The organism is Pseudomonas sp. zfem004 (assembly GCF_032621715.1).
Classification (GTDB): Bacteria; Pseudomonadota; Gammaproteobacteria; order Pseudomonadales; family Pseudomonadaceae; genus Aquipseudomonas; species Aquipseudomonas sichuanensis.
This window is the reverse complement of sequence record NZ_JAVYJF010000001.1, coordinates 111,986-488,063: the sequence shown is the minus strand read 5'-3', so window position 1 is coordinate 488,063 and position 376,078 is coordinate 111,986. Positions and strand designations below refer to the sequence as shown.

At 63.3% G+C, this 376,078-nt stretch carries 338 protein-coding genes, 8 pseudogenes and 1 riboswitch (1 of these 347 only partly in view); of the genes and pseudogenes, 169 read left to right on the top strand and 177 right to left on the bottom strand.

Annotated features, from left to right (window positions below):
• From RTH46_RS02265 to RTH46_RS02250, 4 genes are all read right to left on the bottom strand, one after another.
• A partial coding sequence (locus RTH46_RS02265; protein WP_316904958.1) for a filamentous hemagglutinin N-terminal domain-containing protein occupies positions 1–5,856 on the bottom strand: 5,856 nt, incomplete at its 3' end.
• A gap of 41 nt (positions 5,857–5,897) precedes the next feature.
• Positions 5,898–7,604: a ShlB/FhaC/HecB family hemolysin secretion/activation protein gene (locus tag RTH46_RS02260; protein WP_153788087.1), complete on the bottom strand. Its 1,707-nt coding sequence runs from the start codon at positions 7,602–7,604 to the stop codon at positions 5,898–5,900.
• Positions 7,605–7,901: 297 nt separating this feature from the next.
• Complete coding sequence (locus RTH46_RS02255) at positions 7,902–8,654, bottom strand: class II aldolase/adducin family protein (RefSeq protein ID WP_153788086.1); 753 nt, start codon at positions 8,652–8,654, stop codon at positions 7,902–7,904.
• A 63-nt stretch (positions 8,655–8,717) separates the two neighbouring features.
• Positions 8,718–9,764 (bottom strand): ABC transporter substrate-binding protein, encoded by a 1,047-nt coding sequence (locus tag RTH46_RS02250; RefSeq protein ID WP_153788085.1) that lies wholly within the window; start codon positions 9,762–9,764, stop codon positions 8,718–8,720.
• A 154-nt stretch (positions 9,765–9,918) separates the two neighbouring features.
• Here RTH46_RS02250 and RTH46_RS02245 point away from each other — a divergent pair, with 154 nt between their 5' ends.
• From RTH46_RS02245 to RTH46_RS02230, 4 genes are read left to right on the top strand one after another with little or no spacing between them, the layout of a single operon-like run.
• On the top strand, positions 9,919–11,871 hold the full coding sequence (locus RTH46_RS02245; RefSeq protein WP_316904957.1) for an FAD-dependent oxidoreductase: 1,953 nt from the start codon (positions 9,919–9,921) through the stop codon (positions 11,869–11,871).
• 45 nt (positions 11,872–11,916) lie between these two features.
• The gene (locus RTH46_RS02240) at positions 11,917–12,522 is read left to right on the top strand and encodes a cupin domain-containing protein (RefSeq protein WP_153788083.1); all 606 of its coding nucleotides are present in this window, start codon (positions 11,917–11,919) and stop codon (positions 12,520–12,522) included.
• A 33-nt stretch (positions 12,523–12,555) separates the two neighbouring features.
• The gene (locus tag RTH46_RS02235; protein WP_279845683.1) at positions 12,556–13,302 is read left to right on the top strand and encodes an enoyl-CoA hydratase-related protein; all 747 of its coding nucleotides are present in this window, start codon (positions 12,556–12,558) and stop codon (positions 13,300–13,302) included.
• 29 nt (positions 13,303–13,331) lie between these two features.
• Entirely contained in the window at positions 13,332–15,185 is a 1,854-nt protein-coding gene (locus RTH46_RS02230) for an ABC transporter ATP-binding protein (RefSeq protein ID WP_316904956.1), read from the top strand.
• Between the two features lie 43 nt (positions 15,186–15,228).
• On the opposite strand, the pseudogene RTH46_RS26200 reads toward RTH46_RS02230, so the two are convergent.
• The 4 genes and pseudogenes from RTH46_RS26200 to RTH46_RS02215 form a co-directional block, all read right to left on the bottom strand.
• Positions 15,229–15,825: pseudogene (locus RTH46_RS26200) on the bottom strand (methyl-accepting chemotaxis protein); the annotation flags it as partial.
• 261 nt (positions 15,826–16,086) lie between these two features.
• Positions 16,087–17,016, bottom strand: a pseudogene (locus RTH46_RS26195) (sensor histidine kinase); the annotation flags it as partial.
• 203 nt (positions 17,017–17,219) lie between these two features.
• A complete protein-coding gene (locus RTH46_RS02220; RefSeq protein WP_316904954.1) occupies positions 17,220–18,632 on the bottom strand; it encodes an amino acid permease in 1,413 nt (470 codons plus the stop codon).
• Between the two features lie 326 nt (positions 18,633–18,958).
• Complete coding sequence (locus tag RTH46_RS02215; RefSeq protein WP_110992856.1) at positions 18,959–19,381, bottom strand: Lrp/AsnC family transcriptional regulator; 423 nt, start codon at positions 19,379–19,381, stop codon at positions 18,959–18,961.
• 307 nt (positions 19,382–19,688) lie between these two features.
• On the opposite strand from RTH46_RS02215, the gene ctlX reads away from it, so the two are divergent.
• A complete protein-coding gene (ctlX, locus tag RTH46_RS02210) occupies positions 19,689–20,627 on the top strand; it encodes a citrulline utilization hydrolase CtlX (protein WP_316904953.1) in 939 nt (312 codons plus the stop codon).
• Between the two features lie 166 nt (positions 20,628–20,793).
• Positions 20,794–22,032, top strand: coding sequence for an alanine racemase (alr, locus tag RTH46_RS02205; protein ID WP_316904952.1), 1,239 nt, complete (start codon positions 20,794–20,796; stop codon positions 22,030–22,032).
• Positions 22,033–22,258: 226 nt separating this feature from the next.
• Here alr (RTH46_RS02205) and RTH46_RS02200 read toward each other — a convergent pair whose 3' ends face one another.
• Positions 22,259–22,873 (bottom strand): LysE family translocator, encoded by a 615-nt coding sequence (locus RTH46_RS02200; RefSeq protein ID WP_316904951.1) that lies wholly within the window; start codon positions 22,871–22,873, stop codon positions 22,259–22,261.
• A gap of 113 nt (positions 22,874–22,986) precedes the next feature.
• Here RTH46_RS02200 and RTH46_RS02195 point away from each other — a divergent pair, with 113 nt between their 5' ends.
• A complete protein-coding gene (locus tag RTH46_RS02195; RefSeq protein WP_110992853.1) occupies positions 22,987–23,439 on the top strand; it encodes an Lrp/AsnC family transcriptional regulator in 453 nt (150 codons plus the stop codon).
• A gap of 343 nt (positions 23,440–23,782) precedes the next feature.
• The gene (locus tag RTH46_RS02190; RefSeq protein WP_316904950.1) at positions 23,783–25,195 is read left to right on the top strand and encodes a cytosine permease; all 1,413 of its coding nucleotides are present in this window, start codon (positions 23,783–23,785) and stop codon (positions 25,193–25,195) included.
• A gap of 66 nt (positions 25,196–25,261) precedes the next feature.
• Here RTH46_RS02190 and RTH46_RS02185 read toward each other — a convergent pair whose 3' ends face one another.
• The 3 genes from RTH46_RS02185 to RTH46_RS02175 form a co-directional block, all read right to left on the bottom strand.
• Positions 25,262–25,660 (bottom strand): hypothetical protein, encoded by a 399-nt coding sequence (locus tag RTH46_RS02185; RefSeq protein WP_153788075.1) that lies wholly within the window; start codon positions 25,658–25,660, stop codon positions 25,262–25,264.
• Positions 25,653–27,047, bottom strand: coding sequence for a PAAR domain-containing protein (locus tag RTH46_RS02180; protein WP_316904949.1), 1,395 nt, complete (start codon positions 27,045–27,047; stop codon positions 25,653–25,655). The genes RTH46_RS02185 and RTH46_RS02180 overlap by 8 nt, the downstream gene beginning before the upstream one ends.
• A gap of 211 nt (positions 27,048–27,258) precedes the next feature.
• The gene (locus RTH46_RS02175) at positions 27,259–28,488 is read right to left on the bottom strand and encodes an acyl-CoA dehydrogenase (protein ID WP_279845693.1); all 1,230 of its coding nucleotides are present in this window, start codon (positions 28,486–28,488) and stop codon (positions 27,259–27,261) included.
• Between the two features lie 138 nt (positions 28,489–28,626).
• On the opposite strand from RTH46_RS02175, the gene RTH46_RS02170 reads away from it, so the two are divergent.
• From RTH46_RS02170 to RTH46_RS02155, 4 genes are all read left to right on the top strand, one after another.
• Positions 28,627–29,553, top strand: a complete 927-nt coding sequence (locus RTH46_RS02170; protein WP_125464364.1) for a LysR family transcriptional regulator — start codon at positions 28,627–28,629, stop codon at positions 29,551–29,553.
• Between the two features lie 105 nt (positions 29,554–29,658).
• On the top strand, positions 29,659–30,786 hold the full coding sequence (locus RTH46_RS02165) for a saccharopine dehydrogenase family protein (RefSeq protein ID WP_316904948.1): 1,128 nt from the start codon (positions 29,659–29,661) through the stop codon (positions 30,784–30,786).
• 1 nt (position 30,787) lies between these two features.
• A complete protein-coding gene (locus tag RTH46_RS02160; RefSeq protein ID WP_316904947.1) occupies positions 30,788–31,267 on the top strand; it encodes a DUF2269 domain-containing protein in 480 nt (159 codons plus the stop codon).
• Between the two features lie 172 nt (positions 31,268–31,439).
• The gene (locus RTH46_RS02155) at positions 31,440–32,594 is read left to right on the top strand and encodes a cysteine desulfurase family protein (protein WP_316904946.1); all 1,155 of its coding nucleotides are present in this window, start codon (positions 31,440–31,442) and stop codon (positions 32,592–32,594) included.
• Here RTH46_RS02155 and RTH46_RS02150 read toward each other — a convergent pair whose 3' ends face one another.
• The 3 genes from RTH46_RS02150 to nfsB form a co-directional block, all read right to left on the bottom strand.
• Positions 32,595–32,792 carry a hypothetical protein gene (locus RTH46_RS02150; protein ID WP_153788068.1) on the bottom strand — a complete coding sequence of 66 codons (198 nt, stop codon included), beginning with the start codon at positions 32,790–32,792 and terminating at the stop codon, positions 32,595–32,597. It lies immediately after the preceding gene.
• Between the two features lie 46 nt (positions 32,793–32,838).
• Positions 32,839–33,183 carry a DUF1801 domain-containing protein gene (locus tag RTH46_RS02145; RefSeq protein WP_153788090.1) on the bottom strand — a complete coding sequence of 115 codons (345 nt, stop codon included), beginning with the start codon at positions 33,181–33,183 and terminating at the stop codon, positions 32,839–32,841.
• 373 nt (positions 33,184–33,556) lie between these two features.
• Positions 33,557–34,210 (bottom strand): oxygen-insensitive NAD(P)H nitroreductase, encoded by a 654-nt coding sequence (nfsB, locus tag RTH46_RS02140; protein WP_153788067.1) that lies wholly within the window; start codon positions 34,208–34,210, stop codon positions 33,557–33,559.
• A gap of 103 nt (positions 34,211–34,313) precedes the next feature.
• Between nfsB and RTH46_RS02135 the strand changes: the two genes are divergently transcribed.
• The 6 genes from RTH46_RS02135 to RTH46_RS02110 all read left to right on the top strand — a co-directional run bounded on the left by RTH46_RS02135 (position 34,314) and on the right by RTH46_RS02110 (position 38,878).
• Positions 34,314–35,234, top strand: a complete 921-nt coding sequence (locus tag RTH46_RS02135) for a LysR family transcriptional regulator (RefSeq protein WP_153788066.1) — start codon at positions 34,314–34,316, stop codon at positions 35,232–35,234.
• A 34-nt stretch (positions 35,235–35,268) separates the two neighbouring features.
• Positions 35,269–35,883 (top strand): LysE family translocator, encoded by a 615-nt coding sequence (locus RTH46_RS02130; RefSeq protein ID WP_110992839.1) that lies wholly within the window; start codon positions 35,269–35,271, stop codon positions 35,881–35,883.
• 75 nt (positions 35,884–35,958) lie between these two features.
• Positions 35,959–36,789, top strand: a complete 831-nt coding sequence (locus RTH46_RS02125; protein ID WP_153788065.1) for an AraC family transcriptional regulator — start codon at positions 35,959–35,961, stop codon at positions 36,787–36,789.
• A gap of 49 nt (positions 36,790–36,838) precedes the next feature.
• Positions 36,839–37,423, top strand: a complete 585-nt coding sequence (locus RTH46_RS02120) for a LysE family translocator (protein ID WP_316904945.1) — start codon at positions 36,839–36,841, stop codon at positions 37,421–37,423.
• Between the two features lie 84 nt (positions 37,424–37,507).
• A complete protein-coding gene (locus tag RTH46_RS02115) occupies positions 37,508–37,987 on the top strand; it encodes a hypothetical protein (RefSeq protein ID WP_316904944.1) in 480 nt (159 codons plus the stop codon).
• A 114-nt stretch (positions 37,988–38,101) separates the two neighbouring features.
• Positions 38,102–38,878: a ParA family protein gene (locus RTH46_RS02110; RefSeq protein WP_279845704.1), complete on the top strand. Its 777-nt coding sequence runs from the start codon at positions 38,102–38,104 to the stop codon at positions 38,876–38,878.
• Between the two features lie 378 nt (positions 38,879–39,256).
• Here RTH46_RS02110 and RTH46_RS02105 read toward each other — a convergent pair whose 3' ends face one another.
• Positions 39,257–39,709 carry a hypothetical protein gene (locus tag RTH46_RS02105; RefSeq protein WP_279845705.1) on the bottom strand — a complete coding sequence of 151 codons (453 nt, stop codon included), beginning with the start codon at positions 39,707–39,709 and terminating at the stop codon, positions 39,257–39,259.
• 200 nt (positions 39,710–39,909) lie between these two features.
• Here RTH46_RS02105 and RTH46_RS02100 point away from each other — a divergent pair, with 200 nt between their 5' ends.
• From RTH46_RS02100 to RTH46_RS02065, 8 genes are all read left to right on the top strand, one after another.
• Positions 39,910–41,076, top strand: a complete 1,167-nt coding sequence (locus RTH46_RS02100; protein ID WP_316904943.1) for a DUF1624 domain-containing protein — start codon at positions 39,910–39,912, stop codon at positions 41,074–41,076.
• A gap of 26 nt (positions 41,077–41,102) precedes the next feature.
• Positions 41,103–41,302: riboswitch (cobalamin riboswitch) on the top strand.
• A 112-nt stretch (positions 41,303–41,414) separates the two neighbouring features.
• Positions 41,415–42,428, top strand: a complete 1,014-nt coding sequence (locus tag RTH46_RS02095; protein ID WP_316904942.1) for an ABC transporter substrate-binding protein — start codon at positions 41,415–41,417, stop codon at positions 42,426–42,428.
• On the top strand, positions 42,425–43,441 hold the full coding sequence (locus tag RTH46_RS02090) for a FecCD family ABC transporter permease (protein ID WP_153788059.1): 1,017 nt from the start codon (positions 42,425–42,427) through the stop codon (positions 43,439–43,441). The genes RTH46_RS02095 and RTH46_RS02090 overlap by 4 nt, the downstream gene beginning before the upstream one ends.
• Positions 43,438–44,226: an ABC transporter ATP-binding protein gene (locus RTH46_RS02085; RefSeq protein WP_153788058.1), complete on the top strand. Its 789-nt coding sequence runs from the start codon at positions 43,438–43,440 to the stop codon at positions 44,224–44,226. The genes RTH46_RS02090 and RTH46_RS02085 overlap by 4 nt, the downstream gene beginning before the upstream one ends.
• 17 nt (positions 44,227–44,243) lie before the next feature.
• A complete protein-coding gene (locus RTH46_RS02080) occupies positions 44,244–44,678 on the top strand; it encodes a pseudoazurin (RefSeq protein WP_316904941.1) in 435 nt (144 codons plus the stop codon).
• Complete coding sequence (locus RTH46_RS02075; protein WP_316904940.1) at positions 44,675–46,012, top strand: OprD family porin; 1,338 nt, start codon at positions 44,675–44,677, stop codon at positions 46,010–46,012. The genes RTH46_RS02080 and RTH46_RS02075 overlap by 4 nt, the downstream gene beginning before the upstream one ends.
• Positions 46,013–46,114: 102 nt before the next feature.
• Positions 46,115–47,422 (top strand): PIN-like domain-containing protein, encoded by a 1,308-nt coding sequence (locus RTH46_RS02070; RefSeq protein ID WP_316904939.1) that lies wholly within the window; start codon positions 46,115–46,117, stop codon positions 47,420–47,422.
• Between the two features lie 300 nt (positions 47,423–47,722).
• Entirely contained in the window at positions 47,723–48,079 is a 357-nt protein-coding gene (locus tag RTH46_RS02065; RefSeq protein WP_316904938.1) for a hypothetical protein, read from the top strand.
• Positions 48,080–48,557: 478 nt separating this feature from the next.
• On the opposite strand, the gene RTH46_RS02060 is transcribed toward RTH46_RS02065, so the two are convergent.
• Entirely contained in the window at positions 48,558–49,190 is a 633-nt protein-coding gene (locus RTH46_RS02060) for a TetR/AcrR family transcriptional regulator (RefSeq protein WP_316904937.1), read from the bottom strand.
• Positions 49,191–49,299: 109 nt separating this feature from the next.
• Here RTH46_RS02060 and RTH46_RS02055 point away from each other — a divergent pair, with 109 nt between their 5' ends.
• The 7 genes from RTH46_RS02055 to RTH46_RS02025 all read left to right on the top strand — a co-directional run bounded on the left by RTH46_RS02055 (position 49,300) and on the right by RTH46_RS02025 (position 58,840).
• A complete protein-coding gene (locus tag RTH46_RS02055) occupies positions 49,300–51,093 on the top strand; it encodes an ABC transporter ATP-binding protein (protein WP_316904936.1) in 1,794 nt (597 codons plus the stop codon).
• Positions 51,087–52,847, top strand: coding sequence for an ABC transporter ATP-binding protein (locus RTH46_RS02050; RefSeq protein ID WP_316904935.1), 1,761 nt, complete (start codon positions 51,087–51,089; stop codon positions 52,845–52,847). Before RTH46_RS02055 ends, RTH46_RS02050 begins: the two co-directional genes overlap by 7 nt.
• A complete protein-coding gene (locus tag RTH46_RS02045) occupies positions 52,847–53,785 on the top strand; it encodes an ABC transporter permease (RefSeq protein WP_316904934.1) in 939 nt (312 codons plus the stop codon). Before RTH46_RS02050 ends, RTH46_RS02045 begins: the two co-directional genes overlap by 1 nt.
• On the top strand, positions 53,782–54,723 hold the full coding sequence (locus RTH46_RS02040) for an iron chelate uptake ABC transporter family permease subunit (RefSeq protein WP_316904933.1): 942 nt from the start codon (positions 53,782–53,784) through the stop codon (positions 54,721–54,723). The genes RTH46_RS02045 and RTH46_RS02040 overlap by 4 nt, the downstream gene beginning before the upstream one ends.
• Positions 54,720–55,496: an ABC transporter ATP-binding protein gene (locus RTH46_RS02035; RefSeq protein ID WP_316904932.1), complete on the top strand. Its 777-nt coding sequence runs from the start codon at positions 54,720–54,722 to the stop codon at positions 55,494–55,496. The genes RTH46_RS02040 and RTH46_RS02035 overlap by 4 nt, the downstream gene beginning before the upstream one ends.
• Positions 55,493–56,482: a siderophore ABC transporter substrate-binding protein gene (locus RTH46_RS02030; RefSeq protein WP_153786451.1), complete on the top strand. Its 990-nt coding sequence runs from the start codon at positions 55,493–55,495 to the stop codon at positions 56,480–56,482. Before RTH46_RS02035 ends, RTH46_RS02030 begins: the two co-directional genes overlap by 4 nt.
• A gap of 120 nt (positions 56,483–56,602) precedes the next feature.
• A complete protein-coding gene (locus RTH46_RS02025) occupies positions 56,603–58,840 on the top strand; it encodes a TonB-dependent siderophore receptor (protein ID WP_316904931.1) in 2,238 nt (745 codons plus the stop codon).
• Between the two features lie 39 nt (positions 58,841–58,879).
• Here the strand turns inward: RTH46_RS02025 and RTH46_RS02020 are convergent, their stop codons facing one another.
• The 4 genes from RTH46_RS02020 to RTH46_RS02005 all read right to left on the bottom strand — a co-directional run bounded on the left by RTH46_RS02020 (position 58,880) and on the right by RTH46_RS02005 (position 63,602).
• Complete coding sequence (locus RTH46_RS02020; protein ID WP_110992827.1) at positions 58,880–59,731, bottom strand: helix-turn-helix transcriptional regulator; 852 nt, start codon at positions 59,729–59,731, stop codon at positions 58,880–58,882.
• A 102-nt stretch (positions 59,732–59,833) separates the two neighbouring features.
• Positions 59,834–60,874 carry an ABC transporter substrate-binding protein gene (locus RTH46_RS02015; RefSeq protein WP_153786449.1) on the bottom strand — a complete coding sequence of 347 codons (1,041 nt, stop codon included), beginning with the start codon at positions 60,872–60,874 and terminating at the stop codon, positions 59,834–59,836.
• A gap of 190 nt (positions 60,875–61,064) precedes the next feature.
• Positions 61,065–62,555, bottom strand: coding sequence for an aldehyde dehydrogenase (locus RTH46_RS02010; protein ID WP_316904930.1), 1,491 nt, complete (start codon positions 62,553–62,555; stop codon positions 61,065–61,067).
• 135 nt (positions 62,556–62,690) lie between these two features.
• Positions 62,691–63,602 carry a LysR substrate-binding domain-containing protein gene (locus RTH46_RS02005; protein ID WP_153786447.1) on the bottom strand — a complete coding sequence of 304 codons (912 nt, stop codon included), beginning with the start codon at positions 63,600–63,602 and terminating at the stop codon, positions 62,691–62,693.
• A gap of 95 nt (positions 63,603–63,697) precedes the next feature.
• Here RTH46_RS02005 and RTH46_RS02000 point away from each other — a divergent pair, with 95 nt between their 5' ends.
• The 6 genes from RTH46_RS02000 (at position 63,698) to RTH46_RS01975 (ending at position 70,414) form a co-directional block, all read left to right on the top strand.
• A complete protein-coding gene (locus RTH46_RS02000; RefSeq protein ID WP_125464387.1) occupies positions 63,698–64,789 on the top strand; it encodes a tartrate dehydrogenase in 1,092 nt (363 codons plus the stop codon).
• 260 nt (positions 64,790–65,049) lie between these two features.
• The gene (locus RTH46_RS01995) at positions 65,050–66,648 is read left to right on the top strand and encodes a BCCT family transporter (RefSeq protein ID WP_153786446.1); all 1,599 of its coding nucleotides are present in this window, start codon (positions 65,050–65,052) and stop codon (positions 66,646–66,648) included.
• A 185-nt stretch (positions 66,649–66,833) separates the two neighbouring features.
• A complete protein-coding gene (locus RTH46_RS01990; protein WP_125858943.1) occupies positions 66,834–67,955 on the top strand; it encodes an aromatic ring-hydroxylating oxygenase subunit alpha in 1,122 nt (373 codons plus the stop codon).
• Positions 67,956–68,022: 67 nt separating this feature from the next.
• Entirely contained in the window at positions 68,023–68,997 is a 975-nt protein-coding gene (locus RTH46_RS01985) for a PDR/VanB family oxidoreductase (protein WP_316904929.1), read from the top strand.
• A gap of 111 nt (positions 68,998–69,108) precedes the next feature.
• Complete coding sequence (locus tag RTH46_RS26190) at positions 69,109–69,924, top strand: RHS repeat-associated core domain-containing protein (RefSeq protein ID WP_410478546.1); 816 nt, start codon at positions 69,109–69,111, stop codon at positions 69,922–69,924.
• A gap of 172 nt (positions 69,925–70,096) precedes the next feature.
• A complete protein-coding gene (locus RTH46_RS01975) occupies positions 70,097–70,414 on the top strand; it encodes a DUF2388 domain-containing protein (RefSeq protein ID WP_153786443.1) in 318 nt (105 codons plus the stop codon).
• Positions 70,415–70,518: 104 nt separating this feature from the next.
• Here RTH46_RS01975 and RTH46_RS01970 read toward each other — a convergent pair whose 3' ends face one another.
• Entirely contained in the window at positions 70,519–71,322 is an 804-nt protein-coding gene (locus RTH46_RS01970) for a helix-turn-helix domain-containing protein (RefSeq protein WP_256671344.1), read from the bottom strand.
• A 111-nt stretch (positions 71,323–71,433) separates the two neighbouring features.
• On the opposite strand from RTH46_RS01970, the gene RTH46_RS01965 reads away from it, so the two are divergent.
• Positions 71,434–71,745, top strand: coding sequence for a DUF2834 domain-containing protein (locus RTH46_RS01965; protein ID WP_153786441.1), 312 nt, complete (start codon positions 71,434–71,436; stop codon positions 71,743–71,745).
• Positions 71,742–72,155 carry an MAPEG family protein gene (locus tag RTH46_RS01960; RefSeq protein WP_316904928.1) on the top strand — a complete coding sequence of 138 codons (414 nt, stop codon included), beginning with the start codon at positions 71,742–71,744 and terminating at the stop codon, positions 72,153–72,155. The genes RTH46_RS01965 and RTH46_RS01960 overlap by 4 nt, the downstream gene beginning before the upstream one ends.
• Here the strand turns inward: RTH46_RS01960 and RTH46_RS01955 are convergent.
• The gene (locus RTH46_RS01955; protein ID WP_316904927.1) at positions 72,152–73,348 is read right to left on the bottom strand and encodes an MFS transporter; all 1,197 of its coding nucleotides are present in this window, start codon (positions 73,346–73,348) and stop codon (positions 72,152–72,154) included. The two genes, RTH46_RS01960 and RTH46_RS01955, sit on opposite strands and share 4 nt — an antisense overlap.
• Positions 73,349–73,455: 107 nt before the next feature.
• The gene (locus RTH46_RS01950; protein WP_279845728.1) at positions 73,456–74,355 is read right to left on the bottom strand and encodes a LysR family transcriptional regulator; all 900 of its coding nucleotides are present in this window, start codon (positions 74,353–74,355) and stop codon (positions 73,456–73,458) included.
• Between the two features lie 74 nt (positions 74,356–74,429).
• On the opposite strand from RTH46_RS01950, the gene RTH46_RS01945 reads away from it, so the two are divergent.
• A complete protein-coding gene (locus tag RTH46_RS01945; RefSeq protein ID WP_153786437.1) occupies positions 74,430–74,759 on the top strand; it encodes a cupin domain-containing protein in 330 nt (109 codons plus the stop codon).
• Here RTH46_RS01945 and RTH46_RS01940 read toward each other — a convergent pair.
• Positions 74,747–76,117, bottom strand: a complete 1,371-nt coding sequence (locus RTH46_RS01940) for an MATE family efflux transporter (protein ID WP_316904926.1) — start codon at positions 76,115–76,117, stop codon at positions 74,747–74,749. The genes RTH46_RS01945 and RTH46_RS01940 overlap by 13 nt on opposite strands.
• Positions 76,118–76,220: 103 nt before the next feature.
• Here RTH46_RS01940 and RTH46_RS01935 point away from each other — a divergent pair, with 103 nt between their 5' ends.
• From RTH46_RS01935 to RTH46_RS01925, 3 genes are all read left to right on the top strand, one after another.
• A complete protein-coding gene (locus RTH46_RS01935; protein WP_316904925.1) occupies positions 76,221–76,814 on the top strand; it encodes a TetR/AcrR family transcriptional regulator in 594 nt (197 codons plus the stop codon).
• 273 nt (positions 76,815–77,087) lie between these two features.
• Entirely contained in the window at positions 77,088–79,505 is a 2,418-nt protein-coding gene (locus RTH46_RS01930) for a glucose/quinate/shikimate family membrane-bound PQQ-dependent dehydrogenase (RefSeq protein ID WP_316904924.1), read from the top strand.
• A 125-nt stretch (positions 79,506–79,630) separates the two neighbouring features.
• On the top strand, positions 79,631–80,890 hold the full coding sequence (locus tag RTH46_RS01925) for a carbohydrate porin (protein ID WP_153786433.1): 1,260 nt from the start codon (positions 79,631–79,633) through the stop codon (positions 80,888–80,890).
• Between the two features lie 126 nt (positions 80,891–81,016).
• Here RTH46_RS01925 and argE read toward each other — a convergent pair whose 3' ends face one another.
• Both argE and RTH46_RS01915 read right to left on the bottom strand, forming a co-directional pair.
• The gene (gene argE, locus RTH46_RS01920; protein WP_316904923.1) at positions 81,017–82,177 is read right to left on the bottom strand and encodes an acetylornithine deacetylase; all 1,161 of its coding nucleotides are present in this window, start codon (positions 82,175–82,177) and stop codon (positions 81,017–81,019) included.
• The gene (locus RTH46_RS01915; protein WP_153786431.1) at positions 82,170–82,847 is read right to left on the bottom strand and encodes a DUF1028 domain-containing protein; all 678 of its coding nucleotides are present in this window, start codon (positions 82,845–82,847) and stop codon (positions 82,170–82,172) included. The genes argE and RTH46_RS01915 overlap by 8 nt, the downstream gene beginning before the upstream one ends.
• A gap of 306 nt (positions 82,848–83,153) precedes the next feature.
• On the opposite strand from RTH46_RS01915, the gene htpX reads away from it, so the two are divergent.
• Positions 83,154–84,041 carry a protease HtpX gene (gene htpX / locus RTH46_RS01910; protein ID WP_125463197.1) on the top strand — a complete coding sequence of 296 codons (888 nt, stop codon included), beginning with the start codon at positions 83,154–83,156 and terminating at the stop codon, positions 84,039–84,041.
• Positions 84,042–84,180: 139 nt separating this feature from the next.
• On the opposite strand, the gene RTH46_RS01905 is transcribed toward htpX, so the two are convergent.
• Positions 84,181–84,828 carry a thiopurine S-methyltransferase gene (locus RTH46_RS01905; protein WP_316904922.1) on the bottom strand — a complete coding sequence of 216 codons (648 nt, stop codon included), beginning with the start codon at positions 84,826–84,828 and terminating at the stop codon, positions 84,181–84,183.
• A gap of 101 nt (positions 84,829–84,929) precedes the next feature.
• Here RTH46_RS01905 and RTH46_RS01900 point away from each other — a divergent pair, with 101 nt between their 5' ends.
• Positions 84,930–85,682, top strand: coding sequence for a DODA-type extradiol aromatic ring-opening family dioxygenase (locus RTH46_RS01900; protein WP_153786878.1), 753 nt, complete (start codon positions 84,930–84,932; stop codon positions 85,680–85,682).
• Positions 85,683–85,837: 155 nt separating this feature from the next.
• Here RTH46_RS01900 and RTH46_RS01895 read toward each other — a convergent pair.
• Together RTH46_RS01895 and RTH46_RS01890 are read right to left on the bottom strand one after the other, a co-directional pair.
• A pseudogene (locus RTH46_RS01895) lies at positions 85,838–87,557 on the bottom strand (DEAD/DEAH box helicase).
• A 388-nt stretch (positions 87,558–87,945) separates the two neighbouring features.
• Positions 87,946–88,701 (bottom strand): spermidine synthase, encoded by a 756-nt coding sequence (locus RTH46_RS01890; protein WP_279846091.1) that lies wholly within the window; start codon positions 88,699–88,701, stop codon positions 87,946–87,948.
• Between the two features lie 117 nt (positions 88,702–88,818).
• Here RTH46_RS01890 and RTH46_RS01885 point away from each other — a divergent pair, with 117 nt between their 5' ends.
• Entirely contained in the window at positions 88,819–90,165 is a 1,347-nt protein-coding gene (locus RTH46_RS01885; protein WP_316904921.1) for a class II 3-deoxy-7-phosphoheptulonate synthase, read from the top strand.
• Here the strand turns inward: RTH46_RS01885 and RTH46_RS01880 are convergent.
• From RTH46_RS01880 to RTH46_RS01860, 5 genes are all read right to left on the bottom strand, one after another.
• The gene (locus RTH46_RS01880) at positions 90,146–91,366 is read right to left on the bottom strand and encodes a winged helix-turn-helix domain-containing protein (RefSeq protein WP_153786882.1); all 1,221 of its coding nucleotides are present in this window, start codon (positions 91,364–91,366) and stop codon (positions 90,146–90,148) included. The two genes, RTH46_RS01885 and RTH46_RS01880, sit on opposite strands and share 20 nt — an antisense overlap.
• A gap of 100 nt (positions 91,367–91,466) precedes the next feature.
• Positions 91,467–92,372, bottom strand: a complete 906-nt coding sequence (locus RTH46_RS01875) for an SdiA-regulated domain-containing protein (RefSeq protein WP_316904920.1) — start codon at positions 92,370–92,372, stop codon at positions 91,467–91,469.
• 89 nt (positions 92,373–92,461) lie between these two features.
• A complete protein-coding gene (locus RTH46_RS01870) occupies positions 92,462–93,388 on the bottom strand; it encodes an SdiA-regulated domain-containing protein (protein ID WP_371923651.1) in 927 nt (308 codons plus the stop codon).
• Positions 93,389–93,542: 154 nt separating this feature from the next.
• Positions 93,543–94,208, bottom strand: coding sequence for a fumarylacetoacetate hydrolase family protein (locus RTH46_RS01865; protein WP_125860970.1), 666 nt, complete (start codon positions 94,206–94,208; stop codon positions 93,543–93,545).
• Positions 94,209–94,233: 25 nt separating this feature from the next.
• A complete protein-coding gene (locus RTH46_RS01860; RefSeq protein WP_316904919.1) occupies positions 94,234–95,631 on the bottom strand; it encodes an FAD-binding oxidoreductase in 1,398 nt (465 codons plus the stop codon).
• A gap of 171 nt (positions 95,632–95,802) precedes the next feature.
• Between RTH46_RS01860 and serA the strand changes: the two genes are divergently transcribed.
• On the top strand, positions 95,803–97,032 hold the full coding sequence (serA, locus tag RTH46_RS01855) for a phosphoglycerate dehydrogenase (RefSeq protein ID WP_110992105.1): 1,230 nt from the start codon (positions 95,803–95,805) through the stop codon (positions 97,030–97,032).
• Positions 97,033–97,121: 89 nt separating this feature from the next.
• Here the strand turns inward: serA and RTH46_RS01850 are convergent, their stop codons facing one another.
• Positions 97,122–97,598, bottom strand: a complete 477-nt coding sequence (locus RTH46_RS01850; RefSeq protein ID WP_110992104.1) for a DUF4399 domain-containing protein — start codon at positions 97,596–97,598, stop codon at positions 97,122–97,124.
• 227 nt (positions 97,599–97,825) lie between these two features.
• Between RTH46_RS01850 and RTH46_RS01845 the strand changes: the two genes are divergently transcribed.
• Positions 97,826–98,296: a transporter substrate-binding domain-containing protein gene (locus RTH46_RS01845; RefSeq protein ID WP_153785483.1), complete on the top strand. Its 471-nt coding sequence runs from the start codon at positions 97,826–97,828 to the stop codon at positions 98,294–98,296.
• A 20-nt stretch (positions 98,297–98,316) separates the two neighbouring features.
• Here RTH46_RS01845 and RTH46_RS01840 read toward each other — a convergent pair whose 3' ends face one another.
• Both RTH46_RS01840 and RTH46_RS01835 read right to left on the bottom strand, forming a co-directional pair.
• Positions 98,317–98,817, bottom strand: coding sequence for a DUF523 domain-containing protein (locus tag RTH46_RS01840; protein WP_316904918.1), 501 nt, complete (start codon positions 98,815–98,817; stop codon positions 98,317–98,319).
• Positions 98,804–99,427 (bottom strand): 2OG-Fe(II) oxygenase, encoded by a 624-nt coding sequence (locus RTH46_RS01835; protein WP_153785481.1) that lies wholly within the window; start codon positions 99,425–99,427, stop codon positions 98,804–98,806. The genes RTH46_RS01840 and RTH46_RS01835 overlap by 14 nt, the downstream gene beginning before the upstream one ends.
• Positions 99,428–99,548: 121 nt before the next feature.
• Between RTH46_RS01835 and RTH46_RS01830 the strand changes: the two genes are divergently transcribed.
• Positions 99,549–100,301, top strand: coding sequence for a DUF2059 domain-containing protein (locus tag RTH46_RS01830; RefSeq protein ID WP_110992100.1), 753 nt, complete (start codon positions 99,549–99,551; stop codon positions 100,299–100,301).
• Here RTH46_RS01830 and RTH46_RS01825 read toward each other — a convergent pair whose 3' ends face one another.
• Positions 100,302–101,228: an alpha/beta hydrolase gene (locus RTH46_RS01825; RefSeq protein ID WP_153785480.1), complete on the bottom strand. Its 927-nt coding sequence runs from the start codon at positions 101,226–101,228 to the stop codon at positions 100,302–100,304.
• 167 nt (positions 101,229–101,395) lie between these two features.
• Here RTH46_RS01825 and RTH46_RS01820 point away from each other — a divergent pair, with 167 nt between their 5' ends.
• Positions 101,396–101,959 (top strand): DUF6436 domain-containing protein, encoded by a 564-nt coding sequence (locus RTH46_RS01820; protein WP_153785479.1) that lies wholly within the window; start codon positions 101,396–101,398, stop codon positions 101,957–101,959.
• Here the strand turns inward: RTH46_RS01820 and RTH46_RS01815 are convergent.
• The gene (locus tag RTH46_RS01815) at positions 101,938–102,504 is read right to left on the bottom strand and encodes a sugar O-acetyltransferase (RefSeq protein WP_153785478.1); all 567 of its coding nucleotides are present in this window, start codon (positions 102,502–102,504) and stop codon (positions 101,938–101,940) included. The two genes, RTH46_RS01820 and RTH46_RS01815, sit on opposite strands and share 22 nt — an antisense overlap.
• An 87-nt stretch (positions 102,505–102,591) precedes the next feature.
• Between RTH46_RS01815 and RTH46_RS01810 the strand changes: the two genes are divergently transcribed.
• Both RTH46_RS01810 and RTH46_RS01805 read left to right on the top strand, forming a co-directional pair.
• Positions 102,592–104,958 (top strand): penicillin acylase family protein, encoded by a 2,367-nt coding sequence (locus tag RTH46_RS01810; RefSeq protein ID WP_316904917.1) that lies wholly within the window; start codon positions 102,592–102,594, stop codon positions 104,956–104,958.
• Positions 104,959–105,115: 157 nt separating this feature from the next.
• Positions 105,116–105,934 (top strand): alpha/beta fold hydrolase, encoded by an 819-nt coding sequence (locus RTH46_RS01805; RefSeq protein ID WP_153785476.1) that lies wholly within the window; start codon positions 105,116–105,118, stop codon positions 105,932–105,934.
• A gap of 118 nt (positions 105,935–106,052) precedes the next feature.
• On the opposite strand, the gene RTH46_RS01800 is transcribed toward RTH46_RS01805, so the two are convergent.
• From RTH46_RS01800 to RTH46_RS01760, 9 genes are all read right to left on the bottom strand, one after another.
• Positions 106,053–106,925 (bottom strand): transporter substrate-binding domain-containing protein, encoded by an 873-nt coding sequence (locus RTH46_RS01800; RefSeq protein ID WP_316904916.1) that lies wholly within the window; start codon positions 106,923–106,925, stop codon positions 106,053–106,055.
• On the bottom strand, positions 106,922–107,695 hold the full coding sequence (locus RTH46_RS01795) for an amino acid ABC transporter ATP-binding protein (protein ID WP_279846900.1): 774 nt from the start codon (positions 107,693–107,695) through the stop codon (positions 106,922–106,924). The genes RTH46_RS01800 and RTH46_RS01795 overlap by 4 nt, the downstream gene beginning before the upstream one ends.
• Positions 107,692–108,351, bottom strand: a complete 660-nt coding sequence (locus RTH46_RS01790; protein ID WP_153785473.1) for an amino acid ABC transporter permease — start codon at positions 108,349–108,351, stop codon at positions 107,692–107,694. The genes RTH46_RS01795 and RTH46_RS01790 overlap by 4 nt, the downstream gene beginning before the upstream one ends.
• Positions 108,332–108,997, bottom strand: coding sequence for an amino acid ABC transporter permease (locus tag RTH46_RS01785; RefSeq protein ID WP_153785472.1), 666 nt, complete (start codon positions 108,995–108,997; stop codon positions 108,332–108,334). The genes RTH46_RS01790 and RTH46_RS01785 overlap by 20 nt, the downstream gene beginning before the upstream one ends.
• A gap of 535 nt (positions 108,998–109,532) precedes the next feature.
• The gene (locus tag RTH46_RS01780) at positions 109,533–110,318 is read right to left on the bottom strand and encodes a MetQ/NlpA family ABC transporter substrate-binding protein (protein ID WP_110992090.1); all 786 of its coding nucleotides are present in this window, start codon (positions 110,316–110,318) and stop codon (positions 109,533–109,535) included.
• Between the two features lie 160 nt (positions 110,319–110,478).
• On the bottom strand, positions 110,479–111,447 hold the full coding sequence (locus tag RTH46_RS01775; RefSeq protein WP_316904915.1) for a sigma 54-interacting transcriptional regulator: 969 nt from the start codon (positions 111,445–111,447) through the stop codon (positions 110,479–110,481).
• A 63-nt stretch (positions 111,448–111,510) separates the two neighbouring features.
• Positions 111,511–112,092 carry an alpha/beta hydrolase gene (locus RTH46_RS01770; protein WP_153785470.1) on the bottom strand — a complete coding sequence of 194 codons (582 nt, stop codon included), beginning with the start codon at positions 112,090–112,092 and terminating at the stop codon, positions 111,511–111,513.
• A gap of 186 nt (positions 112,093–112,278) precedes the next feature.
• A complete protein-coding gene (locus tag RTH46_RS01765; protein WP_110992087.1) occupies positions 112,279–112,917 on the bottom strand; it encodes a peroxiredoxin in 639 nt (212 codons plus the stop codon).
• 166 nt (positions 112,918–113,083) lie between these two features.
• Positions 113,084–114,448: an OprD family porin gene (locus RTH46_RS01760; RefSeq protein ID WP_316904914.1), complete on the bottom strand. Its 1,365-nt coding sequence runs from the start codon at positions 114,446–114,448 to the stop codon at positions 113,084–113,086.
• A 494-nt stretch (positions 114,449–114,942) separates the two neighbouring features.
• Between RTH46_RS01760 and tauA the strand changes: the two genes are divergently transcribed.
• From tauA to tauD, 4 genes are all read left to right on the top strand, one after another.
• The gene (tauA, locus tag RTH46_RS01755; RefSeq protein WP_125465987.1) at positions 114,943–115,914 is read left to right on the top strand and encodes a taurine ABC transporter substrate-binding protein; all 972 of its coding nucleotides are present in this window, start codon (positions 114,943–114,945) and stop codon (positions 115,912–115,914) included.
• A gap of 14 nt (positions 115,915–115,928) precedes the next feature.
• Positions 115,929–116,723: a taurine ABC transporter ATP-binding subunit gene (tauB, locus tag RTH46_RS01750; RefSeq protein ID WP_153785468.1), complete on the top strand. Its 795-nt coding sequence runs from the start codon at positions 115,929–115,931 to the stop codon at positions 116,721–116,723.
• Positions 116,720–117,556 carry a taurine ABC transporter permease TauC gene (tauC, locus tag RTH46_RS01745; protein ID WP_316904913.1) on the top strand — a complete coding sequence of 279 codons (837 nt, stop codon included), beginning with the start codon at positions 116,720–116,722 and terminating at the stop codon, positions 117,554–117,556. The genes tauB and tauC overlap by 4 nt, the downstream gene beginning before the upstream one ends.
• Positions 117,557–117,618: 62 nt before the next feature.
• A complete protein-coding gene (gene tauD, locus RTH46_RS01740; RefSeq protein ID WP_316904912.1) occupies positions 117,619–118,452 on the top strand; it encodes a taurine dioxygenase in 834 nt (277 codons plus the stop codon).
• A gap of 115 nt (positions 118,453–118,567) precedes the next feature.
• Here the strand turns inward: tauD and betT are convergent, their stop codons facing one another.
• Positions 118,568–120,529, bottom strand: a complete 1,962-nt coding sequence (gene betT, locus RTH46_RS01735; RefSeq protein ID WP_178125761.1) for a choline transporter BetT — start codon at positions 120,527–120,529, stop codon at positions 118,568–118,570.
• A gap of 323 nt (positions 120,530–120,852) precedes the next feature.
• Entirely contained in the window at positions 120,853–121,791 is a 939-nt protein-coding gene (gene epsC, locus RTH46_RS01730) for a serine O-acetyltransferase EpsC (RefSeq protein WP_316904911.1), read from the bottom strand.
• A 341-nt stretch (positions 121,792–122,132) separates the two neighbouring features.
• Between epsC and tcyJ the strand changes: the two genes are divergently transcribed.
• The 9 genes from tcyJ to RTH46_RS01685 all read left to right on the top strand — a co-directional run bounded on the left by tcyJ (position 122,133) and on the right by RTH46_RS01685 (position 131,101).
• Positions 122,133–122,939 (top strand): cystine ABC transporter substrate-binding protein, encoded by an 807-nt coding sequence (tcyJ, locus tag RTH46_RS01725; protein ID WP_316904910.1) that lies wholly within the window; start codon positions 122,133–122,135, stop codon positions 122,937–122,939.
• The gene (gene tcyL, locus RTH46_RS01720; RefSeq protein WP_153785462.1) at positions 122,936–123,604 is read left to right on the top strand and encodes a cystine ABC transporter permease; all 669 of its coding nucleotides are present in this window, start codon (positions 122,936–122,938) and stop codon (positions 123,602–123,604) included. The genes tcyJ and tcyL overlap by 4 nt, the downstream gene beginning before the upstream one ends.
• Before the next feature lie 2 nt (positions 123,605–123,606).
• Complete coding sequence (tcyN, locus tag RTH46_RS01715; RefSeq protein WP_153785461.1) at positions 123,607–124,368, top strand: L-cystine ABC transporter ATP-binding protein TcyN; 762 nt, start codon at positions 123,607–123,609, stop codon at positions 124,366–124,368.
• Between the two features lie 294 nt (positions 124,369–124,662).
• Complete coding sequence (locus RTH46_RS01710; RefSeq protein WP_316904909.1) at positions 124,663–125,904, top strand: SfnB family sulfur acquisition oxidoreductase; 1,242 nt, start codon at positions 124,663–124,665, stop codon at positions 125,902–125,904.
• 86 nt (positions 125,905–125,990) lie between these two features.
• Positions 125,991–127,172 carry an SfnB family sulfur acquisition oxidoreductase gene (locus RTH46_RS01705; RefSeq protein ID WP_316904908.1) on the top strand — a complete coding sequence of 394 codons (1,182 nt, stop codon included), beginning with the start codon at positions 125,991–125,993 and terminating at the stop codon, positions 127,170–127,172.
• Positions 127,172–128,563 carry an LLM class flavin-dependent oxidoreductase gene (locus tag RTH46_RS01700; protein ID WP_316904907.1) on the top strand — a complete coding sequence of 464 codons (1,392 nt, stop codon included), beginning with the start codon at positions 127,172–127,174 and terminating at the stop codon, positions 128,561–128,563. Before RTH46_RS01705 ends, RTH46_RS01700 begins: the two co-directional genes overlap by 1 nt.
• Positions 128,556–129,356 (top strand): MetQ/NlpA family ABC transporter substrate-binding protein, encoded by an 801-nt coding sequence (locus RTH46_RS01695; protein WP_125465998.1) that lies wholly within the window; start codon positions 128,556–128,558, stop codon positions 129,354–129,356. The genes RTH46_RS01700 and RTH46_RS01695 overlap by 8 nt, the downstream gene beginning before the upstream one ends.
• Before the next feature lies 1 nt (position 129,357).
• Positions 129,358–130,467 (top strand): methionine ABC transporter ATP-binding protein, encoded by a 1,110-nt coding sequence (locus RTH46_RS01690; protein ID WP_153785457.1) that lies wholly within the window; start codon positions 129,358–129,360, stop codon positions 130,465–130,467.
• Complete coding sequence (locus tag RTH46_RS01685; protein ID WP_125466000.1) at positions 130,457–131,101, top strand: methionine ABC transporter permease; 645 nt, start codon at positions 130,457–130,459, stop codon at positions 131,099–131,101. The genes RTH46_RS01690 and RTH46_RS01685 overlap by 11 nt, the downstream gene beginning before the upstream one ends.
• Before the next feature lie 66 nt (positions 131,102–131,167).
• Here RTH46_RS01685 and dibA read toward each other — a convergent pair whose 3' ends face one another.
• The gene (gene dibA / locus RTH46_RS01680; protein WP_316904906.1) at positions 131,168–133,063 is read right to left on the bottom strand and encodes a phosphodiesterase DibA; all 1,896 of its coding nucleotides are present in this window, start codon (positions 133,061–133,063) and stop codon (positions 131,168–131,170) included.
• A 150-nt stretch (positions 133,064–133,213) separates the two neighbouring features.
• On the opposite strand from dibA, the gene desA reads away from it, so the two are divergent.
• Positions 133,214–134,398 carry a delta-9 fatty acid desaturase DesA gene (desA, locus tag RTH46_RS01675; protein WP_153785455.1) on the top strand — a complete coding sequence of 395 codons (1,185 nt, stop codon included), beginning with the start codon at positions 133,214–133,216 and terminating at the stop codon, positions 134,396–134,398.
• Positions 134,399–134,537: 139 nt separating this feature from the next.
• Complete coding sequence (locus RTH46_RS01670) at positions 134,538–135,527, top strand: GGDEF domain-containing protein (protein WP_153785454.1); 990 nt, start codon at positions 134,538–134,540, stop codon at positions 135,525–135,527.
• 55 nt (positions 135,528–135,582) lie between these two features.
• Here the strand turns inward: RTH46_RS01670 and RTH46_RS01665 are convergent, their stop codons facing one another.
• The 6 genes and pseudogenes from RTH46_RS01665 to RTH46_RS01640 form a co-directional block, all read right to left on the bottom strand.
• Positions 135,583–136,341, bottom strand: a complete 759-nt coding sequence (locus tag RTH46_RS01665) for a hypothetical protein (protein WP_316904905.1) — start codon at positions 136,339–136,341, stop codon at positions 135,583–135,585.
• Positions 136,342–136,478: 137 nt separating this feature from the next.
• The gene (locus tag RTH46_RS01660; protein ID WP_316904904.1) at positions 136,479–137,816 is read right to left on the bottom strand and encodes a response regulator; all 1,338 of its coding nucleotides are present in this window, start codon (positions 137,814–137,816) and stop codon (positions 136,479–136,481) included.
• 130 nt (positions 137,817–137,946) lie between these two features.
• Positions 137,947–139,224, bottom strand: a complete 1,278-nt coding sequence (gene gabT / locus RTH46_RS01655) for a 4-aminobutyrate--2-oxoglutarate transaminase (RefSeq protein ID WP_153785452.1) — start codon at positions 139,222–139,224, stop codon at positions 137,947–137,949.
• A gap of 189 nt (positions 139,225–139,413) precedes the next feature.
• Complete coding sequence (gene gabD, locus RTH46_RS01650) at positions 139,414–140,856, bottom strand: NADP-dependent succinate-semialdehyde dehydrogenase (protein ID WP_153785451.1); 1,443 nt, start codon at positions 140,854–140,856, stop codon at positions 139,414–139,416.
• A gap of 391 nt (positions 140,857–141,247) precedes the next feature.
• Positions 141,248–142,921, bottom strand: a pseudogene (locus RTH46_RS01645) (aryl-sulfate sulfotransferase).
• A 17-nt stretch (positions 142,922–142,938) separates the two neighbouring features.
• Positions 142,939–145,275, bottom strand: a complete 2,337-nt coding sequence (locus RTH46_RS01640; RefSeq protein WP_153785449.1) for a TonB-dependent receptor — start codon at positions 145,273–145,275, stop codon at positions 142,939–142,941.
• Between the two features lie 191 nt (positions 145,276–145,466).
• Between RTH46_RS01640 and RTH46_RS01635 the strand changes: the two genes are divergently transcribed.
• Positions 145,467–146,381, top strand: coding sequence for a LysR family transcriptional regulator (locus RTH46_RS01635; protein WP_110992061.1), 915 nt, complete (start codon positions 145,467–145,469; stop codon positions 146,379–146,381).
• Here the strand turns inward: RTH46_RS01635 and RTH46_RS01630 are convergent, their stop codons facing one another.
• Together RTH46_RS01630 and RTH46_RS01625 are read right to left on the bottom strand one after the other, a co-directional pair.
• Positions 146,382–146,834 (bottom strand): YaiI/YqxD family protein, encoded by a 453-nt coding sequence (locus RTH46_RS01630; protein WP_153785448.1) that lies wholly within the window; start codon positions 146,832–146,834, stop codon positions 146,382–146,384.
• A gap of 147 nt (positions 146,835–146,981) precedes the next feature.
• Positions 146,982–148,913, bottom strand: coding sequence for a cytochrome c/FTR1 family iron permease (locus RTH46_RS01625; RefSeq protein ID WP_153785447.1), 1,932 nt, complete (start codon positions 148,911–148,913; stop codon positions 146,982–146,984).
• A 295-nt stretch (positions 148,914–149,208) separates the two neighbouring features.
• Between RTH46_RS01625 and RTH46_RS01620 the strand changes: the two genes are divergently transcribed.
• The 5 genes from RTH46_RS01620 (at position 149,209) to RTH46_RS01600 (ending at position 153,087) form a co-directional block, all read left to right on the top strand.
• A complete protein-coding gene (locus RTH46_RS01620; RefSeq protein ID WP_279846881.1) occupies positions 149,209–150,600 on the top strand; it encodes a COG3014 family protein in 1,392 nt (463 codons plus the stop codon).
• Between the two features lie 15 nt (positions 150,601–150,615).
• Positions 150,616–150,972, top strand: a complete 357-nt coding sequence (locus RTH46_RS01615) for a YcfL family protein (RefSeq protein ID WP_125861040.1) — start codon at positions 150,616–150,618, stop codon at positions 150,970–150,972.
• Between the two features lie 21 nt (positions 150,973–150,993).
• Positions 150,994–151,581 carry a penicillin-binding protein activator LpoB gene (gene lpoB, locus RTH46_RS01610; RefSeq protein WP_153785445.1) on the top strand — a complete coding sequence of 196 codons (588 nt, stop codon included), beginning with the start codon at positions 150,994–150,996 and terminating at the stop codon, positions 151,579–151,581.
• Positions 151,582–151,584: 3 nt separating this feature from the next.
• Positions 151,585–152,328 (top strand): penicillin-binding protein activator LpoB, encoded by a 744-nt coding sequence (locus RTH46_RS01605; RefSeq protein WP_153785444.1) that lies wholly within the window; start codon positions 151,585–151,587, stop codon positions 152,326–152,328.
• Between the two features lie 162 nt (positions 152,329–152,490).
• Positions 152,491–153,087, top strand: a complete 597-nt coding sequence (locus tag RTH46_RS01600) for a DUF6088 family protein (RefSeq protein WP_316904903.1) — start codon at positions 152,491–152,493, stop codon at positions 153,085–153,087.
• Between the two features lie 207 nt (positions 153,088–153,294).
• Here the strand turns inward: RTH46_RS01600 and RTH46_RS01595 are convergent, their stop codons facing one another.
• Entirely contained in the window at positions 153,295–153,546 is a 252-nt protein-coding gene (locus tag RTH46_RS01595; RefSeq protein ID WP_316904902.1) for a DUF3077 domain-containing protein, read from the bottom strand.
• Entirely contained in the window at positions 153,543–153,803 is a 261-nt protein-coding gene (locus RTH46_RS01590) for a hypothetical protein (RefSeq protein ID WP_316904901.1), read from the bottom strand. Before RTH46_RS01590 ends, RTH46_RS01595 begins: the two co-directional genes overlap by 4 nt.
• Before the next feature lie 768 nt (positions 153,804–154,571).
• Here RTH46_RS01590 and RTH46_RS01585 point away from each other — a divergent pair.
• Entirely contained in the window at positions 154,572–155,549 is a 978-nt protein-coding gene (locus RTH46_RS01585; protein ID WP_316904900.1) for an RHS repeat-associated core domain-containing protein, read from the top strand.
• Between the two features lie 40 nt (positions 155,550–155,589).
• Here RTH46_RS01585 and RTH46_RS01580 read toward each other — a convergent pair whose 3' ends face one another.
• The 6 genes from RTH46_RS01580 to RTH46_RS01555 form a co-directional block, all read right to left on the bottom strand.
• A complete protein-coding gene (locus RTH46_RS01580) occupies positions 155,590–157,011 on the bottom strand; it encodes a TolC family protein (RefSeq protein WP_316904899.1) in 1,422 nt (473 codons plus the stop codon).
• Positions 157,008–157,883 carry an HlyD family secretion protein gene (locus tag RTH46_RS01575; protein WP_110992052.1) on the bottom strand — a complete coding sequence of 292 codons (876 nt, stop codon included), beginning with the start codon at positions 157,881–157,883 and terminating at the stop codon, positions 157,008–157,010. The genes RTH46_RS01580 and RTH46_RS01575 overlap by 4 nt, the downstream gene beginning before the upstream one ends.
• Positions 157,880–158,092, bottom strand: coding sequence for a DUF1656 domain-containing protein (locus RTH46_RS01570; RefSeq protein ID WP_028635562.1), 213 nt, complete (start codon positions 158,090–158,092; stop codon positions 157,880–157,882). The genes RTH46_RS01575 and RTH46_RS01570 overlap by 4 nt, the downstream gene beginning before the upstream one ends.
• Complete coding sequence (locus RTH46_RS01565; protein WP_316904898.1) at positions 158,089–160,176, bottom strand: FUSC family protein; 2,088 nt, start codon at positions 160,174–160,176, stop codon at positions 158,089–158,091. Before RTH46_RS01565 ends, RTH46_RS01570 begins: the two co-directional genes overlap by 4 nt.
• Positions 160,173–160,610, bottom strand: a complete 438-nt coding sequence (locus RTH46_RS01560; protein ID WP_153786699.1) for a MarR family winged helix-turn-helix transcriptional regulator — start codon at positions 160,608–160,610, stop codon at positions 160,173–160,175. The genes RTH46_RS01565 and RTH46_RS01560 overlap by 4 nt, the downstream gene beginning before the upstream one ends.
• A 127-nt stretch (positions 160,611–160,737) precedes the next feature.
• Positions 160,738–161,649 carry a LysR substrate-binding domain-containing protein gene (locus RTH46_RS01555; RefSeq protein ID WP_153786700.1) on the bottom strand — a complete coding sequence of 304 codons (912 nt, stop codon included), beginning with the start codon at positions 161,647–161,649 and terminating at the stop codon, positions 160,738–160,740.
• Positions 161,650–161,779: 130 nt separating this feature from the next.
• Between RTH46_RS01555 and ycaC the strand changes: the two genes are divergently transcribed.
• The 4 genes from ycaC (at position 161,780) to RTH46_RS01535 (ending at position 166,043) form a co-directional block, all read left to right on the top strand.
• Positions 161,780–162,409 (top strand): isochorismate family cysteine hydrolase YcaC, encoded by a 630-nt coding sequence (gene ycaC, locus RTH46_RS01550; protein WP_110992047.1) that lies wholly within the window; start codon positions 161,780–161,782, stop codon positions 162,407–162,409.
• A 79-nt stretch (positions 162,410–162,488) separates the two neighbouring features.
• Positions 162,489–163,049 carry an antibiotic biosynthesis monooxygenase gene (locus RTH46_RS01545; RefSeq protein WP_153786701.1) on the top strand — a complete coding sequence of 187 codons (561 nt, stop codon included), beginning with the start codon at positions 162,489–162,491 and terminating at the stop codon, positions 163,047–163,049.
• 42 nt (positions 163,050–163,091) lie between these two features.
• The gene (locus RTH46_RS01540; protein WP_316904897.1) at positions 163,092–163,910 is read left to right on the top strand and encodes an alpha/beta hydrolase; all 819 of its coding nucleotides are present in this window, start codon (positions 163,092–163,094) and stop codon (positions 163,908–163,910) included.
• 291 nt (positions 163,911–164,201) lie between these two features.
• Positions 164,202–166,043 carry an amidohydrolase gene (locus tag RTH46_RS01535; protein ID WP_316904961.1) on the top strand — a complete coding sequence of 614 codons (1,842 nt, stop codon included), beginning with the start codon at positions 164,202–164,204 and terminating at the stop codon, positions 166,041–166,043.
• Between the two features lie 143 nt (positions 166,044–166,186).
• Here RTH46_RS01535 and RTH46_RS01530 read toward each other — a convergent pair whose 3' ends face one another.
• A complete protein-coding gene (locus RTH46_RS01530; RefSeq protein ID WP_153786704.1) occupies positions 166,187–166,999 on the bottom strand; it encodes a tetratricopeptide repeat protein in 813 nt (270 codons plus the stop codon).
• 205 nt (positions 167,000–167,204) lie between these two features.
• Between RTH46_RS01530 and RTH46_RS01525 the strand changes: the two genes are divergently transcribed.
• Positions 167,205–167,762, top strand: a complete 558-nt coding sequence (locus RTH46_RS01525; protein WP_153786705.1) for a WYL domain-containing protein — start codon at positions 167,205–167,207, stop codon at positions 167,760–167,762.
• 100 nt (positions 167,763–167,862) lie between these two features.
• Here RTH46_RS01525 and RTH46_RS01520 read toward each other — a convergent pair whose 3' ends face one another.
• From RTH46_RS01520 to RTH46_RS01505, 4 genes are read right to left on the bottom strand one after another with little or no spacing between them, the layout of a single operon-like run.
• Complete coding sequence (locus RTH46_RS01520) at positions 167,863–168,726, bottom strand: ABC transporter permease (protein WP_316904896.1); 864 nt, start codon at positions 168,724–168,726, stop codon at positions 167,863–167,865.
• A gap of 13 nt (positions 168,727–168,739) precedes the next feature.
• Complete coding sequence (locus tag RTH46_RS01515) at positions 168,740–169,603, bottom strand: ABC transporter ATP-binding protein (RefSeq protein WP_153786707.1); 864 nt, start codon at positions 169,601–169,603, stop codon at positions 168,740–168,742.
• A gap of 6 nt (positions 169,604–169,609) precedes the next feature.
• Positions 169,610–170,629 carry an ABC transporter substrate-binding protein gene (locus tag RTH46_RS01510; protein WP_316904895.1) on the bottom strand — a complete coding sequence of 340 codons (1,020 nt, stop codon included), beginning with the start codon at positions 170,627–170,629 and terminating at the stop codon, positions 169,610–169,612.
• Between the two features lie 18 nt (positions 170,630–170,647).
• On the bottom strand, positions 170,648–171,547 hold the full coding sequence (locus RTH46_RS01505) for a TauD/TfdA dioxygenase family protein (RefSeq protein ID WP_153786709.1): 900 nt from the start codon (positions 171,545–171,547) through the stop codon (positions 170,648–170,650).
• A 268-nt stretch (positions 171,548–171,815) separates the two neighbouring features.
• Here RTH46_RS01505 and RTH46_RS01500 point away from each other — a divergent pair, with 268 nt between their 5' ends.
• Positions 171,816–172,157, top strand: coding sequence for a tryptophan synthase subunit beta (locus RTH46_RS01500; protein WP_110992037.1), 342 nt, complete (start codon positions 171,816–171,818; stop codon positions 172,155–172,157).
• Between the two features lie 30 nt (positions 172,158–172,187).
• Here the strand turns inward: RTH46_RS01500 and lapD are convergent, their stop codons facing one another.
• Both lapD and lapG read right to left on the bottom strand, forming a co-directional pair.
• Positions 172,188–174,134, bottom strand: coding sequence for a cyclic di-GMP receptor LapD (gene lapD, locus RTH46_RS01495; RefSeq protein ID WP_316904894.1), 1,947 nt, complete (start codon positions 174,132–174,134; stop codon positions 172,188–172,190).
• 10 nt (positions 174,135–174,144) lie between these two features.
• Entirely contained in the window at positions 174,145–174,837 is a 693-nt protein-coding gene (gene lapG, locus RTH46_RS01490) for a cysteine protease LapG (protein ID WP_316904893.1), read from the bottom strand.
• A 276-nt stretch (positions 174,838–175,113) separates the two neighbouring features.
• Here lapG and RTH46_RS01485 point away from each other — a divergent pair, with 276 nt between their 5' ends.
• The 6 genes from RTH46_RS01485 (at position 175,114) to RTH46_RS01460 (ending at position 182,641) form a co-directional block, all read left to right on the top strand.
• Positions 175,114–175,806, top strand: a complete 693-nt coding sequence (locus RTH46_RS01485) for a GntR family transcriptional regulator (protein ID WP_153786712.1) — start codon at positions 175,114–175,116, stop codon at positions 175,804–175,806.
• A gap of 33 nt (positions 175,807–175,839) precedes the next feature.
• A complete protein-coding gene (locus tag RTH46_RS01480) occupies positions 175,840–176,412 on the top strand; it encodes a hypothetical protein (RefSeq protein WP_316904892.1) in 573 nt (190 codons plus the stop codon).
• A 588-nt stretch (positions 176,413–177,000) separates the two neighbouring features.
• Positions 177,001–177,777, top strand: coding sequence for a DUF3050 domain-containing protein (locus RTH46_RS01475; RefSeq protein ID WP_316904891.1), 777 nt, complete (start codon positions 177,001–177,003; stop codon positions 177,775–177,777).
• Positions 177,774–178,703 (top strand): diiron oxygenase, encoded by a 930-nt coding sequence (locus RTH46_RS01470; RefSeq protein ID WP_316904890.1) that lies wholly within the window; start codon positions 177,774–177,776, stop codon positions 178,701–178,703. Before RTH46_RS01475 ends, RTH46_RS01470 begins: the two co-directional genes overlap by 4 nt.
• Before the next feature lie 10 nt (positions 178,704–178,713).
• Positions 178,714–182,145 (top strand): amino acid adenylation domain-containing protein, encoded by a 3,432-nt coding sequence (locus RTH46_RS01465; RefSeq protein WP_316904889.1) that lies wholly within the window; start codon positions 178,714–178,716, stop codon positions 182,143–182,145.
• Between the two features lie 28 nt (positions 182,146–182,173).
• The gene (locus tag RTH46_RS01460) at positions 182,174–182,641 is read left to right on the top strand and encodes an SRPBCC family protein (protein WP_316904888.1); all 468 of its coding nucleotides are present in this window, start codon (positions 182,174–182,176) and stop codon (positions 182,639–182,641) included.
• A 72-nt stretch (positions 182,642–182,713) separates the two neighbouring features.
• Here RTH46_RS01460 and RTH46_RS01455 read toward each other — a convergent pair whose 3' ends face one another.
• Entirely contained in the window at positions 182,714–184,000 is a 1,287-nt protein-coding gene (locus RTH46_RS01455; protein ID WP_153786717.1) for an NAD(P)/FAD-dependent oxidoreductase, read from the bottom strand.
• Positions 184,001–184,133: 133 nt separating this feature from the next.
• On the bottom strand, positions 184,134–185,624 hold the full coding sequence (locus RTH46_RS01450) for an aldehyde dehydrogenase family protein (protein WP_316904887.1): 1,491 nt from the start codon (positions 185,622–185,624) through the stop codon (positions 184,134–184,136).
• Between the two features lie 135 nt (positions 185,625–185,759).
• Here RTH46_RS01450 and RTH46_RS01445 point away from each other — a divergent pair, with 135 nt between their 5' ends.
• Both RTH46_RS01445 and RTH46_RS01440 read left to right on the top strand, forming a co-directional pair.
• Positions 185,760–186,644, top strand: a complete 885-nt coding sequence (locus tag RTH46_RS01445) for a LysR family transcriptional regulator (RefSeq protein ID WP_153786718.1) — start codon at positions 185,760–185,762, stop codon at positions 186,642–186,644.
• Positions 186,645–186,817: 173 nt separating this feature from the next.
• Positions 186,818–188,203: a VOC family protein gene (locus RTH46_RS01440; protein ID WP_153786719.1), complete on the top strand. Its 1,386-nt coding sequence runs from the start codon at positions 186,818–186,820 to the stop codon at positions 188,201–188,203.
• Between the two features lie 75 nt (positions 188,204–188,278).
• On the opposite strand, the gene RTH46_RS26185 is transcribed toward RTH46_RS01440, so the two are convergent.
• The 3 genes and pseudogenes from RTH46_RS26185 to RTH46_RS01430 form a co-directional block, all read right to left on the bottom strand.
• Complete coding sequence (locus RTH46_RS26185) at positions 188,279–189,010, bottom strand: methyl-accepting chemotaxis protein (protein WP_410478547.1); 732 nt, start codon at positions 189,008–189,010, stop codon at positions 188,279–188,281.
• 135 nt (positions 189,011–189,145) lie between these two features.
• Positions 189,146–190,258 (bottom strand): annotated as a pseudogene (locus RTH46_RS26180) (Cache 3/Cache 2 fusion domain-containing protein); the annotation flags it as partial.
• Between the two features lie 257 nt (positions 190,259–190,515).
• A complete protein-coding gene (locus RTH46_RS01430; protein ID WP_316904886.1) occupies positions 190,516–191,442 on the bottom strand; it encodes a LysR substrate-binding domain-containing protein in 927 nt (308 codons plus the stop codon).
• Between the two features lie 156 nt (positions 191,443–191,598).
• Here RTH46_RS01430 and RTH46_RS01425 point away from each other — a divergent pair, with 156 nt between their 5' ends.
• Positions 191,599–192,984, top strand: a complete 1,386-nt coding sequence (locus tag RTH46_RS01425) for a NorM family multidrug efflux MATE transporter (RefSeq protein ID WP_153786722.1) — start codon at positions 191,599–191,601, stop codon at positions 192,982–192,984.
• Between the two features lie 61 nt (positions 192,985–193,045).
• Here the strand turns inward: RTH46_RS01425 and RTH46_RS01420 are convergent, their stop codons facing one another.
• Positions 193,046–194,713 (bottom strand): putative bifunctional diguanylate cyclase/phosphodiesterase, encoded by a 1,668-nt coding sequence (locus RTH46_RS01420; protein ID WP_410478544.1) that lies wholly within the window; start codon positions 194,711–194,713, stop codon positions 193,046–193,048.
• 323 nt (positions 194,714–195,036) lie between these two features.
• Here RTH46_RS01420 and rep point away from each other — a divergent pair, with 323 nt between their 5' ends.
• Both rep and xpt read left to right on the top strand, forming a co-directional pair.
• On the top strand, positions 195,037–197,046 hold the full coding sequence (rep, locus tag RTH46_RS01415) for a DNA helicase Rep (protein WP_110992021.1): 2,010 nt from the start codon (positions 195,037–195,039) through the stop codon (positions 197,044–197,046).
• Between the two features lie 63 nt (positions 197,047–197,109).
• The gene (xpt, locus tag RTH46_RS01410; protein WP_316904885.1) at positions 197,110–197,682 is read left to right on the top strand and encodes a xanthine phosphoribosyltransferase; all 573 of its coding nucleotides are present in this window, start codon (positions 197,110–197,112) and stop codon (positions 197,680–197,682) included.
• A gap of 110 nt (positions 197,683–197,792) precedes the next feature.
• On the opposite strand, the gene RTH46_RS01405 is transcribed toward xpt, so the two are convergent.
• The 5 genes from RTH46_RS01405 to dadA form a co-directional block, all read right to left on the bottom strand.
• Positions 197,793–199,655, bottom strand: a complete 1,863-nt coding sequence (locus RTH46_RS01405; RefSeq protein ID WP_316904884.1) for an acetyl-CoA hydrolase/transferase C-terminal domain-containing protein — start codon at positions 199,653–199,655, stop codon at positions 197,793–197,795.
• 211 nt (positions 199,656–199,866) lie between these two features.
• Positions 199,867–200,271 (bottom strand): c-type cytochrome, encoded by a 405-nt coding sequence (locus RTH46_RS01400; protein ID WP_110992137.1) that lies wholly within the window; start codon positions 200,269–200,271, stop codon positions 199,867–199,869.
• 154 nt (positions 200,272–200,425) lie between these two features.
• Positions 200,426–200,974: a cupin domain-containing protein gene (locus RTH46_RS01395; protein ID WP_110992018.1), complete on the bottom strand. Its 549-nt coding sequence runs from the start codon at positions 200,972–200,974 to the stop codon at positions 200,426–200,428.
• A 108-nt stretch (positions 200,975–201,082) separates the two neighbouring features.
• Positions 201,083–202,156 (bottom strand): alanine racemase, encoded by a 1,074-nt coding sequence (alr, locus tag RTH46_RS01390; RefSeq protein WP_316904960.1) that lies wholly within the window; start codon positions 202,154–202,156, stop codon positions 201,083–201,085.
• 194 nt (positions 202,157–202,350) lie between these two features.
• Positions 202,351–203,652 carry a D-amino acid dehydrogenase gene (gene dadA, locus RTH46_RS01385; RefSeq protein ID WP_125466048.1) on the bottom strand — a complete coding sequence of 434 codons (1,302 nt, stop codon included), beginning with the start codon at positions 203,650–203,652 and terminating at the stop codon, positions 202,351–202,353.
• A 155-nt stretch (positions 203,653–203,807) separates the two neighbouring features.
• Here dadA and dadR point away from each other — a divergent pair, with 155 nt between their 5' ends.
• The gene (gene dadR / locus RTH46_RS01380) at positions 203,808–204,296 is read left to right on the top strand and encodes a transcriptional regulator DadR (RefSeq protein ID WP_003258963.1); all 489 of its coding nucleotides are present in this window, start codon (positions 203,808–203,810) and stop codon (positions 204,294–204,296) included.
• Between the two features lie 4 nt (positions 204,297–204,300).
• Here dadR and RTH46_RS01375 read toward each other — a convergent pair whose 3' ends face one another.
• Complete coding sequence (locus RTH46_RS01375; protein WP_316904883.1) at positions 204,301–204,654, bottom strand: YkgJ family cysteine cluster protein; 354 nt, start codon at positions 204,652–204,654, stop codon at positions 204,301–204,303.
• 167 nt (positions 204,655–204,821) lie between these two features.
• Here RTH46_RS01375 and RTH46_RS01370 point away from each other — a divergent pair, with 167 nt between their 5' ends.
• The gene (locus tag RTH46_RS01370; protein WP_316904882.1) at positions 204,822–206,114 is read left to right on the top strand and encodes an FAD-binding oxidoreductase; all 1,293 of its coding nucleotides are present in this window, start codon (positions 204,822–204,824) and stop codon (positions 206,112–206,114) included.
• Between the two features lie 70 nt (positions 206,115–206,184).
• Here RTH46_RS01370 and RTH46_RS01365 read toward each other — a convergent pair whose 3' ends face one another.
• On the bottom strand, positions 206,185–206,415 hold the full coding sequence (locus tag RTH46_RS01365) for a DUF1127 domain-containing protein (protein ID WP_153786728.1): 231 nt from the start codon (positions 206,413–206,415) through the stop codon (positions 206,185–206,187).
• Positions 206,416–206,593: 178 nt separating this feature from the next.
• Between RTH46_RS01365 and RTH46_RS01360 the strand changes: the two genes are divergently transcribed.
• Positions 206,594–208,024, top strand: coding sequence for a PLP-dependent aminotransferase family protein (locus RTH46_RS01360; protein ID WP_316904881.1), 1,431 nt, complete (start codon positions 206,594–206,596; stop codon positions 208,022–208,024).
• Positions 208,025–208,084: 60 nt separating this feature from the next.
• Entirely contained in the window at positions 208,085–209,641 is a 1,557-nt protein-coding gene (locus RTH46_RS01355) for a phospholipase D family protein (protein WP_316904880.1), read from the top strand.
• Positions 209,642–209,720: 79 nt separating this feature from the next.
• Here RTH46_RS01355 and RTH46_RS01350 read toward each other — a convergent pair whose 3' ends face one another.
• On the bottom strand, positions 209,721–210,860 hold the full coding sequence (locus RTH46_RS01350) for an MFS transporter (protein WP_153786731.1): 1,140 nt from the start codon (positions 210,858–210,860) through the stop codon (positions 209,721–209,723).
• A gap of 118 nt (positions 210,861–210,978) precedes the next feature.
• Entirely contained in the window at positions 210,979–212,472 is a 1,494-nt protein-coding gene (locus tag RTH46_RS01345) for an aldehyde dehydrogenase (protein WP_316904879.1), read from the bottom strand.
• Positions 212,473–212,667: 195 nt separating this feature from the next.
• Here RTH46_RS01345 and RTH46_RS01340 point away from each other — a divergent pair, with 195 nt between their 5' ends.
• Positions 212,668–213,027, top strand: a complete 360-nt coding sequence (locus tag RTH46_RS01340) for a cupin domain-containing protein (protein WP_153786733.1) — start codon at positions 212,668–212,670, stop codon at positions 213,025–213,027.
• A 100-nt stretch (positions 213,028–213,127) separates the two neighbouring features.
• On the top strand, positions 213,128–213,328 hold the full coding sequence (locus RTH46_RS01335; protein WP_279846286.1) for a hypothetical protein: 201 nt from the start codon (positions 213,128–213,130) through the stop codon (positions 213,326–213,328).
• A 137-nt stretch (positions 213,329–213,465) separates the two neighbouring features.
• Here RTH46_RS01335 and rpmG read toward each other — a convergent pair whose 3' ends face one another.
• Both rpmG and rpmB read right to left on the bottom strand, forming a co-directional pair.
• Positions 213,466–213,621 (bottom strand): 50S ribosomal protein L33, encoded by a 156-nt coding sequence (rpmG, locus tag RTH46_RS01330; protein WP_003253507.1) that lies wholly within the window; start codon positions 213,619–213,621, stop codon positions 213,466–213,468.
• 11 nt (positions 213,622–213,632) lie between these two features.
• On the bottom strand, positions 213,633–213,869 hold the full coding sequence (rpmB, locus tag RTH46_RS01325; RefSeq protein WP_003253504.1) for a 50S ribosomal protein L28: 237 nt from the start codon (positions 213,867–213,869) through the stop codon (positions 213,633–213,635).
• Positions 213,870–214,231: 362 nt separating this feature from the next.
• Here rpmB and RTH46_RS01320 point away from each other — a divergent pair, with 362 nt between their 5' ends.
• Positions 214,232–215,821 carry an ABC transporter substrate-binding protein gene (locus RTH46_RS01320; protein WP_316904878.1) on the top strand — a complete coding sequence of 530 codons (1,590 nt, stop codon included), beginning with the start codon at positions 214,232–214,234 and terminating at the stop codon, positions 215,819–215,821.
• 115 nt (positions 215,822–215,936) lie between these two features.
• Here the strand turns inward: RTH46_RS01320 and radC are convergent, their stop codons facing one another.
• The gene (radC, locus tag RTH46_RS01315; RefSeq protein ID WP_279846288.1) at positions 215,937–216,617 is read right to left on the bottom strand and encodes a RadC family protein; all 681 of its coding nucleotides are present in this window, start codon (positions 216,615–216,617) and stop codon (positions 215,937–215,939) included.
• 127 nt (positions 216,618–216,744) lie between these two features.
• Between radC and coaBC the strand changes: the two genes are divergently transcribed.
• The 8 genes and pseudogenes from coaBC to RTH46_RS01275 all read left to right on the top strand — a co-directional run bounded on the left by coaBC (position 216,745) and on the right by RTH46_RS01275 (position 223,290).
• On the top strand, positions 216,745–217,956 hold the full coding sequence (coaBC, locus tag RTH46_RS01310; RefSeq protein WP_110992005.1) for a bifunctional phosphopantothenoylcysteine decarboxylase/phosphopantothenate--cysteine ligase CoaBC: 1,212 nt from the start codon (positions 216,745–216,747) through the stop codon (positions 217,954–217,956).
• Between the two features lie 5 nt (positions 217,957–217,961).
• Positions 217,962–218,417 (top strand): dUTP diphosphatase, encoded by a 456-nt coding sequence (gene dut / locus RTH46_RS01305; protein ID WP_102684802.1) that lies wholly within the window; start codon positions 217,962–217,964, stop codon positions 218,415–218,417.
• A 134-nt stretch (positions 218,418–218,551) separates the two neighbouring features.
• Positions 218,552–219,925: pseudogene (locus RTH46_RS01300) on the top strand (phosphomannomutase/phosphoglucomutase); the annotation flags it as partial.
• A 30-nt stretch (positions 219,926–219,955) separates the two neighbouring features.
• Complete coding sequence (argB, locus tag RTH46_RS01295; RefSeq protein ID WP_110992003.1) at positions 219,956–220,861, top strand: acetylglutamate kinase; 906 nt, start codon at positions 219,956–219,958, stop codon at positions 220,859–220,861.
• Positions 220,862–221,194: 333 nt separating this feature from the next.
• The gene (locus RTH46_RS01290; RefSeq protein ID WP_110992002.1) at positions 221,195–221,875 is read left to right on the top strand and encodes a CsgG/HfaB family protein; all 681 of its coding nucleotides are present in this window, start codon (positions 221,195–221,197) and stop codon (positions 221,873–221,875) included.
• A 29-nt stretch (positions 221,876–221,904) separates the two neighbouring features.
• Positions 221,905–222,273, top strand: a complete 369-nt coding sequence (locus RTH46_RS01285) for a DUF4810 domain-containing protein (protein ID WP_316904877.1) — start codon at positions 221,905–221,907, stop codon at positions 222,271–222,273.
• An 8-nt stretch (positions 222,274–222,281) separates the two neighbouring features.
• Positions 222,282–222,929, top strand: a complete 648-nt coding sequence (locus tag RTH46_RS01280) for a DUF799 domain-containing protein (protein ID WP_316904959.1) — start codon at positions 222,282–222,284, stop codon at positions 222,927–222,929.
• 151 nt (positions 222,930–223,080) lie between these two features.
• Entirely contained in the window at positions 223,081–223,290 is a 210-nt protein-coding gene (locus RTH46_RS01275; RefSeq protein ID WP_316904876.1) for a hypothetical protein, read from the top strand.
• 55 nt (positions 223,291–223,345) lie between these two features.
• Here the strand turns inward: RTH46_RS01275 and pyrE are convergent, their stop codons facing one another.
• Positions 223,346–223,987, bottom strand: coding sequence for an orotate phosphoribosyltransferase (gene pyrE / locus RTH46_RS01270; RefSeq protein WP_110991999.1), 642 nt, complete (start codon positions 223,985–223,987; stop codon positions 223,346–223,348).
• An 80-nt stretch (positions 223,988–224,067) separates the two neighbouring features.
• Between pyrE and RTH46_RS01265 the strand changes: the two genes are divergently transcribed.
• Positions 224,068–224,847, top strand: a complete 780-nt coding sequence (locus RTH46_RS01265) for an exodeoxyribonuclease III (RefSeq protein WP_110991998.1) — start codon at positions 224,068–224,070, stop codon at positions 224,845–224,847.
• Positions 224,848–224,907: 60 nt separating this feature from the next.
• Here RTH46_RS01265 and rph read toward each other — a convergent pair whose 3' ends face one another.
• Positions 224,908–225,630 (bottom strand): ribonuclease PH, encoded by a 723-nt coding sequence (gene rph, locus RTH46_RS01260; RefSeq protein WP_110991997.1) that lies wholly within the window; start codon positions 225,628–225,630, stop codon positions 224,908–224,910.
• 227 nt (positions 225,631–225,857) lie between these two features.
• On the opposite strand from rph, the gene RTH46_RS01255 reads away from it, so the two are divergent.
• Together RTH46_RS01255 and gmk are read left to right on the top strand one after the other, a co-directional pair.
• Positions 225,858–226,721 carry a YicC/YloC family endoribonuclease gene (locus tag RTH46_RS01255; protein WP_316904875.1) on the top strand — a complete coding sequence of 288 codons (864 nt, stop codon included), beginning with the start codon at positions 225,858–225,860 and terminating at the stop codon, positions 226,719–226,721.
• Positions 226,722–226,735: 14 nt separating this feature from the next.
• Entirely contained in the window at positions 226,736–227,356 is a 621-nt protein-coding gene (gmk, locus tag RTH46_RS01250) for a guanylate kinase (protein WP_316904874.1), read from the top strand.
• Between the two features lie 75 nt (positions 227,357–227,431).
• Here gmk and RTH46_RS01245 read toward each other — a convergent pair whose 3' ends face one another.
• The 3 genes from RTH46_RS01245 to RTH46_RS01235 all read right to left on the bottom strand — a co-directional run bounded on the left by RTH46_RS01245 (position 227,432) and on the right by RTH46_RS01235 (position 231,253).
• The gene (locus RTH46_RS01245) at positions 227,432–228,979 is read right to left on the bottom strand and encodes an APC family permease (RefSeq protein WP_153786742.1); all 1,548 of its coding nucleotides are present in this window, start codon (positions 228,977–228,979) and stop codon (positions 227,432–227,434) included.
• Positions 228,980–229,086: 107 nt separating this feature from the next.
• The gene (locus RTH46_RS01240; RefSeq protein WP_153786743.1) at positions 229,087–229,866 is read right to left on the bottom strand and encodes a gamma-glutamyl-gamma-aminobutyrate hydrolase family protein; all 780 of its coding nucleotides are present in this window, start codon (positions 229,864–229,866) and stop codon (positions 229,087–229,089) included.
• A 4-nt stretch (positions 229,867–229,870) separates the two neighbouring features.
• Positions 229,871–231,253 (bottom strand): glutamine synthetase family protein, encoded by a 1,383-nt coding sequence (locus RTH46_RS01235; protein WP_153786744.1) that lies wholly within the window; start codon positions 231,251–231,253, stop codon positions 229,871–229,873.
• A gap of 207 nt (positions 231,254–231,460) precedes the next feature.
• Here RTH46_RS01235 and RTH46_RS01230 point away from each other — a divergent pair, with 207 nt between their 5' ends.
• From RTH46_RS01230 to RTH46_RS01210, 5 genes are all read left to right on the top strand, one after another.
• Positions 231,461–232,333, top strand: coding sequence for a LysR family transcriptional regulator (locus tag RTH46_RS01230; protein ID WP_110991991.1), 873 nt, complete (start codon positions 231,461–231,463; stop codon positions 232,331–232,333).
• A 218-nt stretch (positions 232,334–232,551) separates the two neighbouring features.
• A complete protein-coding gene (rpoZ, locus tag RTH46_RS01225; protein ID WP_003253383.1) occupies positions 232,552–232,815 on the top strand; it encodes a DNA-directed RNA polymerase subunit omega in 264 nt (87 codons plus the stop codon).
• A 59-nt stretch (positions 232,816–232,874) separates the two neighbouring features.
• Complete coding sequence (gene spoT / locus RTH46_RS01220; RefSeq protein WP_153786745.1) at positions 232,875–234,983, top strand: bifunctional GTP diphosphokinase/guanosine-3',5'-bis pyrophosphate 3'-pyrophosphohydrolase; 2,109 nt, start codon at positions 232,875–232,877, stop codon at positions 234,981–234,983.
• A 23-nt stretch (positions 234,984–235,006) separates the two neighbouring features.
• Positions 235,007–235,387, top strand: a complete 381-nt coding sequence (locus RTH46_RS01215; RefSeq protein WP_110991989.1) for a RidA family protein — start codon at positions 235,007–235,009, stop codon at positions 235,385–235,387.
• Between the two features lie 58 nt (positions 235,388–235,445).
• On the top strand, positions 235,446–236,171 hold the full coding sequence (locus RTH46_RS01210; RefSeq protein WP_153786746.1) for a hypothetical protein: 726 nt from the start codon (positions 235,446–235,448) through the stop codon (positions 236,169–236,171).
• Between the two features lie 96 nt (positions 236,172–236,267).
• Here the strand turns inward: RTH46_RS01210 and RTH46_RS01205 are convergent, their stop codons facing one another.
• Positions 236,268–237,125: an SDR family oxidoreductase gene (locus RTH46_RS01205; RefSeq protein WP_316904873.1), complete on the bottom strand. Its 858-nt coding sequence runs from the start codon at positions 237,123–237,125 to the stop codon at positions 236,268–236,270.
• A gap of 192 nt (positions 237,126–237,317) precedes the next feature.
• On the opposite strand from RTH46_RS01205, the gene exbB reads away from it, so the two are divergent.
• The 6 genes from exbB to RTH46_RS01175 all read left to right on the top strand — a co-directional run bounded on the left by exbB (position 237,318) and on the right by RTH46_RS01175 (position 244,032).
• Entirely contained in the window at positions 237,318–238,283 is a 966-nt protein-coding gene (gene exbB / locus RTH46_RS01200) for a tonB-system energizer ExbB (protein ID WP_316904872.1), read from the top strand.
• 3 nt (positions 238,284–238,286) lie between these two features.
• Entirely contained in the window at positions 238,287–238,715 is a 429-nt protein-coding gene (gene exbD, locus RTH46_RS01195) for a TonB system transport protein ExbD (RefSeq protein WP_110991985.1), read from the top strand.
• Positions 238,712–239,446, top strand: a complete 735-nt coding sequence (locus RTH46_RS01190) for an energy transducer TonB (protein ID WP_316904871.1) — start codon at positions 238,712–238,714, stop codon at positions 239,444–239,446. The genes exbD and RTH46_RS01190 overlap by 4 nt, the downstream gene beginning before the upstream one ends.
• 94 nt (positions 239,447–239,540) lie before the next feature.
• Positions 239,541–240,467: a hydrogen peroxide-inducible genes activator gene (locus RTH46_RS01185; RefSeq protein WP_153786750.1), complete on the top strand. Its 927-nt coding sequence runs from the start codon at positions 239,541–239,543 to the stop codon at positions 240,465–240,467.
• 4 nt (positions 240,468–240,471) lie between these two features.
• Positions 240,472–242,550: an ATP-dependent DNA helicase RecG gene (gene recG, locus RTH46_RS01180; protein WP_316904870.1), complete on the top strand. Its 2,079-nt coding sequence runs from the start codon at positions 240,472–240,474 to the stop codon at positions 242,548–242,550.
• A gap of 78 nt (positions 242,551–242,628) precedes the next feature.
• Positions 242,629–244,032, top strand: a complete 1,404-nt coding sequence (locus RTH46_RS01175; RefSeq protein WP_153786752.1) for an aminoacyl-tRNA deacylase and HDOD domain-containing protein — start codon at positions 242,629–242,631, stop codon at positions 244,030–244,032.
• 121 nt (positions 244,033–244,153) lie between these two features.
• Here RTH46_RS01175 and RTH46_RS01170 read toward each other — a convergent pair whose 3' ends face one another.
• The 4 genes from RTH46_RS01170 to RTH46_RS01155 all read right to left on the bottom strand — a co-directional run bounded on the left by RTH46_RS01170 (position 244,154) and on the right by RTH46_RS01155 (position 246,503).
• On the bottom strand, positions 244,154–244,528 hold the full coding sequence (locus RTH46_RS01170; protein ID WP_125466073.1) for a helicase: 375 nt from the start codon (positions 244,526–244,528) through the stop codon (positions 244,154–244,156).
• Positions 244,529–244,670: 142 nt separating this feature from the next.
• A complete protein-coding gene (locus tag RTH46_RS01165; protein ID WP_110991978.1) occupies positions 244,671–244,967 on the bottom strand; it encodes an HU family DNA-binding protein in 297 nt (98 codons plus the stop codon).
• A 187-nt stretch (positions 244,968–245,154) separates the two neighbouring features.
• On the bottom strand, positions 245,155–246,303 hold the full coding sequence (locus RTH46_RS01160; RefSeq protein WP_153786753.1) for an NAD(P)/FAD-dependent oxidoreductase: 1,149 nt from the start codon (positions 246,301–246,303) through the stop codon (positions 245,155–245,157).
• A 32-nt stretch (positions 246,304–246,335) separates the two neighbouring features.
• Entirely contained in the window at positions 246,336–246,503 is a 168-nt protein-coding gene (locus RTH46_RS01155; RefSeq protein WP_008091623.1) for a rubredoxin, read from the bottom strand.
• A gap of 153 nt (positions 246,504–246,656) precedes the next feature.
• On the opposite strand from RTH46_RS01155, the gene RTH46_RS01150 reads away from it, so the two are divergent.
• Together RTH46_RS01150 and ubiA are read left to right on the top strand one after the other, a co-directional pair.
• Entirely contained in the window at positions 246,657–247,214 is a 558-nt protein-coding gene (locus RTH46_RS01150; protein WP_153786754.1) for a chorismate--pyruvate lyase family protein, read from the top strand.
• Entirely contained in the window at positions 247,214–248,104 is an 891-nt protein-coding gene (gene ubiA / locus RTH46_RS01145; RefSeq protein ID WP_153786755.1) for a 4-hydroxybenzoate octaprenyltransferase, read from the top strand. The genes RTH46_RS01150 and ubiA overlap by 1 nt, the downstream gene beginning before the upstream one ends.
• Positions 248,105–248,204: 100 nt before the next feature.
• Here the strand turns inward: ubiA and RTH46_RS01140 are convergent, their stop codons facing one another.
• A complete protein-coding gene (locus RTH46_RS01140; RefSeq protein ID WP_110991974.1) occupies positions 248,205–248,573 on the bottom strand; it encodes a hypothetical protein in 369 nt (122 codons plus the stop codon).
• A 175-nt stretch (positions 248,574–248,748) separates the two neighbouring features.
• Here RTH46_RS01140 and phoB point away from each other — a divergent pair, with 175 nt between their 5' ends.
• From phoB to RTH46_RS01125, 3 genes are all read left to right on the top strand, one after another.
• Complete coding sequence (gene phoB / locus RTH46_RS01135) at positions 248,749–249,438, top strand: phosphate regulon transcriptional regulator PhoB (protein ID WP_011536427.1); 690 nt, start codon at positions 248,749–248,751, stop codon at positions 249,436–249,438.
• Positions 249,439–249,510: 72 nt separating this feature from the next.
• Positions 249,511–250,782 carry a phosphate regulon sensor histidine kinase PhoR gene (gene phoR / locus RTH46_RS01130; RefSeq protein ID WP_256671353.1) on the top strand — a complete coding sequence of 424 codons (1,272 nt, stop codon included), beginning with the start codon at positions 249,511–249,513 and terminating at the stop codon, positions 250,780–250,782.
• A 195-nt stretch (positions 250,783–250,977) separates the two neighbouring features.
• Positions 250,978–252,318, top strand: coding sequence for a hemolysin family protein (locus tag RTH46_RS01125; protein ID WP_125466079.1), 1,341 nt, complete (start codon positions 250,978–250,980; stop codon positions 252,316–252,318).
• A gap of 75 nt (positions 252,319–252,393) precedes the next feature.
• Here RTH46_RS01125 and RTH46_RS01120 read toward each other — a convergent pair whose 3' ends face one another.
• The 8 genes from RTH46_RS01120 to RTH46_RS01085 form a co-directional block, all read right to left on the bottom strand.
• Positions 252,394–253,293: a peptidoglycan DD-metalloendopeptidase family protein gene (locus tag RTH46_RS01120; RefSeq protein WP_153786757.1), complete on the bottom strand. Its 900-nt coding sequence runs from the start codon at positions 253,291–253,293 to the stop codon at positions 252,394–252,396.
• A gap of 232 nt (positions 253,294–253,525) precedes the next feature.
• Positions 253,526–254,434, bottom strand: a complete 909-nt coding sequence (locus RTH46_RS01115) for a response regulator (RefSeq protein WP_153786758.1) — start codon at positions 254,432–254,434, stop codon at positions 253,526–253,528.
• A gap of 164 nt (positions 254,435–254,598) precedes the next feature.
• The gene (gene phoU / locus RTH46_RS01110; RefSeq protein WP_110991969.1) at positions 254,599–255,369 is read right to left on the bottom strand and encodes a phosphate signaling complex protein PhoU; all 771 of its coding nucleotides are present in this window, start codon (positions 255,367–255,369) and stop codon (positions 254,599–254,601) included.
• A gap of 162 nt (positions 255,370–255,531) precedes the next feature.
• Positions 255,532–256,365, bottom strand: a complete 834-nt coding sequence (pstB, locus tag RTH46_RS01105; protein ID WP_316904869.1) for a phosphate ABC transporter ATP-binding protein PstB — start codon at positions 256,363–256,365, stop codon at positions 255,532–255,534.
• Positions 256,366–256,437: 72 nt separating this feature from the next.
• Positions 256,438–258,108 (bottom strand): phosphate ABC transporter permease PstA, encoded by a 1,671-nt coding sequence (gene pstA, locus RTH46_RS01100; RefSeq protein ID WP_153786760.1) that lies wholly within the window; start codon positions 258,106–258,108, stop codon positions 256,438–256,440.
• A gap of 17 nt (positions 258,109–258,125) precedes the next feature.
• Positions 258,126–260,414 (bottom strand): ABC transporter permease subunit, encoded by a 2,289-nt coding sequence (locus RTH46_RS01095; protein WP_316904868.1) that lies wholly within the window; start codon positions 260,412–260,414, stop codon positions 258,126–258,128.
• Between the two features lie 140 nt (positions 260,415–260,554).
• Positions 260,555–261,553, bottom strand: a complete 999-nt coding sequence (locus tag RTH46_RS01090; RefSeq protein ID WP_110991966.1) for a phosphate ABC transporter substrate-binding protein PstS — start codon at positions 261,551–261,553, stop codon at positions 260,555–260,557.
• Positions 261,554–261,765: 212 nt separating this feature from the next.
• Complete coding sequence (locus RTH46_RS01085; RefSeq protein WP_316904867.1) at positions 261,766–263,055, bottom strand: MFS transporter; 1,290 nt, start codon at positions 263,053–263,055, stop codon at positions 261,766–261,768.
• 362 nt (positions 263,056–263,417) lie between these two features.
• Between RTH46_RS01085 and RTH46_RS01080 the strand changes: the two genes are divergently transcribed.
• Positions 263,418–263,816: an acyl-CoA thioesterase gene (locus RTH46_RS01080; RefSeq protein ID WP_003253317.1), complete on the top strand. Its 399-nt coding sequence runs from the start codon at positions 263,418–263,420 to the stop codon at positions 263,814–263,816.
• Between the two features lie 73 nt (positions 263,817–263,889).
• Positions 263,890–264,786 (top strand): D-hexose-6-phosphate mutarotase, encoded by an 897-nt coding sequence (locus RTH46_RS01075; protein ID WP_153786763.1) that lies wholly within the window; start codon positions 263,890–263,892, stop codon positions 264,784–264,786.
• Positions 264,787–264,875: 89 nt separating this feature from the next.
• On the opposite strand, the gene RTH46_RS01070 is transcribed toward RTH46_RS01075, so the two are convergent.
• The 5 genes from RTH46_RS01070 to RTH46_RS01050 form a co-directional block, all read right to left on the bottom strand.
• Positions 264,876–265,409: a DUF3299 domain-containing protein gene (locus tag RTH46_RS01070; RefSeq protein WP_178125806.1), complete on the bottom strand. Its 534-nt coding sequence runs from the start codon at positions 265,407–265,409 to the stop codon at positions 264,876–264,878.
• Positions 265,410–265,459: 50 nt separating this feature from the next.
• Positions 265,460–265,705, bottom strand: a complete 246-nt coding sequence (locus tag RTH46_RS01065) for a GlsB/YeaQ/YmgE family stress response membrane protein (protein WP_050707557.1) — start codon at positions 265,703–265,705, stop codon at positions 265,460–265,462.
• Between the two features lie 95 nt (positions 265,706–265,800).
• On the bottom strand, positions 265,801–266,883 hold the full coding sequence (locus RTH46_RS01060) for a 5-(carboxyamino)imidazole ribonucleotide synthase (RefSeq protein ID WP_153786765.1): 1,083 nt from the start codon (positions 266,881–266,883) through the stop codon (positions 265,801–265,803).
• 10 nt (positions 266,884–266,893) lie between these two features.
• Positions 266,894–267,385 (bottom strand): 5-(carboxyamino)imidazole ribonucleotide mutase, encoded by a 492-nt coding sequence (gene purE, locus RTH46_RS01055; RefSeq protein ID WP_110995095.1) that lies wholly within the window; start codon positions 267,383–267,385, stop codon positions 266,894–266,896.
• A gap of 171 nt (positions 267,386–267,556) precedes the next feature.
• On the bottom strand, positions 267,557–268,486 hold the full coding sequence (locus tag RTH46_RS01050; RefSeq protein WP_110995094.1) for a LysR substrate-binding domain-containing protein: 930 nt from the start codon (positions 268,484–268,486) through the stop codon (positions 267,557–267,559).
• 181 nt (positions 268,487–268,667) lie between these two features.
• Here RTH46_RS01050 and aspA point away from each other — a divergent pair, with 181 nt between their 5' ends.
• From aspA to RTH46_RS01030, 4 genes are all read left to right on the top strand, one after another.
• Positions 268,668–270,092 carry an aspartate ammonia-lyase gene (aspA, locus tag RTH46_RS01045; RefSeq protein WP_110995093.1) on the top strand — a complete coding sequence of 475 codons (1,425 nt, stop codon included), beginning with the start codon at positions 268,668–268,670 and terminating at the stop codon, positions 270,090–270,092.
• Between the two features lie 259 nt (positions 270,093–270,351).
• Positions 270,352–271,344 carry an AraC family transcriptional regulator gene (locus RTH46_RS01040; RefSeq protein WP_316904866.1) on the top strand — a complete coding sequence of 331 codons (993 nt, stop codon included), beginning with the start codon at positions 270,352–270,354 and terminating at the stop codon, positions 271,342–271,344.
• A 189-nt stretch (positions 271,345–271,533) separates the two neighbouring features.
• Positions 271,534–272,574 (top strand): histone deacetylase family protein, encoded by a 1,041-nt coding sequence (locus tag RTH46_RS01035; protein ID WP_316904865.1) that lies wholly within the window; start codon positions 271,534–271,536, stop codon positions 272,572–272,574.
• 2 nt (positions 272,575–272,576) lie between these two features.
• Positions 272,577–273,680 carry a polyamine ABC transporter substrate-binding protein gene (locus tag RTH46_RS01030; RefSeq protein WP_279846308.1) on the top strand — a complete coding sequence of 368 codons (1,104 nt, stop codon included), beginning with the start codon at positions 272,577–272,579 and terminating at the stop codon, positions 273,678–273,680.
• Between the two features lie 71 nt (positions 273,681–273,751).
• On the opposite strand, the gene RTH46_RS01025 is transcribed toward RTH46_RS01030, so the two are convergent.
• Positions 273,752–275,281, bottom strand: coding sequence for a PLP-dependent aminotransferase family protein (locus RTH46_RS01025; RefSeq protein ID WP_153786770.1), 1,530 nt, complete (start codon positions 275,279–275,281; stop codon positions 273,752–273,754).
• Positions 275,282–275,371: 90 nt separating this feature from the next.
• Between RTH46_RS01025 and RTH46_RS01020 the strand changes: the two genes are divergently transcribed.
• The 3 genes from RTH46_RS01020 to RTH46_RS01010 are packed head-to-tail and all read left to right on the top strand — an operon-like array spanning position 275,372 to position 277,139.
• Positions 275,372–276,001, top strand: coding sequence for an FMN-binding negative transcriptional regulator (locus tag RTH46_RS01020; protein WP_153786771.1), 630 nt, complete (start codon positions 275,372–275,374; stop codon positions 275,999–276,001).
• Between the two features lie 12 nt (positions 276,002–276,013).
• Positions 276,014–276,460 (top strand): GNAT family N-acetyltransferase, encoded by a 447-nt coding sequence (locus tag RTH46_RS01015; protein ID WP_153786772.1) that lies wholly within the window; start codon positions 276,014–276,016, stop codon positions 276,458–276,460.
• Between the two features lie 7 nt (positions 276,461–276,467).
• Positions 276,468–277,139, top strand: coding sequence for a GNAT family N-acetyltransferase (locus tag RTH46_RS01010; RefSeq protein ID WP_153786773.1), 672 nt, complete (start codon positions 276,468–276,470; stop codon positions 277,137–277,139).
• Positions 277,140–277,322: 183 nt separating this feature from the next.
• On the opposite strand, the gene oadA is transcribed toward RTH46_RS01010, so the two are convergent.
• Both oadA and RTH46_RS01000 read right to left on the bottom strand, forming a co-directional pair.
• Positions 277,323–279,131 (bottom strand): sodium-extruding oxaloacetate decarboxylase subunit alpha, encoded by a 1,809-nt coding sequence (oadA, locus tag RTH46_RS01005; RefSeq protein ID WP_153786774.1) that lies wholly within the window; start codon positions 279,129–279,131, stop codon positions 277,323–277,325.
• An 11-nt stretch (positions 279,132–279,142) separates the two neighbouring features.
• Positions 279,143–280,558, bottom strand: a complete 1,416-nt coding sequence (locus tag RTH46_RS01000) for an acetyl-CoA carboxylase biotin carboxylase subunit (protein ID WP_153786775.1) — start codon at positions 280,556–280,558, stop codon at positions 279,143–279,145.
• Positions 280,559–280,762: 204 nt separating this feature from the next.
• On the opposite strand from RTH46_RS01000, the gene RTH46_RS00995 reads away from it, so the two are divergent.
• Entirely contained in the window at positions 280,763–281,710 is a 948-nt protein-coding gene (locus RTH46_RS00995; protein WP_167409846.1) for a LysR family transcriptional regulator, read from the top strand.
• On the opposite strand, the gene RTH46_RS00990 is transcribed toward RTH46_RS00995, so the two are convergent.
• Entirely contained in the window at positions 281,652–281,870 is a 219-nt protein-coding gene (locus RTH46_RS00990) for a PA3496 family putative envelope integrity protein (protein ID WP_125861177.1), read from the bottom strand. The two genes, RTH46_RS00995 and RTH46_RS00990, sit on opposite strands and share 59 nt — an antisense overlap.
• A gap of 277 nt (positions 281,871–282,147) precedes the next feature.
• Positions 282,148–283,014, bottom strand: a complete 867-nt coding sequence (gene hexR, locus RTH46_RS00985) for a transcriptional regulator HexR (protein WP_110995081.1) — start codon at positions 283,012–283,014, stop codon at positions 282,148–282,150.
• Between the two features lie 103 nt (positions 283,015–283,117).
• Between hexR and zwf the strand changes: the two genes are divergently transcribed.
• Entirely contained in the window at positions 283,118–284,560 is a 1,443-nt protein-coding gene (gene zwf, locus RTH46_RS00980; RefSeq protein WP_316904864.1) for a glucose-6-phosphate dehydrogenase, read from the top strand.
• A gap of 117 nt (positions 284,561–284,677) precedes the next feature.
• A complete protein-coding gene (locus RTH46_RS00975) occupies positions 284,678–284,995 on the top strand; it encodes a hypothetical protein (RefSeq protein ID WP_316904863.1) in 318 nt (105 codons plus the stop codon).
• 21 nt (positions 284,996–285,016) lie between these two features.
• Here RTH46_RS00975 and RTH46_RS00970 read toward each other — a convergent pair whose 3' ends face one another.
• Positions 285,017–287,893 carry a putative bifunctional diguanylate cyclase/phosphodiesterase gene (locus RTH46_RS00970; protein WP_316904862.1) on the bottom strand — a complete coding sequence of 959 codons (2,877 nt, stop codon included), beginning with the start codon at positions 287,891–287,893 and terminating at the stop codon, positions 285,017–285,019.
• A gap of 240 nt (positions 287,894–288,133) precedes the next feature.
• Between RTH46_RS00970 and uvrD the strand changes: the two genes are divergently transcribed.
• From uvrD to RTH46_RS00955, 3 genes are all read left to right on the top strand, one after another.
• Positions 288,134–290,317 (top strand): DNA helicase II, encoded by a 2,184-nt coding sequence (gene uvrD / locus RTH46_RS00965; protein WP_153786779.1) that lies wholly within the window; start codon positions 288,134–288,136, stop codon positions 290,315–290,317.
• Between the two features lie 183 nt (positions 290,318–290,500).
• Positions 290,501–291,352, top strand: a complete 852-nt coding sequence (locus RTH46_RS00960) for a Tim44 domain-containing protein (protein ID WP_153786780.1) — start codon at positions 290,501–290,503, stop codon at positions 291,350–291,352.
• A gap of 113 nt (positions 291,353–291,465) precedes the next feature.
• Positions 291,466–291,873 carry an SMI1/KNR4 family protein gene (locus tag RTH46_RS00955; protein ID WP_153786781.1) on the top strand — a complete coding sequence of 136 codons (408 nt, stop codon included), beginning with the start codon at positions 291,466–291,468 and terminating at the stop codon, positions 291,871–291,873.
• 140 nt (positions 291,874–292,013) lie between these two features.
• On the opposite strand, the gene RTH46_RS00950 is transcribed toward RTH46_RS00955, so the two are convergent.
• Positions 292,014–293,774: a cation:proton antiporter gene (locus RTH46_RS00950; RefSeq protein WP_153786782.1), complete on the bottom strand. Its 1,761-nt coding sequence runs from the start codon at positions 293,772–293,774 to the stop codon at positions 292,014–292,016.
• Positions 293,775–294,099: 325 nt separating this feature from the next.
• Here RTH46_RS00950 and RTH46_RS00945 point away from each other — a divergent pair, with 325 nt between their 5' ends.
• Complete coding sequence (locus tag RTH46_RS00945; RefSeq protein WP_125861185.1) at positions 294,100–294,585, top strand: acyl-CoA thioesterase; 486 nt, start codon at positions 294,100–294,102, stop codon at positions 294,583–294,585.
• On the opposite strand, the gene pdxY is transcribed toward RTH46_RS00945, so the two are convergent.
• On the bottom strand, positions 294,582–295,454 hold the full coding sequence (gene pdxY / locus RTH46_RS00940) for a pyridoxal kinase PdxY (RefSeq protein WP_153786783.1): 873 nt from the start codon (positions 295,452–295,454) through the stop codon (positions 294,582–294,584). The two genes, RTH46_RS00945 and pdxY, sit on opposite strands and share 4 nt — an antisense overlap.
• Before the next feature lie 119 nt (positions 295,455–295,573).
• On the opposite strand from pdxY, the gene RTH46_RS00935 reads away from it, so the two are divergent.
• Positions 295,574–295,966, top strand: a complete 393-nt coding sequence (locus tag RTH46_RS00935) for a DUF3301 domain-containing protein (protein ID WP_153786784.1) — start codon at positions 295,574–295,576, stop codon at positions 295,964–295,966.
• Here the strand turns inward: RTH46_RS00935 and RTH46_RS00930 are convergent, their stop codons facing one another.
• Genes RTH46_RS00930 through zigA form a run of 3 tightly spaced genes read right to left on the bottom strand, consistent with a single transcriptional unit; the run spans position 295,967 to position 298,818 of the window.
• A complete protein-coding gene (locus tag RTH46_RS00930; RefSeq protein WP_316904861.1) occupies positions 295,967–296,941 on the bottom strand; it encodes a CobW family GTP-binding protein in 975 nt (324 codons plus the stop codon).
• A gap of 39 nt (positions 296,942–296,980) precedes the next feature.
• Positions 296,981–297,613 carry a DUF1826 domain-containing protein gene (locus RTH46_RS00925; RefSeq protein WP_316904860.1) on the bottom strand — a complete coding sequence of 211 codons (633 nt, stop codon included), beginning with the start codon at positions 297,611–297,613 and terminating at the stop codon, positions 296,981–296,983.
• Positions 297,610–298,818 carry a zinc metallochaperone GTPase ZigA gene (zigA, locus tag RTH46_RS00920; protein WP_316904859.1) on the bottom strand — a complete coding sequence of 403 codons (1,209 nt, stop codon included), beginning with the start codon at positions 298,816–298,818 and terminating at the stop codon, positions 297,610–297,612. The genes RTH46_RS00925 and zigA overlap by 4 nt, the downstream gene beginning before the upstream one ends.
• A 114-nt stretch (positions 298,819–298,932) precedes the next feature.
• Here zigA and RTH46_RS00915 point away from each other — a divergent pair, with 114 nt between their 5' ends.
• Complete coding sequence (locus tag RTH46_RS00915) at positions 298,933–299,310, top strand: glutamine synthetase (protein WP_316904858.1); 378 nt, start codon at positions 298,933–298,935, stop codon at positions 299,308–299,310.
• 25 nt (positions 299,311–299,335) lie between these two features.
• Complete coding sequence (gene folE2, locus RTH46_RS00910) at positions 299,336–300,223, top strand: GTP cyclohydrolase FolE2 (protein ID WP_316904857.1); 888 nt, start codon at positions 299,336–299,338, stop codon at positions 300,221–300,223.
• On the opposite strand, the gene RTH46_RS00905 is transcribed toward folE2, so the two are convergent.
• Positions 300,224–300,751: a DUF3617 domain-containing protein gene (locus tag RTH46_RS00905; protein WP_153786790.1), complete on the bottom strand. Its 528-nt coding sequence runs from the start codon at positions 300,749–300,751 to the stop codon at positions 300,224–300,226.
• A gap of 129 nt (positions 300,752–300,880) precedes the next feature.
• On the opposite strand from RTH46_RS00905, the gene cls reads away from it, so the two are divergent.
• Positions 300,881–302,320: a cardiolipin synthase gene (gene cls / locus RTH46_RS00900; RefSeq protein ID WP_153786791.1), complete on the top strand. Its 1,440-nt coding sequence runs from the start codon at positions 300,881–300,883 to the stop codon at positions 302,318–302,320.
• Between the two features lie 39 nt (positions 302,321–302,359).
• Here cls and cfaB read toward each other — a convergent pair whose 3' ends face one another.
• Entirely contained in the window at positions 302,360–303,544 is a 1,185-nt protein-coding gene (gene cfaB / locus RTH46_RS00895; RefSeq protein ID WP_153786792.1) for a C17 cyclopropane fatty acid synthase CfaB, read from the bottom strand.
• 213 nt (positions 303,545–303,757) lie between these two features.
• On the opposite strand from cfaB, the gene lpdA reads away from it, so the two are divergent.
• Positions 303,758–305,158: a dihydrolipoyl dehydrogenase gene (gene lpdA, locus RTH46_RS00890; RefSeq protein WP_316904856.1), complete on the top strand. Its 1,401-nt coding sequence runs from the start codon at positions 303,758–303,760 to the stop codon at positions 305,156–305,158.
• Positions 305,159–305,278: 120 nt separating this feature from the next.
• Here the strand turns inward: lpdA and hcnC are convergent, their stop codons facing one another.
• The 9 genes from hcnC to RTH46_RS00845 form a co-directional block, all read right to left on the bottom strand.
• Positions 305,279–306,529: a cyanide-forming glycine dehydrogenase subunit HcnC gene (gene hcnC, locus RTH46_RS00885; RefSeq protein ID WP_316904855.1), complete on the bottom strand. Its 1,251-nt coding sequence runs from the start codon at positions 306,527–306,529 to the stop codon at positions 305,279–305,281.
• 2 nt (positions 306,530–306,531) lie between these two features.
• A complete protein-coding gene (gene hcnB, locus RTH46_RS00880) occupies positions 306,532–307,926 on the bottom strand; it encodes a cyanide-forming glycine dehydrogenase subunit HcnB (protein ID WP_153786795.1) in 1,395 nt (464 codons plus the stop codon).
• Positions 307,923–308,237 carry a cyanide-forming glycine dehydrogenase subunit HcnA gene (gene hcnA, locus RTH46_RS00875; protein WP_153786796.1) on the bottom strand — a complete coding sequence of 105 codons (315 nt, stop codon included), beginning with the start codon at positions 308,235–308,237 and terminating at the stop codon, positions 307,923–307,925. Before hcnA ends, hcnB begins: the two co-directional genes overlap by 4 nt.
• A 904-nt stretch (positions 308,238–309,141) precedes the next feature.
• A complete protein-coding gene (locus tag RTH46_RS00870) occupies positions 309,142–309,477 on the bottom strand; it encodes a copper-binding protein (protein ID WP_316904854.1) in 336 nt (111 codons plus the stop codon).
• Positions 309,474–312,632: an efflux RND transporter permease subunit gene (locus tag RTH46_RS00865; RefSeq protein ID WP_316904853.1), complete on the bottom strand. Its 3,159-nt coding sequence runs from the start codon at positions 312,630–312,632 to the stop codon at positions 309,474–309,476. The genes RTH46_RS00870 and RTH46_RS00865 overlap by 4 nt, the downstream gene beginning before the upstream one ends.
• On the bottom strand, positions 312,629–314,092 hold the full coding sequence (locus RTH46_RS00860) for an efflux RND transporter periplasmic adaptor subunit (protein WP_316904852.1): 1,464 nt from the start codon (positions 314,090–314,092) through the stop codon (positions 312,629–312,631). The genes RTH46_RS00865 and RTH46_RS00860 overlap by 4 nt, the downstream gene beginning before the upstream one ends.
• Entirely contained in the window at positions 314,089–315,342 is a 1,254-nt protein-coding gene (locus RTH46_RS00855) for a TolC family protein (protein ID WP_088851454.1), read from the bottom strand. Before RTH46_RS00855 ends, RTH46_RS00860 begins: the two co-directional genes overlap by 4 nt.
• A gap of 476 nt (positions 315,343–315,818) precedes the next feature.
• Positions 315,819–317,225 carry a heavy metal sensor histidine kinase gene (locus RTH46_RS00850; RefSeq protein WP_316904851.1) on the bottom strand — a complete coding sequence of 469 codons (1,407 nt, stop codon included), beginning with the start codon at positions 317,223–317,225 and terminating at the stop codon, positions 315,819–315,821.
• Positions 317,225–317,902 carry a heavy metal response regulator transcription factor gene (locus RTH46_RS00845; RefSeq protein ID WP_023628542.1) on the bottom strand — a complete coding sequence of 226 codons (678 nt, stop codon included), beginning with the start codon at positions 317,900–317,902 and terminating at the stop codon, positions 317,225–317,227. The genes RTH46_RS00850 and RTH46_RS00845 overlap by 1 nt, the downstream gene beginning before the upstream one ends.
• A 197-nt stretch (positions 317,903–318,099) precedes the next feature.
• Here RTH46_RS00845 and RTH46_RS00840 point away from each other — a divergent pair, with 197 nt between their 5' ends.
• The 7 genes from RTH46_RS00840 to RTH46_RS00810 all read left to right on the top strand — a co-directional run bounded on the left by RTH46_RS00840 (position 318,100) and on the right by RTH46_RS00810 (position 323,711).
• Positions 318,100–318,459: a co-regulatory protein PtrA N-terminal domain-containing protein gene (locus RTH46_RS00840; protein WP_049274248.1), complete on the top strand. Its 360-nt coding sequence runs from the start codon at positions 318,100–318,102 to the stop codon at positions 318,457–318,459.
• 251 nt (positions 318,460–318,710) lie between these two features.
• Entirely contained in the window at positions 318,711–318,914 is a 204-nt protein-coding gene (locus tag RTH46_RS00835; protein ID WP_316904850.1) for a co-regulatory protein PtrA N-terminal domain-containing protein, read from the top strand.
• Between the two features lie 182 nt (positions 318,915–319,096).
• Positions 319,097–321,010 (top strand): copper resistance system multicopper oxidase, encoded by a 1,914-nt coding sequence (locus RTH46_RS00830; RefSeq protein ID WP_316904849.1) that lies wholly within the window; start codon positions 319,097–319,099, stop codon positions 321,008–321,010.
• A gap of 14 nt (positions 321,011–321,024) precedes the next feature.
• Positions 321,025–321,354: a hypothetical protein gene (locus RTH46_RS00825; RefSeq protein ID WP_081941348.1), complete on the top strand. Its 330-nt coding sequence runs from the start codon at positions 321,025–321,027 to the stop codon at positions 321,352–321,354.
• Positions 321,344–322,474, top strand: a complete 1,131-nt coding sequence (locus RTH46_RS00820) for a copper resistance protein B (RefSeq protein WP_316904848.1) — start codon at positions 321,344–321,346, stop codon at positions 322,472–322,474. The genes RTH46_RS00825 and RTH46_RS00820 overlap by 11 nt, the downstream gene beginning before the upstream one ends.
• A 9-nt stretch (positions 322,475–322,483) precedes the next feature.
• Entirely contained in the window at positions 322,484–323,266 is a 783-nt protein-coding gene (locus tag RTH46_RS00815; RefSeq protein ID WP_316904847.1) for a cytochrome c, read from the top strand.
• Positions 323,256–323,711, top strand: coding sequence for a DUF411 domain-containing protein (locus RTH46_RS00810; RefSeq protein ID WP_081941308.1), 456 nt, complete (start codon positions 323,256–323,258; stop codon positions 323,709–323,711). The genes RTH46_RS00815 and RTH46_RS00810 overlap by 11 nt, the downstream gene beginning before the upstream one ends.
• A gap of 69 nt (positions 323,712–323,780) precedes the next feature.
• Here RTH46_RS00810 and RTH46_RS00805 read toward each other — a convergent pair whose 3' ends face one another.
• The 11 genes from RTH46_RS00805 to RTH46_RS00750 all read right to left on the bottom strand — a co-directional run bounded on the left by RTH46_RS00805 (position 323,781) and on the right by RTH46_RS00750 (position 331,828).
• Entirely contained in the window at positions 323,781–324,113 is a 333-nt protein-coding gene (locus tag RTH46_RS00805) for a DUF2790 domain-containing protein (protein ID WP_031314395.1), read from the bottom strand.
• 247 nt (positions 324,114–324,360) lie between these two features.
• The gene (dmeF, locus tag RTH46_RS00800) at positions 324,361–325,257 is read right to left on the bottom strand and encodes a CDF family Co(II)/Ni(II) efflux transporter DmeF (protein ID WP_316904846.1); all 897 of its coding nucleotides are present in this window, start codon (positions 325,255–325,257) and stop codon (positions 324,361–324,363) included.
• A gap of 20 nt (positions 325,258–325,277) precedes the next feature.
• Complete coding sequence (locus RTH46_RS00795) at positions 325,278–325,553, bottom strand: metal/formaldehyde-sensitive transcriptional repressor (RefSeq protein ID WP_023628532.1); 276 nt, start codon at positions 325,551–325,553, stop codon at positions 325,278–325,280.
• Positions 325,554–325,962: 409 nt separating this feature from the next.
• Positions 325,963–327,195 (bottom strand): organoarsenical effux MFS transporter ArsJ, encoded by a 1,233-nt coding sequence (gene arsJ, locus RTH46_RS00785; RefSeq protein ID WP_316904845.1) that lies wholly within the window; start codon positions 327,193–327,195, stop codon positions 325,963–325,965.
• A gap of 9 nt (positions 327,196–327,204) precedes the next feature.
• The gene (locus RTH46_RS00780; RefSeq protein WP_175653586.1) at positions 327,205–328,209 is read right to left on the bottom strand and encodes an ArsJ-associated glyceraldehyde-3-phosphate dehydrogenase; all 1,005 of its coding nucleotides are present in this window, start codon (positions 328,207–328,209) and stop codon (positions 327,205–327,207) included.
• A gap of 32 nt (positions 328,210–328,241) precedes the next feature.
• Positions 328,242–328,745, bottom strand: a complete 504-nt coding sequence (locus tag RTH46_RS00775; RefSeq protein WP_316904844.1) for a cyclin-dependent kinase inhibitor 3 family protein — start codon at positions 328,743–328,745, stop codon at positions 328,242–328,244.
• 12 nt (positions 328,746–328,757) lie between these two features.
• On the bottom strand, positions 328,758–329,474 hold the full coding sequence (gene arsH, locus RTH46_RS00770; RefSeq protein ID WP_316904843.1) for an arsenical resistance protein ArsH: 717 nt from the start codon (positions 329,472–329,474) through the stop codon (positions 328,758–328,760).
• Between the two features lie 4 nt (positions 329,475–329,478).
• Positions 329,479–330,540, bottom strand: coding sequence for an ACR3 family arsenite efflux transporter (gene arsB / locus RTH46_RS00765; protein ID WP_316904842.1), 1,062 nt, complete (start codon positions 330,538–330,540; stop codon positions 329,479–329,481).
• 18 nt (positions 330,541–330,558) lie between these two features.
• The gene (locus tag RTH46_RS00760; RefSeq protein ID WP_316904841.1) at positions 330,559–331,029 is read right to left on the bottom strand and encodes an arsenate reductase ArsC; all 471 of its coding nucleotides are present in this window, start codon (positions 331,027–331,029) and stop codon (positions 330,559–330,561) included.
• 20 nt (positions 331,030–331,049) lie between these two features.
• Complete coding sequence (locus tag RTH46_RS00755; protein WP_225231600.1) at positions 331,050–331,406, bottom strand: metalloregulator ArsR/SmtB family transcription factor; 357 nt, start codon at positions 331,404–331,406, stop codon at positions 331,050–331,052.
• 8 nt (positions 331,407–331,414) lie between these two features.
• A complete protein-coding gene (locus RTH46_RS00750) occupies positions 331,415–331,828 on the bottom strand; it encodes an arsenate reductase ArsC (protein WP_316904840.1) in 414 nt (137 codons plus the stop codon).
• Positions 331,829–331,944: 116 nt separating this feature from the next.
• On the opposite strand from RTH46_RS00750, the gene RTH46_RS00745 reads away from it, so the two are divergent.
• Both RTH46_RS00745 and RTH46_RS00740 read left to right on the top strand, forming a co-directional pair.
• Positions 331,945–332,283, top strand: coding sequence for an ArsR/SmtB family transcription factor (locus RTH46_RS00745; protein ID WP_023628526.1), 339 nt, complete (start codon positions 331,945–331,947; stop codon positions 332,281–332,283).
• A gap of 43 nt (positions 332,284–332,326) precedes the next feature.
• A pseudogene (locus RTH46_RS00740) lies at positions 332,327–333,370 on the top strand (flavin-containing monooxygenase); the annotation flags it as partial.
• Here the strand turns inward: RTH46_RS00740 and RTH46_RS00735 are convergent.
• A complete protein-coding gene (locus tag RTH46_RS00735) occupies positions 333,345–333,869 on the bottom strand; it encodes an arsinothricin resistance N-acetyltransferase ArsN1 family A (protein ID WP_123902525.1) in 525 nt (174 codons plus the stop codon). The pseudogene RTH46_RS00740 and the gene RTH46_RS00735 sit on opposite strands and share 26 nt — an antisense overlap.
• A 270-nt stretch (positions 333,870–334,139) precedes the next feature.
• Between RTH46_RS00735 and RTH46_RS00730 the strand changes: the two genes are divergently transcribed.
• The 6 genes from RTH46_RS00730 to RTH46_RS00705 all read left to right on the top strand — a co-directional run bounded on the left by RTH46_RS00730 (position 334,140) and on the right by RTH46_RS00705 (position 340,799).
• On the top strand, positions 334,140–335,030 hold the full coding sequence (locus RTH46_RS00730) for a GIY-YIG nuclease family protein (protein ID WP_237750120.1): 891 nt from the start codon (positions 334,140–334,142) through the stop codon (positions 335,028–335,030).
• A 93-nt stretch (positions 335,031–335,123) separates the two neighbouring features.
• Positions 335,124–335,942 (top strand): hypothetical protein, encoded by an 819-nt coding sequence (locus tag RTH46_RS00725; RefSeq protein WP_197865889.1) that lies wholly within the window; start codon positions 335,124–335,126, stop codon positions 335,940–335,942.
• Positions 335,943–335,994: 52 nt separating this feature from the next.
• Positions 335,995–336,384, top strand: coding sequence for an antitoxin Xre-like helix-turn-helix domain-containing protein (locus RTH46_RS00720; protein WP_038707634.1), 390 nt, complete (start codon positions 335,995–335,997; stop codon positions 336,382–336,384).
• Positions 336,385–336,507: 123 nt separating this feature from the next.
• Positions 336,508–337,185: a DNA adenine methylase gene (locus RTH46_RS00715; RefSeq protein WP_023628520.1), complete on the top strand. Its 678-nt coding sequence runs from the start codon at positions 336,508–336,510 to the stop codon at positions 337,183–337,185.
• A 111-nt stretch (positions 337,186–337,296) separates the two neighbouring features.
• Entirely contained in the window at positions 337,297–338,286 is a 990-nt protein-coding gene (locus RTH46_RS00710; protein WP_316904839.1) for an ATP-binding protein, read from the top strand.
• Between the two features lie 188 nt (positions 338,287–338,474).
• Positions 338,475–340,799, top strand: a complete 2,325-nt coding sequence (locus RTH46_RS00705; RefSeq protein ID WP_031314391.1) for a S8 family peptidase — start codon at positions 338,475–338,477, stop codon at positions 340,797–340,799.
• 53 nt (positions 340,800–340,852) lie between these two features.
• Here the strand turns inward: RTH46_RS00705 and RTH46_RS00700 are convergent, their stop codons facing one another.
• The 26 genes and pseudogenes from RTH46_RS00700 to rpmH form a co-directional block, all read right to left on the bottom strand.
• Positions 340,853–341,548, bottom strand: a complete 696-nt coding sequence (locus RTH46_RS00700) for a TnsD family Tn7-like transposition protein (RefSeq protein WP_232108713.1) — start codon at positions 341,546–341,548, stop codon at positions 340,853–340,855.
• Between the two features lie 333 nt (positions 341,549–341,881).
• A pseudogene (locus RTH46_RS26175) lies at positions 341,882–342,349 on the bottom strand (TniQ family protein); the annotation flags it as partial.
• Positions 342,350–342,374: 25 nt separating this feature from the next.
• The gene (locus RTH46_RS00695) at positions 342,375–343,799 is read right to left on the bottom strand and encodes an ATP-binding protein (protein WP_023628516.1); all 1,425 of its coding nucleotides are present in this window, start codon (positions 343,797–343,799) and stop codon (positions 342,375–342,377) included.
• Positions 343,796–345,961 carry a Mu transposase C-terminal domain-containing protein gene (locus RTH46_RS00690; RefSeq protein WP_316904838.1) on the bottom strand — a complete coding sequence of 722 codons (2,166 nt, stop codon included), beginning with the start codon at positions 345,959–345,961 and terminating at the stop codon, positions 343,796–343,798. Before RTH46_RS00690 ends, RTH46_RS00695 begins: the two co-directional genes overlap by 4 nt.
• Positions 345,954–346,844 carry a TnsA endonuclease N-terminal domain-containing protein gene (locus RTH46_RS00685; RefSeq protein WP_052062234.1) on the bottom strand — a complete coding sequence of 297 codons (891 nt, stop codon included), beginning with the start codon at positions 346,842–346,844 and terminating at the stop codon, positions 345,954–345,956. The genes RTH46_RS00690 and RTH46_RS00685 overlap by 8 nt, the downstream gene beginning before the upstream one ends.
• 256 nt (positions 346,845–347,100) lie before the next feature.
• Positions 347,101–348,936, bottom strand: coding sequence for a glutamine--fructose-6-phosphate transaminase (isomerizing) (gene glmS / locus RTH46_RS00680; protein WP_316904837.1), 1,836 nt, complete (start codon positions 348,934–348,936; stop codon positions 347,101–347,103).
• Positions 348,937–348,948: 12 nt separating this feature from the next.
• Positions 348,949–349,716, bottom strand: coding sequence for a DeoR/GlpR family DNA-binding transcription regulator (locus RTH46_RS00675; protein WP_279846642.1), 768 nt, complete (start codon positions 349,714–349,716; stop codon positions 348,949–348,951).
• Positions 349,717–349,846: 130 nt separating this feature from the next.
• Positions 349,847–351,214 carry a bifunctional UDP-N-acetylglucosamine diphosphorylase/glucosamine-1-phosphate N-acetyltransferase GlmU gene (gene glmU, locus RTH46_RS00670; RefSeq protein ID WP_316904836.1) on the bottom strand — a complete coding sequence of 456 codons (1,368 nt, stop codon included), beginning with the start codon at positions 351,212–351,214 and terminating at the stop codon, positions 349,847–349,849.
• Between the two features lie 123 nt (positions 351,215–351,337).
• Complete coding sequence (locus tag RTH46_RS00665; RefSeq protein WP_110994045.1) at positions 351,338–351,757, bottom strand: F0F1 ATP synthase subunit epsilon; 420 nt, start codon at positions 351,755–351,757, stop codon at positions 351,338–351,340.
• Positions 351,758–351,801: 44 nt separating this feature from the next.
• Positions 351,802–353,178: a F0F1 ATP synthase subunit beta gene (gene atpD / locus RTH46_RS00660; protein WP_003253197.1), complete on the bottom strand. Its 1,377-nt coding sequence runs from the start codon at positions 353,176–353,178 to the stop codon at positions 351,802–351,804.
• A gap of 27 nt (positions 353,179–353,205) precedes the next feature.
• Positions 353,206–354,066 carry a F0F1 ATP synthase subunit gamma gene (gene atpG / locus RTH46_RS00655; RefSeq protein ID WP_153786800.1) on the bottom strand — a complete coding sequence of 287 codons (861 nt, stop codon included), beginning with the start codon at positions 354,064–354,066 and terminating at the stop codon, positions 353,206–353,208.
• Between the two features lie 48 nt (positions 354,067–354,114).
• A complete protein-coding gene (atpA, locus tag RTH46_RS00650) occupies positions 354,115–355,659 on the bottom strand; it encodes a F0F1 ATP synthase subunit alpha (RefSeq protein ID WP_110994047.1) in 1,545 nt (514 codons plus the stop codon).
• 21 nt (positions 355,660–355,680) lie between these two features.
• Positions 355,681–356,217, bottom strand: a complete 537-nt coding sequence (locus RTH46_RS00645) for a F0F1 ATP synthase subunit delta (protein ID WP_110994048.1) — start codon at positions 356,215–356,217, stop codon at positions 355,681–355,683.
• 12 nt (positions 356,218–356,229) lie between these two features.
• Positions 356,230–356,700, bottom strand: coding sequence for a F0F1 ATP synthase subunit B (locus tag RTH46_RS00640; RefSeq protein ID WP_153786801.1), 471 nt, complete (start codon positions 356,698–356,700; stop codon positions 356,230–356,232).
• Positions 356,701–356,757: 57 nt separating this feature from the next.
• Positions 356,758–357,015: a F0F1 ATP synthase subunit C gene (gene atpE / locus RTH46_RS00635; RefSeq protein ID WP_003097235.1), complete on the bottom strand. Its 258-nt coding sequence runs from the start codon at positions 357,013–357,015 to the stop codon at positions 356,758–356,760.
• Positions 357,016–357,159: 144 nt separating this feature from the next.
• A complete protein-coding gene (atpB, locus tag RTH46_RS00630) occupies positions 357,160–358,029 on the bottom strand; it encodes a F0F1 ATP synthase subunit A (RefSeq protein ID WP_153786802.1) in 870 nt (289 codons plus the stop codon).
• 16 nt (positions 358,030–358,045) lie between these two features.
• On the bottom strand, positions 358,046–358,453 hold the full coding sequence (locus RTH46_RS00625) for a F0F1 ATP synthase subunit I (RefSeq protein WP_110994051.1): 408 nt from the start codon (positions 358,451–358,453) through the stop codon (positions 358,046–358,048).
• A 149-nt stretch (positions 358,454–358,602) separates the two neighbouring features.
• Positions 358,603–359,475: a ParB/RepB/Spo0J family partition protein gene (locus RTH46_RS00620; protein ID WP_153786803.1), complete on the bottom strand. Its 873-nt coding sequence runs from the start codon at positions 359,473–359,475 to the stop codon at positions 358,603–358,605.
• A 9-nt stretch (positions 359,476–359,484) separates the two neighbouring features.
• A complete protein-coding gene (locus RTH46_RS00615) occupies positions 359,485–360,276 on the bottom strand; it encodes a ParA family protein (protein WP_110994053.1) in 792 nt (263 codons plus the stop codon).
• An 18-nt stretch (positions 360,277–360,294) separates the two neighbouring features.
• On the bottom strand, positions 360,295–360,945 hold the full coding sequence (gene rsmG, locus RTH46_RS00610) for a 16S rRNA (guanine(527)-N(7))-methyltransferase RsmG (protein WP_316904835.1): 651 nt from the start codon (positions 360,943–360,945) through the stop codon (positions 360,295–360,297).
• Complete coding sequence (mnmG, locus tag RTH46_RS00605; protein ID WP_153786805.1) at positions 360,942–362,834, bottom strand: tRNA uridine-5-carboxymethylaminomethyl(34) synthesis enzyme MnmG; 1,893 nt, start codon at positions 362,832–362,834, stop codon at positions 360,942–360,944. Before mnmG ends, rsmG begins: the two co-directional genes overlap by 4 nt.
• 519 nt (positions 362,835–363,353) lie before the next feature.
• Positions 363,354–364,724, bottom strand: coding sequence for a tRNA uridine-5-carboxymethylaminomethyl(34) synthesis GTPase MnmE (gene mnmE, locus RTH46_RS00600; protein ID WP_153786806.1), 1,371 nt, complete (start codon positions 364,722–364,724; stop codon positions 363,354–363,356).
• 90 nt (positions 364,725–364,814) lie between these two features.
• A complete protein-coding gene (gene yidC, locus RTH46_RS00595) occupies positions 364,815–366,497 on the bottom strand; it encodes a membrane protein insertase YidC (RefSeq protein WP_279846639.1) in 1,683 nt (560 codons plus the stop codon).
• Between the two features lie 2 nt (positions 366,498–366,499).
• Positions 366,500–366,745, bottom strand: coding sequence for a membrane protein insertion efficiency factor YidD (gene yidD, locus RTH46_RS00590; RefSeq protein ID WP_101322785.1), 246 nt, complete (start codon positions 366,743–366,745; stop codon positions 366,500–366,502).
• The gene (gene rnpA / locus RTH46_RS00585; protein WP_110994058.1) at positions 366,738–367,142 is read right to left on the bottom strand and encodes a ribonuclease P protein component; all 405 of its coding nucleotides are present in this window, start codon (positions 367,140–367,142) and stop codon (positions 366,738–366,740) included. The genes yidD and rnpA overlap by 8 nt, the downstream gene beginning before the upstream one ends.
• Before the next feature lie 13 nt (positions 367,143–367,155).
• The gene (gene rpmH / locus RTH46_RS00580; protein ID WP_003253163.1) at positions 367,156–367,290 is read right to left on the bottom strand and encodes a 50S ribosomal protein L34; all 135 of its coding nucleotides are present in this window, start codon (positions 367,288–367,290) and stop codon (positions 367,156–367,158) included.
• A gap of 584 nt (positions 367,291–367,874) precedes the next feature.
• On the opposite strand from rpmH, the gene dnaA reads away from it, so the two are divergent.
• The 6 genes from dnaA to RTH46_RS00550 form a co-directional block, all read left to right on the top strand.
• Entirely contained in the window at positions 367,875–369,407 is a 1,533-nt protein-coding gene (gene dnaA / locus RTH46_RS00575) for a chromosomal replication initiator protein DnaA (protein WP_316904834.1), read from the top strand.
• Between the two features lie 40 nt (positions 369,408–369,447).
• Complete coding sequence (dnaN, locus tag RTH46_RS00570) at positions 369,448–370,551, top strand: DNA polymerase III subunit beta (RefSeq protein WP_153786809.1); 1,104 nt, start codon at positions 369,448–369,450, stop codon at positions 370,549–370,551.
• Positions 370,552–370,566: 15 nt separating this feature from the next.
• Positions 370,567–371,670 carry a DNA replication/repair protein RecF gene (gene recF, locus RTH46_RS00565; RefSeq protein ID WP_316904833.1) on the top strand — a complete coding sequence of 368 codons (1,104 nt, stop codon included), beginning with the start codon at positions 370,567–370,569 and terminating at the stop codon, positions 371,668–371,670.
• Positions 371,671–371,674: 4 nt separating this feature from the next.
• The gene (gene gyrB, locus RTH46_RS00560) at positions 371,675–374,095 is read left to right on the top strand and encodes a DNA topoisomerase (ATP-hydrolyzing) subunit B (RefSeq protein WP_153786810.1); all 2,421 of its coding nucleotides are present in this window, start codon (positions 371,675–371,677) and stop codon (positions 374,093–374,095) included.
• A 209-nt stretch (positions 374,096–374,304) separates the two neighbouring features.
• Positions 374,305–375,315: a TauD/TfdA family dioxygenase gene (locus RTH46_RS00555; protein WP_153786811.1), complete on the top strand. Its 1,011-nt coding sequence runs from the start codon at positions 374,305–374,307 to the stop codon at positions 375,313–375,315.
• Positions 375,312–376,078: the 5' portion of an AEC family transporter gene (locus RTH46_RS00550; RefSeq protein ID WP_153786812.1), read on the top strand. It continues 151 nt past the right edge of the window; only the first 767 of its 918 coding nucleotides appear in the window; the start codon lies at positions 375,312–375,314; the stop codon falls past the right edge of the window. The genes RTH46_RS00555 and RTH46_RS00550 overlap by 4 nt, the downstream gene beginning before the upstream one ends.

The following is a 376,078-nucleotide window of genomic DNA, read 5'->3' as shown; positions in this document are numbered from 1 at the left end:
GAATACCGCCCCAAGGTTGCCTTGGTTGTTGATGGTGCTGATCGCTGCGCTGCTGGCCGCCGAACTGACCACAGCGGTAGTCGCGGCGCTGGCTGCCGTACCAATGGTGGTGGCTGTCGTGGTGCTGACGCCGGCGGCACTGGTGGCGGAAGACCCGACACTGGTGGCCAAACCACTCACCGCACCTGCGGTGAAGTACGCCACCACGATGGCGATGATCATCGCCGACGCAGCACCCAGCCCCGAATTGCTGTACTTGAAGGAGTCGTGAACTTCCTTCACCTGCCGCCAATCCACATCCCCACGCTGTTCTGCAGCCTTGATCCAGGCCAACTGCGGATCGGCCGCGACCATTGCATCGATGGTCTGGCTGACCGTCTGCTGGTCAACCTGCCTGAGGTCGATACGCAGCCCTTCAACCGCCTTGATGGTGATGCTGCCGGCCGCCTGCATCTGCGTCTGGCGCAAGGTTTCGTCCGTACGGCCTTTGCCGCTGGCTGAACTCCAGAACGCGTTGTTGTTGGTCTTGGTGTGGCTTTCGTCATGCAGGTCTTTCACACCTTCAAAGACAATTTCGCCACCGCTGTCCAAGGTCAGGTCGCCACCGCTCTTGAGCTGCGCCACCTGATAACGCTGGTCACCGCCACTGGTCAGCGAGACATCGCCACCCGCCTTGACCTGGCTGCCGACATGGGTCACCTGGGTGACTTCGTCGCGCTTGAGCTTCAAGGCACCGAAGCCCCCCTTCTCCTGCATGTCGTAAAGGGTGTGGTCGGTGTTCTGCTGCGCCAGAAACTGCAGGTTCTTGCCCGCCTTCAGCGCCAGGTCGTCGCCAGCGGTGAGGTTGCTGGAGACCACTGTCACATCGCGCTTGGCGTCGACGGTAAGTTTGCCGCCGGCACTGAACTCGCTGGCTGCCTGACGGGTATGGCTGTCTTCCTCGTTGATGCGTTTCTTGCCCTGCTTGGTGCGGGTCTCGACGCTGTCTTCATCGGTGGCCGAGCCCAGATACAGGTCACGGCCGGCGCTGACGGTCAGGTCCTCGCCTGCCCTTGCCGTGCTGGCGACAACGTTGATGTCACGCCCCGACTCGATCGTCAGGCCGGCCCCACTGGTCACGCTGGAGCCAAGGTTGTTGACCTGGGTGGTGACGCTGTACTTGTGACCACCGTTGCGGCTGACATGGATCTCGCTGCTGTCGGCCACCGACAGCAGGTTGATGTCACGCCCTGCCTTGAGCGTGGCATCGCCAACACTGCTGATCTGGCTCTTGTTGGTCAGGTCCCGGCCAGCGTTCAGGCTCAACGTGCCGGTCGCGCTGATGCCGGCGCCATCGTCGAGCACGGTTCGATGGCCGGAGCCTTCACCGACCAGAATCGCCGTACGATCGTTGACGATATCGCCGCTCAGCGCGGTCAGGCTGACGTTCTGGCCACGAATATCACCGGCCATTGCGTTGCGAATGCTGTCCTGGGCCAGCATCGAGAGGTTTCTGCCGGCCTCGACCAGGCCGCCTTGATAGATGCTGCTACCCGCCAACACGCTCAGGTCATTGCTGGCCCGCAGCACGCCGACACTGACCAGGTTGTTGCCGCTCAGCACACTCACATCGCGGCCTTGCACCAGGCTGCCACCACGAATGTCACGCGAGTCGACCTTGGCCAGGTAGAGCACCGGCGCCAGGACCTTCTCGCCCTCGACCTCGCGTTCCTCCATCCAGACGATGTCATGGGTCAGCGCCGCCACCTGCGTAGCACTCAGCTTCACCCCCATGGTCAGCCCAAGCTGCTCCTTCGAGGCTATGGCGTTGTCCATCAGGTAGCGGAACTGTTCGTACTCGCTGGTCAGGCCATTGGCCAGAAAGCGCTGCCCGGTCTGCGCCAGAACGGCATCGCTCACCAAGCGCGTCTCGTAACCACCATCGCCCAGGCGCCGCCAGGCCTGCTGCGTATCAAAGCCGCCCAATTGATCCAGCAGGTAGTCCGAACTGAAGAAGTTCTTCAGGTTGGTCAACTGCGGGTTGGTCTCGACCAGGTAACGGCCCTGCGGGTTACGCGCCTGGGTGAACATGCCGTAGTCGCCCTGCGGCAGGCGGAACGTCGGCAGTGCCGTCGGGTCCACCGCAACGAACGGCGAGCCGCTGAAATCAGCCGGCACGAAGCTGATCTCCACACTGCCATCGGCGCCGATCTGCTCGACCCTCGTCACATCCTTTGGGGGCTGTGGGGCTGGGCTACTCGGGTTGATCGCGATCTCGATACCGCCGACTCTGGAGGCGGTGGTCTGGTCATCGCCCAGGCTCCCGGTCAATTGCGCCAGGGTGTTATCGACCAGGCTGCCGTTCTGAATGTTCTTGCCAACAGTCAGGTTGACCTGGCCACCGGCCTGGATGGTCGCGGCGTAAACGGTATTGCCGTTCGGGCTCCAGGTGGTGACGTCGCTCATGCTGCTGAAGCGGTCATCGGCAGAGCGACTGATCAGCTCGTTGAAGCCCGCCTCGTCGAAATGACCGCCCGCTACTGCGGCGTTGAACGCGGGGACGTCGACGAACTCCATCTGGTCCCAGTACCCGGTAGCGATCCTTCCCGGTGTGCCGCGCTGGATGATCTGGATGCCTGAACGGGAAACGGCCCCCTGGTTGAGCAGGCTGTCGGCGACCAGGGTCATGTCGCCGTTGGCCGCCATCAGGCTGTAGCGGTTTTCGATGTGCTGGGCGTCTACCGTCAGGCCTTTACCTGCCACCAGCCGCGCCGACGGCGAGTTTTTGGTCGGTGTCTCGTCGAGCACCTTGGTGATGGTGATGGTGCCGCGCTTGAACGAATCCCCGCCTCCGCAGTGCTGCCCACACACCCAGGACAGGCTCCCGGAGACCAGCCCCTTGCCCAGCTTGAACTCGGCTTTGGCGTTGGTCAGCTCGATGGCCTTGATATCGATATTGCCTGCGCTTTCGACACTGCCGGAAAGGTTGCTGAACAGGCTGCCCTTGTCGCCATCCAGGCCGGCGAAGCTGAGGTCGCCGCCACTGTAGATATCGCCGTAGTAGTTGCTCAGGCTGTCGCCGCGCACACTGAGCCCGGTGCCACTGAACAACACGCTGTCCTGGTCGTTGTAGACGCCATCGGCGGCGGTCAGGTGGGCCGCCTTCAATGCGCCGAGGCTGCCGCGGTTGTTGATGCGTGCAGCTTCGATGGTCAAAGCCTGGTCGGCGACCAGGCGGCCAAGGTTATCCAACGTGCCCTGCAGGGTCAGCCGGATATCGCCGCCACTGGCCAGGCGCCCGTTGTCCTGGGTGAGATTGATGGCGCCAATGTCGATGAGCTTCAGCGACGAGAGGGTACCGCTGTTGGTCAGGTCGCCAGCAAGCTTGAGGGTCAAGCCACCGTCGGCTACCAGCTCGCCAGCGTTCTCCAGGCTGGCCATGTCGAAGGTCAAGCTGCCCGCACTGGCGATACGCTCGCCCACGGCCAGCGTCAGGCCCTGATGGCTGGTGTAGGCCAGGCCACCGTTGAGCTGCCAACTGCCCACACCTTCTACCTGGCCAACACGCCAGTCGCCCATGCCATGCCCCAGCAACTCCCCGCGACTACCCTGCAATGCCGCCAGATCGAGGGAGAACACGCCTTGGCCGGCATGCTCGATATGGCCATCGTTGTTGAGCAGGCTCGCGGTATCGAGTGTGAAGCCGTGGCTGCCGATCGCCACCTTGCCGCTGCGGTTGTCCAGCTCATCGCTCAGGACAATACGGCTGGAGTCACCGCCTAGCGCTCGTAGTTGTCCCCCGGCACTGTTGTCCAAGCGCTCGCCTTCGACCACCAGGCCAGTGGCGGACTCCACCAGGCCTGCGCGGTTGTCGATCCGCTTCACGATCAGTTGAAGGTTGCCCTTGAGGCTGGCAATCAGCCCGAGCGTGCCCTCCAGGGCACTGTTGTCCAACGATGCAGCGGTTACCTCTACACTGGCGCCTTTGATGCTGCCGCCCTGGTTGTGCAGCTCGCCCTCATCCCCCATGCGCAGTACCAGCGCACCGTCTTCGGCAAGCAAGGCGCCCTGCTGGTTCTGCACGGCTGCTGCAACCAGTTCGAGCCCCCCGCTACCGGCCAGCACCTTGCCCTGCTCGCGGTTGTCGACAGCGGCTGCCTGCAGTTTCACCTGGGTACCCAGTACCTGGCCGCCACGATTGTCGATTTGCCCCTGTTCGGCGGCCAGCTGCACCTGCTTGCCCACAACCACGCCGCCGCGGTTGTCGATGTTGGCTGCCTCGATCGCGATGGCGCCAGTGGTGGACTGCAGACGTCCCCCCTGGTTGTTCAGGTCATCGCTGGCGATTATTTCGAGCTTGCCATTTTCGGCACTGACTCGACCCTGCAGGCTGTTGTCCAGGCTGGTCAGGTGCGCGGTCAGGTTGTCGGCAATGAGTGCACCGCCCTGGTTGAGTACTTCACCGCCAGTCAGCCACAGTGAGCTACCGGCAAGTATCTTGCCTTCACGGTTATCCAGCTGCTCCTGCGCATGCACGGTCGCAGTACCGCCGCTGGCAGTGATCGCCCCCTTGCGGTTGTCGATGCGCACGGCCGAAACGTCGATTTCGCCGGCCACCAGGCTGGCACCCTGGTTATCCAGGGTTTGTGTGGCACCAACGCCAATCTTGCGGCTGGCGATCACGCTGCCGCGGTTGGTCACCTGATCAGCGGTTAGCGTTACATCCCCGGCGGCATTGCGGCTGCCATCGAGGTTGACGCCAGCATCGATGCTACCGCCGTTGCTCAAGCGGCCAGCGCTTTCGAGGCGAATGCTGTCATGGGCCGCCAGGCTCTGTCGGCTGTCGAGATCCCCCTGGGCCTTGATCGTCAGGTCGCGGCCCGCATAGACCGGGCCATCGAGCTGAACGCTGTCGGCGTTGACCTTGACCGCGCCGCTGGAAACCGCCTGAGCCATGGTGAGCTTGCCGTTGGCATCGATCTGGATGTCCCCGGCGCTGGTGGCCATGTTGCCGGCCAGGCGCACGCCGACACCCTTTTCCGTCCCCACCAGGCGAATGGTGCCGGCATACATCCCGCCCAATGCGGAGCTATCGATGGCCAGCTCCGGCGCCTGGCTGCCGTCAGCGGCTCGGGCGACGGCAGTGAGGTCATCGGCCTTGACGTCATTGCGCCCGGTGATGACGTTCAGCTTCTTGGCGTAGATCTCGGCGTTGATCCGAGCGCTGCGGGTAATCACGTCGAACTGCTCGACCTTGCCCGCTCGGAACCCATTGCCCTCGAAATTGACGCTGCCACCGTCGACCTGGAACCGCTCGACACGGCCATTGTCGATCACAGGCTTGCCCGTCGTGAGCGTCACCCGCGGAGTGTTGATGAAACCGCAGCCGTTGCACGTGATGCCATAGGGGTTGGCGACGATCACATGCGCCGACTGCCCCGCCACTTCGGTATAGCCACGCAGTTGGCTGGGGCTGTTACCGGTGACTTCGTTGAGAATGACCGATGCAGCCCCGCCCTTCAGGTTGGGGTTGCCCAGGATGATCCCGCCCAACTCGGTGGGCTGGGTTCGGTTAGGGGCATTGTTGAGGATCAACCCCTGGCTGCCGACGTTGTAGTCCTGGAACTGGTTGTGTGACAGCCCGCTGCCATTGGGCGCTGCAATGTTGACAACGGGTACGCCATTACCCGCCTGTCCAAGCGTCGTGCCTGGAGCGCTGACTACCAGTCCCTCGGCCTGTACCAGCAACGGCTGCCAGAACATGGCATTCGCCAGAATGAACGCCAGCCCGCGCTTGGGCAGGCCGAGGAAGTACTCACGGCGTGTCAGGGAAGCTGAAGGCTGGCGTGCAAGGAAGGCGAGCTGGCGAACGTCCATGGTCGAGAATCTCGTATCGGTCTAAACAGAAAGCGCAACGGCTAGAGGAAGAAGTCGAGGCGGAAGTAGGTGGGGGTTTCCCGCGCTTCGATCGGCCCGGGCCGCTCCAGTGAATGCGCGAACGTCACGCTAGCGGCCATGTTCTGCCCTCGGGCGAACAACTCCAGCGAGTGACTCGACATACGCCCGTGCATTTCGGCGTTGTAGCGGTCATGGCGGATGACACCCTGGTCGTAGCCAAGGCCGACGCCGTACTCGGCCAGCACCGGCCGCAGCCAGTCGATGCTGACCGGGCGACTCCAGCGCAAGTCGCTGCGCCAGTAGCTGCCACTGTCACCTGACAGGCTCTGGTCCTTGTAACCACGAATCGAAGACTGACCACCCAAGCTCATACGCTGCGGGCTGAACAGCACATCTTCGCTACGCTGGCCGGTCACCAGGCTGCTCAGGCTGAAGGCCTCTCCCCACAACTGGAAGGGCTGCAGGTAGCTCAAGGTCGCGGTGTACTTGCGATAGCGGGCATCTTGCTGCCCAGGGCGCGGGGCGTGATTGCCCTGGGCGTCGAGGGCGCCGATACCGTTCTGCATGCCCAGGTCAAGGTTGACATAGGCATTGCCGACCCGTCGGCCATGGTTGACGCCGAACTGTGCCTCACTGATGCGATTGCTGCTGTTCCTGAGCTTGCTGTCTTCGATGAAATTGCTGGTGCGCAGATGCGCAAGCCCTGTGCTCACCGAGGTCTTGCTGACAGCATCGCGAAAAATCACCCGCTCCAGGTACAGCTGATGATTCTGGCTTTCACCGCTCTGCTTGAAGTCGAAACCCAGGGCCTGAATCTGCGAGCGGTATTCGCTTTGGCTGTAGGTGTAACTGAGGTTCCACCAACCAAACGGCACACTGTAGCGAAGCATCGCGTTGTTCGAGGTTTTCTGGCGGTCGCTGACCGCGTCATGCCCGCCGCGCAACAGCAGCTGATCGGACAAACCCAGAGGGCTGTCCCAATCGAATGAGGCCCCCCACTGCTGCTCACCGGTACTTGCCTGCCCATCGTTATGCCGCGACAAACCCACCCGCCATGGCTTCTGTCGGGTGTTCCTGACCAGCACCTCACTGCCGCCAATACGCTCGCCGGGCGCCAGTTCCATCTTCGCGTTGTTCGACGGCAGGCGATTGAGCTGGTCGACCATCTGCTCGATCTCACGCAGGTTCAGCAGGTCACCGGGTTTACCGGGAAAGCTCATGGCCAGTTCGCGTTCGGACAAGCCGCTGTCTTCGGCGCTGCGAAGACGCTCAAGGCGCCCCTCGACGACAAGCACCTTCAAAGCACCGCTGGACAGGTCCTGTTGCGGCAGATAGGCACGGCTGGTGACCAGCCCCTTGCCAAGGTAGTGATCGGTGATCGTCTTGAGCAACTGATTGAGCTGCGCGACGCCCAGGCACTGGCCAGCGAAGGGCGCGATCAGGTGTTGGCGCTCGGCACTCGACAGACTGTCAGCCCCTTCCAGGTCGATGGACCTGATCGGAAAGCAACGCTCATCGTTGGGCGCTGAAGGGGTTTGCGGGTTGTGGGATTGCCCCGGCAGGTTCTTGAGATCCTCGAGGCGGCGGCCCTGCTCCTCGAGCAAGCGGTCCTGGCGCTCGCGGATAAGATCCGTATCGCCAGGGGTCGCCGCCGATACGGTGCTTGAGCACAATAAAGCGCAAAGGATCCCTGTGACTCGTAAGAAGTGGTTCGTCCTGGAAAACATTGAATGGTCACGTGCGCATGATGTCACTACGACATCATTGGGCGCGCGATTCTACCAGTCGATTTGTTGACGTCAAATTTTTGCATTCGCCAGAATTGCCCTGACAACGACGTCCGCCCGCCATCCCTTCAATCGCGATCCCCTGGCACCACCTTGTCCGTGTAGGAGCGGCCTTGTGTCGCGAAAGGGCTGCGCAGCAACCCCGGCAATCTTGTGGGAACCATAGATCCTGGGGCCGCTTCGCGACCCTTTCGCGGCACAAGGCCGCTCCTACAGGGGTCGCGCAAGCTCAGCAAATCAATCGCGATACCCTGGCGCCACCTTGTCCAGCAACCGCAACAACGCCGCCCAGGCCAACTGCATCGCATCCGGATCAGCCAACTGCCCCTCCTCCAACGGCCGTCCAGGGTCATTGAACTGCCGTTCGGTATGCGCGCACACCGCATGGGGCGGCAACACCAGCTTGCCGCTGGCCTGGGCGGCCAGCTGGATCTCGCAGGCTTTCTCCAGGTAGTACATGCGCATGAACGCCTCGCTCACGCTGCGCCCTACGGTCAGCAGGCCATGGTTGCGCAGGATCATCACCGGCTGCTGCCCCAGGTCGGCCACCAGCCGCTGCTGTTCGCTCAGGTCCAGCGCCACGCCTTCATAGTCGTGGTAGGCGACCTTGCCGTAGAACTCCATCGAGATCTGGTTCACCGGCAGCAACCCGCATTCCAGCGCCGCCACCGCGCAACCGGCGCGGGTGTGGGTATGCAGCACGCACTGCGCATCTTCGCGGGCGCCATGGATGGCGCTGTGGATCACGAAACCCGCCGGGTTGACCGGGTAAGGCGAAGGCTCGACGGCATGGCCGTGCAGGTCGATCTTCACCAGGTTGGAGGCGGTGATTTCATCGAACATCAAGCCGTAGGGGTTGATCAGGAAATGATGCTCGGGCCCCGGCAGGCGCACCGAGATATGGGTGAAGATCAGGTCGGTCATGCGAAAGTGCGCGATCAGCCGGTAGCAGGCCGCCAGTTCTTCGCGCAGGTGTTGTTCGGTAGGCATGGTCACGGGTTCCAGGTTGGTGAGGGGCGGCTGGAGCGTAGAAGACTGTCCAGCCGCGACGGGTTACTTGCTGGCTGCCCAGGCGTTGAAGCGTTCCTCCAGTTCCTCGCCATGGTCGACCCAGAACTCGACGTTCATGGCCAGGGCGCCTTCGAGGTTCTCCTTGGAAGTCGGCACCCACTTGGCAAGCTCCGGCGCCAGCGCGGCAGCCGCCTGGGTGTTGGTCGGGCCGTAGGGAATCTGTTCGACGTAACGCACCTGCGCCTCGGGCTGGTTGGTGTAGGCGATCAGCCGCTCGGCCTGCTGCACATGTTTCGAGCCCTTGATGATCGCCCAATAGTCCATGCCGTACAGGCTACCGGGCCACACCAGCGCCAGCGGGCTGCCGTTCTGCGCGGCGGCGGCGATGCGGCCGCTGTAGGTCGAGGTCATCACCACGTCACCGGCGGTCAGCCATTGCGGCGGCTGGGCGCCGGCCTCCCACCACTGGATGCTGGGCTTGAGCTGGCTCAGCTTGGCGAAGGCGCGGTCAACGCCTGCCGAGGTGGCCAGCACCTTGTACACGTCCTCGACCTTGACCCCGTCGGCCAGCAGAGCGAACTCCAGGTTGTACACCGCGCGCTTGCGCAGGCCACGCTTGCCCGGGTACTTGTTCACGTCCCAGAAGTCGGCCCAGGAGGTCGGCGCCTGGGCCAGCTTGTCGCGGTCGTAGGCAATCGCCACGCTCCACACCAGCGCCGCCGAACCGCAATCCTGCGCGGCGTCGGCAATCAGCTGGTCCTTGTGGCCCAGCTTGTTCCAGTCCAGCCGCTCGTACATGCCTTCATCGCAACCGCGCAGCAGGTCGGGGCCTTCGATCTGCACCACGTCCCAGTCCACGCTGCCGGTGTCGACCATGACCTTGATCCGCGCCATCTCGCCGTTGTACTCGGTCTGGATCAGCTTGCTCTTGTCCTGGGCGCTGAACGGCTGGAACAACGCCACGTCCTGGGCCTTCTGCCCGGCACCGCCATAGCCCACCACGACCATGTCCGACGCCGCCTGGGCGCTGCCCAGGCCCAGCCACAACAGCACCGCGTACAACCCGGGTTTTCGTGCAAAAGCGCTCATCGATGGACCCTCTTTGTTGTTTTTGTGAGGTTCGCCCCTGAGGCGGGGGTGCTGTCGAAACTAGTCAACGACCAGTAAAAAAACAAGTTGATTTTTTACTATAGGTACACTTTTATAAGAAAAAAACAACAACACCCCGCTGGAGCCTGCCCGTATGTCGACCGCCTTCACGCACCTGTTCGAACCGCTGCAGCTCCGTGGCAAGCGCCTGAAAAACCGCATCATGTCCAGCGGCCACGACACCTCCATGCCCACCGACAACCTGGTCAACGAGCGGCTGATCGCCTATCACAAGGCCCGTGCCGAGGGCGGTGTCGGGCTGATCGTGCTGCAGGTGGCCGGGGTGCACGACAGCGCCCGCTACACCTCCCATGTGCTGATGGCCACCGACGATGCCTGCATCGACGGCTACCGGCGCCTGGCCGAGGTGTGCCACGCCCAGGGCACCGTGGTGCTGTCGCAGATCTTCCACCCGGGCCGCGAAATCATGGAGTCCGCCGATGGCCTGCTGGCGGTGGCCTACAGCGCCTCCGCCGTGCCCAACGAGCGCTTCCGGGTGATGCCGCGCGAACTCGACCAATCGATGATCGACGAGATCGTCGCCGGCTACGCAGCTGCGGCGCGGCGCCTGCACCAGGCGGGCATCGACGGTGTCGAAGTGGTCGCCAGCCACGGCTACCTGCCCGCGCAGTTCATCAACCCGCGGGTCAACCGCCGCAGCGACGGTTACAACGGCGACCTGGAACAGCGTCTGCGCTTCTTGCGCGAAATCCTCGCAGCCGTACGCGCCGCCACCGACGAGCAGTTCATCGTCGGCCTGCGCATCAGCGCCGACGAGCGCGATGCCGAGGGCCTCACCGAAGGCGAATCGCTGGAGGCGGTGCAGGCCCTGCAAGCGAGCCTGGACTACGTGCATATCGTCGCTGGCACCTCCGCCTCGCTGGGCGGCGCCATCCATATCGTCCCGCCGATGGCCATCGAGGCGGCGTACCTGGCCCGCGAAGCCGGCACCTTCAAGTCGCGCCTGCAGATCCCGCTGTTCGTCACCGGCCGCATCAACCAGCCCCAGGAAGCCGAACTGATCCTCGCCCGTGGCCAAGCCGACGTGTGCGGCATGACCCGTGCGCTGATCTGCGACCCGCAGATGCCGAACAAGACCGACAGCGGCCGCGCCGAGGACGTGCGCGCCTGCATCGCCTGCAACCAGGCCTGCATCGGCCACTTTCATCGCGGGCTGCCGATCTCCTGCATCCAACACCCGGAAACCGGGCGCGAACAGCAGTACGCCAACCTGCCGGCTGCCAGCGTGCGCAAGCGCGTCATGGTGGTGGGAGGCGGCCCCGCCGGCATGAAGGCCGCCGCCGTGGCGGCGGCACGCGGGCACCAGGTGACGCTGTATGAAGCCAGCGCGCAACTGGGCGGCCAGGTGCTGCTGGCGCAGTTGCTGCCCCGCCGCAGCGAGTTCGGCGGCGCCAGCACCAACCTGCAACGGGAAATGCAGCTGGCCGGGGTCGAGGTAGTGCGCAATACCCGCGTCGACCGCGCCCTGGTCGAGCGCGAACGCCCGGACGCGGTGATCGTCGCCACCGGTGCCGAGCCGTACTGGCCGGCGTTCGAGCGTGGCGGCGAGCTGCAGGTGGTCGATGCCTGGCAAGTGCTGCGCGACGAGGTGAAGCTCGGCCGCTCGGTACTGGTGGTGGACTGGCGCTGCGACTGGATCGGCCCCGGCATCGCCGAGCGCCTGATGCGCGCAGGGCATCAGGTGCAACTGGCGGTCAACGGTACCCATTGCGGCGAGAGCCTGCCGCTGTATGTGCGCGACCAACTGGCCGGCGAGCTGCACAAGCTGGGCATCCCGATCACGCCCTATGCCCGCCTGTATGGCTGCGACGACAACAGCGTCTACCTGCAGCACACCGCCAGCGGCGAGGCGATGATCTTCGAAGGCATCGACACCCTGGTGCTGTGCCAGGGCCATCAGCCGGTCGACACCCTGGCCGAGCAGATCAAGGACCTCACCCAGGTGCAGCGCATCGGTGACTGCCTGGCCCCGCGCACGGCAGAGGAAGCGATCCATGAGGGCTTGAAGGTCGCCGCCGCCTTGTGAGCCTGTTTATACTCCGGGACTTTGCAGGGCCGACTGGAAACCGCCATGAATCGCCACATTGCCAAAGCGCCGCCACCTGCCGAGGACGGCAGCACCGCGCCGCAGTTTCTCGGCACCCGCATCCGCGGCCTGCGCAAGCGCCGCGGCATGACCCTGGCCGAGTTGGCCGAGCAAAGCGGGCTGACTGCCGGCTACATCAGCCAGCTGGAGCGCAACCTGTCCTACCCGTCGATCCCGGCGCTGTTCAACATCGCCCGCACCCTGGGCGTGACCATCCAGTGGTTCTTTGCCAGCGAAGCGGTCACTGCCCCGGAAGACGAGGGCTATGTGGTGCGCAGGAACAGCCGCCTGAGCGTGCATTACGAGGACGGCATCGTCGACCAGTTGCTCACCCCGCAGCCCAGCCGCGAGCTGGAAATGCTGCATTCGCGCTTCCCCCCGGGCACCTACAGCGAGCAGAGCTACAGCCATGACGGCGAAGAGGCCGGCTACCTGCTGTGCGGGACCTTCGAGCTGTGGGTAGGCGAGCGCCACTTCCAGCTCAGCGAAGGCGACAGCTTCAGTTTTTCCAGCCAGGAGCCGCACCGTTACGGCAACCCTGGCGACGTCGATGCGGTGGTGATCTGGGTGATCACCCCGCCGACCTTCTGAGCCCAGCACAAGAACAACACAAGGTGCCGCCCCATGACCGACCTGATCCTGCACGAACTCGACGAAGGCCTGCTGACCCTGCGCCTGAACCGCCCGGACAAGCTCAATGCGCTGACCAACGCCATGTACACCCGGCTGGCCGAATTGTTCGAGGCAGCCAACCACGACCCGCAGGTCGAGGTGATCGTGCTGACCGGCAGCGCCGAGTGCTTCACCGCCGGCAACGACCTGCCGGACTTTCTCGACCAGCCGCCTACCGACCTGAACAGCCCGGTGTTCCGCATGATGTGGGCGGTGCTGGCGCTGGACAAGCCACTGATCGCGGCGGTTGCGGGCCCGGCGATCGGCATCGGCACCACCCTGCTGCTGCATTGCGACCAGGTGCTGGTCACCCGCGATACCAAGCTGCGCACGCCGTTCGTGCCGCTGGGCGTGTGCCCGGAGTTCGGCGCCAGCCTGTTGCTGCCACGCCTGCTGGGGCATGCGCGGGCCGCGCAGGTGTTGCTGTGCAGCCAGTTGCTCAGCGGCGAGCAAGCCGTGCAGTGGGGGCTGGCCACCGAGCTGCTGGAGGATGGCGCACAATGCCAGGCCGCGGCCGTGAAACTGGCCCGACGCCTGCAGCGCCTGCCAGGCGATGCCCTGCGCATCAGCAAGCAATTGCTCAAGGATGCCCATCGTCAGGAGCTGGCGGCTACGGTTGAGCGTGAAGGCCTGGCGTTCATCGCCCGCCTGCAGACGCCCGAGGCAAAGGCAGCGCTGCGGGCGATGGTCAAAGGATGAAACCAGACTTACCCCATTCGGAGACTTGAATGCTGCGTGTTTTTGAACGATGGCTAGACCCCTTCCCACCCGATGAAGTCCCGCCGCCTCCGGTGGGGCTGCTGCGTTTCCTGTGGGCCTGCACCCGCGGCGCTCGCGGCTACATCCTTGCCCTTGCGCTGTTCAGTGCCGGCGTATCGATCTACGAAGCCTGGTTGTTCTCCTTCCTCGGCCAGGTGGTCGACCTGCTCCCGGCCTGGCAGGCGGGTACCGCCGCCAGCGGTGAGGAAAGCCGAGTGCTGTGGGGCATCGGCCTGGTACTGCTGGCCAGTATCGGGCTGGTGGCGCTGCGCACCCTGATGCAGCACCAGGTGCTGGCGATCAACCTGCCGCTGCGCCTGCGCTGGGACTTCCACCGCCTGATGCTGCGCCAGAGCCTGTCGTTCTTCTCCGACGAGTTCTCCGGCCGGGTCACCACCAAGGTGATGCAGACCGCGCTGGCGGTGCGTGAGGTGCTGTTCACCTTCATCGAGATCATTCCCGGCATCGGCGTGTACTTCATCGCGATCATCGCCCTGGCCGGCGGTTTCGCCCTGCAACTGATGCTGCCGTTCGTGGCCTGGCTGGTGCTGTTCGGGCTGGCGATGCTGTACTTCGTGCCGCGCCTGGGCAAAGTCGGCCAGGAACAGGCCCATGCACGCTCGTCGATGACCGGGCGCGTCTCCGACGCCTACACCAACATCACCACCGTGAAGCTGTTCTCGCACTCCAAGCGCGAAGCGCACTTCGCCCGCGCAGCCATGGAAGACTTCAAGCTCACCGGCTTGCGCCAGATGCGCCTGGTCAGCCAGTTCGAGATCGTCAACCAGGCGCTGGTGGTCGGCCTGATTCTTGGTGCCGGCGGCTATGCCCTGTGGCTGTGGCACCAGGACCAGGTCGGCGCTGGCGCGGTGGCGGCGATAACTGCCATGGCGCTGCGCATCAACGGCATGTCGCACTGGATCATGTGGCAGATGACTTCGCTGTTCGAGAACATCGGCACCGTGCAGGATGGCATGGCTACGCTCACCCGTGGCCCCAAGGTGCAGGATGCGCCTAACGCCGGCGTGCTCGAGACCCGCGGCGGCGCGGTGACCTTCGACAAGGTGAGCTTCAACTATGGCGGCGAACGCCAGGTGCTCGACGAGCTTACCCTGCACATTCGCCCCGGCGAAAAAGTCGGGCTGGTGGGCCGTTCGGGTGCCGGCAAGTCCACGCTGATCAACCTGCTGCTGCGCTTCTACGACGTCAACAGCGGCACGATCCGCATCGACGGGCAGGACATCGCCGAGGTCACCCAGGACAGCCTGCGCAGCGCCATCGGCATGGTCACCCAGGACACCTCGCTGTTGCACCGCTCCATTCGCGACAACATCGCCTATGGCCGCCCTGACGCTACCGATGCGCAGATCCGCAGCGCCGCCGCCAATGCCCAGGCCGATGCGTTCATCAGCCAGCTCAGCGACAAGCAAGGCAACAGCGGCTACGACACCCTGGTGGGCGAGCGCGGCATCAAGCTGTCCGGCGGCCAGCGCCAGCGCGTGGCCATTGCCCGGGTGATGCTCAAGAACGCCCCGATCCTGCTGCTGGACGAGGCCACCAGCGCCCTGGATTCGGAGGTCGAAGTGGCCATCCAGGAAAGCCTCGACGAGATGATGCAAGGCAAGACCGTCATCGCCATCGCCCATCGGCTGTCCACCATCGCGGCCATGGACCGGCTGATCGTCATGGACGAGGGGCGCATTGTCGAGCAAGGCACCCATGCCGAACTGCTGGGCAAGAACGGCACCTATGCACGGCTGTGGCAGCACCAGAGCGGTGGGTTCCTGGGTGAGGACCAAGGCGTGGTCGAAAGCGTGGAATAGGCCTGGCGGGGGCTGCATTCGGCACGCCCCCTCCACCGGTCAATCAGGTCCGGAACCGTCGCACCAGCGTATCCAGCTCATTCGACAACCCTGCCAGGCTCTGCGAATCCTGCCGCGCCGCCTGGGCCAGTTCGGCCACCAACTGCGCATCGCCGTGGATCTGGCTGATGTGCCGGTTGATGTCCTCGGCCACCTGGTGCTGCTCTTCGGCCGCCGTGGCAATCTGCGTGTTCATGTCGCGGATCACGTCCACCGACTCGCGGATCTGGCCGAAGCTGTCGCGGGCCATGCCGATGCGGCTGACCGACTGCTGCGAGACTTCCAGGCTGGCGTGCATCTGCTCGGCGACCTGCGCGGTACGGCTGGCCAGGTTGCCCAGCAAGCCGTCGATCTCGGCGGTGGAGTCGGCGGTGCGCTTGGCCAGCGCCCGCACTTCGTCGGCAACCACCGCGAAGCCCCTGCCCTGCTCGCCGGCACGGGCCGCTTCGATCGCCGCATTGAGGGCCAGCAGGTTGGTCTGTTCGGCAATCGAGCGGATGGTGCCGAGGATCGACTGGATGGCGTTGCTGTCGCGCTCCAATTGCTGGATCGACTGGGCCGATTGCTCGATCTCCTGGCTCAGCCGATCGACGCTGTGCACCGCGGCGTCGATCTGCTGCTGGCCCTCACGGGCCTGCTGCTGGCCGCTGTCGGCCGATTGCGCGGCCTGGCTGCACGAGCGCGCCACTTCGTTGGCGGTGGCGACCATCTCATGGAAGGCGGTGGACACCATGTCCACCGCTTCACGCTGGCGCCCGGCAGCTTCGGCCATGTCATGGGAAACACGTGTCGAGCTGTTTGAGGTGCTGAGGATCTTGCCGGCGGCCGAACCGATGTGCTGGATCAGGCTGCGGATGGCGCCGAGGAACTGGTTGAACCAGTTGGCCAACTGCGCCGTTTCGTCGCGGCCGCGGATGTCCAGGTTACGGGTCAGGTCGCCCTCGCCCTGGGCGATGTCTTCCAGGCCGCGGCTGACGTTGTTGATCGGGCGCACGATCAGGTTGGCGAACGCGGTACCGACAACGGCGAACACTGCAGCCAGCAGCAGTGCGATGGCGCCGATCAGCCAGCTCAGGCGCGAGGTGCTGCGCATCACTTCGTCGTGGCGGATCAGGCCGATGAAGGTCCAGCCCAACTGCTCGTCGGGGTAGAGGTTGGCCATGAAGCGCTCGCCATTGATCTCGACCTCGACCAGCCCTTTGCCGGCCTTGGCCAGCTCGGCGTAGCCAGCGCCGAAACTGGCAAGTTGCTTGAAGTTGTGGCTGGCGTCCCGGGGGTCGACCATCACGTTGCCGTTGTTCTCCACCAGCATCACATAGCCACTTTCGCCCAGCTTGATCTGCTTGAGGATCTCGGTCAGCCCTTTGAGCGACACGTCGATGCTGACCACGCCGCCCGGGTTGCCCAACGGGTTGGCGACGGCACGCACGATGCTGACTTGCACGGTGTCATCGGCGGCCCAGTAATAGGGCGCCGTGCGCAAGGTCTTGCCGGGGTTGGCGATCGCCAGCTGATACCAGGGGCGCTGGCGCGGATCGTAGTCGGCGAAGTCTTTCGTGGCGGGCCAGCCCACGTAACCACCGTCTGCTAGCCCATAGGAAACGTAGGCATAGCTGGGGTGGGCGTCTGCCAGACGGGTCATGAACTGGAAAATCTGCTGGTCCCGGGCGCCAAGCTCATTGCCGGTGCTGGCGCCCAGGTACTTGTTGACCTCGCTGCCCGTGGCCGTGACCAAGGGTTGCGCGGCCAGGTAGTTGACGTTCTGCTCGATGCCCTGGAAGAACAGGCTCATCGCATTGCCTACCTGGCGAATTTCCCGCGTGCTGTTGTCGAAGAAATTCTCTCGCGCCTCATCGCGCAGATTGAGGACGACCAAGATGGCAACCAGGCTTATCGGTATCACTGCGATCCCGGCAAAGGACCACATCAGCTTGTGCTTAATGTTCATTCATCCCCCTTGAACCTGCGAAACGATCACCCGGCCAATAGCCGTGGTCAGTTGGTCGCCATCTGGCGAGCATTGGTTTTTTCACGACGCCGGTAAGCCAGCAGCAAGCCGGCGTACCAGAACGGCATGACATACAGCGCAGTGCGGGTATCAGGCTCCAGGGCCAGCAAACAGAGCACGAACAACAAAAACACCTGAGACAAGGCCGCACAGGCCTTGCCGCCCGGGAGCTTGAAGGTGGATTGCTGGTGGGCCTGCGGGTTCTGGCGGCGGTAGGCAAAGTAAGCCATCAGGATCAGCGACCAGGTGACGATGATCATCACGGCCGAAATGGTCGACACCAGGGTGAACACCGTCATGACTTCCGGGATCACGAACAGCAGCGTCAAGGCCAGGGCCATGCACACACCCGAGAACATCAGCGCACGGGCGGGCGTTCCCGAGCCCGACAGGCGCCCGAAGGCCAAGGGAGCCTGGCGCTGATGGGCCAGGCCGTAGAGCATCCGCGACCCCGAGTACACGCCGCTGTTGGCCGATGACGCCGCCGAGGTGAGCACGACGAAGTTGATGATGCCGGCAGCGGCCGGAAGCCCGCCCAGCAGGAACAGCTCGACGAACGGGCTGCGATTGGCGGGGACGTTGGCCCATGACACCACACTGATGATGCACGCCAGCGCCGCGATGTAGAAAAGCAGGATGCGAACCGGGATGGTGTTGATGGCCTTGGGCAGGGTTTTCTCCGGGTTCTTCGCCTCGGCGGCGGCAGTACCGACCAACTCAGTGCCGACGAACGAAAAAATGGCGATCTGGAAGCCCGCCAGGAAGCCCAGGATGCCGTGGGGCATGATCACGCCCGGGGCAACCAGATGGCTGAAGGACGCCGTCACCCCCGCTGGCGATGTGTAGGCTGTGGCAACCATCACCAGCCCGGTGATCACCAACAGCACGATAGCCACCACCTTGATCAGCCCGAACCAGAACTCGACCTCGCCGAATGCCTTGACCGCCAGCATGTTCAGGCCCAGCAGCAGGAACATCGTGGCAAAGGCCGGCAGCCAGGTGGGTAGATCGGGGTACCAGTACTGCATGAAGCCCGCCACCACGACCACATCGCCCACGGCCGCCACCACCCAGCTGAGCCAGTAGGACCAACTGAGGATGTACCCGGCGCGTGGCCCCAGATAGTGGTGCACGAGGTCGGCGAACGAGCCCATTTCGAGGTTGGCGAGCAGCATCTCGCCCATCGCCCGCATGATGCAGAAAACGAAAAAGCCGATGATCGCGTACACCAGGATGATCGAGGTGCCCGACAGCGCGATGATCTTGCCTGACCCCATGAACAGGCCGGTGCCTATGGCGCCACTGATCGAGATGAGTTGGATATGGCGGTTTTCGAGCCGCCGCTTGAGCACGCGGCCATCTTCTGCTGTCGCGTCTGGCGCGTCACAGGTGTGTTGCATCATTAACCTCTTATTCTTTTTCGGTAAAACCTGGTTTTTACCCACGCCCCTGCAAAACTGGCACGCACGTACAGTTCTCTTGAGCACTTTAAAGTTGCAAGGCAGGGACGGGAAAATCACACAGACAACAATAAAAATCCGCTGAACAACTTCACCGGACTGGCTGGCTTGATAAACTTCATTACGAGTGAAGCGACTTATTCTGCCAGTCGACCTGGCCAATCGGAACACAACAAACTGCACACACGGCAGCCCGGTTCATACACAGTGCCAGCCACGGCTGGCAGATTGTTCATTGACACTGCCGAAACCGGCAGACCGGGTGATCACATTTTGAACGTGGACAGCAAAATGCTGGTTTCAGTGTTTTCGATATGGGGGATCGAGCGAATGGAGTTCAACACCCGGTCAAAGCCTTCCAGCGTGTCGGCACGCAGTTCCGCCATCAGGTCCCAGCGGCCGTTGGTGGTGTGGATGGCCACCACATTCGGGTGGCCCCTTAGCGCACGCTTGACCTCGGCTGCATGGTGGCCACTGATGGCGATGCTAGTGATGGCCCTTACCCCTTGCTCGGGAGCATCCGACCTCAGGCGGATCGTGTAGCCCAGAATCACACCTTGCTCTTCCAGCTTGGTGATCCTGTTCTGCACCGTTGCCCTGGCAACCCCCAGTTTTTTCGCAAGGGTCAGAACTGGCGTGCGCGCATTGTCCCGCAGCAGCGCGACCAGCGCCCGATCAATATTATCCATGTTGAATACCAGGCTGTTCAGATTGTCATTTGAGGGTCGCAGATTGTGTAGAAGTCTTTCAAAACTGGCAACCTGCACGCTTCATATTGACACCCTCTTTCATCACAATTTTCCGGCGACTGTTATTGCAATAACCTTGCGTATTCACCCTGCACAGTCTGCGGTTAAAGCGCACTTGCCAAGTGCACTGTTTAATTGACACCCCGACACGCTCGGACTTGATTCGTGCCCTGGGTGCATTTCCATTAAAACAAACACGACGCGCAGCCTGACGTGGCCGCACGCACTCAACCCCGGTAATTACAAGATGGCATTTCCAACACGTTCGATTCAGGCACCTGCGGCAGTGGTCATGGTCCGGCCGCATGCCTTTACCCCCAACCCGGAAACTGCAGCAGACAACGCGTTCCAGAGCGCCAACCCGGACATCGCCACAGCCACCCTCGCCGAAGTCGCGCGCGACGAAGTCAGCCAGGCGGCGCAGCGGCTCATGGCCGAGGGTGTGCGGGTACACCTGTTCGATGACCTGGGCGAACACGACACCCCTGACTCGGTGTTCCCGAACAACTGGTTCTCCACCCACCCGGGTGGCCATGTCGCCATCTACTCGATGTACTCGAAGAACCGTCGCCGCGAGCGGCGGGCCGATGTCATCGAGATGCTCAAGCACGAGTACCGGGTGCAGGACGTGATCGACTACTCGGGCCTGGAGCAGGACGAGCTGTTCCTCGAGGGCACGGGGGCGATGGTGTTCGACCACTTGTCCAGGGTTGCCTACACCGCGCGCTCGAACCGCGCCGACCCGATCGCCCTCGAGCGCTTCAGCACCCACTTCAATTTCGAACCCATGGTGTTCGATACGGCGGATGAAAAAGGCTCGCCAATCTACCACACCAACGTCCTGATGTGCGTGGCGACCGAGTTCGCCCTGGTGGGGTTCGACACCTTCACCGACAAGGCGCGGGCCGAAGAGGTGCGCATGCGCTTGATCGAATCCGGCCGCGATGTGATTGACCTGACCAACCAACAGATCAACGAGTTTGCCGGCAACGCCATCGAGCTGTCCGGGCGCGATGGGCGGATGCTTGCGCTGTCACGCCGGGCATTCAACAGCCTTACTGCCGAGCAGCGCCAACGCATAGAGCGCTCGGCGCGGCTGGTACCGCTGGACGTGCCGACGATCGAAATGGCGGGTGGTTCGGTGCGCTGCATGATCGCGGGCATTCATCTTTCGCCTCGCCGATAGGGCCCAGCGCGAGCTGTCGTGATTGCGTCTGCAACGACCCGATCCGTCGCAGTCCAGCCCCATCACGACAGGTTTCATTCCAGCCTATCCGGGACACTTCCGAGGGCGGGTTGCAGTGCCGACAGCGCCGCCAGCCCGCCCTATCAACAAGAACGGAAAACCCGACATGACCCGACACGCACTCAGCCGCATTGCCATCGCCCTGCTGCTCGCCGGCGGCGCAAGCTTCACCCACGCCGCCCCTTTGCTCGACACAGTCCGCGGCGAAACCCCCGCCGCAGCGACCCTGGCACACAGCAACGCATGGCTGGAAATCGACCCGCTTGCCTTCGAGCACAACATTGCGCGTATCCAGAAACTGGTCGCCGGCAAAAGCCAGGTCTGCGCGGTCATGAAAGCCGACGCCTATGGCAACGGTATTGCGTTGCTGGTGCCATCGGCCATGCGCATGGGCATCGGCTGCATTGGCGTTACCAGCAACGAAGAGGCACGCGTGGTCCGCGAAAAGGGCTTCAAGGGGCGGCTCATGCGGCTGCGCATTGCCAGCCTGGGCGAGGTGCAGGATGCGCTGCCCTATGCCATGGACGAGTTGGTCGGCAACCTGGACGTGGCGCAGCAACTGGATGCACTGGCCAAGCGCAGCGGCCACCGGCTGAAGGTGCACCTGGCACTCAACTCCGCCGGCATGGGCCGCAACGGCGTGGAAATGGGTACGCCCCAAGGGCTCAAGGACGCGGTCGCCATGGCTACCCTCGGGCATCTGGAGGTGGTCGGCATCATGACCCACTTCCCCGTGGAGGAACGTGAGGATGTGCTCAAGGGCCTTGCCCGATTCAAGGAACAGTCGGCGCTGCTAATCCAGCAGGCCAAGCTGGATCGCAGCAAACTGCTGCTGCACTGCGCCAACACCTTCACCACCCTGGAGGTGCCTGAAGGCTGGTTGGACATGGTGCGCCCGGGCGCCGCGCTGTATGGCTACCCCGTGGGCGGCCACGAGGAGTTCCAGCGGGTCATGCAGTTCAAGTCGCAGGTGGCGGCGGTCAACAGCTACCCGGCCGGCAGCGGCATCAGCTACGACCACACCTACACCCTGAGCCGCGACTCGCGGGTGGCCAACATTCCCGCGGGCTACTCGGACGGCTATCGCCGCGCGTTCTCCAACAAGGCCTCGGTGCTGATCAATGGCAAGCGCGCGCCGGTAATTGGCAAGGTCACCATGAATACCCTGATGGTCGACGTCACCGACATCCCGGGGGTCAAGGCGGGCGATGAAGTGGTGCTGTATGGCAAGCAAGGGGGTGACGAGATCACCCAGGCAGAGCTTGAGACCATCAACGGGGCATTGCTGGCCGACCTCTACACGGTCTGGGGCAACTCGAACCCGAAGGTGCTGAAAGCCAAGTGATGGCGCGCGGCATCGCCTGCTTGTAGGCACTTGGCTCTGTACGAAAAGTTTTGTGGGAGCGGGCTTGCCCCGCGATGGAGTGCGAAGCGCTCCTTTACCCGATATCAAATAGCGCCAAAGATGCTGCAAGTTCAGGCTTTGCTGCCACGTTGCGGCAGATCGCGGGGCAAGCCCGCTCCCACAAAGCTTTGGGTACAGAGCCTGGTAGCCAGCCGCCTGCCGATGCTCAGCGCAGCTGCCCTGCGATCAACCCCAGCGCAATCACGATCATCACCAGCCCCGACACCCGCCCGACCACCTGCGCCGCCGCCGGCCGGGTACGCAGTACCGCCTTGGCGCCATACCCCACCATCAGGTACACCACCAGCGAACTGGCCAGGTGCACCAGCCCCAGCAGCAGGATCTGCAACCACACCGGCCAGCTCGCCTGCGGGTCGGTGAACTGCGGCAACAGCGCCAGGAACAGCAGGAACACCTTGGGGTTCAGGCCGCTCACGCAAAAACCCTTGAACGCCCAGCGCGAGCCGCAGTCCGTCACGCCACCCTCCCCGGCCTCGGGCACCGCCGGGCGCAGCAGCAGGTTGCCGCCCAGCCACAGCAGGTAGACGCAGCCCGCCAGGGTCAGCAGGGTCAGCGCCAGCGGGTGCCCGGCGATCAGGCTGCCGACCCCGGCGGCCACGATCAGCGTCACCAGAAAATGCCCCGAGAGCATCCCCGCCACCGCCGGCATCACCCAGCGCCCGCGCATCCCGGCGGAAATGGCGTAGGCCCAGTCGGCACCCGGGGTGATCACGAACAGCAAGGACACGGCCCAGAACGCCGCCAATACACTCATGGCCACTTTGAATCTTCCTTCCACATAGGTTTTGGTGAAAGCAAGATTACGGATATCGCTCGGGGATTTTCTTTCGTATATTCCCCACATCAGCCATCAACCTGGAAGATTCTTCCCTCATGGACCGAACCGATCGAAAGATCCTTGCCGAACTGCAAAAAGACGGGCGCCTGTCGGTAACCGAACTGGCCGAACGCGTGGGCTTGAGCCTGTCGCCCTGCCACCGCCGGCTCAAGGCGCTGGAAGAATCCGGCGCCATCCTCGGCTACCACGCCCGCCTGGCCCCCAGCGCCCTGGGCCTGAACTTCGCCGCGCTGGTGTTCGTCACCCTGCGCGAGGTTACCCGCCAGCCGGTGGCGGACTTCGAAGCGGCGGTTTCGCAGATACCGCAGATCGTCGAGGCGCAGCGGCTGTTTGGCGACCCGGATTACCTGCTGCATGTGGTGGCCAAGGACCTGCCGGCGTTCCAGAAGCTGTATGACGAACAGCTGACCAGCATTCCCAATGTGAAGCGGTTGAGTTCGACACTGGTGATGAAAGAGGTGATTCAGGATCGGTTGTTGCCGATGTAGGCATTTTTAGTTTCTCGGTTACCTGTGCCGGCCTCTTCGCGGGTAAACCCGCTCCCACAGGTTTAGCGCCGAACCTGTGGGAGCGGGTTTACCCGCGAAGAGGCCGGCATTGCCCCTCAAGATCCATGCCCCCTTCATGTGAATGCCCCACCTGGCACCCACCTTGCTACCGTCCCCCGCTTAACCTTCTGCCAGCCTTAGCTTTTTTAAGGTTCATGAGCACAAATTTACTAATTTCCCCTTCCCTGCCCCGCCGCCATCATCGCTGCAACAAGAACGCGTCGCCCCTTGTCGGCACGCGCCCGGCAACTTCGGTTGCGCCCTCCTTGCCTTGGAGTCATTCATGACCAGTGCAGCCAATTCGGCACCCCTCATCGAGAAACACACGATCGGCTACGTGCCGCCGCAAGACCGCCATGGAAAGGTAAGGGATCTGTTCACACTGTGGTTCGGCGGCAACATCGCCCCGCTGCCGATCGTCACCGGCGCGTTGGGCGTGCAGCTGTTCCACCTCAACCTGGTATGGGGCATCGTCGCCATCCTGGTCGGCCATCTGCTCGGCGGCGTGCTGATGGCGCTGCATTCGGCGCAGGGCCCGCAGATGGGCATCCCGCAGATGATCCAGAGCCGTGCCCAGTTCGGCTCGCTCGGCGCGCTGCTGGTGGTGGTGATCGCAGGCGTCATGTACATCGGCTTCTTCGCCTCCAACATCGTCCTGGCCGGCAAGTCGCTGCACGGCGTGGTCGACAGCGTGCCGGTGCCGGTGGGCATCGTCGTCGGCGCGCTGGGCTCGGGCATCATCGGCATCATCGGCTACCGCTTCATCCACGTGCTCAACCGCATCGGCACCTGGGTGCTGGGCATCGGCATCGTGGTCGGCTTCGGCTACATCTTCAGCCATGTGCAGAGCGACGACTTCCTCACCCGCGGCGGCTTCAACCTGGCCGGCTGGCTGGCCACCGTGTCGCTGGCGGCGCTGTGGCAGATCGCTTTCGCCCCCTATGTGTCGGACTACTCGCGCTACCTGCCGGCCGACGTGAAAGTGTCGTCGACCTTCTGGACCACCTACCTGGGTTCGGCGCTGGGCTCGAGCCTGTCGTTCATCTTCGGCGCCGTCGCCGTGCTGGCGATCCCTGCGGGCATGGACACCATGGACGCCGTCAAGCTCGCCACCGGCACCCTTGGCCCGGTGATGCTGGTGCTGTTCCTGCTCAGCGTGATCAGCCACAACGCTCTGAACCTGTATGGCGCAGTGCTGTCGATCATCACCCTGGTGCAGACCTTCGCCCACCGCTGGATCCCCACCGCCAAGAGCCGCGCCGTGCTGTCGCTGCTGGTGCTGGCCGCCTGCTGCGTGGTGGCGGTGTTCGCCTCGGCGGACTTCATCGGCCACTTCGTCGACATGGTGCTGGTGCTGCTGGTGGTGCTGGTGCCGTGGACCGCGATCAACCTGATCGACTTCTACGCGATCCATAAAGGCGACTACGACATCCAGTCGATCTTCAAGGTCGATGGCGGCATCTACGGCCGCTACAACCCGCAAGCGCTGCTGGCCTACGCCATTGGCATCGTGGTGCAGATCCCGTTCATGAACACCCCGCTGTATGTTGGCCAGGTGTCCGAATACATCAACGGTGCCGACCTGTCCTGGCTGGTGGGCCTGGCGGTGACCACGCCGCTGTACTGGTGGTTGGCCAGCCGCGACAGCGCTTATCGTCGGAGTCAGGTGAATGCCAAGCTGGCTGCGGGGGTCTGATTGCCCCGGTGACACGTAACAAAAAGACCCGCTATTGCGGGTCTCCTGCGGCCAAACACCAAGGCATCAGACGCGCTTGAACTGCACTAGAAGTACAACAAAAGCCATCCAGAAAACACCGATAAGGATGCAATACATACTTAGCTTCATGCGTTTTTTCAGATAGACCGGGAAATCACGACTGTCCTCCGGGTTCAGCCAACCTTGACGAATGCCCAACGCAGGCCAAAACATCCCAGCCGTCATGGCACTAACTGTCAACATTCGAAACTTTAGCGTCAGCGCACCACCGTTTCTCAGCTCCTCGCGAAGACCTTCGCTTCGCTGCAAGGCGTCGCACATCACCTTGAAATGGCTCGAGGCTGCGATATGCAACTCAATCGCAAGCCCAGCCAGCCCCACAGCGAACGGAGCGAGTAACAACACTATCCTCAACTCTACAGGCCACCAGCTCAAATCAATCATAAGCAGTCTCGTACAATATCTCGCCTACCTCTTCCCCAAAGAACTCACCGAGCTTCCCAATACCGAGGGAAGATGCGCCGATTACTTCTATTGCGCAGGTGGCCCGCCCCCATGGTCCAAATCCACAGACTGCTTTGATGGCAAGCTTTCCGACAGCTCCACCGGCCATACCTCCCGCGATCCCCCCTGTAAAACTACCCGTTTCGGTAAACCGGACACGTTTACACTCTTCAGTCTCTCCCGCACGGCAAGCCTCGTAGATTTTCATATAGGAAGATGTCGCCCCCAGGCCCACCGCCACATGCCCTCCATATTTCAAGTACTTTGTCATCTTCGCCACTTCATCCAGATGCGTCGCATACCCCGGTATCGCCCCCGGCGCACCGGCCTTGGACCAATGGTGCACCAGGCTTTTCGTAGAGATCCCCAACCCCTTGCGCAGACTTTCATGCCTGCCTAAATCCAGGTACTTGCCAAGAAACGCACTGCGCAACTGTGCGTTCAACTGTGCATACAACACCTTGCGCTCGGCAAAGAACTGCTGGCTGTTCAAATGCCGGTGCAAGCCGAATTCCCGCTGGTGCAACCGCTCGATCCCCTTGAGCGTGTCCCCCACTTGCCCTATCCCCCGCGCCAGCATGTCCTTGCCTACGCCCATGGACAGACTGGCGCCGCTGAGCACCCCGGCGACTTCGCCGATGTGCTGCATCATGAAGTCGGCTTCCTCCTCGCTGAGGATCGCCAGCGACTCACGGGCGCTGCGGGCCGCAGCCATCAAGTCGGCCTCTTCGCGAGTGCAGGCGAAGCTGTTGTCGGGGGCGCCGAGCACGAAGAGTTCGCCGGCCTTGAAACCTTGGTCGAAAGTGGGGTTGAGCCGGCGCACCAGCGACATGGGCAGGGTGCCCTGCATCGTGGCCAGCTGCTGCAGCACCTGCTCGCCGGTCATGCTGCGGGGCACGATGTAGAACCCGGGTTGCAGTGCGGAAGGTACCGTAGTGGCGGCGTGAGTGGCGGGCATGGGCTGCTCGGCAGCACCACGCGGGGCAGCCCGGGGATCGCCGGGTACCGGCGTCGACACCCCATGCGCCAGGCTGGGTATCCCCTCCAATGGGGCGATCAGGCGATTGCTGCCCAGCGGGCAGCCACAGCGCACGCGCGCGCCGTCGACGACGGTGGGCACGCCGTCCTGCAGGAAGCGAGGGTCGCCATCGATGAGTGTGCCCACCTGGCCGCAGCGTGGGCAGGGCGTGGTCGAGTCGCCTTCGAGCAACCAACCACCCCCGTTCACGTTGCCCGCCGCCCGTTTGCCGATGCAGGTGGCGCCCGTGGTGGTACGGTCGCCATCGAGGCCTTGCGCCTTGTCGAAGATAACGATGCGCAGATTCATCGGCGGGCACCCGATGCGCGGCCCTTGAAGCTATTCCTTGTCATGTGGCGTTTCCTTGTGCGCGGGAAACGCCGAACGCTAGCAGCTCAACGGTGGCGCTGGAGCCAGCAAGGGCAGCTCAGGAAACGCCCTACGCCAAAGGCGGTGCATTCGTACTTTCACCCAGATGCTGAACAACAAAAAACCCGCCGAAGCGGGTTTTCTGCCAGGTTCAATGCCCGCTACGCAACATCTCCTTGGGCACATACTTGCCAATCTCATACTTGCCGATCGCCGCCCGGTGCACCTCATCCGGGCCATCGGCCAGGCGCAGCGTACGCTGCATCGCATACATGTAGGCCAGCGGGAAGTCGCCACTGACCCCCGCGCCACCGTGGATCTGGATGGCCCGGTCGATCACCTTCAACGCCACGTTAGGCGCCACCACCTTGATCTGCGCGATCTCGCTGCGCGCCACCTTGTTGCCCACGGTGTCCATCATGTACGCGGCCTTGAGCGTCAGCAGCCGGGCCATGTCGATCTCCATGCGCGAGTCGGCGATCTTGTCGATGTTGCCACCCAGCCGCGCCAGCGGCTTGCCGAAGGCCGTGCGCTCGACCGAGCGCTTGCACATAAGCTCCAGGGCGCGCTCGGCCATGCCGATCGAGCGCATGCAGTGGTGGATACGGCCTGGGCCAAGGCGGCCCTGGGCGATCTCGAAGCCACGGCCCTCGCCAAGCAACACGTTGTCATAAGGCACGCGCACGTTCTCGAACAGCACCTCGGCGTGGCCGTGGGGCGCGTCGTCGTAGCCAAACACCGGCAGCGGGCGAACGATCTTCACCCCCGGCGCATCCGTGGGCACCAGGATCATCGAGTGCTGCTGATGGCGCGGGCCGTCGGGGTTGGACAGGCCCATGAAGATCATCACCTTGCAGCGCGGGTCGCAGGCGCCGGAAGTCCACCACTTGCGGCCGTTGATCACCCACTCGTCACCGTCGCGCACGGCAGTGGCGGCCATGTTGGTGGCATCCGACGAGGCCACGTCCGGCTCGGTCATGGCAAATGCCGAGCGGATCTCGCCGCGCAGCAGCGGCTCCAGCCACTGGCGCTTCTGCGCCTCGCTGGCGTAGCGCACCAGCACTTCCATGTTGCCGGTGTCCGGCGCCGAGCAGTTGAACGGCTCCGGCCCCAGCAGCGAGCGGCCCATGATCTCGGCCAGCGGCGCGTATTCGAGGTTGGTCAGCCCCGCGCCGTATTCCGACTCGGGCAGGAACAGGTTCCACAGGCCTTCGGCACGGGCCTTGGCCTTGAGCTCTTCCATGATCGCGGTGGGCTGCCAGCGGTCGCCTTCGGCAACCTGGCGCTCGAACACCGGCTCGGCCGGGTACACATAGGCGTCCATGAATGCGCTGACACGCTCGCGCAGTGCCTGGACCTTGGGCGAATAGGCGAAATCCATCGGGGCTACCTTCAGTCAATGAAGAACATGGACGCAGCCTAGAACAGCCACCCTTCATCCACCTAGTCTATTTTCACTGTGTATTAACATTCATAACCGATATATGATCCGCTGATAATTCCAATGAAGAGCGGCGCCATGAACCTCAGCAAGGTCGACCTCAACCTGTTCATCGTCTTCGACGCCATCTACACCGAAGCCAACCTGACCCGCGCCGGGCAGATTGTCGGCATCACCCAGCCGGCGGTGTCCAACGCCCTGTCGCGCCTGCGCGAAACCTTCAACGACCCGCTATTCGTGCGCACCGCCCAGGGCATGGTGCCCACGCCCATGGCGCAGAACATCATCGGCCCGGTGCGCAACGCCCTGTCGCTGCTGCGCACCTCGGTGCAGGAGAGCCGCATTTTCAACCCGCTGCAGGCCAGCAAGACCTTCCGCATCAGCATGACCGACCTCACCGAGGCGGTGATCCTGCCGCCGCTGTTCCAGCGCCTGCGCCGCCTGGCACCGGCGCTGGTGATCGAGAGCTTCCCGTGCAAGCGCCGCGAAACCACCAAGGAGCTGGCCGCCGGGCGCCTGGACTTCGCCGTCGACGCACCACTGAACACCGACCCGCAGGTGCGCCACGTCAAGCTGATGCAGGACCGCTACGTCTGCGCCATGCGCCCCGGCCATCCGCTGGCCGACAGCGCGCTGACCCTCGACAGTTACCTGGGCATGACCCACATCCATATTTCCAGCCGCCGCAACGGCCTGGGCTACGTTGACCTGGCCCTGGGCAAGATGGGCGTGCAGCGCCGCGTGGCACTGCGTTCGCAACACTACCTGATGGCGTCGCAGGTGCTGCAGCAGACCGACATGGTGATGACCGTGCCCGAGCGCTTCGCCCGCCGTCACCAGTTGCGCCACCAGCCGCTGCCGGTGGAAGTGCCGGCCCTGGAAACCCACCTGTACTGGCACGAAAGCACCGACCAGGACCCCGCCAACCGCTGGATGCGCGAGCAGATCATCGAGCTGTGCGAGCGGGTCGCCAGCCAGGAGCAGAAGGCGCTGGAAAACGCTTGAGCGCGGCGGCAAAGGCCTGTCCGCGCTTGCATTGCCCCGACCTTTGGGTAAACCTTGCGCCGCCCTGCCCCGGGCATTCCAGATTCACGGCACAAGGAACGCAGCATGGCTATCAGGACCCTGGTGATCGGCGCCTACGGCAACTTCGGGCGCATCATCAGCCGCCACTTGAACCAGATGCCGGGCGTGCAACTGGTCATCGCCGGGCGCAACGCCCAGCAGCTCGCCCAGCTTGGCGCACAGCTCGGCAGCCCCGGCGCATCGCTGCACGGCAGCTGGTGCGGTGATGCCATGGCCCCCGGTTTCGCCGAGGCCCTGCGCCAACTGGGCATCGACTGGGTGATCCACACCGGCGGGCCGTTCCAGGGCCAGCCCTACCGCGTTGCCGAGGCCTGCATCGAGGCCGGCGCCAGCTATTGCGACCTGGCCGACTGCCGGCTGTTCGTCAACGGCATCGCCCAGCTCGACGCCCGCGCCCGCCAGGCGGGTGTGGCGCTGCTCAGTGGCTGCAGCTCGGTGCCCAGCCTGTCGTCGGCGATCCTCGACGAGCAACGGCAGCGCTTCAGCCACATCGAGTCGATCGAGCACGGCATTTCCTCCTCTGCCAAGATGCCCGGCTTGTCCACCATCGAAGGTGTGCTCGCCTATGCCGGACGGCCGATCCGCCAGTGGCGCGATGGCCAGCCTTGCGCGGTCGACGGCTGGCTGGGCCTGCAACTGCGCCACCTGCCGGGCCTGGGCTGGCGCCTGCTGAGCAATGTCGATGTGCCGGACATGGATATCTTCGCAAGCCGCTACGGCTCGCGCACCCTGGCGTTCAAGGCCGGCTCCGGGCTGATGGCCGGCGGCCTGGCCAATGCGGCACTGGCGCTGCTGGTGAAATACGGGCTGGTACGCGACCCATTGCCCTGGGCGCGGCGCCTGCACCGCCTGGGCCTGCGCTTCGAGCGCTGGGGCGATGGCAAGAGCGCGATGTACCTGGACGTGCGCGGCCTGGACGAAAATGGCCAGCCACTGCGCCTGCGCGCCCAGGTCAGCGCAACCGATGACAAAGGCCCGGAGATCCCCAGCTGCGCTGCGGTGGCGCTGATGGCCAGGTTGACCGAGGGCTACCAGCCAGCGGCAGGCGCGCGCCCCTGCGTGGGCGAAATCAGCGTTGCGCAATACCTGGCGGCCATCGACGCGCCGGACAAGATCCGCTACAGAGTCAGTTTCCAGCAGGGACGCGGCTGACATGGATTACCTGCTGCTCAAATACCTGCATGTGATCGCCGCCGTGTTCCTGTTCGGCTTCGGCATGGGCTCCTACCTTTACCTGATCGCCGCCCACCGCACGGGCGATGCGCGGGTGATCGCCGCCGTGGCCAGGATGGTGGTGCGCTTCGACGCCTGGATCACCACTCCGGCCGGTGTCCTGCAGTTGCTGACCGGCTACGCCATGGTGCGCATGGCAGGCATGGACTGGACGATGGACTGGCTGCGCGCCGCGCTGGCGATCTTCTTCGGTGTGGGTGCGCTGTGGTTGCCGGTACTGTTGTTGCAGACCCGCCTGCAGGCCCTCGCCGCCCAAGCCGCCGAGGCGCACTCCCCGCTATGCCCGCTCTACCACAGGCTCTACCGTTATTGGCTGTGGATGGGGGTGATCGGGTTTGCCGGGATGTTCCTGATGGTGCTGGTAATGGTGAAAAAACAAGCGCCCTGGCAATGGCTTTGACTTGAAAGTAGCGCGTGGAGAATTTTTTTCTCGAAATGGTATGCAGCGCAGAATGAATAATTCTGAAACACCTTAGCGGACGAGCAATGGGAAAAACCTTTGCCCATCAGGCCTCGTAACATGCCGTACATGGATGCCGACTGGCGGCGTCCCGCACGGACAAGCCCTCGCTATGCACAACGCCCCCCTCTATTTCGATTACGCCGCCACCACCCCCGTCGATGACCGGGTCATCGAGGCCATGCTCGGCTGCCTGGGCCGTACCGCCAACTTCGGCAACCCTGCCTCCAGCGGCCACAGCTTCGGCCAGGCCGCCCGTGAAGCGGTCGAGCAAGCCCGTCGCCAGGTGGCCGAGCGGGTCGGCGCGCAGCCCGACGACCTGGTATGGACCTCCGGTGCCACCGAATCCAACAACCTCGCCCTCAAAGGTGTCGCCCAAAGCTACTCACAGCCCGGCCACTTGATCACCAGCCAGCTGGAACACAAGGCCGTGCTCGACACCGCGGCCGAACTGGAGCGCCAGGGCTGGGCGGTAACCCGCCTGGCACCAGACGCCAAGGGCTTGATCCAGCCCGACGCCGTGCAGGCTGCACTGCGGGCAGACACCCGGCTGGTGTCGCTGATGGCGGTGAACAACGAACTGGGCACCCTCACCGACTTCGCCGCCATCGGCGCGCGGGTACGCGAACACGGCGCCCTGCTGCATGTGGACGCGGCCCAGGCGGTAGGCAAGGTGCTGATCGACCTGGCCAGCCAGGCGGTCGACCTGATGTCGTTCTCGGCGCACAAGGTGTATGGCCCCAAGGGCATCGGCGCGCTTTATGTCGGCCCCCGCGCCCGCAGCGGCCTGCGTGCGCAGATGCACGGCGGTGGCCACGAGCGCGGGCTGCGCTCCGGCACCCTGGCCACCCATCAGATCGTAGGCATGGGCAGCGCCTTCGCCCTGGCGGGCCAGCCAGGGGACAGCGAACACCAGCGCCTTGAGCAACTGGCCCGGCGCCTGCGCGACGGCCTGCTGGCGCTGCCGGGCGTGTCGCTCAATGGCTGCGCCGTACAACGCATTCCCCATACCCTCAACCTGTGTATCGACGCCAGCGGCTTCAACAGCCGCCTGCTGGCCAACGAACTTGCGCTGTCCACTACCTCGGCGTGCAACTCGGCGAGCAATGCGGCCTCCCATGTGCTGCTGGCCCTCGGCCTGGATGAACGCCGGGCGCGCAACAGTGTGCGCCTGAGTATCGGCCGCTACACCAGCGAGGCCGAGGTGAACCAGGCAATCGCGGTGTTCGAGCGGGTGATTGGCGCGGCCGCTGCGGCACTCTGGTAATCAGTGAGCACGGTTCGCCGGCAAGCCGGCGAACAGGCACATGCAGCCTTCCTGGTGCTTAAGCTGCTCGGTACCGTTTACCTGATCTACCTTGGCCTGCGTCAGTTGCTGGCGCGCAATACTGCGGCGCCGTACTGCCGCAGTTCCTCGGGCCGGGCGGCCGATCTTCGGCCAGTTCGCGGCGATGTACCTGAACATGGCGCTGATCGTCTACACCCTTGCCATGCTGAGAGCGTGTGAACACTCAGCCCAGATTGAAGATCACCGCTTCCCGAATCAGCGCCATGAACGCCCGCTCATTGAGGCGGTCGCCTTCGAACAGATCGATGGCGCGTCGCGTGCCGCCATCGAGGCTGGCATTGAACAATCCGGTCGGGTCCGCAAGTTCCGCACCTTTGAGGAATGTCAGCTTCAACTTGTCCTTGTAGCATTCGCCAGTGCAGAGGACACCGGCATGGAACCAGACGGGCGTGCCGCGCCATTTCACTTCCTCGCGCACGATCGGGTCGGCCCGACGGATCAGGGCGCGCACTTGCGCAAGGCGGGGGCCTCGCCAGTCGGTCAAGGCGGCGATACGGGCATCGATCATCTGCGAGGCGGTGGGATGGGACACGGAAAGATCCTCCAACACGGAAGGCGTGAGTATTTACCATGCCCTGCAATTCTCTCGGCCCGCAGCCGCACTTTTTCAGAACCGTCTTGCCAGTGAACGCCTCGCATCCGTAAGACATTTCCGAATTTGAAACCAATTGCTTCAGCTCGGCCAGCCTAGGAATGATCCCAAGCGCCTGCTGGAAATGGAGGGGGAATGAACAGGACGAGCGAATAGGCGTCACTAGGGCCGCGGTGCGCCCATTCGCCGGCAAGCCGGCTCCCACAACGACCGCGCGGCCCTGAAGGCTGATACTGAACCCGTGGGAGCGGGCTTGCCGGAGAAGACGCCGCATGGCGGCGCCTCTACTTCAGAGGAAAGTGAACACCTCGGCCGCCGGCAACCGCGACTTGCCCAGCCCGGCATTGAAATCCTCTTCGCTGTGATACCCCAAGCTCAACACCACCACACTGGTAAACCCGCGCTCACGCAGCCCCAGCTCGGCGTCCATCACCTTGAAGTCAAACCCTTCGATCGGCGTGGCATCCAGCCCGTAGGCCGCCGCCCCCAGCAACGCGGTCCCCAGCGCCAGGTAGGTCTGCTTCTCCATCCAGTGCTGGAGGTCCTTGTTGTCGTGGCGGTGCAGGTTGACATAGAAGCGGCGGCTCTGGTCCTGCCCGGCCTTGGCCTCGTCGCTGCGGAAACGCCCGTCCTTGCCTTCCTGCTCAAGCACCGCCTGCAGGTGCGCCTCGGTCATGTCGGTGCGCGTGGCGAACACGATCACATGGGAGGCATTGAGGATCTTCGGCGTGTTGTAGGCAAAGCCCACCTCGGTGCTCTTGGCCAGGCGCGCCTTGCCTTCATCGGTGTCGGCAACGATGAAGTGCCAAGGCTGCGAGTTGACCGAAGACGGGCTGTGGCGCAGTTGTTCGAGCAGCGCATCGATGGTGGCCTGGGGGATGCGACGGCTGGCATCGTAGGCTTTGGTGGTGTAGCGGCGCTTGGCCAGGGCAACGGTGTCCATCAACGGTGACTCCTTGGATGATCGGGATTGAGGCGCATCTTATCTTCCCGGCTGCAAAGAAAAACCAGCACAATGCAGCAACACTTTCATCCCTGGAGTGAAAATGCTGCGCATCACCGACCTCGAACTGTTCGCCCGAGCCAGCGCCCTGGGCAGCTTCACCGCCGCCGCCCACGAGGCCGACCTGCTGCCCGGCCAGGTGGCGGCGGCGATCAAGCGCCTGGAGCGCGAGCTCGATGTGCGCCTGTTCGCCCGCACCACCCGCAGCCTGCGCCTCACCGCCGAGGGCGAGCTGTACCTGCCCACCGCCCAACGCGTGCTCGACACCCTGCGCCAGGGCCGCGAAGACCTGCACGGCAACCACAGCAGCCTGCGTGGCGTGCTGCAGGTGGCCGCCCCCTCGGACCTGGGGCGCAACCTGCTGCGGCCCTGGCTGAGTGCGTTTCGCCGCGAGCACCCGGGCTTGAGCCTGCGCTTCCTGCTCTCCGATCAGATGGCCGACTTCTACCGCGACCCGGTGGACGTTGCCATCCGCTACGGCCTCAATGAAGACGCCAACTACATCGCCCTGCCCCTGGCGCCGTGGAACCGCCGGGTGGTGGTGGCCGCCCCTGAATACCTGGCCCGTCACGGCCGGCCGCAAACGCCCGAAGCGCTGCAACAGCACGACTGCCTTTTGTACTCGCAACAGAGCCGGGTGTACGACAAATGGCGCCTGGGCAACCGCACCGTGCAGGTACGCGGGCCGTTGTTCAGCGACGACGCCGACGTGGTGCGGCGCTGGGCCCTGGAAGGCGAAGGCATCGTCTACAAGTCGTGGCTGGATGTCAGCGCCGACATCGCCGCCGGCGCCCTGGAGATCCTGCTGCCCGAACACCCCGGCGAGCCGACCCCGGTCACCCTGGTGTGCCCGCACCGCAAACAGATCACTCCTGCGGTGGCGCAGCTGCACGGCTGGCTGCGCGAGCGCTTCGCCACGCTGCGCCCGGAGGGTGTGTTGCAGCCGGTAGGCCCCGGCGTATAGTGGCGCTTCCCCCGACTGCAAGGAGCTGTCACCCATGCCGAGCCTGGAATTTCTGCTCACCGCCCTGATCATCGTGCTGATCCCCGGCAGCGGGGTGATTCTCACCGTCTCCAGCGCCCTGGTGGCCGGGCGTCGCGCCTGCCTGTGGACCGCGCTGGGCTGCACCCTGGGGATCGTGCCCCACCTGCTGGCCTCGGTGCTCGGCCTGTCGGCGCTGCTGCACGCCAGCGCCCTGGCCTTCCAGGGGCTGAAGTTCGCCGGGGTCGCGTATCTGCTGTACCTGGCCTATGCCACCTGGCGTGATCGCGCTGCCTTCGCCGTGGATGAAAAAGCCCCGCCGGCCGCTGCCGCCCAGTTGGTGCTCAAGGCCTGCCTGCTGAACATCCTCAACCCCAAGCTGACCCTGTTCTTCCTGGCCTTCCTGCCGCAGTTCATCGACCCCCACGCCGGCTCCGCCGTGGTGCAGATGCTCGGCCTGAGCGCGGTGTTCATGCTGATGACCTTCGTCGTGTTCGTGCTCTATGGCCTGCTCGCCCACCTGTTCCGCCGTGCGGTGATCGACTCGCCCAAGGTCCAGGCCTGGCTGCGCCGGGGCTTTGCCGCCTCGTTCGCGGGCCTGGGCATCAACCTGGCATTCGCCCAGCGTTAAGCGCTGCACAATCGTTCTAAACTCTAGGGCCGGTTCTGCGTTATGGTCGAGAACCCACCGCAACCGGCCCTCGCCATGAGCCACTGGATCGACCTCAAACAGGACGCCGACACCGGCATCGAGTCGGTCCGCGCCCATTTCACCGGCCACGCCTACGACCCGCACTGGCACGACAGCTTCCTGGTCGGCGTCACCGAACAGGGCGTGCAGCAGTTCAACTGCCGCCGGGTGCGCCACCAAAGCACACCCGGCCAGGTGTTCCTGCTCGAGCCCGGCGACCTGCATGACGGCCTGGCGCCAACCGCTGAAGGCTTCACCTACTCCACCCTGTACCTGGACAGCCACTGGCTGGAAAGCCAACTGCGCACGCTGTTCGAGCAGGCCCCCAGCGACGCCCTCCCCAGCTTCGCCGCCACCCTGCACTGCGATACGCGGCTGGCCGGCGCCACCAGCCGCGCATTCAACGCCTTGCACCAGCAGGACCTGCGCATCGTCCGCCAGACCGCCATCGACGACCTGCTGGCCTGCCTCACCGGCCACCTGCAGTGGCGCCGGCGCCTCGACCCTGACCCGCGCCTGCCGCTGACCGCGCAAGTGGCCCGCGACTACCTGCATGCGCACCTCGACCAGGACATCGGCCTGGACGACCTGGCGCGGGTCTGCGGCGTCGATCGTTTCCGCCTGACCCGCGCCTTCAAGGCCGCCTACGGCCTGGCCCCGCATGCCTACCTGATCCAGCTGCGCCTGGCCCGGGCGCGCCAGCTGCTGGCCCGTGGCCTGGGCCCGGCCGAGGTCGCCACGGCCCTCGGTTTCGCCGACCAGAGCCACCTGGGCCGCTGGTTCCGCCGCGCCTACCGGCTGACGCCGGCGGACTACCGCAAGCGCTGCTCAAACCTTCCAGACTGAAACCCGGGCGATTGCGAACATGAGGCCACGATCAACCGGAGCCTCGACCATGTCCCACAGCCTTTTGCCCTTCGTCCTCTTCGCCCTGGCATCCAGCATCAGCCCGGGGCCGACCAACCTGCTGATCCTCGCCCAAGGTGCCCAGCGCGGCGTGCGCGCCAGCCTGGCACCCACCGTGGCGGCCTGTGGCGCGGCGGCCGCGGTGGTGCTGCTGGTTGGCCTGGGTCTGGGCGAACTGCTGCTTGATCACCCGTTGGCGCAACAGCTACTCGGCTGGGCGGGTGCGCTGTGGCTGAGCTGGCTGGCCTGGCGCATGCTGCGCAGCGCCGGTGCGCCGCTGCAGGCCGGTGACCATGCAGGCTTCGGCCCTTTGCAGGCGGCCACCCTGCAACTGGTCAACCCCAAGGTCTGGCTGATGGCGCTGGCGATGATCAGCCTGTTCGCCACCCCGGCCCTACCGCTGTGGTGGTTGACCCTGGTGTTTCTGCTGATCGCCCTGCCGTGCATGACCGCCTGGGCGCTGCTGGGTGCCGGCAGCGCGCGCTGGCTGAACTCGCCTCGGGCATTGCGCTGGTTCAACCAGAGCCTGGCGGGGTTGTTGCTGGTGTCGGCCTGGTCGGCGCTGCTGGTCTGACGGCTATTTCATGCAGGCCCCTGCTGGCAGCGGGCCTGCTTGCAGTACACTCGCCAGCCTCACCGTGCCCAAGGCCCCTGCCCCATGCCCCGCTTGCCAAGACTGCTGTTGCCTCTGCTGCTGTTTACCGCCCTCGCCGCCTGCGACCAGGCACCCAGCCGCGAAGAAAAGATCCGCTCCAGCCTGCCCCTGCAGGAAGCCTACGAGCACAACATCGGGCGCATGGCGCAGCTGTTGGCCGTAACCCACCCCAAGCTGCCCGAAGAACAGATCAAGACGGTGCTGCGCAAGCACCTGACCGTCGAGGACCAGCGCCAGGACCTGTACCGGCTCTACAGCGAAAAGAACTTCGACGATGCCGAGTTCGACACCATCGTCGCCGCCACCCGCGACCCGGCCAAGGCCAAGGCGCTGGGCGAGACCGATGAAGGCAAGCGGCTGAGCGAGAAACTGACCGCGCTGATGCGCGAGAGCGCCAGGGACCCTAAAGTGCAGGCTTTGGTCGAGGCACGCATGCAAGAGGTCGAGGACGAACTCCAGGCGTTGCAGCAAGCCGCTCCGTAAAAGCACCGGTGCACGACGCAGGCAGGACATGTAACAAGCTTTGCCTTAATACTGTCACTTTTCGGTCATAGGATTGACCCCGTTCTGCCATTTTCCCTCAAGGATGATTCAGCCATGCGTCGTGTCGTGTTCAACCAGAAAGGCGGTGTCGGCAAGTCCAGCATTGCCTGTAACCTGGCCGCCGCCAGTGCCGCCGAAGGTTATCGCACCCTGCTGGTGGACCTCGACCCCCAGGCCAACGCCACCTATTACCTGACCGGCCTGGTCAACCACGAGATCCCGGCGGGCATCGCCGACTTCTTCCGCCAGACCCTCGCCCCCGCGCCGGCCACCGGCAAGAAGCACCGCGTGGCCATCACCGAAACCCGCTACGCCAACCTGCACCTGATCACCGCCAGCCCCGACCTTGCCGACCTGCAAGGCAAGCTGGAGAGCAAGTTCAAGATCAACAAGCTGCGCAAGTTGCTGGTGGAGCTGTCGGCGGACTACGAGCGGATCTACATCGACACCCCACCGGCGCTGAACTTCTACACCTTCAGCGCCCTGGTGGCCGCCGAGCGCCTGCTGATCCCCTACGACTGCGACAGCTTCTCGCGCCAGGCGCTGCTCAATGTGATGGCCGAGGTCGACGAACTGCGCCAGGACCACAATGCCGCGTTGCAGGTCGAAGGCGTGGTGGTCAACCAGTTCGCCGGGCGCACAGCCCTGCACCAGACCCTGGTCGACCAGTTGCGCGGCGAAGGGCTGCCGGTGCTGCCGGTGTACCTGAGCAGTTCGATCAGGATGCGCGAGTCCCATGAAGCGGCGGTGCCATTGGTGCACATGGCGCCGCGCCATAGGCTGGCGCAGGAGTTTGTCGAGTTGCTGGATGTGCTGGAGCGGGCGGCGTGAGGAGATTGTGGGCGGGTTGTAGTGGCCGAATTGAGATCATTTGTGGGCGGCCAGGTGTAAGGCGATAGCTTTGCAGCGCTCTTGAGATCGAGCGCCGCCCGCGCGGCGCTTCGCGGGTAAACCCGCTCCCACAGTTTGTTTCGGGCCAGTCTCTCCTGTGCCATTACCTAGTCCGCCTTGTTGGTACGCCGCGGTATCAAGGTGGGCACTGCTGGCCCCTCGCCCGACTTGAGGCATGCGCCAAGGCGGGCAGCGGTACTTTCACAGGAATAATTGGCCCGAAACAGATGTAGGAGCGGCCTTGCGTCGCGATGCGCCGCGCGGGCGGCGCTCGATCTGATAGGCGCTGAAGATGCCCAGCCGAACACCCAGCAGCCTCTACCACCGCCGCCCCTGCTCACGCTCACGACTACCACCGCTGTAACGCGTATCCTGCCCACCCTGAATATTCGACCGACTACTGGAAGAGCTGCCATCGCTGTAGCGCGTATCCTGCCCACCCTGAATATTCGCCCGGCTGCTGGAAGAGCGGCCATCGCTGTAACGCGTATCCTGCCCACCCTGAATATTCGCCCGGCTGCTGGAAGAACTACCGTCGCTGTAGCGCGTATCCAGCCCACCCTGGATATTCGAGCGGCTGCTGGAGCGGCGCCCATCGCTGTAAGTGGTATCGAAGCCACCCATGATATTGGCGCGGCTGGTGGAAGTGGTGCCATCGCTGTAGCGGCAATCCTCGCCGCCCTGGATGTTCTTGCGGCAGCTGTCGGCCAAGGCCGAGGCGCACGGCAACGCCAGCAGCAATGTGGCCAGTAGTACAGGGGTGGGTTTCATGGCAGTCCTTGTCGGCAAATTACATTCATCGTCACGCGGCCTGCATGTATCCGCCAATGCTCGCTAAAGCACAAGTAGGCTGAGCACCTCATCCTGGCAGACACACAGATTTACCCAACCAAGCCACTGTTCAGCACAAGACCAATAGTTATAAGATAACGTTTCATTTGACACTCATTCCTGCCTGCGACCCCTTGCCGATGACCAGCGCCACCGCCTCCCCCACCCTGCTCACCCAGCGCCTGCAGAGCATCGATGCCCTGCGCGGCCTGGTGATCCTGTTCATGCTGCTCGACCACGTGCGCGAAACCTTCTTCCTGCACCGCCAGGTCAGCGACCCGATGAGCATCGACGCCACCGATCCCAGCCTGTTCGCCAGCCGCACCCTGGCCCACCTGTGCGCGCCGGTGTTCGTGCTGCTGACCGGGCTGTCGGCCTGGCTGTACGGCGAGAAGTACCAGGGCCGCAGCGACGTTTCGACGTTCCTGTTCAAGCGCGGGCTGTTCCTGGTGGCGCTGGAATTCACCCTGGTCAACTTCGCCTGGACCTTCCAGCTGCCGCCGAGCGTGATCTACCTGCAGGTGATCTGGGCCATCGGCATCAGCATGATCGCCCTGTCGCTGCTGGTGTGGCTGCCGCGCCCGGCGCTGCTGGCACTGGGTGCGTTGATCGTGGCCGGGCACAACCTGCTCGATGGCCTGCATTTCGGCCCGGAGTCGGCGCTGCACGTACCTTGGGCAGTCCTACATGACCGTGGCTGGCTGCAAGCCACCGACAGCCTGCGCCTGCGCACCTCCTACCCGGTGCTGCCGTGGATCGGCGTGATCGCCCTGGGTTATGGCCTGGGCCCGTGGTTCGCCCGCGCCAGCGATGCCGCGAAGCGCCAGCAGCGTCTGCTGTTGGCCGGCAGCGCCGCACTGCTCGGTTTCGTCGTACTGCGCCTGCTCAACGGCTACGGCGAAGCGCCGTGGAGCAGCTACCCGAGTGTCACGCAAACCCTGATGAGCTTCTTCAACATCACCAAATACCCGCCGTCACTGCTGTTCCTCGCCCTGACCCTGGGCGCCGGCCTGTTGCTGCTGCGCGGCTTCGAGCGCGCAGGGTCCGCCCGCTGGATCAGCATGCTGGCGGTGTTCGGCGCCGCGCCGATGTTCTTCTACCTGCTGCACCTGTATGTGCTCAAGCTGCTGTACCTGGCCAGCGTGGCGCTGCTGGGCCTCAACCATGGCGACTATTTCGGCTTCGACGGCATCGCCGCGGTGTGGTTGAGTGCCGTGTTGCTGGCTGCGGCGCTGTACCTGCCGGTGCGAGGGTTCGCCCGGCTGAAGGCACGCCGGCGCGACATCGCCTGGCTCAAATACCTGTAAAGGCGTTTTCACCCGGCGGGTGATGGTCTACCATGCCGCCCGCCGGTTTCCACTCGGAATTAATAGGGAATCCCCAGGCCGCCACACGCGTGCCAAAGGGAACTGCCCCCGCAACTGTAGGTGCCGAGCCCGCGCCATCGATGCCACTGGATCAAGCGATCCGGGAAGGCTGGCGCAGGGCCAGGACGCACCAGTCAGGAGACCTGCCGGCACATGTTCACCAACCGGCGGGGTGTCCGGGATGGCCATCCGTTCGTTGCCTCGGGCGCCCTGCCCGAAGCCCGGCGATGCCTGTCCGTGCTCATTCCGTGCACCGTTCGACAGGAGATCGCCCGACCATGCTGCCCCGTATCGCCACCCTGCTCGCCGCCATGTCGCTGACCGGCCTGGCCCAGGCCGCCGCCACGCACTACCCGCTGACCGTCGAAAACTGCGGCGTGGCGCAAACCTTCGCCCAGGCGCCCGAGCGCGCCGTGACCATCGGCCAGGCCGGCACCGAGATGCTCTATGCGTTGGGCCTGGGCGACAAACTGGCTGGCACCTCGCTGTGGTTCAACAATGTGCTGCCCGAGTTCAAGGCGCAGAACGACAAGGTCGAACGCCTGGCCGACAACGACCCGAGCTTCGAAGCCGTGGTGGGCAAACGCCCGCAACTGGTGGCCGTGCAGTTCGAGTGGATGGTCGGCGCCCAGGGCGTGGTCGGCACTCGTGAGCAGTTCGCCGAGCTGAAGATCCCCACCTACCTGCTGCCGTCCGACTGCGAAGGCAAGGACAACCTGGTCGGCGCCGACGGCACCCGCCTGCAGCCGTTCAAGGTCGAGACCATCTACAAGAGCGTCAGCCAGCTGGCCGAGATCTTCGACGTGCAGGAGCGTGGCACGGCGCTGAACGCGCAACTCAAGGGCCAGCTGGAGCACGCCAGGCAGCAACTGGCCGGCAAGGACCTGTCCGGCACCAGCGCGCTGTTCTGGTTCTCCAGCGCCGACCTTGAGATCGACCCCTACGTCGCCGGCCGCCAGGGCGTGGCCGACTTCATGCTGCAGACCCTGGGCGTGCGCAACGTGGTCGAGTCCAGCGAAGAATGGCCCACCGTGGGTTGGGAAACCCTGGCCAAAGCCAACCCCACCTGGCTGATCATCGCCCGCATGGACCGCCGCCGCTTCCCCGCCGACGACTACCAGAAGAAGCTCGACTTCCTGCGCAGCGACCCGGTCACCCGCAACATGGACGCCGTGAAGAACGGCCGCATCATCGTCCTCGATGCCGACGCCATGCAGGCCGGCATTCGTCTGTTCCTCGGCCTTGAGCGGTTGTCCGCCGCCTTCGCCAGCGGCCAAGCGCCACAACCATGAGCCGCCTGCTGCCCCTCGCCATCGCCGCGCTGGCCGCCCTGCTGCTGGCCATGCTCGCCGGCATCGCCATCGGCGAAACCCGCCTGGGCATCGACCTGGTCTGGCAGGTGCTGGCCAACCAGCTGTGGCAGGCCGGCCACACCCTCGACCCGATCGACGCCGGCATCGTCTGGAACTACCGCCTGCCGCGTACCCTGGTCGCCGCCGCCTGCGGCGCGGGCCTGGCCACCTGCGGCGTGGTGCTGCAGGCGCTGCTGCGCAACCCGCTCGCCGAGCCCTACTTGCTGGGCCTGTCCGCCGGTGCCTCGACCGGCGCCGTGGCGGTCGGCCTGCTTGGCCTGGGCGGCGCAGCGCTGTCGCTGTCCGGCGGCGCCTTCATCGGCGCGTTGGCGGCGTTCGGCCTGGTGCTTTTACTGTCGCGCGCCAGCGCCAGCAGCCACAACAACGCCCAGGTGATCCTTGCAGGCATTGCCGGGTCGCAACTGTTCAACGCCCTGACCGCCTTCCTGATCACCAAGTCGGCCACCGCCGAGCAGGCACGCGGCATCCTGTTCTGGCTGCTGGGCAACCTCAGCGGCGTGCGCTGGCCGTCGGTGTGGCTGGCGCTGCCGGTGGCCGTGCTTGGCCTTGCGGTGTGCCTGTGGCACCGCCGCGCACTGGACGCCTTCACCTTCGGCGCCGATTCCGCCGCCTCGCTGGGCGTGCCGGTGCGCCGCACCCAGTTGCTGCTGATCAGTTGCACTGCGCTGGTGACAGCGGTGATGGTGTCGATCGTCGGCGCCATCGGTTTCGTCGGCCTGGTCATCCCCCACGCCCTGCGCCTGCTGCTCGGCCCCGGCCACAGCCGCCTGCTGCCGGCCAGCGCCCTCGGCGGTGCGTTGTTCCTGATCGTCGCCGACATTCTTTCGCGCACCCTGATCGCCGGCCAGGTGATCCCCGTGGGCGTAGTTACCGCGCTGATCGGCGCACCGGTGTTCGCGCTGATCCTGGTCAGCCGCCGGGGGCGCCCATGACCGTGCTCAATTCGCTGCAAGTCGCCCCGCTCGCCTGCCAAGGCTTGAGCCTGCGCCTGGGTGAGCGCGAGGTGCTGCAAGCTATCGACCTGGCCGTGCGCCCCGGTGAAACCCTCGGCATCGTCGGGCCCAACGGCTCGGGCAAATCCACCCTGCTCAAACTGCTCGCCGGCCTGCGCACGCCCACCACCGGCAACGTGCACTTGCTGGGGGAACCCTTGGCGAAACTGCCGCGCCGGCGCATCGCCCAACAGCTGGCACTGGTCGAGCAACAAGCCGACACCCAGGACGCCATCAGCGTCTTCGAAGCCGTGGCACTGGGCCGCACACCCTGGCTGTCGGCACTGGCGCCGTTCGGCAAGGCCGACCGCGCCATCGTCGACCAGGCCCTGGCCGACGTCGACGCCAGCCACCTCAGCCAGCGCATCTGGCGCGAGCTGTCCGGTGGCGAACGCCAGCGCGTGCACATCGCCCGCGCCCTGGCCCAACGCCCGCAACTGCTGCTGCTCGACGAGCCGACCAACCACCTGGATATCCAGCACCAGCTGAGCCTGCTGCAACAGGTGCAGGCCCTGCCGGTGACCACCCTGGTGGCCCTGCACGACCTCAACCAGGCCCTCACCTGCGACCGCCTGGCCGTGCTCGACCAGGGCCGCCTGGTCGCCCTCGGCAAGCCCGAAGCCGTGCTCACCCCAGAGCGCCTGCTAAGCACCTTCGGCGTACGCGCCCACTACCTCACCGACCCCTTCGACGGCGCGCGCATCCTGCGTTTTCGCGCCCCCTGAACCAGGAAGTTCTGCCCATGCCGCCCCGCTGCGCCGCCCTGCTGCTTGCCGCCTTGCTGACCACCGCCGCCGCCCAGGCCGAGGTGTTCGAAGTGAAGATGCTCAACCGCGGCGCCGAGGGGGCAATGGTCTACGAGCCGGACCACCTGCGCATTGCCCCGGGCGACACCGTGCGCTTTCTGCCGACCCAGGCCGGGCACAACGCCGCGAGCATTCCTGGCCTGCTGCCGGCAGGCGCCGAAGCGTTCAAGAGCAAGCCTAACCAGCCGTTCGAATACACCTTCAGCCAGCCCGGGCTCTATGGCATCCAGTGCATCCCGCACCTGGCGATGGGCATGGTGATGCTGATGCAGGTGGGCGCGCCCACGCCGATGCAGTTGCCAGACGCCCTGCCCGCCCGCGCGGCCAGTCGCCTCGCCGTGCAGCTGCAAAAGCTGGAGGCCGGCCAATGAAACCGCTGCTCATCGCCCTGCCGCTGCTCGGCCTCAGCCCGCTGACCCTGGCCGAGTCCGCTCAGTCCAAGGCTAACGGCTTTGTCGAAGACAGCAGCTGGAGCCTGCTCAACCGCAGCGTCTACGACCAGCGCGACTACCGCCACGGTGGGCGTAACAGCGCCGCACGCAATGCCTACAAGCCCCGTGCCGAACGCAGCGGCAAGGCCGAGGAATGGGCATACGGCCTGATGGGGACGTTCAGTTCCGGATTCACCCAAGGCCTGATCGGCGTGGGCGTCGATGCCCACGCCTACCTCGGCGTGCAGCTCGACAGCGGCGGCGGCCGCGCCGGCAAGGCACGCCTGCTGGCCATCGACAACGACGGCCACCCCAAAAGCGAATACAGCCGAGGCGGCGCGGCGCTAAAGCTGCGCGCCTCCAACACCGTGCTGTCCTACGGCGAGCAACGGGTCAAGACCCCGGTGTTCAGCTCGTCAGACAGCCGTCTGTTGCCCGAGACCTTCACCGGCTGGTTCCTCACCAGCAACGAGATCGACCGGCTCAAGCTGGTGGCCGGGCACTTCAACGAAAGCACCGACCGCAATGCCTCCAGCCACGATCAAGGCTTCGTGGTGAACTACTCCAACGGCCGCCAGGGCAACAGCTTCGACCTGGCGGGCGCCGTGTGGAACCCGACCGCCAACGCCAGCGCCAGCCTGTACACCTCCCGCTACGAGGACACCTGGAACCAGCACTACCTCGGCAGCACCCTCAGCCACGCCTTCGACGACCGCCGCAGCCTGAGCCTGGACTTCAACCTGTACCGCACCACCGACACCGGCAAGGCCCTGTCCGGGCGTATCGACAACACCACCTGGAGCCTGGTCTCGCGCTACGCCCAGGGCCCGCACGCGTTCAGCCTCGGGTGGCAGCAGGTGGACGGCAACACGCCGTTCGACTACGTCACCCGCGGGGCGATCTACCTGGGCAACGCCGTGCAGCTGTCCGACTTCAATGCGCCGAACGAGAAGTCGTGGCAGGCCAGGTATGACCTGAACATGGGCGCGTATGGCGTGCCGGGGTTGAGCCTGACGGCGTTGTATGTGCGTGGGTTCGATATCGATGGCACCCATGTCGATCCGCGTGGGGGGTATGCGTATCTGGGGTATGGCAAGGATGGCAAGCACTGGGAGCGCGACCTGGAGGCCCGGTATGTGGTGCAGAGTGGGGCGGCCAAGGGGTTGGCGGTTTCGCTGCGGCATAACGTGCACCGGGGGGATACGGCGCAGGCGGAGTTGGATGGGGATCAGGTCAGGGTGGCGGTGGAGTGGCCGTTGGCTGGACCATTTTGAATCATCACACCGTGTTCGACCAAAGACTACGAGCGATGGCATTTGACCATCATTCCGTATTAGGATCCGCTCCAACAACAGCTACGACTCCAGAGCCAAGACATGAAGGACCTGTTTAAAAGCTTTGTCGCCCCAGAGCAAAATGAAATTTCCGCTGCATGGACGTCAGATAATACGATCTTTGTTTTTGACACCAACGTCTTTCTTAATCTTTACGGATACGAAGAAAGTACTCGCGAAGATTTTTTTAGTGCATTAGAAAGTATCAACGACCGTATATGGATACCCTTCCAAGTAGGCCTTGAGTACCATAGAAGACGGCTAACCATAATAAAAAACGAAAAGAAAATATTCAGAACCATAAATTCGGCACTCGACAATCTGACCAACGCCATCACCACTTGCATTCAAGAAAACGATATAGATAAAAAATTTCCCGACCTCAACAATCATCTCTCCATACTCACTGAGAGCGTAAAATCAGAAGCCTCAAAGTGCAAAAAGAAAGTTTCCGAATGGGACAAAAAACAACCCGATGTACGCTCCCCGGATAAGATCTTGTCAAAACTTGACGAATACACCAACGGTAAGATTGGTTCTCCTCCTACAGACCAAGCATGGCTAGACGAGATCTATCGTTTAGGGGCGATACGCTACGCCAGCAAAATCCCACCTGGGTATGAAGATGAAAAAAAGAGTAAGGGAGATTTCGAATCTTCCAAATTCACTCACGGAGGCTTGACTTACGAACGTCAATTCGGAGATTTGATACTCTGGAACCAGCTTATCCAGAGGCTCAAAGATCAACCATCCGATAACGTCATATTTATTACTGACGACCTCAAAGAGGACTGGTGGACGATAATCGACTCGGCCGGAGACAAGCACATTGGTCCCCACGAAAATTTGAAATGCGAAATATTTCAAAAAACGCAAACCCAGTTTTTTCATATGTACAGCACTGCTGACTTTCTGCGAGAAAGCAAAGCAATTTTTAAGACAGCAATTAGCGAAAAATCAATCAAAGACGCTCACAACAAGAACGAAACACCATCAACCACCCCGCACCTACCCCACAACAAATTTTACTCCACAAACCTTAATAGCATTGATTTAGCCAGCAGGCTATCCAAAAATCTAGAAATCTATAATCTTTCCAAAGTTTCAGAACTCTTGGAGAAAACAACAAAATTCCAAGCGCCCGAAAACATAAAGACATATATGGCAGCTGTAAAGAACCTTAACATTCCACACTTTGAACACATCGAACACATCAGAGAAATGATGTTAACAAAGAAGCACATTGATCAAGAAATCAAAAACAACATTGAACTCATGAGCAAGCGCGACGCAATTGACCAATACATTGAAAGTATCTCGCCCCACGATGAGGAAACAGAGCTGGACTAACTAAATAGCTACACAAGCTAGCGCTTGCAGAACTTATCGCATTTCGCTAGCCTACGCGCGTCACTGAGACAACAGTGACCCGGGCTTGGCGGCCTGGAACGAAGGCGCAAAGCGCCCATACCCACCTTCGCAGGCGCTTTTTTTGTGCCCGCGAAGATGCTCTATGGCGGGCTGCGCATGGACTTCTTCGGAAGTGCCGGTTCCCTTCGTACCGGTCCGCCAACCTTGCGTAGTCCGTCACCCTCACCTGCTTGGCGGCAGGCCGTGGCGGATTTCTTCATCTACGAAGGGAGTTCCACCATGTGCAAAGGAATACCTGATCCACCCCACCACCCCTGCTGCGACCGCTACACCTTCGGTACCTGCAACCACCATCACGCCCCACTGTTCACCGTCCGCCCCGGCGTATTCGCCGAGGACGCGTTGGTGCATGCCCTGCTACTCGTGCAACAGACCTACCAGGCCACCACCCTCGCCCGCGAAGACGCGCACGGCGATGGGCGACGTTTGCTGGGCGGCTCGCAGTTGTCGCTGGAGATGATCGAGGCGCTATTGAACAAGGTGTTGGACGGGCTGGTGCTGTTGCCGACCAATCCGCCTGCACCGGAGCGGCCAGAGCGGTTGAACCGGCCAGTGCGAAGGGAGGATTTCGGGTAGGTGCGGCGTGAGGAACTGGCTGGCAGGTCTGTCGCCGGAAGCTGGCGGAGTCGGTGAATGACTCCCTGAATGCCTGGGGCGCTATGCGCCCCTCTTTGACCGGTTCGACATAGTTGAAATCGCATTCGGGCGGCTAGGTGCATGGCGACAGATGTGCACCGCTCCTGAGATCGAGCGCCGCCCGCGCGGCGCTTCGCGGGTAAACCCGCTCCCACAGTTTATTTCGGGCCAGTTACTCCTGTGCAAGTACCGGTGCCTGCCTTGGTGCATGCCTTGAGTCATGTGGAGCGGCGGCAACGCCCACACTGAAACCGCGTCGAGCCAACAAGGCGGACCAGGTGATGGCACAGGAAAGACTGGCCCGAAACAAACTGTGGGAGCGGGTTTACCCGCGAAGCGCCGCGCGGGCGGCGCTCGATCTCATAGGCGCTGCAGAAATACCGCCAAGCACCTGGTGGCCTTCACCCAATATCCCGCCTTACACCTGGTGGCCCACATCCCCACCCTGCTGCTCGAGCAACACCAACACCCCAACGATCAGTGCGCGCATGCCTTCGCTCAACTCGACCTCCATCTCCATCTCTTCCTGCACGCAATCCGCGTCCAGCACCGGCTCGCGCTTGGCCACGGTATAGACCGTATCGGCCACCGCAAAGCCATGGAACGCCACCGTCGACAACAGCCAGCGCGCCTGCTCCGGCGACAGGCCATACACCTCGGCGATATGGACCTGATGCTCATGGATCTTGCCGATCATCGCCTCGGTCGCCGCCAGCCGGCGTATCACGTAGGGCGTCAGCCCAGGATGGGCCTTGACGAAGGCCTGCACCGAGGCCGCGAAACGCAGCAGGTAGGCCTGCAGGCCTTCTTCAGCGCCATCACTCGCCCGGGGGATCTGCCAGCGCTGGAAGATTTCCTCGGCCACCAGGCACTTGAGCGCGTCGATGTTCGCCACGTGCTTGTACAGCGCCATATGGCTCACCCCCAACGCGGCGGCCACACCCACGAAGGTGAGGCAAGGCAGGCCAATGGCGATGCTCACGTCGGCGATGCGTTCACGGGTAATGGTGCGCGGGCGCCCGCGACCGGGTGAGGGTTGTGATGGTTGCATCAGTTGCTCCTGGCTCGGTGGAGACAGACTTGTAGCCGTCTTGTCTGGTTTTCGCAAATTAGTTTATAGTCATGCAACTAATTAATCCGCAGCTGCCCAGGCCCGTTTCATGTCTGATTCATGCCCCACGCCCAACACTGCCGCACCGCCCAAAACCAAGGCGCGCGGCCCCATCAGCCGTGTACTTGCGCCCATCCGCGGGCAGTTGATCGTAGCCGCCGTGCTGGCGGCTGCGGGTTCGATGCTGACCCTGGTGCCGCTGGCCGGCATCGAGCAGATTGCGCGCCTGGCCTTGAGCAACGCCGGCACGGCCGCCGATATCGGCCGGGTGGTTTGCATTAGCGTGGCCTGCCTGTTCGTCGGCATGGCACTGATCACCGCCGGTGAGCTGCTGGCACACCGGGCCGACAACCGCATCACCCACCAGCTGCGCGTGGCCATCGGCCAGCGCCTGATGCAGGTGCCGCTTGGCTGGTTCACCGAGCGCGCCTCCAGTGAGGTCAAGCGGGCGATGCAAGACGACATCGGCACCCTGCACAGCCTCACCGCGCACTTCTTCACCACCCTTGGCCGGGCTCTGGGCGCCGTGCTGATTTCGGTGGTCTACCTGTTCGCCATGGACTGGCGCCTGGCCCTGGTGTCGTTGCTGCCCTTCCCCGCCTTCTTTGTGTTCCTGCGCCGGGCGATGCAGGCCAGCGCCACGCACATGGACGCGGTGATCACTGGCATGGCGCGCATCGATGACGCGGTGGTCGAGTTCGTCAACGGCATGCCGTTGGTCAAGGCCTTCGGTGACCGGGGCAATGCCCAGGACCGCTACCGCGCCGCGGTCGAGGCTTTCGCCCAGACCTTCACTGGCTTCACCCGCCCGCTGGTGGCGTCGATGGCCAAGGCCAATGCGCTTGTCGCGCCGGTGACGGTATTGGGCCTGGTGCTGCTGGCCGGCATGCTGTTCATTGCCCTGGGCTGGATCGAGCCGCTGCAACTGCTGCCCTTCGCCCTGGTGACACCCGGCCTATGTGCCCCGCTGCACCTGCTGCACTACATCACCCACGACCTGAACAACGCGGTCGGCGCCGCCCAGCGGGTCCATGCCCTGCTGGACACGCCCGTGCTGCCCGCGCCGGCCACCGGCCGCTCGCCCAACGGCAACGAGGTCCGGGTGGAGCAGCTCAGCCACGCCTACAGCCCCGGCAACCCTGTGCTCAGCAACCTCAGCTTCACCCTGGTCCCCGGCACCATCACCGCCATCGTCGGCCCTTCCGGCGCCGGCAAATCCAGCGTGGCGCGCCTGCTGCTGCGCTTCTTCGACCCCGACAGCGGACGCATCACCCTCGGCGGCGTCGACCTGCGGGATATCCAGACGCAGGCGCTGTACCAGCACATCGGTTTCGTCCTGCAGGAAGTACGGCTGATACACGCCAGCGTGGCCGACAACATCGCTCTGGGCCGGCCAACGGCGACCCGAGAACAGATCGAAGCGGCAGCCCGCCTGGCCAACATTCATCAACGCATCATGCAGCTGCCACGCGGCTACGACTCGGTGATCGGCGAAGACGCGCAGCTGTCCGGCGGCGAGCAGCAGCGCCTGAGCATCGCCCGCGCGGTGCTGCTCGACCCGCCGCTGCTGGTGCTGGACGAAGCCACCGCTGCCGTCGATGCCGACAGCGAAGCGGCGATCCAGACGGCGCTGTCGCGCTTCGCCCAGGGCCGCACCTTGCTGGTCATCGCGCATCGGCTGGACACGGTGATGCACGCCGACCAGATCCTGGTGCTCGACCAAGGCGAGCTACGCGAACAGGGCCGCCACGCCGAACTGCTCGAGCGCCAAGGCTTGTATGCCCGGCTCTGGGCCCAAGGGCATTACCAGGACACCGAGAAAAAGGCGCTGCCGGCATGCTGAGAACCTTCATTCGACTGCTGGGCGACAGCGCCCCGGCATTGCGCCGCTATGTGCTGATGACCGTGCTGTATGGCGTATTCAGCGGCCTGACTATCAGCACCCTGGCGCCGCTGATGCTGCGCCTGTTGCAGGGCGATGTCCGTGGCGCCGCTGCCTGGCTGCTGGCGCTGGCCGCAGGCGTGGGCCTGTGCTGGTTCTGGCGGCGCCCTGTGGAGCAGGCCGGCATCGCCCTGGCCAGCGCAGTGCTGCAAGGTGGCCGCCTGCACCTTGGCGAACGGGTGGCGCGGCTGCCGCTGGGCTGGTTCACCCCGGACAACACCGCCCGGCTGGGGCATGTCATCACCCAGGGCATGATGGGCGTGGCCCAGTTGCCGGCCCATGTGCTCACCCCCTTGATCAGCGGCGTGGTGATGCCGCTGGTGCTGTTGCCGGCACTGTATGCGCTGCATGGGCCATTGGGCCTGATCGCCTTGCTGGCCCTGCCGGCGCTGCTCGCGGTGTTGCTGCTCAGCGCCCGCCTGGGCCGCCAGGGCGATGCGGCGTACCAACAGCATTTCGCCCACGCCAGCCAGCGCATGGTCGAGTTCGCCCAGGCCCAGTCGGTGCTGCGCGCCTTCAATGGCGCCGGTGGTGGCACGCGGCTGCTGGAACAAAGCCTGGAGCGCCAGCGCCGCAGCGGCATGGGCCTGATCCTGCGCTCGGCGCTGTCGGCGCTGCTCAACAGCTGGGCGGTGCAGGCGACCTTCGCGGCGTTGCTGATGGCCGCCGGCCTGTGGTTCAGCCGCCAGCTGGGTGGCCAGCCGCAGGAGGTGGTGGCGGTGGTCGTGGCCCTGGCCTTGGCCTGCCGATTCATCGACCCGCTGCAGGACGTGGCCAGCCATGTCGAGATCCTGCGCGGTGCCCAGGGCCAGCTCAAGGAGATCGAACGGATCCTGGCGGCCGAGCCGCTGCCGGAGCCGCTTTCGCCCGAACTACCAGCGGGCAATGCCATCGAGCTGCAGGGGGTGAGCCTGCGCTACAGCGCCGAGGGGCCCGATGTGCTGCGTGACCTTGATCTGCACATCCCGGCAGGCCGCATGACGGCAATCATCGGTGCCTCGGGCTCGGGCAAGAGCTCGTTGCTGCGCCTGATCGCACGTTTCTTCGATGCCACTCAAGGCAGCGTGCGAATCGGCGGCGTGGACGTGCGGCAGATGGCCCGCTGCACCCTGACCGACACGGTCAGCCAGGTGCTGCAGGACACCTGGCTGTTCCAGAGCAGCATTGCCGACAACATCCGCATCGGCAAACCCGAGGCCAGCGCTGCCGAAGTGCTGCAGGCCGCCCGCCTGGCGGGCCTGGAGAGCGTCGTGCAGCGCCTGCCAGAGGGCCTCGACACCTCGGTCGGCGAAGGTGGCGCGCGGCTGTCGGGGGGCGAACGCCAACGGGTGACCATTGCCCGTGCACTGATCAAGCAGGCCCCGGTGCTGCTGGTAGATGAAGCGACCGCGGCCCTCGATGCCGACAACCAGGCGCTGATCGTTGCCACCCTGCACAGCCTGCGCGGGCGCTGCACGCAAGTAGTCATCGCGCACCAGCTCGCCACCGTGGCACTGGCCGACCATATCGTGGTGCTGGACGCCGGCCGGGTGGTCGAACAAGGCTCGCCGGCGGCCCTGGGCGCCAGCGGCGGGTACTACGCCCGCTTCCTCGCGCAACGCCACGCCGCCAGCGCCTGGCGCATCGGCGCACCGTCGACGGTGGCACAGCCTTGATGCGCCTGTGCTGGCTGCTGCCGTTCCTGCTGTTGTGCGTGGCCTCGCTTGCGGTGGGCGCCCGTGAGCTGGCCTGGTCGCAACTGCTGACGCTGCACGGCGACACCTGGCTGACCCTGACCGCCAGCCGCCTGCCGCGCCTGGCCGCACTGATCCTGGTGGGCATCGGCCTGGCGGTGTGCGGGGTGATCCTGCAACAGATCGTGCGCAACCGCTTCGTCGAGCCCGGCACCTGCGGCGCGCTGGACGCCGCCCGCCTCGGCATCCTGCTGTCGCTGGGGCTGGCACCGGCCGCCGGGGTGGGGCTGCAGATGCTGTTCGCCCTGGCCTTCTGCTTTGCCGCAAGCCTGTTGTTCGTCGCCATCATCCGCCGCATCCGCGCCAGGAACGCAGTGCTGGTGCCGGTGATCGGCCTCATGTACGGCGGGGTGCTGAGCGCACTGGCCGAGTTCTACGCCTACCGCTTCAACCTGCTGCAAAGCATGCAGGGCTGGTTGCTGGGCGACTTCTCCAAGGTGGTGCAGGGGCGCTACGAGCTCATCTACCTGATCCTGCCGATCATCCTGCTCACCTACCTTTATGCGCACCGTTTCACCCTGGTCGGCATGGGTGAAGGCATGGCCACCAGCCTGGGCCTGAACTACAGCGCCAACGTGGCGCTGGGGCTGATGCTGGTCGCCGTCACCGTGGCGGCCAGCGTAATCACCGTCGGCGCCATCCCCTTCGTCGGCCTGGTGGTGCCCAACCTCATCGCCCTGCGCCATGGCGACAACCTGCGCCGCACCCTGCCCCTGGTGGCGCTGGGGGGCGCGGCCTTGCTGCTGGTCTGCGACCTGGCCGGGCGGCTGCTGATCTACCCCTTCGAAGTGCCCATCGGCCTGACCGCCGGCGGCCTTGGCGGCCTGATTTTCCTGGGGCTGCTGTGGAGGCAGCGATGAAGCGCCGCCTGCTGCCATGGGTCGCAGTCTTCACCCTGGCCTGCGTGTTCGTGTTCGCCAACGCCGGGCTGGACTTCGACTACGTGATCCCCAAGCGCCTCGCGCGCCTGGCCGCCATGGTCATCGGCGGCGTGTGCGTGGCCTGCTCGGCCATCGCCTTCCAGACCCTCACCGGCAACCGCATCCTCACCCCCGCAATCATGGGCTATGAAGCCGTGTACCTGCTGTTGCAGGCACTGCTGGTGCTGGGCATGGGCGTGCAGGGCCTGGTGCTGCTGGGCAACGACGGCAACTTCCTGCTCTCGGTGCTGCTGATGCTCGGCTACTCCTGGGCGCTGCACCGCTGGCTGTTTCGCGAAGGCCACAGCAATGTGTTTTTCCTGCTGCTGGTCGGGCTGGTGCTGACGATGGTCATGGCCACCCTCACCCAATTCGTCCAGCTCAAGGTCAGCCCCGGTGAGTTCTCGATGCTGCAGGGCTACACCCAGGCCTCGTTCAACCGCGCCTCGGTGCCGCTGCTGCTCGGCTCGGCGCTGCTGGTGGCGCTGCTGTGCGCCGTGCTGGCCAAGGCCGCGCCGGTGCTCGATGTGCTGGCGCTGGGCCGCGACCAGGCGATCTCCCTGGGTGTGGACTACCGGCACAACGTGCGCCTGCACCTGGCCGTAATCGCCTCGCTGGTCGCGGTATCGACCAGCCTGCTCGGGCCCACCGCATTCATGGGCGTGTTCGTCGCCAACATCACCTACCGCCTGGCGGGCACCTTCCGCCATCGGGTCACGCTGGCGCTGGGCAGCGCCGTGGCCATGGCCGTGTTCATCGCCGCCCAGTTGCTGGTCGAGCATGTCTTCAACTACAGGACCACCGTCGGCATCCTCGTGAACCTGGTGTGTGGCACCTACTTCCTCGCCTTGATGGTGCGTAACCGGGGGGCCGCATGATCACCGTCCACAATCTGCACAAAGGCTACGGCAGCAAGGCCGTGCTGTGCGGGGTCAGCGCGAGCTTCCCGCGCCAGCGCCTGACCTCGCTGATCGGCCCCAACGGCGCCGGCAAGACCACCTTGCTGCTGATGCTCGCCCGGCTGCTGGAACCCGGCAGCGGCGACATCCGCCTGGACGGGCAAAGCATCCGTGGCATGGCTGTCGGCGAGTACGCCCGACGCGTCGCCACCCTGCGCCAGTCGGTTGATTTCAACCTGCGCCTGACCGTCGACGAGTTGGTCGCCTTCGGCCGCTTTCCCTACAGCCGCGGCGCGCTGACCGCGGACGACCGGCGGGCGATCGACCAGGCCATCGCCTTCCTGGGCCTGGAGCCCCTGCGCCAGGCCTACCTCGATGAGCTCAGCGGCGGCCAGCGGCAGATGGCGTTCCTGGCCATGACCATTGCCCAGGAGACCGACTACCTGCTGCTCGACGAGCCGCTGAACAACCTCGACATGCGCCACGCGGTGCAGATCATGCGCGCGCTGCGCAGGCTGTGCGACGAGTTCGGCCGCACGGTGATCCTGGTGGTGCACGACATCAACTTCGCCGCCAGCTATTCCGACTGCATCGTCGCCATGAAAGACGGCCAGGTGCATTGCAGCGGCAGTGTCGACGAGGTGGTGACCGAGCAACGGCTGCATGCCCTGTACGGGCTGGATTTCGACATCACCCATGGCGAGCGCGGCCGCCTGTGCAACTACTTCAACCCACCGAGAGAACTGCGATGAACCGCAACCACCCCGCCACCGGCTGGCGCTTGGCCCTGCTGCTGGGCGCCACCCTGGCCCTGCACGGCTGCAACGAGCCGTCGGCAGCCACACCGGCAACGACCGCCCGCGCGGCTGCCGTCGATTACGCGCCAGTTTCCGTACAGCACAAACTCGGCACCACCGTGATCACCCGGCCCCCGCTGCGCGCGGTGGCCCTGGACATGAACGAAGTCGACTTCCTCGACCAGCTGGGTGTGCCGGTGGTGGGCATGCCGAAAGACTTCGTGCCGCACTTCCTGGCGCGCTACAAGGACGCCGCGCAGACCGCCGATATCGGCTCGATCGTGCAGCCCAACCTTGAACGAGTACATGCCGCCCGCCCCGACCTGATCCTGATCACCTCGCTGCAGGCCAACCACTATGCCGAACTGAGCGAAATGGCGCCGACCCTGCACTTCGATGTGGACTACCGCGACAGCGAAGCCGGCCATGTGGCCGTGGTCAAGCAGCACCTGGCCAGCCTTGGCCAGGTGTTCGCCAAGCAAGAGCTCGCCCGGCAGAAGCTCGCCGCGCTGGACGCCAAGCTGGACCAGGCACGCAGCGTCACCCAGGGCCGCCCGGAACGCGCCTTGGTGGTGCTGCACAACAACGGCGCCTTCAGCGCTTTCGGCGTGCAGTCGCGCTACGGCTTCATCTTCAACGACCTGGGCGTCAAGCCCGCCGGTAGCACCCTGGAAACCGGCCTGCATGGCCAGCCCATTTCCAGCGAGTTCATCCAGCAGGCCAACCCCGACATCCTCTACGTGGTCGACCGCACGGCAGTGATGGAGCATCGCCCGGCGATGACCGCCGAAACCCTCGGCAACCCGCTGCTGCGCCAGACCAACGCGTGGAAGCACGGCCGCGTGGTGTTCGTCGACCCTGAGGCCTGGTACGTCACCGCCGCCAGCCCGACCTCACTGGCGCTGATCGTCGATGACGTGATCAAGGGTTATCAGCACTGAGTCACGCCTGGCGCGAACGCGCATTGCTGTATCAACAGGTGATTCTCATTTGCCTTACGACTTAGCTTTGCAAAAACACAAACCAGAACCATAACTGCCGCCACTCTTTGGAGCCCTCCCGTGTCCCACCGTCCCCTCTCCACTCACCCGGCCTCATCCCTCACCCTGCCGGCACTGCAACGCACCCCATTGGCACACGCCGTGCTGGTTGGCCTGACCCTGGGCGCCTGCGCGCTTGGCGCAGTGCCGGCACGGGCCGAAACACCTGCGGCCAGCAGCCAGGACGCTGAAGAAAAACCTGCGCTGACCGAATTGTCCGCCACCCTGATCGACGCCCAGGGTATCGCCGACCCACTGCCACCGGTGTACGCCGGCGGCCAGGTGGCCACGGGCGGACGTGTCGGGCTGCTGGGCAACAAAGACTTCATGGAAACGCCGTTCAGCACCGTCAGCTACACCGATACCTACATTCAGGACCTGCAGGCCAAGGACATCACCGACGTCATCGCCGCCACCGACCCGTCGGTGTTCAGCAACGGCCTCACCGGCACCTACAGCGAGAACTATTCGATCCGCGGCTTCCAGACCAGCGTGACCGACATGACCGTCGATGGCCTGTTCGGCATGGCCCCCTACTATCGCGCCTCGCCCGAGATGTACGAGCGCATCGAAGTGCTCAAGGGCCCGTCGGCACTGCTTAACGGCATGCCGCCTGGCGGCTCTGTGGGCGGTATCGTCAACCTCATCCCCAAACGTGCTGGCGACACGCCGCTGACCCGCCTCACCGCCACCTACGCCTCCGATGCGCAGTGGGGCGGCCATGTCGACGTGGGCCGGCGTTTCGGCGAAGGCAATCAGTTCGGCGTGCGCTTCAATGGCGTGTACCGCGACGGCGATGCGGCCATCGATGGCCAGACCCAACGCAACGTGTTGTCGGCCCTGGCGCTGGACTGGCGTGGCGAGCGCGCGCGGCTGTCCGTCGACCTGTTCGACAGCGACGACCATATTCGCGGCCAGAACCGTGGCATCGGCCTCGCGGACGGAGTGCCCGTGCCCCGGCCGCCCAAGGCCGACACCCTGATCAACCCCGACTGGGCCTATGTCGAAACCAAGGACAAGGGCGTGATCCTGCGTGGCGAGTACGAGCTCACCGACCAGTTGCTGGCCTACGGCGCGGTCGGTACCAGCAAGACTGACTACCGCTACAGCGGCGCACTGGTCGGCACCCTGACCAACAGCGCCGGCGACCTCACCACCAGCATGGGTCAGCTGCAGATGGAGATCCACAAGACCTCCGCCGAGGTTGGCCTGCGCGGCCACTTCGACACCTTTGGCATCAACCACCAATGGTCGCTCAATGCCACCCAGTACAGCGACACGCAAAAGGACTTCGGCCGCCGCGCCGCTGGCTCCAGCTGGACCACCAACATTTACCACCCGAGCTGGGGCCCGAAGGTGGCCGAAGCCTGGCCGCAGATCGCCCACACCGAAAACGATCTGAAGAGCTATGGCATCGCCGACACCCTGTCGGTGTTCGATGATCGTCTGCAACTGACCCTGGGCATACGCCGCCAGGAGGTGGTCACCGACACCTTCAACGTCAAAACCGGCGCGCGCAACAAGCCCGGCTACGATACCCACGCCAACACCCCGGCCGGTGCCATCCTGTTCAAACTCACCGACGAGGTGTCGCTGTACGCCAACTACATCGAAGGCCTGAGCAAGGGCGGTGCGGCGCCGTTCACCGCCGCCAACTACGGCGAGGTGTTCGCCCCCTACAAGACCAAACAGCGGGAAGTCGGCCTCAAGCTGGACCTGGGCACCTTCAGCCATACCCTGGCGCTGTACGAAATCAAACGCCCCGGCAGCTATACCGACCCGGTCAGCAACTTCTATTCATTTGGCGGCGAGCAGCGTAACCGTGGTGTGGAATGGAGCTTCTTCGGCGCCCCGCTGGCGGATGTGCGCCTGATGGGCGGCGTGGCCCATGTCGACCCCAAGCTGACCAAGACCGCAGGCGGGGTCAACGAGGGCAAGACGGCCACGGCCTATCCCAAGCTGCAGGGCAAGCTGGGCGTGGAATGGGATATCCCTGGCTTTGAAGGGCTGACGCTGACCGGTAACGTCACCTCGCAGTCCAAGCAGTACATTACCGAAGACAACAAAATGTCGATCCCCGGTTACACCATCTTCGATGCCGGCGCCCGCTTCACCACCCAGGTCGCCAGCAAGCCAGTGACCCTGCGCGCCAACATTTCCAACCTGACCGACAAGGATTACTGGGGCGTCCCGCTGACCCAGACCCTAGGGCTGGGTGCGCCACGCACCTATGAGCTGTCGGCTACGGTGGATTTCTGATGGGCAATGCCCCGCCTTGGCTGGCGGGCAACCCAAAGCTCAGCGCCTGCGCCGCAGGTAGCTCTCCAACGGATCCTTGCTCAAGCCTTCCTGGGCCTGGGCCACCGAGGCGATGAACAGCGAGAACAGCTCCGACTGCTTGGCGATGTCCAGCTTGCTGTACACATGCTTGCGGTGGGTCTTGACCGTGTCCTCGCTGATCCCCAGCCGTTCGGCCAGCGAGCGGATGGAGTGCCCGCGCAGCATGTACTGGGCCACCAGGCACTCGCGCTCGGTCAACAGCGACGAGCCGAACTGGGTCAGCGCGGCGTTGATCTGGCGCCCCAGCGCACTTTCGAAGCGCCCGCCCAACGCATCCGCATCCAGGTCGCCCCAATGCCGGCGCACCACGGCCAGCACCCAGGGGGCAATGCGCTTGAGTTCGTCGACCTGCTGCCGGCCCAGGCGGCGGGTACTGGCCAGGGCCACGGCGATGGTCAACTTGGGGCCCAGTGGCACGATGTAGTTCAGCTCATCCTCAAGCCGCGCATGCTGGTAGAACGACACGTAGTATTCGCTGCGCTTGAAGTGGTCCGGCGCCACATCGCTCAGCCGGTAGCAGCCTGGGGCAATGCCCTCGATGCAGGCCCGGTAGAACGGGCACAGCAGGTAGAAGCCTTCCAGGTACTTGCCGATGCTGCCTTCGGGCATCCACGGCCCCTCCTCGTCCCGCTCGAACAAGGCCGAAGGCAGCCCTTGATGGGGGAACAGGAACACGGTGATGGCGTGGGAAGGCGCCAGGTAGTTCAGCGCGGCGAACAGCGACTCGACGAACGCCGACGTACCGATGCAATCGACCACGTGGGCGATCTGCTCGAACCACTCTGCGGATTGAAGCCGGTCTCTGCTCATCTGCTTGCCTCTTGAATCGGAAAAAGCCGTTGCATCGCTGCAACGGCGTTTCCCATCTTTCCATGCCCTGGGCGGGCTCACCAGCGCGCGATAACGCGGGGGTCAGCGCGCCGCCCAGGCATTGAAGCGCTCTTCCAGCTCTTCGCCGTGGTCGACCCAGAACTCGGCGTTCACCAGCTGGGCTTCAGCCAGGTTGGCCGGGGCCGTTGGCAGTTGCTGCTGGATCTCGGCCGGCAATGCATTGACCGCATCGGTACGCACCGGGCCGTAGGGAATGTGGCTGGAGAAGGTTTTCTGCGTGGCGGCCTGGCTGGCGAAGGTGATGAACTGCTGCGCCAGTTCCTTGCTCTTGGAGCCGCGCACGATGGCCCAGTGGTCCGGATCGTACAGGCTGCCCTGCCAGACGATGCCAAGCTTCGAGCCGTCCTTCTGCGCCGAGGCGATGCGCCCGTTGTAGGCGGCGGACATCACCACATCGCCGGCCACCAGCCACTGCGGCGGTTGCGCGCCGGCCTCCCACCACTGGATGCTCTGCTTGATCTGGTCGAGCTTGTGGAAGGCCCGGTTGACCCCTTCTGGAGTGCCCAGCACGGTGTACAGGTCCTGGCGTGGAACGCCATCGGCCAGCAGCGCGACCTCAAGGGTGTACTTGGCGCCCTTGCGCAGCCCGCGCTTGCCCGGGAAGCGCTGGGTGTCCCAGAAGTCTGCCCACGAGGTCGGCCCGTTGGCGAGCTTCTGGGTGTTGTAGGCCAGCACCATGGACCAGACATAACTGGCCACGCCGCACTCGCTCACGGTACCGGGCAGGTAGTTGGCCTGGTCGCCCAGCAGGGTCGGATCGATGCGCTCGAACAGGCCCGCCTCGCAGCCGCGGATCAGCTCGGGGCTTTCGACCTCCACCACGTCCCAGGACACATGGCCGACATCGACCATGGCCTTGACCTTGGACAGTTCGCCGTTGTATTCGCCGGCCACCACCTTGCCTGCCCCGCTCTGCTCGAAGGGCTGGAAGTAGGCGGCCTGCTGCGCCGCCTTGGTGGCGCCGCCAAAGGAGATGACGGTGAGGCTGGAGGTGCCGGCAAGGGCGGGAAGGCTGGCAGCGGCGAGCACTGCAAGGCTGAGTGACGCGGTGATGGTACGCATGGAAACTCCCTCACGATTTATGGTTGTGTGTATCGAGGCAGTTGGGCCAGTCGGCCCGAGCCCGCAGTGCCTTGCGGCTTGCGGGGGGATTTCTTGTTGTGGGTGGTTCGTGGAGCATGGCTGGACAGCGGTGGCGCTCGATCTCCCAGGCGCAACACATCCAAAGGCGAACACCTCCCAGCCCTGACCCTTACCGCAACTGGAACCAGGTGGTCTTCAACTGCGTGTACTTGTCGAACGAGTGCAGCGACAGATCGCGGCCGAACCCGGACTGCTTGCCGCCACCAAAAGGCACCGTGGTATCCAGCGCATCCATGGTATTGACCGAGACCGTACCGGCCTTCAACGCCTTGGCCACACGGTGGGCGCGGTTGAGGTCGTCGCTCCACACCGACGCGGCCAGCCCATAGATGCTGTCATTGGCCAGTTGCACCGCCTGCTCTTCGTTGTCGAACGCGCTGATGGCCAGCACCGGCCCGAAGATTTCATCGCGGGCCAGGCGGCTGTCGCTGCTGACGTTGCCGAAAATCGTCGGTGTGATGAAGTTGGACGAACCATTGAAGGTCAGTTGCTCGCCACCGCTGAGCAGCGTCGCGCCCTCCTCGCGCGCCTGGCCGATCGCCCGCACGATGCGCGCGGTCTGCTCGTTGTCGACGATCGCGCCGGCGGCACTGGCCGGATCGAGCGGGTCGCCCGGCAACCAGGCCTGGGCCTTGGCGATCACCCGTTCGACGAACTCATCGTGGATCGAACGCTGCACATACAGGCGCGAGTTGGCCGAGCACACCTCACCCTGGTTGAAGAAGATGCCGAAGGCGGCCTTCTCGGCGGCCAGGTCAAGGTTCTGGCAATCGGCGAACACCAGGTTGGGGCTCTTGCCGCCGCACTCCAGCCACACCTGCTTGAGGTTCGACTGGGCCGAGTACTGCATGAAGTACTTGCCCACCTGGGTCGAGCCGGTAAACACCAGGCAATCGACGTCCGGGTGCAGCCCCAGGGCCTTGCCGGCCTGCTCGCCCAACCCCGGCACCACGTTCAGCACGCCCTCGGGGATGCCCGCCTCCAGGGCCAACTGGCCGAGGCGCAGGGCCGAGAACGGCGACTGCTCGGCAGGCTTGAGTACCACACTGTTGCCGGCGGCCAGTGCCGGCGCCAGCTTCCAGGCGGCCATGTCCAGCGGGAAGTTCCACGGCACCACGGCGGCAATCACGCCCAGGGGTTCGCGGGTAATGGTGGCCAGCGCATTGGCGGCCGTGGGCGCGACCTGGTCGTAGACCTTGTCCAGCGCCTCGCCGTACCAGGCGAACACCCCGGCCGCGCCGGGCACGTCGATGTTGTAGGCATCCATCACCGGTTTGCCCATGTTCAGCGAGTCCAGCAGCGCCAGTTCTTCGCGGTGCGCCAGCAGCAGGTCGGCCAGCTTGATGAGGATTTTCTTGCGCTGGGTGGGGGCCATGCGTGCCCAGGGCCCTTGTTCGAATGCGCGGCGGGCGCTGCGCACGGCCAGGTCGACTTCGTCTTCAGCGCAGGCCGCCACCCGGGCGAGCAACTGGTTGGTGGCCGGGTTGATGGCGTCGAAGGTAGCCCCCGAGGAGGCATTCACCGAGTGGCCGCCAATCAGCGCGGTGTCGATGAATGTTTGGCGGTTGGCCCGCTGTTGCCAGAAGGAAAGGTCGAACACGCTGCGCTCCCACATCGACCGCGTTCGCGGTCAGTTGTTATTGATGTGAGCCGATGGTGCGCCACTCTGGATGGCAGGAAAATTAGTAAAAATGTTCTCCAGACCTATGAAAAAACTCTCTAGCTTCAGCAGCCCTCAATCCGGCAAGCGATAGCGCTCGGCGAAGTACTGGCGGAAGAACTCCACCGCGACCCGGACCTTGGCCGAGCCGGCCAGCGGCGCGGTGTACACCGCCCAGATATCCGCCGCCTGCTGGTAGTCGGGCAGCACCTGCACCAGCCGCCCGTCCTCGATGCTGTCGTGCACATCCCACCATGAGCGCAGCAGGATGCCCCGCCCGTCCAGGCACCACTGGTGCGCCACCTCGCCATGGTTGCTCGAAAGCGCGCCGGTCACCCGCACGCTCTCCTCGCCTTGCGGGCCCTCCAGGTGCCACAGCCCGAACGGGTGGTCGCGCTCCTTGATCACCAGACAGTCATGGCTGGCCAGGTCTGCCAACACCTTGGGCGTGCCCCGCTCGGCCAGGTAGCCGGGCGCGGCGCACAGCACCCGGCGGTTGCGCGCCAGCGGCTTGGCGATCAGGTGCGGGGCGATGACGTTGCCGACGCGGATGTCCAGGTCCACCCCTTCGGCGATCAGGTCCACCAGGCGGTCGTGCACGTCCAGGCGAATGTCCAGCCGTGGGTAGCGCGCCGCCAGTTCCGACAAGGCCGGCGCCACGAAGCGCCGGCCCAGGCCCAGGCTGCTGGCGATGCGCAGTTGCCCGGCGGGCTCGCGCTGGCCGGCGTTGAGGTCGTCGTCCATGCGTTGCAGGGTCTCGAAGATCTGCTGTGCCCACTGGTAGACCCGTTCACCCTCCTCGCTCACCGTCACCCGCCGGGTGGTGCGGTGCAGCAGGCGCACCCCCAGGCTCTCTTCGAGCAGGCGGATGCGCTTGCTGACGAACGCCGCCGACATGCCGCGCTCGTCCGCCACGGCGGCAAAGCTGGCGCGGCGCGCTACCTGGAGGAAGATATCGAGGTCGTCGAGGTTCGGCAGATTATTCACGTTTCGTGCACCAAGAATTGATCGAATGGGAGATTATCTCCGCAGCGCGCCCTTATAGCATGGCCGCATCCTCCCTGAACACGAGATGCGCCCCCATGACCAAGACCTTCAAAATCGCCGCCATCCCCGGTGACGGCATCGGCAACGAAGTCCTCCCGGAAGGCATCCGCGTGGTCGAGGCCGCCGCCCGCAAGCACGGCCTGAACCTTGAGATCGAATTCTTCGAGTGGGCCAGCTGCGACTACTACCTGGCCCACGGCAAGATGATGCCGGACGACTGGTTCGAGCAGCTCAAGGGCTTCGATGCCCTGTACTTTGGCGCCGTCGGCTGGCCGGACAAGGTCCCGGACCACATCTCGCTGTGGGGATCCTTGCTCAAGTTCCGCCGCGACTTCGACCAGTACGTCAACATCCGCCCGGTGCGCCTGTTCCCCGGCGTGCCCTGCCCATTGGCCAACAAGCAGCCAGGCGACATCGACTTCGTGGTGATCCGCGAGAACACCGAAGGCGAATACTCGTCGCTGGGCGGGCGCATGTTCGAGAACACCGAAAATGAATTCGTCCTGCAGGAGTCGGTGTTCACCCGCCGTGGCGTCGACCGCATCCTCAAGTACGCCTTCGAAGTCGCCCAGACCCGCGAGCGCAAGCACGTCACCTCGGCCACCAAGTCCAACGGCATGGCCGTGAGCATGCCGTACTGGGACGAGCGCACCGCCGCCATGGCCGCGCACTACCCCGAGATCAGCTGGGACAAACAGCACATCGACATCCTCTGCGCGCGCTTCGTGCTGCAGCCGGAGCGCTTCGACGTGGTGGTGGCCTCCAACCTGTTCGGCGACATCCTCTCCGACCTGGGCCCGGCCTGTGCCGGCACCATCGGCATCGCGCCGTCGGCCAACCTCAACCCTGAGCGCAAGTTCCCGTCGCTGTTCGAACCGGTGCACGGCTCGGCGCCGGACATCTACGGCCAGAACATCGCCAACCCGATCGCGATGATCTGGTCGGGTGCACTGATGCTCGAGTTCCTCGGCAAGGACGGCGACGACGCCCGCTACCAGGCCGCCCACGACGACATCCTCAAGGCCATCGAAACCGTGATCGCCAATGGCGACACCACCCGTGACATGGGTGGCAGCCGCTCGACCCAGGACGTGGGCAAGGCGATTGCCGAGTTGCTCGGCGCCTGATCAGGCGACCCCTTCGCGGGTAAACCCGCTCCCACAGGTTTTGCACAGACCCTGTGGGAGCGGGTTTACCCGCGAAATAGGCGTAACCAATCATCCGGATTGTCCGACGATTCTATTGCCACTCGCCCAGATTCAATGCAAAATCTGTTAACCAAAAGATATTTGTTATCCAATAGTTAACAGAAAGGAAAAACAAGCCTCGATACGGACTTCCCAACGCCTGACTCCAACTACAAAAAAAATGCCCCTGGAGACAATTGATGTCCCCCAACAATAAAAAGATTGATGTGTTTCTGATTGCCGTGAGCCTGGTTGCCGTGCTGCTCACCGTGATCGGCCTTGCCGCCTTCCCCGCACAAGCGGAAAACCTGGCCAACCAGGCCTTCGAACTGTCCACCCGCACCTTTGGCACCAGTGTCCAGGTCCTGGTGTTCGGCAGCTCGCTGGCCGTGCTGTACCTGGCTTTCAGCAAGTACGGCAACATCCGCCTGGGTGCCGGCAAGCCGGAATACTCCACCACCACCTGGGTGTTCATGTTCATCTGCGCCGGCATGGGTTCCTCGACCCTGTACTGGGGCGTGATGGAATGGGCCTACTACTACCAGACCCCTGGCCTTAACATCGCGCCGATGTCGGCCCAGGCCCTGGAATACAGCGTCAGCTACTCGTTCTTCCACTGGGGTATCAGTGCCTGGTCGATTTACGCCCTGGCCTCGCTGGCCATGGCCTACCACTTCCATGTGCGCAAGAAGAGCGGCCTGAACCTGGCCTCGGTGATCGAAGCGGTCACCGGTTTCAAGGCCACCGGCCCGGTTGGCCGCGCCGTCGACCTGATCTTCCTGCTGACCATGATGGGCGCGCTGACCGTGTCCCTGGCGCTCACCGCCTCGACCCTGACCCGTGGCCTGTCGGACCTGGCCGGCACCCCCAACACCTTCACCGTGCAACTGCTGGTGATCGGTGCGGTGGCGCTGCTGTTCTCGCTGAGCTCGTACATCGGCATCGACGGCGGCCTGCAGCGCCTGTCGAAGATGGTCTGCGTCGGCGCCCTGCTGTTCGCCGCCGTGGTGCTGCTGGTCGGCCCGACCCAGTTCACCCTGAACAACACGGCCAACTCCATCGGCCTGATGCTGCAGCACTACGTGCAGATGAGCCTGTTCACCGACCCGGCCGGCGACGGTGCCTTTACCCGTAACTGGACGGTCTTCTACTGGCTGTGGTGGGTGTCCTACGCACCGGGCGTGGCCATGTTCGTCGCTCGCGTGTCGCGCGGCCGGCTGATCAAGGAAGTGGTGTTCGCCCTGCTGCTGGGCGGCAGTTTCGGTTGCTGGTTCTTCTTCGGCGCGCTGGAAAGCTACAGCATGCACCAGTTCATCAACGGCCAGATCGACGTGCCCAAGCTGCTCAGCACCGCCGGTGGCGAAGCGGCGGTGACCGACCTGCTGCTGGCCCTGCCGTGGGGCACGCTGTTCCTGGCGGCGTACCTGTTCATCATGGCGGTGTTCTGCGCCTCGCACATGGACGCCGCCGCCTACGCCGTGGCTGCCACCAGCACCCGCAACCTGCGTGAAGGCGAAGACCCGAGCCCCACCCTGCGCCTGTTCTGGTGCGTGGTGCTGACCCTGGTGCCGCTGGCCATGCTGTTCGCCAAGGCGTCGCTGTCGACCATGAAGACTGCCGTGGTGCTCACCGCGATCCCGTTCATGGTGATCCTGCTGGTGAAGATCTACGGCTTCTTCAAGTGGCTGGCGGCCGACTACGGCCAGGTGCCGGCGTACCGCATCGAGGAAGAGGCCACCCGCCTGGCGGGTGAAGAGCCGCAAGAGCAAGCGCCACGCAGCGCGGCGGCGGTGCACTGAATTGAGTTGAATTGAGATAGCAACGTGGGAGCGGCGGTGCGCCGATGCGACTTGCCCCGCGATATGGGCTGCCATCGCTATCGCGGGGCAAGCCCGCTCCCACGCTGCCAAACCTGCGACAAATTTTTTTGCCTAACTTGTTAACCAATAGATACGCGTTAACCAATAAGAACCGAGATAAAGCCATGAACGATTTCAAACGCCTGCCCGCCGATTTCTGCGCCAACCCCGAAGTGGCCTTCACCCTGCCGGCCAAGTTCTACACCCAGGCCGCGGTGTTCGAGCACGAGAAGGAAGCGATCTTCGCCCGCAGCTGGATCTGCGTCGGCCACCGCAGCGAAGTCGCCGAGAAGAACGCCTACATCACCCGCCAGGTGATCGGCGAAAGCATCATCATCGTGCGTGGCCGCGACGACGTGCTGCGCGCGTTCTACAACGTCTGCCCGCACCGTGGCCACCAGCTGCTCGAAGGCAGCGGCAAGGCCAAGAACGTCATCACCTGCCCTTACCACGCCTGGGCCTTCAAGCTCGACGGCGAGCTGGCCCACGCCCGTAACTGCGAGAACGTCGCCAGCTTCGACAAGGACAATTCCAGCCTGGTGCAGCTGCGTGTCGAAGAGTATGCAGGCTTCCTGTTCATCAACATGGACAACGACGCAGCCCCGGTCGAAGACCAGCTGCCAGGCCTGCAAAAGCGCATGCGCGAAGCCTGCGCGGTGATCGACGACCTGCACCTGGCCGCTCGCTTCGTCAGCGACACACCGGCCAACTGGAAGTCGATCGTCGACAACTACCTGGAGTGCTACCACTGCGCCCCGGCCCACCCCGGGTTCTCCGACTCGGTGGACGTTGGCCAGTACAGCCACAGCCTGCACGGCAACTGGACCCTGCAGTACGGCCTGGCCAAACCTTCGGAGCAGTCGTTCAAGTTCGATGAATCGGTGAAAGACCCGTCCTTCGCCGGCTTCTGGGCCTGGCCGTGCACCATGTTCAACGTGCCGCCAGGGGCCAACTTCATGACCGTGATCTACGAGTTCCCGGTCGATGCCGAAACCACCCTGCAGCACTACGACGTCTACTTCCTCAACAAGGACATCACCGAGGAGCAGCAGAAGCTGATCGACTGGTACCGCGAAGTGTTCCGTCCGGAAGACCTGCGCCTGGTCGAGAGCGTGCAGAAGGGCCTGAAATCCCGCGGCTACCGTGGCCAGGGCCGGATCATGGTCGACGCGCAGCGCAGCGGCGTCAGCGAGCACGGCATCGCCCACTTCCACAACCTGATCGCCGTCGCCCACCTGGACGACTGAGCCACCCCCGTTAGCTGTCCCGCCCCGCGCCAGGGCCTGGTGCGGGGCTTCGTTGTCGAGGTATGCCATGGCCAAGCAATACGAAATGTTCAAAGTGCGCGTGACCGACGTGGAACAGGCCACGCCGCAGATCAAGCGCTTCACCCTGGCCCGCAGCGACGGCGCCGCCCTGCCCGCGTTCACCGGCGGCAGCCACGTCATCGTGCAGATGCAGTCGGCCTGCGGCGGCCAGTTCAGCAACGCCTACTCGCTGATGAGCGACCCGCGCGCGCTGTCCAGCTACCAGATCGGCGTGCGCCTGGAAGAGCAGTCCAAGGGCGGCTCGGCGTTCATGCACCAGCAGGTCGAGGTGGGCAGCGAGCTGACCATCTCCACCCCCAACAACCTGTTCGCCCTCGACCCGAGTGCCGGCCGCCATGTGCTGATCGCCGGCGGTATCGGTATCACGCCGTTCCTGGCGCAGTTGCATGAACTCGAAGGCGGCAACACCCCCTACGAGCTGCACTACGCCTTCCGCGCGCCCGAGCACGGCGCCTTCCAGGGTGACCTGCAGAGCGGCCCACATGCCGGCAATACGCGGTTCTATATCGACAGCCTAGAACGCAAGCTCGACCTGGCCGCCCTGTGCGCCGGCCTTGCCGACGATGCGCACCTTTACGTGTGCGGGCCCAAGCCACTGATCGACGCCGTGATCGCCACCGCCGCCGCCGCCGGCATCGCCGAGTCACGGGTGCACTGGGAACAGTTTGCCGCAGCAGCTCCTGCCGCAGGCGCCGCCTTCACCGTGGTGCTGGCCCGCTCCGGGACCGAACTGCAAGTCGAGGAAGGCATGACCATCCTCCAGGCCATCGAAAAATCCAAGGCCGCCAAGGTCGAGTGCCTGTGCCGCGAAGGTGTATGCGGGACTTGTGAAACGGCGATTCTCGAAGGCGAGGCCGAGCACTTCGACCAGTACTTGAGCGATGAGGAAAAGGCCGCGCAGCAGACCATGATGCTGTGTGTGTCGCGGGCGAAATCGGCGAGGATCGTGCTGGATCTGTGAGGCCGGAGGGGTGGTTCCTCGTTCCAGGCCCACCCACCTGGCAGTTTTGCCAGTTGCCCACGCGCGATGACGCGACCACAGTGGGCCTAAACCACAGAAACAGAGGCCGCCATGGCACCGCTAAGTTTCCCTCGCCCATCTGCGGCCTTGTTAGCAACCGACACACCGGGTTCAGTGCTGCGGCGCAGCCTCGGTCAGGCCGGGTTTATGTATGCCTATACCGCATTTGGCCATCTAACGCCCGGGGGCACAGGGTTGATGATGTTGGGCTTCAATGGTCAATACCGCGACCCGCTCACCGGAAATTACCAGCTAGGCAATGGCTACCGATCCTACAACCCAGTGCTGATGCGCTTTCTCTCGGCGGATAGCCTGAGCCCATTCAGCCATGGAGGTATCAATGCCTACGCCTACTGCAAAAATAACCCGGTCAACCAAACAGATCCGTCTGGAGCAGCTCCTGGTTTTTTCACCAGAATACGAGAGATCTTCAATAGCTGGTACGAGTTCAGAGCATGGCGGGATTTGCCAGCCATCGATAATCCTGGGCCCAGAGCTTCGCTTGCGCCAGCTTCTACAACAACGGCCTCAACTGTTTCGCAGACACCTCATCCCCCATCAACAAATAGTCCTGCCGTGATACAAGCAACCCGCCAATTACTTGTTACCAATGGTCGATTCGAAGCTATAGGCACTCAACCGCCTCGCCGAGTGCCCGTGGCACGGGTGAGCCCAATGCGGAGGCATGCGCCAAATGTCGGGTCGCCTAATTTCAGCACACACTCGCCGGCGCCCAGCCCCTCCCTGTCTCGCAGCAGCTCGTTTAGATCGGTCGACTCATTTGATGAGTGGTCTGAAAACCCCGTCGAGGTCGCACGCCGAGAGAATGAAGGCATAGCTAACGCCATCCGTACCGCCAGCAGTTAGAACCATTGAGAGCAGACCGCCCTTAGCAAATACGCAGATTCTCAAATGCGAAATGGACAAGACACTTTGTACCCCACAGCATTTTCAAGTGCATGGAACTACCAGCCTCCACCTCCGCTCTTAACAACATGCAGTAATACACCTTGGGCTTTACCTTCGCGGAGGATTCACCATGCGCCACTTACTGCTTGTTCCCTCGTTGCTGCTCCTGCTGCCTGCCGGTGCCGCCCTGGCCCGGGTCGATGCCGGTGACGTCGCCACCTCGGCGGGGATCTCCGCGTCGCTCTACTCGACCTTCAAGGACGACAAACGGATCATCCCCGCCCATGACGAACTGACCGCCTTCATCGCCAGCGGCGGTGCCATCCGTGGCGCCTACCTGGAGTCGGCGTTGGCACAGGCACGCCAGGCCAACCCTGGCCTGCAGGCCAGCGACGAGGAACTGGCCCGGGCGCTGCTGTCGCAGGATGACCCGGTCGCGCAGCACTGACCTGCACGTGCAAGGGGGCCGCTTTGCGGCCCAATCGCCGGCAAGCCGGCTCCCACAGGCATCTTACTCTCCCTGTGGGAGCCGGCTTGCCGGCGATTGGGTCTTCAGGAAAGCGCTGAACAGGCTTCGCGCATGACCTGCCAGGTTCGCGCATCCGCCGGCACCAGATGCTCGATGCGCAATGACTCGACCGTAATGTCCTGGGGCATGCCAAAAGTGGTGAAGGTTGACATGAACGTCAGCTCACCCTGTGGCGACGCCAGGCGCGTCAACAGCAGCGGCGGCAATACGCCCTGCGCGGGTTCAGGCTCGCTTGGCAGCGCCAGCTGCGCCAGGCGCGTGGCCAATAGCGGATTACTCAGCGACTCCTGACGGGCACGCAGCCAAGCCACCGCACGAATTTCTTCGGCATTGAGCAAGTACTCACCCAGCCCGCCGGGCGCAAACAGCATGGCCAGCATGTTCAACCCCTCCACCTGCGACGGCGGCAGCCCGAGCAAGGCAAACAACGCGGCCGTGGCACTGTTGGCCGCCAGCACGTCCCAGTTGCCGTCGATGACGATTGCCGGTGCCGGGTTATTGGCCTGCAACAGGTGCTCGATGGCGTCGCGCACGGCCGCCAGCGCCGGGGCATCCAGCGGCGAGGCCTGGTAGCGCGGCGCCAGGCCGGCGGCGAGAAACACCTCGTTGCAGCGCTCCAGTGGCGCATCGAGCGCGCTCAACAAGGCATGCAGGGTGGCAATGCCTGGCCGGGCCCGGCCGGTTTCGATGCAACTGAGGTGACGCTGGGAAACGCCGGCACGCAAGGCCAGCTGCATCTGGCTGAGCCCGGCCTGACGGCGCAGCTGGCGCAACGGCGAACCTGCGGTGGAGCTTGGCCGGGTGGGGTGAAAGGTCGAAATGTCCATGGGCTGAGCCTGCGAGTGTTCAGGTGAGTCGTCCATGACCTCTGAGGTCATTGCTGGGCTGGGACCCTATCACTAGTGTTCGGGCATCGAAACCGTCACGGAGCTCCCACCATGCGTAAACCCTGGCTGGCACTCGCCACCTTGATCGCCTTGACCCTCTACACCGGCTGGACCATGGCCAACGCCGAGCAGTCGTTGCTGGCCTTCGGGCTGCAACTGATCAGCAGCCCGGACACCCTGCAGGTAGTCATCGACCTGTACCTTATGGCCGTGCTGGCCTGCCTGTGGATGTGGCGCGATGCCCAGCGCCGTGGGCGCCCGGGGAGCAGTGTGCTGCCCTACTGCCTGCTGACCCTGCTGTTCGTTTCGATCGGCCCGCTGCTGTATCTGGTCGTGCACGGGTTCAGAGGCCATCGGCCATGATCACGGTGTTCGCCGCCAGTGTTCTGCTGCTGTTCCTCAAGATGCTGGCAATCTCCTGCTACCAGGGGTATCACCGCTTGCGCCACCTGACCTTCGTCAACGCCGAGGATGCGGCCGTGCTGGGCCGCTCGGCCTCGGCCCAGGAGCGCCCCGAAGTACGCCGCGCCGCCCAGGCCTGGGCCAATGACCTGGAGAACATCCCGCTGTTTTTCGTGCTCGGTGGACTGGCAATCACTCTGCACACGCCTGAGCTGCCGACGATATGGTTGTGCGCCTTGTTCACCGCTGCACGGCTGGCCCACACCCTGGCCTACCTGGCGGCCTGGCAACCCTGGCGCACGCTGGCCTATGCCATCGGCCTGGGCTGCCTTTTGGGGTTGGCCGGGATGATCGCCACCCGCCTGTGCTAAACCCGACGCGCTAGCAGGAAGGCTGCCAGCCCCAGCACCGGCAACGCCGCGCCCAGCATTGCCACGCCCGCCCAGCCAAAGTGCGCATACACCCCGCTGGCCAGCGCCGAACCCACGGCCCCGCCCAGGAAGATGCTGGTCATGTACAGCGCATTGAGGCGTCCGCGGCTGGCGGGGTCGAGCGCATAGACCTCGCGCTGGCCGATCACCATGTTCATCTGCACTGCAAAGTCCAGCAGCACCCCGGTCAACCCCAGGCCGATCACGCTCATGCCCGGTGTGGTCAGGCCCAGCAGCAAGGCCAGCGGCGCCAGCGCCATTGCCAGCAACGAAGCCTGTCGTCCATGCCCGGCATCCGCCAGGCGCCCGGCCAGCGGCGCGGCCACCGCCCCTACGGCGCCGACCAGCGCGAACAACGCGATCTGGCTTTGCGACAGGCCATGCTCTGCGGCCAGGGCCAGTGGCACCGCTGTCCAGTACAAGCTGAAGGCGGCAAACATCAACGCCTGGTACAGCGAGCGCTGGCGCAACAACGGGTAGCGGCGCAGCAATACCAGCAGCGAGGCCATCAGCCCGGCATAGCTGGCCTTGTGCTCGGGCAGCCGGCGCGGCAGGGTCAGGGCCAGCAACAGGATGATCGCCAGCATCACCCCGGCCGCGCCGATGAACACCACACGCCAGCCGAAATGATCGGCCACCAGGCTCGACAACGGCCGGGCCAGCAGGATGCCCAGCAACAGGCCACCCATGATGTTGCCCACCACTCGCCCACGCTGGTGCTCGGGCGCCAGGTGCGCGGCCAGCGGTATCAGCATCTGCACCGCCACCGAACTGAAGCCGATGAGCAAGGCATAGGCCAGGAACAGCTGGCCCTGGCCATGGCCGCTGTTGCCGGCCAGCAGCAGGCTGACGGTCGCCAGCACTGCCGTGGCGATCATCAGCTTGCGGTTTTCCACCAGGTCGGCCAGCGGCACCAGCAACAGCAGCCCGAGGGCGTAGCCCAGCTGGGTCAGCGAGACGATCCAGCTGGCGTGCGCGGCGGACAAACCCAGGTCAGGTGCGATCAGCCCGACGATGGGTTGGGCGTAGTAGATGTTGGCGACGATGGCGCCGCAACAGAAGGCCAGCAGCGTCACCAGGGCGCGGCTCAGGCCGGGCGCTGACGGCTGGGCGACAGCGATGGAAGCATTCATGGGGGTTGCCTCGCTCAACGATGTAGAAGTGAGGGGCATGGTGCCGGGAAGCACCGCGCGGCAGAATCCATCGGCAACGCAACGAGGCTTTGCACCCTGCGCAACGGCTAGGGCGCCAGCAAGGTTTCGCAGAACGCAACGAACGCCCTCACTCGCCGCGACCCTCGGTGGTTGGGCAGGTACAGCGCATTGATGGTGGCGCTGGCGGCGCCCGGGCTCACCTGCCAGTCGGCGAACAGCCGCTGCAAGCGCCCGGCCGCGACATCCTCGCGCACCAGCCAGTCGGCCAGCAGCGCCACGCCGCTGCCGGCGATGGCGGCTTCGCGCAGCAGGTCGGCGTTGGCACTGCGCAACGGGCCGCTGACGTCCAGCTCCAGGCGCTGATCGCCTTGCTGCAAACGCCAGGGTCGGGCCGACTGGCCATAGCGAAAGCGCAGGCAGGCACGTGAGCTCAGTTGCCGTGGATCGTCCAGCGCGGGGCCTTGTGCCACATAGGCCGGGCTGGCCACCAGCCAGCGCTCGAAGTGCCCCAGCCGACGACACACCAGCTCGTCGCTGGGGGCGGGTTCGCCGAGACGGATGGTCAGGTCATAGCGGCCATCGAGCAAGTCGTCGAAGCGGTCGCTGAGGTCGATGTCCAGTTCCAGGCCTGGATGGCGGGCCAGAAAGGCGCCCAAGTGCGGGGCGATCACCCGCCGGCCGAACTCCACCGGCAGGCACAGGCGCAGCACGCCGACGGGCTCCTCGCCACGGTCGGCGACACTGGCATCGGCCTCGGCCAGGGCTTCGAGGATGTCACGGGCACGCTGGTAGTAGCCGGCACCGGCCTCGGTCAGGCTGACCTGGCGGGTCGAGCGGTTGAGCAAGGTGGCACCCAGTTCGCTTTCCAGCGCATCGACCAGGCGTGTCACCGACGAGGTCGCCACCCCAAGCCTGCGTGCGGCGGCGGAAAACCCCTGGGCCTCGACGGTCGCCATGAACACCTTGAGCGCCAGCAGCTTGTCCATGGCAGTTTTCCCTGGGGCAAAGCCAGGAACCTTCCTACAATCAGGCCCTGGAATCAACCACGGACGCGCCCCTCATGCCTGACAACCTGTTCACCGCCCTGCCCGCCCTCGACCCACAGGCCAGCGAGCGGTTCGACGACCTGCTGCAACGCCCGGGCCTGCGCATCGAACGCATCGTCTCCAGTGGCCAGGCCAGCCCGCCGGGCTTCTGGTACGACCAGGACGAAGGCGAGTGGGTGGTGGTGCTCAGCGGCAGCGCCGGGTTGCGCCTTGAGCACGAGCGCGAAACCCGTGTATTGCGCCCGGGCGACCACCTGGACATCCCACCGCACTGCCGGCACCGGGTCGAATGGACCGAGGCTGGCGTGGCCACCGTGTGGCTGGCGGTGTTCTACCGCGGCTGAGCCAAGGCCACCGAGGCTGGCGCGGCCTGCAGCCGATAAAAGCGCCACGGCAGCAACACGGCGGCCACGCTCAGGCCACTGGCGAAACCGACCCAGACCCCCACCGCCCCCAAGCCGGAATGGAAGGCCAGCCAGTAACTGAGCGGCAGCGCCAGCAACCAGTAACTGACCAGGGTCACCCCCACTGGCCAGCGGTAGTCCTGCATCCCGCGCAAGGCCCCCAGCGCGGTGGACTGCAGGCCGTCGGCCACCTGCATCGCCGCCACCACCACAAACATCGGCACCGCGATGGCAACCACCTGCGGGTCGTCGCTCATGGCCTCGGCAATGCGCCGGCCAAACAGCACCAGCAGCACGGTGGCCAGTAGCATCCATGCCGTGACGCTGACGAAAGTGGCGCTGCCGATGGCCCGGATGCGGGCGCTTTCACCGCGGCCCTGGGCCTGGCTGATGCGGATGCTCACTGCCGCCGCCATGCCCAGCGGCAGCATGTACAGCAGCGCGCCGATCGAATGCACCACCTGGTTGGCGGCCAGTGCAGCGTTGCCCAGCCAGCCGAGCATCCAGGCGGCGATCACCACCGCGCCGGCTTCGGCCAGGTAACCCATGCCCAACGGCCAGCCTTCGCCGAACAGCGTGCGCCAGCGCAAACGCTGCCCAAGCGGCAGCTGGCGATAACGCGCCAGCGAGGGGGCCAGGCACCAGTAGGCCAGGGCCAGCAGCAGCGCCAGCAACTCGGCGAGCACCCCGGCGATCCCCGCCCCTACCAGCCCCAGCGCCGGCAGGCCGAAATGGCCATGGATCAGGCCGTAGCTCAGCGGGATGTTGAACAACACCGCGCTCATCACCAGCCATACCGCCACCCACGGGCGGCCAATGGCCTCCAGCACGTCCTTGAACACCACGATCAGGCAGTACGGGATCAGGAACACCGCCATGGCCTGCCAATAAGGGGTCAGCAACGCCAGGTCCGGCAACGGTACACCCAGCCACTGCAGCAGCGGCAAGGCAGCCAGCATCGCCAGGCAGCCCAAGGTACCGATCAGCAAGCCGTAACCCAGGCCTGCGCGCAGGGTGCGCGTCACCGTCGCCGGGTCATCGGCGCCGAAGGCATGGCCGACGCGCACGCTGAGGGTGGCGAGCATGCCGTAAAGCCCCGCATGGAAAATCAGCCCGGCGCTGCTGGTCAGTGCCACGCAGGCCAGCACCACGGTGCCGAGCGAGGCCAGCAGCACAGTGTCGGTCAAGCTGATCAGCTCGGCAGCGGACAGGCCCAGCACCAATGGCAGGGCCAGGCGCAGCAAGCCTGGCAGCTCGGCCAGCCAGGAAACGGCGCTGTGCTTTACAGAAGCAGTCACGGTGAATACCTCGAATTGACATACGCCGCGTATGCTAATGCCATTTATTGACATACGCAACGTATGCTAATTTGCGCGGCATCGCTTTCAGCTGGAGCCAGCCATGCCCACCCCTCGCCGTAGCCGCGCCGCCATGAGCGCTGACACCACCGAACGGCTGATCGCCGTCGCCCGCCGCCAGTTCACCGAGAAGGGCTTCAGTGCCGTGGTCATGGACGACCTGTGCGCCGAAGCCGACCTGACCCGTGGTGCCCTGCATCACCATTTCGGTGGCAAGGCCGGGTTGTTCACCGCGGTGGTGCAGAGCTTGCTCGATGAGATCAACCAGGCGCTGGATGTGCGCTACGCCACCCATGAAGACCCCTTGGAGGCATACATCGACACCTGCCTGCACTACTACGACCTGCTGCGCGACCCGGTCCTGCGGCGCATCCTGCTGCAGGATGCGCCGGGCGTGCTGGGCCTGCGCTTGCGCGAGCTGGAAGAGGCCAGCTACATCGGGCCCATGGCCCAGGGGCTGGTGGAATTGCAGGAGGCTGGGCGGTTGCGGGCATTTGACGCGGTGGCCATGGCGCATCTGATCAATGGGGCCATGGGGGATACCGGGATCTGGGTGGTGGCGCAGGATGATCCGCAGGCGGCGGCGGAGCGGGTCAAGGGGGCGCTGCGGTGTTTGCTGGAGGGGTTGAGGGGTTGAGGGGTTGGGTTAAGGCCACCAGGTGTTCGCCGATGGTTTTGCAGCGCCTATGAGATCGAGCGCCGCGCGGGCGGCGCTCGATCTCATAGGCGCTACAGAATCCCCCGACAAACCCGGAGCGCAGCCGAATTTTCTCCTCATGATCTAGTCTTTTACCCACAAATTCCCCATTCCACCCCTGCGGCAATCAGCCCCAGCAAAAAATGTACTAACTTGTTAATTAGCTTGCTAAGGGCTTAAACTGCGCCGCATTCCACCTGCGAGATCCCTGGCATGAAAGACAACCCCCGCGCCACTGGCGCCCCCACATTCATCCTGGTCGGCCTGGGCGTGATCGTCGCCCTGCTCGGCCTGCTGCTGGCCGCCGGCGGCTTCAAGCTCGCCGGCCTCGGCGGCTCCTGGTACTTCCTGGTCGGTGGCCTGGCCATGGCCATCGCCGGCCTGCTCATTGCCCGCCGCAAACCCGCCGGCGCCTGGCTGTACGCCGTGTTCCTGCTCGGCACGCTGATCTGGGCCGTGACCGACGCCGGCCTGGTGTTCTGGCCGCTGTTCTCGCGCCTGTTCATGTTCGGCGCGATCGGCCTGCTGGTGGCACTGGTCTATCCGCTGCTGGTGCGCGCCCAGGGCGGCAGCAGCGGCCGCGGCGCCTATGGCATCGCCGCTGTGCTGGCCGTGCTGCTGGCGATTGCCGCCGGCAACATGTTCGTCGCCCACCCCAGCGTAGCCCCCACCGGCAAAGGCCCGGGCCTGACTCCAGTCGAAGCTGGCAAGGAACAGAAGGACTGGGCCCACTACGGCAACACCGAAGGCGGCAGCCGCTTCGCCGCCCTGGACCAGATCAACCGTGGCAACGTCGACAAACTGCAAGTGGCCTGGACCTACCACACCGGTGACGTGGCCATCAGCGACGGCAACGGCGCCGAAGACCAGCTCACCCCGCTGCAGGTTGGCAACAAGGTGTTCATCTGCACCCCGCACAACAACCTGATCGCCCTCGACGCCGACACCGGCAAGGAGCTGTGGAAGAACGCCATCAACGCCCAGTCCAAAGTCTGGCAGCGTTGCCGTGGCATGGCCTACTTCGACGCCAGCGCGCCGATCGCCCAGCCTTCCCAGCCAGGCAGCTCGCCCATCACGGTCGCCAGCGTGCCCGCCGGTGCCAACTGCCAGCGCCGCCTGCTCACCAACACCATCGATGGCCGCCTGATAGCCGTGGACGCCGATACCGGCGAGTTCTGCCAGGGCTTTGGCAACAACGGCCAGGTCAACCTGATGACGGGCCTGGGCAATGTGCCCGACTCGTACTACCAGCTGTCGTCCGCCCCGTTGATGGCCGGTACCACCGTGGTGGTCGGCGGTCGTGTGGCCGACAACGTCCAGACCGACATGCCCGGCGGCGTGATTCGCGGCTTTGACGTGATCACTGGCGAAATGCGCTGGGCCTTCGACCCAGGCAACCCAGAAGATCGCAAAGCCCCTGAAGGCGACGCCACCTACGTGCGCAGCACCCCCAACAGCTGGGCACCGATGTCCTACGATCCGGCCATGAACACCCTGTTCCTGCCGATGGGCTCCTCGTCCACCGACATCTACGGTGTCGAGCGCAACCAGCTGGACCACACCTATGGCGCTTCGGTGCTGGCCCTGGACGCCACCACCGGCAACCAGAAGTGGGTGTACCAGACCGTGCACAACGACCTCTGGGACTTCGACCTGCCGATGCAGCCCAGCCTGATCGACTTCACCAAGGACGATGGCCAGACCGTGCCCGCGGTGGTGATCGGCACCAAGGCCGGGCAGATCTACGTGCTCGACCGCGCCACCGGCAAGCCGCTGACCCAGGTCGATGAAGTACCGGTCAAGCCGAGCAACATCCCCAACGAGCCGTACTCGCCCACCCAACCGAAATCCGTCGGCATGCCGCAGATCGGCGCGCAGACCCTGACCGAATCGGACATGTGGGGCGCCACCCCGTTCGACCAACTGCTGTGCCGCATCGACTTCAAGAAGATGCGCTACGACGGCCTGTACACCGCGCCAGGCACCGACCTGTCGCTGAGCTTCCCGGGTTCGCTCGGTGGCATGAACTGGGGCAGCCTCTCGACTGACCCAGTGCACGGTTTCATCTTCGTCAACGACATGCGCCTGGGCCTGTGGATCCAGATGATCCCTTCGCAGAACAAGGGCGCGGCAGCGGGCGGTGGCGAAGCGCTGAACACCGGCATGGGCGCCGTACCGCTCAAGGGCACCCCGTATGCGGTGAACAAGAACCGCTTCCTGTCGGTAGCCGGCATCCCGTGCCAGGCGCCGCCGTTCGGCACCCTGACCGCCATCGACATGAAGACCCGGCAAATCGCCTGGCAAGTGCCGGTGGGCACCGTCGAGGACACCGGCCCCCTGGGTATCCGCATGCACCTGCCAATCAAGATCGGCCTGCCGACCCTGGGCGGCACCCTGTCGACCCAAGGTGGCCTGCTGTTCATTGCCGGCACCCAGGACTTCTACCTGCGCGCCTATGACAGCAGCAACGGCAACGAAGTCTGGAAAGCCCGCCTGCCAGTGGGCAGCCAGGGCGGCCCGATGACCTACGTTTCGCCCAAGACCGGCAAGCAGTACGTGGTGGTCACCGCTGGCGGCGCGCGCCAGTCGACCGACCGTGGCGACTACGTGATGGCATACGCACTGCCATAAACCTCTGACAGACATCGCGGGGCAAGCCCGCTCCCACGCAGCCCCTTGATGCTGGCGTGGGAGCGGCGGTGCGCCGATGCGACTTGCCCCGCGATGGTTTCCACACGATTTCAGGATTACCTGCAATGCCATCCGCTATTCGCATCACCCCTGCCCTGCTCCTGGCAGTCGCCAGCACCACCGCCCTCGCCGACAACGACCTGCTCACCCGCAACACCCTGACCGGCGACTGGGGCGGCCTGCGCCACCAGCTCGAAGAAGACGGCATCAAGTTCACCGGCGACTACAGCGGCGAAACCGCCTACAACGCCCACGGCGGCCTGCACCGCTCGGCGCGCTACTCGCAGAACCTCAAGCTTGGCGTGCAATTCGACCTGGCGAAGCTGTACAGCCTGGACGGCAAAGTCCAGCTGACCATCAACGACCGTCGCGGCAACAGCGCCTCGGAAGACCTGGTGGGCAACCGCCTGCCCATCCAGGAAAACTACGGTGGCCTGTACACCCGCCTGACCGAACTGAGCTACGAGCGCAATTTCACCCCGGCGCTCAACGTCAAGCTCGGCTACATGGCCATGGGCAACGACCTGGGCGGCCTGGACAGCGGCATCCTGTGCAACTTCATGAACGCCGGTTTCTGTGGCCACCCGCTGAACATGTCCGGCGGCAGCGGCTGGACCAACTACCCCAACGCCCACCTGGGTGCGCGGGTCAAGTACGACCTCTCGCCGGCCTGGCAGCTGCGGATGGCCGCGTTCAACGTCGACCCCGAGAGCAATGGCAATTCCAGCCGTGCCTGGCACCTGGGCCCCAAGCACACCACCGGCACGGTGGTCCCGGTGGAGCTGGTGTACAAGCTGCAGGGCGAGCTGCCGGGCGAGTACAAGCTGGGCTACTACTACGACAGCTCCGATGTGAAGCGCATTGGCAGCAGCAAGGAAGTGTCGGGACGCGGCGGCCATTATCTGCTGATCGACCAGGCCGTATGGAACGACCCCACGTCGCCGGGCCGCAGCCTGCATGCCTTCGGTCAGTATTCGGCATCGAGCAAGGCGGCCTCGCCGTTCACCAAGTGGTATGGCACTGGCGTTGTGCTGTACAAGCCGTTCGCAGGCCGCCCGAAGGATACCGTGGCGCTGGGGTATGGCCGTGCGGTGCCGAACCCGCGTAGCCGGGATGTGCTGGAAGACGCCGCATTCGATGCCGGGCAGGACTTCCCCAACCTGGACAGTGCCGAGCAATTGATTGAACTGAGCTATGGCTACCAGGCCACGCCTTGGCTCAACCTGCGACCGGATGTGCAGTACATCGTCGAGCCGGGGGCGTTTTCCGGGAAAGAGATCGATAACGCGCTGGTGGTGGGCCTGCAGGTCAAGGCCACTTTCTGACTTTCAGGCCTCATTCGCGGGGCAAGCCCGCTCCCACGGGTTAGACCCTTCCTAGAAGTTGGACACCAATCCAACCCTTGGGAGCAGTCCAACCCGTGGGAGCGGGCTTGCCCCGCGATCTGTCCATCAAGCCGTGCGCAAGTACTCCGCCAACCTGACCAGCATCGCATCACACCCGCGCAACTGCTCCACGCTGACAAACTCATCCGGCTTGTGTCCCTGGTCCATGCTCCCTGGCCCACACACCACGGTGGGAATACCGGCCTGGTCGAACAGCCCCCCCTCGGTCCCGAACGCCACCGTACCGAAGTCATCAGAGCCACTGAGCAGTGCCACCAGCCGCGCCGCCTCACTGTCGGCCGGCGTCGCCAACCCCGGGTACGCGCTCAACGGCTTCAGGCGTATGTCACTGCCTGCACTCACCGCCCGCATGCGCGGCAGCAACTCGGCCTCGGCATAGGTCTGCAAGCGGTCAGCCACCGCCTGCGCCTCGAACCCCGGCAAGGCCCGCACCTCAAAATCGAACTCGCACTCCTCGGGCACGATGTTCAACGCCCGTCCGCCCTTGATCACCCCGGTCTGTACCGTGGAGAACGGTGGGTCGAAGCGCTCGTCATGCTGCTCGGGCCGCGCCAGCTCGTCGCCGATTTCGCCCAGCTTGCCGATCAGCCGCGCGGCATACTCGATCGCATTGACCCCATAGGGCGCATACGCCGAATGACAGGCCGCGCCATGCACCTGGCAACGCATGGCCAGCTTGCCCTTGTGGCCAAGCACCGGCTTGAGCTCGGTGGGCTCGCCGATCAGGCACAGCCTTGGTTTGTGTGGCCGCTGCTGCAGTGCCTCGAGCATCGAGCGCACGCCCAGGCAACCGACTTCTTCGTCATAGGAGAACGCCAGGTGCACCGGCAGCTTCAACGGTTGCGCCAGAAACGCCGGCACCGCCGCCAGCACCGAGGCGATGTAGCCCTTCATGTCGGCGGTGCCGCGACCATACAGCCGGCCATCACGCTCGGTCAGCTCAAAGGGCTCGACGGTCCACGCCTGGCCGTCCACCGGCACCACGTCGGTGTGCCCGGACAACACCACGCCGCCGCGATCGGTCGGGCCGATGGTGGCGAACAGGTTGGCCTTGGTGCCCTCTTCATTGAGGAACAGCTCGCTGTCGACCCCAAGCCCGGCCAGGTAGTCACGGATGAAGCCGATCAGCTCCAGGTTCGAAGCGCGGCTGACGGTGGCAAAGCCCACCAGCCGCGCCAGCAACGCCTGGCTGGACAGCTCATTCATCGCCCGGCACTCCGTAGCTCGGCGCGACGGTGGGGTTGAGTGCACGGGTCACGTAGTCCTGCATCTGCGGGCGATAGGCCTGCCACAACTTGTCCAGTTCGCCGATCGGGTCCTGCTCGGCCCAGTCCACGCGCAGGTCAACCAACGGCCAGGTCAGCTCGCCGGCGATCTTCATCGCCGCCGAATGCACCGGCCCCGCCTCGCCGCCGGCGGCCATGGCCGCATGCATCGCTGCCAACAGGCGATCGGCCAGGTGGCCGCCGGCCTGTTCAAAGGCGGCGACCATCGCCTCGATCACGGCCTGCGACGACAACAGGTTGCCCGCCGCCGCGCATTGCTCGCCAGCCACCGCGTTGTGCACGCCCAGGGCCTCCTTGCCGGTGAACAGCGCCACCTGGCCACGGCTGTCGATCACCGTCACCTGGCGGTACTCGCTCCAGCCGTTGGCGCTGAGCACCTGGTCCAGCACTGCGGCAGGCGGCAACTGCCCCTGCTCGAGGGCATCGAGGATCTGCGGGCCGAGCGCCGGCAAGGTGATGTTCTGGGTCGCGACTGCGCCCACGCCAGCCCGCACCCAGGGGCAGCGGGCGCCCACGGCGATGCTCGACGAACTGATGGCGATGCCGACCTGGCCGGTGTCCTGGCAGCGGCCGATGATGGAGAAGGTCATGGGTGCAGCTCCTGTCTGGGTTTGCCTGCATTCTCGGCAAGCCCTGGCAGGTGCGAAACGAGCATTTTCATGGGCATTGCACAGGAAAAAACTAATGGGCCTGTTGGCAAAGTATCGTGGGAGCGGGCTTGCCCCGCGATCATTCTTACATCCTGCAACGCTCTCTCCCGCAGCCTCTGCGGCATCCTCTGCCATACTCCCCGCGTACACAGTTTGAAATAGTCGACCGGTTGAATCCGCCAGGCCTCCCCCTTATATACCCCCGCAGTACGCAACAATCTTATCCGTCAGGAGAACGTGACAACCATGATGCGCATTCTGTTGTTTGTAGCCACCAACCTCGCGGTGGTGCTGGTTGCAAGCATTACCCTGAGCCTGTTCGGCTTCAACGGGTTCATGGCCGCCAACGGGGTTGACCTCAACCTGGGCCAGTTGCTGGTCTTCTGTGCCGTGTTCGGTTTCGCAGGTTCGCTGGTCTCGCTGTTCATCTCCAAGTGGATGGCGAAGATGAGCACCGGCACGCAGATCATCAGCCAGCCACGCACCCGCCACGAACAGTGGCTGCTGCAGACCGTCGAGGAGCTGTCCCGCGAAGCCGGCATCAAGATGCCCGAAGTGGGGATCTTCCCGGCCTACGAGGCCAACGCCTTCGCCACCGGCTGGAACCGCAACGACGCGCTCGTCGCCGTTTCCCAGGGCCTGCTCGAGCGCTTCTCGCCCGATGAAGTGCGCGCGGTACTGGCCCACGAAATCGGCCACGTGGCCAATGGCGACATGGTCACCATGGCGCTGGTGCAAGGCGTGGTGAACACCTTCGTGATGTTCTTCGCCCGCATCATCGGCAACTTCGTCGACCGGGTGATCTTCAAGAACGAAGAAGGCCACGGTATCGCCTACTTCGTGGCGACCATCGTCGCCGAGCTGGTACTGGGCATCCTCGCCAGCATCATCGTCATGTGGTATTCGCGCCGCCGCGAGTTCCGCGCCGACGAAGCCGGCGCCCACCTGGCCGGTACCGGCGCGATGATCGGTGCCTTGCAGCGCCTGCGCAGCGAACAGGGCCTGCCAGTGCACATGCCCGATACCATGAAGGCCTTCGGCATCAACGGTGGCCTCAAGCACGGCCTGGCCGGCCTGCTGATGAGCCACCCGCCACTGGAAGACCGCATCGACGCACTGCGTCGCCGCGGCTGATTCAGGGCTTGAGCGAAAAGGGCGACTTCGGTCGCCCTTTTTCATTGCCGATACCGGCCTCATCGCGGGGCAAGCCCGCTCCCACGCTGAGCGATGTGGCGCTAGGGAATCGTGGGAGCGGGCTTGCCCCGCGATGGCTTCAGCGCCGAACACTGTATGCTCGCTCCAGCAATCTTCCGACACCTGCCTTCATAAACTTCGGGCTCTCGCCCAGAATCTCCCGCCCCTCGACCTCATCGACCTGCCACCCGGAAAACCCGGCACGCACTTCGGCATCTCCCACCGAAAACGGCGGCCCGTCGATCAACAACTGGTCGTAGTCCAGCGTCACCAGCAAGCCCTTGGCCGTGGGTAGCAAATCATCCAGCAACGCCATGTAGCGCTCGCGCATCCGGGGCGGCAGGGCAATCAGCGCCGCCCGGTCGTACAGCCCGGTGCAGCCGGCCACGTCCTCGGCATTCAACGCGAAGATATCCCCGCACCACAGCTCGATCTCGCCACAGCGCCACACCTCGAAAGCGCCCCGCTGCGAAACCTCGGCCTCCAGCCCATGCTCGGCAAAGAAGTCTTCCACCGCCCGCCGCGACAGCTCGACGCCAAGCACTCGATACCCCTGCGCAGCCAGCCACAGCAGGTCCAGGCTCTTGCCACACAAGGGCACCAGCACCTGGGCCCCGACGGCAAGGCCCAGCGCCGGCCAGTGCGCTTGCAGGTAAGGGTTCACCTGGGGCTGGTGAAAGCCGATCTGGTTGTCCGCCCACCGCTTGTGCCAGAACGCTGGCTCCATGATTCCTCCCGGTTTTTCGATATTTAGCCGTAAAAACTTATATTGGATCTCGATCGTTTCCTGACCGAAGATGACAGCATCTTACCTGCCAGGAACTCGCCATGCTGCCCAGCCTGTTCATCTCCCACGGATCGCCCATGCTCGCCCTGCAACCTGGCGCCAGCGGCCCGGCCCTGGCCACACTGGCCCGCGCCCTGCCCCGCCCGAAGGCAATTGTGGTGGTATCGGCGCACTGGGAGAGCCGCGAGCTGCTGGTGACGGGCAACCCCCAGCCACAGACCTGGCATGACTTTCACGGCTTCCCGCCGGCCCTGTATGCCGTGCAGTATCCGGCACCGGGCGAGCCAGCCCTGGCCAGCCGGGTTGCCGACCTGCTGGGCGCCAAACAGGACGACAAACGCCCCTTCGACCATGGCACCTGGGTGCCGCTGTCGCTGATGTACCCGGCGGCAGACATCCCGGTGATCCAGGTGTCGCTGCCGAGCCAGGCCGGCCCCGCCCTGCAACTGAAGGTCGGCCAGGCACTGTCGGCACTGCGCGGGGAAGGCATCCTGCTGGTCGGCTCGGGCAGCATCACCCACAACCTCGGCGAGCTCGACTGGCATGCCGGACCGGATGCGGTCGAGCCCTGGGCCCTGGCGTTTCGTGATTGGGTGGTGGAACGGCTGGAGGCAGGGGACCAGGATGCGCTGGTGGACTATCGTCGGCAGGCGCCATTTGCAGTGCGCAATCACCCCAGTGACGAGCACCTGTTGCCGCTGTACTTCGCCATGGGGTCGGGTGAACGGTTCGGCATCGTGCACCAGGGCTTCACCCTGGGGGCGCTGGGGATGGATATCTATCGGTTCGACTGAAGGGCCTCTTCGCGGGTAAACCCGCTCCCACAGGTATTGCGCCAAGTTCAAATCCGGCGCAATACCTGTGGGAGCGGGTTTACCCGCGAAGAGGTCGGTGCAGGCAAAAAAAATCCCCGACCAAGGCCGGGGATTTTTTCAGTGCAGCGCCAGGATCAATCCTCGCGGTAGCGGCGCAGCTTCAGCTGCTTACCGGCTACGCGGGTGTCCTTGAGCTTGGTCAGCAGACGCTCCAGGCCATCTTCCGGCAGCTCGACCAGGCTGAAGCTGTCGCGTACCTGGATGCGGCCGATGGCGTCACGCGCCAGGCCACCTTCGTTGAGGATCGCGCCCAGCAGGTTCTTGGCGGCGATACCGTCACGGGCACCCAGGGCAGTACGGCAACGCACGCGGCCTTCGGCCAGCGGCATCGGCGCACGACGCTCGCGGTCACCACTGCGCTCGCTGCGCTCACCACGTTCGCCACGCTCACCGGTGCTGCGCTCGCGCGGGGTGTGGGTCGGCACCAGCGGCTGCTCGCGCTCCACCGAAGCCAGGTCCAGGGCTTGGCCATTGGTGGCCTTGCGCAGCAGGGCCGAAGCCAGTGCACGCGCGCTGCAACCCAGGTCGGCGGTCAGGCGGTCGAACAACTCGCCGTGGCTGGCCTCGGACTCGGCCACCAGCGGCGCCAGGCTCTTGGTCAGCTTCTTGATGCGCGCATCCAGCACGGCTTGCGGGTTAGGCAGGCGGGCTTCGGCGACTTTCTGGCCGGTAACACGCTCGATAACCTGCAGCATGCGGCGCTCACGCGGGGTAACCAGCAGCAGCGCACGGCCTTCGCGACCGGCACGGCCAGTACGGCCGATACGGTGCACGTAGGACTCCGGGTCGTACGGCATGTCAACGTTGAACACGTGAGTGATGCGCGGTACGTCCAGGCCACGGGCAGCGACGTCGGTGGCGACGACGATGTCCAGGCGGCCATCCTTGAGCGAGTCGATCACGCGCTCACGCTGGTTCTGGGCGATGTCACCGTTCAGCGCGGCAGCCTTGTAGCCCTTGGCTTCCAGCGCGGCGGCCAGGTCCAGGGTGGCTTGCTTGGTACGCACGAAGGCGATCAGCGCGTCGAACTCTTCCACTTCCAGCAGGCGCAGAACAGCCGGGATCTTCTGGTCGGCATGGACCATCAGGTGGGCCTGGTCGATCGCGGTGACAGTCTGGGTCTTGCTCTGGATCTTGACGTGCTTCGGCTCGCGCAGATGGCGCTCGGCGATCGAACGGATCGAAGACGGCAGGGTGGCGGAGAACAGCACGGTCTGGCGCGAGGCCGGGATGGCGTCGAAGATCACTTCGAGGTCGTCCATGAAGCCGAGCTTGAGCATCTCGTCCGCTTCGTCCAGTACCAGGTACTGCACGGTGGACAGGACTTTCTCGTCGCGACGCAGGTGGTCGCACAGACGGCCAGGGGTAGCGACGACGATTTGCGCGCCGTTACGGATGGCACGCAGTTGTGGGCCCATCGGGGCACCACCGTAGACGGCCACCACGTTAACGCCCGGCATCTGCTTGGCGTAGGTTTCGAAAGCGGTAGCAACTTGCAGCGCCAACTCACGGGTTGGCGCCAGGATCAGGGCTTGCGGTTCGCGCTTGCTCACGTCGATCTTGTTGAGGATCGGCAGGGCGAAGGCAGCGGTCTTGCCGGTGCCAGTCTGCGCCTGGCCGATCATGTCGTGACCGGCGAGGATGATCGGGATCGACTGTTGCTGAATGGCCGACGGCTCTTCGTAGCCGGTGGCCACGACGGCAGCAACAATATTCGGATTGAGATCGAGAGCGGCGAATCCGCCGGTTTCCTGGGTCATGGGTCTGCCTCTAGGTGCATCCGCAAAGACCCATGCTCCAAAGCTGCACATGCCTTGAAAGACCAAACGGTCACCCAGGCAGCTTTGGCGGCGGGGATTTGCGAAAACGATTGAAAATGGGAACGTCTTGGGAAAGTCCGACTAGCGGACGCGCAGCCGAAGCTGGGTTCGGAGGATTTGCACCACCTGATTTGCGGCCCGCTAAAAGACCGGCGCGTACTATATACGAAATTGCCTGGAACCGTGAGAAATATTTCAGCGGAAAAGGCCAGTATCTGGCCATTGCCTCGCCCGGGCTGAAACGTTTCCTTCACACGGGCCATCGCGGGGCAAGCCCGCTCCCACGAACCCTTCCCTTAAATATCCCAAGGGGCAGTCCAAACCCGATGAACGCGTGGGAGCGGGCTTGCCCCGCGATGCTTTCAGGTTGCCGGCCTTACCGCCTTGATCAGGTATTCCAGCGAGTAGCCCAAACGAGGCGCCAGCGCCTCGGCCCGGGCGCGCAGGCCATCGATGTCCAGCTGCTGATCCAGATCGGCGGGCACCAGCAGGATCACGTTGCCCTCCTTCACCGGCAGTTCCCAGTAATGCCGGTGGTACAGCCCGCGCAGCAAGGCGGCACCCAGTGGCCGGCCGTCATCGCTGGCCCACTGGTTGATCACCAGCCAGCCACCTGGGTTGAGCTGCTTCTGGCAGTTTTCCAGGAACGTCCAGGCCAGGTGGCCGACACCGGGGCCATGGTCGGTGTAGAGGTCGACGAAGACCAGGTCGGCCTTTTCCGCCGTCGGCAGCAGTTCGATGGCATCCCCCACCCGTACGTACAACCGCGGGTCATCGTCCAGGCCCATGAACTCCATGGCCAGGCGCGGCACGTCGGGGCGCAGTTCGATGGCCTCGACATCGTCCAGCGGCAGGTATTTGAGACAGGCTTGGGTCAGGGTGCCGGCGCCCAGACCGAGGAACAGCGCACTCTCGGGCTGTGCATGGCACAGCGCGCCGACCAGCATGGCGCGGGTGTAGTCGTACTCCAGCCAGCTGGGGTCGGCGGTGAAGGTGCAGCTCTGCTCGATGGCATCGCCGAATTCGAGGAAGCGGTAGTCTTCCACCTCATACACGCTGATGACGCCAAAGGCGTCCTCCACCCGTGCCAGCAGCCGCTCTTCCCGCTCCGTCGCCATCCCACCACCGCCTGCGCAAAACGCGCATTGTCCGCCAATGCCGGTGGTGCAACAAGCACGTCGGCGGCTGTACCATGGCAGCTACGCCTGAACCGACACTTATAGATAGAGCCCGTGATGACCCAACCCTGGAGCCCTGACAGCTGGCGCGCCCTGCCGATCCAGCAGCAACCCGTCTACCCGGACGCCGCCCACCTGCTGAAGGTGGAGCAAACGCTGGCCAGCTACCCGCCGCTGGTGTTCGCCGGCGAGGCCCGTGAGCTGCGCCGGCAGTTCGCCAAGGTCACTCAGGGCCGGGCGTTCCTGTTGCAGGGCGGCGACTGTGCCGAAAGCTTCGCCGAGTTCTCGGCGGCGAAGATCCGCGACACCTTCAAGGTGCTGCTGCAGATGGCCATCGTCATGACCTTCGCCGCCGGCTGCCCGGTGGTCAAGGTCGGGCGCATGGCCGGCCAGTTCGCCAAGCCGCGCTCGGCCAACGACGAAACCATCGGCAACGTCACCCTGCCCGCCTACCGCGGCGACATCGTCAACGGCATCGGCTTCGACGCCGCCAGCCGCGTGCCCGACCCCGAGCGCCTGTTGCAGGCCTACCACCAGGCCACGGCCAGCCTCAACCTGCTGCGCGCCTTCGCCCAGGGCGGCTTCGCCGACCTGCACCAGGTGCACAAGTGGAACCTGGACTTCATCGCCAACTCGGCGCTGGCCGACAAGTACCACCAGCTGGCCAACCGCATCGATGAAACCCTGGCGTTCATGCGTGCCTGCGGCCTGGATACTGCGCCACAGCTGCGCGAAACCAGCTTCTTCACGGCCCACGAAGCGCTGCTGCTCAACTATGAAGAAGCCTTCGTGCGCCGTGACAGCCTGACCGGCGACTATTACGACTGCTCGGCGCACATGCTGTGGATCGGCGACCGCACCCGCCAGCTGGACGGCGCCCATGTCGAGTTCCTGCGCGGTGTGCACAACCCGATCGGGGTGAAGGTGGGGCCGAGCATGGACCCCGAAGAGCTGATCCGCCTGATCGACGTGCTCAACCCGGACAACGACCCGGGCCGCCTCAACCTGATCGTGCGCATGGGCGCCAGCAAGGTCGGCGCGCACCTGCCGGGGCTGATCCGTACCGTCGAGCGCGAAGGGCGCAAGGTGCTGTGGAGCTCGGACCCGATGCATGGCAACACCATCAAGGCCAGCAGCGGCTACAAGACCCGCGACTTTGCGCAGATCCTCGACGAGGTCAAGCAGTTCTTCCAGGTGCACCAGGCCGAGGGCAGCCATGCCGGCGGCATCCATATCGAGATGACCGGGCAGAACGTCACCGAATGCATCGGCGGCGCCCGGCCGATCACCGAAGACGCCCTGTCCGATCGCTACCACACCCATTGCGACCCGCGCATGAACGCCGACCAGTCGCTGGAGCTGGCCTTCCTGATCGCCGAAACCCTCAAGCAGGTGCGCCGCTGAGCAATGCCTGACGCAGCCGGCTGCCCTCGACGCGAGGGCAGTTGAGCTGTACCTGCTCAAGCCCCAGCCAGCCGGCCAGGCGCCGCAACTCTACTGCCAGCGCCCGATAGCCCTCCTCGTCCAGCCCTTGATCTTCTTCATGCACCGCGTGCACCGCCAGCCGCCCCTGGCCACGCTCGGCACGCAGGTCCAGGCGCGCGGCAATGCGCTCGCGGTGCAGGAAAGGCAGCACGTAATAGCCGTACACCCGCTTGTGCGCCGGGGTGTAGATCTCCAGCCGATAGCGGAAGTCGAACAACCGCTCGGTGCGGCTGCGCTCCCAGACCAGCGAATCGAACGGCGACAGCAAGGCGCTGGTGTGGATACGCCGGGGGATGCGCGGCGTGCCCGCCAGATAGGCGGGTTGCTTCCAGCCCTGAACCGAACAGGCCTGCAAGCGCCCGTCCGCCAGCAATTCGGCCAGGGCCGCCTTGCTGTGCTGGGGTGACAGACGAAAATAATCGCGCAGGTCCTGCTCGGTGGCCACGCCGAGCGCGTTGGCGGCATGCAACATCAGCCCTTGATGGGCTTCGGCCGCGCTGGGTACCGGCTGGTCGAGAAGGGTCGAAGGCAGCACCCGTTCGGGCAGGTCGTACAGGCGCTCGAAACCGCGACGCCCGGCCACCGTCACCTCGCCTGCGGCGAACAGCCATTCCAATGCGTGTTTCTCTTCGCTCCAGTCCCACCAGGGGCCGGCGCGCTCCTCGCGGGTCGACAGGCTGCCAGCGCCCAATGCGCCGCGCTCGGCCACCGCCGCCAGAACGCGCTCGATCACCTCGGGACGCTCACGGCCAAAGGCCGCGAGCTGCCGGTAGATGCCCTGGCCTTCACGGGCCTGGGCCATGCGCCAGCGCATCAGCGGGTACAGCGCAAGCGGCAGCAGCGAGGCTTCATGGCCCCAATACTCGAACAGCCGGCGCTGGCGGCGCGTGCCCCAGGCGAGTTGGTCGAGCGACGCCTGCGGGTAATCGCCCAGGCGCGAGAACAATGGCAGGTAGTGGGAGCGGACCAGGGCATTGACCGAATCGATCTGCACCACACCCAGGCGCTGGAAGGTGCGATTGAGGCTGGCCGGGGTGGCCGGGGTATCGGGGGGCTTGCCGAAGCCTTGGGCGGACAGCGCCAGGCGGCGGGCCTGGGCGAGGGACAGGCTGAGGGACATGAAGTGGGCTCCGTCTGAGGTTCAGACAGTAAAGACGCTATCGCGGGGCAAGCCCGCTCCCACGTGGGAGCGGGCTTGCCCCGCGATCTGTTCAGCCCATTCAGTCAGCCGGCTGCTTGAACACATAGAACAGGTTCGGCTCACTGACCATATAAAGGGTCCCGGCGTCGTCCATCGCAATCCCCTCTGCCTGCGGCACGGTCTGCTGCAAGCCCTGGAACCCTTTGCGCAATGACATCGTGCTCAGCGGCCTGCCCTTCACGTCCAGCTCCAGCACCAGCCGCGACTCGTCCGACAGCGCCAGCAGATGCCCGCTGCGCTCGTCGTACTGCAGGCTCGACAGGTCCCTCACGAACAACCGCCGGTCACGCTTGCGGTCCTGTACCACATGCACGGCGTAGGGTTTGTCGGGGTTGTCATGGGGAAAGCCATGCACCTCGTAGATCACCATCGGGTCGCGCTCCTTGGCCACAAACAGGCGCTTGCCTGCCGAGTCATAGGCCAGCCCCTCGAACCCCTTGTTGCCATTGAGGCCGATACCCAGACTGAGCTGCTCGGCATCGTTGGCGTCGAGGAACAGGGTGTCGTCGTCCAGGCGCACACGAATCAGGCGCTGCTGGCGCTCATCGGTGATCACATAGGTGCTGGGGCCCACATACTCCACCGCTTCGGGGTCACCGAAGCCGGTCAGGGGAATCCGCCGCAGGATGCGCCCGTCCAGCGACAACTCGATCAGCTCGGACTTGGCATTGGTGACGGTGAACAGGCTCTTGCGGTCGGGATCGTAGGTCAGCGCCGAGACGTCGTCGTCCAGGCCGACGACAGGCTGGGCCTCGAGCACCACCTGGTAACGGTCCAGGCCCATGCTCTGTTGCGCGGGCTGCCACCAGGTCTTGAGGTTGAACCAGCCGCGCTCGAACAGGCGGAAGTGGTGCCCTGCCACGCCGGCGAAAAGCAGCAGAGCAAGGGCGATGACAGCACAAATCAGACGGCGACTAGGGCGCATGGGGGCAAACTCGGCAAAATGAGCACGAATCTAACCACTACCAACTGAAGCAAAGCTTAATGCCAGCGTAGGACTTTTCTGAGCGCCCGTCAGTGCTTCTTGAAGCGATAGAACAGGTTGGGCTCGCTGACAAAATAGAGGTTGCCCTGCTCGTCCATGGCCACGCCCTCTGCCCGAGGGATGCGCTCCTTGAGGCCATTGAAACCGCCGAGCAGGGTCATGAAGCTGACCTGCTCACCCTTTTCATCGAGCTCGAGCAGCATGTTGGAGTCCGCCGACAGCACCAGCAGGTGGCCGGTGCGGGGGTCAACGCCCAGCGCAGAGAGGTTGCGCAGGTCGAGTTCGTCACTGGCCAGCGGCTGCTTCTCGCCCTTCAGCGGGCTGCGCCCATCGGTGCTCCAGACGTAAAGCTGCGGCGGCCGTTCTTCGCCAATCACCAGGCGCTGGCGCATCGGGTCCCAGACCACCGCTTCGAAGCCCTTGTTGCCATTGCTTTCATCACCCAGGTTGTAACTGTGGAAGTCGGCGCGGTTCAGCGTCGTGGTGCCGGCGTCCACCTTGACCAGGGTCAGGTCATGGTTGCGCTCGTCGACGATGGCGATCTGGCCATCCTCCAGCACCGCTACGCCCTCCGGGTTCGACCAACCTACCAGCGGCATCTTGCGCAGCACATCACCATCAAGCGTCAGCTCGACCAGGAAGGGGTGCTTGCCCATCACCGCGAACAGGGTGCGAGTGTGCGGGCTGTAGGCCAGGTCAGAGGCCTCGTCCCGCTCCATGCCCGGTAGCGGTTTGGCATCGATGTCCACCACATAGTCCGGCAGCCAGATGCTTTCCTGGCGTTCGGCCTGGGTCTCGAAGCGCTCCTTTATCCACAGCAGCCCTCGGTCATCCCAGTGCATGGCCACGGCCAGGCCATAGCCGATCAGTGCCAGTGCAGCGAGCCAGGCCGGCCAACGCAGCAGCGCATGACGTTTACGGGTGGGCGGAACAGGAGCGGTGGACGGGATAGCCATTGGCGAGGTCCTGATGGTTGGCCGTAATGTCTTCCTTAACGTCGGCAAATGAACATGAAACTGCGCATTATCCGGATCGTTTGTGAAAAAAACGACAAATGCCATCAGGTGATGGCCACACGACGGCAGCAGGGCTGCCGTCGCTTCTACGGAGTCAGAGCACGCGGCCTTCGAACCGGCTGACGCCCGGAAGTTCCAGCACCAGTTCGTCACCGACATTGAACGGCCCCACGCCCGCCGGGGTGCCGGTGAGAATCACGTCGCCCGCCTGCAGCGAGAAGTTCGCCGCCATGTGCTGGATCATCGGCACGATCGGGTTGAGCATCATCGCGCTGTTGCCGTCCTGGCGCACTTCGCCATTGATGGTCAGACGGATGCCGATGTCGGTGAGGTCCTCGAAGGTACCCGCCGACACGAACGGCGGCAGTACGCAAGCGCCGTCAAAACTCTTGCACAGCTCCCACGGCAGGCCCTTTTCCTTCAACTTGGCCTGCAGGTCGCGCAGGGTCAGGTCCAGCGCCGGGGCAAAGCCGGAAATGGCGTCGAGCACTTCTTCTTCGGTTGGATGGGGCGACAGCGACTTGCCCAGCAACACGGCGATTTCCGCCTCGTAGTGCACCGAGCCGCGCTCGGTCGGGATCTTGAAACCACCCTCGAGCGGCACCACGCAACTGCCCGGCTTGATGAACAGCAGCGGCTCGCTGGGGATTGGGTTGTCCAGTTCCTTGGCATGCTCGGCGTAGTTGCGGCCGATGCACACCACCTTGCCCAGCGGGAAGTGGATGCGCGTGCCGTCTACGTACTGGTGCTGGTAACTCATGGCCGACTCCTGTGAACACTGCTTTTTATTCGGGAGCGAAGATCTTACCCGGATTCATGATGCCGTTAGGGTCGAACACCGCCTTGATTGCCTTCATGCAGGCAATTTCATCCGGTGAGCGGCTGTAGCCCAGGTAATCGCGCTTGGTCATGCCCACGCCGTGCTCGGCGGAGATCGAGCCGTGGTAGCGCTGGACGATCTCGAACACCCACTTGTTGACCTTGGTGCACGAGGCGAAGAAGTCGTCCTTGCTCATGTGGTCAGGCTTGAGGATGTTCAGGTGCAGGTTGCCGTCGCCGATGTGGCCATACCAGACCACCTCGTAATCCGGGTAGTGCTCGGCGACGATGGCATCGATATCGCGCAGGAACGCCGGCACCTTCGACACGGTGACCGAGATGTCGTTCTTGTACGGGGTCCAGTGGGAGATGGTCTCGGACAGGTATTCGCGCAGCTTCCACAAGTTCTTCAGCTGCGTCTCGCTCTGGCTCATCACCCCGTCCAGTACCCAGCCCTGCTCGACGCAGTGCTCGAAGGTGGCGAGCGCTTCGTTGGCTACCTGCTCAGTGCTGGCTTCGAACTCCAGCAAGGCATAGAACGGGCAGTCCGTCGCGAAGGGCGCGGGCACGTCGCCACGGGCCAGGATCTTGGCCAGGCCCTTATCGGAGAAAAACTCGAACGCGGTGAGGTCCAGCTTGCCCTGGAAGGCGTGCAGTACCGGCATGATCGCGTCGAAATCCGGCGTGCCCAGCACCATCGCCGTCAGATTGCGCGGCGCGCGGTCCAGGCGCATGGTTGCCTCGACCACAAAGCCCAGCGTGCCTTCGGCGCCGATGAACAGTTGGCGCAGGTCGTAGCCGGTAGCGTTCTTGATCAGGTCCTTATTGAGCTCGAGCAGTTCGCCCTTGCCGGTGACCACCTTCAGCCCGGCGACCCAGTTGCGGGTCATGCCGTAGCGAATGACCTTGATGCCGCCGGCGTTGGTGCCGATATTGCCGCCGATCTGGCTGGAGCCACTGGAAGCGAAGTCCACCGGGTAATACAGGCCCTGGTCCTCGGCGAACTGCTGCAGCTGGCGGGTAATAACGCCTGGCTGGCAGACCACGGTGCGGTCGAACTCATTGAAGGCGAGGATCTGGTTCATGTTGTCGAAGGCCACCACCACTTCGCCGTTGGCAGCGACCGCGGCACCCGACAGGCCAGTGCGGCCGCCGGACGGCACCAGGGCAACCTTGTGCCGGTTGGCCCAGGCGACGATGGCCTGCACTTGCTCGATGGTCTTGGGAAAAACGATGGCGCTCGGCGCGGGCGGGTAATGCTTGGTCCAGTCCTTGCCATAGGCGTCGAGCGAGGCCGGGTCGGTAAGCACCTTGCCTGGGTCGACCAGGGTCATCAGCTCTTCAATCAATGCAGGCTGGGTCATCGCTGGAACCCTCGACTTATTCATAGTCACCCTGAGTACTCTTCACCTGTCGGGATAAGCTCAGATTGAGTCGCGTATGCTAGCATAGCCCTCCCGTTGTTCGTGCTAAGGCCGACACCGCGCCGCTTCACCCCCCCTCGCCATTTTTCTCCGGGATACAGGTTTACGCAGATGAGCAAGACTTCTCTCGACAAGAGCAAGATCAGGTTCCTTCTTCTTGAAGGCGTCCACCAGAATGCGGTGGATACCCTCAAGGCTGCCGGGTACAGCAACATCGAATACCTCACCGGCTCGCTGCCGGACGCAGAACTGAAGGAAAAGATCGCCGATGCCCACTTCATCGGCATCCGCTCGCGCACTCAACTGACCGAAGAGGTCTTTGACTGCGCGAAGAAACTGGTCGCGGTCGGCTGTTTCTGCATCGGCACCAACCAGGTCGACCTGGGCGCAGCCCGCGAACGCGGCATCGCGGTGTTCAACGCACCGTACTCCAACACCCGTTCGGTCGCCGAACTGGTGCTGGCCGAAGCCATCCTGCTGCTGCGCGGTATCCCTGAGAAGAACGCTTCCTGCCACCGTGGCGGCTGGATCAAGAGCGCGGCCAACTCCTTCGAGATCCGAGGCAAGAAGCTGGGCATCGTCGGCTACGGCTCGATCGGCACCCAGCTGTCGGTACTGGCCGAGAGCCTGGGCATGCAGGTCTACTTCTACGACCCGCTGACCAAGCTGCCGCTGGGCAACGCCACCCAGATCACCAGCCTGAACGAACTGCTGGGCCTGGCCGACATCGTCTCGCTGCACGTTCCCGAGCTGCCATCCACCCAGTGGATGATCGGCGAGAAGGAAATCCGCGCGATGAAGAAGGGCTCGATCCTGATCAACGCCGCCCGTGGCACCGTGGTCGAGCTGGATCACCTGGCCGCCGCGATCAAGGACAAGCACCTGATCGGCGCCGCCATCGACGTGTTCCCGGTCGAGCCGCGCTCCAACGATGAAGAGTTCGAAAGCCCGCTGCGTGGCCTGGACAACGTGATCCTGACCCCGCACATCGGTGGTTCCACCGCCGAAGCCCAGGCCAACATCGGCCTGGAAGTGGCCGAGAAGCTGGTCAAGTACAGCGACAACGGTACTTCCGTGTCGTCGGTCAACTTCCCTGAAGTGGCCCTGCCGGCGCACCCAGGCAAGCACCGCCTGCTGCACATCCACGAAAACATTCCGGGCGTGCTCAGCGAAATCAACAAAGTGTTCGCCGAAAACGGTATCAACATCTCCGGTCAGTTCCTGCAGACCGACGAGAAAGTCGGTTACGTGGTGATCGACGTCGACGCCGAGTACTCGGACCTGGCCCAGGAAAAACTGCAGCACGTCAAAGGCACTATCCGCTCGCGCGTACTGTTCTGAGTTTGCTGGCTGCATGAAAAAGGGAGGCCCTGGTGGCCTCCCTTTTTTTATGGCGATTTGAACCCAATCCTGCGGGCCCGGCGCCAGCCTTACTTGACGTTGACGGTAATCTTCTGCGATTCAACGCTCGGCTTGAACGGCACGTGATACTTGTCGCCCAGCACCAGTTGCAGGGTGTGCTTGCCCGGTGTGAGGGTAATGGTCGCCTCGGTCTGTGCCTTGCCGAAGTGCAGCACCTGCGGGCCGGCCGGCAACGGGGCATTGTTCTCGGGCATCAGGCTGGTCGGCAGCGGCATGTCAGCCACCGGCGCCTTGTCGACATCCACCAGCAGGTGGTGATGGCCGCTGTGCGCGGTCTGGTCACCGGCAGGTTTGAGGGCAATGCCCTCGATGCCGAACTTGACGGTGAAGGTCTTGTCGACCGTGGCGCCGTCGGCGGGGGAAACGATGAAGACCTTGGCGCCTTCCGGTGGCTGCTCGCTCTTGAGTGCATCCGCAGCACTGGCGAACACCGACGCCCCCATCAGCAGACCGGCAACGGCAGCACGCGAAAATAGGCTTTTCATTCACTTCTCCTGTCATTCACTTCAATTGACCGCTATCACTAAAACCAAGCAAAGCGGTTATTCACCATAGTTCATCTGCGCCGGCGAAGGTTCAGAAAAACGCTACAGAAATAGTTGCTAATGACGTTAAACATTACCCAGGTCCTGGGGTCATAGGCTGCGTTCGACCGGGCGAGGAGCAAGCTGCGGCGAATGACATTCATCTGCCATACAAATAAGGGGCTTTCATGCGTTTGACCATTGGCGTACTGCTGGCAGTACTGTTCTGCCCATTGGCCCAGGCCGAACTGATCGACGAAATCAACGACCGTGGCGAACTGCGCATTGCCGTGTTGAGCGACACGCCACCCTATGTGCTCAAAGAAGACCAGCGCCTTACCGGCTTCGAAATCGAGCTGGGCCAGGCCCTGGCCAAAGAGCTGGATGTGCGCGCCGAGTTCGTCGAAGCCACGGCTGAAGATGTCTTGCCGGGCGTGGTCAGCGGCAAGTACGACATTGCCTTCAACAAGCCTCAACCTGAACTGGACCCTGAACTGGTCACCAGCCAGCCATTCAGTACCTCGCACCTGGTGATCCCCTTCCAGAAAGGCAATCCGGCCTTCGAGAGTGCCGTGAACAATGCCCTGAAGCGGATCGAGAGTGATGGCCGGCTAGCCGCGCTTGAACAGAAATGGCTGCGCAGCGAAGCGCGCAAGTGAGTACCTGCTGACGCTGGCGCCTATTGCAGGCTTGCCAGCGCCCGTTCGGCCTCGTCCAGCTCCAGCTCGCTGAACACCTGCACCCCTTCACGTCGCAACAACGCCGTGGTGACGCCCTCGCCCGCTACTTTCACCCCCGTGAAAGTGCCGTCGTAGGTCTGCCGGTTACCGCACGACGGGCTGCCGGACTTGAGCACCGCCACCCGGATGCCATGCCGGCGAACCAGCTCCAGCGCCCGTTGCGCCCCGGCCATGAACGCCGCGCTGACATCCTCGCCGCTAGCCGTCAGCACCTGTGCCTGTGCGTCCAGCACCTGACCACCCTGCCCGCCCGGGATTTCCGCCGCAGGCCGGGGTGTCGACAGGCCGCCGGCCACTTCCGGACACAGCGGCACTACCCGGCCCTCGGCCTGCCAGCGCTGCAGCAGATCGGGGTGTCCGCTGGCACGCCCGTCGTAGCGCACCGGCTGGCCCAGCAGACAGGCGCTGACCAGGACTCTCGGCGGCTCAGAAGGGGTCATTGCCACGGCGGCGGAACCAGCCCGTCAGCGACAGGCGCTCGCGCCCGGCCGGCAGGACTTCATGGGGAATGGCGCCAGACAGGAACACCACCAGGCTGCCGGCGATCGGCTGCACGTCATGCTCGACATCGCCGTCGAGGAACATGCGCAGCTGCCCGCCATCGTCCGGCTGCCAGCCTTCATTGAGATAGAACACCGCAGAAACGGTACGCCGGTCGTCGTCGCGGAAGCGATCCAGATGGCGGCGGTAGAAGGCCCCCGGCGGATACAGGGCAAAATGGCACTCGAAATCCTCGAGCCCGAGGAACAACCCCTGGTTGATGGCCTGGCGCAGGCTGTCCATGGCCCCCAAATACTGGTCGCAGGCCGCGGATTCACCAGGGTCGATCCACTGGATCTGGTCGCCACGGATCGCCTCGCGCACTTCCTGCGCGGCGCCGCGCCCCACCCCGGCAGGGTTGAGTTCGCCTTCGGCATAACGGCGCCGGCACTCGAGCGCGAGCTCACGCGACAGCCCGTCGGGTAGAAAGAGGGTTTGCTGCGACCAGCCACGGGTGGCCAGGTCGTCGACGATTGCCGACAGCATGGGATGTTCGCAAGGATTGTGCATGGCGCATCATAGCCATTCGGCCTGCCCGCGCACAGCGCCACTTGGTCAGGAAGCGCCCCTGGCGACTCGACAAAGCCCCGCCATGCCAAGGACAATGGCGGCCTGACGACAGGAGTCCTGAATGCGCCGTCTGTTTTCCCTGCTTCTGCTGATGATCTGCACCATGCCTGTCTGGGCAGACAACCTTGATCAGCTGTACAAGGCCGCCGGCTGGCCCGACCAGCGAGCCCATTTCAACGATGCCGTGAGCGCCGCCCAACAGCGCTACCGCAACAGCCTGCCGCCTGCGGTTTACCAGGCGCTGGTCAACAACAGCAACCAGCGCTTCCAGGCCCAGGCCATGGACCGCCGCGCCCAGGCGCAGTTGCGCAGCACCCTCAAGAACCCGGCACCGGCCCTGGCCTTCTTCCAGTCGCCACTAGGGCGCAAGGTGGTGGCCGCCGAGCTGCTGGCCACGCGCAAGGACCAGCTGGCCAAGAATGCCAAGGGCTTGCCTAAGATCCAGGCCAGCGACAATCGCCAGCTGATCATCGGCCACCTGGCACAGGCGCTTCCCGCGCGCGAGGCCGGTGCGGAAGTCAGCCTGGCCATCGCCGGGGTGGCCGCCGACAGCCTCAGCTCGATGATCCCCGGCCTGTTCGGTGGAGGTCAGACGCAGAGCCTGCTCGACGGCCAACGCCAGCGCCTGATGAACCAGGTCGGCGAAGACCTCGACAACACCCTGTTGTATGTCTATCGCGACCTGTCGGACGCCGAGCTGGAGCAGTTCTCGACCTTCGCCGAGTCGCCGGACGGCCAGGCCTACTACAAAGCGGCGGTAAGCGCGGTGCGCGCGGCCCTCGCCGTGGGCCAGAATGCCAACGACCTGAACTGATCAGCCCAGGCGCTGGCCAATGAAGTCGAAGTAGCGCCGGCGGATGCCCGGCAGCTCGTTGGCCAGGTGGTGCCGGGCCTCGGGCAGCATCAGGATCTGCGGCTCGGCGAACTTGGCCTTTAGCACCTTGAGGTTGTACGGCCAATCCACCGTGGCATCCGCCTCCCCCTGTACGATCAATGGCCGTCGCGCGCTCTGCGGCGCGGCCTCGATGCGCCTTACCCATTTCATCAATGCCCCGACCCAGGCAGTCGGCAGGCGCCGTGGCTGCAGCGGGTCGGCCTCCAGGAACGGCAGGAACGCCGGATCGTTGGTGTTCTCGCTGAAGCGCCGCTCGATGCCGTTGACGAAGTGGCGCAGCACCCGGTAGCTCAGCTTCGACCAACCCCAGGCGCGCGGGCGCACCAGCGGCGCCAGCAGAATCACCTCGCCGTCGGCCGGGCTCTGCTCGGCGCAATGCAACAGGTGATCGACCACGATCGCACCGCCCGTGCTTTGCCCGCACAGGTGCCAGGGGTGCGGCAGCTCAAGTTGGCGCGCCTGCTCGAACAGTGCATCGAGGGCCTGCTGGTAGATGGCGAAGTCTTCGATGCTGGCCCGTTCGCCGCTGGACAACCCGTGCCCTGGCAGGTCACAGCTGATCACTGCATAGCCCTGCGCCAATGCCCACTCGATGACATGCCGGTACAGGCCCATGTGGTCGTAGTAGCCGTGCAGCATGAACAACGTCGCCACCGGCTGCGCGGGGAGCCAGACCTGGCCGACCAGCTCGAACCCCGCCGCGCGAAAGCCGCCAAGCCAGCTCGGCACGCCCAGCTCCAGGCCGTAATAGCGTTGATAGTCGCGGGCTTGAGCGGACAACGGTTGGCGTTCGGCAAGCGGCGCCAGGCTGGCGCGCAACAGGTCGGGCTTCAAAGCGGCAGGCATCGGTACATCCACAACGAGGCGAGTATTGATCTGGGATATTCAGCTTATGGCAGCGCCATGGCAAGCTGGCGCACGACCCAAGGCCAACTCGTCCCTGTGGGAGCGGGCTTGCCCCGCGATGACCAGATCGCGGGGCAAGCCCGCTCCCACAGGGATTGCGGACTCACATGCGAATTACCAAGACACTGCTTTCGACCAGTATTGCCCTGCTCTGCGCCGCCGCCCTGTGGTGGGCCTACGACAGTTTCCAGGCCCGCTACCTGCGCCCCTTCGACAACCAGACCACACTGTTCGACGGCAGCCAGCTGCGCCTGCCGCCCGAACTGGCCGGCCCCGGCTCGATCCGCGTGGTGCACTTCTGGGACCCAGCCTGCCCGTGCAACGTCGGTAACCAGCAGCACCTGGGCGAGCTGGTCGAGCACTTTGCCCCACAGGGGGTCAGCTTCCACGTGGTGCAACGGCCCGGCAGCCACGGCCAACTGCCCGCCAACCTCGGTGCACTCAAACCCCTGGCCGGGCTGCCCGGCAGCGAACACCTGCCGGCCACCCCCGCCGTGGCGATCTGGGACCGCAACGGCGAGCTGGCCTACTTCGGCCCCTACAGCGAAGGCGCAGTGTGCAATTCCAGCAACAGCTTCATCGAGCCTATCCTCAAGGCCCTGAATGAAGGGCGCCGGGTGCAGGCCAGCAACACCCTGGCCGTGGGCTGCTACTGCCCCTGGGCAGGTTGACGTACCCGTGCCGGGTTACCCACCACTACTGCCCCCGCCGGCACATCGCGGGTGACCACGCTGCCGGCGCCGACCACGGCGTTATCGCCAATGCTCACCCCCGGCAGGATGATCGCCCCGCCGCCGATCCACACGTTGTCGCCGATGGTCACCGGCCGCCCACTTTCCAGGCCGCTGCGGCGCAGCTCAGGGTCGAGCGGGTGGTCGGCGGTGTAGATCTGCACGGCAGGGCCGATCTGGCAGTCGGCGCCGATGCGCACCGGCAGCACGTCGAGGATCACGCAGTTGAAGTTCATGAAGGTATTGGCGCCGACACTGAGGTTGTAGCCGTAGTCGCAATAGAACGGCGGGCGGATCACCACACCGTCGCCGACGCTGCCGAAGTGCTCGACCAGCAACCCATGGCGGGCTTCGTTGAGCAGCTCGACGCTGGCGTTGTAGCGGTGCATCCAGTGCTTGTTGGCGATCTGCTCGGCCTGAAGTTCCGGGCAGCCTGCGTGGTAGAGCTGGCCTTGCAGCATTTTCTGTTTTTCGCTGAGGGACATTGGAAACTCCTTGTTGGGGCTATGCTCAGTGCGCGAATCCGCCGATGATCGGACCACATTTTTCGCTCGAGTGCACAAGGAGTCTCGATGAAGCGCAGCCTGACCCTGCTGGCCGTGGTGATTGCCGTGGCCGCTGCCGGCGCCGGTTACTGGTATGTGCAGGGCAAGCAGCCCCAGCGCGAGGGCGAACTGGCCGTCGCCGGCCTGCAGGCGCCGGTCACCGCCCGTTATGACGCGCGCGGCGTACCGCACCTGCAGGCGCAGAACGAGCAGGACCTGTACCGCGCCCTGGGCTACGTGCACGCCCAGGACCGCCTGTTCCAGATGGAGATCATGCGCCGCCTGGCGCGAGGCGAGCTGGCCGAGGTGCTGGGCGACAAGTTGCTGCCCACCGACACCCTGTTCCGCAGCCTGCGCATTCGCGAGCAGGCCGCGCTGATGGTGCAGCGCCAGGACCGCCAGGCCCCGGCCTGGATAGCCTTGCAGGCCTACCTCGATGGCGTGAACCAGTGGCAGGCCAGCCATCCCAAGCCGATGGAGTTCGACCTGCTCGGCATCCCTCCGCGCCCCTTCACCGCCGAGGACACCCTGAGCATCGCCGGTTACCTGGCCTACAGCTTCGCCGCGGCCTTTCGCACCGAACCCGCGCTCACCTACATTCGCGACCAGCTCGGCGCCGATTACCTGAAAATCTTCGACCTCGACTGGCAGCCCGACGGTGCCATCGCCGCGCCGCTGGCCGCCGCCGACTGGCGCAGCCTGGAGCAGCTGGCGCGGCTCAGCCACGAGGCCTTGGGCGATGCCGGCATCCCCCAGTTCGAAGGCAGCAACGCCTGGGCCGTGGCCGGCAGCCGCACCCGCAGCGGCCGCCCGTTGCTGGCGGGCGACCCGCACATCAGCTTCGCGGTGCCGGCGGTATGGTACGAGGCCGAGCTGTCGGCGCCGGGCTTCAACCTGTACGGCTACTTCCAGGCGCTCAACCCGTTCGCCCTGCTTGGCCACAGCCGCGACTTCGGCTGGAGCCTGACCATGTTCCAGAACGACGACGTCGACCTGATCGCCGAAAAGACCAACCCGGCCAACCCCGAGCAAGTGATGGTCGATGGCCGCTGGCAGACCCTGGAAAAAACCGAGCAGCAGATCGCCGTAAAAGGCGAGCAGCCGGTGCCCCTCACCCTGCGCCGCTCGCCCCACGGCCCAATCGTCAACACGGTGCTGGGCAACAGCGCCGGCGCTGCGCCCATCGCCATGTGGTGGGCGTTCCTGGAAACCGACAACCCGATCCTCGAAGGCTTCTACCAGATCAACCGCGCCGACACCCTGGGCAAGATGCGCGAAGCGGCAGCCAAGGTGCAGGCGCCAGGGCTGAATCTGGTCTGGGCCAACGCCCGTGGCGATATCGGCTGGTGGGCGGCGGCGCGCCTGCCGATCCGCCCGGACGGGGTGAACCCGGCGTTCATCCTCGACGGCAACAGCGGCCAGGCCGACAAGCCCGGCTTCTACCCGTTCAGCGTCAACCCGCAGCAGGAAAACCCGGCCAGCGGCTACATCGTCTCGGCCAACTACCAGCCACCGGCGGTGGTGCCGGTGCCCGGCTACTACAACCTGGCCGACCGCGGCCGCCAACTGGACCGCCACCTGAGCAACCCGGACATCAAGTGGGACACCCAGAACAGCCAGGCCCTGCAGCTGGACACCAGCAACGACTACGGCCCGCGCACCCTGGCGCCGCTGCTGGGCACCTTGCGCAGCGTGGCCCAGGGGGACGAAGAGAAAGAGCTGGTCGAACAGCTGGCCGCCTGGCGCGGCGACTACCCGCTGGACTCCACCAGCGCCACGCTGTTCAACCAGTTCCTCTACGAATTGGCTTTCGCTGCGCTGCATGACGAGCTGGGCGATACCTGGTTCCCGATCCTGATCAGCACCCGCGCCATCGACGCGGCCCTGCCGCGCCTGGCCGCCGACCCGGCCTCACCCTGGTGGAACCTGCGCGGCGGCAATGAACACACCGACCGCAACGCCATCGTGCGGCTGGCTTGGCAGCGCAGCCTCAAGCACCTGGGCGAGACCTTCGGCAAGGACCCGGCCAGCTGGCAATGGGGCAAGGCCCACACCCTCACCCACAACCACCCGCTGGGGGTGAAAAAGCCGCTGAACCTGCTGTTCAACGTTGGCCCCTTCGCCGCCCCGGGCACTCATGAAGTGCCGAACAACCTTTCAGCGAAGATCGGCCCGGCGCCCTGGCCGGTCACCTATGGCCCGTCCACCCGGCGGGTGATCGACTTCGCCGACGCCGGCGCGGCCCTGACCATCAACCCGGTCGGGCAAAGCGGCGTGCCGTTCGACAAGCACTATGGCGACCAGGCAGAGGATTACATCGAGGGGCGCTACCACAAGGCGCGCATGGGGGTGATCCCGGCGCAGAGCACGTTGCGGTTGGTGCCTGAGCGATGATCGTCATGAAAACCTGGCCCCTGTGGGAGCGGGTTTACCCGCGAAGCAGGTGACGTGGTGGATGGCACCGGCTCTGCCGGTGTTCGCGGGTAAACCCGCTCCCACAGGGCCTTGTCACGATTACCAAATTTGCTATCCCCATTCATGAGATAACCCCATGCAAAAACACTTCATCGAAATAGACGGCGCGCGCATGAGCTACGTCGACCAGGGCCAGGGCTTCCCCGTCCTGCTCGGCCACAGCTACCTGTGGTCGGCCGCCATGTGGCAACCGCAGATCGACGCGCTGTCGAAGCACTTCCGGGTCATCGTGCCCGAGCTGTGGGGCCACGGCGATTCCGACGCGCCGCCGGCCACCACCACCGACATGAGCGCCTTGAGCCGCCAGCACCTGGCCCTGCTCGATGCGCTGGATATCCCCAAGTGCCATCTGGTCGGCCTGTCGGTCGGCGGCATGTGGGGCGCGCAGCTGGCCATCGAACACCCGGAGCGGGTTGACCGCCTGGTGCTGCTGGATACCTACCTGGGGGCGGAACCGGAGGCCACGCGGCTGAAGTACTTCGGCCTGCTGGATGCCGCCAGTGCAGCAGGCGCGTTTGTCGACCCGCTGCTGGATATCGTGGTACCGATCTTCTTCCATGCCGGCGGGGAAACCGTGCCCCAGGTGCGCGAGCAGTTTCGTGCGCAGTTGAAGGCAAGCAGCGCCCAGACCATCCGCGAAAGCCTGGACCCGATGGGGCGAGTGATCTTTGGCCGGCCGGATCTGCTGGCACGCCTCGGCGAGCTGCCTGCAGATCGGACCATCGTGATCTGTGGTGATCAGGACATTCCCAGGCCGCCCGCGGAGTCGAACGAGATGGCGCAGTTGATTGGTTGCCTGGCGGCGCAGATTCCGTTTGCCGGGCATATCTCCAGCCTGGAGAACCCGGGGGTGGTGAATGATTTCCTGTTGAACTGGTTGCCGCGCAACGGCTGATATCGCCATCGCGGGGCAAGCCCGCTCCCACGTTGGAACCGTGGGAGSSDTVTCTCCAGCCTGGAGAACSCSCGCTCCCACGTTGGAACCGTGGGAGCGGGCTTGCCCCGCGATCAGATCAACCCTGCCACTTGCCCCCTTCGACAATCACGCTCTCAGGCTTGGTGTCGTCGCTCAGCTCTTTGCGCACGTACTGGTCGTACAGCTTGAGCAAAAACTTCTCCTCACCCAGCTTGGCCAGCTCGGCATTCACCCAGTCGCGCAGCTCGGCATTGCCCTTCTTCACCGCCGGGGCAATCGGTGCTTCCTCGCCCAGCAGTTGCGGCAGCACACGGTAGCCCGGGTTCTGCTTGGCCCAGCTGAACAGGATCAGGTTGTCCTGGGCATAGGCATCGCCACGGCCATTGGCCAGGGCGGCCAGCGACTCGCTGTTCTTTTCGAACTTGAGCAGCTTCCAGTCCGGGTGGTTTTTCGTCAGCCAGATATCGGCCGTGGTGCCGGTGGTGACGATGATGGTCTTGTCGGCCAGCTCGTCGAGCTTCTGCACCGGGCTGCCGTCGGCAACGATGGCCTGCACGGCCACGCGCAGGTTGGGGTTGGTGAAGTCCACCGCCTCCTTGCGCTCAGGGGTGACGGTCATGTTGGCGAGGATCAGGTCGACCTTGTCGCTCTGCAGGAAGGGGATGCGGCTGGCGGGCTCGACGGCGACGAACTCGACCTTGTTCTCGTCGCCCAGCAAGTCCTTGGCGAAACGCCGGCCGATGTCGGTGTCGAAGCCGACGTAGCGGCCACTCTCATCGACGAAGCCGAACGGCGGCTTGTCGGTGAACACGCCGACGATCAGCTTGTCGCGGGCCTTGATGGTTTCCAGGTAGCTGCTGGCGGGCGAGGCGCCAGCGGGCTTGGCCGGTTCTTCGGCCTTGTTGCAGCCGGCCAGCAGGGCCAGGCCAAGCAGTGGAGCGAGCAGTTTGGCAAAGGGTGCGGTGTTCATGACAGTTCCTTGTGCAGTGTCTTGGGCAGGCTTTCGACGAAAGAGAATTTCTCCAGGAACTGCTGCGCGCGTGCGGTCTGCGGTTGGGTGAAGAAGCGCTCGGGGTGGTTCTGTTCAAGGATCCTGCCGGCCTCCATGAACACGATGCGGTCGGCCACCGCGCGGGCGAAGGCCATTTCGTGGGTAACGATGAGCAGGGTCATGCCGTCCCGGGCCAGGCCCTGGATCACTTGCAGCACCTCCTTGACCATCTCCGGGTCGAGGGCGGCGGTGACTTCGTCGAACAGCATCACCTGCGGGTTCATGCACAGCGAGCGGACGATGGCGATGCGTTGCTGCTGGCCGCCGGACAGCTGCCGCGGGTAGGCATCGCGCTTGTCCAGCAAGCCCACCCGCGCCAGCAGTGCTTCGGCCTGGGCCTGGGCTTCGGCGCGCTCGCGCTTTTGCACCTTGAGCGGGCCCAGCAGCAGGTTGTCCAGCACGCTCATGTGGCCGAACAGGTGGTAGCTCTGGAACACCATGCCCACCCGCTGGCGCACTTGGCGCCAGTCGGTGCCTGGGGCCAGCAGCTCCTGCCCGTCCAGGCGCAGGCTGCCGCTGTGGGCCTGTTCCAGGCCGTTGAGGCAGCGCAGCAGGGTGCTTTTGCCGCAGCCGCTGGGGCCGAGGATCACCACCACCTCGCCGGCGCGAACCTGCAGGTCGACGTTGGCCAGCACCTGCTGCTCGCCGAAGAACTTGTTGAAACCGTGGAATTCGATCAATGCGCTCATGAGTGGGCCCAGCGGCGTTCCAGCACGCGCGAGGCGGCGGAAAGCGGGTAGCAGACGAAAAAGAAGAACAGCAGCAGCACGCCGTAGATCAGCGCCGATTCATAGGTGCGTTCGATGATCTGTTGGCCGGCCTTGATCACTTCGACCACACCGATCAGCACCGCCAGCGAGCTGGTCTTGATGATGCGGGTATAGATGTTGATGGTCGGCGGGGTCATGCGCTTGAGCGCTTGCGGCAGCAGCACATGGGCGTACAGCTGCCAGCCGGACAGGCCGATCGATAGCCCCGCCTCGCGCTGGCCACGGGGCAGCGAGCCGAGCGCACCGCGCACCACCTCGCCGACTTCGCTGGCGCCCCACAGGCCCAATACCAGCACCGCGCACCAGAAGCTGGGGATGCTCAGGCCAAGGAAGATCGGCAAGCCGAAGAACACCAGGTACAACCAGACCAGTACCGGGATCGCCCGGAACAGTTCCAGGTAAACCTGCAGCAGCACGTTCAGCAGCCGGTTGCCGAGGGTGGCCAGCACGCCGTAGAGCACACCGCCGAGGGTGGCAAAGCCGATGCCCAGTGCCGAAATCGCTACGGTTTGCCCGGCGCCGGCTGCCAGTTGCGGCAGCGACACCTGCAGCAGTTCAAATGCCGAACTGGCCATGTTGCAGCCTCCTTTCCAGGCGGCGCAGCAGCAGCGACAACGGCAGGAAGATCAGCACGCAGAGCAGGGTCAGTACCGCGAGCATCTCGTAGGTCTTGTAGTACAGGGCGATGTAGTTCTTGGTGGTGTAGAGGATCTCCGGCACCGCCACCGCCGAGACCACGGTGGTCTCCTTGAGCAGGAACACGAAGTTGGCGAACAGTGCCGGCAGGCTGAGGATGCCCGCTTGCGGCAGGATCACATGACGCAGCAGCTGGCCTTCGGACAGGCCGATCGAACGCCCGGACTCAAGCTGTGCCCGCGGCACCGCTTCGACCCCGGCGCGCAGCACTTCGGTGAGGTAGGCGCCGCCCATGAAGGTCATGGTGATGATCGCCGCGGCGAAGCCCGAAATCTTCACACCCACGCTCGGCAGGGCGAAGTAGACGAAGAACAGCTGGATCAGCAGCGGCGTGTTGCGGGCCAGCTCCACGTAGCCCTGCACCAGGCGCCGCAGGTACGGTGTGCGCAAGACCAGGATGGCCGAGTTGAGCAACGCCACCAGCATCGAGGTGGCAATGGCGATCAGGCCGACCTGCAAGGTCACCCCCACCGCCTTGAAGAAGGCCGGCAATGTGCTAAGCATGAAGGCGGTGTCGAAACTCATGGAATGGGCCTCGACACAAGGTTAGGGAGGTACGGCATGGGCAGGTTCCAGGTCGGCACGAGGGTCGCTCGGCGTCATTCAACACATAGTGGCTCTGTGCCGGTAGGCACGATTTATAGACTCTAAAGGTATAAAAATATTTTTATAAATACCTTTATTGCATATCTATATCACCGCCTGTTTTCCTCGGAAATTTCCCGCCTCAGGTTGGGACCTTTCTTACGAATCGCCCCTCAAACAGGTTTCAAACTGTGACTTGCATGGCCCATCAAACTTACAAGGACGAAAACGATGAACAGCCCCTGCTCACCTGCTGCGAATGAACAATTGCTTTGGCTGCTGGCCCTGCGCCGGGCGCTGGGTGGTCAACCCTGATCTGTTGGCAAAGCCGGTGCCATCTACCGCGGTGCTGCAATCGCGGGGCAAGCCCGCTCCCACGTTCCATTCATGCTCGCAAGATAAGACCGACAAAAACAAAAACGCCGACGCAAGATGCGTCGGCGTTTTTCGTTTCAGGCTTGGCTGATACCACGTGTCAGAACGCCGGCAGTACCGCGCCCTGGTACTTCTTGGCGATGAACGCCTTCACTTCCGGGCTGGTCAGCGCCTTGGCCAGTTTCTGGATGGCCTCGCTGTCCTTGTTGTCCGGGCGGGCCACCAGGAAGTTCACGTACGGCGAGTCGGCACCCTCGATCACCAGGGCATCCTTGGCCGGGTTCAGGCCGGCTTCCAGGGCGTAGTTGGTGTTGATCATGTCCAGGTCGACCTGGTCCAGCACGCGCGGCAGCATGGCCGATTCCAGCTCGCGGAACTTGAGCTTCTTCGGGTTCTCGGCGATGTCTTTCGGCGTGGCCAGGGCGTTCTTCGGGTCTTTCAGGGTGATCAGCCCAGCCTTCTGCAGCAGGAGCAAGGCGCGGCCGCTGTTGCTGCCTTCGTTGGGGATGGCGACGGTGGCGCCTTCCTTCAGCTCGGCCAGGGACTTGACCTTCTTCGAGTAGCCACCGAAGGGTTCGACGTGCACGCCGATCACGGTCTCCAGGTGGGTACCTTTGCCTTCGTTGAAGTTCTGCAGGTAGGGCAGGGTCTGGAAGTAGTTGGCGTCCAGGCGCTTCTGGTCGACCTGCACGTTGGGCTGCACGTAGTCGGTGAACACTTTGATCTGCAGGTCGACGCCTTCTTTGGCCAGGGTCGGCTTGATCAGTTCGAGGATTTCAGCGTGGGGTACCGGCGTGGCGGCGACCACCAGTTTCTCGGCGGCAGAGGCCAGGCCTGCAAACGAAAGGGCGGCGGCCAGGGCGGTGGTCAGCAGGGTCTTTTTCATGGTGATCCTTGTTATCGAGCTGGGCCATCGCAGATGGCTACGTCAGGTGCCCATCCGTTCGGGTGGGCGTGAAACGGACGATACCGGGATTTTTTATTCCGGAACAATATCTTTTATTTAGCTGCTTATTCCAAAATCAAATGGCCATCAATGCCTTTGCTTATGAGGCGTCTGGCACCGCTCCAGGTGCGGGCTCGTCCAACTGCGCCAGGCTGTCGCTCAGCAGCTGGCGCAGGGCCCCGAGGGTCTGCGCCTCGCGGCTGCGGCTCAGTTGCCCGAGCTGGCGGGCCAGGCTGGCCAGCGGGCTGGCGTCCGGCAGGTCAAGGTGCTCGGGGAGGATCTCCTCACCGTCGCTGACCAGCAGGGCAAAGTGGATGACGTTCTCCAGCTCGCGGGTATTGCCCGGCCAGGCATGGGCTTCCAGTGCCTGCTGGGCGGCCTCGCTGATCAAGGCCAGCGGCCGGTCCAGGCGCACGCTGTAGATACCGACGAAGTACTCCGCCAACGGCAGGATGTCACCGACCCGCTCGCGCAACGCCGGCAGCTCCAGCTCGCCTTCATGCAAGTAATGGTAGAGCCGCTCGTTGAAACGCCCGGCCTGCACCGCCTTGGCCAGATCGATACTGGAGGCGGCGACCAGGCGAACGTCCACCGGCTGCGGCTGGGCGGCACCGACGCGGGTCACTTCGCGGTTTTCCAGCGCCGCCAGCAACTTGCCCTGGATCGTCAACGGCAGGTCGGCGATCTCGTCCAGGTACAAGGTGCCGCCGTTGGCCGAGCCGAACCAGCCAGCGCGGCTGCTGGCGGTACCGCCTTGGCTACCGGCGCTGTAGCCGAACAGTTCGGCGTCGGCATAGGTCGGGCTGATGGCGGCGCAGTTGACCGAGACGAACAGCCCCGCGCGGTCACTGGCGCGGTGAATCTGCCGCGCCAGCAGCTCCTTGCCGGTGCCGGTTTCGCCACGGATCAATACCGGCAGCGGTTGCGGTGCCAGGCGTTCGAGGGCCTGACGCAGCACCTGTGAGCGCGGGTCGACGAACACCAGCGCCTTGGCGCGGATACTCAGCGGGCTCTTGTCCAGTTCAGGGAAGGTCAGCAGTGGCTGGCCGAAAGGGGTGTGAAAAGTCATGGAAAACTCCCGCCCCGGTCGCATGCAGCCGGGGCTCAAGGCATTCGTGGAACGGCCGGCGGATCAGGCGCGCCGCAGCGCACGCTGGTCGATCCGGGCCTGCAGGCGGAACAGGTAGGCGAAGCCCTGTTCCCAACGCTCGTGGCCGGACTTGACGTTGATATGCCCGGCGTTTGCCAGCAGCCCCGCCTCGGCATCCCAGGCGCGCGCCAGGTGCAGGGCCCGTGGCACGCTCACCGCCGGGTCGTTGTCAGAGCTGACCACCTGGCTTGGGAATGGCAGCGCCTGCAACGGGATCGGTGCGAAGTTGCGCAAGGCCGGCGCGCAGTTGGGCCGCTCGACATCGGCCGGCGCCACCAGCAGCGCGCCACGCACCCGCCGCAGCAGGCTCGGGCTGGCCTGGGCGGCCCAGTGGGCGACCGTGATGCAACCCAGGCTGTGGGCAATCAGAATCACCGGCGAGCATTCGGCGGCGATCGCCTGCTCCAGTGCCTGCACCCAATCGCGCCGCTGCGGGGTGAGCCAGTCCTGCTGCTCGACCCGGGCGCTGTTGGGCAGGCTGCGCTGCCAGTGACTCTGCCAATGGTTGTCTGGCGATCCTTGCCAGCCCGGCACAATCAGGTAACGAATCGACTCATTGCGCATGGGGACGCCTCCGAAAGTTTGCGTGCTTGGGGTGCAAGTATAAGGAGGCAGTTATATCCGTAAAGGAATAAGAAGCTATTTATTAATAACCAAAATCATGAGCCAGTGAACGACGCCCATAAAAAAGGGCCGTCGAAACGGCCCAAAATCCCTGCTATGGCTAAGAGCATTACAACGAGGATTCGTTTAACGATTGGGTTGCGGCGTCAGGCGCAGATAAGGTTTCACCGCCCGATAACCTTTCGGGAAGCGCTGCTTGATTTCGTCCTCGTCCTTGAGCGACGGCACGATCACCACCTCATCACCGTCCTGCCAGTTGGCGGGGGTGGCGACCTTGTGGTTGTCGGTCAGTTGCAGCGAGTCGATCACCCGCAGGATCTCGTTGAAGTTGCGCCCGGTACTGGCCGGATAGGTGATGGTCAGGCGCACCTTCTTGTTCGGGTCGATGACGAACAGCGAGCGCACCGTGAGGGTGTCGCTGGCGTTGGGGTGGATCAGGTCGTACAGGTCGGACACCTTGCGGTCGGCATCGGCGATGATCGGGAAATTGACCACGGTGTTCTGGGTTTCGTTGATGTCATCGATCCAGCGGTGGTGCGAGTCGACCGGGTCCACCGACAGGGCGATGGCCTTGACCCCACGCTGGGCGAAATCATCCTTGAGCTTGGCAGTCAGGCCCAGCTCGGTGGTGCATACCGGGGTGAAGTCGGCCGGGTGGGAGAACAGCACGCCCCAGCTGTTGCCCAGCCATTCGTGGAAGCGGATCTTGCCGGCGCTGGAATCCTGTTCGAAATCGGGGGCGATGTCGCCGAGTTTGAGGCTCATGGAAGCGGCTCCTGTGCTGTGTCTGGCCTGGATGGGTTCAATGTGCCTGCTTCCGAATAAAAATAAAAAGAATAAATATCGATTTATTTATAACCAGAACGCATACGAAATGACAGGCACAAAAAAGCCTCGCACTAGGCGAGGCTTCTTGTTTTGCAGCTACGACTTACATGAAGGCGTAAGTGTAGTTGACGATGAAGCGAGTCTGATCCTGGTCGGCGCTGCTTTCGATGCCTTCACCACGGTACACGCCTTGACGCAGGCTGAAGCCCAGGCCTTTAAGGGTACCTTGCTGGATGGTGTAGTCGACGCGAGCGTCACGCTCCCACTCGTCGTAGGTGCCGTGGCCCGACTTGTAGCGGACATCGTCACCACGCAGGTAAGCGACCGATGCCTTCAGGCCGGGTACGCCCAGCGCAGCGAAGTCATAGGAGTACTGACCGAAGTTGGTGTTCTCGCCAGCACGGGCGAACTGGTTGATCATGCTGTCGGTGAACAGGTAGAAGCTCGAGCCGCCGGCGCCTTCAGGACGGTTGTTGCCGTCGCGCACAGCGCCCTGGTTCAGCCAGACGAAACCACCGTCGTCGCCGACTTGCTGGCGACCCAGCATGAGCGCGTGGCCGCCCAGGGTGTAGGTGAACATGGCGGACCAGGTCTTGTTGTCGACCTTGCCGGTGTTCTTGGCGTAGCCGCCGTTGTTATCGAAGCCGTAGATGCCGACGTCGCCGTTCTTGCCGTCGCTGCTGCTGTCGAAGTAGCGCAGGTCAGTCTTGAACGATTGGTTGTCAGCGATCTTGAAGACGTGGGTCGCACCGAGGAAGTGCTGCTTGTAGAAGTCTTCCAGGTTCGAGTAGTAGTACTGCAGGGTCAGGTCTGGAGTGAGCTTGTAGTCCAGACCGCCGAAGCGGAATTTGTTGCTGTCGGCGAAGGCGCCGGAGACGGACAGACCGGTACGGTTGCTCGAAGCACGGCCCATGGCGTGGGTCAGCTGACCGGCGTTGATGGTCAGGTTGTCGATTTCCTTCGAGGTGACGGTGCCACCTTCGAAGGTCTGCGGCAGCAGACGGCCATCGTTGGCGACCAGGATCGGCAGGTTAGGTGCCAGCGCGCTACCGAAGTGCGCTTCGGTCTTGGAGAAGCGAGCCTTGGCATTGGCACCGACACGTGCCCACTGGCTTACCGAGGAGCCATCGCTGTCGTCTGGGAGGAAGCCAGCCTTGTGGTAGCCCTTGCCGCCATCCAGGTGGATACCCCACACGGCCTGGGCATCGACACCGAAGCCTACGGTACCTTCAGTGAAGCCGGAGATGTAGTCGAGCTTGAAACCTTGACCGGTTTCACGCTGATCCGGGCGCTGGCCGGGCAGACGAGTCGCGGTAGCCGGAGTGCCGTGCGCTTCGCGGTTGTTGTTGTCGAAATACATGGTGCGCGAGCTCAAGGACACTTTGCTGTCCTCGATGAAACCTGCAGCGCCTGCTTGTTGGGCGAGAACCCCCAGTGCCACGGCCAGGGCCAGGCTGGACTTGTACATGTTTTGCTCCTCTACGTTCTAATTTTTGTGCGTCACAAGCGGCGGGATCTTTTGCCCCACTCGCCCGGGATTGGCGATTTAGCACCAATGCGTGACCGCCAAGTCAATGCTCAACGATCGATTCGCGACTTTGGTCTAAGTCGCCGTCCTGCGCTACAGGATAATGACAATCCTATAAATCCAAAATGACCGTTTTATGAATCTGTAAGACTTTTACGGAATAACATTGGAACCTTTACTGCGAAAGGTTGTATCGACGGCGTCAATCATACCTTTAGGTTATGTGCAAACGTTTGGCGACCCCTCTACCGCAAGCCCCCCCGGCCGGGACCGAAAAAGGCTAGCAGCCCTTTTCCATTCCGCCAGCCTCCGCTCCCCTGCCCCTTAAAGCGTTTGGCTCCTAAGCTAATGCAAAAAAGTTATTTATTTCTAATTTCTTAGATCATCTAGTCTTCTCGCCATCCATAACCCAATTGCCTGACGAGAGGCTCACCATGATCCCGCATGCCCCGCTGCGCCTGTTCGCTGCCCTGACCCTCGCCGGCACCAGCTGGCTGGCCCAGGCCGCCGACCTGACCGTCGCCTACCAGACCACCGTCGACCCGGCCAAGGTGGCCCAGGTGGATGGCGACTACGAGAAAGCCAGCAAGGCCAGCATCGACTGGCGCAAATTCGACAACGGCGCCGACGTGATCACCGCAGTGGCCAGCGGCGACGTGCAGATCGGCTACCTTGGCTCGAGTCCCCTGGCCGCCGCCGCCACCCGCAAGCTGCCGGTCGAGACCTTCCTGATCGCCACCCAGATCGGTGCCGGCGAGGCACTGGTCGCCCGTGACAGCATCAAGACCCCGCAGGACCTGGTGGGCAAGAAAGTCGCCGTGCCGTTCGTTTCCACCGGCCACTACAGCCTGCTGGCCGCGCTCAAGAGCTGGAACATCGACCCCACCAAGGTGCAGATCCTCAACCTGGCGCCGCCGGCAATCATCGCCGCCTGGAAGCGCGGCGACATCGACGCCACCTACGTCTGGGACCCGGCCCTGGGCGTGGCCAAGGAGAACGGCAAGGTGCTGATCACCTCCGGCGAGCTGGCCGAAAAAGGCGCGCCGACCTTCGATGCCTGGATCGTGCGCAAGGACTTCGCCGCCAAGCACCCGGACATCGTCAAGTCGTTCGCCAAGGTGACCCTCGACGCCTATGCCGACTACCGCAAAGACCCGAAAGCCTGGCTGGCCAACCCGGACAACGTCGCCAAGCTGGTCAAGCTGTCAGGGGCCAAAGCGGCGGATATCCCGGTATTGCTGCAAGGCAACGTCTACCCGCTGGCGGACGACCAGGCCAATGCCCTCGGCGCACCGACCACCCAGGCGCTGACCGACACCGCCACCTTCCTCAAGCAACAAGGCAAGGTCGATGCGGTACTGCCGGACTACTCGCCCTACGTCAGCAAGCAATACCTGCCCAACTAAGACCGGAGCCCGTCATGGCCTTGCTTGAACTGGAGCGCATCAGCGCACAGTACCCCGGCGCCAGCACTCCGGTGCTGGCCGACATCAACCTCAGCCTGGGCCCGCGCCAGCTGCTGGTGGCCCTTGGGCCATCCGGCAGCGGCAAGACCTCGCTGCTCAACCTGATCGCCGGTTTCGTTGCCCCCAGCGCCGGGCGCATCACCCTTGACGGTGCCGCCGTGCAAGGGCCGGGCGCCGACCGTGGCGTAGTGTTCCAGGACGACGCCCTGCTGCCGTGGCAGGACGTGCTGGCCAATGTCGCATTCGGCCTGCAACTGGCCGGTGTACCCCGTGCGCAGCGTGAGGCCAAGGCCCGCGAGATGCTGGCGCTGGTCGACCTGGCCGGCTTCGGCGACCGGCACATCTGGCAGTTGTCCGGTGGCCAGAAGCAGCGCGTGGGCCTGGCCCGGGCGTTGGCCGCCGACCCTCGGGTGCTGCTGATGGACGAGCCGTTCGGCGCCCTCGACGCCTTCACCCGCGAACAGATGCAGGAGCTGCTGCTGCAGGTCTGGCAGCGCACCGCCAAGCCGGTGTTCCTGATCACCCACGACATCGAAGAGGCAGTGTTCCTGGCCACCGAGCTGGTGCTGCTGGCGCCCAACCCCGGGCGCGTGGTCGAACGCCTGCAGCTGGACTTCGGCCAGCGCTACGCCGCCGGCGAGCCGGCGCGGGCGATCAAGTCCGACCCACGCTTCATCGAAACCCGCGAGCACGTGCTGGCGCGGGTGTTCTCGCAACGCGAATCCGCCCGCCGAGAGGAGTCTGCATGAGCAGCCTGGACCTGCCTGTCGCGGCCAAACGTGACGCCAAACCTGCCCCTGGCAAAGCCCGCCAGCCCCTTTCCACCCGCTGGATCAGCACCCTGACCCTGGCCACCCTGCTGCTGGTCTGGTGGCTGGTGACGGCCGCCGGCTGGGTCGAGCCGCTGTTCCTGCCGCCGCCCGCCGACATCCTGGCCAAGGCCTGGGCCCTGCTCACCCAGGGCTACATGGACGCCAGCCTGTGGCAGCACCTGGGCGCCAGCCTCGGCCGCATCGGCCTGGCGCTGGTGGCCGCGACCCTGACCGCCATCCCGGTCGGCCTGGCCATCGGTTACAACCGCGTGGCCCGCGGCATCCTCGACCCGTTGATCGAGTTCTACCGGCCGATCCCGCCGCTGGCCTACCTGCCATTGATCGTGATCTGGTGCGGCATCGGCGAGCTGTCCAAGGTGCTGCTGATCTACCTGGCGATCTTCGCCCCGATCGCCATCGCCACCGCCACCGGCGTGCGCACCGTCGACCCGACCAAGCTGCGCGCCGCGCAATCTCTCGGCGCGACCAAGGCCCAGCTGATCCGCCACGTGATCCTGCCCAGCGCCCTGCCCGACATCCTCACCGGCGTGCGCATCGGCCTGGGCGTGGGCTGGTCGACCCTGGTCGCCGCCGAGCTGATCGCCGCCACCAGCGGCCTGGGCTTCATGGTGCAGTCGGCGGCGCAGTTCCTGGTGACCGACGTGGTGGTGCTGGGGATCCTGTTGATCGCCCTGATCGCCTTCGCCCTGGAGATGGGCCTGCGCGCCTTGCAACGCAAGTTGGTGCCCTGGCACGGGCAGAGCCATTGATCAATCGCGGGGCAAGCCCGCTCCCACGCGACCCTGCGATCAGACCTACTATCGAGACCGACATGAGCCTGACCATCACCCCTCTCAGCCCGGCCCTGGGCGCGCAGATCAGCGGCGTCGACATCAGCCGCGACATCACCCCGCAACAGCGCGATGCCATCGAGCAGGCGCTGCTCCAGCACCAGGTGCTGTTCTTCCGCGACCAGCCGATCAACCCCGAGCAACAGGCGCGCTTCGCCGCCCGCTTCGGCGACCTGCACATCCACCCGATCTACCCCAACGTGCCGGAAACCCCGCAGGTGCTGATCCTCGACACCGCCGTGACCGACGTACGCGACAACGCCGTGTGGCACACCGACGTGACCTTCCTGCCGACCCCGGCCCTGGGCGCGGTGCTCAGCGCCAAGCAGCTGCCGGCCTACGGTGGCGACACCTTGTGGGCCAGTGGCATTGCCGCATTCGAGGCACTGTCGGCGCCGTTGCGCGCGATGCTCGACGGCCTGACCGCCACCCATGACTTCACCAAATCCTTCCCGCTGGAGCGCTTCGGCACCACGCCGGAGGACCTGGCGCGCTGGGAAGCTACCCGGCGCAACAACCCGCCGCTGTCGCACCCGGTGGTGCGCACCCACCCGGTCAGCGGGCGCAAGGCGCTGTTCGTCAATGAAGGGTTCACCACGCGGATCAACGAGCTGAACGAGTATGAAAGCGAGGCGCTGCTCAAGCTGCTGTTCGCCCATGCGACGCGGCCGGAGTTCAGCATTCGCTGGCGTTGGCAGGAGAACGACGTGGCGTTCTGGGATAACCGCGTGACCCAGCATTTCGCGGTGGATGACTACCGGCCCAATCGGCGGGTGATGCACCGGGCGACCATTCTGGGGGATGTGCCGTTCTGATATCTGGCGATCTGCAGGGGCCTTCGTGGGAGCGGGCTTGCCCCGCGATGGCTGTGGTGAATCCACCATCGCAATCGCGGGGCAAGCCCGCTCCCACGTAGCCTGCGTTGAATCCTCAACGGACCAGATGCAGGTACTGCATGTGCCGCTCGTACTGATCGAGGATGTCGTTGATGATCTGCTCCTTGCTGTAGCCCACCAGGTCGTAGTTCTGGCTGCCCTCGCTCAGGTGCACCTCCGCCCGGTAATAACGGCGGTTCTTCAAGTCCTGGGTACCCAGCCCACCGAGGGCGAACGACGGTGTGAAGTACCCGCGCATCTGCACCTGGTAGATGAACGGCTGCTCATCGCCATGGCCGATCTTCAGGCTGACGTTGTCATGGCTCGGGTCGTCCTGGGTAATCAGCACCAGGCCCTTCTGCTCGAACACCTCGCGCACCTCGGCAATCGCCGGGCGCACCACGTCGTCCATGAAGCGGTACACCTCGTCGCGTGACGGGAAATGCACGGCCTGGCTCAGGCGCTGGCGCCAGCCGCCACGGCCGCGCCGCGACTGGGCGAACGGGGCCAGCGAATGCATCTGTGCGATCTGCCGCTGGCTCTCCAGGTAGAAGGCCTTGTGCAGCCCCCACATCATGCACAACAGGATCAGCGAGAACGGCAGCGAGGTCAGCACCACCGCAGACTTGAGCGAGTCGATGCTGCCGGCGAACAGCAGGGCACTGGTGATCAGCGCAGTCATCGCCCCCCAGAAGATCCGCAGCCAGTTCGGCCCGTCTTCGTCGGCGCCGCCACCCTTGGCCGACAGCGTCGACAGCACCACGGTGCCGGAGTCGGCCGAGGTGACGAAGAACACGAAGCTGATGAACACCGTCACGGCGATCACCGTCTTGCTCCACGGGTAGGTTTCCAGCAGCAGGTACAGGCTCATCGACGGGTCATCCAGTGCCGACTGGCCCAGCGCGGTCATGCCGTGGTTGATCACCTGGTCCAGCGCGCTGTTGCCGAAGATCGACATCCACGCCAGGGTGAAGCCCAGCGGGATCAGCAGCACGCCGAAGACGAACTCGCGGATGGTGCGCCCGCGCGAAATACGCGCGATGAACAGGCCCACGAACGGCGCCCAGGCAATCCACCAGGCCCAGTAGAACACCGTCCAGCCACCCAGCCAGTCACGGTTTTCACCGTAGGCGTACACGTCGAAACTCTTGCGCGGCAAGGCGCCGAGGTAGTCGCCGAGGTTCTGGATCAGGGTGTTGAACAAGTGCTGGGTGGGCCCGGCGAACAGTACGAACAGCAGCAGCGCGCAGGCCAGGAACAGGTTGATGTCGCTCATCACCCGCACGCCCTTCTCCACCCCGGCGACCGCCACGGCCACCGCCGCGCCCATCATCAGGGTGATCAGCAGCACCTGCACCCACTGGCTGTGGCTGATGCCGAACAGGTAGTCGAGCCCGGCGTTCAGGTGCAGCACGCCGAAGCCCATGTCGGCACCCAGGCCGAACACCGTGGCGATGATGCCGAAGCCGTCCACCGCGTAGCCGATCGGGCCGTTGATGCGCTTGCCGATCAGCGGGTACAGCGCCGACCGCAGCGCCAGCGGCAGGTTGTGGCGGTAGGCGAAGTAGGCCAGCGCCATGCCGACGAAGGCGAACACGCCCCAGCCATGCAGGCCCCAGTGCAGGAACAGGATCTGCATCGCCTGGCGCCCGGCCTCGGCCGTGCCCGCCTCGCCCTGGGGCGGCTGGAGCATGTGGGTCAGGGGTTCGGAGACACAGAAGAAGAACAGCGTGATGCTGATGCCGGCGGCGAACAGCATGCCCGCCCAGGACAGGTAGCTGAACTCGGGTTCGTCGTGATCGGCGCCGAGCTTGATCTTGCCGTAGCCGGACACCGCAGTGACCACCACGAACACCAGGTACAGGGTCATGGCCAGCATGTAGTACCAGCCGACGGTGTTGGCCGCCCAGTTCTGCGCCGCCAGCAACCACTCGCCGGCCGCTTGCGGCATGGCGATGACCACCAGGCCGAACAACAGGATGAAACTTGCCGCGAAGTAGAAAACCGGGGGGTTCATGCGGATCTTGCCGTTGGCAAGGCCAGGCGTTGGTGCACTCATCGGGCGTGCACCTCGTCAAAGGACGTGAGGTTCGGATTGTACGGGTTCAGCAAAGGAATCCTCCTGTTGAACACCGGCAATGGACCAGCGTTTTACATTGAACAAGCGTTCAAGTTAAACATGGATCGGATTTCAATGCGACCCGATGCCGCTGGGTGGGGCCTGTGTGAGGGACATCGTGGGAGCGGGCTTGCCCCGCGATTGCAGTGTCCGGCCCACCTTTGCAATCGCGGGGCAAGCCCGCTCCCACGCACCTTACAGCACGCGCCATACACACGATGTTAGAGGGCCTTCTTGCCCTCGCAATCCAACTGCAAATTAGCCTGGGTAATGTTGCTCTCGGCCGGCACGCTGCGGGTCAGCCACACGTTGCCGCCAATGGTCGAGCCCTTGCCGATGGTGATGCGCCCCAGAATGGTCGCTCCGGCATAGATCACCACGTCGTCCTCGACGATCGGGTGGCGCGCCAGGCCTTTGTGCAGGGTGCCCGACTCGTCGCTGGGGAAGCGCTTGGCCCCCAAGGTTACCGCCTGGTAGATGCGCACCCGCTCGCCGATGATCGCTGTCTCGCCGATGACCACGCCGGTGCCGTGGTCGATGAAGAAGCTCGGGCCGATCTGCGCACCGGGGTGAATGTCGATGCCGGTGGCCGAGTGCGCCAGCTCCGAGCTGATCCGCGCCAGCAGCGGCAAGCCGGCCCGGTACAGGTGATGGGCCAGGCGGTGGTGGATGATCGCCAGGATGCCCGGGTAGCACAGCAGCACCTCGTCGACGCTGCGCGCCGCCGGATCACCGTGGTAGGCGGCCAGCACATCGGTGTCGAGCAGCACGCGCAAAGCCGGCAGGGCGGCGGCGAAGTCCTGGACCAGGCGCAGGGCATGGGCGTCGACGTCGGTGACGTCGGTCTTGCCGTGGCGCGCCGCGTAACGCAGTTCCAGGCGAGCCTGGGCCAGCAGCGCGGTCAGCGCGGCGTCGAGGGTATGCCCGACGTAGAAATCCTCGCTTTCCTCGCGCAGGTCCACCGGGCCCAGGCGCATGGGGAACAGCGCGCCGCACAGTTGCTCGAGGATCTGGCGCAGCGCCTCGCGCGACGGCAGCTCGCGGCCGCCCTGCTCGCCGCTGCTGCGGCCATTGCTGCTGCGCCATTGCTCACGGGCGCTGCGCAGGCCGCTGACGATGCCCTGCAGTTGCCAATGGGCTGTTGATGGTTGTTCGCTCACGGTGAATCTCCTGCCAGGCCTTGTGCTGATGCTTGGATTTTTCTGGCGTGGGAGCGGGCTTGCCCCGCGATGGTGCTATCGCGGGGCAAGCCCGCTCCCACGAGTGGATCAACGATACGTCAAATCCCCCCCTTGGAAAAAACAACGCTTTATTCCATCCTGCGCTAAGTCAGGCATAAGCAACGCTGACGGGGTGTCCATTCGTGGCTACCCTCAACCCTGCCATGGGATGGCAATTTGCACGCATGGAATAACAACCGGATTTTTTATTATTTCCAGGCCTATACAGCCCAGCTTTATATTTGCCACCCACTACTTCCACAACAAGCGCGGGGCCACACATGTCCAAATTCGCCAAACCCCTTCTCAATGCCAGCCTGGCGCTGCTGCTCGGCGCCGGCCTGCTCGGCCAGGCCTTCGCCGGCGAGCAACTGAAGACCATCCAGGAAAAAGGCGTGATCAACGTCGGCCTGGAAGGCACCTACCCGCCCTTCAGCTACCAGGATGAAAACGGCAAGCTGGCCGGCTTCGAAGTGGAGCTGTCGGAACTGCTGGCCAAGGAACTGGGGGTCAAGGCCAAGGTGCAGCCGACCAAATGGGACGGCATCCTTGCCGCGCTGGAGTCCAAACGTTTGGACGTGGTGATCAACCAGGTGACCATCTCCGAAGAGCGCAAGAAGAAGTACGACTTCTCCGAGCCTTACACCGTCTCGGGCATCCAGGCCCTGGTGCTCAAGGGCAGCGACAACGAGAAGACCATCAAGACCGCCGCAGACCTCGGTGGCAAGAAGGTCGGCGTCGGCCTGGGCACCAACTACGAGCAATGGGTGAAACAGGACGTGCCGACAGCCGATGTCCGCACCTACGAAGATGACCCGACCAAATTCGCCGACCTGCGCAACGGCCGTATCGACGCCATCCTGATCGACCGCCTGGCCGCACTCGAGTACGTCCAGAAAACCGCCAAGGACAAGAAACCGACCGCGCTCGCCGGCGAAAAATTCTCCAAGCTGGAATCGGGCGTGGCCCTGCGCAAGGGTGAACCCGAGCTGCTGGCCGCACTCAACAAGGCCATCGACAAGCTGAAGGCTGACGGCACCCTGGCCAAGCTGTCCGAGAAATACTTCGGTGCCGATGTCACCAAATGATTGCTGAAAGCCTGCAACTCGTTGCCGATTCCACGCCCTTCCTGCTGAAGGGCGCTGGCTACACGGTGCTGCTCAGTGTCGGCGGCATGTTCTTCGGCCTGGTGCTGGGCTTTGCCCTGGCACTGATGCGCCTGTCGAAGATCCTGCCGCTGGACTGGCTGGCACGCATCTACGTCTCGTTCTTCCGTGGCACGCCGCTGCTGGTGCAGCTATTCGTGATCTATTTCGGGTTGCCGCAGATCGGTATCGAGCTCGACCCGATCCCGGCCTCGCTGATCGGTCTGTCGCTGAACATGGCGGCGTACATCTGCGAAATCCTGCGTGCGGCGATCTCTTCGATCGACCGTGGCCAGTGGGAGGCCGCGGCCTCCATCGGCATGACCCGCACCCAGGCCATGCGCCGGGCGATCCTGCCGCAGGCGCTGCGCACCGCGCTGCCGCCGCTGGGTAACAGTTTCATCTCGCTGGTCAAGGACACCGCCCTGGCGGCGACCATCCAGGTGCCCGAACTGTTCCGTCAGGCACAGCTGATCACGGCCCGGACCTTCGAAGTGTTCACCATGTACCTGGCGGTTGCGGTGATCTACTGGATCCTCTGCAGCATCCTCGCGCACTTCCAGAACCGCATGGAAGCGCGGGTCAACCAGCACGACCAGGAGCACTGACGATGATCGTAGTAGAAGGCCTGACCAAGCGGTTCAAGGGCCAGACCGTGCTCAACGGCATCGACCTCACCGTACAACCGGGCGAAGTGGTGGCCATCATCGGCCCCAGCGGCTCGGGCAAGACCACCTTCCTGCGCTGCCTCAACCTGCTGGAAACGCCCGACGCCGGGCGCATCCAGATCGGCGATATCAGCATCGATGCCAACCGCCCCCTGGGCGGCCAGCAAAGCGCGATTCGCCGCCTGCGCCAGCAGGCCGGGTTCGTGTTCCAGAACTTCAACCTGTTCCCTCACCGCACGGCGTTGGACAACGTCATCGAAGGACCGGTGATCGTCAAGAAGACCCCTCGCGACAAGGCCATCGAACTGGGCAAGCGCCTGCTGGCCAAGGTCGGTCTGGCCGGCAAGGAAGATGCCTACCCCCGGCGCCTGTCCGGTGGCCAGCAGCAACGGGTGGCCATTGCCCGTGCACTGGCCATGGAGCCGGAGGTGATCCTGTTCGACGAGCCCACCTCGGCGCTCGACCCCGAACTGGTGGGTGAAGTGCTGGAGACCATCCGCGGCCTGGCCGAGGAAAAGCGCACCATGATCATCGTCACCCACGAGATGAGCTTTGCCCGCGATGTCGCCAACCGGGTGATCTTCTTCGACAAGGGCGTGATCGTGGAGCAGGGTGAGGCCAAGGCGCTGTTCGCCAACCCCAAAGAGGAGCGTACGCGGCAGTTCTTGCGCAAGTTCCTCGGCACCACTGCCGCGCAAGACTGATCCACCGCAATCGCGGGGCAAGCCCGCTCCCACGCTGATTTGCATGGCGTGGGAGCGGGCTTGCCCCGCGATTTTTTTTGACCCTTGAGTTCTTCTATTGATATTCCCAAACGTTAGTTCATAAAGAATTTACAAACGATTAGGGTATATAAACCGGACCACCGGACCAGCAAACGTCTGCCGACCTCACCCCGAGGCGGCACAGTCAACTTTTGTGAGGTAAGGAATGGTCAGGATCACAATCACCCCAGTGGCCAACGCCAGGGCATTGAGTGCAGCCAAGGAGCGGCACTGATGTCCAGCCAGCCAACTACCCAATCGCACAGCGACACCGACAGCTCGCCCCTGCTGCTGCCCGCCAAGGTGCTGCAGAGCGACCAGGAGGCCCTGCAGGCCGCCCGTGAACTGGCCGAAGTGGCCCGCCACAACGCCGCCAGCCGCGACCAGCAACGCAAGCTGCCGTGGGCCGAAATCGAACAGTTCACCCGCAGCGGCCTGGGCAGCATCAGCATTCCCAAGGCCTACGGCGGCCCGGAAGTGTCGTTCGTGACCATCGCCGAAGTGTTCCGCCTGATCAGCGCCGCCGACCCTGCGCTGGGGCAGATCCCACAGAACCAGTTCGGCATCCTGCAACTGGTGCGCCTTACCGCCACCGAAGCGCAGAAACAGCGGATCTTCCGCGCCGTGCTCGACGGCTGGCGCATCGGCAATGCCGGGCCGGAGCGCGGCACCAAGGACACCCTGACGCTCAAGGCACGCATCACCCGCAAGGGCGACGACTTCAGCATCAGCGGCGAAAAGTTCTACTCCACCGGCGCCCTGTACGCCCACTGGGTGGCGGTCAAGGCATTGGACGACGAAGGCCGCCAGCGCCTGGCGTTCGTGCGCCGTGGCAGCCGCGGCCTGCGCATCATCGACGACTGGTCGGGCTTTGGCCAACGCACCACCGCCAGTGGCACCGTGCTGCTGGACCAGGTGCCGGTGGACGCCGACCTGGTTGTGGATAACTGGCGCCAGCGCGATGTACCGAACATCCAGGGCGCGGCCTCGCAACTGATCCAGGCGGCCATCGACGCCGGTATCGCCGAAGCGGCCATTGAGGACGCGATCACCTTCGTGCGCGAGAAGTCGCGGCCGTGGATCGAAGCCAAGGTCGAGCGCAACAGCGACGACCCTTATGTGATCGCCGACATCGGCCGCCTGAAGCTCGACCTGCATGCCGCCGAAGCGCTGCTGCGCAGGGCCGCCAAGGTGCTCGACGAGGTCAACGCCGGCCCCATCGACGATGCCGCTGCCGCGCGGGCCTCGATCGCGGTGGCCGAGGCCAAGGTGCTCACCACCGAGATCTCGCTGCAGGCCAGCGAGAAGTTGTTCGAGCTGGCCGGCAGCCGCGCGAGCCTGGCCGAGTACAACCTCGACCGGCACTGGCGCAACGCCCGGGTGCACACCCTGCACGACCCGGTGCGCTGGAAGTACCACGCGGTCGGCGCCTACTACCTCAACGGCAGCCTGCCAGCCCGCCATTCCTGGATCTGATTTTCGGCCCATCGCGGGGCAAGCCCGCTCCCACGGTTCAGATGTGGGAGCGGGCTTGCCCCGCGATGGGGCCTTCGGAGAGCACCATGACTGCATCCCTCATCACCAGCGACGCCCAGGCCCTGGCCGTCGCCGAAGAACTCGCCCACCACCTGCGCCAGGACAGCGCCGTGCGCGACCGCGAACGCCGCCTGCCTCACGCCGAACTCGAACGCTTCGTGCACACCGGCCTGTGGGGCATCAGCGTGCCCAAGGCCTTTGGCGGCGCCGGCGTGTCCAGTGCCACACTGGCCAAGGTCGTGGCCCGCATCGCCCAGGCCGACGCCTCGATCGGGCAGATCCCGCAGAACCACTTCTACGCCCTGGAAGTGCTGCGGGTGAACGGCACCCCCAAGCAACAGAAACGGCTTTACGCCGAGGTCCTCGCCGGCCGGCGCTTCGGCAATGCCCTGGCCGAAATCGGCACCAAGAATGCCCACGAACGCACCACGCGCCTGACCCGTGACGGCGAGCATTACCGCATCAACGGCCGCAAGTTCTACTGCACCGGGGCCATTTATGCCCAACGCATCCCGACCTTGGTGATCGACGAACAGGACGCGCAACACCTGGCGTTCGTACCCGCCGACAGCCAAGGCATCGAAGTGATCGACGACTGGAGCGGCTTCGGCCAGCGCACCACCGGCAGCGGCTCGGTGGTGTTCGACAACGTGCCGGTGCGCGCCGAAGACGTGGTGCCGTTCGGCAGCGCCTTCGAGCGCCCGACCACGGTCGGCCCGCTGGCACAGATCCTCCACGCCGCCATCGACACCGGCATCGCCCGCGCCGCCTTCGAAGACGCCCTGCACTTCGTGCGCACCCGCAGCCGGCCGTGGGTCGACTCCGGCGTCGACAAGGCCAGCGACGACCCACTGACGCTGAAGAGCTTCGGCCACCTGGCGATCCGCCTGCACGCCGCCGAAGCGTTGCTGGAGCGCGCCGGCGAAATCCTCGACATCGCCCAGGCCGACAGCACCGCCGACACCCTCGCCGCAGCCTCCATTGCCGTGGCCGAGGCGCGGGCGATCAGCACCGAAATCTCGCTGGCCGCCGGCACCACCCTGTTCGAACTGGCCGGCAGCCAGGCCACCCTGGCCGAGCACAACCTCGACCGCCACTGGCGCAACGCCCGGGTGCACACCCTGCACGACCCGGTGCGCTGGAAGTACCACGCCATCGGCAACTTCTACCTCAACGACGAGAAGCCGCCGCGTCGGGGGACCATCTGATGGCCAAGCAGATCCTGCTCAATGCCTTCAACATGAACTGCATCGGGCATATCAACCACGGCCTGTGGACCCACCCGCGGGATACTTCGACCCAGTACAAGACCCTCGACTACTGGACCAACCTGGCCCGCCTGCTGGAGCGCGGGCTGTTCGACGGGCTGTTCATCGCCGATATCGTCGGCACCTACGACGTGTATGGCCAGTCGCTGGACGTAACACTCAAGGAGTCGATCCAGCTGCCGGTCAACGACCCGCTGCTGCTGGTCTCGGCCATGGCTTCGGCAACCCGGCACCTGGGCTTCGGCCTTACCGCCAACCTCACTTACGAGGCGCCCTACCTGTTCGCCCGGCGCCTCTCCACCCTCGACCACCTGAGCAACGGCCGGGTCGGCTGGAACATCGTCACCGGCTACCTCGACAGCGCCGCCCGGGCCATGGGCCTGGAACAGCAACCCGAGCACGACCGCCGCTACGACCAGGCCGACGAGTACCTGCAGGTGCTGTACAAGCTGCTCGAAGGCAGCTGGGACGACGATGCCGTGGTCGCCGACCGCGCGCAGCGTGTGTATGCGCGCCCGGACAAGGTGCACAAGGTCACCCACCACGGGGAGTTCTACGACGTCGAGGGCTACCACCTCTGCGAACCCTCGCCGCAGCGCACCCCGGTGCTGTTCCAGGCCGGCAGTTCGGCCCGTGGCCTGGCCTTTGCCGGCAACCACGCCGAGTGCGTGTTCATCAGCGGCCAGGACAAGGCCGCCACCCGCGCCCAGGTCGACAAGGTGCGTGCAGCGGCGCAGGCCGCCGGCCGCGACCCGCAGGCGGTCAAGGTATTCATGGGCATCACCGTGATCGTTGCCGCCTCCGAGGACCAGGCCCGCACCCTGCACGCCGAGTACCTGCACTACGCCAGCCCCGAGGCCGGTGTGGCGCACTTCGCCAGCTCCACCGGCATCGACTTCTCGCGCTACGGGCTGGACGAGCCGATCGGCTTCGCCAAGGGCAATGCCATCCAGTCCGCCACCCGCCAGTTGCAGGACAGCGCCTGGACCCGCCGTCGTCTGCTGGAGCAGCACGCCCTGGGCGGGCGTTACGTAACCCTGGTCGGCAACCCCGAACAGGTCGCCGTGCAACTGATCGGCTGGCTCGACGACACCGGCCTGGACGGTTTCAACCTGACCCGCACCGTCACCCCGGAAAGCTTCGAGGCCTTCATCGACCTGGTCGTCCCCGAACTGCAGCGCCGTGGCCGCTACAAGACCACGTACGCCGAGGGCACCCTGCGCGAAAAGCTGTTCGCCAGCGACCACCCGCACCTGCCCGCCGACCACCCCGGATCCACCTACCGCAACACCCACACCCCTGCCCCGACTGGAGCCCTGCACCATGCTTGAGAAACTGTTCCGGCCCGTCGCGGCCATCGCCCTGGGCCTCGGCCTGTCCGCCGCCGCCTTCGCCGCCGAGCCACTGAAGATCGGCACCACCGCCGCCTTCGCCATCCCGCTGGAAGCGGCTGTGGCGGAAGCCCATAAACAAGGCCTGGAAGTGAAGCTGATCGAATTCAGCGACTGGATCGCGCCGAATGTCAGCCTCAACAGCGGCGACATCGACGTGAACTACTTCCAGCACATCCCCTTCCTGGAAAACGCCAAGGCCGCCGCCGGCTTCAACCTGGTGCCCTACGCGCCGGGGATCATCAACAACGTCGGCCTGTACTCGAAAAAGTACAAAAGCTTCGCCGAATTGCCCGAAGGCGCCAGCGTGGCCATCGCCAACGACCCGATCAACAGCGGCCGTGGCCTGCAGCTGCTGGCCAAGGCCGGGCTGATCACTCTCAAGCCAGGCGTGGGCTACAAGGCCACCGAAGACGACATCATCGCCAACCCGAAGAAGATCAAGATTCTCCAGGTCGAGGCGGTGCAGCTGGTGCGCGCCTATGACGACGCCGACCTGGTGCAGGGCTACCCGGCCTACATCCGCCTGGCCAACACCTTCGACGCCACCTCGGCGCTGCTGTTCGACGGCCTGGAGAACAAGGAATACGTGATCCAGTTCGTCATCCGCCCGCAGGAGAAGAACGACCCGCGCCTGGCCAAGTTCGTCGACATCTATCAGCACTCGCCCGCCGTGCGCGCAGCCCTGGACAAGGCCCATGGCAAGCTGTACCAGGCCGGCTGGGAAGGCTGACATGAGCCAGGCCAGCGCCCTCAGGGCGCTTCCCACCCAATCAGTACCGCCCAGGGCACCTGAACAAGTGCTGCGCCCGGAGGTGAACCAGGCCCATGTGCGCTTCATCGGCCTGGGCAAGACCTACCCGGGCCAGGCGCAACCGGCGCTGCAAGGCATCGACCTGAACATCCGCCGCGGCGAGATCTTCGGCATCATCGGCCGCAGCGGCGCCGGCAAGTCGTCGCTGCTGCGCACCATCAACCGCCTGGAGCAGCCAAGCCAAGGCCGGGTGCTGATCGACCAGGTGGACATCGCGCCGTTCGACGAAGACCGCCTGGTGGCCCTGCGCCGGCGTATCGGCATGATCTTCCAGCACTTCAACCTGATGTCAGCCAAGACCGTGTGGCAGAACGTCGAGCTGCCGTTGAAGGTGGCCGGCGTGAGCAAGCCCGAGCGCCAGCGCAAGGTGCGCGAGCTGCTGGAGCTGGTGGGGCTGGCGGAAAAACACCACGTCTACCCGGCGCAACTGTCCGGCGGGCAGAAGCAGCGGGTCGGCATCGCCCGGGCGCTGGTGCACGACCCCGAGATCCTGCTGTGCGACGAGGCCACCTCGGCGCTCGACCCGGAAACCACCGCATCGATCCTCGAGCTGCTGCGCGACATCAACCAGCGCCTCGGCCTGACCGTGGTGCTGATCACCCATGAGATGGCGGTGATCCGCGATATCTGCCAGCGCGTGGTGGTGCTCGAGCGCGGCGAAGTGGTCGAGCAAGGCGAGGTGTGGCAGGTGTTCGGTTCGCCACGCCACGAGGTTACCCGCACCTTGCTCGCGCCCTTGCAGACGCGCCTGCCCGCCGCCTTGCAGGCCAGCCTGCGGGCCAGCCCGGCCAGCCGTGATGCGGCCGTGGTGCTGCGCCTTCAGCTGGTCGGTGAACCGGAGCTGAGCACGCTGCTCAGCGACCTGGGTGGCCGCGTGCGCCTGCTTCAGGGCGGCATCGAAACCATCGGCGAGCATGCCCTGGGGCAGCTGGTCCTGGCCGTGCGCGGCTCAGCGCTGGACACTCATCAATTGCTCGAACGCGCCCGGCGCTGGGCAGCGGATGTGGAGGTACTGGGCCATGTGGATTGATCGCCTGCTGCAAGGCTTGCTCGACACCCTGCTGATGGTCGGCGTGTCCTCGCTGGTGGCGCTGCTGGTGGGGGTGCCGATGGCGGTGCTGCTGGTCACCAGCGACAAGGGCGGGATCTTCGAGGCGCCGGCGCTCAACCGGGTGCTGGGCGCCATCGTCAACCTGTTCCGCTCGATCCCGTTCCTGATCCTGATGGTCGCGCTGATCCCCTTCACCCGCCTGGTGGTCGGCACCACCTACGGCGTGTGGGCGGCCGTGGTGCCGCTGACCATCGCCGCCACGCCGTTCTTCGCGCGGATTGCCGAGGTCAGCCTGCGCGAGGTCGACCATGGCCTGATCGAAGCGGCCCAGGCCATGGGCTGCCGGCGCTGGCACATCGTCTGGCATGTGCTGCTGCCTGAGGCGTTGCCGGGGATCGTCGGCGGTTTCACCATCACCCTGGTGACGCTGATCAACTCGTCGGCCATGGCCGGGGCGATCGGCGCGGGCGGGCTGGGGGATATCGCCTACCGCTATGGCTATCAGCGCTTCGACAGCCAGATCATGCTGACGGTGATCGTCATGCTGGTGGCGCTGGTGGCGGTGATTCAGCTGGGCGGGGACCGCTTGGCCAAGGGTTTGAACAAGCGTTGAGCCCATCGCGGGGCAAGCCCGCTCCCACGACCCACCGTGGGAGCGGGCTTGCCCCGCGATACGATCTCAGCCCCAGTGCAGCTCCGCCGCCGGCACCGGCCGCCCGAACCAGTACCCCTGCCCCAACTGGCACTGCTGCTCCAGCAGGAAGCGCGCTTGCTCGGCCTGCTCGATGCCTTCGGCGTGCACCTGCATGCCCATGCTGCGCGCCAGGGCGATGATCACTCGCACGATGGCAATGTCGTCATCGTCGAAGGGCAGGCCCGCGACGAAGCCCTGGTCGATCTTCAGCTTCTGCACCGGCAGGCGCTTGAGGCGCAGCAACGAGGAGTAGCCGGTGCCAAAATCGTCGATGGCCAGGGTCAGCCCCAGCTCGCGCAGGCGGTGCAACTGCTCCAGCGCCACTTCCGGGTCTTCCATCACCGCGCTTTCGGTGACTTCCAGCTCCAGCAACGACGGGTCAAGTCCGGTGTCGTGCAGCACATCGGCTACCTGCCGGTACAGTTCACGCTGGCTGAACAGGCGGCTGGAAATGTTCACGGCGACGAACGCCAGTACCCTGCCGTCCTGCTGCCACTGCACCATCTGCCGGCAGGCCTGGCGCAACACCCAGGCGTCGATCTCGGCGATCAGCCCGGTGCGCTCGGCAATCGGAATGAACTCCCCCGGCGGTACCAGGCCGCGCTGGGGATGCTGCCAGCGCACCAGCGCTTCGACGCCGATCATCTTCGCGTTGAACAGGTCGTGCACCGGCTGGAAGAACACCCGCAGTTCTTCCTGTTCCAGCGCCCGGCGCAACTCGCCGGCAGTCTCGACCCGGTGCTGGGCGTGAGCGGTCAGTTCTTCGGTGTATAACGCGTAGCAGGCGCGGCCATTGCTCTTGGCCTTGAACAGCGCCGAGTCTGCGTTGCGCAGCAACTGTTCGGCGCTCAGCGCATCACTGGGGAACAGGCTGATGCCGATGCTGGCACTGATGAACAGGCGGTGGTCGTCAAAAGCGAAGGGTTCACGCAAGCGCTCGATGATGCCCTGCGCCAGCTTGCCGGCCTGGCCGACCTGCTGGCAGTTCTCGGCCAGCACGCCGAATTCGTCGCCGCCCAGGCGTGCCAGGGTGACGCCATTGCCCACCAATTCGCGCAGGCGCTCACCCACCAGCTTGAGCAACTGATCGCCGATGGTGTGGCCAAGGCCGTCGTTGATGCTCTGGAAATGATCGAGGTCGAGCAACAGCAAGGCGCAACCGCGTTTGTTCAGTTGCGCCGCGGCCAGCGCCTGCTGGGCACGGTCGTTGAACAACAGACGGTTGGGCAGGCCGGTCAGCGGGTCGTGATGGGCCAGGTAGGCGAGCTCCTGCTCGGTGTGCTTGATCGCGCTGATGTCGCTGAACACCGCCACATAGTGGCTGAGGTCGCCGCTATCGTCGCGAATGGCGCAGATCGTCTGCCATTGCGGGTAGATCTCGCCGCTTTTTCGGCGATTCCAGATCTCGCCGCTCCACTCGCCCTTGGCGTTGAACGCGGCGTAGATCTGCTGGTAGAACGGCGCGCCATGGCGGCCAGACTTGAACTTGCTCGGGCGCTGGCCGATGACCTCGTCCTGCTGGTACCCGGTGATGCGCATGAAGGCCCGATTGACGTGCACGATCAGGCCGTTGCGATCGGTCACCAGCACACCTTCGAGGGTGCTGTCGAACACCGCCGCGGCCATGCGCAGGCGTTCGCGGTCTTCACTGCGCAGGCGTGCACCGATGCCGATGAAGTTCAACAGCCGGGCGCGCGAGACGAAGATCAGCAAGGCACTGAGCAGCACCCAGACCACCACGTTGATCTGCCGGCCCACGGTCAGCGCCAGCGGGTCCTCGGACATGCTCTGCAAGACCAGCTCCGACAACGTCAGCCAGAGGATCGAAAGCAGCAGGTAGAGCCCGGCCATACGCAAGGCGTCGCGAACGGAAACAGACATGTCGGGTCGGTGAGCCCATGGAAAATGAGGGGGCATTATAAAGGCTGAAACACCCTGTGACTTCCTATCAAAAAGGCCGACTGGTTTTATTTGCCTGCCAAGGGATAATGCCAGCGCTGTTCCCCTGTGTTTGCGAGGGTCTTTCCCGCTATGTGGTACTACGGTTTACTCGATCTGTCGGCCTGGCAACTGGTCGCCGTCACCCTGCTGATGACCCATGTCACCATCGTCAGCGTTACCATCTACCTGCACCGCTACTCCGCGCACCGGGCGCTGGAGCTGAATGCGGGGCTCAAGCATTTCTTCCGTTTCTGGCTGTGGCTCACCACTGCGCAGAACACCCGCGAGTGGACCGCCATCCACCGCAAGCACCACGCCAAGTGCGAAACCCCTGACGACCCGCACAGCCCGCTGCACAAGGGCCTGGGCACAGTGCTGCGCAAAGGCGCCGAACTCTATCGTGAAGAGGCGCGCAACGAAGAGACGCTGCGCATCTATGGCAAGAACTGCCCGGACGACTGGATCGAGCGCAATCTCTACACGCGCTACAAGCTCGGCGGCATCGCCCTGATGGCGGTCATCGACCTGCTGCTGTTCGGCACCATCGGCATCACCATCTGGGCGGTGCAGATGATGTGGATTCCGTTCTGGGCCGCCGGCGTGGTCAACGGTCTCGGCCATGCGGTGGGTTACCGCAACTTCGAATGCCGCGACGCCGCCACCAACCTGGTGCCCTGGGGCATCATCATTGGCGGCGAAGAGCTGCACAACAATCACCACACCTACCCCAACTCGGCCAAGCTCTCGGTACGCCGCTGGGAGTTCGACATGGGCTGGATGTGGATTCGCCTGCTGAGCATGCTGCGCCTGGCCAAGGTGCAGCGGGTAGCGCCCATCGCCCATCGGGTCGAGGGCAAGGCATCGCTGGACATGGACACCGCCATGGCCATCCTCAACAACCGTTTCCAGATCATGGCCCAGTACCGCAAGCTGGTGATCGGCCCCTTGGTAAAGCAGGAGCTGGACAAGGTCGACGCCTCGGTGCGCCACCGCTTCCGCCGCGCCAAACGCCTGCTGTCGCGTGAGACCAGCTTGCTGCAGGACCGTCATCACGTGCGCATCGAATCGATGCTGGAACACAGCCAGTCACTCAAGACCATCTACGAGAAGCGCCTGGCGCTGCAGCAAATCTGGGCGCGCACCAGCGCCAACGGCCACGACATGCTCGCCGCCATGAAGGACTGGGTGCACGAGGCCGAGGCCAGCGGTATTCAGTCACTGCGTGATTTCGCCGCCCAGCTCAAGACCTACTCGCTGCGCCCCACTGGCGCCTGATGGCCGTTGATCGGCATGCCCCGCAATGGGGCGTGCCGCCCGGAACTTCCCTCTTCGATACCACTCCAACGCGGCACATCGTCCGCGTGGCGGGCCGGTTCGTGGCCGCACGCCCCACGTCGAGAACCGTTCCGTGCACATGGCCAAAGACCTCCCGCCCACGTTTACCGACCCGCCCCGCCCCGAAGCGGCCCAGACGCTGCTCGCCCTGCTGCATGCCCAAGGCGAAGTGGCCCGCCTGAGCGAACGCGAACAGCTTTATTCATCGCTGCTCGACAGCGTCAACGCCGTGCTCTGGGCCTTCGACTGGGAAACCCGTCAGGTGCTCTATGTCAGCCCGGCCTACGAGCGCCTGTTCGGTCGCCCGGCCAGCCTGGTGCTGGCCGACTACAACGAGTGGCGCGACGCCATCTACCCGGACGACCTCGAATACGCCGAGCGCAGCCTGGCCCAGGTGCTGGTAAAAGGTACCGTCGAAGACCGCGAGTACCGCATCCTCAATGGCGCCGGCGAAGTGCGCTGGGTCAGCGACAAGTGCTACATCAACCAGCAGCGCGAGGGTGATCAGCGGGTGATCATCGTCGGCATCGCCGAGGACATCACCGAAAAGAAGCAGCTCGAAGGCGAGTTGCATCGCCTGGCTACCACCGATGTGCTTACGCAAAGCAGCAATCGCCGGCACTTCTTCGAATGCGCCCAACAGGCGTTCGACAATGCCCGGGCAGACGGCACGCCGTTGGCATTCCTGCTGTTGGACATCGATGACTTCAAGCTGATCAACGACAGTTACGGGCACCAGGAAGGCGACCAGGTGCTGCAGCACATCGCCGACAGCGGCAAGGCCGTGCTAAGGCGTGGCGACCAGTTCGGGCGGATCGGTGGTGAGGAGTTCGCCGCCGTGTTCCCCGGCTGCACTGCGCAGATGGCCGAGCAGATCGCCGAGCGCCTGCAGCGGGAAATCCAGCAGTTGAGCTTCAGCCACGGGCAGCAGACTTACGGCGTAACCGTTAGCCAGGGGCTGACCGGGCTGACCGATGAGGACGAAACGCTCGATAGCCTGTTCGCCAGAGCTGATGCGGCGATGTACCAGGCCAAGAGGCAGGGAAAGAATCAAATCGTGACAGGCTGACCGGGCCACCTGTGGCGCCCGGTGCGCACTGCAAACGCTTCAAGGGTTGTGCGGGTTACTTGTAGCTGATCGGGCCGCTGCGTGGCCCTGCCAGTATGCCACCCGGCTCCTTCTGCAGACCTTCCTTGAGACCGACTTCGATAAAGTGCCGCTGCTGATCGGTGACTTCACCGGCCAGGGCAATGGCTTCGGCGGTGTACCGCTTGATCAACGCAGCCTTCCTGGCGTCTTTCGCATAGCTCATAAGCACCTCTGATATCTGTAAAGGACTTTGTCGGGTAGTCGACCCAACGGGGATCACCAAACGCCCGGCTGAATCGCGGCTGAAACCCAGTGATTGGTACAGGGGCTCAGCACCCGGCTCTGGTTGTTGAACCTCGATGTGCGAGTACTTGAGCATCCTTGCGTACTCAGCAATCGCCAAGAGCGACAACGGCGCCACCAAGCCTCGCAATAGGTTGGCCGGGCCTGAGTTACCCTCCAGCAGAATGATCTTGATACAACGCCTGCTCTGCCGGGGACTGGCATAGCAAAGACCGCACAGTTCATTTTCTGCCCATAACGACAAGTCGAACCCTTTGAAGTCCCGCTCCGTCCACAATGGGACTTCTTCCCATGGGAAGAGGTGGGTCTGTTCATCCCACCGCTGCATCGCTTCAACAGCCTTGGGGCCTATGGGTTCGAAACGTACCTTGTCGACATCAAGCCCTGGCCTGGGCGGGTGGGGACTGTCGCGGAATGCTTCATGCCCCAGCCTTCGCGCCAAGGAGCGATAGACCTGATAGCGCAGGCCACGGTATCTGTACGTACTCATCCTCAGGCGCAACCTCCCTGCCATTCCGTTGGTGGAGTGGCTGGAAAACTACGCCTGAAGTACTTCCGAGGATACGAACGGACGTCCGCAATGCCTGTAGGACCGATCCCAAGCCTGATGCACCACCGCCGCGCGGCTCAGGCCTGGCGATCTTCTCCGTCCACGGGCTCGGCATCTGCCGGGGGAGCCACGAGCACATCGACCTCCGGCTCGCTTTCAGCATCCTGTGCCGCCTGGCGCTCAGCCTCCTCGCGGGCCAGCGCTTCAGGGTCCACCTTGCGCAACCGCGTCAACTCCGGCAGCCCGACCTTGAGCAAGCGTGCCGTCTTGCCGCTGGCGACCTTTTCCAGCCCTTCGCTGGGCCTGAGCCGCGCCAGCTGGCCGGCCAGGCTCATGGCCAGGATCTCCCGCGAGTAGACACCGCCGCCCAACTGATACACCGCAGCGATCAGCTCGCGCAGGTTCAGCGGCAAGCGCCAGCGGGTGCGTAGCGCCGAGCCGAACGGCGCGCCGAATTCGTTGAGCGACAACTGAACCTGGTCTTCATCCAGTTCGCCGCCCGCCAGGCGCCATTCCTGCAAGGTGCGCAGCACCGCCAGGTCACCCAGGCAATGCAGCAGCCCCGCGCAGTAACAACGGCCTTCGTCCACCTCGAGCATGCGTGCCAGGGTGCGGCCGTACTCGGCGGTGTGCAGGGAAAAGTCCCAGTAACGGGCAGCGTGCCGCGCCAGCAAGGGGTCGCTCAAGCGCGCACTGCGCTTGAGGGTCAGGCCCAGAATGAGGTTCATGCTCTGGGTGCTGCCGAGCTTGTTCAGCGCTTGCATCAACGTCTGCACCGGCGCATCGCGGTGCATCGCGGCACTGTTGGCGGCGGCGATCAGCACCCCGGTGATCTGCGGGTCGTTGCGCACCTCTTCCTCGAGCACCTTGAGGTTCAGGCCCTCGGGGTTGAGGGCGCGCTTGATCGCCACCTGCACATCGGCGAACAGCGGGCCGCCGTCGGCGGTAGCGCGTCGCTGCTCTAGGAAGGCCGAGAGCTTGAGCCCCGGCGGCAGCACCGGGACCGGGCAAGCAATCTGCTCGCCGACATGCACCAGCAAGTCTTCCAGGCGTTTACGCAGGTTGTCCAGGTCGAGCGGTTTGCTCAGGTAGGCGGTGGGGTGCAGTGGCAGCGCCTCGCGCACGCTGGCGGTATCGGTGCGGTTGCTCATGAGGATGAACGGCATACCCGACTGTTCACCCTGCTTGCGCACCTTGCGCAGCAGGTCGAGGCCATCGAGCCCGGCGAGTTCGCGGGCGGCGATGATCAGGTCGGGCTTGGATACCAGCGCGCTCAGCGCCTGGGCGCCATCGGCACAAACGTGCAAGCGTGCATCGCAACGCACGCTGAGCAGCATTTCGCTGAGCATGTCACGCACCCAAGGATCGCCCTCGGCAATCAAGACACAAGGCGGGATGGGGTCGGCGGCGCTCATGAGCGAGTCTCCTGTAATGGCGCGCGATCCTTCGCAGCTTCCACGGAATCCTCGTACAACCTTAGCGTCTGAAGCCGACAAACGGCATAAAAAACCCGCCTAGGCGGGTTTTTTCTGAAGCGTGTCACATTCAGGCGAGTTCGGCGAAGCACTCTTCGATGATCGCCAGGCCTTTGTCCAGCAGTGCATCTTCGGCAGTCAGCGGCACCAGGATGCGCAGGACGTTGCCGTAGGTACCGCAGGACAGCAGGATCAGGCCCTTGTCACGCGCCTTGGCGACAACCTGGCCAACGGCGGCAGCGTTCGGGGTGTGGGTACCCTTCTCGAACACTTCCACAGCGATCATCGAACCCAGACCGCGTACGTCGCCGATGATCGGGTGCTTCTTCTGGATTTCGCGCAGGCCAGCGGTCAGGCGCTCGCCGACAGCCTTGCTGCGGTCCAGCAGTTTCTCTTCCTCGAACACTTCGATCACGGCCAGGGCCGCGGCGCAAGCGATCGGCGAACCGGCGTAGGTGCCACCCAGGCCGCCCGGGGCGATGGCGTCCATGTACTCGGCCTTGCCGCACACACCGGCCAGCGGGAAGCCGCCAGCGATGGACTTGGCGAAGGTGGTCAGGTCAGGCGCAACGCCCATCTGCTCCATGGCGAAGAAGGTGCCGGTACGGCCAGCGCCGGTCTGCACTTCGTCGGCGATCAGCAGGATGCCGTGCTGGTCGCACAGGGCGCGCAGGCGCTTCATCAGCTCTTTCGGCGCTGGCAGGAAGCCGCCTTCGCCTTGTACCGGCTCGAGGATGATCGCGGCGATGTCGCGCGGCTCGGCGTCGTTCTTGAAGATGCGCTCGACCGAAGCGATGGCGTCGTCAACGCTGACACCGTGCAGCTCGCTCGGGAACAGGGCGCGGAACACGCCGCCCGGCATCAGGCCCATGCCAGCGGAGTACGGCACGACCTTGCCGGTCAGGCCCAGGGTCATCATGGTACGGCCGTGGTAACCGCCGGTGAAGGCGATCACGCCAGCGCGGCCGGTGGCGGCACGGGCGATCTTGACGGCGTTCTCGACGGCTTCGGAGCCGGTGGTGACCAGCAGGGTCTTCTTGTCGAAGTCACCTGGGACCAGCTTGTTGATCTTCTCGCACAGCTCGACGTAGGGCTCGTAGGCCAGCACCTGGAAGCAGGTGTGGCTGACCTTGGTCAGCTGCTCTTGCACGGCCGCGACCACTTTCGGGTGCAGGTGGCCGGTGTTCAGTACTGCGATGCCGCCGGCGAAGTCGATCAGTTCGCGGCCTTCAACGTCGATCACCGTCGAGTTCTTCGCGGTATCGACGAAGATCGGGTGAATCTGGCCAACGCCACGTGGGACGGCGGCGACACGGCGTTGCATCAAGGATTCGTTGGTCTTGCTCATAATGCCCTCATTCGCGCCGACTCTGACGGCGCTTTGATTCGGGGGTGGCTGGGTGTGTTCACGTTCAGTATTCGTTGATCGACTGTCGTGAACGCCCTGGCCACCAGGTACTGCGGTGTCAAAAAGACCAGCGAGGCGTCGCTCTCGCGCCCCGCTGGCAGAGGTAAATACTGCTCTGTCAGTCAGCGATCAGACGCTGATGCACAGGTATTTGATTTCGAGGTAGTCCTCGATGCCGTACTTGGAACCTTCGCGGCCCAGGCCCGAGGCCTTGATACCGCCGAACGGCGCGACTTCGTTGGAGATCAGGCCGGTGTTGATACCGACCATGCCGTATTCCAGGGCCTCGGCAACACGGAACACACGGCTCATGTCGCGGGCGTAGAAGTACGAGGCCAGGCCGAACTCGGTGTCGTTGGACATGGCGATGACTTCGGCCTCGTCCTTGAAGCGGAACAGCGGCGCCAACGGGCCGAAGGTCTCTTCTTTAGCGACAGCAGCGGTCTTCGGCACGTCGACCAGGATGGTCGGTTCGAAGAAGTTGCCTTCGATCAGCTTGCCGCCGGACAGCACCTTGGCGCCTTTGGAGACGGCGTCTTCGATGTGTTCCTGGACCTTGGCAACAGCCTTGCCGTCGATCAGCGGGCCGGTGGTGGTGCCTTCTTCCAGACCGTTACCGATCTTCAGCTTGGCCACGGCGGCCTTGAGCTTCTCGGCGAACGCCTCGTAGACGCCGTCCTGCACGTAGATACGGTTGGCGCAGACGCAGGTCTGGCCGTTGTTGCGGTACTTGGAGATGATCGCGCCCTCGACCGCCTTGTCCAGGTCGGCATCGTCGAACACGATGAACGGCGCGTTGCCGCCCAGCTCCAGGGAAACCTTCTTGATGTCCTTGGCGCATTCTTCCATCAGCTGGCGACCGATTTCGGTCGAGCCGGTGAAGGACAGCTTGCGTACCAGGGAGTTGCCGGTCAGTTCGGAGCCGACTTCGCCGGCGCTGCCGGTGATCACGCTGAGCACGCCAGCCGGGATGCCGGCACGGGTGGCCAGTTCGACCAGGGCCAGGGCGGAGTACGGGGTCTGCGAAGCAGGCTTGAGCACCATGGTGCAACCGGCGGCCAGGGCCGGGCCGGCTTTACGGGTGATCATCGCGGCCGGGAAGTTCCACGGGGTGATGGCGGCGGTGACGCCGATCGGCTGCTTGATGACGATCAGGCGCTTGTCTGGCTGGTGGCCTGGGATGACATCGCCGTAGACACGCTTGGCTTCTTCGGCGAACCACTCGATGAACGAAGCGGCATAGGCGATTTCGCCCTTGGCTTCGGCCAGCGGCTTGCCCTGCTCGGTGGTCATCAGGCGGGCCAGGTCGTCCTGGTGCTCGATCATCAGCTCGAACCAGCGACGCAGCTTGCCGGCACGCTCTTTGGCGGTCAGTGCGCGCCAGGCCGGCAGCGCCTTGTCGGCGGCCTCGATGGCGCGGCGGGTTTCAGCGGCGCCCATCTTCGGTACGGTACCGATCACTTCGCCGGTGGCCGGGTTGGTCACCTTGATGGTCTGACCGCTGTCCGCATCCAGCCATTCACCGTTGATGAAGGCTTGCTGGCGGAACAACTGAGCGTCTTTGAGCTGCATGTCGGCTTCCCTTAACTGCGCTGCGGCACGGCGCGGCGCGAATTATTGATTGTTGAAAAGGCGCCCCCATGCGGGGGCGGCCGTCAGGAATTCGTGTACCCGGGTGTTCGATGCCTAGGCGCTGAGCGTTTGAAATCTCAAACGGAATGCTAAGCGGGGGCTGGGGTGTTGGACAATAGGCTGTTCGAAAAAAAGAACGAATGGTTGAACACCCCGTCTGAAAACCGCATCGCCCATTCGCGGGTAAACCCGCTCCCACAGGTACCGCACCGACCTTGAAATCAGCGCAATACCTGTGGGAGCGGGTTCACCCGCGAATGGCCCTGACAGGTTAGACGAGTTGGCGAATGCCAAAAGTAGGGAGGACCGACGGCCCTCCCGGCAGGATGCCTCAGAACGCCTTGTCGAGATCGATCACCAACGCCCGATAGCCCACGCTCCCCGGCTGGCGGCTGTGCACTTTCAACTCCACCACCACCTCCTGGCTGCCTCGGCGCACCTCATTGAGCACCGTGGTGGTGAGCTTCTCGGGCGTCAGGTAATTCACCGACGCGGAATAGATGAACTGGGTGTCGGTATCCGCCCGGTAGGCCACCACCGAAGTGATCGGGCTGTACCACTCATCCCCTCGCTCCTTGCCGTACTGCCACACCTGCTCGACGGTACCCTTGGCCTCGTCGACCTTGTACTCCACCGCCCGGCTGTAGTTGCCGCTGAGTTTGGTCAAGGCAAAGTCCCGGCCCCAGCCATTGTCGAACACGGTCAGCGTGCCGTAGCCGGTCAGCCAGGCGGTGTGCTGGGTCCACGACCATTCGAAGCCCTCGCCCACCGGCTTGAGCACTTTGTCCTGCAGATGCGTCGGCCAACCCTAGGGCGAGGCGAGAATCCACTTCACCTGCTTGTCGCGGCCGATCTTCACCACACCCTGGTGGCGTGCTGAAACGATGATGCTGTCGTCATCGGCGTCGTAGTCGATGGCATTGACGTGCGCCCAGTTGCGCCCGGTACCCACCCCCGGCGTGTCGCCGAACGGCAGGTCGCCCTCGGCCAGTTCGTTGGCCAGGCGGTCGTCCTGTTTCTGTACCCCATCGGGCAGCTGAATCGCCGCCTTGCCCAGGGTTTCCAGGAGCTCGCCGCGGTACGGGTCGAGGATCTGGTTCAGGTCCCAGAAGTCCAGCACGTCACCGGCCTCGTTGACCTCGATGATGTGGTCGCGGATCGAGCGCACGCGCTTGCCGTCCGGGCGCCGGTAGTCGCTGGTGCCTACCCGCAGCAAGTAGCTGCCGTTGGGTGTCTCGCGGATCTCGTGGGAAAAGTCGGCGAACTTGTCCGGCAGATTGCGCTGCCAGATGCGCCGGCCGAGCAGGTCGTACTTGGAGTAGGTCTGGCCCTGGCCCCAGATCAGTTTGCCGTCGCGGGTCTGGTGGAAGCCCATGGTGCCGCCCAGGCCATCGCGGTGGTTGGAGTCGTGGATCTGCTCGATGTCCAGGTACCAGCGCACATCGCCGTTGCTGTCGGCGATCCAGTTGTTGCCCACCGAATCCCACTCGGCGGCACCGCCCAGGCCGTTCCACTTGAACGCGCGCCCGCCGGGGATGTCCGCCAGCAGATGGTTGAACAGGTACAGACGCTGCTCGAAGCCTGGGGCCACCGTGACCGGCTCGACCTCGGGCAGGGGCGCCGTCTGCTTGGCCACCACCGGCAGGCGTACGGCCGGGGCGTAGATTTCATAACGTTCGCGGATGCGCTCACCGTCGAGCTTGTAGCTCACTTCCACCTGGTTGACGTGGTCGGGGTACAGGCCAAATACCGGGATGCCGCCGTAGGTCCATAGCGAGCGGTCGGAGACGTCATAGCTGATAGCCACACCGCGCTCGCCTCGCCCCAGCACTCGCACATGGGCGGCACTCAGACTGCGGCCACCATCGCGCACGATGGCGGTCAGCGGCGCCAGGCGATACGGGTTGACCACCACGTCGCCAAGCAGGGTTTCATCACGGGCGGGCACCCGTGCGGTGACACAGGCGCCTTCAGGCAGGTCGTGCGGTTGGGTCTTGGCATTCATGGCAAAGCTCCTTGTGCTCAAAAGTCGTAACGGGCGGTGGCGCCCACGGTGCGCGGCGTGCCCAGCACGCCGGCATAGCCGCCATTGGCGGAGTTCCACAGGCTGGTGAAGTAGGTCTTGTCGCCGGCGTTCTTCACCCACAGCGACAGGTCGAGCACGCCGTCGCCCTGGTCCAGGCGCACGCCGGTGGAGAGGTTGACGATGCCGTAGCTGGGGATCTGCCCGTAGTCGGAGTCGTCGATGGTGCCCACCGCTTTCGAGCGGAAGGCGTAGCTGGCGGTGACGTAGGGTTCGATCCGCTCGCCGAGCTGCCACTTGTACTGGCCGTTGAGGTTGGCGATGTACTTGGAGGCGCCGACCACCTGGTGGCCGGACAGATCGCAAGTGGCCGTGGCGCTGGCCAGGCTCACCTCCGGCGGGCACGGGGCATCGTCGTACTCGGTGTAGCGCACGTCGTTCCACGAACCGTTGAAGTTGAGCGTAAGCCCGCGCACCGGCAGGGCCGTGGCTTCGAACTCCAGGCCCCGCGAGCGGACGCTGCCTGCGTTGGCCAGGTATTGCACGCGGTTGATCTGGTCGTAGACGTTGGCCTGGTAGCCGTGCACCTCGGTCCAGAACAGGTTGCTGTTGAGCTGCAGGCGGCCGTCCAGCAGGGTGCTCTTGACCCCCAGTTCGGCGTTGTTGGCGCGCTCGGTGCCCACCAGCAGCGAATCGGTGCCCAGCCGTGGCGCCGCGCCAACGGTGAGGTTCACCCCGCCGGACTTCTCGCCGTGGGACAGGCTGGCATAGCCGAGTACTTGATCGTTGAAGCGATAGCTCAGGCTGAGCAACCCGGAGGGGGCGAAGCTGTACTGGTTGAGGTCACCCGAGTCATAGGCGCCCACCCTGCCCTGACGGGCCGCAGCCGCCGCACCGGTAACCGCCGCGCCACCGAAGGGTGCATCGCGGGTCACCCAGGCGCTCTTCTCTTCATAGGTGCCGCGCACCCCGGCGGTGAAGTCCAGGCGCTCGGTGAGGTGCCAGGTGCCCTGGGCAAACAGGGCATAGCTGTCGGTGTCGATATGGCCGTTGCCGATGGTGGTGACGTTGGCCAGGGCGCCGGCCGGCGTCAGGTTCCAGATATCCGCCTGCGGGCCGTTGTAGGTGAACGACTTGTTGTCCAGGTCCTGCTTGAAGTAATAGGCGCCGAGCACGTAGTCGAAGAAGCCGCCCGTTGGCGAGGCCAGGCGGATTTCCTGCGAGTACTGCTTGTCGCGCACCGACACCCCAGCGTTGTAGAACACCGGCACGTTCAGGCCGTCATCGTTGCGCGGGGTGAAATCCCACCAGCGGTAGGCGCTGATGGAAGTCAGGGTGAAGTCGTTGGGCAAGGTCCAGTTGGCCTCCACCGATGTGCCGCCCTGGAACACCTTGACCATTTGGTCCGAGTCGAAATTGACCTTGCGGTCCTTGCCCGATACCAGCGTGGCGCCGGCCTGGCGGGCCAGGCTTTCGTAGCGGTTGACCCCGTTGATGGTCGGCCCGGTGCTGTACAGGCTGAGCACGCCGTTGTCGGAGTCCTCTTCGTTGTACTCGCCGATCCAGCGCAGGTTGAAGGTTTCGCTGGGCTTGAACAGCAACTGGGTACGAAAGCCCTGGCGCTTGCCGCCGTTGAGGTCGTGGCCGTTGTAGATGTTCTTCACATAGCCGTCGTCCTCGGTGTGGTAGGCGCTGATACGCCCGGCGAGGGTGTCGGTCAGCGGCCCGGAGAAACTGCCCTGGGTCTGCCAGTAGCCGTCCTCGCCCAGCGACGACTGCACGCTGCCCTCCTGGTGGAAGGTCGGCTTGCGGGTGGTGATGTTCAGCACCCCGGCGGTGGTGTTCTTGCCGAACAGCGTGCCCTGCGGGCCACGCAGCACCTCAAGCTGCTCTACATCGAGCAGGTCGAACACCGCCATGCCCGGGCGCCCAAGGTAGACGTTGTCCAGGTACACGCCGACGCTGCCTTCCAGGCCATCGCTGGCTGGGTTGTTGCCCAGCCCGCGGATGGAGATGCTCGACTGGCGCGCATGCACATAGGACACGTTGGTACTCGGCACCAGTTGCTGGATGTCCTGCACCCGGTAAATACGTTGGGTTTCCAGGGTTTCACTGCTCAGCACGCTGATCGGCGTGGGCACGTTCTGCGCGCTCTCTTCGCGGCGGCGGGCATTGACGGTCACGGTGCCAAGCTTGGCGTCCGGCTTGGCGATGGGGGTGGCCGTGACCGGCTCTTCGGCAAAGCTGCTGCCGGCAGCGGCCAGCAGCAGGCCGGCGGCCAGGGGTTGCAGGGCGAACAGCGACGCGCGTAGAGGCCTTGGGGAAAGTCGGGACATGCAAATGCTCCTGGAGGCATGGGCCCTGGCGAGCATTTCCGTTGGCGGAACCGAATCGCGGTCAGAGGGGCTTTATTCTTTTAGGTGATATAAATATTTGTAATTCATATTTTGTGGAATAAGTGACTCCCTTTATAAGGTTCACAACCCTTCCCAGCAATTGCATTCCACCGAAAGTTTCCATGTAGAAAATGCATATCGACCTGCGCCAGCTCCGCCACTACATCGCCCTTGTCGAGCACCGCAGCTTCGTCGCCGCGGCGGCCGCGGTGAACCTCTCGCAATCGGCGTTCAGCCGCAGTATCCAGACGCTCGAGCACAACGTCGGCTGCCGCCTGGTGGACCGCGCCAGCAAGGAGCTGGCGCCGACCCGCCAGGGCCTGCTGGTGCTGGAGCACTCACGGCGGCTGGTGCACGGCGCGCACAACCTGGTCAACGAGATCAATCAGTTCAATGGCGCCACCACGGGCGTGGTGCGCTTCGGCTCGGGGCCTGCGCCGGCGGGCGGGCTGGTGCCCCGGGCGGTGGCGCGCTTCGTCGCCGAATACCCGGCGGCACGCACCTGCTTCCAGGTAGATAACTGGCAGGCGTTGAACCGCCGCTTGATGGCCGAGGAAATCGAGTTCTTCGTCGCCGACACCCGCCAGTTCGAAGCCGACCCGGATTACCAGGTGCACAAGCTGACGCCGCAACGCTGGCATTTCTGCTGCCGCGCCGGGCACCCGCTGACCGCACAGGCCGAGGTGCGTGCGCGGGACTTGTTCGACTACCCGCTGGCGACGACTTTCCGCCCGCCGAACATCCGCAAGATCCTCAGCGACCTCAGCGGTCGGCAGGATTTTTTACCCAGCGTGGAATGCGAGCATGGCTACGCGCTGCTCAACGTGGTGCAGCACTCGAACACCATCGGTATCGCCTGCAGCGCCAACCTGCAGCCGTACCAGCGCGAGGGGGGGCTGGTAGCGCTGAAACTGTCGGACCTGGCGCCCGAGCAGGAAGAGGCGTGCTACACCCGCTATGGGGTGGTCAGCCGGGTGGGGTATGGCTTGTCACAACTGGCGCAGGGTCTGGTCAGGCAACTGATTGCCTGCGACAGCGCCATGTGATCAGCGCTTGGCCAAACGGCCGAGGATTCGATCCAGCGCGTTGGCAAACGCCTGCTTTTCGCGCTCGCCATAAGGTGCCTGGCCACCGCCCACCTGGCCCTGCTCGCGCAGCTCGGTGAACAGGTTGCGCACCGCCAGCCGCTCGCCCATGTTGCGCTCGTCGAACTCGCGCCCGCGCGGGTCAAGCGCCGCCACGCCCTTCTTGATCAGGCGGTCGGCCAGCGGCACGTCGCTGCAGATCACCAGCTCGCCCGGCACGGCATTGTCCACCAGATAATCGTCGGCCGCGTCCATGCCGCTGGGTACCACGATCAGCCGCACGCAGGCGAAGGCCGGCTTTATCTGCGGCTGGCCGGCCACCATCACCACCTCCAGCTTGCGCTTGAGGGCGAACTTGACGATCAGGTCCTTGGCCGCCTTGGGGCAGGCGTCGGCATCGATCCATATACGCATGGGGGTTGTTCCTGTGGGTCTCGGACTGGGATTGTCGCAGGTTCGGCCTCTTCGCGGGTAAACCCGCTCCCACAGGGATGGCGCAGACGCAAGGACGACGCTGTACCTGTGGGAGCGGGTTTACCCGCGAAGAAGCCAACACCTATTTCAGTTGGCTGTCGCCCTGCGCTTCTCGGCCAACCGGCTACGCCCATACAGGAACACGATCGCCAGCAACGCCAGCGCCTGCGCACCCAGCGAGTAGGCGTCGGCATGAATCCCCAGCCAGTCGAACTCGAAGAACGCCACCGGGCGTGTACCCAGCACACCGGCTTCCTGCAGCGCCTTGACGCCATGCCCGGCGAACACCACCGACAGCGCACACAGCAAGGCCGCGTTGATGCTGAAGAACAGCGCCAGCGGCAATTTCGCCGAGCCGCGCAGGATCACCCAGGCCAGGCCCACCAGCAGCACCAGCGCCGTGGCACCGCCCGCCAGCACCGCCTGGTGCCCGGCAGGGCCGGCCTGCAGCCACAGGGTTTCGTAGAACAGGATCACTTCGAACAGCTCGCGGTATACCGAGAAGAACGCCAGCAGGGCAAAACCGAAGCGCCCGCCACCACTCACCAGGCTGCTCTTGATGTAGTTCTGCCAGGCGGCGGCGTGGCGGCGGTCGTGCATCCACACCCCCAACCACAGCACCATCACCGAGGCGAACAGTGCCGTACAGCCTTCGAGCAGTTCGCGCTGGGCGCCGCCCACGTTGATCACGTAGGCCGCCAGGGCCCAGGTGGCGAAGCCGGCAACCAGCGCCAGGCCCCAACCGATGTTGACGCTGCGCACCGCCGACTGCTGGCCGGTATTGCGCAGGAAGGCCAGGATCGCCGCCAGCACCAGGATCGCTTCCAGGCCCTCGCGCAGCAGGATCAGCAGGCCGGAGATGTAGCTCAGCGACCAGCTCAGGCCATCGCTGCCCAGCAGTTTTGAGGCCTGCGCGAGCTTGGCCTTGGCTTCGGCCAGGCGCTGTTCGGCCTGAGCCAGGGGCAGGCCGTCCTGCAGCGACTGACGGTAGGCCATCAGCGACTTCTCGGTGTCCTTGCGTACCTGGGCGTCGATGTTGTCGAGGGAGCTTTCGACCAGTTCGAAGCCTTCCAGGTAGGCCGCCACCGACAGGTCGTAGGCCTGGTCGTGGTCGCCGGCGCGGTAGGCCGCCAGGCTCTTGTCCAGGGTGCTGGCGGTGTAGTCGAGCAACTGCGCTGGGCCGCGTTTGACCTGCGGCGGCTTGGCACGCTGGGCACGGAAGGCGGCCACGGCATCGGGGCCCTCGCTGGCGGCCACTTCGGCGGGCGTCTGCCGGGCCAGGTCGGCAATGTTCCAGGTCTTGTCGCCCATGGCCACCTCGGGGTCTGCGCTGAAGCTGGCGACATAGGCCGCCACGTCCCAGCGCTGACGCTCGTCGAGCTGGTCGGCGAACGACGGCATCTCGGTGCCTTCGATCCCCAGACCAAGAGTGTTGTACAGGTCGTACAGGCTCAGCTGATCCAGCCGCGCAACGTTGCGCAGGTTGGCCGGCGGCGGCTCCAGGCCCAGGCCGGCCGGGCCGTCACCCAGCCCGGTGTCACCGTGGCAGATCGAGCAGTTCTGCGCGTACAGCGCCGCGCCGCGGGCCGGGTCGGGGGTGATGATCGGCGCCTGGCTGACCTCGTAGGCCACCGCCAGGCGGGCACCCAGCTGACGGGCCTGGCGAGCGACACCAGCACCCTCCTGGCGCTGGTCGATGGCCTGGCGCAGGCCCTGCACACCCTGTTCCAGCGCGGCGCGCTCGGGGTTGTCCGGCAGGCCTTTGACCAGCTCGGCCAGTACCCCGCTGAACTCCTGCTGCTCGCGGTATTCGCTGCTGTCCACCACCTTGCCGTCACGCACCGTCGGTGGGTAATCGGCGCCAATGTAGTCCAGCAGATGCAGGGCCTTGGTCGCATCGGCGGGGGCCTCTGCCTGCGCCAGGGCGCTGCACAGCAGCAGCACCGGGGCGAGCAGCACGGCAAGCAGGCGGGAACGGGAATTCATGGCCAGTCTCGATGTAAATACGAAAGTGAACATTGTTCACTTCCACTCTGCGTCCCTCAAGCTTCAGGGGCAGATTTCATGAAAAATCTTGCTACAAAATCTCCCGGCCTCCTCGCCGTCCTCGTCAGGATCTTTACGACGGCGGGCCTGTCACAAGGGCAGTAAAGGCACATGGCCATTAAAACGCCGTCACTTTGCGTATAATGCCGCCCATTCGTAATAGCCATTGGCGATCAATGTGCCTTTACCCAAAGGATCTGGCCCGGCCAGAGGGCCCCGCCGCCCCGCTACAGCGGCAGCAACATGCTCCAGGGAATGAAAACCTCCGATGGCAACCCGCGTCCTGATCCTGGCAACCCTCTTCACCCTCCTGCAACTCAGCGGCTGCTCGGTGTTTCGCAGCTACGACAGCGAAATGCAGGCAACCAACCAGCAACTGGCCGCGGGCAATGTCGACGCCGCGCTGGCCCTGCTTGAAAGCCACAACACGCGCGAACAGAAGGACCTGCTCTACTACTTCGAGAAGGGCGAACTGCTGCGCTCGAAGGGCGACCTGGCCGGCAGCCTGGCAGCCTGGCGCTCGGCCGACAGCGTGGTAGTGCAATGGGAAGAGGCGGTGCGCCTGGACACCGACAAGTACCTCAGCCAGTTCGGCAGCTACGTGGTCAACGACAAGATCCGCCGCTACGAAGGCTACGACTACGAAAAAGTCATGCTGACCACGCAGATGGCCCTGAACCTGCTGGCCCAGAACGACTTCGACGGTGCCCGCGTGGCGATCCGCAAGAGCCACGAGCGCGAAGCGATCATCGCCGAGCTGCGCGACAAGGCGTACCTCAAGCGCGAAGAGCAAGCACAGGAGGACGGCATCAAGACCGAAGTCGCCGACCTCAAGGGCTATCCGGTCGCCACCCTCGACGCCCCCGAGGTGGTCAACCTCAAGAACAGCTACCAGAGCGCCTTCAGCCACTATCTGGCCGGCTTCGTCTACGAGGCCCTGGGCGAAAAAGGCCTGGCCGCACCGGGTTACCGCATGGCCGCCGAGCTGCGTCCGAAAACACCGCTGCTGGAGCAGGCCCTGCTGCAGCTGGACGGCAACAGCGCCACCGCCGCAGAGAGCGACGTGCTGTTCGTGGTGCAGAGCGGCCTGGCGCCAGCCCGCGATTCCATGAGCATCCCCCTGCCCCTGGTGATCGATGACAACCTGGTGATTACACCGCTGTCGTTCCCGATCATTCGCGAAGACCACTCCACCGCACAGCTGGATGCCTTGCAGCTCGACGGCAGGCCCCTGGCCCTGACTTTGCTCAACAGCACCAGCGCCATGTCGCGCCGGGCCTTGCGCGATGACATGCCCGGCATCATCCTGCGCACCAGCGCGCGCGCTGTCTCCCGCACCCTGGCGCAGAAGAAGCTGAACGAGAAGGATCCGCTGGCCGGCCTGATCTTCGGCATCGCGTCGATGGTGCTGGAGAATGCCGATACCCGTACCTGGCGCACCCTGCCCGACCAGACTCAAGTGGCCCGCTTGCGCCTGAAGCCCGGCGAGCACCAGCTGAGGCTGCCGGCGGCACTGGGCGGGGCCTCGATCAACGTGAAGATCGATCGCCCCTATCAGGTGGTCAGCCTGCGTGTGGTCGGCAACCAGGTGTTCGCCAGCGGCCCGGCCGTCCAGGTCGCGCCCACCAACCCGGCCCCCACCGTGGTCAGCCTCAAGTAACTTCAAGGATCGAACATGCGCAGAACCTGCCTCGCCCTGCTCACCGCCGCCTTGCTGGCCGGTTGCTCCAACACCGAAACCGCCGCCAGCAAGGTCGTGACCATGGGCCAGTTGGACGATATCGAAGTCCATCAGATGCGGGTCGCCCGCGAGAATGGCTTCCTCACCGTCAACGTGGCGCTGAACAACACCAGCCGCAGCAACCAGACCCTGTTCTACCGCTTCGCCTGGCTGGACGACAGCGGCTTCCCGGTGGCCGACGAAGAAAGCTGGAAGGCCCTGCCGCTGTATGGCAAGCAGGCCAAGTTCCTGCCCGCCATCGCGCCGACGCCCAAGGCCACCGACTTCCGCTTCGAAGCCCACACCCGGTAACCCCTTTCAGGAGCACCCTGCATGTTTGCACGCCTTTCCCTCGCCGCCGTCGCCATCGCCCTGGTCAGCGGCTGCAGCACCCCGTCGCCGGTTCTCGGCGGCAAGAACATCAGCTACGGCGACAGCAAGGCGGTCGAGCTGATCACCAACGAATTCGGCTCCACCGACCTGCAGATGATCGCCGAGAGCATGACCCGTTCCCTGGCCCAGTCCGGCGTGCTGCGCGGCCGCCCGGTGGTGCAGGTGTACGACGTGAAGAACAAGACCAGCGAGTACATCGATACCCGCGAGATCACCACCACCATCAAGACCCAGCTGATGAAGTCCGGCACCGCCCGCTTCGCCAGCGACAACACCGACATGCAGAGCCAGGTCGACCAGCTCCAGCTGCAGAACCAGAGCGGCCTGTACAAGAAGAGCACGGTGGCCAAGACCGGCAACATGATCGCCGCCCGGTATCGCCTGGAAGGCTCGATCAGCTCCATCGTCAAGCGCAGCAGCGACTACAAGGACGTGTTCTACAAGTTCAGCCTGCAGCTGGTCGACGTGGAAAGCGGCCTGGCCGAGTGGATGGACGAAAAAGAAATCCGCAAGACCACGGAGCGCTGACCGATGCGTGCATGGATGGCAGTCATTGGCCTGGCCTGCGCCTTCGGCGCGCAGGCGGCCCCCAAGGTGGCGGTGACCGACCTGGCCTACGAGGCCCAGGTGGAGGAGTACATCCACAGCGTCAACGCCCAGAACAGCGGGCAGTCGAGCATGTACAACGCCAGTCAGTCGTCGAGCTACAGCGAGTACGAAAGCAATAAGAGCTACATCCAGCAGACCGAGCTGCGCAAGTTTGGCGGCGACATCAAGGGCGAAATCCTCAAGACCGGCATGTTCGAGCTGATCCAGGGCAAGCCCTACACCGCCGAGGCCGAGGAAGACGTGTACGACGTGATCCGCCGGATCAAGAACGGCGCGTTCGAAGGTGCCGACTACGTGCTGTTCGGCACCCTGTCGGATATCGACTTCCAGGAGGACGTCAACGCCCTGGCCCACACCGACAGCTATTCGAAGGTGCTGGGATTGAGCGTGGTCGCCGACTTCAGCCTGATCGATACCCGCACCTTGCAGATCACCTCGGCGTTCACCGCCATGGGTGAGGGGCAGGACACCAAGCTGATGAAAAGCCAGGACCGCCGGGTGACTCTGAACCGCCCGAAGGTGGTGCGCGAAGTGTCGAAAGCGCTGGGGGAAGATGTGGCGCAGCAGTTGGCTGATCAGTTGGGCGGTGTGGGGCCAGGCCAGCCACGTCCGCCGCGGGTGCGGGACAAGCTGCCGCCGGATGAACCGGCGCGGATTTTGAACTGAGCCCTCTGTTTGAGTGAACCAAACGCCCGGCGCCATACGGCCCCGGGCGTTTTTTCTGCGCGCTGGCTCATCGAAACATGATGAAACTGCTCAATAATTACGCAAATGTCAGAAACTAAATTATGCTTCTGACATTCTGCCGTTAGGTTGGCAATGGCGCTCATGAAGAAACTCCCCGAACAGATCCTCGAATTCAGCCAGGCATCACCGGAAGGTGAACTGATCTCGCCTAAACAATTCCTGCATGCGGGCAGCCGCGCCGCTATCGACCAGGCACTATCCCGCCTGGCCAAAGCAGGCCTGCTGATGCGGGTATCCCGGGGCCTGTACGTGGCCCCGGTGAAGAGCCGCTTCGGGACTCGGGCACCAGAGCCGGAGCAGGTGATCGACTCGCTGGGCAGGCGGCTCAATGAAGTACTCACACCCAGCGGTGCCGGTGCAGCCAATGCACTCGGGCTCACCCAGCAGGTCCCCGTGCGCCAGGTGTTCTTGACCAATGGTCGCCAAAGGACCCTGACGATAGGAAATGCCAAGGTTGCCATTACCCACGCACCGCGCTGGGCAACGAGCTTGGGCGCAACCGCAGCGGGTGATGCTGTTCGGGCCCTGGCTTGGTTGGGAGAGTCACAGGCCGCCCCGGCCGTCGCCCAACTGCATGAGCAGCTGGCGCACAGCGACTGGCAGCAACTGGTCTGCGCCATACCTTCCCTGCCTTGCTGGATGGCCGCCCTGATCGGCAAGGAGGCGGCACTTGGCTGAGCACTTCTTCAGCCTTCCAGCGGCAGACCAGAGGGACGCGCTGTTGCAAGCGGCCTCCGATCTGGGTCGCCCTGCCTATCTGCTTGAAAAGGTTGTATGGGTTGTACGCCTGTGCAGCACTCGAGGCACGACTGAATGCCACACAGGTTTGAACCTTCATTACTGAAGGGTTGAGTGAGGCACTTCAGCTGCCTTTGCCAACACTGATCAGCCAGACCTGTTCACCCCCAGCTCTACATCGTTGATCAGCGCCTTGGCCATATCGCTCAAGATACGGGCCGCACTTCCCGCCAGCAGGTCCCCTTCCATTTCCGCCTCGGTGGACAGGTGGCGGATACAGCCGAGCAACACCGAGATCTCATCCAGTACCCGCACCAGCGGAATGCCCGGCTGCACACGGAACAGTTCCAGACAGGTTTCGCGGCCCTCGGTGGTGCAGGTTTTCAGGTCGTCGCTCATGGGCGTGGCTCCTGGGCGCAGTCGCAACGAGCCATCGTGTGTTCGACAAGGGCACGCGCCATATCGGCGGCGTAGGCGGCGTTGCTCAGCATGTGCAGGCCAAGGTCACCGGCGTGCAGCCGGCAGTGTTCGTCCAGGGTCTCGCTCACGCCGCGCAGCAGCTGGCTGGCGTGGGCCAGGGCGTCGGGGGTGGGCAGGTCGGTTTGGAGGGTGAAATAGGGGATGAAGCGAGGTGGGTCGGGGACGCGTTTTTTCATTGTTGGAATCTCACGTGGGCCTTAAGGAACTGCCTTCCTCCTCGTCTCACTGAGTTGGGTGGCAGTCGTACGCAGATGTGAGACCCGGGCCACATGAGAAACCCGACCAGGCGAAGCCTGCCCGCGTACGACCGCCATAAACGGTGTACTTCTCAGGTTGCCGGGGGTCTCAATCCCGATCGCCCGAAAGCGACCCGAGGACGTTATTCCTGAGGCATTCCACCGACAACATAGAAGCTTCCGCAAGGCGCGTAGGATACGTCCCAAGCCATGCGGAGCTGTAGGATTTGGTTTCATTTTCGGAAATGTCGCACGGGTTTCTGGCCATTCCTCGCGCTGGACCGCATCAAGGCCACCAGGTGCTCGCCGAAAGCCTTGCAGCGCCTTTGAGATCGAGCGCCGCGCGGGCGGCGCTCGATCTCAAAGGCGCTGCAAAGGTTGTGGCGAGCACCTGCATGCCCTGATGCAACCTACAGCCAGGCCCCTATCCCCTCGGGGGAGCGGGCTTGCCCCGCGATTGGCCTGCCCTGAAAACCACGCAACATGGCACTGGCTACGCCAGTGATCGCGGGGCAAGTCGCATCGGCGCACCGCCGCTCCCACGCAGCCTACACACATCAGTTGCTTGAAGATTGCCGCAGAGACTTGCCCTCGAAGACCTGCGCAGCGCCTCAGCATGGATGAGCACCTGACAATTTTGCCAGTTGCCACCCCACAGCAAGTTATCCACAGTCAGGCCAATGCCAGCCTCCACGGATCAGTGACGTCATGGACACTCGACTTTTCTATCAAAAAGAGAATCTGTACACGCTGATTCGCAGCAACACTGCCTGTTCACTGCTTCACGCTGCCGGCCGCGCCCATGCCGAACACCAAAAAAATGCCTTGGGCTCACAGTCACTATTGATGGCTACCAATGAACCTGGTTCCGTGCTTCAAACCTGCACCACCAACGGCCAAACTCACTCGCTGAGTTATAGCGCTTATGGTGACGCCGCAGTGGACATGCCGGTTACGCCAATGATGATGTTCAACTGCCAATGGTATGAACCGCTGACAGGCTGTTACCCGTTAGGCAATGGCTATCGTATGTTCAGCCCGCAACTGATGCGATTTTGCTCAGCTGACAGCCTGAGCCCATTCGATGCCGGCGGTATTAACACGTATGCATATTGTTCAGGAGACCCAATCAACAAGACAGACCCAAGCGGTCGCATGAGAAACCCCACCTTCAAGGTACCGCTGCCTAGACCAAGACCTTCAACCCCTCAGTCACGCTTTACTCATCCATCTCAGACCGCGCAATCCAGCCTGCGCCACGACATTCAACCCCAGCAACACTCTGCTCGCGATGTGCACGAATCCTATTTTTTAAATCGGAAGCCAGTAAGTCCTGTCAAAGCACGCAAAGCGAGGATTAAACGGCTGAAACAGCTTTATAAAAGAACCGTCGAGCTTCGCCCGTTAGACACTCACGAAACGGACATCGAAGCACTTACTTCAGAACGCTGGCGCATTTTTGAGATGGGCGTGCACCTCGATATCAATGGTGATACTGAGGCGGCTGCTTTTGCATGGGGTTATGCTCATCATTTAAGCCCTCTCACAACCGACGAGCGCTTAAAAATAGGTCTTAATAATCACCCTGAGATACACGCTGAAATCTATAAGCCACCAAGTTTTTATGAAGGAGCTCACACTCGTCAATTGATTGGGCGGCTAGCCTCTCGCTTGCGAGCGAAATAGTTCCGCACCTAGTTTGCTCTCATTGAAAGCGGCGCAACCTTCAAGGTTTACGTGGTCCTCCCTTCCACCCTCCACCCAACGCCAGAAACACCCCAATCTGCCCCATCGCCACCTGGCTGTTCGCCGCCGCCAGCTGCGCCCGCACATCGGTATAGGTCCGCGTCGCCTGCAAGTCAGCCAGGAACGACTCACGCCCCACCTGATAACGCAGATGCGTCTGATCCGCCGACTCCTTCGCCGAACGCTCAGCCTCGGCCAGCGCATCACGCCGGTCGAGCAAGGCGCTGTACTGCGCCAACCGCGTCTGGGTCTCTCGAATGGCGTTCAGCACCACGCCATCGAACTGCGCCAATGCCGCCTGAGTCGAAGCTTCCGCCATGCGAATACGCGCACGGGTGCCATTGGTGGGGATGTTCCAGCTGATCTGCGGCCCAAAGCCCCAACGGTTGGTGGAAGGCTCACCGAAGTTCTCGAGAATGCCGATGGTCCCCACCTGCGCACCAATGCTGATGTCCGGATAAAGCGCGCCAGTGGCCACGCCGATATTCGCGGTCGCAGCCGCCAACTGGCGCTCGGCCTGGCGCACATCGGGTCGGCGTTTGAGCAAGGCGGCGCCATCACCCACCGGGATCAGCTGCGCAAGATGCGGCAGCTCGGCGCAATCGGCAGTACCCGCCGGCAACTGCTCGACCGGTTTGGCCAGCAGCGCAGCCAAGGTGTACAAGCCAGTTTCACGCTCGGCTTTGAAGCGCGGCAGTTCTGCCCGCAGCGACTTGAACTGGGTCTGCGAGCGGGTGACCTGGGTCTCGTCGCCACGGCCAGCGTCGCGCAAGCGCTGCGTCAACTGCACGCCCTGCTGCTGCAGGTCCAGCGACTCACGGGCAATGTGGTACTCCTCATTGGCCGAACACACCTGGGTGTAGGCCTTGACCACATCGGCCACCAGGGTGATGCGCGCGGTATCGGCAGCGGCCTGCACCGCGTCGGCATTGGCCTTGGCGGCCTCGGTGCCGCGTTTGAAGGTGCCCCACAGGTCGAACTGGTAGCTGACGCTCAGCAGCGCCTCGCCAATGTTGGCCACCGGCACTTTCTCCGGCAGCAGGAAGGCCTCGCCGGACTCCTGCAAGCGCTGGGCACCGGCCTTGATGCCGCCATTGAAACCGCCCTGGGACTCGGCCACTTCCACCTGGGCACGGGCCTTGGCGATGTTGGCGGCGGCCACGCGCAGTTCGGTGTTGGCGCTCAAGGCCTGGCGCACCAGTTCGTTGAGGCGTTGATCCTGGTACAGCTGCCACCAGTCCTCGGGCACCGGTGCCGACACCACGCTGTCGGCATCCTGGCGCAACGGGCCGTTCAGGTCGCTGCGCTGCACGGCGGCGTCCTTGGGCTCTTCGTAGTTGGGGCCGACCATCATGCAAGCGCCGAGGGACAGGCTAAGCCCCACCAGGATCAGCTGTTTCATGGGCGCTGGCCCTCGATGATCGACACCGTGGCGGTGCGCCCGGCGATCATGCGAAAGTCCGCCGGCACCTCGTCGAAGGTGATGCGCACCGGGATCCGCTGGGCCAGGCGCACCCAGCTGAACGCTGGGTTGACGTTGGGCAGCAGGTTGGCGCCGCTGCTGCGGTCACGGTCCTCGATGCCGGCGGACAGGCTTTCGACACGGCCGCGCAGGCGGGTGTTGTCGCCCATCACGCGGATGTCCACGGCGTCGCCGATATGGATGCCACCGAGCTTGGTCTCTTCGAAATAGCCATCGACGTGGTACGAGGCGCTGTCGACCACCGACAGCACCGGGCGGCCGGCGCTGACGAACTCGTGGGCGCGCGGGGCGCGGTCGTTGAGGTAGCCGTCCACCGGGCTGCGCACCACCGAGCGGTCGAGGTTGAGCTGGGCCAGGTCCACCTGCACCTGGGCCTGATTGACCGCCGAGCGGGCGCGGGCCTCACGCGACTGGCTCTCTTCCAGCTGCTCGGCCGCCACCAGGTTGCCCAGCTTGCGGTTGCGCTGCGCCTCGCGGGAGGCCTGGGCCAGGGTTTCCTGGCGCTCGGCCAGGGTCGCCTTGGCCTGGCGCAGGGCCAGGCTGAAGCGGTCCTGGTCGATGGTGAACAGCACGTCGCCGCGCTTGATGGTCTGGTTGTCGCGCACCTCGACCTTTTGGATCAGCCCGGACACATCCGGAGCGATCTGGATCACGTCGGCACGGATGTGCCCGTCGCGGGTCCAGGGGGCGAACATGTAGTACACCACCATCTGCCACACGAGCACGGCGGCGAAGGTCACTACCAGCAAGGTCAGGACCACGCGGCCCAGGGTCAGCAAAGGTTTTTTCATGGCAGCATCAGGCTTCGGCAAAAGTGGTCGACCGCGCCCAGCAGCACGGCATACAGGGCAACGTTGAACAGCGCCCGGTGCCAGACCAGGCGGTAGAAATGCACGCGCACCAGCACCGCGTGCACCCCCAGGAACAACAGGTAGGTCGCAAACATCATCACCAGCAGCGTGGGCAGGAACACCCCGCTGATATCCAGTTCACCGATCACAGGGGCGCTCCATCGAGCCCGGGGGGCAGTTGCGTTTGTTCAGTGGGTTCGAGCATCACCTCCACCCCCGGCAACAGCGCCAGGCGCAGGCCGCTCAGGGCGTGCAGCAGGTGGGTGCGGGCATCGCCGCGCTCGTACAGTTCGTCCAGGTTCAGCGCCAGGCGCGCCCGCTCCATGTTGCGAAGCAGCGCCGCCGGGGCATGCAGGCGTTCGCCGGCGCGCAGGCAGGCGGCGTAGTGGCCGCCGACGTCTTCGATCACCGTCTGCAGGCGCTCGCGGGCCTGGCTGCCGGCGCGCGGCAGGTAGGCCAAAAGGTCGAGCAGGTTCAGCCCCACGCGCAGGTCGCGCAGCGCCACGCCGCTGTCCTGGCCGGTCTGCGACAGGCGCGGCAGGTGTTGCATCAGGCGGTCGAGCATCTGCACGCCGACCTGGCGGTGTTCGGCCAGGCTGGCCGGCGCGGTCATCTCGACGATGTCGCGCCAGGCGAAGCGGGTCATGCGCTTGGCCGCCAGCTCCACGCCGAACGGGCGCACCACGATGGTCCAGAGGAAGGCGAACAGCAGCCCCACCGGCCCCGCCAGGTTGGCGTTGAGGAAGGTGAAGAAGTCGGCGTCGTAGGCGCCCTGGATGCTGATGAAGGTCGAGGTGTTGACGATGGTCAGCAAGGTGCCCAGGTAGAAACGCGGCTGCACGGTGAGGGTGCCGACGCAGATGAACGGCACGGCGAAGGCCAGCACCAGCATGGCGAAATCATGCAGGTTGGGCAGTACCAGGAACAGGTACAGGCTGGAGAAGATCACCGACATCAAGGTCCAGAAGAAGAACCGGTAGATCTGCGGCGCCGGGTCGTCCATGGCGGCGAAGAAGCTGCACGACACGGCGGCGAGGATCACCGCGCTGGCGCCGTCGTTCCAGCCCAGGCCGATCCACAGGCCGCAGGCGACGACGATGGCGGTGACGGTGGAGAACACCGAATAAAGCATCAGCCCACGGTCGAAGAACGGCGTCAGCCGGCCTAGCCGCCAGTGCCGATACACCGCGCGCCACGGCTTGGCATCGTCAGTGCGCAGGGCGTGCTGCAGGGTGCAGCAGTCCTGCCACAGGTCGGCCCACTCGGTCAGGCGGTAGAGGGCGTTGGACAGCAGCAGCTCGGCGCGCTGGTCCAGGGCGGCGGCGCCGGGTTGCAGGCGGTCGATCTGCTCGTGCAGGGCGGTCCAGCGTGCCACCGCGACGCTGTCGGCGGTGCCCTTGAGCCATTCGCGGGCGGCCGCCAGCACCGGCTGCAGCTGGGCGAACTGCACCGGGGCACGGCCTTCGAGGGCGATCAGGGCGTCGTCGAGGGCGTCGATCACCGGCAGCAGGTGGATCATCCGCCCGCGCAGTTCGCGGGCGTTCTTCAAGGTGTGCGGGCCGGCGCCTTCGTGGCCGAGCTGGCCGATCATCAGCTCCAGCGAGTTGAAGGTGGCGACCATCGCCCCGCGCATGCCGCCGACCTGGTCGGCACTGGCTTCGCGGGCCAGGTAGGTATCGCTGTAGCGGATCGCCTCGCCGAACCAGCTGCCGGTCGCGCCCACCACCACCGGCGCCAGCCGCCGGGGCCAGAACACCGCGCCGACCACCGCCGCGCAGACGATGCCCAGGCAGATTTCCTGGGCCCGGGACGAGGCCACGTCGAACACCGCCAGGGGGTTGTCGACCACGGCCAGGGCGATCATCGGCATGGTGTAGCCGGCCAGCATCAGCACGTAGTTGTTGGCGGTGCGCAGGTTCAGCGAGAGGAACAGCAGGGTGCCGGTCCACAGCGCGACGGCAATGCTCAGCAGCAACGGCGACTGCACCAGCAGCGGCACGAAGAAGATCGCCGCACCCGCGCCCAGCAGTGTGCCGAGTGCACGGTACAGCGCCTTGGAGGTGGTGGGGCCGAGGAACGGGCTGGAGACGATGTACACCGTGGCCATCGCCCAGTACGGGCGCGGCAACTGCATCAGCAGGGCGATGTACAGGGCGATCATGGACGCGGCGAAGGTGCGCACGCCGTAGAACCAGTCGCGGGCCGGGGGCACCGAGCTGAAGAAACCGTTCATGGGGTCAGGCCCGCGTCTTCGAACACCCGGATCACCCGCAGGGTGGCTTCCAGGTCGGCCTGGTCGATGCCCTGCAGCAACTCGCGGCGCAGGCGCACCAGTTCGCCTTCGATGGACTCGGCCAGGGCGCGGCCTGTGGCGGTCAGGCTCAAGGCCTTGGCGCGGCGGTCCAGCGGGTCCTCGCTGCGCTGCACCAGGCCCGCCTTGCACAGCTGGTCGAGCAGGCGCACCAGCGACGGGCTCTCAAGGCCGGCGGCCTGGGCCACCGCCACCTGGTGCACGCCGTCGCCCAGGCGCACGATCATCAGCAACGGCACGGCGCAGGCTTCGGAGATGCCATAGCCGGTCAAGGCGCCCTGGCACAGGCGACGCCAATGCCGGGCGGCCACGACCATGCCGCTGCTGATTTTCATGTGCAGTGCGTCAAGTGACATAGGAGGAACCGAGGATATTCATAGTTTGCTAACTATCAATATACGCCCTGCCCTCCCCCTGCCGTCAACCGGGCCTGACGGCAGGCGAAGATGAAAAGTTGTTCATCCTCGCGGCAAACCCGCGCCGTCAGGCCATGTCGCTGGTGGCGAATTCCTCGGCCAGGTGGTCGATCAACGCGCGCACCGACGGCAGCAAGCCGCGCCGTGACGGGAAGATCGCATGGACGATGCCGCAGCGCGGGTGCCATTGCGGCAGCAACTCCACCAGCCTGCCCGCCGCCAGGTCCTCACGCACCGACACCCGTGGCAGGTGGGCGATGCCCACTCCGGCCACCACGAAATGGCGCAGGGCAAACAAGTCGTCGCTGACCATGCGCGGCCTGTGCGGGATGACCAGGCTGTGCTGCTGGTCCTCGCCCTGGAACAGCTCCCACTGGTATTCGCGCTGGGCGCCGCCCCAGTGCAGGCTGGGCAGCGTACCGAGTAGCTGCGGGTCGAAGCCCGCCGGCAGTTGCTCGAGGAACGCGGGGTGCCCGACCAGGCACTGGGTGCTGTTGCTCAGCACCTTCATCACCATGTCGGTGTTCTCCAGCGGCGGGAAGCGCACCCGCAGCGCCAGGTCGAAGCCTTCGTGCAGCAAGTCGACGCGGCGGTTGGTGCTCTCGATGAACAGTTCTACCTGCGGGTACTTGAGCATGTAGCGGGTGAGCATCGGCCCCACCCAGGAATTGAGCAGGGTGGTCGGGCAGCTGATGCGCACCAGCCCGCGCGGCTCGCTGCGGTTGCGCTCGATGATTTCGGCGGCGCCCTCGGCCTCCACGCGCATGGCCAGGCAACGGTTGTAGTAGGCCTGGCCGATCTCGGTCAGCGAACAGTGCCTGCTGGTGCGGTGCAGCAGGCGCACGCCCAGGCGCTCCTCCAGGTCGGCGATGCGCCGGCTGAGCTTGGACTTGGGCATGTCCAGCGCCCGCCCGGCCGGGGCGAAGCCGCCGTGCTCCACCACCTGGGTGAAGTAGTACAGGGAGTTGAGGTCTTCCATTGATCGTTCACCAAATAGAACGCTAGAGGCAATTTTTGCAGTCTACCGCGCCAAAGGTGATGAATCTAATCTTTGCACATCAACGCGAAACACCCCACCCAGTGAACGACACACCCTAAGGAGCACGACCATGGCTAACTTCAAATACAACCGCCTGAACAAAGACGACGCCGCCGTACTGCTGGTGGATCACCAGGCTGGCCTGCTGTCGCTGGTGCGCGACATCGAGCCGGACCGCTTCAAGAACAACGTGCTGGCCCTGGCAGACCTTGCCAAGTACTTCAACCTGCCGACTATCCTCACCACCAGCTTCGAGCAAGGCCCCAACGGCCCGCTGGTACCGGAACTCAAGGCCCTGTTCCCCGACGCCCCGTACATCGCCCGCCCTGGCCAGATCAACGCCTGGGACAACGAAGACTTCGTCAAGGCAGTCAAAGCCACCGGCAAGAAGCAACTGATCATCGCCGGCGTGGTGACCGAGGTATGCGTGGCATTCCCGGCGCTGGCGGCCCTGGAAGAAGAGTTCGAAGTGTTCGTGGTGACCGACGCCTCCGGCACCTTCAACGAAATGACCCGCGACGCCGCTCACGACCGTATGAGCCAGGCCGGCGCGCAACTGATGACCTGGTTCGGCGTGGCCTGTGAGCTGCACCGCGACTGGCGCAACGACGTCGAAGGCCTGGCCGCGCTGTTCAGCAACCACATCCCCGACTACCGCAACCTGATGACCAGCTACAACACCCTGACCGCCGGCAAGTAACCCGCCAGCCGCCTGGCGCCCTCGTGACGCCAGGCGGCGCAGCACACCCCGTCAACGCAGCTCACGCCAGGGACCGCCGATGAACACGCCACACAACCGCAACGTCGTCACGCTGGTGATTCAGCACAAGGTCCGCGCCCAGGCGCTGGCGCCCTACGAGGCTTGGCTCAAGCATGCGGTGAGCACCGCGCGCCAGCAGCCCGGCCACCTGGACGTCAACGTGATCCGCCCGGACGACGGTGGTCGGCAGTTCACCACCATCGTGCGGTTCGCCGACGCCGGCCTGCTGCAGGCCTGGGTCAATTCGGCCGAGCGCCAGGCGCTGGTCAGCGAAGTGCTGCCACTGCTTGAAGAGGGCGACCAGACCCAGGTGCATGACGACCCGGAGTTCTGGTTCACCCCGCCCAGCACCCGCGCCGCACCACCGCCGCGCTGGAAGCAGGCCGTGCTGACCTACCTGGTGATCTGCCCCATGACCCTGCTGATCCCGCAACTGCTGGCGCCGCTGTTCGCCCGCTACCCGCTGCTGGGGGGCCCGATCAGCGGCAACCTGATCACCAACCTGTTCGTCATCCTGCCCGTGGTGTTCTACATCATGCCCTGGGTGACCCGCCGCTGCGCCGCCTGGCTGCGTGGCTGAAAGCTTTCTCACTGCCTCACTCGAATTTCAGGAGATACCGACATGAGCACACTCGTTACCCGCGATGGCACCACGATCCACTACAAGGACTGGGGCAGTGGCAAACCCGTCCTGTTCAGCCACGGCTGGCCGCTGGACGCCGACATGTGGGATTCGCAGATGGAGTACCTGGCCAGCCGCGGCTACCGCACCATCGCGTTCGACCGCCGTGGTTTCGGGCGTTCCAGCCAGCCTTGGAGTGGGTACGACTACGACACCTTCGCCGATGACATCGCCCAGCTGATCGAACACCTCGACCTGCGCGAGGTGACCCTGGTGGGCTTCTCCATGGGCGGTGGCGACGTCAGCCGCTACATCGCCAGGCACGGCAGCGAGCGCGTTGCCGGCCTGGTGTTGCTGGGTGCGGTAACGCCGGTGTTCGGCAAGCGCGACGACAACCCGGACGGCGTCGACCGTGCGGTATTCGACGGCATCAAGGCCGGCCTGCGGGCAGACCGGGCGCAGTTCATCGCCGACTTCGCCGCGCCCTTCTATGGCATCAACCATGGCCAGCAGGTGTCCCAGGGCGTGCAGACCCAAACCCTGAACATTGCATTGCTGGCGTCGATCAAAGGCACCTTGGACTGCGTGACCGCTTTCTCCGAAACCGATTTCCGTCCGGACATGGCCAAGATCGACGTGCCGACCCTGGTCATCCACGGTGACGACGACCAGATCGTGCCGTTCGAGAGCACTGGCAGGAAAGCTGCAGAGCTGATCCGCGGTGCCGAGCTGAAGGTGTACGAAGGGGCGCCGCATGGCTTTGCCGTGACCCATGCACAGCAGCTCAATGAAGACCTGCTGGCCTTCCTCAAGCGCTGACAGCATCGCGGGGCAAGCCCGCTCCCACAAAGCACTTGCTCACTGCGTGGGAGCGGCGGTGCGCCGATGCGACTTGCCCCGCGATAGGCCAGGCCAGGCAACACAAATCCCCCTGGTTGCTAACCTTCACCCGCCTGCCGCCGCCCGATGGAGAACACCATGTCCCAGGACCCGAACGACAAGAGCCGCCGCCAGTTCCTCGCCACCAGCAGCGTGCTCGGCGCCGCCGGCGCACTCTGGTCGGCCCTGCCCTTCAGCGGCTACGCCACTGCATCCACCCAAGGAGGCTCCATGACCGCCGACCTCATCCTGTTCAACGGCAAACTGCACACCGTCGACCGTGAAAACCCCACTGCCACCGCCGTCGCCATCAAGGACGGCAAGTTCATCGCGGTGGGCAACGATGCCCAGGCCATGGCCCATAAAGGCGCCGCCACGCAGATCATCGACCTCAAACAGCGCACGGTGATCCCAGGGCTCAATGACTCGCACCTGCACCTGATCCGCGGTGGCCTCAACTACAACCTGGAACTGCGCTGGGAAGGCGTGCCATCGGTGGCCGACGCCCTGCGCATGCTCAAGGACCAGGCCGCCCGCACGCCGACTCCGCAGTGGGTACGGGTGGTCGGCGGCTGGAACGAATTCCAGTTCGCCGAAAAGCGCATGCCCACCCTGGAAGAAATCAACCAGGCCGCCCCCGACACCCCGGTGTTCCTGCTGCACCTGTACGACCGTGCGCTGCTCAACCGCGCCGCGCTCAAGGCGGTGGGCTACAGCAAGGACACGCCCAACCCGCCGGGTGGCGAGATCCAGCGCGACAAGTTCGGCAACCCGACCGGCATGCTCATCGCCCGTCCCAACGCAATGATCCTCTACGCCACCCTGGCCAAGGGGCCGAAGCTGCCGCTGGAGTACCAGGTCAACTCGACCCGCCAGTTCATGCGTGAGCTAAACCGCCTGGGCCTGACCAGCGCCATCGATGCCGGCGGCGGCTACCAGAACTTCCCGGACGACTACTCGGTAATCCAGGAACTGGCCGACAACAACCAGCTCACCGTGCGCATCGCCTACAACCTGTTCACCCAGAAGCCCAAGGAAGAGCTGGACGATTTCAAGAAGTGGACCGCCAGCGTCAAGCTGCACAGCGGCACCGACTTCCTGCGCCACAACGGCGCGGGTGAGATGCTGGTGTTCTCCGCCGCCGACTTCGAGGACTTCCTCGAACCGCGCCCGGACCTGCCGCAGACCATGGAGCAGGAGCTGGAACCGGTGGTGCGCCACCTGGTGGAACAACGCTGGCCGTTCCGCCTGCACGCCACCTACAACGAATCGATCACGCGCATGCTCGACGTGTTCGAGAAGGTCAACCGCGACATCCCGTTCAATGGCCTGCCGTGGTTCTTCGACCATGCCGAGACCATCACCCCAGAGAACATCGAGCGTGTGCGGGCGCTGGGCGGCGGCATCGCCATCCAGGACCGCATGGCCTTCCAGGGCGAGTATTTCGTCGACCGCTACGGCGCCAAGGCGGCCGAGCAGACCCCACCGATCCAGCGCATGCTCGACATGGGCGTGCCGGTGGGTGCCGGTACCGACGCCACCCGCGTGTCCAGCTACAACCCGTGGACCTCGCTGTACTGGCTGGTCAGCGCCAAGACCGTGGGCGGCATGGCGCTGTACCCCGAAGGCCTGAGCCGCGACACCGCGCTGCAGCTGTTCACCCAGGGCAGTGCCTGGTTCTCCAGCGAGCAGGGCAAGAAAGGCCAGATCAAGGTGGGCCAGCTGGCGGACCTGGCGGCGTTGTCGCTGGATTTCTTCAGCGTCGATGAAGAGGCCATCAAGGGCATCGAGTCGGTGCTGACGGTGGTCGATGGCAAGGTGGTGTACGGCGCTGCCGAGTTCGACAAGCTGGGCCCGCCACAGGTACCGGTGCTGCCCGAGTGGTCGCCGGTGGCCAAGGTGCCGGGGCACTGGCGCGTGGGTACGCCATCGCTGGCGGCCGCCGTGCACCAGTGTTCAGGGCCATGCGGTGTGCATGCACACAGCCATGAACAGGCGCGCCACTCCAAGGTGCCGGTCAGCGACTTCCAGGGGTTCTGGGGGGCATTGGGTTGTTCGTGCTTTGCGTTCTGAGGTGACGCAAGCCTGGGTTGCGATTTTGGGCCGCCCTGCGGCCATTTCGCCGGCAAGCCGGTTCCCACAGGTACAGCGCATGTCTCAAGTTTGATGCGATTCCTGTGGGAGCTGGCTTGCCAGCGATGGGCTACCCCCGTGCCTCAACGCTGAACCTGGTCCTCCAGTTTCATGGTCAGCGCCAGGGTGCTGCCCAGCTGGATCGCCTGGTCACGCCAGCCCAGGTAACGCGCCGTGTCGCGGCTGCTGAAATGCACCGCCAGTTCCTCGGCGGCCTGCATCACCCCGGTGGCCGCTGCCAGCTCCAGCCAGTACAGCGCAGCCCGGGTGTCCGCTGCCACGTAGAGCCCATGCAGCAGGCGATAACCCACCTCGAAACGGCAGCGCGTTTCGCCGCGTTGTGCCCCGCGCAGGAACCACTGGTAAGCCTCGAGCGGGTCCACCCGCCATGGCGGGACACCGTCGCACACCTCTTCCTCGTACAGGTCGCCCAGCGCCGCCGCGGCATGCAGCATGCCGCGCTCGAAGGCATGGCGGTAATACTCGGCGGCGTTGGCATACGACACCTCCACGCCCTTGCCGAAATAATGCTGCTGCCCAAGGTTGAACCAGGCAACGGCATTGCCCTGCAAGGCCGCCATGCGCAGCAGATGCCCGGCCAGCGCGGTATCGCCGCGCCAATACTTGCCGTTGAGCCAGATCCAGCCCAGGTCGTTGAGCGCCGCCACGTTGCCGAGCAACGCCTGGCTGCACAGGTCGGCGTACACCGCCTGCAGGTCGGTGGCTTCATCCAGCCGGTCGATCAGGCCGAAGCGTTCACCGCCCTGCACCGCCTGGCTCGGCATGCCGACCCCGACGAACAACCGCTGGCGCTGGCCCGGCAATACCGGTACCGGCGCGATGCGCTCGGGCAGCAGCCGCGCGAGCAGCGAATGGATATTGCTGGCAGCAGACATGTTCATCCTCATTGAACGGCACACAGCTCCAGGCATTGCTGGGATGGGGCGTGATTCTGCGCGACGTCACGACAAAACCTGTCGCGAACGATCCAGGGCCAGGCAACCAATTGTCTGTTCCTTGATCTGAGCAGGCTGTGGCCAATTGCCATGACCTGCCCGTGCCGCCATTCTATGGCGGCAAGCCTAGACAAGGACGTTTCCTTTGCCGTTCGCCACCACCCGCGCCACCCTTAGCCGCCAATGGGCCCTTCTGCGCCAGTTGCCCAGCCGCTCCCCCGGGACCACCAGTGCAGAACTGGTGTGGCGCCTGCGTGACGTGGGCTTCAACGTCAGCAAGCGCACCGTCGAGCGCGACCTCAACGAGCTGTCGCTGATCTTCCCGCTGGAACGCAACGACAAGAGCATCCCGTTCGGCTGGCACTGGTCGGCCAATGCCGGCAGCGAGCTGCGCGGCAATTTCGATCTGCAGGGGTATTTGCGCGGCGATGCGCTGCAACCGGCCCAGGATGAGGGTGTGGAGCTGCAGGCGTGGGTCAGCGACCTGCTGGCGCGCCAGTTGCGTGAATCGCCGCTGACCGGGGATATGCAGCTGACGGCGCTGGAGCAGGGGCACCGGCTAAGGGCAACGGTGATCGATGGCTGGCCGTTGCGCTGGTGGCTGCTGAGTCAGGGGGAAGGGTTGGTAGTGGAAGCGCCGCTGGCGTTGCGTGAGGAAATTGGTCGGACCCTGGCCAATGCGGCGGCGCAGTACCAGGTGTAGTGGCCTGTAGCGGCCCTATCGCGGGGCAAGCCCGCTCCCACAAGGCCTATGCGATACCTGTGGGAGCGGGCTTGCCCCGCGAAAGGCCGGCACAGAAGGACTACCGCTGCATGCCCCACCGCCGCACGGTCAGCCGCTCCAGGGTATTGAACACCAGCCCTTCCACCAGCAACCCGATCAGGATCACCACGGCCAACCCGGCAAACACCTTGTCGGTGTACAACTCGTTGCGGTTCTGGAAGATGTACCAGCCCAACCCACCCTTGCCACTGCTGGCACCGAATACCAGTTCGGCGGCGATCAAGGTGCGCCAGGCAAAGGCCCAGCCGATCTTCAGCCCCGACAAGATCGACGGCAGCGCCGCCGGCACCAGGATATGCAGCACCAGGCGCAAGCCGCGCAGGCCGTAGTTGCGCCCGGCCATGCGCAGGATTTCGGACACGCCGAGAAAGCCCGCGTAAGTGTTCAGTGCCAGCGCCCACAGCACCGAATGCACCAGCACGAAGATCAGGCTGTTGTCGCCCAGCCCGAACCACAGCAGCGCCAGCGGCAGCAGGGCGATGGCCGGCAGCGGGTTGAACATCGAGGTCAGGGTGCCCAGCAAGTCGCGCCCCAGTTGGGTCGACACCGCCAGGCTGGTCAGGCCGAAGGCCAGGACAATCCCCAGCACGTAACCCTTGAGCAGCACCACCAGCGACACGCCGACCTTGGCGAATATTTCGCCGCTGAGCAGCCCCTCCCCTAACGCCATAGCCGTCTGCACAAAGCTCGGCAGCAGCAGGTCGTTGTCGGTGAAGCGCGCCACCAGCTCCCACAACCCTGCCAGCAGCACCAGGATCATCGCCTTGCGCAGCCAGCCTTGCTGCCACAGGCGCTGGGCCAGCGGCAGATCACGTTCCAGCGACACCCCGGGCAGGGGCTGCAACTGCACTTCGTATTCCTGGCGAACAGCTGTCGAAGTCATGCCAAGGCTCCTGTCAGTAGGCGATGCGAATGTCGTTGAAGCCAAGGTCACTGGCCTGAACCGGCGCCTCGTCCTGGTCGAACAGCAAGCGGTGGATGCGCCGGGCACTGGCCTGGAAGTCGCTGCCGCCCAGGCTGCCGAGGTCGTACTGGTGGCTGTGCACTTCAGCCCGCACCCGGCCCGGGTGCGGCGACAGCAGCAGGATGCGGTTGCCCACCACCAGCGCTTCTTCGATGGAGTGGGTGACGAACAGCAAGGTGAAGCGCACTTCCTCCCACAGCAGCAGCAACTCTTCCTGCATCTTGCGGCGGGTCAGGGCATCGAGCGCGGCAAAGGGCTCGTCCATCAGCAGGATCTTCGGCTGGGTCGCCAGCGCCCGGGCGATCGCCACGCGGGCCTTCATGCCGCCGGACAGGGTATGCGGGTAGGCATCGGCGAACGCCGCCAGGCCGACCTTTTCCAGGTAGTGCAAGGCGCGCTCCTCGGCCTCGGCGCGCTTGAGCTGGCCGGACACCAGCAGCGGGAACATCACGTTCTGCTTCACCGTCTTCCACGGCGGCAACTGGTCGAACTCCTGGAACACCACGATACGGTCCGGCCCGGGGCCGCGTACCGGCTGGCCTTGCAGCAGGATCTGCCCTTCACGGGGCTCGATGAACCCGGCCACGGCCTTGAGCAAGGTGGACTTGCCACAGCCGGACGGGCCGAGCAGCACGAAGCGGTCGGCGCGGTCGACTTCGAAGCTGACCTGGTGGGTGGCCCGCACCACGCGCTGGGCGGTGCGGTATTCGAGGCTCAGGTTGTCCACCGCCAGCAGCGGTGGGGTGGCGACACGGCTCAGGTTGCTGGCCGTGTGGCCTGGCAATGGGGCGGTCATGGTCGGTCAGCTCCCCTGCAGCGGGCGTTCATCCTGGAAGAAGTAGTCCTTCCACGACGCGGGTTTGTTCTTGATCGCGCCGACCCGGTAGAGGAAGTCGGCCAGCTTGTAGGTGTTCTTCGGGGTGACGGTGAATTCGTACTGCGGGTTATCGATCAGCTTGATCAGCGCGTCACGGTCGATCTTGGCCTTGGTCACGCGAATATAGGTGTCGGCGGCGGCCGCCTTGTCCTTCTGGGCGAAGTCGGCAGCTTCGGCCAGGGCATCGACGAAGGCCCTGTAGGTCTTGGGGTTGTCCTTGCGGAATTTCTCGGTGGCGAACAGCAGGGTCGGCGAGTTGGGGCCGAGCAGGTCATAGCTGTTGAGCACCACGTGCACGTTCTTGTTGGCCAGCACCTGGTCCTGGAACGGCGGGTTGGAGAAGTGCCCGTTGAGCTCGGTGCCGCCGGCCAGCAGCGCGGCGGTGGCGTCCGGGTGCGGCACGGCCAGGGTGTACTTGTCGAGGCGGTTGTATTCCTTGTCGCCCCACTGCTGGGCGGCAGCGTATTGCAGGAAGCGCGATTGCACCGAGACACCCACCGCCGGCACGGAGATACGGTCCTTGTCGCCGATGTCGGCGATGGTCTTCACGTTGGGGTTGCTGCTGACCAGGTAGTACGGGAAGTTGCCCAGCGAGGCCACGGCCTTGACGTTCTGCCGGCCCTTGGTGCGGTCCCACACGGTGAGCAGCGGGCCGACGCCGGCGCCAGCGATATCCACCGAGCCGGACAGCAAGGCGTCGTTGATCGCCGCGCCGCCCGAAAGCTGGGCCCAATCGACGGCGATGTCGATGCCCTGCTCCTTGCCGTGCTTTTCGATCAGTTGCTGGTCACGTACCACGTTGAGCAGCAGGTAGACGATGCCGAACTGCTCGGCGATGCGGATCTTGCCCTCGGCGTGGGCCACGGTCGGCGCCGCGAGGCTGCCAACGACCAGGCTGGCGCCCAGGCCGATGCTTGCCGCCAGGCGGCTGATGGATTTGCGCATGATGATGTTCCTCAGTCGTCAGTACGGGGCATCGCCCTGGATGGTGGTGCGGTACAGCTTGCGCCGCAGGTGCGCGGGGCAGCCGGTAGCCAGGTGGATCAGCGAGCGGTTGTCCCAGAACACCAGGTCATGGGGCTGCCACTGATGGCGGTAGATGTTCTGTTCGAGCACGCTCAGGGCATACAGCTGCTGCAGCACGTCGCGGCTTTCGTCATCGGGCAGGCCGACGATGCGGGTGGTGAAGCCTTCGCTGACGAACAGCGCCTGGCGCCCGTTCTCCGGGTGGGTACGCACCACCGGGTGGATGACTTCCTGCACCTGGGCCAACTGCTCGGCGCTGAGGGTCGGCCGCCAGTTGCCTTCGAACTTGGTCTCGGCATAACGCGCGGTGTAGGAGTGGGCGGCGTCACGGCCCTTGATGACCTTGCGCAGGGCATCGGGCACGGCGTCCCAGGCCTTGTGCATGTCGGCGAACAGGGTGTCGCCGCCCTCGCTGGGCAGCTCCTGGGCATGCAGCATCGAACCCAGGCTCGGCAGCTCTTTGTACGACAGGTCCGAATGCCAGAACTTGCCGGCATCGCCCAGGCCGATGTTGGCACCGTCCTCGACGATGTTGGACACGATCAGGATCTCGGGGTGGCCGGCCAGCAGGAACTGTTTGAGCACATGGATCTGCAGCTCGCCGAAGCGGCGGCTGAAGGCGATCTGTTGCTCGGGGGTGATGCGCTGGTCGCGGAACACCAGTACGTGGTGGTCCAGGTGGGCGCGATGAATTCGGTTGAAATCCGCAGCGTTGACCGGTCGGGTCAGATCGAGGCCGACGATCTCGGCGCCGACGGCACCTGTGAACGGGCGGATTTCGAAGGTTTGCGGCAAGGCGCTGTCGATGGTCGACAAGGCGTTCGAGGCGGCTGGCATTGTTCACTCCCACGCAAGTGCGCGACTTCCAAGGCGCGCAACGATCAGAAACGCACGGGGATTGCCCGTGTGGGTTCGAGTCGTGCGGCGCGCCGATTGGTCGGCAGGTACGCAGTGGCAGTGACTATAAAGTCATAAGAAAAATAATTTAAATACCTTAAATGCATATGCATATGAGGCTGTGCCGTGGCTGAGGGCCGACACGCCCGGCGAACTTTGCCTATGCTGCTGGCTACCCAAAGGAATCTTGATGACGAGGGACGACGCCATGTTCTACGTGCAACGCGACGCCGACGGCCAGTTGCTGCGGGTAGAAGCAGCCCCCTATCACGGCTACACGGAAATGCTCTCGGCCGACCAGGCGGAAGTCCAGGCATGGCTCGCCGAGGACGCCGTCGAAAACAGCCTGCAGCAGCTCAAGCAGAGCGACCTGGACATGATCCGGGTACTGGAGGACCTGATCGAGGTGCTGACCGCCAAGGGCGTGTTCAGCATCACCGACCTGCCCCCAGGCGCCCAGGCCAAGCTGCTGAGCCGCTCCAGCGCGCGCAAGGCCCTGGGCGGCCTGAACAACCTGATCGAGGAGGATGAACACGGCGGGCTGATCTGAGGATGGCCAGCGCCATGCCCGGCGCTGGGCTCAACGCCAGGGCGCCGGCGGCCCCACCCGCTGCCCCTGAATGCCCTGCACGCCCATCTCGCACAGCACTTTCAACTCCCCCTGGGTTTCCACCCGTTCGGCGATCAGTGGCAGGTCGATGCTGTGCGCCGCCCGTTGGATGGCCTCGATGAACAGCCGCTTGTGCTGCTCGTGGTCGATGTTGCGAATGTAACCACCGTCGACCTTCAGATACGCCAGGCCCAGGTTGGCCAGGTTGCCGATCATGCTGAAGCGCCCGCCGAAACGTTGCAGGGCCAGGCGGAAACCCAGGCTGTGCAGGCGCCGGGTGAACTGCTCCAGTACGGCCTGTTCGGGCAACTGCTCTTCGCCGATTTCGAAGGTCAGCCGCGGCCCCAGCGCGCGGTGCTGGCCCAACTGCGCGTAGACGCGCTGCAAGGCCTGGGCATCGGCCAGGGTCGCGCCTGACAGGTTCAGCGCCAGTGAAGCGTGGTGCCGCGGCAGATGCTTGAGTACCCGCTCCAGCATCAGCGCATCGAGCCGCGCCATCCAGCCGAAGCGCTCCAGCCAGGGCAGGAAACTGCCGGCGGCCAACGGCTCGCCCTGGCCGTCCTGCAGCCGTGAAGTCACCTTGAAATGCAGTATCCGTTGCGGTGCCTGGCAGTCCACCACCGGCTGGAAGTACAGCTCGAACTGCCCTTTGCTCAGGGCCTGGTCCAGGCGGCTGTGCCAGGCTTGCTGGCTGCCGAGGGCCTGGGCTGCCGGCCGCTGTTCCAGGCATACCCAGCTCGGCGTGGCTTGACTCTCGGCCCGGGCAAGGGCCTCGTCGGCCTGCGTCAGCAAGGCCTGTGGCTCATCACCCGGATCAAAGCTGACCAGGCCGATGCAGGCCACCGGGGCAACATCGCTGGCACCGGTCTCGTGCAGGCTCTGCAGGCTGGCTTCCAGGGCCTGGGCCAGCTCGATCGCCTCGTCATGCACCAGGCCCGGCGCCAGCACGGCGAATTCGCCCCCGCGGCTGCGGGCGATCAGGTCATGGGTTTGCGGGTAGCGGGCACAGGCACGACGCAGCTGCTCAGCCACCGCCTGCAGCAACTGATCGCTGCGCTGGCCACCCAGGCGGGCGTTGAGGCCGGCGAGGTCCTGCATGCGCAACAGCAGCAGGTAACCGGCGCGGGCCTCCTCCAGGTTGCTGACCTGGGCACTGAGCTGCATCTCGAAGTACTGGCGGTTGGCCAGGCCCGTGAGGCTGTCCTGGTAGGCCTCGTTGCGCAACTGCTCGCTGCGCTCGGCCTGCTCGCGGAACAAGGCTTCGAGCTTTTCGACCATCTGGTTCATCGCCTGCACCACCCGGCGCAGCTCGGGCGTGCGCGGCAGCTCTGGCAGGCTGAGGAATTCGCGCCGGGCAATGGCGTGGGACTGCGCCACCATGTAATCCAGCGGCCGCAACTGGCGACGCAGCAACAGCGCGCCAAGCACCGCGCTCAGCACGCCGCACAGCAACAGCCAGCCCAGGCTGCCCAGGGCGCTCTGCCAGAGCTTGGCCAGGGCGAACATTGGATGGCTGATCACCTCGACCCGAGCAGCCTGCTGCCAGCCCCGGCTGACGATTGCATCGCCACCGGCCGGCTCCAGGTTGGCCAGCCGGATGAACCAGGCCGGTACACCTGCGCTGTCGGGTACGGCGTGGCGCTCGACCAGCACGGCGTTGGAGCCCTGCTCGATGACCTTGATGCTGGCGTAATAACCGCTGTCGAAAATCGAGCTGACCATCAGCTCGACCATTGCCGGGTCGTCGATGTTCGGCGTCAGCGCCAGCGCCAAGGCGGTCGCGGCATCCTGGGCGTGGGCACGCAGCTGGTTGATGTACTGGCTGCGCGAACTCTCCAGGCTGACCATGAAACTGCCGCTGAAGGCGACCACCAGGAGCAGGCAAATGGCAAGCAGCAATTGTTTGAACAATGACATCTGTGCTCCTTCAGTAAACCGGCTCGGCCGGGAACCCTTCGGCCTGCATTTTCTTCAGCAACCCCTGCCAGCGCGACAGGCGCTTGGTATCGCCGACCTTCTTGTTGCCGCCCGCCCCCGTCAGCCACAAGCCCTCGCCGTTGAAAGCGTACACCGGCAACAGGTCAGTACGCTGGCTGGCCGGCTTGATCGCGTTCATCAGGCTGTCGAGCACCAGTGGCTGGGCCTGTGGGCTTGAATAATAGGTCAGGACCATGTGTGCCCGGTTCTGGCTCAGGGCCTTGACGTAGGTGATGCGCAGTTTGTCGGCGGGAATGCCCAGGCGCCGCAGGCTGAAGTACTTGGCGACGGCGTAGTCCTCGCAGTCGCCGGCGCCCTTGATCAGCGACTGGACCGGCGTGGCCCAATAGTCCACTTCGCGCCACAGGTCGATATCCTCGACATAGCGCAGCTGCGTGTTGAAGAACAGGTTGACCGCCTGCAACCGCTCCAGCTCGCTGCCCTGCTGGTGGGTCGCCAACAGGCGCTGCCAGGCATCGATGCGCCCCTGGCCTGCGCCAAGGGGGCCGTAGAGGGCCTGGGCACGGCTGCTGATCTGCGCGAAGTCCCAGTCCGCCTGCGTGGCACCCAGCAACAGGCAGCCCAGCAGTGCGGCAGCACCGATTCGGCGTACAGTCCTTGTAATGACCCAAGGTATCGCCACTGCGAACACCCGTTCAGAATCAGTTGGAAGCCGCGATGGTGCGGGCAGGCATGGCAAAAGACAATGGCAGGTTATGGCCCGTTTGCCAGCCGTCGGCTAACCCGCTTCGTACAACTTGCGGCCTTTTCGCCGACTTCCCAAGGCCGGCGACTTGCTTCACGATAGCCGCATTCCTTCACCGGCTGCAGGCCTCGCCAAGCAAGCGGTTTGACAAGACCCCCGTTCCCTCACTAGGGTTATTGGATCCAATCTTCATGTTGCCGAGGCAAACCCCGCGTGGCTGAGAAAAGCAAACTCCTGAGCACCGTACTGGGCAGCGAGCAAGTCCCGGCGCACCTGGCCCGCAGTGTGATCGAAGAACGCCTGCGCAGCGCCATCCTCGATGGGCGCCTGCCCCCAGGCACCGCCTTGCGCCAACAGGAACTGGCCTCGTTGTTCGGCGTCAGCCGCATGCCGGTACGCGAAGCCTTGCGCCAGCTCGAAGCACAATCGCTGCTGCAAGTGGTGATGCACAAGGGCGCTGTGGTCGCACCGCTGATCGGCGAGGACGCCGTGGACACCTACGCCTTGCGCGTGCTCCTGGAGACCGAGGCCCTGCGCCAGTCGATCCCGTTGCTCGACGCCGATGACATTGCCCAGGCCCGGGGTTACATCCAGCAGCTGGAAAACGAAACCCGCCACGCCGAGATCGGCCGCCTCAACCGGCTGTTCCACATGACGCTCTACAGCAAGGCGGGGAACCAGAAGCTGCTGCGCCTGATTGAAATCGAGCTCAACGAAGAAGAACGCTTCCTGCGTTTCCACCTGTCCTCCATGGGGCTCGGCAAGCTCACCCAGGACGATCACATCGCCCTGACCGATGCCGCCAGCGACAAGCTGGTGGACGAAGCGGTCAAGCTGCTCGAAGCGCACCTGAACAATGCCTCCCGGACCATCAGGAAGTACCTCGACAGGCAAACTGCCGGCTGATACTGCGGCAGTTGTCCGGCAAGAGGAACGCCCGTGCACGAGCACACTCCACAGGCAAGAGCTCCCGCGCAGCCGCCCGGCATTCGCCTGATCTGCCTGGCCAGCAAGCGCCAGCAGCTTATCCAGTACCGCACCTGGTCCCGTGCCTTGAGCGACCCCATCGAACTGGTCGCCGTCGACATCAGCGCCACTGCGCACGCCGATGGGCCCTACGCTCCACAGTCCCTCCCTATGCTCGCCCGCACCCTGGCCAGCCGGCTGCAACCCTTCCTGGCTCACCCCCACGCCCTGTTTGCCCAGGATGAAGCCACACACCTGGCGCTGGCCCTGGCCTACCTGGCACAGCGCAGCAACCCAGGGCAAACCCGTCGCTTGTTTGTATCCAGCTGTGACAGCCCTGAAGCCACCGAGGGATTCCAAACCGAGCACCTGCAGGTGCCGGTGACCGCGTTCTATCCCCCCGACACGCTAGCCGCCATGCTTGGCTGGCAGCGCCTTGCCCACCGGGAGCTCGAGCTTGTCGAGCTGCCGGCCCAAAGTTGGCCAGGCGACCAACGCCTGATCAACATCCTCAATGCCCACCTTGGGCTTCTCTGTTTCGCCTGACACCACCTGTTTTCACGCCCGTTATCTCGGCACCTGCAACGCCCGGTCCTTCGCAGACCATGGCGGCGCCAGCCTTTTGAGCACACTCTACACACTGCAGCGGCCGTTGATCTTCAAGCGGACCTGGCCGCCCGCAGCCACTTCCACCCGCAGAAGGAGCCTGCCACCGGGGCCAGGGCCGCAGCACGATCAGCCGCCCCTTAATAGTTCAACGTCTTCAACACCCATTCATCAGTGCTCCGAGTGAAGCATTCACTCCTTGTTTGTTTTTCTGATAGTTAATTATCGGAAGGAGCACTTATTGCCAAATTAAAACTTCCGAATAAGTTTTAACGCACCCGCTCAACTTGTAAATTCTCAAACTTTAAAATAATTAAAAAAACAATTGCAGCAAACTTTGTCATTGTTTTAAGTTCTGTCTCGCCCCGAGCAAAAGCGCGGAGGCAACCGTGAACAGCAGCCCGCAACAACCCATGCGGCCTGGGCTTATTGATCTGCAGCGAAACTTTGTTCGGGGTACTTGCTCGCCCTGAATATAGTGAGCGCCGACAACTTGCCACACTTAAACCAACAACCAATGGAGCCTCCATGAGCACATTGAAGCGCACACTCGACCATAAAAAATATGTACTTTCCCAGCACCCGCTGTTTTCTGAGATCGACTCGCTGGAGACCTTGCGACGCTTCATGGAAACCCATGTATTCGCGGTATGGGACTTCATGTCGCTGACCAAGCGCCTGCAGCAGGAACTGACCTGCGTCAGCCTGCCCTGGCTGCCCCCTGCCGACCCGGCCGCCGCACGGCTGATCAACGAGATCGTGCTCGGCGAGGAGTCGGACGACCGCCTCGACCACGGCCATTACAGCCATTTCGAGCTGTACCTGGACGCCATGCGCGAGGTCGGCGCCAACACCCAGGCCATCGAGCGCTTCATCAGCCTGCAGCAGCAAGGCGTCGATGCGCTCAGCGCCCTGGTGCGTTGCGAAGCCAGCGACGCCGCGCAGCGCTTCGTGCGCGATACCCTCGAAGTGGCCCTGCATGCGCCTGCCCATCGGGTGGCCGCGTCCTTCCTGCATGGCCGCGAAAGCGTCATCCCGACCATGTTCCAGCAGATCCTCGACGAGTGGGGCATCGGCAGCGAACAAGCCCCGACCTTCCGTTACTACCTGCAGCGCCATATCGAAGTCGACTCCGAGGACCACGGCCCCGCCGCCGAGCAGTTGCTGGCCCGCCTGGTCGAGCACGACCCGGTGCGCCAGGAAGAGGTCTATGCCGCCGCCATCGCCGCCGTGGAAAGCCGCATGGCCCTGTGGGATCGCCTGCGCGCCGCGCTGCAGGCACCGGTTGCCGAGGTCAGCCCATGAACGCCGTGGACTATCGCTCCTTCGCCGACGCCTGGGAGGCGCGCGCGACCATCCGCACCCGGCCCCGGCGCCAGGTGGAGGACGACCAGCGCCTGATCTACCCCCTGAGCCGCCAGCCGCTGGTGCTGGGTGCCGCCTTCCAGCGCGAATGCCCGCAGCTGCGCGACTTCGTGCTGGTGCAGAGCCTCTACAAGTTCATCAACGACGTGGTGATCTTCGAGACCGAGATCGTCGACCGCACCGCTCGGCGCATCGCCAAGGATCGCTTCGCCGTGCGCTTCCCGTTCGCCTGCCGCTACGACGCGATGACCGTGGTGGTCGACGAGGACTACCACGCCCTGGTGGCCATGGACTTCCTGCAGCAGACCATCGCCCTGACCGGCATCGCGCCGATCGCCCTGCCCCAGGAGATCGAACTCAGCCGGGCGATCCCGGCGGCGCTCGAGCAGGTACCTGAAGCGCTGCGCGACGCGCTTGAGCTGGTGTGCGTGGGCATCGCCGAGAACACCCTGACCGACGATGTCGCGGCGTTCGCCCGGGATGATTCAGTCAAGCCATCGGTCAAGGGGCTGATGGCCGACCACCTGCTCGACGAAGGCCGCCATTCGAGCTTCTGGGCTCGCCTCACACGGATCTACTGGCAGGCCGCGCCAGAGGCCGACCGGCAAGCGATCGCCAAGGTACTGCCGGTGTTCCTCGGCCAGTACCTGACCAACGACATCCAGCAGGCCTTCGACTTCGCCCTGATCGCCGCGCTGCCGGTGGACGAGGCGGTGCGCGAAGCCCTGCGCGAGGAGGCTCGGGGCCTGGCCTACCCGATCAACCACCAGCACCCGCTGCTGGGCAACATCCTGCGTTTCCTGCGCAGCAGCTCGATGCTCGAGTCGGCCTGCGTGCAGGACGCGCTGCGCGACTACTTGCCCTGAGGACCCGATCATGAGACGCCTCGACATACTCCTGGTGGGCACCAGCCCCGCCATCGGCGCCTTTGCCCACCTGCTCGACGAACATGGCCATGGCACCACCACAGCGGACAGCGCGCAGGCCCTGCGCCGGGAGCTGTCGCCCGCCACTGCATTGGTGGTGGACGACGGCAGCCTGGCCCTGGCCAGCGGCGACTGGCAGGCACTGGGCAGCACGCCCTTGCTCAGGCTGCGCCTGGGCGCCCGCTTGGGCGAAACCTTGCCGCACCTGGAAACCCTGTGCTGGTGCGGCAGCGCCAGTGCCCAACGCCTGATCGACAGGCTGGAAGTACAAGCGCCGGATTCGGGCAATGGCCAGCAACTGCACCAGGACACCTTGCAGGCCCTGTGCGATCAACTGGCCCTGCACGTCACCCGCTTTGCCCGCAACCCGCAGTACCTGCAGGAGGCGCCGGCGGTCAGCCCCGGCGCTGGCGAACACGAGCACGGCCTGGGCTGGCTGGAGGCGTTGGCCTACCGGCACCCGTTCAACCGCGCGCTGCGTGCCGACCTGCTGGAGCGCGCCCAGGACAGCCTGGTCGGGCAGCTGGAGCAGAGCCTGCGCCGGCACGCCGCATCCCCGGCCTTGCATTACGCTGGCCAGCGCCACAACTATCGCCAGCTGCACGCCCGCACAGCCGCCATCCAGCAAGCCCTGCTTCCGCTGCTGGACGGCACTGACACGTCCCCGCCGGTGGTGGCGGTGTGCATGGGCAAGTCGCCCGAGCTCTACGCCAGCCTGCTGGCGGTATTGGGTTGCGCCGCCATCTACCTGCCGCTGGACCCGGCCACGCCCGCGGCGCGACGCCAACGCATCCTCGACGATGCCGGCGCCTGCGTGCTGCTGCATGACGGCCAGCTGCCTGCCGCCATCGCCCAACTGGACGTACGTGACATAGCGCCGTTGCAGGGCCCTGCGCTGCCGAGCCTGGTACTGCGCGAAGCGCACGTCGGGCAAGCCTGCGTGGCGATCTACACCTCCGGCACCACCGGCCAGCCGAAAGGCGTGCTGCTCAGCCAGGGCAACCTGATGCATTTCATGGCCTGGTATCGCGAGCACGTGGCACTGGAGCGGTACAGCCGGGTACTGCAGTTTTCCACCATCGGCTTCGACGCCTCCTTGCTGGACATCCTGCCAACCTTCGCCTGCGGTGCCGAACTGGTGCTGCCCAGCGAAGACCAGCGCCGCGACCCGCAGCAACTGCTGGCACTTATCCACAGCCAGGAAATCACCCATGCGTTCCTGCCGCCGGCCCTGCTGAGCATCCTGCCGCGTGACCAACAACTGGGCCTGCAGCACCTGATCACCGGGGGCGATGTGTGCGAGCCCGAGGTGATCGCGCGGCTGGCCGGGCAATGCCGGATGCACAACATCTACGGCCCGACCGAAACCACGGTGCTGGCCACCACGCGAGTGATGGCGCCGCAGGACAGCAACCGCAACCTCGGCCGGCCGATCGCCAACACCCAGGTGCTGATCCTCGATGAAGCCCTGCGCCCGGTGCTGGAGCAGACACCCGGCGAGCTGTACATCGCCGGGCCCGGCGTCGGCCTGGGTTACCTGAACAATCCGCTGCTGACGGCCGAGCGCTTCGTCGAACTGAGCCTGCCCGATGGCCGCTCGCTCAGGGCTTACCGCACCGGTGACATCGGCAAATGGACCGCCCAGGGCATCGAGCTGTGCGGGCGACGCGACAACCAGGTGAAGATCCGCGGCTTTCGCGTGGAGCCCGAGGAGATCGAGCATTGCCTGCGCGACGCCCGCCTGTTCGCCCAGGTGGCGGTGGTGATCGACCCCCAGCGGCGGGTGCTGGCCTTCCTCGCCCACCCGCAAGACGCCGACGCCCAGGCGCTGCTGCGCGAGCACGCCGAAAGCAGCCTGCCCGACTACATGCGCCCGATGTTCTACCAGGTGCTGGAGCAGATGCCCTACACCGCCAATGGCAAGGTCGACCGCCAGGCGCTGCTGTTGCGGCCACTGGCCTTGGCGGCGCAGCAGCACCTGCAACCGCAGACCGCCACCGAGCATCAGTTGCGCGAGGTGTGGAGCGAACTGCTGGAACTGCCCCAGGCAGATATCGCCATCGACGACAGCTTCTTCAACCTGGGGGGCCACTCGATCCTGCTGTCGCGCCTGCTGCTGGAAGTGCGTGAGCGCTTCGGCCAGGGGGTGGCGATCAACCGCTTCATCGAGCAACCGACCGTGCAACGCCTGGGGGCGCTGCTCGACGGTGTCGAGGCCGTGCAGCAGGACCCGCTGGCCCGCCCGGAACAGGATGCGCTGCGCGAACTGGGCCTGCGGGTGCTGCCGGTGGAACAGCTGGGCGATGTGCACAAGGTGATCGTCACCGGCGCCAACAGCTTCGTCGGCGTGCACCTGGTCGAGGCGCTGCTGGATTGGGGCGCCACCGAAGTGGCCTGCCTGGTGCGCCGCGGCGACGGCCTCACGGCTGAGCAACGATTCGCCCAGGCTCTGCATGACAACCAGCTGGCGCTGGACATGGCCCGCGTGCGGGTGTTCGAAGCCGACCTGCGCCAGCCGCGCCTGGGGCTGGCCCAGGCCGACTACGACTACCTGGACGCACACTACGGCGCGCTGCTGCACAACGCAGCGCAGGTCAACCATGTGCTCGACTACCAGGCGCTGGCCGCCGACAACATCGAGCCGCTGTTCGAATGCCTGCAGTTGTGCGAGGGCCGGCGCAAGAAAATCTTCAACTTCGTCTCGACCCTGTCCGCCTGCAGTGCCGTGGACAACGCCGGCCAGGTGCTCGAGGCCGAGCCTGCGGCGACACCGCCGCTGTACATCCGCAACGGCTACAACCTGAGCAAATGGGTCGGCGAACGCATCCTGCAGCGCGCCCGCGCGCAAGGAGTGTGGGTCAACCTGTTCCGCCCCGGCAACATCACCTTCGACAGCCGCACCGGCGTCTGCCAGCCCCACAGCAACCGCCTGATGCTGATGCTCAAGGGTTCGCTGCAGCTGGGCCAGGTGCCGCGCCTGGAGATCGATTTCGACCTGATGCCGGTGGACTTCCTCGCCCGTTTCATCGCCTTCCACAGCAGCCGCCACCAGCCCGGCGAATGCGTGTTCAACCTGCACAACCCCGAGCCGCTGCGCTGGAGCGATTACCTGGCGTCGTTCCGCGAACAGGGCCATGCCTTCGAGCTGGTCAGCGTCGAGCACTGGCAACAGCGCCTGCGCCGGATCGACCGCGACAACGCGCTGTATGACGTCCTCGGTTTCTACCTGGACGGCTTCGGCGAAGACATCGGCGACATCGGCGGCATCGCCCACGACAACGCCCGCGCCGGTGTGCGGCGCATGGGCAGCCATTACCCGAGCAAGAGCCCGGCGCTGCTGCGCCGTGGCTGCCGCTACCTGGCCGACATCGGCTTTATCTGACCTTCACCCACAACCGGAGCAATACCACATGCAAGCACTCAAGCCCGATACCCTGATCCGCAACCCCGAAGGCTGCCGGGTGGTGTCCAGCGTCGACATCGCCGCGCCCGCCGCCAGCGTCTGGAACATCGTCGGCAACTTCGCCGGCTTCCCGGTGTTCATCCCGGCGCTGGCGCACATCGACATGACCGGCAGCGGCGTGCGTTCGGTGCGCAAGAAGCTGTTCAAGGACGGCAACGTGGTGATCGAACAGCTCAACGCCCGTGACGAGCAGGCCATGCACATGACCTGGAGCCTGATCTACACCAGCCTGAACATCGGCAACCTGTGGGCGGCGATGGCCGTGGAGGCGCTCGATGGCGGCCACAGCCGCGCCACCTGGACCATCCAGGCCGAACCCCAGCAAGGCGGGCCCGAGGCGCTGCCAGGCTTCCAGGCGTTCCTGCAGGGCTTTGCCGATGAGGCGATGAACAATGTGAAGAACCTGCTCAGCTGACCCCGCCCAACGACAAAAAGCCGCGCCCCCTGGGGACGCGGCTTTTTGTCGTTGGGCAACCCTGAGGGCGGGTTACAGCACCACGCGCAGGCACTGCCCGGCGTGATACAGCGAGAACCCCGACTCATAGAACGCCGTGCGCAGCGACGGCGCACTCACCGGTTTCATTGGCGAGAACGGAATTGGCAGGCTGTCCGGCTCGTCCTTGAGCAAGAACTCGGCGAACGCCCGGCCGATCACCGTGCCGGTGGTGTTGCCACGGCCGTTGTAGCCAGTCACCGCCACCAGCCCCGGCGCCGGCTCGAACAGACGCATCAGGTGGTCGGGGGTGAAGTCGATGCAGCCGGTCCAGTGCATTTCCCACTCGACCTTGCCCAGCTCCGGGTAGTAGTGGCTCTGGATGCGGTCGGCCCAGCTGCGCACGAACCATGCCGGCTTGTTGTCGACCCGGCCAAGGCTGCCGAGCAGCAGGCGGCCCTGGTCATCGCGGCGGATGCTGCTGAGCACGGTGCGGGTGTCCCACGAGCCCTGGCCATGGGGCAGGACCTTGTCGGCAGCGGCGCCGTGCAAGGGCTTGGAGGCCACCTGGTAGTAGTAGCCACGGAAGAACTGCTTCTGCAGGTTGCTCCAGTCGCCTTCGGTGTAGGCGCCGGTGGAAATCACCACCTTGTCCGCGCGCACCGCGCCGCGCGCGGTCTTCACCCGCCAGGCGTCGCCGTCGCGCTCCAGGCCCTCGACAGCGGACTGCTGGAACAGCTTGCCGCCCAGGCGGGCCACGGCGCCTGCCAGGCCCTGGGTATAGCCCATGGGGTTGATGGTGCCGGCGCGGCGGTCGAGCAGCGCGGCGGAAATCTTGTCGGTACCGCAGTATTCCTGGCACTGCGCGCCGGTCAGCAGCTCGACGTCGGCGCCACGGCGCGACCATTGCTGGTGGCGGGCTTCGAGGTCGGCGATGCCGGTGGCGTTGTGCGCCATGTGCAGGGTGCCTTTGTGCTGGGCCTGGCAGTCGATGCCAAGGCGCTCGATCATGGCGAACACCTCGCCCGGCGCCTCGCCCAGCACCTTGTTCAGGCGGCTGCCTTGCTTGTGGCCGAGGGTGGCCTCGACATCATCGGGACGGATCCAGGTGCCGGCGTTGACCAGGCCGACGTTGCGCCCGGAGCCGCCGTGGCCGATCTTCCAGGCTTCCAGCAGGATCACCGACTTGCCCTGTTCGAGCAGGTGGATGGCCGCGGACAGCCCGGTGATGCCGCCGCCGATCACGCAGACATCGGCCTTGTGCTCGCCGGCCAGGGCCTGGGCGGCGACGGTCGGCCGGGTGACGTGTTCCCACAGACATTCTTGACGCAGTTCGGACATGGCCCGGCTCCAGCAAAATTTTATTCTTGTTGCAGGATGAATCGACGTGGGAGCGGGCTTGCCCCGCGATGGCGTTGTCTGATCAGACGCCATCGCGGGGCAAGCCCGCTCCCACGATGCCTGGAAGGCTGACTCAGTCGAACACGATACCCTGCGCCAGCGGCAACTCGCGCGAGTAGTTCACGGTGTTGGTCTGGCGACGCATGTAGCCTTTCCAGGCATCGGAGCCGGACTCACGGCCACCGCCGGTCTCTTTCTCGCCACCGAACGCCCCGCCGATCTCGGCGCCGCTGGTGCCGATGTTGACGTTGGCGATGCCGCAGTCGCTGCCCGAGGCACTCTGGAAGCGCTCTGCCTCACGAATATCGGTGGTGAAGATGCACGACGACAGGCCCTGTGGCACTTCGTTGTTCAGGCGCAGGGCCTCTTCGAAGTCGTCGTAGGCCAGCACGTAGAGAATCGGCGCGAAGGTTTCGTGGCGCACCACGTCGCTCTGGGCCGGCATTTCGGCGATGGCCGGGGTCACGTAGTAGGCGTTCGGGTACTGCTCGGCCAGCTGACGGTCGCCACCGAATACCTGGCCGCCTTCGTCGCGGGCCTTGGCCAGCGCGCCTTGCATGGCGTCGAACGACAGCTTGTCGATCAGCGGGCCGACCAGGTTGTCCTTGCGCGGGTCGCCGATGCGCACCTTGGCGTAGGCGGCCTTGACCCGAGCCACCACTTCATCCTTGATCGAACGGTGCACGATCAGGCGGCGCAGGGTGGTGCAGCGCTGGCCGGCGGTGCCGACGGCGGAGAACAGGATGCCGCGCACGGCCAGGTCCAAGTCTGCGCTCGGGGCGAGGATCATGGCGTTGTTGCCGCCCAGTTCGAGGATGCTGCGGCCGAAGCGTGCCGCCACACGTGGGCCCACTTCACGGCCCATGCGGGTGCTGCCGGTGGCGCTGACCAGCGGCACGCGCGGGTCGTCGACCAGGGCTTCACCGGCTTCGCGCCCGCCAATCACCAGCTGGCTCAGGCCGGCCGGCGCATCGCCGAAGGCTTTCAGGGCTTTTTCGAACAGCGCCTGGCAGGCCAGGGCGGTGAGCGGGGTCTTCTCGGACGGCTTCCACACCACCGAGTTACCGGCCACCAAGGCCAGCGCGGTGTTCCACGCCCACACGGCGACCGGGAAGTTGAAGGCGCTGATCACGCCGACCACACCCAGCGGGTGCCAGGATTCACGCATGTGGTGGCCCGGGCGCTCGGAGGCGATGGTCAGGCCGTACAGCTGGCGCGACAGGCCGACGGCGAAGTCGCAGATGTCGATCATCTCTTGCACTTCGCCCAGGCCTTCCTGGGTGATCTTGCCGGCTTCGATCGAGACCAGCTCGCCGAGGTCGGCCTTGTGTTCGCGCAGCACTTCACCGAACAGGCGCACCAGCTCGCCACGGCGCGGGGCCGGCACGCTGCGCCAGGCTTCGAAGGCCTGCTGGGCCTGGTCGATGCGGGCAATGGTGTCGGCCTTGCCGAGCAGTTTCACCGAGGCGATCTGGCTGCCGTCGATCGGGGTGTGAACAGGGTAGTCGCCCTGGGTGTAAGCCGTGGCGGCAACGCCAAGACGCTCGAGCAATCCAGCAACCATTGTGCTTCTCCTTTCATCGTGTGAAGGGTTGGAAAATGACGTGGGTCAGTATTAATCCGATTACACAAGTGCAACAAACGACCTTTATTCCGCATATCATTCCGACAGGTAATGAATCGAGCCGCAGAGACCGCTATGTCCAAACGCCTGGTACCGTCCATGACCGCCCTGCAGTGCTTCGAGGCTGCGGCGCGCCACCTGAGCTTCACCCGCGCGGCCGAAGAGCTGCACCTGACCCAGAGCGCGGTCAGCAAGCAGGTCGCGCAACTGGAGGAGATGCTGCGCCACCACCTGTTCCTGCGCATCCGCCGGCGCCTGCAGCTCACCCCCGCGGGCTCGTTGTACCTGGCCGAGGTCAACAAGATCCTCACCCAGGTCGACATGTCCAGCCGCTACGTGCAGACCTACGGCACCCAGACCGAAGTACTCAAGGTAGCCACTCAGCCGAGTTTTGGCGTGCGCTGGCTGATCCCGCACCTCAAGGGTTTCGGCAAGCGCCACCCGAACATCCACCTGGACATCCGCAACGAGATGGAGCCATTCGCCCTGCTGCAAGGGTCGGCGGACGTGGTGTTCTTCTACGGCCAAGGCACTTGGCCGGGGGCGACCTGCGTGGAGCTGTTCGGCGAGGAGGTGGTGGCGGTGTGCGCGCCGGAGTTGCTGCAGGGGCGCACGCTGGCGGACGCGGGTGCGCTGACGGACCTGGTGCTGCTGCAGAGCGCCTCACGCCCGGAGGCGTGGCATGAGTGGTTCCTGGAACAGGGGCTGCACACCGACAACAGCTACCACGGACCGCGTTTCGATACGTTCTATATGGCGTTGAGCGCGGCGCAGTCGGGTTGTGGGGTGGCGCTGGTGCCGCGCTATCTGGTGGCCAGGGAGCTGGCCGAGGGCAGCCTGGTGCTGGCCTGGGACCATGCGATGAAGAGCAATGGCGCGCATTACCTGGCGTATGCCGAGCATGCGGCGGAGGTGCCGAAGGTGCGGGCTTTGGTGGAGTGGGTTCGCGAGCAGCTCTGAAGCCATCGCGGGGCAAGCCCGCTCCCACGCATGAACCGTGGGAGCGGGCTTGCCCCGCGATAGGGCCCTCAGGTCGATCAAAAAAGGAATGAAACACCCACTTTTTTTCGCTTGTATGGCAACTCCATTCCCAGCTTTCATGTAAGCGTCCGAACCTAACCAGGAAGCTTGCGATGCCCGCCCACGATTTCGTCAGCCCCGACAGCATCCGCGCGCAGTTCTCTGCCGCCATGTCGCTCATGTACAAACAGGAAGTGCCCCTGTACGGCACGCTGCTTGAGCTGGTGAGCGAGATCAACCAGCAAGTCATGGCCGAGCAGCCCAAGGTGGCCGAGGCCCTGCGCTGGACCGGCGAGATCGAGCGCCTCGACCAGGAGCGCCATGGCGCCATCCGTGTCGGCACCGCCGAAGAACTCGCCACCATCGCCCGGCTGTTCGCGGTGATGGGCATGCACCCGGTCGGCTACTACGACCTCAGTTCGGCCGGTGTGCCGGTGCATTCCACCGCCTTTCGCGCGGTGCACGAGCAGTCGCTGCACGTCAGCCCGTTCCGCGTATTCACCTCGCTGCTGCGCCTGGAGCTGATCGACAACCCGCAATTGCGTGAACTGGCCCAGGGCATCCTCAGCCAACGGCAGATCTTCACCCCGCGAGCGCTGGAGCTGATTGCCCAGTGCGAACGCGACGGCGGCCTGAACGCGAGCGACGCCGAGCGCTTCGTCAACGAAGCCCTGCACACCTTCCGCTGGCACCAGGAGGCCACGGTCACCGCCGAGCAGTACCAGCAGTTGCATGATCAGCACCGCCTGATCGCCGACGTGGTGGCATTCAAGGGCCCGCACATCAATCACCTGACCCCACGCACCCTGGACATCGACGCGATCCAGGTCGGCATGCCGGCCAAGGGCATCCCGCCCAAAGCCGTGGTCGAAGGCCCGCCCACCCGTCGCCAGCCGATCTTGTTGCGGCAGACCAGCTTCAAGGCCTTGCAGGAAAAGGTCGCCTTCAGCGATGCCCAGGGCAGCCACACCGCGCGCTTCGGCGAGATCGAACAGCGCGGCGCGGCGCTGACGCCCAAGGGCCGCCAGCTGTACGACCGCCTGCTCGACGCCACCCGCGCCGCCCTGGGCGGCGTACCGGCCGAGGCCAATGCCGAACGCTACAAGGCGCTGCTGGAGGCGCAGTTTGCCGAGTTCCCGGATGACCTGGCGCAGATGCGCGAGCAGGGGCTGGCGTACTTCCGCTACTTCGCGACCGAGAAGGGCCTGGCCGCACGCGATCAGGCGGATCGCCCGACCACCCTGCAAGGGCTGATCGACGCTGGCCATGTGCATTACGAGGCGCTGGTGTACGAGGATTTCCTGCCGGTGAGTGCGGCGGGGATCTTCCAGTCCAACCTCGGCGACGAGGGCCAGGCCGAGTACGGCAGCAATGCCAACCGCGAGGCCTTCGAGGCGGCGCTGGGGCTCAAGGTGGAGGATGAGCTGGGGTTGTATGCGCAGAGCGAGCGCCGGTCATTGCAGGCGTGCGCGCAGGCGTTGGATCTGGGCTCGATGTAAGGCTTCAGAATGCATCGCGGGGCAAGCCCGCTCCCACGCATGTAGACGTGGGAGCGGGCTTGCCCCGCGATGGCTTCAGCGTCGGACGCGGAACCGATCCACTTCCTGCCTCAACTGCCCCGCCAACCCTTCCAGCTCGCGGGCGGTATTGGCCAGTTCATTGGCCACATCCCGCTGCTCGCTGTTGGCCTGGGCAATGCTCTGCAGATTCCGGCTGAGCACCGTCGCGGTGCTGCTCTGCTCCTGGGTCGCCGTGCTGATCACCGCGAACTGCTCACCCGCCGTACGGCTCTGCTCGTCGATGCGCGCCAGGGCCTCGGCCACCTTGTCATTGCGCGCCAGACCTTCCTGCATCAGCTGATTGCCCTGCTCCAGGGTGCTGATGGCATGGCCGGTCTGCTGCTGGATGCTGGCGATCATGCCGGAGATCTCATCGGTGGCCTGACGGGTACGCGCAGCCAGGCCACGCACCTCGTCGGCCACCACGGCAAAACCACGGCCCTGCTCGCCGGCACGCGCCGCTTCGATGGCGGCGTTGAGCGCCAGCAGGTTGGTCTGTTCGGCGATCGCGGTGATCACCCCGACGATGCCGCCGATCTCCTGGGAACGGGCACCCAGGGTATCCATCACCGTCGCGGTACCGCCCAACGCCTGGGCAATCTGCTTGAGCGAGGCCGAGGCTTCGTCCATGGCATTGCGGCCGATGCGGGTCTGCTGGGCGTTGTCGCGGGCCATGCGTTCGGTGCCGGCCATGTTGTCGGCAATGTTCATCGAGGTGGCGCTGAACTCTTCCACCGCGCCGGCCATGCTGGTGATCTCGCCGGACTGCTGGTCCATGCCCTCGCAGGCACCGGACGACAGGCCCGACAGCGAACGGGCGCGGCCGCTGACTTGCTCCGAGGCCTCGCGGATATGCTCGACCATGGTCGCCAGGGCATCGGCCATCTGGTTGAACCCGCGCGCCAGCTGGCCGATCTCGTCATGGCTGGTGACGCTCAGGCGGGCATCGAGGTTGCCGGCCCCCAGCGCCTCGGCCTGGCGCACCAGGTCACCCAGTGGGCGCAACTTGCGGCGTAGCAGCCACAGCGTGGCGACCACGGCCAGCAACATGGCCAGCAGGCTGCCGATGGCCAGGCGCAGGCCGACACTCCAGGTCACCTCGCGGATTTCTGCCTGCGGCATGCTCGCCACCACGGTCCAGGGGCCCTCGGCGAACGGCATGGCGACGCTGAACTGCGGCACGCCGGCGCTCTCCCAGAAGCGCCCTTCGCCGGCCTTGAGGCCTTTGATGGCCTGGGCCGCAGCCTCGCCGTCACGCACCTCGGCCGGCGGCACCAGCCACTTGCCCTGCTCGTCGAGCAGCGCCAGCGAGCCGGTCTGGCCGATGCGGAAGCGCTTGAGGTTGGCGAACTGGGCGTTTTGCGCGTCGGTGTAGTCGAAGCCGACGAACAGCACCGCGATCACCCGACCGCTGCCGTCACTGACCGGCACGTAGCGGGTCATGTAGTTGCGCTCGAACAGCACGGCGCGGCCGACGTAGGTCTGCCCGGCCATCAACTTGGCGTAGGCCGGGTGCTGGCGGTCGAGCTGGGTGCCGATGGCGCGGCTGCCGTCCTGTTTGGTCAGCGAGGTGCTGATGCGCACGAAGTCATCGCCGCTGCGCACGAACAGGGTGGCGACTCCGGCGGTCATCTGCTGGAACTCGTCGACCTGACGGAAATCGTTGTTCAGCAAGTGTTCGCCCAGGTACAGCGCCGGGGTAGCGACCCCGGCCACGCTGACCGTCTCGCCCGCATGCAGGGCCAGGCCGGTGGCGAAGCGGCGCTCGAACAGCCCGCTGAGGCGCTGGGTGTTGTCCCTGAGCGAGCCGTGGAAGGTGTCCAGCTGGTCGGCCAGCAGCCGCGCTTCGCTGCCCAGGTGGGCCTGGCGGGTGGTGAGGTTGGCGTCGTCCAGCGAACGCAGGGCGAACAGAGTACTGCCGGTGATCACCAGCGCCAGCACGATGGCGAGGGCGATACCGAGCTGCGAGGCGATACGGGCACGCGGTTGAGACATGGGTGAGCTCCTGGCAAGAGGCCGGGATCGTCCTGATCACGCTGACCACCCGCTTCCTGTCGACGGGGGAATCGCGCCCTCTTCCGGGACGCTGGTGCCAGTGGATCGGCGTCGCGGGGGAATACTTGAGTGTCGGGCCGGGGTATTCGCAAACCTTTGCGTTCGGTGTCGGCCCCTTCGCGGGTAAACCCGCTCCCACAGGGTTTGCACAGTACCTGTGGGAGCGGGTTTACCCGCGAAAGGGCCGGTCCAGGCACTCAGGTCGCCGAGAGAATGTGAACATCTGGCAAATCCATCGCCACCGCCTCTTCCTGCAGGAACACACTCAACCGCCGCAAGCGCTCCCCGCCCGGCCGGGTACGCGGCCACACCAGGTAATAATCCAGCCCGCTGGCAACCGCCGTCGGCCAGGGCAGGCTCAGGCGCCGCTGGGCCACATCCTCGGCCACCATCAGCAGATCGCCCATGGAGATCCCGTAGCCCCGGGCAGCCGCGATCATGCCCAGCTCCAGGGTGTCGAACACCTGCCCACCCTTGAGCGACACCTTGTCGGTGAGCCCCATGCGCGCCAGCCAGGCACGCCAATCACGCTTGTCGGGAGTGGGGTGCAGCAGTTCGATGCCGGCCAGCCGGCGCTCATCCCAGGGCGCATCGTCGAGCAGGTCCGGCGCCCCCACCGGGATCAGCAGCTCGCTGAACAGCCGGCGTACCTCCCAGTCGGCCGGAAAGTTACCGTCGCTGAGCAGCACCGCGCAGTCGAACGGCTCCTGGTTGAAATCCACGTGGTCGACGTCCATCCAGGCGCTGGTCAGTTGCACTTCGTTGCCCGGCTGCAGGTGGCGAAAGCGGCTCAGACGCGCCAGCAGCCAGCGCATGGTCAGGGTGGACGGCGCCTTCATGCGCAGGATGTCATCTTCACCGCGCAAAGTTTCGCAGGCTCGCTCCAGCGCGGCGAAGCCGTCGCGCACGCCGGGCAGCAGCATCCGCGCGGCCTCGGTCAGTTGCAGGCTACGGCCGCTGCGCACGAACAGGCGGCAGGCGAAGTGCTCTTCCAGCGTGCGGATATGCCGGCTGACCGCACTCTGGGTAATCGACAGTTCGACACCGGCGCGGGTGAAGGAGCTCAGCCGCGCGGCGGCTTCGAATGCGCGCAGCGCATACAGCGGAGGGAGCTGGCGGGACATGGCGTACCTGGCATGCGGGGCCGTGGAGGCAGTGCACTGGATCATACATACATGAGTCAGACTCATGGCAATGATCGCTTTTATCCTTTTGTGCAAAGCTGACCGAAGCCTCAGAATCGACCGCTCGCTCATTGCACCACCCACAAGGACAAGCCCATGCACGTCGCGCCCACCACCGAACTCAAGGCTTTGCTGCGCCTGGCCGGGCCGCTGATCGCCTCGCAGTTGGCGCACATGCTGATGGTGCTCACCGACACCCTTATGATGGCCCGCATCAGCCCGCAGGCGCTGGCCGGTGGCGGGCTGGGGGCGGCGAGCTATTCGTTCGTGTCGATCTTCTGCCTGGGGATAATCGCCGCGGTCGGTACCCTGGTGGCGATCCGCAAGGGCGCCAACGACATCGAAGGCGCCACCCGCCTGGCCCAGAGTGGCCTGTGGCTGGCCTGGGGCCTGGCGCTGGCGGCAGCGCTGGTGCTGTGGAACCTCAAGCCGGCGCTGCTGCTGTTCGGCCAGCGGCCGGAGAACGTCGACGCGGCCATGCAGTTCCTCACCCTGTTGCCGCTGGCCCTGCCCGGCTACCTGACGTTCATGGCCCTGCGCGGCTTCACCAGTGCGCTGGGGCGCTCCACGCCGGTGATGGTCATCAGCCTGGTGGGCACGGTGCTCAACTACCTGCTCAACCATGCGCTGATCGAGGGCATGTTCGGCCTGCCCAAGCTGGGCCTGATGGGCATCGGCCTGGTCACTGCGCTGGTGTCGATGGGCATGGCCATCGCCTTGGCGCTGTACATCCGCTGGCACAAGGCCTATGCCGCCTACCCGCTGCGCAAGGGCCTGATGCGCCCTTCGCTGCCGGCGCTGCGCGAGCTGTGGCGCCTGGGCCTGCCGATCGGCGGCACCTACATGGTCGAGGTCGGGCTGTTCGCCTTCGCCGCGCTGTGCATGGGCGTGCTTGGCAGCACCGAGCTTGCGGCACACCAGATCGCCCTGCAGATCGTCTCGACCGCGTTCATGGTGCCGACTGGGCTTTCGTATGCGGTGACCATGCGCGTCGGCCTGTACTACGGCGCCGGCAACTTGCTGGCGGCGCGCAGTGCCGGGCGTGTCGGGATCGGTTTCGGTGCCTCGCTGATGCTTGGCTTTGCCGCGCTGTTCCTGTTGCTGCCGGACAACCTGGTGGGCTTGCTGGTGAACCGTGACGACCCGGCCTTTGCGCCGATCTTCCAACTGGCGGTGCAACTGGTGATGGTGGCGGCCTGGTTCGAGCTGTTCGACGGCGTGCAGACCATCGCCATGGGCTCGATCCGTGGCTTGAAGGATGCCCGGACCACCTTCCTGATCGGTGCGGTGTGCTACTGGCTGGTGGGGGCGCCGAGTGCCTGGTTGTTCGCCTTCACTCTCGGCGGTGGGGCGCCGGGGATCTGGTGGGGGCTGGCATTGGGGCTGGCGTGTGCGTCGGTGGCGCTGACGTTTGCCTTTGAATGGCGGATGAAACGGATGATTGGCCGTGGCGCAGGTGTGAACGCCGCAGTTTCGGCCTGATCGCGGGGCAAGCCCGCTCCCACGGCCGAGCGTGGGAGCGGGCTTGCCCCGCGAAGGGGCCCTAGAGGACTTCCGCCAACTTGGGCTCCGAGGCCTGCAACAGATACTCGATCAACTCCGCCACCGGCAGCGGCCGGCTGACCAGGAAGCCTTGCACCTGGTCACAGCCGAACTCACGCAGCAAGGCCATCTGCTCCTCGCTCTCGACCCCTTCGGCCACCACCTCCAGGTTGAGGTTGTGCGCCAGGTTGATCATCGCGTGCACCAGCTTGCGATTTTCTTCGCGCTGCTCCATGCCGCCGACGAAACTGCGGTCGACCTTGAGCAGGGTGATCGGCAGGCTGTTGAGGTGCACGAACGAGGAGAAGCCCGTGCCGAAGTCATCCAGCGAGAAACGCACACCGAGGCGCCCGAGGGCATCCATGGTCTGGCGCACCAGCTCGTTGCGGCGCATCACCGCCGTTTCGGTCAACTCGAATTCCAGCCAGCGCGCATCGACGCCATGCTCGACGATCAGCCGGCTCAGGGTGGCCAGCAACTGGCTGTCCTGGAACTGACGGAAGCTCAGGTTCACAGCCATGTGCAGCGGCGTCAGGCCGCGCTCGCGCAAGGCCTGCATATCGCTCAGCGCACGGGAGATCACCCAGTAGCCCAGCGGCACGATCAACCCGCTCTGCTCGGCCAGCGGCACGAACTCGCTGGGCGGCAGCAGGCCACGTTCCGGGTGGTTCCAGCGCACCAGCGCCTCGAGGCCGACGATACGGCCGTCGGTGAGATTCAGCCGCGGCTGGTAGTGCAGCTCCAGCTCGTCGCGGCGCAGGGCGCGGCGCAGCTCGCTTTCCAGGTCGGCGAGGCTGCGGGCGTTGCGGTTGATGCGCTCGTTGAACACATGGAAGGTGCAGCCCTGGCTGCCCTTGGCCTGGCGCATGGCGATGTGCGCATGCCACATCAGCGGGTCGGCGCCGGCCTGGGCGCGGGCGTGGGCAATGCCCAGGCTGCAACCGAGCAGCAGGCTTTCGCCGTCGATCCAGTAGGGTTCGGTCAGGGCTTCGGTGATGCGTTCGGCGATCCATTCGGCGCGGTTGGCGTCGCGGCGGGTGTCGATCAGCAGGGCGAACTCGTCACTGCCCAGGCGCGCCAGCTGGTCGGTGGCTTCGAGCTGGCTCTTGAGCCGAGCCACCACCTGCAGGATCAGGCGATCGCCGCCCTGGTGGCCCAGGGCATCGTTGACGTGACGGAAGTTGTCGAGGTCGAGGTGGCCCAGAGCCAGGCCGCGGCCTTCGTTTTCGGCCAGGCGCGCGGTCAGCAAGGCCTGGAAGCCCTGGCGATTGGCGATGCCGGTCAGCGGGTCCTGCTCGGCCAGGCGCTGCAGGGTGGCGACCAGCACGCCGCGCTCGCGCACATGGCGCAGGGAGCGACGCAGGGTGTCGGTGCCAAGCTGCGCCAGCACCAGCCAGTCGCTGACGCCCACCGGTGTACTCGCTGGTTCCTGCTCGAGCAGCAAAATGGTCGGCAACTCGCAGCGCCCCGGGGCCGGCTGCAGCTCGGGGGTGGCCAGCACCACGGCCTGGCGGTCGTTGGCGAACAGGCTGTCGACCGCTGCCCAGTTCGGCGCGGTCAGCAGCACCGCACTCCCGCCCAGAGGCTGCAGGCATTCGCGCAAGCGTGCGGCCCATTCCGGCTCATCGGCCAACAGCAGCAAACGCAGGGGTTCGGCGGGCGTGGACAAGCGGGCTCCTTAGGCTTGGACGGTGGAACGGCGGGGGCGGTGTATCCTACCGCAACAAATGAAAATGATTTTCACTTTTAGTCATGGCCGTCCCTGACCGGCGCCCCGACGCATTTTGACGTGCATCCTGCGCGAAACCCGCGCAACCGGCAAACAGGATTTCAGGGATTTGCATGGCGCTTGGCAGTATCACCCTGCCAAGCCGTGAAAAACCCCGCCTGGCAGGCGCTAAAAGGTTGACTCACACGTCAGACGGTCGCGCCACAAACCCTGGATGCCTGTTAGAATGCGCGGCTATTTTCTGGCGACCCCCGGTTTCTAGCATGTCCCGACTCAATCCCCGGCAACAGGAAGCCCGAGACTACGTTGGCGGCCCTCTTTTGGTGCTCGCCGGCGCAGGCTCCGGCAAGACCAGCGTGATCACGCGCAAGATTGCCCACCTCATCCAGAACTGCGGCATCCGTGCCCAGTACATCGTGGCGATGACCTTTACCAACAAGGCCGCCCGCGAGATGAAGGAACGGGTCGGCACCCTGCTGCGTCCGGGGGAAGGCCGCGGCCTGACAGTGTGCACATTCCACAACCTGGGCCTGAACATCATCCGCAAGGAGCATGAGCGCCTGGGCTACAAGCCGGGGTTCTCGATCTTCGACGAGTCCGACATCAAGGCGTTGCTGTCGGACATCATGCAGAAGGAATACTCCGGCGACGACGGCATCGACGAGATCAAGAACATGATCGGTGCCTGGAAGAACGACCTGATCCTGCCGCCCGAGGCGCTGGAGAAGGCGCGCAACCCGCGCGAGCAGACCGCCGCCATCGTCTACACCCACTACCAGCGCACGCTCAAGGCGTTCAACGCGGTGGACTTCGACGACCTGATCCTGCAACCGGTCAAGCTGTTCCAGGAGCACCCCGAAGTGCTCGAACGCTGGCAGAACCGCGTGCGCTACCTGCTGGTAGACGAATACCAGGACACCAACGCCAGCCAGTACCTGCTGGTGAAGATGCTGATCGGCATGCGCAACCAGTTCACCGTGGTGGGTGACGACGACCAGTCGATCTACGCCTGGCGCGGCGCGCGCCCCGAGAACCTGATGCTGCTCAAGGAGGACTACCCCTCCCTGAAGATCGTCATGCTCGAACAGAACTACCGCTCCACCAGCCGCATCCTGCGCTGCGCCAACGTGCTGATCGCCAACAACCCTCACGCCTTCGAGAAACAGCTGTGGAGCGAGATGGGCGTGGGCGACGAGATCCGCGTGATCCGCTGCAAGAACGAGGAAGCCGAGGCCGAACGCGTGGCCATGGAAATCCTTACCCTGCACCTGCGCACCAACCGCCCGTACAGCGACTTCGCCATCCTCTACCGCGGCAACTACCAGGCCAAGCTGATCGAACTGAAGCTGCAGCACCACCAGGTGCCGTATCGCCTGTCCGGCGGCAACAGCTTCTTCGGCCGCCAGGAAGTCAAGGACCTGATGGCCTACCTGCGCCTGCTGGTGAACCCGGACGACGACAACGCCTACCTGCGGGTGATCAACGTGCCGCGCCGCGAAATCGGCTCGACCACCCTGGAAAAGCTCGGCAACTATGCCACCGAGCGCGGTGTGTCGATGTACGCCGCCAGCGAGGAGCTGGGCCTGGGCGAGCACCTGGACGCGCGCTATACCGAGCGCCTGCAGCGCTTCAAGCACTGGCTCGACGGCGTGCGCCACAAGGTGGCCCTGGACGAGCCGATCGCCGCGCTGCACGAGATGATCCGCGACATCGACTACGAGAACTGGATTCGCCAGCAGACCGCCAGCGACAAGGCGGCGGAGTTCCGCATCAGCAACGTCTGGTTCCTGGTCGAAGCGTTGAAGAACACCCTCGAGAAGGACGAAGAGGGTGACATGACCATCGAGGACGCCATCGGCAAGCTGGTGCTGCGCGACATGCTCGAGCGCCAGCAGGAAGAGGAAGAGAACGCCGAGGGCGTGCAGATGATGACCCTGCATGCCTCCAAGGGCCTGGAATTCCCCTACGTGTTCATCATGGGCATGGAGGAGGAGATCCTCCCCCACCGCTCGAGCATCGAGGCCGACACCATCGAAGAGGAACGCCGCCTGGCCTACGTGGGCATCACCCGCGCGCGCCAGACCCTGGCCTTCACCTTCGCCGCCAAGCGCAAGCAGTACGGCGAAATCATCGACTGCACGCCGAGCCGGTTCCTCGATGAACTGCCGCCGGACGACCTGGCCTGGGAAGGCCTGGACGATGCGCCCGTTGAAGTGAAAGCCGCGCGCGGCAACAACGCCCTGGCCGATATCCGGGCAATGCTCAAACGCTGATCAACCATTACTCTTTAACTTTGCCGCTTTTTGCGGCCACCTTTGTTACATCGGAGACACACAGTGGAAGCACTGCAGCAGAAGATTCGCGAAGAAGGCATCGTGCTTTCCGATCAGGTCCTGAAAGTCGATGCGTTTCTCAACCACCAGATCGACCCGGCGCTGATGCAGCTGATCGGTGACGAATTCGCCCGTCTGTTCGCCGACTCGGGCGTGACCAAGATCGTCACCATCGAAGCCAGCGGCATCGCCCCGGCGGTGATGACCGGCCTGAAGCTCGGCGTGCCGGTGATCTTCGCCCGCAAGCACCAGTCGCTGACCCTGACCGAGAACCTGCTGACCGCCTCGGTGTACTCCTTCACCAAGCAGACCGAGAACACCGTGGCCGTCTCGCCGCGCCACCTCAACAGCAGCGACCGCGTGCTGGTGATCGACGATTTCCTGGCCAACGGCAAGGCGTCCCAGGCGCTGATCTCGATCATCAAGCAGGCCGGCGCCACCGTGGCGGGCCTTGGCATCGTCATCGAGAAGTCGTTCCAGGGCGGCCGTGCCGAGCTGGACAGCCAGGGGTACCGCGTTGAATCCCTGGCGCGGGTGAAGTCGCTGGAAGGTGGCGTGGTCAGCTTTATCGAGTAAGGCCGCTCTGCAGGAACGTGGGAGCGGGCTTGCCCCGCGATAGCGTCAGTGCGGACAACATCGTCGTCTGATCTGACGCCATCGCGGGGCAAGCCCGCTCCCACGCTGCGTCACTGCCGCGTCACCTGAAGCGCCGCCAATAGCAAACGCTGATACAACTCCTCCTTCAGGCCCTGCGGGTCATCCAGCTGCATCCGCGCCAACTGTGCTCCATATCCCTCAGGCCCTGGCGCCTCAAGTGCCGCCTTGCCCAGCTCCAGCACCTCGCTCAACTTGAACTTGCTCTTCAACCAGTTCAGCGCCCGCAGCAGATCGCGCTCCTCAGCCGTGAAGTCGCTGCCCAGCGGGTACTCCGGGAACAGCCGTGCATGTCGTGCGCGGATCGCCTCCAGGCGCTCGGGGGTGTTGTCGCGGTAGCGTTCGTCGAGTTCGAAGTCCCTGGCCAGCTTGCCCGCCGCCTTGGCCTGCTCCACCAGCTGCGCCTGAAAACGTGAATCACTGATCGCCAGCAACCGCGCAATCACCTCGCTGTCGGTCTGCCCGCGCAGGTCGGCGATGCCGTATTCGGTGATCACCACATCGCGCAGGTGCCGGGGAATGGTGCAGTGGCCGTAGGTCCAGTACAGGTTGGAGCTGACCTCACCGCCCGCCTCGCGCCAGCTGCGCAGCAGCAGGATCGAGCGCCCGCCCTCCAGCGCATGGCCCTGGGCGACGAAGTTGTACTGCCCGCCCACGCCGCTCAGCACCCGGCCATCCTCCAACTGATCGGCCACGCCAGCACCGAGCAGGGTCATGCCGAATGCCGTGTTGATGAAGCGCGCATCGCGACGCTGGCGGCGTTTCAGCTCTTCCTGGCCATACAGCTCGTTGATGAAGCTGATGCGGGTCATGGCGAACTGCGCGCGCTGCGCCAGCGGCATCTCGCGCAGGCGCTGGTAGAACGCCCGCGGGCCGAGGAAAAAACCGCCATGCACCAGCACGCCCTGCTCGTCCGCCGGGCGCCGCACCACGCCGGCCTCGGCCAGGGCCAGCAGGCCGTTGACGAACATCTCGCTGCAGCCGTACAGGCCCTGGGCGAAGGCATCCAGGCCGCCTTCCCGCTCTATCAGCGCCTGCCACGGGCCGATATCCAAGGCCTCGAGCAGGGCCCGGTAACCGTCGTTGTCACCCTGGCGCGCCAGCAAGGCGGCCGCCACGGCATCACCCATGGCGCCAATGCCGATCTGCAGACTGCCGCCGTCGCGCACCAGGGTGCTGGCGTGCAGGCCGATACAGTGGTCCTGGGTGGTAACCGGCATGTTCGGCGTAGAGAACAGCCGGCGGTGCTCGGGCTCATCGATCAGCAGGTCGAAGTCGCTGATGGCCAGCTCCGAGTCGCCGGGCATGTAGGGCAGTTCGCTGTGCACCTGGCCGAGCAGCAGGATGGTTTCACCGGCCGCACGGCGCTTTTCGATCATCGGCAGCAGGTCGAGGGTGATGTCGGGGTTGCAGGCCAGGCTGAAGTGATCCGGGCGTTCAGGCGTGGCGGCCACCAGCTGGGCAACCAGGTTCAGGCCCTTGGCGTTGATGTCGCGGGCGGCGTGGCTGTAGTTGCTGCTGATGTAGTCCTGCTGGGCAGTCTCGCTATTCAGCAGGCTGCCGGGCTGCATGAAGAACTGCTCGACGCGGATGTTCGGCGGCAGGCTATCGGTGCGGAGGTCGGCGACGTAGGTGAGCTCTTGGTAGTCGGCGAACACGCGCTCGACGAAGGGTTCGAGGAAGCGCCGTTGCAGGCCATCGCCCAAGGGTGGGCGCCCGAGGGACAGGGCGGTGTAGATCGTCAGGCGGCGCTGGGGCAACTCGCGGATGCGGGCGTAGAGGGCGTTGACGAAAGCGTTGGGCTTGCCCAGGCCCAGGGGCAGGCCCATGTGGATGTGGGTGGGCAGGCGCTTCAAGACTGCGTCTACGGCCTGGTCGATGGGGCAGCGCTGCATCAGGGCCTCCTGGGGCATCCGTGGTTTCAGGATTGGACAGGACCTTGGGCGGGTTCGTTGCCTGTACCGGCCCCATCGCGGGGCAAGCCCGCTCCCACGCCAATCTGCATTGCCAGCGTGGGAGCGGGCTTGCCCCGCGATGAGGCCGGCACTGACTCCACAAAGACAAAGCCCGCCATCGATGGCGGGCTTTGCGCAAATCAGGTCCAGCTCACAGCCCGGACATCTTCTTGATCGCACCCTTGAGGTCATCATCCGAGCAATCCGCGCAGGTGCCCTTCGGCGGCATGGCGTTGATCCCGGTGATGGCCTTGGCCAGGATGCCGTCGAGGCCGCCCTGGTGGTCGGCGCGTTCTTTCCAGGCCGCGGTGTCGCCAATCTTCGGCGCACCCAGCAGGCCGCTGCCGTGGCAGGCGTTGCAGTGCTTGGCGATGATGTCGTCCGGCGTCTTGGCACCGCCGCCGCCAGCGCTGGCGACCACTTCCATGCCCTTGCATTCCTGGCCCTGGACGCAGACTTGGCCAACCGGCGCCAGGCGCTTGGCAATCTCGTCGTTGGTCGCAGCGGTTGCGCTCATTGCCCATAGGGCGAATACGGCTGCTGGTACGGCCAGCATCTTCTTGATTTGGTTCACACGTACACCCTCATGGTGGCTAATCACGCTCGCGGCCACGGAATAGCGAGCGTTGAAAAGTATAGCGGCACTCCTGAAAGCGTGGAACGACCACACTCGGGGAAAGGGTATTGGCGAATCAATGCACTGCGCTGGATCAAAAGTTCGACGGGGTGGCCGCGCTGATCAACCGGGCAGGCTCTGCAAATGGGTTGCGGAAACGGTGCGGGCGGGTGCTTTCGAAGTAGTAGCTATCGCCGGCTTCGAGGATGAAGATCTCGGTGCCGACCACCAGTTCCAGGCGGCCTTCGAGGAGGATGCCGGTCTCTTCGCCGTCATGGGTGAGCATCTCTTCGCCGGTATCGGCGCCGGGCGGGTAGACCTCGTTGAGGAAGGCGATGGCGCGGTTGGGGTGCGACTTGCCGACCAGCTTCATGGTCACCGCGCCGTCGGAGATGTCGATCAGCTCGTGGGCCTTGTAGACGATCTGCGTCGGGCTTTCCGGTGCCAGTTCGACTGAAAAGAACTCGACCATGGACATGGGGATACCACTGAGCACCTTGCGCAGGGAGCTGATGGAGGGGCTCACGCTGTTCTTCTCGATCATCGAGATGGTGCTGTTGGTCACCCCGGCGCGTTTGGCGAGTTCGCGCTGGGACAGGCCCTTGAGCTTGCGGATGGCTTGCAGTCGTTCACCGACGTCCAAAGCGTGGGCCTCCAGGAAGGGGTCAGGTGGGGGATGTGTGAACGATATGATGGCAATGCCGTTCAGTATTTACAACACACCGCCCCGCAGCCTGTCCGCTTCGGCGCCTTATTCGCCGATATAGTCCCGCGGCACGCGCTTGAGATTGCAGAAGATCTGGTATGGAATGGTACCGGCCTGCAGCGCCACGTCGCTGGCCAGCACCTGCTTGCCCCACAGCTCGACCGGGCTGCCGACGGTAGCCTCGGGCACCTCGGTGAGGTCGATGCAGAGCATGTCCATCGACACCCGACCGATCAGCTGGGCGCGCTTGCCGGCGACCACCACGGGCGTGCCGGTGGGGGCCTGGCGCGGATAGCCGTCGGCATAGCCCATGGCGACCACACCGACCCGGGTCGGGCGAGGGCTGACGAATTTGGCGCCATAGCCCACCGGCTCACCAGCCGGCAGTTCGCGCACGCTGATCACCCGCGATTGCAGGGTCATCACCGGTTGCAGGCGGGCGGCCTGGGCCTGCTCCACCTCGAACGGGGTGGCGCCATACAGCATGATGCCTGGGCGCACCCAGTCGCTCTTGATGCTCGGCCAGCCCAGCACCGCCGGCGAGTTGCGCAGGCTGCACTCGGCGCTGAGGCCCTGGCGCGCAGCTTCGAACACCGCCACCTGCTGCTCGGTGGCCGTGGCGTCGAGTTCGTCGGCACGGGCGAAGTGGCTCATCAGCACGATGCGCGACACCTTGCCGCTTGCCAGCAGGCGCTGGTAGGCGTTGTGGTAGTCCTTGGGGTGCACGCCGACCCGGTGCATGCCGGTGTCCATCTTCAGCCAGATGGTCAGCGGCTTGTGTACGGAAGTCTTTTCCAGCGCCTCGAGCTGCCACAGCGAATGCACCACGCACCACAGGTCATGCTCGGCGATCAGCGCCAGTTCGCTGGCCTCGAAGAATCCTTCGAGCAGCAGCACCGGCGCCTTGATGCCAGCGGCGCGCAGCTCCAATGCCTCTTCGATGCAGGCCACGGCAAATCCGTCGGCCTCGGTTTCCAGGGCCAGGGCGCAACGCACCGCGCCATGGCCGTAGGCGTCGGCCTTGACCACGGCCAGGGCCTTGGCACCGGTCAGCTCACGGGCCAGGCGGTAGTTGTGACGGAGGGCTTGGAGGTCGATCAGGGCACGGGCGGGGCGCATGGCGGCAGCCTTCTGGCAGTTCTGGTTATGAGTAAAGCCCCGGCGCGGCAGATGGGGGTAGGTATCCACCGCGCCGGGGTGAGGGAACAGGTCAATCGGTTCGGGCCTCATCGCGGGGCAAGCCCGCTCCCACGAATACTGTCGAGGTACGTGGGAGCGGGCTTGCCCCGCGATGAGGCCAACAGCATCAATGCTTATTGGTGAGCAGGCGCCGGCTGGCCTTGGCTGGCAGCTTCGCGGCTGTTGCCGTAGCGCGAGATGTCCAGGCCTTCGGCACTGATCTGCGGCTTCTTGCGGGCAATCAGGTCGGCCAGCAGGCGGCCGGAACCGCACGCCATGGTCCAACCCAGGGTGCCGTGACCGGTGTTGAGGAACAGGTTACGGAACTTGGTCGCACCGACGATCGGCGTGCCGTCCGGGGTCGCCGGGCGCAGGCCGGTCCAGAAGCTCGCCTGGCTCAGGTCGCCGCCGCGAGGATAAAGGTCGTTGACGATCATCTCCAGCGTTTCGCGTCGACGCGGGTTCAGCGACAGGTCAAAACCGGCGATTTCAGCCATGCCGCCAACACGGATACGGTTGTCGAAACGGGTGATGGCGACCTTGTAGGTTTCGTCGAGGATGGTCGAGGTCGGCGCCATGTCGCCATCGGTGATCGGCACGGTCAGCGAGTAGCCTTTGAGCGGGTAAACCGGGGCCTTGATGCCCAGCGGCTTGAGCAGTTGCGGCGAGTAGCTGCCCAGGGCCAGCACGTAGCGGTCGGCGGTTTCCAGCTTGCCGTCAATCCATACGCCGTTGATGCGGTCACCGGCGAAGTCCAGGCGCTGGATGTCCTGGCCGAAGCGGAACTCGACGCCCAGCTTGACGGCCATGTCGGCCAGCTTGGTGGTGAACAGTTGGCAGTCGCCGGTCTGATCGTTGGGCAGGCGCAGGGCGCCGGCGAGGATATCCTTCACGCCGGCCAGGGCCGGCTCGACGCGGGCGATGCCGTCGCGATCAAGCAGCTCGTAAGGCACGCCGGACTGCTCCAGCACGGCGATGTCCTTGGCCGCGGCATCCACCTGGGCCTGGGTGCGGAACAGCTGGGTGGTGCCCAGGCTGCGGTTCTCGTAAGCGATGCCGGTTTCGGCACGCAGCTCGTCGAGGCAGTCGCGGCTGTACTCGGACAGGCGCACCATGCGCTCCTTGTTCACCGCGTAGCGGCTGGCGGTGCAGTTACGCAGCATCTGCGCCATCCACAGGTACTGGTCGACGTCGCCGGTGAGCTTGATGGCCAGTGGGGCGTGGCGCTCCAGCAGCCACTTGATGGCCTTGAGCGGCACGCCTGGCGCGGCCCACGGCGAGGCATAGCCGGGCGAGATCTGGCCTGCGTTGGCGAAGCTGGTTTCCATGGCTACCGCCGGCTGGCGATCGACCACCGTCACTTCGAAACCTTGCCGGGCCAGATAGTAGGCACTGGCGGTTCCGATCACACCGCTACCTAGTACCAGTACTCGCATTGTTCATCCCTCGCACGCGGCTCGCCGCAGTCTTTTGTTGATATGGCATGGATGCGCGCATTGTATGAAGGACAGCCCAGTGCAATTCACTATATAAACGCCTATATTTGGCGAGAATTCTTGGCGAAATCGCCTTTGACGGAGGGGCATCCCCTATGAGAACCCAGCACCAGAGCAAGCGTGAACTGGACAAGATCGACCGCAACATCCTGCGGATCCTGCAGAATGACGGGCGTATCTCGTTCACCGAACTGGGCGAGAAAGTCGGGCTGTCGACCACCCCCTGCACCGAGCGCGTGCGCCGCCTGGAGCGCGAGGGGATCATCATGGGCTACAACGCCCGGCTCAATCCGCAGCACCTCAAGGGCAGCCTGCTGGTGTTCGTCGAGATCAGCCTGGACTACAAGTCCGGCGACACCTTCGAGGAGTTCCGCCGTGCCGTACTCAAGCTGCCGCACGTGCTGGAATGCCACCTGGTGTCGGGCGATTTCGACTACCTGGTGAAAGCGCGTATCTCGGAGATGGCCTCGTACCGCAAGCTGCTCGGCGACATCCTGCTCAAGCTGCCGCACGTGCGCGAGTCGAAGAGCTACATCGTGATGGAAGAAGTGAAAGAGAGCCTGTGCCTGCCGATCCCGGACTGAGGCGTCAGACCAGCACCTGGCGGGTGCTGGCGATATAGGTGTGGACCAGCTGTTCGGCAGCCGGGTCGATCGGCTGCTCAGGCCCGCGTCCACGCGGGCAGGCCATGCGCGGGGTGGTGCCGAACAGGCGGCAGATCATTGGCCGCTCTTCATAGACCGTGCAGCCTTCCGGGCCCAGGTGCACGCAGTTCAGGTGCTCCAAGGCCACTTCCTGCTCGGCCTGGGTCTTGCGCGGCAGGCGGGCCATCTCCTCGGCGGACGTGGTGACCGGGCCGCAGCAGTCGTGACAGCCGGGCTCGCACTCGAACGAGGGGATGAGTTCGCGCAGGAAGTGGATCTTGTGGCGGTTGCAGGACATGGGCGAAGACAGAACGATGAATGTGGCTGGATTATAAGCCCAATCGCGGGGCAAGCCCGCTCCCACGCAGGATTGATCGTGGGAGCGGCGGTTCGCCGCTGCGACTTGCCCCGCGATTGGCCAGTTGCCTATCCTCCCTCTTTCGCCTCAGCCCCGGGAATCGACAGATGATCCACAGCGCGCAGCACGCCGCCTCCTACTACGCCGCCAGCAGCGCGCCACACCCAGACCATCCGTACCTGCAAGGCGAGCACAGCGCCGATGTATGCATCGTCGGCGGTGGCTACTCGGGCCTGAACACCGCCATCGAACTGGCCGAGCGCGGCCTGTCGGTGATCCTCCTGGAAGCCCGCAAGCTGGGCTGGGGCGCCAGCGGGCGCAACGGTGGGCAACTGATTCGCGGGGTCGGCCATGGCCTGGAGCAGTTCCTCCCGGTGATCGGCGAGGACGGCGTGCGCAGCATGCGCTTGATGGGCCTGGAGGCCGTGGAGATCGTCCGTGACCGCGTCGAGCGGCATGGCATCGACTGCGACCTGACCTGGGGCTACTGCGACCTGGCCAACAAACCCGCCGAGCTTGCGGGATTCGCCGAGGACGCCGAAGAACTGCGCAGCCTGGGCTATCGCCATGAACTGCGTCTGGTGCAGCCCGGCGACATGCATTCGGTGGTCGGCTCCGACCGCTATGTCGGCGGCCTGATCGACATGGGTTCGGGGCACCTGCACCCGCTCAACCTGGCGCTCGGTGAGGCGGCTGCCGCCAGCCGCCTGGGCGTGCAGTTGTTCGAGCAATCGGAAGTCACCCGCATCGAGTACGGCCCTGAAGTGAAGGTGCACACCGCCCAGGGCCGGGTCCGCGCCAAGACCCTGGTGCTGTGCTGCAACGCCTACCACAACGACCTCAACCGCGAGCTGGGCGGCAAGGTGCTGCCGGCCGGTAGCTACATCATCGCCACCGAGCCTCTGGGCGAGGAGCGCGCCCGCCAGTTGCTGCCTCAGAACATGGCGGTATGCGACCAGCGTGTGGCCCTGGACTACTACCGGTTGTCCGCCGACCACCGCCTGCTGTTCGGCGGTGCCTGCCACTACTCCGGGCGCGACCCGCGGGACATCGCTGCCTACATGCGGCCAAAGATGCTCAAGGTGTTCCCGCAACTGGCCGACGTGCGCATCGACTACCAGTGGGGCGGGATGATCGGCATCGGCGCCAACCGCCTGCCGCAGATCGGCCGCCTGGCCGGGCAGCCGAATGTCTACTACGCCCAGGCCTACTCCGGCCATGGGGTGAACGCCACCCACCTGGCCGGGCGCCTGCTCGGCGAAGCCATCAGCGGCCAGCAAAGCGGGCGTTTCGACCTGTTCGCCAAGGTGCCGCACCCAACCTTCCCCGGCGGCAAGCTGATGCGCTCGCCGCTGTTGGCGTTGGGGATGCTTTGGTACCGGCTCAAAGAGTTGGTGTGATCGGGTGCGGGGTCCTATCGCCGGCAAGCCGGCGATAGGGCCAATCCTGACAACCCAATACCTTGATCCCTCAATCCTTCCAGAACGGCTTGCGCGCCTCCCGGCACGCCTGCTCCCAGGTCAGCCCGATATCGCGCAGCTGGTAATCCTCCAGCTGCAGCAAGGCCCTGCGGGTGCGCCAGCGATGCAGCATGAGCCCCCAGCGCCCCAGCCCCGCCGGAGCGCTGTAGACCTTGGGCCGCTGCCCCGCCTCCAGTTCCGTGGCCAACAGTTGCAACCGTACATCGCTCATGCCACCCATCACCGCACCCTCCAGATCACGTCATAGCGTGCAGAAAGCATGCGCGTGCGGGCCACGGGCAATACAGATCCAACACAGATTTATTATTCCCATACAGAATTGGCGTCACGCCGGCTGAATGGAGTATTTTCCTGCAATCTGTATCGGTCCAGCCCCACAAAATGCTCAGGAGTATGCCGTGACGCTCTACCTCAACCTGGCCGAACTGCTCGGGTCGCGCATCGAGCAGGGCCTGTACCGGCCGGGCCAACGCCTGCCCTCGGTCCGCGCCCTGAGCACCGAGCACGGGGTCAGCCTGAGTACCGTGCAACAGGCCTATCGCCTGCTGGAGGACAACGGCCTGGTGTCGCCACGGCCCAAGTCCGGCTACTTCGTCGCCGAGGACCGCAACCTCCCTGCCCTGCCCGACATCAGCCGCCCGGCGCAACGGCCTGTGGATATCTCCCAGTGGGAACAGGTGCTGGAACTGATACGCGCCACCCCACGCCCGGACGTGATCCAGCTGGGCCGCGGCATGCCGGATGTCGACAGCCCCACGCTCAAGCCGCTGCTGCGCAGCCTGGCGCAGCTCAGCCGGCGCCAGGACATGCCCGGCCTGTACTACGACAACATCCACGGCAATGCCCAGCTGCGTGAGCAGATCGCCCGGCTGATGCTCGATTCCGGCTGCCGCCTGGGCCCGGCCGACCTGGTGGTGACCACCGGCTGCCACGAGGCGCTGTCGTGCAGCATCCGCGCGGTGTGCCAACCCGGGGACATCGTCGCGGTCGACTCGCCGAGCTTCCACGGCGCCATGCAGACCCTCAAGGGCCTGGGCATGAAGGCGCTGGAGATCCCCACCGACCCGCTCACCGGCATCAGCCTCGAAGCACTGGAGCTGGCCCTGGAGCAGTGGCCGATCAAGCTCATCCAGATCACCCCCAACTGCAACAACCCGCTGGGCTACATCATGCCCGAGGCGCGCAAGAAGGCCTTGCTCACCCTGGCCCAGCGCTACGACGTGGCGATCCTCGAAGACGATGTGTATGGCGACCTGGCCTACACCTATCCGCGCCCGGCCACCATCAAGTCGTTCGACGACGATGGCCGGGTGCTGCTGTGCAGTTCGTTCTCCAAGACCCTGGCACCGGGCCTGCGCATCGGCTGGGTGGCGCCGGGTCGCTACCTGGAGCGGGTGCTGCACATGAAATACATCAGCACCGGCAGCACCGCCTGCCAGCCGCAACTGGCGATTGCCGACTTCATCGCCGAGGGCCACTACCAGCCCCACCTGCGGCGCATGCGCAGCCAGTACCAACGCGGCCGCGACCAGATGTGCGACTGGGTGACCCGTTATTTCCCGGCGGGCACCCGCGCCAGCCGGCCCCAGGGTGGCTTCATGCTGTGGGTGGAATTACCGGAAAGTTTCGATACGTTGCGCCTGAACCGGGCTTTACTGGAGCAGGGCGTGCAGATCGCCGTGGGCAGCATCTTCTCGGCCTCGGGCAAGTACCGCAATTGCCTGCGCATGAACTTCGCCGCGCGGCCGACGCCGCAGATCGAGGCCGCGGTGCGCAAGGTGGGGGAAACCGCCCATCGTCTACTGGCGGCCGAACACGCTGCCGGGTAACGTTGCGCCGCCCGCCACGGTCCAACCCCATAAGCCCCTGTCGCACAGGACGATTCACCCTTGAGACGCCAGCCAGCCCTGCCCCTGCTGCTGGTGCTGCTGCTCGGCCTTTCAGGCTGCGCCAGCACCGGTACACCCCGTGATGTCAGCCAGGCGCTGCCGGCCAGTGAATCGGCGTTCGGCCGCTCGGTGCAGCGCCAGGCCGCGCCCTACGAGGGGCGCTCGGGTTTTCGCCTGCTGCCCAACAGCAATGAGGCCTTCCGCGCCCGCGCCGAGCTGATCCGCAGCGCCCAGGCCAGCATCGACCTGCAGTACTACATCGTCCACGACGGCCTCAGCACCCGCGCCCTGGTGCACGAACTGCTGCGCGCCGCCGACCGCGGCGTGCGCGTGCGCGTCCTGCTCGACGACACCACCAGTGATGGCCTCGACACCCTGATGGGCACCCTGGCCGCCCACCCGAACATCCAGATTCGTGTGTTCAACCCGCTGCACCTGGGCCGCAGCACCGGCGTGACCCGCGCCGTGGGCCGACTGTTCAACCTGTCACGCCAGCACCGGCGCATGCACAACAAGCTGTTCCTGGTGGACAACAGCATGGCCATCGTCGGCGGGCGCAACCTGGGTGACGAATACTTCGACGCCGAGCCCAACCTCAACTTCACCGACATCGACCTGCTGGGCGTAGGCCCGGTGGCCGAGCAACTCGGGCACGGCTTCGACCAGTACTGGAACAGCGCGCTGAGCCGGCCGATCGGCGATTACCTGTGGTGGCAGCCCGACACCGAAGACCTGCGCGCCAGCCGCCAGCGCCTGGAAGTGTCCCTGGCCGAGGCACGTATCAAACGCAAAGCCCTTTACGACCGGCTGATGGCCTACCAGACACAGCCACGTCTGGACGTATGGCGCAACGAACTGATCTGGGCGCACAGCCAGGCGCTGTGGGACGCGCCGAGCAAAGTGCTGGCCGACGACGAACCCGACCCGCAATTGCTGATGAGCCAGCAACTGGCGCCGGACCTGAACAGCGTGCGGCACGAGCTGATCCTGGTGTCAGCCTACTTCGTGCCGGGTGAGCCGGGCTTGCTGTACCTGACCAGCCGTGCGGACGCCGGTACCTCGGTCAAGCTGTTGACCAATTCGCTGGAAGCCACCGACGTACCGGCGGTACATGGCGGTTACGCGCCCTACCGCCGCGCCCTGCTCGAACATGGCGTGCAGTTGTACGAACTGCGCCGCCAGCCCGGCGACCGCAGTACCCGGCGCGGCCTGAGCCTGCACGGCAGCTCCGATTCAAGCCTGCACAGCAAGGCGATGGTGTTCGACAGGCGCAAGACGTTCATCGGCTCGTTCAACTTCGACCCGCGTTCTGTGCTGTGGAACACCGAGGTCGGCGTGCTGGTGGACAGCCCGGAGTTGGCCGAATACACCCGCGACCTGGCGGTACAGGGCATGGCGCCGGCGTTGAGCTACCAACCAAAGCTGGTGGGCGGGAAGCTGGTGTGGGTCACCGAGGACAATGGCCAGCGGCATATGCTGCTGACCGAGCCGGGGGGATTCTGGCGGCGGTTCAATGCCTGGATCAGCAAGGCGGTGGGGCTGGAGAAGATGTTGTAGGGCCTATCGCGGGGCAAGCCCGCTCCCACGCAGCAATAGGAACTGCGTGGGAGCGGGCTTGCCCCGCGATAGCGATCGCTCAGGCGGCGACCGGGTCAAAGGCCCCTTTGCGCCGGGTCAGCACCACCAACCCCGCTGCCCCCGCCGCCATCAGCAGCAGCAACGCATGCCCACTGACCCACTGGCTACCCGCCCCGGCCAGCAGCGGCCCGATCAGGCAACCGATACCCCACAGCTGCGCCACGTGGGCATTGGCCCGCACCAGCTCATCATCGCGATAGCGCTCGCCGATCAATACCAGCGACAGGGTGAACAACCCTCCCGCACTGGCCCCGAACAGCACCCACAACGGCCAGATCAGCGGCGTGTGCAGCAGCAGCGGAATGGCCAGGCTCGAGACCAGCAGGGTCAGCGCGCAGCCACTGAACAACGTGCGCCGCGACATGCGATCAGCCAGCGCACCGATCGGCAGCTGCAACACCGCATCGCCCACCACCACGGTGCTGACCATGAATAGCGCCACTTCCGTGGTAAAGCCCTGCTGCAGGCAATACACCGGCAGCAGGGTGAGGATCATTGCCTCGAACGCGGCGAACAGCGCGATGGCCCAGGCAATGACCGGCAGCCGTCGACAGAAGGCGAACAGGTCGAGGAAGGTAACGCTGCACGCCTCGGTGCTGGGCGCGCCGCTACGGCCGAGCAGGATCAGCGGGGCAACCAGCAGCAGCCCGGTGGCCGCCCAGAAACCGAAGTCATCGTTGGAGCCGAGAAAACCCAGCACCATCGGCCCAGCCAGCTGGCTCAGGGCGTAGCTGCTGCCATACAGCGCCACCAGCCGCCCGCGCCATTGTTCGACCACCAGCTGGTTGATCCAGCTTTCGCCGAGGATGAACACCACGGTCAGCGACATGCCGATCAGCAGGCGCAGCGCCAGCCACAGCGGGTAGCTGGGCAGCAACGCCACCAGGCCGATAGACAGCGCCCCGCCCCACAGGCACAGACGCATGGCGGTCGGTACCCCGACCCAACCGGCCAGGCGGCTGGCCACGGCGGCGCCGACCAGCACGCCCAGCGCCGGCATCGCCGCCATCACGCCGATGGCGAACCCGCCGTAACCCCAGCCCTCCAGGCGCAGGGACACCAGCGGCATGCTCACGCCGAGCGCGAGCCCGACACTGAGCACCGACGCCAGCACGGCAAAATAGGTTCCCCAACGCATGGTGGCCTCCTGGGCAGACAAATCAGGCAAAAAGCATCGCGGGGCAAGCCCGCTCCCACGCCTCCAAAGCGACTGGCGGCGTGGGAGCGGGCTTGCCCCGCGAAAAGGCGTTACCGGATTACAGCTTGATCCAGGTCGCCTTCAGCTCGGTATACTTCTCCAGCGCGTGCAGCGACTTGTCGCGGCCGTTGCCCGACTGCTTGAAGCCACCGAACGGCGCGGTCATGTCGCCGCCGTCGTACTGGTTGACCCAGACGCTGCCGGCACGCACGGCGCGGGCGGCCTTGTGGGCCTTGGAGATGTCCGAGGTCCAGATGCCGGCCGCCAGGCCGTACGGGGTGTCGTTGGCGATGGCGATGGCTTCTTCGGCGGTGTCGAAGGTGATCACCGACAGCACCGGGCCGAAGATTTCTTCCTGGGCAATCTTCATGGCGTTGGTCACACCGTCGAAGATGGTCGGCTCGACGTAGGTGCCGCCGGTCTCTTCCAGGATGCGCTTGCCGCCAGCCAGCAGCTTGGCGCCGCCTTGGTGACCGGCGTCGATGTACGACAGCACGGTGTTCATCTGCTGGGTATCGACCAGCGCACCGACGGTGGTTGCCGGGTCCAGCGGGTTGCCCGGTTTCCAGGCCTTGAGGGCCTCGACCACCATGGGCAGGAATTTGTCCTTGATCGAACGCTCCACCAGCAGGCGCGAACCGGCGGTGCACACTTCACCCTGGTTGAAGGCGATGGCGCTGGCAGCGGCTTCGGCGGCGGCCTGCAGGTCCGGCGCGTCGGCAAAGACGATGTTCGGGCTCTTGCCGCCGGCTTCCAGCCAGACGCGCTTCATGTTCGACTCGCCAGCGTAGATCATCAGCTGCTTGGCGATCTTGGTCGAACCGGTGAACACCAGGGTGTCGACGTCCATGTGCAGGGCCAGGGCCTTGCCCACGGTGTGGCCATAGCCTGGCAGCACGTTGAGCACACCGGCCGGGATACCGGCTTCGATCGCCAGCTGGGCGATGCGGATGGCGGTCAGCGGCGATTTTTCCGACGGCTTGAGGACGATGGAGTTACCGGTGGCCAGGGCCGGGCCGAGTTTCCAGCAGGCCATCAGCAGCGGGAAGTTCCACGGTACGATGGCACCGACCACGCCCACCGGCTCACGGGTAACCAGGCCGAGCTGGTCGTGCGGGGTTGGCGCGACTTCGTCGTAGACTTTGTCGATGGCTTCGGCATTCCAGTGCAGGGCACTGGCCGCGCCCGGCACGTCGATGCTGGAGGAGTCGCCGATCGGCTTGCCCATGTCGAGGGTTTCGAGCAGGGCCAGCTCTTCGACGTGCTTGCGCAGCAGGTCGGCGAAGCGGATCAGCTTGGCCTTGCGCTTGGCCGGGGCCAGGCGCGACCAGACGCCGGATTCGAACACGGCGCGGGCATTTTCGACAGCGCGGTTGGCATCGGCCAGGTCGCAGCTGGCAACCTTGGCCAGGAAGCGTCCGTCCACCGGGCTCAGGCAGTCGAAGGTTTCACCGGATGCGGCATCGGTGTATTCGCCGTTGATGAAGGCGCGGCCTTCGATCTTCAGTTGCTGGGCACGCTGTTCCCAGTCCGCACGAGTCAGGGTGGTCATAGGAAACTCCTCTCTTGTTAAGGTGCAACGCCGCACTGAGGACTCACGGGCGCTGTCAGAAATTCTGGCCGGGTGACGAGGCACACGGGCACCTGCCACCCTAAACCAGGGCGGGGAAACTATCAATATATTTGACACGAACGGCTCAAATGCCTACTGATGTTCATTTTATTAAACAACAACAGGGTAACCACCATGAGTATCGCCAGCATCGTCGATTTCGCCCAGGTTCTGACCGAGGCCGAACGCTACCGCCCGGCGGCGGAGAAAATCCTCAAGGGCGAGCCTGACCAGGCTGTCTACAACCACTATGCCAGCCCATGCGGGCAGTTCGCCGCAGGCGTCTGGGAAGGTGAAGTGGGCCAGTGGACGGTGAACTACACCGAACACGAGTACTGCGAGATCGTGCAAGGTGTGTCGGTGCTGCGCGACCAGGACGGCGGCGCCAAGACCCTGCGCACCGGTGATCGCTTCGTGATCCCGGCGGGCTTCAAGGGCACCTGGGAAGTGCTGGAGCCGTGCCGCAAGATCTATGTGATGTTCGAGGCCAAGTGAATATTGGCTGAAGGCCTCTAACTATGTACCGCGCAAGGGGTCAGCGCAGGCCGGATCATGGCGATGTCCACCGTCGGACATATCCTCAAGGAGATTCACCATGACCACCGATATCCTCGGCCCGGCCCGCCATGTCATCCGCACGCGCTACGTGGAAAGCGTCAAGCCTTACATCCTCGAGTTGACCAGCCTGACCATCGCCGCTGGACCGAAAGACTTGATCACCCGTGACCTGCGCGGTGACCGGGTCATCATCAGCGTCGATGCCGATGGTTTCATCAGCGGCCTGAAAATCGCCTGAACCCCAGACTCGATGCGACAAAGAAAAAGGCGCCCTGGGCGCCTTTTTCTTTGTCGCCTGCAGACGGCAGCGTTTCATGGCAGGCATAAAAAAACCCGCCACCTTGCGGTTGCGGGTTTTTTCAGGTTGCCGATCAATTACTTGATCTTGGCTTCCTTGTACACCACGTGCTTGCGGACGACCGGATCGTATTTCTTGATCTCGATCTTGTCCGGAGTGGTGCGCTTGTTCTTGTCGGTGGTGTAGAAGTGGCCGGTACCGGCACTCGAAACCAGACGGATCAATTCACGCATGATGTTCTCCCTTAAACCTTGGCGCCAGCTTTGCGGATGTCGACCAGAACGGCATCGATGCCGCGCTTGTCGATGATACGCATGCCTTTGGCGGAAACGCGCAGACGCACGAAACGCTTCTCGGATTCAACCCAGAAACGGTGGTGCTGCAGGTTTGGCAGGAAACGACGACGGGTTTTGTTGTTTGCGTGGGAAATGTTATTCCCGGTTACTGGACCCTTACCAGTAACTTGACAGACTCTCGACATGCCTCAGCCCTCTAAAACCACATGCCCAACCCGGCATGGGTTGGCCGCTTAATCTCTCAGTCATTGGCGCCAGGCGCCGTGTTTCCGAGGGTCTTATCGACCGGAAGCGCTTACGCGACAGGCCGAGCCCCTAGAAAAGAGCGCTGCTTTATACCAGAAAGACTCAGCCGCAACAACAGAAGATGTGTCTTCAGGTCGGGCCGAGTGCGCCCGGGCAGCATAACGACTGGGGCGACAGGGTGTCGACCGCCCGTCGCCGAATTAATGCGAAAGGGTGTGGTCATTTGCTTGTGCCCACACTAGGGTAGGACTTTTCCAGACTGCACCGGCAGATGGTGCCACAAACCCGCCAAGGAGCCACCATGCGTGCCGCCGCCCTTTCCCTGTTGTTCACCACGCTGTGTGCCGCCGGCCTTGCCCAGGCCGCGCCGCTGTCGGTGTGCACCGAAGCCAGCCCGGAAGGCTTCGACGTGGTCCAGTACAACTCGCTGACCACCACCAATGCCTCGGCCGATGTGCTGATGAACCGCCTGGTCGAATTCGACGCCGGGCTTGGCAAGGTCGTGCCCAGCCTGGCCGAGAGCTGGACGGTGTCGCCGGACGGTCTGATCTACGACTTCACCCTGCGCCAGGGCGTCAAGTTCCACACCACGCCCTACTTCAAGCCCAGCCGCGAGCTGGACGCCGAAGACGTGCTGTTCAGCTTCCAACGCATGCTCTACCCCGCCCACCCATGGCACAAGACCGCCGCGGGCGGCTACCCGCATGCCCAGTCGCTGCAGCTGGGCAGCCTGATCAAGTCGATCGAGGCCCCGCAGCCCAATACCGTGCGCTTCACCCTCTCGCACCCGGATGCCACCTTCCTGGCCACCCTGAGCATGGGCTTCGCCTCGATCTACTCGGCTGAATACGCCGACAAACTGCTCAAGGCCGAAACCCCGGACAAGCTCAACAGCCAGCCTGTGGGTACCGGGCCGTTCATCTTCCAGCGCTTCCAGAAGGACGCCGTGGTGCGCTACCGCGCCAACCCCGACTACTTCGCCGGCAAGCCGTCGGTCGACCCGCTGATCTTCGCCATCACCCCCGACGCCAACGTGCGCCTGCAGAAACTCAAGCGCGGCGAATGCCAGGTGGCCCTGTCGCCCAAGCCGCTGGACATCGCCGAGGCCGGCAAGGACGGCAACCTCGAGGTGGCGACCACCCCGGCGTTCATGACCGCGTTCGTCGCCATCAACAGCCAGCACCCGCCGCTGGACAAACCCGAGGTGCGCCAGGCGATCAACCTGGCCTTCGACAAGCAGGCCTACCTCAAGGCCGTGTTCGAAGACACCGCCACCGCCGCCAACGGACCTTACCCGCCGAACACCTGGAGCTACGCCAAGGACCTGCCGGGTTACGCCATGGACCAGAAGAAGGCCAAGGCGCTGCTGGCCAAGGCCGGCCTGGCCGATGGTTTTGCAACCACGATCTGGACCCGCCCGTCGGGCAGCCTGCTCAACCCCAACCCCAGCCTGGGCGCGCAGATGCTTCAGGCAGACCTGGCCAAGGTCGGCATCAAGGCCGAGATTCGCACCATCGAGTGGGGCGAGTTGATCCGCCGCGCCAAGGCGGGCGAGCACGACCTGCTGTTCATGGGCTGGGCCGGTGACAACGGCGACCCGGACAACTTCCTCAGCCCGCAATTCTCGTGCGCGGCGGTCAAGTCCGGGACAAACTTCGCGCGGTTCTGCGACAGCCGCCTGGACCAGCTGATCAACGCCGGGCGCACCACCAACGACCAGAGCGTGCGCAGCCGCCTGTACCAGCAGGCCCAGGCATTGATCCAGCAGCAGGCGCTGTGGCTGCCACTGGCGCATCCGACGGCGGCGACCTTGCTGCACAAGGGCGTCGAGGGGTATCAGGTGAGCCCGTTTGGGCGGTTGGATTTGAGCAAGGTCTCTGCAGGCCGCTGAATATCTGCCGACAGTGCCGGCCTCTTCGCGGGTAAACCCGCTCCCACAGACAGGCGCGGAACCTGTGGGAGCGGGTTTACCCGCGAAAGGGCCGATGCAGTCAACCCAAGACTAGCTAGCCTGCCAGCCACCCATGCTCGGCCATGGACAGCGGCTCGCCATCACCGACGATGACATGGTCCATCACCCGTACATCGATCAGCGCCAGCGAGCGCTTGAGCATCTGCGTCAGGTGCACGTCGTCCTGGCTGGGCTGGCAATGGCCTGACGGGTGGTTATGGCACAGGATCAGCGCCGCAGCGTTGTGCAGCAAGGCCCGGCGTACCACCTCCCGCGGGTAGATGCTCGCCCGGTCGATCGTGCCGCGAAACAGGATCTCGAACGCCAACGGCCGGTGCTTGGTATCCAGGAACAGGCAACCGAATACCTCGCTGGCCTCATGGCGCAGCATCGACTTCAGGTAGCGCCGCACCGATGTCGGCGACTCCAGCGCCGAGGCTCGCTCGATGCCCTCATCCAGATACCGCCTGCCGATCTCCAGCAACGCCTGCAACTGGGCGTATTTCACCGGCCCCAGGCCCGGCTCACGCAGCACCCTGACGCGATCGGCCTCGAGGAACGGCCTGAGCCCGCCAAACTTCGCCAGCAGCCCACGCGCCAAGTCCAGCACGTTACGCCCGGCAACCCCCGACCCCAGCAACACTGCCACCAGCTCGGCGTCCGACAGCACCGCCGCGCCGCGCTGCAACAACTTCTCCCTCGGCCGCTCCTCGGCCGGCCACTCCCTGATGTTCATCCTCCCTCCTCGCCTGCCACTACGGCCCGTTTGGGCGCTGTGTTAATCTAGTTCGCTTCGAAAATGCGACGATCTGCCGCAGGCAGTCACCGTCGCCGCCCGCTTTCACTGGAATAAGGCAAGGCCTATGCAGCGGTTGTATCGCAAGCGCATCGTTCTCGGCGTGGGTGGCGGCATCGCCGCCTACAAGAGCGCCGAGCTGATTCGCCGACTCCTGGAACACGGCGCGCAGGTGCGCGTGGTCATGACCCGTGGTGGTGCCGAATTCATCACCCCGCTCACCCTGCAGGCGCTGTCCGGCCACCCCGTGCACATGGACTTGCTCGACCCTGCCGCCGAAGCGGCCATGGGCCATATCGAACTGGCCAAATGGGCCGACCTGGTGCTGATCGCCCCGGCCACCGCCGACCTGATGGCGCGCATGGCCCAGGGCATGGCCGACGACCTCCTGACCACCCTGGTACTGGCCACCGATGCCACCGTCGCCGTGGCGCCGGCGATGAACCAGGCCATGTGGCGCGACCCGGCAACCCAGGACAACCTCGAGCTGCTCAAGCGCCGTGGCATCCAGGTGTTCGGCCCGGCCTCCGGCAGCCAGGCCTGTGGCGATGTAGGCCTTGGCCGCATGCTCGAGGCCACCGACCTGGCCTGGTGCGCCGCCGAGAGCTTCAAGCGCCAGGCACTGACCGGCAAGCACGTGCTGATTACCGCCGGCCCGACCCAAGAAAACATCGACCCGGTGCGCTACATCACCAACCATAGTTCAGGGAAAATGGGCTTTGCCCTGGCCGAGGCGGCCGCCGAAGCCGGGGCCCGGGTGACCCTGGTGACAGGCCCGGTACACCTGCCGACCCCCGACCGGGTCAGCCGCATCGACGTGGTCAGCGCCCGGGACATGCTCGCGGCCTGTGAAGCCGCCATGCCCTGCGACCTGTTCATCGCTTCGGCCGCAGTCGCGGACTACCGCCCGGAAGTCGTCGCCGCACAGAAGCTCAAGAAAGATCCCACCACCGGCGACGGCATGCTGCTGCAGATGGTGCGCAATCCCGATATCCTTGCGACCATTGCCGGCCGCGCCGATCGCCCGTTCAGTGTGGGCTTCGCCGCCGAGACCGAGCACCTGCTCGACTACGCAACGCGCAAGCTCAAGGACAAGAACCTCGACCTGATCGTCGCCAATGATGTGGCCAACCCCAGCATCGGCTTCAACAGCGAGGAAAACGCCCTGACCGTGATCGACCGGCAGCAGCATCAAACCCTCTTCGCGCAGACCAGCAAAGGCAAGATCGCCCGCCAGCTGGTTGCCTTCATCGCCGAACGGCTCAACCAGGTTCAGTAAGTTACATGCACGCTCTTCAAGCCAAGATCCTCGACCCACGCCTGGGCACCGAATTCCCCCTGCCGCAGTACGCCACCCCCGGCTCCGCCGGCCTGGACCTGCGCGCCCTGCTCAAGGAGGACACCGTCCTCGAGCCAGGCCAGACCCTGCTGATCCCCACCGGCCTGTCGGTGTACATCGGCGACCCGGGCCTGGCGGCGATGATCCTGCCGCGCTCGGGCCTGGGCCACAAGCACGGCATCGTGCTGGGCAACCTGGTCGGTCTGATCGACTCGGACTACCAGGGCGAGTTGATGGTCAGCTGCTGGAACCGCGGCAGCACGCCGTTCACCATCACCGTCGGCGAGCGCATCGCGCAACTGATCCTGGTGCCGGTGGTGCAGGCGCATTTCGACATCGTCGAGCAGTTCGACGAGACCCAGCGCGGCGCTGGCGGCTTCGGTCACTCGGGTACCCGCTGAGGCAACAACAGACCGTTCGGGCCATGGATGGCGAACTCTCTGGCGAAACCGCCGTCCAAGCGTTCAGTTTGCGCCTGCCCAGAAGCCTTTGACTTATGGAGTCCCCAGAGATGAACGACATGGCCCACCTGGTCCCCGCACTGCCGGACAGCATCTTCCGCGCCTATGACATCCGCGGCGTGGTCGGCAAGACCCTGCACGCCGAAACCGCCTACTGGATCGGCCGCGCCATCGGCGCCCAGACCCTCGCCCAGGGCGAACCACAGATCTCGGTCGGCCGTGACGGCCGCCTGTCCGGCCCGATGCTGGTCGAGCAACTGATCAAGGGCCTGGTCGAGGCCGGTTGCCAGGTCAGCGACGTCGGCCTGGTGCCGACCCCGGCGCTGTACTATGCCGCCAACGTGCTGGCCGGCAAGTCGGGCGTGATGCTCACCGGCAGCCACAACCCGTCGGACTACAACGGTTTCAAGATCGTCATCGCCGGCGACACCCTGGCCAACGAACAGATCCAGGCCCTGCTGACTCGCCTTAAGACCAACGACCTGACCCGTGGCGAAGGCCATGTGGAGAAAGTCGAGATCCTCGAGCGCTACTACCAGCAGATCGTCGACGACGTGAAGCTGGCCAGGCGCCTGAAGGTGGTGGTCGACTGCGGCAACGGCGCCGCTGGCGTGATCGCCCCGCAATTGATCGAGGCACTGAACTGCGAGGTGATCCCGCTGTTCTGCGAAGTCGACGGCAACTTCCCCAACCACCACCCGGACCCGGGCAAGCCTGAGAACCTGGAAGACCTGATCGCCAAGGTGAAAGAGACCGGCGCCGATATCGGCCTGGCCTTCGACGGCGACGGCGACCGCGTGGGCGTGGTGACCAACACCGGCAGCATCGTCTACCCCGACCGCCTGCTGATGCTGTTCGCCCAGGACGTGCTGTCGCGCAACCCGGGCGCCGAGATCATCTTCGACGTCAAATGCACCCGCCGTCTGACCCCACTGATCGAACAGCACGGTGGCCGCGCGCTAATGTGGAAGACCGGCCACTCGTTGATCAAGAAGAAGATGAAACAGACCGGCTCCTTGCTGGCCGGCGAGATGAGCGGTCACATCTTCATCAAGGAACGCTGGTACGGTTTCGACGACGGTATCTACAGCGCCGCGCGCCTGCTGGAGATCCTCAGCAAGGCCGGGCAAAGCGCCGAAGAGCTGTTCGCCGCGTTCCCCGATGATATTTCCACGCCGGAAATCAACATTGATGTGACCGACGAGGGTAAATTCAGCATCATTGATGCTCTGCAACGCGACGCCGACTGGGGCGATGCCAACCTGACCACCATCGACGGTGTGCGGGTCGACTACGCCCACGGCTGGGGCCTGGTTCGCGCCTCCAACACCACACCGGTGCTGGTGCTGCGCTTCGAGGCCGAGAGCGCGGCAGAACTCGACCGTATCAAGGCTGTATTCCGCACGCAGTTGCTGCGGGTCCAACCAGACCTGCAACTGCCGTTCTGACGACTATCCGTTCCTTACCTGGAGCCCTGCATGACCCTCGATCGCGATGCCGCTTCCCATGTAGCCGAGGTTTTGTCCGAAGCACTGCCTTACATTCGCCGCTTCGTCGGCAAGACCCTGGTGATCAAGTACGGCGGCAACGCGATGGAAAGCGAGGAGCTCAAGACCGGCTTCGCCCGTGACATCGTGCTGATGAAGGCCGTGGGCATCAACCCGGTGGTCGTGCATGGCGGCGGCCCGCAGATCGGCGACCTGCTCAAGCGCCTGTCGATCGAGAGCCACTTCATCGACGGCATGCGCGTCACCGACTCGGCGACCATGGACGTGGTGGAAATGGTCCTGGGCGGCCAGGTCAACAAGGACATCGTCAACCTGATCAACCGCCACGGCGGCAGCGCCATCGGCCTGACCGGCAAGGACGCCGAGCTGATCCGTGCGCGCAAGCTCACCGTCAGCCGCCAGACCCCGGAGATGACCCAGCCGGAAATCATCGACATCGGCCATGTCGGCGAGGTCGAGAGCGTCAACACCGACCTGCTGAACATGCTGGTCAAAGGCGACTTCATCCCGGTGATCGCGCCGATCGGCGTGGGCAAGAACGGCGAGTCGTACAACATCAACGCCGACCTGGTCGCCGGCAAGGTCGCTGAAGCGCTGAAGGCCGAGAAGCTGATGCTGCTGACCAACATCGCCGGCCTGATGGACAAGCAAGGCCAGGTACTGACCGGCCTGACCACCGAGCAGGTCAACGAACTGATCGCCGACGGCACCATCTACGGCGGCATGCTGCCGAAGATCAAGTGCGCGCTGGAGGCGGTGCAGGGCGGCGTGAACAGCTCGCACATCATCGATGGCCGCGTGCCCAACGCGGTGCTGCTGGAGATCTTCACCGACAGCGGCGTGGGCACCTTGATCACCAATCGCAAGCGTCACTGATCCAGCTGTAACTCTATCGCGGGGCAAGCTCGCTCCCACCTTGGCATCCGTCAACGTGGGAGCGGGCTTGCCCCGCGATGCTTTTACTGGCCATCGCGGGCGGTGTAGTTATCCGAACAGCCCGCTCCCACACCTCTGCATGAGTGGTTATGGGAGCGAGTTGGCCGGATCGCTGCACCGCCCGCGGTGCATTCGATCGGATATACGAAAAAGATGGCCTTGAGCCATCTTTTTTCATGTTTTGCCATCAATTTACCGGTTAAGCTGCCGAATCAACGTGGCAGAATGCAGCTTTTTTGCAACCCGCTTTGCTAATTTTCCTGGAGAACGCGCGTGAAATACGCATCACATGGACTCGTGCTGGCAGCCGCCCTGGCTGTCGGGTCCCTCGCCGGCTGTGCCACTGAAACCTCCACCGCTGTTGCCGTGCAACAGGTCGAAAGCGTCAACCGCCCTTACAGCGGCGTGCGCACCCCGATTGCCGTGGGCAAGTTCGACAACCGCTCCAGCTACATGCGCGGCATCTTCTCCGACGGCGTCGACCGCCTGGGTGGCCAGGCCAAGACCATCCTCATCACCCACCTGCAGCAGACCAACCGTTTCAACGTGCTGGACCGCGACAACATGGGCGAGATCCAGCAGGAAGCGGCCATCAAGGGCCAGGCTCAGCGCTTGAAAGGCGCCGACTTCGTGGTCACCGGCGACGTCACCGAATTCGGCCGCAAGGAAGTCGGTGACCACCAACTGTTCGGCATCCTCGGCCGCGGCAAAACCCAGATCGCCTATGCCAAGGTGGCGCTGAACATCGTCAATATCAGCACCTCGGAAGTGGTCTACTCCAGCCAGGGTGCGGGTGAATACGCTCTCTCCAACCGCGAGATCATCGGCTTCGGCGGCACCGCCAGCTATGACTCGACCCTCAACGGCAAGGTCCTCGACCTGGCCATGCGCGAAGCGGTCAACAAGCTGGTAGGTGCCGTCGAAGGCGGCCAGTGGAAGCCACAAGCCCAGTAATACCTGGATTACGACAAGGAAGACGCTCGATGACCATCCTCCCCCAAGGCCGGCGCACCGTCGCCGCCCTGCTGTTGGGCAGCGCGCTGCTGGCCGGCTGCAACTCGCAAAAACCGCTGTATCAGTGGGAAAGCTATCAGCCCCAGGTGTACAGCTACCTCAAAGGTGACGCCAAGGAAGAGCAGATCACCGCCCTGGAGCGTGATCTGGAGAAGATCAAGGCCAAGAACGGCGCGGTGCCGCCGGGTTATCACGCACAGCTGGGCTTGCTGTATTCCAGCCTCGGCAAGGACGACCAGATGATTCAGCAGTTCCGCACCGAGAAGGCGCTGTTCCCTGAGTCGACGGCCTACATGGACTTCCTGATGAAAAACGCCAGCAAAGAGGCCAAACAGTGATCAAGCGCCTGACCCAACTGATCGTCGGTGCCTGTGTGCTGGCGTTGTTCGCTGGCTGTGCCGAGCGCAAGACCATCGACTATTCGGCTTACAAGCAGAGCCGTCCAAAATCGATCCTGATCCTGCCGCCACTGAATGAATCGCCCGACGTGAAGGCGACCTACAGCATGCTCTCCCAGGTCACCTACCCACTGGCCGAAGCGGGCTACTACGTGATGCCGGTGGCACTGGTGGACGAAACTTTCCGCCAGAACGGCATGACCACGCCGGCCGACATCCACCAGTTGCCGACCAGCAAGCTGCACGAGATCTTTGGCGCCGACGCGGGCCTGTACGTCACCGTCAGCGACTACGGTACCCGCTACATGATCATCAGCAGCGCGACCATCGTCACCGCCAACGCCAAGCTGGTCGACCTCAAGACCGGCGCCACCCTGTGGACCGGCAGCGCCACCGCGTCGAGCGAGGAAGGCCGACAGAACCAGGGCGGCCTGATCGGCATGCTGGTGGCTGCGGCGATCAACCAGATCATCAGCAGCGTGCAGGATGACGCCGGCTACCCGATTGCCGGCATGACCAGCGCACGCCTGCTGTCGCCTAATCCTAACGGCGGGATCCTGTACGGGCCTCGTTCGCCTAAGTACGGCACGGATTGACACAGTAAAGGCGACCCAGGGGTCGCCTTTTTCATCTCCGCGTAGCGTGCTTTACGGCGGGAAAGGTCCTACTAAAGCGACGGACGCATACTACAACCGCTGTCACCATCGGCTGCTTATCATTGCCGCTTCCCACAAAGGAGATGCAGCTATGACGCAGAAAGCATTGGTCAAATACGGCAGCGATGTATCCGCTGGCACCTACTCGTGCGCAGATTGCGGCCACAAATACTCCAATCAGAGCAAGACCTCGCTTCCACCCTGCCCCCACTTCAAGCCCGCTACCCACCCACTGCGTGGCTGGACGATCTTGAGCGGCCAGGGCGACGCGCTGCAGGACCCTTACCCGAACAGCCGTTGAATGCACAGATATGAAAAAGGCGACCCTAGGGTCGCCTTTTCTGCGCACGTTCGCGTCAGATGCCGTACTGGGCGCGATACGCCTCGACCGCCGGCAAATGCTGCTTGAGCTGCGGATCGTCGGCCAGGAACTCCAGCACCTGGGTCAGCGACACGATGCTGACCACCGGAATGCCGAAGTCGCGCTCGACTTCCTGAATCGCCGACAGCTCGCCGTTGCCGCGCTCTTCGCGGTTCAGTGCGATCAGCACGCCAGCGGCCTTGGCCTGCTGGGCGTTGATGATCTGCATCACTTCACGGATGGCAGTGCCGGCAGTGATTACGTCGTCGATGATCAGCACGTCGCCGGCCAGCGGGGCGCCAACCAGGCTGCCGCCTTCGCCGTGGTCCTTGGCTTCCTTGCGGTTGAAGCACCATGGCACGTCGAGCTGATGGTGCTCGGCCAGTTGCACCGCCGTGGCCGCCGCCAGGGGGATGCCCTTGTACGCCGGGCCGAACAGCACGTCGAACGGGATCTTGCTGTCGACGATGGCCGCCGCGTAGCAACGCCCCAGCTGCGCCAGCGCGGAAGCTGTGTTGAACAGGCCGGCATTGAAGAAGTACGGGCTGGTACGCCCCGATTTCAGGGTGAATTCACCGAAGCGCAGAACGCCGCGATCGATGGCAAAACGAATGAAGTCGCGCTGATACGGCTGCATAAAAGGTCCCGGACACCACGGATTTAGCTAAATGTGTTGAGCTCGGGTATCATACACGCACGAGATTTTTGGGGCCATTTATGCGGATCATCAGTGTGAACGTGAATGGCATTCAGGCTGCAGCCGAGCGTGGATTGCTCAGCTGGTTGCAAGCCCAGAATGCCGACGTCATCTGTCTTCAGGATACCCGCGCCTCGGCCTTTGAACTCGACGACCCAGCTTTCCAGCTCGATGGCTATTTCCTTTACGCCTGCGACGCGGAGGTGCCCACCCAAGGTGGCGTGGCACTTTACTCGCGCATGCAGCCCAAGGCAGTCATCACCGGCCTGGGCTTCGAGACAGTTGACCGTTACGGGCGTTACCTGCAGGCAGATTTCGACAAGGTAAGTATTGCCACGCTGCTCCTGCCTTCGGGCATGAACGGCGATGAAGACTTGAACCAGAAGTTCAAGTTGATGGACGACTTCGCCAAGTACCTGGACAAACAGCGTCGCAAGCGTCGCGAATACATCTATTGCGGCTCGTTCTACGTGGCGCAGCAGAAGCTCGACATCAAGAACTGGCGCGACAGCCAGCAGTCGGTCGGCTTCCTGCCGCCAGAGCGTGCCTGGATGGACGCGATCACCGGCGAAATGGGCTACGTCGATGCGCTGCGCGAAGTCAGCCGTGAAGGCGACCAGTACAGCTGGTGGCCAGACAACGAGCAGGCCGAGATGCTCAACCTGGGTTACCGGTTCGATTACCAGATCCTCACCCCAGGCCTGCGCCGCTTCGTGCGCAATGCGCGCCTGCCGCGCCAGCCACGCTTCTCCCGGCACGCGCCGTTGATCGTGGACTACGACTGGACGCTGACCATCTAAGCCACGCCAGACACAAAAAAGCCGACGCTGAAGTCGGCTTTTTTGTGTCTGGCTGAGCGATCAGTCAGCCAGTGCGGCGTTCTGCAGCTCGAAGATCTCGCCCATGCCTTTTTGCGCCAGCGCCAGCATGGCGTTGAAGTCTTCCGGCTGGAACGGCGCGCCTTCAGCGGTGCCCTGCACTTCGATGAAGCCGCCAGCGCTGGTCATGACCACGTTGAGGTCGGTCTCGGCGGCGGAGTCTTCCAGGTAGTCGAGGTCGAGCACCGCTTCGCCCTGGTACATGCCCACCGATACGGCGGCGATCATGTGCTTGAGCGGGTTACCGCCCTTCAGGCCGCCGCGCTTCTTGATCACGGCCAGGGCATCGCACAGGGCGACCATGGCACCGGTGATCGAAGCGGTACGGGTACCGCCGTCGGCCTGGATCACGTCGCAGTCGACGTACAGGGTGATATCGCCGAGCTTGCTCATGTCCAGCGCAGCGCGCAGGGAGCGGCCGATCAGGCGCTGGATTTCCAGGGTGCGACCACCTTGCTTGCCACGGCTGGCTTCACGTTGGTTACGCTCGCCGGTGGAACGCGGCAGCATGCCGTACTCGGCGGTCAGCCAACCTTGGCCCTGGCCTTTGAGGAAGCGGGGAACACCATTTTCGACGCTGACCGTGCAGATGACCTTGGTGTCACCGAACTCGACCAGTACCGACCCCTCGGCGTGCTTGGTGTAGTTGCGGGTGATGCGGATCGAGCGGAGCTGATCGGCGGCGCGACCACTTGGACGTTTCATCTGGGATACCTGTACCGGGACTTTAAATCTGCCGAGCATTATAGAGCCCGTCGCCCCGCGAAGACATGCCTATCGTCGCACCCGGCGCAGCCTGTCGCCTTTTCCGACCACGGCTGCGGGGCAGCGGTAGCATGGCCGGATTGGGCGCCCGGGCCGCACTGCGCTACAATCCTGCGCCTTGCAGCCGTAAGGCTCCCCCGCTCACCCGATTACGCGAGGTACTCCCCATGGTGCACAGCATGACCGCCTTTGCCCGCGCCGAACGCGCCGGCAGCCAGGGCACCCTGGTCTGGGAGCTGCGCTCGGTCAACCATCGCTATCTCGAACCCCACCTGCGCCTGCCCGAAGCCCTGCGCGACCTCGAGGGCGCAGTGCGTGAAGGCCTGCGCCAAGGGCTGTCGCGGGGCAAGGTCGAATGCACCCTGCGCCTGAACGAAGACAGCACCGGCAAGCCGCTGCAGGTTGACCGTGAACGCGCCGCGCAACTGGTCGCCGCCGCCGAGACCGTCGCCAGCCTGATCAAGCAGCCGGCGCCGCTCAACCCGCTGGAAGTCCTGGCCTGGCCAGGCGTGCTGGTCGCCGACGCCAGCGACCCCCAGGCCCTCAATGCCGAAGCCATCGCCCTGTTCGACGAAGCCCTGGCCGAGCTCAAGGCCGGACGCCAGCGTGAAGGTGCCGAACTGGCCCGGCTGATCAACGAACGCCTGGACAGCATGGCCAGCGAAGTGGCCACCCTGCGTACCCAGGTACCGCAGATGCTGGCCGTGCAGCGGCAGAAGATCCTCGACCGTTTCAGCGACATGCAGGCCGAGCTCGACCCGCAGCGCCTCGAGCAGGAGATGGTGCTGCTGGCACAGAAGAGCGACGTCGCCGAAGAGCTCGACCGCCTCAGCACCCACGTCACCGAAGTGCGCCGGGTGCTCAAGTCGGGCGGAGCCGCCGGCCGGCGCCTGGACTTCCTGATGCAGGAGCTCAACCGCGAAGCCAACACCCTGGGCTCCAAGGCCTTTGACCCACGCAGCACGCAGGCGGCGGTCAACCTGAAGGTGTTGATCGAACAGATGCGTGAACAAGTACAGAACATCGAGTAAGGCCACCCCCGACCATGAACCACAGCAGCGGCACCCTCTACATCGTTTCGGCACCGTCCGGCGCCGGCAAGACCAGCCTGGTTACCGAGCTGATCAAGCAGGATCCACACGTTCGCGTGTCGGTCTCCCACACCACCCGCGCCATGCGCCCGGGTGAGGCGCACGGGGTGAACTACCACTTCGTCGTCCACGAGGAATTCAAGACCCTGATCGCCCAGGGCGATTTCCTCGAGCACGCCGAGGTGTTCGGCAACTTCTACGGCACGTCGCGCAGCGCCCTGCAGGAAACCCTCGACCAGGGCTTCGACCTGATCCTCGAGATCGACTGGCAAGGTGCCCAGCAGGTACGCAAACTGATGCCCGAGGCGCGCTCGATCTTCATCCTGCCGCCCAGCCAGCAGGCCCTGCGCCAGCGCCTGGACGGCCGCGGTCAGGATAGCGAAGAGATCATTGCCGGTCGCATGAAGGAAGCGGTCAGCGAGATGGAGCACTACGACGAATACGAGTACGTCATCATCAATGACGACTTCGACGTGGCGCTGGATGACCTGAAAGCAGTGTTCCGCTCGAACCGGCTGCTGCTCCAGAAACAACAACAGCGCCATGAGGCGCTGCTGAAACAACTGGTCGGCTGAAACAACATCGCGGGGCAAGCCCGCTCCTACGAAATGCGTGGGAGCGGGCTTGCCCCGCGATGACTGCTCCTACCTTTATTCCTGCAACTGAATGGTCGCCTGCTGACGCAGGGTAGCCCCCAGGAAGTACGCCGGCGCCCGCAACCGCGAGAGCAGCATCAGCACGATGCCCAGCGCCGAGATGATCGCTGCGATCACGAACACCAACCCCAACCCGCCGACATGCGAGCCGCTGCCAAAGTCCGGCGAAGCGCTGTCGATCGCGGTGCGCGCGAAGATCACCGACAGGATCACCCCACCCAACAGCGGGCACACGCCGCGCATGAAGAAGTGGCGCAGGCTGGTGAACAGGCTGTGGCGGAAGTACCACACGCAGGCGAACGCGGTCAGCGAGTAGTAGAAGCAGATCATCATGCCCAGGGCGGTGATGGTGTCGGCCAGCACGTTCTCGCTCAGGGTACGCATGGTCACGTAGAACAGGCCCGCGGCGACGCCGGCGCAGATGGTGGCGTAACGCGGGGTCTGCGAGCGCGGGCAGACGCTGGCGAAGCGCTGCGGCACGGCGCCGTAGTAACCCATGGCAAGCAGGGTGCGCGCCGGCGAAACGAAGGTCGACTGCAGCGATGCGGCCGTACTGGCCAGCACGGCGATGGACATCAGGATGGCCAGCGGGCCCATCACCGGGCCGGCCAGGTGGGCAAACACGTTCTCCTGGATACGCGGGTTGCCCAGGCCCAGGCCGCTGTCGCTGATCCCGGCGAACTGCAGGGTGGCGATGGCGGTGAGCAGGTACAGCATCAGGATCAGCAATACGGTCCAGGTGGCCGCCTTGCCCGGCACCTCGTCACTGCCGACGGACTCTTCACTGACGGTCAGGCATACGTCCCAGCCCCAGAAAATGAAGATCGACAACGACAGGCCGGCGGCGAACGCCGAGAACGACTCGACACCGAACGGGTTGAACCAGGCCAGGTCGAAGGCCAGCGGCGGCGGCGCCGTGGACTCGCTGAACGCGGCGAAGGCAAAGCCGATCAGCACCATCAGTTGCAGGGCCACCAAGCCATACTGCACCGTCATGGTCGTCGCCATGCCGCGACAACAGATCCACACCGCCAGGGCGATGAACACGCAACAGGTGGTGACGTTGATCAGCAGGTTGTCTGCCAGGGCCGCCAGCTCCTGGGTGCCGGTGATCTGGGCCAGGAACAGGTAGAAGAAGTCGACGGCCACGCCCGCCAGGTTGGACAGCACGATGGTGGTGGCGACCACCAGCCCCCAGCCGCCGATCCAGCCGATCATCGGGCCGAACGCCCGCGCCGACCAGGTGAAGGAAGTACCGCTGTCCGGCTCAGCCGAGTTCAGCTCGCGGTAGCCCAGGGCCACCAGCAGCATCGGCAGGAAGCCGACGATGAACACCGCCGGCAGGTGGGCGCCGACTTCGCGCACGGTCGGGCCGAGGGCGCCGGTCAGGGTGTAGACCGGGGCAATGGTGGAGATGCCCAGCACCACGCTGGCCAAAAGGCCCAGGCGGCCCTTGGCCAGGCCTTTGCTGGCGGCTTGGGTGTTGTTGCCCGAGTCGGCTGCCACATCAGGTGGGCGGCCGGCTTCTGTGTAATTGCTCATGAGTATTTGCCGTAACTATTGGAATTGTTCTCACAGGCCCGCCGTAGAGGGCCCGCTTTCACTCATTGAAAGCTTGCGGTGGGGGCACGGTCATCCTCGACCTTCGGCTAACGCCCGAATGTTTTCGAGCGCACACCCTCCCGTGCAGCGTGGGCAATGCAGGCCTCGCGGAACGCCTCGAACAGGCGCAGCGAGACCGGGTTTTCGGCGTAACGCCATTCCGGGTGCCACTGCACACCGAGCACCAGGCCCGGCGCATCCGGCATCGACACCGCTTCGATCAGGCCATCCGGGGCCCGTGCCTCGACACGCAGGCCAGGGGCCAGACGGTCGATGCCCTGGCTGTGCAGCGAGTTGACCTCGAACTGCGCCGCCAGGCCCAGGCGCTCGAACAACCCGCCAGGTGCAACAGCGACGGGGTGGCGAGGGCCGTATTGCACCTCCAGGGGTGCGTCCTCAGGTTCACGGTGGTCCAGGTAGCCGGGCAACTCCTGCACCCGCTGGTGCAAGCTGCCGCCAAGGGCCACGTTCAGTTCCTGGAAACCACGACAAATGCAGAACACCGGTACCCCGGCGGCAATCGCCGCCTGCAGCAACGGCAAGGTCAGGCGGTCACGCGCAAGGTCGTGGCGGGTGCCTGCCGCGCTGGGCGCGCCATTGTAATGATGCGGCTCGATATTGGAAGGCGAGCCGGTAAACAGAATGCCGTCGAGTTGCGCCAGCAGCGCCTGCGTGTCGCTGCCGCCATCACGGGCCGGCAGGATCAGCGGCAGGCCGGCAAAGCCTGCGGCCTCGACATACTTGTCGCCCACTGTGTGCGACGAGTTCTTCCCCACCTGCTGACGGCAGGCGCTGACACCGATCAAGGGGACCGCAATTGCGCTCATGGGCTTACACCGTGTGCAGGTACCAGTTGTACTCGAGGTCGGAGATCGACACTTCGAACTCGGCCAGCTCGCTCTCTTTGCAGGCCACGAAGATATCGATGTAGTCCGGGCTGATGTATTGGTTGAGCACTTCACTGTCGTCCAGCGCGCGCAGGGCATCGCGCAGGTTGTTCGGCAGGCTCTGCTCCAGTTGCTCGTAGGAGTTGCCCTCGATCGGCGCGCCCGGCTCGACCTTGTTGGTCAGGCCATGGTGGATACCGGACAGGATCGCGGCGAGCATCAGGTACGGGTTGGCATCGGCGCCGGCCACGCGGTGCTCGATACGCACGTTGTCGCGGTTGTCGTTCGGCACGCGCACCGCCACCGTGCGGTTGTCCACACCCCAGCTCGGCGCATTGGGCACGTAGAACTGGGCACCGAAGCGGCGGTACGAGTTGATGTTCGGGCAGAGGAAGGCCATCGACGCCGGCATGGTCTCCAGCACACCACCGACGGCGTGGCGCAGGGTGTCGCTTTCGAGCGGGTCGTCACTGGCGAAGATGTTCTTGCCGGTCTTCTTGTCGAGCAGCGAGATGTGCACGTGCAGGCCGTTGCCCGCCTGGCCCGGGTAGGGCTTGGCCATGAAGGTGGTGTCCATTTCATGGTCGTAGGCGACGTTCTTGATCAGGCGCTTGAGCAGGATCGCGTAGTCGCAGGCCTTCATCGGGTCGGCGACGTGGTGCAGGTTCACTTCGAACTGCGCCGGGGCGCTTTCCTTGACGATCGCGTCAGCAGGCAGGCCCTGCTCCTTGGCGGCTTCGAGCATGTCCTGCAGGCAGTCGGCGTACTCGTCGAGGTCGTCGATCAGGTACACCTGGGTCGATTGCGGGCGCTTGCCGGAGATCGGCGAGCGCGGCGGCTGCGGGCGGCCGTTGAGGTTGTCCTGGTCGATCAGGTAGAACTCCAGCTCGAACGCGGCGCAGATATCCAGGCCGAGGTCGTCGAACTTGCTCACCACCTGGCGCAGCACTTCCCGCGGGTCGGCGAAGAACGGCGCACCGTCCAACTCGTGCATGGTCATCAGCAGCTGGGCGGTGGGGCGCTTCTGCCACGGCTCGTCGGACAGCGTGCCGGGGATCGGGAAGCAGATGCGATCGGCGTCGCCGATGTCCAGGCCAAGGCCGGTGCTTTCGACGGTCGAGCCGTTGATGTCGAGGGCGAACAACGAGGCCGGCAGGTTGATGCCTTTCTCGTACACCTTGTGCAGGCTGGCGCGCTCGATGCGCTTGCCGCGCACCACGCCGTTCATGTCGGAGATCAGCAGATCGACGTACTGGGTGTCCGGATGGGCTTCCAGGAATTCATTCATCTCGCGGGAAGAACTGGCGCACGGGGAGACCGACGTCATGGCTGTACATCCTTTGATTCGGAGCGGCGATGTGGGGATACGGCTGACGCCTGCTAAGGCGACGATGGAATTACTGTTGTTCTTTTCACTGGCCCATCGTTGGGGGCTGGTTGCCGACCGGCTGCATTGATTCCTGTCGGCCGTTTCACTATAAAATGGCTCAAACGCAACTAGACATTGGCAATTCGGCAAGCAGAGCGTGCACCAATGCAATATCAGATCAACCATGCGGACCTGTCACTGGTCCTGGCCCTGGAACGCGGCCGCTCCCTGGCAAAGGCTGCCGAACTGCTCAAGGTCGATGTTTCGACGGTGTTCCGCTCGATTCGCCGGCTGGAATCGGCGCTGGGCACCGCGCTGTTCGTCAAGAGTCGCAAGGGCTACCTGCCCACCGACACCGCCCAGGCCCTGGCCGAGCAGGCCGAGCGTGCCGAACAGGCGCTGGATGCCGCGCGCATCGCCCTGACCAGCGGCGAACAGGTGGTCAGCGGCACGGTGCGCCTGACCTGTACCGAGGCGGTCCTGCACAGCCTGCTGCTGCCGGCACTGGCCGAGTTCATGCCCAACTACCCGGCGCTGTCGCTGGAAATGGGCACCTCCAACACCTTCGCCAACCTCAGCCGACGCGACGCTGACATTGCCCTGCGCCTGACCAACACACCGCCGGAGCACCTGGTCGGCCGCTGCCTGGGCTCGACCAGCTACGTGATCTGCGGCCGGCCCGAGCTGCGCGAGCGCCTCGACAGCTCGCCCACCAGCGTGCCGTGGATCGCCCCGGACGACTCCATGCAGGACCACGCCACCGTGGTCTGGCGCAACCAGCAGTACCCGGGGCTGAGCCCGCGCTACCAGTGCAGCGGCATGTCGACCATTGCCCAGCTGGTGAGCACCGGCCTGGGCGTGGCGGCACTGCCCGACTACATGGTCCACGCGCTACCGGGCGTGGATGCGCTGAGCGGCCCGCTGCCCGGCTGCGATACCCAGTTGTGGCTGCTGACCCGCCCGGATTGCCGTGCGCTGCGCTCGGTGCAGACCCTGTTCGAGGAGCTGACCCCGCGGCTGCGCGACGCGATGCTGTGAGGCTGTTGTGTTCGCGGGCTGGGTGACGTTATTGTCAGCCTCAGGCCTGATGCTGTCTGTTCCGGCGCTTTCGCGGGGCAAGCCCGCTCCCGCGGGGTGCTTGCGATGGGTCACCAGATAAAACAGTCCTTCCCTATTGGCTGGTGATTTTTTAAACTATCGAGTCCGCCTGCCCATTCATGGGCGCACGCCTACCGCATTTGCTACTGAGGAAGACCATGGCCCGCGTAACTGTTGAAGACTGCCTGGAACACGTGGATAACCGCTTCGAGCTGGTCATGCTCTCGACCAAGCGCGCCCGCCAGCTGGCTACCGGCGGCAAAGAGCCACGCGTAGCGTGGGAAAACGACAAGCCAACCGTCGTCGCCCTGCGTGAAATCGCCGAAGGCATCGTCACCAACGAATTCATCGCCGCCGAAGAAATCGTCACCGAGGATCCGGTATTCGCCGCGTTCGAGGACGAGAACAACGAGGCCGTCTGATTGATGCCCAGTCGACACCGTGCGGCGCAAGGCCCTCTTCTTTCGCAAGAGGTGAAACCATGCCGGGTATAGAAGCCCTTGCCGAACGGCTGTCGACTTATCTAGGCCCCGAACAGGTCAACCTGGTTCGTCGGGCCTACTTCTATGCCGAACAAGCCCACGACGGCCAGCGCCGCCGCAGCGGCGAACCCTACGTGACGCACCCGCTGGCGGTCGCCAGCATCCTCGCCGACATGCACATGGACCATCAGAGCCTGATGGCGGCCATGCTGCACGACGTGATCGAAGACACCGGCATCGCCAAGGAAGCCTTGAGCCAGCAATTCGGCGAAACCGTCGCCGAGCTGGTCGACGGGGTCAGCAAGCTGACCCAGATGAACTTCGAGACCAAGGCCGAAGCGCAAGCGGAAAACTTCCAGAAAATGGCCATGGCCATGGCCCGCGACATTCGCGTGATCCTGGTCAAGCTGGCCGACCGCCTGCACAACATGCGCACGCTGGAAGTGCTGTCCGGCGAAAAACGCCGGCGCATCGCCAAGGAAACCCTCGAGATCTACGCCCCCATCGCCAATCGCCTGGGGATGCACACCGTGCGCGTGGAGTTCGAGGACCTGGGTTTCAAGGCCATGCACCCGATGCGCTCCTCGCTGATCCACCGCGCAGTGAAAGCCGCCCGTGGCAACCGCAAGGAGATCGTCGCCAAGATCGAAACCTCGCTGGCCAACTGCCTGGCCGCCGACGGTATCGAGGGCGAGGTCAGCGGACGGCAGAAACACCTCTACGGCATCTACAAGAAGATGCGTGGCAAGCGCCGCGCCTTCACCGAAATCATGGACGTGTACGCCTTCCGCATCGTCGTCGACAAGGTCGACACCTGCTACCGCGTGCTGGGCGCCGTGCACAACCTGTACAAACCGCTGCCTGGGCGCTTCAAGGATTACATCGCGATCCCCAAGGCCAACGGCTACCAGTCGCTGCACACCACCCTGTTCGGCATGCACGGCGTGCCCATCGAAATCCAGATCCGCACCCGCGAAATGGAAGAGATGGCCAACAACGGCATCGCCGCGCACTGGCTGTACAAGTCCAACGAGGAAGAGCAGCCCAAGGGCAGCCACGCCCGCGCCCGCCAGTGGGTCAAGGGCATCCTCGAACTGCAGCAGCGCGCCGGCAACTCGCTGGAGTTCATCGAGAGCGTGAAGATCGACCTGTTCCCGGACGAGGTCTACGTCTTCACCCCCAAAGGCCGGATCATGGAGCTGCCCAAAGGCTCCACCGCCGTCGACTTCGCCTACGCGGTGCACACCGACGTCGGCAACAGCTGCATCGCCTGCCGCATCAACCGCCGCCTGGCGCCGCTGTCCGAACCGCTGCAAAGCGGCTCGACCGTGGAGATCGTCAGCGCCCCGGGCGCCCGCCCGAACCCGGCGTGGCTCAACTTCGTGGTCACCGGCAAGGCCCGCACGCACATCCGTCATGCCCTCAAGCAGCAGCGCCGTTCCGAGTCCATCAGCCTCGGCGAGCGCCTGCTGAACAAGGTACTGACCGGCTTCGACAGCAGCCTGGAGAAGATCCCCCAGGAACGCATCCAGGCGATTCTCGCCGAGTACCGCCTGGAGCTGATCGAAGACCTGCTCGAAGACATCGGCCTGGGCAACCGCATGGCCTATGTGGTCGCCCGCCGCCTGCTGTCTGCCGACGGCGAGGAGCTGCCGGCACCGGAAGGCCCGCTGACGATCCGCGGCACCGAAGGCCTGGTACTCAGCTACGCCAAGTGCTGCACGCCGATCCCCGGCGATCCGATCGTCGGCCACCTGTCGGCGGGCAAGGGCATGGTCGTGCACCTGGAAGACTGCCGCAACATCAGTGAAATCCGTCACAACCCGGAGAAGTGCCTGCAGCTCTCCTGGGCCAAGGATGTCGCTGGCGAGTTCAATGTCGAGCTGCGCGTCGAGCTGGAGCACCAGCGCGGCCTGATCGCCCTCTTGGCCAGCAGCGTCAACGCCGCCGACGGCAACATCGAAAAAATCAGCATGGACGAACGCGACGGTCGTATCAGCGTGGTCCAACTGGTGGTCAGCGTGCGCGACCGCGTGCACCTGGCCCGCGTGATCAAGAAGCTGCGCACCTTGACCGGGGTGGTCCGCATCACCCGGACGCGTGCGTAGTCCGCCAACCGCAAGGAGTCATCATGAGCAAGACTGTCATCACCAGCGACAAGGCCCCTGCCGCCATCGGTACTTACTCCCAGGCGATCAAGGCCGGCAACACCGTCTACATGTCGGGCCAGATTCCGCTCGACCCGAAAACCATGGAACTGGTTGAAGGCTTCGAAGCCCAGACCGTCCAGGTGTTCGAAAACCTGAAGTCGGTCGCCGAGGCTGCTGGCGGTTCGTTCAAGGACATCGTCAAGCTGAACATCTTCCTCACCGACCTGAGCCACTTCGCCAAGGTCAACGAGGTCATGGGCCGTTACTTCGAACAGCCCTACCCTGCCCGCGCCGCCATCGGCGTGGCAGCGCTGCCAAAAGGCGCCCAGGTTGAAATGGACGCCATTCTGGTCCTCGAGTAATACCCCGAGTGACGGGCGGCACGCCCGTCACCGCCCCTCCTGCCCCAAGGTTCTCCCCATGCGCCACGCATTGCCTCTGGCATTGGCAGCCCTGCTCCTGGGCGGCTGCGCCAGCCACAAACCTGAAGATTTCAACGGCACCTGGATCAACCAGGACGCCATCGACGCAGTCGTCAAAAGCGGCCGCGTGAGTGAACCGCTGAACAAGAATGGCATCGAGCTCGAATGGAAGCTGGATGTCGCCAGCCAGAAAGCCAGCTTCAGCAATGGTTTCGAAGCGGTCGACGGCCGACTCAGCGCCAACAAGAACAACTGGCAGGTCAGCTTTGACGGTGGCCAGACCGAACAGTTGGAGCTCGATGGCGACGAGCTTCGGGTCATCAACCCGGCAGGCGCAGAGCAGCGCTTCGTGCGCAGCGAAGCGGCAAGCAACACCCCATTGGGCGGCAGCTTCGAGAAGGCACTGTACAAAGCCTTCCTGGATGGTGACTGGAAGATCGTCGAGGGCCAGGGCCAAGGCACTACCGTGCGCTTCAGTGACACCGGCAATGTCACCGGGCTGCCTGGGGTTGACCGCTTCGCCGTGTGCCTGGCGGGCGATTGCGCGACCATGGGCGGCGGCAACGACAGCATGTGGCTGGAACGCAATCAGCGCGGCGCGCCGTGGATCTTCAAGCGCGATGGCGACACCCTGGAGATCTTCCGGGCAGTTAACCGTGCCCAGCCCGATGAAATGCCCGAGCTGGCTGCCGGCGCCCGGCAGTGGGTGCTGGAGAAGGACTAACGCTCATCGCGGGGCAAGTCGCAGCGGCGCACCGCCGCTCCCACGGATCTTTCGGCTTCGTGGGAGCGGGCTTGCCCCGCGATAGGGCCACAAACCTCAGCTACGCCCCTCCAGAATGGCGGCATACCCCTCTTTATAACTGGGATACTGCGGCACCCACCCCAACGCCTTCGCCCGCGCATTGCTGCAGCGCTTGCTGCCGGTACGCCGCACCCGCTGGTCATCCGACCACTCGGTAACACCCATGTACCCCCGCAGCCAGGCCACCACATCGGCCAGCGGCGCCGGGTCGTCGTCGACACCGATATAGCACTCGTCCAGCACCACACCACGGGCATCGGCCTGCAGCAGGTACGCCAGCAGGCTCGCAGCATCCTCGGCATGGATCCGGTTGCCATACAGCGGTGGCTCCTCGGCGACGCGATAGCCCTGGCGCACCTGGCTCAGCAACCACTCACGCCCCGGGCCATAGATACCCGTCAGGCGTACGACACTGGCAGGGATGCCGCTGCGCAGGGCGAGCTGCTCGGCTTCAAGCATCACCTTGCCGGAATAGCCTTCGGGCTCGGTGCTGGCAGTCTCGTCGATCCACTCACCGTCCTTCTGCGCGAAAACGCTGCTGCTGGACACGAACAGCAGCCGCCGGGGCAGTTTGCCGCCGCGCTGCAGCCAAGCCAGTACATGCCGCAAACCCTCGACGTAGGCCGCCTGATAGCCGGCTTCGTCATGCTGACTGGCAGCCACGCAGTACACCAGGTAGTCCGGGTTACGCTCGGGCCAATCAACCGGCATACGCTGGTCGGACAGGTCGGCGGCGATGGGCTCGACCCCTTTGGGCAACTGCTGGACCGAGCGCCGCAAGCCGCTTACCTGCCAGCCGAGGGCCAGTAGTTGGCGGGCCAGACGACTGCCGACATCACCACAACCTACGATCAAAGCAGATACGTCTGACATGCCAAAACTCCTATTCCTAAAGGAGCAGGCTATAGGGTTCTGGCGATAAACGGCTATACCAAGGTCAAAAAAAGCAATCTCATTACTTTTGTTAACAAGAATTAATTGCAATAATGGCCGTCTTGTCTGTTCTCGGCCTGCTTCGAGGCCTTGGAGAACTCAATCTTTTCCTCTTCATCAGGTCCGGCCAGCATGACACGTACTCAACCTTCCGCTTCGCCAACCACGTCGCGCGCCTGGCGCGCCATTGCCGCGCTGATCTTCAGCCTGGTGCTGGCACCCGTGGCCATGGCCGATGAGCCAACCGCTACCGCCGCCGCTACCCCAGCCGCCGCCACCGCTCCGGCTGCGCCGGCCGCTGAAGGCCAGGCGCCGGTAGACGCAACCGCGCCGGTGGACGCCCAGGCTCCAGTGGACGAGAACGTGCAGCCGCTGGTCGAAGACACCTCGCTGGGCATGGCCCACGACCTGTCCCCATGGGGCATGTACAAGAACGCCGACGTGGTGGTGAAGGCCGTGATGATTGGCCTGGCCATCGCCTCGATCATCACCTGGACCATCTGGATCGCCAAAGGCTTCGAGCTGATGGGCGCCAAGCGTCGCCTGCGTGGTGAAATCGCGGCCCTGAAGCGCTCGGTGAGCCTCAAGGAAGCCAGCGAAGTCTCCAACAAGGAAGGCACCCTGGCCCACACCCTGGTGCACGACGCTCTCGAAGAGATGCGCCTGTCGGCCAACGCCCGTGAAAAAGAAGGCATCAAGGAGCGTGTCAGCTTCCGCCTCGAGCGCCTGGTAGCCGCCAGCGGTCGCACCATGAGCAGCGGCACCGGCGTGCTGGCCACCATCGGTTCCACCGCTCCGTTCGTCGGCCTGTTCGGTACCGTGTGGGGCATCATGAACAGCTTCATCGGCATCGCCAAGACGCAGACCACCAACCTTGCCGTGGTTGCCCCGGGTATCGCCGAAGCCCTGCTGGCCACGGCCCTGGGCCTGGTTGCGGCAATCCCGGCGGTGGTCATCTACAACGTCTTTGCCCGCTCCATCGCCGGCTACAAGGCGCAGGTATCCGACGCTTCCGCTCAGGTACTGCTGCTGGTCAGCCGTGACCTGGACCACCAAGGTGGCGAGCGCGCCGCCCCGCACATGGTGAAAGTGGGGTAAGCCATGGGCCTGCATCTGAACGAAGGTGGCGACGACCTCGCCGAGAACCACGAAATCAACGTCACGCCGTTCATCGACGTGATGCTGGTGCTGCTGATCATCTTCATGGTCGCCGCCCCCCTGGCCACGGTCGACATCAAGGTCGACCTGCCCGCCTCGACCGCCAAGCCGGCGCCGAGGCCGGAGAAGCCGGTGTTCGTCAGCGTCAAGGCCGACAAGAAGCTGTACCTCGGCGATGACCTGGTGGCCCAGCAGGATCAGCTTGGCGCGATGCTCGATGCCAAGACCAAGGGCGACAAGGAAACCACCATCTTCTTCCAGGCTGACAAAGGCGTCGATTACGGCGACCTGATGGAAGTGATGAACACCATGCGCGCCGCCGGCTACCTCAAGGTTGGCCTGGTCGGGCTCGAGACGGCAGCCAAGAAATGACGAAAACGCGCTCAAACATGGCGCGCTACGGCACCAGCCTGGCCTTCGTGCTGGGCGTGCACGTGGTCGCCGTGGTGCTGACGCTCAACTGGTCGGTGCCCCAGGCCATCGAGCTGCCACCGGCAGCCATGATGGTCGAGCTGGCACCGCTGCCCGAGCCCGCACCGCCGCCACCGCCGAAGGCCGCACCGAAGCCGCCGACCCCGGTCGAGGAACCGCCGCTGCCGAAACTGGCAGAAGCGCCAAAACCGAAAATCGCCATCCCCAAGCCGCCCAAGCCCAAGGCCAAGCCGCAGCCGCCCAAGCCTGAGAAAAAGCCTGAGCCGCCCAAGGACGAACCGCCGGCCAAGGAAGACGTCGCGGATACTCCGCCGAGCAATTCGCCACCGCAGAAGTCGGCGGCACCGGCACCGAGTATCGCCTCGAACAGCAATGCCCTGCCGAGCTGGCAGAGCGACCTGCTGCGCCACCTGGCGAAGTACAAGAAGTACCCCGAGGACGCTCGCCGTCGCGGCTTGCAGGGCATCAACCGCCTGCGTTTCGTGGTCGACGCCGAAGGCAAGGTGGTCTCGTTCTCGATGGCGGGTGGGTCGGGCAGCGCGGCGCTGGACCGGGCCACAATGGAAATGATCCGCCGGGCCGGCACGGTTCCCAAACCTCCGGCCGAGCTGTTGACCAATGGCACGATCGAAGTCGTTGCACCGTTCGTCTACTCGCTGGACCGACGCTGACGCTTTTGTTTCTGTCACAAAACAGCAAGTCTGATAACGTGCGTCTATCAATTGCAGCCGCTATGCTGGGGCCGCAACTTCATGGACGCACGTTATGACCCTCACCGAACTTCGCTACATCGTCACCCTCGCCCAGGAGCAGCACTTCGGCCACGCCGCCGAGCGTTGCCACGTCAGCCAGCCCACCTTGTCGGTCGGGGTGAAGAAGCTCGAGGACGAGCTCGGCGTGCTGATTTTCGAGCGCAGCAAGAGCGCGGTACGCCTCACGCCGGTCGGCGAGAGCATCGTCGCCCAGGCGCAGAAGGTCCTGGAACAGGCCCAGGGTATCCGCGAACTGGCCCAGGCCGGCAAGAACCAGCTGACGGCCCCGCTCAAGGTTGGCGCCATCTATACCGTCGGCCCCTACCTGTTCCCGCACCTGATCCCGCAGCTGCACCGCGTGGCGCCACAGATGCCGCTGTACATCGAAGAGAACTTCACCCACGTGCTGCGCGAAAAGCTGCGCAATGGCGAGCTGGACGCGGTGATCGTCGCCCTGCCGTTCAATGAAGCCGACGTGCTGACGTTGCCGCTGTACGACGAACCCTTCTGCGCGCTGATGCCGGCCGACCACCCGTGGACCGCGAAAAAGACCATCGACACCGCCATGCTCAACGACAAGAGCCTGCTGCTGCTGGGCGAAGGCCACTGCTTCCGCGACCAGGTACTGGAGGCCTGCCCCACCCTCAACAAGGGCGGCGAAGGCGCCAAGCACACCACGGTCGAGTCCAGCTCGCTGGAAACCATCCGCCACATGGTCGCCTCTGGCCTGGGCGTGTCGATTCTTCCGCTGTCGGCGGTGCACAGCCACCACTACGCGCCCGGTGTCATCGAGGTTCGCCCGCTGACCTCACCGGCGCCGTTCCGCACCGTGGCCATCGCCTGGCGCGCCAGCTTCCCGCGGCCCAAGGCCATCGAGATTCTTGCCGACTCGGTGCGCCTCTGCTCGGTGGCCAAGGCGCCCGTGGCAGAACCGGCCTGATCCCATGACCGAGCTGTCGAATGTGCCGGTCACCACGCTCAAGGGCGTTGGCGATGCCATGGCGGAGAAACTCGCCAAGGTTGGCCTGGAGAACCTGCAGGACCTGCTGTTCCACCTGCCCCTGCGCTACCAGGACCGCACCCGCGTGGTCCCCATCGGTCAGCTGCGGCCAGGGCAGGACGCGGTGATCGAAGGTGTGGTCAGCGGCGCCGACGTGACCATGGGCAAGCGCCGCAGCCTGGTCGTGCGCCTGGGCGACGGCACCGGTGTGCTGAGCCTGCGTTTCTACCACTTCAGCAATGCGCAGAAGGAAGGCCTCAAGCGCGGCACCCACGTGCGCTGCTATGGCGAGGCCCGCCCCGGCGCCTCGGGGCTGGAGATCTACCACCCCGAGTACCGTGCACTGAACGGCGACGAGCCGGCAGCGCCGGTGGAACAGACCCTGACACCGATCTACCCGACCACCGAAGGCCTCACCCAGCAGCGCTTGCGCCTGCTGTGCCAGCAGAGCCTCGGTCAGCTCGGGCCGCGCAGCCTGCCCGACTGGCTGCCCGACGAGCTGGCCCGTGACTACCGGCTGGCGCCATTGAGCGACGCCATCCGCTATCTGCACAATCCACCGGCTGACGCCGATGTCGATGAGCTCGCCGAAGGCCAGCACTGGGCCCAGCACCGCCTGGCCTTCGAAGAATTGCTGACACACCAGCTGTCCCAGCAGCGCCTGCGTGAAAGCCTGCGCAGCCTGCGTGCACCGGTGCTACCCAAAGCCACTCGCCTGCCCGCTCAGTACCTGGCCAACCTGGGCTTCAGCCCCACGGGCGCCCAGCAACGGGTCGGCAACGAAATCGCCTACGACCTCAGCCAGCCCGAACCGATGATGCGCCTGGTGCAGGGCGACGTCGGCGCCGGCAAGACCGTGGTTGCCGCCCTTGCCGCGCTGCAGGCGCTGGAGGCAGGCTATCAGGTGGCGCTGATGGCACCGACCGAAATCCTCGCCGAACAGCACTTCATCACCTTCAAGCGCTGGCTCGAACCGCTGGGCATCGAAGTCGCCTGGCTGGCCGGCAAGCTCAAGGGCAAGGCCCGCGCCAGCGCCCTGGAGCAGATCGCCGGCGGTGCGCCGATGGTGGTCGGCACCCATGCGCTGTTCCAGGAAGAAGTGCGCTTCAAGCACCTGGCCCTGGCGATCATCGACGAACAGCATCGCTTCGGTGTGCAGCAACGCCTGGCCCTGCGCAAGAAGGGCGTCAACGGCGAGTTGTGCCCACATCAGCTGATCATGACCGCCACGCCGATCCCGCGCACCCTGGCCATGAGTGCCTACGCTGACCTGGACACCTCGATCCTCGACGAGCTGCCGCCCGGGCGAACGCCGGTCAATACCGTGCTGGTGGCCGACAGCCGCCGCTTCGAAGTGGTCGAGCGGGTCCGCGCCGCGTGCGCCGAGGGGCGCCAGGCCTACTGGGTATGCACGCTGATCGAAGAGTCCGAAGAACTGACCTGCCAGGCGGCCGAAAGCACCTTCGAAGACCTCGGCAGCGCTTTGGGCGAATTGCGCGTGGGCCTGATCCACGGGCGCATGAAGCCAGCGGAGAAGGCCGCGGTAATGGCTGAGTTCAAGGCTGGCAACCTGCAGTTGCTGGTGGCCACCACGGTCATCGAAGTCGGCGTGGACGTACCCAACGCCAGCCTGATGATCATCGAGAACCCCGAGCGCCTGGGCCTGGCCCAACTGCACCAGTTGCGCGGCCGGGTTGGCCGGGGCAGCGCCGTGAGCCACTGCGTGCTGCTGTACCACCCACCGCTGTCGCAGATCGGCCGCGAGCGCCTGGGCATCATGCGCGAAACCAACGACGGCTTCGTCATCGCCGAAAAGGACCTGGAGCTGCGCGGCCCCGGCGAGATGCTCGGGACCCGCCAGACCGGCCTGCTACAGTTCAAGGTCGCCGACCTGATGCGCGACGCCGACCTGCTGCCGGCCGTGCGCGATGCCGCCCAGGCCTTGCTGGCGCGCTGGCCCCACCACGTCAGCCCGCTGCTCGACCGCTGGCTGCGCCACGGCCAACAATATGGCCAAGTGTGACGCTCGTCCCATTACAGAACCAGCTTGCCGATCAGGCTGGTTATACTTCGCGTTCAAAGGAATTAGTGGATACAGGCCATGACTGAAGTTGCTCTGGATATCGCAACCCCACACGCACCGTCTGTCATCCGGCTGTTGCTCGAAAAACTCGGCGTGGCCTATGTCGAGGTGCCAGAAAGCCCGAAGCAGCCACCCGCATCGAAGGTTCAGGCCATCCTGCTCGATGACGAGGTCGGCGCCCTGCTGGTGCTGTACCCGCAGAGCAAGCTGCTGGACCTCAACCGCCTCGAGGAGCTGACAGGCCGCAAGCTCAAGGCCGTGCCGTTGCCGCGCCTCAAGCAGATGCTCGACAAGCATCATCTCAAGGCGCTGCCGGCCATTCCGGCACTCACCAGCTCGCCTTGCCTCTACGAAGGCAAGCTGCTCGAGCAAGAGCACCTGCTGATCCAGTCGGGCGAGGTGGGTATCCTGCTGTCGATCAAGCGCGACGATTTCAAGCGTATGTTGCACAAGGCCAGTGCAGGCAGCTTCGGCCAGCCGGTCCGTGAGATTCGCCCCAACCTCGACCGCCCGAATGACGACTCCAAGGAGATCACCCAGGCCGTCCAGGCCTTCACCGCTCGCCGTATCCAGAAGCGCCTTGAAGAAACCATCGAGATCCCGCCGCTGGCCGACACCGCGCAGAAAATCATCAAGCTGCGGGTCGATCCGAATGCCAGCACCGATGACGTCACCGGCGTGGTGGAAACCGACCCTGCCCTGGCCGCCCAGGTGGTCAGTTGGGCAGCATCGCCCTACTACGCCTCGCCGGGCAAAATCCGCTCGGTGGAAGACGCGATCGTGCGGGTGCTGGGCTTCGACCTTGTGATCAACCTGGCCCTCGGCCTGGCCCTGGGCAAGACCCTGAGCCTGCCCAAGGACCATCCGCAACAGGCCACCCCCTACTGGCAGCAGTCGATCTATACCGCTGCGGTCATCGAGGGCCTGACCCGCGCCATGCCACGCGCAGAGCGCCCGGAAGCCGGCCTGACCTACCTCGCCGGCCTGCTGCACAATTTCGGTTATCTGCTGCTGGCCCACGTGTTCCCGCCGCACTTCTCGCTGATCTGCCGCCATCTGGAGGTCAATCCGCACCTGTGCCACAGCTATGTAGAGCAGCACCTGCTGGGGATCAGCCGCGAGCAGATCGGCGCCTGGCTGATGAAGCTGTGGGACATGCCCGAGGAGCTGTCCACCGCCCTGCGCTTCCAGCACGATCCATCGTACGACGGAGAGCACGCGGCCTTCCCCAACCTGGTCTGCCTTTCGGTGCGCCTGCTGCGCTCGCGGGGTATCGGTTCGGGCCCGCAGGACGAAATCCCGGATGCCCTGTTCGATCGCCTGGGGCTGACCCGGGACAAGGCCGAAGAAGTGGTGAACAAGGTGCTGGAGGCGGAAGCTTTGCTGCGTGAGCTGGCCTCGCAGTTCCACGCACCGCACTGATGTAGCCGGTCCTCTGTCCTGTGTCCTGTGGGAGCGGGTTTACCCGCGAATGCGGTGGTCAATCCACAACCGTATTCGCGGGTAAACCCGCTCCCACAGGTGCATTGCGCTGTGTTGTCTATCAGCCCTTCTTCTTCGGCTTCAGGTATTTCATCAAGCCCTGGAACCAGATCACCAGCGCCGGGTTGCCCTTGATCTGGATGCTCTTGTCCTGAATGCCCTGCATGAACGCCAGTTGCTTGTTGCCCGCCTGCAGGGTGGCGAAGCCGTAGCCGGCATCCTTGAACGCAATGGCGAACGCCGGTTGCGGGTGCAGGCCGCCCTTGCTGCTGATGCGTTGATCCTTGACCACGAAATGGCGGGCCACCTTGCCGTCCAGCGTCTGCATCTGGAATACCAGGTCCTTGTCCTGCAACTGCTGCTGGAACGCCGGGTTGTTGCGGCTGGCCTTGGCCATCAGCAACCCCATGGCCCAGAGAAGAAAGCGAAACTTCATCAACGCGCCTCGATTGAAAAATGACTGAGGCGCGCAGTTTATCCGTTTCCTGGGCGGTTTATGCAAGTTCGCCGCATTTTCACCGCAGAAACACAACGGGCGCCTCAAGGGCGCCCGTTCGAATGACCGTTGTTGCTGCCGATCACTTCTTCTTGGCAGGCTTGGCCGGTACGTTGACGCTGTCGCGCAGGTTCTTGCCTGGCTTGAAGGCGACGGTGTTGCTGGCCTTGATCTTGACCGGCTCGCCGGTTTGCGGGTTCTTGCCGGTGCGGGCGCCACGGTGACGTTTCTCGAAGGTGCCGAAACCGACCAGGGTGACGGTGTCCTTGTCGAGTGCGCCGGTGATGCTGTCGAGAATCGCGTTCAAGACCTGGTTGGCCTTTTCCTTGGTCAGATCGGCCTTGTCGGCGATGACGGCGGCGAGTTCTGGTTTACGCATAGTGAAGCCTCTTTGACGGAATTCTTGTTGTTATGCCGTGCTGCCAAGGGCGGCAGCGTTCAAGGCACCGCAGGCTCTAGGCTGCGGTAGACGCCAGTGAGAATGGCACGCCGTCCGGGGCCGCGCCAGTACCTGGGCGGCCATTGTCGCGGCAAGAACAGGAGAAATCCGACAGAACGCCCGCCATTTACGCCATCAGCGGCGGCAACTGGCGATTCAACGCCAGTTTCTCCATGACGGCCGCGCCTGTGAGGGCGTAGCCCAGCAGCTGGCCGTCAGAGCCGTGGCACAGCACCTTGAGGTCGGCGCCGCTGCCTTCCACCTGCCAGGTACCTTCCTGACCGGCGGGTGGGGGTGACACCACCAACGGGCAGGCCGGGGTCTTCACGGTGACGGGCATCGGCCCATAAGCGACCGCCGTGGGGTTGCCGGCCAAGGTCTGGGCAAGGGCACGGGCGCAGGTCATCAGGGGCATGACGTACAGCAGATTGATGCCATCGACCTCGGCGCAGTCGCCCAAGGCAAAGATATTGGCGTGGGAGGTGCGCAGCTGGCGATCGACTACCACGCCACGGTTCACCTGCAAACCGGCGGCGGCCGCCAGGTCGGTGCGTGGACGCAAGCCAATGGCCGAGACCACCAGGTCGCAAGGGATCACACTACCGTCGGAGAGGTGCGCGTCGAGGGCCGCCCCGACCCGCTGCAGGCGGGTCAGCACCGGCCCCAGGTGGAAGCGCACGCCCAGGCCCTCGAGGCCCGCCTGCACGGCATTGGCAGCGGCGGGATGCAGCAGGGTCGGCATCACCTGCTCGCACGGCGCCACTACGTCGCACTGGTAGCCGCCCAGGGTCATGTCGTTGGCGAACTCGCAGCCGATCAGGCCGGCACCGAGGATCAGCACCCGCTGCTTGCCAGCGGCGGCAGCCCGGAAGCGCGCGTAGTCCTCGAGGTCGTTGATCGGGAACACCTGGTCGCCGGCATCGCCTTCAACCGGCACCTGCACGGTCTGCGCGCCCCAGGCCAGGATCAGGTCGCGGTACTCGACCGCTTCTTCACCGATCCACAGGCGCTTGTGCCCCGGGTCGATACCGCTGATACGGGTATGGGTGCGAACCTCGGCCTTGAGCTGCTCGGCCATCGCGCCGGGCTCGGCCATGCACAGGCCGTCGGCGTCCTTGCCCTTGGCGAAACCGGTGGAGAGCATCGGCTTGGAGTAGGAGCGACCGTCGTCGGCAGTAATCAGCAGCAGCGGCGTTTCACTGTCGAGCTTGCGAAATTCGCGGGCCAGGTTGTAGCCGGCAAGGCCGGTGCCGATGATTACCACGGGGGACGTCATGCAGGTGCTTCCTCTTTCCAGTAAGGGTGCGATCAGCCGATGGCGATCATTTCGAAGTCGCTCTTGCCCACGCCGCAGTCGGGGCACAGCCAGTCTTGCGGCACGTCTTCCCAACGGGTGCCTGGGGCGATGCCGTCATCCGGCCAGCCTTCGGCTTCGTCGTAGATCAGGCCACAGACAATACATTGCCACTTCTTCATGGGGGGTCGTTCCTCGGTCAGGCTTGATGTGTCGCTGCTGATGCCCCGCGATAGAGGCACCGCGCAATCTGGTCCGGGCTTTGTACTGTATGCAAGCCGCCAGGGCAATCATGCTAAGCTCGCCGCCTCTCTGGCTGTCACAAGCATACCGACGTGTCGTACGAAACCCCGCAAGCAGCCGCTGTCGCGTGGCTGCCGTATTCACAACTGGCGAGCACGCTCGACCAGCCGACCCTCGACTGGCTGTTCGACCAAGGCTCCCTGACCCGCCGCCTGACCCAGCTGTCCCACGACCACTTCAGCGTCACGCCCTTGTTCGAAGGCTGGCAGCCGCTGCGCGATGACGAATGCGCAGCGCTTGGCCTTGCGCCCGGCGAAGAGGGCTGGGTGCGTGAGGTCTACCTGCGCGGCCATGGCCAGCCCTGGGTGTTCGCCCGCAGCGTGGCCGGGCGCAGCGTGCTGGAACGCGGCGGCCTGGACCTGGAAACCCTGGGCACCCGCTCGCTCGGTGAGTTGCTGTTCTGCGACCAGGCGTTCATCCGCCACCCCATCGAGGTGTGCAGTTATCCACAGGGCTGGTTGCCTGCCGAGGCCGCCCATGCCGGGCTGTGGGGGCGGCGTTCGCGCTTCGAGCGTGCCGGCCTCGACCTGCTGGTGGCTGAGATTTTCCTGCCGGCGCTGTGGCAAGCGGCCAAGGAGGCAACCTGCTGATGTACCTGCAACTGCTCAAATCGCTCAACCGCCTGCACCCACGGGCCTGGGACTTCGTCCAGCTGAGCCGCATGGACCGCCCGATCGGCATCTACCTGCTGCTGTGGCCGACGCTGATGGCCGTGTGGATCGCCGGCAATGGCGCACCCAGCGTGGCCAACGTGCTGATCTTCGGCCTGGGGGTGGTGCTGATGCGTGCCGCCGGCTGCTGCATCAACGACTTCGCCGACCGCAAGGTGGACGGCCACGTCAAGCGCACCGCCGACCGGCCGCTGGCCAGTGGCAGGGTCAAGCCACGGGAAGCCTTGGCATTGTTCGCCGTGCTGGTGGGGGTGAGCTTCCTGCTGGTGCTGTGCACCAACGCCCGCACCGTCTGGCTGTCGTTCGGCGCCGTGGCCCTGGCGTTCTGCTACCCGTTCATGAAGCGCTACACCTATTACCCGCAGGTGGTGCTGGGTGCCGCGTATTCCTGGGGCATTCCCATGGCCTTCACCGCCGCCGGTGGAGAACTGCCGGCCGCCGCCTGGCTGTTGTACATCGCCAACCTGCTGTGGACGGTGGGCTATGACACCTACTACGCCATGGTCGATCGTGACGACGACCTGAAGATCGGGGTGAAATCCACCGCCATCCTGTTCGGCGAGGCTGACCGGGTGATCATTCTCACCCTGCAGCTGCTGTCGCTGGGCTGCTTGCTGCTGGCCGGCAGCCGTTTCGAGCTGGGGGGCTGGTTCCATCTGGGGTTGCTGGCGGCAGCGGTGTGCTTTGCCTGGGAATTCTGGTCGACGCGCAAGCTGGACCGAGAATCGTGCTTCAAGGCGTTCCTGCACAACCATTGGGCGGGGATGTTGATCTTTATCGGGGTGGTGCTGGATTACGCGTTGCGTTGACCTTCACTGCCCCTGTGGGAGCGGGTTTACCCGCGAATGCGTCGGTGAGTCCACCATCGCATTCGCGGGTAAACCCGCTCCCACAGGTTACAAGGCGCTGTTAAGGCTTGGCCACGTGCCAGACATCCTTCATGCCATCGCCGGTCATGTCCCCGGCTTTCTTGTCCTTGACGAAGGTGTACAGCGGCTTGCCATCGTAGGCCCACTGCATCGAACCGTCGTCGCGCTTGATCTGCGTCCACTTGCCTTCGGCTTTTTCACCGGCCGTGACCTTCAACGGCGGCCAGTTGGTCGCGCAATCGCCGTTGCACATCGACTTGCCACCTGCATCCTTGTCGAAGGTGTACAGGGTCATGCCGTTGTGGTCGACCCACATGCCATCCTTCTCCATGGCGTGATGAGCCGACGCCACCCCCGGCACTGCCAGCGCAGCGCAAAGGGCCATCCAGCTCAGCGTATGTCGTGTCATTGGAATCACCATCGTTTCGGGGGGTTGAAGGGTTCTGGTAGCCGCTGCAGCGGCCCTGTGAAGCCTAGCCCAGTCATGCAATGTCGCCAGAACTGCCCATGCCCTGTCACACAGCTGCAATAATTCCGTTATCTAATGCGGGCCAAGACACCGTTCCCGGGAGAGGTAATTGAGCATGGTTGGCAGAAACATTCTGATCGTCGACGACGAAGCGCCTATCCGCGAGATGATCGCCGTTGCATTGGAAATGGCTGGCTATGACTGCCTTGAGGCGGAGAACTCGCAACAGGCCCACGCCATCATCGTCGACCGCAAGCCGGACCTGATCCTGCTCGACTGGATGCTGCCGGGCACCTCGGGCATCGAACTGGCGCGCCGCCTCAAACGCGACGAGCTGACCGGCGATATCCCGATCATCATGCTCACCGCCAAGGGCGAAGAGGACAACAAGATCCAGGGCCTCGAAGTGGGCGCCGACGACTACATCACCAAACCGTTCTCGCCGCGCGAGCTGGTGGCGCGCCTCAAGGCCGTGCTGCGCCGCACCGGCCCGAGCGACAGCGAAGCCCCAATCGAAGTCGGTGGCCTGCTGCTCGACCCGATCAGCCACCGTGTGACCATCGACGGCAGGCCTGCCGAGATGGGCCCCACCGAATACCGCCTGCTGCAGTTCTTCATGACCCACCAGGAGCGCGCCTACACCCGTGGCCAGCTGCTCGACCAGGTCTGGGGCGGCAACGTCTACGTCGAGGAGCGCACGGTCGACGTGCACATCCGCCGCCTGCGCAAGGCGCTGGGTGAAGCCTACGAAAATCTGGTACAAACCGTCCGCGGCACTGGCTATCGGTTCTCGACCAAGAGCTGATCGAAGCCCAGACGCCCGCAGTACAAGGACTGTCAATTGAACCAGAACTGGCACGCAACCCTGATTCGCCACATGTTGCTGCTGATCACCGTCTGCCTGATCGGCGGCCTGGTCAGCGGTTTCTACGGCTGGAGCCTGGCCATCGGCCTGGCGTTCTACCTGGGCTGGACGCTCAAGCAGCTGCTGCGCCTGCACGACTGGCTGCGCCACCACCAGCCCGATGAGGCACCGCCGGACGGCTACGGCCTGTGGGGCGAGGTGTTCGACAGCATCTATCACCTGCAGCGCCGCGACCAGCGCGTGCGTGGCCGCCTGCAGGCGGTGATCGACCGGGTGCAGGAGTCCACCGCCGCATTGCGTGACGCGGTGATCATGCTCGACAGCGAAGGCAACCTGGAGTGGTGGAACCGCGCTGCCGAAACCCTGCTGGGCTTCAAGACCCCGCAGGACGGCGGCCAACCGGTGACCAACCTGGTGCGCCACCCGCGCTTCAAGGAATACTTCGAAGCGGAAAACTATGCCGAGCCACTCGAGATCCCCTCACCGATCAACGACCGCCTGCGCGTGCAGCTGCAACTCACCCGCTACGGCAACAACGAGCACCTGATGCTGGTTCGCGACGTGACCCGCATCCATCAGCTCGAACAGATGCGCAAGGACTTCGTCGCCAACGTCAGCCACGAGCTGCGCACGCCGCTGACGGTGATCACCGGCTACCTGGAAACCCTGCTGGACAACGTCGAAGGCGTGAACCCGCGCTGGGGCCGTGCCCTGCAACAGATGAGCGCGCAAGGCTCGCGCATGCAGACCCTGCTCAACGACCTGCTGCTGCTGGCCAAGCTCGAAGCCACCGACTATCCCTCGGACAACCAGCCGGTGCTGGTCGACGCCCTGCTCACCGCCATCAACAACGATGCCCAGGCGCTGTCCGGCCCGCGCAACCAGCGCATCACCCTGGAGGCCGCACCCGGCATCCGCTTGAAGGGCAGCGAGTCGGAACTGCGCAGCGCGTTCTCCAACCTGGTGTTCAACGCGGTCAAGTACACCCAGGACGAGGGCAACATCCGTATTCGCTGGTGGGCCGACGAGCAGGGCGCGCACCTGTCGGTGCAGGACTCGGGCGTCGGCATCGAGGCCAAGCACCTGCCGCGCCTGACCGAACGCTTCTACCGCGTCGACTCCAGCCGCGCCTCCAACACCGGCGGCACCGGGCTGGGCCTGGCGATCGTCAAGCATGTGCTGATGCGCCATCGCGGGCGCCTGGAAATCAGCAGCGTGCCGGGGCATGGCAGCACCTTCACCTGTCATTTTGCGCCGGCACAATTGGTCGTGAACAAGGACTGAACCCTCGCGGGGCAAGCCCGCTCCCACGGATCTGCACAGGCATCGTGGGAGCGGGCTTGCCCCGCGATGCGCCAACCGGGCATGGCCCTCCCCTTTGCTTTTGCGGCTTCAGCCGCTACATTGGATCCCCTGTGCCAGCAAACGCTGGCACTTTTTTTCTTACTTTTCAGCAGACGGACCCCGTAAAACTCCATCATGGACCCTTCCCCTGGTATCAGCCTCACCTCGTTGTTCGCCGATTTCGGCATGATTCTCTTTGCCTTGTTCCTGGTGCTGCTCAACGGCTTCTTCGTTGCCGCCGAGTTCGCCATGGTCAAGCTGCGCTCCACCCGCGTCGAGTCCATCGCCGAGCTGCATGGCTGGCGTGGCAGCATCCTGCGCAAGGTACACAACCAGCTCGACGCCTATCTTTCGGCCTGCCAGCTGGGCATCACCCTGGCTTCGCTGGGCCTGGGCTGGGTCGGTGAGCCGGCCTTCGCCCACCTGCTCGAACCGCTGCTGGCCTACTTCGGCGTCGACTCTCCCGAGCTGATCAAGGGCATCTCGTTCTTCGTCGCGTTCTTCGTCATCTCCTACCTGCACATCGTGGTCGGCGAGCTGGCGCCCAAGTCCTGGGCGATCCGCAAACCCGAGCTGCTGTCGCTGTGGACGGCGGTGCCGCTGTACCTGTTCTACTGGGCGATGTACCCGGCCATCTACCTGCTCAACGCCAGCGCCAACACCATCCTGCGCATCGCCGGGCAAGGCGAGCCCGGCCCGCACCACGAGCACCACTACAGCCGCGAGGAGCTCAAGCTGATCCTGCACTCCAGCCGTGGCCAGGACCCGAGCGACCAGGGCATGCGCGTGTTGGCCTCGGCCGTGGAGATGGGCGAGCTGGAGGTGGTCGACTGGGCCAACTCACGCGAGGACATGGTCAGCATCGACGCCCATGCCCCGCTCAAGGACATCCTCGCGCTGCTGCGCCGGCACAAGTTCAGCCGCTACCCGGTGTACGACGCCGAGCGCGAAGAGTTCACCGGCCTGCTGCACATCAAGGACCTGCTGCTGGAGCTGGCCGAACTGGACCACCTGCCGCAGACCATCGACCTGGACGACCTGGCCCGGCCGCTGGAGCGTGTGTCCCGGCACATGCCGCTGTCGCAACTGCTCGAGCAGTTCCGCAAAGGCGGCGCGCACTTCGTGCTGGTCGAGGAGGCCGACGGCAAGGTGATCGGCTACCTGACCATGGAAGACGTGCTGGAAGTGCTGGTGGGCGACATTCAGGACGAACACCGCAAGACCGAACGCGGCATCCTCGCCTACCAGCCCGGCAAGCTGCTGGTACGGGGCGATACGCCGCTGTTCAAGGTCGAACGGCTGCTGGGGATCGACCTCGACCACATCGAGGCGGAGACCCTCGCCGGGCTGATCTACGAGACCCTAAAGCGCGTGCCTGAGGAAGAGGAAGTGCTGGAGGTCGAAGGCCTGCGCATCATCATCAAGAAGATGAAAGGGCCGAAGATCGTGCTGGCCAAGGTGCTCAAGCTGGATTGATCAGCATCTGCAACCTATCGCGGGGCAAGCCCGCTCCCACGAACCTCGTGGGAGCGGGCTTGCCCCGCGATGCTTTCAGGGGTTGCCAGCAGTGAAATCCGGCATCCCGCCAATCGGCCGGTCGAACTGATAGGGGATCGACTCCAGCGCCAGCCCCACGTTGCGCTGCACCACGAAGTGCAGATGCGGCCCACTGCTGTTGCCGGTATTACCCGACTTGGCCAACGCCTGCCCCACCACCACCTGCTGCCCCTCTGCCACCACCACCGAACCGCGCATCAGGTGCAGGTAGACGCCCATGGTGCCGTCCGGGTGCAGGATGCGCACGAAGTTGCCCGCCGGGTTGCTGCCACGCCCGGTCTGGCTGTTCTCGATCCTGACCACCACCCCGCCCCTCGCTGCGATGATCGGCGTGCCTTCAGGCATGGCGATATCGATGGCGTAGCGCCCCTTCGGGCCGAAATGGCTGAAGCGGCCATTGGGCCCCTGGCTGATGCGAAACGGCCCGCCCTTCCACGGGAAGGGGTAGCGATAACCCTGGGTACGCTGGATGGGATCGCCCATGGCGTACTCGAACTTGCTGACGTATTTCAACGGCCCGCTCGGCGCAGCCAGTATGACGCTGAGGACCTGGGTCGAACGCGCGGGCACCACACGCCTGACCAGGCGCGGGGCATTGCCGCCAAAGGCATTGGCCAGGCCATTGAGGCGCAGTTCGACCTCCATCGGCACATGCAGCTCGTTACGCGCAATGAAGCGCACGCCGCCACGAAATGCCTCGGTCTGCAGGCGCACCTGGCCGTCGAGGCGCTCGACCATGGGCTCGTGAACGATCAAGGGTTTTGCCCCTGGGCTGGGGCTTTCCGAGTAAGAGGCCACACCGAAATCGTCGGTGGTCTTGTAGATGGTCATGCCCAGGCTCGACGCCGAGGCCGTGAGCAAGGCACAGAACAGCAGCAGGCGGGCGGGCGGCATGATAGTGGCTTTTTGACAGTTGAGTTCTGTCGAAGCCTAGCAGCCGATTTCAAGACGAGTTGCTACAGCTGGTCGGATGCCATGGGTTCACCCCGGCCTGTAGGAGCGGCCTTGTGTCGCGATAGGGCCGCAAAGCGGCCCCAGCGATCTATGCATCCACGTTGAAATCCTGGGGCCGCTGCGCAGCCCTGTCGCGACGCAAGGCCGCTCCTACAAAGGCAGGACCTGCGCCTCAGGCGCCGGGCGTGAAGTGCTTCTGCGCGGTGCCACGAGCAATCAGTCGCGACAGGTAATCGAGCTTCTGCGCATCCTGATCGACGAACTTGAAGTTCAATTGCAGCCAGTCGCTGTCCGGCTTCGGCTCCAACGCCGCAACGGCATGCAGGTAACCGTTCAGCCGCGCCACTTCGGCGTTCTCGCCTTGCTCAAGGTCGAGCACCGCGCCTTCGAGCACCTGCGGCAGGTTGGCGCTGCGACGCACCACCAGCAACGCCTCCTTCAGGCTCAGGGCCTTGATCACGCACGGTTGCGGACCGCTGGCCAGGCGCAGCTGACCCTGCCCACGGCCGGTCGGTGCTGCAGCGGCGGCGGCTTTCGGCGCCGGCGCATTGATCAACGGCTTGGCGGCCGTTGCTGCTGGCGCGGCAGGGGCGGCAACCTTGGCAGCCTCCGGGCGGCCCCCGGTCAGGGCGCTGAGCGAATCGTTGGCGAACGCCGAGTTGACCCGCGCCGGCCCACTCGCCATCAGGCTGTCGAGTTTACCGATCTTGGTCAGCGACTTTTTCACCTTGGTCAGTAGCTGTTCGTTGGTGAACGGCTTGCCGACGAAATCGGAGACGCCGGCCTGGATGGCCTGGATCACGTTCTCCTTGTCACCACGGCTGGTCACCATGATGAACTGCATGGTCTTCATTTCTTCCTGCTGGCGGCACCAGCTCAGCAGCTCGAGGCCGGACATCTCCGGCATCTCCCAGTCGCACAAAACCAGGTCGAAACGCTCCTTGCTGAGCATGGCCATGGCTTTGCGGCCGTTGACCGCATCTTCGATTACCATGCCCGGGAAGGCATTACGCAGGCACTTCTTTACCAGATCGCGGATGAACGGGGCATCGTCCACGACCAGCACATTGACTTTACTCATCGATACTCCTCTTGAATCCCGACTAGCATACCGCCGACTGATGGCCATTTGCCAAAACACGGGTCACGCCGGGACTTCTCTACACGTTCGCGGCTGCCTGCAGGGTGCTCGACCGCAAACGAAAACGCCCGGCGGATGCCGGGCGCTGTTGCTCGGGAGCAATTCTATTTATCGTCCGGTTCAGCCGGAACATTAGCGATTTCGCCCTCTTCGAAGGCCTCGCCCTGTACTTCCGCTTTCATGCGTTTGAGACCCATGTGGCGCACGTCGGTACCGCGTACCAGGTAGATCACCAGCTCCGAGATGTTGCGCGCGTGGTCGCCGATCCGCTCCAGCGAGCGCAGGGCCCAGATCACGCTGAGCACGCGAGTGATCGAGCGCGGATCTTCCATCATGTAGGTGACCAGCTCGCGCAACGCGGTCTTGTACTCGCGGTCGATGGTCTTGTCGTACTGGGCCACCGACAGCGCCAGGTCAGCGTCGAAACGGGCGAAGGCATCCAGTGCGTCACGCACCATGTTGCGCACCTGGTCGCCGATGTGGCGCACCTCGACATAACCCCGTGGCGACACCCCTTCCTCGCACAGCTGGATGGCGCGGCGGGCGATCTTGGTGGATTCGTCACCGATGCGCTCCAGGTCGATCACCGACTTGGAGATGCTGATGATCAGACGCAGGTCGGAGGCCGCCGGCTGGCGGCGGGCGAGGATGCGTACGCATTCCTCGTCGATATTGCGCTCCATCTGGTTGATCTGTTCGTCGACTTCACGCACTTGCTGGGCCAGGCCCGAGTCGGCCTCGATCAGCGCGGTGACGGCGTCGTTGACCTGCTTCTCGACCAGCCCGCCCATGGCCAGCAAGTGGCTGCGGACTTCTTCGAGCTCGGCGTTGAACTGCTGGGAAATGTGGTGGGTAAGGCTTTCTTTGTTGATCATCGTTTCGCTCCGCGAAGAAGCTGCAAGCTTCAAGTCGTTCGTATCGTTCCCTGGCAAGCACTATGAACCGTGGGAGCGAGCTTGCCTCGCGATTGCGGCGCCAGCTCTGGCGCAATCGCGGGGCAAGTCGCAGCGGCGCACCGCCGCTCCCACGAATCCCACCTAGCCATAGCGGCCGGTGATGTAGTCTTCGGTCTGCTTCTTCGCCGGGTTGGTGAACAGGGTGTCGGTATCACCGAATTCCACCAGTTTGCCCATGTACATGAACGCGGTGTAGTCCGAAACACGGGCCGCTTGCTGCATGTTGTGGGTAACGATGACGATGGTGTACTTGGATTTCAGTTCGTAGATCAGCTCTTCGACTTTCAGCGTCGAGATCGGGTCCAGTGCCGAGCACGGCTCGTCGAGCAGCAGCACTTCCGGCTCGACGGCGATGGTACGGGCAATCACCAGACGCTGCTGCTGGCCACCGGACAGGCCCAGCGCCGACTCGTGCAGACGGTCCTTGACCTCGTCCCACAGGGCCGCGCCCTTCAGCGCCCACTCCACGGCTTCATCGAGGGTGCGCTTCTTGTTGATGCCCTGGATGCGTAGGCCGTAGACCACGTTCTCGTAGATGGTCTTGGGGAACGGGTTGGGCTTCTGGAACACCATGCCCACACGGCGACGCAGCTCGGCCACGTCCTCGCCCTTGCGGTAGATGTTGTTGCCGTACAGGTTGATGGCGCCGTCAACGCGGCAGCCGTCAACCAGGTCGTTCATGCGGTTGAAGGTGCGCAGCAGGGTCGACTTGCCGCAGCCGGACGGGCCGATGAAGGCGGTCACGCGCTGCTTGGGGATATTCATGCTGACGTCGAACAGCGCCTGCTTGTCGCCGTAGTACAGGGACAGGCCGGGCACTTCGATGGCCACGGTCTCTTCAGCCAGGCGCAGGCTCTGCTTGTCGCGGCCCAGGGCCGACATGTCGATGCCGTGGGCGTGGGATTCATGCTGCATGGTCAACTCCATACGCTATCAATTCGTTTCAAAGGGCCGCCCGGGCTGCGGGCGGCGCGCTTGCAATCAGGATCAGCTGTCGAGGGCCTTGTACTTCTCGCGCAGGTGGTTACGCATCCACACCGCCGAGAGGTTGAGGGTGGCGATCACCAGCACCAGCAGCAGCGCGGTGGCATACACCAGCGGCCGCGCGGCCTCGACGTTGGGGCTCTGGAAGCCGACGTCGTAGATGTGGAAGCCCAGGTGCATGATCTTCTGGTCCAGGTGCAGGTACGGGTAGTTGCCGTCCACCGGCAGCGATGGCGCCAGCTTCACCACACCCACCAGCATCAACGGGGCCACTTCGCCGGCGGCGCGGGCCACGGCGAGGATCATGCCGGTCATCATGGCCGGGCTGGCCATCGGCAGGACGATCTTCCACAGGGTCTCGGCCTTGGTCGCACCCAGGGCCAGCGAGCCCTCACGCACGGTGCGTGGAATGCGCGCCAGGCCTTCCTCGGTGGCCACGATCACCACCGGCACCGCCAGCAGCGCCAGGGTCAGCGAAGCCCAAAGCAGGCCGGGTGTGCCCAGGGTAGGCGCCGGCAGCGACTCGGGGAAGAACAGGCGGTCGATCGAGCCACCCAGCACGTAGACGAAGAAGCCCAGGCCGAACACGCCGTAGACGATCGCCGGTACACCGGCCAGGTTGTTCACGGCGATGCGGATCAAGCGGGTCACCGGGCCCTGCTTGGCGTATTCGCGCAGGTAGACTGCGGCCAGCACGCCGAACGGGGTGACGATCACGGCCATGATCAGGGTCATCATCACGGTGCCGAAGATGGCCGGGAAGATACCGCCTTCAGTGTTGGCCTCACGCGGGTCGTCGCTGAGGAACTCCCATACCTTGGCGAAGTAGGCACCCATCTTGGTCAGGCCGGACATGGCGTTCGGCTGGATCGCGTGGACCACCTTGCTCAGGTTGATCTCCACTTCGCGGCCGTTGCCGTCGCGGGCCACCAGGCTGTCGCGGGCGAAGGCCTGGTGCAGGCCGCTCAGGCGCTCTTCGATGGCCTTGTAGCGGTTGTTCAGCTCGGCGCGCTCGGCATCCATGTCGGCCTGGGCGGCGGCATCGAGCTTGCCGTCCAGTTCCAGCTTGCGGCCATGCAGGCGCAAGCGCTCCAGGCCGTGGTTGATGGCGCCGATGTCTTTCTTCTCGAGCTTCACCAACTGGTCGTTGAGTTCGCTGGCGCGCTTGAGGCGGGTCTGCAGCTCGTTCCAGGCCTCAGGGCCCTGGGCAACCACGCGCCCTTCTTCCTTGACGCTCACCAGATAGCCGTAGAAGTTGCCCCACTCGCGGCGCTCCAGGGCGATCAGCTCGGCGGGCTTTTGCTGATCCACCAGCCACTCGCCGACCAGCCAGGTGAAGTCGCTGCCGTTAAGGTCGCGGTTACCGATCTTGACCAGCTCGCGGGTCATGAACTCCGGGCCCTGGTCGGGCACCGGCAGGCCGGCACCCTTGAGGCGTTCGCGCGGTACTTCTTCCTTCTGTACCACTTCACCGATGATCACGTGGTCGGCCTGGCCAGGCACCTTGTAGGTGGCCTGGACCAGGTCGGCCGGCCAGAAGTGGCCCAAGCCACGCACAGCGATCACGGCCAGCAGGCCGACGGTCATGATGACCGCCATGGCTACCGCGCCACCGCTGATCCAGACGCCGGGGGCGCCGCTCTTGAACCAGCCTTTGAGGGAATCCTTTTTCACGGATCTCTACCTTTCTATCAAAGCGACGAGTATTTCTTGCGCAGGCGCTGGCGAATCAGCTCGGCCAAGGTGTTCATGATGAACGTGAACATCAGCAGCACGAGGGCGGCGAGGAACAGCACACGATAGTGGCTGCCACCGACTTCCGATTCCGGCATTTCCACGGCCACGTTGGCGGCCAGGGTGCGCATGCCCTCGAACAGGTTCATTTCCATCACCGGGGTGTTGCCGGTGGCCATGAGCACGATCATGGTCTCGCCCACCGCACGGCCCATGCCGATCATCAGTGCCGAGAAGATGCCCGGGCTGGCGGTGAGGATGACCACGCGGGTCAGGGTCTGCCACGGCGTCGCACCCAGGGCCAGCGAGCCCAGGGTGAGGCTGCGCGGCACGCTGAACACGGCGTCTTCGGCGATGGAGTAGATGTTCGGGATGACCGCAAAGCCCATGGCGATACCGACTACCAGGGCGTTGCGCTGGTCGTAGGTGATGCCTAAGTCGTTGCTGATCCACAGGCGCATGTCGCCGCCGAAGAACCAGCTCTCCATGAACGGGCTCATGTACAGCGCGAACCAGCCGATCGCCAGGATCACCGGGATCAGGATCGCCGCTTCCCAGCCATCCGGGATACGCAGGCGGATCGACTCCGGCAGGCGGCTCCAGGCAAAACCGGCGACCAGGATGCCCACCGGCAGGATCAGCAGCAGGCTGAACACGCCCGGCAGGTGGCCTTCAAGGTACGGCGCGAGGAACAGGCCGGCGAAGAAGCCGAGGATCACCGTCGGCATCGCTTCCATCAGTTCGATCACCGGCTTGACCTTGCGGCGCATGCCCGGGGCCATGAAGTAGGCGGTGTAGATGGCGGCGGCGATGGCCAGCGGGGCAGCCAGGATCATCGCGTAGAACGCGGCCTTGAGCGTCCCGAAGGTCAGCGGCGACAGGCTCAGCTTGGGTTCGAAGTCGGTGTTCGAGGCGGTCGACTGCCAGACGTATTTAGGCTCGTCGTAGTTCTCGTACCAGACCTTGCCCCACAGCGCACTGAAGGAGATCTCTGGGTGCGGGTTGCGCAGGCTCAGTGGCAGCAGCTTGCCGCCTTCTTCGATGATGATGCGGTTGGCGCGTGGCGACAGGGCCAGGATGCCCGCGCCTTCGGCGACCGGCTCGACCAGCAGGGTACGGTGCGCGGTGCTGTGGAACACACCCAGCTTGCCGGCGCTGTCGAGGGCGATGAAGCCCTTGCGGCGCTCTTCGGCGTCGATCTGCACGATCGGTGCGTTACCCAGCTGGAAGCTGCGGATCAGTTTCAGGCGCGACTCGCCATCCGGGTCGCGGGCCATGAACCACTGGCTCAGGCCGCCCTTGGAGTCACCGAAGATCAGCGAGATGCCGCCGACCAGTTGGCCGCTGGCAGTGATTTCGGCGTTGCCGTCCTCGAGCAGCTTGTAGCGGCCGTTGAGGCTCTTCTCGCGCAGGCTGAAGACGTCGGCGGTGGCACGGCCGTTGACCACGTACAGCCACTGCTGGCGCGGGTCGATGAAGATGTTCTTCACCGTCTCGGTCATCTGCGGCAGTTCGATGCGGTTCTGCTCGACGGTGACCTCGTCGGTCATCATGTTCTCGGTGCGCGACAGTTCGATCACCTGCAGGTGCGCACCGGTGGAGCCGGCCAGCAGCAGGGTGTCGCCATTGACGTTGACACTTACGTGTTCCAGCGCGCGGCCCTGGTCATCCAGGGTGAACAGGTCCTGACCATAGGGGTAGTCGATGCCCGCCTCGATGGTCTTCTTGTTGTCCGGATAGGTGATCTTGTAGGTGTGGTGGAACACCAGCGCCTGGCCGTTGGACAGGCCCAACACCACCAGCGGGCTGCCGGGTTGGTCGGTGCTGATCGAGCTGACCTGGGTGCCGGCGGGCACTGGCAGGTCGACGCGTTTGAGTTCGCTACCGGTCTTGGTATCGAAGAACAGGGCCTGGCCCTTGTCGGAAACGCGCATGCCCACGAGGTTCTGTTCCTCGAGGGCGATCATCAGCGGCTTGCCGGCATCCTGCTGCAGCCAGGTCGGCTCCAGCGCCTTCTTGCTGGTCAGCGTGGCGCCCTGGAACAGCGGCAGCACTACGTAGGCCAGGTAGAAGAAGATCAGGGTGATGGCAGCCAGCACGGCCAGCCCGCCCACCAGGACGTACCAGCGGGTCAGGCGGTCCTTGAGGGCGCGCATGCGGCGCTTGCGTTGCAGCTCGGGCGTATTGAAATCAATGCGCACCGGCGGGGAATTTTGGGTCATGGTGGAGTTGGCCAGATCATTCATGCGCACACCCTAGCGGTCCCGTATGACAAAAACATGACAATGCAGTGACGCAAGAAAGCCCGCCGCGCAGGAACCCTGGCTTCGGACCGAGAAATTCGTGGACAAGGCCGGGCATCAGCACCGGCCTCATCCTCAGTTACTTACTTCTTTGCGACGTTACCGGCGTGGGACAGGCCCAGGTCAGCCAGGGTCTTGTCGACCACTTTGGCCGGCAGCGGGATGTAGCCATCCTTCACCACGACCTGCTGGCCTGCCTGGGACAGCACCAGCTTGACGAACTCGGCTTCCAGCGGGGCCAGAGGCTTGTTCGGGGCCTTGTTGACGTAGACGTAGAGGAAGCGCGACAGCGGGTACGAACCGTTCAGGGCGTTGGCTTCGTTGTCTTCGATGAACTCGCCGCCTTCCTTCTTGGCCAGGGCCACGGTCTTCACGCTGGCGGTCTTGTAGCCGATGCCCGAGTAGCCGATGCCGTTCAGCGAGGAGCTGATCGACTGCACGACCGAAGCCGAGCCAGGCTGTTCGTTGACGTTAGGCTTGAAGTCGCCTTTGCACAGGGCTTCTTCCTTGAAGTAGCCGTAGGTGCCCGATACCGAGTTACGGCCGAACAGCTGGATTGGCTTGTTGGCCAGGTCGCCGGTCACACCGATGTCACCCCAGGTCTTCACGTCAGCCTTGCCGCCGCACAGGCGGGTGGACGAGAAGATGGCGTCGACCTGAGCCATGGTCAGACCCTTGATCGGGTTGTCCTTGTGCACGAACACGGCCAGGGCGTCGACGGCAACCGGGATGGCGGTTGGCTTGTAGCCGTACTTCTGCTCGAAGGCCTGCAGCTCGACGTCCTTCATCTTGCGGCTCATCGGGCCCAGGTTGGCGGTGCCTTCGGTCAGCGCGGGTGGCGCGGTGGAGGAACCGGCGGCCTGGATCTGGATGTTTACGTTCGGATATTCCTTCTTGTAGGCCTCGGCCCACAGGGTCATCAGGTTGGCGAGGGTGTCCGAACCGACGCTGGAGAGGTTACCCGATACACCGGTGGTCTTGGTGTAGGTCGGGATGGCTGGGTCGACAGCGGCGACCGCATTGGCGGTGGCAACGCCAGCGGCGGCAAAGGTCAGGGCCGCCATCAAACGCTTCAGTTTCATGCCTTGCTCCTAGCAGGAATATCGTAGGGGTTGTGATGGAACGGGCCCAAGTATCTGCAGGCCGCATGAACACGATATGACTCCAATGTGACAATTGGATGAAAGGCCATCACCGGTTGCCCGGGATGGCCTTTCAAGATGTTTCAGGAAGGGTTCGAGCAGGTCCGCCCTCTTCGCGGGTTTACCCGCGAAGAGGCCAGCAAGCCGGCCGCTCAGCGCTTGTTGGCGAGCAGATATGTACCGACCAGCAGACCAACGGCACACAGGCACGCCACGTAATAGGCCGGTGCCATCGGGCTGAACTTGAGCAGCGCGGTCACCACCATCGGCGTCAGCCCGCCAAAGATCGCGTACGCCAGGTTGTAGGAGAACGACAGCCCACTGAAGCGCACCACCGGCGGAAACGCCTTGACCATCACGTACGGCACGGCGCCGACGATACCCACGCACAGCCCGGTCAGGGCGTACAGCGGGAACAGCAGGTCCGGGCGGGTCGGCAGGCTGTGGTAGAAGGCCCAGGACGAGGCCAGCAGCGCCAGGCTGCCAACGATGAACACGCGCCCGGCGCCGAAGCGGTCGGCCAGGCTACCGGCGCCGACACAGCCCAGGCTGAGCAGCACGATGGCCAGGCTGTTGGCCTTGAGCGAATCGGTGGGGCTGACGTGGTAGAGGCTCTGCAGCAGGGCCGGGGTCATCAGGATGATCACCACGATGCCGGCCGACAGCAACCAGGTGAGCAGCATCGACAGGATGATCGCGCCGCGGTGGTCGCGCAGCACCGCGCGCAGCGGCAGCTCCTCGGCCAGGGCCTTGCGCGCCTGCATCTCGGCGAATACCGGGGTTTCATGCAGCCAGCGGCGCAGGTAGACCGCGAAGAAGCCGAACACACCACCCAGCAGGAACGGGATGCGCCAGGCGTAGTCGGCCACTTCTTCCGGGCTGTAGATCGTGTTGATCAGCGTCGCCACCAGCGAGCCAAGCAGGATGCCCGAGGTCAGGCCGGCGGTCAGGGTGCCGCAGGCATAACCAGTGTTGCGCGCCGGCACGTGCTCGGAGACGAATACCCAGGCGCCCGGCACTTCACCACCGATGGCCGCGCCCTGGATGACGCGCATCAACAGCAGCAGGATCGGCGCCCACAGGCCGATCTGTGCATAAGTTGGCAGCAGGCCCATGACCAGGGTCGGCAGCGCCATCATGAAGATGCTCAGGGTGAACATCTTCTTGCGCCCGAGCAGGTCACCGAAGTGGGCCATGACGATGCCGCCCAGCGGCCGCGCCAGATAGCCGGCGGCGAAGATGCCGAAGGTCTGCATCAGGCGCAGCCATTCGGGCATGTCGGCGGGGAAGAACAGCTTGCCCACCACTGTGGCGAAGAACACGAAGATGATGAAGTCGTAGAACTCCAGGGCACCACCGAGGGCGGACAGAGAGAGGGTCTTGTAGTCGCTGCGGGTCAGCGGCCTGGAAGGCTGCTCGATACTGCTCGGCACGGAGGTCATCGCTGCTCGTTCTCTTTTTTAGTGTGCAGGCCGCTTGGCATGCGGCTTCTGGATTGGGTAGCGGGTGAAGATAACAAATTGCCGAGCAGCCCTCATAGCGGTACAAAATCCGTACAGATATTCATGAATGTGACGTCGTCGCTGGCTGTAAGGGTCTATATACTGCCCGCTCGTAGGAAAAGGTTGATTCTGTTGAGGGATATTGTGCGAAAACGTCGGTCTCTATTGTCAGACTGTTTCGCAGAGTTTCCCCAAGGCCGCCCCTGAAGCGAAATCAGCGTAGTATGCGAGCAGCTGAATCGTTTTAACGGCGTCCGTCACTGCGCCACCCATGAAGCGTCACGGGTCAGAGGCCCCACGGCATGATTGAGCTCGAACAAGAAGATCCTATCCCGCAGGGCGATCTGGCCTTGCAGATCACCGCGCTGCCGCGCGAAACCAACGGTTTTGGCGACATCTTCGGCGGCTGGCTGGTCGCACAGATGGACCTGGCCGGTACCGCCATGGCCAGCCGCGTTGCCGGTGGCCGCGTGGCCACGGTGGCCATCGACCGCATGGCCTTCCTGGTCCCGGTGGCCGTGGGCGCGCAGCTCTCCTTTTATACCCAGACCCTGGAAATCGGTCGCAGCTCGATCCAGATGATGGTCGAAGTGTGGAGCGACGATCCGTTGTCCAGTGAATGGCGCAAGGTCACCGAAGCGGTGTTCGTGTTCGTCGCCATCGACGGCAGCGGCCGCACCCGCTCGGTGCCTCGTCGCTGAGCCAGGCGAGCGGTAAACTCATTGCAGGCTAACGGGTCCAACGGCCCGACAGGCATTCAATGAGACGAGCGCAATGGCTACTTTCAAGGTCGACACCGAGCTACACGGCGAACTCAACTGCTGGCGCATCACCAGCGACCGCGCCGAACTTCTGATCGCCCAGCAGGGCGCGCAGGTCCTCAGCTACCAGCGCATCGGCGAGCCGCCCCTGCTGTGGCTGAGCGACCAGGCCATCTTCCGTAAGGGCAAGTCCGTGCGTGCCGGGGTACCGGTGTGCTGGCCCTGGTTCGGCAATCTGCAGCGCAACCCGCAGTCGGTGCAGAACATGTTCCAGGGTGAACAAGCACCGGCCCACGGCCTGGCTCGTGGCCGCGACTGGCAGTTGCTCGGCATGGAAGAGTCAGGCAACAGCCTGCTTATCGAATTCACCCTGCCCGAAGCCCAGGGCGAATTGCCAGGCTGGCCCCATGAGGTCGAACTCAAGCTGCAGGTGGAGCTGGGCGATCAGTTGCAACTGACCCTCACCAGCTACAACCTCGGCAATACCAACGTCACCCTCAGCCAGGCCCTGCACAGTTACTTCGCCGTGAGCGATGTACGCCAGGTGCAGGTGGAAGGCGTCGATGGCCTGGGCTATATCGAAACCCTGGCCGACTGGGAGCAGCGCCAGCAGCAGGGCAACCTGGGCTTCGCGGGCGAGACCGACCGCATCTACCTGAACGCCCCCCAACGCTTGAGCATCGTCGACCCGCACTGGAACCGACGCATCAGCCTGCAGGCCAGCGGCTCACGCAGCGCGGTGATCTGGAACCCCTGGACCGACCGCGCCCAGGAGCTGGCAGACATGGCCGACGATGGCTGGCAGCGCATGCTGTGCATCGAGACGGCGAATGTGTGGGATGACGTGGTGACGCTCAAGCCTGGGGCGAGTCATTCGCTGGGGCTGGTGATCGGCAGCGAAATGATCTGATAACGCAATCGCGGGGCAAGCCCGCTCCCACGCCGACCGCTAATGACGGCGTGGGAGCGGGCTTGCCCCGCGATGGGTTTCACGGCCAATCAAAGATCAGCATCCTCCACCACCCTCACCTTCCCGGCATCCAGCGCATAGGCCGCATCGGCCAGGTCATTGCTGACCTTCTCCACCTTCAATTGGCCGGTCACCCACAGCGGTGTGTAGATATCGTCGATCTTCAACCCTTTCGGATAGCGCACCAGCACCAGCTGGTTCGGCGGCGGTGGCGGCACGTGGATACAGGCGCCGGGGTACGGCACCAGGAAGAACAAGGTGCTGTTGCCCTTGGCATCGCTCTCCAGCGGCACCGGGTAGCCACCCAGGCGGATCTGTTTGCCGTTCATGGCGGCGACGGTCTTGGTCGAGTACATAACCGCCGGCAGGCCCTTGCTCTGCTTCAGGCCACCTTTGGCAGTGAACACACCCTGGGCTTCGGGGGAATTGTGGTCGATCTCGGGCATCTGCTCGAGGGCCTTCTGGTCCGACTTGGGCATCAGCTCCAGCCAGTCGGTTTCGGGCAGCTCGGCATGGGCCAGGGCGCTGACAAGCAGCAGGGGGATGAGGAAAAACGCACGCATGGAAATGCTCGGCAACTCAGGTTTGAATTGCCGAGCATTCTAGCCTGTGTTCAGTTCTTCTTGATGAAGCCGTAGATCACCAGAAGGATGATCGCGCCGACCAGGGCCCCGAAGAAGCCCGCCGCCTGCCCGGCCTGGTAGATGCCCAGGGCCTGCCCGCCATAGGTGGCGGCCAGGGAGCCGGCGATGCCGAGGAGGATGGTCATGATCCAGCCCATGCTGTCGTCCCCGGGTTTCAGGAAGCGCGCCAGCAGGCCGACGATCAGGCCGATGAAGATGGTTCCAATGATGCCCATGGCAATCCCTCTGTGGTGAAGTGGAACAAGCCAAAGCCTAGACAGCGCTTTGGCTTGTCGCCATTTCAGAGGGGCGGTTGCCGTAAGAAGTTCGCTCAGCCGGCGATCAAAGCCTCTACTTCGGCGATCTTGGCCTTCAGCGTGGCCATGTCGGCGCAACGCAGGGTAGCGTGGCCAACCTTGCGCCCGACCTTGAAGGCCTTGCCGTAGTGGTGCAGGTGGCAATCGTCGATGGCGATGACTTTGTCTACCGCCGGCACTTCGCCGATGAAGTTGAGCATGGCGCTTTCGCCGACCTTGGCGGTCGAACCCAGCGGCAGGCCGGCAACGGCGCGCAGGTGGTTCTCGAACTGGCTGCACTCCGAGCCTTCGATGGTCCAGTGCCCGGAGTTGTGCACGCGCGGGGCGATTTCGTTGGCTTTCAGGCCACCGTCGACCTCGAAGAACTCGAAAGCCATCACGCCGACATAGTCCAGCTTCTGCAGCACGCGGCCAACGTAGTCTTCGGCCAGGGCCTGCAGCGGGTGCGCGTCGCTTGCCACCGACAGCTTGAGGATGCCGCTCTCGTGGGTGTTGTGCACCAGCGGGTAGAAGCAGGTTTCGCCATCGCGAGCGCGCACGGCCACCAGCGACACTTCGCCGGTGAACGGCACGAAGCCTTCCAGCAGGCACGGCACGCTGCCCAGTTCGGCGAAGGTGTCGATTACGTCTTCCGGTTTACGCAGGACTTTCTGGCCCTTGCCGTCATAACCCAGGGTGCGGGTCTTGAGCACGGCCGGCAGGCCGATGCTGGCCACGGCGGCGTCGAGGTCGGCTTGCGAGAGGATGTCGGCGAAGGCTGGGGTGGGGATCCCCAGGTCACGGAACATGCTCTTCTCGAACAGGCGGTCGCGGGCGATGCGCAGGGCTTCGGCGCTTGGGTACACCGGCACGAACTGCGACAGGAAGGCGACGGTTTCCGCCGGCACACTTTCGAACTCGAAGGTCACCAGGTCGACTTCGTCGGCCAGCTGGCGCAGGTGGTCCTGGTCGCCGTAGTCGGCGCGCAGGTGCTCGCCCAGGGGCGCGGCGCAGGCGTCCGGGGCCGGGTCGAGGAAGGCGAAGTTCATGCCCAGCGGGGTGCCCGCCAGGGCCAGCATGCGGCCCAGCTGGCCGCCACCGATTACACCGATCTTCATATCGTCAGCCTCAAGCCTGGCGCGGGTCTGGATTGTCCAGCACGGTGTCGGTCTGCTCGGTGCGGAACTGCTTGAGCGCCGCGTGGAACTGCGGGTGCTTGGCACCGAGGATGCTCGCCGACAGCAGGGCGGCGTTGATCGCGCCGGCCTTGCCGATGGCCAGGGTGGCCACCGGGATACCGGCCGGCATCTGCACGATCGACAGCAGCGAATCGACGCCCGAGAGCATCGACGACTGCACCGGTACGCCCAGCACCGGCAGATGCGTCTTGGCGGCGCACATGCCCGGCAGGTGGGCGGCGCCACCGGCACCGGCGATGATCACCTCGATGCCACGGCCTTCGGCCTCATCGGCATACTGGAACAGCAGATCCGGGGTGCGGTGGGCGGAAACCACCTTCACTTCGTAGGGAATGCCGAGTTTTTCCAGCATATCGGCGGTGTGGCTAAGGGTGGACCAATCGGACTTGGAGCCCATGATCACGCCAACCAGTGCACTCATCGTCGAGCCTCTTCGCTTGTGCGCCCGCAGGCGCGTCAAAAAACAACAAGCCACGCGGGACGACCGGCGTGGCTTGTTTGCTGATCTGGACCGGAGCTATCCGGTCGAAAGGCCGCGCAGTATACCGTAACGCAGGCCCATCACGGCACCCCCGGCGACCAACTGTCGCCCTTATTTTTCGGGGCTTTGGCTGACTTTTGGGTCAACTGAACCGCCTTCCAGCTTGCGCCACAGCAAGCGCACGTTGGCCTTGCGCACCAGGGCACAGCGATACAGGCGGATTTCCAGCGGTACATGCCACTGGCTGGCGCCGCAGACCACCAACTCGCCACGCTCCAGCTCGCCGCGCATGGACAACTTCGGCACCCAGGCGATGCCCATGCCTTCCAGTGCCATGCTCTTGAGGCTGTCGGCCATGGCCGTTTCATACACCGTGGTATAGCGCAGGTTGCGCTGGCGCAGCAGCAGGTTGACCGAACGGCCGAGGAAGGCGCCGGCGCTGTAGGCCAGCAACGGCACGCTGCCCTCGCCTTCCAGGTCGAACAACGGCTTGCCATCGGGGCCGACCGCACACACCGGGAGCATTTCGGTGTTGCCCATGTGCAAGGAAGGGAAGATTTCGGCGTCCATCTGCAGCGCGGCATCCGGGTCGTAGAACGCCAGCATCAGGTCGCAGCCACCCTCGCGCAATGCATGCACCGCATCACCCACGTTGGTGGCCACCAGGCGGGTGGCAATGTTCAAGCCGTCGTTGCGCAACTGGGCGACCCAACGCGGGAAAAACCCCGAAGCCAGCGAGTGCGCCGCCGCCACCTGGATCACCTCGCCCTGCCCGCCTTCAAGGTGATGCAAATGACGAAGAACTTCGCTCAACTGGTCGACAACAGTACGCGCGGTGACGAGAAACAGCTGCCCGGCCTCGGTCAGTTCGATGGGGGTGCGGGAACGATTCACCAAAGTCAGCCCCAAGGCCGCTTCCAGGCTGCGGATACGCCGGCTGAAGGCTGGCTGGGTGACGAAGCGGCGCTCGGCCGCTTGCGAGAAACTGCGGGTTGAGGCCAGGGCACTGAAGTCCTCCAGCCATTTGCTTTCGAGGTTCATCGACTACTCCGCAACGCGTGCACCAAAATGGAACACGCTCGATTGTCAATCGGCGTCACATCAAACCGTATGCCGTTTGTGCATAGGTTAGCGTGCAACAGCATTGGCCGACAAATCTGCCCAGCCCTAGCATTGGCGGCATTCCGGCAGGTGCCGGGTCAAAATCGAGATGATATCCATCATGTCCTCCGCTGCATCGTTCCGCGTCGAAAAAGATCTGCTTGGTACCCTTGAAGTCCCTGCCGATGCCTACTACGGCATCCAGACTCTGCGCGCTGCCAACAACTTCCACCTCTCCGGTGTTCCGCTGTCGCACTACCCGAAACTGGTAGTCGGCCTGGCGATGGTCAAGCAGGCAGCTGCTGACGCCAACCGTGAGCTGGGGCACCTGAGCGATGCCAAGCACGCCGCGATCAGCGCAGCCTGCGCACGACTGATCAAGGGCGACTACCACGAGCAGTTCGTGGTGGACATGATTCAAGGCGGTGCTGGTACTTCCACCAACATGAACGCCAACGAAGTCATCGCCAACATCGCGCTGGAGGCCATGGGCCATCAGAAGGGTGAGTACCAGTACCTGCACCCGAACAACGATGTGAACATGGCGCAGTCGACCAACGACGCCTACCCGACCGCGATCCGTCTGGGTCTGCTGCTGGGCCACGACGCCCTGCTGGCCAGCCTCGACAGCCTGATCCAGGCGTTCGCTGCCAAAGGTAAAGAATTCGACCACGTACTGAAGATGGGCCGCACCCAGCTGCAGGACGCCGTACCTATGACCCTGGGCCAGGAATTCCGCGCCTTCGCCACCACCATGACCGAAGACCTGCAGCGCCTGCGCTCGCTGGCTCCGGAACTGCTGACCGAAATCAACCTGGGCGGCACCGCCATCGGTACCGGCATCAACGCCGACCCTGGCTACCAGGCCCTGGCCGTACAGCGCCTGGCAACCATCAGCGGCCAGCCGCTGGTGCCGGCTGCCGACCTGATCGAAGCCACCTCCGACATGGGCGCCTTCGTGCTGTTCTCCGGCATGCTCAAGCGCACCGCGGTCAAGCTGTCGAAGATCTGCAACGACCTGCGCCTGCTGTCCAGCGGCCCACGCACCGGCATCAACGAGATCAACCTGCCGGCGCGTCAGCCAGGCAGCTCGATCATGCCAGGCAAGGTCAACCCGGTTATCCCGGAAGCCGTCAACCAAGTCGCCTTCGCCATCATGGGCAACGACCTGGCCCTGACCGTCGCTGCCGAAGGTGGCCAGCTGCAGCTGAACGTGATGGAGCCGCTGATCGCCTACAAGATCTTCGACTCGATCCGCCTGCTGCAACGCGCCATGGACATGCTGCGCGAGCACTGCATCGTCGGCATCACCGCCAACGAACAGCGCTGCCGTGAACTGGTCGAGCACTCGATCGGCCTGGTCACCGCCCTGAACCCGTACATCGGCTACGAAAACGCCACCCGTATCGCCCGCGTTGCCCTGGAAAGCGGCCGCGGCGTGCTGGAACTGGTGCGCGAAGAGAAGCTGCTGGACGAAGAGATGCTCAACGACATCCTGCGTCCGGAAAACATGATCGCTCCACGTCTGGTTCCGCTGAAGGCGTAACCCGACCGTAGCAAACAGTCTCACCAGGTCGAGGGACTAGACACCTCTCAACCTTTCAAGGGCCCGAGCGCACGCATCGGGCCCTTTTTTTATGCGCGTGTCACCCCACCTGTGGGAGCGGCTTTAGCCGCGAAGCAGACAACGCGGTGCCTGGCACCGGCTGCGCCGGTGTTCGCGGGTAAACCCGCTCCCACAGGGGCAACACACCCCGGCACACAACTTGCTCCATAATGCCCCTCAGCCCCACGGGACACCGAGCATGCTGCACAGCCACCTCACCACCCTCAATGCCGTTTCGCTGATCCTCCAGGTGTTCCAGGAACAAGACGTGGACCCGCAGCAGCTGCTCGCCGGCAGCGGCATTGGCCTGGCAGACCTTGAGCACCCGGACGCCCGCATCACCACCCAGCAAGAGCTGCAGGTATGCGCCAACGCCCTGGCCCGGCGCGAGGACATCGGCCTGGAGCTGGGCCGGCGCATGCATGTGTCGTGCTACGGCATGCTCGGTTACGCGCTGCTCTCCAGTGCCACTTTGGGTGACGCCCTGCGGCTGGCGCTGAGCTTTCCGGCACTGCTGGGAACAGTTTTCCAGTTGCGCCTGGTGGATGATGGCCAGCGTGTGTGGCTGTGCGCCAGCGACCACTACGACGCGCCAGGGCTGGCCGCCTTCAATGCCGAGTTCTGCCTGGTGTCGCTGAAAGTGATCTGCGACGACCTGCTCGGCCGCCCGCTGCCCTTGCTGGCGGCACGCTTCGAACACCCCCGCCCCGATTACCACGCGCTCTACGCCGGTGCATTCGCCTGCCCGCAGGGCTTCGATGCGGGCGACAACGCTTTCGCCTTCGAACGCCGCTGGCTGGACATGCCGCTGCCGCTGGCCGACCCGATCACCCACAAGGCGATGAGTGAACGCTGTCGGCGTTTGAACCTGGAGTTCACCGGGCGCCAGGCCTGGCTGGGGCGGATTCGCCAGCTGCTGCTCCAGCAGCTGGATGCGGCGCCTGGGCTGGAGGGCCTGGCACGGCAGATGAACTGTTCGTCGCGCACCATGCGCCGGCACTTGCAGGCGCTGGGCAGCAGTTATCAACAGCTGCTCGACGAGCTGCGCTTCGAGCGGGCCAAGCAATTGCTGGCCGAGGACCAGATGCCGATCTACCGGATTGCCGAAACGCTGGGGTTCAGTGAGACGGCGAGTTTCAGGCATGCCTTCCAGCGCTGGAGCGGCGTGGCGCCGAGCCATTTTCGCGGTTGACCTGAACCGGCCCTATCGCGGGGCAAGCCCGCTCCCACGTGACACCTGTGGGAGCGGGCTTGCCCCGCGATAGGGTCTGCCAGGATGACTTGGCCACATTGATCCCCTTTTGGCCGTTTGCAACGTCCCCCGGTCTGCCGGCCGCCCACCAGAATGGGCCCACGCCAGTGATTACCCGGAGAACAACAAATGCTGACAATCTATTCCGATGACCACCGCCTGCACCACGGCCGCTGCGAGCTGATCGACGGCAAGCTGATGCCCTGCTTCGAGATGCCCTCGCGCGCCGACCATGTGCTGGAACAGGTGAAAAAGAGCAACCTTGGCGACGTCCAAGGCCCGACCGACTTCGGCCGCGCCCCGCTGCAGCGCATCCACAGCGCCGACTACCTGAACTTCTTCGAAGGCGCCTGGGCACGCTGGGCCGCGCTTGGTCACGACGGCGACCTGTTGCCCTTCACCTGGCCGGCACGCACCCTGCGCCAGGTCAAACCTACCGGCCTGCATGGCGAGCTCGGTTACTACAGTTTCGACGCCGGCGCGCCAATCACCGCCGGTACCTGGCAGGCCGCCTACAGCGCCGCGCAAGTCGCGCTCACCGCCCAGGCGGCAATCCAGCAAGGCGCCCACTCGGCCTTCGCCCTGTGCCGCCCACCAGGGCACCACGCCGCCGCCGAAGTGATGGGCGGATATTGCTACCTGAACAACGCCGCCATCGCCGCCCAGGCTTTCCTCGACCAGGGCCGGCGCAAAGTGGCCATCCTCGATGTCGACTACCACCACGGCAACGGCACCCAGGACATCTTCTACCAGCGCAACGATGTGTTCTTCGCCTCGATCCACGGCGACCCGCAGGACGAATTCCCGTTCTTCCTCGGCTATGCCGACGAGATCGGCGAGGGTGCGGGCGAAGGCTGCAACATCAACTACCCACTGCCCGCCGGCAGCGACTGGGCGGCCTGGAACGCTGCGCTGGAAGCGGCCTGCCAGCGCATCGCCGAGTACGACGCCGACGTGCTGGTGATCTCCCTGGGCGTGGACACCTTCAAGGACGACCCGATCTCGCAGTTCAAGCTGGACAGCCCGGACTACCTGGAAATGGGCAAACGCATCGCCCAACTCGGCAAGCCGACCCTGTTCGTGATGGAAGGTGGCTACGCTGTGGAGGAAATCGGCATCAACGCGGTCAATGTGCTGGAAGGCTTCCAGCGCGCCCAGCCAGGAGCCTGAACATGGTCCGACTCAAGCGTCTGCTCGCCCCACTCATCGCAGCCAGCCTGTTCACCGGCGCCCTGCAGGCCAACGCCGCACCGGGCACCCTGCGGGTGTACAACTGGTTCGACTACATCACCCCGCAAACCCTCGTCGACTTCCAGAAGGACAGCGGGGTCAAGCTGATCTACGACATCTTCGACACCAACGAGGCGCTGGAAGCCAAGCTGCTGACCGGCAACTCCGGCTATGACGTGGTGGTGCCGTCCAACGTGTTCCTTGCCAAGCAGATCGAGGCCGGGGTGTTCCAACCCCTGGACCGCAGCAAGCTGCCCAACTGGCAGCACCTGGACCCGGCGCTGATGAAGCTGATCGAAGCCAACGACCCGGGCAACAAATTCGCCGTGCCCTACATGTACGGCACCGTGCTGATCGGCTTCAACCCGGCCAAGGTCAAGGCAGTACTCGGTGATAACGCGCCGGTGGACAGCTGGGACCTGATCTTCAAGGAAGAGAACATCGCCAAGCTCAAACAGTGCGGCGTGGCGCTGCTCGACTCGCCGTCGGAGATTTTGCCGCTGGCGCTGTCGTACCTGGGCCTGGACCCCAACAGCGGCAAGCCGGCGGACTATCAGAAGGCTCAGGACCTGCTGATGAAGATCCGCCCGCACGTGACCTATTTCCACTCCTCCAAGTACATGGCCGACATCGCCAATGGCGACATCTGCGTGGCGGTGGGCTATTCCGGCAGCTTCTCCCAGGCGGCCAACCGTGCGCGCGAAGCCAAGAACGGCGTGGTGGTGGACATGCGCCTGCCCAAGGAAGGCGCGCCGATCTGGTTCGACATGCTGGCGATCCCGAAGAACGCGGCCAACCCGGAAGATGCCCACACCTTCATCAACTACCTGCTGCGGCCTGAGGTGATTGCACCGATCAGTGATTTCGTCGGCTACCCGAACCCGAACAAGGATGCGACCGACAAGGTCAGCCCGGCGATCCGCAACAACCCCAACCTGTACCCCACGGCCGAAGCGATGGCCAAGTTGTATACCCTCAAGCCGCTGCCGCGGGATGCCGAGCGGGCGCGGACGCGGGCCTGGACCAAGATCAAATCCGGCACCTGAACCATCGCGGGGCAAGCCCGCTCCCACGCAGCCTGTGTACGGCTCGTGGGAGCGGGCTTGCCCCGCGATAGCTACTTCCAGGCCTTGCGCAGCCGCATCAATGCATCCGCAATCTGCGCTTCAGGCACCGCCGCAAACCCCAGCACCAGCCCCGCCCGCTTATCCACAGGCACCTCGCTGTCATCCAGCCAGTAACTACTCAACGGATTGAGCTCCACCCCCACCGCCTCGGCCCGCGCCACCAGTTCCTGCTCGCGCGCAAAGTTATCCACAGCCACTTTCACATGCAGTCCCGCCGCCACTTCCGGCATTGCCCCCAGCCCCGGCACATCCACCGGCCAGCCAGCCTTCAACACATTCCTGCGCGCCAGCGCCGCCCGGCGCATGCGACGGATATGCCGCTGGAAATGCCCCTGGGCCATGAACTGCGCCATGACGCACTGGCTACCCACTTCCGAATGGCGCACCGCCAGCGCCTTGGCCTGGCTGAACACCTGCACCAGAGGTTTGGGCAGCACCAGGTAGCCCATTCGCAGCGCCGGGAAAGCGATCTTGCCGAAAGTGCCGACGTACAACACCCGGCCCTGCCGATCCAGCGCAGCCAGCGGCGCCAGGGGCGCGCCGCTGTAGCGATACTCGCCGTCGTAGTCGTCCTCGACGATCCACCCGCCCTGGCGCTCGGCCCAGGCCAGTAACGACAGGCGCCGGGCCAGGCTCATGGTGACGCCGGTCGGGTACTGGTGGGCCGGGGTCACATAGGCCAGCCGACAGTCCGGCAGCTCGGCCAGGCGCGCACAGTCCATGCCCTCTTCATCCACCGGCACGCCGCTGACCCTTGCCCCCGCCAGGGCGAAGGCGTGCCCGGCGGCGCGATAGCCTGGGTTTTCCACAGCCACGCCGTCACCGGGCTGTAACAGCAGCTGTGCACAAAGGCTGATCGCCTGCTGCGCGCCACTGGTGATCACAATTTGTTCAGCCGTGCAGGAAAGCCCCCGCGAGCGACGCAGATACGTGGCGATCAGCTCACGCAACTGCACCTCTCCCGCCGGGTCGCCATAACCGAGCAGCGCCGGGTCGGGATTTCGCCAGAAACCCGCTTGCAGCTTGGCCCAAACCTCGAAAGGAAACAGATCGAAGGCGGGCAGGCCGACCCTGAAAGCCTTCGGCGAGCCGCTTCTGGGTGGCGGCAAATGATGATTTTTCAGACGCTGCAATGGCTCGCTACACGCGATGAAACTGGATAAATCCTCAGTGTCAGATGCCTGAAATGTGGATAAACCTGTTGATAAACCCCGGGATAACCCTGTGGACAGTTGTGTGGATAGTTTTCCCAGCCGGCTCACGTAGGTGCCATCGCCTACCCGGCTTTCGATGAAGCCTTCGGCATACAGCTGGTCGTAGGCGCGCACCACGCTGTTGCGCGACAGCGCCAGCATCGCCGCTAGGTCGCGGGTAGCCGGTAGCCTTGTGCCACCTTCCAGGCGCCCATCCAGCACGCGGGCGCGCAGTGCCTGATACAGCTGTTGGCTGAGCCCGCGGCGGCGGCGGTCGAGGACGATGCCGGCCGGATCGAAAGGCAACGCGTGGGTACGCTCGCTCATGGCATTGGACCTATTAAAACAGTCATGAATGGCTCTTACACAGAACCAATAGCCTGCCTAGGATGAAGCCACTGCACAAGGATCCCCGGCATGTACAACAGCAAACCGCACCAGGAACACGACCTCGGCCGCCTGCACCAGCACATGCTGCAAACCCGCCTGGCCACACTGGTCAGCCATGGCGAACAGGGGCTGCTGGCCACCCATTTGCCGGTGCTGGTCGCCACCGACGAGGGCGAGTTCGGTACGGTCTATGGCCACCTCGCCCGGGCCAACCCTCAATGGCAGGACCTGGCGCAAGGCGCTGAAGCCTTGCTGGTATTCCCCGGCGCCGACGCCTATGTGAGCCCCGGGTTCTACCCGAGCAAGGCCGACAACCCCAAGGTGGTGCCCACCTGGAACTACACGGCGGTGCATGCCTGGGGCCCGGCGGCGGTGATCCACGAGCCCGCCGCCTTGCTCGACATCGTCAGCCGCCTGACCGACCGCCACGAGCAAAGCCGCGCAGCGCCGTGGCGCGTGGCCGATGCCCCTGCGGACTACCTCGACGGCATGCTGCGCGCCATCGTTGGCATCCGCCTGCCCATCACGCGTTTGCAGGGTGCACGCAAACTCAGCCAGAACCGTTCGGCACAAGACATCGCCGGGGTACGCGAAGGCCTGGCCGCCAGTGCCGACCCTGTGGATAACCAACTCGCCGCGCACATGCGCGACCTCTGAAGGAAAAGGCCCATGACCAGCATTACCCTGCGCCCGGTGGGCGCGAACGACCACGCCGCCTGGCTGCCCCTGTGGCAGGCCTACCTGCGCTTCTATGAAACCGAACTGCCCGAGGCGGTCAGCGCCAGCACCTGGCAACGCCTGCTGGACGGGTACGAGCCGACCCATTCGGCGCTGGCCTGGGTCGATGGCAAGGCAGTGGGGATGGTCAACTTCATCTACCATCGTTCCAACTGGAGCATCGAGCCTTCCTGCTACCTGCAGGACCTCTACGTGGACAGCGCAGTGCGGGGCCTGGGCATCGGCCGACAGCTGATCGAGCATGTCTACGCCACGGCCAAGGCCGACGGCTGCGCCAAGGTGCACTGGCTGACCCACGAAACCAACGCCACCGCCATCAGCCTGTACGAGCAGGTTGCCGAGCGCCCCGGCTTCATCCAATTTCGCAAAGTACTGTAGGCCGCCCATGACCGACGCATTGAACTGGAAACCCGCCGGTACGCCCAATGCCGCCCCCCTCGAAGGCCGTTTCATCCGCCTGGAGAAGCTCGACCCGGCGCGCCATGGCGATGACCTCTGGGAGGTGCTGCAAGGGCCAGGCTCGGACCCGGTGCTGTGGGACTACCTGCCTTATGGCCCGTTCGGCGAACGCGCCAGCTTCGACCGTTGGCTCGACGGTAACGCCGCCAGCCGCGACCCGCTGTTCTACAGCGTGATCGACCGTGCCAGCGGCCAGGTGCAGGGCATCCTCAGCTACATGTCGATCGTGCCGGAACAGGGCCGCTTCGAGATCGGCCATATCGCCTTCGGCGCGGCCATGCAGCGCACACCCAAGGGCACCGAGGCGGTCTACCTGCTGAGCCAGCTGGGCTTCGCGCTGGGCAACCGCCGGCTCGAGTGGAAGTGCAACAACGCCAATGCTCGCTCCAAGCGTGCGGCAGAGCGGTTCGGCTTCGTCTTCGAAGGGGTGTTCCGCAATCACATGGTGGTGAAGGATCGCAACCGGGATACAGCCTGGTACTCGATTACCGATGCCGAGTGGCCGGCCGTGGCGGCGGGGTTCGAGCGTTGGTTGAGTGAGGAAAACCAACAGCCGCAGGGCCAGGTAGAAACCCTCGAGGCATGTCGCAAAGGCTGAAAAGTTGACTGGGGCAGCCGGCCTCTTCGCGGGTAAACCCGCTCCCACAGTACAGTGCAGGGCCTGAGGCTGGCGCGCTAACTGTGGGAGCGGGTTTACCCGCGAAGGGGCCAGCGAATTTAGCGCAAAAAAAGGGGAGCATTCGCTCCCCAGAGGTTAACCGCTTGTAGATGAAGGCTTATCTCAGCCTTCGATCTCGATCAGGATCTCGCCCGGGGTAACCCGGTCGCCCTTGGCCACATGGATGGCCACGACCTTGCCGGCGATCGCCGCCTGCACTTCGGTCTCCATCTTCATGGCTTCGGTGATCAGCACCGCTTGACCGGCCTTGACCACGTCACCTTCCTTGACCAGCACATCGACGATGTTGCCCGGCATGGTGGTGCTGACGTGGCCCGGTGCGCTGGCCTGCTTGCGCTTGCTGCTGCCACCGCCGACGAACTCGTTGAGTGGCTCGAACACCACTTCTTCCGGCATGCCGTCGATGGACAGGTAGAAGTGACGCTTGCCTTCGGCCTTGACGCCCACACCGGTGATGTCGACGCGGTAGGTTTCGCCGTGCACGTCGATGACGAACTCGGTCGGCACGCCTTCACCGCTCACCGAACCCACCGCGCCGGCTTCCGGAATCGGCAGCAGGGCTTCGGGGGTAAGGGTGCCGGCTTCGCGCTCTTCGAGGAACTTGCGCCCGATGTCCGGGAACATGGCGAAGGTCAGCACGTCTTCTTCACTGCGCGCCAGCGCGCCGATGTCACTGCGCAGCTTGGCCATTTCCGGCTTGAGCAGGTCGGCCGGGCGCACGTCGATCACTTCTTCGCTGCCGATGGCCTGGCGGCGCAGCTGCTCGTTGACCACACCCGGGGCCTTGCCGTAGCCGCCTTGCAGGTACAGCTTCACTTCGTTGGTGATGGTCTTGTAGCGCTCCCCGGCCAGCACGTTGAAGAACGCCTGGGTGCCGACGATCTGCGAGGTCGGGGTGACCAGCGGCGGGAAGCCGAGGTCTTCGCGCACCCGTGGGATCTCTGCCAGCACTTCGCCCATGCGGTTGAGCGCGCCTTGCTCCTTGAGCTGGTTGGCCAGGTTGGAAATCATCCCGCCCGGTACCTGGTTGACCTGCACGCGGGTATCCACGGCGGTGAACTCGCTCTCGAACTGGTGGTACTTCTTGCGCACGGCATAGAAATACAGGCCGATTTCCTGCAGCAGCTCCAGGTCCAGGCCGGTATCGAACTCGCTGCCCTTGAGCGCGGCGACCATCGACTCGGTGCCCGGATGGCTGGTGCCCCAGGCGAAGCTGGAGATGGCGGTGTCGATGTGGTCGACACCGTTTTCAACGGCCTTGAGCTGGCACATCGCGGCCAGGCCGGCAGTGTCGTGGGAGTGGATGAACACCGGCAGCGACTGTTCGGCCTTGAGTGCCTTGACCAGCTCGCCGGTGGCGAACGGGGTCAGCAGGCCGGCCATGTCCTTGATCGCCACCGAGTCGCAACCCATGGCTTCCATCTGCTGGGCCTGCTTCACGAAGGCATCGATGGTGTGCACGGGGCTGGTGGTGTAGGCGATGGTGCCCTGGGCGTGCTTGCCGGCGGCCTTGACCGCCTCGATGGCCACGCGCAGGTTACGCACGTCGTTCATGGCGTCGAAGATGCGGAATACGTCGATACCGTTGACCGCAGCCTTGGCGACGAAGGCTTTGACCACGTCGTCGCTGTAATGGCGGTAGCCCAGCAGGTTCTGGCCGCGCAGGAGCATCTGCAGGCGGGTGTTGGGCAGTGCGCTGCGCAGCTTGCGCAGGCGCTCCCACGGGTCTTCCTTCAAGAAGCGCACGCAGGCGTCGAAGGTGGCGCCGCCCCAGACTTCCAGCGACCAGTAGCCGACTTTGTCGAGCTTGTCGCAGATCGGCAGCATGTCTTCGGTGCGCATGCGGGTGGCCAGCAGGGACTGGTGGGCGTCGCGCAGGATCGTGTCGGTAACAAAGATTTTCTTGGACATTATTCGGTTCCTCACAGGCCTGCGTGGGCGGCGATGGCGGCGGCGATGGCCAGGGCCAGCTCTTCGGGTTTGCGCTTGATCGAGTAGTTGGTCAGTTCAGGGTGGCTTTCGACGAAGCTGGTGTTGAACTGGCCGCTACGGAATTCCGGGTTGCGCAGGATTTCCTGGTAATACGCGGCGGTGGTCTTCACCCCCTGCACGCGCATGTCGTCCAGGGCCCGCAGGCCGCGGTCCATGGCTTCTTCCCAGGTCAGGGCCCACACCACCAGTTTCAGGCACATGGAGTCGTAGAACGGTGGAATGGTGTAGCCGGTGTAGATCGCCGTGTCGGTGCGCACGCCCGGGCCGCCGGGGGCGTAGTAACGGGTGATCTTGCCGAAGCTGGGCAGGAAGTTGTTCTTCGGGTCTTCGGCGTTGATGCGGAACTGCAGGGCGAAGCCGCGGTGCTGGATGTCTTCCTGCTTGATCGACAGCGGCAAGCCCGAGGCGATGCGGATCTGCTCACGGACGATGTCGATGCCGGTGATTTCCTCGGTGATGGTGTGTTCCACCTGCACCCGGGTGTTCATTTCCATGAAGTACACCTCGCCCTCGGCGAGCAGGAACTCCACGGTACCGGCGTTCTCGTAGTTCACCGCCTTGGCCGCGCGCACGGCCAGGTCGCCGATGTAGGCGCGCTGCTCAGGGGTGAGCTGCGGGCTGGGGGCGATCTCGATGAGCTTCTGGTTGCGGCGCTGGATCGAGCAGTCGCGCTCGAACAGGTGCACCACGTTGCCGAAGCTGTCACCGAGGATCTGCGCCTCGATGTGCTTGGGGTTGACGATGCATTTTTCCAGGAACACTTCTGCCGAGCCGAAGGCCTTGGTGGCTTCGGAAATGACCCGGGGGAAGTTCTGTTCCAGCTCCTCACGGCTGTTGCAGCGGCGGATGCCGCGCCCGCCACCGCCGGAAGTGGCCTTGAGCATCACCGGATAACCGATGCGGTCGCCTTCCTGCAGGGCTTCATGGATGTCGGCAACGTTGCCTTCAGTGCCCGGGGTCACCGGCACACCGGCCTGGATCATGGTGCGGCGCGCTTCGGTCTTGTCGCCCATGCGGCGGATCACGTCAGCGGCCGGGCCGATGAACTTGACCCCGCGTTCGGCGCAGATCTCCGCCAGTTCTGCGTTTTCCGACAGGAAACCATAGCCCGGGTGCAGGGCATCACAGCCGGTTTCCACAGCCAGGTTGACCAGCTTGCGCGGGTTCAGATAACCGGCCAGGGGCTCGGCACCAATGCTGTAGGCCTCATCGGCGCGCTTGACGTGCAAGGCGTGACGGTCGGCGTCGGAGTAGATCGCCACAGAGCGAATGCCCATCTCGGCGCAAGCGCGCACGATTCGAACTGCGATTTCACCCCGGTTGGCGATCAGGATTTTTTTTATCACTGGAGTCTTCCCAAAGCCGTAGGAACAGACGATCCGGTTTCACCGGTCGGCGCGTGACCAGACGTCGCTGGCCAGTCGCACAATCACCCTAGCGCTGTAGGTCGATAAACAAAAATCAATATTTGTTAGAGCCAGTATTAGCAAAGGCTTATAGTTAGGTAACAAGGTTTTGCCAAAACAGGTGAAAAGATGCGTAAGTCATTGATGCGTATGACATTGCGTCAGTTGCAGATCTTCAATGAAGTGTGTGATTTGCGCTCCTACAGCCGGGCGGCCGAGGAAATGGCGCTGACGCAACCCGCCGTAAGTCTACAGATACGTCAGCTCGAAGAACTGGTGGGCCAGCCGCTGTTCGAGTACGTCGGCAAGAAGCTCTACCTGACCGAGGCCGCAGAAGCGTTGCAACGCGCCAGCCGCGACATCTTCGGGCGCCTGGAGAACCTCGACATGCAGCTGTCGGACATGCAGGGCTCACTGCAGGGTCAGCTGAAACTGGCGATCGAATCCAGCGCCAAGTACTTCGTGCCACACCTGTTCGCCGCCTTCAAGCAGCGCCACCCGGAGGTCAACCTGACCTTGACGGTGGTCAACCGGGCCCAGGCAATCAGGCGCCTCTCGGACAACCGCGACGACCTGATCATCATGTCCATGGTGCCTCAGGACATGGGGCTGGAGTTCCTGCCCTTCCTCAACAACCCGATCGTCGCCGTGGCGCCGCCGGACCACCCTCTGTGCAAGCTCCAGAGCCTGCGCCTGCAGGACCTTGAACCTCATACCCTGCTGGTCCGCGAGCAAGGCTCGGGCACGCGCAAGGCCTGCGAGGAGTTCTTCAAGGACAAGCGCGTGCACTTCACCCAGACCCTGGAAGTCGCCTCCACCGATTCGCAGCGTGAATGCGTGGTGGCGGGCCTGGGTATAGCCCTGCTGACCCGCCATGCGGTCAACCTGGAACTGGCCACCGGCCTGCTCAAGGAGCTGCCGGTGGAGGAGCTGCCGCTGTACCGCAGCTGGTGCATCGTGCAGGCCAAGGCCAAGCGCCAGTCACCGGTGGCCCTGGCGTTCCAGGCATTCATCCGCGGCGAACGTGCGCAGATCAGCGCGCTTGTTGAGCGTTTTTCGGGGAAGTTGCCGCCGATACCTGCCACACCGTGATGTCCTGCAGCTCGGGGTAGTCGGCCAGCGAGCGCAGCAGTTCGCGGCGGTCGCAGTAGCTTTCGATCGCGCGGCGGAATTCCATGCGGCGCTGGTCCTTTTCCTGCTGCTTGCGAGCCTTGGCGTTGGGTTGGTACGAGCCGTCGTGTTCACGTGCCATTGCCTGTCTCCCAGATAGGATGGAGGGGAGTTTCAGACTGGCGCTGCAGGTTTACGGTTTGGCGGTGGAAGGGTGACAGATTCGTGAATTTTCGCTGGCTTTACCAGCCATATAACGGACCTGGACCGCTCCCATAGGTCTGGCGAATGGGCTTGAAATCAGCGCCTGTCCTGTGGGAGCGGCTTTAGCCGCGAAGCAAGCGACACGGCGCATGGCACCGGCTTCGCCGGTGTTCGCGGCTGAAGCCGCTCCCACAGAGCCGGTGCCGCTTCAGAAGTCAGTCGTCTGTAGCCTTGATCGACTTGGGCGACAAACGCAGGCTGCGCAAGCTGCGCTTCACGCTCTTGAGGTGGTTGACCAGGCTCGGGCCACGGGCCATGGCCACGCCCATGGCCAGCACGTCGATCACCACCAGGTGAGCGATGCGCGACGTCAGCGGGGTGTAGATTTCGGTGTCTTCGTGCACGTCGATCGCCAGGTTGACCGTCGACAGCTCGGCCAACGGTGTCTGGCTGGGACACAGGGTGATCAGGTTGGCACCGCTCTCGCGCACCAGGTTGGCGGTGATCAGCAGGTCCTTGGAGCGCCCCGACTGCGAGATGCACACTGCCACGTCACCCGGCTTCAAGGTCACCGCCGACATCGCCTGCATGTGCGGGTCGGAATAGGCCGCAGCAGTGAGCAGCAAGCGGAAGAACTTGTGCTGGGCGTCGGCGGCCACGGCGCCGGACGCGCCAAAACCATAGAACTCCACGCGCTGCGCCTGGGCCATGGCACTCACCGCCTGCTGCAGAGCCTGCGGGTCGAGGTGCTCACGCACTTCCATCAGTGTGTGCAAGGTGGTGTCGAAGATCTTCAGGCTGTAGTCGGCAACCGAGTCGTCTTCATGGATGGCGAACTGGCCGAAACTGGCCCCGGCGGCCAGGCTCTGCGCCAGCTTGAGCTTGAGGTCCTGGAAGCCCGAACAGCCGATCGCCCGGCAGAATCGCACGATGGTCGGCTCGCTGATCCCCACGTTGTGCGCCAGGTCGGCCATCGAACTGTGCATGACGGCAGCCGGATCGAGCAGCACGTGGTCGGCCACTTTGAGTTCCGATTTGCGCAACAGGTGGCGCGATTGGGCGATATGTTGCAACAGATTCACGGTCTGGACTCGGTTATGATCGGCTGGCCGGGATGTAGCTTTCTTGTAGTTATACTACATGCTCGCCAACCCGCCCAGTTAAACGAACGTGGAGAGTGGTGGTTTGACTATACCTTGCGACATCCTGGTCTTCGGCGGCACCGGCGATCTGGCCCTGCACAAGCTGCTTCCGGCGCTCTACCACCTGTATCGCGAGGCCCGCCTGCACAATGCCGTGCGGATCATCTCCCTCGCCCGCCGCCCGTTGCCGCGCAACGACTACGTCAAGCTCGCCGAACGCCACTGCCGCGCTCAGATCGCCCGCCAGGACTTCGACGAGGAGGTCTGGCAGCGCTTCTCGGCGCGCCTGGACTACTTCCCCATGGACGCCGCACAAAGCGCCGACTTCGGCCGCCTGGCGCGCTACCTGGGCGAGCCCGGCGGGCTGACGCGCATCTACTACCTGGCCACCGCGCCCCAGCTGTTCGTGCCCATCGCCAACCACCTGCGCATCGCCGGCCTGGCCGACCACGAGGCGCGCATCGTGCTGGAGAAGCCCATCGGCCATTCGCTGGAGTCGGCCACCGCGATCAACGAAGCGATCGGCGAAGTGTTCGACGAGCCCCAGGTGTTCCGCATCGATCACTACCTGGGCAAGGAAACGGTGCAGAACCTCATGGCCCTGCGCTTCGCCAACGCCCTGCTGGAACCGGTGTGGCGCAACAGCCAGGTGGACCATGTGCAGATCAGCGTCTGCGAAACCCTCGGTGTGGAGAGCCGCGGCGCCTACTACGACCGCGCTGGCGCCACCCGCGACATGTTGCAGAACCACCTGCTGCAGTTGCTGTGCCTGGTAGCCATGGAGCCGCCGGCGCAGTTCGACGCCGAAGCCGTGCGGGACGAGAAGGTGAAGATCCTGCGCGCCCTCAAACCAATCACTGGCCAGGACGTGCAGGACAAGACGGTGCGCGGCCAGTATGGCGCCGGCAAGATCGGCGGCCAGGAAGTACCCGCCTACTACTTCGAGAAAGATGTCGACAACGACAGCGATACCGAGACCTTCGTCGCCGTCCAGGCGCACATCGACAACTGGCGCTGGGCTGGGGTGCCATTCTATCTGCGCACCGGCAAACGCATGGCTAAGCGCTCCTCGCAGATCGTCATCCAGTTCAAGCCGGTGCCCCACGAGCTGTTCAGCGGCGGCCAGGTAAACCAATTGCTGATCCAGCTACAGCCGGACGAGCACATCAGCCTGCGCATGATGACCAAGAGCCCCGGTAAAGGCATGCGTCTGGCGCCCGTCGAGCTTGACCTCAACCTCGCCCAGGCCTTCGCCCAGACCCGCCGCTGGGACGCCTACGAGCGCTTGCTGCTGGATGTAATGGAAGGTGACTCGACGCTGTTCATGCGCCGCGACGAGGTCGAGGCGGCCTGGGCCTGGATCGACCCGATCCTGCAGGGCTGGACAGAACACTTCCAGGCGCCGCGGCCCTACCCGGCCGGCAGCAACGGCCCGGAACAGGCCAACGGCCTGATTGCGCGCCAGGGCGGGCACTGGCACGGCTGAAGGGGAAGCGCCGGGCGTCGCTCAACCATTTCCCTCTGATACTAGCGGCCGAAACCACCGACTCTTGCAACCGAGACGACACAATCCGTGTCGCAATGATCAAGTAGGAGTCGCTACATGAAAATCGAAACCGCCGGTTGGGTTGCACAGAACGACAAGATGCCGGGCAACGCTCGCCTGCGTGTCTACGGCACCGTCACCGTCGCCCACCCTGGCGTTCAGCCAAGCCTGGCCCTGCGAGCCATGCAAGACAAGTCCTTTGCCCTGGCCCTGGAGCTGACCCTGCAGAACCAGGATGGCATCTACCCGCAGGTAGTCACCGACAAGGCCGTAGCCTTCGAAATGCCGGGCGACCACAGCATCATCCCGAAAGTGGATATTTTCCATGACGGCAAGCTGCTCACCAGCATCACCGAAATCATCGACACCCATTGATCCGACCGAAGCCGCCCACGCCTACCACACCAGGTGAGTCGCGGGCCGCTCCAGCAAGGCCTTGAACGCCCCAGCGTCCACCGGCCGGCTGATCAGGTAACCCTGGACTTCGTCGCAGCCATGCTCACGCAGGAATGCCAGTTGCTCCAGGGTTTCCACACCCTCGGCCACCACTTGCAGCTGCAGGCTCTTGGCCATGGCGATGATCGCCCGGGTGATGGCCGCATCCTGGTTGCCGTCGAGCAGGCCGCGTATGAATGCCTGGTCGATCTTCACGTAGTCCACCGGGAAGCGTTTCAGGTAGCTGAGCGATGAATAGCCAGTGCCGAAGTCGTCAATCGCCAGTTTGACCCCCAGTTCATGGAGCTGCTCGAACGTGGCGATGATGTGCTCGACGCTGTCCAGCAACTGGCTTTCGGTGAGCTCCAACTCCAGCAGGTGCGGCGCCAGCCCGGACTCCTGCAGCACCTGGCGCACCAGGCTGACCAGCTTGCCCTGGCGCAGCTGGTACACCGACAGATTGACCGAGACCCGCACCTCCAGCCCCTGGCGCAACCACTCGCAGGCCTGCCAGCAGGCTTGGCGCAACACGAACTCGCCCATCGGCGCGATCAGCCCGGTCTCTTCCGCCAGACCGATGAATTCGCCCGGCGGCACCATGCCCCACTCCGGGTGCTGCCAGCGCACCAGCGCCTCGGCTGCATGCATCTGACCGGTGCGCAGGCACAGCTTGGGCTGGTAGTGGACCCGCAACTGCCCTTCGTCGATGGCCTTGCGCAGCTGGTTCTCCAGTTGCAGGCGCTCCAGGGTGCTGGCGCGCAAGCTCTCGGTGTAGAACTGGAAACTGTCGCCGCCCAGGTGCTTGGCGTGCTGCTTGGCCATGTCGGCCTGGCTGACCAGCGCATTGAGGTCGAAAGTGGCATCCGAAAGCACGCTGATACCCACCGACGCGCTGATCACGACTTCATGCCCACCCAGGCGCTGCGGCACCCGCAGCTTGTCGAGCAGGCGCGTGGTGACCCGCACCAGGCTGGACAGGTTGGTGTAACCATCGAACAGGATGGCGAACTCGTCGCCCGACAGGCGCGCCACGGTATCGGCCTCCGGTACCGCGTTGGCGATCCGCTGGGCCATCTTCTTGAGCAACTGGTCGGCCAGCTCATGGCCGAGGCTCTCGTTGAGCAGCTTGAAGCGATCCAGGTCGACGTGCAGCAAGGCCAGGCTGCGCCCGTTCAAGCGTATGCGCTGGGTGGCTTCGTGCAGGCGCAGGCGGAACAATGCCCGGTTGGCAAGCCCGGTCAGATCGTCGTAGTGCGCCAGGTAGCGCAGGCGCTCCTCTGACTCGCGGCGGGCTGAAAGATCGGTATAGAAGCCGACGATGTTGGCGATGCGGCCGCGCGCATCGCGCACGCTGTTGAGCTGCAACCACTGCGGGTAGAGCTCGCCGTCCTTGCGCGCCTCGACCAGTTCGCCCTGCCAGCGCCCCTGTTGCTCCAACGCCTGATCGATGGCCTGGCTGTGCCGCCGTGCATCGCGGCTGCAGGGCAGTTCCAGGGCGTTGCGAGCGATCAGCTCGGCACGGCCGTAGCCGGTAACGTCGCAGAACGCCTGGTTGACCGCCAACAACTGGAAGCTTGCGTCGAGAATCGCGATGCCTTCGCTGGCGGCCTCGAATACCGTGGCTGCCAGCCGTTGCTGTTCTTCCTGCTCCTTGTGCGCGGAGATATCACGGCGGGTGCCAAGCATGCGCACGACCTTGCCGTCGACATCGCGCTCCACCGCCCGGCCGCGGTCCTCGATCCAGCACCAGTGGCCTTGCACATGGCGCACCCGGTACTCGACCCGATAGTCCTCGGTGCGCCCCTTGAGATGCTCGACCAAGGTGCGCCGCAGCAGCGGCAGGTCATCGGGGTGCAGCCGGGGCTTGAGGTCGGCGCGGACCGAGCGGACCTGGTCGGCATCGAGGCCGAACAGGGCATGCAACTGGGTGTGATGAACCTCGTCGCTTTCCAGGTTCCAGTCCCAAAGGCCCAGCTCGCTGGCCTGCAAAGCCAGGGCGAGGCGTTGCTCGCTCTTGCTCAGCGCCTGGTTGGCCAGGTCCAGCTCATGGCTGCGCTGGGCCACGCGTTGTTCGAGGCCGCCATGGGCCAGGCGCAACTCGTCCTCGGCCTGGCGGCGTTGGCGCACCTCGGCGCTGAGCTGGTGGTTGAGGTCCTCGGCGTGACGCTGTGCGCTTTGCAGGTGCTCGATCAATGCCTGGTTCTGGAAGCGCCGCAGCAGGCCGCGCTCGATCAGCCGATTGACCTGCCAGGCCACCACCATCAGGGCGCCCAGCAGGATCAGCCCCAGCCAACCCCAACCACGCTGGTGGCCAGCGTCATAAGCGAACAGGAAAAGGGTCGGCGGCAACAGGCAGGGCAAGGCGAAACTCAGGAATGCCGGCAGGCTGACGGCATAGGCAACGCTGGCCGACAACGCCGCGGTGCCCAGCAGGCCGAATACCCAGGCCTGTTGCTCGAAGTTGTCCACAGGTACCAGGGCAATTGCCGCGCTGGCCAGCGTCAGCCCGCTGAAGGCGGACCCGGCGAGGAACATGCGTCGCCAGTTCGGCCTGGCCTGGCGCGATGGGGTCGCCGCCTCGAACGCCGCCACCTGGATCACCCGCAGGGCGACCAGCGCCAGCAGCCAGGCCAGCCATACGCTCACCAGCAAATAACGCGCAGGGCTCCACAACAGCCAGGCGCAGAGCGTGCCGGTCAGCAGCATGAACAACGTGGGCAACAGGGAGCCCTGGTAGAGCAGGCGGGTGCGCTCGATAGACAGCTGAGTGGCGAATTGCCTGCGAACGCTCCGTGTCGTCTCTGGCGATGCTCCGATCGCCATGCAATCCTGGGTCATAGGGCTGGTTTCTTGTTGTGTTTTTGTTATGGCAGACCACAAATGTGCAGGGAGAATACACAAGCACCGCGCCGGACCAAACTGCTCTGGGTCATGATTTTGAAATTGTCCCGCCCGTCCAAATGCGACCGCTCAACCACGCTGGCTGGCGAGCCATGCCGATGAACGGTAAATCGCCCGTCTGACGATTAGCGTCGGCGGCGTTTGCCCCTGCCCCCTGCCCGGCCCTAGAATGGCCGGATGCGCAATGACGACCTCTCCCTCCTGCTGAACTCCCTCAACGACGCTCAACGCCAGGCCGTAGCGGCCCAGGTCGGGCGGCAATTGGTCCTGGCCGGTGCCGGCTCGGGCAAGACCCGCGTGCTGGTGCACCGTATCGCCTGGCTTATCCAGGTCGTAGGGGCCTCCCCACATTCGATCCTGTCGGTGACCTTCACCAACAAGGCGGCGGCGGAAATGCGCCAGCGGATCGAACAACTGCTGGGTATCAACCCGGCCGGCATGTGGGTAGGCACGTTCCACGGCCTGGCCCACCGCCTGTTGCGGGCGCACTGGCAGGAAGCGGGGCTGGTGCAGAACTTCCAGATTCTCGACAGCGACGACCAGCAGCGCCTGATCAAGCGGGTGATCCGCGAGCTCGGCTTCGACGAGCAGAAGTGGCCGGCGCGCCAGGTCCAGTGGTTCATCAACGGCCAGAAGGACGAGGGCTTGCGCCCACGCCACATCCAGGCTGGCGGCGACCTGTACCTGACCACCATGCGCGACATCTATAGCGCCTACGAACAAGCCTGCGAGCGCGCCGGTGTCATCGATTTCGCCGAGCTGTTACTACGCGCCCTCGACCTGTGGCGTGACCAGCCCGGCCTGCTCGAGCACTACCAGCGTCGCTTCCGGCACATCCTGGTGGACGAGTTCCAGGATACCAACGCCGTGCAGTACGCCTGGTTGCGCCTGCTCGGCGCCGGTGGCGACAGCCTGATGGCGGTGGGCGACGACGACCAGTCGATCTATGGCTGGCGCGGCGCGAAAATCGAGAACATCCACCAGTACACCAGTGACTTCCCTGACGCCGAAATGATCCGCCTGGAGCAGAACTACCGCTCCACCGGTGGCATCCTCAAGGCCGCCAACGCCCTGATCGCCAACAACAGCGGGCGCCTGGGCAAGGAGCTGTGGACCGACATGGGCGAGGGCGAGCCGATCACCCTCTACGCCGCGTACAACGAGCACGACGAAGCGCGCTACGTGGTCGAGACCATCGAAAGCCTGATCAAGCAGGGCAACGCGCGCAACGAAATCGCCATCCTGTACCGCTCCAACGCCCAGTCGCGGGTGCTGGAAGAGGCCCTGCTGCGCGAACGCATTCCCTATCGCATCTACGGCGGCCAGCGCTTCTTCGAACGCGCCGAGATCAAGAACGCCATGGCCTACTTGCGCCTGCTCGAGGGCCGCGGCAACGACGCCGCCCTCGAACGGGTGATCAACGTGCCGCCGCGCGGCATCGGTGAAAAAACCGTCGAGGCCATCCGCGACCATGCCCGCCACAGCCAGGTGTCGATGTGGGAGGCGATGTGCCAACTGCTCGCCGCCAAGGCCCTCAAAGGCCGCGCCGCCAGCGCTCTGGGCGCGTTCATCGAGCTGATCGAGCATCTGGCTGCCAAGGTGCTGGACATGCCGCTGCACCTGATGACCCAGACGGTCATCGAGCAGTCCGGGCTGATCATCTATCACCAGGAAGAAAAAGGCGAAAAGGGCCAGGCACGGGTAGAAAACCTTGAAGAACTGGTCAGCGCCGCACGCAACTTCGAGACCAGCGACGAAGACGCCGACCTGACGCCGTTGTCGGCGTTCCTCGGCCACGCCTCGCTGGAGGCCGGCGACACCCAGGCCGACGAGCACGAAGACAGCATCCAGCTGATGACCCTGCACAGTGCCAAGGGCCTGGAATTCCCCTACGTGTTCCTGGTGGGCATGGAAGAAGGGTTGTTCCCGCACAAGATGAGCCTGGAAGAGCCTGGCCGTCTGGAAGAGGAGCGCCGTCTGGCCTACGTGGGCATCACCCGGGCCATGCGCCAGCTGATCATGACCTACGCCGAGACCCGTCGCCTGTACGGCAGCGAAACCTACAACAAGGTGTCGCGTTTCGTACGCGAAATTCCAGCCGGTCTGGTTCAGGAGGTACGCCTGTCGAACTCGGTCAGCCGCCCGTTCGGCGGCGCCAAGGCCCCGGCCAGCAACCTGTTCGCCAACGCCAATATTCCGCAGACTGCCTTCAACCTCGGCCAGCGGGTGCAGCACGCGGTGTTCGGTGAGGGCGTGATCCTCAACTTCGAGGGTTCCGGCGCGCAGGCACGGGTGCAGGTGAACTTCGCCGAAGGCAGCAAGTGGTTGATGCTGGGGTATGCGAAGCTCGAGGCTATCTGAGCCCGCTCCCACGTAGTAGCACGTGGGAGCGGGCTTGCCCCGCGATGATGATCTGCCAGGCCTGGAACAGCGAAACTCGATGCCTGCCAGGCAAAAGCTCGAAACATCTTGTCGCTAGCCATGGTCACAGGTTCATGTGCACCATGACGCGCGTGCAATCCACAAAATGGGAACCCCCAACTTATGCAACGTTTTCTTAGCATCGCTCTGGCGCTCTGCGTCGGCTTGACGCTGAGCCTCGACGCCAACGCCAAGCGCTTCGGTGGCGGCAAGAGCTCGGGCGCAGCGCCCATGCACCAGACTCGCCAGGCCGCACCGACCACCCCTGCCGCCGCACCGACCGCTCCAGGCCGTGCGCCGGCCGCCGCCAGCGGCGCTTCGCGCTGGCTGGGCCCTCTGGCCGGCCTCGCCGCCGGTGGCCTGCTGGCTTCCATGTTCATGGGTGACGGTTTCCAGGGCATGCAGATCATGGACTTCCTGATCATGGGCCTGATCGCCTTCCTGGTGTTCCGCTTCATCGCCGCGCGCCGTCGCCAGCAACAGCCGCAACACGCTGCTGCCGGCCACGCCCCGTACCAGCGCGAAGCCCAGCCGCAGGCCGCCCCGCAGTCGATCTTCGGTGGTTCCGCCGCGCCAGTCGCCGCCTCGCCGACCATCAACGCCCCGGCCTGGTTCAACGAAGCCAGCTTCCTGTCCGCCGCCCGTTCGCACTTCCAGTCGCTGCAGCAGCACTGGGACGCCAACGAGATGGACAAGATCGCCGAGTTCGTCACCCCACAGATGCTCGACTTCCTCAAGCGTGAGCGCGCTGAGCAGGGTGAAGGCTTCCAGTCCACCTACATCGACGACCTCGATGTGCAGCTGGAAGGCGTCGACGACCGCGCCGACAAGACCATCGCCACTCTGACCTTCCGTGGCGTGTCGAAGACCTCGCGCTTCGACCAGGGCGAGGCTTTCAACGAGAGCTGGCACATGGAACGCGCCCAGGGCGAAAACCAGCCTTGGATGCTCGCCGGTATCCGCCAAAACGGTTAACCCGCGCACGTTGCACAAAAACCCCGGGCCTGTCCCGGGGTTTTTGCTTTTGCCGGAGTCGGCTACTAGGGTATAACGCGCAGCGTTGTCATCAAGGCTAGAGGATGTGAACCGTGGAAGAAGTGATCGAACAACTGCGTGAAGCCAACGAGCCGGTACCGGTACCGCTGGAGCTGCCCGACGAAGACCAATTGGTCGAGATCGAGGAACAGCTGTTCATCAACATTCCGTTCGTGTTCAAGGAGTTCCTGCTGACCGTCAGCGATGTCGTGTACGGCTCGCTGGAACCTGTGACCGTCACCGACCCGCAATCCCATACCTACCTGCCGGACGTTGCCTCCAATGCCTGGGACGCCGGTGTACCACGTGACCTGATCCCTCTGTGCCAGGACGGCGACGACTACTATTGCGTAGAGGAAGACGGCACCGTTGTACTCTGGGAAGGGGAAGACGAAGCCATTGGTGAAGACAGCTGGGAATCGGTGTGGCACTGGGCACGGGATGTCTGGCTGGAAAGCTGAATGAGAAATACCCGCATAAAGTAATGGCTCATGGCCATTGAATACCCGTAAAATCGCCAGGCTTTCTGCGCCTGGCGACATCGCTACCGCTCCATCCCCTCGGACGACGATGAAATCTCGCGCAGAGAGCGTTCCCTCGCTCAGTGCGAATGATCGCGGTTGTTCTCGAGCGTCTCCAGCAAGGCGATCTGCATCCGCGTATGCACGCGGATAAACCAGCGCCAGAGCAACGCCACCACCCCCGCCGCCACCACCGCAATGATCAACAGCAGCTCGCTGGTTGGCAGGATGCTTGCCGACAGTGCCGACAGCAGCAGGAAAATCACCAGCAACGACAGCAGCGGGATCACTTCGGCGACCACCCTGCGCACACGTTGCGTGTGCCGCCCGGCCATCTCCGGTTTGACCCCCATCTCTGCCAGCAACATCGACAGTGCCTTGAGCTTGCGGTACGCCGCAATCAGGAACGGCAGCGACAGCAGCAGCGCCGCACCCCAGATCAGGGCCTTCTGCTGGCTGACATCCGCCACCCACTCGCCGAGCCATTCGCCGATGCGCCCGGCGAAATAACCGCCACTGAAGAAGATCGCGATCACCAGCGCCAGGTTGACCCCTACCTGCAACAGGATTCGCCGGATCATCGCCGCCAGCATCGCGCCCTCGCCCTGGGGCTGGATGCTGCGCAACCACTCGCCATACAGCGACAGCACCCGTGACAGGCGGCTCGGCATCACCTTGCCCAACTTGATCGACAGCGGGTCGGCCGCACGGATCAGGTAGGGCGTGAGCAGCGTAGTGATGGCCGACACCGCCACCGCGACCGGGTACAGGAAGTCGCTGGTGACCTGCAGGGTCATGCCCAGCGCCGCGATGATGAACGAGAACTCACCGATCTGCGAAAGGCCCATGCCCACCCGTAGCGAGGTGCGCCCGTCATTGCCGGCGATGAAGGCGCCCATGCCGCAGGAGAGCATCTTGCCCAGCACCACTGCCAGGGTGATCACCACGATGGGCCAGGCGTACTCGAGCAGAATCGAGGGGTCGATCATCAGGCCGATGGCGACGAAGAAAATGGCGCTGAACAGGTCGCGAACCGGCTCGATCAGACGCTCGATCTTCAGCAACTGGCGCGATTCGGCCATGATCGCGCCGATCAGGAAGGCCCCCAGCACCATGCTGTACTCGAGCTTCACCACCAGCAGGCAGAAACCGAAGCACAGCCCCAGTACCGTGATCAGCAGCATTTCGTTGCTTTCGAATTTCGCCACATAGGCCAGCAACCGCGGCACCAGCAGGATACCGATGACCAGCGCGACGATCATGAACAGCGACAGCTTGCCCACCGTCGAGAACACTTCCCCGGAACTGACCGTGCCACTGACGGCGATGCCCGACAGCAACGCGATGATGCCGATGCCCAGGATGTCCTCGACGATCAGCACGCCGAAGATCAGCTGGGCGAAGCGCTCGTTCTTCATCTTCAGGTCATTGAGCGCCTTGACGATGATGGTGGTCGAGGAAATGGCCAGGATCGCCCCAAGGAACAGCGAGTCCATGGTGTTCCAGCCGAACCAGCGGCCGATCTCGAAGCCGATCCAGATCATCAGCACGATTTCCAGGAACGCGGCGATGAATGCCGTGGCCCCGACCTTGAACAGCTTGCCCAGGCTGAACTCGAGGCCCAGGCAGAACATCAGGAAGATCACCCCCAGTTCGGCGAGGGTCTTGATGGTGTCTTCGTCGTGGATCAGGCCGAAAGGAGGGGTGTGCGGGCCGATGATGAAGCCGGCAACGATGTAGCCCAGCACCACGGGCTGCTTGAGACGATGGAAGAGGATGGTGACCACCCCGGCGACCAGCATGATCACCGCCAGATCCTGGATGAAGCTGATGGCATGCATGGCGCGAGTACTCCTTGTGTCGATGCACGTGGCGAACCACTCCTCCGTCGGAAACGTCTGACGCAGAAAGCAGGCACATACTGTTGCAATAGATAGAAAAGCCCACGTTGCATGGGCCCCGTCAGGTTAACATCGCGCCTTGCCGCAAAATGCCGATGCAATATGCAGAAACAGATCGGCCGAACCGGCGCCGCTGATGGCAAGATCGGCGTGACGATGGAGCGTCAGCCGACGTCCCGTACCAGGATGGGAAACCTCTATGAGGGGAACAGAAGTGTCAGCAGATACCAGCCCCGCTTCAGCGCAACTTCACCGTGAGCTCACTATGGAACCTGGAAACGCCCAGTTGACTATGACCGTCCTGATGACACCGGACATGGCCAACTTCTCTGGCAACGTACACGGCGGCACCCTGCTCAAGTACCTCGACGAAGTCGCCTACGCCTGCGCCAGCCGTTATGCCGGCACCTACGTGGTCACCCTGTCGGTGGACCAGGTGATTTTCCGCGAGCCGGTGCACGTCGGTGAGCTGGTGACCTTCCTGGCGTCGGTCAACTACACCGGCAATACCTCGATGGAAGTGGGCATCAAGGTGGTCACCGAGAACATCCGCGAGCGTTCGGTACGCCATTCCAACAGCTGCTTCTTCACCATGGTCGCAGTGGACGACGATCGCCGCCCGGTGAAGGTGCCGCCGCGCCAGCCGCTCAACAGCGAAGAGAAGCGCCGCTTCCTGCAGGGCCAGCAGCGCCGCCAGATCCGTCAGGAACTGGAGCAGCGCTATCAGGACCTGAAGACCGACGCGAACTAAAAGGCCAGGCGCTGCGCCTCGAAGCGCACGCGCGGATGGGCAATGCGGTCCTGGGCCCGCACCAGTTGTAGTTCGTAGCTGGCGCTGGCCTGGGTTTCCAGCAGCACCTCATGCACCGCGGCCGCGGCGAACTCAAACGCCTGCACCCAGCTGTCGCCGAGCAGCACCCGAGCCAGGAACAGACCTGAGGTGAGGTCGCCCACCCCCACCGGCTGACGCGGGAAGGCCAGCAGTGGGCGACGCAGGTGCCAGCTTTCCTTGGCCGTCACCAACAGCATCTCGAACGCATCCTCCGCGCGCCCCGGATAACTCAGGTGCTTGACCAGCACCACCTGCGGCCCACGCTCCAGCAGCCCACGGGCCATGCCGACGCAGTCTTCAAGGGATTGCGCCTTGCGTCCGCAGAAGCTGTCCAGTTCCAGCTGGTTGGGGCAGAGGATGTCGGCCTGGGTGGCGGCCTGCTCGAGCAGGAATTCGCTCACCTCGGCGGGCACGATGCAGCCTTTCTCGGCGTGACCCATGACTGGGTCGCATAGGTACAGCGCCTTGGGGTTGACCGCCTTGATCCGCGCGACACCGGCCAGGATTGCCCGCCCTTGCTCGGCACTGCCCAGGTAACCCGACAGCACGGCATCGCAATGGCCCAGTTCGCCGATGTTGGAAATGCCTTCCACCAACGCAGGAATTTGCGCTGGAGCAAGCACTTCCCCCGACCACTGTCCATACTGAGTGTGATTGGAGAACTGCACGGTGTTGAGTGGCCAGACGTTGACCCCGACCCGTTGCATCGGAAACACCGCGGCGCTGTTGCCGGCATGTCCAAAGACCACGTGGGACTGAATGGCGAGCAGATGCGGTGTACGTTTCATGCAGGACGATTCCGAAACTGTGTGAACAAATGTGCGGCCCGCAGTATGAACCCGAATGCCATCTGTACGACAGGCCGGCGGCCCTTTAAGCTGGCTCGACCTGTCTGGAGCTTACGCAAATGCTGACCCTCGAAAACATCTTCGTCCTGATGCTGGTGGCGTCCGCTGGCGCCTGGCTATGGCACAACCACGGGCTGCGCGAAAAGGCCCTGGCGCGGGTGAAACAGCATTGCGAAAAGCTCGACCTCGAGCTGCTGGACGACGCCGTGGCGCTCAAACGCATCGCCTTCGTGCGTGACGCAAATGGCCGCAAGCGCCTGGCACGCATCTACAACTTCGAATTCACCGTCACCGGCGAGCAACGCCATCCGGGCACCGTCACCCAGTTCGGCGCGCACAGTGTGCAGATCGAGCTGGCGCCCTACCCCTTCGAGATCAAGACCCCGCCACGCACCGACAACGTCATCGAGATGCAGCAGTGGCGCCAGGAGCACAACCGCTGGCACAACTGATCAGTCACCCAGTCGGCAGGCCGCCAGCGCGGCTTGCAGCTCGGCCAATGGCTGGGCTTTTGCGAAGATCAATTCCAGACGTGAATCCCTGCGCCACTCGCTTGGCTGCCACTCGGGCTCGTGGCCTTCAAGGCCGTTGAATGACTGCCAGCCCTGCGGGCTGTGGATAACCCCTTTGGCCCGGCGCCATGGCCAGGCTCGCAAGAAGGCGTTCAACTGCGCGGGATCGAAACGCTGACTGGGGTGCCAGCGCCAGCCCACGCTCCAACCCCCTTCACCCTCACTGGCCTGGCAGATCGGCTCGGATGGATTTGTCCACAACGCTGACGGCGCGGCGATAGAGTTGCCCACAGCCAGCCGCTGCAACGCCGCCTCGGCGTCAGCGACTGTGGAAAAACCGGGCAAGCGCTCCAACGGCAATACCCCATGATCCGTCCAGACCCCCGGCAACCCAGGGAATCGCGCAGTTATCAACAGGCGCTTGGCTTCATCCACAGAGGCCGACTTGTTGAAAACCAACAGTGCGGTTGCCGATAACGCTGCCTGCTGCGCTTCGGGCAGCGGATCTTCCTTGGCCAGCGCCTGGGCATCCAGCACCATCAGCAGCGGCTGCACGGCTAGCACAGCCTGCCACGGCGCCTGCCCCAGCTGCTGCAGCAATTGCCGGGGATGGCCCAGCCCAGAGGGCTCGATGAACAGCCGGTGTGGGCGCGCCTTGCGCAGCAAGCGGCCAAGACCCACCTGGAACGGCATGCCATTGACACAACACAGGCAGCCCCCCGCCACTTCACCGATGGCAATGCCATCGTCATCACGCGCCAGCATTGCCGCGTCCAGGCCGATCTGCCCGAACTCGTTGACCAGCACCGCCCAGCGCTCGTTGGCCGGGCGCTGCGCCAGCAACTGGCGGATCAGACTGGTCTTGCCGGCGCCCAGTGGGCCTGCGATTACATGGGTGGGAATGTTCTGCAGCATAGGTAGGTATCAGGCAAGTGCGTGGCCCACTATGCCCCGTCAGGCCAGCCAGTCAAGGCTGAGCAGCAGGCGCCGCTCGCCGGGCGCCGTCAGCGGCGAGCGGTGGATAAGGCCTGCCCCTTCGTTGCCAAGCCATTTCTCGCCCTTGAGCAGCGCCACGTCACCCGCCGCCAGCTGGCGGATGTTATCCACAGCTGGTTGATCGAGTTGCAACCTTGTACGGTCTATCGCGCCCTCCTCCAGCCATTGGCTGGCGCTACCGGCATAAGTGGTGAGCAGGCGCACCGGCACGTTATCCACATGGAAACGCGGGCACATGGCGCCATCCAGTACCCGCAGGCGCAAGCCGATGCGCCGTGCACCCAGCAGGCAGGTGTAGGCCGCCACCAGCCACGCCACGTCGGCGACGAAACCTTCGTAGCCATGCAGATCGGCCGCTTCCCGGAGCAGCCCCGGCAGCTGTGGCGGCTGCTGCTCGTCGACATCGATCACCCGCTCGTCCGCCAGTGTCTGGCCGAGGCTCAGCACCAGCGCGCAGAAATCCTCGACCTGGGCCGGCAACTGGCGCTGCCAGACGGCCAGGTTGACGCTATCCTTGAGCACGTCCGTCATCACCTTGGGTGACGGCCCGAAGACCTGGCAGATATCCACAACCTGGGCCGCGAGCCTCATGCCGCCTGCTCCTCGATCCAAGGGCCGAACGGGTCTGCCAGCTGTAGCCAGGCCATGGGCCCCAAGGCCATTTCTTCCTCGCTCAGCAGGCAGGCATCCAACGCTGTGGATAACTGTGCAAAGTCGATGTTCTGGCCAATGAATACCAGTTCCTGACGGCAGTCACCGGTGTCCACCGACCATTGCTTGAGGATCGCCGCCCGATCCGCTTCATCTTGCGGCCATTGCTCACGCGAAACGAAGCGCCACCAACGCCCGGCCAGGCCATGGCGCATCATGCCGCCCGCCTGTGACCAGCTACCGGCCTCCTGGTACTTGCTGGCCAGCCAGAAAAACCCTTTTGAGCGCAGCAGCCGCCCATTGCTCCAAGGCGTGTTGATAAAGTCGAAGAAGCGCTGCGGGTGAAACGGCCGACGGGCCTGCCAGGTGGTCGCGGCGATGCCGTACTCCTCGGTTTCCGGTACGTGCTCACCGCGCAGCTCCTGCAGCCAGCCCGGCGCTTGCGCCGCCTGATCGAAGTCGAACAGGCCTGTATCGAGGATGCGCGACAGCGCCACCTGGCCCATGACCATCGGCACGATCTGCGCCCGGGCATTGAGGCTGCGCAGGATGGCGATCAACTCTTCACGTTCGTGCTGGCCGATCAGATCGATCTTGCTCAGCAGCAACACATCGGCGAACTCGACCTGCTCGATCAGCAGGTCGCTGATCGAACGTTCATCCTCTTCACCCAAGGTCTCGCCGCGGCTGGCCAGGCTGTCGGCAGCCTGGTAGTCACGCAGGAAGTTGAGCCCGTCGACCACGGTGACCATGGTGTCCAGCCGCGCCATGTCCGACAGGCTGCGGCCTTGTTCGTCACGGAAGGTGAAGGTCTCGGCCACCGGCAGCGGTTCGGAGATCCCGGTCGACTCGATCAACAGGTAATCGAAGCGGCCCTCACGCGCCAGGCGCGCAACCTCTTCCAGCAGGTCTTCACGCAGGGTGCAGCAGATGCAGCCGTTGCTCATCTCCACCAGTTTTTCTTCCGCGCGGTTGAGGCTGACGTTGCGCTGCACCTCGCTGGCGTCGATGTTGATTTCGCTCATGTCGTTGACGATCACGGCAACCCGCAGGTTATCGCGGTTGCGCAAAACGTGATTGAGCAGCGTGCTCTTGCCGGCGCCGAGGAAGCCGGACAGCACGGTGACAGGAAGACGGTTGGGCATGACGGACCTCATCGGGCAGGCGCATTCGAAACGATGCATTGCGTCATGTTATATTATAACAATACAATTTCGCCAAGCCGTCTCGACCGAAGGGTTGCCTGGAGTGCCTCATCGATGAAATTGCCCCGCGCCAGCGCGTTGCTGCTGATTGCCCTGCCGGCCTCTTTACTGGCCATGCCCCGCACCGACCTGGCGCTGTGTACGCGCAGCGCCACGCTGTTGGCCTGCCAGGACAGCCAGGGCAACTACTACAGCGTGCGCAGCGCAGGCAGCACCTTCTACCTGCGCGGTTACGAAGTGCAGGGCAAGAGGCTGTGGGCACAAACCAACAGCCGCTACGGCGCGCTCACCTTCTTCACTGGCCTGGCCAGCGATGGCGAAGCCTGGGTCGGTTACAACCGGCGTGTCGGCTGGACCACCCTCAATCGCGTCTCGAGCTCCAGCGGCCAGCGCTTCGATCTGCACTGCAGCCTGCTCGGTGGTTGCCGTTGAGCCCTACTTTTTCAGGACACCTTTCATGACCAGCCTTAGCCTTTCCCTGCCCGACATCGCCACGCAAAGCAGCCAGCACAGCCTGCCGCTGGACTGGGTAGGCATGTGCGGTATCGCCCTGCCGCTGCAGGTGGAAGGTCGCAGCCTGAACGCCCATGCCAGCGCAGGGGTCAGCCTGGACGACGATGCGACGCGTGGCATTCACATGTCGCGCTTGTACCTGGCGCTGGAAGCGCTCGAACACCACCCCTTGAGCCTGCCGCTGATTCGCCAGACCCTCGAGCAGTTTCTCTCCAGCCACCAGGGCCTTTCCAGGGCCGCCTACCTGCGGCTGGAGTTCGATCATCTGCTCAAACGCCCGGCGTTGATCAGCCCGCTGGCCGGATGGAAACGCTACCCGGTGCGGCTCGATGCACAGCTCAAAGATGAAATGTTCCACGTGGAACTATCCGTAGATATTCCCTACTCCTCCACTTGCCCCTGCTCGGCCGCACTGGCCAGGCAGTTGATCCAGGCGCAGTTCGACCAGGACTTCGCCAACCAACCGCTGGACCGGGACAGCGTGCGCCAATGGCTGGGCAGCAGCAGTGGCATCGTCGCCACACCTCACAGCCAACGGAGCACGGCCAAGCTGCAGGTGCGACCAGGCGCTGATGCGTGGCCACTGACTGAGTTGATCGACCAGGCTGAGCAAGCGTTAGGAACAGCCGTGCAAACCGCCGTGAAGCGTGCCGACGAACAGGCCTTCGCTTTGGCCAACGGGCAGAACCTGATGTTCTGTGAGGACGCCGCGCGGCGCCTGCACCTGGCGTTGCGCCAGTTGCCGTGGGTGAGCGCGTTCAGCGTGCGCGTGGAACATGCAGAGAGCCTGCATGCCCACGACGCCGTCGCTGTCAGCCGCTGGCGGTGGTGATCAAGTACGGGGTTTGACGGTGCCGCAGTCGTTGCCCAACCATACCGCCCGGGTGTCCATGCTGCCCTGCTGCTGCACGCCCGATGCGTTGAAGGTGCCGTTGACCTTGGTCAGGAACTCCTTGTCGCTGAGGAAGGTGGCCTGACCTTGCCCTTGGGCTTTCGGACAACTGAACTGGAACTTCCAGACATTGCCGGTGCGGTCGGTGATCTTCTGGGTGCAACCCGACTGAGGGTCTTGCAGCGGGATATCGTTGGTCTTGACCTGCTCCGGGGTCAGGCACGAACGCACGCCCTTGCCACCCACGCTGATCCCTTGCTTGGCCAAGGCGCCTTCCATCATCGCCCGCTGCTCCGGCGGCAGATTCTTCAACTGGCCGAGCATGAACTGCATGTCGGGTAACGGCTTGCCATCGACCTGCATGTTGCTGGTGGTCAGCTCCCACAGGCCGGGTTGCAGCATCTGCGCGTGAACCAACGGGCTACCCAGGCCCACGACCAGGGCAAGCAGTGGCAGACGAATCTTCATGGATGAAAGCTCCTCGAATTACCGGCTCCGGCCGGACTGTGCCGTTAGACGTCATTTTCCCTTGCAGGTTGCAGCCACCCCCACGAACGTGGTCTGTTAAAGGCAGTGCTCACGGCAAGCAGGATGCGTATGGATTATCACAGCCCCTACTTCTTCGGTTACGTGCTCGGCCTGATTCATCTGCTCGGCATCATCGCTGCGTTGCATGCCGTGTTCACCGTGCGTACAGCCCAAGGTGCGATCGCCTGGGCCATGCCGCTGTTCTTCATCCCCTACTTCGCGCTCATCCCCTACCTGATCTTCGGTGCCCGTTCGTTCTATGCCTACATTAACGCCCGACGTCAGGCCAACCAGGAGATGCACGTGGCCATGGCCAATCTCAACTGGCGGCCATGGGTGGAGGAAGCCCTGACCGCGCGTGAGTCCGACAGCTATGCGGCCCTGCGCGCCATGCCCAAGCTGGGGCGCATGCCGTGCCTGGCCAATAATGAGGTGAAGCTGCTGATCGATGGCGAAGCCACCTTCAAGGCGATCTTCGCCGCCATCGACCAGGCCCGTGACACCGTACTGGTGCAGTTCTTCATCATCCACGACGACGGGCTCGGCCGAGAGCTCCAGCAGTTGCTGCTGCGCAAGGCCGCAGAAGGCGTAAGGGTCTTCGTGCTTTACGACCGGGTCGGCAGCCACGCGCTGCCGGCCAGCTACAGCCAGGTGCTGCGCGACGGCGGTGTGCAGATACAGGCTTTCGCCACCCGCCGCGGCTTGTTCAACCGCTTCCAGGTCAACTTTCGCAACCACCGCAAGATCGTCGTGGTGGATGGGCTGCTGGGTTTTCTCGGTGGGCATAACGTGGGCGACGAGTACCTCGGCGCGCACCCGCGCCTGTCGCCGTGGCGCGACACCCATGTGCAGATCAGCGGCCCGGTATTGGCCTGCCTGCAGGAATCGTTCGCCGAGGACTGGTACTGGGCCACGCGCCAGCTGCCGCCGCTGATCCTGCCGGACACCTACCCTGAAGATGGCGTGCTGTGCCAGGCCCTGGCCAGTGGCCCGGCCGATCCCCAGGAAACCTGCGCGCTGTTCTTCCTCGAAGCCATCCACTCGGCCACCCGCCGGGTCTGGATCACCAGCCCATATTTCATCCCCGACGAAGCGATCTTCGCCGCCCTGCGCCTGGCCGTGCTGCGCGGCGTCGATGTACGCATCCTCATCCCCTCACGCCCCGACCACCGCATCGTCTATGCCGCCTCCAGCCTGTTCGCCTTCGAGGCGGTGCGCGCGGGCGTGCGGATGTTCCGCTATCAACCGGGGTTCCTGCATCAGAAAGTGGTGTTGGTAGATGATGAGGTCACGGCCATTGGCAGCGCCAACCTGGATAACCGTTCCTTCCGCCTGAACTTCGAGATCACCCTGCTCACCGTGGACCGCGCCTTCGCCGACCAGGTCGAGCAGATGCTGGTGAACGACTTCGAACAGGCCAGGGAGATCACCGCCGAGGACAGCCGCGACACCCATCGCCTGCAGCAACTGGGGATGCGTATCGCGCGTTTGATTTCGCCGATCCTGTAGCGCCTCGGCGTGCCGCACAGGGGCACGCCGGGCAGCCCGTCAGCGATAGATGTCCTCACGCGTCCACGGCAGCTCGTGATGGCCATCGGCGAAAGGTTTGACGGCGAGGATCTGGTGCAGGTTGATCCAGCCCTTGCTGAAGGCATAGGCGCATCCTGCCAGGTACAGGCGCCAGATCCGCAGGGTCTTCTCCGGCACCAGCGCGGCGGCGCGGTGCAGCTGGTTCTCGAGGTTCTCGCTCCAGTGATTGAGGGTCTTGGCGTAGTGCAGGCGCAGGCTCTCCACGTCCACCACCTCCAGTCCCGCTTCACAGATGCGCGCGCTGATCATCGAGATGTGCGGCAACTCGCCGTGGGGGAACACGTAGCGGTCGATGAACTCGCCCGCGCCACGACCCACCGGGCGGCCGTCCACATGCTTGGCGGTGATGCCGTGATTCATCACCAGCCCGCCCTCGCGCACCGCACTGAACAGCTTGCGGCAATAGAGTTCGAGGTTGGCGTGGCCCACGTGCTCGAACATGCCGACGCTGACCACCTTGTCGAAGCGGCCATCCTCGGGCAGGTCACGGTAATCGAGAATGTGCAGGTCGACCTTGTCGGCCAGCCCCTCCTCCTTGACCCGCTGCCGGCCCAGTTTCAGTTGCTCTTTGCTCAAGGTGATGCCGTACACCTTGGCGCCATACTCACGGGCGGCAAAACGCGCCAGCCCGCCCCAACCGCAACCGACGTCCAGCAGGTAGTCACCGCCCTGCAGGCGCAACTTGCGGCACAGATGATCGAACTTGTCCTGCTGGGCCTGGGCCAGGGTGTTGTCGGGCTCTTTGAAATAGGCACAGGAATAGACCATGTCCGGGTCCAGCCACAGCTGGTAGAACGCATTGGACAGGTCGTAGTGGTAGGAGATGGCTTCGGCGTCGGTGCTCTTGTCGTGGGAGGTGCGCTGCGGCAGCACGTCGTCCTCGTCCTTGAGCAGCGTCTGGCTGAGCTCGTCACACACCCGGATCACTTCACCGATATCGCCTTCGAGCTCCAGCTTGCCTTCGACGAAAGCCGAACCCAGCGCTTCCAGGTTCGGGTGGGTCAACTGGGCGATCAGCTGGGGGTCCTTGACCACGATGGTGACCTGCGGGCTGGGCCCCAGATCGAACTGGTTGCCGTCCCACAGCTTGACGCGCAAAGGTATGTCCAGGCTCTGCAAAACGGGTGGAAGTTGCGCAAGCATTCATGACCCTCCCTTTCACGGATTCGGAACGCCACGTCTTATCAAGTCGGACGCCACCGCATGAGGGTAGTTCATTCGTACGAAGTTTCCGTTAACCGCGACCATGGTCTAGAACTATCTGGCACGGCTAACGCAGCAGATTGTATACAATCCTTCGCGCTCAGACTAACCTTATGCCCCTCTTCGCTTCCTCACCCTTGGAGTAACTAACCCATGAAATCCTATGACGTGGTGATCATCGGCGGCGGCCCCGGCGGCTACAACGCAGCGATCCGGGCCGGCCAGCTGGGCATGAGCGTGGCCTGCGTGGAAGGCCGTTCGACCCTCGGCGGCACCTGCCTGAACGTCGGTTGCATGCCCTCCAAGGCATTGCTGCACGCCTCCGAGCTGTTCGAGGCGGCCAGCGGTGACGAGTTTGCGCACCTGGGCATCGAGGTCAAGCCGAGCCTGAACCTGGCGCAGATGATGAAACAGAAGGACGAAAGCGTGACCGGCCTGACCAAGGGCATCGAGTACCTGTTCCGCAAGAACAAGGTCGACTGGGTCAAGGGCTGGGGCCGCCTGGACGGCGTCGGCAAGGTCGTGGTCAAGGCCGAGGACGGCAGCGAAACCACCTTGCAGGCCAAGGACATCGTCATCGCCACCGGCTCCGAACCGACCCCGCTGCCGGGCGTGACCATCGACAACCAGCGCATCATCGACTCCACCGGCGCCCTCTCCCTGCCCCAGGTGCCCAAGCACCTGATCGTGATCGGCGCCGGCGTGATCGGCCTGGAGCTGGGTTCGGTGTGGCGCCGCCTCGGCGCGCAGGTGACGGTCATCGAGTACCTGGACCGCATCTGCCCAGGCACCGATGCGGAAACCGCGAAGACCTTGCAGAAGGCCCTGGCCAAGCAAGGCATGACCTTCAAGCTGGGCAGCAAGGTCACCCAGGCCACGCCATCGGCCAATGGCGTCAGCCTCACCCTGGAGCCCGCCGCCGGTGGCGCCGCCGAAACCCTGCAAGCCGACTATGTGCTGGTGGCCATCGGCCGTCGCCCGTACACCCAGGGCCTGAACCTGGAGAGCGTGGGCCTGGAGACCGACAAGCGCGGCATGCTGGTCAACGACCATCACCGCAGCTCGGTCCCGGGCATCTGGGTGATCGGCGACGTCACCTCCGGCCCGATGCTGGCGCACAAGGCCGAAGACGAAGCCGTGGCCTGCATCGAACGCATCCACGGCAAGCCGCACGAGGTCAATTACAACCTGATCCCGGGCGTCATCTACACCCGCCCGGAGATGGCCACGGTGGGCAAGACCGAAGAGCAGCTCAAGGCCGAGGGCCGCGCCTACAAGGTCGGCAAGTTCCCCTTCACCGCCAACAGCCGCGCCAAGATCAACCATGAGACCGAAGGCTTCGCCAAGGTGCTCGCCGACGCCAACACCGACGAGGTGCTGGGTGTGCACCTGGTCGGCCCGAGCGTCAGCGAGATGATCGGCGAGTTCTGCGTGGCCATGGAGTTCTCGGCCTCGGCCGAAGACATCGCCCTCACCTGCCACCCGCACCCGACCCGCTCCGAGGCCCTGCGCCAGGCGGCGATGAATGTGGATGGGATGGCGATGCAGATCTGATCGGCAGGTCTGTCGTTCACCCCTGTGGGAGCGGGCTTGCCTCGCGATTGCGCCAGGCCAGGCAACATTGTTGTACCTGCCGACGATATCGCGGGGCAAGCCCGCTCCCACATTCGCCCTTCAGCCGTGCGCCAGCTTCTGGTCCACACCATCACCAAACCGCGACGCCAAAAACGGCGTGATATCCAGCGGCAACACCTCGTTGTGGACAACCTTGTCCAGCAGCACCCCGGTGATCGCCGACGTGAGGATCCCGGTGCGGAAGTGTCCACAGGCATTGAAGTACCCCTCGACATTATCCACAGGCCCCAGGATCGGCAGCTCATCCGGCGACCCCGGACGTAGCCCGGCCCAGGTGCGCTTGAGATTCACCTGCGCCAGCTCCGGCACGCAACGGATGGCCCCCTGCACCAGCCCGCTGATCTCCGGGAAGGTGTTGCTGACATCGAAGCCTTTCTCTTCAGTGGTACTGCCGATCAGGATCTCGCCATTGTCCTTCTGCGCCATGTAGCAATCGCTGGTGGTGATGCAGCCGTCCAACAGCTTGGGCAGGCGTTCGGTCAACACGATCTGGCCCTTTACCGGCTTGACCGGAATGCTCAGGCCCGTCGCCCACTCGCTCAGCTCGGCAGCCCAGGCGCCCGCGGCGTTGATCAGTGTGTGGCAGTGGAACTCGCCGGCTTCGGCAGTGCGCACGCCCTTGATCCGCGAGCCTTGATGCAGCACCCCGGTGACATTCACGTTGGGGTACAGGTCGACACCGTTCTGCCGCGCCGCCTCCAGGAACGCGTCGCCCAGGCGGAACGGGCTGACCTGGTGATCGCAGAGGAACTCCAGCGCGCCATTGGCCTGCTGCGTTACCGCCGGCTCCGAAGCCCGTAGCGCGTCGCGGTCGAGCCAGCGCACCTGGTCGGCCAGATGGGGGATCTGCTTGACGATATGCTCGGCGTACAGCTGGTCCTCGTCATCCTGGATGATGTACTTGAGCCCGGTGCGCTCGAACTTGAAGTCCATGCCGTGGCGCTCGATCAGCTCACGGTGCAGCTGTGGATAAATCGCGTTGGACTGCAGGGCGAAGTCGAAGAAGCACGGCGGCAGGATATGCGGGGTACTGGAGTCGACCACCACCGCCGCGCCATTGGCCTCGCGCTTGCTGCGCGAGGACATCATGCGAAAGAAGATCACCCCGCAACCCAGCCCCACCGATTCGCCGATGGCCCACAGGCCACCCGCCGATGCGCGCGTGGCGTTGCCCGGGCGCTTGCTGTCGATCAGGGCGATTTTCAGGTTGCTGCGTTTGGACAGCTGGTAGGCGCAGGACGCGCCGATCACGCCGCCACCGGCGATGATGATGTCGTAGTGCTTGGCCATGCTCAGGCCTCCGTGCCGAGGTGTGCGAATGCGGAAAACGGGATCGGGTCCACCGGGAAGCGTGGCCGCAGCCAGCCGACATCCTGGCGCCCGGTGGCGCTGCGCAGGCGATCGCTGCAGTAACCGACGCACATCCTGCCCTGGCAGTCGCCCATGCTCACCCGGGTACGCATCTTCAGGCTGGCCATGTCCTGCACGCCCTGTTCCAGCGCCAGGTCAATCTGCTCGCGGGTGACGTGTTCGCAACGGCAGATCACCGTGTCGGCCTGGGGCAGTTCGACCTGCGCCGCCCCCCGTGCGGTGAAGCGCTCCACACCTGCGCGGAAGCGCTTGATCGCGGCGAGCTTGCCCAGGTACAGCTCGCGCCGTTCGATGGCTTGTTCGGCATCGAGCTTGCCCATCTGCAGGAGCATCGACACCGCGGCGATACGCCCGGTCAGCATTGCCGCCTCACCGCCACGGATACCGGCCATGTCACCCGCCAGGTGGGTGTTCGGGCGGCTGCTCTGCTGCCACACGTTGCACACCGCGCGCAGATAGCCGTCTTCGCTGAAACCGTGTTCCAGGCCCAGTTGCTGGCTGAGCTGGGTGCGTGGGATGAAGCCGTAGCCCACTGCCAGCGTTTGCACCGTCTCGCGCTGCACGCGGGTCATGTCCGGCTTCCAGTCCTGGGTATAGGGCGCGACGCTGACCTCGCGCAGCTCATCCTCGCCCGTGGCCGCCACCACGCCCCAACCGTAGTGCATGGGGATGCCATTGAGCTTCATGTAGGCGAGCATGCTCAGGCCATCGAGGAACAGCTGCGGCTTGTTCATCAGCGCCAGGCTTTCCTTGGCGATGCGGTTGAACGCGCAGGCTTCATAGACTCCGCTGACCTTGGCCCCGGCGGCATGCAGCTGGCACGCAACCAAAGGCAGCAACGGCCCGGTACCGGCGATCAGGGTGCTGCCCAGCGGCTTGACCACGCCGCTCTTGATCTGCAGTTGCAGCCCGCCCAGAAGGATCACCCCCGGCAGGGTCCAGCCGGGGAACGGCACATTGCGCTCATGGCAGCCGGCGGCCAGCAGCAGGTGGGAATAGTCGATCTCGTGCAGTTGTTCGTCGGCATCGAGCACCATCAGGCGCTGGTCATCGCCGCCCACCACGCGGTGGTTCAGGCGCAGGTCGATATGGCTGGCGTTGGCGGCGAAATCCTCGTGCAGGGTGTTCAGGGCCTTGGCGTAGCGAGGGCCGAGGTAACCGAGGTCTACGCCGGCACGCAACGGGCCACGGTAGACCACGCCGCCGGGGCGCGAGGCTTCATCGAACAGCAGGCAATTCACATCGTGTTCCGCCAGCTCGATGGCCGCGCCCATGCCGGCCGAGCCGCCACCCACGATCACAGGACGAAGGCTCATGAGCGGGCCTCCCCTTGTACGCGGTTTACTTCGGTCTCGATCTGCATGCCCGGCTTGACCACCGTCTGACACGCCCGACGCTTGGGCCGCCCGTCGATCTGCACCAGGCAGCAGTGACATACACCCATGCCGCAAAAGGCGCCGCTGAGCTGGTCGTGGTCATTGCGCGCCAGCTGGCGCAGGCCAATGGCATTGAGCACGCTGAGGACAGTCTCTCCGGCGCTGGCCACCGCTGGCAGGCCGTTGACCAGCAGGGTCAGTTCGGCGCCGTCGAGTGGCTGGATATCGTGCTTTCGTTCCAGAGTCTGCATTTGTTGTCGTCCTTGATGACTGGGGAGTCGCGACGTTAGGGCAAACGCTGTGTGAAAACATTGATCCATGCCAGACGCATGCTGTAGGAAACTTCCTTGTCGACGGACGTGCGATGGACTTCACGTAAGTCGTGGGATTCGAAAACGCGGTCCCGGAAAAGACAAATGGGGCCGCTTTGCGGCCCTTCGCGGGTAAACCCGCTCCCACAGGATTGCGCAAAGCCTCAAGCTGGCGCGAAACCTGTGGGAGCGGGTTTACCCGCGAAGGGCTGCGCAGCAGCCCCATTAGTGGCGATGAAACGTTAACTGACTGGTGTGTCAGGAAAATAAACATTGTCACGGCCCCCCTTGGATTTCAGGGCCTCCAAGGAAAACCGTTCAGGCTTGAGCGAAACAAAGGTTGTCACAGCCAGGGCTCGGATCAAAAAAACTGCCACGACTGAAAGAAATAAAGGTTGTCACAAACCAGTAATGAGTAGATCGAGGCTCCTGTTTCGTGTGACGCGGGCTTCGCGCGCGGTAATCAGGGCGAAAGAGCAACGCTTACCGGCAGCCCCCGTAGGGGGCGGGACACGCATTCTGCCTAGGGATAGGGGAGGATGGACTATTTTTTAGTTGGAAGCCTCCCCCACTGGTGCATCTGCGAAAAGGGCAACCAAGGCTGAGCGTTCCTGCGGCTGATCAGAGCATGCCCCGCTGCTGGCTAATGGCAGACATCAGACCGATCAACTGCATCCGGCTTGAAAGTTCATTTTTGTCGCTCACCGCCGCCAGGCAGCTCCTTCGAAGCGGGTCCTTGGATAGAGCCGTACCTGAGCAAAGCGGTCTTAATTGTGGCAACCCCCAAAGTGTTGCCTAGGAGCTGCCTCGATTGTCCTACGGCCCCTCCATGAGAGTAGGTTGCTTACTCTTTCCGGATTTCAACAATCGTTGCCGCACTGCCCTCCATCCGGAAGTCGAACGCCACCTTGTCCCCCACCTTCAGTCCTTCAAGCTGCTGCGCGGTCGCCTTGAACCCCATAGTCATCGCTGGCCATTTCAACGCGACCACTGGTCCGTGTGCCAAGATGACCTTGCCCTGATCGAGATCGATGGTTTTGATCGTACCCTCCGCGTGGGCGACCGGTGCCGCTTGCTCGGCCTTCATCTGCATGTCCTTCATGCCTGCCATGCTGTCCTGGGCCTGTGCACCAGCCGCGAAAGCCAACATCAGTACAGCGCCGAGATAGACGTTTTTCATCGGGTTTCTCCTAGTTTGGAATTATTAGTTACTGCGAGATTACGGCGCCGGACTAACCAATACGCCGCAGGAACAATGAACAGAGAGAGCAAGGGGGCAGAGAGCATGCCGCCCACCATGGGCACGGCGATGCGACTCATTACTTCGCTGCCGGTACCATCACTCCAGAGAATTGGCAGCAGGCCTGCGACGATCACCGCCACAGTCATCGCCTTGGGTCTGATGCGTTGCACCGCACCCTCACGGATCGCTTCCAGTAGCGCCAGTTGCGTGCGCTCACTATTGGACTGTCGCTCGGTCCATGCGTTGTTCAGGTAGATGAGCATAATCACCCCGAACTCCGCCGCGACCCCAGCCAGGGCGATAAAGCCCACGCCGGTGGCCACCGACAAATTGAAGCCCATCAGGTACAGCAGCCACACGCCGCCGGTAAGGGCAAAAGGTAAAGTGCCCATGATCAGTAGCGCCTCGCTGAGGCGACCGAATGTCAGATAGAGCAGCACGAAGATGATCACCAGTGTCGCCGGTATCACCCAGGCCAGACGTGCGTTGGCGCGCTCCAGGTACTCGAACTGGCCGGAATAGCTCAGGCTCATGCCAGGATCGAGCTTCACCTCGCGACTCACCACCTGGCGCAGGTCGGCGACCACAGAGGACAGATCACGACCTCGCACGTCGATGTATACCCAACCGGATGGGCGGGCATTCTCGCTCTTGAGCATCGGAGGACCTTCCGTGATGCGCACATGGGCCACGGTGCCGAGAGTGATCTGGCCGCCTTGCGCGGTGTAGATCGGCAGTTGGCGCAAGGCTTCGACCGAGTCGCGCCATTCGCGGGGGTAGCGCACGCTGATCGGGTAGCGCGCCAGGCCCTCGACCGTCTCGCCGATGGTCTCGCCACCAATGGCACCGGCAACGATGGACTGCACGTCGGCAATGTTCAGGCCATATCGAGATGCAGTCTGGCGATCGATGTCAAGATCGATGTAACGGCCGCCGGTCAAACGTTCGGCCAGTGCCGAGGTCACACCGGGCACGGTTTTGGCGGCTCGCTCGATGGCTTGGGTCGTGCGGTCAATCTGCGTCAGGTCGCTGCCCGCCACTTTCACGCCGATCGGGCTCTTGATGCCGGTGGCCAGCATGTCGATACGATTACGGATCGGTGGAATCCAGATGTTGGTCAGGCCCGGTATCCGCACCGTACGGTCGAGTTCCTCGATCAGCTTTTCGGTGGTCATGCCCGGACGCCACTGATCTTTCGGCTTGAGCCGCACGATGGTTTCGAACATCTCCAGCGGCGCCGGGTCGGTCGCTGATTCGGCTCGGCCAGCCTTGCCGAACACGCTGGCGACCTCGGGCACGGTACGGATCAGCCGGTCGGTGCGTTGCAACAGCTCCGAGGCCTTTTGCGCCGACAGGCCTGGCAGGGCCGAGGGCATGTACAGTAGGTCACCTTCGTCCAGCGGTGGTAGGAATTCCCCACCCAGCTGGCTCAATGGCCACAGGCTGCTGAACAAGATCGCCAGCGCGCCAACCAGTGTCATCCAGGGCCGGCGCAGCACCACTTCCAACGCAGGCCGATACAGACGGATCAGGCCACGGTTGAGCGGGTTACGTTCCTCTGCTGGCAGAGGGCCGCGAATCCAGTAGCCCATCAGCACGGGTACCAGGGTCACCGCCAGCCCTGCCGCGGCTGCCATGGCGTAGGTCTTGGTGAACGCCAGGGGAGCGAACAGTCGTCCCTCCTGGGCCTGCAAGGTGAACACCGGGATGAACGACAAGGTGATGATCATCAGGCTGAAGAATAGCGCCGGCCCCACTTCGACCGCCGCCTCGGTCATCACTTTCCAGTGCTGCTCGCCGCGCAGCGACATCCCTGGGTTGCGTGCATGCCAGGCTTCCACTCGCTTGTGCGCATTCTCGATCATCACCACGGCAGCATCGACCATCGCACCGATGGCGATGGCGATACCGCCAAGCGACATGATGTTGGCGTTGATGCCTTGATGGCGCATGACAATCAGAGCGATCAGTACCCCTACCGGTAGCGAGACGATTGCCACCAGCGACGAACGCAGGTGCCAGAGAAACGCCGCACACACCAGCGCTACCACAATAAATTCCTCGATCAGCTTGTGGCTGAGGTTGTCCACTGCCCGGTCAATCAGCTGGCTGCGATCATAGGTCGTGACAATCTCCACGCCCTTGGGCAGGCTCTTTTTCAGCGCTTCAAGCTTGTCCTTGACGTGGGCAATGGCCTCCCTGGCGTTTTTGCCACTGCGCAGAATCACCACACCGCCAACGGCCTCGCCCTGACCATCCAGCTCACCGATACCCCGACGCGCTTCTGGGCCAAGTTGCACCGTGGCGACATCGCCGAGTGTCACCGGCGCACCGTTGGTGGCCAGGCGCAGGGGAATGGCGCGGAAGTCGTTCAACGTCTTCAGGTACCCTGACGCCCGCACCATGAACTCGGCTTCGCCTTGTTCCAGCACGCCGCCACCGGTTTCCTGGTTGGCCTTTCCGATAGCGTCCGACACCTCCCCTTGGGTGATGCCCAGGCTGGCCATCCGCAGCGGATCAAGCACCACCTGATACTGCTTGACCATGCCGCCGATGCTCGCCACTTCAGCGACATCCGGCAAGGTCTTGAGCTCGAAGCGCAGGAACCAGTCTTGCAGGCTGCGCAATTGCGCCAAGTCATGCCCGCCACTGCGGTCGACCAACGCGTACTGATAGATCCAACCCACGCCGGTGGCGTCCGGCCCGAGCACCGGCTTTGCCGACGCCGGCAAGCGCGACTGCACCTGGCTCAGGTACTCCAGTACCCGCGAGCGTGCCCAGTACAGGTCGGTGCCGTCCTCGAACAGCACGTAGACAAAGCTGTCACCGAAGGCCGAGAAGCCGCGCACGGTCTTGGCCCCCGGTACCGAGAGCATGGTGGTTGTCAGCGGGTAGGTGACCTGGTTTTCGACGATCTGTGGCGCCTGACCCGGGTAGGAGGTACGGATTATCACTTGCACGTCCGACAGGTCCGGCAGTGCATCGATCGGCAGGCTGCGCAGCGAGAACACGCCCCAGGCCACCAGGAACAGTGTGGCGAGCAGCACCAGCACTCGGTTGCCCACCGACCAGCGAATCAGTTTCGCGATCATGGTTGACTCTCCAGCGCATTGATCTGCTCGATCACCATGCCCTCATCCCGCTCGCGAACTCCGAAGCGAATACGTTGGCCCAACTTCAGCCCGACAATCAGCGTGGGATCAGACACGGGGAAGGTCATGGTCATGCCAGGCATGCCCAGGGTGAGGAAGGGACCGTGAGCGATCGTCAGCTGATTGCCCTCGATCTGCACGATACGTCCGTCTGCCTCATGCAGTGCTGGCAGTGCTGGTGCAGGTGGGGATTCCTGCGTGGTCATGGCCTCAATACCCTTGAGGCTGGCTTCGGAGTCGATGAGGAACTGACCCGATGTCACCACCCGCTGGCCTGACTGCAGCCCTTGCAGCACGGCAACCTGGCCGCCGCTCTCTTGACCCAGCACCACTTCCACTGGGCGGAAACGGCCTTGGTCTTCGGCCAGCATCACCAGATCACGTTTGCCGGTGCGGATGACTGCTTCGGCGGGCACTAGCAGTGTGGTATCGGTTTGCCCGGCTGGATGCAGGACGACCTGGGCGGACATCCCCGGCCGCAGCCGGCCGTCGGGATTGGGTAGCTCGATACGCAGGCGCAAAGTACGGCTTTGCGGGTTGGCGTCTGCAAGCAAAGCGGTCAGCTTGCCCGGCACGGCTTCACCTGGATAGGCGGGTAAATGCGCCTGCACTGCCTGCCCCTCGTGCAGGCCCTGGGCCTGCGCCTCCGGCACTGCGGCTTCGAGCCAGACGTTGGCCACACCATTGATCCGCGCCAGGGTAGCCCCCGGCACCACGCTCATGCCCGGACGCAGGTCCAGCGTTTGGATCACCCCGGCACTTGGTGCTAGCAGCGTGACAAGGTTCTGTACCTTGCCAATGCGCGCGACCCGCTCGATGAGCTCGGCAGGCATTCCGGCCAACAATAAGCGTTGGCGGGCTGCGGCCTGCAGTTCGCCATCGCCCAAGCGCCGCACTGCCAGATATTCCTCCTGCAATCCTGACCATTCAGGGGTCAAGACATCGGCCAGCGGTGCGCCCTTGGCCACGATATCGCCCGTGGCTCGGCCATAGGTGCGGTCGACGAATCCTGCGGTCCGTGCTTGCAGCACACTGAAATCTCGCTCGTCGAAGGCCAGCACACCACTAACCTGCAGCGTGCGTTCGAGGCGGCCCTGGGCCACTGTCGTGAGCCGCACGCCGAGGTTCTGCTGTATACCCGTGGTGATCTGTACCGCAGGCTCTGCTTGATCCTGTGTGCCATCGGCATATTTGGCGACCAATGGCATGTCCATGAAAGGTGACTTACCAGGCTCAGAGAAGTGCTGTTGAGGGTACATCGGGTCATACCAGTACAACGCTTTGCGTTGTTCTGGTGTCGGCGCCGGTCCACTTTGGGCCTGTTGAGCCAGCCAATAGCCCGCACCACCGCCTATGGCCAGTGCGAGCGTTGCGATCAATCCTATCGACATAGGTCTCATGCCCGAACCTCTCCATATGCGAAGTGCAAGCGCGCCGCTGTCGCGGCTAATTGCCCTTGCAGGTCGATATCCTGTAGCCGGGCCTCGACCCGCTGGCGTCGTGCCGCAAGCACCTCACTCAATGTCGACTTTCCCGCCCGGTAGTCCGCCAGTGCCAGGCGAACCCGGTCCTCGGCGAGGGGCAATAGGGTCTCGCGGCTACGGGTCACTGCCCGCTGCAGGCGCTGGTATTCCGCCAGATCTGACTCCAACCGCTCGGTATGTTCACGCAGCGCAGCCTCTTGCTCGTCTTCCAGCTGGCGCACCTCAGCTTGCCGCGCAGCGATCGTTGGGTCTTGGCGAGAGCCTGTGAACAGCGGCAACTGGAAACTGACTTGCACGCTGACCATGTTGCTAAAGTCCGGACCACGACGCTGGTAATCCAATTGCCAGCCCCAATCCGACTTTTTCTCGGCGACCGCCTGATGAACCTGTGCTTCGGCTTCACGGGTCTTGGCGCCGTAGGCCGCCAGTTCGGGATGCGCGTGCAGGGCGTGCAGGTATTCCGGTGCTTTCACTGGCCACTGCGGAAAAGCCGGTGCTTGTGCATCCACGTCCTGTCCGACCCAGCGCTTGAGTGCCGCTCTTGCCTGGGCCGCCTGGCTCATTAGCAGGTCCTTTTGTTCATCCAGCTGTGCTACTTCCTGGCTCGGCGCAAGCGCATCGGCCGACGAACCGCCCCCGCCGGCCAGACGGGCCCTCACGGCGGAAGCCAGCAGGCGGTTTTCCTTGTAGAACTCATCGAACTGTTGCAGCTTGCGTTGCACCGTGTAGGTGGCCACCCAAGCCTGCGCCGTCGCCGCGCGCACCTTCAAACGCTCGAAGACAGCTTCGGCATCAGCGCGTTCGACTGTGGCCCGTGCTGTCTCGACCCGTGCTTTGCGCTTGTCGCGGTTGGGCACCTCTTGAGAAAGCCCGACCACTTGCATGGTCATGAAGTCTCGGTTGGTGCTCCAGCGATCGCTGCCCTCGATCGGTAGATTCTGTACCCCGAGGTTAAGCCGCGGATCGGGTAGTTCACCCGCTGGCACGATGGAGTGACGCGCCGCCGACACCTGCTCCTGGCGTGCCTGAAGTGAAGGCGCATTACGCTCAGCCAATTGCAGCGCATCATCCAGAGAAAGCGAAGCCGCTTGCGCCGATAGCATCGGTAGCAGGACTATCAGGGCAGCCGGAAGTATCCGTCCTGAAGTGAAACGTAGGGGAGTCATGAGCATGATTCCTCGAAAAACCAGCGCACAGGCGCATGCCATCGTTCGGCCGCCAAGGCAGAACAACGGGTGTGAGGTTTACGAAGGAATCAGGCGCGCGGAGGACGCCAGTGATCTGGCGGCGCTCGAGTTACCAGGCTTACGGCATAAGCATCCGCAGGGGGCGCAGTAGAGAAGGTCAGCTGGGGTTCGAGCAAGCGGACTTGGAGTGTGCTCGCGGTTCTACATTCTTGGCCGACTTTGCAAGCTTTGGAGGCGTGCTGGGAAGACTTCCCTTGGTCCTGGTCCTGACAACAGTCGTGCTCCATGCCCGCCATCATTTCCATGTCCATCTCCTGCATTGGGCAGGGCTCGATGGGCGAGTCAATTCCCGCCATCCCGTTGAGGGGAAGCGATAGAACGAGCAGCAGGATGGTGAGCAGTCGTACAAAGCGGATCATAGTGATCGAGTGTAGGTTAAATCGATTAGCCCGGCATTAATGGTGGGCACGATCATTCATCGGCCGCGTCCTGGTAGGAAATGCAATGTGGAATGCAGTCTCACCGTCCTCCGAAGCGCACCATATCCGTCCGTTGTGTGCTTCGACAATGGAACGGGTTATCGCAAGGCCGAGTCCGGCATTGCTGGGCCCCCCTTCCCGTCTTGCCGGATCGGCCCTGTAGAAGCGGTCAAAGATTTTCTTGGCATGCTCTGGAGCAATTGGCCCCCCCCCATTTCGAGTAGTGAGGGTCACGGTGTCAGCGGTTTCCTGGATCTTTACTGAGATTGAGCTTCCTTCAGGGGTGTACCGCATAGCGTTCGACAAGATGTTGGAAAGGGCACGGTCGATCATGAGTGTGTCCCCAGAGACAACCCCCTCTCCTTGGAGGTTTAGCTGTATACCCCGATCCTCAGCCACCAATTGGTAGTAGTCGAAGAGCTTAGCCACTAGCTTTTCGAGTTTGATATCAACTTGCTCAGGAATGATGAGGCCATTGTCGGCTTTGGCGAGGAAAAGCATGTCATCGATCATTCGAGACATTCGCTTCAGTTCCTCTAGATTCGAGTACAGGTTCTCCTCGTACGCCACCACATCACGTTTTTTGGTAAGCACTACCTCGGTGTGCGTCAGTAAATTACTCACTGGCGTTCTTAGCTCATGTGCGATATCGGCCGAAAAATTGGATAGACGAATGAATGCGTCTTCCAGACGTGCAAGCATCCCGTTGAAAGACAAGATCATTTCCTGAAGTTCAAGGGGCACAGGCTCCAAAGGGATGCGCTCTTGGAGTGATCTCGCGGACATGGACGTCGCAACCTTTGTTATCTGCTCCACGGGACGCAAGCCACTTTTTGCAACCACCCACCCCAATGCCGCGCTGACCAATGCGCTAATGACCAAGCCGATACTGAACCACCGTTGCAGCGTTTCAAAGAAGTGAGCATGGCTAGTGACATCCAGCATCAGCATGACGGTACCCAGGGCTGGATCGCCTTGGATCTGAACGCGAGAGGTTACACCACGGAAATTATGGGAACTGTCTTGCCACTCCCACATATTGTCCTTTCCCGCCACCTTGTATCGGTCGGGGATTAGGGTGGTTTTGAGATCAGAAAAAAGTACGCCGCCATCCGAGGTGAGAATTTCCGCCGTCAAATCTTGGTGTGCGCCCAGCAGCGCGCGCAGTTGTTCTCGCAGCTCCTCTTGCCTCGTCCCTGGTGTTTGAATTGACAGGATGTGCCTTGTCGACTCCAGTTTCTCGGACAGTGCCTGCTCATCAAGCATGCGAAAGTGATGCTGGCTTAACATGTTGACGCTGATGCCTGCGACCACCAGTACCGAAATGACCGCGAACATGATCATGAGGGTCAGACGCTTGACCAGCGAGGATTGGGACAGCATCACTCTGGCTCATCCATCATGTAACCCATTCCACGGGCGGTATGAATGAGCTTCTGAGCGAAATCGTCATCGATCTTTGCACGTAGGCGGCGAATTGCTACCTCAATCACGTTCGTGTCGCTGTCGAAGTTCATGTCCCAAACCTGGGAGGCAATCAAGGACTTGGGCAGCACTTCGCCGCGTCGGCGCATCAGCAGCTCAAGAAGAGAGAATTCTTTGGCAGTCAGATCGATTCGCTTGCCGCTTCGGGTGGCTCTGCGCTTGAGTAGGTCTACCTCAAGGTCTGCCATCTTCATGGTGGTTTGGGCTGAGGCACTGGTTCCCCGGCGTAGTAATGTTCGTACCCGAGCTAGCAATTCAGAGAAGGCGAAGGGCTTGATCAGATAGTCATCGGCGCCCAGTTCAAGGCCCTTCACTCGATCGTCCACTCCATCCCGAGCGGTCAGGAACAAGACCGGGACGTCCTTACCTGCAGCACGAACCATCCGCAGGACTTCCCACCCGTCCAAGCCCGGCATCATGACGTCGAGGATCAACAGGTCGTAGCTCTCACTCAGTGCATTTTGAAGTGCGTCGGTACCCGAGAGGACTCGGTCAACGGTGAAACCTGCCTCTGCCAGGCCCTGCTGCAAGTAGGCTCCCGTTTTCGGCTCATCCTCAGCTACGAGTAATTTCATGTGCTCCAACCCCAAAGGTGTACATGCCCAGTTTGCAGCAAAAACACCACCTAACCAGAACCTGACGCAAAAGTAATTTAGGCATCAGGCCGCTGTCAGGCAGCCCCGTCTACGGTCATTCATGACAGGCATTTCAATCGATCCTGTCTGTCATTTAGCGGTAGCAGTGACCCTGACAACCTGATGGAGATCGTCCTGTGAAATCGCTCAAACCCATGATTCTTGCTACAGCTATGCTGATATCGTCAGCTGCGTTTGCTGAAGGTGGAAGCGACCGCGCACTTGAAAGAATTCAGTCACTTCGAGACAAGGCCGAAGCTGTGTTGATCAAGGCGGAGAAAGCCGACCCCAGCCAACGGCACGTTCATATGAAAGAACACATGTCTATGCTTCAGGATTTGATGAGCCAATTGCATCAAGACCACCCCAAAGCCGGCATGTCAAAGGATGAGCATCTCGTGTGGATGGAGAAACACGACAAGATGGTAGATGACGTCCTTGGTCAGATGGTTCGTGAACACCAGCTCATGATGGCGGACAAGGAATGTCATCCATAATCCATTCTTCGTGGCCGTTCCCCAGTGCTCCTTGGCCTTGCGGCGCCCAACCGGCGCCGTTTTTTTGGGTGACGCGTGGCTGCAGTTTTCCTTGGTCAGCCTCTCGAAAGGTCCGGAACAGATGAGGTTCCTTGGACCCTAGAAGCTGACAGATCTGTAACGTCGAGCTCAGCTACCTGAAAGCGAGGCGGGGCTATTGTTGACTCCAAGCCTACCCAATGGGCCTCCAACTGACTGCAGAGAGACTAGGAATGAACATGGTGAAAGCGCTTGTGATGATGATCACTTTTGGTTTGGCTGGCGTTGCCCTAGCTGAAGGTGGTGCCGACCGCACTTTTGCAAGGATGGAGACAGCTCGCCAATCGTCTATGCAGGCCTATCAGATCGCGCAGCAGAAGAAGGACACCGTCCCAGTTGCTGCTAAGCAACGAGAGACCAAACACGAGAATTGCTGAGTCGAGCTTACAGAAATGTAATCACTCACGAATCTTTTGTGTGGCAGCTTCAGAGTGCTCGTTCCCGCCGCATCTTGTGTATGAAATTCACAAAGCTTGCGGGAATTCTAAGGAAACGGGGTGCTGCGGCTTCGCGCAGGCCCGGATATCAGCGAATTACCTGACTCACTGGACACTACGGCATGCAAAGCAAAACCACGAGACGATCCTTCGTTAAAGGCTTGGCCGCCACTGGATTATTGGGTGGATTGGGCATGTGGCGCACGCCGGTATGGGCCGTGACCAGCCCTGGCCAAGCTAACGTGCTGACAGGGAACGATTTTGATCTGTATATCGGTGAGCTGCCAGTCAATATTACCGGAGCTGCTCGCACGGCAATGGCGATCAACGGCTCACTGCCCGGTCCCATTCTTCGTTGGCGCGAAGGTGACACTGTCACCCTTAGGGTTCGAAACCGTTTGCAGCAGGACACATCTATCCATTGGCACGGCATCATTCTGCCGGCAAACATGGATGGTGTCCCAGGCCTAAGTTTCCATGGCATCGCACCCGATGGCATGTATGAGTACAAGTTCAAGGTCCATCAGAACGGTACCTACTGGTACCACAGCCATTCTGGTCTTCAGGAGCAGATCGGAGTGTACGGCGCATTGGTCATCGATGCGAAGGAGCCCGAGCCGTTCACCTACGAGCGAGACTACGTCGTGCTGCTCAGCGATTGGACGGACGAGGACCCTGCCAGAGTACTGTCCAAGCTCAAAAAGCAGTCGGACTACTACAACTTCCATAAGCGGACGGTTGGCGACTTCGTCAATGACGTCAGTGAGATGGGTTGGTCAGCAGCAGTAGCGGATCGGAAAATGTGGGCTGAGATGAAAATGAGCCCCACTGATTTGGCCGACGTTAGTGGCTATACCTACACCTATCTCATGAATGGCCAGGCTCCGGACGGTAACTGGACGGGCATCTTCCAGCCGGGCGAAAAGATTCGTCTGCGCTTCATCAACGCATCCGCCATGACGTACTTCGATGTCCGGATCCCTGGTTTGAAAATGACTGTAGTTGCGGCCGATGGGCAGCATGTCAAGCCGGTGAACGTGGATGAATTCAGAATTGCAGTAGCCGAAACCTTCGATGTCATCGTCGAACCAGACGATGCACAGGCTTACACCATTTTTGCGCAATCCATGGATCGTACTGGTTACTCCAGAGGCACCCTGGCCGTGCGCGAAGGTATGCAAGCACCAGTACCAGCCGTTGATCCACGCCCTCTAATCTCGATGAGCGATATGGGCATGGATCACGGCAGTATGGGTGGGATGGACCATGGAAGCATGGCCGGCATGGACCATAGCAAGATGGCCGGGATGGGCCAGGACAGCATGGCTGGCATGGACCACAGCAAGATGGCCGGGATGGGCCAGGACAGCATGGCTGGCATGGACCACAGCAAGATGGCCGGGATGGGCCAGGGCAGCATGGCTGGCATGGACCACAGCAAGATGGCCGGGATGGACCAGGGCAGCATGGCTGGCATGGATCACAGCAAGATGGCTGGGATGGGCGGCGCCATGCAGGTTCACCCTGCGTCGGAGACCAATAATCCATTGGTCGACATGCAAACGATGTCGCCAACACCTAAGTTGAACGATCCAGGAATCGGACTGCGGAACAACGGGCGTCGTGTCCTTACCTACGCAGATCTGCGAAGCACGTTCGTTGATCCCGACGGCCGCGATCCAGGTAGAACAATCGAGCTTCATCTCACTGGTCACATGGAAAAATTCTCCTGGTCCTTTGACGGAATCAAATTTTCAGATGCCGAACCGCTGCGTCTCAAATATGGCGAGCGTCTTCGCATCACCTTGGTCAACGACACCATGATGACGCATCCAATTCACCTCCATGGCATGTGGAGTGATCTGGAAGACGAGAACGGTAATTTCATGGTTCGAAAACACACCATCGACATGCCGCCTGGCTCTAAACGAAGTTATCGCGTAACTGCGGATGCATTAGGTCGTTGGGCCTATCACTGCCACCTACTGCTCCACATGGAAATGGGCATGTTCCGAGAAGTCCGTGTGGACGAATGATCTGGAGATTTGAGATGAGCAAACCAATGAAACGTAGCGCCTTTTTCTTCTCTGCTGCCATGGTAGGACTTCTGGCTGTTTACGCCCCGTCCTCGTGGTCCGGTGAAAACCATGACCAACATTCCCAGAAGTCTGTAGATACACCTAATGCAGCGAAATCCAACGCAGGAGCAAAGACGGCGCAGGATAAGCAGTCCGGTAGCATGGACCATGGCTCCATGAAGGGCATGGATCACGGGTCCATGGAAGGTATGGACCACGGCTCGATGGAAGGTATGGATCACAGCAAAATGATGGAATCGCAGGGCGGCGATAAAGCTAAGGCAGGGAAAGATGACCAATAGGCTGGCACGACCATCGCTCTTGGCATTGGCTGTCTCCCTGAGCGCATTCGGGGGGACAACTGGTTTTGCGGCTGAAGAAATGGACCATTCGGCAATGGGGCATGGATCTATGCAAATGGACTCTGCCCCTTCTCCAAAACCGATGCCGGGTATGGACCACAGCCAGATGGGAGCGAGCAAGCAGGAGAAAAAACCTGCCCCTGCTGATCATAGCAAGATGGATCATGGCGCTATGCAGGGAAGCATGGGCACCATGGATCACAGCACGATGGGACATGGTCAACCTAAGGTGAAGCCTGCCCCTATGGATCACAGCAATATGGGTCATGGGAGCATGGAAGGGATGGGGCCCGGAACGATGGATCATTCAAAAATGAACCACGGCTCCGCTGATGCACCTACTGCCGCCAGTCGCACCCCCATTCCTGTCCTGACGGATGCGGACCGTAAAGCGGCTTTTCCCCCTTTGGGCGGTCATGAGGTTCACGACAGCGCCATCAACAGCTTCTTCTTGTTAGATCAGCTGGAGTATCAGGATGCTGACGAGGGTAGCACCTTGGCGTGGGATGCCTCTGGGTGGGTTGGTGGCGACATCAATCGTCTTTGGATTCGCTCCGAGGGCGAGCGAACAAATGGTGTAACCGAGGATGCCGAGCTGCAGCTCCTCTACGGCCGATCAATTGGTCCGTGGTGGGATGTCGTTGCAGGGGTACGCCAGGATTTCCAACCCGAATCTCCCCAGACGTGGGCAGCCTTTGGCATTCAGGGCATGGCTCTCTATGCGTTTGAAGCGGAAGCCACGGCGTTCATTGGTGAGAATGGCCAGACTGCCGCACGGTTGGAAGGCGACTACGACATCCTTTTAACCAATCGCCTGATCCTACAGCCCACCGCCGAAGCGAACTTCTATGGCAAAAATGACCCTGAGCGTGGTGTTGGTTCAGGTCTTGCCAATACCGAGGTGGGGCTACGACTTCGGTATGAAATTGTTCGCCAGTTTGCTCCCTACATAGGCGTCACCTGGAGCCGCTCTTACGGCAAAACTGCTGACCTGATTCGGGACGAAGGCGGGGAAGTGAGTGAAGCGCGTTTCGTTGCCGGCATTCGGATGTGGTTTTGAGAACCTGACATGAAAAAAACAATTACAACATTGGTCGCAGCAGGCGCCGTGGGTAGCGCGGCTGTATTGGGAGCCGCCTATTTTGGTCTGGTCAACGTGGGCGCTGATGACCCTCATTTCCCCGCTGTGCATGCTTTTCTCGCCATGGCGAGAGATCGCTCCATCGAAGTGCGTGCCAAGGATATCGAGGTACCGAATCTCAAAGATGAAACCCTGATTCGAACAGGCGCCGGAAACTACAATGCCATGTGCATTGGCTGTCACCTCGCTCCAGGCGTTGATAAGACCGAGCTCAGTCAAGCGCTTTACCCGTCTCCACCCGATCTCTCCAAGATCGGTGTTGGTGGGGACGCTGCCGCTGCATTCTGGACTATTAAACACGGCATCAAAGCCACAGGCATGCCTGCTTGGGGCAAGAGCATGGGTGATCAATACATCTGGGGGATCGTTGCTTTCTTAGATCAGCTCCCACAGATGAACGCTGAGCAATACAAGTCAATGGTAGCGACCAGCGGCGGCCACCAGCACGGCGGTGGGGAAAGTGATATGCACAATCATGAAGGCCAGCACGATAAAAGTGACGCTGATCACCACGGCGAGGCGGCCTCCGCGAAGGGCCCTTATGATATGGGAGAGCCTGAAGCCCATCATGCGCAGCCTGCAGATGCCAAGCCTGAAGCCGATCACCACAACGAGCATGAAGTCACGGAAGCTGATAGTGACCATCACTCCAAACCGACCCCAAAGTCGCATACTCACAAAGATGGTAAGGAGCACACCCATGAGGGCTAGAAGGCGATTCCTTAGCTTGGCAGCACTCGCTGCTTTTCTCGTGCTTCCGCCAGTCGACGCGGCAGTGCCAACCACTATTGACGTGCACCGGGATGCAAACTGCGGGTGCTGTAAAAAGTGGATTGCTCACTTGGAGCAAAATGGCTTCAAGGTCATCGATCACGTTGAAGCCGATATGAGTGCTGTTAAGCAGAAGCTAGGGGTAGCGCCGCGCCTAGCTTCCTGTCACACCGCAGTGATAAACGGAAAGTTCGTTGAAGGCCATGTTCCGGCCGAACAGATTCGACAGCTTTCAGAGCGAAATGATTTGGTTGGGGTCGCCGTGCCTGGTATGCCTGCTGGTTCTCCAGGAATGGAGGGGGATGGCGTAAGTCATGCTTACCAGGTCATAGGCCTTACCATAGGTGGGGAAGATCGCGTGGTTGCAAATTATCCTGCCAAGTAAACCTACCAACCAACGAAAACGGCGCCTTCCTGGCGCCGTTTTCATTGGATATGTGAGCATCTGAACTCCTCAATTCTGGCCGCGGCAACCAATCCCGGATGTACGGTACTCGAGGATGTTGAGCTTTCCAGTTGAGTCTTCATAGTTCATCTGTGCTGGCATCACGTCGCAGCTACCCCGGTTCGAGGTCACGCTGATCACTTTGGCCACGTCGAGCTTCATCCCATACCGATAATGGGTGACCTCAGGTTCGTTTTTCCCGTTGGCGGCGGCGTACGCCCGCATTGCTTGCTCATTTGCCTGAATCATCTGGCCATGCAGGCGGTCTGAGCCCCCCTCAGCCAGTGCAACCGAGGAGGCAGTAAGAATCAGCAAGGCGGCAATACTTTTGAGAGCTTTCATGTTCATCACTCCGATCTGGTGTGATTGAATCTTAAGCGGGTTGACCTGTCGGCCAAATGATCGGGGGATTACATCTAAGTAAGCCTTCTTTGCACTAAATCGGGAAAACGACGGTTGATAGAGTAGCCATCTTCATCGACCGCGCTGTGGCTAAGGAAACAGCGTTGATGCCGACTCCGGTCCTTCCAGCCTGTCGATACGCTGCTTACAGGTTACGCCGATCAAGCACAGGTTGGGGGCTCTGCTATCAGACCGCTCGGAACTCTACCGTCAGATGGCAGACTTCGTGAACCGGCTTGATCCGTTCACGAATACTCTCCGCGCTGCCAGTGACTTCACCAAGAACGCTGACGATAGCGGCATGGGCTTGTGGTCCCACCCGCCAAACATGCAGATCCGTAATCGTGACATCCCCCGGTTTTTCAACCAGTTCGCGAATCTCATCGGCGACATGTACGTCTGTCTGATCCAGCAGTACTCCTGCAGTAACCTTCATCAAGGTCCAGGCCCAACGCGCAATAACGATGGCACCTACGATCCCCATAACCGGGTCCAGCCACGCCCAACCGAGATACCGGCCGGCGAGCAGTGCAGCAATCGCTAGCACCGAAGTGAGCGCGTCAGCGAGGACATGGATGTAGGCCGATTTCAGATTGTTATCGTGCCCGTGGTGAACATGGTCATGGCTGTGGCCGTGACCCAGCAACAGTGCACTGACAACATTGACTATCAATCCGGCAATCGCGATTAGCGTAGCGGTACCGAACTGAACGTCTGTTGGTTGCAAGAGGCGCATGACAGATTCAATGCCAATTCCCAAGGCGACGATTCCGAGAATCAATGCAGAGGCAAAACCGCCCAAGTCCCCTACCTTTCCTGTACCGAAACTGTAGCGTTGGCTGGAAGCGTGCCGTTTTGCATATCCGTATGCGGCCGCCGCGATGCCCAATGCACCGGCATGAGTTGCCATGTGAAATCCATCGGCCAATAAAGCCATCGAGCCTGTGAGATAGCCTGCGGTGATCTCTCCAACCATCATCACAACGGTCAATGCCACGACCCAAAGCGTTCGCTTGGCGTTTTCATCATGTGCCGAGCCAAGAAACATATGGTCGTGTGTGTGGTTGATGCTGGTGCTGCTCATGTGCGTATACCCGGATCCGTTCACTTGGAGTAACGGCGAATGGCTTCAAGAAGCTCTTCGACGCCTTTGTTGCGCTCTTCTTCGCTCAGCGCCGGGTTAGCAACATGCTCCCGCGCGTGGTCTTCGATGATTTCCTCCATCAATCCGTTGATAGCTCCGCGAGTGGCGGCGACAAGATGCAACGTTTTGGCGCAATCGAGATCAGACTCCAGCGCCCGCTCAATGGCCTGGACTTGTCCGGCGATACGTTTAACGCGTTTGAGAAGATCGTCTTTGTTTGCCGCGATATGACTCATGGAGTACTCCTACCTGAATTATGCGCATAATAGGCATACCCCCTATACCTATGCAAGGCAGGGCGTTCTGCACGTTATGAAGCCCTTCGCTCGCTTCACCCACCGACGGTGTAGTCTGTGAGGACGGGGCAGAGACCTCAGTCGAAGCGGTGATAGGGTGCACCGGATTCAAGCCGGCGCTGGGGCACTTAGCGAGCCTCGGGGCAGTCACTGGGGACGGTCGCGTCGAAGTTACAGGTACACGTGCAGTGGATGCGCCTGGCCTATGGCTGGTGGGTTATGGAGAGTGGACAGGCTCTACATCCGCCACCTTGATCGGGATGACGCGCACAGCCAGGAGCACTGTCGCTGCGATCGAGCAGTTTCTGGTGAGAGCGGAGGCGTGAGTGCCTCCGCTCTCTCTGCGTGATCAGTGCGTCTGCTGCGACATTTCGCTATGTCTGGGCAACCCGATCGAGATGAGCGCGGCGGCCAATACGAAAATGCTGGAAACCCACAGGCAAGCCTGCAAACCATAGGCTTGGAACACCCAGCCCGACAGCAGCGTACCGACCAGCCGCCCCAGGGCGTTGGACATGTAGTAGAAGCCTACGTCCAGGGAGACGCCGTCTTCCTTGGCATAGCTGACGATCAGGTAGCTGTGCAGCGATGAGTTCACCGCGAACAGCACGCCGAACAGCATCAACCCACCGAGCAGAACCAACTGCGCCGACCAGCCCGCCGATAGGCCCACAGCAATAAGCGCAGGCAATCCAGCCAGTGCGATTGCCCAGATGAAGGCCACTCGGCCGTCCGGCACATGACCTCGTTTCTTGCCGGTGATGTGAGGAGCAAACGACTGGACGATGCCGTAGCCAATGATCCACGCGGCGAGGAAGCCGCCGACCAGCCAGAAGTCCCAGCCAAACGCGGTGCTCAGGTACACCGGCAGCGCCACGACGAACCAGACGTCCCGGGCACCGAAGAGAAACAGCCGTGCGGCCGAGAGGATGTTGATGGCTCGGCTCTTGGACAGCATGTCGCGGAACTTGGGTTTGGCCTTGGCTTTGCCCAAGTCCTTTTTCAGCAGCACCAGACTACCGATCCAGATCATGGCCAGTAATGCTGCCATGGCCAGCACCGCCAGGGTGAAGCCGAGCAACGCGAGCAGTGCTCCGCCGAGGAAAAAGCCCACGCCTTTGAGCGCGTTCTTCGAGCCCGTCAGGATGGCCACCCATTTGTAGAGCGTCCCCTGTTGGCTGTCCGGTACCAGGAGCTTGATGGAGCTCTTGGCGCTCATCTTGTTCAGGTCCTTGGCGATGCCGGACAGCGCCTGGGCGGCCATTACCCACGGCACCGTCAGCCAGGCTGCCGGCACCGTGAGCATCAGCAGTGCAAAGACCTGCATGCCCAAGCCGATGTTCATGGTGCGGTTGAGCCCCAGGCGGGCGCCGAGGTAGCCACCCACCAGGTTGGTGATCACGCCGAACACTTCGTAGAAAAGGAACAGCGCTGCGATCTGCAGCGGCGTGTAGCCCAGCGAATGGAAGTGCAGTACCACCAACATGCGCAATGCGCCGTCGGTGAGGGTGAAGGCCCAGTAGTTGCCGGTAACCAGCAGGTACTGACGCACTTCCGCAGACAGGGCTGACAACGCCTTCATGATCGCTGTTTACTCCGCTGCGCCGACCAAGCGGGCCAGTTCCGCTGCACGGTTGGCGTAGCCCCATTCGTTGTCATACCAGGCGTAGAGCTTCACCTGGGTGCCATTGACCACCAAGGTCGACAGCGCGTCGATGATCGAGGAGCGCGGATCGGTGCGGTAGTCGATGGATACCAGTGGACGCTCTTCGTAGCCCAGGATGTCTTTCAACGGGCCTTCGGCCGCCGCCTTCAGCAGCGCGTTGACCTCCTCAGCCGTCGTCTCACGCTCGACTTCGAACACACAGTCGGTCAGCGAGGCGTTGGCCAGCGGTACACGCACGGCGTGACCATTCAGCTTGCCGCGCAGCTCAGGGAAGATCTCGGCTATCGCAGTGGCCGAACCCGTGGTGGTTGGGATCAGGCTCATGCCAGAGGCGCGGGCGCGGCGCAGGTCTTTGTGCGGCGTATCGAGGATGCTCTGGGTGTTGGTGAGGTCGTGGATGGTGGTGATCGATCCGTGGCGGATGCCCAGGTTCTCGTGAATCACCTTGACCACCGGGGCCAAGCAGTTGGTAGTGCAGGAGGCGGCGGTAACGATGCGATGCTGCGCCGGGTCGAACAGGTGCTGGTTGACGCCCATCACCACGTTCAGTGCGCCTTTCTCCTTCACTGGAGCGCAGACCACTACACGTTTGACGCCCTGATCCAGGTAGGCCTGGAGCACGGCTACCGACTTCATCTTGCCGCTGGCCTCGATGACCAGGTCGCAGCCCGACCAGTCGGTGTCTGCGATGGTCTTGTTCGCGGTGACCTGAATGCGCTTGCCGTCGATCACCACCGTACTGCCCTCAGCACGGGCTTCACGGTGCCAGCGGCCGTGGACCGAGTCGAAGTTGATCAGGTGGGCATGGGTCTCGGCGTCGCCGGCCGGGTCATTGATCTGCACAAACTCGAACTCTGGCCAGTCCCAAGACGCGCGCAGCGCCAAGCGACCGATGCGGCCAAACCCATTGATGCCTACTTTGATTGCCATGTTGTTGTTCTCGCGTAGCGGTCAGGGGACGGTCAGAGGGTATTGGCGAACTGGTTGATGTAGTCGACGTGCGCAGGGTTCTGGATCGCACGTGGGCGCAGGGCCTGGACCTGAGCAACAGCTTCCTGCACGGGAATGCCGCACTCGATCATCAGGCGGGCCGCAAACAGGCCGGTGCGGCCGGAGCCGCCTTTGCAGTGAATGGCGATCGTCTTGCCAGTCATCACCAACGCTTTCAGGCGTTCCCGGTGGATTTCCCAGGCGGCAGCAAAGGGCTCGCCGGGCGCTTGGTCGTCTTCCACCGGCAGGTGGAACCATTCGAGGCCCAACAGTTGGCACTCCTCGGGCAGCAGGTCGATCTCATTCTGCAGCAGCTCGTCACTTGGCATCAGGGTGACCAGTGCACTCGCACCAGCTTCGCGCAGCGTTGCCAGTGCTTGGGATACCGAGGTGTCCTTGGTACCAGGGCACGGGGTGAAGATCAGCTGGCCGATCAGCTCGGGAGTCGCCAGCACGGAATACGGGTGCAGTTGCATGCTCAGAAAGCCTCAGATGGATCGTTGATTAACGCGTTTGGAAAGCTCTTCAGCCGACTCCTTGCGCTCGGAGTAGCGATCGACCAAGTAGTCGGCGCGGTCACGAAGCAGCAGGGTGAACTTCACCAGCTCCTCCATCACGTCGACGACACGGTCGTAGTACGCCGAGGGCTTCATGCGGCCGGCCTCGTCGAACTCCAGGTAGGCCTTGGGTACGGACGACTGGTTGGGGATGGTGAACATGCGCATCCAGCGGCCGAGGACGCGCAGCTGGTTGACCACGTTGAACGACTGCGAGCCACCGCAGACCTGCATCACCGCGAGGGTCTTGCCCTGCGTTGGGCGCACGGCGCCCATGCTCAGTGGAATCCAGTCGATCTGCGACTTGAACACGCCGGTCATCGCGCCGTGGCGCTCAGGCGAGCACCAGACCATGCCTTCCGACCACAGCACCAGGTCACGTAGCTCCTTGACCATGGGGTGGTCATCGGGCACGTCATCCGCCAGTGGCAAGCCTGTGGGATTGAAGATCCGCGCCTCCGCACCGAAGTGCTCCAGCAGGCGTGCCGCTTCTTCTGTCAGCAGACGGCTGAAAGAGCGTTCGCGTGTCGACCCGTACAGCAGCAGGATGCGCGGTTTATGGGTGGACTGCTGCTCGATCGCGAGCTTGTCGGCGGATGGCAGGTCGACCAGTTCGTTGTCGAGGTTGGGGATGTGGTGTTCGGTCATGATTTTACTCCTGAGACAAGGCACCAGAGGGCTGATTAAACCAGCGGCGTTTGAGCCACAAGGCCACACCCACCAGTGAGATCAACACCGGCACTTCCACCAAGGGGCCGATCACGGTGGCAAAGGCAACCGGCGAAGCGAGGCCGAAGGTAGCGATGGCCACGGCAATGGCCAGTTCGAAGTTGTTGCTGGCTGCGGTGAACGCCAGCGCGGTGGTGCGTGGGTAGTCGGCCTCAAGCAGCTTGCCCATCCAGAAGCTGATGAAGAACATCACCACGAAGTAGATGGTCAGCGGGATGGCGATGCGCAGCACATCCAGCGGCAGCTGCAGCACCATGTCGCCCTTCAGACTGAACATGGCCACGATGGTCAGAAGCAACGCCACGAGCGTCAGCGGACTGATCTTTGGAATGAAACACTCTTGGTACCAGGTCTCGCCCTTGCTGCTGATCAGAATCTTGCGGGTCAGGAAGCCGGCCAGGAACGGGATGCCCAGATAGATCAGCACCGATTGGGCGATTTCGAGGAAGCTGGTCTCGATGACGCTACCCTCAAGACCAAACAGCGGCGGCAGCAGGCCCAGGAAGATCCAGGCGTACACGCTGAAGAACAGGATCTGGAAAATGCTGTTGAAGGCGACCAGGCCCGCCACGTACTGGTTGTTGCCACCGGCGATCTGGTTCCACACCAGCACCATGGCGATGCAGCGCGCCAAGCCGATGAGGATCAGGCCGGTCATGTACTCAGGCTTGTCGGAAAGGAACACTACCGCCAGCCCGAACATCAGCACCGGACCGATTACCCAGTTCTGGACCAGCGACAGCACGAGGATGCGCTTGTCCTTGAAGACCTGCGGCAGTTCCTCGTATTTCACCTTCGCCAGTGGCGGGTACATCATGACGATGAGCCCAATGGCGATGGGGATGTTCGTCGAGCCTACCGACAGGCTGTTCAGCCACGCGGGCAATCCCTGGAACAGGCTGCCCAAGGCGATACCCAGGCCCATGGCCAGAAAGATCCAGACCGTCAGGTAACGGTCGAGGAAGGAAAGTCGGCTTTTGCTCATGGTGGATCTCCCTAAACGTCAGAGCGTTCCGATGCGGGCCAGCTCGACCTTGAGCTGCGCGGCATCCAGTTGTTCAAAGGGCAGTGCGAGGAATGCCTTGAGGCGTCGCTTGATCTGCTCAAGCGTGATGTCGAACGCCGCGTCCAACTCGGCGGGGCTGCCCTGCAGGTCCGACGGATCGGAAAGCCCCCAATGGGCTTTTACTGCCGGCCCGAAGAACACAGGGCAGGCTTCGCCGGCGGCCTTGTCGCAGACGGTGATGACGAAGTCCGGTGCCAGCTCGGCGTATGCATCGCTGGATTTGCTGCTGAGGTCATCGGTGGAAATACCGGCGCGCTGCAGCGCGGAGATGGACAACGGATGTACCTCGCCCTTGGGCTGGCTGCCGGCGCTGTAGGCCTTCATACCGGCCGGAGCCAGGTGGTTGAACACGGCTTCTGACAGGATGCTGCGGCAGCTATTGGCGGTGCAGAGGAACAGAACTTTCATCGGTTTTTGCTCGGCAGTGATCAGCAGCAGGTGGCGACGCGCTGTGGGCGGTCACCCATGGCGTCCAGTCGAGTGGAGCTGCTGTTCAGCCACTCGCTGTTGGCCTCCAGCGTCGTTTTCAGGATCTCGCGTACCCAGGCGGGCAGCTCTGGATGCAGCCGGTAGTAAACCCATTGGCCCTGGCGGCGGTCTGCCAGCAGGTCACACGTGCGCAGCTGCGCCAGGTGGCGGGAAACCTTGGGCTGGCTTTCTTCCAGTGCACAGATCAGCTCACAGACGCAGAGCTCTTCCTCGCGGGCGATCAGCAGCATCATCCGAATGCGGTTCTCGTCGGCGAGGCATTTGAAAACCTTGGTAGGGGTCAGTGGATCAGTCATCACGATTCTCAGTGTTTGGTTTTCACGAGGACGAACATCTTGATGCGCTCATGGATCTCGTGAAGCGTGTGGCGGAAGGCATCGTGCTTGTCGCTGGTGACTGGATCTTCGAAGTGCCACATCAGGCGCTCCCCGAATTCCGGCAGGACCTGGCATTCCAGCGCCGCCTTGTCGCAAAGGGTGATGACGTAGTCGAAGTGTTCGTCGACGAACTCATCGATGGATTTGCTGCGCAGGCCGCTGGCATCGATACCGAGGTGCTCAAGCGCCGCGTAGGTACGCGGATCGACCTCGCCAGGCTGAGTGCCGGCGCTGAAAGCTTCAAAGCGCACAGGGTCTGTGTGTCGGAGCAATGCTTCGGCGAGCTGGGAGCGAGCAGCGTTTGCGGTGCAAACAAACAGGACGCGGATCTTGCCAGTCATCACGAGGTACTCTGCGCATATATGATTTTTCGAATATACGCTTTTTCGAATGTATCGTAACCCCTCTGAGGATGGGTGGCTTTACATGTGCATATCTGTGCACATATATTGGCGACATGACGACCAACCTGAACCTCCGCACCCAAGCCATCGACGCTGCCATCGAGTCGCTGGATGAGGCCTTCTTCAAAGCGCTCTGCGAGCCCTCCAGGGTCGCGGTGTTCAAGCGCGTGCTCCTGCTGGGCCGGGCGGATGTCGGCGAAATCGCCAAAGAGCTGCCGCAGGAGCGCTCGGTGGTCTCCAGGCACCTACAGGTGCTGCACGACGCCCAGATCGTGAAGGCCACCAAGGTGGGTCGGCAGGTGTTCTACGAAGTGAATGGTGGGGCGATCGTCGAGCGCCTTGAGGGCTTGCTCCAGCGGACCAAGGGTCTGGTGTCGCTGTGCTGCCCGTAGCTCGTGCCCTTTTTTGCTCTTATATATGCATGAGTGCGCACACATGAATAAATCGAGTCGTGCGGTGGATGTGATCGTCATCGGTGGTGGGCAAGCGGGTTTGGCGCTTGGCTGGCATTTGCAGCAACACGGCTTGGACTTTCTGATCCTGGATGAGCAGCCACGCCCGGGCGGAAATTGGCGCAACTACTACGACAGCCTGCAACTGTTCTCCCCGGCAGAGTATTCAGCGCTACCGGGGATGGTGTTTCCCGGTAATCCCCAGGGCTACCCGCTGCGAGACGACGTAGTGCAATACCTGGAGGCATACGCCGCCAAGTTTCAGCTGCCTTTTGAGGGCGGCACCCGAGTGGTGGAAGTCATGCAGAAGGAAAAGACATTCGAGGTTCGCGCGGCCAACGGATCGACCTTCACGGCGCGTGCGGTGGTCGTGGCATCGGGGGGCTTCAGCCGTCCATACACGCCAGACATTCCTGGCCAGGAAAGCTTTTCAGGTACCTGTCTGCACAGCTCGGGATATCGAACGCCTGAGGCCTTTGCTGGCCAGCGTGTCGTCGTGGTCGGCGCGGCGAACTCGGCGGTTCAAATTGCCTATGAGCTTGCCAGCGTTGCGCAGGTAGTGTTGGCGACTCGCGAGAAGATCCGCTTCTTCCCCCAACGAATCCTGGGCCTCGACTTTCATGCCTGGCTGAAACTCACCCGGTTGGAGCACACGCGATGGCTGAGTGACCAGAGCACGCCTGTGCTGGATACAGGCAAGTATCGAAAGGCCCTGGATACCGGGCGGTTCCAGCGTAAAGCGATGTTCCAGGAGGTGTTGCCCGATGGCGTTGTCTGGGTGGATGGAACCACCCATCAGGCCGACGCGCTGATTTTCGCCACGGGCTTCCGGCCGAACCTGGCGTTTCTGAGACAGCTTCCAGTCGCCGACCAGCAAGGTCGTGTCCTGCAGCGAAACGGCGTGGCAGATCAGGTGCCAGGCCTGTATTTCGTCGGGCTGCCCAAGCAGAGGAACTTCGCCTCGGCAACCCTCAGGGGTGTAGGGGCTGACGCAGGCTATCTCATGCCCCGGCTGCTTCGTCATCTGGACCGGGTTGGTTCGATGGAAAAACCCGCTCAACGATCACGCAATCCAGCCACCGACCTTCAAGACAAGCATGCTTCTCATAGACGCCAACTGTCCTGAAGCCGCAGGCCTGGCAGAGCGCGAGGCTCGCCTCGTTGAAGGTAAAAATGCGGGAGAGGACTTTCCAGAAACCACGTTCCTCTGCCTCACCGAGCAATGCTTTGAGCAGCGCCTTGCCGATGCCACGTCCGCGGACGTCACGGTGCAGATAGATCGAGAAGTCGGCGATGCCGACGTAGCACGAACGCGCGCGGTAGCTGCTCAGGTTTGCCCACGCCACTACCGCGCCGTCGACCTCAACGACCAGCACCGGATGGCGAGACATGTCGGCCACCCAGGGCTGCACATCCATAGAGGTGCGCGGCTGGGTCTCGAACGTAGAGCTGCGGTCTTCGATCCCCTGGTTGTAGATCTCGGCAATGGCCTGAACATCACCGAGTTGAGCGAGGCGGATGTGCATCTGGCTTCCTTTTCGATTGGTACGAACAACGAGCTGGATGGAGGTATCAGCTGGAGCAGATCACCCTGACCACGCCCCTGAGCTGAACAACCTACTCCATTAAGGCGATGAAGGGGATGAGCAGCGAGTCGCTAGCTCTGGTAGTGGTGCTGAAAGCAACATTGTGCGACACCCGTCCTTGAGAACGCTTCAGGAAAGCCCCGTCATGATTGCGCTGCTTCCCTGTCAAACCGTACGCTCCGAAGAAGATTACGGGATGCAGGAAGAGACGTGAATCGGGCAGCTATCGAACACATGACGGATCTGAAGAGGATGATCCAGTCGGCTATCGACGCCGGCGAGATCAGCAACCGAAGTCAGTTGCTGGCCTTAGCAGCAGAACAAGGGCTGACCGTGACTCGAAACGGCCGAGACTATGCCGGCTTCATGACGAAGAGCGAGAAACGTTTTCGTGTCCACTTCGACTTCAACGATTACGTTCCCAAGAAGCCGAAAGCAGCCCGGTTGTCTTCTCACGTTACCGAACCTGAGCAGAGCGACATTCGGGTAGACGGACCAGATGAGATCACGCCCGAGCAGCCTCACAAGGCGGGAGCAAAGGCCGTTGGCTCTCAAAAAAAGATGCCGAAAGCGCGGAGGAAAGCACGCAATCCAACGACTGGTTTCTGGATCTATGCGCTGATCGCTCATAGCAAAGACGGCAGGAGAAAAGCCTGCTACGTAGGCCAGGCCGCCCGACTGGCAAAACGCTTCAGGGAGCACTTCAATGAAAAGCGAGAGGGGCATTGCTCCTACGCTTTGCTCCGCTGGGCGGAGCACGAGCAGGTAGATGTTCAGGCTGTGGTGCTGACTTGGGCCGAAGGAACTCAAAGCAATGCAACTTATTTTGAGGGCTACTGGCTTCAGAGAGCACTCAATGCGGGCTTCCAAGCACCTGACGTCCACAACTGGGGAAACCTACCTAGGCCAGACAGTTTGCCTGGGCAACCCAAGCTCTGGCCCACTGAGCTGGTTCAATCTCGATCGCTCTCTCTGGTAGAGGTAGTCATGCAGAGAATCACCCCCAAGGCCCTCTACTTGGACGCGGTGCCGACAGGCATGGTCCAGCTCGGCCTGTCCCTCACCCTTCACGCGGATAACGCGGTTGATCGGTTCGCCTGACCATATTGATCAGCACGGAGAGGGCTAGAAAAGCCCATTTACCCTTCAGCCGCCTACGCACAGATTGCGCGCAAACGTCCAATGGTGACATCGATGATCTACGCACCGTTCCCTGGGGAATTTATTGCCTCAGCCTTACGCCGAGGAAAAGAAATCCTGGGAATACGCTGTAGGCAGAGTGATTACCAAATTACTAAAGTAAGTCCACGCTCATCCAAGGACCGCTGGCAGATTGTACTGCCGCCAGTATTTCAGGATGACGACATTGCCAAGCTGGCTTTGTACGAGAACACGCTATACCCGCTATTTTCCGTTATGGGACGTACAGTTTACTACGGCAATTACACGCCTAATCGAAACTGGAGAATATGTTTTCATTGTGTCGAGGAAGATTCAGAGACATACGGCTCGCCGTTCATTCATGTCGCCCATCTAACTCGCTCAGTGACGCTCTGCTATAAGCACGCCGTGCGACTTGCAGAAAAATGTCCATCTTGTGGAGCCTACATACACTCGCACGATCTAGCATCTATCATCGACTGTAGTGTTTATTTCCCTGACGTTTCAAACGCTGCAGGATCGCAGCATCATGATTATGCAATTTTTGTTAATTCACTTTTAGACTTTAGAGATTCGACTTACAGCCAACCCTGGGTTAATAGCACGCTTTCAGATAAATATATTCAAGTTTTACATGGCGGCGATCATTTCACGGGATATACTTCTTACAGACAAGAAATTGGTCAATTCCTAGGCATGCATTTCAATGAGACAATGAGTGATTACCTCTCACTGGATTTTTGCCTAGCTCTCGCATTTTTAGGGTTCAGGGACGCAGAGTCGCTCATGTCGATCTTGAAGCGCCCGTCCGAGGGCCCGCGTGAGCCAGTAATACGTGCGCATCCGCGCTGAGCGTCGGCTGTATGCGACAATTGGAGCCCCCCGAGGCACTGGGATCACGATGATGAGCAACGACGTCGGGCATCGGTCATCAACGGCTCTGAAAGTGGCCTTGCGGATCATCAGCGCTTGGCGGGCAACGCCGCATCAGGCATGCCGAATCCTGCGCATTTCACCGTCGACCTACCGACGGATAGTTCAAGGGCATACCGCTGGAAAAAGGCTCGACCTTGACCAACTACAACGCATCGGGTTCGTGCTTGAAATCCACGCAACGCTGCGAACCGTCTTCGACAGCCAGTACAACGTCCAAGGATTCCCTGGCTTCAAGAACGGCAACGAGTTTTTTGAGGGCCGCAGTCCTCTGGAGGTCATGGCTCAGGGCGACATGATCGCGATCTACGAAACCTACAAGCGCATCGAACAACTAAAGAGCTTCGCCACGATCGCCTAGGTTTGATGCAGTTCGGTCATCGCTATAGGCGCCAAACGATACGAGCCGGCGCCCCTCATCCATTCCTCTACCGTTCGGCATTCCGCAATTGACATCATCGTCATTTCTGACGATGCTCCGTCCATGAAATATCCCGGCGGAAAAGGCAAGTGCTATCAGCGCTTGATCAACCTGATGCCACCGCATCAGACCTACATCGAGTCGCACCTCGGCGGAGGTGCAGTCATGCGCAACAAAAAAGCCGCGAAGCGCAGCATCGGATTGGATATCGATCCAGTAGTCATCGAGCGCTGGCGAAGCGAAACTTCAGCTGTCTGCGAGCTGCACCAGGTCGATGCGGTCACCTTTCTGAGCAGTTTTTCCTACGTCGGCGACGAGCTGGTGTATGTTGACCCGCCGTATGTTCCTGAAACGCGCCGCCGCTCAAAGGTCTACCGGTGTGATTACACCCAAGCCGACCACGTGAAACTGTTGGGTTGCCTGACCAGCTTGCCCTGCAAGGTGATGCTCTCAGGCTACGACAATGACCTCTACAACGAGGCGCTTCGGGGGTGGCGAAAGGTGCAATTCTCGGCCAAAACTCACGTAGAGGTACGAGAAGAGGTGGTTTGGTTGAATTTTGACCCACCAAACCAATTGCACGACTCTCGGTACCGTGGCGAAACGTTTAGAGAGCGGCAGACGATACAACGTCGCCAAGCTCGCCTACGCTCACGGATCGATGAGATGGATCCAGTAGAACGCACAGAACTGCTGCAGTGGATGCAAGAGCACTACGGAAATACAGGGGAAGCCGCTTGAGATAAGCGGATCACCTCTGAAAAAGTGACCGGCGGCTTCGAATTAGAAGGCGTCGTCAGGGAAGACGCAGGGTCACAACGTTACATCATCGAATCTGAAGGTAGGAATATCATGGCCAGCGGCGAGCACCTCAAAGCCCTTGTGCGTTCACACATCAAAGGCGATGACAGCCACTTCCTGGCTGTGGCTATGCAGATGGCCGCGCACGAGGCAAAGCAGGGACACGGAAAGCTTGCCCAGGATCTCCGTACCCTGATTGACGCTGCTCATTCAAAAAAGAGCCAGATGCCTTCTGCGAACCCGGTACCGATCGGTTTGCCCCGTGGCGAGCTCAGCAACCTGCTGGCGGTGGGTGCAGCTGGAACTCGACTGTCGGAGATGGTGTTAGACGAAAACACCCAGCAGCGGCTCGCCCGGATCATCAGTGAGCAGCGCAACTTCGAGAAAATCCGCGCGCATGGCTTATCCCCTCGTCGCAAGCTCCTGCTGGTAGGCCCGCCCGGTACCGGTAAAACCATGACCGCCTCCGCCTTGGCTGGGGAGCTGGGGATCCCGCTGTACATCGTCCGTCTCGACAGCCTGATCACCAAGTTCATGGGCGAGACAGCAGCCAAGCTTCGCCAGGTCTTTGATGCTATCCGTGATACGCGGGCCATCTACTTCTTCGATGAGTTCGACTCCATCGGTTCTCAACGGGGGCTCGCCAATGACGTTGGAGAGATTCGCCGTGTGCTTAACAGTTTCCTGCAAATGATTGAGCAGGACCAATCCAACAGCCTCATCCTCGCGGCAACCAACCATCCAGAAATTCTCGACTACGCCTTGTTCCGCCGCTTCGATGATGTTATCGAATATGGGCTACCCAACCAGAAGCAGACTGAAGCGGCACTCAAAAGTCGCTTGGCCAACTTCTCGAAGTCGATCAAAAGCTGGAAACCTTTGTCCCTGGCGGCAGATGGTTTGAGCTATGCGGAGTTGGCAAAGGCAGCGGACGACGCCATCAAAGACGCAATTATTGATGACCGTGCCTTGGTAGAGGATGAGGACGTGGTGAGGCACCTTGAGGAGCGCAAGGCCTTCCACCAACGAAAACGAATATGAGCCAGTAGAGCTTATCGATGACGGAACATAACGCAGGACAGCGGCCACACTTTCACTTCAAGGGATTAGGAAAACCGGAAAGGTTCCAGTCCACAGCATCAGCCACACGGGACCCGAAGTACCCTCAGCGCGACCGGCAGGGTCACGCAAAAATGCTGCTGTCGCAACTGGGCATAGCCCGAGAGCAAATGACGCAAGCAGTCATTGCCCAGCGCCAAGCAGGACAAGAAAAGGGCTTTGGACTGCAGCTCGAGTTCATCAGTGAGCCAGGCTTTGAACTGGCATTTGAGAGCCTGGCGCGAGGCCCCCAAAAAATCGAGCTGTTGAACGTTCGTTACGACGAGCCAACCAAAACTAATTTCGCTACGGTGTTCGTGCCAGACGGCAAACTGAGTGCCTTCGAAAGCCTGGTGAACCAATACCTTCAGAGCAATTCGAAGAAGGGGCTGCCCAGGAACACGCTTGTTCTGAACCCCATCCAAGAAATTCGAATCGCCACCTTCGACGCATTGTGGACGGATGATCCAGCGATGCTGCCGGCCAGGGATGATGAGGCCATATGGTGGGAGTTCTGGCTTCCCGCCCGCGATGACCAGGCAGCTGTCATCCAGCGCTTCAAAGCAGTCGCGAATGTCCTGCAATTCCTGACGTCCGAACACCTGCTGACTTTCCCCGAACGAACCGTGATCAACGTATATGGCTCTAAAGCAGCCATCATGGCCTCGATGGTACTGCTCAATGAAGTTGCCGAAATTCGTCGAGCCAAGGAAACCGCCGAGTTCTTCGATGCCCTTCCGCCGATAGAACAAGCCGAGTGGGCTGAAGAGCTGGCTGGCCGCGTGACAGCGACCGAAGACAACAATCTTCGTGTATGCCTGCTCGATACTGGTGTGAACCCTGGCCATCCTCTGCTAGCCGCTCACATCGAGATGGACGACTTACACTCTGTGGATGCAGCATGGGGTGTCGATGACACCGTTGGCCACGGGACCGGACTCGCCGGCGTCGCGCTGTACGGTGATCTAGTAGAACCGCTCCTCTCCGGTGGCCCTGTCTCCATCTCACACCGGGTTGAGTCGGTGAAATTGCTTCAGGCTGCCCACGGCTCCCCCAGCGAGCCGTACGGCTCTCTCACCATGCGAGCTGTCGCATACCCTGAGATCAAAGGTCCAAACAAGCAGCGCATCTTCAGTATGGCGATCACCAGTATCGACGACCGCGACCGGGGAAGGCCTTCAGCTTGGTCCGCCGCAGTCGACATGCTCACCGCCGACTACCTAGGTGAACGCGCCAATCCGCGCTTGATGATTGTCTCGGCCGGCAATGCAAAAGCGGCTGATTACCTCCGGTATCCCCACAGCAACCTCACCGACGGTATCCATGATCCTGGGCAATCTTGGAACGCAATCTGCGTGGGTGCCTACACATTGAAGGACCGTTTGGACCCACCGAGTGCAACGTCTCATCCCTTGGCCGCACACGGTGGTTTGAGTCCCTACAGCACGACATCTCGCACCTGGACAAAAACACCTTGGCCGCTGAAGCCTGACGTCGTCTTCGAAGGGGGCAACCTCGTCCGTGATGCGCATGGCGCCTTCGAACACACTTCACTGTCCCTGTTGACGACATCGCATAAGCCCGCGGCGCGACTCTTCTCGACCACCTGGGCCACGAGTGCCGCCTCCGCTCTCGCCGCTCGAATGGCTGCTCAGATTGCGGCAGCCTATCCCGAGCTCTGGCCCGAAACCGTCCGCGCGCTGATGGTCCATTCTGCGGAGTGGACGCCACAGATGAAAGCGGATTTCCTCGCGGGGGCGTCCAAGGCCGACTATGAGGGACTGGTCCGCGCATGTGGTTTCGGTGTACCTGATCTGGGCCGGGCGATCTGGAGCGCGGCGAACTCGCTGACACTGGTCGTTGAGGACAAACTCAGGCCATTCGGCCGGCAAGGTACAAATCCCGCCACCGCAAAGGACATGCACCTTCACCAGTTGCCTTGGCCCAAGCAGTCGCTACTGGATATGGGGGATGCTGAAGTCGAAATGCGGGTCACCCTCTCCTACTTCATTGAACCCAACCCTGGTGTCCTCGAGCGCGGTGTGAGCGGGCGCTACCGCTACGAGTCCCACGGCCTGCGTTTCGAAGTTAGTCGCGAAAGCGAAGACGTGACGGCCTTCCGACAGCGCATCAACAAGAAGGCCCGCGCTGAAGAGGATGGTCTCCCCTACGTCGGCAGCGCCTCCGATGACAGGTGGTGTATCGGCGTGCGCGGCCGTCACCGCGGCTCACTGCACTCGGACATCTGGCGCGGCCCAGCTTCCGCGCTCGCAGGTCTGGGATTACTTGGCGTCTACCCTGCACCAGGTTGGTGGAAGACCTTGGTGAAGAAAAATCGGTACAACGAAGACGTGCGATACAGCCTGGTCGTGTCTATCAAGACCGAGCAGAACGAGGTAGACCTGTACAACGCAGTGTCGACGGAGATCGCAAACCGCAACGCGATCGTTACCTGAGGGTGCGGTGAAGCCTGGCGAGAGCTGGGCTTCATCCCCTAGCCCTGCCGAGATCAGACGACCCCATTGACCAAACGGCGAGCGTCGATTAATTCCTGGAGCTCGCACCTGTCAAAGCGGCTTACACGGATACCGGCAAGCTTTATCACGAGCCAATGCTGGAGAAACTTTGGGTAAGGTAAGTTTTCAATCGCCCACTGGAGCTTCCGCAGCTGAAAGTCATGCTCGTTTTCAATAAGTACAGGCAACATCTCCGAGCTTTTCTTGAGTTTGGCAATATTTCTCAGTAACCCGGATCCGCCGGGAATAGTTCTTGCTAGCTCCGACTTGGTTATTTTAGATGGTTTACCTACCCGCAATAGAATCAGGTGGCGGGCAGCGAGCATCCGGGATAAAAACTCTTCATCACGCTTTCCCCAATCAGCACGGCAGGTTCGTGCCCGCGTTGGCGGAAGCGGATGTACATTGTCAACGAGCCATGCTCTGTCATAACGATAGAGCCAGTTGTAACCAGCCCTTTCGTGGCATTTCTTATCTTTGTCCCGTTGATAATCCGCCCGGTGACTGTTGGTTGTTATTGAAGGCGATGTATGAACAACACAGCTGCCGGATTTATCCGGTCGCGGAGTATATCGAGAGTCAGAGCGTTGAAATGCCTTGAGAGAGGCTACATCTTGGCCAAGTAAAGAAAGCGCAAAAAAGAAATGAAACGGCTGAATAACCCTTTCGCGGGGGCGAAGCAACCTCAAGACCCAATCGTGGCCAATAACTAGCTGTTCGTATGGACCGTGAGAGGGCCCCATAGATAACCGATGCTTTAGGTACTGCGATAGTGCACGCTCACATAACCGGCCATTATTTATGAAGCCAAGCTCTGCCAGACAGAAACGGAGTATGCCTCGCTCAACGATTTCGCATAAAAGATCAGGGTTGCGGAGGCCCCAATTTTGCAAGTGCGACACGGTATTGCTAACCTCGGCAGGAGAATCCGTACATCGTGGTTTTGAATTCCCTTCGCCAGGAAGCACCATATAACGCCAGTCGTTACTATATTCGAATTTATAGGATATAAGCAGCTGGTCATGGAGCGGACAGGTCAACACGCCAGGAGCCACATGGATACGGTGCCAATACGGTACTCCGGAGGATCGTAAATCGTCTAAGACGCACGCAGGACAGTAACGCAATGACGAGTGCTTCAACAAACCTGACGCAGTTAGGCCGAGCCTCATCATCACTCCGCTTCCATTGTTAGACATCATGCTCTGTACCGTGGCTGAGTAGGCGCGCTCACTCAGAAATGGGCGGTATAAGGGTAAAAGCGTGTGATGCAGAATGAGATCGCAGGCAGTAATCATGCCACCTAAGCGATAAGCCAGCGCCTTTAGCCCGCACGGGAACATCGAGCCGCATGTTCGAGAATAGTAACCAAAGAGCTCGTCACTGGTTCGACGGTAGCTGGAATTTCCGATTATTCGATGATATCTCACAGCCAAGCTGTACATGGTCTCATCTGGTAATGGCTCAGGGAAGGTTAAAATTCTCTCCATCACCATTACTCCAGTTCAATCGCGGCTACCAGACCGGATCTTCATCAATCCAGCCGCGCGATAAAAGCTCCTCTTCCAAATCAGCCCCCGACGGCAAGTGAGCATCACTCGGTTTGTTCACTGCAACGACAGTTCTGCTTTTTGGTTTTGGCCGCGGCTCCTCTATTACTAATGGCTCATTCAAAAATAATTTTAGGTCGGCACGCTTTGCCCTGCGGGTGAGATCATAGTTCATCATTTTAGAGATCTGATCTTTCGTGGGCATCATGTCCTCAAAGTCATCGATCTGTTGAGGATCACCACTACGCAGGGCCTCAATCGGCTTATGAAGCATGCGCATTTGATTGTCATAGACACGCTGCAAAACACGCGTGGTGATCCCAGGAAGATTTTCAGTGATGACATAGCGCTGAGCCAACATCAGCAGCTTTACAAGAAAGTCGGTATTGCCCTGGGTAAGATCATAGATCTTAGCGCTGAGTTCATCGGTTAACGGCTCGCCCGAACCCGTCCAGTCATACTCCCAGAGTCTTTGAACTAGATGCTCCCAGAACGGAGACGTTTCACTGAATCGATCGAATGAGATCTCGCCCATGCCGACGGCCCGCCTAGCGTTACGTAGAACGCCAGAGAAAAGTGGCAACATGGCATTCGTGCCCACATAAACCAGAGGGACACCAGCATCATTTGATAAGGTGACAAAAAAATTCAGAAGCTTTTCTCTGTCATTGCCTTTGTGAGAAGACTTCAAGTGCTGCATTTCGTCGATGATAATTGCACCGATATAAAATGCCTTGCACAACTGAATAATGCTGTTCAGCATCACACTGATACTTGGACGCCTAGCTACTGAGTCAGAATACTTGGCTATGCCTAGCGCGTTGTCCAACGAGGAGAAAAATGCCGCACAGAAGCCCCCAAGCGAGCCATCATGAGGGGACTCAATCTTGAGCCAAACCACTTGTGTTTCGATGAATATCCGATTGCCGTATTTGCTATGTCGAATCACTTGCGGATAGAGCTTAGCAATCGAGTCTAGGGCAGTGGTCTTCCCCATTCCACTAAGACCAATCAGCGTCATAATATTAGCCGAAGACTTGAAACCACCTCGCTCAGCACCACTCTTTTTTGGATGGCGATAACGTACAGTTTCAGGGCTAAACGGGTTTCGCCCCGTATAGCCGTACCGAATCAGCTGGCTGAAGCCGTCTTCAAGCTCTAGGTGTATCTCGAGCGGCACGACAACGTCCCTGAGCCTGTTGATACCGTGTCCGCGCAGCTTAGGCTCCAATTGAAGCTCAGCAGCATCGGGCTTTGGCGGCATGTGGCCAATGCCTCGTACCACTTCAACATCCGAAAGAATATGCGGCAGTGCTTCGATTAGCGGATTGCCATCATACTGCGGCATTCCGGTTTTGTTATAGCAGGCTTTCTCATAAGAAGGCTTCATGGGTTCGGTTCCTGAGACTCGCTTACTACCAGTTTCAAAAACGCTGCGCTTCGCGTGGACAGATGTTCTGTTACAGCATTCGTTGATTCTATACTTCGAGCACTGGGGGATTTAACTAGGTGTAACCGACCAAGCTCTGCTGTTTCAGCATTCCGCTCTACTGCGACTTCAGTACTACGCTTTTGTTGCTTGTTACTTTTGTGATCTGCTTTAGACGTAGGGCGCCCCGCTACTTTCTTCTTAGCTTTGGCCCCATCGATAATCTCATTGTGTAGACCTTTAAGCCGAACCGAATCGATCAATTCATCGTGCTTAGAATCCGGAGATTGCTGACCAGTGATACTAAGAAAATCAACAACCTCTTCTAGACGATACCCTGCAAACTTCTTGCTCAAATATGGAACAATTGTAAGCGACAAAAATTCAGCGCCAACCTTTATCCAGCAATTCTCAATAGAGTTAGGGTCGTACCAAACCCGAACGTATTTGGTCGAGAAATTATGAGAGCGTGCAGCCCAATTTTCTCTTTCCGCTAACTCGCATGTATAAATGACGCCTTTAAACTGAATACCTGCTCGGGTTATACGACACTCTTGCGAGGGTAACAACGCGATTTTCAGCTCGGAAGGAGTGACGACTTTTGAATGAACCATGTTATGGTTCATGCCCCAATTCCATATATTCAATGGCGTCGGTTCAATCCCCTCCCTTACCATCTCTTTAGTCAAAATATGCGGAACGCGCAAATGCTTGTTGTGATGCAGTACCGCGTAGATCATCATCTGAGTAAACTCATCCAGATCCAAGATGGCATCCAACTGATAATCACGATCGCCGCGCTCCTGGCGACGTGCGTCTACGCCACCTGGAACAAACCTAATATCCACCTTATTATTTAGCAAACGAAAACGACTTTCGACAATAGCCTTCCAGTCGGGTCGGTACGGCGGAGGAATATTTAGTATAGTCCCAAGCGTATTACTCATAGTTTCGCCTGCATTGCTTAACAACTCTGCTCGGTCAGCTGTCAGCTCAACAGGCAAATGGAAGCATGGCCATTCTGACGACTCAATGGTTACACCGTACCGCGCACAAAAATCAACTTTTGGTGTATAGGCGTTATAGAGCGCATGGCGAGCTCCATTCCAGCTGGGTCCTTCTAGCCCGACGTGTAAACCAACGATCATTCGGCTGTAATTATCAACTACTACATAAACCACCGGCCGACCAATCAACCAATTGCGATTAATTCTATGCACTAGATACACATCAGCTACAGTCGAATCGATCTCGTAACGGTGACAGGGCCCTGTAACGCCTTGTGATGCGATACCGACTAATGGCCTTAGGTCTTTATTCCAATTCTTATTCCCTCGCCTTCCTTTAAGCACATACAAGTCATCATAGAATTTTTTTCCCTGATATTTGAACTGATCTAGGTTAGGGTGCGCACCTCTCACCAAGTCTCCCTTGGTACCATCTGAATTTACTGAGCAATAGAATTTATTCAACATCCAGAGGTAACAATCATTAAGCGTACCGCACTTCCGGCTGACAAATCGACCATAACAGAGGTTGATTCTACTTACATGCACTTGGTCAAGCATGATCGCTCGATCTTCAGTAACTACTCCCAAATACTTTGGCTTACGTCCAGGAACGATCCCTGACTCCCGAGACTTACTCTTTCCTCGCCCTCCACATTTAGAGGTATTCCAAAGAAAGGCATTTTTTACTTGACCTAAACTCCAGTACCTATAGAGAAGACGATAGACAACCTTTCGATCAATACCGAGAAGCTCGGCATGTCTCTTGACATCAGCACCAAAAGTTGATGTCAGCACATCCAAGGGATTCTTATTTTCGACCAGAGCCCTGATTAGCGACCAATTTTTGTCACGACTTAGCTTCTCACGCTCGCTAATCTCAGCATCAGTGCGGATCATAAAGTCCGCCGGGCTCTCTACGTTTACAGCCACTAATGCTGAGTCGATTTCTGAGCAGAGCGAGGCCGCGTCAATCAACCAAGGCTTCTTGGGATTTGCGGTCATGTCAATTACGACACATTGATCACCTGTATGACCCAGCACTCGAACTGGACCGTCGATTAGTTTAGATCCCTCTACCGGTGACAATATAGAATTGCATGAAATCTTATGCATGCTGGTCAACCTTAATATCTGCCATACCTACATCAGGGACTTTGACACTCAGCGGTTCTGCCAAACTTATCAAGCTTGCGCTCAAATCCATTTCTAACGCGCCGACCCACAGCATATGGAAGAACAAAGATTTGACCCCCACGTACTCCATGTATAAAAACCTTGCTAATTTTTGCAAGTATGACTTTAAAGGCATCACGTCGGTTGGCCCAGCAGCAATTGCAATCAGCGCTTTTCTTATATTTTTCTCATTGGCTATGAGAGGTGATATCTTGGCGTGGCTTCTAAGAACCAGTAAATTAGCGATGCGTGTCTGGGAAAGTCGCTCATATAGAACCAACCTCCACTCCACATTTCTCCGCTCCCAATAGACTCTTTCCAAATCAAGCTTATCGAGTATCCAATTTTTCTCTTCCGGCGAAGCGTCGTGAAATTCCTTAGCGTATTTCATAGAGCGCGCTACCAGCCGTTCACTTCCATCTGTGGTCAGCTGGGTTATCAGAAAATCTGTAGTCATCACCAGAGGCACTTGTGTTCCAGGATACACAGGAGGCCGAATATTCAAACTCGTGGCAATAGATTGAATTTCAGCTTGCGGGAATAACGGATATTGCTCTCGAATATCTATTATTGACTTATCGTGTTCAAGGATGACGTGATAGTGAAACTCGGCATTTGAGAGCAGGTGATGAACACGTTGAATATTAACGCCGGGGACGAGATGGGATGTCCCTCTCGATGGGAACGAACGCACCTTGATCCAAGGTACGTACTCCTCACGGACGCCTTGGCCGTCGCCGGCCGCCACCCGCTTGTCGATCTTCTGCTGCGTGATAACCCGTGGAGATACTGGCTTAGGACGCTTTGCTTGAACCTTGCTCATCGGTTAACCGGACTACCTTTCAGACAGGGCAACGCCAAGGGCATCGGTGAAAAGGAGAATCCTGCCGAGTGCAGGATCAGCCACTTCACGGTCAGTAAGCTGACTGTGATTTTGAACCCGAAAACGCGAGGCGGGTGCCTTCCCGATAAAGGGAGGCACCCGCTGTGACAGACTTTATTTTGTTGTGACAACCTTTATTTAGTCGTGGCAACCTTTATTTATTTCAGACAACTGGCATTAGCGCAGAGTCTGCCTGTTACTCCACCGTCACCGACTTGGCCAGGTTGCGTGGCTGGTCGACGTCGGTGCCCTTGAGCACGGCAACGTAGTACGACAGCAGTTGCAGCGGGATGGTGTAGAGGATCGGCGCCAGGGCGTCGGCGATGTGCGGCACCTTGATCACGTGGGTGCCCTCGCCATTGCTCATGCCGGCGTTCTCGTCAGCGAACACCACCAGCTCGCCGCCACGGGCGCGCACTTCCTGCAGGTTGGACTTGAGCTTTTCCAGCAGCTCGTTGTTCGGCGCCACGGTGACCACCGGCATGTCGTTGTCGACCAGCGCCAGGGGGCCGTGCTTGAGCTCACCGGCCGGGTAGGCTTCGGCGTGGATATAGGAGATTTCCTTGAGCTTCAGCGCACCTTCCATGGCCACCGGGTACTGCGCACCACGGCCAAGGAACAGGGTGTGGTGCTTGTCGGCGAACAGCTCGGCGATCTTCTCGACCACGCCGTCCATCGCCAGGGCTTCGCTCAGGCGGGCCGGCAGGCGGCGCAATTCTTCAACCAGTTCGGCTTCGACGCCGGCCTGCAGCGTGCCGCGCACCTGGCCCAGGGCCAGGGTCAGCAGCATCAGCGACACCAACTGGGTGGTGAAGGCCTTGGTGGAGGCGACGCCGATTTCCGGGCCGGCCAGGGTCAACAGGGTCAGGTCGGATTCGCGCACCAGCGAGCTGATGCCCTTGTTGCAGATCGCCAGGCTGCCGAGGAAGCCCAGCTCCTTGGCGTTGCGCAGGGCGGCCAGGGTGTCGGCGGTTTCGCCGGACTGCGAGATGGAGACGAACAGGGTGTCCTGCTGCACCACCACCTTGCGGTAGCGGAACTCGCTGGCCACTTCCACCTGGCAGGGAATGCCGGCCAGCTCTTCAAGCCAGTAACGGGCGACCATACCGGCGTGGTAGCTGGTACCACAGGCGACGATCTGCACGTTGCGCACTTTGGCGAACAACTCGGCGGCCTGGGGGCCGAACGCCTGGACCATCACGTGGTCCTTGGCCAGACGGCCTTCGAGGGTGCGCTGCACCACGGTCGGTTGCTCGTGGATCTCCTTGAGCATGAAGTGGCGATAGTTGCCCTTCTCTGCCGCTTCGGCGCCTTCGTGGTACTGCACCGTCTCGCGCTCGACCGGCTGGCCGGCCTGGTCCCAGATCTGGACCTGATCGCGGCGGATCTCGGCGATGTCGCCCTCTTCAAGGTACATGAAGCGGTCGGTGACCTGGCGCAGGGCCAGCTGGTCGGACGCCAGGAAGTTCTCGCCAAGGCCCAGGCCGATCACCAGCGGGCTGCCGCTGCGGGCAGCGACCAGGCGGTCGGGTTGGCTGGCGCTGATCACGGCCAGGCCATAGGCGCCATGCAGGCGCTTGACCGCTGCCTTGAGGGCGTCGGTCAGGTCTGGAATGGTCTTGAGCAGGTGGTGGATCAGGTGAACGATCACCTCGGTGTCGGTTTGCGAGGTGAACACGTAACCCAGCTGCTTGAGCTCTTCGCGCAGGGCTTCGTGGTTTTCGATGATGCCGTTGTGCACCACGGCCACGTCATGGCCAGAGAAATGCGGGTGAGCGTTGCCTTCGGTCGGAGCACCGTGGGTGGCCCAGCGGGTGTGGGCGATGCCCAGCTGGCCGGCCAGCGGGTCGGCGCTGACGGCGGCCTGCAGCTCGCTGACCTTGCCGATGCGGCGGCGACGCTCAAGGCCGCCCTGCTGGCTGTAGACGGCCAGGCCGGCACTGTCATAGCCACGGTACTCGAGGCGCTTGAGGCCTTCGATGAGGATTGCTGTGATATTGCGCTCGGCAACGGCACCAACGATTCCACACATAAGTTGTTGCTCCTAGCTGATAGCGGCGCAGATCAGATTGATGCCGCGGGCTTGAATGCGGTCGCGTGCCTCGGCGGGCAGGCGATCATCGGTAATAAGGGTGTTCACGCTGCTCCAGGGCAGCTCCAGGTTGGGGATCTTGCGGCCGACCTTGTCCGACTCGACCATCACGATCACCTCGCGGGCCACTTCGGCCATGACCCGGCTCAGGCCCAGCAGTTCGTTGAAGGTGGTGGTGCCACGTTCCAGGTCGATGCCGTCGGCGCCGATGAACAGCTGGTCGAAATCGTATGAGCGTAGAACCTGCTCGGCCACCTGGCCCTGGAACGACTCCGAATGCGGGTCCCAGGTGCCGCCAGTCATCAGCAGCACCGGCTCGTGTTCCTGCTCGCTGATGGCGCGGGCCACGTTGAGCGAGTTGGTCATCACCACCAGGCCAGGCTGGCGCCCAAGCTGGGGAATCATCGCCGCGGTGGTGCTGCCGCTGTCGATGATGATGCGCGCGTGCTCACGGATGCGTTCGACTGCGGCCCGGGCGATGGCCTGCTTGTACTGTGACACCGGCTGTACCGTATCGGCCAACAGCTCCTGGGGCATGGTCACGGCACCACCGTAACGACGCAACAGCAGGCCATTGGCTTCCAGGGCAGCGAGGTCCTTGCGGATGGTCACTTCCGAGGTTTCGAAACGTTTGGCCAGGGCATCGACGCTCACCTCGCCCTGCTCGGCGAGCAAAGCCAGGATGTTGTGGCGACGCTGGGGGGTGTTTCGTTTCGACATGGCCGTTTTAAGTTTCGATTCGAAAGTTAAGTGGCGCAATCAAAACCCAAGATCGATGTTTAGTCAAGCACCGACAAAAAAGCCGACTTATTCACATAAGTCGGCCTTCAGCAAAGCAGCTGTGGATAACTCAGCTCTTCTTGATCTTCTCCGGCCGTTTCCAGCCTTCGATGTTGCGTTGCCGTGCACGTGCCACGCCCAACTGCCTGGCCGGGACCGCCTGGGTGATGGTCGAGCCTGCGGCAGTGGTGGCACCGGCCTGGATTTCCACAGGCGCCACCAGGGAGTTGTTGGAGCCGATGAACACGTCCTCGCCCATCACGGTGCGGAACTTGTTGGCGCCGTCGTAGTTGCAGGTGATGGTGCCCGCACCGATGTTGGTACGCGCGCCGATCTCGGCATCGCCCAGGTAAGTCAGGTGGCCAGCCTTGGCACCTTCGCCCAGGTGGGCGTTCTTCAGCTCGACGAAGTTACCCACATGGGCCTTGGCCTCCAGCACGCTGCCCGGGCGCAGGCGGGCGAACGGGCCGGCATCGCTGCCTTCGCCCATCACGGCACCGTCAAGATGGCTGTTGGCCTTGATCACCACGCCCTTGCGCAGGGTACTGTCCTTGATCACGCAGTTGGGGCCGATCTGCACGTTGTCCTCGATGACCACCTTGCCCTCGAGGATGACGTTGATATCGATCATCACATCGCGCCCGACAGTGATCTCACCGCGCACATCGAAACGCGCCGGGTCGCGCAGGGTGACGCCCTGAGCCATCAGGCGCTGGCCTGCGCGCAGCTGATAGTGACGCTCAAGCTCCGACAGCTGGCGGCGGTCGTTGGCACCTTGCACTTCCATCGGGTCGTGGGGCTGCTCGGTGGCGACCACCAGGCCATCGGCCACGGCCATGGCGATCACGTCGGTGAGGTAGTACTCGCCCTGGGCGTTGTTGTTGGACAGGCGGCCCATCCAGTCGGCCAGGCGCGCCGCCGGCATGGCGAGGATGCCAGTGTTGCCCTCTTTGATTGCCTTCTGCGCTTCGCTGGCATCCTTGTGCTCGACGATTGCGGTGACCTCGCCTTGCTCGTTACGCACGATGCGGCCATAGCCGGTCGGGTCGGCGAGGTTGACCGTCAGCAGGCCCAACTGGCTGGCGCTGACCTTGGCCAGCAGGCGCTGCAGGGTTTCCACCTCGATCAACGGCACATCGCCGTACAGCACCAGCACGGTTTCGGCGGTGACTGCCGGCAAGGCCTGGGCGACGGCGTGGCCAGTGCCCAGTTGCTTGTCCTGCATGACGAAGTTCAGGTCGTCTGCAGCCAGGCGTTCACGCACAAGCTCCGCACCGTGGCCAATGACCACGTGGATGCCCGTGGGCTGCAGTTGGCGAGCGCTGTGGATAACATGGCCAAGCATGGAGTTGCCGGCTACCGGGTGCAGCACCTTGGGCAGTGCCGAGCGCATACGGGTGCCTTGGCCTGCGGCGAGAATGACGATATCGAGGGACATTGACTGGCTACCAATCCTGGGCGGTCAGGGAAATGACCGGGGACTAAATTCTTGAAAAAGAAAAAGGGTAGCCGAGGCTACCCTTTAACTCAATCGCAGCGGAAGTGACCGGCAAAAGCCAGATTACTTGCCTTTGCGCATTTGCTGGACAGTACGCAGCTGAGCTGCGGCCTCGGCCAGACGTGCGGCAGCAGCGCCGTAGTCGAAGTCCGAGCCTTTGGTGTTCAGCGCGTTCTCGGCAGCCTTGAGGGCTTCCTGAGCCTGAGCTTCGTCCAGGTCGGCAGCGCGCTGCACGGTGTCGGCAAGAACCTTGACCATGTTCGGCTGCACTTCGAGGAAGCCACCGGAGATGTAGAACACCTCTTGAGTGCCACCCTGCTTGGTCAGCGTGATCGGACCAGGCTTGAGATTGGTGATCAGCGGCGCGTGACCCGGAGCGATACCAAGATCACCCAGGTTACCGTGCGCTACTACCATCTCGACCAGGCCGGAGAAGATCTCTCCTTCCGCGCTGACGATGTCGCAATGGACTGTCATAGCCATCTGCTTGCCTCAACCTGATTAGCGCCCCTTGCGGGGCGCCGGGATTACAGTTTCTTGGCTTTCTCGATCGCTTCGTCGATGCTGCCGACCATGTAGAACGCTTGTTCTGGCAGGTGGTCGTAGTCACCTTTGAGGATGCCGCTGAAGCCAGCGATGGTGTCCTTGAGCGAAACGTACTTGCCTGGCGAGCCGGTGAAGACTTCGGCCACGAAGAACGGCTGCGACAGGAAGCGCTGGATCTTACGAGCGCGGGCAACCAGTTGCTTGTCGGCTTCGGACAGTTCGTCCATACCCAGGATCGCGATGATGTCTTTCAGCTCTTTGTAGCGCTGCAGAACATACTGAACGCCACGAGCGGTCTCGTAGTGCTCGTTGCCGATCACGTTCGGGTCCAGCTGGCGCGAAGTCGAGTCCAGTGGGTCGACCGCTGGGTAGATACCCAGGGAGGCGATGTCACGGGACAGAACGACGGTGGCGTCCAAGTGGGCGAAGGTGGTCGCTGGCGACGGGTCGGTCAGGTCGTCCGCAGGTACGTATACGGCCTGTACGGAGGTGATCGAACCTTCTTTGGTCGAAGTGATGCGCTCTTGCAGCACGCCCATCTCTTCAGCCAGGGTCGGCTGGTAACCTACTGCCGAAGGCATACGGCCCAGCAGTGCGGATACTTCGGTACCGGCCAGGGTGTAACGATAGATGTTGTCGACGAACAGCAGAACGTCGTTACCTTCGTCACGGAACTTCTCAGCCATGGTCAGGCCGGTCAGCGCTACGCGCAGACGGTTTCCTGGTGGCTCGTTCATCTGACCGTAGACCAGCGCTACCTTGTCGAGAACGTTGGAATCCTTCATCTCGTGGTAGAAGTCGTTACCCTCACGAGTACGCTCACCCACACCAGCGAACACGGAGTAACCGCTGTGTTCCATGGCGATGTTACGGATCAGTTCCATCATGTTTACGGTCTTGCCGACACCGGCACCACCGAACAGACCAACCTTACCACCCTTGGCAAACGGGCAAACCAGGTCGATAACCTTGATGCCGGTTTCCAGCAGGTCGTTGCCGCCTGCCTGGTCAGCGAACGAAGGCGCTGGCTGGTGGATACCGCGACGCTCTTCTTCGCCGATCGGGCCGGCTTCGTCGATCGGGTTGCCCAGAACGTCCATGATACGGCCCAGAGTGGCCTTACCAACTGGAACGGAAATGGCAGCGCCGGTGTCGACGACATCCAGACCGCGCTTCAGGCCTTCGGTCGAGCCCATCGCAATGGTACGAACCACGCCGTCGCCCAGCTGCTGCTGAACTTCCAGGGTGGTTTCCGCGCCTTGTACTTTCAGCGCGTTGTAAACACTCGGCACGACGTCACGTGGGAATTCCACGTCGATGACGGCGCCGATGATTTGAACGATACGTCCGCTACTCATAGCTGGATCCTCTGAATATTTGAACCGTTAAACCGCGGCAGCGCCGCCGACGATTTCCGAGATCTCCTGGGTGATCGCAGCCTGACGCGCCTTGTTGTAGATCAACTGCAGCTCTTTGATCAAATCACCGGCGTTGTCTGTGGCGTTCTTCATGGCGATCATCCGGGCCGCTTGTTCAGCAGCGTTGTTCTCGACCACCGCCTGGTATACCTGCGACTCCACGTAACGCACCATCAAGCCGTCCAGCAGCTCTTTTGCGTCGGGTTCGTACAGGTAATCCCAGTGATGCTTGAGATCCTGATCCGGGGTTGCCACCAACGGTACCAATTGCTCGACCGTCGGCTTTTGGGTCATGGTATTGATGAACTTGTTCGAAACCACCGAAAGGCGATCGATACGGCCGTCCAGGTAGGCGTCCAGCATCACTTTGACGGAGCCGATCAGATCGTTGATCGATGGCTCTTCGCCCAGGTGGCTGATCGCGGCTACGACGTTGCCGCCAAAGATGCGGAAGAAAGTCGCACCCTTGCTGCCGATCACGCACAGGTCGATTTCCACGCCCTGTTCGCGGTTTACGCTCATGTCCTTGACCAGGGCCTTGAACAGGTTGGTATTCAAGCCACCGCACAGACCACGGTCACTCGACACCACGACATAACCAACGCGCTTTACAGGGCGCTCGATCATGAACGGGTGGCGGTATTCCGGGTTGGCGTTGGCCAGATGACCGATCACCTGGCGGATACGCTCCGCGTAAGGACGGCTAGCAGCCATGCGCATTTGTGCCTTGCGCATCTTGCTTACCGCCACTTTCTCCATGGCGCTGGTAATTTTTTGCGTGCTTTTGATGCTCGCAATCTTACTGCGAATCTCTTTTGCGCCTGCCATGTATCACCTATCAGGTTAGCAAGCGGGGGCCGGAGCCCCCGCTGCGGCTTACCAGGTCTGGGTGGCCTTGAACTTCTCGATACCGGCTTTCATGCCAGCGTCGATTTCGTCGTTGAAGTCACCCTTCACGTTGATCTTGGCCATCAGTTCGGCGTGATCACGGTTGAAGAAGGCGATCAGCGCTTGCTCGAAGCTGCCGACCTTGGAGACTTCTACGTCAGTCAGGAAACCACGCTCAGCGGCGTACAGCGACAGGGCCATGTCGGCGATCGACATTGGCGCGTACTGCTTCTGCTTCATCAGCTCGGTTACGCGCTGACCATGCTCCAGCTGCTTGCGGGTCGCTTCGTCCAGATCGGAAGCGAACTGGGCGAATGCAGCCAGTTCACGGTACTGAGCCAGAGCGGTACGGATACCACCGGACAGCTTCTTGATGATCTTGGTCTGAGCGGCACCACCTACGCGGGATACCGAAACACCGGCGTTAACTGCAGGGCGGATGCCCGAGTTGAACATGGCCGATTCCAGGAAGATCTGACCGTCGGTGATCGAGATCACGTTGGTCGGAACGAACGCGGAAACGTCGCCAGCCTGGGTTTCGATGATCGGCAGAGCGGTCAGGGAACCGGTTTTGCCGGTGACTGCGCCGTTGGTGAACTTCTCGACGTACTCTTCCGAAACGCGCGATGCACGCTCCAGCAGACGGGAGTGGAGATAGAACACGTCGCCTGGGTACGCTTCACGTCCTGGTGGACGGCGCAGCAGCAGGGAGATCTGACGGTAGGCAACGGCCTGTTTGGACAGGTCATCGTAGACGATCAGGGCGTCTTCACCGCGGTCACGGAAGAACTCGCCCATGGTGCAGCCGGCGTATGGCGCCAGGAACTGCAGTGCGGCGGATTCCGAAGCACTGGCAACGACCACGATGGTGTTGGCCAGGGCGCCGGCTTCTTCCAGCTTGCGAACGATGTTGGCAACGGTGGAACGCTTTTGGCCGACTGCAACATAAACGCAGAAAATACCGGAGTCTTTCTGGTTGATGATGGCGTCGATGGCCATGGCGGTCTTGCCGATCTGGCGGTCACCGATGATCAGCTCGCGCTGGCCACGGCCGACAGGGATCATGGCGTCGACGGACTTGTAGCCAGTCTGTACAGGCTGGTCTACCGACTTACGCCAGATCACGCCCGGGGCCACTTTCTCGACCGCGTCGGTCTGGGTGTTGCCCAGAGGACCTTTACCGTCGATTGGGTTACCCAGTGCGTCAACGACGCGGCCCAGCAGTTCCTTACCAACCGGAACTTCCAGGATGCGGCCGGTGCACTTGGCGCTCATGCCTTCGGCGAGGGTGTCATAGGCACCCAGGATCACCGCACCTACGGAGTCTTGCTCCAGGTTCAGTGCCATGCCGAAGACGCTGCCAGGGAACTCGATCATTTCGCCGTACATGACGTCGGCCAGACCGTGGATCCGCACGATACCGTCGGATACCGAAACGACGGTACCTTCGTTACGGGCTTGGGAGCCGACATCGAGTTTCTCGATGCGACCCTTGATGATTTCACTAATTTCGGAAGGATTGAGTTGCTGCATTGCTCTGCTGCCCCTTCAAACTCAAGATTTCAATGCTTCGGCCAGTTTCGCGATCTTGCCGCGAACCGAGCCATCGATTACCAGGTCGCCGGCGCGGATAACGACGCCGCCGATCAGGCTGGCATCCTCCGTCGCGTGCAGGCGCACTTCCCGGCTGAGCCGTGCACTGAGAACCTTGGCGAGTTTGTCTTGCTGTTCTTGGTTCAACGCAAAAGCACTGGTGACTTCCACGTCCACGGATTTCTCTTGCTCGGCCTTGTACAGGTCGAACAGAGCGGCAATCTCCGGCAGAAGCAGGAGACGGTCGTTTTCCGCGGCAACATGAATGAAATTCTGTGCCTGAGTGTCGAACTTGTCACCGCACACTTCGATGAATGCGGCGGCCTTGTTTGCGCTAGTCAGTTGCGGGGCCTTGAGCAGGCGCTGCATGGTGTCGTCTTGCGACACCGCAGCAGCCAGGCCGAGCATGGCTGACCAATTGGCCAGTTGCTGATGGGCCTGGGCGTGCTCGAAGGCAGCCTTAGCGTAAGGTCGGGCCAACGTGGTCAGTTCTGCCATGATCGCCCTCGCTTAAATTTCAGCGGCCAGTTTGTTAACCAGCTCCGCATGCGCGTTTTGATCGATTGTGGCGCCAAGGATCTTTTCAGCACCGCCAACAGCCAGGGCACCCACTTGGGCACGCAGGGCGTCTTTGACGCTGTTAATTTCCTGTTCGATCTCGGCTAGAGCCTGGGCCTTCACACGGTCAGCTTCGACGCGAGCCTGTTCACGGGCTTCGTCTACAAGCTGAGCAGCGCGTTTCTTGCTTTGCTCAATGATTTCAGCTGCCTGTGCCTTCGCTTCACGCAGTTGCTGACCCGCTTTCTCTTGGGCCAGCTCCAGGTCGCGAGCTGCGCGGTTGGCAGCGTCCAAGCCGTCGGCGATCTTCTTTTGACGCTCTTGCAGGGCAGTGATGACCGGAGGCCATACGTACTTCATGCAGAAAGCTACGAAAATGAAGAAAGCAACGGTTTGGCCAATCAGGGTTGCATTAATGTTCACGCCAACACCTCGCTCGGTCTTTGTCCATCACAGCAATCAACTCGTAAAAACGAGTGATTAGCCGGCGATCTGACCAACGAAGGGATTCGCGAAGGTGAAGAACAGAGCGATACCAACACCGATCATGGTTACGGCGTCGAGCAGACCGGCAACGATGAACATTTTGACCTGCAGCATTGGAACCATTTCTGGCTGGCGAGCAGCGCCTTCCAGGAACTTGCCGCCCAGCAGGCCGAAACCAATGGCGGTACCCAGAGCACCCAGGCCGATCAGCAGAGCAACAGCGATAGCGGTCAGACCAACTACAGTTTCCATCTTTCCTCCCGACTTTTACGTCGTATTGGTTAGGTTTTTAGTTTGAAGCGGTAAAACAAATCGTTTGGTACAGCATGCCCTTGCGGACTTTTTAAGCCCTCCCCCCAAACGGGCGGGGAAGGCTATCAGACACGCCAGGCGGTCTTAATGGTTATCTTCGTGCGCCATCGACAGGTAGACGATGGTCAGCATCATGAAGATGAAGGCTTGCAGGGTGATGATCAGGATGTGGAACACCGCCCACGCCCATTGCAGCACCACACCCAGGCCGGACAGCCACAGCAGGCCGGAACCGAACATCACCGCGATCAGGATGAACACCAGTTCGCCGGCGTACATGTTGCCGAACAGACGCAGTGCCAGCGAGATCGGCTTGGCGATCAGGGTGACGAATTCGAGCAGGAAGTTCACCGGGATCAGCAGGATCTTCACGAAGATGTTCTTGCTGCCGAACGGGTGCAGGGTCAGCTCGCCGATGAAGCCGCCGAGGCCCTTGACCTTGATGCTGTAGAAGATGATCAGGGCGAACACGCTGAAGGCCATGGCCAGGGTCGCATTCGGGTCAGTGGTCGGCACGGCGCGGAAGAAGATGTGCTCGTTGCCGGACAGCTTCTGTGCAGCCCACGGCAACCAGTCGACCGGTACCAGGTCGATGGCGTTCATCAGGAACACCCAGACGAAGATGGTCAGCGCCAGCGGGGCGATCACCGCGCTGCGGCCGTGGAAGGAGTCCTTCACGCTGCCATTGACGAAGTCCACCAGTACTTCGACGAAGTTCTGCAGGCCGCCAGGCTGGCCGGAAGTCGCCTTCTTGGCCGCCATGCGGAAGATGATCAGGAAGATCAGACCCATCGCAACGGACCAGCCCAGGGTGTCCAGGTGGAACGCCCAGAAGCCCATTGCCTTGGCTTCTGCAGCCGAATGGGCCAAGCCCCAGCTGCCGTCTGGTAGTTGACCGTAGGTCAGGTTCTGCAAGTGGTGCTGGATATAACCCGAAGCGGTTTCTTCTGCCATGGTTGCCTCAAACGCCCTAAGGTCTCGAAAGTCTTTTATTCATCAGCAGGGGCGCGAACCAGCTGACCATAAGGGTCAGCACGAAGACGCCGAATACTGCCAACGGCGCCAATGGCTTCACTCCTGCGAAGGTCAGTGCAAACAGCACTGCCGTCAAAATCATCTTGCCTGCCTCGCCAGCGTAAAACGACTTGACGATGGCCTGCGCCGCTCGGGCTCCGCTGAAGCGAAAAGCCTTCCAGGCGAAATACATATTGGGCAGCCAGGCAATCAGTCCCCCACAGAGGCCTGAATATCCACTGACTCCCCCTTTCCACTGCCACAACACCAATGTTGCCAGCAGCAGTACAACAAATTGAGCCAGCAGTACCGGGAAAACCGCCCAGCGATGGAAAGGCAGGCGGTTTGGCGTGCGGATTTCCATCACAACTGCTCCTCGGAAGTCGACTGCCTGGTCAGCAATGACTTGGCATAATTTGTGCCGACAAAATGCGCGCAGAGTATAGGGGCGGATTAACCCCTATTCAACTATTGGGTAGTGATTTCCGACTGCACGCTACAACGGGAATTGTTTCAGCGGATGTGAGCAAGCACACCTTGCAACTCATCAAGCGAGTTGTAACGAATGACCAACTGGCCTTTGCCCTTGTTGCCATGGCGGATTTGCACCGCCGAGCCCAGGCGCTCTGCCAGACGCTGTTCGAGGCGGGCGATATCCGGATCAGGTTTGCTCGGTTCGACCGGATCAGGTTTGCCGTTGAGCCACTGGCGCACCAGTGCCTCGGTTTGGCGCACGGTGAGGCCACGTGCGACAACATGACGCGCCCCTTCTTCCTGACGGGCTTCGTCCAGGCCGAGCAAGGCACGGGCATGACCCATCTCCAGGTCGCCGTGGGCGAGCATGGTCTTGATCGCCTCGGGCAGCGAGATCAGGCGCAGCAGGTTGGCCACGGTCACCCGCGACTTGCCGACGGCATCGGCCACTTGCTGCTGGGTCAGTTCGAACTCGTGCTGCAGGCGCTGCAGGGCAATCGCCTCCTCCAGCGGGTTGAGGTCTTCACGCTGGATGTTCTCGATCAGCGCCATGGCGATGGCGGCTTCGTCGGGCACCTCGCGGACCATGGCCGGGATGCTGTCCAGGCCGGCCTGCTGGGTGGCGCGCCAGCGGCGCTCACCGGCGATGATCTCGTAACGGTTGTCGCCGATCGGGCGGACCACGATCGGTTGCATGACACCGTGGTTGCGGATCGAGTGCGCCAGTTCTTCCAGCGCCTCGGGATCCATGTCGCGGCGAGGCTGATACTTGCCGCGCTGGATCAGCTCGACCGGCAGCTGTTGCAGTTCTTTCTGGTCGATCTTGACAGCCTGCTCTTCGAGCGCGCTGACGGAAGGACCACTGAGCAGTGCATCCAACCCACGTCCGAGACCGCGTTTCTTGATGGCCATGCGGATTCCTTAAGTTGTTTGTGCAGTGCGTGATGGACGGCGCTGACGGCGAACCAGTTCCCCGGCAAGCGCAAGATAGGCGAGCGCGCCACGGGATTGCTTGTCGTAGGCCAGCGCCGGCATGCCGAAGCTCGGCGCCTCGGCCAGGCGGATGTTGCGTGGGATCACCGTGTCGTACAGCTGGTCGCCGAAGTGTTCCTTGAGCTGCGCCGAAACATCGTTGTTCAGGCTCAGGCGCGGGTCGTACATGGTCCGCAGCAGGCCTTCGATCTTCAGCGCCGGGTTCAACCGTGCGGCGATGCGCTTGATGTTATCCACAAGGTCGCTGAGACCTTCCAGTGCGTAGTACTCGCACTGCATGGGGATGATCACGCCATCGGAGGCGACCAGGGCGTTGAGGGTCAGCATCGACAGCGACGGCGGGCAGTCGATGAGGATGTAGTCGTAGCTCTCGCGGATCGGCGCCAGGGCGTTGCGCAGGCGGCTTTCCTTCATCTGCATCTCGAGCAGGACCACCTCGGCGGCGGTCAGGTCGCGGTTGGCCGGCAGCAGCTGGTAACCACCGTGCTCGGAGTAGTGCATGGCCTGGGTCAGGTCGCACTCCCCGATCAGCAGGTCGTACACCGAATGTTCGAGCTCGTGTTTATCCACACCGCTGCCCATGGTGGCGTTGCCCTGCGGATCGAGGTCGATCAGCAGCACGCGGCGCTTGGTCGCGGCCAGCGATGCGGCGAGATTGATACAGGTGGTGGTCTTGCCCACACCACCTTTCTGGTTCGCGATTGCGAATACCTTAGCCATTGTTGCGTGTGTTCCCAGTCATGCCTTGCGGCGCAGTATCAGCAGATGGCGCTGGCCCTGGCAACCTGGAACGGTCAGGGCCTGCTCGCTTTCCACTGTGAAGTCTGCGGGCAATGCTACCAGTTCATCGGCAGGATGCAGCCCTTTCATTGCAAGCCATTGCGTGCGGGCGTCACCCAGGTGGCGGGTCCAGTTGGTGAAATTTTCCATGCTGCTGAAAGCGCGCGAGATGATCCCGCAGAACGGCTGCTCGGGCTGAACCTCTTCGACCCGGCTGTGGATAACCGTGAGGTTGGCCAGCTTCAGCTCCATTTTCACCTGGGTCAGGAAGCGGGTCTTCTTGCCGTTGCTGTCGAGCACCGTCACTTGCTTGTGCGGATGCAGGATAGCCAACGGGATGCCGGGCATGCCGCCACCGCTGCCGACATCCAGCCAACGCTGGGTGTCATTGTGGATAAACGGCATGACGCTGAGGCTGTCGAGCAGGTGGCGCGACACCATCTCGTCCGGGTTACGCACAGCGGTGAGGTTGTAGGCCTTGTTCCATTTGATCAACAGGGCCAGGTAACCCAGCAGCAGTTCGTGCTGCTGCGCGTTCAGCTCGACACCGAGCTGGCGCGCACCTGTGGACAACTCTTCGGCGTGTTGCGGGGTGACCAGGGAACTCAAGCGCTTTGCTCCAATTCGCGGCCTGCGCCGCGTTTTTTCAAGTGAATCAGCAACAGGGAAATCGCCGCAGGCGTGACACCCGGGATACGCGAAGCCTGGCCAAGCGTCTCTGGACGGGTTTCGCCGAGCTTGCCCTGGATCTCCTTGGACAGGCCGGAAATCGAGGTGTAGTCGATATCCACAGGCAGGCGGGTGTCTTCGCTGGCACGTAGCCGGGCGATCTCGTCCTGCTGACGGTCGATGTAGCCGGCGTACTTGGTCTTGATCTCGACCTGCTCGGCGACCTGCGGATCGATCACGTCGCCACCGGTGGCTTCGATCAGGCCAGCGTAGTCGACTTCCGGGCGAGCCAGCAGGTTGAGCAGGCTGTATTCATGGTTCAGCGGGGTCGCGAACTTATCCACAATGGCCTGGCCTTGTGGCGTGCCCGGGCGTACCCAGGTGCTTTTCAGCCGCTGCTCCTCGCGCTCGATGCCTTCGCGCTTGGCGCTGAAAGCGGCCCAGCGCTCGTCGTCGATCAACCCCAGCTCGCGGCCTTTTTCGGTCAGGCGCAGGTCGGCGTTGTCTTCGCGCAGGATCAGCCGGTATTCGGCGCGCGAGGTGAACATGCGGTAGGGCTCTTGCGTACCCAGGGTGATCAGGTCGTCTACCAGCACACCGATGTAGGCCTCGTCACGGCGCGGGCACCAGCTTTCGCGGCCCTGCGCGCGCAGCGCGGCGTTGGTCCCAGCCAGCAGGCCCTGGGCGCCGGCCTCTTCGTAACCGGTGGTGCCGTTGATCTGGCCGGCGAAGAACAGGCCGCCGATGACCTTGGTCTCGAGGCTGTACTTGAGGTCGCGCGGGTCGAAGTAGTCGTACTCGATGGCGTAACCCGGGCGAACGATGTGGGCGTTTTCCATGCCGCGGATCGAGCGAACCAGCTCCAGCTGCACGTCGAACGGCAGCGAAGTCGAGATACCGTTGGGGTACAGCTCATGGGTGGTCAGGCCTTCCGGCTCGATGAACACCTGGTGGCTTTCCTTGTCGGCAAAGCGGTGGATCTTGTCTTCGATCGACGGGCAATAGCGCGGACCGATGCCTTCGATCACACCCGAGTACATCGGCGAACGGTCAAGGTTCGAGGCAATGATCTCGTGGGTGCGCGCATTGGTGTGGGTAATCCAGCAGCTGACCTGGCGCGGGTGCATCTGGGCATTGCCCATGAACGACATCACCGGGATCGGCGTGTCGCCGGGCTGCTCGGTCATTACCGAGAAATCCACGGAGCGGCCATCGATGCGCGGCGGTGTGCCGGTTTTCAGCCGGCCGACGCGCAGCGGCAGTTCACGCATGCGATGGGCCAGGGCAATCGAAGGCGGGTCGCCGGCGCGACCGCCGGAGTGGTTCTGCAGGCCGATGTGGATAAGTCCACCGAGGAAAGTGCCGGTGGTCAGTACCACGCTCTCGGCGAAGAAACGCAGGCCCATCTGCGTGACCACGCCTTTCACCTGGTCCTGCTCGACGATCAGGTCATCGCAGGACTGCTGGAATATCCACAGGTTCGGCTGGTTTTCCAGGATTTCGCGCACCACCGCCTTGTAGATGGCGCGGTCGGCCTGTGCCCGGGTTGCACGTACGGCCGGGCCCTTGCGGTTGTTCAGGATGCGGAACTGGATGCCGCTCTTGTCGGTGGCCAGCGCCATGGCGCCGCCGAGCGCATCGATCTCTTTGACCAGATGGCTTTTGCCGATGCCACCGATGGCCGGGTTGCAGCTCATGTGACCGAGGGTTTCCACGTTATGGGTCAACAGCAGGGTTTTCACACCCATGCGTGCAGACGCAAGCGCAGCCTCGGTACCGGCATGGCCGCCGCCGATGACGATCACTTCAAAACGGGAAGGGAAATCCACCACGCACCTCGTGCCTGTTTTTACGAATAGAGAAGGTAAGCGGACAAGTATAGGGACTTACCCCCCTTCAAAGAAACCGTCTGAGCAAATTTTGATCAGCCTGTGGATGAGTGGCAGGCAATAGAAATCAAAGAAGAAAAATTTATAAAAGCTTTGTTTTTATGTTTATGTTTAGGGCCCTTCCTGCCTGTTGATAACTGTATGTAGGCCTTTAGCTACGGGACTTACAGCAATTCATAACCCTGGGTCTAAGTAGCCCTGTGGGGTCTGGACAAGATTGTTTAACCTGTGGATGAAAGTAGCTGTTACCCACAGGCCGCATTTTCCTCAACAAAAAGGCGTGGTTATCAACGGAGCTGAAGGCGAGTTTTCCACAGAGCACAGGCGAGCGCTCGCCTGCCTGTTGATGAAAATATCAGGCGACGAACGGTCGTATAGCGAAGGATCAGGGGGGGGAGTTACCGCATGGTCCCCCGCAACAAGCGCCAGGCAGCGCTTGCAGGGGGAGCCGAGAAGGGATTACTTGCCGATGCAGAAGCTGGAGAAGATTCGCCCCAGCAGATCGTCCGAGCTGAATGCCCCGGTGATTTCACCCAGGGCTTGCTGAGCCTGGCGCAGGTCTTCGGCCAGCAATTCACCCGCGCCGGCAAGGGTCAGCTGAGCACGGCCATGTTCAAGATGGCTGCTGGCCTGGCGCAGCGCTTCCAGGTGGCGACGGCGCGCGCTGAAGCTGCTTTCCGCGGTCTGTTCATAGCCCATGCAGGCCTTGAGATGATCACGCAGCAAGTCCAGGCCCATGTCGCTGTCATTGGCACTCAGGGTGATGGTTGCATGCCCGTCGTCACTCAGCTCCAGGCCAACCTGCTCGCCACTGAGGTCGGCCTTGTTGCGGATCAGCGTGACCTTGGCCGGATCCGGGCGCTGATCGAGGAATTCTGGCCACAGGGCAAAAGGATCGCTGGCTTCAGGCGCCGTGGAGTCGACCACCAACAGCACCCGATCGGCCTCGTTGATGGCCTTCAACGCCCGCTCTACGCCGATCTTTTCCACATGGTCATCGGTATCGCGCAGTCCTGCGGTATCGACCACGTGCAGCGGCATGCCGTCGATGTGGATATGTTCACGCAGGATGTCCCGGGTAGTGCCGGCGATATCGGTGACGATCGCCGCTTCACGGCCTGCCAGCTGGTTGAGCAGGCTGGACTTGCCGGCATTCGGCCGGCCAGCGATGACCACGGTCATGCCATCGCGCAGCAAGGCGCCCTGCCCGGCTTCGCGCTGCACTGTGGACAACTCGGTGCGCACATCATCGAGCATGCGCAACACATGGCCATCGGCGAGAAAGTCGATTTCCTCCTCCGGGAAGTCGATGGCGGCTTCGACATAGATACGCAAGGCAATCAGCGCCTCGGTCAGCCCATGCACACGCTTGGAGAACGCCCCCTGCAGCGAGCGCAACGCATTGCGCGCGGCCTGGGTAGAGCTCGCCTCGATCAGGTCGGCAATGGCCTCGGCCTGGGCCAGGTCGAGCTTGTCATTGAGGAACGCACGCTCGCTGAACTCGCCCGGCCGCGCCAGACGGCAGCCCAGTTGCAGGCAACGCTGCAGCAGCATGTCCATCACCACGGGGCCGCCATGGCCCTGCAGCTCCAGCACATCCTCGCCGGTGAAAGAATTCGGCCCGGGGAAGAACAGCGCGATGCCCTCGTCCAGCACCAGGCCATCGGCATCGCGGAACGGGCCATAGTGGGCGTGGCGCGGGGTCAGGCTGCGGCCGGTGATGGTCTGCCCGGCCTGGCTGGCCAGTGGGCCGGACAAGCGGACGATACCGACACCGCCGCGGCCCTGGGCAGTGGCAATGGCGGCGATGGTTTCACGCACAGTATTCATGCTCGAAGCCTCTACAACGAATTCGAAAGACAGATAGCAAAAACGCCCCACGAGGGGGCGTTTTTATTCACAGGCTAGCGTAGCGGCCTGTCAAGCGGCTGCGTTTTTGGTCGCGGCCTCGATACGGCGAGTGATGTACCACTGCTGGCTGATCGACAGGCAGTTGTTCACAACCCAGTACAGCACCAGGCCAGCCGGGAACCACAGGAAGAAGAAGGTGAAGATGATCGGCATCATTTTCATCACCTTGGCCTGCATCGGATCCGGCGGCGTCGGGTTCAGGCGCTGCTGGATGAACATGGTCGCGCCCATGATGATCGGCAGGATGAAGAACGGATCCTTGATCGACAGGTCGGTGATCCACAGCAGCCATGGGGCCTGGCGCATCTCGACGCTTTCCAGCAGTACCCAGTACAGGGCCAGGAACACCGGCATCTGCACCAGGATCGGCAGGCAGCCGCCCAGCGGGTTGATCTTCTCTTTCTTGTACAGCTCCATCATCGCCTGGGACATCTTCTGGCGATCGTCACCGAAGCGTTCCTTCAGTGCAGCAAGCTTCGGCGCCACGGCACGCATGCGCGCCATCGAGCGATAGCTGGCGGCCGACAGCGGGAAGAACAGGCCCTTGATGAGCATGGTCAGGACGATGATCGACCAGCCCCAGTTACCCAGCAGGCTGTGGATATGTTGCAGCAGCCAGAAAATCGGCTGGGCAATGAACCACAGGAAGCCATAGTCGACGGTCAGTTCCAGGCCTGGGGACAACTCTTTGAGCTTGGACTGGATCTTCGGGCCGGCGTACAGCATGGCGCTGGTTTCGACCTTGCCGCCAGCAGGAACGCTGAGTGCCGGGCCGGTGTAACCGATGATGTAGTTGCCCTGGCTGTCCTTGCGGGTCTGGACGGCGTTGTTGTCGCCCTTGGCCGGGATCCAGGCGGTCACGAAGTAGTGCTGCAGCCAGGCTACCCAGCCGCCGGTCACATTTTCTTTCAAACTGCCCTTGTCGATGTCTTTCATCGACACTTTCTTGTACGGCTCGGCAGCTGTCCACAGGGCAGCGCCCAGGTAGGTAGCGGTGCCGGTGGCAGTGCTCGACGACGGGTCGCCGCTGGCGTCGCGCTTGAGCTGGGCAAACAGGTTGCCGTTCCACGCCTGGCCGCTCTGGTTGTCGATCAGGTAGCTGACGGTCAGGTCGTACTCACCGCGCTTGAGGCTGAAGCGCTTGATGTAGTTGACGCCGTTCTCGCTGAACTTCAGGTCGACGACCAGTTGATCCTGGCCGTCGGCCAGCTGGAAGCTCTTCTGCTCCGCGGCATACAGCGGGCGACCAGTGGAACGGGCATCCGGGCCATTGACACCGGTCAGGCCGCTTTGTGCCAGGTAGACACGCTCGCCACCGTTGTCGAACAGCTGGAACGGAATGTCCGGATGGTCCTGACGGCGTGGGTATTTCGGCAGGGTCAGCTGGACGATGTCACCACCGACCGGGTCGATAGCCAGGTCCAGGACGTCGGTCTTGACCCGGATCAGGTCCTTGCTGACGGCAACCGGAGCAAGTTCCGCAGGGCTGGATTCAGCATTGGCGCTCGGCACATCGGCGCTGGCGCCGGCGGTTCCGGCCGGGACGGTATCCGGCAAGGCCGGGGCAGCAGTGCTGGCAGCAGTATTCTGAGTCGGCAGGGCAGCCTGGCCGTAGTCCTGGTTCCACTTGAGGACCATGACGTAGGACACGATTGCCAGGGCGACGATCAGGATCGTGCGTTTAATATCCATGATTACTCGGCTATCGAAGAAGTTCGGGAGGAAGGAGCTGGTGGAACGGGATCGAAACCGCCGTCGTTCCACGGATTACAACGCCCCAGGCGACGAACGGCCAGCCACCCACCACGCAAGAGGCCATGGTTTTCGATGGCTTCGTATGCGTAACAGGAACAGCTGGGATAGAAACGACAGTGACTGGCCATCAGGGGGCTGATGGCGTAACGGTAGAACTGGATCGGAACGAGGGCCAGTTTACGCATTGTGACTGTCTACCCCTGCGGGATTGGCGTTGACCGCTGGAGAGGGCCGACTGCGAGCCAGTCGCTTCCAGAGCTTGCCAAAGTGTTGGTGCAATTCTGGGTTTTCCACTTCGCCCAACCCCTTGCGCGCGACGATCACGATATCCAAACCCGCCAACAGCTGCTGGTTCAGGCGGAACGAATCGCGCATCAGGCGTTTCAGGCGATTGCGTTGAACGGCGAGCTTGACGCTCTTTTTGCCGATCACCAGGCCGAGGCGTGGGTGATCGAGGCCGTTCTCGCGGGCAAGGATAAGCAGGTTTTTCCCTGGAACCTTGCCGGTTGGGGAGTCGAAGACCGCTTTGAAGTGCCGGGGTGTAAGCAGTCGCTTTTCCCGACTGAAGTCCTGACTCACCACCTGTGCCGAAAAATCAAATGGCCAGACGCTTACGGCCTTTGGCACGACGACGCGACAGAACGGCGCGGCCGTTCTTGGTGGCCATACGGGCACGGAAACCGTGGGTGCGTGCGCGCTTGATGGTGCTTGGTTGGAAAGTACGTTTCATGGCGTGTTACCTGGGTTGGTCGACAACGGGCCGGAAGGGCCCCCTTTTTAAGAGATCGGCGATTCTAGAGAAAGCAAGCCCATAGGTCAATTTCCAACCAGCCATTCCTTATGAAGGGCGCCCAGTGGTCAGCGGTCAGGCTTGGCCAAGGAAGGGGCTGCATACCAACGCTCAAAATGAAAAAAATAAGAAAGGCATATAAAAAGCTTTTCTGAAGAACTTATAGATCTTAAGTGGATAACCTTCTGTGGATAACACGACGCAGCCCAATATCTGCAAGCTGTACAGAGATTTTAAACCTTGTCGGTAACAGGTGCCTTCTCTGTGCCGGGCCTGCGTAAAACCTGTGCAGCAAAACGCTATTTATCCACAGGTGAATTATCCACAGGTCGAGACTCAGGGTTGTGCATAGCCCTCATGCGGCGTTATCCACAGGGCTTATTCACACCGCAAGGTGATGTTTTGGTCGGATTTTGGCTTGATCACCGGGTCTGCACACGGCCTCATATGTGGATAACTGACCGCCCGCCCGGTACAATGGCGGTTTGTTTTGCCTCATCCGGCTTTCAACTCAGGGGATATCCGTGTCAGTGGAACTTTGGCAGCAGTGCGTGGAGCTTCTGCGCGATGAACTGCCTGCCCAGCAATTCAACACCTGGATCCGTCCGCTACAGGTCGAAGCCGAAGGCGACGAGTTGCGCGTCTACGCGCCCAACCGCTTCGTGCTCGATTGGGTCAATGAAAAGTACCTGGGTCGTCTGCTCGAGCTGTTGGGCGAAAACGGCAACGGCATTGCGCCGGCGCTTTCCTTATTAATAGGTAGCCGTCGCAGTTCTGCTGCGCGGGCTGCCCCGAACGCGCCGGTAAGCGCCGCCGTCGCCGCAACCTTGGCCCAGCAGGCTCAGGTTCAGCCTGCCGCACCGATCGTGCTGCCGAGCGAGCCGGTCATGGCGCCGGTGGCCGAGCCGGTTACCAGCGACATCGAAGAGTCCGCTTCGCGCAACAGCTTCGACAGCATGGCCGAGCCCAGCTCGGCACCCGCTGCAACCGGTCGCACCGAGCAACGTACGGTGCAGGTCGAAGGCGCGCTCAAGCACACCAGCTACCTGAACCGCACCTTCACCTTCGAAACCTTCGTGGAAGGTAAGTCGAACCAGTTGGCCCGTGCGGCTGCCTGGCAGGTCGCGGACAACCCCAAGCACGGCTACAACCCACTGTTCCTGTATGGCGGTGTCGGCCTGGGTAAAACGCACTTGATGCATGCTGTGGGTAACCACCTGCTGAAGAAGAACCCGAATGCCAAGGTCGTCTACCTGCATTCCGAGCGCTTCGTCGCCGACATGGTCAAGGCCCTGCAACTGAATGCGATCAACGAATTCAAGCGCTTCTACCGCTCGGTCGATGCGCTGCTGATCGACGATATCCAGTTCTTTGCCCGCAAGGAGCGTTCGCAGGAAGAGTTTTTCCACACCTTCAACGCCCTGCTCGAGGGCGGTCAGCAGGTGATTCTCACCAGCGACCGCTACCCGAAAGAGATCGAAGGCCTGGAAGAGCGCCTGAAGTCGCGCTTCGGTTGGGGCCTGACGGTGGCTGTCGAGCCACCGGAGCTGGAAACCCGCGTGGCGATCCTGATGAAGAAGGCCGACCAGGCCAAGGTCGAGCTGCCGCACGATGCCGCGTTCTTCATCGCCCAACGCATCCGTTCCAACGTACGTGAACTCGAAGGTGCCTTGAAGCGGGTGATCGCTCACTCGCACTTCATGGGCCGCGATATCACCATCGAGCTGATTCGTGAATCGCTCAAGGATCTGCTGGCGCTGCAGGACAAACTGGTGAGTGTGGATAACATCCAACGCACCGTGGCCGAGTACTACAAGATCAAAATCTCCGATCTGCTGTCCAAGCGCCGTTCGCGCTCGGTAGCGCGCCCGCGCCAGGTGGCCATGGCCCTGTCGAAAGAGCTGACCAACCACAGCTTGCCGGAAATCGGCGACATGTTTGGCGGCCGCGACCATACCACCGTGCTGCACGCCTGCCGCAAGATCAACGAATTGAAGGAATCCGACGCGGACATCCGCGAGGACTACAAGAACCTGCTGCGCACACTGACGACCTGATGGCCGTCTGCGTAGCTAATTGAAGGCAAGGGACTAGACCATGCATTTCACCATTCAACGCGAAGCCCTGTTGAAACCCCTGCAACTGGTCGCAGGCGTCGTCGAGCGCCGCCAGACCTTGCCGGTCCTGTCCAACGTCCTGCTGGTGGTACAAGGCCAGCAGCTGTCGTTGACCGGTACCGACCTGGAAGTCGAACTGGTTGGCCGCGTTCAGCTGGAAGAGCCTGCCGAGCCGGGCGAGATCACTGTCCCGGCGCGCAAGCTGATGGACATCTGCAAGAGCTTGCCCAGCGATGCGCTGATCGACATCAAGGTCGACGAGCAGAAACTGCTGGTCAAGGCCGGCCGCAGCCGCTTCACCCTGTCCACCCTGCCCGCCAATGACTTCCCGACCGTGGAAGAAGGCCCGGGTTCGCTGACCTGCAACCTGGAACAGAGCAAGCTGCGCCGCCTCATCGAGCGCACCAGCTTCGCCATGGCCCAGCAGGATGTGCGCTATTACCTCAACGGCATGCTGCTGGAAGTGTCGACCGACACCCTGCGCGCGGTAGCTACCGATGGCCACCGCCTGGCCTTGTGCGCCATGCAGGCACCGATCGGCCAGGCCGAACGTCACCAGGTCATCGTGCCGCGCAAAGGTATCCTTGAGCTGGCGCGCCTGCTCACCGACCCGGAAGGCATGGTCAGCATCGTCCTTGGCCAGCACCATATCCGCGCTACCACCGGTGAGTTCACCTTCACCTCCAAGCTGGTCGACGGCAAGTTCCCGGACTACGAGCGCGTGCTGCCAAAAGGCGGCGACAAGCTGGTGGTCGGCGATCGTCAGGCGCTGCGTGAAGCGTTCAGCCGTACCGCGATCCTGTCGAACGAGAAGTACCGTGGTATTCGCCTGCAACTGGCGGCTGGCCAGTTGAAGATCCAGGCCAACAACCCTGAGCAGGAAGAAGCGGAAGAAGAGATCAGCGTCGACTACAACGGCAGCTCGTTGGAGATCGGTTTCAACGTCAGCTACCTGCTGGACGTGCTGGGTGTCATGACCACTGAGCAGGTGCGCCTGATTCTGTCGGACTCCAACAGCAGCGCCCTGGTACAGGAAGCCGGCAATGATGACTCGTCCTACGTTGTCATGCCGATGCGTCTGTAACCCGTAGCAGGCGAAATGTCCCTTCTACGGCTTTCGGTCACCGCGGTGCGCAACCTGCACCCGGTGACCCTCTCACTCTCCCCCCGCATCAACATCCTGTACGGCGACAATGGCAGCGGCAAAACCAGCGTGCTCGAAGCCGTGCACTTGCTTGGGCTGGCGCGCTCGTTCCGCAGCACGCGGTTGAACCCGGTCATTCAATACGAACAGCCCACCTGCACGGTCTTTGGCCAGGTAGAACTGGCTGAAGGTGGCACAAGCAACCTGGGCGTTTCGCGTGAACGCCAAGGTGATTTCACCATCCGTATTGACGGGCAGAACGCACGCAGTGCTGCGCAGCTCGCCGAAATGCTGCCCCTGCAGTTGATCAACCCCGACAGTTTCAGGTTGCTCGAAGGTGCGCCCAAGGTACGCCGGCAGTTCCTCGATTGGGGCGTGTTCCACGTGGAACCACGCTTCATGGCCACCTGGCAACGCCTGCAGAAGGCCCTGCGGCAGCGGAACTCATGGCTGCGGCATGGTACACTTGACGCCGTTTCGCAAGCCGCCTGGGATCGGGAGTTGTGTCTCGCCAGTGCGGAGATAGATGAATACCGTCGCAACTATATCAAGGCCTTGAAGCCCGTCTTCGAGCGAACCCTGAGCGAACTGGTCGAGCTGGAAGGGTTGACCCTGAGCTACTACCGAGGCTGGGACAAGGACCGGGAACTCAACGAAGTCCTCGCTACCTCTCTCCTTCGTGATCAGCAGATGGGCCATACCCAGGCCGGGCCACAGCGTGCTGATCTGCGCCTGCGATTGGGTGCAAACAACGCGGCCGACATCCTTTCGCGCGGGCAGCAGAAGCTGGTTGTCTGTGCCCTGCGAATTGCCCAGGGCCATCTGGTCAGCCAGGTTCGTCGTGGTCAGTGTATTTATCTGGTTGATGACTTGCCGTCCGAACTGGACGAGCAGCACCGCCGCGCCCTGTGCCGCTTGCTTGAAGAATTGAACTGCCAGGTGTTCATCACCTGTGTAGACCACGAATTTCTGAGGGAAGGCTGGCAAACGGAAACGCCAGTCGCTTTGTTCCACGTGGAACAGGGCCGTATCACCCAGACCCACGACCATCGGGAGTGAAGGCATGAGCGAAAATCAAACGTACGACTCCTCCAGCATTAAAGTGCTGAAAGGGCTGGATGCCGTACGCAAGCGTCCCGGCATGTACATTGGCGACACCGATGACGGCAGCGGCCTGCACCACATGGTGTTCGAGGTGGTCGACAACTCCATCGACGAAGCCCTGGCCGGGCATTGCGATGACATCACCGTCATCATTCACACCGACGAATCCATCAGTGTCCGCGACAACGGCCGTGGTATCCCGGTCGACGTGCATAAAGAAGAAGGTGTGTCGGCAGCCGAAGTCATCATGACCGTGCTGCACGCCGGCGGTAAGTTCGACGACAACTCCTACAAAGTTTCCGGCGGTCTGCACGGTGTCGGTGTTTCGGTGGTGAACGCCCTGTCCGAGAAGCTGGTGCTCACCGTTCGCCGTAGCGGCAAGATCTGGGAACAGACCTATGTTCATGGCGTGCCACAGGCACCGATGGCCATTGTCGGTGAAAGCGAAACCACCGGTACCCACATCCACTTCAAGCCTTCGGCTGAAACCTTCAAGAACATCCACTTCAGCTGGGACATCCTCGCCAAGCGTATCCGCGAACTGTCCTTCCTGAACTCCGGCGTTGGCATCCTGCTCAAGGATGAACGCAGCGGCAAGGAAGAGTTCTTCAAATACGAAGGCGGCCTGCGCGCATTCGTCGAGTACCTGAACACCAACAAGACCCCGGTCAACTCCCAGGTCTTCCACTTCAACGTCCAGCGTGACGATGGTGTCGGTGTCGAAGTCGCCCTGCAGTGGAACGACAGCTTCAACGAAAACCTGCTGTGCTTCACCAACAACATCCCGCAGCGCGATGGTGGTACCCACCTGGTCGGCTTCCGTTCCTCGCTCACCCGTAGCCTCAACAGCTACATCGAGCAGGAAGGCCTGGCCAAGAAGAACAAGGTCGCCACCACCGGTGACGACGCCCGCGAAGGCCTGACCGCGATCATCTCGGTCAAGGTGCCGGACCCCAAGTTCAGCTCGCAGACCAAGGACAAGCTGGTTTCCTCGGAGGTGAAAACCGCCGTGGAGCAGGAGATGAACAAGTACTTCGCCGACTTCCTGTTGGAAAACCCCAACGAAGCCAAGGCCGTTGTCGGCAAGATGATCGACGCTGCCCGTGCCCGTGAAGCCGCGCGCAAGGCCCGTGAGATGACCCGCCGCAAAGGCGCGCTGGACATCGCCGGCCTGCCGGGCAAACTGGCCGACTGCCAGGAGAAGGACCCTGCCCTCTCCGAACTGTACCTGGTGGAGGGTGACTCCGCAGGTGGTTCGGCCAAGCAAGGCCGCAACCGTCGCACCCAGGCGATCCTGCCGCTCAAGGGCAAGATCCTCAACGTCGAGAAAGCCCGCTTCGACAAGATGATCTCGTCGCAGGAAGTCGGTACCTTGATCACCGCCCTGGGCTGTGGCATCGGCCGCGAAGAGTACAACATCGACAAGCTGCGTTATCACAACATCATCATCATGACCGATGCTGACGTCGACGGTTCGCACATCCGTACCCTGCTGCTGACCTTCTTCTTCCGTCAGCTGCCGGAGCTGGTCGAGCGCGGCTACATCTATATCGCCCAGCCGCCGCTGTACAAGGTCAAGAAGGGCAAGCAGGAGCAGTACATCAAGGACGACGAGGCCATGGAAGAGTACATGACCCAGTCGGCCCTGGAAGATGCCAGCCTGCACCTGGACGAGTCGGCACCTGCCGTTTCGGGCGTACAGCTCGAAGCGCTGGTGAACGAATTCCGCGCCGTGATGAAGACACTCAAGCGCCTGTCGCGCCTGTACCCGGAAGAGCTGACCGAGCACTTCATCTACCTGCCGAAAGTCACCCTCGAGCAACTGGCTGACAAGGCACAGATGGACGAGTGGCTGAAAGCATTCCAACTGCGCCTGGACAACAGCCAGCGTTCCGGTCTGGTGTACAAGGCTGCCTTGCACGAAGACAAGGAACGTAATATCTGGCTGCCCGTGGTGGAAACCACCTCCCACGGCCTGGCCAGCTACGTGACCTTCAACCGTGATTTCTTCGGCAGCAATGACTACCGCAGCGTCGTCGCTCTCGGCGAAAACCTCGGTACCTTGTTGGGTGAGGGTGCCTACGTCAAGCGTGGCGAACGTCGCAAGTCGGTCACCGAGTTCAAGGAAGCGCTCGACTGGCTGATGAACGAAAGCACCAAGCGCCACACCATCCAGCGATACAAAGGGCTGGGTGAGATGAACCCGGACCAGCTGTGGGAAACCACTATGGACCCGACCGTGCGCCGCATGCTGAAGGTCACCATTGAAGATGCGATCGCCGCAGACCAGCTGTTCAACACCTTGATGGGTGATGCGGTCGAACCGCGCCGTGAGTTCATTGAGAGCAACGCGCTGTCGGTGTCCAACCTGGACTTCTAACCCAGCCCGACTGCGCTATATCCGCAAAGGCCAACCCATTTGGGTTGGCCTTTTTCGTTCCACGTGGAACAGATCCTACGGCTCTGATCCCTCTCAGCTTCCCTGCTGCTTGCTTCCTCCTACATCCTGCGCCCGCCAGTTCATACATTCTGCACAAGAGTCAGGGCGTCAGCCTGGACGCAAATATTAGCGAATGAGGACTAAGCAAGATGGATAGCACCTGTGTATACCCACTGACCGATAGTGAACGCAATCAACTGGCCAGCGGTCTTGGCAAGGTCAATTATGATCCCCAGGGCGGGCAGAACTACATCACCGATCTGCGCATCATGGCGGCTTCACACCTGCCCCGCAGGGTGATTGATGTGCTGGCCAACCAACGTGCTTCGCTGCGACCGAAACCCTATCTGATATTCGAAAACCTGCCGACCGACGAGGCGGTTTTCACGACCCCAGACCCCGGGGTATTCACTCCCGCGGCCAAGAGCGGCACGCTGAGTGAAAATCTGATCATGGCGTTTGCTTCTCTGATCGGTGAGCCCTACTCGATTCAGTTTGAAGGGGCTGACATCGTCAATAACCTTATCCCCAGCCCTTCAGCCAAACGCGAGTACACGGGCTTGGGGTCTGAGGTCGAGCTCAATTTTCATATTGAGAACGCAGCGCTGAAGTACATGGACAACGCCAGTTTCTCTCCGCTTGGATTGCTATTGGCCGGTGTTCGCCACGACCCGGCCGGGCCGCTGACGCGTCTTGCCGATGCACGTGATGCGCTCGGATTGCTCGAAGAGTCCGAGGTAGAGTGCTTGCGTCAGCCGTTGTATCGAATCAAGGTACCCCATCGCTGGCGAACCCAAGGCGAATTGGCTACCGAGCCGGTTCCGATGCTAAGTGGCGATCTGGACTTCCCCGAGATCAGCGCAGTGTTTTACCCAGACATGGTCGAGGTCTTAAGCAAACCGGCAGCTGATGCGATGGCGCGGTTCTGTGAGGCGATCAGGCAGGTATCGGTGGGATTGGACATCATGCCAGGGCGGCTACTGTACATCGACAACCGTTTCACACTACATGCGCGCGATAGCTTCGAACCGACTTTGGATGCCTTGTCCAACCCGTTACGTTGGGTACAGCGGGTCTTTGTCAGCAAAAGTCTCTGGAGCCACCGTCGGCTGGAAATGGTCAAGTCTCGAGTATTCATGCCACGAGCCCAAGCACTATGATCAACAGCCTCTTCGCGATACTGCCAATCTTCCTGCTCATTGTGGTCGGCCATGCCAGCAAGCGCTGGGTCCTGACTGACGATGGCTGGTGGAAGTATGTGGACAAGTTGGTCTATTACCTGTTCTTCCCTGCCTTGTTGATACTGGATGTCAGCAGGGCAGATTTTGCCGGTGGTGAAACCTCAGTGGCCATTGCCGCCACCATGATGGCGACGCTGGCTGTTGGCACTCTGATCTTCCTCGGGCGGGTTTTCGTCAAAACCAGGAACGATCTGTTCACCTCGATCTTCCAGGGAGGGGTTCGCTACAACTCCTACGTGTTCATTGCCTTGGCTCATTCCCTCTATGGGGTGGAAGGCGTAGCACTCTCTGGAGTGTTTGTCGCTTACCTGATTGTGCTGACCAATGTCATGAGTGTGCTGGTCCTGAACCACTTCGGAGATACCGGCAGGAAATCACTGGCCGGCATGTTTGGCGCGTTGGCAAAGAATCCGCTGATCATCGCAGCAATACTTGGATTGCTAATGAACGGCCTGGGCCTAAGTTTCGGCGGCGCTATCGAGCAGTTCATGACCTACCTCGCCGGCGCTGCGACGCCGTTGAGTCTCATGTCGGTAGGCGCTGGGTTGATGTTCAATCTGCAGGCTAACCGTGTGCTGGCCACTGTTTATGTGGTCGGTCTAAAGTTGATGCTGATGCCAATCATCACGTTCGGGCTATTGCTGGCAATGGGCGCTTCGGGTGTGGCTGCCAATGTGGCGCT

What these genes read in the sequence shown, in the direction of transcription:
- RTH46_RS02260 (WP_153788087.1), bottom strand. Translation starts at nt 7,604, where the DNA reads ATGTTTTCCAGGACGAACCACTTCTTACGAGTCACAGGGATCCTTTGC.
- RTH46_RS02255 (WP_153788086.1), bottom strand. Translation starts at nt 8,654, where the DNA reads ATGCCTACCGAACAACACCTGCGCGAAGAACTGGCGGCCTGCTACCGG.
- RTH46_RS02250 (WP_153788085.1), bottom strand. Translation starts at nt 9,764, where the DNA reads ATGAGCGCTTTTGCACGAAAACCCGGGTTGTACGCGGTGCTGTTGTGG.
- RTH46_RS02245 (WP_316904957.1), top strand. Translation starts at nt 9,919, where the DNA reads ATGTCGACCGCCTTCACGCACCTGTTCGAACCGCTGCAGCTCCGTGGC.
- RTH46_RS02240 (WP_153788083.1), top strand. Translation starts at nt 11,917, where the DNA reads ATGAATCGCCACATTGCCAAAGCGCCGCCACCTGCCGAGGACGGCAGC.
- RTH46_RS02235 (WP_279845683.1), top strand. Translation starts at nt 12,556, where the DNA reads ATGACCGACCTGATCCTGCACGAACTCGACGAAGGCCTGCTGACCCTG.
- RTH46_RS02230 (WP_316904956.1), top strand. Translation starts at nt 13,332, where the DNA reads ATGCTGCGTGTTTTTGAACGATGGCTAGACCCCTTCCCACCCGATGAA.
- RTH46_RS02220 (WP_316904954.1), bottom strand. Translation starts at nt 18,632, where the DNA reads ATGCAACACACCTGTGACGCGCCAGACGCGACAGCAGAAGATGGCCGC.
- RTH46_RS02215 (WP_110992856.1), bottom strand. Translation starts at nt 19,381, where the DNA reads ATGGATAATATTGATCGGGCGCTGGTCGCGCTGCTGCGGGACAATGCG.
- ctlX (WP_316904953.1), top strand. Translation starts at nt 19,689, where the DNA reads ATGGCATTTCCAACACGTTCGATTCAGGCACCTGCGGCAGTGGTCATG.
- alr (WP_316904952.1), top strand. Translation starts at nt 20,794, where the DNA reads ATGACCCGACACGCACTCAGCCGCATTGCCATCGCCCTGCTGCTCGCC.
- RTH46_RS02195 (WP_110992853.1), top strand. Translation starts at nt 22,987, where the DNA reads ATGGACCGAACCGATCGAAAGATCCTTGCCGAACTGCAAAAAGACGGG.
- RTH46_RS02190 (WP_316904950.1), top strand. Translation starts at nt 23,783, where the DNA reads ATGACCAGTGCAGCCAATTCGGCACCCCTCATCGAGAAACACACGATC.
- RTH46_RS02185 (WP_153788075.1), bottom strand. Translation starts at nt 25,660, where the DNA reads ATGATTGATTTGAGCTGGTGGCCTGTAGAGTTGAGGATAGTGTTGTTA.
- RTH46_RS02180 (WP_316904949.1), bottom strand. Translation starts at nt 27,047, where the DNA reads ATGAATCTGCGCATCGTTATCTTCGACAAGGCGCAAGGCCTCGATGGC.
- RTH46_RS02175 (WP_279845693.1), bottom strand. Translation starts at nt 28,488, where the DNA reads ATGGATTTCGCCTATTCGCCCAAGGTCCAGGCACTGCGCGAGCGTGTC.
- RTH46_RS02170 (WP_125464364.1), top strand. Translation starts at nt 28,627, where the DNA reads ATGAACCTCAGCAAGGTCGACCTCAACCTGTTCATCGTCTTCGACGCC.
- RTH46_RS02165 (WP_316904948.1), top strand. Translation starts at nt 29,659, where the DNA reads ATGGCTATCAGGACCCTGGTGATCGGCGCCTACGGCAACTTCGGGCGC.
- RTH46_RS02160 (WP_316904947.1), top strand. Translation starts at nt 30,788, where the DNA reads ATGGATTACCTGCTGCTCAAATACCTGCATGTGATCGCCGCCGTGTTC.
- RTH46_RS02155 (WP_316904946.1), top strand. Translation starts at nt 31,440, where the DNA reads ATGCACAACGCCCCCCTCTATTTCGATTACGCCGCCACCACCCCCGTC.
- RTH46_RS02150 (WP_153788068.1), bottom strand. Translation starts at nt 32,792, where the DNA reads ATGTTCAGGTACATCGCCGCGAACTGGCCGAAGATCGGCCGCCCGGCC.
- RTH46_RS02145 (WP_153788090.1), bottom strand. Translation starts at nt 33,183, where the DNA reads ATGATCGATGCCCGTATCGCCGCCTTGACCGACTGGCGAGGCCCCCGC.
- nfsB (WP_153788067.1), bottom strand. Translation starts at nt 34,210, where the DNA reads ATGGACACCGTTGCCCTGGCCAAGCGCCGCTACACCACCAAAGCCTAC.
- RTH46_RS02135 (WP_153788066.1), top strand. Translation starts at nt 34,314, where the DNA reads ATGCTGCGCATCACCGACCTCGAACTGTTCGCCCGAGCCAGCGCCCTG.
- RTH46_RS02130 (WP_110992839.1), top strand. Translation starts at nt 35,269, where the DNA reads ATGCCGAGCCTGGAATTTCTGCTCACCGCCCTGATCATCGTGCTGATC.
- RTH46_RS02125 (WP_153788065.1), top strand. Translation starts at nt 35,959, where the DNA reads ATGAGCCACTGGATCGACCTCAAACAGGACGCCGACACCGGCATCGAG.
- RTH46_RS02120 (WP_316904945.1), top strand. Translation starts at nt 36,839, where the DNA reads ATGTCCCACAGCCTTTTGCCCTTCGTCCTCTTCGCCCTGGCATCCAGC.
- RTH46_RS02115 (WP_316904944.1), top strand. Translation starts at nt 37,508, where the DNA reads ATGCCCCGCTTGCCAAGACTGCTGTTGCCTCTGCTGCTGTTTACCGCC.
- RTH46_RS02110 (WP_279845704.1), top strand. Translation starts at nt 38,102, where the DNA reads ATGCGTCGTGTCGTGTTCAACCAGAAAGGCGGTGTCGGCAAGTCCAGC.
- RTH46_RS02105 (WP_279845705.1), bottom strand. Translation starts at nt 39,709, where the DNA reads ATGAAACCCACCCCTGTACTACTGGCCACATTGCTGCTGGCGTTGCCG.
- RTH46_RS02100 (WP_316904943.1), top strand. Translation starts at nt 39,910, where the DNA reads ATGACCAGCGCCACCGCCTCCCCCACCCTGCTCACCCAGCGCCTGCAG.
- RTH46_RS02095 (WP_316904942.1), top strand. Translation starts at nt 41,415, where the DNA reads ATGCTGCCCCGTATCGCCACCCTGCTCGCCGCCATGTCGCTGACCGGC.
- RTH46_RS02090 (WP_153788059.1), top strand. Translation starts at nt 42,425, where the DNA reads ATGAGCCGCCTGCTGCCCCTCGCCATCGCCGCGCTGGCCGCCCTGCTG.
- RTH46_RS02085 (WP_153788058.1), top strand. Translation starts at nt 43,438, where the DNA reads ATGACCGTGCTCAATTCGCTGCAAGTCGCCCCGCTCGCCTGCCAAGGC.
- RTH46_RS02080 (WP_316904941.1), top strand. Translation starts at nt 44,244, where the DNA reads ATGCCGCCCCGCTGCGCCGCCCTGCTGCTTGCCGCCTTGCTGACCACC.
- RTH46_RS02075 (WP_316904940.1), top strand. Translation starts at nt 44,675, where the DNA reads ATGAAACCGCTGCTCATCGCCCTGCCGCTGCTCGGCCTCAGCCCGCTG.
- RTH46_RS02070 (WP_316904939.1), top strand. Translation starts at nt 46,115, where the DNA reads ATGAAGGACCTGTTTAAAAGCTTTGTCGCCCCAGAGCAAAATGAAATT.
- RTH46_RS02065 (WP_316904938.1), top strand. Translation starts at nt 47,723, where the DNA reads ATGTGCAAAGGAATACCTGATCCACCCCACCACCCCTGCTGCGACCGC.
- RTH46_RS02060 (WP_316904937.1), bottom strand. Translation starts at nt 49,190, where the DNA reads ATGCAACCATCACAACCCTCACCCGGTCGCGGGCGCCCGCGCACCATT.
- RTH46_RS02055 (WP_316904936.1), top strand. Translation starts at nt 49,300, where the DNA reads ATGTCTGATTCATGCCCCACGCCCAACACTGCCGCACCGCCCAAAACC.
- RTH46_RS02050 (WP_316904935.1), top strand. Translation starts at nt 51,087, where the DNA reads ATGCTGAGAACCTTCATTCGACTGCTGGGCGACAGCGCCCCGGCATTG.
- RTH46_RS02045 (WP_316904934.1), top strand. Translation starts at nt 52,847, where the DNA reads ATGCGCCTGTGCTGGCTGCTGCCGTTCCTGCTGTTGTGCGTGGCCTCG.
- RTH46_RS02040 (WP_316904933.1), top strand. Translation starts at nt 53,782, where the DNA reads ATGAAGCGCCGCCTGCTGCCATGGGTCGCAGTCTTCACCCTGGCCTGC.
- RTH46_RS02035 (WP_316904932.1), top strand. Translation starts at nt 54,720, where the DNA reads ATGATCACCGTCCACAATCTGCACAAAGGCTACGGCAGCAAGGCCGTG.
- RTH46_RS02030 (WP_153786451.1), top strand. Translation starts at nt 55,493, where the DNA reads ATGAACCGCAACCACCCCGCCACCGGCTGGCGCTTGGCCCTGCTGCTG.
- RTH46_RS02020 (WP_110992827.1), bottom strand. Translation starts at nt 59,731, where the DNA reads ATGAGCAGAGACCGGCTTCAATCCGCAGAGTGGTTCGAGCAGATCGCC.
- RTH46_RS02015 (WP_153786449.1), bottom strand. Translation starts at nt 60,874, where the DNA reads ATGCGTACCATCACCGCGTCACTCAGCCTTGCAGTGCTCGCCGCTGCC.
- RTH46_RS02000 (WP_125464387.1), top strand. Translation starts at nt 63,698, where the DNA reads ATGACCAAGACCTTCAAAATCGCCGCCATCCCCGGTGACGGCATCGGC.
- RTH46_RS01995 (WP_153786446.1), top strand. Translation starts at nt 65,050, where the DNA reads ATGTCCCCCAACAATAAAAAGATTGATGTGTTTCTGATTGCCGTGAGC.
- RTH46_RS01990 (WP_125858943.1), top strand. Translation starts at nt 66,834, where the DNA reads ATGAACGATTTCAAACGCCTGCCCGCCGATTTCTGCGCCAACCCCGAA.
- RTH46_RS01985 (WP_316904929.1), top strand. Translation starts at nt 68,023, where the DNA reads ATGGCCAAGCAATACGAAATGTTCAAAGTGCGCGTGACCGACGTGGAA.
- RTH46_RS26190 (WP_410478546.1), top strand. Translation starts at nt 69,109, where the DNA reads ATGGCACCGCTAAGTTTCCCTCGCCCATCTGCGGCCTTGTTAGCAACC.
- RTH46_RS01975 (WP_153786443.1), top strand. Translation starts at nt 70,097, where the DNA reads ATGCGCCACTTACTGCTTGTTCCCTCGTTGCTGCTCCTGCTGCCTGCC.
- RTH46_RS01970 (WP_256671344.1), bottom strand. Translation starts at nt 71,322, where the DNA reads ATGGACATTTCGACCTTTCACCCCACCCGGCCAAGCTCCACCGCAGGT.
- RTH46_RS01965 (WP_153786441.1), top strand. Translation starts at nt 71,434, where the DNA reads ATGCGTAAACCCTGGCTGGCACTCGCCACCTTGATCGCCTTGACCCTC.
- RTH46_RS01960 (WP_316904928.1), top strand. Translation starts at nt 71,742, where the DNA reads ATGATCACGGTGTTCGCCGCCAGTGTTCTGCTGCTGTTCCTCAAGATG.
- RTH46_RS01955 (WP_316904927.1), bottom strand. Translation starts at nt 73,348, where the DNA reads ATGAATGCTTCCATCGCTGTCGCCCAGCCGTCAGCGCCCGGCCTGAGC.
- RTH46_RS01950 (WP_279845728.1), bottom strand. Translation starts at nt 74,355, where the DNA reads ATGGACAAGCTGCTGGCGCTCAAGGTGTTCATGGCGACCGTCGAGGCC.
- RTH46_RS01945 (WP_153786437.1), top strand. Translation starts at nt 74,430, where the DNA reads ATGCCTGACAACCTGTTCACCGCCCTGCCCGCCCTCGACCCACAGGCC.
- RTH46_RS01935 (WP_316904925.1), top strand. Translation starts at nt 76,221, where the DNA reads ATGCCCACCCCTCGCCGTAGCCGCGCCGCCATGAGCGCTGACACCACC.
- RTH46_RS01930 (WP_316904924.1), top strand. Translation starts at nt 77,088, where the DNA reads ATGAAAGACAACCCCCGCGCCACTGGCGCCCCCACATTCATCCTGGTC.
- RTH46_RS01925 (WP_153786433.1), top strand. Translation starts at nt 79,631, where the DNA reads ATGCCATCCGCTATTCGCATCACCCCTGCCCTGCTCCTGGCAGTCGCC.
- argE (WP_316904923.1), bottom strand. Translation starts at nt 82,177, where the DNA reads ATGAATGAGCTGTCCAGCCAGGCGTTGCTGGCGCGGCTGGTGGGCTTT.
- RTH46_RS01915 (WP_153786431.1), bottom strand. Translation starts at nt 82,847, where the DNA reads ATGACCTTCTCCATCATCGGCCGCTGCCAGGACACCGGCCAGGTCGGC.
- htpX (WP_125463197.1), top strand. Translation starts at nt 83,154, where the DNA reads ATGATGCGCATTCTGTTGTTTGTAGCCACCAACCTCGCGGTGGTGCTG.
- RTH46_RS01905 (WP_316904922.1), bottom strand. Translation starts at nt 84,828, where the DNA reads ATGGAGCCAGCGTTCTGGCACAAGCGGTGGGCGGACAACCAGATCGGC.
- RTH46_RS01900 (WP_153786878.1), top strand. Translation starts at nt 84,930, where the DNA reads ATGCTGCCCAGCCTGTTCATCTCCCACGGATCGCCCATGCTCGCCCTG.
- RTH46_RS01890 (WP_279846091.1), bottom strand. Translation starts at nt 88,701, where the DNA reads ATGGCGACGGAGCGGGAAGAGCGGCTGCTGGCACGGGTGGAGGACGCC.
- RTH46_RS01885 (WP_316904921.1), top strand. Translation starts at nt 88,819, where the DNA reads ATGACCCAACCCTGGAGCCCTGACAGCTGGCGCGCCCTGCCGATCCAG.
- RTH46_RS01880 (WP_153786882.1), bottom strand. Translation starts at nt 91,366, where the DNA reads ATGTCCCTCAGCCTGTCCCTCGCCCAGGCCCGCCGCCTGGCGCTGTCC.
- RTH46_RS01875 (WP_316904920.1), bottom strand. Translation starts at nt 92,372, where the DNA reads ATGCGCCCTAGTCGCCGTCTGATTTGTGCTGTCATCGCCCTTGCTCTG.
- RTH46_RS01870 (WP_371923651.1), bottom strand. Translation starts at nt 93,388, where the DNA reads ATGGCTATCCCGTCCACCGCTCCTGTTCCGCCCACCCGTAAACGTCAT.
- RTH46_RS01865 (WP_125860970.1), bottom strand. Translation starts at nt 94,208, where the DNA reads ATGAGTTACCAGCACCAGTACGTAGACGGCACGCGCATCCACTTCCCG.
- RTH46_RS01860 (WP_316904919.1), bottom strand. Translation starts at nt 95,631, where the DNA reads ATGACCCAGCCTGCATTGATTGAAGAGCTGATGACCCTGGTCGACCCA.
- serA (WP_110992105.1), top strand. Translation starts at nt 95,803, where the DNA reads ATGAGCAAGACTTCTCTCGACAAGAGCAAGATCAGGTTCCTTCTTCTT.
- RTH46_RS01850 (WP_110992104.1), bottom strand. Translation starts at nt 97,598, where the DNA reads ATGAAAAGCCTATTTTCGCGTGCTGCCGTTGCCGGTCTGCTGATGGGG.
- RTH46_RS01845 (WP_153785483.1), top strand. Translation starts at nt 97,826, where the DNA reads ATGCGTTTGACCATTGGCGTACTGCTGGCAGTACTGTTCTGCCCATTG.
- RTH46_RS01840 (WP_316904918.1), bottom strand. Translation starts at nt 98,817, where the DNA reads ATGACCCCTTCTGAGCCGCCGAGAGTCCTGGTCAGCGCCTGTCTGCTG.
- RTH46_RS01835 (WP_153785481.1), bottom strand. Translation starts at nt 99,427, where the DNA reads ATGCACAATCCTTGCGAACATCCCATGCTGTCGGCAATCGTCGACGAC.
- RTH46_RS01830 (WP_110992100.1), top strand. Translation starts at nt 99,549, where the DNA reads ATGCGCCGTCTGTTTTCCCTGCTTCTGCTGATGATCTGCACCATGCCT.
- RTH46_RS01825 (WP_153785480.1), bottom strand. Translation starts at nt 101,228, where the DNA reads ATGCCTGCCGCTTTGAAGCCCGACCTGTTGCGCGCCAGCCTGGCGCCG.
- RTH46_RS01820 (WP_153785479.1), top strand. Translation starts at nt 101,396, where the DNA reads ATGCGAATTACCAAGACACTGCTTTCGACCAGTATTGCCCTGCTCTGC.
- RTH46_RS01815 (WP_153785478.1), bottom strand. Translation starts at nt 102,504, where the DNA reads ATGTCCCTCAGCGAAAAACAGAAAATGCTGCAAGGCCAGCTCTACCAC.
- RTH46_RS01810 (WP_316904917.1), top strand. Translation starts at nt 102,592, where the DNA reads ATGAAGCGCAGCCTGACCCTGCTGGCCGTGGTGATTGCCGTGGCCGCT.
- RTH46_RS01805 (WP_153785476.1), top strand. Translation starts at nt 105,116, where the DNA reads ATGCAAAAACACTTCATCGAAATAGACGGCGCGCGCATGAGCTACGTC.
- RTH46_RS01800 (WP_316904916.1), bottom strand. Translation starts at nt 106,925, where the DNA reads ATGAACACCGCACCCTTTGCCAAACTGCTCGCTCCACTGCTTGGCCTG.
- RTH46_RS01795 (WP_279846900.1), bottom strand. Translation starts at nt 107,695, where the DNA reads ATGAGCGCATTGATCGAATTCCACGGTTTCAACAAGTTCTTCGGCGAG.
- RTH46_RS01790 (WP_153785473.1), bottom strand. Translation starts at nt 108,351, where the DNA reads ATGGCCAGTTCGGCATTTGAACTGCTGCAGGTGTCGCTGCCGCAACTG.
- RTH46_RS01785 (WP_153785472.1), bottom strand. Translation starts at nt 108,997, where the DNA reads ATGAGTTTCGACACCGCCTTCATGCTTAGCACATTGCCGGCCTTCTTC.
- RTH46_RS01780 (WP_110992090.1), bottom strand. Translation starts at nt 110,318, where the DNA reads ATGAAAAAGACCCTGCTGACCACCGCCCTGGCCGCCGCCCTTTCGTTT.
- RTH46_RS01775 (WP_316904915.1), bottom strand. Translation starts at nt 111,447, where the DNA reads ATGACTTTTCACACCCCTTTCGGCCAGCCACTGCTGACCTTCCCTGAA.
- RTH46_RS01770 (WP_153785470.1), bottom strand. Translation starts at nt 112,092, where the DNA reads ATGCGCAATGAGTCGATTCGTTACCTGATTGTGCCGGGCTGGCAAGGA.
- RTH46_RS01765 (WP_110992087.1), bottom strand. Translation starts at nt 112,917, where the DNA reads ATGAGCCTCAAACTCGGCGACATCGCCCCCGATTTCGAACAGGATTCC.
- RTH46_RS01760 (WP_316904914.1), bottom strand. Translation starts at nt 114,448, where the DNA reads ATGTACAAGTCCAGCCTGGCCCTGGCCGTGGCACTGGGGGTTCTCGCC.
- tauA (WP_125465987.1), top strand. Translation starts at nt 114,943, where the DNA reads ATGATCCCGCATGCCCCGCTGCGCCTGTTCGCTGCCCTGACCCTCGCC.
- tauB (WP_153785468.1), top strand. Translation starts at nt 115,929, where the DNA reads ATGGCCTTGCTTGAACTGGAGCGCATCAGCGCACAGTACCCCGGCGCC.
- tauC (WP_316904913.1), top strand. Translation starts at nt 116,720, where the DNA reads ATGAGCAGCCTGGACCTGCCTGTCGCGGCCAAACGTGACGCCAAACCT.
- tauD (WP_316904912.1), top strand. Translation starts at nt 117,619, where the DNA reads ATGAGCCTGACCATCACCCCTCTCAGCCCGGCCCTGGGCGCGCAGATC.
- betT (WP_178125761.1), bottom strand. Translation starts at nt 120,529, where the DNA reads ATGAACCCCCCGGTTTTCTACTTCGCGGCAAGTTTCATCCTGTTGTTC.
- tcyJ (WP_316904910.1), top strand. Translation starts at nt 122,133, where the DNA reads ATGTCCAAATTCGCCAAACCCCTTCTCAATGCCAGCCTGGCGCTGCTG.
- tcyL (WP_153785462.1), top strand. Translation starts at nt 122,936, where the DNA reads ATGATTGCTGAAAGCCTGCAACTCGTTGCCGATTCCACGCCCTTCCTG.
- tcyN (WP_153785461.1), top strand. Translation starts at nt 123,607, where the DNA reads ATGATCGTAGTAGAAGGCCTGACCAAGCGGTTCAAGGGCCAGACCGTG.
- RTH46_RS01710 (WP_316904909.1), top strand. Translation starts at nt 124,663, where the DNA reads ATGTCCAGCCAGCCAACTACCCAATCGCACAGCGACACCGACAGCTCG.
- RTH46_RS01705 (WP_316904908.1), top strand. Translation starts at nt 125,991, where the DNA reads ATGACTGCATCCCTCATCACCAGCGACGCCCAGGCCCTGGCCGTCGCC.
- RTH46_RS01700 (WP_316904907.1), top strand. Translation starts at nt 127,172, where the DNA reads ATGGCCAAGCAGATCCTGCTCAATGCCTTCAACATGAACTGCATCGGG.
- RTH46_RS01695 (WP_125465998.1), top strand. Translation starts at nt 128,556, where the DNA reads ATGCTTGAGAAACTGTTCCGGCCCGTCGCGGCCATCGCCCTGGGCCTC.
- RTH46_RS01690 (WP_153785457.1), top strand. Translation starts at nt 129,358, where the DNA reads ATGAGCCAGGCCAGCGCCCTCAGGGCGCTTCCCACCCAATCAGTACCG.
- RTH46_RS01685 (WP_125466000.1), top strand. Translation starts at nt 130,457, where the DNA reads ATGTGGATTGATCGCCTGCTGCAAGGCTTGCTCGACACCCTGCTGATG.
- dibA (WP_316904906.1), bottom strand. Translation starts at nt 133,063, where the DNA reads ATGTCTGTTTCCGTTCGCGACGCCTTGCGTATGGCCGGGCTCTACCTG.
- desA (WP_153785455.1), top strand. Translation starts at nt 133,214, where the DNA reads ATGTGGTACTACGGTTTACTCGATCTGTCGGCCTGGCAACTGGTCGCC.
- RTH46_RS01670 (WP_153785454.1), top strand. Translation starts at nt 134,538, where the DNA reads ATGGCCAAAGACCTCCCGCCCACGTTTACCGACCCGCCCCGCCCCGAA.
- RTH46_RS01665 (WP_316904905.1), bottom strand. Translation starts at nt 136,341, where the DNA reads ATGAGTACGTACAGATACCGTGGCCTGCGCTATCAGGTCTATCGCTCC.
- RTH46_RS01660 (WP_316904904.1), bottom strand. Translation starts at nt 137,816, where the DNA reads ATGAGCGCCGCCGACCCCATCCCGCCTTGTGTCTTGATTGCCGAGGGC.
- gabT (WP_153785452.1), bottom strand. Translation starts at nt 139,224, where the DNA reads ATGAGCAAGACCAACGAATCCTTGATGCAACGCCGTGTCGCCGCCGTC.
- gabD (WP_153785451.1), bottom strand. Translation starts at nt 140,856, where the DNA reads ATGCAGCTCAAAGACGCTCAGTTGTTCCGCCAGCAAGCCTTCATCAAC.
- RTH46_RS01640 (WP_153785449.1), bottom strand. Translation starts at nt 145,275, where the DNA reads ATGTCCCGACTTTCCCCAAGGCCTCTACGCGCGTCGCTGTTCGCCCTG.
- RTH46_RS01635 (WP_110992061.1), top strand. Translation starts at nt 145,467, where the DNA reads ATGCATATCGACCTGCGCCAGCTCCGCCACTACATCGCCCTTGTCGAG.
- RTH46_RS01630 (WP_153785448.1), bottom strand. Translation starts at nt 146,834, where the DNA reads ATGCGTATATGGATCGATGCCGACGCCTGCCCCAAGGCGGCCAAGGAC.
- RTH46_RS01625 (WP_153785447.1), bottom strand. Translation starts at nt 148,913, where the DNA reads ATGTTCACTTTCGTATTTACATCGAGACTGGCCATGAATTCCCGTTCC.
- RTH46_RS01620 (WP_279846881.1), top strand. Translation starts at nt 149,209, where the DNA reads ATGGCAACCCGCGTCCTGATCCTGGCAACCCTCTTCACCCTCCTGCAA.
- RTH46_RS01615 (WP_125861040.1), top strand. Translation starts at nt 150,616, where the DNA reads ATGCGCAGAACCTGCCTCGCCCTGCTCACCGCCGCCTTGCTGGCCGGT.
- lpoB (WP_153785445.1), top strand. Translation starts at nt 150,994, where the DNA reads ATGTTTGCACGCCTTTCCCTCGCCGCCGTCGCCATCGCCCTGGTCAGC.
- RTH46_RS01605 (WP_153785444.1), top strand. Translation starts at nt 151,585, where the DNA reads ATGCGTGCATGGATGGCAGTCATTGGCCTGGCCTGCGCCTTCGGCGCG.
- RTH46_RS01600 (WP_316904903.1), top strand. Translation starts at nt 152,491, where the DNA reads ATGAAGAAACTCCCCGAACAGATCCTCGAATTCAGCCAGGCATCACCG.
- RTH46_RS01595 (WP_316904902.1), bottom strand. Translation starts at nt 153,546, where the DNA reads ATGAGCGACGACCTGAAAACCTGCACCACCGAGGGCCGCGAAACCTGT.
- RTH46_RS01590 (WP_316904901.1), bottom strand. Translation starts at nt 153,803, where the DNA reads ATGAAAAAACGCGTCCCCGACCCACCTCGCTTCATCCCCTATTTCACC.
- RTH46_RS01585 (WP_316904900.1), top strand. Translation starts at nt 154,572, where the DNA reads ATGGACACTCGACTTTTCTATCAAAAAGAGAATCTGTACACGCTGATT.
- RTH46_RS01580 (WP_316904899.1), bottom strand. Translation starts at nt 157,011, where the DNA reads ATGAAACAGCTGATCCTGGTGGGGCTTAGCCTGTCCCTCGGCGCTTGC.
- RTH46_RS01575 (WP_110992052.1), bottom strand. Translation starts at nt 157,883, where the DNA reads ATGAAAAAACCTTTGCTGACCCTGGGCCGCGTGGTCCTGACCTTGCTG.
- RTH46_RS01565 (WP_316904898.1), bottom strand. Translation starts at nt 160,176, where the DNA reads ATGAACGGTTTCTTCAGCTCGGTGCCCCCGGCCCGCGACTGGTTCTAC.
- RTH46_RS01560 (WP_153786699.1), bottom strand. Translation starts at nt 160,610, where the DNA reads ATGTCACTTGACGCACTGCACATGAAAATCAGCAGCGGCATGGTCGTG.
- RTH46_RS01555 (WP_153786700.1), bottom strand. Translation starts at nt 161,649, where the DNA reads ATGGAAGACCTCAACTCCCTGTACTACTTCACCCAGGTGGTGGAGCAC.
- ycaC (WP_110992047.1), top strand. Translation starts at nt 161,780, where the DNA reads ATGGCTAACTTCAAATACAACCGCCTGAACAAAGACGACGCCGCCGTA.
- RTH46_RS01545 (WP_153786701.1), top strand. Translation starts at nt 162,489, where the DNA reads ATGAACACGCCACACAACCGCAACGTCGTCACGCTGGTGATTCAGCAC.
- RTH46_RS01540 (WP_316904897.1), top strand. Translation starts at nt 163,092, where the DNA reads ATGAGCACACTCGTTACCCGCGATGGCACCACGATCCACTACAAGGAC.
- RTH46_RS01535 (WP_316904961.1), top strand. Translation starts at nt 164,202, where the DNA reads ATGACCGCCGACCTCATCCTGTTCAACGGCAAACTGCACACCGTCGAC.
- RTH46_RS01530 (WP_153786704.1), bottom strand. Translation starts at nt 166,999, where the DNA reads ATGTCTGCTGCCAGCAATATCCATTCGCTGCTCGCGCGGCTGCTGCCC.
- RTH46_RS01520 (WP_316904896.1), bottom strand. Translation starts at nt 168,726, where the DNA reads ATGACTTCGACAGCTGTTCGCCAGGAATACGAAGTGCAGTTGCAGCCC.
- RTH46_RS01515 (WP_153786707.1), bottom strand. Translation starts at nt 169,603, where the DNA reads ATGACCGCCCCATTGCCAGGCCACACGGCCAGCAACCTGAGCCGTGTC.
- RTH46_RS01510 (WP_316904895.1), bottom strand. Translation starts at nt 170,629, where the DNA reads ATGCGCAAATCCATCAGCCGCCTGGCGGCAAGCATCGGCCTGGGCGCC.
- RTH46_RS01505 (WP_153786709.1), bottom strand. Translation starts at nt 171,547, where the DNA reads ATGCCAGCCGCCTCGAACGCCTTGTCGACCATCGACAGCGCCTTGCCG.
- RTH46_RS01500 (WP_110992037.1), top strand. Translation starts at nt 171,816, where the DNA reads ATGTTCTACGTGCAACGCGACGCCGACGGCCAGTTGCTGCGGGTAGAA.
- lapD (WP_316904894.1), bottom strand. Translation starts at nt 174,134, where the DNA reads ATGTCATTGTTCAAACAATTGCTGCTTGCCATTTGCCTGCTCCTGGTG.
- RTH46_RS01475 (WP_316904891.1), top strand. Translation starts at nt 177,001, where the DNA reads ATGAGCACATTGAAGCGCACACTCGACCATAAAAAATATGTACTTTCC.
- RTH46_RS01470 (WP_316904890.1), top strand. Translation starts at nt 177,774, where the DNA reads ATGAACGCCGTGGACTATCGCTCCTTCGCCGACGCCTGGGAGGCGCGC.
- RTH46_RS01465 (WP_316904889.1), top strand. Translation starts at nt 178,714, where the DNA reads ATGAGACGCCTCGACATACTCCTGGTGGGCACCAGCCCCGCCATCGGC.
- RTH46_RS01460 (WP_316904888.1), top strand. Translation starts at nt 182,174, where the DNA reads ATGCAAGCACTCAAGCCCGATACCCTGATCCGCAACCCCGAAGGCTGC.
- RTH46_RS01455 (WP_153786717.1), bottom strand. Translation starts at nt 184,000, where the DNA reads ATGTCCGAACTGCGTCAAGAATGTCTGTGGGAACACGTCACCCGGCCG.
- RTH46_RS01450 (WP_316904887.1), bottom strand. Translation starts at nt 185,624, where the DNA reads ATGGTTGCTGGATTGCTCGAGCGTCTTGGCGTTGCCGCCACGGCTTAC.
- RTH46_RS01445 (WP_153786718.1), top strand. Translation starts at nt 185,760, where the DNA reads ATGTCCAAACGCCTGGTACCGTCCATGACCGCCCTGCAGTGCTTCGAG.
- RTH46_RS01440 (WP_153786719.1), top strand. Translation starts at nt 186,818, where the DNA reads ATGCCCGCCCACGATTTCGTCAGCCCCGACAGCATCCGCGCGCAGTTC.
- RTH46_RS26185 (WP_410478547.1), bottom strand. Translation starts at nt 189,010, where the DNA reads ATGGCCGGCGCGGTGGAAGAGTTCAGCGCCACCTCGATGAACATTGCC.
- RTH46_RS01430 (WP_316904886.1), bottom strand. Translation starts at nt 191,442, where the DNA reads ATGTCCCGCCAGCTCCCTCCGCTGTATGCGCTGCGCGCATTCGAAGCC.
- RTH46_RS01425 (WP_153786722.1), top strand. Translation starts at nt 191,599, where the DNA reads ATGCACGTCGCGCCCACCACCGAACTCAAGGCTTTGCTGCGCCTGGCC.
- rep (WP_110992021.1), top strand. Translation starts at nt 195,037, where the DNA reads ATGTCCCGACTCAATCCCCGGCAACAGGAAGCCCGAGACTACGTTGGC.
- RTH46_RS01405 (WP_316904884.1), bottom strand. Translation starts at nt 199,655, where the DNA reads ATGCAGCGCTGCCCCATCGACCAGGCCGTAGACGCAGTCTTGAAGCGC.
- RTH46_RS01400 (WP_110992137.1), bottom strand. Translation starts at nt 200,271, where the DNA reads ATGCTGGCCGTACCAGCAGCCGTATTCGCCCTATGGGCAATGAGCGCA.
- alr (WP_316904960.1), bottom strand. Translation starts at nt 202,156, where the DNA reads ATGCGCCCCGCCCGTGCCCTGATCGACCTCCAAGCCCTCCGTCACAAC.
- dadA (WP_125466048.1), bottom strand. Translation starts at nt 203,652, where the DNA reads ATGCGAGTACTGGTACTAGGTAGCGGTGTGATCGGAACCGCCAGTGCC.
- dadR (WP_003258963.1), top strand. Translation starts at nt 203,808, where the DNA reads ATGAGAACCCAGCACCAGAGCAAGCGTGAACTGGACAAGATCGACCGC.
- RTH46_RS01375 (WP_316904883.1), bottom strand. Translation starts at nt 204,654, where the DNA reads ATGTCCTGCAACCGCCACAAGATCCACTTCCTGCGCGAACTCATCCCC.
- RTH46_RS01370 (WP_316904882.1), top strand. Translation starts at nt 204,822, where the DNA reads ATGATCCACAGCGCGCAGCACGCCGCCTCCTACTACGCCGCCAGCAGC.
- RTH46_RS01365 (WP_153786728.1), bottom strand. Translation starts at nt 206,415, where the DNA reads ATGGGTGGCATGAGCGATGTACGGTTGCAACTGTTGGCCACGGAACTG.
- RTH46_RS01350 (WP_153786731.1), bottom strand. Translation starts at nt 210,860, where the DNA reads ATGCGTTGGGGAACCTATTTTGCCGTGCTGGCGTCGGTGCTCAGTGTC.
- RTH46_RS01345 (WP_316904879.1), bottom strand. Translation starts at nt 212,472, where the DNA reads ATGACCACCCTGACTCGTGCGGACTGGGAACAGCGTGCCCAGCAACTG.
- RTH46_RS01340 (WP_153786733.1), top strand. Translation starts at nt 212,668, where the DNA reads ATGAGTATCGCCAGCATCGTCGATTTCGCCCAGGTTCTGACCGAGGCC.
- RTH46_RS01335 (WP_279846286.1), top strand. Translation starts at nt 213,128, where the DNA reads ATGACCACCGATATCCTCGGCCCGGCCCGCCATGTCATCCGCACGCGC.
- rpmG (WP_003253507.1), bottom strand. Translation starts at nt 213,621, where the DNA reads ATGCGTGAATTGATCCGTCTGGTTTCGAGTGCCGGTACCGGCCACTTC.
- rpmB (WP_003253504.1), bottom strand. Translation starts at nt 213,869, where the DNA reads ATGTCGAGAGTCTGTCAAGTTACTGGTAAGGGTCCAGTAACCGGGAAT.
- RTH46_RS01320 (WP_316904878.1), top strand. Translation starts at nt 214,232, where the DNA reads ATGCGTGCCGCCGCCCTTTCCCTGTTGTTCACCACGCTGTGTGCCGCC.
- radC (WP_279846288.1), bottom strand. Translation starts at nt 216,617, where the DNA reads ATGAACATCAGGGAGTGGCCGGCCGAGGAGCGGCCGAGGGAGAAGTTG.
- coaBC (WP_110992005.1), top strand. Translation starts at nt 216,745, where the DNA reads ATGCAGCGGTTGTATCGCAAGCGCATCGTTCTCGGCGTGGGTGGCGGC.
- dut (WP_102684802.1), top strand. Translation starts at nt 217,962, where the DNA reads ATGCACGCTCTTCAAGCCAAGATCCTCGACCCACGCCTGGGCACCGAA.
- argB (WP_110992003.1), top strand. Translation starts at nt 219,956, where the DNA reads ATGACCCTCGATCGCGATGCCGCTTCCCATGTAGCCGAGGTTTTGTCC.
- RTH46_RS01285 (WP_316904877.1), top strand. Translation starts at nt 221,905, where the DNA reads ATGACCATCCTCCCCCAAGGCCGGCGCACCGTCGCCGCCCTGCTGTTG.
- RTH46_RS01275 (WP_316904876.1), top strand. Translation starts at nt 223,081, where the DNA reads ATGACGCAGAAAGCATTGGTCAAATACGGCAGCGATGTATCCGCTGGC.
- pyrE (WP_110991999.1), bottom strand. Translation starts at nt 223,987, where the DNA reads ATGCAGCCGTATCAGCGCGACTTCATTCGTTTTGCCATCGATCGCGGC.
- RTH46_RS01265 (WP_110991998.1), top strand. Translation starts at nt 224,068, where the DNA reads ATGCGGATCATCAGTGTGAACGTGAATGGCATTCAGGCTGCAGCCGAG.
- rph (WP_110991997.1), bottom strand. Translation starts at nt 225,630, where the DNA reads ATGAAACGTCCAAGTGGTCGCGCCGCCGATCAGCTCCGCTCGATCCGC.
- RTH46_RS01255 (WP_316904875.1), top strand. Translation starts at nt 225,858, where the DNA reads ATGGTGCACAGCATGACCGCCTTTGCCCGCGCCGAACGCGCCGGCAGC.
- gmk (WP_316904874.1), top strand. Translation starts at nt 226,736, where the DNA reads ATGAACCACAGCAGCGGCACCCTCTACATCGTTTCGGCACCGTCCGGC.
- RTH46_RS01245 (WP_153786742.1), bottom strand. Translation starts at nt 228,979, where the DNA reads ATGAGCAATTACACAGAAGCCGGCCGCCCACCTGATGTGGCAGCCGAC.
- RTH46_RS01240 (WP_153786743.1), bottom strand. Translation starts at nt 229,866, where the DNA reads ATGAGCGCAATTGCGGTCCCCTTGATCGGTGTCAGCGCCTGCCGTCAG.
- RTH46_RS01235 (WP_153786744.1), bottom strand. Translation starts at nt 231,253, where the DNA reads ATGACGTCGGTCTCCCCGTGCGCCAGTTCTTCCCGCGAGATGAATGAA.
- RTH46_RS01230 (WP_110991991.1), top strand. Translation starts at nt 231,461, where the DNA reads ATGCAATATCAGATCAACCATGCGGACCTGTCACTGGTCCTGGCCCTG.
- rpoZ (WP_003253383.1), top strand. Translation starts at nt 232,552, where the DNA reads ATGGCCCGCGTAACTGTTGAAGACTGCCTGGAACACGTGGATAACCGC.
- spoT (WP_153786745.1), top strand. Translation starts at nt 232,875, where the DNA reads ATGCCGGGTATAGAAGCCCTTGCCGAACGGCTGTCGACTTATCTAGGC.
- RTH46_RS01215 (WP_110991989.1), top strand. Translation starts at nt 235,007, where the DNA reads ATGAGCAAGACTGTCATCACCAGCGACAAGGCCCCTGCCGCCATCGGT.
- RTH46_RS01210 (WP_153786746.1), top strand. Translation starts at nt 235,446, where the DNA reads ATGCGCCACGCATTGCCTCTGGCATTGGCAGCCCTGCTCCTGGGCGGC.
- RTH46_RS01205 (WP_316904873.1), bottom strand. Translation starts at nt 237,125, where the DNA reads ATGTCAGACGTATCTGCTTTGATCGTAGGTTGTGGTGATGTCGGCAGT.
- exbB (WP_316904872.1), top strand. Translation starts at nt 237,318, where the DNA reads ATGACACGTACTCAACCTTCCGCTTCGCCAACCACGTCGCGCGCCTGG.
- exbD (WP_110991985.1), top strand. Translation starts at nt 238,287, where the DNA reads ATGGGCCTGCATCTGAACGAAGGTGGCGACGACCTCGCCGAGAACCAC.
- RTH46_RS01190 (WP_316904871.1), top strand. Translation starts at nt 238,712, where the DNA reads ATGACGAAAACGCGCTCAAACATGGCGCGCTACGGCACCAGCCTGGCC.
- RTH46_RS01185 (WP_153786750.1), top strand. Translation starts at nt 239,541, where the DNA reads ATGACCCTCACCGAACTTCGCTACATCGTCACCCTCGCCCAGGAGCAG.
- recG (WP_316904870.1), top strand. Translation starts at nt 240,472, where the DNA reads ATGACCGAGCTGTCGAATGTGCCGGTCACCACGCTCAAGGGCGTTGGC.
- RTH46_RS01175 (WP_153786752.1), top strand. Translation starts at nt 242,629, where the DNA reads ATGACTGAAGTTGCTCTGGATATCGCAACCCCACACGCACCGTCTGTC.
- RTH46_RS01170 (WP_125466073.1), bottom strand. Translation starts at nt 244,528, where the DNA reads ATGAAGTTTCGCTTTCTTCTCTGGGCCATGGGGTTGCTGATGGCCAAG.
- RTH46_RS01165 (WP_110991978.1), bottom strand. Translation starts at nt 244,967, where the DNA reads ATGCGTAAACCAGAACTCGCCGCCGTCATCGCCGACAAGGCCGATCTG.
- RTH46_RS01160 (WP_153786753.1), bottom strand. Translation starts at nt 246,303, where the DNA reads ATGACGTCCCCCGTGGTAATCATCGGCACCGGCCTTGCCGGCTACAAC.
- RTH46_RS01155 (WP_008091623.1), bottom strand. Translation starts at nt 246,503, where the DNA reads ATGAAGAAGTGGCAATGTATTGTCTGTGGCCTGATCTACGACGAAGCC.
- ubiA (WP_153786755.1), top strand. Translation starts at nt 247,214, where the DNA reads ATGTACCTGCAACTGCTCAAATCGCTCAACCGCCTGCACCCACGGGCC.
- RTH46_RS01140 (WP_110991974.1), bottom strand. Translation starts at nt 248,573, where the DNA reads ATGACACGACATACGCTGAGCTGGATGGCCCTTTGCGCTGCGCTGGCA.
- phoB (WP_011536427.1), top strand. Translation starts at nt 248,749, where the DNA reads ATGGTTGGCAGAAACATTCTGATCGTCGACGACGAAGCGCCTATCCGC.
- phoR (WP_256671353.1), top strand. Translation starts at nt 249,511, where the DNA reads ATGTTGCTGCTGATCACCGTCTGCCTGATCGGCGGCCTGGTCAGCGGT.
- RTH46_RS01125 (WP_125466079.1), top strand. Translation starts at nt 250,978, where the DNA reads ATGGACCCTTCCCCTGGTATCAGCCTCACCTCGTTGTTCGCCGATTTC.
- RTH46_RS01120 (WP_153786757.1), bottom strand. Translation starts at nt 253,293, where the DNA reads ATGCCGCCCGCCCGCCTGCTGCTGTTCTGTGCCTTGCTCACGGCCTCG.
- RTH46_RS01115 (WP_153786758.1), bottom strand. Translation starts at nt 254,434, where the DNA reads ATGAGTAAAGTCAATGTGCTGGTCGTGGACGATGCCCCGTTCATCCGC.
- phoU (WP_110991969.1), bottom strand. Translation starts at nt 255,369, where the DNA reads ATGATCAACAAAGAAAGCCTTACCCACCACATTTCCCAGCAGTTCAAC.
- pstB (WP_316904869.1), bottom strand. Translation starts at nt 256,365, where the DNA reads ATGCAGCATGAATCCCACGCCCACGGCATCGACATGTCGGCCCTGGGC.
- RTH46_RS01095 (WP_316904868.1), bottom strand. Translation starts at nt 260,414, where the DNA reads ATGAATGATCTGGCCAACTCCACCATGACCCAAAATTCCCCGCCGGTG.
- RTH46_RS01090 (WP_110991966.1), bottom strand. Translation starts at nt 261,553, where the DNA reads ATGAAACTGAAGCGTTTGATGGCGGCCCTGACCTTTGCCGCCGCTGGC.
- RTH46_RS01085 (WP_316904867.1), bottom strand. Translation starts at nt 263,055, where the DNA reads ATGACCTCCGTGCCGAGCAGTATCGAGCAGCCTTCCAGGCCGCTGACC.
- RTH46_RS01080 (WP_003253317.1), top strand. Translation starts at nt 263,418, where the DNA reads ATGATTGAGCTCGAACAAGAAGATCCTATCCCGCAGGGCGATCTGGCC.
- RTH46_RS01075 (WP_153786763.1), top strand. Translation starts at nt 263,890, where the DNA reads ATGGCTACTTTCAAGGTCGACACCGAGCTACACGGCGAACTCAACTGC.
- RTH46_RS01070 (WP_178125806.1), bottom strand. Translation starts at nt 265,409, where the DNA reads ATGCGTGCGTTTTTCCTCATCCCCCTGCTGCTTGTCAGCGCCCTGGCC.
- RTH46_RS01065 (WP_050707557.1), bottom strand. Translation starts at nt 265,705, where the DNA reads ATGGGCATCATTGGAACCATCTTCATCGGCCTGATCGTCGGCCTGCTG.
- RTH46_RS01060 (WP_153786765.1), bottom strand. Translation starts at nt 266,883, where the DNA reads ATGAAGATCGGTGTAATCGGTGGCGGCCAGCTGGGCCGCATGCTGGCC.
- purE (WP_110995095.1), bottom strand. Translation starts at nt 267,385, where the DNA reads ATGAGTGCACTGGTTGGCGTGATCATGGGCTCCAAGTCCGATTGGTCC.
- RTH46_RS01050 (WP_110995094.1), bottom strand. Translation starts at nt 268,486, where the DNA reads ATGAACCTCGAAAGCAAATGGCTGGAGGACTTCAGTGCCCTGGCCTCA.
- aspA (WP_110995093.1), top strand. Translation starts at nt 268,668, where the DNA reads ATGTCCTCCGCTGCATCGTTCCGCGTCGAAAAAGATCTGCTTGGTACC.
- RTH46_RS01040 (WP_316904866.1), top strand. Translation starts at nt 270,352, where the DNA reads ATGCTGCACAGCCACCTCACCACCCTCAATGCCGTTTCGCTGATCCTC.
- RTH46_RS01035 (WP_316904865.1), top strand. Translation starts at nt 271,534, where the DNA reads ATGCTGACAATCTATTCCGATGACCACCGCCTGCACCACGGCCGCTGC.
- RTH46_RS01030 (WP_279846308.1), top strand. Translation starts at nt 272,577, where the DNA reads ATGGTCCGACTCAAGCGTCTGCTCGCCCCACTCATCGCAGCCAGCCTG.
- RTH46_RS01025 (WP_153786770.1), bottom strand. Translation starts at nt 275,281, where the DNA reads ATGAGCGAGCGTACCCACGCGTTGCCTTTCGATCCGGCCGGCATCGTC.
- RTH46_RS01020 (WP_153786771.1), top strand. Translation starts at nt 275,372, where the DNA reads ATGTACAACAGCAAACCGCACCAGGAACACGACCTCGGCCGCCTGCAC.
- RTH46_RS01015 (WP_153786772.1), top strand. Translation starts at nt 276,014, where the DNA reads ATGACCAGCATTACCCTGCGCCCGGTGGGCGCGAACGACCACGCCGCC.
- RTH46_RS01010 (WP_153786773.1), top strand. Translation starts at nt 276,468, where the DNA reads ATGACCGACGCATTGAACTGGAAACCCGCCGGTACGCCCAATGCCGCC.
- oadA (WP_153786774.1), bottom strand. Translation starts at nt 279,131, where the DNA reads ATGTCCAAGAAAATCTTTGTTACCGACACGATCCTGCGCGACGCCCAC.
- RTH46_RS00995 (WP_167409846.1), top strand. Translation starts at nt 280,763, where the DNA reads ATGCGTATGACATTGCGTCAGTTGCAGATCTTCAATGAAGTGTGTGAT.
- RTH46_RS00990 (WP_125861177.1), bottom strand. Translation starts at nt 281,870, where the DNA reads ATGGCACGTGAACACGACGGCTCGTACCAACCCAACGCCAAGGCTCGC.
- RTH46_RS00975 (WP_316904863.1), top strand. Translation starts at nt 284,678, where the DNA reads ATGAAAATCGAAACCGCCGGTTGGGTTGCACAGAACGACAAGATGCCG.
- RTH46_RS00970 (WP_316904862.1), bottom strand. Translation starts at nt 287,893, where the DNA reads ATGACCCAGGATTGCATGGCGATCGGAGCATCGCCAGAGACGACACGG.
- uvrD (WP_153786779.1), top strand. Translation starts at nt 288,134, where the DNA reads ATGCGCAATGACGACCTCTCCCTCCTGCTGAACTCCCTCAACGACGCT.
- RTH46_RS00960 (WP_153786780.1), top strand. Translation starts at nt 290,501, where the DNA reads ATGCAACGTTTTCTTAGCATCGCTCTGGCGCTCTGCGTCGGCTTGACG.
- RTH46_RS00950 (WP_153786782.1), bottom strand. Translation starts at nt 293,774, where the DNA reads ATGCATGCCATCAGCTTCATCCAGGATCTGGCGGTGATCATGCTGGTC.
- RTH46_RS00945 (WP_125861185.1), top strand. Translation starts at nt 294,100, where the DNA reads ATGGAACCTGGAAACGCCCAGTTGACTATGACCGTCCTGATGACACCG.
- pdxY (WP_153786783.1), bottom strand. Translation starts at nt 295,454, where the DNA reads ATGAAACGTACACCGCATCTGCTCGCCATTCAGTCCCACGTGGTCTTT.
- RTH46_RS00935 (WP_153786784.1), top strand. Translation starts at nt 295,574, where the DNA reads ATGCTGACCCTCGAAAACATCTTCGTCCTGATGCTGGTGGCGTCCGCT.
- RTH46_RS00930 (WP_316904861.1), bottom strand. Translation starts at nt 296,941, where the DNA reads ATGCTGCAGAACATTCCCACCCATGTAATCGCAGGCCCACTGGGCGCC.
- RTH46_RS00925 (WP_316904860.1), bottom strand. Translation starts at nt 297,613, where the DNA reads ATGAGGCTCGCGGCCCAGGTTGTGGATATCTGCCAGGTCTTCGGGCCG.
- zigA (WP_316904859.1), bottom strand. Translation starts at nt 298,818, where the DNA reads ATGCCCAACCGTCTTCCTGTCACCGTGCTGTCCGGCTTCCTCGGCGCC.
- RTH46_RS00915 (WP_316904858.1), top strand. Translation starts at nt 298,933, where the DNA reads ATGAAATTGCCCCGCGCCAGCGCGTTGCTGCTGATTGCCCTGCCGGCC.
- folE2 (WP_316904857.1), top strand. Translation starts at nt 299,336, where the DNA reads ATGACCAGCCTTAGCCTTTCCCTGCCCGACATCGCCACGCAAAGCAGC.
- RTH46_RS00905 (WP_153786790.1), bottom strand. Translation starts at nt 300,751, where the DNA reads ATGAAGATTCGTCTGCCACTGCTTGCCCTGGTCGTGGGCCTGGGTAGC.
- cls (WP_153786791.1), top strand. Translation starts at nt 300,881, where the DNA reads ATGGATTATCACAGCCCCTACTTCTTCGGTTACGTGCTCGGCCTGATT.
- cfaB (WP_153786792.1), bottom strand. Translation starts at nt 303,544, where the DNA reads ATGCTTGCGCAACTTCCACCCGTTTTGCAGAGCCTGGACATACCTTTG.
- lpdA (WP_316904856.1), top strand. Translation starts at nt 303,758, where the DNA reads ATGAAATCCTATGACGTGGTGATCATCGGCGGCGGCCCCGGCGGCTAC.
- hcnC (WP_316904855.1), bottom strand. Translation starts at nt 306,529, where the DNA reads ATGGCCAAGCACTACGACATCATCATCGCCGGTGGCGGCGTGATCGGC.
- hcnB (WP_153786795.1), bottom strand. Translation starts at nt 307,926, where the DNA reads ATGAGCCTTCGTCCTGTGATCGTGGGTGGCGGCTCGGCCGGCATGGGC.
- hcnA (WP_153786796.1), bottom strand. Translation starts at nt 308,237, where the DNA reads ATGCAGACTCTGGAACGAAAGCACGATATCCAGCCACTCGACGGCGCC.
- RTH46_RS00870 (WP_316904854.1), bottom strand. Translation starts at nt 309,477, where the DNA reads ATGAAAAACGTCTATCTCGGCGCTGTACTGATGTTGGCTTTCGCGGCT.
- RTH46_RS00865 (WP_316904853.1), bottom strand. Translation starts at nt 312,632, where the DNA reads ATGATCGCGAAACTGATTCGCTGGTCGGTGGGCAACCGAGTGCTGGTG.
- RTH46_RS00860 (WP_316904852.1), bottom strand. Translation starts at nt 314,092, where the DNA reads ATGAGACCTATGTCGATAGGATTGATCGCAACGCTCGCACTGGCCATA.
- RTH46_RS00855 (WP_088851454.1), bottom strand. Translation starts at nt 315,342, where the DNA reads ATGACTCCCCTACGTTTCACTTCAGGACGGATACTTCCGGCTGCCCTG.
- RTH46_RS00850 (WP_316904851.1), bottom strand. Translation starts at nt 317,225, where the DNA reads ATGCTGTCCCAATCCTCGCTGGTCAAGCGTCTGACCCTCATGATCATG.
- RTH46_RS00845 (WP_023628542.1), bottom strand. Translation starts at nt 317,902, where the DNA reads ATGAAATTACTCGTAGCTGAGGATGAGCCGAAAACGGGAGCCTACTTG.
- RTH46_RS00835 (WP_316904850.1), top strand. Translation starts at nt 318,711, where the DNA reads ATGAACATGGTGAAAGCGCTTGTGATGATGATCACTTTTGGTTTGGCT.
- RTH46_RS00830 (WP_316904849.1), top strand. Translation starts at nt 319,097, where the DNA reads ATGCAAAGCAAAACCACGAGACGATCCTTCGTTAAAGGCTTGGCCGCC.
- RTH46_RS00825 (WP_081941348.1), top strand. Translation starts at nt 321,025, where the DNA reads ATGAGCAAACCAATGAAACGTAGCGCCTTTTTCTTCTCTGCTGCCATG.
- RTH46_RS00820 (WP_316904848.1), top strand. Translation starts at nt 321,344, where the DNA reads ATGACCAATAGGCTGGCACGACCATCGCTCTTGGCATTGGCTGTCTCC.
- RTH46_RS00815 (WP_316904847.1), top strand. Translation starts at nt 322,484, where the DNA reads ATGAAAAAAACAATTACAACATTGGTCGCAGCAGGCGCCGTGGGTAGC.
- RTH46_RS00810 (WP_081941308.1), top strand. Translation starts at nt 323,256, where the DNA reads ATGAGGGCTAGAAGGCGATTCCTTAGCTTGGCAGCACTCGCTGCTTTT.
- RTH46_RS00805 (WP_031314395.1), bottom strand. Translation starts at nt 324,113, where the DNA reads ATGAAAGCTCTCAAAAGTATTGCCGCCTTGCTGATTCTTACTGCCTCC.
- dmeF (WP_316904846.1), bottom strand. Translation starts at nt 325,257, where the DNA reads ATGAGCAGCACCAGCATCAACCACACACACGACCATATGTTTCTTGGC.
- RTH46_RS00795 (WP_023628532.1), bottom strand. Translation starts at nt 325,553, where the DNA reads ATGAGTCATATCGCGGCAAACAAAGACGATCTTCTCAAACGCGTTAAA.
- arsJ (WP_316904845.1), bottom strand. Translation starts at nt 327,195, where the DNA reads ATGAAGGCGTTGTCAGCCCTGTCTGCGGAAGTGCGTCAGTACCTGCTG.
- RTH46_RS00780 (WP_175653586.1), bottom strand. Translation starts at nt 328,209, where the DNA reads ATGGCAATCAAAGTAGGCATCAATGGGTTTGGCCGCATCGGTCGCTTG.
- RTH46_RS00775 (WP_316904844.1), bottom strand. Translation starts at nt 328,745, where the DNA reads ATGCAACTGCACCCGTATTCCGTGCTGGCGACTCCCGAGCTGATCGGC.
- arsH (WP_316904843.1), bottom strand. Translation starts at nt 329,474, where the DNA reads ATGACCGAACACCACATCCCCAACCTCGACAACGAACTGGTCGACCTG.
- arsB (WP_316904842.1), bottom strand. Translation starts at nt 330,540, where the DNA reads ATGAGCAAAAGCCGACTTTCCTTCCTCGACCGTTACCTGACGGTCTGG.
- RTH46_RS00760 (WP_316904841.1), bottom strand. Translation starts at nt 331,029, where the DNA reads ATGAAAGTTCTGTTCCTCTGCACCGCCAATAGCTGCCGCAGCATCCTG.
- RTH46_RS00755 (WP_225231600.1), bottom strand. Translation starts at nt 331,406, where the DNA reads ATGACTGATCCACTGACCCCTACCAAGGTTTTCAAATGCCTCGCCGAC.
- RTH46_RS00750 (WP_316904840.1), bottom strand. Translation starts at nt 331,828, where the DNA reads ATGACTGGCAAGATCCGCGTCCTGTTTGTTTGCACCGCAAACGCTGCT.
- RTH46_RS00745 (WP_023628526.1), top strand. Translation starts at nt 331,945, where the DNA reads ATGACGACCAACCTGAACCTCCGCACCCAAGCCATCGACGCTGCCATC.
- RTH46_RS00735 (WP_123902525.1), bottom strand. Translation starts at nt 333,869, where the DNA reads ATGCACATCCGCCTCGCTCAACTCGGTGATGTTCAGGCCATTGCCGAG.
- RTH46_RS00725 (WP_197865889.1), top strand. Translation starts at nt 335,124, where the DNA reads ATGATCTACGCACCGTTCCCTGGGGAATTTATTGCCTCAGCCTTACGC.
- RTH46_RS00720 (WP_038707634.1), top strand. Translation starts at nt 335,995, where the DNA reads ATGAGCAACGACGTCGGGCATCGGTCATCAACGGCTCTGAAAGTGGCC.
- RTH46_RS00715 (WP_023628520.1), top strand. Translation starts at nt 336,508, where the DNA reads ATGAAATATCCCGGCGGAAAAGGCAAGTGCTATCAGCGCTTGATCAAC.
- RTH46_RS00710 (WP_316904839.1), top strand. Translation starts at nt 337,297, where the DNA reads ATGGCCAGCGGCGAGCACCTCAAAGCCCTTGTGCGTTCACACATCAAA.
- RTH46_RS00705 (WP_031314391.1), top strand. Translation starts at nt 338,475, where the DNA reads ATGACGCAAGCAGTCATTGCCCAGCGCCAAGCAGGACAAGAAAAGGGC.
- RTH46_RS00695 (WP_023628516.1), bottom strand. Translation starts at nt 343,799, where the DNA reads ATGAAGCCTTCTTATGAGAAAGCCTGCTATAACAAAACCGGAATGCCG.
- RTH46_RS00690 (WP_316904838.1), bottom strand. Translation starts at nt 345,961, where the DNA reads ATGCATAAGATTTCATGCAATTCTATATTGTCACCGGTAGAGGGATCT.
- RTH46_RS00685 (WP_052062234.1), bottom strand. Translation starts at nt 346,844, where the DNA reads ATGAGCAAGGTTCAAGCAAAGCGTCCTAAGCCAGTATCTCCACGGGTT.
- glmS (WP_316904837.1), bottom strand. Translation starts at nt 348,936, where the DNA reads ATGTGTGGAATCGTTGGTGCCGTTGCCGAGCGCAATATCACAGCAATC.
- RTH46_RS00675 (WP_279846642.1), bottom strand. Translation starts at nt 349,716, where the DNA reads ATGTCGAAACGAAACACCCCCCAGCGTCGCCACAACATCCTGGCTTTG.
- glmU (WP_316904836.1), bottom strand. Translation starts at nt 351,214, where the DNA reads ATGTCCCTCGATATCGTCATTCTCGCCGCAGGCCAAGGCACCCGTATG.
- RTH46_RS00665 (WP_110994045.1), bottom strand. Translation starts at nt 351,757, where the DNA reads ATGGCTATGACAGTCCATTGCGACATCGTCAGCGCGGAAGGAGAGATC.
- atpD (WP_003253197.1), bottom strand. Translation starts at nt 353,178, where the DNA reads ATGAGTAGCGGACGTATCGTTCAAATCATCGGCGCCGTCATCGACGTG.
- atpG (WP_153786800.1), bottom strand. Translation starts at nt 354,066, where the DNA reads ATGGCAGGCGCAAAAGAGATTCGCAGTAAGATTGCGAGCATCAAAAGC.
- atpA (WP_110994047.1), bottom strand. Translation starts at nt 355,659, where the DNA reads ATGCAGCAACTCAATCCTTCCGAAATTAGTGAAATCATCAAGGGTCGC.
- RTH46_RS00645 (WP_110994048.1), bottom strand. Translation starts at nt 356,217, where the DNA reads ATGGCAGAACTGACCACGTTGGCCCGACCTTACGCTAAGGCTGCCTTC.
- atpE (WP_003097235.1), bottom strand. Translation starts at nt 357,015, where the DNA reads ATGGAAACTGTAGTTGGTCTGACCGCTATCGCTGTTGCTCTGCTGATC.
- atpB (WP_153786802.1), bottom strand. Translation starts at nt 358,029, where the DNA reads ATGGCAGAAGAAACCGCTTCGGGTTATATCCAGCACCACTTGCAGAAC.
- RTH46_RS00625 (WP_110994051.1), bottom strand. Translation starts at nt 358,453, where the DNA reads ATGGAAATCCGCACGCCAAACCGCCTGCCTTTCCATCGCTGGGCGGTT.
- RTH46_RS00620 (WP_153786803.1), bottom strand. Translation starts at nt 359,475, where the DNA reads ATGGCCATCAAGAAACGCGGTCTCGGACGTGGGTTGGATGCACTGCTC.
- RTH46_RS00615 (WP_110994053.1), bottom strand. Translation starts at nt 360,276, where the DNA reads ATGGCTAAGGTATTCGCAATCGCGAACCAGAAAGGTGGTGTGGGCAAG.
- mnmE (WP_153786806.1), bottom strand. Translation starts at nt 364,724, where the DNA reads ATGAATACTGTGCGTGAAACCATCGCCGCCATTGCCACTGCCCAGGGC.
- yidC (WP_279846639.1), bottom strand. Translation starts at nt 366,497, where the DNA reads ATGGATATTAAACGCACGATCCTGATCGTCGCCCTGGCAATCGTGTCC.
- yidD (WP_101322785.1), bottom strand. Translation starts at nt 366,745, where the DNA reads ATGCGTAAACTGGCCCTCGTTCCGATCCAGTTCTACCGTTACGCCATC.
- rpmH (WP_003253163.1), bottom strand. Translation starts at nt 367,290, where the DNA reads ATGAAACGTACTTTCCAACCAAGCACCATCAAGCGCGCACGCACCCAC.
- dnaN (WP_153786809.1), top strand. Translation starts at nt 369,448, where the DNA reads ATGCATTTCACCATTCAACGCGAAGCCCTGTTGAAACCCCTGCAACTG.
- recF (WP_316904833.1), top strand. Translation starts at nt 370,567, where the DNA reads ATGTCCCTTCTACGGCTTTCGGTCACCGCGGTGCGCAACCTGCACCCG.
- gyrB (WP_153786810.1), top strand. Translation starts at nt 371,675, where the DNA reads ATGAGCGAAAATCAAACGTACGACTCCTCCAGCATTAAAGTGCTGAAA.
- RTH46_RS00555 (WP_153786811.1), top strand. Translation starts at nt 374,305, where the DNA reads ATGGATAGCACCTGTGTATACCCACTGACCGATAGTGAACGCAATCAA.